This is a genomic window from Candidatus Pantoea symbiotica (assembly GCF_056491525.1).
Window position 1 is genome coordinate 3,837,576 of the sequence record NZ_JBSZHR010000002.1, and the last position, 455,058, is coordinate 4,292,633.

The 455,058-nt window shown below is 54.5% G+C and carries 399 protein-coding genes, 12 tRNA genes, 7 rRNA genes, 3 pseudogenes and 3 riboswitches (1 of these 424 cut by a window edge); of the genes and pseudogenes, 243 read left to right on the forward strand and 178 right to left on the reverse strand.

The window, feature by feature from the left end:
- From ACXIZX_RS18510 to btuB, 3 genes are all read right to left on the reverse strand, one after another.
- Window positions 1-116: ribosomal RNA gene (locus tag ACXIZX_RS18510) — 16S ribosomal RNA — on the reverse strand; it reaches 1,424 nt to the left of the window's first position.
- A gap of 395 nt (window positions 117-511) precedes the next feature.
- Complete coding sequence (gene murI, locus ACXIZX_RS18515) at window positions 512-1,363, reverse strand: glutamate racemase (RefSeq protein WP_008109644.1); 852 nt, start codon at window positions 1,361-1,363, stop codon at window positions 512-514.
- Window positions 1,308-3,194: a TonB-dependent vitamin B12 receptor BtuB gene (btuB, locus tag ACXIZX_RS18520; RefSeq protein WP_061720273.1), complete on the reverse strand. Its 1,887-nt coding sequence runs from the start codon at window positions 3,192-3,194 to the stop codon at window positions 1,308-1,310. The genes murI and btuB overlap by 56 nt, the downstream gene beginning before the upstream one ends.
- A 68-nt stretch (window positions 3,195-3,262) precedes the next feature.
- Window positions 3,263-3,444: riboswitch (cobalamin riboswitch) on the reverse strand.
- Window positions 3,445-3,556: 112 nt separating this feature from the next.
- Here btuB and trmA point away from each other — a divergent pair.
- Window positions 3,557-4,660, forward strand: coding sequence for a tRNA (uridine(54)-C5)-methyltransferase TrmA (gene trmA / locus ACXIZX_RS18525; protein WP_179453193.1), 1,104 nt, complete (start codon window positions 3,557-3,559; stop codon window positions 4,658-4,660).
- 101 nt (window positions 4,661-4,761) lie between these two features.
- Here the strand turns inward: trmA and ACXIZX_RS18530 are convergent, their stop codons facing one another.
- On the reverse strand, window positions 4,762-5,115 hold the full coding sequence (locus tag ACXIZX_RS18530; RefSeq protein ID WP_008109647.1) for a YijD family membrane protein: 354 nt from the start codon (window positions 5,113-5,115) through the stop codon (window positions 4,762-4,764).
- A gap of 18 nt (window positions 5,116-5,133) precedes the next feature.
- Window positions 5,134-5,778 (reverse strand): HTH-type transcriptional repressor FabR, encoded by a 645-nt coding sequence (fabR, locus tag ACXIZX_RS18535; protein WP_008109648.1) that lies wholly within the window; start codon window positions 5,776-5,778, stop codon window positions 5,134-5,136.
- Between the two features lie 194 nt (window positions 5,779-5,972).
- Between fabR and sthA the strand changes: the two genes are divergently transcribed.
- Complete coding sequence (gene sthA / locus ACXIZX_RS18540) at window positions 5,973-7,373, forward strand: Si-specific NAD(P)(+) transhydrogenase (protein ID WP_008109650.1); 1,401 nt, start codon at window positions 5,973-5,975, stop codon at window positions 7,371-7,373.
- Here the strand turns inward: sthA and oxyR are convergent.
- The 5 genes from oxyR to argC all read right to left on the reverse strand — a co-directional run bounded on the left by oxyR (window position 7,356) and on the right by argC (window position 13,035).
- Window positions 7,356-8,273, reverse strand: a complete 918-nt coding sequence (gene oxyR / locus ACXIZX_RS18545; protein ID WP_008109652.1) for a DNA-binding transcriptional regulator OxyR — start codon at window positions 8,271-8,273, stop codon at window positions 7,356-7,358. The two genes, sthA and oxyR, sit on opposite strands and share 18 nt — an antisense overlap.
- Before the next feature lie 287 nt (window positions 8,274-8,560).
- Window positions 8,561-9,934, reverse strand: coding sequence for an argininosuccinate lyase (argH, locus tag ACXIZX_RS18550; RefSeq protein ID WP_179453192.1), 1,374 nt, complete (start codon window positions 9,932-9,934; stop codon window positions 8,561-8,563).
- Between the two features lie 75 nt (window positions 9,935-10,009).
- Window positions 10,010-11,227: an argininosuccinate synthase gene (locus ACXIZX_RS18555; protein WP_179453191.1), complete on the reverse strand. Its 1,218-nt coding sequence runs from the start codon at window positions 11,225-11,227 to the stop codon at window positions 10,010-10,012.
- Window positions 11,228-11,241: 14 nt separating this feature from the next.
- Complete coding sequence (argB, locus tag ACXIZX_RS18560) at window positions 11,242-12,015, reverse strand: acetylglutamate kinase (RefSeq protein ID WP_007885411.1); 774 nt, start codon at window positions 12,013-12,015, stop codon at window positions 11,242-11,244.
- Window positions 12,016-12,030: 15 nt separating this feature from the next.
- Complete coding sequence (gene argC, locus ACXIZX_RS18565; protein ID WP_110868176.1) at window positions 12,031-13,035, reverse strand: N-acetyl-gamma-glutamyl-phosphate reductase; 1,005 nt, start codon at window positions 13,033-13,035, stop codon at window positions 12,031-12,033.
- Between the two features lie 167 nt (window positions 13,036-13,202).
- Here argC and argE point away from each other — a divergent pair, with 167 nt between their 5' ends.
- On the forward strand, window positions 13,203-14,351 hold the full coding sequence (gene argE, locus ACXIZX_RS18570) for an acetylornithine deacetylase (RefSeq protein ID WP_007885409.1): 1,149 nt from the start codon (window positions 13,203-13,205) through the stop codon (window positions 14,349-14,351).
- A gap of 257 nt (window positions 14,352-14,608) precedes the next feature.
- Window positions 14,609-17,260 carry a phosphoenolpyruvate carboxylase gene (gene ppc, locus ACXIZX_RS18575; protein ID WP_008109660.1) on the forward strand — a complete coding sequence of 884 codons (2,652 nt, stop codon included), beginning with the start codon at window positions 14,609-14,611 and terminating at the stop codon, window positions 17,258-17,260.
- Between the two features lie 85 nt (window positions 17,261-17,345).
- On the opposite strand, the gene metF is transcribed toward ppc, so the two are convergent.
- The 3 genes from metF to metB all read right to left on the reverse strand — a co-directional run bounded on the left by metF (window position 17,346) and on the right by metB (window position 22,056).
- Window positions 17,346-18,242: a methylenetetrahydrofolate reductase gene (metF, locus tag ACXIZX_RS18580; RefSeq protein ID WP_061720285.1), complete on the reverse strand. Its 897-nt coding sequence runs from the start codon at window positions 18,240-18,242 to the stop codon at window positions 17,346-17,348.
- A 218-nt stretch (window positions 18,243-18,460) separates the two neighbouring features.
- A complete protein-coding gene (locus ACXIZX_RS18585; protein WP_008109663.1) occupies window positions 18,461-20,893 on the reverse strand; it encodes a bifunctional aspartate kinase/homoserine dehydrogenase II in 2,433 nt (810 codons plus the stop codon).
- Between the two features lie 2 nt (window positions 20,894-20,895).
- Window positions 20,896-22,056, reverse strand: a complete 1,161-nt coding sequence (gene metB, locus ACXIZX_RS18590; protein WP_008109665.1) for a cystathionine gamma-synthase — start codon at window positions 22,054-22,056, stop codon at window positions 20,896-20,898.
- Between metB and ACXIZX_RS18595 the strand changes: the two genes are divergently transcribed.
- Window positions 22,055-22,285 carry a hypothetical protein gene (locus tag ACXIZX_RS18595; protein ID WP_284155532.1) on the forward strand — a complete coding sequence of 77 codons (231 nt, stop codon included), beginning with the start codon at window positions 22,055-22,057 and terminating at the stop codon, window positions 22,283-22,285. The genes metB and ACXIZX_RS18595 overlap by 2 nt on opposite strands.
- A gap of 45 nt (window positions 22,286-22,330) precedes the next feature.
- Window positions 22,331-22,648 (forward strand): met regulon transcriptional regulator MetJ, encoded by a 318-nt coding sequence (metJ, locus tag ACXIZX_RS18600; RefSeq protein ID WP_007885403.1) that lies wholly within the window; start codon window positions 22,331-22,333, stop codon window positions 22,646-22,648.
- 77 nt (window positions 22,649-22,725) lie between these two features.
- Here metJ and rpmE read toward each other — a convergent pair whose 3' ends face one another.
- A complete protein-coding gene (rpmE, locus tag ACXIZX_RS18605; protein WP_007885402.1) occupies window positions 22,726-22,941 on the reverse strand; it encodes a 50S ribosomal protein L31 in 216 nt (71 codons plus the stop codon).
- Window positions 22,942-23,151: 210 nt separating this feature from the next.
- On the opposite strand from rpmE, the gene priA reads away from it, so the two are divergent.
- The 6 genes from priA (at window position 23,152) to rraA (ending at window position 30,353) form a co-directional block, all read left to right on the forward strand.
- Window positions 23,152-25,350 carry a primosomal protein N' gene (priA, locus tag ACXIZX_RS18610; RefSeq protein ID WP_061720290.1) on the forward strand — a complete coding sequence of 733 codons (2,199 nt, stop codon included), beginning with the start codon at window positions 23,152-23,154 and terminating at the stop codon, window positions 25,348-25,350.
- A 166-nt stretch (window positions 25,351-25,516) separates the two neighbouring features.
- Window positions 25,517-26,554, forward strand: coding sequence for a DNA-binding transcriptional regulator CytR (gene cytR / locus ACXIZX_RS18615; protein ID WP_061720292.1), 1,038 nt, complete (start codon window positions 25,517-25,519; stop codon window positions 26,552-26,554).
- 151 nt (window positions 26,555-26,705) lie between these two features.
- Window positions 26,706-27,617 (forward strand): cell division protein FtsN, encoded by a 912-nt coding sequence (gene ftsN, locus ACXIZX_RS18620; protein WP_479404701.1) that lies wholly within the window; start codon window positions 26,706-26,708, stop codon window positions 27,615-27,617.
- 217 nt (window positions 27,618-27,834) lie between these two features.
- The gene (gene hslV, locus ACXIZX_RS18625) at window positions 27,835-28,371 is read left to right on the forward strand and encodes an ATP-dependent protease subunit HslV (RefSeq protein WP_008109674.1); all 537 of its coding nucleotides are present in this window, start codon (window positions 27,835-27,837) and stop codon (window positions 28,369-28,371) included.
- 5 nt (window positions 28,372-28,376) lie between these two features.
- Window positions 28,377-29,714, forward strand: coding sequence for an HslU--HslV peptidase ATPase subunit (gene hslU, locus ACXIZX_RS18630; RefSeq protein ID WP_008109676.1), 1,338 nt, complete (start codon window positions 28,377-28,379; stop codon window positions 29,712-29,714).
- A gap of 153 nt (window positions 29,715-29,867) precedes the next feature.
- Window positions 29,868-30,353, forward strand: a complete 486-nt coding sequence (rraA, locus tag ACXIZX_RS18635) for a ribonuclease E activity regulator RraA (protein WP_061720294.1) — start codon at window positions 29,868-29,870, stop codon at window positions 30,351-30,353.
- A gap of 50 nt (window positions 30,354-30,403) precedes the next feature.
- Here the strand turns inward: rraA and zapB are convergent, their stop codons facing one another.
- Window positions 30,404-30,643, reverse strand: coding sequence for a cell division protein ZapB (gene zapB / locus ACXIZX_RS18640; protein ID WP_007885384.1), 240 nt, complete (start codon window positions 30,641-30,643; stop codon window positions 30,404-30,406).
- Window positions 30,644-31,063: 420 nt separating this feature from the next.
- Between zapB and ACXIZX_RS18645 the strand changes: the two genes are divergently transcribed.
- The 3 genes from ACXIZX_RS18645 (at window position 31,064) to glpX (ending at window position 34,558) form a co-directional block, all read left to right on the forward strand.
- On the forward strand, window positions 31,064-31,912 hold the full coding sequence (locus ACXIZX_RS18645; RefSeq protein WP_258144166.1) for an MIP/aquaporin family protein: 849 nt from the start codon (window positions 31,064-31,066) through the stop codon (window positions 31,910-31,912).
- A gap of 30 nt (window positions 31,913-31,942) precedes the next feature.
- A complete protein-coding gene (gene glpK / locus ACXIZX_RS18650; RefSeq protein WP_008109683.1) occupies window positions 31,943-33,451 on the forward strand; it encodes a glycerol kinase GlpK in 1,509 nt (502 codons plus the stop codon).
- Between the two features lie 96 nt (window positions 33,452-33,547).
- Window positions 33,548-34,558 (forward strand): class II fructose-bisphosphatase, encoded by a 1,011-nt coding sequence (glpX, locus tag ACXIZX_RS18655; RefSeq protein ID WP_008109685.1) that lies wholly within the window; start codon window positions 33,548-33,550, stop codon window positions 34,556-34,558.
- Here glpX and emrD read toward each other — a convergent pair.
- Window positions 34,548-35,744, reverse strand: coding sequence for a multidrug efflux MFS transporter EmrD (gene emrD / locus ACXIZX_RS18660; protein ID WP_479404702.1), 1,197 nt, complete (start codon window positions 35,742-35,744; stop codon window positions 34,548-34,550). The genes glpX and emrD overlap by 11 nt on opposite strands.
- Before the next feature lie 289 nt (window positions 35,745-36,033).
- Between emrD and fpr the strand changes: the two genes are divergently transcribed.
- The 3 genes from fpr (at window position 36,034) to tpiA (ending at window position 38,365) form a co-directional block, all read left to right on the forward strand.
- Window positions 36,034-36,780, forward strand: a complete 747-nt coding sequence (gene fpr / locus ACXIZX_RS18665; RefSeq protein WP_061720298.1) for a ferredoxin--NADP(+) reductase — start codon at window positions 36,034-36,036, stop codon at window positions 36,778-36,780.
- Between the two features lie 106 nt (window positions 36,781-36,886).
- Complete coding sequence (locus ACXIZX_RS18670; RefSeq protein ID WP_154157435.1) at window positions 36,887-37,477, forward strand: YiiQ family protein; 591 nt, start codon at window positions 36,887-36,889, stop codon at window positions 37,475-37,477.
- Window positions 37,478-37,597: 120 nt separating this feature from the next.
- Window positions 37,598-38,365: a triose-phosphate isomerase gene (gene tpiA / locus ACXIZX_RS18675; protein ID WP_008109693.1), complete on the forward strand. Its 768-nt coding sequence runs from the start codon at window positions 37,598-37,600 to the stop codon at window positions 38,363-38,365.
- Between the two features lie 85 nt (window positions 38,366-38,450).
- On the opposite strand, the gene ACXIZX_RS18680 is transcribed toward tpiA, so the two are convergent.
- The 5 genes from ACXIZX_RS18680 to cpxP form a co-directional block, all read right to left on the reverse strand.
- Entirely contained in the window at window positions 38,451-39,209 is a 759-nt protein-coding gene (locus tag ACXIZX_RS18680) for a CDP-diacylglycerol diphosphatase (RefSeq protein WP_479404703.1), read from the reverse strand.
- A gap of 108 nt (window positions 39,210-39,317) precedes the next feature.
- On the reverse strand, window positions 39,318-40,307 hold the full coding sequence (locus ACXIZX_RS18685; protein WP_061720313.1) for a sulfate ABC transporter substrate-binding protein: 990 nt from the start codon (window positions 40,305-40,307) through the stop codon (window positions 39,318-39,320).
- Between the two features lie 143 nt (window positions 40,308-40,450).
- Window positions 40,451-41,413: a 6-phosphofructokinase gene (pfkA, locus tag ACXIZX_RS18690; RefSeq protein ID WP_007885343.1), complete on the reverse strand. Its 963-nt coding sequence runs from the start codon at window positions 41,411-41,413 to the stop codon at window positions 40,451-40,453.
- A 209-nt stretch (window positions 41,414-41,622) separates the two neighbouring features.
- The gene (gene fieF, locus ACXIZX_RS18695) at window positions 41,623-42,525 is read right to left on the reverse strand and encodes a CDF family cation-efflux transporter FieF (protein WP_179453184.1); all 903 of its coding nucleotides are present in this window, start codon (window positions 42,523-42,525) and stop codon (window positions 41,623-41,625) included.
- 202 nt (window positions 42,526-42,727) lie between these two features.
- The gene (gene cpxP, locus ACXIZX_RS18700; RefSeq protein ID WP_008109700.1) at window positions 42,728-43,240 is read right to left on the reverse strand and encodes a cell-envelope stress modulator CpxP; all 513 of its coding nucleotides are present in this window, start codon (window positions 43,238-43,240) and stop codon (window positions 42,728-42,730) included.
- Between the two features lie 150 nt (window positions 43,241-43,390).
- Between cpxP and cpxR the strand changes: the two genes are divergently transcribed.
- Genes cpxR through trmL form a run of 3 tightly spaced genes read left to right on the forward strand, consistent with a single transcriptional unit; the run spans window position 43,391 to window position 45,971 of the window.
- Window positions 43,391-44,089, forward strand: coding sequence for an envelope stress response regulator transcription factor CpxR (cpxR, locus tag ACXIZX_RS18705; RefSeq protein WP_007885339.1), 699 nt, complete (start codon window positions 43,391-43,393; stop codon window positions 44,087-44,089).
- Window positions 44,086-45,462, forward strand: coding sequence for an envelope stress sensor histidine kinase CpxA (gene cpxA, locus ACXIZX_RS18710; RefSeq protein ID WP_008109701.1), 1,377 nt, complete (start codon window positions 44,086-44,088; stop codon window positions 45,460-45,462). The genes cpxR and cpxA overlap by 4 nt, the downstream gene beginning before the upstream one ends.
- Before the next feature lie 35 nt (window positions 45,463-45,497).
- Window positions 45,498-45,971, forward strand: a complete 474-nt coding sequence (gene trmL / locus ACXIZX_RS18715) for a tRNA (uridine(34)/cytosine(34)/5-carboxymethylaminomethyluridine(34)-2'-O)-methyltransferase TrmL (RefSeq protein WP_008109703.1) — start codon at window positions 45,498-45,500, stop codon at window positions 45,969-45,971.
- Here the strand turns inward: trmL and cysE are convergent.
- The 5 genes from cysE to ACXIZX_RS18740 all read right to left on the reverse strand — a co-directional run bounded on the left by cysE (window position 45,968) and on the right by ACXIZX_RS18740 (window position 49,081).
- Complete coding sequence (cysE, locus tag ACXIZX_RS18720; protein WP_008109705.1) at window positions 45,968-46,783, reverse strand: serine O-acetyltransferase; 816 nt, start codon at window positions 46,781-46,783, stop codon at window positions 45,968-45,970. The genes trmL and cysE overlap by 4 nt on opposite strands.
- A 69-nt stretch (window positions 46,784-46,852) precedes the next feature.
- The gene (gpsA, locus tag ACXIZX_RS18725; RefSeq protein WP_154194956.1) at window positions 46,853-47,872 is read right to left on the reverse strand and encodes an NAD(P)H-dependent glycerol-3-phosphate dehydrogenase; all 1,020 of its coding nucleotides are present in this window, start codon (window positions 47,870-47,872) and stop codon (window positions 46,853-46,855) included.
- Window positions 47,872-48,336 (reverse strand): protein-export chaperone SecB, encoded by a 465-nt coding sequence (gene secB / locus ACXIZX_RS18730; protein ID WP_007885330.1) that lies wholly within the window; start codon window positions 48,334-48,336, stop codon window positions 47,872-47,874. The genes gpsA and secB overlap by 1 nt, the downstream gene beginning before the upstream one ends.
- Before the next feature lie 40 nt (window positions 48,337-48,376).
- Window positions 48,377-48,631: a glutaredoxin 3 gene (grxC, locus tag ACXIZX_RS18735; protein ID WP_007885328.1), complete on the reverse strand. Its 255-nt coding sequence runs from the start codon at window positions 48,629-48,631 to the stop codon at window positions 48,377-48,379.
- 18 nt (window positions 48,632-48,649) lie between these two features.
- A complete protein-coding gene (locus ACXIZX_RS18740) occupies window positions 48,650-49,081 on the reverse strand; it encodes a rhodanese-like domain-containing protein (protein ID WP_008109709.1) in 432 nt (143 codons plus the stop codon).
- A gap of 249 nt (window positions 49,082-49,330) precedes the next feature.
- Here ACXIZX_RS18740 and envC point away from each other — a divergent pair, with 249 nt between their 5' ends.
- From envC to ACXIZX_RS18755, 3 genes are read left to right on the forward strand one after another with little or no spacing between them, the layout of a single operon-like run.
- Window positions 49,331-50,632 carry a murein hydrolase activator EnvC gene (envC, locus tag ACXIZX_RS18745; RefSeq protein WP_323275544.1) on the forward strand — a complete coding sequence of 434 codons (1,302 nt, stop codon included), beginning with the start codon at window positions 49,331-49,333 and terminating at the stop codon, window positions 50,630-50,632.
- Window positions 50,633-50,635: 3 nt separating this feature from the next.
- The gene (locus ACXIZX_RS18750; protein WP_479404704.1) at window positions 50,636-51,532 is read left to right on the forward strand and encodes a divergent polysaccharide deacetylase family protein; all 897 of its coding nucleotides are present in this window, start codon (window positions 50,636-50,638) and stop codon (window positions 51,530-51,532) included.
- Window positions 51,533-51,552: 20 nt separating this feature from the next.
- Window positions 51,553-52,773: a glycosyltransferase gene (locus ACXIZX_RS18755; protein WP_479404705.1), complete on the forward strand. Its 1,221-nt coding sequence runs from the start codon at window positions 51,553-51,555 to the stop codon at window positions 52,771-52,773.
- Window positions 52,774-52,816: 43 nt separating this feature from the next.
- Here ACXIZX_RS18755 and tdh read toward each other — a convergent pair whose 3' ends face one another.
- Both tdh and ACXIZX_RS18765 read right to left on the reverse strand, forming a co-directional pair.
- Window positions 52,817-53,845, reverse strand: coding sequence for an L-threonine 3-dehydrogenase (gene tdh / locus ACXIZX_RS18760; protein WP_479404706.1), 1,029 nt, complete (start codon window positions 53,843-53,845; stop codon window positions 52,817-52,819).
- Window positions 53,842-55,050 carry a glycine C-acetyltransferase gene (locus ACXIZX_RS18765; protein ID WP_479404707.1) on the reverse strand — a complete coding sequence of 403 codons (1,209 nt, stop codon included), beginning with the start codon at window positions 55,048-55,050 and terminating at the stop codon, window positions 53,842-53,844. The genes tdh and ACXIZX_RS18765 overlap by 4 nt, the downstream gene beginning before the upstream one ends.
- Before the next feature lie 231 nt (window positions 55,051-55,281).
- On the opposite strand from ACXIZX_RS18765, the gene rfaD reads away from it, so the two are divergent.
- The 3 genes from rfaD to rfaC are packed head-to-tail and all read left to right on the forward strand — an operon-like array spanning window position 55,282 to window position 58,246.
- Complete coding sequence (gene rfaD / locus ACXIZX_RS18770; protein ID WP_479404708.1) at window positions 55,282-56,214, forward strand: ADP-glyceromanno-heptose 6-epimerase; 933 nt, start codon at window positions 55,282-55,284, stop codon at window positions 56,212-56,214.
- Window positions 56,215-56,231: 17 nt separating this feature from the next.
- On the forward strand, window positions 56,232-57,275 hold the full coding sequence (rfaF, locus tag ACXIZX_RS18775) for an ADP-heptose--LPS heptosyltransferase RfaF (protein ID WP_479404709.1): 1,044 nt from the start codon (window positions 56,232-56,234) through the stop codon (window positions 57,273-57,275).
- A gap of 2 nt (window positions 57,276-57,277) precedes the next feature.
- Window positions 57,278-58,246 (forward strand): lipopolysaccharide heptosyltransferase RfaC, encoded by a 969-nt coding sequence (rfaC, locus tag ACXIZX_RS18780; protein ID WP_179453177.1) that lies wholly within the window; start codon window positions 57,278-57,280, stop codon window positions 58,244-58,246.
- A gap of 15 nt (window positions 58,247-58,261) precedes the next feature.
- Here rfaC and ACXIZX_RS18785 read toward each other — a convergent pair whose 3' ends face one another.
- On the reverse strand, window positions 58,262-59,230 hold the full coding sequence (locus ACXIZX_RS18785) for a polysaccharide deacetylase family protein (protein ID WP_479404710.1): 969 nt from the start codon (window positions 59,228-59,230) through the stop codon (window positions 58,262-58,264).
- Window positions 59,231-59,549: 319 nt separating this feature from the next.
- Here ACXIZX_RS18785 and ACXIZX_RS18790 point away from each other — a divergent pair, with 319 nt between their 5' ends.
- The 8 genes from ACXIZX_RS18790 to coaD all read left to right on the forward strand — a co-directional run bounded on the left by ACXIZX_RS18790 (window position 59,550) and on the right by coaD (window position 67,722).
- Window positions 59,550-60,674, forward strand: coding sequence for a glycosyltransferase (locus ACXIZX_RS18790; RefSeq protein WP_479404894.1), 1,125 nt, complete (start codon window positions 59,550-59,552; stop codon window positions 60,672-60,674).
- A 42-nt stretch (window positions 60,675-60,716) separates the two neighbouring features.
- Window positions 60,717-61,826 (forward strand): glycosyltransferase family 9 protein, encoded by a 1,110-nt coding sequence (locus ACXIZX_RS18795; RefSeq protein WP_479404711.1) that lies wholly within the window; start codon window positions 60,717-60,719, stop codon window positions 61,824-61,826.
- Window positions 61,823-62,824 carry a glycosyltransferase gene (locus tag ACXIZX_RS18800; protein WP_479404712.1) on the forward strand — a complete coding sequence of 334 codons (1,002 nt, stop codon included), beginning with the start codon at window positions 61,823-61,825 and terminating at the stop codon, window positions 62,822-62,824. Before ACXIZX_RS18795 ends, ACXIZX_RS18800 begins: the two co-directional genes overlap by 4 nt.
- 73 nt (window positions 62,825-62,897) lie before the next feature.
- Window positions 62,898-63,974, forward strand: coding sequence for a putative lipopolysaccharide heptosyltransferase III (rfaQ, locus tag ACXIZX_RS18805; protein WP_479404713.1), 1,077 nt, complete (start codon window positions 62,898-62,900; stop codon window positions 63,972-63,974).
- Window positions 63,967-65,100 carry a glycosyltransferase family 4 protein gene (locus tag ACXIZX_RS18810; protein ID WP_479404714.1) on the forward strand — a complete coding sequence of 378 codons (1,134 nt, stop codon included), beginning with the start codon at window positions 63,967-63,969 and terminating at the stop codon, window positions 65,098-65,100. The genes rfaQ and ACXIZX_RS18810 overlap by 8 nt, the downstream gene beginning before the upstream one ends.
- Window positions 65,101-65,185: 85 nt before the next feature.
- The gene (waaA, locus tag ACXIZX_RS18815; RefSeq protein ID WP_008109734.1) at window positions 65,186-66,460 is read left to right on the forward strand and encodes a lipid IV(A) 3-deoxy-D-manno-octulosonic acid transferase; all 1,275 of its coding nucleotides are present in this window, start codon (window positions 65,186-65,188) and stop codon (window positions 66,458-66,460) included.
- 3 nt (window positions 66,461-66,463) lie between these two features.
- Window positions 66,464-67,240, forward strand: coding sequence for a glycosyltransferase family 2 protein (locus tag ACXIZX_RS18820; protein ID WP_479404715.1), 777 nt, complete (start codon window positions 66,464-66,466; stop codon window positions 67,238-67,240).
- Complete coding sequence (coaD, locus tag ACXIZX_RS18825) at window positions 67,237-67,722, forward strand: pantetheine-phosphate adenylyltransferase (protein ID WP_008109737.1); 486 nt, start codon at window positions 67,237-67,239, stop codon at window positions 67,720-67,722. Before ACXIZX_RS18820 ends, coaD begins: the two co-directional genes overlap by 4 nt.
- A 1-nt stretch (window position 67,723) precedes the next feature.
- Here the strand turns inward: coaD and mutM are convergent, their stop codons facing one another.
- The 4 genes from mutM to radC all read right to left on the reverse strand — a co-directional run bounded on the left by mutM (window position 67,724) and on the right by radC (window position 69,918).
- Complete coding sequence (gene mutM, locus ACXIZX_RS18830; protein WP_008109739.1) at window positions 67,724-68,533, reverse strand: bifunctional DNA-formamidopyrimidine glycosylase/DNA-(apurinic or apyrimidinic site) lyase; 810 nt, start codon at window positions 68,531-68,533, stop codon at window positions 67,724-67,726.
- Window positions 68,534-68,602: 69 nt separating this feature from the next.
- On the reverse strand, window positions 68,603-68,770 hold the full coding sequence (rpmG, locus tag ACXIZX_RS18835) for a 50S ribosomal protein L33 (RefSeq protein ID WP_001051798.1): 168 nt from the start codon (window positions 68,768-68,770) through the stop codon (window positions 68,603-68,605).
- A gap of 11 nt (window positions 68,771-68,781) precedes the next feature.
- The gene (rpmB, locus tag ACXIZX_RS18840) at window positions 68,782-69,018 is read right to left on the reverse strand and encodes a 50S ribosomal protein L28 (RefSeq protein ID WP_007885297.1); all 237 of its coding nucleotides are present in this window, start codon (window positions 69,016-69,018) and stop codon (window positions 68,782-68,784) included.
- A gap of 243 nt (window positions 69,019-69,261) precedes the next feature.
- Window positions 69,262-69,918: a RadC family protein gene (radC, locus tag ACXIZX_RS18845; RefSeq protein WP_091004304.1), complete on the reverse strand. Its 657-nt coding sequence runs from the start codon at window positions 69,916-69,918 to the stop codon at window positions 69,262-69,264.
- 185 nt (window positions 69,919-70,103) lie between these two features.
- Here radC and coaBC point away from each other — a divergent pair, with 185 nt between their 5' ends.
- The 3 genes from coaBC (at window position 70,104) to slmA (ending at window position 72,473) form a co-directional block, all read left to right on the forward strand.
- Window positions 70,104-71,324 (forward strand): bifunctional phosphopantothenoylcysteine decarboxylase/phosphopantothenate--cysteine ligase CoaBC, encoded by a 1,221-nt coding sequence (gene coaBC / locus ACXIZX_RS18850; protein WP_479404716.1) that lies wholly within the window; start codon window positions 70,104-70,106, stop codon window positions 71,322-71,324.
- Window positions 71,302-71,760 carry a dUTP diphosphatase gene (gene dut / locus ACXIZX_RS18855; RefSeq protein WP_008109745.1) on the forward strand — a complete coding sequence of 153 codons (459 nt, stop codon included), beginning with the start codon at window positions 71,302-71,304 and terminating at the stop codon, window positions 71,758-71,760. The genes coaBC and dut overlap by 23 nt, the downstream gene beginning before the upstream one ends.
- Window positions 71,761-71,876: 116 nt before the next feature.
- A complete protein-coding gene (gene slmA / locus ACXIZX_RS18860; RefSeq protein ID WP_008109747.1) occupies window positions 71,877-72,473 on the forward strand; it encodes a nucleoid occlusion factor SlmA in 597 nt (198 codons plus the stop codon).
- A gap of 41 nt (window positions 72,474-72,514) precedes the next feature.
- Here slmA and pyrE read toward each other — a convergent pair whose 3' ends face one another.
- Together pyrE and rph are read right to left on the reverse strand one after the other, a co-directional pair.
- Window positions 72,515-73,156 (reverse strand): orotate phosphoribosyltransferase, encoded by a 642-nt coding sequence (pyrE, locus tag ACXIZX_RS18865; RefSeq protein WP_008109749.1) that lies wholly within the window; start codon window positions 73,154-73,156, stop codon window positions 72,515-72,517.
- Between the two features lie 49 nt (window positions 73,157-73,205).
- Window positions 73,206-73,922 carry a ribonuclease PH gene (gene rph / locus ACXIZX_RS18870; RefSeq protein ID WP_061720334.1) on the reverse strand — a complete coding sequence of 239 codons (717 nt, stop codon included), beginning with the start codon at window positions 73,920-73,922 and terminating at the stop codon, window positions 73,206-73,208.
- A gap of 144 nt (window positions 73,923-74,066) precedes the next feature.
- Between rph and ACXIZX_RS18875 the strand changes: the two genes are divergently transcribed.
- Window positions 74,067-75,251, forward strand: a complete 1,185-nt coding sequence (locus ACXIZX_RS18875; protein WP_479404895.1) for a NupC/NupG family nucleoside CNT transporter — start codon at window positions 74,067-74,069, stop codon at window positions 75,249-75,251.
- Window positions 75,252-75,282: 31 nt separating this feature from the next.
- On the opposite strand, the gene ACXIZX_RS18880 is transcribed toward ACXIZX_RS18875, so the two are convergent.
- Complete coding sequence (locus ACXIZX_RS18880; protein ID WP_179453168.1) at window positions 75,283-75,726, reverse strand: DUF3574 domain-containing protein; 444 nt, start codon at window positions 75,724-75,726, stop codon at window positions 75,283-75,285.
- A 156-nt stretch (window positions 75,727-75,882) separates the two neighbouring features.
- On the opposite strand from ACXIZX_RS18880, the gene ACXIZX_RS18885 reads away from it, so the two are divergent.
- Window positions 75,883-76,746, forward strand: a complete 864-nt coding sequence (locus ACXIZX_RS18885; RefSeq protein WP_061720336.1) for a YicC/YloC family endoribonuclease — start codon at window positions 75,883-75,885, stop codon at window positions 76,744-76,746.
- Window positions 76,747-77,812: 1,066 nt separating this feature from the next.
- On the opposite strand, the gene ACXIZX_RS18890 is transcribed toward ACXIZX_RS18885, so the two are convergent.
- Window positions 77,813-78,019 carry a hypothetical protein gene (locus ACXIZX_RS18890; protein ID WP_154157457.1) on the reverse strand — a complete coding sequence of 69 codons (207 nt, stop codon included), beginning with the start codon at window positions 78,017-78,019 and terminating at the stop codon, window positions 77,813-77,815.
- A gap of 479 nt (window positions 78,020-78,498) precedes the next feature.
- Between ACXIZX_RS18890 and lpxP the strand changes: the two genes are divergently transcribed.
- The 6 genes from lpxP (at window position 78,499) to ACXIZX_RS18920 (ending at window position 84,214) form a co-directional block, all read left to right on the forward strand.
- Window positions 78,499-79,422 carry a kdo(2)-lipid IV(A) palmitoleoyltransferase gene (lpxP, locus tag ACXIZX_RS18895; protein ID WP_061720540.1) on the forward strand — a complete coding sequence of 308 codons (924 nt, stop codon included), beginning with the start codon at window positions 78,499-78,501 and terminating at the stop codon, window positions 79,420-79,422.
- Between the two features lie 136 nt (window positions 79,423-79,558).
- Window positions 79,559-80,998, forward strand: a complete 1,440-nt coding sequence (locus ACXIZX_RS18900; protein ID WP_479404717.1) for an efflux transporter outer membrane subunit — start codon at window positions 79,559-79,561, stop codon at window positions 80,996-80,998.
- Window positions 80,999-81,143: 145 nt separating this feature from the next.
- On the forward strand, window positions 81,144-82,286 hold the full coding sequence (locus ACXIZX_RS18905; RefSeq protein WP_479404896.1) for an alanine racemase: 1,143 nt from the start codon (window positions 81,144-81,146) through the stop codon (window positions 82,284-82,286).
- Window positions 82,287-82,397: 111 nt separating this feature from the next.
- Complete coding sequence (locus ACXIZX_RS18910; protein ID WP_179453166.1) at window positions 82,398-82,793, forward strand: polyketide cyclase; 396 nt, start codon at window positions 82,398-82,400, stop codon at window positions 82,791-82,793.
- A 435-nt stretch (window positions 82,794-83,228) separates the two neighbouring features.
- Complete coding sequence (locus ACXIZX_RS18915; RefSeq protein WP_061720537.1) at window positions 83,229-83,495, forward strand: hypothetical protein; 267 nt, start codon at window positions 83,229-83,231, stop codon at window positions 83,493-83,495.
- Window positions 83,496-83,569: 74 nt separating this feature from the next.
- A complete protein-coding gene (locus tag ACXIZX_RS18920; RefSeq protein WP_479404718.1) occupies window positions 83,570-84,214 on the forward strand; it encodes an oligosaccharide flippase family protein in 645 nt (214 codons plus the stop codon).
- Between the two features lie 80 nt (window positions 84,215-84,294).
- On the opposite strand, the gene ACXIZX_RS18925 is transcribed toward ACXIZX_RS18920, so the two are convergent.
- Window positions 84,295-84,987 (reverse strand): helix-turn-helix transcriptional regulator, encoded by a 693-nt coding sequence (locus ACXIZX_RS18925; RefSeq protein WP_008109763.1) that lies wholly within the window; start codon window positions 84,985-84,987, stop codon window positions 84,295-84,297.
- Between the two features lie 290 nt (window positions 84,988-85,277).
- Here ACXIZX_RS18925 and ACXIZX_RS18930 point away from each other — a divergent pair, with 290 nt between their 5' ends.
- Window positions 85,278-85,895: a trimeric intracellular cation channel family protein gene (locus ACXIZX_RS18930; protein WP_008109765.1), complete on the forward strand. Its 618-nt coding sequence runs from the start codon at window positions 85,278-85,280 to the stop codon at window positions 85,893-85,895.
- On the opposite strand, the gene ligB is transcribed toward ACXIZX_RS18930, so the two are convergent.
- The gene (ligB, locus tag ACXIZX_RS18935; protein ID WP_479404719.1) at window positions 85,809-87,578 is read right to left on the reverse strand and encodes an NAD-dependent DNA ligase LigB; all 1,770 of its coding nucleotides are present in this window, start codon (window positions 87,576-87,578) and stop codon (window positions 85,809-85,811) included. The genes ACXIZX_RS18930 and ligB overlap by 87 nt on opposite strands.
- A gap of 240 nt (window positions 87,579-87,818) precedes the next feature.
- Here ligB and gmk point away from each other — a divergent pair, with 240 nt between their 5' ends.
- The 5 genes from gmk to recG are packed head-to-tail and all read left to right on the forward strand — an operon-like array spanning window position 87,819 to window position 93,681.
- Window positions 87,819-88,442, forward strand: a complete 624-nt coding sequence (gene gmk, locus ACXIZX_RS18940) for a guanylate kinase (RefSeq protein WP_008109768.1) — start codon at window positions 87,819-87,821, stop codon at window positions 88,440-88,442.
- A 57-nt stretch (window positions 88,443-88,499) separates the two neighbouring features.
- Complete coding sequence (gene rpoZ / locus ACXIZX_RS18945) at window positions 88,500-88,775, forward strand: DNA-directed RNA polymerase subunit omega (RefSeq protein WP_007885265.1); 276 nt, start codon at window positions 88,500-88,502, stop codon at window positions 88,773-88,775.
- A 20-nt stretch (window positions 88,776-88,795) separates the two neighbouring features.
- Window positions 88,796-90,907, forward strand: a complete 2,112-nt coding sequence (spoT, locus tag ACXIZX_RS18950; protein WP_061720533.1) for a bifunctional GTP diphosphokinase/guanosine-3',5'-bis pyrophosphate 3'-pyrophosphohydrolase — start codon at window positions 88,796-88,798, stop codon at window positions 90,905-90,907.
- 3 nt (window positions 90,908-90,910) lie between these two features.
- Window positions 90,911-91,606, forward strand: a complete 696-nt coding sequence (gene trmH / locus ACXIZX_RS18955) for a tRNA (guanosine(18)-2'-O)-methyltransferase TrmH (RefSeq protein WP_479404720.1) — start codon at window positions 90,911-90,913, stop codon at window positions 91,604-91,606.
- A complete protein-coding gene (gene recG, locus ACXIZX_RS18960; protein ID WP_479404721.1) occupies window positions 91,603-93,681 on the forward strand; it encodes an ATP-dependent DNA helicase RecG in 2,079 nt (692 codons plus the stop codon). The genes trmH and recG overlap by 4 nt, the downstream gene beginning before the upstream one ends.
- Here the strand turns inward: recG and ACXIZX_RS18965 are convergent.
- Entirely contained in the window at window positions 93,678-94,172 is a 495-nt protein-coding gene (locus tag ACXIZX_RS18965) for a MarR family winged helix-turn-helix transcriptional regulator (protein ID WP_479404722.1), read from the reverse strand. The genes recG and ACXIZX_RS18965 overlap by 4 nt on opposite strands.
- A 61-nt stretch (window positions 94,173-94,233) precedes the next feature.
- Between ACXIZX_RS18965 and ACXIZX_RS18970 the strand changes: the two genes are divergently transcribed.
- The 3 genes from ACXIZX_RS18970 (at window position 94,234) to ACXIZX_RS18980 (ending at window position 98,449) form a co-directional block, all read left to right on the forward strand.
- Window positions 94,234-95,169, forward strand: a complete 936-nt coding sequence (locus ACXIZX_RS18970; RefSeq protein ID WP_479404723.1) for a quinone oxidoreductase family protein — start codon at window positions 94,234-94,236, stop codon at window positions 95,167-95,169.
- Between the two features lie 92 nt (window positions 95,170-95,261).
- Window positions 95,262-96,647, forward strand: coding sequence for a nucleobase:cation symporter-2 family protein (locus tag ACXIZX_RS18975; protein WP_179453158.1), 1,386 nt, complete (start codon window positions 95,262-95,264; stop codon window positions 96,645-96,647).
- A gap of 122 nt (window positions 96,648-96,769) precedes the next feature.
- The gene (locus tag ACXIZX_RS18980; RefSeq protein ID WP_479404724.1) at window positions 96,770-98,449 is read left to right on the forward strand and encodes an AsmA family protein; all 1,680 of its coding nucleotides are present in this window, start codon (window positions 96,770-96,772) and stop codon (window positions 98,447-98,449) included.
- A gap of 51 nt (window positions 98,450-98,500) precedes the next feature.
- Here ACXIZX_RS18980 and fabY read toward each other — a convergent pair whose 3' ends face one another.
- The 5 genes from fabY to typA form a co-directional block, all read right to left on the reverse strand.
- Window positions 98,501-99,448 carry a fatty acid biosynthesis protein FabY gene (gene fabY / locus ACXIZX_RS18985; protein ID WP_008109787.1) on the reverse strand — a complete coding sequence of 316 codons (948 nt, stop codon included), beginning with the start codon at window positions 99,446-99,448 and terminating at the stop codon, window positions 98,501-98,503.
- 59 nt (window positions 99,449-99,507) lie between these two features.
- Complete coding sequence (gene dtd / locus ACXIZX_RS18990; RefSeq protein ID WP_154194899.1) at window positions 99,508-99,945, reverse strand: D-aminoacyl-tRNA deacylase; 438 nt, start codon at window positions 99,943-99,945, stop codon at window positions 99,508-99,510.
- Window positions 99,942-100,811: a virulence factor BrkB family protein gene (locus ACXIZX_RS18995; protein ID WP_479404897.1), complete on the reverse strand. Its 870-nt coding sequence runs from the start codon at window positions 100,809-100,811 to the stop codon at window positions 99,942-99,944. The genes dtd and ACXIZX_RS18995 overlap by 4 nt, the downstream gene beginning before the upstream one ends.
- A gap of 3 nt (window positions 100,812-100,814) precedes the next feature.
- Window positions 100,815-101,411 carry a glucose-1-phosphatase gene (yihX, locus tag ACXIZX_RS19000; protein WP_008109792.1) on the reverse strand — a complete coding sequence of 199 codons (597 nt, stop codon included), beginning with the start codon at window positions 101,409-101,411 and terminating at the stop codon, window positions 100,815-100,817.
- A 184-nt stretch (window positions 101,412-101,595) separates the two neighbouring features.
- Window positions 101,596-103,416 (reverse strand): ribosome-dependent GTPase TypA, encoded by a 1,821-nt coding sequence (typA, locus tag ACXIZX_RS19005; protein WP_007885247.1) that lies wholly within the window; start codon window positions 103,414-103,416, stop codon window positions 101,596-101,598.
- Window positions 103,417-103,855: 439 nt separating this feature from the next.
- Here typA and glnA point away from each other — a divergent pair, with 439 nt between their 5' ends.
- The 3 genes from glnA (at window position 103,856) to glnG (ending at window position 107,993) form a co-directional block, all read left to right on the forward strand.
- Complete coding sequence (gene glnA / locus ACXIZX_RS19010) at window positions 103,856-105,265, forward strand: glutamate--ammonia ligase (RefSeq protein ID WP_008109796.1); 1,410 nt, start codon at window positions 103,856-103,858, stop codon at window positions 105,263-105,265.
- A 261-nt stretch (window positions 105,266-105,526) separates the two neighbouring features.
- Window positions 105,527-106,576, forward strand: coding sequence for a nitrogen regulation protein NR(II) (glnL, locus tag ACXIZX_RS19015; protein WP_008109798.1), 1,050 nt, complete (start codon window positions 105,527-105,529; stop codon window positions 106,574-106,576).
- Window positions 106,577-106,583: 7 nt separating this feature from the next.
- The gene (gene glnG, locus ACXIZX_RS19020) at window positions 106,584-107,993 is read left to right on the forward strand and encodes a nitrogen regulation protein NR(I) (RefSeq protein ID WP_008109800.1); all 1,410 of its coding nucleotides are present in this window, start codon (window positions 106,584-106,586) and stop codon (window positions 107,991-107,993) included.
- A 49-nt stretch (window positions 107,994-108,042) separates the two neighbouring features.
- On the opposite strand, the gene hemN is transcribed toward glnG, so the two are convergent.
- Together hemN and yihI are read right to left on the reverse strand one after the other, a co-directional pair.
- On the reverse strand, window positions 108,043-109,416 hold the full coding sequence (gene hemN, locus ACXIZX_RS19025; RefSeq protein ID WP_479404725.1) for an oxygen-independent coproporphyrinogen III oxidase: 1,374 nt from the start codon (window positions 109,414-109,416) through the stop codon (window positions 108,043-108,045).
- 236 nt (window positions 109,417-109,652) lie between these two features.
- Window positions 109,653-110,174 carry a Der GTPase-activating protein YihI gene (gene yihI / locus ACXIZX_RS19030; protein ID WP_008109804.1) on the reverse strand — a complete coding sequence of 174 codons (522 nt, stop codon included), beginning with the start codon at window positions 110,172-110,174 and terminating at the stop codon, window positions 109,653-109,655.
- Between the two features lie 555 nt (window positions 110,175-110,729).
- Between yihI and yihA the strand changes: the two genes are divergently transcribed.
- Window positions 110,730-111,371 (forward strand): ribosome biogenesis GTP-binding protein YihA/YsxC, encoded by a 642-nt coding sequence (yihA, locus tag ACXIZX_RS19035; RefSeq protein ID WP_008109805.1) that lies wholly within the window; start codon window positions 110,730-110,732, stop codon window positions 111,369-111,371.
- A gap of 72 nt (window positions 111,372-111,443) precedes the next feature.
- Here the strand turns inward: yihA and spfP are convergent, their stop codons facing one another.
- The 5 genes from spfP to ACXIZX_RS19060 form a co-directional block, all read right to left on the reverse strand.
- A complete protein-coding gene (gene spfP / locus ACXIZX_RS19040) occupies window positions 111,444-111,491 on the reverse strand; it encodes a small protein SpfP (RefSeq protein WP_071892919.1) in 48 nt (15 codons plus the stop codon).
- 275 nt (window positions 111,492-111,766) lie between these two features.
- Entirely contained in the window at window positions 111,767-114,559 is a 2,793-nt protein-coding gene (gene polA / locus ACXIZX_RS19045) for a DNA polymerase I (protein WP_479404726.1), read from the reverse strand.
- 367 nt (window positions 114,560-114,926) lie between these two features.
- The gene (gene dsbA, locus ACXIZX_RS19050; protein WP_008109808.1) at window positions 114,927-115,556 is read right to left on the reverse strand and encodes a thiol:disulfide interchange protein DsbA; all 630 of its coding nucleotides are present in this window, start codon (window positions 115,554-115,556) and stop codon (window positions 114,927-114,929) included.
- Between the two features lie 26 nt (window positions 115,557-115,582).
- Window positions 115,583-116,569: a serine/threonine protein kinase gene (locus ACXIZX_RS19055; RefSeq protein ID WP_479404898.1), complete on the reverse strand. Its 987-nt coding sequence runs from the start codon at window positions 116,567-116,569 to the stop codon at window positions 115,583-115,585.
- A 46-nt stretch (window positions 116,570-116,615) separates the two neighbouring features.
- Window positions 116,616-116,891: a YihD family protein gene (locus tag ACXIZX_RS19060; protein WP_479404899.1), complete on the reverse strand. Its 276-nt coding sequence runs from the start codon at window positions 116,889-116,891 to the stop codon at window positions 116,616-116,618.
- Between the two features lie 72 nt (window positions 116,892-116,963).
- On the opposite strand from ACXIZX_RS19060, the gene mobA reads away from it, so the two are divergent.
- Window positions 116,964-117,539 carry a molybdenum cofactor guanylyltransferase MobA gene (gene mobA, locus ACXIZX_RS19065; RefSeq protein ID WP_479404727.1) on the forward strand — a complete coding sequence of 192 codons (576 nt, stop codon included), beginning with the start codon at window positions 116,964-116,966 and terminating at the stop codon, window positions 117,537-117,539.
- Window positions 117,536-118,039, forward strand: coding sequence for a molybdopterin-guanine dinucleotide biosynthesis protein MobB (gene mobB, locus ACXIZX_RS19070; protein WP_479404728.1), 504 nt, complete (start codon window positions 117,536-117,538; stop codon window positions 118,037-118,039). The genes mobA and mobB overlap by 4 nt, the downstream gene beginning before the upstream one ends.
- 75 nt (window positions 118,040-118,114) lie before the next feature.
- Here the strand turns inward: mobB and rrf (ACXIZX_RS19075) are convergent.
- From rrf (ACXIZX_RS19075) to ACXIZX_RS19095, 5 genes are all read right to left on the reverse strand, one after another.
- Window positions 118,115-118,230: ribosomal RNA gene (gene rrf / locus ACXIZX_RS19075) — 5S ribosomal RNA — on the reverse strand.
- Between the two features lie 105 nt (window positions 118,231-118,335).
- A 23S ribosomal RNA gene (locus tag ACXIZX_RS19080) occupies window positions 118,336-121,242 on the reverse strand.
- A 214-nt stretch (window positions 121,243-121,456) separates the two neighbouring features.
- Window positions 121,457-121,531: transfer RNA gene (locus ACXIZX_RS19085), tRNA-Glu, on the reverse strand.
- An 89-nt stretch (window positions 121,532-121,620) separates the two neighbouring features.
- Window positions 121,621-123,160: ribosomal RNA gene (locus tag ACXIZX_RS19090) — 16S ribosomal RNA — on the reverse strand.
- 402 nt (window positions 123,161-123,562) lie between these two features.
- Window positions 123,563-123,775, reverse strand: coding sequence for a hypothetical protein (locus ACXIZX_RS19095; RefSeq protein WP_196761414.1), 213 nt, complete (start codon window positions 123,773-123,775; stop codon window positions 123,563-123,565).
- Here ACXIZX_RS19095 and mdtD point away from each other — a divergent pair.
- Window positions 123,714-125,117, forward strand: coding sequence for a multidrug transporter subunit MdtD (mdtD, locus tag ACXIZX_RS19100; RefSeq protein ID WP_479404729.1), 1,404 nt, complete (start codon window positions 123,714-123,716; stop codon window positions 125,115-125,117). The genes ACXIZX_RS19095 and mdtD overlap by 62 nt on opposite strands.
- Here mdtD and rbsR read toward each other — a convergent pair.
- From rbsR to ACXIZX_RS19135, 7 genes are all read right to left on the reverse strand, one after another.
- A complete protein-coding gene (rbsR, locus tag ACXIZX_RS19105) occupies window positions 125,114-126,106 on the reverse strand; it encodes a ribose operon transcriptional repressor RbsR (RefSeq protein WP_369689754.1) in 993 nt (330 codons plus the stop codon). The genes mdtD and rbsR overlap by 4 nt on opposite strands.
- A gap of 4 nt (window positions 126,107-126,110) precedes the next feature.
- Window positions 126,111-127,040, reverse strand: a complete 930-nt coding sequence (gene rbsK, locus ACXIZX_RS19110) for a ribokinase (RefSeq protein ID WP_179452920.1) — start codon at window positions 127,038-127,040, stop codon at window positions 126,111-126,113.
- Window positions 127,041-127,104: 64 nt separating this feature from the next.
- Window positions 127,105-127,980 carry a ribose ABC transporter substrate-binding protein RbsB gene (gene rbsB / locus ACXIZX_RS19115; RefSeq protein WP_008106759.1) on the reverse strand — a complete coding sequence of 292 codons (876 nt, stop codon included), beginning with the start codon at window positions 127,978-127,980 and terminating at the stop codon, window positions 127,105-127,107.
- A gap of 26 nt (window positions 127,981-128,006) precedes the next feature.
- Entirely contained in the window at window positions 128,007-128,978 is a 972-nt protein-coding gene (gene rbsC / locus ACXIZX_RS19120; RefSeq protein ID WP_008106756.1) for a ribose ABC transporter permease, read from the reverse strand.
- Window positions 128,975-130,483, reverse strand: coding sequence for a ribose ABC transporter ATP-binding protein RbsA (gene rbsA, locus ACXIZX_RS19125; protein WP_479404730.1), 1,509 nt, complete (start codon window positions 130,481-130,483; stop codon window positions 128,975-128,977). The genes rbsC and rbsA overlap by 4 nt, the downstream gene beginning before the upstream one ends.
- 7 nt (window positions 130,484-130,490) lie before the next feature.
- Window positions 130,491-130,910: a D-ribose pyranase gene (gene rbsD / locus ACXIZX_RS19130; protein WP_323275650.1), complete on the reverse strand. Its 420-nt coding sequence runs from the start codon at window positions 130,908-130,910 to the stop codon at window positions 130,491-130,493.
- 172 nt (window positions 130,911-131,082) lie between these two features.
- Window positions 131,083-131,478 carry a YgiW/YdeI family stress tolerance OB fold protein gene (locus ACXIZX_RS19135; protein ID WP_008106749.1) on the reverse strand — a complete coding sequence of 132 codons (396 nt, stop codon included), beginning with the start codon at window positions 131,476-131,478 and terminating at the stop codon, window positions 131,083-131,085.
- A gap of 180 nt (window positions 131,479-131,658) precedes the next feature.
- Here ACXIZX_RS19135 and qseB point away from each other — a divergent pair, with 180 nt between their 5' ends.
- Entirely contained in the window at window positions 131,659-132,321 is a 663-nt protein-coding gene (qseB, locus tag ACXIZX_RS19140; RefSeq protein WP_479404731.1) for a quorum sensing response regulator transcription factor QseB, read from the forward strand.
- Window positions 132,318-133,649: a quorum sensing histidine kinase QseC gene (qseC, locus tag ACXIZX_RS19145; protein WP_479404732.1), complete on the forward strand. Its 1,332-nt coding sequence runs from the start codon at window positions 132,318-132,320 to the stop codon at window positions 133,647-133,649. The genes qseB and qseC overlap by 4 nt, the downstream gene beginning before the upstream one ends.
- A gap of 11 nt (window positions 133,650-133,660) precedes the next feature.
- Here the strand turns inward: qseC and kup are convergent, their stop codons facing one another.
- On the reverse strand, window positions 133,661-135,529 hold the full coding sequence (kup, locus tag ACXIZX_RS19150) for a low affinity potassium transporter Kup (RefSeq protein ID WP_008106742.1): 1,869 nt from the start codon (window positions 135,527-135,529) through the stop codon (window positions 133,661-133,663).
- Between the two features lie 297 nt (window positions 135,530-135,826).
- On the opposite strand from kup, the gene ravA reads away from it, so the two are divergent.
- The 24 genes from ravA to ACXIZX_RS19270 all read left to right on the forward strand — a co-directional run bounded on the left by ravA (window position 135,827) and on the right by ACXIZX_RS19270 (window position 162,468).
- Window positions 135,827-137,323 (forward strand): ATPase RavA, encoded by a 1,497-nt coding sequence (ravA, locus tag ACXIZX_RS19155; protein ID WP_036648974.1) that lies wholly within the window; start codon window positions 135,827-135,829, stop codon window positions 137,321-137,323.
- Entirely contained in the window at window positions 137,320-138,780 is a 1,461-nt protein-coding gene (viaA, locus tag ACXIZX_RS19160) for an ATPase RavA stimulator ViaA (protein WP_479404733.1), read from the forward strand. Before ravA ends, viaA begins: the two co-directional genes overlap by 4 nt.
- A 67-nt stretch (window positions 138,781-138,847) precedes the next feature.
- A complete protein-coding gene (gene ovoA / locus ACXIZX_RS19165) occupies window positions 138,848-140,974 on the forward strand; it encodes a 5-histidylcysteine sulfoxide synthase (protein ID WP_479404734.1) in 2,127 nt (708 codons plus the stop codon).
- 106 nt (window positions 140,975-141,080) lie between these two features.
- Complete coding sequence (asnC, locus tag ACXIZX_RS19170) at window positions 141,081-141,542, forward strand: transcriptional regulator AsnC (RefSeq protein ID WP_008106733.1); 462 nt, start codon at window positions 141,081-141,083, stop codon at window positions 141,540-141,542.
- A gap of 154 nt (window positions 141,543-141,696) precedes the next feature.
- On the forward strand, window positions 141,697-142,137 hold the full coding sequence (mioC, locus tag ACXIZX_RS19175) for an FMN-binding protein MioC (RefSeq protein ID WP_008106731.1): 441 nt from the start codon (window positions 141,697-141,699) through the stop codon (window positions 142,135-142,137).
- A 442-nt stretch (window positions 142,138-142,579) separates the two neighbouring features.
- The gene (mnmG, locus tag ACXIZX_RS19180) at window positions 142,580-144,469 is read left to right on the forward strand and encodes a tRNA uridine-5-carboxymethylaminomethyl(34) synthesis enzyme MnmG (protein WP_176973320.1); all 1,890 of its coding nucleotides are present in this window, start codon (window positions 142,580-142,582) and stop codon (window positions 144,467-144,469) included.
- A 47-nt stretch (window positions 144,470-144,516) separates the two neighbouring features.
- Complete coding sequence (gene rsmG, locus ACXIZX_RS19185) at window positions 144,517-145,134, forward strand: 16S rRNA (guanine(527)-N(7))-methyltransferase RsmG (protein WP_479404735.1); 618 nt, start codon at window positions 144,517-144,519, stop codon at window positions 145,132-145,134.
- A 713-nt stretch (window positions 145,135-145,847) separates the two neighbouring features.
- Window positions 145,848-146,228, forward strand: coding sequence for a F0F1 ATP synthase subunit I (atpI, locus tag ACXIZX_RS19190; RefSeq protein ID WP_008106725.1), 381 nt, complete (start codon window positions 145,848-145,850; stop codon window positions 146,226-146,228).
- Window positions 146,229-146,236: 8 nt separating this feature from the next.
- Complete coding sequence (atpB, locus tag ACXIZX_RS19195; protein ID WP_007893608.1) at window positions 146,237-147,055, forward strand: F0F1 ATP synthase subunit A; 819 nt, start codon at window positions 146,237-146,239, stop codon at window positions 147,053-147,055.
- A gap of 49 nt (window positions 147,056-147,104) precedes the next feature.
- Window positions 147,105-147,344 carry a F0F1 ATP synthase subunit C gene (gene atpE, locus ACXIZX_RS19200; protein WP_003849523.1) on the forward strand — a complete coding sequence of 80 codons (240 nt, stop codon included), beginning with the start codon at window positions 147,105-147,107 and terminating at the stop codon, window positions 147,342-147,344.
- 107 nt (window positions 147,345-147,451) lie between these two features.
- Window positions 147,452-147,922, forward strand: a complete 471-nt coding sequence (atpF, locus tag ACXIZX_RS19205; RefSeq protein WP_007893603.1) for a F0F1 ATP synthase subunit B — start codon at window positions 147,452-147,454, stop codon at window positions 147,920-147,922.
- A gap of 14 nt (window positions 147,923-147,936) precedes the next feature.
- Window positions 147,937-148,470, forward strand: coding sequence for a F0F1 ATP synthase subunit delta (gene atpH, locus ACXIZX_RS19210; RefSeq protein ID WP_008106723.1), 534 nt, complete (start codon window positions 147,937-147,939; stop codon window positions 148,468-148,470).
- A gap of 14 nt (window positions 148,471-148,484) precedes the next feature.
- Window positions 148,485-150,026 (forward strand): F0F1 ATP synthase subunit alpha, encoded by a 1,542-nt coding sequence (gene atpA, locus ACXIZX_RS19215; RefSeq protein WP_479404736.1) that lies wholly within the window; start codon window positions 148,485-148,487, stop codon window positions 150,024-150,026.
- A gap of 52 nt (window positions 150,027-150,078) precedes the next feature.
- Window positions 150,079-150,945, forward strand: coding sequence for a F0F1 ATP synthase subunit gamma (gene atpG / locus ACXIZX_RS19220; protein WP_007893596.1), 867 nt, complete (start codon window positions 150,079-150,081; stop codon window positions 150,943-150,945).
- A gap of 63 nt (window positions 150,946-151,008) precedes the next feature.
- Window positions 151,009-152,406 (forward strand): F0F1 ATP synthase subunit beta, encoded by a 1,398-nt coding sequence (gene atpD / locus ACXIZX_RS19225; RefSeq protein WP_007893594.1) that lies wholly within the window; start codon window positions 151,009-151,011, stop codon window positions 152,404-152,406.
- A 24-nt stretch (window positions 152,407-152,430) separates the two neighbouring features.
- A complete protein-coding gene (locus ACXIZX_RS19230; protein ID WP_008106717.1) occupies window positions 152,431-152,850 on the forward strand; it encodes a F0F1 ATP synthase subunit epsilon in 420 nt (139 codons plus the stop codon).
- A 208-nt stretch (window positions 152,851-153,058) separates the two neighbouring features.
- Window positions 153,059-154,429, forward strand: a complete 1,371-nt coding sequence (gene glmU, locus ACXIZX_RS19235; RefSeq protein WP_479404737.1) for a bifunctional UDP-N-acetylglucosamine diphosphorylase/glucosamine-1-phosphate N-acetyltransferase GlmU — start codon at window positions 153,059-153,061, stop codon at window positions 154,427-154,429.
- 130 nt (window positions 154,430-154,559) lie between these two features.
- Window positions 154,560-156,389, forward strand: coding sequence for a glutamine--fructose-6-phosphate transaminase (isomerizing) (gene glmS, locus ACXIZX_RS19240; protein ID WP_479404738.1), 1,830 nt, complete (start codon window positions 154,560-154,562; stop codon window positions 156,387-156,389).
- 175 nt (window positions 156,390-156,564) lie between these two features.
- A complete protein-coding gene (pstS, locus tag ACXIZX_RS19245) occupies window positions 156,565-157,608 on the forward strand; it encodes a phosphate ABC transporter substrate-binding protein PstS (RefSeq protein WP_479404739.1) in 1,044 nt (347 codons plus the stop codon).
- Window positions 157,609-157,697: 89 nt separating this feature from the next.
- Window positions 157,698-158,660, forward strand: a complete 963-nt coding sequence (gene pstC / locus ACXIZX_RS19250) for a phosphate ABC transporter permease PstC (RefSeq protein WP_061719978.1) — start codon at window positions 157,698-157,700, stop codon at window positions 158,658-158,660.
- On the forward strand, window positions 158,657-159,544 hold the full coding sequence (gene pstA, locus ACXIZX_RS19255; protein ID WP_061719979.1) for a phosphate ABC transporter permease PstA: 888 nt from the start codon (window positions 158,657-158,659) through the stop codon (window positions 159,542-159,544). Before pstC ends, pstA begins: the two co-directional genes overlap by 4 nt.
- 43 nt (window positions 159,545-159,587) lie before the next feature.
- Window positions 159,588-160,361, forward strand: a complete 774-nt coding sequence (pstB, locus tag ACXIZX_RS19260; RefSeq protein WP_007893584.1) for a phosphate ABC transporter ATP-binding protein PstB — start codon at window positions 159,588-159,590, stop codon at window positions 160,359-160,361.
- A 14-nt stretch (window positions 160,362-160,375) separates the two neighbouring features.
- Window positions 160,376-161,110 carry a phosphate signaling complex protein PhoU gene (gene phoU, locus ACXIZX_RS19265; protein ID WP_007893583.1) on the forward strand — a complete coding sequence of 245 codons (735 nt, stop codon included), beginning with the start codon at window positions 160,376-160,378 and terminating at the stop codon, window positions 161,108-161,110.
- Window positions 161,111-161,229: 119 nt separating this feature from the next.
- Window positions 161,230-162,468 carry an MFS transporter gene (locus ACXIZX_RS19270; RefSeq protein ID WP_479404740.1) on the forward strand — a complete coding sequence of 413 codons (1,239 nt, stop codon included), beginning with the start codon at window positions 161,230-161,232 and terminating at the stop codon, window positions 162,466-162,468.
- An 83-nt stretch (window positions 162,469-162,551) separates the two neighbouring features.
- On the opposite strand, the gene yieH is transcribed toward ACXIZX_RS19270, so the two are convergent.
- Complete coding sequence (gene yieH / locus ACXIZX_RS19275) at window positions 162,552-163,214, reverse strand: 6-phosphogluconate phosphatase (RefSeq protein ID WP_479404741.1); 663 nt, start codon at window positions 163,212-163,214, stop codon at window positions 162,552-162,554.
- 151 nt (window positions 163,215-163,365) lie between these two features.
- On the opposite strand from yieH, the gene ACXIZX_RS19280 reads away from it, so the two are divergent.
- Window positions 163,366-164,679, forward strand: coding sequence for an NCS2 family permease (locus tag ACXIZX_RS19280; RefSeq protein WP_008105308.1), 1,314 nt, complete (start codon window positions 163,366-163,368; stop codon window positions 164,677-164,679).
- 31 nt (window positions 164,680-164,710) lie between these two features.
- Here ACXIZX_RS19280 and ACXIZX_RS19285 read toward each other — a convergent pair whose 3' ends face one another.
- Window positions 164,711-165,457, reverse strand: a complete 747-nt coding sequence (locus ACXIZX_RS19285; protein WP_479404742.1) for a 4'-phosphopantetheinyl transferase family protein — start codon at window positions 165,455-165,457, stop codon at window positions 164,711-164,713.
- Window positions 165,458-165,752: 295 nt separating this feature from the next.
- Here ACXIZX_RS19285 and ACXIZX_RS19290 point away from each other — a divergent pair, with 295 nt between their 5' ends.
- Window positions 165,753-166,262, forward strand: coding sequence for a flavin reductase family protein (locus ACXIZX_RS19290; protein WP_479404743.1), 510 nt, complete (start codon window positions 165,753-165,755; stop codon window positions 166,260-166,262).
- 46 nt (window positions 166,263-166,308) lie between these two features.
- Here the strand turns inward: ACXIZX_RS19290 and ACXIZX_RS19295 are convergent, their stop codons facing one another.
- From ACXIZX_RS19295 to rpmH, 6 genes are all read right to left on the reverse strand, one after another.
- Window positions 166,309-166,899 (reverse strand): malonic semialdehyde reductase, encoded by a 591-nt coding sequence (locus ACXIZX_RS19295; RefSeq protein ID WP_154156954.1) that lies wholly within the window; start codon window positions 166,897-166,899, stop codon window positions 166,309-166,311.
- Window positions 166,900-167,110: 211 nt separating this feature from the next.
- Window positions 167,111-168,475, reverse strand: a complete 1,365-nt coding sequence (gene mnmE / locus ACXIZX_RS19300; protein WP_008105304.1) for a tRNA uridine-5-carboxymethylaminomethyl(34) synthesis GTPase MnmE — start codon at window positions 168,473-168,475, stop codon at window positions 167,111-167,113.
- Window positions 168,476-168,559: 84 nt separating this feature from the next.
- Window positions 168,560-170,206 carry a membrane protein insertase YidC gene (yidC, locus tag ACXIZX_RS19305; protein WP_154181889.1) on the reverse strand — a complete coding sequence of 549 codons (1,647 nt, stop codon included), beginning with the start codon at window positions 170,204-170,206 and terminating at the stop codon, window positions 168,560-168,562.
- Between the two features lie 2 nt (window positions 170,207-170,208).
- Complete coding sequence (gene yidD, locus ACXIZX_RS19310; RefSeq protein ID WP_007893564.1) at window positions 170,209-170,466, reverse strand: membrane protein insertion efficiency factor YidD; 258 nt, start codon at window positions 170,464-170,466, stop codon at window positions 170,209-170,211.
- Window positions 170,430-170,789, reverse strand: a complete 360-nt coding sequence (gene rnpA / locus ACXIZX_RS19315; RefSeq protein ID WP_036648555.1) for a ribonuclease P protein component — start codon at window positions 170,787-170,789, stop codon at window positions 170,430-170,432. The genes yidD and rnpA overlap by 37 nt, the downstream gene beginning before the upstream one ends.
- A 14-nt stretch (window positions 170,790-170,803) precedes the next feature.
- Window positions 170,804-170,944 carry a 50S ribosomal protein L34 gene (gene rpmH / locus ACXIZX_RS19320; RefSeq protein ID WP_003849659.1) on the reverse strand — a complete coding sequence of 47 codons (141 nt, stop codon included), beginning with the start codon at window positions 170,942-170,944 and terminating at the stop codon, window positions 170,804-170,806.
- Between the two features lie 602 nt (window positions 170,945-171,546).
- On the opposite strand from rpmH, the gene dnaA reads away from it, so the two are divergent.
- From dnaA to gyrB, 4 genes are all read left to right on the forward strand, one after another.
- Window positions 171,547-172,953 carry a chromosomal replication initiator protein DnaA gene (gene dnaA / locus ACXIZX_RS19325; RefSeq protein WP_008105301.1) on the forward strand — a complete coding sequence of 469 codons (1,407 nt, stop codon included), beginning with the start codon at window positions 171,547-171,549 and terminating at the stop codon, window positions 172,951-172,953.
- Window positions 172,954-172,958: 5 nt separating this feature from the next.
- Window positions 172,959-174,059, forward strand: coding sequence for a DNA polymerase III subunit beta (gene dnaN / locus ACXIZX_RS19330; protein ID WP_008105300.1), 1,101 nt, complete (start codon window positions 172,959-172,961; stop codon window positions 174,057-174,059).
- Window positions 174,060-174,226: 167 nt separating this feature from the next.
- A complete protein-coding gene (recF, locus tag ACXIZX_RS19335; RefSeq protein WP_061719989.1) occupies window positions 174,227-175,312 on the forward strand; it encodes a DNA replication/repair protein RecF in 1,086 nt (361 codons plus the stop codon).
- Between the two features lie 17 nt (window positions 175,313-175,329).
- Window positions 175,330-177,738, forward strand: coding sequence for a DNA topoisomerase (ATP-hydrolyzing) subunit B (gene gyrB, locus ACXIZX_RS19340; RefSeq protein ID WP_008105298.1), 2,409 nt, complete (start codon window positions 175,330-175,332; stop codon window positions 177,736-177,738).
- Between the two features lie 51 nt (window positions 177,739-177,789).
- Here gyrB and ACXIZX_RS19345 read toward each other — a convergent pair whose 3' ends face one another.
- Both ACXIZX_RS19345 and ACXIZX_RS19350 read right to left on the reverse strand, forming a co-directional pair.
- The gene (locus ACXIZX_RS19345; RefSeq protein ID WP_154156981.1) at window positions 177,790-179,262 is read right to left on the reverse strand and encodes a sensor histidine kinase; all 1,473 of its coding nucleotides are present in this window, start codon (window positions 179,260-179,262) and stop codon (window positions 177,790-177,792) included.
- A 10-nt stretch (window positions 179,263-179,272) separates the two neighbouring features.
- Window positions 179,273-179,983: a response regulator transcription factor gene (locus tag ACXIZX_RS19350; RefSeq protein WP_008105296.1), complete on the reverse strand. Its 711-nt coding sequence runs from the start codon at window positions 179,981-179,983 to the stop codon at window positions 179,273-179,275.
- A gap of 322 nt (window positions 179,984-180,305) precedes the next feature.
- Between ACXIZX_RS19350 and ACXIZX_RS19355 the strand changes: the two genes are divergently transcribed.
- The 10 genes from ACXIZX_RS19355 (at window position 180,306) to ACXIZX_RS19400 (ending at window position 189,602) form a co-directional block, all read left to right on the forward strand.
- Window positions 180,306-180,911 (forward strand): cytochrome b/b6 domain-containing protein, encoded by a 606-nt coding sequence (locus ACXIZX_RS19355; protein ID WP_179452912.1) that lies wholly within the window; start codon window positions 180,306-180,308, stop codon window positions 180,909-180,911.
- 10 nt (window positions 180,912-180,921) lie between these two features.
- Window positions 180,922-181,710, forward strand: coding sequence for a molybdopterin-dependent oxidoreductase (locus ACXIZX_RS19360; protein WP_008105294.1), 789 nt, complete (start codon window positions 180,922-180,924; stop codon window positions 181,708-181,710).
- A 67-nt stretch (window positions 181,711-181,777) separates the two neighbouring features.
- Window positions 181,778-182,185 (forward strand): hypothetical protein, encoded by a 408-nt coding sequence (locus tag ACXIZX_RS19365; RefSeq protein WP_479404744.1) that lies wholly within the window; start codon window positions 181,778-181,780, stop codon window positions 182,183-182,185.
- A 150-nt stretch (window positions 182,186-182,335) separates the two neighbouring features.
- The gene (yidA, locus tag ACXIZX_RS19370) at window positions 182,336-183,145 is read left to right on the forward strand and encodes a sugar-phosphatase (RefSeq protein WP_008105292.1); all 810 of its coding nucleotides are present in this window, start codon (window positions 182,336-182,338) and stop codon (window positions 183,143-183,145) included.
- Window positions 183,146-183,404: 259 nt separating this feature from the next.
- Window positions 183,405-184,103 (forward strand): FadR/GntR family transcriptional regulator, encoded by a 699-nt coding sequence (locus ACXIZX_RS19375; protein WP_101763893.1) that lies wholly within the window; start codon window positions 183,405-183,407, stop codon window positions 184,101-184,103.
- On the forward strand, window positions 184,100-184,978 hold the full coding sequence (locus ACXIZX_RS19380) for a 2-dehydro-3-deoxygalactonokinase (protein WP_179452910.1): 879 nt from the start codon (window positions 184,100-184,102) through the stop codon (window positions 184,976-184,978). Before ACXIZX_RS19375 ends, ACXIZX_RS19380 begins: the two co-directional genes overlap by 4 nt.
- Window positions 184,962-185,579 (forward strand): 2-dehydro-3-deoxy-6-phosphogalactonate aldolase, encoded by a 618-nt coding sequence (locus tag ACXIZX_RS19385; protein WP_061719996.1) that lies wholly within the window; start codon window positions 184,962-184,964, stop codon window positions 185,577-185,579. Before ACXIZX_RS19380 ends, ACXIZX_RS19385 begins: the two co-directional genes overlap by 17 nt.
- The gene (gene dgoD / locus ACXIZX_RS19390; RefSeq protein ID WP_479404745.1) at window positions 185,576-186,724 is read left to right on the forward strand and encodes a galactonate dehydratase; all 1,149 of its coding nucleotides are present in this window, start codon (window positions 185,576-185,578) and stop codon (window positions 186,722-186,724) included. Before ACXIZX_RS19385 ends, dgoD begins: the two co-directional genes overlap by 4 nt.
- Window positions 186,725-186,917: 193 nt before the next feature.
- On the forward strand, window positions 186,918-188,210 hold the full coding sequence (locus ACXIZX_RS19395) for an MFS transporter (RefSeq protein WP_154156947.1): 1,293 nt from the start codon (window positions 186,918-186,920) through the stop codon (window positions 188,208-188,210).
- Between the two features lie 129 nt (window positions 188,211-188,339).
- Window positions 188,340-189,602: a YidR family protein gene (locus ACXIZX_RS19400; RefSeq protein ID WP_479404746.1), complete on the forward strand. Its 1,263-nt coding sequence runs from the start codon at window positions 188,340-188,342 to the stop codon at window positions 189,600-189,602.
- Here the strand turns inward: ACXIZX_RS19400 and ACXIZX_RS19405 are convergent.
- On the reverse strand, window positions 189,580-189,939 hold the full coding sequence (locus ACXIZX_RS19405) for a YceK/YidQ family lipoprotein (RefSeq protein WP_061720068.1): 360 nt from the start codon (window positions 189,937-189,939) through the stop codon (window positions 189,580-189,582). The genes ACXIZX_RS19400 and ACXIZX_RS19405 overlap by 23 nt on opposite strands.
- 287 nt (window positions 189,940-190,226) lie before the next feature.
- Between ACXIZX_RS19405 and ibpA the strand changes: the two genes are divergently transcribed.
- Complete coding sequence (ibpA, locus tag ACXIZX_RS19410; protein ID WP_008105285.1) at window positions 190,227-190,640, forward strand: small heat shock chaperone IbpA; 414 nt, start codon at window positions 190,227-190,229, stop codon at window positions 190,638-190,640.
- Between the two features lie 47 nt (window positions 190,641-190,687).
- Here the strand turns inward: ibpA and ACXIZX_RS19415 are convergent, their stop codons facing one another.
- From ACXIZX_RS19415 to ACXIZX_RS19440, 6 genes are read right to left on the reverse strand one after another with little or no spacing between them, the layout of a single operon-like run.
- The gene (locus ACXIZX_RS19415) at window positions 190,688-191,593 is read right to left on the reverse strand and encodes an EamA family transporter (RefSeq protein ID WP_154156945.1); all 906 of its coding nucleotides are present in this window, start codon (window positions 191,591-191,593) and stop codon (window positions 190,688-190,690) included.
- Window positions 191,594-191,614: 21 nt separating this feature from the next.
- Window positions 191,615-192,115, reverse strand: a complete 501-nt coding sequence (locus tag ACXIZX_RS19420; protein WP_008105283.1) for a YbaK/EbsC family protein — start codon at window positions 192,113-192,115, stop codon at window positions 191,615-191,617.
- A 27-nt stretch (window positions 192,116-192,142) separates the two neighbouring features.
- Entirely contained in the window at window positions 192,143-192,943 is an 801-nt protein-coding gene (locus ACXIZX_RS19425) for a 2OG-Fe(II)-dependent halogenase WelO5 family protein (protein WP_154156943.1), read from the reverse strand.
- A gap of 5 nt (window positions 192,944-192,948) precedes the next feature.
- Complete coding sequence (locus ACXIZX_RS19430; protein WP_479404747.1) at window positions 192,949-193,656, reverse strand: class II glutamine amidotransferase; 708 nt, start codon at window positions 193,654-193,656, stop codon at window positions 192,949-192,951.
- Window positions 193,644-194,921: an ATP-grasp domain-containing protein gene (locus ACXIZX_RS19435; protein ID WP_479404748.1), complete on the reverse strand. Its 1,278-nt coding sequence runs from the start codon at window positions 194,919-194,921 to the stop codon at window positions 193,644-193,646. The genes ACXIZX_RS19430 and ACXIZX_RS19435 overlap by 13 nt, the downstream gene beginning before the upstream one ends.
- A gap of 17 nt (window positions 194,922-194,938) precedes the next feature.
- Window positions 194,939-196,405, reverse strand: a complete 1,467-nt coding sequence (locus ACXIZX_RS19440; protein ID WP_479404749.1) for a hypothetical protein — start codon at window positions 196,403-196,405, stop codon at window positions 194,939-194,941.
- A 212-nt stretch (window positions 196,406-196,617) separates the two neighbouring features.
- Between ACXIZX_RS19440 and ACXIZX_RS19445 the strand changes: the two genes are divergently transcribed.
- A complete protein-coding gene (locus tag ACXIZX_RS19445; protein WP_479404750.1) occupies window positions 196,618-198,051 on the forward strand; it encodes an aminotransferase-like domain-containing protein in 1,434 nt (477 codons plus the stop codon).
- Window positions 198,052-198,114: 63 nt separating this feature from the next.
- Here the strand turns inward: ACXIZX_RS19445 and ACXIZX_RS19450 are convergent, their stop codons facing one another.
- From ACXIZX_RS19450 to ACXIZX_RS19490, 9 genes are all read right to left on the reverse strand, one after another.
- Window positions 198,115-199,362: a valine--pyruvate transaminase gene (locus tag ACXIZX_RS19450; protein ID WP_479404751.1), complete on the reverse strand. Its 1,248-nt coding sequence runs from the start codon at window positions 199,360-199,362 to the stop codon at window positions 198,115-198,117.
- Window positions 199,363-199,444: 82 nt separating this feature from the next.
- A complete protein-coding gene (ghrB, locus tag ACXIZX_RS19455; RefSeq protein WP_479404752.1) occupies window positions 199,445-200,419 on the reverse strand; it encodes a glyoxylate/hydroxypyruvate reductase GhrB in 975 nt (324 codons plus the stop codon).
- Between the two features lie 50 nt (window positions 200,420-200,469).
- Window positions 200,470-201,753, reverse strand: a complete 1,284-nt coding sequence (locus tag ACXIZX_RS19460; RefSeq protein ID WP_008105275.1) for an MFS transporter — start codon at window positions 201,751-201,753, stop codon at window positions 200,470-200,472.
- Between the two features lie 141 nt (window positions 201,754-201,894).
- Complete coding sequence (locus ACXIZX_RS19465) at window positions 201,895-202,839, reverse strand: sugar kinase (protein WP_479404753.1); 945 nt, start codon at window positions 202,837-202,839, stop codon at window positions 201,895-201,897.
- Window positions 202,840-202,849: 10 nt separating this feature from the next.
- Entirely contained in the window at window positions 202,850-203,596 is a 747-nt protein-coding gene (locus ACXIZX_RS19470; protein WP_312666735.1) for a sugar phosphate isomerase/epimerase family protein, read from the reverse strand.
- A 125-nt stretch (window positions 203,597-203,721) separates the two neighbouring features.
- On the reverse strand, window positions 203,722-204,747 hold the full coding sequence (locus tag ACXIZX_RS19475; protein ID WP_479404754.1) for a LacI family DNA-binding transcriptional regulator: 1,026 nt from the start codon (window positions 204,745-204,747) through the stop codon (window positions 203,722-203,724).
- A 58-nt stretch (window positions 204,748-204,805) separates the two neighbouring features.
- On the reverse strand, window positions 204,806-205,810 hold the full coding sequence (locus tag ACXIZX_RS19480; protein WP_479404755.1) for a LacI family DNA-binding transcriptional regulator: 1,005 nt from the start codon (window positions 205,808-205,810) through the stop codon (window positions 204,806-204,808).
- A gap of 157 nt (window positions 205,811-205,967) precedes the next feature.
- Window positions 205,968-206,630, reverse strand: coding sequence for an OmpA family lipoprotein (locus tag ACXIZX_RS19485; protein WP_008105270.1), 663 nt, complete (start codon window positions 206,628-206,630; stop codon window positions 205,968-205,970).
- A 109-nt stretch (window positions 206,631-206,739) separates the two neighbouring features.
- A complete protein-coding gene (locus ACXIZX_RS19490; RefSeq protein WP_154156935.1) occupies window positions 206,740-207,300 on the reverse strand; it encodes a DNA-3-methyladenine glycosylase I in 561 nt (186 codons plus the stop codon).
- A 140-nt stretch (window positions 207,301-207,440) separates the two neighbouring features.
- On the opposite strand from ACXIZX_RS19490, the gene ACXIZX_RS19495 reads away from it, so the two are divergent.
- The 4 genes from ACXIZX_RS19495 to ACXIZX_RS19510 all read left to right on the forward strand — a co-directional run bounded on the left by ACXIZX_RS19495 (window position 207,441) and on the right by ACXIZX_RS19510 (window position 210,653).
- A complete protein-coding gene (locus ACXIZX_RS19495) occupies window positions 207,441-208,136 on the forward strand; it encodes an autotransporter (protein ID WP_479404756.1) in 696 nt (231 codons plus the stop codon).
- A 101-nt stretch (window positions 208,137-208,237) separates the two neighbouring features.
- Entirely contained in the window at window positions 208,238-208,774 is a 537-nt protein-coding gene (gene dnaT, locus ACXIZX_RS19500) for a primosomal protein DnaT (RefSeq protein ID WP_008105267.1), read from the forward strand.
- On the forward strand, window positions 208,774-209,514 hold the full coding sequence (dnaC, locus tag ACXIZX_RS19505) for a replicative helicase loader DnaC (RefSeq protein WP_007893471.1): 741 nt from the start codon (window positions 208,774-208,776) through the stop codon (window positions 209,512-209,514). The genes dnaT and dnaC overlap by 1 nt, the downstream gene beginning before the upstream one ends.
- Before the next feature lie 8 nt (window positions 209,515-209,522).
- On the forward strand, window positions 209,523-210,653 hold the full coding sequence (locus tag ACXIZX_RS19510; RefSeq protein WP_479404757.1) for an ROK family protein: 1,131 nt from the start codon (window positions 209,523-209,525) through the stop codon (window positions 210,651-210,653).
- A 77-nt stretch (window positions 210,654-210,730) separates the two neighbouring features.
- On the opposite strand, the gene ACXIZX_RS19515 is transcribed toward ACXIZX_RS19510, so the two are convergent.
- A complete protein-coding gene (locus ACXIZX_RS19515; RefSeq protein WP_154195039.1) occupies window positions 210,731-212,194 on the reverse strand; it encodes a sugar porter family MFS transporter in 1,464 nt (487 codons plus the stop codon).
- 401 nt (window positions 212,195-212,595) lie between these two features.
- Between ACXIZX_RS19515 and ACXIZX_RS19520 the strand changes: the two genes are divergently transcribed.
- Window positions 212,596-213,588 carry a LacI family DNA-binding transcriptional regulator gene (locus tag ACXIZX_RS19520; protein ID WP_008105264.1) on the forward strand — a complete coding sequence of 331 codons (993 nt, stop codon included), beginning with the start codon at window positions 212,596-212,598 and terminating at the stop codon, window positions 213,586-213,588.
- Between the two features lie 246 nt (window positions 213,589-213,834).
- Window positions 213,835-214,233: a helix-turn-helix domain-containing protein gene (locus tag ACXIZX_RS19525; protein ID WP_312664603.1), complete on the forward strand. Its 399-nt coding sequence runs from the start codon at window positions 213,835-213,837 to the stop codon at window positions 214,231-214,233.
- Here ACXIZX_RS19525 and ACXIZX_RS19530 read toward each other — a convergent pair.
- Both ACXIZX_RS19530 and ACXIZX_RS19535 read right to left on the reverse strand, forming a co-directional pair.
- Complete coding sequence (locus ACXIZX_RS19530; protein ID WP_479404758.1) at window positions 214,190-215,038, reverse strand: AraC family transcriptional regulator; 849 nt, start codon at window positions 215,036-215,038, stop codon at window positions 214,190-214,192. The genes ACXIZX_RS19525 and ACXIZX_RS19530 overlap by 44 nt on opposite strands.
- A gap of 111 nt (window positions 215,039-215,149) precedes the next feature.
- Window positions 215,150-216,193 carry a virulence RhuM family protein gene (locus tag ACXIZX_RS19535; RefSeq protein ID WP_479404900.1) on the reverse strand — a complete coding sequence of 348 codons (1,044 nt, stop codon included), beginning with the start codon at window positions 216,191-216,193 and terminating at the stop codon, window positions 215,150-215,152.
- Between the two features lie 195 nt (window positions 216,194-216,388).
- On the opposite strand from ACXIZX_RS19535, the gene ACXIZX_RS19540 reads away from it, so the two are divergent.
- From ACXIZX_RS19540 to ACXIZX_RS19550, 3 genes are all read left to right on the forward strand, one after another.
- A complete protein-coding gene (locus ACXIZX_RS19540) occupies window positions 216,389-217,048 on the forward strand; it encodes a DUF1345 domain-containing protein (RefSeq protein ID WP_061720041.1) in 660 nt (219 codons plus the stop codon).
- 508 nt (window positions 217,049-217,556) lie between these two features.
- Window positions 217,557-218,339 carry an AAA family ATPase gene (locus ACXIZX_RS19545; protein ID WP_479404759.1) on the forward strand — a complete coding sequence of 261 codons (783 nt, stop codon included), beginning with the start codon at window positions 217,557-217,559 and terminating at the stop codon, window positions 218,337-218,339.
- Window positions 218,282-219,505 (forward strand): ATP-dependent nuclease, encoded by a 1,224-nt coding sequence (locus tag ACXIZX_RS19550; RefSeq protein WP_479404760.1) that lies wholly within the window; start codon window positions 218,282-218,284, stop codon window positions 219,503-219,505. The genes ACXIZX_RS19545 and ACXIZX_RS19550 overlap by 58 nt, the downstream gene beginning before the upstream one ends.
- A 626-nt stretch (window positions 219,506-220,131) precedes the next feature.
- Here ACXIZX_RS19550 and ACXIZX_RS19555 read toward each other — a convergent pair.
- On the reverse strand, window positions 220,132-220,311 hold the full coding sequence (locus ACXIZX_RS19555) for a hypothetical protein (protein ID WP_479404761.1): 180 nt from the start codon (window positions 220,309-220,311) through the stop codon (window positions 220,132-220,134).
- A gap of 383 nt (window positions 220,312-220,694) precedes the next feature.
- On the opposite strand from ACXIZX_RS19555, the gene ACXIZX_RS19560 reads away from it, so the two are divergent.
- On the forward strand, window positions 220,695-222,068 hold the full coding sequence (locus ACXIZX_RS19560) for an ApeA N-terminal domain 1-containing protein (protein WP_479404762.1): 1,374 nt from the start codon (window positions 220,695-220,697) through the stop codon (window positions 222,066-222,068).
- Between the two features lie 335 nt (window positions 222,069-222,403).
- Here ACXIZX_RS19560 and ACXIZX_RS19565 read toward each other — a convergent pair whose 3' ends face one another.
- The 6 genes from ACXIZX_RS19565 to ACXIZX_RS19590 are packed head-to-tail and all read right to left on the reverse strand — an operon-like array spanning window position 222,404 to window position 226,309.
- Window positions 222,404-224,737: a phage/plasmid primase, P4 family gene (locus tag ACXIZX_RS19565; RefSeq protein WP_479404763.1), complete on the reverse strand. Its 2,334-nt coding sequence runs from the start codon at window positions 224,735-224,737 to the stop codon at window positions 222,404-222,406.
- 11 nt (window positions 224,738-224,748) lie between these two features.
- On the reverse strand, window positions 224,749-225,072 hold the full coding sequence (locus ACXIZX_RS19570) for a DUF5375 domain-containing protein (protein ID WP_336768698.1): 324 nt from the start codon (window positions 225,070-225,072) through the stop codon (window positions 224,749-224,751).
- Entirely contained in the window at window positions 225,069-225,293 is a 225-nt protein-coding gene (locus ACXIZX_RS19575; RefSeq protein ID WP_479404764.1) for a hypothetical protein, read from the reverse strand. The genes ACXIZX_RS19570 and ACXIZX_RS19575 overlap by 4 nt, the downstream gene beginning before the upstream one ends.
- On the reverse strand, window positions 225,290-225,832 hold the full coding sequence (locus tag ACXIZX_RS19580) for a host cell division inhibitor Icd-like protein (protein WP_479404765.1): 543 nt from the start codon (window positions 225,830-225,832) through the stop codon (window positions 225,290-225,292). The genes ACXIZX_RS19575 and ACXIZX_RS19580 overlap by 4 nt, the downstream gene beginning before the upstream one ends.
- A gap of 1 nt (window position 225,833) precedes the next feature.
- Complete coding sequence (locus tag ACXIZX_RS19585; RefSeq protein WP_479404766.1) at window positions 225,834-226,046, reverse strand: hypothetical protein; 213 nt, start codon at window positions 226,044-226,046, stop codon at window positions 225,834-225,836.
- Complete coding sequence (locus ACXIZX_RS19590) at window positions 226,043-226,309, reverse strand: helix-turn-helix transcriptional regulator (RefSeq protein WP_479404767.1); 267 nt, start codon at window positions 226,307-226,309, stop codon at window positions 226,043-226,045. Before ACXIZX_RS19590 ends, ACXIZX_RS19585 begins: the two co-directional genes overlap by 4 nt.
- Window positions 226,310-226,843: 534 nt before the next feature.
- Here ACXIZX_RS19590 and ACXIZX_RS19595 point away from each other — a divergent pair.
- From ACXIZX_RS19595 to ACXIZX_RS19610, 4 genes are read left to right on the forward strand one after another with little or no spacing between them, the layout of a single operon-like run.
- Window positions 226,844-227,566: a septation initiation protein gene (locus tag ACXIZX_RS19595; protein ID WP_479404768.1), complete on the forward strand. Its 723-nt coding sequence runs from the start codon at window positions 226,844-226,846 to the stop codon at window positions 227,564-227,566.
- Window positions 227,563-228,114: a phage polarity suppression protein gene (locus ACXIZX_RS19600; RefSeq protein ID WP_479404769.1), complete on the forward strand. Its 552-nt coding sequence runs from the start codon at window positions 227,563-227,565 to the stop codon at window positions 228,112-228,114. The genes ACXIZX_RS19595 and ACXIZX_RS19600 overlap by 4 nt, the downstream gene beginning before the upstream one ends.
- On the forward strand, window positions 228,114-228,389 hold the full coding sequence (locus ACXIZX_RS19605) for an ogr/Delta-like zinc finger family protein (protein WP_265301744.1): 276 nt from the start codon (window positions 228,114-228,116) through the stop codon (window positions 228,387-228,389). Before ACXIZX_RS19600 ends, ACXIZX_RS19605 begins: the two co-directional genes overlap by 1 nt.
- A gap of 12 nt (window positions 228,390-228,401) precedes the next feature.
- On the forward strand, window positions 228,402-229,211 hold the full coding sequence (locus ACXIZX_RS19610) for a hypothetical protein (RefSeq protein WP_479404770.1): 810 nt from the start codon (window positions 228,402-228,404) through the stop codon (window positions 229,209-229,211).
- 355 nt (window positions 229,212-229,566) lie between these two features.
- Here the strand turns inward: ACXIZX_RS19610 and ACXIZX_RS19615 are convergent, their stop codons facing one another.
- The 8 genes from ACXIZX_RS19615 to xylF form a co-directional block, all read right to left on the reverse strand.
- Window positions 229,567-230,199: a hypothetical protein gene (locus tag ACXIZX_RS19615; RefSeq protein WP_479404771.1), complete on the reverse strand. Its 633-nt coding sequence runs from the start codon at window positions 230,197-230,199 to the stop codon at window positions 229,567-229,569.
- Window positions 230,196-231,068 (reverse strand): HAD family hydrolase, encoded by an 873-nt coding sequence (locus tag ACXIZX_RS19620; protein WP_479404772.1) that lies wholly within the window; start codon window positions 231,066-231,068, stop codon window positions 230,196-230,198. Before ACXIZX_RS19620 ends, ACXIZX_RS19615 begins: the two co-directional genes overlap by 4 nt.
- Before the next feature lie 55 nt (window positions 231,069-231,123).
- Complete coding sequence (locus ACXIZX_RS19625) at window positions 231,124-232,299, reverse strand: tyrosine-type recombinase/integrase (protein ID WP_479404773.1); 1,176 nt, start codon at window positions 232,297-232,299, stop codon at window positions 231,124-231,126.
- Between the two features lie 162 nt (window positions 232,300-232,461).
- Window positions 232,462-232,556: transfer RNA gene (locus ACXIZX_RS19630), tRNA-Sec, on the reverse strand.
- Between the two features lie 61 nt (window positions 232,557-232,617).
- Window positions 232,618-233,796 (reverse strand): D-xylose utilization transcriptional activator XylR, encoded by a 1,179-nt coding sequence (xylR, locus tag ACXIZX_RS19635; protein WP_479404774.1) that lies wholly within the window; start codon window positions 233,794-233,796, stop codon window positions 232,618-232,620.
- Between the two features lie 93 nt (window positions 233,797-233,889).
- Window positions 233,890-235,071, reverse strand: a complete 1,182-nt coding sequence (xylH, locus tag ACXIZX_RS19640; protein ID WP_008105258.1) for a xylose ABC transporter permease XylH — start codon at window positions 235,069-235,071, stop codon at window positions 233,890-233,892.
- On the reverse strand, window positions 235,064-236,590 hold the full coding sequence (locus ACXIZX_RS19645) for a xylose ABC transporter ATP-binding protein (RefSeq protein ID WP_258144262.1): 1,527 nt from the start codon (window positions 236,588-236,590) through the stop codon (window positions 235,064-235,066). The genes xylH and ACXIZX_RS19645 overlap by 8 nt, the downstream gene beginning before the upstream one ends.
- A 22-nt stretch (window positions 236,591-236,612) precedes the next feature.
- On the reverse strand, window positions 236,613-237,605 hold the full coding sequence (xylF, locus tag ACXIZX_RS19650) for a D-xylose ABC transporter substrate-binding protein (protein WP_008105256.1): 993 nt from the start codon (window positions 237,603-237,605) through the stop codon (window positions 236,613-236,615).
- 345 nt (window positions 237,606-237,950) lie between these two features.
- Between xylF and xylA the strand changes: the two genes are divergently transcribed.
- From xylA to ACXIZX_RS19665, 3 genes are all read left to right on the forward strand, one after another.
- On the forward strand, window positions 237,951-239,273 hold the full coding sequence (gene xylA / locus ACXIZX_RS19655) for a xylose isomerase (RefSeq protein ID WP_061719300.1): 1,323 nt from the start codon (window positions 237,951-237,953) through the stop codon (window positions 239,271-239,273).
- A gap of 17 nt (window positions 239,274-239,290) precedes the next feature.
- On the forward strand, window positions 239,291-240,733 hold the full coding sequence (gene xylB / locus ACXIZX_RS19660) for a xylulokinase (protein ID WP_479404775.1): 1,443 nt from the start codon (window positions 239,291-239,293) through the stop codon (window positions 240,731-240,733).
- Between the two features lie 174 nt (window positions 240,734-240,907).
- On the forward strand, window positions 240,908-241,840 hold the full coding sequence (locus ACXIZX_RS19665; RefSeq protein WP_154156925.1) for a GlxA family transcriptional regulator: 933 nt from the start codon (window positions 240,908-240,910) through the stop codon (window positions 241,838-241,840).
- Here ACXIZX_RS19665 and ACXIZX_RS19670 read toward each other — a convergent pair.
- From ACXIZX_RS19670 to ACXIZX_RS19715, 10 genes are all read right to left on the reverse strand, one after another.
- Entirely contained in the window at window positions 241,825-242,820 is a 996-nt protein-coding gene (locus tag ACXIZX_RS19670; RefSeq protein WP_061719302.1) for an acyltransferase, read from the reverse strand. The two genes, ACXIZX_RS19665 and ACXIZX_RS19670, sit on opposite strands and share 16 nt — an antisense overlap.
- 162 nt (window positions 242,821-242,982) lie before the next feature.
- Window positions 242,983-244,098, reverse strand: coding sequence for a mandelate racemase/muconate lactonizing enzyme family protein (locus ACXIZX_RS19675; RefSeq protein ID WP_154194638.1), 1,116 nt, complete (start codon window positions 244,096-244,098; stop codon window positions 242,983-242,985).
- 32 nt (window positions 244,099-244,130) lie between these two features.
- The gene (locus ACXIZX_RS19680) at window positions 244,131-244,892 is read right to left on the reverse strand and encodes a GntR family transcriptional regulator (protein WP_479404776.1); all 762 of its coding nucleotides are present in this window, start codon (window positions 244,890-244,892) and stop codon (window positions 244,131-244,133) included.
- Window positions 244,893-244,906: 14 nt separating this feature from the next.
- Window positions 244,907-246,283 (reverse strand): dihydroorotase, encoded by a 1,377-nt coding sequence (locus tag ACXIZX_RS19685; protein ID WP_479404777.1) that lies wholly within the window; start codon window positions 246,281-246,283, stop codon window positions 244,907-244,909.
- Window positions 246,283-247,206: an ABC transporter substrate-binding protein gene (locus ACXIZX_RS19690; RefSeq protein ID WP_479404778.1), complete on the reverse strand. Its 924-nt coding sequence runs from the start codon at window positions 247,204-247,206 to the stop codon at window positions 246,283-246,285. Before ACXIZX_RS19690 ends, ACXIZX_RS19685 begins: the two co-directional genes overlap by 1 nt.
- Window positions 247,207-247,277: 71 nt before the next feature.
- Complete coding sequence (locus ACXIZX_RS19695; protein ID WP_479404779.1) at window positions 247,278-248,321, reverse strand: alpha-hydroxy acid oxidase; 1,044 nt, start codon at window positions 248,319-248,321, stop codon at window positions 247,278-247,280.
- Window positions 248,305-249,834: an amino acid ABC transporter permease/ATP-binding protein gene (locus ACXIZX_RS19700; RefSeq protein ID WP_479404780.1), complete on the reverse strand. Its 1,530-nt coding sequence runs from the start codon at window positions 249,832-249,834 to the stop codon at window positions 248,305-248,307. Before ACXIZX_RS19700 ends, ACXIZX_RS19695 begins: the two co-directional genes overlap by 17 nt.
- A gap of 55 nt (window positions 249,835-249,889) precedes the next feature.
- Window positions 249,890-250,786, reverse strand: a complete 897-nt coding sequence (locus ACXIZX_RS19705; protein ID WP_479404781.1) for a transporter substrate-binding domain-containing protein — start codon at window positions 250,784-250,786, stop codon at window positions 249,890-249,892.
- Window positions 250,787-250,903: 117 nt separating this feature from the next.
- The gene (locus ACXIZX_RS19710; RefSeq protein WP_479404782.1) at window positions 250,904-251,875 is read right to left on the reverse strand and encodes a D-2-hydroxyacid dehydrogenase; all 972 of its coding nucleotides are present in this window, start codon (window positions 251,873-251,875) and stop codon (window positions 250,904-250,906) included.
- Window positions 251,875-252,267: a RidA family protein gene (locus ACXIZX_RS19715; protein WP_479404783.1), complete on the reverse strand. Its 393-nt coding sequence runs from the start codon at window positions 252,265-252,267 to the stop codon at window positions 251,875-251,877. The genes ACXIZX_RS19710 and ACXIZX_RS19715 overlap by 1 nt, the downstream gene beginning before the upstream one ends.
- A gap of 380 nt (window positions 252,268-252,647) precedes the next feature.
- On the opposite strand from ACXIZX_RS19715, the gene ACXIZX_RS19720 reads away from it, so the two are divergent.
- The 4 genes from ACXIZX_RS19720 to glyS all read left to right on the forward strand — a co-directional run bounded on the left by ACXIZX_RS19720 (window position 252,648) and on the right by glyS (window position 257,947).
- A complete protein-coding gene (locus ACXIZX_RS19720) occupies window positions 252,648-254,033 on the forward strand; it encodes an AAA family ATPase (RefSeq protein WP_179452922.1) in 1,386 nt (461 codons plus the stop codon).
- Window positions 254,017-254,817, forward strand: coding sequence for an HNH endonuclease family protein (locus ACXIZX_RS19725; protein WP_179452877.1), 801 nt, complete (start codon window positions 254,017-254,019; stop codon window positions 254,815-254,817). Before ACXIZX_RS19720 ends, ACXIZX_RS19725 begins: the two co-directional genes overlap by 17 nt.
- Before the next feature lie 139 nt (window positions 254,818-254,956).
- On the forward strand, window positions 254,957-255,868 hold the full coding sequence (gene glyQ / locus ACXIZX_RS19730; RefSeq protein ID WP_008105242.1) for a glycine--tRNA ligase subunit alpha: 912 nt from the start codon (window positions 254,957-254,959) through the stop codon (window positions 255,866-255,868).
- A gap of 9 nt (window positions 255,869-255,877) precedes the next feature.
- Window positions 255,878-257,947, forward strand: a complete 2,070-nt coding sequence (gene glyS / locus ACXIZX_RS19735) for a glycine--tRNA ligase subunit beta (RefSeq protein WP_061719303.1) — start codon at window positions 255,878-255,880, stop codon at window positions 257,945-257,947.
- Between the two features lie 67 nt (window positions 257,948-258,014).
- Here glyS and ACXIZX_RS19740 read toward each other — a convergent pair whose 3' ends face one another.
- The 9 genes from ACXIZX_RS19740 to fdnG all read right to left on the reverse strand — a co-directional run bounded on the left by ACXIZX_RS19740 (window position 258,015) and on the right by fdnG (window position 268,164).
- Window positions 258,015-258,302 (reverse strand): type II toxin-antitoxin system RelE/ParE family toxin, encoded by a 288-nt coding sequence (locus tag ACXIZX_RS19740; RefSeq protein WP_286176375.1) that lies wholly within the window; start codon window positions 258,300-258,302, stop codon window positions 258,015-258,017.
- On the reverse strand, window positions 258,289-258,573 hold the full coding sequence (locus ACXIZX_RS19745; RefSeq protein ID WP_176973244.1) for a type II toxin-antitoxin system ParD family antitoxin: 285 nt from the start codon (window positions 258,571-258,573) through the stop codon (window positions 258,289-258,291). The genes ACXIZX_RS19740 and ACXIZX_RS19745 overlap by 14 nt, the downstream gene beginning before the upstream one ends.
- A gap of 111 nt (window positions 258,574-258,684) precedes the next feature.
- On the reverse strand, window positions 258,685-260,538 hold the full coding sequence (selB, locus tag ACXIZX_RS19750; protein WP_479404784.1) for a selenocysteine-specific translation elongation factor: 1,854 nt from the start codon (window positions 260,536-260,538) through the stop codon (window positions 258,685-258,687).
- Window positions 260,535-261,914: an L-seryl-tRNA(Sec) selenium transferase gene (gene selA / locus ACXIZX_RS19755; protein WP_479404785.1), complete on the reverse strand. Its 1,380-nt coding sequence runs from the start codon at window positions 261,912-261,914 to the stop codon at window positions 260,535-260,537. The genes selB and selA overlap by 4 nt, the downstream gene beginning before the upstream one ends.
- Before the next feature lie 8 nt (window positions 261,915-261,922).
- Window positions 261,923-262,534, reverse strand: a complete 612-nt coding sequence (locus ACXIZX_RS19760; protein ID WP_008104691.1) for a glutathione S-transferase — start codon at window positions 262,532-262,534, stop codon at window positions 261,923-261,925.
- 104 nt (window positions 262,535-262,638) lie between these two features.
- Window positions 262,639-263,565 carry a formate dehydrogenase accessory protein FdhE gene (fdhE, locus tag ACXIZX_RS19765; RefSeq protein ID WP_061719309.1) on the reverse strand — a complete coding sequence of 309 codons (927 nt, stop codon included), beginning with the start codon at window positions 263,563-263,565 and terminating at the stop codon, window positions 262,639-262,641.
- Window positions 263,565-264,206 carry a formate dehydrogenase cytochrome b556 subunit gene (gene fdoI / locus ACXIZX_RS19770; RefSeq protein WP_179452872.1) on the reverse strand — a complete coding sequence of 214 codons (642 nt, stop codon included), beginning with the start codon at window positions 264,204-264,206 and terminating at the stop codon, window positions 263,565-263,567. Before fdoI ends, fdhE begins: the two co-directional genes overlap by 1 nt.
- Window positions 264,206-265,105 (reverse strand): formate dehydrogenase subunit beta, encoded by a 900-nt coding sequence (gene fdxH, locus ACXIZX_RS19775; RefSeq protein WP_154156908.1) that lies wholly within the window; start codon window positions 265,103-265,105, stop codon window positions 264,206-264,208. The genes fdoI and fdxH overlap by 1 nt, the downstream gene beginning before the upstream one ends.
- A gap of 11 nt (window positions 265,106-265,116) precedes the next feature.
- A complete protein-coding gene (gene fdnG / locus ACXIZX_RS19780; protein WP_479404786.1) occupies window positions 265,117-268,164 on the reverse strand; it encodes a formate dehydrogenase-N subunit alpha in 3,048 nt (1,015 codons plus the stop codon).
- A gap of 170 nt (window positions 268,165-268,334) precedes the next feature.
- Here fdnG and fdhD point away from each other — a divergent pair, with 170 nt between their 5' ends.
- Window positions 268,335-269,126: a formate dehydrogenase accessory sulfurtransferase FdhD gene (gene fdhD / locus ACXIZX_RS19785; protein WP_353621005.1), complete on the forward strand. Its 792-nt coding sequence runs from the start codon at window positions 268,335-268,337 to the stop codon at window positions 269,124-269,126.
- On the opposite strand, the gene ACXIZX_RS19790 is transcribed toward fdhD, so the two are convergent.
- A complete protein-coding gene (locus ACXIZX_RS19790; protein ID WP_479404787.1) occupies window positions 269,123-269,899 on the reverse strand; it encodes a DeoR/GlpR family DNA-binding transcription regulator in 777 nt (258 codons plus the stop codon). The genes fdhD and ACXIZX_RS19790 overlap by 4 nt on opposite strands.
- A 174-nt stretch (window positions 269,900-270,073) precedes the next feature.
- Here ACXIZX_RS19790 and ACXIZX_RS19795 point away from each other — a divergent pair, with 174 nt between their 5' ends.
- A complete protein-coding gene (locus tag ACXIZX_RS19795; protein ID WP_479404788.1) occupies window positions 270,074-271,414 on the forward strand; it encodes an aspartate aminotransferase family protein in 1,341 nt (446 codons plus the stop codon).
- A gap of 65 nt (window positions 271,415-271,479) precedes the next feature.
- On the opposite strand, the gene alsE is transcribed toward ACXIZX_RS19795, so the two are convergent.
- From alsE to ACXIZX_RS19815, 4 genes are read right to left on the reverse strand one after another with little or no spacing between them, the layout of a single operon-like run.
- Window positions 271,480-272,157, reverse strand: coding sequence for a D-allulose 6-phosphate 3-epimerase (gene alsE, locus ACXIZX_RS19800; protein ID WP_154194608.1), 678 nt, complete (start codon window positions 272,155-272,157; stop codon window positions 271,480-271,482).
- A gap of 50 nt (window positions 272,158-272,207) precedes the next feature.
- Window positions 272,208-273,467: a PTS ascorbate transporter subunit IIC gene (locus ACXIZX_RS19805; RefSeq protein WP_061719314.1), complete on the reverse strand. Its 1,260-nt coding sequence runs from the start codon at window positions 273,465-273,467 to the stop codon at window positions 272,208-272,210.
- 44 nt (window positions 273,468-273,511) lie between these two features.
- Window positions 273,512-273,778 (reverse strand): PTS sugar transporter subunit IIB, encoded by a 267-nt coding sequence (locus ACXIZX_RS19810; RefSeq protein WP_008104674.1) that lies wholly within the window; start codon window positions 273,776-273,778, stop codon window positions 273,512-273,514.
- Between the two features lie 15 nt (window positions 273,779-273,793).
- Window positions 273,794-274,237: a PTS sugar transporter subunit IIA gene (locus ACXIZX_RS19815; protein ID WP_008104669.1), complete on the reverse strand. Its 444-nt coding sequence runs from the start codon at window positions 274,235-274,237 to the stop codon at window positions 273,794-273,796.
- A gap of 294 nt (window positions 274,238-274,531) precedes the next feature.
- Here ACXIZX_RS19815 and ACXIZX_RS19820 point away from each other — a divergent pair, with 294 nt between their 5' ends.
- From ACXIZX_RS19820 to ACXIZX_RS19830, 3 genes are all read left to right on the forward strand, one after another.
- On the forward strand, window positions 274,532-275,557 hold the full coding sequence (locus ACXIZX_RS19820; RefSeq protein WP_061719315.1) for a LacI family DNA-binding transcriptional regulator: 1,026 nt from the start codon (window positions 274,532-274,534) through the stop codon (window positions 275,555-275,557).
- A gap of 160 nt (window positions 275,558-275,717) precedes the next feature.
- Window positions 275,718-276,335, forward strand: coding sequence for a superoxide dismutase [Mn] (gene sodA / locus ACXIZX_RS19825; protein ID WP_479404789.1), 618 nt, complete (start codon window positions 275,718-275,720; stop codon window positions 276,333-276,335).
- A gap of 188 nt (window positions 276,336-276,523) precedes the next feature.
- Window positions 276,524-277,486 (forward strand): VirK/YbjX family protein, encoded by a 963-nt coding sequence (locus ACXIZX_RS19830; protein ID WP_479404790.1) that lies wholly within the window; start codon window positions 276,524-276,526, stop codon window positions 277,484-277,486.
- Window positions 277,487-277,493: 7 nt separating this feature from the next.
- Here ACXIZX_RS19830 and ACXIZX_RS19835 read toward each other — a convergent pair whose 3' ends face one another.
- The 11 genes and pseudogenes from ACXIZX_RS19835 to ACXIZX_RS19885 form a co-directional block, all read right to left on the reverse strand.
- The gene (locus ACXIZX_RS19835) at window positions 277,494-277,856 is read right to left on the reverse strand and encodes a YibL family ribosome-associated protein (RefSeq protein WP_008104662.1); all 363 of its coding nucleotides are present in this window, start codon (window positions 277,854-277,856) and stop codon (window positions 277,494-277,496) included.
- 104 nt (window positions 277,857-277,960) lie between these two features.
- Window positions 277,961-278,506, reverse strand: a complete 546-nt coding sequence (gene mtlR, locus ACXIZX_RS19840; RefSeq protein ID WP_175501725.1) for a mannitol operon repressor MtlR — start codon at window positions 278,504-278,506, stop codon at window positions 277,961-277,963.
- 60 nt (window positions 278,507-278,566) lie between these two features.
- Complete coding sequence (gene mtlD / locus ACXIZX_RS19845) at window positions 278,567-279,715, reverse strand: mannitol-1-phosphate 5-dehydrogenase (RefSeq protein WP_008104658.1); 1,149 nt, start codon at window positions 279,713-279,715, stop codon at window positions 278,567-278,569.
- Between the two features lie 94 nt (window positions 279,716-279,809).
- Window positions 279,810-281,744, reverse strand: a complete 1,935-nt coding sequence (locus tag ACXIZX_RS19850; RefSeq protein WP_008104656.1) for a PTS mannitol transporter subunit IICBA — start codon at window positions 281,742-281,744, stop codon at window positions 279,810-279,812.
- A 457-nt stretch (window positions 281,745-282,201) separates the two neighbouring features.
- Window positions 282,202-282,915, reverse strand: a complete 714-nt coding sequence (locus ACXIZX_RS19855; RefSeq protein ID WP_179452866.1) for a DUF3053 domain-containing protein — start codon at window positions 282,913-282,915, stop codon at window positions 282,202-282,204.
- A 527-nt stretch (window positions 282,916-283,442) separates the two neighbouring features.
- Window positions 283,443-285,041 (reverse strand): gamma-glutamyltransferase family protein, encoded by a 1,599-nt coding sequence (locus ACXIZX_RS19860; RefSeq protein WP_479404791.1) that lies wholly within the window; start codon window positions 285,039-285,041, stop codon window positions 283,443-283,445.
- A 9-nt stretch (window positions 285,042-285,050) separates the two neighbouring features.
- Window positions 285,051-285,149: pseudogene (locus tag ACXIZX_RS19865) on the reverse strand (ABC transporter permease); the annotation flags it as partial.
- Window positions 285,150-285,358: 209 nt separating this feature from the next.
- On the reverse strand, window positions 285,359-285,811 hold the full coding sequence (locus tag ACXIZX_RS19870; RefSeq protein WP_479404792.1) for a hypothetical protein: 453 nt from the start codon (window positions 285,809-285,811) through the stop codon (window positions 285,359-285,361).
- Window positions 285,812-285,846: 35 nt separating this feature from the next.
- Entirely contained in the window at window positions 285,847-286,530 is a 684-nt protein-coding gene (locus tag ACXIZX_RS19875; protein ID WP_479404793.1) for a hypothetical protein, read from the reverse strand.
- Between the two features lie 273 nt (window positions 286,531-286,803).
- Window positions 286,804-287,253 carry a hypothetical protein gene (locus ACXIZX_RS19880; RefSeq protein ID WP_179452862.1) on the reverse strand — a complete coding sequence of 150 codons (450 nt, stop codon included), beginning with the start codon at window positions 287,251-287,253 and terminating at the stop codon, window positions 286,804-286,806.
- Window positions 287,254-287,255: 2 nt separating this feature from the next.
- Window positions 287,256-289,492 (reverse strand): annotated as a pseudogene (locus ACXIZX_RS19885) (M23 family metallopeptidase).
- 312 nt (window positions 289,493-289,804) lie between these two features.
- A riboswitch (guanidine-I (ykkC/yxkD leader) is annotated at window positions 289,805-289,899 on the forward strand.
- A 63-nt stretch (window positions 289,900-289,962) separates the two neighbouring features.
- Between ACXIZX_RS19885 and ACXIZX_RS19890 the strand changes: the two are divergent.
- From ACXIZX_RS19890 to ACXIZX_RS19920, 7 genes are all read left to right on the forward strand, one after another.
- Window positions 289,963-291,021, forward strand: a complete 1,059-nt coding sequence (locus ACXIZX_RS19890; protein WP_061719325.1) for a putative urea ABC transporter substrate-binding protein — start codon at window positions 289,963-289,965, stop codon at window positions 291,019-291,021.
- A gap of 14 nt (window positions 291,022-291,035) precedes the next feature.
- A complete protein-coding gene (locus ACXIZX_RS19895) occupies window positions 291,036-291,878 on the forward strand; it encodes an ABC transporter permease (protein WP_479404794.1) in 843 nt (280 codons plus the stop codon).
- Window positions 291,860-292,606, forward strand: a complete 747-nt coding sequence (locus ACXIZX_RS19900) for an ABC transporter ATP-binding protein (protein ID WP_154156897.1) — start codon at window positions 291,860-291,862, stop codon at window positions 292,604-292,606. Before ACXIZX_RS19895 ends, ACXIZX_RS19900 begins: the two co-directional genes overlap by 19 nt.
- Window positions 292,607-292,617: 11 nt before the next feature.
- Window positions 292,618-293,325 carry an urea amidolyase associated protein UAAP1 gene (locus ACXIZX_RS19905; RefSeq protein WP_479404795.1) on the forward strand — a complete coding sequence of 236 codons (708 nt, stop codon included), beginning with the start codon at window positions 292,618-292,620 and terminating at the stop codon, window positions 293,323-293,325.
- On the forward strand, window positions 293,325-293,960 hold the full coding sequence (locus ACXIZX_RS19910) for an urea amidolyase associated protein UAAP2 (protein WP_479404796.1): 636 nt from the start codon (window positions 293,325-293,327) through the stop codon (window positions 293,958-293,960). The genes ACXIZX_RS19905 and ACXIZX_RS19910 overlap by 1 nt, the downstream gene beginning before the upstream one ends.
- 79 nt (window positions 293,961-294,039) lie before the next feature.
- Window positions 294,040-297,639 (forward strand): urea carboxylase, encoded by a 3,600-nt coding sequence (uca, locus tag ACXIZX_RS19915; RefSeq protein WP_479404797.1) that lies wholly within the window; start codon window positions 294,040-294,042, stop codon window positions 297,637-297,639.
- 247 nt (window positions 297,640-297,886) lie between these two features.
- Window positions 297,887-298,183, forward strand: a complete 297-nt coding sequence (locus ACXIZX_RS19920; protein WP_008104629.1) for an HTH-type transcriptional regulator — start codon at window positions 297,887-297,889, stop codon at window positions 298,181-298,183.
- A 42-nt stretch (window positions 298,184-298,225) separates the two neighbouring features.
- Here the strand turns inward: ACXIZX_RS19920 and ACXIZX_RS19925 are convergent, their stop codons facing one another.
- Complete coding sequence (locus tag ACXIZX_RS19925) at window positions 298,226-298,819, reverse strand: HD domain-containing protein (RefSeq protein ID WP_479404798.1); 594 nt, start codon at window positions 298,817-298,819, stop codon at window positions 298,226-298,228.
- 62 nt (window positions 298,820-298,881) lie between these two features.
- Here ACXIZX_RS19925 and ACXIZX_RS19930 point away from each other — a divergent pair, with 62 nt between their 5' ends.
- The 18 genes from ACXIZX_RS19930 to ACXIZX_RS20015 all read left to right on the forward strand — a co-directional run bounded on the left by ACXIZX_RS19930 (window position 298,882) and on the right by ACXIZX_RS20015 (window position 321,441).
- A complete protein-coding gene (locus tag ACXIZX_RS19930; RefSeq protein WP_061719331.1) occupies window positions 298,882-299,346 on the forward strand; it encodes a MarR family winged helix-turn-helix transcriptional regulator in 465 nt (154 codons plus the stop codon).
- Window positions 299,347-299,448: 102 nt separating this feature from the next.
- Window positions 299,449-299,877, forward strand: coding sequence for an organic hydroperoxide resistance protein (locus ACXIZX_RS19935; RefSeq protein WP_008104621.1), 429 nt, complete (start codon window positions 299,449-299,451; stop codon window positions 299,875-299,877).
- Window positions 299,878-300,145: 268 nt separating this feature from the next.
- Window positions 300,146-301,837, forward strand: a complete 1,692-nt coding sequence (gene eptB / locus ACXIZX_RS19940; RefSeq protein ID WP_008104619.1) for a kdo(2)-lipid A phosphoethanolamine 7''-transferase — start codon at window positions 300,146-300,148, stop codon at window positions 301,835-301,837.
- A 103-nt stretch (window positions 301,838-301,940) separates the two neighbouring features.
- Window positions 301,941-302,017, forward strand: a tRNA-Pro gene (locus ACXIZX_RS19945).
- Window positions 302,018-302,973: 956 nt separating this feature from the next.
- Window positions 302,974-304,584, forward strand: a complete 1,611-nt coding sequence (gene dppA / locus ACXIZX_RS19950) for a dipeptide ABC transporter periplasmic-binding protein DppA (RefSeq protein WP_008104616.1) — start codon at window positions 302,974-302,976, stop codon at window positions 304,582-304,584.
- Between the two features lie 198 nt (window positions 304,585-304,782).
- A complete protein-coding gene (dppB, locus tag ACXIZX_RS19955) occupies window positions 304,783-305,802 on the forward strand; it encodes a dipeptide ABC transporter permease DppB (RefSeq protein ID WP_008104614.1) in 1,020 nt (339 codons plus the stop codon).
- Between the two features lie 9 nt (window positions 305,803-305,811).
- On the forward strand, window positions 305,812-306,714 hold the full coding sequence (dppC, locus tag ACXIZX_RS19960) for a dipeptide ABC transporter permease DppC (RefSeq protein ID WP_061719333.1): 903 nt from the start codon (window positions 305,812-305,814) through the stop codon (window positions 306,712-306,714).
- 12 nt (window positions 306,715-306,726) lie between these two features.
- The gene (gene dppD, locus ACXIZX_RS19965) at window positions 306,727-307,713 is read left to right on the forward strand and encodes a dipeptide ABC transporter ATP-binding protein (RefSeq protein ID WP_008104610.1); all 987 of its coding nucleotides are present in this window, start codon (window positions 306,727-306,729) and stop codon (window positions 307,711-307,713) included.
- Window positions 307,703-308,710: a dipeptide ABC transporter ATP-binding subunit DppF gene (gene dppF, locus ACXIZX_RS19970; RefSeq protein ID WP_008104607.1), complete on the forward strand. Its 1,008-nt coding sequence runs from the start codon at window positions 307,703-307,705 to the stop codon at window positions 308,708-308,710. The genes dppD and dppF overlap by 11 nt, the downstream gene beginning before the upstream one ends.
- Before the next feature lie 474 nt (window positions 308,711-309,184).
- Window positions 309,185-309,865, forward strand: coding sequence for a cellulose biosynthesis protein BcsO (gene bcsO / locus ACXIZX_RS19975; protein WP_179452854.1), 681 nt, complete (start codon window positions 309,185-309,187; stop codon window positions 309,863-309,865).
- Complete coding sequence (gene bcsQ, locus ACXIZX_RS19980; RefSeq protein WP_061719335.1) at window positions 309,856-310,656, forward strand: cellulose biosynthesis protein BcsQ; 801 nt, start codon at window positions 309,856-309,858, stop codon at window positions 310,654-310,656. Before bcsO ends, bcsQ (ACXIZX_RS19980) begins: the two co-directional genes overlap by 10 nt.
- 54 nt (window positions 310,657-310,710) lie before the next feature.
- Window positions 310,711-312,816, forward strand: coding sequence for a UDP-forming cellulose synthase catalytic subunit (bcsA, locus tag ACXIZX_RS19985; RefSeq protein WP_008104601.1), 2,106 nt, complete (start codon window positions 310,711-310,713; stop codon window positions 312,814-312,816).
- The gene (gene bcsB / locus ACXIZX_RS19990) at window positions 312,813-315,362 is read left to right on the forward strand and encodes a cellulose biosynthesis cyclic di-GMP-binding regulatory protein BcsB (protein WP_179452853.1); all 2,550 of its coding nucleotides are present in this window, start codon (window positions 312,813-312,815) and stop codon (window positions 315,360-315,362) included. Before bcsA (ACXIZX_RS19985) ends, bcsB (ACXIZX_RS19990) begins: the two co-directional genes overlap by 4 nt.
- 11 nt (window positions 315,363-315,373) lie before the next feature.
- Complete coding sequence (locus ACXIZX_RS19995) at window positions 315,374-319,177, forward strand: cellulose biosynthesis protein BcsC (protein ID WP_179452852.1); 3,804 nt, start codon at window positions 315,374-315,376, stop codon at window positions 319,175-319,177.
- The gene (bcsD, locus tag ACXIZX_RS20000) at window positions 319,177-319,623 is read left to right on the forward strand and encodes a cellulose biosynthesis protein BcsD (protein ID WP_008104594.1); all 447 of its coding nucleotides are present in this window, start codon (window positions 319,177-319,179) and stop codon (window positions 319,621-319,623) included. Before ACXIZX_RS19995 ends, bcsD begins: the two co-directional genes overlap by 1 nt.
- 9 nt (window positions 319,624-319,632) lie before the next feature.
- Complete coding sequence (locus ACXIZX_RS20005) at window positions 319,633-320,637, forward strand: family 8 glycosyl hydrolase (protein ID WP_479404799.1); 1,005 nt, start codon at window positions 319,633-319,635, stop codon at window positions 320,635-320,637.
- 221 nt (window positions 320,638-320,858) lie between these two features.
- On the forward strand, window positions 320,859-321,152 hold the full coding sequence (locus ACXIZX_RS20010) for a BrnT family toxin (protein ID WP_179452850.1): 294 nt from the start codon (window positions 320,859-320,861) through the stop codon (window positions 321,150-321,152).
- On the forward strand, window positions 321,139-321,441 hold the full coding sequence (locus tag ACXIZX_RS20015; RefSeq protein ID WP_179452849.1) for a BrnA antitoxin family protein: 303 nt from the start codon (window positions 321,139-321,141) through the stop codon (window positions 321,439-321,441). The genes ACXIZX_RS20010 and ACXIZX_RS20015 overlap by 14 nt, the downstream gene beginning before the upstream one ends.
- A 14-nt stretch (window positions 321,442-321,455) precedes the next feature.
- Here ACXIZX_RS20015 and bcsC read toward each other — a convergent pair whose 3' ends face one another.
- From bcsC to bcsR, 5 genes are read right to left on the reverse strand one after another with little or no spacing between them, the layout of a single operon-like run.
- Window positions 321,456-324,845, reverse strand: coding sequence for a cellulose synthase complex outer membrane protein BcsC (gene bcsC, locus ACXIZX_RS20020; protein ID WP_479404800.1), 3,390 nt, complete (start codon window positions 324,843-324,845; stop codon window positions 321,456-321,458).
- Window positions 324,838-327,123, reverse strand: a complete 2,286-nt coding sequence (gene bcsB, locus ACXIZX_RS20025) for a cellulose biosynthesis cyclic di-GMP-binding regulatory protein BcsB (protein ID WP_179452847.1) — start codon at window positions 327,121-327,123, stop codon at window positions 324,838-324,840. Before bcsB (ACXIZX_RS20025) ends, bcsC begins: the two co-directional genes overlap by 8 nt.
- Before the next feature lie 15 nt (window positions 327,124-327,138).
- Window positions 327,139-329,742, reverse strand: a complete 2,604-nt coding sequence (gene bcsA, locus ACXIZX_RS20030; protein WP_179452846.1) for a UDP-forming cellulose synthase catalytic subunit — start codon at window positions 329,740-329,742, stop codon at window positions 327,139-327,141.
- A complete protein-coding gene (gene bcsQ / locus ACXIZX_RS20035; RefSeq protein ID WP_179452845.1) occupies window positions 329,739-330,470 on the reverse strand; it encodes a cellulose biosynthesis protein BcsQ in 732 nt (243 codons plus the stop codon). Before bcsQ (ACXIZX_RS20035) ends, bcsA (ACXIZX_RS20030) begins: the two co-directional genes overlap by 4 nt.
- A complete protein-coding gene (bcsR, locus tag ACXIZX_RS20040; RefSeq protein WP_061719343.1) occupies window positions 330,470-330,664 on the reverse strand; it encodes a cellulose biosynthesis protein BcsR in 195 nt (64 codons plus the stop codon). The genes bcsQ (ACXIZX_RS20035) and bcsR overlap by 1 nt, the downstream gene beginning before the upstream one ends.
- 196 nt (window positions 330,665-330,860) lie before the next feature.
- Here bcsR and bcsE point away from each other — a divergent pair, with 196 nt between their 5' ends.
- From bcsE to ACXIZX_RS20070, 6 genes are all read left to right on the forward strand, one after another.
- Complete coding sequence (gene bcsE, locus ACXIZX_RS20045; RefSeq protein ID WP_179452843.1) at window positions 330,861-332,411, forward strand: cellulose biosynthesis protein BcsE; 1,551 nt, start codon at window positions 330,861-330,863, stop codon at window positions 332,409-332,411.
- On the forward strand, window positions 332,408-332,596 hold the full coding sequence (locus ACXIZX_RS20050; protein WP_008105667.1) for a cellulose biosynthesis protein BcsF: 189 nt from the start codon (window positions 332,408-332,410) through the stop codon (window positions 332,594-332,596). The genes bcsE and ACXIZX_RS20050 overlap by 4 nt, the downstream gene beginning before the upstream one ends.
- Window positions 332,589-334,220 carry a cellulose biosynthesis protein BcsG gene (gene bcsG, locus ACXIZX_RS20055; RefSeq protein WP_179452842.1) on the forward strand — a complete coding sequence of 544 codons (1,632 nt, stop codon included), beginning with the start codon at window positions 332,589-332,591 and terminating at the stop codon, window positions 334,218-334,220. Before ACXIZX_RS20050 ends, bcsG begins: the two co-directional genes overlap by 8 nt.
- Window positions 334,221-334,467: 247 nt before the next feature.
- Complete coding sequence (gene hmsP / locus ACXIZX_RS20060; protein ID WP_312182520.1) at window positions 334,468-336,480, forward strand: biofilm formation regulator HmsP; 2,013 nt, start codon at window positions 334,468-334,470, stop codon at window positions 336,478-336,480.
- A 228-nt stretch (window positions 336,481-336,708) separates the two neighbouring features.
- On the forward strand, window positions 336,709-337,989 hold the full coding sequence (locus tag ACXIZX_RS20065; protein ID WP_008105722.1) for a dicarboxylate/amino acid:cation symporter: 1,281 nt from the start codon (window positions 336,709-336,711) through the stop codon (window positions 337,987-337,989).
- 245 nt (window positions 337,990-338,234) lie between these two features.
- Window positions 338,235-339,743, forward strand: coding sequence for a M16 family metallopeptidase (locus tag ACXIZX_RS20070; protein ID WP_179452841.1), 1,509 nt, complete (start codon window positions 338,235-338,237; stop codon window positions 339,741-339,743).
- Between the two features lie 3 nt (window positions 339,744-339,746).
- Here ACXIZX_RS20070 and ACXIZX_RS20075 read toward each other — a convergent pair whose 3' ends face one another.
- Window positions 339,747-340,619, reverse strand: a complete 873-nt coding sequence (locus ACXIZX_RS20075; protein ID WP_479404801.1) for an alpha/beta hydrolase — start codon at window positions 340,617-340,619, stop codon at window positions 339,747-339,749.
- A 366-nt stretch (window positions 340,620-340,985) separates the two neighbouring features.
- Complete coding sequence (gene kdgK, locus ACXIZX_RS20080; RefSeq protein WP_154181945.1) at window positions 340,986-341,918, reverse strand: 2-dehydro-3-deoxygluconokinase; 933 nt, start codon at window positions 341,916-341,918, stop codon at window positions 340,986-340,988.
- Between the two features lie 282 nt (window positions 341,919-342,200).
- On the opposite strand from kdgK, the gene pdeH reads away from it, so the two are divergent.
- Window positions 342,201-342,974: a cyclic-guanylate-specific phosphodiesterase gene (gene pdeH / locus ACXIZX_RS20085; protein WP_479404802.1), complete on the forward strand. Its 774-nt coding sequence runs from the start codon at window positions 342,201-342,203 to the stop codon at window positions 342,972-342,974.
- Between the two features lie 61 nt (window positions 342,975-343,035).
- A complete protein-coding gene (locus ACXIZX_RS20090; RefSeq protein ID WP_479404803.1) occupies window positions 343,036-345,096 on the forward strand; it encodes an AsmA family protein in 2,061 nt (686 codons plus the stop codon).
- On the opposite strand, the gene ppiC is transcribed toward ACXIZX_RS20090, so the two are convergent.
- Window positions 345,097-345,378 (reverse strand): peptidylprolyl isomerase PpiC, encoded by a 282-nt coding sequence (gene ppiC / locus ACXIZX_RS20095; protein WP_008105734.1) that lies wholly within the window; start codon window positions 345,376-345,378, stop codon window positions 345,097-345,099. It lies immediately after the preceding gene.
- A gap of 72 nt (window positions 345,379-345,450) precedes the next feature.
- Here ppiC and rep point away from each other — a divergent pair, with 72 nt between their 5' ends.
- A complete protein-coding gene (gene rep / locus ACXIZX_RS20100) occupies window positions 345,451-347,472 on the forward strand; it encodes a DNA helicase Rep (RefSeq protein ID WP_479404804.1) in 2,022 nt (673 codons plus the stop codon).
- Window positions 347,473-347,630: 158 nt separating this feature from the next.
- On the opposite strand, the gene ppx is transcribed toward rep, so the two are convergent.
- The gene (gene ppx, locus ACXIZX_RS20105; RefSeq protein ID WP_061719353.1) at window positions 347,631-349,115 is read right to left on the reverse strand and encodes an exopolyphosphatase; all 1,485 of its coding nucleotides are present in this window, start codon (window positions 349,113-349,115) and stop codon (window positions 347,631-347,633) included.
- A gap of 7 nt (window positions 349,116-349,122) precedes the next feature.
- Entirely contained in the window at window positions 349,123-350,418 is a 1,296-nt protein-coding gene (rhlB, locus tag ACXIZX_RS20110; protein ID WP_061719354.1) for an ATP-dependent RNA helicase RhlB, read from the reverse strand.
- A gap of 117 nt (window positions 350,419-350,535) precedes the next feature.
- Between rhlB and trxA the strand changes: the two genes are divergently transcribed.
- The 18 genes from trxA to ACXIZX_RS20200 all read left to right on the forward strand — a co-directional run bounded on the left by trxA (window position 350,536) and on the right by ACXIZX_RS20200 (window position 366,131).
- Complete coding sequence (trxA, locus tag ACXIZX_RS20115) at window positions 350,536-350,868, forward strand: thioredoxin TrxA (protein ID WP_008105741.1); 333 nt, start codon at window positions 350,536-350,538, stop codon at window positions 350,866-350,868.
- Window positions 350,869-351,213: 345 nt separating this feature from the next.
- Window positions 351,214-352,473 (forward strand): transcription termination factor Rho, encoded by a 1,260-nt coding sequence (gene rho / locus ACXIZX_RS20120; protein WP_008105744.1) that lies wholly within the window; start codon window positions 351,214-351,216, stop codon window positions 352,471-352,473.
- A gap of 278 nt (window positions 352,474-352,751) precedes the next feature.
- A complete protein-coding gene (gene wecA, locus ACXIZX_RS20125) occupies window positions 352,752-353,825 on the forward strand; it encodes a UDP-N-acetylglucosamine--undecaprenyl-phosphate N-acetylglucosaminephosphotransferase (protein WP_008105746.1) in 1,074 nt (357 codons plus the stop codon).
- Window positions 353,826-353,860: 35 nt separating this feature from the next.
- Window positions 353,861-354,910 (forward strand): ECA polysaccharide chain length modulation protein, encoded by a 1,050-nt coding sequence (wzzE, locus tag ACXIZX_RS20130; protein WP_479404805.1) that lies wholly within the window; start codon window positions 353,861-353,863, stop codon window positions 354,908-354,910.
- Window positions 354,911-354,920: 10 nt separating this feature from the next.
- A complete protein-coding gene (gene wecB, locus ACXIZX_RS20135) occupies window positions 354,921-356,045 on the forward strand; it encodes a non-hydrolyzing UDP-N-acetylglucosamine 2-epimerase (protein ID WP_479404806.1) in 1,125 nt (374 codons plus the stop codon).
- A 2-nt stretch (window positions 356,046-356,047) separates the two neighbouring features.
- Window positions 356,048-357,307 carry a UDP-N-acetyl-D-mannosamine dehydrogenase gene (wecC, locus tag ACXIZX_RS20140; protein ID WP_479404807.1) on the forward strand — a complete coding sequence of 420 codons (1,260 nt, stop codon included), beginning with the start codon at window positions 356,048-356,050 and terminating at the stop codon, window positions 357,305-357,307.
- Window positions 357,304-358,380 carry a dTDP-glucose 4,6-dehydratase gene (gene rffG / locus ACXIZX_RS20145; protein WP_479404808.1) on the forward strand — a complete coding sequence of 359 codons (1,077 nt, stop codon included), beginning with the start codon at window positions 357,304-357,306 and terminating at the stop codon, window positions 358,378-358,380. Before wecC ends, rffG begins: the two co-directional genes overlap by 4 nt.
- A gap of 22 nt (window positions 358,381-358,402) precedes the next feature.
- On the forward strand, window positions 358,403-359,284 hold the full coding sequence (gene rfbA / locus ACXIZX_RS20150) for a glucose-1-phosphate thymidylyltransferase RfbA (protein ID WP_008105754.1): 882 nt from the start codon (window positions 358,403-358,405) through the stop codon (window positions 359,282-359,284).
- Entirely contained in the window at window positions 359,262-359,960 is a 699-nt protein-coding gene (rffC, locus tag ACXIZX_RS20155) for a dTDP-4-amino-4,6-dideoxy-D-galactose acyltransferase (RefSeq protein WP_479404809.1), read from the forward strand. Before rfbA ends, rffC begins: the two co-directional genes overlap by 23 nt.
- Window positions 359,957-361,087: a dTDP-4-amino-4,6-dideoxygalactose transaminase gene (gene rffA, locus ACXIZX_RS20160; RefSeq protein ID WP_008105756.1), complete on the forward strand. Its 1,131-nt coding sequence runs from the start codon at window positions 359,957-359,959 to the stop codon at window positions 361,085-361,087. The genes rffC and rffA overlap by 4 nt, the downstream gene beginning before the upstream one ends.
- The gene (gene wzxE, locus ACXIZX_RS20165) at window positions 361,087-362,340 is read left to right on the forward strand and encodes a lipid III flippase WzxE (RefSeq protein WP_479404810.1); all 1,254 of its coding nucleotides are present in this window, start codon (window positions 361,087-361,089) and stop codon (window positions 362,338-362,340) included. The genes rffA and wzxE overlap by 1 nt, the downstream gene beginning before the upstream one ends.
- The gene (wecF, locus tag ACXIZX_RS20170) at window positions 362,337-363,407 is read left to right on the forward strand and encodes a TDP-N-acetylfucosamine:lipid II N-acetylfucosaminyltransferase (RefSeq protein WP_479404811.1); all 1,071 of its coding nucleotides are present in this window, start codon (window positions 362,337-362,339) and stop codon (window positions 363,405-363,407) included. Before wzxE ends, wecF begins: the two co-directional genes overlap by 4 nt.
- On the forward strand, window positions 363,404-364,747 hold the full coding sequence (gene wzyE / locus ACXIZX_RS20175) for an ECA oligosaccharide polymerase (protein ID WP_008105761.1): 1,344 nt from the start codon (window positions 363,404-363,406) through the stop codon (window positions 364,745-364,747). Before wecF ends, wzyE begins: the two co-directional genes overlap by 4 nt.
- A gap of 28 nt (window positions 364,748-364,775) precedes the next feature.
- Window positions 364,776-365,510, forward strand: a complete 735-nt coding sequence (gene wecG / locus ACXIZX_RS20180; protein ID WP_479404812.1) for a lipopolysaccharide N-acetylmannosaminouronosyltransferase — start codon at window positions 364,776-364,778, stop codon at window positions 365,508-365,510.
- A gap of 159 nt (window positions 365,511-365,669) precedes the next feature.
- Window positions 365,670-365,746: transfer RNA gene (locus ACXIZX_RS20185), tRNA-Arg, on the forward strand.
- Window positions 365,747-365,838: 92 nt separating this feature from the next.
- Window positions 365,839-365,914 (forward strand) — tRNA-His (locus ACXIZX_RS20190).
- A 16-nt stretch (window positions 365,915-365,930) separates the two neighbouring features.
- A tRNA-Leu gene (locus ACXIZX_RS20195) sits at window positions 365,931-366,017 on the forward strand.
- A gap of 37 nt (window positions 366,018-366,054) precedes the next feature.
- Window positions 366,055-366,131, forward strand: a tRNA-Pro gene (locus ACXIZX_RS20200).
- 585 nt (window positions 366,132-366,716) lie between these two features.
- Here the strand turns inward: ACXIZX_RS20200 and hemY are convergent.
- From hemY to hemC, 4 genes are read right to left on the reverse strand one after another with little or no spacing between them, the layout of a single operon-like run.
- Window positions 366,717-367,913, reverse strand: a complete 1,197-nt coding sequence (hemY, locus tag ACXIZX_RS20205) for a protoheme IX biogenesis protein HemY (protein ID WP_179452827.1) — start codon at window positions 367,911-367,913, stop codon at window positions 366,717-366,719.
- A 2-nt stretch (window positions 367,914-367,915) separates the two neighbouring features.
- Window positions 367,916-369,046 (reverse strand): uroporphyrinogen-III C-methyltransferase, encoded by a 1,131-nt coding sequence (gene hemX, locus ACXIZX_RS20210; RefSeq protein ID WP_179452826.1) that lies wholly within the window; start codon window positions 369,044-369,046, stop codon window positions 367,916-367,918.
- 23 nt (window positions 369,047-369,069) lie between these two features.
- Window positions 369,070-369,810 carry a uroporphyrinogen-III synthase gene (hemD, locus tag ACXIZX_RS20215; protein ID WP_479404813.1) on the reverse strand — a complete coding sequence of 247 codons (741 nt, stop codon included), beginning with the start codon at window positions 369,808-369,810 and terminating at the stop codon, window positions 369,070-369,072.
- On the reverse strand, window positions 369,807-370,748 hold the full coding sequence (gene hemC / locus ACXIZX_RS20220; RefSeq protein ID WP_179452824.1) for a hydroxymethylbilane synthase: 942 nt from the start codon (window positions 370,746-370,748) through the stop codon (window positions 369,807-369,809). Before hemC ends, hemD begins: the two co-directional genes overlap by 4 nt.
- A 316-nt stretch (window positions 370,749-371,064) precedes the next feature.
- On the opposite strand from hemC, the gene ACXIZX_RS20225 reads away from it, so the two are divergent.
- The 9 genes from ACXIZX_RS20225 to ACXIZX_RS20265 all read left to right on the forward strand — a co-directional run bounded on the left by ACXIZX_RS20225 (window position 371,065) and on the right by ACXIZX_RS20265 (window position 381,817).
- A complete protein-coding gene (locus ACXIZX_RS20225; RefSeq protein WP_179452823.1) occupies window positions 371,065-373,626 on the forward strand; it encodes a class I adenylate cyclase in 2,562 nt (853 codons plus the stop codon).
- Window positions 373,627-373,760: 134 nt separating this feature from the next.
- The gene (lptM, locus tag ACXIZX_RS20230) at window positions 373,761-373,964 is read left to right on the forward strand and encodes an LPS translocon maturation chaperone LptM (RefSeq protein ID WP_008105771.1); all 204 of its coding nucleotides are present in this window, start codon (window positions 373,761-373,763) and stop codon (window positions 373,962-373,964) included.
- Between the two features lie 29 nt (window positions 373,965-373,993).
- Entirely contained in the window at window positions 373,994-374,818 is an 825-nt protein-coding gene (gene dapF / locus ACXIZX_RS20235; protein WP_008105772.1) for a diaminopimelate epimerase, read from the forward strand.
- Entirely contained in the window at window positions 374,815-375,519 is a 705-nt protein-coding gene (locus ACXIZX_RS20240) for a DUF484 domain-containing protein (RefSeq protein WP_061719368.1), read from the forward strand. Before dapF ends, ACXIZX_RS20240 begins: the two co-directional genes overlap by 4 nt.
- Entirely contained in the window at window positions 375,516-376,424 is a 909-nt protein-coding gene (gene xerC / locus ACXIZX_RS20245) for a tyrosine recombinase XerC (protein WP_479404814.1), read from the forward strand. Before ACXIZX_RS20240 ends, xerC begins: the two co-directional genes overlap by 4 nt.
- Window positions 376,424-377,140 (forward strand): 5-amino-6-(5-phospho-D-ribitylamino)uracil phosphatase YigB, encoded by a 717-nt coding sequence (gene yigB, locus ACXIZX_RS20250; RefSeq protein ID WP_179452822.1) that lies wholly within the window; start codon window positions 376,424-376,426, stop codon window positions 377,138-377,140. The genes xerC and yigB overlap by 1 nt, the downstream gene beginning before the upstream one ends.
- A 52-nt stretch (window positions 377,141-377,192) precedes the next feature.
- Window positions 377,193-379,355 (forward strand): DNA helicase II, encoded by a 2,163-nt coding sequence (uvrD, locus tag ACXIZX_RS20255; protein ID WP_008105776.1) that lies wholly within the window; start codon window positions 377,193-377,195, stop codon window positions 379,353-379,355.
- Between the two features lie 310 nt (window positions 379,356-379,665).
- Complete coding sequence (gene corA, locus ACXIZX_RS20260; RefSeq protein ID WP_008105777.1) at window positions 379,666-380,619, forward strand: magnesium/cobalt transporter CorA; 954 nt, start codon at window positions 379,666-379,668, stop codon at window positions 380,617-380,619.
- Window positions 380,620-380,764: 145 nt separating this feature from the next.
- Complete coding sequence (locus ACXIZX_RS20265; RefSeq protein WP_479404815.1) at window positions 380,765-381,817, forward strand: AbrB family transcriptional regulator; 1,053 nt, start codon at window positions 380,765-380,767, stop codon at window positions 381,815-381,817.
- On the opposite strand, the gene rarD is transcribed toward ACXIZX_RS20265, so the two are convergent.
- Entirely contained in the window at window positions 381,788-382,687 is a 900-nt protein-coding gene (gene rarD, locus ACXIZX_RS20270) for an EamA family transporter RarD (RefSeq protein ID WP_061719373.1), read from the reverse strand. The genes ACXIZX_RS20265 and rarD overlap by 30 nt on opposite strands.
- A gap of 22 nt (window positions 382,688-382,709) precedes the next feature.
- Window positions 382,710-383,180: a thioesterase family protein gene (locus ACXIZX_RS20275; protein ID WP_179452820.1), complete on the reverse strand. Its 471-nt coding sequence runs from the start codon at window positions 383,178-383,180 to the stop codon at window positions 382,710-382,712.
- Window positions 383,181-383,345: 165 nt separating this feature from the next.
- On the opposite strand from ACXIZX_RS20275, the gene pldA reads away from it, so the two are divergent.
- Genes pldA through rhtC form a run of 3 tightly spaced genes read left to right on the forward strand, consistent with a single transcriptional unit; the run spans window position 383,346 to window position 386,710 of the window.
- Entirely contained in the window at window positions 383,346-384,224 is an 879-nt protein-coding gene (pldA, locus tag ACXIZX_RS20280) for a phospholipase A (RefSeq protein ID WP_008105781.1), read from the forward strand.
- Between the two features lie 23 nt (window positions 384,225-384,247).
- Entirely contained in the window at window positions 384,248-386,074 is a 1,827-nt protein-coding gene (recQ, locus tag ACXIZX_RS20285; RefSeq protein WP_061719374.1) for an ATP-dependent DNA helicase RecQ, read from the forward strand.
- Window positions 386,075-386,086: 12 nt separating this feature from the next.
- Window positions 386,087-386,710, forward strand: a complete 624-nt coding sequence (gene rhtC, locus ACXIZX_RS20290; RefSeq protein ID WP_008105783.1) for a threonine export protein RhtC — start codon at window positions 386,087-386,089, stop codon at window positions 386,708-386,710.
- 62 nt (window positions 386,711-386,772) lie between these two features.
- Here the strand turns inward: rhtC and rhtB are convergent, their stop codons facing one another.
- On the reverse strand, window positions 386,773-387,396 hold the full coding sequence (gene rhtB, locus ACXIZX_RS20295; protein ID WP_008105784.1) for a homoserine/homoserine lactone efflux protein: 624 nt from the start codon (window positions 387,394-387,396) through the stop codon (window positions 386,773-386,775).
- 104 nt (window positions 387,397-387,500) lie between these two features.
- Here rhtB and pldB point away from each other — a divergent pair, with 104 nt between their 5' ends.
- Both pldB and yigL read left to right on the forward strand, forming a co-directional pair.
- Window positions 387,501-388,493: a lysophospholipase L2 gene (pldB, locus tag ACXIZX_RS20300; RefSeq protein ID WP_479404816.1), complete on the forward strand. Its 993-nt coding sequence runs from the start codon at window positions 387,501-387,503 to the stop codon at window positions 388,491-388,493.
- Window positions 388,494-388,530: 37 nt separating this feature from the next.
- Complete coding sequence (gene yigL, locus ACXIZX_RS20305) at window positions 388,531-389,331, forward strand: sugar/pyridoxal phosphate phosphatase YigL (RefSeq protein WP_008105786.1); 801 nt, start codon at window positions 388,531-388,533, stop codon at window positions 389,329-389,331.
- A 33-nt stretch (window positions 389,332-389,364) separates the two neighbouring features.
- Here the strand turns inward: yigL and glpT are convergent, their stop codons facing one another.
- On the reverse strand, window positions 389,365-390,705 hold the full coding sequence (gene glpT / locus ACXIZX_RS20310) for a glycerol-3-phosphate transporter (RefSeq protein WP_061719377.1): 1,341 nt from the start codon (window positions 390,703-390,705) through the stop codon (window positions 389,365-389,367).
- Between the two features lie 340 nt (window positions 390,706-391,045).
- On the opposite strand from glpT, the gene ACXIZX_RS20315 reads away from it, so the two are divergent.
- A complete protein-coding gene (locus ACXIZX_RS20315) occupies window positions 391,046-391,909 on the forward strand; it encodes a carboxylate/amino acid/amine transporter (RefSeq protein ID WP_008105787.1) in 864 nt (287 codons plus the stop codon).
- 126 nt (window positions 391,910-392,035) lie between these two features.
- On the opposite strand, the gene ACXIZX_RS20320 is transcribed toward ACXIZX_RS20315, so the two are convergent.
- A complete protein-coding gene (locus ACXIZX_RS20320) occupies window positions 392,036-392,515 on the reverse strand; it encodes a YehS family protein (RefSeq protein WP_101763741.1) in 480 nt (159 codons plus the stop codon).
- 93 nt (window positions 392,516-392,608) lie between these two features.
- Window positions 392,609-393,541 carry an HTH-type transcriptional regulator MetR gene (gene metR, locus ACXIZX_RS20325; protein WP_008105792.1) on the reverse strand — a complete coding sequence of 311 codons (933 nt, stop codon included), beginning with the start codon at window positions 393,539-393,541 and terminating at the stop codon, window positions 392,609-392,611.
- Window positions 393,542-393,676: 135 nt separating this feature from the next.
- On the opposite strand from metR, the gene metE reads away from it, so the two are divergent.
- Window positions 393,677-395,947 carry a 5-methyltetrahydropteroyltriglutamate--homocysteine S-methyltransferase gene (gene metE, locus ACXIZX_RS20330; RefSeq protein ID WP_479404817.1) on the forward strand — a complete coding sequence of 757 codons (2,271 nt, stop codon included), beginning with the start codon at window positions 393,677-393,679 and terminating at the stop codon, window positions 395,945-395,947.
- 41 nt (window positions 395,948-395,988) lie between these two features.
- Here metE and ACXIZX_RS20335 read toward each other — a convergent pair whose 3' ends face one another.
- Window positions 395,989-396,825: a dienelactone hydrolase family protein gene (locus tag ACXIZX_RS20335; protein ID WP_479404818.1), complete on the reverse strand. Its 837-nt coding sequence runs from the start codon at window positions 396,823-396,825 to the stop codon at window positions 395,989-395,991.
- 302 nt (window positions 396,826-397,127) lie between these two features.
- Between ACXIZX_RS20335 and udp the strand changes: the two genes are divergently transcribed.
- The 10 genes from udp (at window position 397,128) to tatD (ending at window position 406,554) form a co-directional block, all read left to right on the forward strand.
- Window positions 397,128-397,889 (forward strand): uridine phosphorylase, encoded by a 762-nt coding sequence (gene udp, locus ACXIZX_RS20340; RefSeq protein ID WP_008105797.1) that lies wholly within the window; start codon window positions 397,128-397,130, stop codon window positions 397,887-397,889.
- A gap of 99 nt (window positions 397,890-397,988) precedes the next feature.
- Entirely contained in the window at window positions 397,989-399,260 is a 1,272-nt protein-coding gene (locus ACXIZX_RS20345; protein ID WP_479404819.1) for a tetratricopeptide repeat protein, read from the forward strand.
- Window positions 399,261-399,462: 202 nt separating this feature from the next.
- Window positions 399,463-400,974 (forward strand): DNA recombination protein RmuC, encoded by a 1,512-nt coding sequence (rmuC, locus tag ACXIZX_RS20350; RefSeq protein ID WP_479404820.1) that lies wholly within the window; start codon window positions 399,463-399,465, stop codon window positions 400,972-400,974.
- A gap of 75 nt (window positions 400,975-401,049) precedes the next feature.
- Window positions 401,050-401,808 carry a bifunctional demethylmenaquinone methyltransferase/2-methoxy-6-polyprenyl-1,4-benzoquinol methylase UbiE gene (gene ubiE, locus ACXIZX_RS20355; protein WP_479404821.1) on the forward strand — a complete coding sequence of 253 codons (759 nt, stop codon included), beginning with the start codon at window positions 401,050-401,052 and terminating at the stop codon, window positions 401,806-401,808.
- A 6-nt stretch (window positions 401,809-401,814) separates the two neighbouring features.
- Window positions 401,815-402,420, forward strand: a complete 606-nt coding sequence (ubiJ, locus tag ACXIZX_RS20360) for a ubiquinone biosynthesis protein UbiJ (RefSeq protein ID WP_479404822.1) — start codon at window positions 401,815-401,817, stop codon at window positions 402,418-402,420.
- On the forward strand, window positions 402,417-404,054 hold the full coding sequence (gene ubiB, locus ACXIZX_RS20365; protein WP_479404823.1) for a ubiquinone biosynthesis regulatory protein kinase UbiB: 1,638 nt from the start codon (window positions 402,417-402,419) through the stop codon (window positions 404,052-404,054). Before ubiJ ends, ubiB begins: the two co-directional genes overlap by 4 nt.
- 110 nt (window positions 404,055-404,164) lie before the next feature.
- On the forward strand, window positions 404,165-404,419 hold the full coding sequence (gene tatA / locus ACXIZX_RS20370; RefSeq protein WP_008105810.1) for a Sec-independent protein translocase subunit TatA: 255 nt from the start codon (window positions 404,165-404,167) through the stop codon (window positions 404,417-404,419).
- A 2-nt stretch (window positions 404,420-404,421) separates the two neighbouring features.
- A complete protein-coding gene (tatB, locus tag ACXIZX_RS20375; protein ID WP_008105812.1) occupies window positions 404,422-404,949 on the forward strand; it encodes a Sec-independent protein translocase protein TatB in 528 nt (175 codons plus the stop codon).
- Between the two features lie 2 nt (window positions 404,950-404,951).
- A complete protein-coding gene (gene tatC, locus ACXIZX_RS20380) occupies window positions 404,952-405,710 on the forward strand; it encodes a Sec-independent protein translocase subunit TatC (protein WP_008105814.1) in 759 nt (252 codons plus the stop codon).
- Between the two features lie 61 nt (window positions 405,711-405,771).
- Window positions 405,772-406,554: a 3'-5' ssDNA/RNA exonuclease TatD gene (tatD, locus tag ACXIZX_RS20385; protein ID WP_312663390.1), complete on the forward strand. Its 783-nt coding sequence runs from the start codon at window positions 405,772-405,774 to the stop codon at window positions 406,552-406,554.
- On the opposite strand, the gene rfaH is transcribed toward tatD, so the two are convergent.
- Window positions 406,551-407,039: a transcription/translation regulatory transformer protein RfaH gene (rfaH, locus tag ACXIZX_RS20390; protein WP_008105818.1), complete on the reverse strand. Its 489-nt coding sequence runs from the start codon at window positions 407,037-407,039 to the stop codon at window positions 406,551-406,553. The two genes, tatD and rfaH, sit on opposite strands and share 4 nt — an antisense overlap.
- A 209-nt stretch (window positions 407,040-407,248) precedes the next feature.
- Here rfaH and pepE point away from each other — a divergent pair, with 209 nt between their 5' ends.
- The 3 genes from pepE to fre all read left to right on the forward strand — a co-directional run bounded on the left by pepE (window position 407,249) and on the right by fre (window position 410,279).
- Complete coding sequence (pepE, locus tag ACXIZX_RS20395) at window positions 407,249-407,980, forward strand: dipeptidase PepE (protein ID WP_277966881.1); 732 nt, start codon at window positions 407,249-407,251, stop codon at window positions 407,978-407,980.
- A 73-nt stretch (window positions 407,981-408,053) separates the two neighbouring features.
- Window positions 408,054-409,538 carry a 4-hydroxy-3-polyprenylbenzoate decarboxylase gene (gene ubiD, locus ACXIZX_RS20400; protein WP_008105823.1) on the forward strand — a complete coding sequence of 495 codons (1,485 nt, stop codon included), beginning with the start codon at window positions 408,054-408,056 and terminating at the stop codon, window positions 409,536-409,538.
- 39 nt (window positions 409,539-409,577) lie between these two features.
- Window positions 409,578-410,279: an NAD(P)H-flavin reductase gene (gene fre, locus ACXIZX_RS20405; protein ID WP_479404824.1), complete on the forward strand. Its 702-nt coding sequence runs from the start codon at window positions 409,578-409,580 to the stop codon at window positions 410,277-410,279.
- A 118-nt stretch (window positions 410,280-410,397) separates the two neighbouring features.
- Here the strand turns inward: fre and fadA are convergent, their stop codons facing one another.
- Window positions 410,398-411,561, reverse strand: coding sequence for an acetyl-CoA C-acyltransferase FadA (fadA, locus tag ACXIZX_RS20410; RefSeq protein ID WP_479404825.1), 1,164 nt, complete (start codon window positions 411,559-411,561; stop codon window positions 410,398-410,400).
- Between the two features lie 10 nt (window positions 411,562-411,571).
- Window positions 411,572-413,755 carry a fatty acid oxidation complex subunit alpha FadB gene (fadB, locus tag ACXIZX_RS20415; protein WP_479404826.1) on the reverse strand — a complete coding sequence of 728 codons (2,184 nt, stop codon included), beginning with the start codon at window positions 413,753-413,755 and terminating at the stop codon, window positions 411,572-411,574.
- A gap of 186 nt (window positions 413,756-413,941) precedes the next feature.
- On the opposite strand from fadB, the gene pepQ reads away from it, so the two are divergent.
- From pepQ to birA, 10 genes are all read left to right on the forward strand, one after another.
- Window positions 413,942-415,273 carry a Xaa-Pro dipeptidase gene (gene pepQ / locus ACXIZX_RS20420; protein WP_036648706.1) on the forward strand — a complete coding sequence of 444 codons (1,332 nt, stop codon included), beginning with the start codon at window positions 413,942-413,944 and terminating at the stop codon, window positions 415,271-415,273.
- Window positions 415,273-415,890, forward strand: coding sequence for an IMPACT family protein (locus ACXIZX_RS20425; RefSeq protein ID WP_008105833.1), 618 nt, complete (start codon window positions 415,273-415,275; stop codon window positions 415,888-415,890). Before pepQ ends, ACXIZX_RS20425 begins: the two co-directional genes overlap by 1 nt.
- Before the next feature lie 27 nt (window positions 415,891-415,917).
- Entirely contained in the window at window positions 415,918-417,369 is a 1,452-nt protein-coding gene (trkH, locus tag ACXIZX_RS20430; RefSeq protein WP_008105835.1) for a Trk system potassium transporter TrkH, read from the forward strand.
- A gap of 17 nt (window positions 417,370-417,386) precedes the next feature.
- Window positions 417,387-417,923 carry a menaquinone-dependent protoporphyrinogen IX dehydrogenase gene (hemG, locus tag ACXIZX_RS20435; RefSeq protein WP_154156845.1) on the forward strand — a complete coding sequence of 179 codons (537 nt, stop codon included), beginning with the start codon at window positions 417,387-417,389 and terminating at the stop codon, window positions 417,921-417,923.
- Between the two features lie 408 nt (window positions 417,924-418,331).
- A 16S ribosomal RNA gene (locus ACXIZX_RS20440) occupies window positions 418,332-419,872 on the forward strand.
- A gap of 89 nt (window positions 419,873-419,961) precedes the next feature.
- A tRNA-Glu gene (locus ACXIZX_RS20445) sits at window positions 419,962-420,037 on the forward strand.
- 213 nt (window positions 420,038-420,250) lie between these two features.
- Window positions 420,251-423,156 (forward strand): 23S ribosomal RNA (locus ACXIZX_RS20450).
- Between the two features lie 107 nt (window positions 423,157-423,263).
- Window positions 423,264-423,379: ribosomal RNA gene (gene rrf / locus ACXIZX_RS20455) — 5S ribosomal RNA — on the forward strand.
- A gap of 147 nt (window positions 423,380-423,526) precedes the next feature.
- Window positions 423,527-424,564, forward strand: coding sequence for a UDP-N-acetylmuramate dehydrogenase (gene murB / locus ACXIZX_RS20460; RefSeq protein WP_479404827.1), 1,038 nt, complete (start codon window positions 423,527-423,529; stop codon window positions 424,562-424,564).
- Window positions 424,561-425,523, forward strand: coding sequence for a bifunctional biotin--[acetyl-CoA-carboxylase] ligase/biotin operon repressor BirA (gene birA, locus ACXIZX_RS20465; RefSeq protein ID WP_479404828.1), 963 nt, complete (start codon window positions 424,561-424,563; stop codon window positions 425,521-425,523). The genes murB and birA overlap by 4 nt, the downstream gene beginning before the upstream one ends.
- A 61-nt stretch (window positions 425,524-425,584) precedes the next feature.
- Here the strand turns inward: birA and coaA are convergent, their stop codons facing one another.
- On the reverse strand, window positions 425,585-426,535 hold the full coding sequence (gene coaA / locus ACXIZX_RS20470; RefSeq protein ID WP_036649080.1) for a type I pantothenate kinase: 951 nt from the start codon (window positions 426,533-426,535) through the stop codon (window positions 425,585-425,587).
- A gap of 202 nt (window positions 426,536-426,737) precedes the next feature.
- A complete protein-coding gene (locus tag ACXIZX_RS20475) occupies window positions 426,738-427,295 on the reverse strand; it encodes a GNAT family N-acetyltransferase (protein WP_479404829.1) in 558 nt (185 codons plus the stop codon).
- Window positions 427,296-427,623: 328 nt separating this feature from the next.
- On the opposite strand from ACXIZX_RS20475, the gene ACXIZX_RS20480 reads away from it, so the two are divergent.
- From ACXIZX_RS20480 to rpoC, 13 genes and pseudogenes are all read left to right on the forward strand, one after another.
- A tRNA-Thr gene (locus tag ACXIZX_RS20480) sits at window positions 427,624-427,699 on the forward strand.
- Between the two features lie 7 nt (window positions 427,700-427,706).
- Window positions 427,707-427,791 (forward strand) — tRNA-Tyr (locus ACXIZX_RS20485).
- A gap of 192 nt (window positions 427,792-427,983) precedes the next feature.
- Window positions 427,984-428,058, forward strand: a tRNA-Gly gene (locus tag ACXIZX_RS20490).
- 5 nt (window positions 428,059-428,063) lie between these two features.
- Window positions 428,064-428,139, forward strand: a tRNA-Thr gene (locus ACXIZX_RS20495).
- Window positions 428,140-428,246: 107 nt separating this feature from the next.
- On the forward strand, window positions 428,247-429,431 hold the full coding sequence (gene tuf, locus ACXIZX_RS20500; RefSeq protein WP_179453205.1) for an elongation factor Tu: 1,185 nt from the start codon (window positions 428,247-428,249) through the stop codon (window positions 429,429-429,431).
- Window positions 429,432-429,658: 227 nt separating this feature from the next.
- Complete coding sequence (secE, locus tag ACXIZX_RS20505) at window positions 429,659-430,042, forward strand: preprotein translocase subunit SecE (RefSeq protein ID WP_008108388.1); 384 nt, start codon at window positions 429,659-429,661, stop codon at window positions 430,040-430,042.
- A gap of 1 nt (window position 430,043) precedes the next feature.
- Window positions 430,044-430,589, forward strand: a complete 546-nt coding sequence (gene nusG, locus ACXIZX_RS20510) for a transcription termination/antitermination protein NusG (RefSeq protein WP_008108391.1) — start codon at window positions 430,044-430,046, stop codon at window positions 430,587-430,589.
- A 148-nt stretch (window positions 430,590-430,737) separates the two neighbouring features.
- Entirely contained in the window at window positions 430,738-431,166 is a 429-nt protein-coding gene (gene rplK / locus ACXIZX_RS20515; protein WP_008108393.1) for a 50S ribosomal protein L11, read from the forward strand.
- Window positions 431,167-431,169: 3 nt separating this feature from the next.
- Entirely contained in the window at window positions 431,170-431,874 is a 705-nt protein-coding gene (gene rplA, locus ACXIZX_RS20520) for a 50S ribosomal protein L1 (RefSeq protein ID WP_008108395.1), read from the forward strand.
- Between the two features lie 348 nt (window positions 431,875-432,222).
- Complete coding sequence (gene rplJ / locus ACXIZX_RS20525; RefSeq protein ID WP_007886294.1) at window positions 432,223-432,720, forward strand: 50S ribosomal protein L10; 498 nt, start codon at window positions 432,223-432,225, stop codon at window positions 432,718-432,720.
- A gap of 66 nt (window positions 432,721-432,786) precedes the next feature.
- Window positions 432,787-433,149 carry a 50S ribosomal protein L7/L12 gene (rplL, locus tag ACXIZX_RS20530; protein WP_008108398.1) on the forward strand — a complete coding sequence of 121 codons (363 nt, stop codon included), beginning with the start codon at window positions 432,787-432,789 and terminating at the stop codon, window positions 433,147-433,149.
- Between the two features lie 332 nt (window positions 433,150-433,481).
- A pseudogene (gene rpoB / locus ACXIZX_RS20535) lies at window positions 433,482-437,511 on the forward strand (DNA-directed RNA polymerase subunit beta).
- Between the two features lie 78 nt (window positions 437,512-437,589).
- Window positions 437,590-441,813 carry a DNA-directed RNA polymerase subunit beta' gene (rpoC, locus tag ACXIZX_RS20540; protein ID WP_008108402.1) on the forward strand — a complete coding sequence of 1,408 codons (4,224 nt, stop codon included), beginning with the start codon at window positions 437,590-437,592 and terminating at the stop codon, window positions 441,811-441,813.
- A 66-nt stretch (window positions 441,814-441,879) separates the two neighbouring features.
- On the opposite strand, the gene ACXIZX_RS20545 is transcribed toward rpoC, so the two are convergent.
- The gene (locus ACXIZX_RS20545; RefSeq protein WP_008108404.1) at window positions 441,880-442,068 is read right to left on the reverse strand and encodes a DUF1127 domain-containing protein; all 189 of its coding nucleotides are present in this window, start codon (window positions 442,066-442,068) and stop codon (window positions 441,880-441,882) included.
- Between the two features lie 175 nt (window positions 442,069-442,243).
- On the opposite strand from ACXIZX_RS20545, the gene ACXIZX_RS20550 reads away from it, so the two are divergent.
- A complete protein-coding gene (locus tag ACXIZX_RS20550) occupies window positions 442,244-443,698 on the forward strand; it encodes an aminotransferase-like domain-containing protein (RefSeq protein WP_479404830.1) in 1,455 nt (484 codons plus the stop codon).
- Between the two features lie 153 nt (window positions 443,699-443,851).
- Here the strand turns inward: ACXIZX_RS20550 and thiE are convergent, their stop codons facing one another.
- The 3 genes from thiE to rsd form a co-directional block, all read right to left on the reverse strand.
- Window positions 443,852-444,499, reverse strand: a complete 648-nt coding sequence (thiE, locus tag ACXIZX_RS20555; RefSeq protein ID WP_479404831.1) for a thiamine phosphate synthase — start codon at window positions 444,497-444,499, stop codon at window positions 443,852-443,854.
- Window positions 444,496-446,418 carry a phosphomethylpyrimidine synthase ThiC gene (gene thiC / locus ACXIZX_RS20560; RefSeq protein WP_479404832.1) on the reverse strand — a complete coding sequence of 641 codons (1,923 nt, stop codon included), beginning with the start codon at window positions 446,416-446,418 and terminating at the stop codon, window positions 444,496-444,498. Before thiC ends, thiE begins: the two co-directional genes overlap by 4 nt.
- 90 nt (window positions 446,419-446,508) lie before the next feature.
- Window positions 446,509-446,609: riboswitch (TPP riboswitch) on the reverse strand.
- A 235-nt stretch (window positions 446,610-446,844) separates the two neighbouring features.
- Entirely contained in the window at window positions 446,845-447,351 is a 507-nt protein-coding gene (rsd, locus tag ACXIZX_RS20565; RefSeq protein WP_179453235.1) for a sigma D regulator, read from the reverse strand.
- Window positions 447,352-447,439: 88 nt separating this feature from the next.
- Here rsd and nudC point away from each other — a divergent pair, with 88 nt between their 5' ends.
- The 6 genes from nudC to ACXIZX_RS20595 all read left to right on the forward strand — a co-directional run bounded on the left by nudC (window position 447,440) and on the right by ACXIZX_RS20595 (window position 451,839).
- Complete coding sequence (nudC, locus tag ACXIZX_RS20570) at window positions 447,440-448,213, forward strand: NAD(+) diphosphatase (protein WP_479404833.1); 774 nt, start codon at window positions 447,440-447,442, stop codon at window positions 448,211-448,213.
- 39 nt (window positions 448,214-448,252) lie between these two features.
- The gene (hemE, locus tag ACXIZX_RS20575; RefSeq protein WP_008108418.1) at window positions 448,253-449,320 is read left to right on the forward strand and encodes a uroporphyrinogen decarboxylase; all 1,068 of its coding nucleotides are present in this window, start codon (window positions 448,253-448,255) and stop codon (window positions 449,318-449,320) included.
- A 2-nt stretch (window positions 449,321-449,322) separates the two neighbouring features.
- On the forward strand, window positions 449,323-449,991 hold the full coding sequence (gene nfi / locus ACXIZX_RS20580) for a deoxyribonuclease V (protein ID WP_008108420.1): 669 nt from the start codon (window positions 449,323-449,325) through the stop codon (window positions 449,989-449,991).
- Between the two features lie 62 nt (window positions 449,992-450,053).
- Window positions 450,054-450,644, forward strand: coding sequence for a YjaG family protein (locus tag ACXIZX_RS20585; RefSeq protein WP_061720552.1), 591 nt, complete (start codon window positions 450,054-450,056; stop codon window positions 450,642-450,644).
- Window positions 450,645-450,832: 188 nt separating this feature from the next.
- Window positions 450,833-451,105 (forward strand): nucleoid-associated protein HU-alpha, encoded by a 273-nt coding sequence (gene hupA, locus ACXIZX_RS20590; protein WP_007886275.1) that lies wholly within the window; start codon window positions 450,833-450,835, stop codon window positions 451,103-451,105.
- A 68-nt stretch (window positions 451,106-451,173) separates the two neighbouring features.
- The gene (locus ACXIZX_RS20595) at window positions 451,174-451,839 is read left to right on the forward strand and encodes a DUF1481 domain-containing protein (protein ID WP_061720553.1); all 666 of its coding nucleotides are present in this window, start codon (window positions 451,174-451,176) and stop codon (window positions 451,837-451,839) included.
- Window positions 451,840-451,883: 44 nt separating this feature from the next.
- Here the strand turns inward: ACXIZX_RS20595 and purD are convergent, their stop codons facing one another.
- From purD to ACXIZX_RS20610, 3 genes are all read right to left on the reverse strand, one after another.
- Window positions 451,884-453,164, reverse strand: a complete 1,281-nt coding sequence (gene purD, locus ACXIZX_RS20600; RefSeq protein ID WP_479404834.1) for a phosphoribosylamine--glycine ligase — start codon at window positions 453,162-453,164, stop codon at window positions 451,884-451,886.
- 18 nt (window positions 453,165-453,182) lie between these two features.
- Window positions 453,183-454,772, reverse strand: coding sequence for a bifunctional phosphoribosylaminoimidazolecarboxamide formyltransferase/IMP cyclohydrolase (purH, locus tag ACXIZX_RS20605; RefSeq protein WP_061720555.1), 1,590 nt, complete (start codon window positions 454,770-454,772; stop codon window positions 453,183-453,185).
- Window positions 454,773-454,825: 53 nt separating this feature from the next.
- The coding region (locus tag ACXIZX_RS20610) for a hypothetical protein (protein ID WP_479404835.1) at window positions 454,826-455,058 on the reverse strand (233 nt) is incomplete at its 5' end.

Sequence of the window (455,058 nt, forward strand, 5' to 3'; positions counted from 1 at the left end):
ACTCACCCGTCCGCCACTCGTCACCCAAGAGCAAGCTCTCTGTGCTACCGTTCGACTTGCATGTGTTAGGCCTGCCGCCAGCGTTCAATCTGAGCCATGATCAAACTCTTCAATTTAAGTTTGATTTGCTGAAACAGGTTCAGCGATGCTCATCTGTAAAACGTCATAATGAATTTCATTATGTGTTCACTCGTGAGGCTTTGATATTTTTTACGTCCGGAGACGCTGATATCAATCCTGCGAGTGCCCACACAGATTGTCTGATAAATTGTTAAAGAGCATGCCGCGATTTCTCTAGCGGCGCGGGATGCGTATATTACGCTTTCCGCATTCTCAGTCAAGCATTTATTTTTGCTTTTCTGAAGGTTGCCGTGAAGGCCACCTCCTGAACACATCGCTTCGTAAGCCGTTGTTCCGTGTCAGTGGAGGCGCAGTATAGGGATTTCTTCGGGACTGACAAGTGCTAATTTCAAATTAATTTCCGAGTGCTGATTTTTTCGTCGAAACGCCACTAAACTGCTAATTTTTCCAGCAACGGGAAGCCATAACGCTGCAAAATCGGTGATAATTTCGTCACTTCATCATCCATACGCGTACAGAACGCTAAATTCTGCCCGGACGAAACCGCCTGCGGTGCTTCATGCTCTAATAACCAAACGGTACGACGCGCGATAGCAGCGCCCGAATCCACCAACCTTGTCCCTTCCGGCAGTACCAATTGCAGCTCATCACGTAATAAAGGGAAATGCGTACAGCCGAGAACCACGGTATCGGGCGGCTCTTTCATACGTAGCCAGGGTTGCACAGCGCGGCGGACATCGGCCAATTCAACATCTTCGCCATGCAGCTTGGCTTCCGCCAGTTCCACCAGCTCAGCAGAACCGAGCATTTCGATTTTGCAGTCTCGGGCAAATTGCGCCACCAACTCATGCGTATAAGGACGTTTCACCGTGCCACGGGTGGCCAGCAATCCCACCACGCCGTTACGCGTCAGACGCGCAGCAGGTTTAATCGCAGGCACCACACCCACAACCGGGAATTCAAAGCGCTCACGCAGAGCCGGCAAAGAGATGGTACTGGCCGAGTTACAGGCGATGATCACCAGCGCAAGCGGGAAACGCTGAGTGATAGCCGTCACCACCGCCACTACACGCTCGACAATAAAGTCTTCGGATTTTTCGCCGTACGGGAAACCTTCATTATCGAAGGCGTAGAGATAGTGAAGATCCGGCAGTAGATGCCGGACCTCATCATAAACAGACAGCCCACCCACGCCGGAGTCAAACACCAGCACGGTGGGACGCAGATCAGAAGCTGTAGCTGGCGCTGAGGTAATACTCCGTTCCTGGAGTTGGATAGCCATACGCTGTCTCATAATCTTTATCGAACAGGTTGGCAATTCTACCACGAACGGTGAGCTGTGATGTGACCGGATACGAGACAGCGAGATCTACCGTGCTGTAACTCGATAAACGACGCTGCTCGCTGGCATATTCGCTGGTGTTGTTATCGTAGCGCTTACCGAAGTACTGGTAGATGACATCAATATCAAAGTCATACACCGTCATACCCAGCTGATATTTGGCTTGCTCACGCGCACGACGCGCCAGCGTTTCACCGTCTGAATCACGACGAGCATCCAGATAACCCAAGGTGATCTGGTGATGAAGGAAGCTGGTATCAAAATCAGCGGTGGCTTCAATACCTTTCAGCGTAACGGCTTTTTCATTGTAATAGCCGCCCTCAAAAGTCACAGGATCAGAAGCGTAGGTAATGAGATTGCTGACTTTATTGTGATACGCCGCAACACGCCAATTAACCGGACCGGTTAAACCTTCCAGCGCGGCTTCCCACTGTTTTGATTTCTCAGGATTGAGATCGGGATTAGAGCTGATACCAAAACGCTTCAGGCCATAAAGCTGACCTAATGTCGGCGCCTGGAAACCCGTACCGTAAGAGAGTGAAGCTTTGTAGCCCGGTACAAACTCCCAACCCGCAGCCGTTTGCCAGGTGCCATGACGGCCAAAGTCTTCATTATCATCGCCACGCGCCGAACCTTCGAGGGTGACATTGCCAAACTGCTGCTGAGCCGTCAGGTAAGCACCTGTGTTGTCTTGCTTGTAGCCATCTTCATCACGCGGTGCGCCAGAATAGAGTTGTCCAACCGAGCTCAGTTTCTGCTGCTGCCAATCCAGGCCCGCGCTGACCATGCCATGTCCCACCGCAAAGGTGTTACCCCATTGCAGGTTGCGCTGCTCCATGTCATCCAGACTATTGGAATCCGCATAGCGGCCGTCAGATCCAACGTAGTTGTAGATTTTGTACTTTTGATAGCTGGCGGTCAGCTGCGAGGAGTAATCCTCTTTATTAAAGCGCAGACCGGTATCGAACGAGTGATTGTAGATCTGTTGCTCATCCTGACCACCGACGTAACCCGCATCGTAATCTGAGTTAGCGGCGTAACCGTAACCACGGAAGAAGCCAGAGAACGCATCATTAAACTTGTGATCAACTCCGGCCCAGAACGCCTTATTGCGCCAGCCATCACGGTCGCGATCGGTTGGCGATGTTGAGCCCGGCTGAACGTTGTAGCCATTGGTGGCCTGATAAGAACCCGCCACCGTTACGCGCGTCTGGTCCGTGACATTTTGATTGATGCCGCCGCTGTATTCCTGATACCCCTTCGAACCAAAGCCAGCCGTCAGCGAGTTTTGATTATTCGGGTTTTGCGTAATGACATTCACCACGCCGCCAATCGCATCAGCGCCGTAAACGGCAGAGCGCGGGCCGCGAATAAACTCAACGCGCTGGATAATAGAAACAGGGATTTGGTTAAAGTCAGCAACGCCGGTGATACCCGGTTTAGAGAACGGCACGCCATCAACCAGAATCAGCGTATGACGCGCTTCCGAACCTCGCACATACATAGAAGCGCTTTGCCCAATGCCGCCGCTTTGCGCGATATCCACGCCCGGCAAGCGACGCAACACTTCCAGCAGGTTCTTAGATTGCCACTGATCGATCTCGTCGCGGGTAACAACAGAAGTCGAAGCCAGCACCGACGAGACCGGCTGTGCGAAGCGGTTAGCGGTAACGATTTGCGTATCATCATTCTGCTGCGCGTAGCCAAATTGCGCCCAGAGAGACAACGCCGTTGCACTAAAGGCAAACAGCGAAGCATGTGTTTTTTTCATTGTTATAGCATCCAAAAGACGAAGCAGGATGCCGCACGACTACAACCAATAGCTCGCGATGGTCGTATGTATTGCGACGTCACACCGGCAGGTCTTCGGGCTGAGAATCATAAATGGTGAAAAACTTCCCATCCGGCTGGACAGTGTTTGTAAGTGCCATCACCACGACATTCTTTACCGCTGCGCGTCAGCTCCAGATTCACACTGGATTCCCTTTTAACTCAAGGAGGCCGGCAGGCGCAGTCTACGGCCAGGAAGGCCGGAAATCCAGACTTCCAGCCATCTTGTTTTCCGCAAGGCTGGACATCAGCAGTTGAATGCCTACAATCGCCCGGCAAGCCAGCTTATTACCAGGATTAAAGATGACACCCGAACAGCTCCCGATTGAACAATACGACGCGCAACTGGCGGAAAAAGTCAGCCGCTTACAGGCGATGATGGTGCCCTTTGCTGCGCCCGACGTGGAGGTGTTCCGTTCGCCGGTCAGCCACTATCGGATGCGTGCCGAATTCCGCATCTGGCACGACGGAGACGATCTCTACCACATCATCTTTGATCAACAGACCAAGCAACGAATCCGCGTCGATCAATTCCCGGCGGCCAGTGAATTGATCAACCAGCTGATGCCAAAACTGATCGCGGCGATCCGCGACAACCGCGCGCTGCGTTTTAAGCTGTTCCAGATCGATTACCTGTCGACGATGAGCAACCAGATCGTCATCTCGCTGCTCTATCACCGTAAGCTGGAAGAGGAGTGGACCGCCGCCGCCAGCGCCCTGCGCGAAAGCCTGCGTGCCGAAGGCTTTGACGTGCAGCTGATTGGTCGCGCCACCAAAACCAAAATCTGCCTCGATCGCGATTACGTTGATGAGCGCCTGCCGGTCGCCGGAAAAGAGATGATTTATCGTCAGGTGGAGAACAGCTTCACCCAGCCAAACGCGGCGATGAATATTCAGATGCTGGAGTGGGCGCTGGACGTGACGCAGGATTCGCGTGGCGATCTGCTGGAACTCTATTGCGGTAACGGCAACTTCTCGCTGGCGCTGGCGCGTAACTTCCGCCGCGTGCTGGCCACCGAGATTGCCAAGCCGTCGGTCGCGTCAGCGCAATACAACATTGCCGCCAACCAGATTGATAACGTGCAGATTATTCGTATGGCCGCTGAAGAGTTTACCCAGGCGATGACGGGTGTGCGCAGCTTCAATCGTTTAGAAGGCATCGACCTGAAGAGCTATCAGTGCGAAACCATTTTTGTCGATCCGCCGCGCAGCGGGCTGGATGAGGAAACCGTGAAGATGGTGCAGGCGTATTCGCGCATCCTTTATATCTCCTGCAACCCGCAAACGCTGTGCGACAACCTTGCGGTGCTGGGAGAAACGCATGATGTCACGCGTCTGGCGCTGTTCGATCAGTTCCCGTATACCCATCATATGGAATGCGGCGTGCTGCTGACGCGCAAGGCCTGATGAATCGGTCGCCATGAATGGCGACCCTACGATACATTTCGTGCGACAGGTGCAGGTTTTGTAGGGTGCGCATTCATGCGCACCGAACAGCAGTCGAAGTCTTAGTTACGGTTTTTACGGCGGAAACGCATACCAATCCAGAACACCAGCGCCACCATCAGAATGGTCGGGATGAAGTTGGAGCCGATATCCGGATATTCAGCCCGCACCAGCGCGCTATAAACCAAAATACCCAGCAGGAAGAACGCCGCCGCCAGTGAAGGCATACCGTCTGGCATATTGCGGTTGAGATAACGCTGATGCAGACACCAGGCCGCGAGGCCAAGCGCGATCAGCGGGAATATAGAAAAGGGAACAAACGTGCTGAACAGCACCGAAAAGGAGCCGTTGATCGCTAAACCGGTGATAAAAGCCAATAAAAGCGTTCCTTTATCGCGTGGGTTTTGCTCAATCATTTCATTATCCTTATCACATTACTCTTCGGGTTTTTCCAGGGTAACTGCCAGGCGCTCTTGCTCCCGGCGATACCAGTAATAAGCGCCTTTGGCGATCATACGCAGCTGCAGCACTAATCGATCCTCCAGCTTGCGGCGCTGCTCAATATCAACGTCCAGCGCTTCGGCACCCGCGCTAAACACAATCGTTACCATTGCTTCAGCCTGCGCCTCGGTAAAGCTGCGCGGCATGCGATTTTCCAGCTCAAGGTAATCGGCCAGTTCGGCGATGAAGTGCTGAATCTCACGGGCAACGGCGGCACGAAATGCTGCCGAGGTTCCGGAGCGCTCGCGTAGTAAGAGCCGAAAAGCGTTGGGATTGTTCCCGATGAACTCCATAAAAGTTGCCACCGAGGTTTTGATGATGCTGCCGCCCTTGGCAATACGCTGGCGCGCCTGACGCATTAACTGGCGCAGCATCAAGCCGCTTTCATCCACCATGGTCAAGCCCAGCTCGTCGACATCGCGGAAGTGACGATAAAATGAGGTCGGCGCAATCCCCGCTTCGCGTGCAACTTCGCGCAAACTCAGGCTGGCAAAACTCCTTTCTGCACTTAACTGACTGAAGGCAGCTTCAATCAGTGAACGTCGTGTACGTTCTTTTTGTAGCGCTCTGACGCCCATTTTCCCGGCCTTTTAGGTGATTTGGCAGGCACTATAACAAACTTTTCAGCGTACAGCGGTGCAAACTTTGTGAACGCCTGTGAACCTCACGCTTTGTCAAACTTCAGCAATTTACGCTGTTAGAATTCAGATGTGCGCGGCGAGATGTTAGAATCTCGTTGTAAAAATGTGATAAAAAAATAGGACGTACTGGTATGCAAAAGTCTTACGATTACGATGCCATTGTGATTGGCTCCGGTCCGGGCGGCGAAGGTGCGGCGATGGGGCTGGTGAAGCAGGGAGCGCGTATTGCAGTGATCGAACGCTACCACAACATCGGCGGCGGTTGTACTCACTGGGGAACCATCCCTTCCAAAGCCTTGCGTCACGCTGTCAGCCGTATCATCGAGTTCAATCAAAACCCACTTTACAGCGATCACACTCGACTCCTGCGCTCCTCATTCGCCGACATTCTCAACCACACCGAGAACGTGATCAGTCAGCAAACCGCAATGCGTCAGGGGTTCTACGAGCGCAACCGCTGTGAACTTTATCAGGGCGATGCCCGATTTGTTGATGCCAACACCATCGAAGTGGAACAACCCGACGGCACCCGCGAGCGCTTAACCGCCGAGAAATTCGTTATTGCCTGCGGTTCTCGTCCGTATCATCCAGCGGATGTCGATTTTACCCATCCACGCGTTTACGATTCCGACTCCATCCTCAACCTGCACCATGAACCTGGCCACGTGATCATTTACGGCGCCGGCGTGATTGGCTGTGAATATGCCTCGATTTTTCGCGGCCTGAACGTCAAGGTTGACCTGATTAACACCCGCGACCGCCTGCTGGCGTTCCTCGATCAGGAGATGTCAGATTCCCTCTCCTATCACTTCTGGAACAGCGGCGTGGTGATTCGTCACAACGAAGAGTTCGAGAAGATTGAAGGCGTCGATGACGGGGTGATTATTCACCTTAAATCGGGCAAAAAAGTGAAAGCCGATTGCCTGTTGTACGCAAACGGTCGAACCGGTAACACCGATTCGCTGGCGCTGGAGAACGTGGGACTGGAAGCGGATGGCCGTGGCCTGCTGAAAGTGAACAGCATGTACCAAACCGCGCTGCCGCATATTTACGCGGTCGGTGACGTGATTGGTTATCCAAGCCTGGCTTCTGCAGCCTACGATCAGGGCCGCATCGCCGCGCAGGCAATCATCAAAGGTGAAGCCACCGCGCATCTGATCGAGGATATTCCAACCGGGATTTACACCATTCCGGAGATCAGCTCAGTAGGTAAAACCGAACAGCAACTGACAGCGATGAAAGTGCCGTATGAAGTGGGTCGTGCGCAGTTCAAACATCTGGCGCGTGCGCAGATTGTTGGTATGCACGTCGGCAGCCTGAAAATTCTGTTCCACCGCGAAACCAAAGAGATTTTAGGGATTCACTGCTTTGGCGAGCGTGCTGCGGAGATCATTCACATCGGCCAGGCCATCATGGAACAGAAGAACGGCGGCAACACGATTGAGTACTTCGTGAATACCACCTTCAACTATCCCACCATGGCCGAAGCCTATCGTGTGGCAGCGTTAAACGGCTTAAACCGCCTGTTTTAACGAAGTATCCAGATAACCCTTCATGTGGGTTTTGATTGCTTCTGCCAACTGCTCATAGCGGCTGCGCAGAGGCGATCCTGGACGATAGACCAACGCAATGGTGCGCTGTGGAACAGGCTTGTAGCACGGCAAATAGCAGACGCCATCACGTTCGCGCTCATTCGGCACGGACAGCGCAGGCAGCAAGGTAATGCCGCTACCGGCGGCAACCATGTTACGCAGCGTTTCTAAACTGGTAGCGCGGAAATGCGTGTCTTCATCGGCACCGGCTTCGAAGCAGAAGCCCATCGCCTGATCGCGCAGGCAGTGCCCATCTTCCAGCATCAGCAATTTCTCACCGGCCAGATCCGACATCGGCACACGATCGCGATCGCGCCACGGATGATCGGCATACACCGCCAGCGTCATTGGCTCATCAAACAGCGGCACCTCAATAAAGGCTTCACTCTCTTTCACCAACGCCACGATGGCGCAGTCCAGCTTGCCGCTGTCGAGCTGTGCCAGCAGTTGCTGCGTCTGCGCTTCATGCAGGTACATTTCGAGTTTGGGGAAGGTTTTATGCAGCATCGGAATGATGTGCGGCAGCAGATACGGCCCGGTGGTTGGAATCAAACCAATGTGCAGCGGTCCAGACATCGCTTCGCCTTGTTGGCTCGCCATCTCCTTCAGCACTTTCACTTCGCGCAGCACGGTTCGCGCTTGATCCACCAGCAACAGTCCAGCCTGAGTAAACAACACCTTACGGCTGGTACGCTCCAGCAGCATCACACCAAGTTCATCTTCCAGCTTACGAATCTGTCCACTTAAGGTGGGTTGGCTGACATGACATGCGTCAGCTGCACGCCGGAAATGGCGATGCTCCGCAAGTGAAACCAGGTATTCGAGATCACGAATATTCATTGAAATCCTCCAAACCACGATAGCCCGTGGCGATAGATAGAATAGCAATGAACGATTGGCCCTATCAAGGCGTGAGCGGGAATAATGCGCGCATCAAATGATCTGGAGCAGAACCTGCAAACTGCTTAAAACAAATCACTGTGCTGGCCGGGAGTGGCCTGCCCTTGATGATGTGCCTATAACAAAATGTAATTCCGAAGCTAGAGGTTGGCGGGCTACCGAAGAGGTGCCCGCTTTTTTTTGCGTTGGATTTATTGGTCGCCATGAATGGCGACTCTACGAAGAGATTAACCTAAACGCTTCTGCGCTTCGCCGATGGCGAAGGCGACCTGCTGAGGCGACACGCCACCCTGCGCATTACGCTTATCGAGACAGGATTGCAGCGACAGAATCGGATACACGTCATCCTCAATCACCGCGCTGAACTGCTGCAACTGCGCCAAAGTCAGCGCTTCCAGCGCCACGCCTTGCTTGATCGCTTCCACCACGGTTTCACCGACAATGTGGTGCGCTTCGCGGAACGGAACGCCTTTTGCCACCAGATAATCGGCCAGCTCGGTAGAGTTGGCGTAGCCCTGCTCAGCGGCTTCCTGGCAACGCGGACGTTTTACCTGAATGCCATCCAGCACCAGCACCGACATATGCAGGCAGTCGAGCCAGGTATCAAGCGCATCGAACAGCCCTTCTTTGTCTTCCTGCATATCTTTGTTGTACGCCAGCGGCAGACCTTTCAGCGTCATCATCATGCCGGTCAATGCGCCCTGCACACGGCCACATTTGCCACGGATCAGTTCCAGCGCATCCGGGTTTTTCTTCTGCGGCATCAGCGAAGAGCCGGAAGTGACTTTATCAGAGAGCTCAAGGAAGCCCGCTTCACCGGTGTTGAAGAAGATCAGGTCTTCGGCAAAGCGTGACAGATGCACCATACCAATCGAGGCGTCGGACAGCAGCTCCAGCACGTGATCGCGATCGGAAACGGTATCGAGGCTGTTACGCGTGGCAGAAGCAAAACCTAACCAGCCGGCCAGCTGCTGACGATCGATCTCGTAAGCGGTACCGGCCAGCGCGCCGCAACCCAGCGGACTGACATCCATACGCTTCAGTGCATCCTGCAAACGGCTCTCGTCACGCGCCAGCATTTCAACGTACGCCAGGCACCAATGCGCGAAAGTCACCGGCTGCGCACGCTGCAGGTGCGTATAACCTGGCATCACCGCGTCCTGATTGGCTTCTGCCGTGGCGACCAGCGCTGATTGCAGTTCGCGCGTCGCCTCCAGCAGCACGGCAACCTGCTCTTTGCACCACAGTTTCAGATCGGTCGCGACCTGATCGTTACGGCTACGGCCAGTGTGCAATTTCTTGCCCAGCGCGCCGACTTTATCGATCAGCTTGCCTTCCACCCAGCTGTGAATATCTTCCGCATCGCTTTGCAGAATCTGCTCAGGATTGGCGCGTACCTCGGCCAGCAGTTCATTCAACGCGCTTTCCAGCTGTTGCTGCTCTTCATTGGTCAGCACGTTGACCGTTACCAGCGCTTTTGACCAGGCAATTGAGCCGGTAATGTCCTGCTCGGCCAGGCGATAGTCAAAACGCAGTGAGTCGTTGAACTGTTTGAACCGTTGGTCTGCTGCCTGCGAAAAACGTCCGCCCCAAAGTGCCATCTGAATTACTCCTGAATCCGTTATAGAAAAGGCGGCCCGAAGCCGCCCTTGCAAATTATGTCGATTGCCGCGGTATTACTTCTTCTGCTCGTTCAGCGCGCGAATGCGTGAAGAGAGTGAGAACAAGCGGATAAAGCCGCCCGCGTGACGGTGATCGTAAACTTCGTCTTCGCCAAAGGTAGCGAACTCTTCTGAATACAGGCTGTTAGCAGAGGTTTTCTGAATCGCCGTAGCCTGGCCTTTGTACAGCTGTAGCACCACTTCGCCGTTCACCTCTTCTGCCAGAGATTCAGCAGCGGCCTGGATGGATTTACGCAGCGGCGCGAACCAGCGGCCATCGTAAACCACGTAAGACATTTCATGGCCCAGCTGCTCACGCCATTTGAAGCTATCGCGATCCAGCACCAGCTGTTCAACCGCACGCAGCGCATTCACCATGATGGTGCCGCCCGGGGTTTCGTAGCAGCCGCGAGACTTGATGCCTACCAGACGGTTTTCCACGATATCGATACGACCCACGCCGTGTTTCGCACCCAGCACGTTGAGTTTTTCCAGGCACTGGAACGGGCTCAGCTTCTCGCCGTTCACTGCGACAACGCGACCTTTCTCGACGGTAACGGTGACGTTTTCTGGCTGATCTGGCGCTTCCAGCGGATCAACGGTCCATACCCAGCAATCTTTGTTCGGAGCATTGGCTGGGCTTTCCAGCACGCCACCTTCGGTAGAGATGTGCCATGCGTTCTCATCACGGCTGTAGATTTTTTCCAGCGACGCGGTGGTCGGGATATTGCGCTCTTTCAGGTAATCCAGCAGCGCCTCACGTGAACGCAGGTCCCATTCACGCCATGGCGCAACCACTTTCAGCTGTGGTGCCAGCGCGGTGTAGGTGGTTTCGAAGCGCACCTGATCGTTACCTTTACCGGTTGCGCCGTGGCACAGCGCATCTGCACCGACTTTCAGTGCCAGCTCAACCTGCGCTTTGGCGATAATCGGACGCGCCATCGAGGTACCCAGCAGGTAAGTACCTTCGTACAGTGCGCCAGTTTGCAGCACCGGATAAACGTATTCGCTGATGAACTCTTCACGCAGATCGGCCACGTGGCACTCAGACGCACCTGACTGCAGCGCTTTCTTCTCAACGCCTTCTAAATCTGCCGGATCCTGGCCAATGTTCGCCACGAACGCCACCACTTCACAGCCGCCGTAGTTCTCTTTCAACCATGGAATGATGGCTGAAGTATCCAGACCGCCTGAGTAGGCCAGAACGATTTTTTTGATGTTTTGCGTGCTCATGTCTTAATCCTTGATTATGCGAGAATCCGGGTGCCAATCGACACGCCGTTGAAAAGGGTTGGCAGTTGTTCAGCATGACGCCAGCTGGCGATATCGACCGGGCGACCGAGCGTGCGAGCGGCATCGAGCGCCGCGTTCACTTTCACGATCATGCCATCGGTGATGATGCCCTGCGCAATCAGCTGTTCCGCTTTCGCGGCGGTCATCTCTTCGATGCGCTGACCTTTGCCATCGAGAATGCCGCTAACGTCAGACAACAGCACTAAATCGGCACCAATGGTCGCCGCCAGCGCAGTGGCCGCCTGGTCAGCGTTGACGTTCATCAACTCGCCGCCGTCGGTGATGCCAATTGAGCTGATTACCGGCATGTAGCCCGCCGCCAGCAGCGTGTTCACCAGCGCCGGGTTGCCCGGCGTTGCGTTGCCAACGTGTCCCAGCTCTTCATCGAACTGCGCCACATTAACCAAACCGGCGTCGCCGAGGCACAAACCGACTGCGCCGATGCCATATTTCTTCGCCCACGCCAGCAGCGTTTTGTTGGCGGTACCGGCTAACGCACCGGTAATAATGTCAATCTGATCGGCTGGCGTCACGCGCAAACCGTTCTTCTTTTTCACCGGCAGCGCGAGCTTCTTCATCAGCTCGTCCACCACGCAACCACCGCCGTGCACAATGATCAGCGGACGCTGATGTTCATTGCGGTACGCCAGCAGGGCATCAAACAGACGGGCCAGCGCTTCTTCGCTATCCAGCAGCACGCCACCCAGTTTAATGATCAATGGATTCATTGCGTTATCCGTTCGTTAAATCAAAGACAGCGTTTCGGGGAAGCCGAAACGAATGTTCAAACACTGAACCGCCTGCGATGAGGCGCCTTTCAGCAGGTTATCTTCGGCAGCCACCACAATCAGGTGCTCGCCTTGCATGGCGAAGCCAATGTCGCAGAACGGCAAACCGACCACCGCTTTCAGCGCCGGTACGCCTTTGTCATAGACGCGCACCAGCGGTTTGTCGTGGTACGCATTATGGAAGGCATCCGCCACATCCTGCTGCGTCACGCCCGCTTTCAGGCGGCAGGTAGTGGTCGACAGAATACCGCGCGGGAAGCTGCCCAGATGTGGCGTGAAGATCACCGGCGTACCGAGATGTGCCACGATTTCCGGATGATGACGGTGATTAAACAGGCCGTACGGCTGCAAGCTCACTTCACAGAAGCTGGTGCCAACGTTGGCTTTGCGCCCTGCGCCGCTCACGCCGCTGGTGGCATTGATCACCGGCCACTGTGCATCGTTAAGCAAGCCCGCTGCGATCAGCGGTTTCAGCGAAAGCTGGGCTGCGGTTGGGTAGCAACCCGGCACCGCAACCAGCTCCGCATCTTTGATTTTGTCGTGCTGCCATTCGGCCAGGCCGTAAACCGCCTTATCCAGCCAATCCTGATGCTGATGGCTGAAACCGTAATATTGGGTATAGAAAGCGTCGTCGTTTACGCGGAATGCGCCGGAGAGATCGAACACCACGCAACCGGCTTTGAGGAATTCAGGTGCCAGATCGTGGCTGACTTCATGGGCGGTGGCGAGGAACACCACATCCACTTTGTCGGCCCATTCAGCGGCATCGCTCAGCGGCTGCAGCGGCAAATCGACAATGCCTTTGAGTTGCGGATGCAAATCCGATAATAACTTTCCAGCATCCGGGCTTTGCGCTGAAACCGCCAAAGCGGTTATGTTCATATGCGGATGGCGATTCAGGTAGGTGGCAAGCTCTACGCCAGCGTAACCACTGGCACCAACGATCAGCGTATTCAACATCAGGCTGTATACCTTATTACAGTCACGTATCGGGTCGCGGCCTTGCCCCGTTGCCCAGAATGCCGTTTGCAGAAGATTTGATGCTTCACATGCAAGCGACGTTATTGTATTTTTATTCACTATTAATGCATGAATATTGATACATCCTAACCCAAGGACCGTCAACAGTGAAGACAAAATTACCACCTTTTATCGAACTCTACCGCCAGTTGATTGCCACGCCATCAATCAGCGCAACCGATAGCGCACTGGATCAGAGTAATGAAACTTTAATCAATTTGCTGGCCGGCTGGTTCCGCGATATTGGCTTCAGTGTAGAAGTGCAGCCGGTGCCTGGCACGCGGCATAAATTCAACATGCTGGCGCGCAGCGGATTGGGCGCAGGCGGCCTGTTACTGGCCGGTCATACCGACACCGTTCCCTACGATGATGGCCGCTGGACGCGCGATCCCTTCACGCTGACCGAGCACGACAACAAGCTTTACGGCCTGGGCACCGCCGATATGAAAGGCTTCTTCGCCTTTATTCTGGATGCGCTGCGTGACGTTGACGTGACCAAACTCAGCAAGCCGCTCTACATCCTCGCCACCGCCGATGAAGAGACCACCATGGCGGGCGCGAAGTATTTCTCTGAATCAACGCAACTTCGTCCGGATTGCGCCATCATCGGCGAGCCAACCTCACTCAAGCCGGTGCGCGCGCATAAAGGTCATCTGTCGAATGTGATTCGTATTCAGGGACAATCGGGCCACTCCAGCGATCCGTCACGCGGCGTCAACGCCATTGAGCTGATGCATGAATCCATTACCCAACTGATGCAGCTGCGTAACACGCTGAAAGAGCGTTACAACCACGATGGGTTTGCCATTCCTTATCCAACCATGAACTTCGGCCATATACATGGTGGCGACGCCGCTAACCGCATTTGCGCCTGCTGTGAATTGCATATGGATATACGTCCGCTGCCGGGCTTAACCCTGAGCGATTTAGATGGTCTGCTGAATGACGCGCTGGCACCGGTTAGTGCGCGCTGGCCGGGACGTTTAACCGTGGGTGAACTGCATCCGCCGATTCCAGGCTACGAATGCCCGGCCGATCATGAGCTGGTGCAAGTAGTGGAGAAGCTGCTGGGCGTGCCAACCGAAGTGGTGAACTATTGCACTGAAGCGCCTTTTATCCAGCAATTGTGCCCAACGCTGGTTTTAGGCCCGGGATCTATCAATCAAGCCCACCAACCTGATGAGTTTATTGATACCGCATTTATCAAGCCGACTCATGCGCTTATCACTCAAGTCGTGCAGCATTTTTGTCATTGATGAACAACAGATGGGGCATTTCACTGTTAAATCAGCAAATTGCCCCGTCATTGTTCGGGATTTGATAATAAGAATAACTTATCTCGCTTCGCTGCAAGCAAATTCTTTGAATTTCCGCCATTTAGCAGCACATTTACGTAGATTTAAGGCAATTGACGTACAGGAAGATACGTGGCTAGATAAAAGACGATGTTATGCCCGTGGGTAAATAATTCCCGTGGGGATATTTAAAAAGATGATGAGGGTGTCAGGGTCCAATGAACGAACAATATTCCGCAATGCGAAGTAATGTCAGTATGCTCGGCAAACTGCTCGGGGATACGATTAAGGATGCACTAGGAGAGAACATCCTCGACCAGGTGGAGACCATCCGTAAACTCTCTAAGTCATCCCGTGCGGGAAATGACACCCATCGTCAGGAACTGCTGACCACGCTGCAAAATCTGTCGAATGACGAGCTGCTGCCGGTGGCGCGTGCGTTTAGCCAGTTCCTTAATCTCACCAACGTCGCTGAACAGTATCAAACCATTTCCCGTAGCGGTGATGGCGCGAACCATCCTGAACTGCTGAAAAAGACTTTCGAGCGTCTGAAACAGCAAGGCGATATCAGCGAAGCGGCAATCCGTCAGTCGATTGAAGAGCTGTCGCTGGAGCTGGTGCTGACTGCGCACCCCACCGAAATTACCCGCCGCACGCTGATCCATATGCTGGGCGAAGTGAACAGCTGTTTGCAGCAACTCGATCACAGCGACATTTCCGATTACGAGCGCACGCAGGTGATGCGCCGTCTGCGCCAGTTGGTGGCACAAGCGTGGCACACCGACGAAATCCGCAAATACCGTCCAACGCCAATCGATGAAGCCAAATGGGGCTTTGCCGTGGTGGAAAACAGTCTGTGGCAAGGCGTGCCGGCCTTCCTGCGTGAGCTGAACGAGCAAGTTGAAGAGACCTTTGGCATTAAGCTGCCGGTCGATTTCGTGCCGATTAAATTTACCTCGTGGATGGGCGGCGACCGTGACGGCAACCCGAACGTCACCGCACCGATTACCCGCCACGCGATGCAGCTGAGCCGCTGGAAAGCCGCGGACCTGTTCCTGCGCGATATCGGCGTGCTGGTTTCTGAGCTGTCGATGTCCGAATGTAGCGACGAAGTGCGCGAGCTGTGCGGCGATCCGGAAGCGCTCGAGCCGTACCGTATGGTGCTGAAGCGCATTCGTAGCCAGCTGATGACCACGCAGGCCTATCTTGGCCGCCGTCTGAAAGGCGAGCGCCTGCCGCGTCCAGCCGATCTGCTGGTCTCCAACGATCAGCTATGGGAACCGCTGTTCGCTATCTACCAATCTCTGCAACAGTGCGGCATGGGCATCATCGCCAACGGCCAACTGCTGGACACGCTGCGCCGCGTGAAGTGTTTCGGCGTGCCGCTGGTACGTATCGATATCCGTCAGGAGAGCACCCGCCATACCCAGGCGATTGCCGAAGTGACGCGTTATCTCGGCCTCGGTGATTACGAAAGCTGGTCAGAAGCCGATAAACAAGCTTTCCTGATTCGCGAACTGAATTCTAAGCGTCCGCTGTTGCCGCATCAGTGGGAACCGGGCGATGAGACGCGTGAAGTGCTGGATACCTGCAAAGTGGTGGCCGAAGCGCCGCAGGGTTCAATTGCTTCCTACGTGATCTCCATGGCGAAAACGCCATCGGACGTGCTGGCCGTGCATCTGCTGCTGAAAGAAGCCGGCATTCCTTACGCCATGCCGGTTGCGCCACTGTTCGAAACCCTTGATGACCTGAACAACGCCAACGATGTGATGACGCAGTTGCTGAACATCGACTGGTATCGCGGCTTTATCAACGGCAAACAGATGGTGATGATTGGCTATTCCGACTCGGCGAAAGATGCCGGCGTGATGGCCGCCAGCTGGGCGCAATATCAGGCGCAGGACGCGCTGATCAAAACCTGTGAAAGCGCGGGCATCACGCTGACGCTGTTCCACGGACGCGGCGGCTCAATCGGTCGTGGCGGCGCGCCAGCCCATGCTGCGCTGTTGTCACAACCGCCGGGCAGCCTGAAAGGTGGCCTGCGCGTCACCGAACAGGGCGAGATGATTCGCTTCAAATACGGTTTGCCAGAAGTCACCATCGCCAGCCTGTCGCTGTATACCGGTGCGATTCTGGAAGCCAACCTGCTGCCACCGCCGGAACCAAAACGCGAATGGCAGGAGATCATGAACGGTCTGTCGGCGCACTCCTGTGCGATGTATCGCGGTTATGTGCGTGAAAACCCGGACTTCGTGCCCTATTTCCGTTCAGCAACGCCAGAGCAGGAACTGGGCAAATTGCCGCTGGGTTCACGTCCGGCTAAACGTCGCCCAACCGGCGGTGTGGAATCGCTGCGTGCTATTCCATGGATCTTCGCCTGGACGCAGAACCGCCTGATGCTGCCAGCCTGGCTGGGCGCGGGTGCCGCGTTGCAGAAAGCGATGGATGAAGGTCATCAGGATGAGCTGGAGAACATGTGCCGCGAGTGGCCGTTCTTCGCCACACGTCTGGGCATGCTGGAGATGGTATTCTCGAAAGCCGATCTGTGGCTGGCGGAATATTACGATCAGCGTCTGGTGGATAAATCACTGTGGCCGCTCGGCAAGCAGCTGCGCGATCAGCTGGATGCGGATATCAAAGCGGTGCTGACCATCGCTAACGATGCGCATTTGATGGCTGACCAACCGTGGATTGCTGAATCTATCGCGCTGCGTAACGTCTATACCGATCCGCTGAACGTGTTGCAGGCTGAACTGCTGCATCGTTCACGTGCGCAAGAAGAGCGCGGTGATGAGCCTGATGCGCGCGTTGAGCAAGCGCTGATGGTGACGATCGCGGGTGTTGCGGCGGGTATGCGTAATACCGGTTAATCGAGTGAAATGATGTGAAAAAGGAGCCAACCGGCTCCTTTTTTATTGGATTTTGTAGGGTCGCCATTCACGGCGACCGCCAATCTTATCCACCAATCGCCGGACGCACGCCCAGCGTGTGGCAAATCGCGTAACTCAACTCTGCGCGGTTCAGCGTATAGAAATGGAAATCCTTCACCCCTTCCCGCGACAGGATTTTCACCATGTCCATGGCAACGCTGGCACCCACCATTTTGCGCGTTTCCGGATCGTTATCCAGACCTTCAAACATCGCACTCATCCAGCCAGGCACACGCACATTGGTCATGGTGGCGAAGCGTTGTAGCTGTTTAAAGTTAGATACCGGCAAAATACCCGGCACGATTTCCACATCGATACCGGTTGCGACACAGCGATCGCGGAAGCGCAGATAGCTTTCCACATCGAAGAAGAACTGGGTGATGGCGCGATTGGCACCGGCATCAATTTTACGTTTCAGGTTGATCAAATCAGCCTGCGCGCTTTTCGCTTCGGGATGCACTTCCGGATAAGCCGCCACCGAGATATCGAAATCGCCGACGTCTTTCAGCAATTCAACTAAATCCGAACCGTACATTTCCGGCTTGCCGCTGCCCGGCGGCAAATCACCGCGCAGTGCCACGATATGACGAATGCCGCTATCCCAGTAATCACGTGCGATAGCGCGCAGCTCATCACGCGTGGCATCGATACAGGTCAGATGCGGTGCCGCTTCCAGACCGGTACGATCTTTAATGCCTTTAATGATGCTGTGCGTACGGTCGCGCTCGCCCGAGTTGGCACCGTAGGTGACGGAGACGAATTTCGGTTTCAGGCTGCTCAGTCGATCGATTGAGCTCCATAGGGTTTCTTCCATTTCACTGGTACGTGGCGGGAAAAATTCGAAAGAGACATTAATTTGCCCGTTCAGCTCAGCCAGGCTTTGGTTCAACGCTTCGCGTTGATTGGCGTGAAAGAAACTCATCCTAATTACCTCGTCATCACATATCGATTATTTTGCGGCCTTCGAACATCCATACGTTTAGACGTCCAGATGCACAAAATGAACGATTCGCGCGCCAGCGTCAACAGAAAATTAATGTACGGGCGTGACAAATCTTCAATCAAGGTGAAAGCGTTTCATGATGCGGGGGAGAAGGTGAAGAGTGCAGACGGACGATGCCGTCTGCAGAGTGAGGCAGATTACAGCAGCTGTGCGAGGCGGTTGATATCGGATTGCAGCGCGCCCGCTGTGACATCACGGCCCGCGCCCGGTCCACGAATCACCAGCGGATTATCGCGATACCAGCGGCTTTCGATGGCAAACACGTTATCGCACGGCAGCAACGCGGCCAGCGGATGCTCGGGACGTACCGCTTCCACGCCGACGCGCGCTTTGCCATTGGCATCGAAACGCGCCACGTAACGCAGCACTAAGCCCATCTCTTGCGCCGCTTCCAGACGCTGCAGCATCTGGTCATTCAGCTCGTCGGCGTTTTCGAAGAAGTGATCAATCGATTCACCGTCGCAAATCGCCGGCACCAGCGATTCAACACGCACCTGATCCGGCTCGATATCGTAGCCCGCTTCACGCGCCAGAATCACCAGCTTGCGCATTACGTCCTGCCCGGATAGATCAACGCGCGGGTCTGGTTCGGTCAGGCCTTGCTGCCACGCCTGATCGACCAGCTCGCTAAACGGCACCGTGCCATCAAATTGCAGGAACAGCCAGGAGAGCGTGCCGGAGAAAATGCCGCTGATCGCCAGAATGCTATCGCCGCTTTCGCGCAGATCGCGCACCGTGTGGTTGACCGGCAAACCGGCTCCGACGGTGGCGTTATACAGCCAGTGACGACCGGTTTTGGCGAAAGCATCACGCACCTGACGCCAGCTCTGTCCGCTCGACGCACCGGCAACCTTGTTGGCGCTGATAACGTGGAAGCCGTGGCTGGCGAAATCGTGATACTGCTGCGCCAATTGCTCGCTGGCGGTGACGTCAAGCACCACTAAATCATCGAACGGGTGCGCACGCATCCACAGGAACAGCGACTCTTCATCACGCTCGACCGCTTCATCATCAAAAAACGCCAACGCGCGGCTTGCTTCCAGACCATCGTAGCTCAGCAAACTGCGGCTGCTGTCTGCGACGCCCGCCAGCACATACTCAAATCCCGTACGCGCCGACAATGTTTCCTGCTCGCGGGCAAACAGCTCCAGCCAGCGTGAACCGATGTTGCCTTTGCCGAATAGCATCAAACCGATGCGTTTTTCTGCGCGGAACAGCGACTGATGCAGTCCCTGAATCAGGTGCTGAGTCGGGCCGACGCGCAGTACCGCCACGATGCTGATGTGATCTTCGGATTGCCAGACAAACTCCACCGGCTGATCTTTGATCTGTTGCCAGAAGCGGTGGCTGTGCAGCGGATTACGCGTCACGCCTGCGCCCACCAGCGCCACCAGCGCTAAGCCGTCGCGCAGCTGCAGATGGCCCGGCAGTGCGGCATCCTGCAACAGGTTGAAGGCGCTATTCACCACTTCCGAGGTGTAACACAGCTGCAGCAGGCGACGATCGGGATGTACACCAATCGCCAGCGGACGCAGCTGCGCGCGCTTCAGTAGCAGATCGATCTCTTTCTGCTGCGTTTTGAAATCGTGATTGTCGGGGATTTGAATCTCCACCAGACACACATCATCGTGGCTGGTGACGATTCGCGCGCCGGTGCCGGATGCCAGCACGCGCTCAATACGCGTCGAGCCTTGCTCCGGTTGATAGCTGCAACGCAGTTGCAAATCGATATCGCTATTAGAAACCGGCTGCAAGGTGCGGGTGTGCAGTACCGGCGCAGCCAGACGCGCCAGCTCGCTGGCTTCATCGAGACGCAGCAGCGGCAGCAGACACGCATCAGAAACTTTACGCGGATCGGCGCTGTAAACGCCCGCCACATCGCTCCAGATGGTCACGCGACCAACGCCTGCCAGCGCACCAATTTGTGTTGCCGAGTAGTCCGAGCCGTTACGACCGAGCAGCACGGTTTCACCCGCTTCGCTGCGGCTGATAAATCCGGTCACCACCAAACGCTTATGTGGATGCTGTGTTAACAGCTCCTGCAACAGCGGCCAGGATTTACCTTCATCAACCTGCGGCTGCGCGGCACGTTCGGCACGCAGGAAATCACGCGCATCCAGCCAGGCGGCTTCGATCTCGCGCTGGCTCAGCACGGCAGCCATCAAGCGCGCTGACCAGATTTCACCGTGCCCCACCACTTCCGCATACACCGCATCGGTGATGGTGCCATCGAGCAGCGCCGCCAGTCTTTCCAGATCGCGTATAAAGGAAGACGTCAGGGTTTCGGCATATTCAGCAGGCAGTAGCGCAGCAATTAACTCGCTGTGAAAACGCCGTAAAGCCTGTTGCACCTGATGGGCAGATAAGCGATCGCTTTGGCTCAATTTCAGCCAGCTGATCAACTGGTTAGTGGTGCTGCCTGCGGCAGAGACCACCATTAAGTCGCCTGGCTGGCTGTAATCCGCCATGATGCTGGCCACGCGCTGATAGCAACGTGCGTCGGCCAGGCTACTGCCACCAAATTTATGCAACTGCTTGATCGGCGTTCCCGCGCCCACTGAACTCGTCATGATTACTCCTCGGCTGCGATCCGGAATGCATTATCCAGATCGGCGATTAAATCTTCGTGATCTTCAATCCCAACAGAAATACGCAGCAGTGTTTCCGAAATTCCCGCTGCCGCGCGCGCTTCTGCAGACATGCCGGCATGCGTCATGGTTGCGGTATGCGAAATCAAACTCTCTACGCCACCAAGCGATTCGGCTAGCGTGAACAGCTGCAGCGCTTTCAGGAAGCGGCGCAGGCGAGCCTCATCGGCATCGATTTCGAAACTCAGCATGGCACCAAAGCCACGCTGCTGACGTACCGCAAACTCATGACCGGCATTTTCCGGCAGAGACGGATGATACAGTTTTTTCACCAGCGGTTGTTGCTTCAGGTAATCAACAATCGCCAATGCATTGCGTTGTGCTGCCGCAATGCGCGGTGACAGCGTGCGCAAACCGCGCAGCAGCAGGTAGCTATCAAACGCTGCGCCGGTTACACCAATATTATTCGCCCACCACGCCAGATCGGTGGCCATCGCCGGATCTTTCGAAATCACCGCACCCGCTACCACATCAGAGTGACCATTCAGGTATTTGGTGCAGGAGTGAACAACCAGATCGGCACCCAGCGCCAGCGGGTTTTGCAACGCCGGGCTGAGGAAGGTGTTGTCCACCACGCTAATGGCGCCCGCTTCACGCGCGGCAGCACAAATGCTGGCGATATCGACCACACGCAGCAGTGGATTGCTTGGGCTTTCAACCAGTACCAGCTTTGGCTTCTCGGCCAGAGCAGCGGCCAGCGCCGCTTTGTCGCCCTGATCGACAAACTTAACGCGATACGCACCGCGCTTGCTCAGGCTATCGAACAGACGATAGCTACCGCCATAACAATCGTGCGGCGCAACCAGCAGATCGCCCGGCTTCAGGAACACGGTTGTCACCAGATGAATCGCCGACATGCCGGTATTGGTTAATACCGCGCCTGCGCCACCTTCCAGCTCTGCCAGCGCGCGCTGCACCACATCGCGCGTTGGGTTACCACGACGTGAATAGTCATGCGCACGCGGCTCATTGAAGTCGAGGAAGTTATAGGTGCTGGAGAGATGAATCGGTGGGACAACGCAGCCATATTGCTCGTCATCATTCAAACCGCTACGTACTGCGATGGTTGCCTGTTTACGCGTCATGGTGCTTACTGTTCCTGAAGAAAAAGAAGAGCAACAGAATAACATTCCGCACATAGACGTCAATACATCTGGACATCTAAATGTCTTTGCGTATAGATTGAGCAAATCATCAATAACCGCTAAAATTGTCCGTCATCGCCTGGTGTTCAGCGCGCTTTCCTTTGCAGAAGCGGTGCTCAAGCATAAAACCTGCGGTTTAAGGGGTCAGGCATCGAAAAATCGGGCATAATCAACGGATTTCCCCATATTCAACTTTTATTGATTAAGGTAACCCATGGCTGAATGGAACGGCGAATATATCAGCCCTTACGCTGAACATGGCAAGAAGAGCGAGCAGGTTAAGAAAATCACAGTTTCTATCCCGCTGAAAGTGCTGAAGATTTTAACGGATGAGCGCACCCGCCGTCAGGTGAATAACCTGCGTCACGCCACCAACAGCGAACTGCTGTGTGAAGCCTTTTTGCATGCTTTCACCGGGCAGCCTCTGCCGAACGATGTCGATTTGCGTAAAGAACGCAGCGATGAGATTCCGGAAGAAGCGAAACAGATTATGCGTGAAATGGGCATCGATCCCGATAGCTGGGAATACTGAAGCCAGAAATAAAAAAACCCAGCCGAGGCTGGGTTTTTTCTTGCTGCCGAATCGCGAAGATTCGACGGCCAAAAATCTTATTTCTTGCTTGCTGGCACGCTGAAACGCTTGTTGAAGCGATCTACACGGCCACCGGTGTCAGCAATACGCTGCTTACCAGTGTAGAACGGGTGGCATTTGCCGCACACGTCCAGGTTCAGACCAGAAGCCATGGTTGAACGGGTGTTGATCACGTTACCGCAAGAGCAAGTCATGGTTACTGCTTCGTACTTAGGGTGAATACCTTGTTTCATGGGAGAACCTCATAAAAGGCCGTGTCGCTCTCCGTGCCAGGCTCAGCCTGCACAGCACCACACGCGGTTGAACATTAAGTGTATGCTCCGACAAGCGATCTCATCGAAGGCGGCATAGTATACAGAAATTAACCGGTTTTAGCAAATAGCCGCTTCCTAATTAGGCGTGTACACTACTTCTCCTTAATTCAGAACTGGATAGAGATTCAGATGCCCGTTGTTCAGGTTGCCCTGCCCGTTCCGCTACCTCGCCTGTTTGACTACTTGCTGCCTGCCGATGCGCCGCAGCCAGTGGCGGGCGCACGCGTGAATGTGCCGTTCGGCAATCGCAAAATGATCGGCATTGTGGTCGGCACGCGCGAGACCAGCGATCTGCCACTGACGCAGCTCAAGCAAATAGAAAGCGTGCTCGACGATCAAAGTCTGTTCTCGCCCGCCCTGTGGCGCATTTTGCATTGGGCCGCCACCTATTATCATTCGCCGCTCGGTGAAGTGCTGAGCCATGCGCTGCCGGTGCTGCTGCGTCAGGGCAAACCGGCGCAGGAAGCGCCGCTGTGGCAATGGGTGATTAATGATGCTGGCCGTGAAGTGGCGATGGAAAGTCTGAAGCGCGCGCCGAAACAGCAGCAAGCGCTGGCGATGCTGCGTCAGCGACCGCTCTATCGTCATCAGGTCAGTGAACACGATTTTACCGATGCCGCGCTGCAAGCGTTGCGCGCTAAAGGCTTGTGCGATTTGCGTGAACATACGCCGCAGATGCACGACTGGCGCACCAGCTTTGCCGTCAAAGGTGATCGCCTGCGCCTGAATACCGATCAGGCGATGGCGGTGGGCGCGATGCGCAGTGAAGACGATCACTATGCGCCGTGGCTGCTGGCCGGCATTACCGGTTCGGGTAAAACCGAGGTGTATCTCAGCGTGCTGGAGAATGTGCTGGCACGCGGCAAACAGGCTTTAGTGCTGGTGCCGGAAATCGGCCTGACGCCGCAAACCATCGCCCGCTTCCGCGAACGTTTCGATGCGCCGATTGATGTGCTGCACTCGGCGCTGAATGACAGCGAACGCCTGGCCGTCTGGCTGCGTGCGCGCAGCGGCGAAACGGCGATTGTTATCGGCACACGCTCGGCGCTGTTCACGCCGCTGGCGCGTCCCGGCGTCATCATTATTGATGAAGAGCACGACAGCTCGTACAAACAGCAGGAAGGCTGGCGCTATCAGGCGCGCGATCTGGCAGTGTTCCGCGCGCATGAGGAAGACATTCCGATTGTGATGGGTTCGGCCACGCCCGCGCTGGAAACGCTACACAACGTGCGCGTCGGCAAATATCGCCAGCTCAATCTCACCAAACGCGCGGGCAATGCTAAACCGGCGTTGCAGCAGCTGATCGATCTTAAAGGCCAGCAGCTGAAAGGCGGGCTGGCACCGGCGCTGCTTGGCAAAATGCGCCAACATCTACAGGCCGACAATCAGGTTCTGCTATTCCTCAATCGCCGCGGCTTCTCTCCGGCGCTGATGTGCCACGATTGCGGTTGGCTGGCGGAATGTCAGCGCTGCGATAGCTATTACACGCTGCATCAGAATCATCGCCAGCTGCGCTGCCACCATTGTGATAGCCAGCGCCCGCTGCCGAATCAGTGCCCAAGTTGTGGTTCGACGCATTTGATGCCGGTTGGCGTCGGCACCGAACAGCTGGAACAGCAGCTGGGCACGCTGTTCCCCGGCGTGCCGGTATCGCGCATCGATCGCGACACCACCAGCCGCAAAGGCGCGCTGGAGCAGCATCTGGCCGATGTGCATCGCGGCGGCGCGCGTATTCTGGTGGGCACGCAAATGCTGGCGAAAGGCCATCACTTCCCGGATGTCACGCTGGTGTCACTGCTGGATGTCGATGGCGCCCTGTTCTCCGCCGATTTCCGTGCCGCCGAGCGCTTCGCTCAGCTCTATACGCAGGTCGCGGGCCGCGCCGGTCGTGCCGGTAAACAGGGCGAAGTGTTGCTGCAAACCCATCATCCGGAACATCCGCTGCTGCAAACCTTGCTGCATCGCGGCTATTTCGCTTTTGCCGATCAAACGCTGCTGGAGCGTCAGTCGGTTCAGCTGCCGCCGTGGACCAGCCATGCGCTGTTCCGCGCTGAAGATATGGATAACCAACAAGCGGCGGAATTCCTTACTCAGCTGCGCAATTTGCTGGAAGCCAGTCCGCTAAAAGATGAGGCGATGTGGCTAATGGGGCCGGTTCCGGCATTGGCACCGAAACGCAGCGGACGCTGGCGCTGGCAGCTACTGTTGCAGCATCCGTCACGCAAACGTCTGCAACAGCTGCTGAGTGGATCGCTGCCGCTGATCGCCACCTTGCCCGCGTCACGCAAAGTGAAATGGACGCTGGATATCGATCCCACCGAGAGCTAAGCCGCGCCACATCTGCGAGCCAGATCGAAAAAAGTCGCACAAGTCACAATTTTTATGCAAATTAAGTAACAACCCGACGCGACCTTGGGTTAACAATAGTGCCGACCCGGTTGAAGCCCGGTAATGTCAGAAAATCAATGCGCTGTACCGCGTCAGGAGTTATACGTTGGACCAGAAGCAACCCTCCACCGCCGCCACCATGAAAGATGTGGCCGAGAAAGCAGGCGTTTCAACCGCCACGGTTTCACGTGCGTTGATGAATCCAGAAAAAGTCTCTGCTGCGACCCGGCTCAAGGTCGAAAAAGCCGTGATTGCCGTGGGTTATGCGCCGCACGGTTTGGCGCGCAATGCCAAACGCGGTGAAACGCAAACCATTCTGGTGATTGTGCCGGATATCTGTGATCCCTTCTTCAGTGAGATCATTCGCGGCGTGGAAGTTACCGCTGCGCATGAAGGTTATCTGGTACTGATTGGCGATTGCGCGCATCAGAACAAACAGGAAAAAACCTTCCTGAACTTAATGCTGACGCGCCAGATCGACGGCATGGTGCTGCTAGGTTCACAGCTGCCGTTTGAGGCGGGCATTGAAGATCAGCGTAACCTGCCGCCAATGGTGATGGGCAACGAATTTGCGCCGGAAATGGCGTTGCCAACAGTACATATCGATAACCTGACCGCCGCTTTTGAAGCGGTAAATCACCTGCTGCAGCTTGGTCATCGCCAAATCGCCTGCATCACCGGGCCAGAACATATTCCGCTGAGCCAATATCGTTTGCAGGGCTACATTCAGGCGCTGCGTCGCAGCAGCATCGCCATCGATCCGACGATGATTGTGCACGGCGACTTCACCTTTGAAGCCGGTGCAAATGCGCTTAAGCAGTTAATGAGTTTGCCGCAGCCGCCGAAAGCGATTTTCTGCCATAGCGATTTGATGGCGCTGGGCGCGATGAATCAGGCACGCAAATTGGGTATGCGCATTCCGCAGGATCTGTCGGTAGTGGGCTTTGATGATATCGAACTGGCGCAATACTACGATCCGCCGCTGACCACCGTGGCACAGCCGCGTTTTGCCATCGGTCGTGAAGCGATGCTGCTATTACTTGATGAGCTGCAGGGTAAACGCGTGAATAACGGTTCGCGCCTGCTGGATGCGGAGCTGCGGGTGCGTGGCAGTACGGCACCGGCAGCAAAACGGGAAAAATAGCGCGTAGAAGCCTGCATTTTCAGCGGATTCTGAAGGCAGACTGTGCTGGTCAAAGTTCAAGCCCTTGCGTAACATGGCGCATTCATTGCCGGGCAATTAACAGCACATTTACATGCCCATTGGCATTTTTTTGAAGGGTAGCAGAACGAAAGTGGCACAGAAAGATTATGTAGGCCGCGGGCGTTCAACAGGGACGCGTCGCAAAAAACCCGCCAGCCGCAGCAAGAAAAGCAAAGGCGGATCAGGCACTTCAAAGCTCATGATGGTACTGGCCGTGGCCGTGCTGGTCACCTTTGCCGGTGGTTTATGGTTCATCTCGCATCATAAGAAAGAAGAGATTGAGGTCATTCCAAACCACAAAGCCAACGGTAACGGCCTACCGCCGAAGCCGGAAGAGCGCTGGAAGTACATCAAAGAGCTGGAAAATCGCCAAATTACCGTTCCGTCGCCGACTGAGCCTTCGGCCGGTGGCGTGCAATCACAAACTCAGCTGACCGATGAACAGCGCCAGTTGCTGGAGCAGATGCAGGCCGATATGCGCCAGCAGCCGACGCAGTTGAACGAAGTGCCGTGGAACGAACAAACCCCGGCGCAGCGCCAGCAAACGCTGCAGCGTCAGCAAGTGCAGCAACAGCAGCAGCAGGTTCAACAGCAACAACAGCAGCAGTTGCAGCGTCAGCAGCAACAGTTACAACAGCAGCAGCGTCAGCAACAGTTGCAGCAACAACAGGCCGCGCGTCAGCAGCAACAACAGCAAGCTGCGCCTATCACGCGTGAGCCAACGCAGCAGACCAAACCGCAGGAAACGGCCAAGGCGAAAACCGAAGAGAAAGCCTCTTCACAGCGCTGGATGGTGCAGTGTGGATCGTTCAAAGGTACCGATCAGGCGGAATCAGTACGCGCCGGTTTGGCATTTGAAGGATTCGAGAGCCGCATTACTACCGGCGGTGGCTGGAATCGCGTGGTGATCGGGCCGTTCAAAGATCGCAGCAGCGCCGACAGCACAGTCAAACGCTTACACAGTTCCGGCCACGGAAGTTGTATTCCCCTCGCTTTACCCTAAATAATTCAAATTGCAGGAAGGCGGCAAGTGCGAGAATCCCCATGAGCTTACTTTAGTAAGTGATTGGGGTGAGCGCACGTAGCCAACGCGCCTGCAATTTGAAGGATGAAGGGTATGCTGGGGGTTGAAACCCTTTAAAGCTACCCCATATCTGGTTGCATGATACTCCGCGCCGAGTGCGCGGAGTTCCTTTTCTACTGCAACAAGGGGTCTGCCCGTGACAACAATAGTAAGTGTACGACGCAACGGCCAGGTAGTGATTGGCGGTGATGGCCAGGCTACGCTCGGCAATACCGTAATGAAAGGCAACGTTAAAAAAGTCCGTCGTCTTTACAACGATAAAGTGATCGCCGGTTTTGCTGGCGGTACCGCAGATGCCTTCACCCTGTTTGAACTGTTTGAGCGCAAGCTGGAAATGCACCAGGGCCATCTGGTGAAAGCGGCGGTCGAACTGGCTAAAGATTGGCGTACCGATCGCATGCTGCGCCGCCTCGAAGCGCTGCTGGCGGTGGCCGACGAAAACTCCTCATTAATCATCAGCGGCAACGGCGACGTTATCCAGCCGGAAAATGACCTGATTGCAATTGGTTCTGGTGGGCCTTACGCCCAGGCAGCAGCACGCGCGCTGCTGGAAAACACCGACATTGGTGCGCACGATATCGTGGAGAAAGCGCTGAACATCGCTGGCGATATCTGTATCTACACCAACCACAATATTAACTTCGAAGCATTACCGTCTAAGGCTAAGGACTAAACATCATGTCTGAGATGACTCCACGCGAGATTGTCAGCGAGCTTAATCGCTTTATTATCGGCCAGGACGGCGCAAAGAAGGCGGTCGCGATCGCCCTGCGTAACCGCTGGCGCCGCATGCAGCTTGACGAAGAGCTGCGCCACGAAGTGACGCCAAAAAACATTCTGATGATTGGTCCAACCGGCGTCGGTAAAACCGAAATCGCCCGTCGCTTAGCCAAACTGGCTAACGCACCGTTCATCAAAGTGGAAGCCACCAAATTCACCGAAGTCGGTTACGTCGGTAAAGAGGTGGATTCCATCATTCGCGATCTGACCGATTCTGCCATCAAGATGGTGCGCAGCCAGGCGATCGAGAAGAACAAATACCGCGCGGAAGAGATGGCGGAAGAGCGCATCCTCGATGTGCTGATCCCACCCGCGAAAAACAACTGGGGCCAGGCTGAACAAGCGGCTGAGCCATCAACAGCGCGTCAGTCCTTCCGCAAGAAACTGCGCGAAGGCCAGCTGGATGACAAAGAGATTGAGATCGATCTGGCCGCTTCATCGGCTGGCGTTGAGATCATGGCACCTCCTGGCATGGAAGAGATGACCAGCCAGCTGCAATCGATGTTCCAGAACCTCGGTGGCCAGAAGCAGAAACCGCGTAAGCTGAAAATCAAAGAAGCCATGAAGCTGCTGATTGAAGAAGAAGCGGCCAAGCTGGTGAACCCGGAAGAGCTGAAGCAGGATGCCATCGACGCCGTTGAGCAGCACGGTATCGTGTTCATCGACGAAATCGACAAAATCTGTAAGCGCGGCGGCCAGAATGCGGGCGGTCCAGACGTGTCTCGCGAAGGTGTGCAGCGCGACCTGCTGCCACTGGTTGAAGGCTGTACCGTTTCCACCAAGCACGGCATGGTGAAAACCGACCACATTCTGTTTATCGCTTCCGGCGCGTTCCAGGTTGCCAGCCCGTCAGATCTGATTCCAGAACTGCAAGGCCGTCTGCCAATTCGCGTTGAACTGCAGGCGCTGACCGTCAATGACTTCGAGCGCATCCTGACCGAGCCAAACGCCTCGGTTACCGTGCAGTACAAAGCATTGATGGGCACCGAAGGGGTCAATATCGACTTCACCGATGACGCCGTGCGTCGTATCGCCGAAGCCGCATGGCAGGTGAACGAAACCACCGAGAACATCGGTGCGCGTCGTCTGCATACCGTGCTGGAACGTCTGATGGAAGATATCTCCTATGACGCCAGCGATCGTAACGGTGAATCGATCACTATCGATGCCGAGTACGTTGGTAAGCATCTGGATGAGCTGGTGGCCGACGAAGATCTCAGCCGCTTCATTCTGTAAGCTTTACCCGCGAAATCGCTGCCCGGCCACTGTGCCGGGCTTTTTTTTACGCAGGATATTGATGCAACGCTTTTTTGGCGGTTGATGATTTTGCCAACAATCGCCAGATAGCGATATACTTAGCGCTCCTGTGGCAAACAGACGAAAACCCTCATGAAATACGATACATCTGAACTCTGTGACATCTACCACGAAGCTGTGAATGTTGTTGAACCGCTTTTTTCGAACTTTGGTGGGCGCAGCTCATTCGGTGGTCAAATCACCACAGTGAAATGTTTCGAAGATAACGGCTTACTCTACGATTTGCTGGAAGAGAACGGTCGGGGTCGCGTATTGCTGGTGGATGGCGGCGGTTCGGTCCGTCGCGCACTGGTCGATGCTCAGCTGGCGAGTCTGGCGGCGCAAAATGAGTGGGAAGGCATTGTGGTTTACGGCTCGGTGCGTCAGGTAGACGACCTTGAAGAGCTGGAAATCGGCATTCAGGCGATTGCGGCGATTCCGGTGGGTGCAGCGGGTGAAGGCATTGGCGAAAGTGACGTGCGCGTTAACTTCGGCGGCGTGACCTTCTTCTCTGGTGACCATCTGTATGCCGACAATACCGGCATCATCTTGTCTGAAGACGCACTCGACATCGAGTAAGCCGCAACAAAAACGGGTGCCGCGGCACCCGTTGGTTTAAGCATCGACGCTTAAACTTCTTCCATTTTTCCCAGCAGTGCCCGCAGACGATCCTGCCAGACATGCTGCTCTTCTTTCAGATGCTGATTTTCACGCACCAGCGCATCCTGGTTGCCTGAAGCCTGGCTGACTTCGTTTTTCAGCGTATTGTTTTGCTCTTTCAGCTCTTCAATTTCCATCTGTAGCAGAGTGATGGTATCAATCGCCTGCTGTACTTTCGCTTCCAGTTTCTCGAACACTTCAAATGACATCTTTCTGACCTCTCCTAAATCTTGCAAGGCGTTGATGGGGCTAGTGCATGCCTTATTATGGTGCGCTCAGCCACGATGACTCGATTGTATGTAGCCGAACCCAGCAAGTCCAGCGCCACAAGGCCTGCGAGGGCAGTCTGTAACACTTTTCAGTCTATGCCTAAAAAAATGCGCATCTTCGCGCATCTGTGTGCGCGATCACATCAGCATCGACCAGCAAAGCGGGAAAAATGGGTCTTAAAGCAACGTAAAAGACGCGAAAACGCGCATTTTTATGATGGAGTACACAGTTTTCAATTTCGCTATTTCTCGTTTATGCTCGTTAACGATAAATTCACATCAACCCTACATTGATAGCTGGGCGACTCATGGATGAGAACAAAAACTGATAAAATTTAACCTCGCTTCAGGAATGCCATTATGAGTCAGACAACTAACACACTAAAAGGTCAGTGCATCGCTGAATTTCTCGGCACAGGTTTGATTATCTTCTTTGGTGCAGGCTGTGTTGCTGCACTGAAACTGGCCGGTGCGTCATTCGGTCAGTGGGAAATTTGTATTATCTGGGGTTTAGCCGTCTCCATGGCAGTCTATCTAAGCGCAGGCGTTTCTGGTGCGCATCTTAACCCAGCCGTTACCGTCGCGCTGTGCCTGTTCGCTAATTTCGAAGGTCGCAAAGTTATTCCTTATATTCTGGCGCAGGTTGCCGGCGCGTTCTGCGCTGCCGCGTTGGTTTACGGTCTCTACTACAATCTGTTCTTTGATTATGAAGCGGGCCATCAAATGGTGCGCGGCAGCGTTGAAAGCCTCGATCTGGCCGGTATCTTCTCTACCTACCCGAACCCGCACATCAGCGTCGCTCAGGCGTTCCTGGTTGAGATGGTGATTACAGCGGTATTAATGGCGGTGATCATGGCGCTGACCGATGACGGCAACGGTGTACCGCGTGGTCCACTGGCTCCGCTGTTGATTGGTTTGCTGGTCGCGGTAATCGGTGGCTCAATGGGTCCACTGACCGGCTTCGCACTCAACCCGGCGCGTGACTTCGGTCCAAAACTGTTCGCCTTCTTCGCTGGCTGGGGCAACGTTGCCTTCACCGGTGGCAAAGATATTCCTTACTTCCTGGTTCCGATTTTTGGCCCGCTGGTCGGTGCTTGTCTCGGAGCCTTTGGTTACCGTTCGCTGATTGGCCGCCATCTGCCAGTTAACGTTGCGGAAGCCAGCACAGCAGAAAAACCGGTTGCGCGCGCTCAGCAGCGTAAAGCGTAAGTTTCATCGATACCACATCAGGAAAGCACAATGACTACTGATAAAAAATATATAGTTGCACTCGATCAGGGCACAACCAGCTCACGCGCCGTGGTGCTTGATCATGATGCCAACATCGTTGCGGTTTCTCAGCGCGAATTTACCCAGATCTACCCGAAAGCGGGTTGGGTTGAACATGACCCAATGGATATCTGGGCGTCACAAAGCTCAACGCTGGTTGAAGTGCTGGCACACGCCGACATTAACTCCGATCAAATCGCGGCGATTGGTATCACCAACCAACGTGAAACCGCCATCGTCTGGGATAAAGAGACCGGCAAACCGGTTTACAACGCCATCGTCTGGCAGGATCCACGCACCGCAGATTACTGTAACAAGCTGAAGAAAGAGGGCCTGGAAGAGTACATCCAGCACACCACCGGTTTGGTGATTAACCCGTACTTCTCAGGCACCAAGGTGAAGTGGATTCTGGATAACGTGGAAGGCGCGCGTGACCGTGCCAAACGCGGCGAACTGCTGTTCGGTACCGTTGATACCTGGCTGATTTGGAAAATGACGCAGGGACGTGTGCACGTCACCGATCACACCAACGCCTCACGTACCATGATGTACAACATCCACAAGCTGGAGTGGGATGAGCGCATGCTGGAGATCCTCGATATCCCGCGTGAAATGCTGCCAGAAGTGAAAGGCTCTTCAGAAGTGTACGGCCAGACCAACATTGGTGGTAAAGGCGGTACGCGTATTCCAATCGCCGGTATCGCGGGTGACCAACAAGCGGCACTGTATGGCCAACTGTGCGTACAACCGGGTATGGCGAAAAACACATACGGCACCGGCTGCTTCATGCTGATGAACACCGGCACCGAAGCTGTGACCTCAACGCATGGCCTGCTGACCACCATCGCTTGCGGCCCACGCGGCGAAGTGAACTATGCGCTGGAAGGTGCGGTGTTTATCGGTGGCGCGTCGATTCAGTGGCTGCGCGATGAGATGAAGTTGATCAGCGATTCAACCGACTCTGAATACTTCGCGTTGAAAGTGAAAGACACCAACGGCGTGTATATGGTGCCAGCCTTCACCGGTTTGGGTGCGCCATATTGGGATCCGTATGCACGCGGCGCGATTTTCGGTCTGACGCGCGGTGCGAACGCGAACCACATCATCCGTGCCACGCTGGAGTCGATTGCTTACCAGACGCGCGACGTACTGGAAGCGATGCAAAACGATGCTGGCACCCGCCTGCAATCACTGCGCGTGGATGGTGGTGCGGTTGCCAACAACTTCCTGATGCAGTTCCAGTCTGACATTCTCGGCACGCGCGTTGAGCGTCCGGAAGTGCGTGAAGTCACGGCGCTGGGTGCGGCGTATCTGGCTGGCTTAGCGGTTGGCTTCTGGAACGATCTGGAAGAAGTTCGCGCTAAAGCGGTGATTGAGCGTGAGTTCCGCCCAAGCATCGAAACCACCGAACGTAACGTCCGTTACGCCGGCTGGAAGAAAGCGGTCGCTCGCGCCAAAGCGTGGGAAGACGAAGAGTAAAATTCTGCTAACCCGCGGCGCCCTGCCGCGGGTTTTTCCCCTGCCACGTTTCCCCGCTGTGTTAAACTGCCTGCCTGTTTTTTATCAGGTGCCACCATGAAACGAGAACTCGCGATTGAATTTTCCCGCGTGACCGAAGCCGCCGCTCTGGCGGGCTATCACTGGTTAGGACGCGGCGATAAAAATGCGGCCGACGGCGCAGCCGTTCACGCCATGCGCATTATGCTCAACACCATCGATATCGACGGCCAGATTGTGATTGGCGAGGGCGAAATCGACGAAGCGCCGATGCTGTATATCGGTGAAAAAGTTGGTACCGGCCGTGGCGATGCCGTGGATATCGCGGTCGATCCGATCGAAGGCACGCGCATGACGGCGATGGGCCAGGCCAATGCGCTGGCGGTGCTGGCGGTTGGAGACAAAGGCAGCTTCCTGCACGCACCTGATATGTACATGGAAAAGCTGATTGTTGGACCGGGCGCGCGTGGCGCGATCGACCTCAATCTGCCGCTTGATATCAACCTGAAAAACATCGCGCTGGCATTAGGCAAACCGCTCAGCCAGTTAACGGTGTCGATTCTGGCCAAGCCACGCCACGATGCGGTGATTGCCCAGCTGCAGCAGCTCGGCGTGCGCGTGTTCTCCTTCCCAGACGGCGATGTCGCGGCCTCGATTCTGACCTGTATGCCGGATAGCGAAGTGGATGTGATGTACGGCATCGGTGGCGCACCGGAAGGTGTGGTGTCGGCGGCAGTCATTCGCGCGATGGATGGCGACATGCAGGCGCGCCTGCTGGCACGTCACGAAGTGAAAGGCGATAGCGAAGAGAATCGTCGCCTCGGCGAGAATGAACTGCAACGCTGTGCCGAGATGGGCATTGAAGCCGGTCAGGTTCTGAAGCTGGATCAGATGGCGCGCAACGATAACGTTATCTTCGCTGCCACCGGCATCACCACCGGCGATTTGCTGAAAGGCATCACGCGTAACGGCAACATCGCCACCAGCGAAACCCTGCTGGTGCGCGGCAAATCGCGCACCATTCGCCGCATCCAGTCAATCCACTATCTGGATCGCAAAGACGCGGCGCTGCATCAATTTATCCTGTAATCGCCTGCTTGCCGCTCTCCGGATGACGAGAGAGCGGCCACCAGCACAGCAACATCACCAGCGACGTCACGAACATCAGCATGCCAAGGCTGGATTGATCGTGCTGCGGCAACAGCGCAGAAAGCCACGCCACCACGCCGGAACCGAGGTTCTGTAAGCCTCCGATTAACGCACCTGCGCTGCCCGCCAGCCACGCATACGGCTCCATCGCACCCGAGGTTGCCAACGGAAACAGCATGCCCGCGCCGAAGAAGAACAGCGCAGCCGGCACCAGCAGCGTCCAGATGTTCATCACGCCAAACCAGGCGGGAACCCACATCAATAATCCAGCCAACAGGCAGCTGTTCACGCCGTACCACATCAGCGTGTGCCAGGATTTCTGCTCACGTCCGGCAAACCAGGCGCCAAAGAACGCTGCAGGAATCGGCAGGATAAACAGGATGCTGACGGTTAATCCATCCAGCCCCAATACGCCGCCCATCAGCACGCCGCAGCTGGCTTCAAACACCGCGATACCGGCCAGTGCGCCAATCAGCAGCAGCAGATAACGCACGAAGTTGCCGTCGCTCAGCAAAGTGGCATAACGGCGCAGGAACGGCGTGGCGGGCGTATCAACAGGACGGGTTTCCGGCAGCCAGCGCGCCATTGAAGCTGTTACACCGACGCACAGCAGCAGCAGGAAGGCGAAACAGGCATGCCAGCCAAACAGATGCGTCAGCAGCGCACCAATCACCGGCGCCAGCAGCGGACTCACCAGAATGCCCATATTCAGCAGGCTGTTCGACTGACGCAGGGCGATGCCGGAATAGAGATCGCGCGGCATGGTGCGCGCCATCACGCCCGCTACGCCGGTGCCTAAACCTTGCACCGCGCTGCCGAGCACCAGAATATCGAGCGATGGCGCGAACATGGCGATCAACGCGCCGACGGCAAAGATCGTCATGCCAATCAGGATCACCGGACGACGACCAAAACTGTCCGAGAGCGGGCCGTAGATCAACTGCGATCCGCCGTAGGTCATCAGATAGGCGGCCATCACCTGCTGGATCGCCCCGCTGCGCACATTGAGCGTTTCAGCCATGTTGGCCATCGCTGGCACATAGATGGTTTGCGCCATCTGCCCAACCGCCACCAGCACGATCAGCATGAATAATAGAAAGCGATTTTGCGTTTTACTTATCAACATGGAACAAAATGTCTGCCTGAGAAACAAAGAATAAGCAGCACAAAACAGGCCGCCTCGGATTTATGGCGGCAAAAATATCAGGATTCAGTGACAAATCGAGAGGCGCGGACAAAGCTGTATGTCTTAAGCCGTCAAGTTGATAGTCCAGATTGTAAACTGCCCGCTACAGTTGCTGATCTGTGCGCTGGGTTTGTCGCTGAGAGCCCTTTACAGGGCGCAGGACTGGAAATTTGCCGGATGGATAACGATGATAATCATGTGCCTGGATATTCAACATTAAGGAGTTAGCATGGCTGAGTGGATCAATGCTGAAGTTAAAGAAGTAAAAAACTGGACCGATGCACTGTTCAGCCTGCGCGTCGAAGCACCGATTGATACCTTTACTGCGGGACAGTTTGCCAAGCTGGCATTGGAAATTGACGGTGAGCGCGTGCAGCGCGCCTATTCTTACGTCAACGCGCCGCAGGATTCGCTGCTGGAGTTTTATCTGGTCACAGTGCCCGAGGGCAAACTGAGTCCGCGTTTGCAGGCGCTGCAGCCCGGCGAGCAGGTGATGATCACCAAAGAGGCGGCGGGTTTCTTTGTACTCGACGAAATTCCAGACTGCCAAACGCTATGGATGCTGGCGACCGGCACGGCGATCGGCCCCTATTTATCGATTCTGCAACAGGGCGAAGATCTGGATCGTTTCGACAACATTGTGCTGGTGCACGCCGCGCGTTTCGCCGATGACCTGAGCTTCCTGCCCTTGATGCAAGCGCTGCAGCAGCGCTATCAGGGCAAATTGCACATTCAAACGGTAGTCAGCCGCGAAGAGATCGCCGGTTCGCTGCACGGTCGCGTGCCACAATTGATTGAAAGCGGAGAACTGGAGCGAGCCGTCGGCTTGCCGCTGACGGCAGAAACTAGCCATGTGATGCTGTGCGGTAATCCACAAATGGTGCGCGATACCCAGCAGCTGCTGAAAGATACGCGTGAGATGCGCAAACATTTCAAACGTAAACCCGGCCATATGACCAGCGAGCATTACTGGTAATCGGCGCGGCACAAAGAATGTGAGATTTTTCCCAGTGTGGGTTTTGACTTTGCCCGGTAAAAACCGTTCTAATCGTGGGCTAAGTGAATGATTTAGGGCCGAAGCAATGAACAACCTGCCAGTCGCGCTGCTGCTTGGCCTCGCACTGACATTTCCCGTCTGGGCGGAGGATGCCCCCACGTTAGATCGTAGCGATCATCTGCCTGCTGCGCCCTATCTGCTCGCGGGTGCGCCGACCTTCGATATGACCGTTGCTCAGTTCCGTGAGAAGTACAACGCGGCCAATCCCAATGAACTGCTGCAGGAATATCGCGCTATTGATAATCGCGGCGATAAAAGCAACCTGACGCGTGCCGCCAGCAAAATCAGCGAAACGCTGTATGCCTCAACGGCGCTGGAGCAAGGCACCGGCAAAATCAAAACTCTGCAAATCACCTGGCTGCCGGTTCCCGGCCCCGATATGAAAGCCGCGCAGGCACGCGCCATGGATTACATGACCGCCCTGCTGCGCTTCTTCATCCCCGGCTTATCGCCCGAAGATGGGCGTAAAAAACTCGATTCCCTGCTCAGCGCCGGTAAAGGTGCACGCTATTTTGCCCGCACCGAAGGTGCCTTGCGTTTCGTGGTGGCGGACAATGGCGACAAGGGTTTGACCTTCGCCGTTGAGCCGATAAAACTGGCGCTCGCGACGCCCTGATCGCACCGGCAAAAATGACGAAAAGCAAAGCCAGCAACGCATTTGATCTCTATACTGTCTCGCAGACATCGCTGCCCGATGGCAGCGCTATTTCATGAATCGCGTTATGCGGAGGAAAGAATGCGACATCCACTGGTTATGGGTAACTGGAAACTGAACGGTAGCAAGCAGATCACTAAAGAGCTGATTGAAGGCCTGCGCAAAGAGCTGTCTGGTGTTGATGGCTGTGGCGTCGCGATTGCACCGCCAGCCATCTATCTGGACCTGGCGAAGCACGCCATTTCCGGTAGCCACATTGCTCTGGGTGCTCAGAACGTTGACGTTAATCTGTCTGGCGCATTCACTGGCGAAACTTCCGCAGACATGTTGAAAGACGTTGGCGCGAAATACATCATCATCGGCCACTCTGAGCGCCGCACCTACCACAAAGAGAGCGACGAGTTCATCGCGAAGAAATTTGCCGTAGTGAAAGAAGCTGGCCTGGTGCCGGTTCTGTGCATCGGTGAAACTGATGCAGAAAACGAAGCGGGCAAAACCGAAGAAGTGTGCGCACGCCAGATCGACGCCGTGCTGGAAACTCAGGGCGCTGCAGCGTTCGAAGGCGCAGTGATCGCTTACGAGCCAGTTTGGGCTATCGGTACCGGCAAATCAGCCACTCCAGCGCAGGCTCAGGCGGTGCACAAATTCATTCGTGACCATATCGCGAAGAAAGATGCAGCTATCGCACAGCAAGTGATCATTCAGTACGGCGGCTCGGTCAACGACAAAAACGCCGCTGAGCTGTTCACCCAGCCAGATATCGATGGCGCGCTGGTTGGCGGTGCTTCACTGAAAGCGGATGCTTTTGCGGTGATCGTGAAAGCGGCAGCAGCAGCGAAAAACGCGTAAGTGAGCGTTTTTGATGCAGAAAAAGGCGGCTGATTAGCCGCCTTTTTTATTGGTCGCCATTAATGGCAACCCTACAAAAGATGGGTTATTGCGGCAATATGCTGCATTTATGATCCTGCAACTCTTCCGCCGAGCCGCTATTCAGTTTCAGCCAGTTACGCTCCAGCGCCAACAGCGCTAAACGGCCATCCGGCAATTGTGCCAGCGCCAGCCCGTATTTACCCATCTCAGTGCGCGCATGCGGCACTTCATCCGCCAGACGGATAAACGCACTCTGCTGCGCCAGTTCTTCCTTAGAAATCGACCTCACCAGATAACGATGCTTGTGCAGCGTTTCACTCTGCCACTGCGCGTTAAGCCTTGGTGCCAGCGCATCCAGCTGCTGACGCACATCCGGCCGCAGACAGGAAATATGAATATGCAGCTGATTTTGCGTACGCCCGTATTGCGCATTGATGGCCAGCGACAGCGCGCTATCGGGAATCGGCGCGCCATGCTTCTGCGCCAGCAATGTGCGTTGCTGCCAGGCTTCGGCAAACAGATTCGGTGTAGCGGGTTCAAGAAGTATCGGGCTTTCTATGCCGGTGATTTTTTCGATCGGCATCAGCAGATACTGCAACGGACCGTTGAGATCTTTCAGCGTGACGTAACCCTGCTCGCTGTTCACCTGCTGGCATGGCGCGGGTTTACCCGTCGCCGCCACATTCGGCACGCATATTTCGCTGATAATCTGCCACAAGGCGTTGGAGTTTTTATGGAAATGGATGGCGCCGGCGATCAGTCCGACAATCAACAGCACCAATAATGCGGTAAGTAACTTCAGGGTACGACGACTGCCCTGCATAGCCCGATTCCTCTGTTCATCACCTGCCAGCATCCTCGCCTGGCAAATGATGAAAGTCACGGACTAAAACAAAACGGCCAGCATTCTCGCTGGCCGTTTTTTTATTCGTTATGGCTTCATCACCTGATCGTAGCTGCCGCCATCGGCGAAGTGGGTTTTCTGGGCTTGCGTCCAGCCACCAAACTTGCTGTCGATAGTGAACAGTTTTACCGGCGCGAATTTATTGGCAAATTTCTTCGCAACGGCTTCATCACGTGGACGGTAGAAATTTTCTGCCGCGATGGTCTGGCCTTCCGGCGAGTAGAGATACTTGAGGTAATCTTCGGCCACTTTACGGGTGCCCTGCTCGTCAACCACTTTATCAACCACTGAAACCGTTGGCTCCGCCAGAATCGATTCACTTGGGGTGACGATTTCAAACTTGTCTTTACCCAGCTTATCTACCGCCAGATAGGCTTCGTTTTCCCACGCAATCAGCACATCGCCAATGCCGCGTTCTACGAAGGTGTTAGTCGCACCGCGTGCACCGGAATCCTGTACTTCCACATTCTTAAACAGCGATTTCACGTAAGCCAACGCTTTGGCCTGATCGCCATGGTTCTGATCCAGCGCCCAGCCCCATGCAGCCAGATAGTTCCAACGTGCGCCGCCCGAGGTTTTCGGGTTTGGCGTGATGACGGAAACGCCCGGTTTGATCAGATCCGGCCAATCATGAATGCCTTTCGGGTTGCCTTTACGCACCAGGAACACGATGGTCGAGGTGTATGGCGCGGAGTTGTCCGGCAGACGTTTAATCCAATCTTTATTGATACGACCACGGTCAGCAATAGCATCGACATCAGATTGCAGCGCCAGCGTAACCACATCAGCACGGATGCCATTGATCACTGAGGTCGCTTGTTTACCGGAACCGCCGTGCGACTGGCGAATTACCACGTTGTCGCCGGTTTCCTGCTTGTAATGCGCGCTAAACGCTTTGTTGTACTGTTCGTACAGCTCACGGGTTGGATCGTAAGAGACGTTTAACAGCTGAATATCTTTTGCCAGAACACTGGTTGAAGCCAGTAACAGGGTGACACCAATACTCCACTTATTCATTGCTTGCTCTCCCGAGGTCGTTATAGAACAAGACTGACACAAACTTATCCACGGATTAAAGAATTAAAAATAAGCTGTTATAACTGGAGGGAATATAAGCAGGCATTAAAAAGGCGCGAATCTCGTCGCGCCTTGATAGGGAATTAGTAGAGTTTTTTCGCGGTATCCAGCCAGTCGCGTTTGAATGGACGCTTCATATTTTCAATCGCGTCGATGATGTCGTGATGCACCATCTTCTCATTCTGAATACCGACGCAGCGGCCGCCATAACCTTGCAGCAGCAGCTCAATGGAGTAAGAACCCATGCGCGATGCCAGGATGCGGTCATAGGCACAAGGTGCGCCGCCACGCTGAATGTGACCAAGAACGGTGGCGCGGGTTTCGCGTTTGGTTTCAGCTTCAATGAAGTGCGCCAGATCGTCGATATCGCAGATGTGCTCGGTAATCGCCACGATGGCGTGTTTTTTACCTTTGGCGATGCCCGCTTTGATCTCTGAAACCAGCTCTTCACGGGTATAGGGGATTTCAGGCAGCACGATGAACTCACAACCGCCGGCAATCGCTGCCGCCAGGGTTAAATCGCCGCAATAACGGCCCATCACTTCAACGATAGAGATACGCTGGTGAGAAGATGAGGTGTCGCGCAGGCGGTCAATCGCTTCAACCACGGTTTCCAATGCAGTGAAGTAACCGATGGTGTAATCAGTGCCCGCTACGTCGTTGTCGATGGTGCCCGGCAAGCCGATGCACGGGAAGCCCATTTCGGTCAGGCGCTTCGCACCCATGTAGGAACCATCACCGCCGATAACCACCAGCGCATCAATGCCGCGCTTTTTCATGTTATCAATCGCGGTCTGGCGCACTTCATCGTTGCGGAATTCTGGGAAACGTGCGGAACCGAGGAAGGTGCCGCCACGGTTGATCATGTCTGACACGCTGTAGCGGTCGAGGTTGATCATGCGATCTTCGTACAATCCCAGATAGCCGTCGTAAATACCAAAAACTTCCAGTCCTTCACTCAGCGCGGAACGTACAACTCCGCGAATGGCTGCGTTCATGCCTGGGGCGTCGCCGCCGCTGGTCAGTACTCCGATTTTTTTGATCATGACAACCTCTGGATTGTTCAAAAACTAAGGATTATTCCTGCCATGTGTCCGGCGTGGACCAGCTCGCGATCGCATGGCTTAATAGTTGCAGAATAGTATATCAAAGGCTTGATGCTGAATTGATTCAGGTCAGACAAGTTTTCGCTAATTTTTTACAGAGTTGTTAGCGTTACGTCACTTTTTTTGTGTAATTGCATGATTTTAAATCGCTAACCTTGAAAAAAGCCGTGTTGATTGCTCGGCACAACAGAGCAGGGATCTTGATGGATGATCACGTCTGAGCCGGGAAACTTCTTTAGTAATGCCTGCTCAATTTGATCGGCCACCTGATGCGCCTGCACCAACGGCAACTGATCTTCCATCTCCAGATGCAGCTGGATAAAACGCGTAGGGCCCGATTGCCGTGTGCGCAATGCATGTGCGCCACGTACGCCCGGCCAGTTGGTCACCACACGGATAATCTCCTGCGTTTCATGCTCGGGCAGTACGCGGTCTAGCAGCGCCTGTACCGCGTCATAGCCCATCCGCAACGCGTTATAGAGAATGTAAACGCCGATGCCGAGCGCAAACAATGCATCCGCCCGTACAAAACCATAGCTGCTCAAACCGAGGGCGACCAATATTGCGCCGTTCATCACCACATCAGATTGATAGTGCAGCATGTCCGCGCGAATCGCCTGGCTGCGCGTGCGACGCACCACCCAGCGCTGGAAGGCAACCAATGTCAGGGTTGAAAACAGCGCAATCACCGTAACCACAATGCCCACCAGCGGCGCATGTAAGGTTTCAGGCGATGCCAGATGCTGAATACCGGTGAGAAACAGAAACAGCGCCGAGCCGGAGATAAACATGCTTTGCGCCAGCGCGGCCAATGATTCGGCTTTACCATGGCCGAAGGTGTGATCGTCATCGGCCGGCTGCAATGAATAGCGCACCACCAGCAAGTTGGTGAGTGAAGCGGCAATATCGACCAATGAATCCACTAACGCCGCCAACATGCTGACTGAACCGGTGTGCCACCAGGCAAAAATTTTCACGATTAACAGCAACGTCGCCAGCGTAGTCGCCGCTAACGCCGCCCGATTGACTAACTTTGCATAGGAAGAATCCATGCTATGCCTCGCCGGGTCGCACGCTTCATCGGTGCGGCCTTTAGGTCTCAAGATGGCTAAAGTTTATCATCGGCAGAAGCGTGCTGCGTGATTGAATTTTAAGACAATGATGTTAGAGAGAAATGACAGGCAAAAAAAACCCCCGCATCATGCGGGGGAAGACAGGGATGGTGTCTATGGCAAGGAAAACAGGGATACTATGTTACTGGTTACTGCTGGTACTACTCACTGCTTGCAGCGGTGATGATGGCTGCAATCCTGAGAGTCGACGAACTTCAGCTAATCGTCGCTCATAATTTTTCTGCAATGTCGCTTGCTGTGCAGGCGTTAGCAGGTGGTACATCTGATTACGAACCCGAGCCATCTCGACTTGCTGTTCTATCGCTGCGCGGGCTTGTTTCTCTGCCTGCTGTCGAATAGCCGATTCGTTAAATTTGTCTGCAATCACAAGGTCATGCATAGTTTCTATATCTTGAACGCTGATTGTTGGGCGTTCGTGTCGCGCTTGCTGCATCAGGTCTCGCATCTGTTGCCGCTGTTGTTCAGTCAGCTCAATGCCATCGAACATGTAGCTTTGCGGATTTTGCGTCATACTGCCTGTCGTCAATCCGCTGTTCGGATGCATCTCGTCAATCGTCGTCGTGTCTGCTGCTTCGGCGCTGGCGTGACTGAGAACCATCGCTGAGGCAATGACGACGGCGGTTAAGTAGCGCATCGTTAACTCCCAGTTCGTTCCGTTTTGCGATTCAACGAGAGCCAGTGTACGGCGGTGGCTGCAAACATCCGTCAGGGGGTGTAAAACTACGTAAAGCGTTGGATTGCAAGTCAAGGAACACGGTATTTTGCCTGCGGAGGGCAATAAAAAATGAATAAAATCCTGTTGGTTGATGACGACCGCGAATTAACTTCGCTGCTTAAAGAACTGCTTGAGATGGAAGGTTTTGAAGTCATTGTGGCAAGCGATGGTGAGCAGGCGCTTAACCTGCTAGACAACACCGTGGACTTGTTATTGCTTGATGTAATGATGCCGAAGAAGAACGGTATCGACACGTTGAAAGAACTACGCCAACAGCACCAAACTCCGGTCATTATGCTGACTGCACGTGGCAGCGAACTGGACCGCGTTCTGGGCCTTGAACTGGGCGCAGATGACTATCTGCCTAAACCGTTTAACGATCGTGAACTGGTGGCGCGTATTCGTGCCATTTTGCGCCGTTCAAACTGGAGCGAGCAGCAACAGCAGCACGATAACAGCTCACCGACGCTGGAAGTCGACTGCCTGCGCCTGAATCCAGGTCGCCAGGAAGCCAGCTTTGATAGCGAGACTTTGGATCTCACCGGAACCGAATTCACCCTGCTCTATTTGCTGGCACAGCATCTGGGTCAGGTGGTATCGCGTGAGCACCTTAGTCAGGAAGTGTTGGGCAAACGTCTGACGCCTTTTGACCGCGCTATTGATATGCACATTTCTAATCTGCGTCGTAAATTGCCGGAACGTCGTGATGGTCATCCGTGGTTTAAAACCCTGCGCGGACGCGGCTATCTGATGGTTTCGGCATCATGATTGGAAGTTTAACCACCCGCATCTTCGCCATCTTCTGGCTCACGCTAGCGCTGGTGTTGATGCTGGTTTTAATGGTGCCCAAACTCGATTCGCGCCAGATGACCGCATTACTGGAAAGCGAGCAGCGTCAGGGCACCATGATTGAACAGCACGTTGAAGCGGAGCTGTCACAAGATCCGCCAAACGACTTAATGTGGTGGCGTCGCCTGTTCCGCTCCATCGACAAATGGGCGCCGCCCGGTCAGCGCTTGTTATTGGTGACCAGCGAAGGCCGGGTGATTGGCGCGCAGCACAATGAAATGCAGATCATCCGCAACTTTATTGGGCAGTCGGATAACGCCGACCACCCACAAAAGAAAAAGTATGGTCGCGTTGAAATGGTTGGGCCTTTCGCGGTTCGCGATGGCGAAGACAACTATCAGCTCTACCTGATTCGTCCTGCCACCAGCTCACAGCTCGATTTCGTCAATCTGCTGTTTGACCGCCCGCTACTGCTACTCATTGTCACCATGCTGATCAGCTCGCCACTGCTGCTGTGGCTGGCGTGGAGCCTGGCGCGTCCCGCCCGCAAACTTAAATATGCAGCGGATGAAGTGGCAAGCGGCAATTTGCGTCAGCATCCGGAACTGGAATCGGGGCCACAAGAGTTTCTGGCCGCGGGTTCGAGTTTCAACCAAATGGTGAGTGCGCTCGAACGCATGATGACGGCGCAACAGCGTTTGCTATCCGATATCAGCCATGAACTGCGTACGCCGTTGACTCGCTTGCAGCTGGCAACCGCGTTACTGCGTCGCCGTAATGGTGAAGGCAAAGAGCTGCAGCGCATCGAAACGGAAGCGCAGCGTCTTGATGGCATGATTAACGATTTGCTGGTGCTGTCGCGTACGCAACACAATAACGCACTGGTTAGCGAGGCAATGAAAGCCAACCAGCTGTGGAACGGCGTGCTGGAAGATGCCAAATTTGAAGCCGAGCAGATGGGCAAACTGATGGAAGTGCCTTATCCGCCAGGCCCGTGGCCGCTGTACGGTAATCCACATGCGCTGGAGAGTGCGCTGGAAAATATCGTGCGTAATGCGCTGCGCTATTCGAATTCGCATATCAGCGTCAGCTTCTCGGTGGATATCGAAGGCATCACCATCCACGTCGATGATGATGGTCCGGGCGTCAGCCCAGAAGATCGCGAGCAGATTTTCCGTCCGTTCTACCGCACCGATGAGGCGCGCGATCGTGAATCAGGCGGCACGGGTTTAGGCCTGGCGATCGTCGAAACCGCCATTCAGCAGCATCGCGGCTGGGTCAAAGCCGATGACAGCCCGCTCGGGGGTTTACGCCTTACGCTGTGGCTGCCGCTGTACTCCGCCCGTCAATAATTTGTTATGCTTCGGCCCTCGTTTCTGGGGGCCTTATGCTAAACATTGTCTTATTTGAACCTGAAATTCCGCCAAATACCGGCAACATCATTCGCTTGTGCGCAAATACCGGTTTCCAGTTACACCTGATTGAACCGCTGGGCTTTGCCTGGGATGATAAGCGACTGCGCCGCGCCGGGCTGGATTACCACGAATATACCGCCTTAAAAAAACACGCCAATTACGCAGCATTTCTGGCGACGGAAGCACCTCAGCGCATGTTCGCGCTCACCACGAAAGGAACGCCTGCACACAGCGCAGTGAGTTATCAAAAGGGTGATTATTTGGTGTTTGGTCCGGAGAGTCGTGGTTTACCCGCAGATATCCTCAACGCGCTACCCGCTGAGCAGAAAATCCGTATTCCGATGATGGCGGAAAGCCGCAGCATGAATCTGTCTAATGCGGTTTCTGTGGTGGTGTATGAAGCGTGGCGCCAGCTCGATTATGCTGGCGCACTGATCAAAGGCTAGATGCCGTCGCCGTACTCAAAGCCCGCGCCGTTGAAGTGCTGATCCATATCCATCGACGGTTTATCGCTGGTCGGTTTACCGACAATGCGCGCTGGCACGCCGGCCGCCGTGGTATGTGGCGGTACAGGCTGCAGGACAACGGAACCGGCACCGATTTTCGCACCGCGTCCCACTTCAATATTGCCCAAAATCTTGGCACCCGCGCCAATCATCACACCTTCTCGGATCTTCGGATGGCGATCGCCGCTGGTTTTCCCGGTACCGCCGAGCGTCACCGATTGCAGGATCGAAACATCATTTTCGATGATTGCCGTTTCGCCGATAACAATGCCGGTGGCGTGGTCAAGCATGATGCCGCGACCAATGCGCGCCGCCGGGTGAATATCCACGGCAAACGAGACGGAAATTTCGTTCTGCAGATAAACCGCCAGTGCGCGGCGACCTTCTCTCCATAACCAGTTGCCAATGCGATAGGCCTGTAAGGCGTGGAAACCTTTGAGATAGAGCAGCGGCGTGGAGTATTTATCAACGGCGGGATCGCGCTGACGCACAGCCTGAATATCGTAGGCCGCGGAGACAATCATCTCTGGGTCTTCACGGTAGGCTTCTTCCACGATTTCGCGGATGGCGATAGCTGGCATGATCGGGTTCGCCAGCTTGTTGGCGAGCATATAGCTGAGCGCGCTGCCGAGGTTTTCGTGTTTAAGCAATGTCGCATGATAAAAGCTGGCCAGCATCGGTTCACAGTCGGCCAGGGCTCTGGCTTCGGCTTTGATATGGTTCCAGACCAGTTCTAACTCTTCAGACGACATTGCTGTTTGCTCCCGATAAAAAAAGCGCCTGATGGGGCGCTACAGGTGGTGACGCTGGCGCATCCTGCTTCAGCTTTGGCTGTTTTCGTCCTTCCTTGCACGGCCAAGTAAGGTCAATGCTGCCTCTCGCGCTGATTTTCCGCAATAGAGCACCTGATAAATCTGCTCGGTAATTGGCATTTCTACGCCAACACGCGCTGCCAATGCTTTGACTTCTTTGGTGTTTCTGTAGCCTTCTACAACTTGTCCGATAATGCGTTGCGCATCGTCCACGCTCTCGCCTTGCCCCAGCATCATGCCGAAACGACGGTTGCGCGACTGATTATCGGTACAGGTCAGCACCAAATCGCCTAAACCGGCCATGCCCATAAAGGTGGTGGCATCGGCTCCCAGCGCTGCGCCGAGACGGCTCATTTCCGTCAGGCCACGCGTGATTAAGGCGGTACGCGCGTTTGCACCAAAGCCAATGCCGTCAGAAATCCCCGCACCAATCGCAATCACGTTCTTCACCGCGCCGCCTAACTGCACGCCGATGAAATCCTGATTGTTGTAGACGCGGAAACTTTTACCGCAGTGCAGCTTCTGCTGCAGGTCTTCAGCGAACTCTGCATCGGTCGATGCCAGTGCGATAGCCGTAGGCATGCCAGCAGCCAGCTCTTTGGCAAAGGTTGGTCCGGAAATCACCGCTAACGGAATTGCATCGCCGAGGATTTCACGCGCCACATCCTGCAGCAAACGGCCGGTCTCTTTTTCCAGTCCTTTGGTCGCCCAGACAATCCGTGAATCGGCACGTAGATGCGGCTTAAGCTGCGTCAGCACGTCGCCAAATACATGGCTCGGCACCACGACCAGCAGATCGCGACTGGCGTTAACCACGGTAGCCAGATCGGCTTCAGGAACGAGATTATCAGGGAAAGGAACATCGGGCAGGAAAGCGGCATTGCAGCGGTCAGCTTGCAGCTGCGCCACGCTTTGAGGATTGTGGCCCCAGAGCAGAACCGGATGGCCATTACGGGCCAGCGTGATGGCCAATGCGGTGCCGTACGAGCCGGCACCGATGACGCTAATTGAAGCGTTGAGTGTAGTCATCAGGCATCCTGATGTGGCGCTTCGCCTTCACCTTGCTGCTGCAGATAGTTCATGAACAGCGCATCAAAGTTAACTGGCGCCAGGTTGAGCTGCGGGAAAGTACCACGAGACACAAGGCTGGTTACGCATTCGCGTGCATACGGGAACAGAATGTTCGGGCAGTAAGCGCCGAGGCAATGTGCCATTTGCGTGCCTTCGATACCGCTGATGGTGAAAATACCCGCCTGCTGCACTTCGCACAGGAATGCGGTTTCTTCGCCAACGGTTGCGGTTACGGTAACACGGAGAACGACTTCAAAAACGCCATCAGCCAGCTGAGAAGAGGCGGTGTCCAGGTCCAGCTTCACTTCCGGTTCCCACTCTTTCTGGAAAACCTGTGGTGCGTTTGGCGCTTCGTAAGAAACATCTTTGGTGTAAACACGTTGAATCTGGAACTGCATTTCGCTGTTGCTTTGCTCTGACATGTGTCTAAATCCTGTGAGTTAAAATTGTCTGACCGAAAAGTTATGCCTGGAGTAGAGGATCAAGTCCCTGACGCCCATCCAGCGCGTAAAGATCGTCACAGCCGCCAATGTGCTGCGCATCAATAAAAATCTGTGGCACCGTCGTGCGGCCGCTGCGTTGAATCATCTCTTCACGTTTCGCCGCGTTCCCGTCAATGGGAATCTCCTGGAACGACACGCCTTTCTGATCCAACAACGCCTTTGCACGGTGGCAATAAGGACAAGTGACTTTGGTGTAGATCTCTACATTCGCCATACGGTTACCTCAAAGAAGTTATTTACCGCGCACCAGTGGCAGATTTTCACCACTCCAGCCGCTCACGCCATCTTTCAGTACGGAGACTTTCTCGAAGCCCGCTGCGCTCAATTTCGCTGCAGATTCACCTGCACTTTGACCGGTCGCGCAAACTACAATTATGTGCTGTGACTTGTGCTTTTCCAGCTCGCCAAAGCTCTCTTTTTTAATGTCTGCTGCCGCTACGTTGATAGCCCCAGAAATGTGTCCTTTGCGGTAATCGTCACGTGAACGAACGTCTACCACCACCGCGTCCTCTTTGTTAATCAGGTGGGTTGCTTCACCACGACTGATGGTTTTTACTTTAGAGAACATACCTTTAACGGTGGTCACAATCACGAGAACGAGTAAAGCGACCCATGCCAGACTGAGGATGGGGTGATTGCTTGCAAACTGCATAATTTCTTGCATGAGGGGTAACGACTCCAAACCGGGCTGATAAGCTAAAACAAGGGTTCTGAGTATACCTGCGCCACTTCGCATGTACAGTCGCTAAGGGGACAGAGTTACGATTTGTGCGTCATTTTCCAAAAAAAGTGTTCTAATCCCAAAATTAAGACAAAGTTTATGCCGGTAAGCTCGGTACAGACATTTTTAGCAAAGTAAAACCCGGCCGGGCTAACTGGTAAGCGGCTGTTCATCGTGGAATAATTATCGACTATGAAGGGAAAAGCGACCGTTACACACACAAGGACCCGTCACAACGGCACTGCGATTCCGTTGTCATTCCGCTGGTCCGAAATCTCCCTGAGTCTGCTTCTGGCGGGCACATTATTACTTCCTGCTGCCGCTCGCAGTGCGGATGACAGTAAAACGCAGTTGAAGTCCATTCAGCAGGATATCGCTGAGAAAGAGAAAAGCGTTAAAGCACAGAAAGTGCAGCGCAGTAAGCTGTTGGATCAACTGCAAAGTCAGGAAAAAGTGATTGCGCAGGCCAGCCGTCAGCTGCGCGAAACGCGTAACAGCCTTAGCACGCTCGAGGGTGAAATCGCGCAGGTCACTTCCTCTATTTCGCGGCTGGAAAAGCAGCAAGCGCAGCAGGAAAAACTGCTGGCACAACAGCTTGATGCCGCCTTTCGTCAGGGACAGCACAATGGTCTACAGTTGCTGCTTGGTGGCGAAGAAGCCCAGCGCAGTGAGCGTATTCTTGCCTATTTCGGCTATCTCAATGCCGCTCGCCAGAAAAACATCGACGATCTCAAGCAAACCCAACAGCAATTAGCGGAACAGCGCCAATCATTGCGGGGTAAACAGGATCAGCAAAAATCGTTGTTAGCTCAGCAGCAGACGCAGCAAAGCAAGCTGGAAGTAGCTAGCGCGGCGCGTAAGAAAACGCTCACCGTACTGGAAAGCTCGCTGGAGAAAGATCAGGCTGACCTGGTTGAGATGCGTGAGAACGAAAGCCGACTGCAGAGCAAAATCGCCAAGGCTGAGCGTGAAGCGCGTGAACGTGCCGAACGGGAAGCGCGCGAGGCGGAAAAAGTGCGTCAACGTCAGGCACAGGCGAAAGCCAAAGGATCAAACTATCAGCCAACGCAGAGTGAGCGCGAGCTGATGGCGCGTACCGGCGGATTAGGCAAGCCCGGCGGGCAAGCGGTTTGGCCGGTACGTGGACGCATTGAACATCGCTTCGGTGAATCGATGCAGGGCGAATTGCGCTGGAAAGGTCTGGTGGTTGATGCGCCAGAAGGCACCGAAGTGAAAGCCATCGCAGATGGACGCGTACTGATGGCCGACTGGCTGCAAGGCTATGGTCTGGTTGTGGTTCTGGAACACGGTAAAGGTGATATGAGCCTTTATGGCTACAACCAAAGCGCACTGGTGAGCGTGGGTGCTCAGGTGAAGGCAGGACAGCCTATCGCCCTTGTGGGCACCAGCGGCGGCCGCGGCACGCCTTCGCTCTACTTTGAAATCCGACGCCAGGGACAGGCCGTCAATCCACTACCGTGGTTAGGAAGATAAGTTTTGTTTCAACCCTCTAAGCTCTCGGCCGCCCTGTGCGGCCTGTTTCTCTCACTTTCCGCCCATGCGGGAAAACTCTCCATCGTGATCGACGACTTCGGTTATCGGCCAAAGGAAGAGAATAAAGTGCTGCAAATGCCTACCGCGATTTCCGTTGCGGTCCTGCCGAATGCACCACATGCGCGTGAGATGGCCACCAAAGCGCATCAGGGCGGTCGCGAAGTGCTGATTCATCTACCGATGGCACCGCTCAGCAAACAGCCGCTGGAGAAAGACACGCTGACGCCAGAGATGAACAGCACGGAAATCGAACGGATTATTCGTGAAGCCAGTGGCAAAGTGCCTTACGCCGTCGGGCTGAATAACCATATGGGCAGCAAAATGACCTCTAGCCTGCCCGGCATGCAGAAAGTGATGCAGGTGCTCAATCACTACAACTATTACTTTCTCGATAGCATGACGATTGGCAATAGTCAGTCGATCCCGGCCGCGCAAGGTACTAACGTTAAGGTACTGAAACGTCGCGTATTCCTTGACGATAGCCAGGATGAGGCTTCAATCCGCACGCAGTTTACCCGCGCGGTGAAACTGGCGCAGCGCGATGGTTATGCCATCGCGATTGGTCATCCGCATCCTACGACGGTGCGTGTCCTGCAGCAGATGCTGCCGACATTACCAGCCGATATCACGTTAGTGCGGCCAAGCCAGTTACTAAATGAGCCGCTGCATCAGAGCACGACTCCGCCGCCATCCAAAACGCAGCCTCCGCGCTTCCGCGCGCCAGGCGTATGTAAACCGAACAAACCGTTGGCGCCAGTGCCGCAGAGCCACGCCGTTGAGTTGATCAGTGAAAGCATTGTGCAAAGCCCATTGGTTCAGTCAATAAAGCAGCTCTTCTGAGATCGGGAAAAGGGAATTCAATGAGAAGAAAAATTCTGCTGTTGGATACCGGCCGCGAATGGGGCGGCGGTACCAACAGTATGCTCGAGTTGCTCAAGCGCATTGATCGGCAGAGGTTCGATATCACCTGCTGTTTCTACAACAACTATTCTCGCGGCAACAGTGAAACCATTGAGTCAATTCTCAATTCGATTGGCATTCCGGTGGTTTTTATCGCCCAGCGTCGTCAACCGAAATGGGCGAAAATCGCTAAAGAGCTGTTACGCACGCTATTCATTTTTAACCGTTCGCTGAAGAAGCAGATGATTGACCAGGTTGATGAAAAATGGCGTGTGTTGCCAAACGCCCAACAAATTTCATCAATTTTGCAGACTGGGCAATATCACGCGCTGTATATGAATAATCAGCCCAGCACCAATGTTGAAGGCTATCGCGCTGTGCAGGATATGCCGGTTGCGCTGATTCAACACTGCCGCATTGAGCCGCAAATGAACTCTGCGCTGGTCGAGATGGTTAATGAACGTGTTGATGCCGTTATCGCGGTTTCGCATGGCGTAAACCAGACGCTGCGCCAGAGCGGAGTTGATGCGCAACGTTGCTTCACCGTGTCAAACGCGATTGATATTCATCAGGCGCTACCGCATCGCGAGGAAGTGCTCGAGCGCTTTGCTTATTCACCCGATACTTTTATTTTTGGCTCGATCGGATCCCTTATTACACGTAAAGCGAATCATCATATTTTCCAGGCGCTAGGCCAATTTAAACGCATGCATCCTGAAGCTAAATGGAAAATGGTGGTGGTGGGTTCCGGGCCGGAACATGAAAATCTGGTTCAGCTGGCACGTAAAGAAAACATTGAAACGAATGTTGTTTTTACCGGTTTTCAAAACAACCCGCTGGATTACCTCACAGCGTTTGATGCCTTTATTCTCGCCTCGCGCAGTGAAGGCTTACCGCGCGTAGTGCTGGAAGCCATGCTGGTGAAAACGGCCGTTATTGGTTCGAATGTCGTGGGCACCTCAGAGTTAATTAACCACAATGAGACTGGATTAATTTTTGAATACGGCGATGTTAACCAATTAAGCGTTCATCTTGCCGCTTTATGGCAACACGCAAGCTTGCGCCAGCGTCTGATTGATACTGCGGAATCACGCGTGCGCGAATGCTACGCGATTGAAAACTATGTCGCGGGCGTCGAAATGATTCTGGACAAGAGTATTGAAAAGCGATTAGCCATATAATTTTTCGAATCAAAATTCTCCGGCCATCAGGCCGGAGAAAAGATTAATCCCAGCTCAACACAACTTTGCCGGATCTTCCCGAACGCATCTCATCAAAGCCCTGCTGGAACTCATCAATGTGATAGCGATGGGTGATGATTGGCGTGAGATCGAGACCGGACTGAATCAGCGCCGCCATCTTGTACCAGGTTTCGAACATCTCGCGGCCGTAAATACCTTTGATGAACAGGCCTTTAAAGATAACCTGATTCCAGTCGATAGACATCTCGCCCGGCGGAATGCCCAGCAGCGCGATGCGGCCGCCGTGGTTCATCACTTCCAGCAAAGTACGGAACGCCGGTGGGGCACCGGACATCTCCAAACCCACATCAAAGCCTTCGGTCATGCCGAGTTCGGTCATCACGTCACGCAGGTTTTCATGCGCCACGTTCACGGCGCGCGTAACGCCCATTTTGCGCGCCAGTTCGAGGCGATAGTCGTTGATGTCGGTGATCACCACATGGCGCGCGCCGACGTGCTTACACACCGCCGCCGCCATAATGCCAATCGGCCCGGCGCCAGAGATCAGCACATCTTCACCCACCAAATCGAACGACAGCGCGGTGTGCACCGCATTGCCGAAGGGATCGAAAATTGCCGCCAGTTCGTCAGAAATGTTGTCAGGAATTTTGAAGGCGTTAAATGCCGGAATCACCAGATATTCGGCGAAGCAGCCCTGACGATTGACGCCAACGCCTACCGTATTGCGGCACAGATGCGTGCGTCCGGCGCGGCAGTTGCGGCAATGGCCGCAGGTGATATGGCCTTCACCGGAGACGCGATCGCCAACGGCAAAGCCCTTAACTTCCTGACCCATTCCCACCACTTCACCAACATATTCGTGGCCAGTGATCATCGGCACTGGAATGGTTTTGCGCGACCAGTCATCCCAGTTATAGATGTGCACGTCGGTGCCGCAGATAGCAGTTTTACGAATCTTAATCAGCAGGTCGTTATGGCCAGGTTCGGGAATCGGCGCATCCTTAACCATCCAAATGCCTTCTTCGGCTTTTAATTTGGCGAGTGCTTTCATTTTCCTGCTCCTGAAATAACGCCCAGCTGTTGACCAATGCGGGTAAAGGCGGCCACGGCGTGTTCCAGCTGCGCTTGCGTATGTCCGGCAGAGATCTGCGTGCGGATACGCGCCTGACCTTGCGGTACCACCGGATAGAAGAAGCCAGTAACGTAGATACCTTCCTGCTGCAGCAGGCTGGCAAACTGCTGCGCCACTTTGGCATCGCCCAGCATTACCGGGATGATGGCGTGATCGGCGCCAGCCAGCGTGAAGCCTGCGGCAGTCATCTGTTCGCGGAAGAAGCGGGCGTTTTCCCACAGGCGCTGGCGTAAACCGTCGCCTTCACTCAGTAACTCCAGCACGCGCAGCGAGGCGGCAACAATTGCCGGTGCCAGCGAGTTGGAGAACAGATACGGACGCGAGCGCTGACGCAGCCATTCAACCACTTCTTTCTTTGCTGCCACGTAGCCGCCCGATGCACCACCCAGCGCTTTGCCCAGCGTGCCGGTCAGAATGTCGACGCGATCCATCACGTCACAATATTCGTGCGTGCCGCGTCCGGCAGAACCGACAAAGCCCACCGCATGAGAATCATCGACCATCACCAGCGCATCGAACTCATCGGCCAGATCGCAAATGCCCTGCAGATTGGCGATCACGCCATCCATTGAGAAAACGCCGTCGGTGGCAATCAGGATGTGGCGCGCACCTTTGTCGCGTGCTTCCTGTAAACGTGCACGCAACTCGCTCATGTCGTTGTTGGCGTAACGATAGCGCTGCGCTTTACACAGACGTACGCCATCAATGATCGAGGCGTGATTGAGGGCGTCGGAAATAATTGCGTCTTCTGCACTAAGCAGCGTTTCAAACAGGCCGCCGTTGGCATCAAAGCAGGATGAGAACAGAATCGCGTCTTCCATGCCGAGGAACTCAGCCAGCTTGTGTTCCAGCTGCTGGTGGATGTCCTGCGTGCCGCAGATAAAGCGCACCGAGGCCATGCCAAAACCGTGCGAATCCATGCCGTCTTTCGCCGCCTGGATCAATGCCGGATGATTAGCTAAACCCAAATAGTTATTGGCGCAAAAGTTGATAACGGGCGGGCTATTGGCAACATTGATTTCTGCCTGCTGCGCCGACGTAATGGTGCGTTCTTGTTTGAACAATCCGTCCTGGCGTGTTGTCTCAAGCTGTTGACGGATTTGCGAATAAAACTGACTGGACATGATTATGCTCCTCAGATAGCAAATATTTGGCACATATTACTGATCGAAAAGCGAACCAACGACATTTCAGCCATCAATATCTCGGTTTTGCAGCATAGTTCACGCTGCGGACAGGATTTGTGCAGCGCTTGCGGAGTCATCTGGCTGCCTGCGTCTGGCTGAAATGTTATGATGATAGGCATTCGTGGGTGAAACCTCCTGTTTCCCCCCAACTCTTTAAAGGCAAAGCATATGATTATCGTAACCGGTGGCGCTGGCATGATTGGCAGCAACATTGTTAAAGCGCTGAACGACCGCGGTCTGACCGACATTTTGGTGGTGGATAATCTGAAGGATGGCACCAAGTTCGTGAATCTGGCGGATCTCGACATCGCCGATTACATGGATAAAGAGGAATTCCTCAGTTACATCATGTCTGGCGAAGATCTCGGCCCCATTGAAGCGGTTTTCCATGAAGGTGCTTGCTCCGCAACCACCGAGTGGGATGGTAAGTACATGATGGATAACAACTATCAGTACTCGAAAGATCTGCTGCACTTCTGCCTTGAGCGTGAAATTCCGTTCCTGTACGCCTCTTCCGCTGCCACTTACGGCGGCCGCAATGAGAACTTCATCGAAGAGCGCCAGTACGAACAGCCGCTGAACGTATACGGCTACTCGAAAATGCTGTTCGATCACTATGTGCGCCAGATTCTGCCTGAAGCTGAATCGCCGGTGTGCGGTTTCCGCTACTTCAACGTGTATGGTCCGCGTGAAGGCCACAAAGGCGGCATGGCGAGCGTGGCGTTCCACCTCAACACGCAAATCAGCAACGGTGAAAATCCAAAACTGTTCGAAGGCAGCGACGATTTTCGCCGCGACTTCATCCACGTTGATGACGTGGTGGCGGTAAATCTGTGGTGCTGGGAAAACGGTGTTTCCGGTATCTACAACTGCGGTACCGGTCGTGCGGAATCTTTCCAGGAAGTGGCGGATGCGGTGCTGAACTTCCATCAGAAAGGCCAGATTGAATACATTCCGTTCCCGGACAAGCTGAAAGGCCGTTATCAGGCGTTTACCCAAGCTGACCTCAACAATTTGCGTGCGGCGGGTTACGACAAGCCGTTCAAAACCGTCGCGCAAGGCGTGGGCGAATACATGGCCTGGCTGAACCGTAACGCATAAGGAAATCGGCAGCAGCGATGAAAATTCTGGTTATTGGCCCATCATGGGTCGGCGATATGATGATGTCGCAAAGTCTCTATCGCACGCTCAAGGCTGAGCATCCTGAAGCGGTGATCGACGTGATGGCGCCGGCCTGGTGCCGCCCATTGCTGTCGCGTATGCCGGAAGTGAATCAGGCGCTGGCGATGCCGCTCGGCCACGGCGCATTAGCGCTGGGCGAGCGTCGTCGTTTGGGGAAAACCCTGCAGGCCAGCGGCTATGACCGCGCCTATGTACTGCCGAACTCCTTCAAATCTGCGCTGGTGCCGTTTTTCGCCGGGATCAAACGTCGTACCGGCTGGCGCGGCGAGATGCGCTATGGCGTGTTGAATGATGTGCGCACGCTGGATAAAGCGGCCTTCCCGTTGATGGTTGAGCGCTATCTGGCGCTTGGCTACGACAAGCCAGTCGCTTCCGCACAGCAGCTGCCGCAGCCATTGCTGTGGCCGCAATTGCGCGTTGATGACGATGAAAAGCAGATGACGGCGGCGCAGTTTGCGCTGTCGGCCGATCGACCGGTAATCGGGTTTTGCCCGGGTGCAGAGTTTGGCCCGGCGAAGCGCTGGCCGCATTACCATTATGCCGCGCTGGCAGAACAGCTGATTGGCGAAGGTTATCAGGTGGTGCTGTTCGGTTCAGCGAAAGACCGCGAAACCGGCGACACCATTGTGCAGACGCTGTCCGAAGCGGCGCGTGCGCACTGCAAAAATCTGGCCGGTGATACGCAACTCGAGCAAGCGGTGATTCTGTTGGCGAACTGCGCGGCGGTTGTCAGTAACGATTCCGGTCTGATGCATATCGCCGCAGCGCTTAATCGTCCGCTGGTGGCGCTGTATGGCCCAAGTAGCCCGGACTTCACGCCGCCGTTGTCCCATCAAGCGCGCATTATTCGTTTGATCACCGGCTATCACAAAGTCCGCAAAGGTGATGCCGAGCAAGGTTATCACCAGAGCCTGATTGATATTCAGCCAGCGCGTGTTCATCAGGAACTGAGCGCGCTGTTGCATCCGGTGCAGGAGTAAAGATGCACGTTTTGATTGTTAAAACTTCCTCAATGGGAGACGTGCTGCATACCTTACCGGCGCTGACAGATGCGATGCAGGCGATTCCTGGCATCAGGTTTGATTGGGTGGTTGAAGAGAACTTCGCTCAAATCCCAGCCTGGCATCCGGCGGTCGATAAAGTGCTACCGGTGGCGATTCGCCGCTGGCGTAAGCATTGGTTCGGCAGTCAGCAGCGTGAAGAGCGTGTGCAATTTAAGCGTGAGCTGCAATCGCGTCAGTATGATGTGGTGCTGGATGCGCAAGGCCTGATCAAAAGCGCCGCGCTGGTTACGCGCCTGGCAAAAGGCGAGAAGCACGGACAAGACAGCCGCAGCGCGCGCGAACCTTTCGCCAGCTGGTGGTATGACAAACGCCATGAAATCAACAAGCAGCAGCATGCGGTGGAACGTACGCGCGAGCTGTTTGCCAAAAGCCTCGGCTATGAAAAGCCTGCATCGCAGGGCGACTACGCGATTGCTGGCCATTTCCAGTCAACGCAGACCGATGATGCTCAGCCTTATCTGGTGTTTCTGCACGCCACCACGCGTGATAACAAACACTGGCCCGAATCCCACTGGCGCGCGCTGATTGAGTTAGTGCAGCCAACAGGTTTGCGCGTGAAGTTGCCGTGGGGCGCTGAGCATGAACATCAACGCGCACAACGTTTGGCGGAAGGCTTTGACCATGTTGAGGTGCTGCCAAAGCTAACGCTGGAGCAGGTAGCGCAGCAGTTAGCCGGCGCGCGCGCGGTGGTGTCGGTGGATACCGGTTTGAGTCATCTTACTGCGGCGCTGGACCGTCCGAATATCACACTTTACGGTCCAACCGATCCGGGGCTGATTGGCGGTTATGGTAAGAATCAGTATGTGCTGCGTCCTGCTCAAGGACACAGCATGGCGGATATTCAAGCCACAGATGTTGCAACGATGATGAAAGAAATTGCGGTATAAATTTATACCGCTTCGCTAGATAGCGCTGTTTCTCTTCTGCAGCGCATATTCCGTCAGCGTCATACCTTGAGTACGTGATTGTAGCCAACTGAAAAGCTGCTCTAAATCATCATAAAGGCGCTCAATGTCAGCTTCATTTTTAAATGTGGGGCTGCCATCTGGCATGAATTCTGATGAATGCAGCATGAACTCGACATAATCATTTCCCTGGCTAAGTGTTTGCTCAACCACCTGCTTCATCTGCTCCACATTGCCCCCAACCGGACGTAGCCAATTAACAGAGGGACCACGTTTCTTTCCGCGCACGTCATTCCACACTTTTTTCAGCTGATTAGTGAAAGCGCCATAGCGATATTGAATGCTCATCGGCAACTCTAACAACGGGCTGTCACCCGCGCGGGAGATGTTGTTAATATCAAGGTAATAAGCATGATCGGGGAAAAGGCTGTAATCGGTGCCGCCTTTGCCTTGCGGCGCGCCAGATGAATTACGCCAATCCACGCGCGGTGTGACGGAGCAATCTACCAAATAACCGTTGTCGATCAATGCTCGGGCGTAAACTTCATCAAAAGCCCAGCGTCCGGCACGATGACTGGTCATCTTCTGCTGAAAAGCGCTTTCCAGCAAATCGGTCATGTATGCGACCTTGTCGCGCAAAATATTTTCCGGAAATTCAATCAAATAAGGCTGATAACGCCAGTCATCATCGGTCAACGCGTATTCCGGCGGGCTATACCATGCATGAAGATGCATACCGATTTCACCTTGCCCGCGCGCCAGCAGATCGCGACCAAATTCAACATAGGCAGGATCGCTCGCCATTTCGTAATTGGTTAGCCAGGTGGGTTTAAAATTGTATTTCTCACACAGAGACTGAAAACGCGGCAGAAACTGAACATTTCGCGTGGTAACCTTGCCGCTGCGATTGCGCCACAGGTTATCGCCTTCAGTATCGAGAGTGATTAAAAACGCAGGCTTATCCATAACTTATCCGATAAAATGAGCAATTCCTCGTCGTTATGGTACGCAAGCCAATGAATGAGGGCAAACATTTCATCTGCCGTGTTCGCGCAGATGTTGTTAGCAGTATAAGTGTGGTTAAACTAGAGTAAATTAGACTACACAACGGCACGAATACGCAGAATGTTCATCTTAAGATCAATGCGTAATGTCTGAAGCCAAACATACCTAATAAATTGATTTATCTTATATTCAGCTCTGTTTTATCAGGGGATGATAGCTGCATTGTCATACAAAACAGGCTGGCGATTAGGAGCAAAAGAATTTGTCGAAGCGCATTCTGATGGTGATTGATGGCCTGCCGGGCGGCGGTGCCGAAAAAGTCGTCCTGACACTGGCTGAAGGTTTTATCAGTCAGGGACATCGGGTGTCGCTTTTCTCCTTACGCAAAGTATGTGAATACCCTATTCCTGCGGGTGTGGATTATCAGACCGTGATTGATAAAAGTTCACGTCCGTGGCGCAAGCTGACTGAAACCCATCGTCGTGCACATTTGCTAGATGAAGCCGTGCTTCAAAGCGAAACGCTGCACGGAAAATTCGATTTGGTTTTGTCTAATCTGCACAAAACCGATCGCATTGTCCGCCATGCGCGTACTCTGGATGCGAGTAAAACCTGGTATTGTTTGCACGGCGTTTTTTCAGCTTCCTATCTTGCTCGCAAATCAGGTTTCTCTTTATGGCTTAAGCGGCTGAAAATTCGTGATACTTACCACGGCAAGCAGCTTATTGGCGTCTCACAATATGTGATTGATGATGTTATCCAAAATATCGGCGTGAAGCCTGCCAAAGCGCAGGTGATCTTTAACCCGTTTGATTTCGATCTTATTTCCCGCCTGGCAGCAGAACCTTGCCCGTTAGCAGGGAGTAATTTTGTGCTTCATGTTGGCCGTTTTCATGAAACCAAGCGTCACGATCGCTTGCTGGCCGCCTATGCTCAAAGTGGCATCACGGCTCCGCTAGTGTTATTAGGTCAGGGAAGCGAAAAAATCACGGAAAGATTACGCCAGCAAGCCACTGATTTAGGCATCGCGGAGCGCGTGCGCTTTGAAGGTTTTCATAAAAATCCTTATCCGTGGATTCGCCATGCTCGCCTGTTAGTGGTCAGTTCAGATAGCGAAGGATTTGGCAATGTGCTGGTCGAAGCCTTAAGCTGTGGTACCTCGGTGGTCAGTACACGCTGCCCCGGCGCGCCATCTTCAATTATGCGCGGCGATCTGGCGCGTGGACTTGCAGAGTTGAATATTGAGTCACTGGCGCAAAAAATGCATGAAATCTATGTTAATCCACCTGAGTTGCAACATCTGGACTTAAGCATTTATAGTCTCAACGTTATTTGTCAGCAGTATTTGCAACTGGCAGAAGTGGAAGAACCTCTATTTTCAGGCACTCAGCACGTTTCAGGTTAATAGGTCCCCATGTCGGTGTGGCCGTATCATGGGGATAGATCGTTGACGTATGTAATACTCTTTATACTTTTTTTACCGGTCAAATGGGTGATGAAAATCTTCCACGGCCGAACCGGTAAAAATCTGGTCATTCAAACAGCCAAGATCGGTGATTTCATTAATATCACCCCGCTATTAACCCATCTGGGAAAAAGCGATGCGCTATTGAGCAATAGCGTTGCCGCTCTTGCCACGCGCGATAACACGCTGGAAAACATCTGGTATATCGAAGAGCATCGTTCAGGCTTAGTCAAAAAAATGAAGTTGGTGTGGCTGATACTCAACCGCTACGACAACATCTATCTATTACATCCAACCAATCTTAATCTGTTTATTGCCGCTTGCTGTAATGCCAGCAACAAACAGTTTCTTTCCAGCTATCGCCGCAAAGGTTATCAGGGACTGTTTTATCTCACCGCAAGCGGCGTGGTCGAGCATGAGAAAAATACCCTGACTCTGGAAAATTACTTAAAACTCGCCGATCGCTCATTTACTAAAGAGAGCTATCCGAAGCATGCCACACAACCACTTTGGCAACCCAACTCGTTGCCAGATGAAATATTCCAGCATGATGGCATTCGTATTGGCATCAGCATCACCGCAGGTAACCAGGCAAAGACTATCCCGCCGATGATTTGGCAGCGACTTTTTGACCACTTGAGCGATCTGCCCTGTCATTTTTACGCCTTTGGCGCACCGAATGAACAATCACGCTTGCAGGAGCTGTATAAAGTTGTCGGCGCGCGCGAGAACCTCATCAGCCTGGTTGGCAAGGTGCCATTAGAAGACGTGCCAGCGGCTATCGGTGAAATGGATTTCTATATCGCGTCAGATTCCGGCAATGTCTATATCGCCGATGCGCAGCAGGTGCCGATCATTTTGATTTATGGCCCATGTTGCGTCGAAGAGCAGCGCCCTCTGGGCGAAGTATTATTGATTGGCCCAAATCATATTGCGCCTTCATCCTTTGTGTTCGCGGCGCAGTACAAATTTATGCATCCCACTGAACAGCTTTTTGAACTGGATCAGCGGAAGTTAGACGACATTCACGATTTTATCAGCGCGCGTCAGCAGCAACGTTTGGCGCGACGGAAGAACATGAAAACAGCATGACCATGCAGCCTGAAAGATCATCCCCGTTACTCAGCCTCATTATTCCCATGTTCAATGCGGGCAGTGATTTTGCCGCCTGCATGCAGTCGTTGCTGGCGCAAACGCTTACCTCACTGGAAATCATCGTTGTCGATGATGGCTCCACGGACGGTTCCGGCGAACGCGCCGACGCCTACGCGCAGCAGCACCCACATGTGCGAGTGATCCACCAGGCCAACGGCGGCGTATCGCGCGCGCGCAATGCCGGCTTAGCGGTAGCGCGCGGTAAGTACGTTTCGTTTCCAGATGCCGACGACACCATGGATCCGGCGATGTATCAAACGCTGGTTGAGATGGCAGAACGCGACAATCTCGATGCTGCGCAGTGCAACGCAGAATGGTTTTTCAAAGCCAGTCAGCAAGTTAAACCGCTGATTCCTCTCGATCGCCTCACCAGCACCGAAGTACTCGGCGGCCCTGAGTGGCTCAACAAGGCGCTGCAAACGCATCGCTATATGCATGTGGTTTGGCTGGGTATTTACCGCCGCGAATTGATCGAACGGCTCAAACTCTACTTTGAACCTGGCCTGCATCATCAGGATATTCCGTGGACCACCGAGTTCATGCTGAATGCCCAACGCGTGCGCTACACCGATCGGGTGCTTTACCGTTATTACATGCATGATGCTTCAATCAGTAATCGTAAACGCACCGGCCAGCGCAATGTCGAGTATCAGCGTCATTACCTGAAAATCGCGCAATTACTGGAAGAGCTCAACGCACGCTATCGCCATCAAGTAAAAATCTACCCGGCGTTTCACTACCAGATCACCCATGAGGCGCTTAGCGTCTGCCACTGTATCCGACGCGAGCCCGAAGAAAGCGCGCGTCAGGCGATGATTGCCGATCTATTCGCCACGCAAACCCATAAGCGCATGCTGCGTAATGCGCGCGGCGTACGCCAATGGTATCAACTGCTGTTGTGGCTGAGCCGGATTTACCGCTGGCGTAACAAATAAGCGCCGCGTCTGGCTTTCACCCCTTTGGGGTTTGCCCTACAATCAGCTGACTGAATTCTGAGATCATTTGAGTATGGCAAGCCCGATTCCAGACCAATTTGCACCGAAAAATATTCTGCTGATCAAGCTGCGCCATCACGGCGATATGCTGCTGACTACGCCCGCTATCAACGCTCTTCGCCAGCGCTATCCGCAGGCCAACATTGACGTTCTGCTGTATAAAGAAACTCGTCCGATGCTGGAAGCGCATCCGGCCATTCGCCAGTTACACATCATCGATCGCAACTGGAAGAAGGAAGGCGGCTGGCAGAAGTTCCGACATGAAATGGCGCTGCTTTCAGCGGTGCGTGCTTGCCATTATGACCTTGTGATTAACCTTGCCGATCAGTGGCGCAGCGCCATTATTACCGGTTTCTCTGGCGCGCCAGTGCGCATTGGGTTTGCCTTCCGCAAACGTGATAACGCCTTATGGCGCTGGATGCACAATCAGCTGGTCAGCACGGAAGATCATAATCAGCTGCATACGGTCGAACAGAATATGGCGGCGCTGAAGCCACTGGACATCAGTGCCGCAGGCGCAAAAGCCTCAATGCATTTCAGCGCAGCCGATCAACAGAAAGTGCAGGATGTGCTAGCGCTGCACGCGGTGAAATTGCCGTTTGTTGTGGTGCAACCCACTTCACGCTGGCTGTTCAAATGCTGGGAAGATGAAAAAGTCGCACAGCTGATCGATGCGCTGGTCGCCGAAGGCCGCACCGTGGTACTGACTGCGGCGCCGGACCAGAAAGAAATGGCGATGATCGCCAATATTCAGTCGCTGTGCCATAGCCATAACGTGGTGTCGCTGGCCGGTGAATTATCCTTGCCGCAGCTGGCGGCGTTGATCGATGCGGCACAGCTGTTTATCGGTGTGGATTCTGCGCCGATGCATATGGCCGCCGCGCTGGAAACGCCTTGTTTGGCGCTGTTTGGCCCCACCAAGCTGCAACACTGGCGTCCATGGGGCGATAACAACCGCGTGATTTGGGCCGGCGATTATGGTCCGCTGCCCTCGCCAGACGCCATCGATACCAACACGCAACAGCGCTATCTTTCTGCCATTCCCGTTGAGGATGTGGTGGCCGCCGCCCGGAGTTTTTTGCATGAGTAAGTTACGCCTGGCGATCGTCCGGCAGAAATACCGCCCAGACGGCGGCGCAGAACGTTTTATTTCGCGTGCGCTGGAAGCGCTGGATAGCGAGCAGCTCGATCTCAATATCATCACCCGCAGCTGGCAGGGCACGCCGAATCCGGCCTGGCATCTGCACATCTGCAATCCAGCAAAATTCGGTCGCATTTCTCGCGAGCGCGGTTTTGCGCGTGCCGCACGTGAATGTTGGGAACGCGAGAAGTTCGATATTGTGCAGAGCCACGAACGCATCGCCGGTTGCGATATCTTTCGTGCCGGTGATGGCGTGCACCGCGTTTGGCTGGAGCAGCGCGCGCGCATCGTGTCGCCCTGGCAGCGCTTAAGTGCCCGCCTCAGCCCTTATCATCGTTATGTGTTGCAGGCGGAAGCCGAAATGTTCAACGCGCCGTCATTGAAAGCGGTGATCTGTAATTCAGAGATGGTGAAGCAGGATATTTTGCGGCACTTCACGCTTGATGCCAGCAAGATCCATGTGATTCATAACGCCATTGATAGTCAACGCTTCCTGCCAGCCAGCGAAGCACTGCGCCATGCGGCACGCCAGCAGCTCAAACTGCCGCAAGATGCCACGGTAATGATTTACGTAGGTTCGGGCTTTGAGCGCAAAGGATTGAAGGCGGCGATTGAAGCAGTAGCGAAAAGCGATCGTTATCTGGTGGTGGTCGGCCAGGATAAGCAGTTGTCGCGCTATCAGCAGCTGGCAAACCAGCTGAATTGCCTCGACCGCTTACGCTTTGTTGGCATGCAGCAGGACGTGCAACCGTTCTACCATGCAGCCGATGCGCTGCTGCTGCCCACACTATATGATCCCTTCCCGAATGTGGTGCTGGAAGCGATGGCCTGCGGTTTGGCGGTGATCACCAGCACCGGCTGCGGCGGCGCGGAGTTTATCACTGCAGGCCAGGAAGGTTTTGTCTGCGATGCATTAGATATCAAAGCGTTAAACGAAGCCGTAAAAGCAACACCGGCGCTTTCACACAATTCTGCCATGGGCGAAGCCGCACGTCGCAGAATTGAACCTTATGGCCCGCAGCGGCTGGCGCAAGCGCTGACCTCGTTGTATCAGCAAGTGCTGCAGACCCGCTGACGAAGTGGTATGAGCAGGCGGTTAATTTCTGATAACATGCCGCCTTTCCTCTGTTTTTTGACGCGATTCTGTCGTAACGGTAACTATGACGACTCTATACACAGCCTTGCTCTATCTGATTCAGCCACTAATCTGGCTGCGCCTGTGGCTGCGCGGTCGAAAAGCACCGGCCTATCGTAAACGTTGGGCAGAACGCTACGGCTATTGCACTGGAAAAGTGCTGCCGCATGGCATTGTGTTGCACTCGGTTTCCGTCGGCGAGACGCTGGCGGCAGTGCCGCTGGTGCGCGCGCTGCGTCACCGCTATCCGACGCTACCGATTACCGTCACCACCATGACGCCGACCGGCTCCGAACGTGCGCAGTCAGCGTTTGGCAAAGATGTGCACCACGTTTACCTGCCGTACGATCTGCCAGGTTCCATCAACCGTTTCCTTGATACCGTCGATCCACGCCTGGTGATCATCATGGAAACCGAGCTGTGGCCAAACATTATTCGTATTCTTCATCAGCGCAAGATTCCGCTGGTGATTGCCAACGCGCGCCTGTCTGAGCGCTCGGCCAAAGGCTACAAAAAACTTGGCGGCTTTATGCGCGACTTGCTGCAACGCATCACGCTGATTGCCGCGCAAAACGCCGAAGATGGCGACCGTTTCCTCAGCCTTGGCCTGAAGCGTTCGCATCTCACCGTTACCGGCAGCCTCAAATTTGATATTTCCGTGACGCCAGAGCTGGCGGCAAAAGCGGTCACGCTGCGTCGTCAGTGGGCATCGCGTCGTCCGGTGTGGATCGCCACCAGCACCCACGAAGGCGAAGAAGCGATTGTGCTCGATGCGCATCGTCGCCTGCTGCAACAATTCCCCGATCTGTTGCTGATTTTGGTGCCACGCCATCCTGAACGTTTCAAAGATGCCTGCGACCTGACGCAAAAACGTGGCTTCAGCTTTACCCTGCGCAGCAGCGGCGAAATTCCTTCAAGCTCCACGCAAGTGGTGATTGGCGACACCATGGGCGAGTTGATGATGCTGTACGGCATCGCCGATCTCGCTTTTGTGGGCGGCAGCCTGGTCGAGCGCGGCGGTCACAATCCGCTGGAACCGGCAGCACATGCCATTCCGGTGCTGATGGGCCCGCACATCTGGAACTTCAAAGATATCTGCGCCAAGCTGCAGCAAGCCGAAGGGCTGATTACCGTCACTGACGTGGTATCGCTGCAGAAAGAGGTCGCTAACCTGCTGCAGGATGACGATTACCGCCGCTATTACGGCCGCCATGCTGTGGAAGTGCTGCATCAAAATCAGGGCGCATTACAGCGTCTGCTACAGTTACTCGAACCTCACTTACCACCGCGAGCTCACTAATTCATGTCGCAACGCCAACGTCTCTCCGTGGTGATGATCGCCAAAAACGAAGCTGAACTGCTGTCGGAGGCGCTGGCTTCTGTCAATTGGGCGGATGAGATTGTGGTGCTGGATTCCGGCAGCAGCGATAACACGGTGCAGGTAGCTCGCGAACATGGCGCGCAGGTTTTCCAGGCTGAAGGCTGGCAGGGATTTGGCAAGCAGCGCCAGCGCGCGCAGGCCCATGCGCAAGGCGAAATGATTTTGATGATCGATGCCGACGAGCGTGTGACACCAGAACTGCGTCGCGCTATCGAGCAGGTTCTCGCGCAGCCCGCATCGGACAACGTTTACAGCCTCGGCCGCAGCAATCTGTTTCTCGGCCGCTTTATGCGCCACAGCGGCTGGTATCCTGACCGCGTCATGCGTCTTTATCCGCGCAAGCTCAATTACAACGACAATCTGGTACACGAATCACTGGAGACGCAAGGTGCGCCGGTGGTGAAGCTAGCGGGCGATCTGCAACATCTCACCTGCCGCGACCTGATTGCATTTCAGCGTAAGCAGATGAACTACGCCGAAGCCTGGGCAAAAGAGCGTTTCCAGCGCGGCAAACGCTGCGGCTTATTCTCGATCTTTAGCCATACGCTCGGTGCGTTCGTTAAAACGCTGCTGCTGCGCGCCGGTTTTCTCGATGGAAAACAGGGCTGGATTCTGGCGGTGGTTAACGCGCAGTACACTTTCAACAAATACTCGGCGCTCTGGGCGCTGCATCACACCTCAACACAAGGCCGCGTATGAGTACCAAAGCGATTTATCCCGGCACCTTTGATCCCTTTACCTTAGGCCATCTGGATATTGTGACGCGCGCAGCGAAGATGTTTGACCGCATCGTCGTGGCGATTGCCGCCAGCCCGAGTAAAAAGCCGCTGTTCACTCTGGATGAGCGCGTAGATATGGCGCGTCAGGTGACGGCACATCTGCCGAATGTCGAAGTAATCGGGTTTAGTGACTTGATGGCGAACTTTGCCCAGGCGCAGAATGCCAATGTGCTGGTGCGTGGATTACGTGCGGTGTCGGATTTTGAATATGAGCTGCAGCTGGCGCAGATGAATCGGCATCTGCTGCCCACGCTGGAAAGCGTGTTTCTGATGCCGTCAGAAGGTTTCTCGTTCGTCTCTTCTTCACTGGTCAAAGAAGTGGCGCGCCATGCCGGTGACGTGCAGGCATTTCTGCCTGCCGTGGTGCATAAGGCGTTACTGGCGCGACTGGCACAGCCTTAACTCAGTGCTGGCAGCGTGGACACCAGAAGGTGCTGCGCTGGCCATGCTTGCCGCTGACAATCGGCGTACCGCAGGCGCGGCAAGGTTCACCGGCGCGACCATAAACCTGCAGCTCTTGCGCAAAGTAGCCTGGCTTACCGTCAGTTTGCAGGAAATCACGCAGCGTGGTGCCGCCCTGCTCTATCGAGCGTAGCAACACCGCTTTGATGGTGTTAACCAGCAGTTCCGCCTCTTCCTGACTCAAACTCATCGCCGAACGATCGGGCAAGATCCCGGCGGTAAACAGCGATTCGCTGGCGTAGATATTCCCGACGCCTACCACCACTTTGTTATCCATCAGCCACTGTTTAATCACGGTGCGTTTGCCGCGTGACTTTTCAAACAGATAAGCGCCATCAAATTCGCTGCTGAGCGGCTCCGGGCCGAGATGCGCCAGCACGCTGCTGCCTGCAAGGTCATTGCTCCACAGCCAGGCGCCAAAGCGACGTGGATCGGTATAGCGCAGCACTTTGCCGTTGCTCATCACCAAATCGACGTGGTCATGTTTAGCGGCCGGTTGTTCGCCGGGTAGCACACGCAGGCTGCCGGACATGCCGAGGTGAATGATGATCCAGCCATGCGGCAGTTCGAGCAGCAGATATTTAGCGCGACGCTGCACGCTCAATACCGGTTGATCGCTCAGCGCGTGGATTTCATGCGAGACCGGCCAGCGCAAACGTGGATTGCGCACCACTGCATGCAGAATCGTGGCCCCCACCATGTGGGGTTCGATACCGCGACGACTGGTTTCTACCTCAGGTAATTCAGGCATCTCATCTCCTCAACGAATCGCAGAAACAAAAAACCCGGCCGAAGCCGGGTTTTTCACAGAACACTAAAATTACTTAATTTTAGCTTCTTTGTAGATCACGTGCTGACGTACAACCGGATCGAACTTTTTCAGTTCTAATTTCTCTGGTTTAGTACGCTTGTTCTTCGTGGTGGTATAGAAGTGACCTGTACCAGCAGAGGAAACCAGCTTGATCTTCTCACGAATACCTTTAGCCATGATTCAGTTCCTTAGTACTTCTCACCACGGGCGCGGATTTCGGTCAGAACCGTATCGATGCCCTTTTTATCAATAACACGCATACCTTTAGCAGATACACGCAGAGTAACGAAGCGCTTTTCGCTCTCAACCCAGAAACGGTGAGAGTGCAGGTTCGGCAGGAAACGGCGTTTCGTCGCGTTCATTGCGTGGGAACGGTTGTTACCCGTTACCGGACGCTTTCCAGTTACCTGGCAGACTCGTGACATTTCTATTCTCCAAAAATCAAATCAGCTCGAGCTTTAAAAACTAGGTTTTGGCCGCCTCGTCAGGCCTTAGCCCGCCCAGGCGAGTTCCATGTGAACCCGCTAAGCTGGCCCAAACGCCAAACCCGAGATTCTCAAAGGTGGCGTAGTATACGCCGCTCAGCCCGAGTGCTCAAGTCCCGAACAGATAAAGATCCCTCTGGATCGCGCAAAAATGCCCTATTTCTGTTCAGTTGAATCGATGAATTACAACCAACCGCGCTCGGCGAAAGAGGTAAACTCGCCGTGACCGATCACCAAATGATCAAGTAAACGGATATTGAGCAGCGCGCAGGCTTGTCCTACTTTTCCGGTAATCTCGCGATCGGCTCGGCTGGGTTCAGCGATTCCCGACGGGTGATTGTGTGCCAGAATCACCGCTGCCGCGTTGAGTTTTAGCGCTTCGCGCACGATTTCACGCGGATGAACTTCCACGCTGGCAATCGAGCCGGAAAACATCTTCTGCGCCTGCAACACGCGGTGCTGGTTATCAAGGAACAGCGCCATAAACACTTCGCGCTCCTGATGCGCCAGCACGCTTTGCAGGTAATGGCGCGTCACCTGTGGATTCTCCATCACATTCTCCCGCGCCAGCTGGCTGGCAAAGAATCGCCTGCCCAGTTCGGCTATGGCATACAGCTGCGTCATTTTGGCGCTGCCCACACCTTTAATCTGCCCGAGCTCCTCTTTGCTGGCCGTCATAATGCGATAGAGCGAACCAAACTCGTTCAGCATCTGATGTGCCAACAGCAGCACGCTGGTGCCGCTGATGCCGGTGCGCAAAAAAATCGCCAGCAGCTCAGCATCACTCAGCACTTCTGCGCCCATTAACATCAGTTTTTCCCGTGGTGCCAGTTCCGTCATGACCATCTCCTCCCTGCGTTGCGGCGATTCTGCGCGTCAGCCACATTCAGCGCCAGCACGCATTGAACGATTTCAGAGCCGGCTCGCAAAGGCCGCAGGCAGTGAAAAGGCGCGTTGCGGATTTTGTGATAAAGTTGCCTGCATCTGCCGCCCCTGACGCGGCAATCTGCTTTGAGGCGAACAACATGACGGGATTAGCCGGAAAGAAAATTCTGCTGGGCGTGAGTGGCGGCATCGCTGCGTATAAAGCGCCGGAGCTGGTGCGTCGGCTGCGCGATCGCGGCGCTGATGTGCGCGTAATGATGACCGAAGCGGCCAAAGCTTTTATTACCCCGCTGAGCCTGCAGGCGGTTTCCAGTTATCCGGTATTTGATGATTTGCTCGATCCGGCGGCGGAAGCGGCGATGGGCCATATTGAATTGGCGAAATGGGCCGATTTAATTGTACTGGCGCCAGCAACCGCCGATCTGATAGCCCGCGTGACGGCAGGTATGGCGAATGATTTGGTCACCACCGCATGCCTGGCAACCGCCGCGCCCGTTGCCATCGTCCCGGCCATGAATCAGCAGATGTACCGCGCGGCGATCACGCAAGAGAACCTGCAACGTCTGCATCAGCGCGGCATGCTGATTTGGGGGCCCGACAGCGGCAGCCAGGCGTGCGGCGATATTGGTCCGGGCCGCATGCTCGACCCGCTGGCGATTGTGGCGCACGCACTTGAATGGGCTGCGCCCGTCAACGATCTGCAACATCTCAACATTATGATCACCGCCGGTCCAACACGCGAAGCGCTGGACCCGGTGCGTTATATCAGCAATCACAGCTCGGGCAAGATGGGCTTTGCGATTGCGGCTGCGGCAGCAAAACGCGGTGCGAAGGTGACGCTGATTGCCGGTCCGGTGGCGCTGCCAACGCCAGCTGGCGTGCAACGCGTGGACGTCGACAGCGCGCTGGAGATGGAAGCGGCGGTGATGGCGCAAATCCAGCAACAACATATTTTCATTGCCAGCGCAGCCGTGGCAGACTACCGGGCGGCTACGATTGCCGCAGAGAAAATCAAAAAACAGGGTGGCGACGATAGCGTCACGCTGCAGTTGGTGAAGAACCCCGATATTGTCGCAGGCGTGGCAGCGCTGCAGAAAAATCGCCCTTACGTTGTGGGATTTGCTGCCGAAACCCAGAATGTGGAAGAATACGCGCGGCAAAAACGGGTGCGAAAAAACCTGGATCTGATTTGTGCCAACGATGTGGCGCAGGCGGGTCAGGGCTTCAATAGCGACACCAATGCTCTTCACCTTTTTTGGCAGGAAGGAGAAAAAGTCTTACCGCTCAGTGATAAGACGCTCCTTGGCCAACAATTAATAGACGAGATTGTCAGCCGTTATGATGAAAAAAATCGACGTTAAAATTCTTGATGCACGTGTGGGCAACGAATTCCCGCTGCCGACTTATGCAACCTCTGGTTCCGCAGGTCTCGATTTACGCGCCTGCCTGGATGATGCACTGGAAATCGCACCAGGCATGACCACGCTGGTTCCCACCGGTTTGGCGATTCACATTGGCGATCCAGGTCTGGCAGCCGTGATTCTGCCGCGCTCCGGCCTTGGCCATAAACATGGCATCGTGCTGGGCAACCTGGTCGGTTTGATCGACTCCGATTATCAGGGCCAATTGATGGTTTCCGTCTGGAACCGTGGCCAGGACAGCTTCACGCTGCAGCCAGGCGACCGTTTGGCACAGCTGGTCTTCGTGCCGGTCGTGCAGGCCGAATTTAACCTGGTGGAAGATTTTGACACCAGCGATCGCGGCGCAGGCGGCTTCGGTCACTCAGGCCGTCAGTAACACGCGACACTTTTCGCTTAGCCATCTTTTTATTTCTTGTCGCCACAGGCCGCTTTGCTTGTGGCAGATGAGGCAGTATTGCCTGTTTTTGGTGAATTTCAGGGGTGTTGAAGGTCATGGCAGAAAAAAAAGTCGCGAAACGGAATCGTCGCGAAGAGATTTTGCAGGCGCTGGCGCAAATGCTGGAGTCAGGCGATGGCAGTCAGCGCATCACCACCGCGAAGCTGGCCGCTAATGTCGGCGTGTCGGAAGCGGCGCTTTATCGCCACTTTCCCAGCAAAACGCGTATGTTTGACAGCCTGATCGAGTTTATTGAAGACAGTCTGATTACCCGCATCAATCTGATCCTGAAAGATGAAAAAGAGACGCTGACGCGACTGCGTTTAATCGTGCAGCTGATTCTGGGATTTGGTGAGCGTAATCCGGGGCTGACGCGTATTTTGACCGGCCACGCGCTGATGTTTGAACAGGATCGCCTGCAAGGGCGTATCAACCAGCTGTTCGAACGTATTGAAGTGCAGCTGCGTCAGGTGATGCGCGAGAAGAAAATGCGTGATGGTGAAGGTTTCCAGAACGATGAAACGCTGCTGGCGAGCCAGTTGCTGGCGTTTTGTGAAGGGCTGTTGTCGCGCTATGTGCGCTCGGAATTCCGCTTTCGTCCGACCGCCGATTTCGAGAGCCGCTGGCCGCTGATGGCTGCGCAGTTGGTTTAAAAGACCAGGTCGGCATTTATGCCGACCTCATTACCGAATAATTAAATCCCGTACTCTTTGCGATACGCGCGCACTTTCGCCAGATGATCAGCCATCTCCGGCTTCTCTTCCAGGTAATCAATCAGCTCAGCCAGCGTAATAATCGCGGTGACTTTGCATTTATAGTCGCGTTCCACTTCCTGAATCGCCGAAATATCGCTGCGGCCGCGTTCCTGACGATCCAGCGAAATCAGCACGCCCGCTAACGTCGCGTTATGCGCACTAATGATATCCATTGATTCACGAATCGCGGTGCCGGCGGTGATCACATCATCCACCAGCATCACTTTGCCTTGCAGCGGGCTGCCGACCAGCAAACCGCCTTCACCGTGATCTTTGGCTTCTTTACGGTTAAAGCAGTAAGGCACGTCACGCTCATGATGATCGGCCAGCGCTACCGCAGTAGTGGTGGCAATCGGGATGCCTTTATACGCCGGGCCAAACAGCAGGTCGAAATCGACACCGCCATCGACGAGCGCCTGCGCGTAGAAACGGCCTAACAGCGCTAAATCGCGACCGGTGTTAAACAGACCGGCATTGAAGAAATAGGGGCTTTTACGTCCCGATTTCAGGGTGAACTCACCAAACTTCAGCACCCCTTTGTTCAGGGCGAATTCTATAAACTGACGCTGCCAGGCTTTCATTTCTCACTCCTCAAATAAAGAAAAGGCGACTCTATGGTCGCCTGTTACATCAATTAGTTAGCGCCGCTTTCTGCGCCTGAATCAACTGCTCAATGCCGCCTCGCGCCAGCGCCAGCAGCTGCAGTAACTCGTCGTGGCTGAAGGGTTCACCTTCTGCGGTGCCCTGCACTTCAATCATGCGACCGTCTTCGGTCATCACCACGTTCATGTCAGTTTCTGCGGCGGAATCTTCCACATACTCCAGATCGCACAGCGCTTCACCGCCGACGATACCCACAGAAATCGCCGCCACCATGCCTTTCAGCGGGCTGGCTTTCAGCTTGCCAGCAGCAACCAGCGCATTCAATGCATCGGCCAGCGCCACGCAGGCACCGGTAATGGATGCGGTACGCGTGCCGCCATCGGCCTGAATCACATCGCAATCCAGCGTGATGGTGAATTCACCCAGCGCTTCCAAATCCACTGCCGCGCGCAGTGAACGGGCGATCAGACGCTGAATCTCCAGCGTACGGCCGCCCTGTTTGCCTTTGGCCGCTTCACGCGCCATGCGGCTGTGGGTAGAACGCGGCAGCATGCCATATTCTGCGGTAATCCAGCCTTGACCTTTGCCTTTGAGGAAACGCGGCACGCTCTCTTCGACGGTTGCGGTGCACAGCACTTTGGTTTCGCCGAACTCAACGAGCACAGAGCCTTCTGCATGTTTGGTGTAGTGACGAGTGAGTGTGACGGGACGTGTTTCAGATGCACTACGGCCTGCTGGACGCATGGTTTCTCTCCGGCTTGCTTAGGTTTGGCTGCGCATTATACGGACTTCGGCTGCGGCTGTCCTGCCCGCGATCGCCACAATCCTGGATGAAATTCTGTGGTGGCTGTGGCTAAATGCGCGTTTCCTCCCTAAAAAAGATAAATGATGATCGCGATACTCCATTTCCTGCTGGCGCTGGTGGTGATCTTTGCCCTTGCGCTATTGGTCAGCCACGACCGCAAACGCATTCGTCCCCGCTTTATTATTCAGCTGCTGATTGTTGAAGCCGCGCTGGGCTGGTTCTTCCTGCATTCGGCGGGCGGCCAATCGGTGGTCTCTGCGGTGGGCCGCTTCTTCGAAACCTTATTAACCTACGCCGCGCAAGGGACCAACTTTGTCTTCGGTAATATGGCGGATCAGGGATTAGCCTTTATTTTCCTCGGCGTGCTCTGCCCGATTGTGTTTATTTCCGCACTGATCGGCATTTTGCAGCACTGGCGCATTCTGCCGCTGCTGATTCGCGCCGTTGGTACTCTGTTGTCGAAGGTGAATGGCATGGGCAAGCTGGAGTCGTTTAACGCTGTCAGCACCTTGATTCTTGGCCAGTCGGAGAACTTCATCGCTTATAAAGGTATTCTCGCCGATATCTCCGCTCCGCGTATGTACACCATGGCGGCGACGGCGATGTCGACGGTTTCGCTGTCGATTGTTGGCGCGTATATGTCGATGATTGATGCCAAATATGTGGTCGCGGCGCTGCTGCTCAATATGTTCAGCACCTTTATTATCCTCTCGATCATCAATCCAACCCGCCCGGAAAACGAAGAGCAGATTGCGCTGGATAAGCTGCACGAAGATCAGAGCTTCTTTGAGATGCTGGGCGAATACATTCTCGCCGGTTTTAAAGTGGCGATGATCATCATGGCGATGCTGATTGGTTTTATCGCGTTAATTGCGGCGATCAATGCGCTGTTCGCGGCGCTATTTGGCTACAGCTTCCAGCAGCTGCTCGGCTACGTTTTCTATCCGTTTGCATGGCTGGTTGGCATTCCGTCCGCTGATGCCTTGCAGGCGGCGAGTATTATGGCCACCAAACTGGTGGCGAATGAATTTGTCGCGATGATCGAGCTGAAGAAAGTGGCGGCTGAGATGACGCCGCGCGGATTGGGGATTCTGTCAGTGTTCCTGGTTTCGTTCGCTAACTTCGCCTCAATCGGCATCGTTGCCGGTGCGATTAAAGGCCTGAACGAGAAACAGGGCAATGTGGTTTCACGCTTTGGCTGGAAGCTGGTGTATGGCTCCACGCTGGTGAGCTTGCTTTCGGCCGCATTCGCCGGGCTGTTTATCTGATAACGCATGGCGGCTACGTGGCCGCCATTTTTTAAAACGCCACGCACACCAATGAATCAACTCGCATCACCGATTCCTGCTCAAAGCGCTTTTTATACACATCACGAAGCTTATTGATGCTCTCAGAACTCGCTAAATCCGGATTGTGAATCAGCATCAGCGCTTTGCTGTTTTCCCGCGCCAGCTTGCCGTTCTCGCCCAGCCACTGCCCTTTTGCGTCATATACCGATAAACCGTCTTTGAAACGCGGCGTCACATCGTTATCAACAAACTGCTGCCATTCGCTGCTGCTAACGATGCCACCTTTCGGTTTGTTCATGCCAAACCACAGCGTGGTTTGCATCATCACGTCACCCGAACCGCATACCGCGACTGGCGCAGTGTTGGGCGGGATCTGTTGCGTTGCTGTCGACGGTGCCTGACAGCCAGCGAGCAGTAAGGTTAATAAAGCAGGAAGAGCCAGAGAGCGGAACATCACTTCATCCTTTTAAGCGAACCAGCGCTAAGCATAAGTGTCTGTAGGTAAAAGGGGTAATTTTTTGTTATTCAAGCTTAAGTGCGCTTATGCCTGTTAGCGTCGAGGCTGCCTCGCTATACTTCACCCAACATTTCTGAAAAAGAGAAGACGACTATGATCCGCAGTATGACCGCTTACGCCCGCCGCGAAGCCAAAGGCCACTGGGGCAGCGCCGCCTGGGAAATCCGTTCGGTTAACCAGCGCTATCTGGAAACCTATATCCGCCTACCGGAGCAATTTCGTGGTCTGGAGCCGGTAATCCGCGAGCGCATCCGCAATCGTCTGACGCGCGGTAAAATCGAGTGCAACCTGCGTTATGACGCCGATGCCAGCGCGCAAGGCGAACTGCAGCTGAATGAATCGCTAGCCAAGCAGCTGGTGCAGGCCGCCAACTGGGTGAAGATGCAGAGTGATGAAGGCGCGATTAATCCGCTGGATATTCTGCGCTGGCCGGGCGTGATGTCCGCACAAGAGCAGGATCTTGACGCTATTAACGCTGAATTGCTGGTGGCGCTGGATGGCGCATTGGATGACTTTATCGAAGCGCGTGAAAGCGAAGGTACCGCGCTGAAAGCGATGATTGAACAGCGTCTGGAAGGCGTATCGCACGAAGTCAGCAAAGTGCGCGCGCAGATGCCAGAAGTGATCAAATGGCAGCGCGAGCGTCTGGTGACCAAGCTGGAAGAAGCCGAAGTGCAGCTGGAAAATAATCGCCTCGAGCAAGAGCTGGTAATGATGGCGCAGCGCACCGATGTTTCAGAAGAGCTGGATCGTCTGGATGCGCACGTCAAAGAGACCTACAACATCCTGAAAAAGAAAGAAGCCGTTGGCCGCCGCCTCGACTTTATGATGCAGGAGTTCAACCGCGAATCGAACACGCTGGCTTCGAAATCGATTAACGCCGAGATCACTACATCAGCGATTGAGCTGAAAGTGTTGATTGAGCAGATGCGTGAGCAGATTCAGAATATCGAATAGTTTTTGCTGATGGTCACGGTTGATAATAAAGCCCGCATCGCGGGCTTTATTATTTTGTAAAAAGACAGGTAAGGAAATATTTTAAAACAGTAACAATAAAGACTCACAACTTTGAGAACCGTCTCAAATGCTCACAGCATCCCCACATTAAAATATTGTTTACTTTTAATCGAAAAAAACCTTCCTATAATCGACACATCTTCACGCCTTTTTTATAAAACCAAGACCGTTAACAATGATGCAACGAATGAAAAAATGTGCAGTTACAATGCTTATGATATTTTTTTCGACTTTTTTAGCGACTCTTGTAACGATCGGAATAGCTGAAACAGATATCCTATTTAACTTAATCGAGAAAAATATACCTTATGAAGTAGCCGATAAACTTACTCAATCATTCTGGAGAGCCAGACCAGAACATGCGTATAGTAGAATCCATACCATAATTTGTTTATTTATCTTATTTACCACCAGCGGATTAATCTACTCAACATTAAAAACATGCATCAAAAGATACCGATACAAGGAGATAATTCGCGTTAAGACATTTGCTTTTGAAAGCTTAGTGATTATGATTAAACCTGTATATTTCTTCTTCCTGATGTATCTTTATTTTTACTTTTTACCGCAGAGAATTTTCGATGGTTATATCGATCATGCTTTATTAGGGTTTCTGATAACATCGCTCTTTGCAGTAGCCATCCCTATTGCCATTTACTCGATCACAAAAGTATTCTTAAAATCTCATGTTTTGCAAAAAAATTAACTCATTAAAAATAGATTTTCTAGCTCGCTCTACTTTAATTTAAAACACCTCCACTTAAAAAAGCATTTTTTATTTGATCGTCCTGCTGGACTAATTCGTAGCGACGCTGGTCAATCTGATACTGCTACAACTGTGGGTATTTGATGATGCCGCGCTAGCGGTGAAATCCAGTGTGAGCTGCTGGCTCAAGGCGAGGCTAAGTGGTGTTGCATTGAGCAACTGGCCACGGCTGTTTTTGGTAGGGATTATGTTGGCATTTGAGAAGCGGTAATGCCTTGCAAGGTTTCAACACTACAAAGATTACCCCTCAATAAAACGCGCTGGTTTTGGTGGCAGACAGAGAATCGCCCGATCGTTGTCGGCGTGGCCGATTAAACAAGGTGAATCGCCATCAATAATCTGTCCATGAAAGGTTACACGTCCGTTATCATCGGCGGCCATCGCTGACGCATTAAAGAGTGAGAATCCGATAACTAAAGCTGAAGTTTCAATAATGACTTTCCTCATGCGATCCTTATCAGTCTCACCAGCAACCACATAAAACTATGATTTATAAATGCTTTTTATAATTCTTTTTTTTGTGCGTGAAAAAAACCGAGATCAACCATTAACGAATGCAGGGATTGTCTTAAAGAGTTTAAGCTAGCCTGATTGAGACAAATTTTTAGCCATTAGCGTAAAAATAGTGTCAGCAATGATATAAAAACATTTCTGCCGCGCATTTAAGCGCGCAAACAGCATGAGAAAACTGCACTAAACACTGTGATTAAATCTTTGTTAGAATTGAAAAATATCCATCAGATAGCCATTAACCTGCTAATAGTCGCCTCATCAATGATTTCCTTTAATCTTAAAGATTGTGGAGATCGCGTTTCTTTGACGGCACTATTTGTTAATCTACTGGTCGTAATTAGAACAGTTGTACCGCCAGGAACTCATGGACTCTCTTCTTAGTGCGATACATTTTCTCCCGACATGAAGGCGTTATGACGAAATCCAGGCAGTTCCGCTCCAAACTTCTGCATCCCCGCTATTGGTTTACCTGGTTTGGGCTAGGTGTGCTGTGGCTGCTGGTGCAACTTCCTTACCCCATTTTGATCCGGCTTGGCGCGGGCGCTGGCAAATTGTCGCGTCACTTCCTCAAGCGTCGCGAACGTATCACTCGCCGCAATATCGAGCTGTGCTTCCCCAATATTGATGAAGAGAAGAAAGAAGCGATGATCGCCGGCAACTTCGAATCTCTGGGAATGGCGCTGGCAGAAACCGGCATCGCCTGGTTCTGGTCCGATGCACGCGTACGTCGCTACTTCCAGGTCAGCGGTCTCGAAAACCTGCAGCACGCGCAAAGCCACCAGCGTGGTGTGATGGTTATTGGTGTGCACTTTATGTCGCTGGAGTTGGGCGGCCGCATTACCGGTTTATGCCAGCCAATGATGGCGATGTACCGTCCGCACAATAATCAAGCGATGGAATGGGCACAGACAAAAGGTCGCATGCGTTCGAATAAGGCGATGATCGACCGTCGCGATTTGCGCGGCATGGTGCAGGCGCTGAAAAAAGGCGAAGCGGTGTGGTTCGCGCCGGATCAGGATTACGGCCCTAAAGGCAGCGTGTTTGCCCCGCTATTTGCGGTTAAACAAGCGGCGACCACCAACGGCACCTTTGTGCTTTCTCGTCTGGCGAAACCGGCGATGTTAACCATCGTGCTGATTCGCAATCAGGATAAAAGCGGTTATCAGCTGATCATTCAGCCGGAACTGGAAAATTATCCGTATGAAGATGAGGCCGCCGCCGCTGCTTATATGAATCGTGTCATCGAGAAAGAAATTCTGCGTGCACCCGATCAATATCTGTGGCTGCACCGTCGCTTTAAAACCCGCCCGCCGGGTGAAGCGTCACTTTATATCTAATCTTGATGCAGCAGGTTTTCGCCTGCTGCTCATTTTCTCTACTCACATTTAACAACCATTCTTAACGAAAAACAGGTTTGTCAAAATCTGTCCTGCCTCTTGTAATGGTCGCCTCCTCCTCTCTTTGACCAGAACCATGACACAGCACTTCCATTGCAAATTTCTCGCGCTGGCCGTTGCCACTGCGCTGCTGACCAGTTGTGCCATTTCACACGGCTTACACACCAAAAACACGCTACTCGATGCCAACACTCTGCAAGCCAATCAATCCCTAAAAGATGCGCATTTCAGCGCCGCGAATTGGCCAAAGAGCGAATGGTGGCAAAGCTTTAACGATGCTCAACTCAATCGACTGATTAATGATGCGATGGCTTCCAGCCCGGATTTGCAGGTGGTCAACGCGCAGGCGGATAAAGCCAATGCACAGGTGATTGCCGCCGATGCCGAGCGCTATCCGGATGTCGATCTCAACGCTGGAATTACGCGCTCGCGCGTGGCAAAAGTGGATGATCCGCTGCTGGAGGGCAAAAGCTACAGTACGCTGCGTACCGCCAACGTTGGATTGAGCTACACCTTCGATTTGTGGGGCGGCAAAAAAGATGCCGCTGAAGCCGCGCTGGGGCAAGCACGCGCCAGCGAGCTGGATCGTCAGGCCAGCCAGTTAACCTTAGCCGCAAACGTGACGCGAGCGTGGAATAACCTTAATCTCGCCTGGAATAATGCCGAACTGGCACAGCAGAATCTCGAACGTGCTGTGGGTATCGCCAACATTCAGCAGCAATATGTCAGCGCCGGACTCACTTCCGATTACCAATATAAGCAGGCGCTGTCGCAGCAAAAAACGGCGCAAGCGGGACTGACTGAAGCCAAACAAGATGTCACCGATGCCGGTATTCAGCTTTCGACATTGATTGGTAAAGGCCCGGATTACTGGCACCAGTTAAAACCGGCGCAGATGAATGTGCCGGTCGCCGCCATGCTGCCAAACGCCATTCCGGCTGAACTGCTGGGACGTCGTCCTGATGTGGTGGCCGCGCGCTGGCGCGTTGAAGCGGCATCGAAACAGATTGCCGCCAGCAAAACCGAGTTCTATCCCAACATCAATCTGGTGGCTGAAGCCGGCACCAAATCACTGCTCGGCGATGCCTTCCTCGGCGCGCCAAGTCGTTTCTTTAATGTGGGCCCGAGCCTGTCGTTGCCGATCTTTGACGCGGGCAAACGTCGCGCTGATTTAGCCGAAAGCGATGCCAACTGGGATCTGGCGGTGGCGCAGTACAATAAGCTGCTGATCGGTTCATTAGGTAATATCAGCGATACCATCACGCAGCTGCAGTCGATTCAGGATCAGCTGGCGCAGCAGGAAAGCGCCAACCAGCTGATTCACAGTGCGTGGGATGATTTGCATCGCGAATACGCTGCGGGCCTGCGTCCGTATCTGGATGTATTAACCATTCAAAATCAGCTGATTGAATCCGACCAAAAACTGGTGGCGCTGAAGGCACAGCAGATTAATCTCGCGGTGGTGTTGATTGAGGATTTGGGCGGCGGATTCCAGAGCGGCAGCTCTCAAGTTTGAAAAGGTCGCCATGAATGGCGACCCTACAGTTGTTTGGAAAGGTTTTTGTAGGGTGCACATGAATGTGCAGATTTTGCCGGCTGGCATTCTGCCGTGCGTTGATGAATCATAGTCCGCACTGTGTAATCACCTGCGGACTATTATGATGGAACAGAATATTGAGGCTGGCTGGTTGCGGCCTCTGATTGCCGATCGACTGACGCCTTACCTCGAAATTGACGCCGCGCGCCTGCAGCGTAACCTGCAACAGATGCAGCAAAAAGCCGATGCCGCTGGCGTCGCGCTGCGCCCTCATATCAAAACCCATAAAAGTGTCTGGATTGCTGAGCAACAGCGCATGCTCGGTGCGCGTGGTATTACCGTATCTAAACCGAGTGAAGGCATCGCTTTTATTTTGGGTGGAGAACGCGATTTGTTGCTGGCTTATCCGATTGTGCATGCCGGGACGCTGAAAGAACTTTTGGCGGTGGCCGCACAACATCAGGCGCGCATTACCTGCATTGCTGATTGCGCCAATGGCGTGGCGGCAATAGCGGCTGCACATCAGCGCCAGCCCGATTGTCAGCTGGCTTTAGCCATCAAAGTGGATGTGGGATTACATCGCATCGGCGTTGATCCGCACAGCGATGCTGCCATTACGCTGGCGCAGCAGATTCAGGATGCGGGCCTCACTTTTGCCGGACTAGTTTCACATGCTGGTCACGCGTATGGCGCAGGTAACGCCACGGCGATTGCAGAAGTAGCCTTGCAGGAAATCGCACTGATGAAGGATCTTCAACAGCGCCTGATTGCCGCCGGTTTTGCGCACTGCCCGATTTCGGTCGGTTCAACGCCAACGGCATTGGCAGCGCCCGTCGCGCAGGGCAGCGATGAAATCCGTCCCGGCAATTACGCATTGCTCGATCTCACCGCATGGCGTTTGGGTCTCTGCACGCCAGATGCATTGGCGCTGAGCGTGGTGACGCGTGTGGTAGCCGTCAATCCGCACTTCGCCATTATTGATGCCGGTTCCAAAATGCTTAGCTCTGACAAAGGCCCGCATGGCACCAATGCCAGCGGATTTGGTATCGCCGTGGATGAGCAAGGCAATCACTATGAAGTGTTGAAGCTGTCGGAAGAGCATGGCTTCCTGCAATACGCTGAACAGGCACCAGCCGTTGGTACGCTGCTGCGCATCTTCCCTAACCACAGCTGCGCGGTGGTTGCGCAGTCCGATCGCTTAGTGTTGCGCCATGCTGATGGTGCGGGTGAAGAGCAGAATATTCAGGGGCGCGGCAAGTTTATCTGATTACAGCGTTTTCACGGAAACCGCTGCTGTCCCACACTTCCATGACCGGGCCGTTTGCAGCCCGGTATCAGCGTGCTTTAATGACTTCTTGTTTGCTCATTAGGAGGTTCCATGCTGCCATCTCAGACAGTCACACTCACGGTTCCACGCAACTGGTTAGATTTGTATGAAACCATCTGGAAACCTGAATGCTTTGCAAAATGGGCGAGCGGGCTGAGCGCAAGTACGCTGACGCAGGAAGGGAACAGCTGGAAAGCCAAAGGCCCCGAGGGAACGGTGAAGATTCGCTTTACCCCACACAATCCGTTTGGCGTGATGGATCACTGGATTGATACCGGAAACGGTAAAGAGATTTATATGCCGATGCGGGTGATTGCTAACGAGCAAGGCGCAGAAGTGGTGATGGTGGTTTACCGTCAACCATTCATGTCTGACGAGAAGTTTGCGGGGGATGTAGCATGGGTAAAACGCGACCTGGAACAGCTCCTCCATCTGTTAACTCATTAGAATCAATGGATTATGCAGCGCTCACCTCTTTAACGCATGCTGGAATCAATCAATAAAAATCGGTTACTTTTTTGCTCAGTAGCGTTTAACTGTTTCACTCAAACCTTCTCGTGTTTATCTGTTATTCACCAGTCTGGCTTAAGCATCCTCAGCAGGAAAAGTCCTGGTGAGGATGCGCATGAAAATGCTGAGTCACTCTGATTTATCGAAGTTTTTTCAAATTGCCTCGAACACTTCTTGATTAATCAGCCTGGAATGAAGAAAAGCACTAATAAATAGTAAATCACTCGCCTTATATATTCTGATGCAAATTCTGAAACCATTTATTCCTGTGGTCTATTTATAGGAGTTTTCTGATGGTGTTAATTTAATTAAAACACGGTATAACTCATTCACACACAGCAGTAACCATAATAACAACAGCAGGGAAATAACATGGATCGCTCAACCTATCCTTTGTTATCAGAAAAAGAATTCGTTGAGATTGCCAGGCGGATGCTGGCCGGGGAATATATAAACGCAAAGGGATTTTATAATGATCTTACGGATTTCCTCCGCACAGGAGGAGATACCATTAAGACAACAACACCATTAAGCGCCAGGGGCATCTTAATAAATTCAGAACATCATTTAATTGAAAGCATCTTTACGTGGCAAAACCTGAAAGGTATATCAGGGCTGCGTCAGGACACGCTGCATTAATGTGAGCTGTGCTTTGGCCTGCGGCCAGGGTAAACCCTTAATTGCACTGGTACATGTACCATAATGAGCAGAGTATGGCGATAAGAGAAAAAAATCTGGCTAACACTAAATGGTCAATTTTGTCATCGATTAAAATCGTCGGCATTGGTGTTTTACAACTTTCACTTCTGGCACAAATACTCCAGGCAAACGAGTTAGATCTACTCGCCATTGCTATTGTGATGTTATTAATTATTGATACGCTGGCCGATCGCGGATTTGGCAATAGAATCATAAGAAGTAAAAATCTGAATAACAGCGATCTCTCAATATTGTATTGGGGGAATGTATTAAGCGGATTAGCCATTTTTGCCGCACTGTTTATTGGCAGCGATATTACCAGTCGTATAATGAATCAGCCTGAAATGGCAATCATGCTGGAGATGATGTCGGTCATTTTCATCATTATTCCGCAGGGACAACATTATCGCGCCATATTACAGCGCGAAAACCAATTTTCGCGCATCGCTTTTGCGGAAATAGCATCTGTACTGGTGGGATTAGGCATCACACTGTTTACCGTGTGGCTGACACCTTCAGTGCTGTGCGCCATCTGGGGCTACCTCGCGATGGTATCCATCAGAATGCTGATCTACTGCTACTACGGTCGCTCCTGGTTCCAGCCAGAATACCGTTTTAGCCTGAAAAGTTTCGCTAACGTGCGAGCAAGAAACGGATAATAAAAACAAGTCTGTATGGTGGGCTCTGGGCATCTGAAAAGATGCGTTCGCGTGCTGGTTGCCAGCACGCTTTTTTCTTTTTAGGCTTCCAGTAACTCTTCAAGCGAGTAAAAGTTAAGCTCACTTAACTTACCGTTACCCTGCAAGCGCAGCCAACTCACCAACATGCGCAGTTCATCAATCACCATAAACAGATCGGCCATATCATTCTTGCTTTTGATCTGCAGCCGCGTCAGTGCATTGAGCTTGTGTGCATTAACCGTTTTATGACTAATTCCTAAGCGAATGCCGATGTGTTCCATGCTGTACCCCCACGCCATCATCAGGAGCACCCGCAATTGCCGGTCGGGCAGAATAATATCCGCGCCTTCTAATAACTGTACCTGGGCATGGGTATTGATGCTGGTGAGCAGTCGGCTGGAAAGCATTTGGCGCGAGGATTTTAAATCCAAAACAGTGAGCGAAGGCAGATAACGACTGAGCGCATGCATCAGCGGTAACAAGCGTCGCGTAAGCACCAGCATTTGCATCGCGGGGAATTGCTGCTGTAAGGCGTAGAGCACCTTTAAAGTCCCTGCGAGGGGCATGTTTTCATGAAAGATACATACCAGTAATCGCGGTTTGAGTTTTTCACACTGAGCTATAACAGTGCTAAGAGACCACAATTCATGTATCTGTCCCGCGCAAGGTAACGTGGACAAAAGACTCTCCAGCCCAAGCGCCGCCAGTTTGTCAGAAGAAAAATAGAGAATGTCTTCGTTACGCGTTTTCATGCCTGTCCAATAGTTGCTTCGTCTGATGCCAATGAGTGATAAGCCCGGTTGAGCAGGCAGTAATCACTTACGACACAAAAAGAATGGAACTTAAGAAGACAGTTTCAGGCCCATTCGCATCATTTATACTCATGCGAAATTATCATTAAAAGCGGATGTATCCCGCCAAATAAGCCTGTTAGCATGCACGCCATCAAAAAGGCTAATCCGACGACACCTTATTGAGAAAATCTCAGTGGTCTACACTCTGGGAAATCTTTAGCCTTGCCGCCAATTTATTGGAGTGCTCTATGTTATTAACCGTTCTCTATATTATTGGTATTACAGCCGAAGCCATGACCGGCGCGTTGGCGGCAGGACGTCGTAAAATGGACCTGTTTGGCGTGATTATCATCGCCTCGGTCACCGCCATTGGCGGCGGTTCGGTGCGTGACATTCTGCTGGGCCACTATCCGCTCAGCTGGGTTAAGAACCCGGAATACATCATGATCGTTGCTGCGGCTGCGGTGGTGACCACCTTTGTTGCGCCGCTGATGACGCACCTGCGCAAAGTGTTTCTGGTGCTGGATGCGCTGGGTTTGGTGGTGTTCTCGATTATTGGTGCCCAGGTCGCGCTGGATAGCGGACACGCCTCCATCATTGCCGCCATCGCCGCCGTGATCACAGGCGTGTTTGGCGGCGTGCTGCGCGATATGTTCTGCAACCGCATTCCGCTGGTGTTCCAGAAAGAGCTGTATGCCGGGATCGCTTTCGCCTCAGGTTGGATGTACATCCTGCTGCTGAAAACGCCGCTGGCGCATGAAGCGGTGGTGATCATCACGCTACTGTTCGGCTTCTTCGCCCGCTTGCTGGCGCTGCGTTTCCGCCTCGGCTTGCCGATTTTCAACTATCCCCATCCTGAACATTGAGTCAGTGGCAGGAATCTCCTGCTGCTGTAGATAGTGAATCAACTGCTGCAGGTGCGCATCCTGCAGCATCATCACAATCCGCTGCGCCAGCACGCTTCCGATGCCGGGCAACTGCTGCCAGCTTTCCGCCGTTCGCGTCAGCAACTGCGACCACTGCGCATCCGGTAAAGCCTGTAACGCTGCGCGCGGCAACGGCAAGCCAAGCGCACTCACCCAGCGCCGCAGCGGCTGCTGCCGCGTCAGGTTAAAGCGGTGCCAGATAAGTTGCGCGCGAACTGGTGTGATGCCATTAGCCTGCGCAATCTGCTCTGGCGTCAGCGTCAGCCAGGAAAAGAGATGAGTGATAGCACCACTATCCAGCAGGCGCTGCCAGCTGCTGCGCTGTACGCCCGCAATATCGAGTACTGATTTCCGGCTGAGCCAACTGAGGCGAGACAAAAATTGCGCCCGGCAGTCGGCGCTAAAGTGCAAACAGGTTAAGCCGTTGAATTCGCCATCCTGTGGCGACGCAGGATAATCGCGCTGCGCCACGCGCCAAATCACCCGCTCCAGTCGCGGAATGCCTAATCCCGCCAGTGTGAGCGTCACCTCATCACCTGCGATCACATCCAGTTCACGCCAGCGTCGCAGTGAACCAATGTTTACCCGGCGTACCGTTTTGTCCTCCAGTTGCACCGGTATTAGATTCAGCACCACGGCGATCTTGCCCGTGCGCCCTACATTGAAATCCACTGACAGCACTTCACTGCTGACTTCCGCCGGTTGATATTTCCATGCTGCTGACCAACTGCTCTGACCAGGCTGCCAGTCGCGCCCTGCGCTGAGCGGTGACTGATGGATCACCACACCATCGGTGACAAACGGCAATGATTCATGGAACCAGCGATCGCGCCATACCGCGACTTCCTCTTCATTACTCACCTGACGGCTCCAGCTCTGCGCCAGTCCAAATCCCCATTGTGTGAGTTGCGCCAGACGATCGGGCATCGAATTTGGCCCATCCGGCCACGCCCAGATAAAGATGCCAAGTCGCGCAAGCAGCGGGCTATTGTCGTGACGCATCATCGCCCCCGCCACCTGAGCACGCGCGTTCTTACCGCCGTCTCGCGCCTGTTGATGATCGGTCATTTGCAGAAACAGCTCACCTTGCAGCACCACTTCCTCACGCAAAGTATCCAGCCGCTGCGGAATGGCGGGAATATGTGCGGATTTGGCCAGCCACTCTTCGCCACGCAAACCATCGCCGCGGCTGATCAATGACACTAACTGGCCTTGCCGATACACCAAGGTGACGGCAACACCATCGACTTTCGGCTGCAGCCATAGCGCAGATTTATCCTGCATCCAGTACGCCACCGCCAGCTTGTCGCGCAGTTTGCGCACGCCGGTATGCGCCACCGGATGATGCGTGCTGCCATCGGTGGAGAGTTGTGCATCGTAGGTGGCTTGCGCCGGGGTGAAACAGCGCTGCCACTGCTGTAATCGCTGTTGCAAACTGTCGTAATCGGCATCAGTCACCAAATTAGCGCCCTGCCGGTAGTACGCGTCATCCCATTGTCGTAGCTGGGTTTGCAGTTGTGCGATTTCCTGCCCCGCACGCACCGGCGACCAGTTCGGGCAGAGCGCTTCGGCCCAGCAACCGATGCTGAATAAGCAGCATATTAAACTCAGACATCCTTTCATCTTCGCTCTCCTTTTTCGCTATTGGAGAGCGCAGCGCAGCCTTTTACCAGCCTCGAAAATCGCGCGCTGGAAGCAGATTCCAGAGATTAATTCGCTTTTGCAGCCTGCTACATCAGCCTCTGGCGCGGCTTCACAGAAAAAAGAATTGCCTCAGCCAAGCGGCAAACGCTGCGTGACCACCCCAAGCCGTGTATACTGTGCAGGAAATCGACTCCGCTCTTTACTCAATTCAAGATAACCATGGCTCAAGGCACGCTTTATATAGTTTCCGCCCCCAGCGGCGCGGGTAAATCCAGCCTGATTCAGGCGCTGTTAAAGACACAACCGCTGTACGATACGCAGGTGTCTATTTCTCATACCACCCGTGGCGTGCGTCCCGGTGAAGCTCATGGTGAGCACTACTTTTTCGTCTCTAAGTCCGAATTCGAGACCATGATTGCCACAGACGACTTCCTCGAACATGCGGAAGTGTTTGGCAATTATTACGGTACGTCACGCGCGGCGATTGAGCAGGTGCTGGCGACCGGCGTGGACGTCTTCCTGGATATCGACTGGCAAGGTGCGCAGCAAATTCGCCAGAAAATGCCTGCCGCACGCAGCATCTTTGTGCTGCCGCCTTCTACCGAAGAGTTGGATCGTCGCCTGCGTGGCCGCGGTCAGGACAGCGAAGAGGTGATTGCCCGTCGTATGCAACAGGCCGTGGCAGAAATGAGCCATTACGCCGAGTATGACTATTTAATTGTTAATGATGATTTCGATTTGGCGCTGTCAGATCTGAAAACCATTATTCGCGCAGAACGTCTGCGTATGGGTCGCCAAAAATCGCGACATGATGCTTTAATCAGCAAACTATTGGCAGTCTGAATTCACTTTCAGTATTATGCCCAGTCATTTCTTCATCATCTGTGGAGTAGCACACCTATGGCACGCGTAACCGTTCAGGACGCAGTAGAGAAAGTTGGTAACCGTTTTGACCTGGTGTTGGTCGCTGCACGTCGTGCACGTCAGATGCAGGTAGGCGGTAAAGATGCGCTGGTTCCGGAAGAGAACGATAAGCCAACCGTTATCGCCCTGCGCGAAATCGAAGAAGGTCTGATCACTACCCAGATTCTGGATGTCCGTGATCGTCAGGAACAGCATGAGCAGGAAGCCGCTGAGTTACAAGCCGTTACCGCTATCGCTGAAGGTCGTCGTTAACAGCACTTCGCAGGTCGCCCTTGTATCTGTTTGAAAGCCTCAATCAACTGATTGAAAAATACTTGCCTGAGGAGCAAATCAAGCGCCTCAAGCAAGCTTATCTAGTCGCGCGTGATGCCCACGAGGGTCAAACACGCTCCAGCGGCGAGCCTTATATCACCCATCCTGTTGCTGTCGCCTGCATTCTGGCCGAGATGAAACTCGACCATGAAACGCTAATGGCGGCGCTGCTGCATGACGTGATTGAAGATACGCCCGCCACTTACCAGGATATGGAACAGCTGTTTGGTAAAAGCGTTGCCGAACTGGTGGAAGGTGTATCAAAGCTCGATAAGCTGAAGTTCCGCGACAAGAAAGAAGCGCAGGCTGAAAACTTCCGCAAAATGATCATGGCGATGGTGCAGGATATCCGCGTCATCTTGATCAAACTGGCTGACCGCACGCACAACATGCGCACGCTCGGCGCGTTACGTCCGGATAAAAAACGCCGTATCGCGCTGGAAACGCTGGAGATTTACAGTCCCCTGGCGCACCGCCTTGGTATTCATCACCTAAAAACAGAACTGGAAGAGCTCGGCTTTGAAGCGCTCTACCCGAACCGTTTCCGCGTGATTAAAGAGGTGGTGAAAGCGGCGCGCGGTAACCGTAAAGAGATGATTCAGAAGATCCTTGCTGAAATCGACGGTCGCTTACAGGAAGCAGGCATTCCCTGCCGCGTAAGTGGACGCGAAAAACATCTCTATTCGATCTACCGCAAAATGCACCTGAAAGAGCAGCGTTTTCACTCGATCATGGATATTTACGCTTTCCGCGTCATCGTGAAAGATCTGGATACCTGCTATCGCGTGCTTGGACAGATGCACAGCTTGTACAAACCGCGTCCCGGACGCGTCAAAGATTACATCGCCATTCCCAAGGCCAACGGCTATCAATCGCTGCATACCTCAATGATTGGCCCGCACGGCGTGCCGGTTGAAGTGCAGATCCGTACCGAAGATATGGATCAGATGGCAGAAATGGGTGTGGCAGCACACTGGGCGTATAAAGAGAGCGGCGAAGTCAGCGGCACCACCGCGCAGATTCGTGCTCAACGCTGGCTGCAAAGCCTGCTGGAGCTGCAACAAAGCGCCGGTAGCTCATTTGAATTTATCGAAAGCGTGAAATCCGATCTCTTCCCGGATGAGATCTACGTGTTCACGCCGGAAGGCCGCATCGTCGAATTGCCGGCTGGCGCCACGCCGGTCGATTTCGCCTATGCAGTGCATACCGATATCGGTCATGCCTGCGTCGGCGCACGCGTCGATCGCCAGCCTTACCCGCTGTCACAATCGCTGACCAGCGGTCAAACCATTGAAATCATTACCGCTCCGGGCGCTCGCCCGAACGCTGCCTGGCTCAATTTTGTCGTCAGCTCGAAAGCGCGCGCCAAAATCCGTCAGCTGCTGAAAAACCTCAAGCGTGAAGATTCCGTTAACCTGGGTCGTCGTCTGTTGAGCCACGCGCTCGGCGGCAGCAAGAAGCTGGCAGAGATTCCGGTTGAGAACATTCAGCACGAACTTGAGCGCATGAAGCTGACGGCCATTGATGATTTGCTGGCAGAAATCGGCCTAGGCAACGCCATGAGCGTAGTGGTGGCGAAGAACTTGCTGCAGTCGGGCAGTGAAGAGCCGCAGAGCAATAGCAAACGTAAAAAGCTGCCGATCAAAGGCGCGGATGGCGTGTTGATTACCTTCGCCAAATGCTGCCGTCCGATTCCTGGCGACCCGATTGTGGCGCACGTCAGTCCCGGCAAAGGTTTGGTGGTGCACCACGAATCCTGCCGTAACATCCGCGGCTACCAAAAAGAACCTGAAAAGTTCATGCCGGTAGAGTGGGATAAAGTGACCGATCAGGAATTTGTCGCTGAGATTAAAGTCGACATGTTCAATCATCAGGGCGCACTGGCGAATCTGACTGCGGCAATCAACACCGCCGGTTCCAATATTCAGAGCCTGAATACCGAAGAGCGTGATGGTCGCGTGTATAGCGCCTTTATCCGCCTCACCGCGAACGATCGCGTCCATCTGGCGAATATTATGCGCAAAATCCGCGTGATGCCGGACGTGATCAAAGTTCACCGCAACCGTAACTAGTCGATGAACGCTCAACGTTTTGCCCGAATTCAGGAGATGCTGGCCCTGCGCCAGCACGATCTCACCGTCTGCATGGAACAGGTGCACAAACCGCATAACGTCTCGGCGGTGATTCGTACCGCCGATGCGGTGGGCATTCATGAAGTGCACGCTGTCTGGCCAAGCGTGCGTATGCGCACTATGGTTGCGGCTTCGGCGGGCAGCAACAGTTGGGTGAAAGTTAAAACGCATCAGCATATTGCAGATGCGGTGCGTCATCTGAAGGATGAAGGCATGCAGGTGCTGGCGACGAATCTGTCGGCCAAAGCGGTAGATTTTCGCGAGATCGATTACACCAAACCGACCTGTATTCTGATGGGTCAGGAAAAAACCGGGATTACCGCTGAAGCGCTGGCGCTGGCCGATCAGGACATCATTGTGCCGATGGTCGGCATGGTGCAGTCGCTCAATGTCTCGGTGGCTTCCGCACTGATTCTGTATGAAGCGCAACGTCAGCGACAGAATGCCGGCATGTATCAACGCACCTACAGCCTGCTGGATGAAGATGAGCAACAGCGTTTGCTGTTTGAAGGCGGTTATCCGGTGCTGGCGCGCGTCGCCAAACAAAAAAATCTGCCTTATCCGTACATCAATGGCCAGGGCGAAGTGGAAGCCGACGCCGATTGGTGGGCCACCATGCAATCGACAGGTAGAAAATGAAAGGCCGTCTGCTGGATGCCATCCCGCTCAGTACCCTGACCGGCGTCGGCGCCAGTCAGGCGGGCAAGCTGGCCAAACTTGGCCTGTTTACCATTCAGGATTTACTGCTGCATCTGCCACTGCGCTACGAAGACCGTACCCAACTGTATAAAATCAATGACCTGCTGCCGGGCGTTTATGCCACGGTGGAAGGTGAAGTGCTGAGCAGCGAAATCACTTTTGGTCGCCGCCGCATGTTGGTGTGCCAGATCAGCGATGGCAGCGGCATGCTGACCATGCGCTTCTTCAATTTCAATGCCGGGATGAAAAACAGCCTGTCGCCGGGCCGTCGCGTTACCGCCTATGGCGAGATTAAACGCGGTCAGCGCGGTGCTGAAATCATTCATCCCGAGTATCGCGTGCAGGGCGAACAAGGCGGCGTTGAGCTGCAGGAAACCCTTACGCCGGTCTATCCCACTACCGAAGGCATTCGCCAGGCGACACTGCGCAATCTCACCGATCAGGCATTGACGCTGCTGGAGAGTTGCCCGATTGCCGAGCTGCTGCCCTCTGAACTGAGCGGCGGGCTGATTAGCCTGCCGGATGCACTGCGCACGCTGCATCGTCCGCCGCCGGATTTGCGTCTGAGCGAGCTGGAAACCGGTCGCCATCCGGCACAAAAACGTTTAATTCTGGAGGAGCTGCTGGCACATAACCTCAGCATGCTGGCGGTACGCGCCGGTGCGCAGCGCCATCATGCGTTGCCGATGACGGCGCGCCACGAGCTGGTTGATCAGCTGCTGGCGGCGCTGCCCTTCTCGCCAACCGGTGCGCAAAAGCGTGTGGTGGCAGAAATCGAAAAAGATCTGGCCAACGATTTTCCGATGATGCGTTTGGTGCAGGGCGATGTCGGCTCCGGTAAAACGCTGGTGGCCGCTCTGGCGGCACTGAACGTCATCGCGCACGGCAAACAGGTGGCGCTGATGGCGCCGACTGAACTGCTGGCCGAGCAGCATGCCAACAATTTCCGCCAGTGGTTTGCTCCGCTGGGAATCGAAGTGGGCTGGCTGGCGGGCAAGCAGAAAGGCAAAGCGCGTGAAGCACAGCAGGAAGCCATTGCCAGCGGCCAGGTCGCGATGGTGGTCGGCACCCATGCGCTGTTCCAGGAGCAGGTAAAATTCAACGGCATGGCGCTGGTGATCATCGACGAACAGCACCGCTTTGGCGTGCACCAGCGCCTGGCGCTGTGGGAAAAAGGCGAGGAACAAGGTTTCCATCCGCATCAGCTGATCATGACCGCCACGCCGATTCCGCGCACGCTGGCAATGACCGCTTACGCCGATCTTGATACCTCCACCATCGACGAATTACCGCCAGGCCGTACGCCGGTCACCACGGTGGCGATTCCAGATAGCCGCCGCAGTGAGATCATCACGCGCGTGCAAAGTGCCTGTCACGAAGGGCGTCAGGCTTATTGGGTGTGTACGCTGATTGAAGAGTCGGAAGTGCTGGAAGCGCAGGCGGCGGAAGCAACCTGGGAAGAGCTTAAAGTGGCGCTGCCCGATTTGCAGGTTGGTCTGGTACACGGCCGCATGAAGCCCGCCGAAAAACAGGCGGTTATGGCGGCGTTCAAAGCCAATGAAATCCAGCTGCTGATCGCCACCACGGTTATCGAAGTAGGCGTGGATGTGCCGAATGCCAGCCTGATGATTATCGAAAACCCGGAACGTCTCGGTTTGGCCCAGCTGCATCAGCTGCGCGGCCGCGTGGGCCGTGGTGCTGTCGCCTCACACTGCGTGTTGTTGTATAAAGCGCCGCTCAGCAAAACCGCGCAGAAGCGTTTGCAGGTGTTGCGCGATAGCAACGACGGCTTCGTGATTGCTCAGCATGATCTGGAGATTCGCGGTCCAGGTGAGATGCTCGGCACACGTCAAACCGGCAACGCCGAGTTTAAAGTGGCTGATTTGCTGCGCGATCAGGGCATGATTCCCGAAGTTCAGCGCGTGGCGCGTCATATCCACCAGCACTATCCAGAACAGGCGCAGGCGCTGATTGAGCGTTGGCTGCCGGAAACCGAGCGCTACAGCAACGCTTAATCCGCCGTTTTGGTTTTATCGATGGCAATAAAATCCCCGACAAACTTCTGCAGCAGACGCGCCAGCTCAGCGCGCTCTTCATCCGGCCAGCTGGCAAACAGGTTCTGATAGATCTGCGCACGCGCCGCATCGATCTTGTCGGTCATCGCTTTACCTGCCGCCGTGATTACCGCTTCATTCACCCGTTTGTCTTTGGCATTTTTCTGCCGCTGCGCCAACCCTAACTCCTCCAGCTTCGCCACCTGCCGACTCACCGTGGTGTAATCACGCCCGGCACGCTCCGCCAGTTCGACCACGCCAATCGGGCCGAAGCGACCGATCTGAATCAGCAGCGGAAACAGCGCGCGATCGAGCTGGATATTCGACTCTTTTATCAGTAATTCATCACGTTGCGGACGGTTGAAGGTTCCAACAATCATCAGCAGCGCATTATGCAGATCATCAAATGCTGCACTATTATGTGTATTTTGCACACTTTTCATTGACGTCATCCCGAGGCAAGCCTAATGTGTGCATATTACACATAGTTTCCGATTTACTGAAGGTGAAAGCATGAAAGCAGCGATAGTTTCTGCGGCAGGTGAACTGCCCGTTTACGGTGATTTCCCTGAACCGCAGGCTGATGAAAGCCATGTGGTGGTGACAGTAAAAGCCGCCGCCGTCAGCCAGCTAGCGAAAGCACGCGCCGCCGGTACGCATTACAGCGCGGCCGCGCACTATCCCTTTATTACCGGCATTGATGGTACCGGCACGCTGAGCAATGGCGATCCGGTTTACTTCCTCGCCTTTAATGCGCCGTGGGGCAGCATGGCAGAAAGAACCTTAGTGCCCGCCGCAAGCATCGTTTCGTTGCCGGCCACACTGGATCCGGTGCTGGCCGCTGCGCTGGCGAATCCGGGCATGTCATCGTGGGCGGCACTAACCCGACGCGCTCAGCTGCGCGCCGGTGAAACCGTGCTGATCAATGGCGCAACGGGCACGTCGGGCGGTTTAGCGGTGCGCATCGCGCAGCATTTGGGTGCTGGAAAAATTATCGCCACCGGCCGCAATCGCGCCGCGCTGGATCAACTGCGCGCGCAGGGTGCTGACCTCACTTTAACGCTAGATGAATTGCCGGGCGCATTACCGGCATTGATGAAAGAAGGCATTGATGTAGTGCTGGATTATCTCTGGGGCCAGAGCGCGCTCGATATTATGCAGGCCGCCGTAGCAGGCGGAGAAAAAACGGTGCGCTTTGTGCAAATCGGTTCGTTGAGCAGACAGGAGATTACCCTGCACAGCAAACTGCTGCGTTCGTCCGGGCTGATATTAATGGGCAGCGGCCTCGGCAGCGTGTCGGATAAAGAGTTGATCGCCTGCATCGGAGAAATGCTGACGGCCGCCGCCGACAGCGATTTTTCCATCGCCTTCCAGATGCGCCCGCTGAGCGATGTTGCGCTGGCGTGGCAGGAAGATGATAGCCGCTGCCGCACGGTGTTTACGCTCTAGATCAACGGAAGTAAAAAGGGGCATTGCAAACGATTGCTTTCACAACGCAACCGTTTAAAATCGCCCCTTTGTTGTAATTGAGAACGTCCACCATGTCCGTCAACACCGCTGAAACTCGCCAGCCTGCCAGCGCTGCAAGCCCGAAAAGTGAACTGATTTATCGCCTCGAAGACCGTCCACCGTTACCACAAACCTTGTTTGCTGCCTGTCAGCATTTGCTGGCGATGTTTGTCGCGGTGATTACGCCCGCGCTATTAATTTGCCAGGCGCTGGGTTTACCGGCGCAGGATACGCAGCACATCATCAGCATGTCGCTGTTTGCTTCGGGCGTGGCATCGATTCTGCAAATCAAAACCTGGGGACCGGTGGGTTCCGGACTGTTGTCGATCCAGGGCACCAGCTTTAACTTCGTCACGCCGCTGATCATGGGCGGGATGGCGCTGAAAAACGGCGGCGTTGATGTTCCAACCATGATGGCGGCGCTGTTTGGCACGCTGATGGTAGCGTCTTGTACCGAAATGGTGCTTTCACGCGTGTTGCACCTGGCGCGCCGCATCATTACGCCGCTGGTTTCCGGCATTGTGGTGATGATTATTGGCCTGTCGCTGATTCAGGTCGGTTTGACCTCTATCGGCGGCGGCTTTGCTGCGATTAGCGATCACACGTTCGGTGCCCCGAAAAACTTATTGCTGGCGGCTTCGGTATTGGTGGTGATTATCCTGCTCAATCGTCAGCGTAATGCTTATCTGCGCGTGGCTTCGCTGGTAATCGCAATGGCGGTAGGTTATGCGCTGGCCTGGGCGCTGGATATGCTGCCCGCCACCAGCACGCCAGCCGATCAGCCGCTGATTGCCGTGCCATCGCCGCTCTACTACGGCCTGGGCTTTGACTGGAATCTGCTGATCCCGCTGATGTTAGTGTTTATGGTGACCTCGCTGGAAACCATCGGCGACATCACCGCGACCTCTGATGTTTCCGAGCAGCCGGTGAGTGGTCCGCTGTATATGAAGCGTCTGAAAGGTGGCGTGTTGGCAAACGGGCTCAACTCCTTTGTCTCGGCGCTGTTCAATACCTTCCCGAACTCCTGTTTTGGCCAGAACAACGGCGTGATTCAACTTACCGGCGTTGCCAGCCGCTATGTGGGGTTTGTCGTGGCGCTGATGCTGATCGTGCTTGGCCTGTTCCCGGCTGTAAGCGGTTTTGTGCAGCACATTCCAGAACCGGTGCTGGGCGGTGCAACCATTGTGATGTTCGGTACTATCGCCGCATCTGGCGTGCGTATTGTTTCACGCGAGCCGCTGAATCGTCGTGCCATCATGATTATTGCGCTGTCGCTGGCGGTAGGTTTGGGCGTTTCTCAGCAGCCACTGATTCTGCAATTTGCACCTGACTGGCTGAAAACCCTGCTTTCATCTGGTATTGCGGCCGGTGGTATTACCGCCATCGTGCTGAACCTAATCTTCCCGCAAGAAAAGTAATCCAGACGGCAGGCTTCGGCCTGCCTGATATTTATCCGCATTTACATCCAGGCTGTTGAGCTGTAACGGTAATTCAGGCATAACAACCACTCACCGGATAAATATCGGGATGGATGAGTGCGATGAAATTTTTAGGCAAGTTTTTCCTTACCTTACTGCTGCTAATTCTGCTGGCGCTGGTAGTGCTGTATGTGTTGCTGCAAACACAATGGGGCGCAGGTTGGTTTAGCCGCTGGGTAAGCGATAAAACCGCCTGGCATCTCTCTCTCAGCAAGATTGAGCACGACTTCTCCTCTCCTTCGCACATCATTCTCGATGACTTCAGCTTTGGCCATGATGGCCAGCCCGCCGTGTTGGTGGCGAAACGCGTTGATCTCGGCCTTGCGCTGGTTCAGTTCAGCGATCCGCTGCACTTCAACAGCATCGAAATACGCGACGGTGAAATCAATCTGGCTAATCAAGCGCCCGATACCACGCTGCCCATTCAGGCCAATCGCCTGCAGTTGAATAATGTGCGTATTGAGAATCCGCATAGCGCGTTGCCGATGACCGCTCAGCGCGTGAACGGCGGTCTTCTGCCGTGGAAACCGCTGCCTAACGACGTGCTGGGCAGCGACGCGCAGTTCCAGATCAGCGCCGGCACTCTGACGCTGGATGGCGTACCGGGCAACAACGTGCTGCTGCAGGGCAGCATTAAGCAACGTCGACTGGTGCTGAGCAATATCGGCGCCGATCTCGCGCGCGGTTCGATGACCGGCAACGCCGAACGTGATGCGCAGGGTAACTGGAAGATCGACCAACTGCGCCTCAACGATATCCGCCTGCAAACCCATCAAAGCCTGAGCGACTTCCTCAATCCACTGCGCGATGTGCCTTCAGTGAGCATCAACCGTCTTGATATGACCGATGCGCGCCTGCAAGGACCTGATTGGGCGGTGACCGATCTCGATTTAACCCTGAAAAATGTCACGCTACGCGGCGATGACTGGGAAAGCGATGGCGGTTCTCTCTCAATGAACGCCGGAAATTTCATTAACGGTGGCTTTGAGCTCAACGATCCTATCGTTAATGCCGATCTCTCGCCGCAGGGCATAGCGCTGACACAGTTCAGTTCGCGTTGGGTGAATGGCGTGGTCCGTGCCAGCGGCAACTGGACGCGCAGCGATAAACGTCTGACGCTTGATGAACTGGCGATCGCCGGGCTGGAATATACCTTGCCGCAAAACTGGCGTGAACGCTGGCAGCAAACCTTACCGGATTGGCTGGATAGCGTGCTGATAACGCGCGCCACCGCTAACCGTAACCTGATTATTGATATCAATCCGGCGTTCCCGTTCCAGATGACGTCACTGGATGGCAGCGCAGATAACCTGCTGCTGGCGCGTCAACATCAGTGGGGAGTCTGGGCCGGTAAAGCGAGCTTCAACGCGGCTGAAGCCACCTTCAATCGCACCGATCTGCGCCATCCATCCATTGCGCTGAATGCCAATGACCAGCAGATTCAGGTAACGGAGTTGAGCGCCTTTAACGGCAGCGGTTTACTGGAAGGTTCAGCAACGGTTGGGCAGGATGCGCAACGTCCGCTGACGCTGAATCTGAAAGGCCAGGCTGTGCCGGCAAACGTGCTGGGAAATTGGGGTTGGCCAACGCTGCAGTTGAGCGGGAACAGTAATTTGCAGCTGCAGGTGAAAGGTTCGTTGAACGCCAGCGCGCCGCTGCGCCCAAGCATGGATGGTACGTTGTCGGTGACGACCGATGCGCAGTCGGTGCAGCAGACGATGCGGGGCGGGCAGGTTCAGTAAGGGTTCAGTGAGTTTAAATAAGAAGGTCGCCATGAATGGCGACCTTACATGCTAATTGATACGGGCGCCGGAGCCACCCTCTTCTAGCGCCCCGTCCGAATCGGCGGGCAGCACGATATACACGCCTTCGAATACCGCGCCCAGCTCATCATCACCAAACAGCTCCACTTCCATCTGCACGCGCGCTTTACGGCCTCGCGCCAGACGATCAAGATCGCCGCTAAGCGAGCCGAGATCGGCAATTGCGCCCGGACGGCCGCTGATAGGTTTGCTGTAGCGAATGTGCGCATCCGCCAGAATAATTGTGCCGCCGAGATGACGCTCGCGCAGCAATAGCCAAATCAAACCCCAGCCGGTTAGCGTGGCGAGCGAGAACAAGCTGCCCGCAAATAAGGTGTGATGAGGATTTTGGTTGCCCGCTTCAGGCATGGTGGTAACAAATTTCTGCCCGGTATATTGCAGAATGCGCACGCCCATTTTTTCACTCAGCGGGATGTGTTCGTACCAGGCCTGTTGCAGCTGCCCGCACCAGTCGGCGCGATGCAGAATATCGTCGAGCGTCACGACTGGTTTGATCATCAGGAAGTGACGCACCGGCGTGGTTTGCGGCGCGGTGATTTCTCCCTGATTAACGTAGCCAAGTTTGGCAAAGAATTCGACGGCGTCTTCACGCGCGCTACAGGTGACGCGTTTCGCCCCTTCCTGACGCGCGACCGATTCCAGCGTCATCGCCACCAGCGTGCCAAGACCTTTGCCCTGCACGGAAGGATGCACGGCGAGGAAGCGAATCGCAGCTTCGTTCTCGGCGTTGATGTACAGACGGCCGATCGCCACTGGTTTGCCCTGCTCATCCACCACCATTTGATGATGTGCCAGCGCATCCCAGGCATCACGCTCAGAACCCTGCGGCTGACGCAGCGGCTTTCGTAACATTTCCCAGCGGAACTGGTAATACATATCCAGCTCTTCCGCCGTTTGCGGTACGCGAAGATGATACATAAAGTGATTCTCTCGTTCGGAGCTTGCGTGGCTAAGTCCTTGCCGCTCGGCTGAAAACCTCACACCTGTAACCAGAAGGTCACCGGACCATCGTTTACTAACGAAACCTGCATGTTGGCGGCGAAGCGCCCGTTTGCGGTGGTCACGCCCTGTGCTCGGCAGCAATCGCTAAAGTATTCATAGAGGCGCTCGGCTTCCGCCGGTTCTGCGCCGCCAGAGAAAGAGGGACGCATCCCTTTATTGGTATCTGCGGCGAGAGTAAATTGCGACACCACCAGCACGCTGCCACCCGCCTGCTGCACATTGAGATTCATTTTGTCATTCTCATCCGCAAAGATGCGGTAGCCCAGCACGCGCTCGGTTAAACGCTGTGCTTTTTGTTCGTCGTCGCCCTTTTCCACACCCAATAACACCAATAATCCATTGCCAATTTCGCCCACTGTCGCATCGTCAACGCTAACACTGGCGCGGCTGACGCGCTGAATCAAAGCAATCATGTTTCCTCACGTTCTTTTTCGCGTTCCTGCTGTTTTAGCTGGCGATAGTCATCCAGCGTGACGGTGATTTCCGCGCCTAACAACACAATACACCACGACCAATAGACCCAAAGGAACAGAATGGGGATGACCGCCAGAACGCCGTAAATTAACTGATACGAAGGGAACATCGTAACATAGAGCGCAAAGCCTTTTTTGCCCAGCTCGAACAGCAATCCAGCAACGATGGCGCCGATCAGTGCATCGCGCGTGGGCACGCGCCGCGTCGGCACAATGCTGTATAGCAGCCAGAAAGCGAGGATGGAGAGGCACAGCGGGAAAATACGGAGCAGCTGATCAACCAGACTGGTTACGCCTGTCACACTCAACCAGCGCATTGACAACAGATAGGAGCTGAGCGCTAAGCTTGCCCCGGCCAGCAGTGGCCCGAGCGTTAAGATCATCCAGTAAACGGCAAACGAATAGACCATCGGACGCGGCTTATCGCTGCGCCAGATGGCGTTCAATGCGCTATCCACCGAATGCATCAGCAGCAGCGCGGTGACGATCAACCCCACAATACCGATCGCCGTCATCTTATTGACGTTGGCGACGAACTGGTCAAGATAACGCTGAATCACGTCGCCCGTTGCCGGGATGAAGTTGGTAAAGATGAAGTTCTTCAACTGCACGCTGATATCCGAGAACATCGGAAAAGCAGCAAACAGTGCGAACACCACGGCAATCAGCGGCACCAATGCCAGCAATGAAACGTAGGCGAGATTACCCGCCTGCGTCGTCATGTTGTCATCGTCAATGCGTCGCCACAGCAGTTTTACCCACAAATAAAAGGCATGCGCCGAGTGGCGCAGATGTCGTTGGTTCAGCACTCAGAGACGACCCGCAAACCAGTCCGGCACGGTTTTATCATCAACCACCAGCACGCTTTCAATGCCAAGCGCGCGCGCAGCGTCGATATTGGCCTGGTTATCATCGAAAAACACCGCCTGATTGGCCTGATAACCTTCGTGCTGCAGCACATAGTTATAGATGCGCGCTTCTGGCTTACGCATGCCGATATCCTGCGACATATAAAGATGATCGGCCGCCTGTTGAACATCGGGATATTGGGTTGGCCAGAACTCGAAATGCAGCTGATTGGTATTCGACAGGATCACTACGCGCTCGCCATTGGCACGCAGTTTGTTCATGATCGCCAGCGTTTCCGGACGCACGCCGACAAAGACCGCCTGCCAGCCAGCGGTGAATTGCGGATAGCTCAGCGCGATATCCAGCTGGTCGCAGATACGTGCAGCAAATTCAGGATCGCTGATTTCGCCGCGTTCGTGTTGCTCAAAAGCCTCATCCATGCGGAAACGACTTTGCAGCGTGGATAACGGCACGCGCCCCAAATCGCTCCAGACGCCGAGCACACGATTGAAATCGATATCAACAATCACATTGCCTAAATCAAAGATGTACAGCATGACGCCTCTCCTTTTCGTTCCCTGGATCATTCACTTTAGCGGCAAAAGTGGGAGCTGAACAGGGACGAAAGGCGGGAAATCAGTAATCTGGAAGCGGAGCCAAACTTCATTAAGCGAGCGTTGCAGCGGGTTGCAGGCATAAAAAAGCCCCGCAAGTGCGGGGCTCAATATCAGACTGTTTCGCTTACTCTTTGCTGCCGCGAGAAGAACGCTTACGATCGTTCTCGGTCAGGTGACGTTTACGAATACGGACTGACAACGGAGTCACTTCTACCAGTTCGTCATCATCGATGAACTCGATAGCCTGTTCCAGCGTCATTTTCTGCGGTGGAACCAGAGTGGTGGCTTCGTCAGTACCTGACGCACGCATGTTGGTCAGTTTCTTACCGGTCAGGCAGTTTACTGTCAGGTCGTTAGAACGGCTGTGAATACCGATGATCTGGCCTTCATATACTTCCGCACCGTGACCCAGGAACAGCTTACCGCGATCCTGCAGACCGAACAGGGCGAACGCGACCGCTTTACCCTGACCGTTTGAGATCAGCACGCCGTTCTGACGCTGGCCCACTTCGCCTGGACGAACGTCGTCGTAGTGGCTGAAGGTGGAGTACAGCAGACCGGTACCTGAAGTCATGGTCATGAATTCGTTACGGAAGCCGATCAGACCACGGCTTGGGATCATGTAGTCAAGACGTACACGGCCTTTGCCATCTGGATCCATGTTTTTCAGGTCGCCTTTACGCTCACCCATCGCTTGCATCACAGAACCCTGATGGGTTTCTTCGATGTCGAGGGTCACGTTTTCGAATGGCTCTTGCTTACGGCCTTCGAACTCGCGGAAGATTACTTTCGGACGGGATACCGCCAGCTCGAAACCTTCACGACGCATGTTCTCGATCAGAACCGACAAGTGCAGCTCACCACGACCAGAAACGCGGAACGCATCCGAATCTTCGGTTTCTTCAACGCGCAGTGCCACGTTGTGTACCAGCTCTTTGTTCAAACGCTCCAGGATCTGGCGCGAAGTCACGAACTTACCTTCTTTACCGCAGAACGGTGAGGTGTTCACGTTGAAGAACATGGTTACGGTTGGTTCGTCGACGCTCAGGGCTGGCAACGCTTCCACATTCTGCGTGTCGCAGATGGTGTCAGAGATGTTCAGCTCGCCCAGACCGGTGATCGCGATGATGTCGCCCGCTTCCGCCAGGGTGCTTTCGATACGCTCCAGACCAAGGTGGCCCAGCACTTTACCGACTTTACCGTTACGGGTTTTGCCTTCGCTATCAATGATAGTGACTTGCTGGTTCGGCTTCACGGTACCGCGCTTGATGCGGCCGATGCCGATTACGCCCAGATAGTTGTTGTAGTCCAGCTGCGAGATTTGCATCTGCAGTGGCGCTTCAACTTCAACCTGAGGTGGAGAAACGTGGTCAACGATCGCCTGATACAGCGGGGTCATGTCGTCAGCCATGTCGGTGTGTTCCAGACCCGCGATACCATTCAACGCCGAAGCGAAGATGATCGGGAAGTCCAGCTGCTCGTCAGTCGCATCCAGGTTAACGAACAGGTCAAATACCTGATCAACAACCCAATCAGGACGCGCGCCCGGACGGTCAACTTTGTTGATAACCACAATCGGCTTCAAACCATGAGCAAATGCTTTCTTGGTTACGAAGCGGGTTTGCGGCATAGGGCCATCCATCGCATCTACAACCAGCAGCACCGAATCCACCATGGACATGACGCGCTCCACTTCACCACCGAAGTCGGCGTGTCCTGGGGTATCAACGATGTTGATACGGTAGTCATTCCATTTGATGGCGGTGTTTTTTGCGAGGATGGTAATCCCACGCTCTTTCTCCAAATCGTTGGAGTCCATTACGCGCTCAGTCGCTTCGGTACGAGCATCAAAAGTACCGGACTGTTGGAGCAGCTTGTCAACCAGGGTGGTCTTACCATGGTCAACGTGCGCGATGATGGCGATGTTACGCAAATTTTCGATCACAGCTTTGCCTCAGGCATTATAGAAATAACGCGGTATTGTACACGGATTAAGCGGAAGACTGAACATGATCACAGATTTCGCCGAAAGTTTCTCGTAGCGCTGGTTTTTAGCACCGTTTACGGTGCATTAATCTGCACTGCGATGGCAATTTGCACCAATTTAGTGCTTAACTTCACCCATGGTGCACCATAACGATGCATGCAATCCATCCTGGTGCAGCCTTCGACTCACGAAAGGGCGCATTGTAGCGCCATTTTCACCATTGTCATAAAGTTGGCACAGAATTCGCTTTATATATTTTAAGCGAAAACGACAGTTATAAAACGGTTGATAGAGCTTGCCGAGATCTTTGGTTAGGAATAGTCAGCAGTCGTGACACATTCCCGGCAACGAAGTTCTCTCACCATGACGATAATGACCATTTCCAGGAGAGTTGAGTATGTCCGCTGAACACGTTCTCTCGATGATGAACGAGCATGAAGTTAAGTTTGTTGACCTGCGTTTTACCGATACCAAAGGTAAAGAACAGCACGTTACTATCCCTGCTCACCAGGTTAACGCTGACTTCTTCGAAGAAGGCAAAATGTTCGATGGCTCCTCCATCGGTGGCTGGAAAGGCATTAACGAATCAGACATGGTGCTGATGCCGGATGCAACCACTGCAGTAATGGATCCGTTCTTCGAAGACTCGACCCTGATCATCCGTTGCGACATCCTTGAGCCAGGCACACTGCAGGGCTACGACCGTGACCCACGCTCCATTGCTAAGCGTGCAGAAGAGTTCCTGCGTTCTTCAGGCATCGCGGATACCGTGCTGTTTGGACCAGAGCCAGAGTTCTTCCTGTTCGATGACATCCGTTTCGGTTCTTCTACTTCAGGTTCACACGTTGCTATCGACGATATCGAAGCAGCATGGAACACCGGTAAAGAGTACGAAGGCGGTAACAAAGGTCACCGTCCAGGTCTGAAAGGCGGTTACTTCCCAGTGCCACCGGTTGACTCAGCACAGGACATCCGTTCTGCTATGTGTCTGACCATGGAGCAGATGGGTCTGGTGGTTGAAGCACATCACCACGAAGTAGCAACTGCTGGTCAGAACGAAGTGGCAACCCGCTTCAACACCATGACCAAAAAAGCTGACGAAATTCAGATCTACAAATACGTGGTGCACAACGTTGCTCACGCGTACGGCAAAACTGCAACCTTCATGCCTAAGCCAATGTTTGGCGATAACGGTTCTGGTATGCACTGCCACATGTCCCTGTCAAAAGGCGGCGTGAACCTGTTCTCTGGCGACAAGTACGGCGGCCTGTCTGAAACTGCTCTGTTCTACATCGGCGGTATCATCAAGCACGCTAAAGCGATCAACGCCCTGGCGAACCCAACCACCAACTCATACAAGCGTCTGGTACCAGGCTACGAAGCACCCGTTATGCTGGCTTACTCTGCCCGTAACCGTTCTGCTTCTATCCGTATTCCAGTGGTTGCTAGCCCGAAAGCGCGTCGTATCGAAGCACGCTTCCCGGATCCAGCGGCTAACCCATACCTGGCATTCACCGCGCTGCTGATGGCCGGTCTTGATGGTGTTATCAACAAGATCCACCCTGGCGATGCGATGGACAAAAACTTGTATGACCTGCCTCCGGAAGAAGAAGCTGAGATTCCAAAAGTTGCAGGTTCTCTGGAAGAAGCACTGAACGCACTGAACGAAGATCGCGAGTTCCTGACCCGTGGCGGCGTGTTCACTGATGACGCTATCGATGCATACATCGAACTGCGTAAGCCAGACGTTGACCGCGTGCGTATGACTCCGCACCCAGTTGAGTTCGAACTGTACTACAGCGTTTAATCAGCATTAAAGATTCGCGGATTTTGCATCGCCGCAAGGCGGCAATCGAGAGAATCCCGGGGAGCTGAGATAACTCAGTGACTCGGGTGAACGAGTGCAGCCAACGCAGCGGCGGTGTAAAAGACGCCGAAGATTTTATATTGCCGTGGAAACTTTAGCCCATCTTCGGATGGGCTTTTTTCTCCGCGCATTCATGGTTCGAAGCACAGATTTCCGTCCTGAAAGGCTATAATGCACTAAATTAGTGCAGAGGAACGCTGTATGGCAACTGGCACGCTGCCCGACGCGGGGCAGATTCTCAACTCCCTGATCAACAGTATTTTGCTGGTCGATAACGATTTAGTTATCCATTACGCCAATCCGGCGGCTCAGCAATTACTGGCGCAAAGCTCACGTAAATTGTTCGGCACGCCATTACCGGAATTAACCGGCTATTTTTCGCTGAATATTGAGGTGATGAGCGAGAGTCTCGGAGCTGGCCAGGGCTTCACCGATAGCGAAGTCACGTTGGTGGTCGATGGTCGCGCGCACATAATGTCGCTCACGGCACAGCGCTTACCGGATGGCTTTATTCTGCTGGAAATGGCGCCGATGGATAATCAACGTCGTCTCAGCCAGGAACAAATTCAGCATGCTCAGCAGGTCGCTGCCCGCGATTTAGTGCGCGGTCTGGCGCATGAAATCAAAAACCCGCTGGGAGGATTACGTGGCGCCGCGCAGTTGCTGACTCGTGCGTTACCCGATCCTTCCCTGCATGAATATACGCGCATCATCATTGAGCAAGCCGACCGACTGCGTAATCTGGTTGATCGTCTGCTCGGCCCGCAACAACCGGGCTTGCACGTAACGCAAAGCATTCATCAGGTCGCCGAGCGCGTGGTGAATCTGGTGTCGATGGAGTTGCCGGATAACGTCTCGCTGGTGCGTGATTACGATCCAAGCCTGCCGGAACTGCCGCACGATCCCGACCAGATTGAACAGGTGCTGTTGAATGTGGTGCGTAACGCGCTGCAAGCCTTAGGCGATGAGGGCGGCACCATTGTGATTCGCACGCGTACTGCCTTCCAGCTCACGCTGCATGGCACGCGTTATCGTTTAGTTGCACGTATTGATATTGAAGATGATGGCCCAGGGATTCCGGCCCAGCTACAAGACACCCTGTTCTATCCGATGGTTAGCGGACGCGAAGGCGGCACCGGTTTAGGTCTGTCCATCGCCCGTAGCCTGATCGATCAGCATTCAGGGAAAATAGAATTTAACAGTTGGCCAGGACACACCGAATTCTCGGTTTACCTGCCTATTCGCCAGTGAGGTTTCTATGCAACGAGGGATAGTCTGGATCGTCGATGACGATAGCTCCATCCGCTGGGTGCTTGAAAGGGCACTCACTGGAGCCGGTTTGAGCTGTGCAACCTTTGACAGCGCTAACGAGGTATTGGACGCGCTCGCAAGCAAAACCCCAGACGTATTATTGTCAGACATTCGTATGCCTGGCATGGATGGACTTGCGCTTCTGAAACAGATTAAGCAGCGCCATCCGATGCTGCCGGTCATCATTATGACCGCGCACTCCGATCTGGATGCCGCCGTCAGCGCTTATCAGCAAGGTGCGTTTGATTACCTGCCAAAGCCGTTTGATATTGATGAAGCGGTGGCGCTGGTTGAGCGTGCGATTAGCCATTATCAGGAACAGCAGCAGCCGCGTAATCAGCCCGTCAGCGGCCCAACCACCGACATTATCGGCGAAGCGCCGGCCATGCAGGATGTGTTCCGCATCATTGGTCGTCTTTCACGCTCCTCAATTAGCGTGCTGATCAACGGTGAATCCGGTACCGGTAAAGAGTTGGTCGCCCATGCGCTGCATCGTCATAGTCCGCGTGCGAAGTCCCCTTTTATCGCGCTGAACATGGCGGCGATACCCAAAGATTTGATTGAATCAGAGCTGTTTGGTCACGAGAAAGGCGCGTTTACCGGTGCTAACCAGATTCGTCAGGGACGTTTTGAGCAGGCCGATGGCGGCACGCTGTTCCTCGATGAAATTGGTGACATGCCGCTTGATGTGCAAACCCGCTTATTGCGCGTTTTGGCCGATGGCCAGTTTTATCGCGTTGGCGGCTATGCGCCGGTGAAAGTGGATGTGCGTATCATCGCGGCAACCCACCAGAATCTTGAGCTGCGCGTGCAGGAAGGCAAATTCCGTGAAGACTTGTTCCATCGTCTTAACGTGATTCGCGTTCATCTGCCGCCGCTGCGTGAACGCCGCGAAGATATTCCGCGCCTGGCGCGTTACTTCCTGCAGGTCGCTGCGCGTGAGTTAGGCGTGGAAGCGAAGATTCTGCATCCGGAAACCGAAACCGCGCTGACGCGTCTGCATTGGTCCGGTAACGTGCGCCAGCTGGAAAATACCTGTCGCTGGTTGACGGTGATGGCAGCTGGCCAGGAAGTATTGATTCAGGATCTTCCGCCTGAACTGTTTGAATCCAGCACGCCAGACAATCCGGTGCAATCGTTGCCGGATAGCTGGGCCACGCTGCTGGCGCAGTGGGCAGATCGCGCCTTGCGTTCCGGTCATCAAAACCTGTTGTCGGAAGCACAGCCGGAGATGGAGCGCACGCTGCTCACCACCGCGCTGCGTCACACGCAAGGGCACAAACAGGAAGCGGCACGCTTGCTCGGCTGGGGACGTAATACCTTGACGCGTAAGCTGAAAGAGCTGGGAATGGAATAACGCGCACGTTGTGCGTGTTAATACAGGGGAGCGAATGGGCTCCCCTTTTTTATATCACTCGCGAGAACTGCTGCATGCGCACCTTTTGGCGCATATACACATCGAAGCACATACAAATGTTTCGAATCAGCAAACGCCCAACGCCAGTAACGTGCAGGCTGCGACCGCGCTGTTCCACTAATCCATCCGCCACCAGCGGCGCTGACAGCGCTAAATCCTCGGCAAAATAACGTTCAAACTCAATCGGGTATTGCGCTTCTATCGCGGCAAAATCCAGTGCGAAATTGCAGATTAAGGCTTTAATCACATCGCGGCGCAAACAATCATCGTCACTCAACGTGAGCCCGCGCCACAGCGCATTGCCGCGCTGCTCGACATCTGCGTAATAGGCTTTCAACTCTTTGTGATTTTGCGCATAGCTGTCGCCCAGCATACTGATGGCCGACACGCCCAAACCGAGCAGATCGGTTTCGCCCTGAGTGGTGTAGCCCTGAAAATTACGATGCAGTTCGCCGGCGCGTTGTGCCACCGCCAGTTCATCATCCGGACGCGCGAAGTGATCCATGCCGATAAACTGGTAACCTTCGCCGGTTAAGGTGGCGATGGTTTCCTGCAGGATTTGCAGTTTCTGTGCCGCGCCTGGCAGCTCGTCATCTTTAATCTTGCGCTGCGCAGCGAACAGCGCTGGCATGTGCGCATAGTTGAAGACGCTGAGGCGATCGGGATTGAGTGCAATAACACGCTGTAAAGTGAAGGCGAAGCTTTCCGGCGTCTGCAGCGGCAAGCCATAAATCAGATCGAGGCTAACCGAACGGAAGCCCTGCTCACGCGCACGCTGCACCAGCGCAAAGATGGTTTCTTCATCCTGCACGCGATTCACGCGCTCCTGCACTGCTTTATTAAAGTCCTGCACGCCCATGCTCAGACGATTGAAACCTTCCGCGCGCAGATGATCGATCATCTCCAGTTCGATTTCACGTGGATCAACTTCGATCGACATTTCAACATCATCGGCAATGGTAAAATGATCGCGTAGCAGCGCCACCAGCCGGCTCACCTGCTGCTGGTTGAGGAATGTCGGCGTACCGCCGCCCCAATGCAGCTGAGTGACGCAGCGGCCCGCAAACAAGGGCGCACGCTGGCGGATTTCCTGCTCCAGCACATCGAGGTAGCGATCGGCTTTATGCAGCTGGCGCGTCACGATTTTATTGCAGCCACAGAAGTAGCAAAGACGATGGCAAAACGGAATATGCACATACAGCGATAACGGACGATCGGGATAGCGCTGCACGGCGTGCTGAAAATCTGCCTCACTAAAGTTCTCACTAAACTCAAGCGCGGTGGGATAAGAGGTATAGCGCGGGCCAGCGTAATTGTATTTTTCGATGAGGCGCTGATCCCAATCAATCTGCTGCGATGACATGCTCACTCCTTACGGTGACGTCGTCTGAGAGAGGGTCGCGTAGCAGAAGAGTGGACGAAGCGATGGGCTGAACGCCGACGTAAACGCGACTTCAGACGCGACAGGCGGCGTAGTTTAAACAATAACCAGAGCAGATAACATGTCAGCAGCAGCGCGAAAATTGATCCAGGCCAAAACATAGGTGAATACCTGTTCAGCGCGGCATGCGCGAAAACGCATGCCGATCAAGATTGGCCTTAATTGCCTTTGAGCAGGCGCATCATATCTTCTTCGGCCTGCTCATCTTCCGCTTCGTCATCCAACGCGATGCCCAGCGTTTCCATTAGCTCGTCAATGCGGTCTAAGGTTTGATCCAGCCAGGCCTGATCTTCGCCACTCAGGGTTTCACCGTTTTCCAGACGATCCAGCAGCGTATCCAGACGTTCGTCATTTTCCAACTTCGCCAGCTCTTCTTGCGGCGTCAGGCGAACTTTTTCCGCTTTTGGCTTTGGTTTCGCTTCAGGTTTTTTCGCCGGCTGGGTTTTACCATCAGCGACTAATGCGATCGGCGTTTTGCTGCCCAGACGTGGATCCTGAGCTTTTTTACCCTGACCTTTGCCAGCGGTTTGCGTTTCAGGATTTGCACGGCTGCCAGATTTATGGCCGCTATGCTTTTTATCGCGTTTGCGATCGCGCGCTTCCTGATTAAGGTCTTCACGCGATTTGCGTTTGGCTTTCGCAGCAGGTTTGCCACGCGGGGCTGATGCAGGTTGCTTCATGGTGTCCGGTCTCGGCGGTGCTTTGTGAGTTCAGTATAGAATTGCGGCGAAATCTAGCAGAAAGTAAGCAAAGAAAAAAGGCGATAGCCTATGCTATCGCCTTTTATCGCACCTTCATACGAAGGAAACACTGAATAAATCCTTTACGGCTCACAACGTCCCGGTTGCTCCATCGCCACATCGCTCCTGCGATTATTCCCTGTCCTTGTCCGATTCCTGCCTGAATCGCTTCCCGCCATGCTCTTGGTCATCCCCGACACTCCTGAGCTCATCATCCTGATGGGTGCTGCCGTGCACTGACAACAAATGTAGACTAATAGGTAAAATGAACAAGTGAGACTTGTCTCTATTTTAGAGTGGCATTTCCTACAAACATCTCAAGCCATTGAAATTAAATGCATAAAATGATTGTTAATATTCCATGAAGCGGTAATCACTGGCAGTAAAAATCATAGATCTCTTACAAAATGACGCGTTTAGACGCTATCGGGCACTTTTGCGCCATTACAGGTATAATCAGCCCAATTGCCCGATTCATTTTGCTGGAGTTTCACTTTGTCTGCTTTGAACTATCACATGACCCATTTCATGCTCAGCGCCCCGGATATTCGCCATTTACCGGCGGATGTGGGTATTGAAGTTGCTTTTGCCGGGCGCTCGAATGCAGGCAAATCCAGCGCGCTGAACACCATCACCAACCAAAAGGGTCTGGCACGTACCAGTAAAACGCCAGGTCGTACTCAGCTGATCAACTTGTTTGAAGTGGTTGAAGGTAAATGTCTGGTCGATTTACCCGGTTATGGCTATGCCCAGGTTCCGGAAGAGATGAAGCGCAAATGGCAAAAGTCTCTGGCGGAATATTTACAGAAACGCCAGGCATTGAAAGGCTTGGTGGTATTGATGGATATTCGCCATCCGCTGAAAGACCTCGATCAGAACATGATTGAATGGGCTGTACAGAGCCAGATTCCCGTGCTGGTCTTGCTGACCAAAGCCGACAAGCTGGCATCAGGCGCGCGTAAAGCACAACTGACGATGGTACGCGAAGCATCGCTGGCCTTTAACGGTGATGTGCAGGTAGAAATGTTCTCGTCATTGAAGAAGATGGGCGTTGATATTGTGCGTAAGAAGCTGGACAGCTGGTTTAGCGAACTGGAGCCTGCGCAAGAAGGCGACGGCGAAGAAACAGCAGAGTAATTTTGTTGCGGCTTTTGCGAAAAAGCCCAATAAAAAACGCCCCAGTCATAAATGACTGGGGCGGCTAAATATTCAGCCAAATCCGATTACGTGAAGTAAAAGGTCTGAAAGATAGAACATCTTACCTCTGTACCCTACGCGACAAACTCTACCTGATTTTCCGCGCCCTACAAAGGGTTTTTTGTTGTTAAGTTTCAGGATTTGACATCTTTTTTACTAAGCTCATCACACTTTCACGTGTGCGATGTAGTTTAATTACTAAAAAAATGCTTAGCCGATAAGCAGTTACAAAACGCGCATTTAATAGACCGCTTTGTGGAGTTGCTGAACCGATTAAGTAAACTTTTTTCTTATGATGATGTCAGCGACACGCAAGTGCCGCTGAATGCGCGTAATCAGTGCGCCTCATCCCAGTTATCGCCGGTTCCGACTTCAACCTGCAATGGCACATCCAGCTTCATGCTGTTCTCCATCAGGTCACGAATGGTCTTAATTGAGCTATCTACTGCGTCGCTGCGGATCTCAAACACCAGTTCATCGTGTACCTGCATAATCATGCGCACAGCATCGTCTTTTTGCTCTAACAGCCAGCCATCCACCGCAATCATCGCGCGTTTGATGATGTCTGCCGCCGTGCCTTGCATTGGGGCGTTGATCGCCGCACGCTCCGCCGCTTTACGACGAATGGCATTACTGGAGGTGATATCAGGCAGCCACAAGCGACGACCATCAAGCGTTTCTACATAGCCTTTCTCTGCCGCCTTCGCGCGCGTCTCTTCCATATAACGCAACACGCCCGGATAACGTTCAAAGTAGAGATCCATATACTTCTTCGCCTCACCCGCGCCGATATTGAGCTGGCGGGAAAGACCAAATGCGCTCATCCCGTAGATCAGGCCAAAGTTGATCGCCTTGGCACTGCGACGCTGCTCACCCGATACTTTGCTTAGCGCTACACCAAACACTTCTGACGCGGTGGCGCGGTGGATATCTTCGCCCTGAGCAAACGCATCCAGCAGGCCTTTGTCTTGCGACAGATGCGCCATGATGCGCAGTTCAATCTGTGAGTAGTCCGCAGCAACAATACGATTGCCCGACCCGGCGATAAACGCCTGACGAATACGACGCCCTTCTTCGTTGCGCACCGGGATATTCTGCAGATTGGGATCGGTAGACGAGAGTCGTCCTGTCGCGGTTACCGCCTGATGATAGGAAGTATGCACGCGGCCGGTAACCGGATTGATCATCAGTGGCAGCTTATCGGTGTAAGTTGATTTCAACTTCGATAAACCACGATGTTCAAGAATCACTTTCGGCAGTGGATAATCGAGCGCCAGCTCAGCCAACACCTCTTCGCTGGTCGACGGTGCGCCACCCGGCGTTTTCTTGGTTGGCTTGATTCCCTGCTTTTCAAACAGAATGGTTTGCAGCTGTTTAGGTGACGAGAGATTGAACGGTTCGCCCGCCAGCTCGTGCGCTTTCAGCTCCAGCTCTGCCACACGCGTGGTCAGCTCCTGCGAGTGTTTCGCCAGGATATTCTGGTCAATTAGCACGCCGTTGCGCTCAATACGCGATATCACCTTCAACAACGGCATTTCGATCTCTTCAAATACCTGTTTCGGTCCCGCTTCCGGCTCCAGCTTCTCCCACATTTTCAGATGCAATTGCAGCGTGACATCGGCATCTTCCGCCGCATAGTGGCCGGCTTGCTCGATAGCAATTTGGTTAAAAGTGAGCTGGTTTTTGCCTTTGCCCGCGATCTCTTCGAAAGTCACCGTTTTATGGTTCAGCCAGCGCGCGGCCAGGCTATCCATATCGTGTTTTCCACCCACGCTGTTCAGGCAATAGGATTCCAGCATGGTGTCGAATTTGATGCCGTTCAGTTCAATGTCGTAATTCTTCAGCACGCCGCGATCGTATTTGAGATTCTGGCCAACCTTCGCCGCTTTGCCATCTTCCAGCAGCGGTTTTAGCTGCTTCAGTACTTCGCTACGATCCAGCTGATCTGGCGCATCCAGATAATCGTGGGCGACCGGCAGATAAGCCGCTTCACCCGGCGCGACGGCAAACCCAATACCGACAATATTGGCGCTTAAGGTATCCAACGAGTCGGTCTCAAGATCGAAAGCGAAGAGCTCGGCGCTTTTCAGCTTTTTCAGCCATTCAGCAAATGTCGCTTCATCGAGGATAGTGACGTAGCCATCCGCAGGGAGCACGCTGGTCGCTTCGGCAGCGGGCGCAGCAGGTTCGCTGAGCTGCGCTTTCTTAGTCTGCGCGTTGCTCTTTTTACCTTGTTGCAGCCATGAGCCATCCTGCAAATCGGTGATCCAGCGCTTAAATTCATAGCGGCTAAACAAGGTTTGCAGTGCTTCGACATTGGGTTCATTGACGACAAGCTGATCGCACGTCAGATCCAATTCAACGTCGGTTTTGATGGTTGCCAGCTGATAAGACAGGAAAGCGACATCGCGATTTTGCTCCAGCTTCGCCGCCATGGTTTTCGCGCCGCGGAACGAGAGATCGGCCACTTTATCGAGATTGTCATAGATTGACTGCATACCACCCAAGCCTTGCAGCAGCGCCTGTGCGGTTTTCTCACCAACGCCCGGCACGCCCGGAATGTTGTCCGAGCTGTCGCCCATCATGGCAAGGAAATCGATAATCAACGCTGGTGGCACGCCATATTTCTGCTCGACCTCTTCCGGACCAAGCACGGTATTGGTCATGGTGTTGATCAAGGTGATCGCAGGCGTCACCAACTGCGCCATATCTTTATCGCCGGTGCTGATCAACACTGGGCGCCCGAGTTTTTCCGCCTCTAGCGCCAGCGTACCGATGACATCATCCGCCTCAACGCCAGAGACCGCCAACAGCGGCAGGCCCATCGCTTTGACCATTTCATGTAGCGGCTCAATCTGCGCTCGCAGATCGTCTGGCATCGGCGGACGGTGCGATTTGTAGTGCTCAAAGAGCTCATCGCGGAAAGTTTTGCCTTTCGCATCGAAGACCACAGCCACATGGCTTGGCTGATACTGCATCAACAGGCTTTTCAGCATGTTGAGCACACCATACATGGCGCCAGTTGGCTCGCCTGCACTGTTCGTTAGCGGCGGAAAGGCATGATATGCACGGTACAGATAAGATGAGCCGTCGACCAGAATCAGGGGATTTTCTGCAATTTGCGCCATAGGTTCGTATTTTCTTCGTTGCGATAATGAGGGCTATAAGGATGCCACAACCGGAGGAGAATGTTGAATGCACTCGGGGAAGTCAGGATCTTTTTCGTCGTTACGCGGCACGGATCGCAAGGATCAATCTGTGGATAAGTTTGTGCGTAAAAATCATAACGTATTGTTATTTACGTTAATTGTAATTACTTTAATATTAAAAATTAAATTATATCAGTTAGTTAAATACTTACTGTGACCTTATCCGTCCTAATGAAAAGACGATCGTCCATGTGGATATTAAGCGGAGGGTTAATAAATACATCGTATAAGCAACACGAAAAAGGCAATAAAAAACGCCGGCAGTGCCGGCGTTCTTAAAACTAAATTACTTCTTTTCTACCAGGAACTTCACTACGTTGGCGTAATCAGCAACGAAGTTGTCCATTGAGCTGGTATCCAGGCCACCGTTGTTAACCATATATTTGCCATTAACAAAGATTGCTGGCACACCTTGCAGGTTGACGTCTGCTGCCGCTTTCTGCTGCTGGGCAACCAGCGCTTTTACTGCGAAGCTGTTCCACGCTGCATCGTAATCCTCTGAAGAGATACCCGCCGCTTTAATAAAGGTCTCTTTCAGGCTTGCTGCATCGGTCACGGTTTGGGTTTTCTGAATACCGTCGAAAATCGGTGCAGTAACTTTGCTTTCTACGCCCAGCGCCATGGCAACAGCCCATGCCTGAGTGACAACCGGACCGAATTGACCGCCAAGGAAATCAACGTGGTATTTGGTCACTTTCGTGTCCGCCGGCAGGTTCTTTTTCACTGCATCGCTCACGTGATAAACGCGTTCGAACTGGTAGCAATGTGGGCAGAAGAAGGAGAAGAACTCCAGAACCTGCGGCTCACCCGCTACTGGCTTTGGCAAAGTAACGAACTGCTTACCATCGTTGAACTGTGCCGCTGAGGCGCCAAATGCCAGCATTAAACCTACCAGCGCAAACATGATCTTTTTCATCGTGAAACAATCTCCTGAGTACTTCATTAATATTGCGGGCTAAGCTGCAACGGCGGTTCGTGTAGCAGCCTTTCCTGCTCGATAAATAATGCAATCTGCCGGCGCCAAAAATCCTCATCTGTCATCCAGGGGAAGGCGCGCGGAAAAGCGGGATCCTGCCAGCGGCGTACCACCCAGGCCAAATAATAAACCATGCGCATAGCGCGTAAAGGTTCAATCAGTGACAATTCATGTAAATCAAAATCACCGAATTCATTATAGGCTTCCAGCAAAATGTCCCATTGAATCAACTGTTCCTGACGATCGCCATTGACCAGCATCCACAAATCCTGCACTGCAGGTCCATTACGGGCATCATCAAGATCGACAAACATCGGGCCTTCACGCCACAGAATATTGCCGGGATGGCAATCGCCGTGCAACCTTAACGGCTGCCACTGGCTATGCCAGCGCTGCTGCAGCGTTGCGCTGAGCTTATCAACGGCAGCAAGCAGTAAGTCTTTGAGTGAAGCCGGTACTAACGCGCTTTGCTCTAGCTCCCGACGCGGTTGAAACACATACTCTTCAAGGCCGATAGTTGGTCGCTGCTGAAATAGGCTTTGCTTTGCGGTTTGATGGATGCGACCCAGAAAGCGGCCAACCCATTCCATCTGATCCTCGTTATCGGTTTCATATTGCCGTCCACCTAAACTGGGAAAGACCGCGTACATGAAGCCGGCATGATGATTCAGCGTACTGCCCTGCAGAACGATCGGCGCGGCAACCGGCACTTCATCCTCTAATAAATCCTGAGTGAACTGATGCTCTTCGAGGACCTGTTGCGCGCTCCAGCGCTGCGGACGATAAAACTTAGCCACATAGCGGCGTTTATCATCATCGCTGAACTGATAGACGCGGTTTTCATAGCTATTGAGGGCGGTTAAGCCTGATTCGACACGCAGACCCGCATCCCAAAGTGCATCAAGGATGACATCGGGATTCAACGTCTGGAAATTAAAGGCGGCTTCGCTCATCATTTGGCCTGTGTGTTACCTTTGCGATTAATGCGCAAGGATAACATTACTCATCATCCTTAATCACACCGCGTGCACGTAATAGCGCGGTTTTGAAATCCACTTCATAATCCTTTTTCAGGCCGGGTATGACACTCTGGCTGTCTGTGTTACGCATTTTGAGATGGTAAATCAATACATCATCGGTTAATTCACTTAATGGGCCACTGAAACCAGATTCCTGCGCCAGTTTTTGCAAAAATGCCAGTAAGTTGAGATCGGCATCCTTTTGCCATGCGGGTTGCAGGAGCTCGAGCAGTTCATTGAGTCGGTGATATTTCATCATTGATTCCTTTATGCAGATGGTACGCTGCCGCTCAGTAAGTATCGTCCAGAATGAAGCAAGGAGACGAAGATGACAGCATTTACTGGCGTGATCCTCGCGGGTGGTCAAGGCAGCCGTATGGGAGGCCAGGATAAAGGGTTGTTGATGTTACAGGGCGAACCACTTTATCAGCACGTTTTGCGGCGATTCCGGCCGCAGGTCAATATTGTGTTGATAAGCGCTAACCGTAACATTGATCGCTATCAGGCAAGTGGTTGTCAGGTTGTTACCGATTCATTGCCCGATTATCCCGGACCGCTGGCCGGCATGCTTAGTGGTTTACGCAACAGTGAAACCGAATGGGTCGCTTTCTGCGCTTGCGATACGCCATGGATCCCCAATGATTTCGTCGCGCGTCTATGGCAGCAGCGTAATGATGCGCCCGCAGTGTGGGTGAAGTCTTCCCTGCGTGATCATCCAGCCTTAGCGCTGGTCAATCGTGCGCTCGCTGATGATCTTGAAGCCTGGCTACTGCGCGGCGAGAGACGCTTAATGCAGTTTTTACATGAGCATGGCGGGCATGCCGTTGCGTTTTCGGATCCAGAATCTGCGTTCCGCAATATCAATACGCCAGACGACCTCGTCAATGAGGAAAAGTGTTTATGAGCGTGCGCTTACTGGCTATTGCCGCGTGGAGCGGGACCGGAAAAACGACCTTGCTCGAGCAAGTTATCCCGCTGCTCAAAGCTCGGGGGATTCGCTCAGGCTTAATTAAGCACACACATCATCAGATGGATATCGATACGCCGGGGAAAGACAGCTATTTGCTGCGCAAAGCTGGGGCGGACCAAGTGATTGTCGCCAGTAATCAACGCTGGGCGTTAATGGTTGAAACACTCGATAAACCGTTAAATCTGATGCAATTAGCTTCGCAGATGGATAGCTCGACGTTAGATCTGGTGCTGGTAGAGGGTTTTAAAGATGAGGCGGTCCCCAAAATTGCACTTTGGCGGCGTGGCGTTAAAGGTAAGGTTGAGGATTTGCTGGATCAGTATGTGATTGCAATCGCTACTGATGAAAATTTAGAAGTGAATTTGCCGGTATTGGATATTAATCAACCAATGCAGGTTGCTGATTTTATTGTTCAGTGGCTGAAGAAGAGTTGAAATAGTGGTTTTTTTACTAATATCCGGACGTAAAAAAGCCCCGAACTTTCGTTCGGGGCTTCTTCACTATTTGATGCCTGGCAGTTCCCTACTCTCGCATGGGGAGACCCCACACTACCATCGGCGCTACGGCGTTTCACTTCTGAGTTCGGCATGGGGTCAGGTGGGACCACCGCGCTAAAGCCGCCAGGCAAATTCTTTGTGCAAAAACGAATAACATTCGCTTCCGCTAAATCTTTAATCCGTAAAACAAGCTGAAAATCCGGTCTCTCAGACCAAAACGCCTCTGGCGTTGTAAGGTTAAGCCTCACGGGTCATTAGTACCGGTTAGCTCAACGCATCGCTGCGCTTACACATCCGGCCTATCAACGTCGTAGTCTTCAACGTCCCTTCAGGACTCTCAAGGAGTCAGGGAGAACTCATCTCGGGGCAAGTTTCGTGCTTAGATGCTTTCAGCACTTATCTTTTCCGCACTTAGCTACCGGGCAATGCCATTGGCATGACAACCCGAACACCAGTGGTGCGTTCACTCCGGTCCTCTCGTACTAGGAGCAACCCCCCTCAATTCTCCAGCGCCCACGGCAGATAGGGACCGAACTGTCTCACGACGTTCTAAACCCAGCTCGCGTACCACTTTAAACGGCGAACAGCCGTACCCTTGGGACCTACTTCAGCCCCAGGATGTGATGAGCCGACATCGAGGTGCCAAACACCGCCGTCGATATGAACTCTTGGGCGGTATCAGCCTGTTATCCCCGGAGTACCTTTTATCCGTTGAGCGATGGCCCTTCCATTCAGAACCACCGGATCACTATGACCTGCTTTCGCACCTGCTCGAGCCGTCACTCTCGCAGTCAAGCTGGCTTATGCCATTGCACTAACCTCCTGATGTCCGACCAGGATTAGCCAACCTTCGTGCTCCTCCGTTACTCTTTGGGAGGAGACCGCCCCAGTCAAACTACCCACCAGACACTGTCCGCAGCCCGGATTACGGGCCTACGTTAGAACATCAAACATTAAAGGGTGGTATTTCAAGGTTGGCTCCACGCAGACTGGCGTCCACGCTTCAAAGCCTCCCACCTATCCTACACATCAAGGCTCAATGTTCAGTGTCAAGCTATAGTAAAGGTTCACGGGGTCTTTCCGTCTTGCCGCGGGTACACTGCATCTTCACAGCGATTTCAATTTCACTGAGTCTCGGGTGGAGACAGCCTGGCCATCATTACGCCATTCGTGCAGGTCGGAACTTACCCGACAAGGAATTTCGCTACCTTAGGACCGTTATAGTTACGGCCGCCGTTTACCGGGGCTTCGATCAAGAGCTTCTCCTTGCGGATAACCCCATCAATTAACCTTCCGGCACCGGGCAGGCGTCACACCGTATACGTCCACTTTCGTGTTTGCACAGTGCTGTGTTTTTAATAAACAGTTGCAGCCAGCTGGTATCTTCGACTGGCTTCGGCTCGGGGAGCAAGTCCCTCTACCTACGCGCCAGCGTGCCTTCTCCCGAAGTTACGGCACCATTTTGCCTAGTTCCTTCACCCGAGTTCTCTCAAGCGCCTTGGTATTCTCTACCTGACCACCTGTGTCGGTTTGGGGTACGATTTCGTGTTACCTGGAGCTTAGAGGCTTTTCCTGGAAGCAGGGCATCAGTTACTTCACCACCGTAGTGGCTCGTCATCACGCCTCAGCCTTAAGATATCCCGGATTTACCAAAGATATCAGCCTACACGCTTAAACCGGGACAACCGTCGCCCGGATAACCTAGCCTTCTCCGTCCCCCCTTCGCAGTAACACCAAGTGCAGGAATATTAACCTGCTTCCCATCGACTACGCTTTTCAGCCTCGCCTTAGGGGTCGACTCACCCTGCTCCGATTAACGTTGAACAGGAACCCTTGGTCTTCCGGCGAGCGGGCTTTTCACCCGCTTTATCGTTACTTATGTCAGCATTCGCACTTCTGATACCTCCAGCACCCCTCACAGGACACCTTCAACGGCTTACAGAACGCTCCCCTACCCAACAACGCCTAAGCGTCGCTGCCGCAGCTTCGGTGCATGGTTTAGCCCCGTTACATCTTCCGCGCAGGCCGACTCGACCAGTGAGCTATTACGCTTTCTTTAAATGATGGCTGCTTCTAAGCCAACATCCTGGCTGTCTGTGCCTTCCCACATCGTTTCCCACTTAACCATGACTTTGGGACCTTAGCTGGCGGTCTGGGTTGTTTCCCTCTTCACGACGGACGTTAGCACCCGCCGTGTGTCTCCCGTGATAACATTCTTCGGTATTCGCAGTTTGCATCGGGTTGGTAAGCCGGGATGGCCCCCTAGCCGAAACAGTGCTCTACCCCCGAAGATGAGTTCACGAGGCGCTACCTAAATAGCTTTCGGGGAGAACCAGCTATCTCCCGGTTTGATTGGCCTTTCACCCCCAGCCACAAGTCATCCGCTAATTTTTCAACATTAGTCGGTTCGGTCCTCCAGTTAGTGTTACCCAACCTTCAACCTGCCCATGGCTAGATCACCGGGTTTCGGGTCTATACCCTGCAACTTAACGCCCGGTTAAGACTCGGTTTCCCTGCGGCTCCCCTATACGGTTAACCTTGCTACAGAATATAAGTCGCTGACCCATTATACAAAAGGTACGCAGTCACCCCATAAATGAGGCTCCCACTGCTTGTACGTACACGGTTTCAGGTTCTGTTTCACTCCCCTCGCCGGGGTTCTTTTCGCCTTTCCCTCACGGTACTGGTTCACTATCGGTCAGTCAGGAGTATTTAGCCTTGGAGGATGGTCCCCCCATATTCAGACAGGATACCACGTGTCCCGCCCTACTCTTCGAACTCACAGTATGTGCACTTTCGTGTACGGGGCTATCACCCGGTATCGCGCGACTTTCCAGACGCTTCCACTAACGCACAAACTGATTCAGGTTCTGGGCTGTTCCCCGTTCGCTCGCCGCTACTGGGGGAATCTCGGTTGATTTCTTTTCCTCTGGGTACTTAGATGTTTCAGTTCCCCAGGTTCGCCTCGCAACACTATGTATTCATGTTGCGATGATGCACTGAGTGCACCGGGTTTCCCCATTCGGACATCGTCGGCTGTAGCGGTTCATATCACCTTACCGACGCTTTACGCAGATTAGCACGTCCTTCATCGCCTCTGACTGCCAGGGCATCCACCGTGTACGCTTAGTCGCTTAACCTCACAACCCACAGGCGTTTTGCAACGCTGCGGACTGCAAGCATTTGAGAGACTCGAACATGTTGTTATTCATTTCTTATTACGGAGAAATGAACCAACACGTCGTTTCAATTTTCAGCTTGTTCCGGATTGTTAAAGAGCAATATCTCAAACATGACGGTTAAGCCAGTTTTGAGATACTTCGTGGAGACACCTTTCACCTGTCACCAAGCAAGTGGCGTCCCCTAGGGGATTCGAACCCCTGTTGCCGCCGTGAAAGGGCGGAGTCCTAACCGCTAGACGAAGGGGACACGAGTAGTGTCACGACTTCGCAGCCGTCTTGCTCATTACTTTTTATCAGACAATCTGTGTGAGCACTGCGCGGGAAGGTATCTTCAGGTAAGGAGGTGATCCAACCGCAGGTTCCCCTACGGTTACCTTGTTACGACTTCACCCCAGTCATGAATCACAAAGTGGTAAGCGCCCTCCCGAAGGTTAAGCTACCTACTTCTTTTGCAACCCACTCCCATGGTGTGACGGGCGGTGTGTACAAGGCCCGGGAACGTATTCACCGTAGCATTCTGATCTACGATTACTAGCGATTCCGACTTCACGGAGTCGAGTTGCAGACTCCGATCCGGACTACGACGCACTTTATGAGGTCCGCTTGCTCTCGCGAGGTCGCTTCTCTTTGTATGCGCCATTGTAGCACGTGTGTAGCCCTACTCGTAAGGGCCATGATGACTTGACGTCATCCCCACCTTCCTCCAGTTTATCACTGGCAGTCTCCTTTGAGTTCCCGGCCGAACCGCTGGCAACAAAGGATAAGGGTTGCGCTCGTTGCGGGACTTAACCCAACATTTCACAACACGAGCTGACGACAGCCATGCAGCACCTGTCTCAGAGTTCCCGAAGGCACCAAAGCATCTCTGCTAAGTTCTCTGGATGTCAAGAGTAGGTAAGGTTCTTCGCGTTGCATCGAATTAAACCACATGCTCCACCGCTTGTGCGGGCCCCCGTCAATTCATTTGAGTTTTAACCTTGCGGCCGTACTCCCCAGGCGGTCGACTTAACGCGTTAGCTCCGGAAGCCACTCCTCAAGGGAACAACCTCCAAGTCGACATCGTTTACGGCGTGGACTACCAGGGTATCTAATCCTGTTTGCTCCCCACGCTTTCGCACCTGAGCGTCAGTCTTTGTCCAGGGGGCCGCCTTCGCCACCGGTATTCCTCCAGATCTCTACGCATTTCACCGCTACACCTGGAATTCTACCCCCCTCTACAAGACTCTAGCCTGCCAGTTTCGAATGCAGTTCCCAGGTTAAGCCCGGGGATTTCACATCCGACTTGACAGACCGCCTGCGTGCGCTTTACGCCCAGTAATTCCGATTAACGCTTGCACCCTCCGTATTACCGCGGCTGCTGGCACGGAGTTAGCCGGTGCTTCTTCTGCGGGTAACGTCAATCGGTGAAGCTATTAACTCCACCGCCTTCCTCCCCGCTGAAAGTACTTTACAACCCGAAGGCCTTCTTCATACACGCGGCATGGCTGCATCAGGCTTGCGCCCATTGTGCAATATTCCCCACTGCTGCCTCCCGTAGGAGTCTGGACCGTGTCTCAGTTCCAGTGTGGCTGGTCATCCTCTCAGACCAGCTAGGGATCGTCGCCTAGGTGAGCCATTACCCCACCTACTAGCTAATCCCATCTGGGCACATCCGATGGTGTGAGGCCCGAAGGTCCCCCACTTTGGTCTTGCGACGTTATGCGGTATTAGCTACCGTTTCCAGTAGTTATCCCCCTCCATCGGGCAGTTTCCCAGACATTACTCACCCGTCCGCCACTCGTCACCCGAGAGCAAGCTCTCTGTGCTACCGTTCGACTTGCATGTGTTAGGCCTGCCGCCAGCGTTCAATCTGAGCCATGATCAAACTCTTCAATTTAAGTTTGATTTGCTGAAACAAGTTCAGCGGTGCTCATCTGTAAAACGTCATAATGAATTTCATTATGTGTTCACTCGTGAGGCTTTGATATTTTTTACGTCCGGAGACGCTGATATCAATCCTGCGAGTGCCCACACAGATTGTCTGATAAATTGTTAAAGAGCGTTGCGAACAGCGGCCGAACCGCCTGTCGCGAGGTGGCGTATATTACGCTACTCTCCTTCGGAGTCAAACACTTTTTTCAGCGTTTTCATCCGGCGGGATGAATTTCTTCACTCCCTGCTGAGCCGTCTGCGTTGCCGCTTTGCCGTCTCAGTGGTGGCGCATTATAGGGAGTTATTCGGAGGTGACAAGGGTTAATTGCAAAAAAATGACTGAGCGCCTCTTTTTTAAACGAACGCGTTAAAAACAGACATTTCCAGGCGAAGAATCAGTCAAAATCGCCGCTTCATCGGCACAAATCAGCGCCATCACCTTAAACACCAATGCTATTCTCTTTAACCAAACGTAATTTCTTTGTCGCAGGCTGACAATTATTCGAGAAGGACTTTCAATGATTCGCTCCGCGCGCAGTATGGCCGGCTTGCCCTGGATCGCCGCCATGGCGTTTTTCATGCAAGCACTTGATGCCACCATCCTGAATACTGCGCTTCCTGCTATCGCCACCAGCCTTGAACGTTCTCCTTTAGCCATGCAATCCGCCATCATCAGTTATACGCTAACGGTGGCAATGCTGATCCCGGTGAGTGGCTGGTTGGCCGATCGTTACGGCACACGCAAAATCTTCATTCTTGCGGTATCGCTATTTACGCTGGGTTCGCTGGCCTGTGCCTTATCCGGGTCATTGAGCATGTTAGTGGTCTCGCGCGTGGTGCAAGGGATTGGCGGAGCGATGATGATGCCCGTCGCGCGCCTGGCACTATTACGCGCTTATCCGCGCAGTGAACTGCTGCCGGTGTTGAACTTCGTTACCATGCCGGGTTTAGTGGGGCCCATTCTCGGCCCGATGCTGGGCGGATTGTTAGTGACCTACGCCAGCTGGCACTGGATATTCCTCATCAACATTCCCATCGGTATCGCCGGCATCTTTTACGCACGCAAATATATGCCGGACTTCACTACCCCAAAACGCCGCTTCGACTTTTCAGGCTTCCTGCTGTTTGGTTTGGGTCTGGTGTTGATCTCGGTCGGCATCGAACTGTTCGGCGAGCGCGTGGTATTGCCATGGCAAGCTTTGCTGGTGCTGTTTAGCGGCATTGCATTGCTTCTTCTTTATATAGTGCACGCGCGCCGCCATCCGGCACCGCTGATTAATCTGCCAATGTTTAAAACCCGCACCTTCTCGGTCGGCATCATTGGCAACATCGCTTCACGTCTGGGAACCGGCTGCATCCCGTTCCTGATGCCGCTGATGTTGCAAGTGGGCTTTGGTTATCCCGCGCTGATTGCCGGTTGCATGATGGGACCGACGGCGATTGGCGCGCTGCTGGCGAAATCCACGGTGACGCAAGTGCTGCGCCGCTTCGGTTATCGCCATACGCTGGTTGGTATCACCATCATCATTGGCATATTGATCGCCACCTTCTCACTGCAATCGCCGGGAGGCAGCGTGGTGATGTTGCTGGCGGCACTGTTGATTCTGGGGATGGCGATGTCTACGCAGTTCACCGCGATGAACACCATCACGCTGGCGGATTTAAATGATGAGAACGCCAGCGGCGGGAACAGTGTGCTGGCGGTAACGCAACAGCTGTCGATCAGCTTTGGCGTAGCAGTGAGCGCCGCAGTGCTGCGTTTCTATCAGGATGTCGAGGCTACAACCGTCGCGCAATTCCACGCCACCTTCCTGACGATGGGTGTCGTCACAGTGTTGTCAGCCTTTACCTTTATGATGTTACGTCCGGGCGATGGTCGTAATCTGATCGCCAACCGCGAGAAAAAGAAGAAAACGGCTTAGACCGAACCGCGCTCCACCAGCTCCGGCGTCAACACCAGCGTTTGCTGACTGGCGTCGGGATCGCTCATACGATGAATCAAAGTATCAATCGCCAGTTCACCTAACTCATCTTTCGGCTGATGAATGGTGCTAAGCGGCGGTGTCAGGTAACGCGCCAGCTCAATGTTGTCATAGCCCATCACCGCAATATCCTGCGGCACACGCAATCCAGCCTGGAACAAGGCGTGATAGACGCCAACCGCCATCGCATCGTTGCTGGTAAAGATCGCTTCTGGCAGCGTATCCAGCGTCAGCAATTGATTCATGGCGTTGAAGCCGCCCTGAAACTCAAAATCGCCATCAACCACATAACCCGACGGAACCGCCAATCCGCTGTTGGCCATCGCTTTATGGAAGCCCTCAAGACGCAAACGCGCGGGGGTTTTATCCTGCGGGCCGGCAATACAGGCAATACGCGTATAGCCGCGATCGATAAGATGCTGAGTTGCCAGCTCGCCGCCGAGCAGCGCGTTATCCTGAATAATGTCGCCGCGCCCTTCAAATGGGGCCCAGTCCATCATCACCATCGGCACCGACGGATAGCGATTGAGGATCTCCGCTGAAGGCAGGTGGGTTTCGGTGCACATCATTAACAAACCATCGACACGCTTTTGCATCAGCGTCTCGAGGCTGCGATTCATACGTTCTTCATCGCCTTCGGTATTACACAGAATCAAGCTGTAGCCGCGTTCGTAGCAGCTGTTTTCCACGCCGCGCACCACTTCGGAATAGAACGGGTTACTGCTGGCGGTCAGCAGCATGCCGATGGTGCGGGTTTGTTTGATCTTCAGGCTGCGCGCCAGCGCGGACGGCGCATAGTTAAGCTCGCGAATCGCCTGATCCACCTTTTCACGCACCTGCTCGCTGACAAAGCGATTGTTATTAATGACGTGTGAAACGGTGGAGGTCGAGACGCCCGCCAGGCGGGCGACATCTTTCATGGTAGCCAAGCGCTTAGCCCTGTTGCTGCAGGAAGGCGTCGATCTCAGTGCGCCACGGCACTGAGGGCTGCGCGCCCGGACGCGTTACCGCAATCGCGGCAGCGGCATGGGCGAAACGTACGGCATCGTGCATTGGCACACCTTCCAGACGTGCGGTAATAAACGCACCGTTGAAGGTATCACCCGCCGCAATAGTATCGATGGCCTGCACGCTGAAGCCCGGAATGCGCACGCCATTGCCTTGCTCACTCAGCCACACACCGCGACGGCCTAAAGTGATTAACACGGTATCGATACCTTTGGCATGCAATGCCGCAGCAGCACGCGCGGCATCTTCATCGCTCTTCACCGCAATGCCGGTGAGAATTTCTGCTTCGGTTTCATTTGGCGTGATGATGTCGATAAGCGCGAGCAGTTCATCAGAGAGCGCGGTGGCCGGCGCGGGATTCAGGATCACTTGCGTCTGCTGCGCGCGGGCAATCTTCGCGGCGGCCAGAACGCTTTCCAGCGGAGATTCCAGCTGCATCAGCAACGCATCGGCATCGGCAATCACTTGCTGGTGCTGCGCAACGCGAGTCGGCGTCAGCGCGGCATTGGCACCGGAATAGATGCCGATATTATTTTCGCCTTCGCCATTCACGAAGATCATCGCTACACCGGTCGATTCATCAGCGACGGTTTCAACCGGTGCGGTATCAATACGGTCTTGCTGCAACTGCTGACGAATGCGCTCGCCGATATCATCGGCGCCTACGCAGGCAATAAAGGCAATGTCTGCACCGGCACGACCGGCAGCCACCGCCTGATTGGCCCCTTTGCCGCCAAAGGCAATTTGGTACTGTTTCCCGATCACCGTTTCGCCCGGACGTGGAAAGTGGGCGAGGTTAAGGATGTGATCGGCATTGATGCTGCCGAGAACGGCCAGTTTTGCGCTTGTGGTCATTGGGATTCATCCAGAAAGATGCGCCACCAGGACGGTGGCGCGTTGCCCTGCTTTTCTTTACTTATTATTTGGTAACCAGCTTCAGGTCAACCGGATTAACCGCCTGCACCTTTTCGCCTTTCAATACTTTATCGGCAGTCTGCACGCCAATCACACCAATCTTGTCTGGCATCTGAGCCACAGTGGCGGTCAGTTTACCTGATTCGACAGCTTTCACACCGTCAGCGGTGCCGTCAAAGCCCACCACCAGCACGTCGGTTTTCCCGGCAGTTTGCAGCGCACGCAGCGCGCCCAGCGCCATTTCGTCGTTCTGAGCGAAGACGGCCTGCACATCCGGATGTCCCTGCAACAGGTTCTGCATTACGTTCAGACCTTTAGTACGGTCGAAGTCAGCAGGCTGGCTCGCCAGGATGTTGAATTTGTGCGCATCAGCCGCTTGTTTAAAGCCTTCGCCACGCTCACGCGCCGCAGACGTACCGGCAATGCCTTGCAGTTCAATAATTTTCGCGCCATCACCCAGTTTTTTGGCGATGAAGTCACCGGCCATTTTGCCGCCGAAACGGTTGTCAGAAGCCACGTGGCTCACTACGGTGCCCTGTGCTGCCACGCGGTCCAGCGTGATCACCGGAATATTCGCCTGGTTTGCCATCTTAACGGCGTTACCCACCGCATCAGAATCGGTTGGGTTAATCAGCAGCAGCTTGGTGCCGCGCACCGTCAGATCTTGCACGTTCGCCAGCTCTTTCGCTGGGTTGTTCTGCGAATCCAGCACCACGAGGTTATAACCCAGTTGGTCAGCTTCTTTCTGTGCGCCATCTTTCAGAGACACAAAGAACGGATTATTCAGGGTTGAAACCACCAGAGCAATGGTGTCCTTTGCCATTGCGCCAGCACTGAGGGTGGCGCCAAGAATGACGGCCAATGCAGTTAACTTTTTCATTTTTAAATCCTGTGTGAAGGTCAGAGTTATTTACTGCTTTTGTTATCCACCAGCACCGCTAGCAGAATGACGACGGCTTTAACAATCATTTGGTAGTAAGACGATACGCCCATCAGATTCAGGCCGTTGTTCAGGAAACCGAGGATCAACGCACCAATCAGCGTGCCCATGATGCGACCTTTGCCGCCCGCCAGGCTGGTACCGCCCAGCACCACCGCCGCGATCGCATCCAGTTCATAACCGGTGCCCGCGGTAGGTTGTGCGGAAGAGAGACGCGCCACCTCGATGGTGCCCGCCAATGCCGCCAGCAGGCCGCACAGCGAATAAACGATGATTTTGACGCGATTAACGTTGATGCCCGACAAGCGCGTCGCCGCTTCGTTGCCACCCAACGCATAGATGTAACGACCAAGCCGCGTGTGATGCAGCATGTACCACGCCAGTCCAAACACCGCGACCATCAGCCACACCGGCGTTGGGATGCCCAGCGGACGACCGATACCGAACCAGCCAAACAGATCGGCGTTATCGTTGAAGCCGGTATTGATCGGGCTGCCGTTGGTGTAAACCATGGTGACGCCGCGCAGCAGCAGCATCATCACCAGCGTGGCGATGAAAGCCTGCACCTTGCCGCGCGCCACAATCACGCCGGTAATACCGCCAATCGCCGCTCCCAGCGCCAGCGAAGCCGCAACGGCCACCAGCGCATTGACTTCTAATCCGACAATCGATGCCGCCACCGCGCCAGTCAGCGCCAGCAGCGAGCCCACCGACAGATCAATACCTGAAGTCAGAATCACCAGCGTCATGCCGACCGCCATAATGGCGTTGACCGAGGTCTGCTGCAGAATGTTGAACATGTTGGCCAGCGTGAAGAAGTTCGGGCTCTGGCTGGCAACCACGGCGATCAGCACGATCAATGCAATCAGTGATTTCTGCTCCAGCAGCCAGGCTTTGCTGAACCAGCGACGGCTGGCGGGTAAGGTTTGGGTGCTCATACAACTAACTCCTCGCTGTGTTGCTTACCGACTGCCGCCGCCATCAGGGATTCCTGGGTAGCTTGCTCACGGGAAAATTCGCCACTCAGATGGCCTTCATGCATCACCACGATGCGATCGCTCATGCCCAGCACTTCCGGCATTTCCGACGACACCAAAATGATGCTCAGCCCTTCGGCTTTAAACTGATTAATTAACTGATAAATTTCTTTTTTTGCCCCGACATCGACGCCGCGTGTTGGCTCATCAAGAATCAACACATCCGGGCGCGTCATCAGGCCGCGCGCAATCGCTACTTTTTGCTGATTACCGCCGGATAGCAGGCCAATCGGCTGCTCCATTGAAGGAGTTTTGACGTTGAACAGGCGGATAAAATCGCCCACCGCCAACTGCTCGTCGCTGTGTCTCAGGTTGCCCGCGCCGGTGCTGAAATAGCGCAGCGCGGTCAGCGACATGTTCTCTTTCACCGACATGCCCAACACCAAACCATCGCGCTTACGATCTTCGGAGATATAAACGATGCCGTTCGCCAATCCGTCTTGCGGGGAGCGGGTGGTGATTTCGCGGCCATTCAGCGTGACTTTACCTTTACTGCGCGGCAGCGCGCCGTACAGCACTTTCATCAGTTCGGTACGTCCCGCGCCCATCAGGCCCGACACGCCAAGGATTTCCCCTTTGCGCAGCGTAAAGCTGACGTCATCAACGCCCGGGCCGCTGAGGTTTTCAACTTTTAAGCGGATCTCACCCGGCTGCTGATCGATACGTGGATATTGATCTTCCAGCTTGCGGCCGACCATCATCTCGATCAGGCTCTCTTCGCTGAGATCGCACACCGCGCGCTCGGCAATAAACTGCCCATCGCGGAACACGGTGACGTCATCGCAAATCTCGAAGATCTCTTTCATGCGGTGCGAGATATAGACGATGCCGCAGCCCTGCGCTTTCAGTTCGTTGATGACGCGGAACAGCGACAGCGTTTCGGTATCGGTCAGCGCATCGGTCGGTTCATCCATAATGATGACCTTCGACTCGAAGCTGAGCACTTTGGCGATCTCGACCATCTGCTGATCGCCAATCGACAAATCGCCCACCAGCTTATGACTGCTGAAGCGCAGATTGAGGCGCTTTAATAGCTCATCCGCCTCGGCGTACATCTTTTTCCATTCGATGCGGCCAAAGCGGTTAACAAATTCGCGGCCAAGGAAGATATTCTCGGCGACGGTCAGTTGCGGAATCAGGTTAAGTTCCTGATGGATAATGCCAATACCCGCTTCCTGCGACGCTTTCGGGCCAGAAAACGCCACATCCTGACCAAGCCACTGCATGGAACCGGCATCCATGCTGTAAATGCCAGTCAACACTTTCATCATGGTGGATTTGCCCGCGCCGTTTTCGCCCACCAGCGCCATTGCGCGTCCTGGATAAACGGCGAGCGATGCGCCATTCAGCGCCTTTACGCCAGGAAACGACTTTTCAATCCCTTTGAGTTGCAGTAACGGTTGCATAGCGGCCTCAGAAGGTCACGCCGGCGCTCAGGATGACATTCGCATACGGAGAACACTCTCCGCTGCGAATGACCGCCTGACTACGCTGCGTTTGTTGTTTGAATTGTTCATGGCTGGTGTAACGAATGGTGATGATATTCCCCTGGTGCTGTTGCAAGGCTTCGAGCACGGCGAGCAGTGCGCTGTGGAGCTGCGGATTGTGCTGCTTAATCTCCTCCGCCATCAGGGCGCTTTCGACCTGCATCTCCTGCGTGACAACCTCAACCACCTGTAAAAATTCGGGCGTACCCGGCGTTAACGCCAGATCGATGCGCTGTGGACCAGCCGGAATCGGCAAGCCTGCATCTGCAATCGTCAGCGTATCGGTGTGCCCCAGGCGAGCAATCACATGAGAGACTTCAGCGTTTAACAAGCGACCTTTTTTCATTTATTCCACTCCACAGCGAAACGTTTCGCTGTTCGGGAGTGTATAAAATGCGCACGGCAACTCAATGGCGGCATCACGGAAATGTGATCGCCATCGAAACGTTTCGCTTGAGCCAGAGAGAATTTGAGTTTGGTAGGATGTTGGAGCCGCTGCTGCGGCCCCGAAGCAGGGATTAAGGCAGTTTACGCACCTGTTTCACGTCCAGTTCGATGGAGTTGAAATCTTTATCCAGTTCGCCGGTCAGTTCTACCTGATCCTTCGGCGTGATGGTCAAACCGTTCCAGCGTTTATGATCGATCTCGACCTTCATGGTGCCGGTGGCATCACGGAACTGATAATCCTCATCACCGATTTGCTTCTCAAGCGTACCGCGCACGGTGATCCAGCTATCGTCCTTCATCTCTTCTGCCTGTTTCACCGTGACAACGCTGGTGTTATCGGCTTTGAAACCACCGGACTTCACCTGCGCGGATGGCGCATTCGGGTCAACAAAGCCACCTTGCTGAGCGGCAAGAACCGGCGTGGCGGCCAGAGCGATGATAGCTAACAGGGCTGCAGATTTTTTCATATTTCACCTCTTTTCCATGAATGTGTCGGTTTACGGCAGCTATTTCACCATAAGGTTCTTAACAGGATCTTAAGAGAATCCGTTGAGCTAACATTCATGAAAAATAGTCTATTTGCCGGGATTTTCGCTGTACAAGAGCGATTGTGCTTCGTATAACTCCGCTTAACAGAAGGAGAGTTGATGCGCATTTTACTGATAGAAGATGACTCGCTGATTGGCGACGGGTTGAAAGTCGGGTTGACCAAACTCGGATTCAGCGTGGATTGGTTTGTCTCCGGCGAAGCCGGATTTCAGGCGTTGACGGCCGCGCCCTGGGACGCGGTGGTGCTGGATCTATCGCTGCCAGAACGCGATGGTCTGGATATCCTGCGTCAGTGGCGCCAGCAAGGACAGGATGTACCGGTGCTGATTCTCACCGCGCGCGATGCGCTCGATCAGCGCGTACAGGGATTGCAGCTCGGCGCCGACGATTATCTGTGCAAGCCGTTTGCATTATCAGAAGTGGCGGCACGCTTGCAGGCGCTGATCCGTCGCCGTCACGGCCAACTGCAGCCGGAACTCAAACACGGCAAAGTGGTGATGGCGCCCGGCAGCCACAGCGTGCAGTGCGATGGTGAAGCCGTCAGCCTGAAGAGCCGCGAACTGGCGCTGCTGGAGCTGTTTCTGCGCAATCCCGGCCGCGTGCTGACGCGCAGTCAGCTTGAGGAAAAGCTCTACAGCTGGGATGAAGATGTCTCCAGCAATGCGGTGGAAGTGCACATTCATCATCTGCGCAAGAAACTCGGCAGCCAGTTTATTCGTACCGTACACGGCGTCGGTTATACGTTGGGAACGGAAGAATGAGTCTGTTTCTGCGCCTCGCCATCGGCTTTGTGCTGCTGATTATGCTGTGCGGCGGCCTTGCCAGCCTCAGCGCCTGGCACCAAACCCGCGATACGGTAGACGAGCTGTTTGATACTCAGCAAATGCTGTTCGCCAAACGTTTAATTACGCTCGATCCCACCTCGCTACAGGACGAAAAACTGCCTAAAACCAAGTCGATCCTGCGTCATCATCGTGGCGATCAGGATGACGATGCGCTGGCGTTTGCCATCTTCAGCGCTGACGGCCAGCCGCTGCTCAATGACGGCGAAAATGGGCGTGATTTACAGTTTGATTACCAACGTGATGGCTTTACCGATGGCCGCCTACGCGGCGATAAAGATAGCTGGCGCTTAGTGTGGCTAACTTCCGCGGATAAGCGTTATCGCGTGGTGGTTGGGCAAGAGTGGGAATACCGCGAAGATATGACGCGCGATCTGGCGCTCAGTAGCCTGCTGCCATGGTTGATCGCCATGCCTTTTATGCTGCTGTTGCTGCTGGCGCTGGTGTGGTTCGAGCTGCGCCCATTGAAGCGCCTCACGCTTTCGCTGCATCAACGAGCGCCGGACGATGCCACGCCATTGCCGGACACGCGCCTGCCTAAAGAAGTGAAGCCGCTGGTGGTGGCGCTTAACGGCTTGTTTAGTCGTATGGCGCATCTGGTGCAGCGCGAACGTCGCTTTACCTCCGATGCCGCCCATGAACTGCGCAGCCCGTTGGCGGCGCTGCGCGTGCAGAGCGAAGTGATTCAGCTGGCCGATGATGATGAAGCGATGCGTAAACGGGCGATTCTGCAGCTGGACAGCGGCATTGTGCGCGCCACGCGTTTGGTGGATCAGCTCTTAACGCTGTCACGCGTGGAAGCTGACGACCTGCGCAGCGAATTTCAGCCGGTGGCGCTGGCGCCGCTGCTGCAAAACCTGCTGGCGGAGCACTTCCCGCAGGCGGAACAACAAGACACCGCTTTGCAATTCACCAGCCACGCCGAACCGGTGATGAACGGTCATCCGCTATTGCTGGGTTTGATGGTGCGAAACCTGCTGGATAACGCGCTGCGCTATTCGCCGTCGGGCAGCACTATTGATGTACAGCTCAATGCCCGCGCCATTACCGTTGATGATAACGGGCCGGGGGTCAGCGATGAGCAGTTGGCAAGGTTGGGTGAACGCTTCTGGCGACCGCCGGGACAGGCGCAAACCGGCAGCGGATTAGGGCTTTCCATCGTGAAGAATATTGCCCAACTGCACGGCATTCGCTTGCAGTTCAGCCAGCGCGCCAGCGGAGGATTGCGCGTCACCTTAAGTTGGTGACGCGCACAGCGTTAAATCTCGACCTGGGTTCCCAGCTCGATCACGCGGTTAGGTGGGATTTCAAACTGATCCGGCGCGCGCAGCGCATTGCGTTGCAGCGCGAGGAACAGCTTGCCGCGCAGGCGCAGATACCACGGACGATCGCCGATAATCAGCGATTCATGCGACATAAAGAAGGAGGTTTCCATCATGCGGCAGTTTAGGCCTTCAAGGCCGCAGCGGTGGAAAATCTCTTCGACGTTTGGCGTTTCGCGCCAGCCATAGCTTGCCACCACGCGCCAGAAAGTTGGCGATAACTGTTCGATGGTCACGCGACGCACATTGTGCACATAAGGCGCATCTTCCGTACGCAGCGTCAGCAGCACCACGCGCTCATGCAACACTTTGTTGTGCTTGAGGTTATGCAGCATGGCAAACGGAATCACGTTCAGCGCCCGCGACATATACACCGCAGTGCCCGGCACGCGTACCGGCGGCGATTTCTCCAGCGACGCGATCATCGCTTCGAGGGAATTGCCGTGCTCATGCATACGACGCAGCAGGCGGAAACGCTCGCTTTTCCAGGTGGTCATGATGATGAACATCATCAACGCCAGCGTCAGCGGCAGCCAACCACCGGAGAACACCTTGATCAGGTTGGCGGAGAACAGCGACACGTCGATGATCAACATGGCAATCAGAATCAACACCACCAGATAGCGGTTCCAGTGCCAGTTTTGAATCGCCACGGTTGAACAGAGAATAGCTGTCAGCACCATGGTGCCGGTTACCGCAATGCCGTACGCCGCCGCCAGATTGCTGGAGTGCTCGAAGCCGACAATCACAATCACTACCGAGAAATAGAGCAGCCAGTTAATCACTGGAATATAGATCTGCCCGGACTCCTCTTCTGAGGTGTGCACAATGCGCATCGGTGGCAAATAGCCGAGACGCACCGCCTGACGCGTTAATGAGAACACGCCGGAAATCACCGCCTGCGACGCAATCACCGTGGCTAAGGTCGCAAGAATCAACATCGGGATCAGCATCCAATCCGGCGCGAGCAGGAAGAACGGGTTTTTGATCGCTTCGGGATGTTTGAGCAGCAGCGCGCCCTGACCAAAGTAGTTGAGCACCAGCGAAGGCAGCACCACGATGAACCAGGCAAGACGAATCGGGAATTTACCGAAGTGGCCCATATCGGCATACAGCGCTTCTACGCCGGTAATCGCCAGCACCACCGCGCCCAGCGCGAAGAAGGAAACGGTTTTATATTGGATGAAGAAGTGCACCGCCCAATACGGGTTCATCGCATGCAGGACGTCAGGATTGTCAATAATGCTGCGCGCGCCCAGAACCGCCAGCACCAAAAACCACAGCAGCATCACCGGCGCGAACAGCTTGCCGACAATGCCGGTGCCGTGTTTTTGGATAACAAACAGTAAAGTCAGCACTGCAATCGCCAACGGCACGATGTAGGCATCAAGACTTGGCGCGGCAATTTCCAGACCTTCGATCGCCGATAGCACCGAAACCGCCGGCGTAATCACCACTTCGCCGTAGAAGAAGCTGCCGCCAATCAGTCCCATGATCACCAGAATTGCCGTGGCTCTGGCGCCGGTATGGCGTCCGGCCAGCGACATCAGCGTTAAAATCCCGCCTTCACCGGCGTTATCCGCGCGCATCACGTAGCTGATGTACTTCAGCGACACCACCAGAATCAGCAGCCAGAAGATCAGCGACAGGAAGCCAAATACCGCTTCGCGCTCTACGCCAAATCCAAACTGACCAGAGAGACATTCACGCAATGTATAGAGCGGGCTGGTACCGATATCGCCATACACCACGCCAATTGCCGCCAGCGTGACTGCCCCAAGGGACTGTTTCTTATCCGAGCTCATAAGTTGTCTTTTGTTGGAGCCGGAGGCACTTGCCTTCCGCTCAAGCCATCAAAAAGCGCACAGTATGCACATATTCCCAAAAAAACCTACTCTTACAAAGTGTCACCATCGCGTTGGTGACGCGGTTTTTCGCCGAAAATAGCGCCAAAAAACCGTTGGAAGCGGCGAGTTCTCTCGCATCAACCTTCTGAAACAAAAAAGCTGACGGCTATCAACGCAATCGCGCATGATAATCAGTAGAGTATTGCGCTCGCCAGAATATGACGGCACCAGGATCAAAAGGATAATGATGTGATTATGGCTCAACCCCATCTTTTGGCAGAAAGAATTTCTCGCCTGAGCAACGCTCTGGAAAAAGGGCTGTATGAACGCCATCATGCGATCCGCCTCTGTTTGCTGGCAGCCTTAAGTGGCGAAAGCGTGTTTCTGCTCGGGCCGCCAGGCATCGCCAAAAGTCTGATTGCCCGCCGATTAAAATATGCCTTCCAGCACGCCCGCGCTTTTGAATACCTGATGACCCGTTTTTCCACTCCGGAAGAGGTGTTTGGCCCGCTGTCGATTCAGGCACTGAAAGATGAAGGGCGGTATCAGCGTCTCACCAAAGGCTATCTGCCGGATGCCGAAATTGTCTTCCTCGACGAAATCTGGAAAGCCGGCCCGGCGATTCTGAATACCTTGCTGACCGCCATCAACGAACGCCGCTTCCGTAATGGCGACAGCGAAGAAAAAATTCCGATGCGCTTGCTGGTTACCGCTTCCAACGAACTGCCGGAAGCCGATAGCGGACTGGAAGCGCTGTATGACCGCATGTTGATTCGCTTGTGGCTGGATAACGTGCATGAGAAGCAGAACTTCCGCAGCATGCTCACCCACCAGCAGGATGAAAACGACAATCCGGTGGCGGAATCGCTGCGCATCAGCGATGAAGAGTATGAGCAGTGGCAGAAAGGCATCAGCCAGGTCAGTTTGCCGGATCACGTGTTTGAACTGATCTATCAGCTACGTCAGCAGTTAGAAACGCTGCCGGACGCGCCGTACATTTCCGATCGTCGCTGGAAGAAAGCCATTCATCTGTTGCAGGCCAGCGCCTTTTATAGCGGTCGCGTGACTATCGCGCCCATCGACTTAGTACTGCTGAAAGATTGCCTGTGGCATGACGTGGCATCGATGAAAATGCTGGATCGCGAAATCGATACGCTGATGTCGCAACATGCGTGGCAGCAACAGGCGCTGCTACACAAGCTGCAGCAGATCAAAGGCCGCCGTCTGGCGCTGCAACAGCAGCAAAGCGTGGCACAAGCGCTGACGCTGGAGAAACACAGCGGCATGTTCAGCCGCAAACCGCATTACGAATTACCCGCCGCCATTACCGATGAGCAACTGACGCTGATGCTGCAACAGCCGTTAATGCTGCACGACATGCAGGTGACGCACATTCTAATTGGCCGTGAAGCACTGGATCAGTGGCTGCTGAAGGGCGGTGAAATTCGCGGCAAGCTGAACGGCATCGGCTTTGGTCAAACGCTGGATATGCTGGTGGATACGCATCATTGTCTGACGCTGCGCGATGTTAGCCTGCAATCCACGCGTCTGACGCTGCCGGGCGCCAGCAGCAGTAGCGAGATGCCGCAGGAGATCGCCGATGAATATGAAGCGCTGGAAACCCAGTTGCGCGCGCAGCGCACGCTGTTCAGCCAGCATCAGCGCTGCCTGTTCATTAGCGATGACTGGCTGGCACGCATTGAAACCAGCCTGCAGGATGTCGCGGAACAGCTGAAACAGGCGAGAAAATGATCTCACTGGAGACGCTGAGTGCGCTGCTGTCGATTGGCGAAACCGAGTTAATCGAAGAGTTGATTATCGCGCTGCTCGCCTCGCCACAGCTGGCGCTGTTCTTTGAGAAGTTTCCCCGCCTGAAGCAAGCCATGATGCGCGATCTGCCGCGCTGGCGATCGGAGATCGCCGAGCAGATCAAAGTCACGCCGGTGCCAGAAGCGCTGGCGCAGGAGTTTCAGCTTTTTCAGCAGATGCAGCTGCTCAGCACGCAACATTTCACCCAGCAGTTACCCAACATCATGACGCAGCTGAAAAGCCTGCCGTCGCCGTTCATCGAAGAAGCCAGCAAACTGCTGCTGAATGCCGAAAGCGACCAGCTCAGCAACGCGCAACACACGCTGTTCCTGCAACGCTGGCGTCTCAGCCTGACGCTGCAAACGCTAACGCTGAATGAAACTATTCTCGAAGAGCAGCGCGAACGCTTGATGGCCGAGCTGCAGCAGCGCATGGCGATCAGCGGTCAGCTGGCGCCAATCCTTACCGATGATGATGAAGCCGCCGCCGGACGCCTATGGGATTTGAGCAAAGCGCCGCTGCAGCACGGCGATTACGAACTGATCGTGCAATACGGCGATTTCCTCGCCCAGCAGCCGGAGCTGATGAAGCTAGCGCAGCAGCTGGGTCGCAGCCGCGAAGCTAAATCGGTGCCGTCGCAGGATGCGCCGCTGGAGGAGTTTCACCAGTTGGTACGCGAACCGGATAACGTGCCGGAAGAGGTCAGCGGAATTCATCAAAGCGATGATGTGCTGCGTCTGTTACCGCCTGAATTGGCGGCATTGAGCATCAGCGAGTTAGAGCTGGAATTTTATCGGCGCTTAGTCGAAAAACGCTTGCTGACTTATCGTCTGCAGGGCGATGCGTGGCACGAAAAAGTCACCATGAGCCCGGTCAGCCACCAGCAGCATGAAGAGCAACCGCGCGGCCCGTTTATCGTCTGCGTTGATACGTCCGGTTCGATGGGCGGTTTCAACGAACGCTGCGCCAAAGCCTTTTGCCTGGCGCTGCTGAAAGTGGCGCTGGCGGATAAGCGCCGCTGCTACATCATGCTGTTCGCTCATGAAGTGATCGGCTATGAGCTCACCGCTGACAACGGCATTGAGCAGGCGATCCGTTTCCTCAGCCAGCGTTTTCGCGGCGGCACCGATCTCGCGGCCTGCCTTGCGGCGGTGGTGAAACGCATGGAAGGCATCGCCTGGCAGGAAGCGGATGCGGTGATCGTCTCTGACTTTATTGCCCAACGTTTGCCGGACGACATCGTCAGCACCATCAAGCAGCGTCAGCGCCAACATCAACAGCGTTTCCATGCGGTGGCGATGTCGCTGCATGGCAAACCCGGCATTCTGCGCATCTTCGATCACATCTGGCGCTTCGATACCGGCCTGAAAAGCCGTCTGCTGCGCCGCTGGCAGCGCTAATTCATCTGGCGGAAATGCTAATTTGCTATATTGATAAGTTCGAGCACATAGCAAACTGGAGCACCTTGTGACGACCGCCCAACTTCCCGCACCAACCCGCACGCTAAAACTTTCCGGCCAAAACTCCGAACAAAAACGGGCCGAGCTGCTGGCGTACTTCACCCAAACCTGGGAACTGTATGAAAGCCTGTTTGATTGCCTGGCGGACGAGCGCGCCTGGTTTAACAAAGCCATTTCGCTGCGCCATCCGCTGATCTTCTATTTTGGCCACACCGCGACCTTCTACATTAATAAGCTGATGGCAGGCCGCTATCTTGATCAACGCGTTGACGATCGCATCGAAGCGATGATGGCGATCGGCGTGGATGAGATGAGTTGGGACGATCTCAACGACAGCCATTACGACTGGCCGAGCATCGCAGAGGTGCGCGACTATCGTGGCAAAGTGAAAAGTCTGGTGAGTGAGTTTATTCGCACCCTGCCGCTGGAACTGCCAATCGGCTGGGACAGCCCGGCTTGGGTGGTTTTGATGGGCATTGAGCACGAACGCATTCATCTGGAAACCTCCAGCGTGCTGATGCGCCAGTTGCCGATTGAATGGGTCAAGCCGCAGCCGCACTGGCCGGTTTGTCAGCAAGCGCGTCACGATCGTCAATCGGTACCGGAAAATGCCCTGATCGCAATGCCCGGCGGCCGCGTGCAGCAGGGAAAAACCGACGACACCTATGGCTGGGATAACGAATACGGCAGCCAGCAGACCGAACTTAAGCCGTTCAAGGCCAGCAAAATGCTGGTCAGCAATGCGGAGTTTTATCGCTTCATTGCGGCGGACGGTTATAACGATCGCCGCTGGTGGGATGACGAAGGTTGGAGCTGGCGTGAATTCTCCGGCGCACAGATGCCGACGTTCTGGGTCGGTGACCAAAAGCTGCCCGATCAGCTAAAACTGCGCGTGCTGGCCGAAGAAGTGGCGATGCCGTGGGATTGGCCAGCGGAGGTGAATCAACTGGAAGCCGCCGCGTTCTGTCGCTGGCTGGCCGAAGAGACCGGTAAATCTATTCAGCTTCCCTGCGAGGCCGAATGGGCGCAGCTGCGTGAGCAGGTTGGCGGCGATCAGCCGGATTGGACTGAAGCGCCCGGCAATATCAATCTGGCGTATTGGGCTTCCTCCAGCCCGGTCGACCGTTTCGCGCAGGGTGAGTTTTACGACATCGTCGGCAACGTTTGGCAGTGGGCCACGACGCCAACCAACGGTTTCGAAGGCTTTAAGGTGCATCCGCTGTACGACGACTTCTCGACGCCGACCTTTGATGGCAAACATGTGCTGATCAAAGGTGGCAGCTGGATTTCTACCGGCAACGAAGCGCTGAAATCTGCGCGCTACGCTTTCCGTCGCCACTTCTTCCAGCACGCCGGTTTCCGCTATGTGGTTTCTTCCCATGAAGAGAGCATGGCGCTCAATCCTTATGAAACTGACAGCATGGTGTCGCAGTATCTCGATTTCCAGTACGGGCCGAGTTACTACAACGTGCCTAACTACGCGGCGGCGCTGGTGGAAAAACTGCTGCCACATTGTAATGCGCGCGGGAGGGCGCTGGACATCGGCTGCGCTACCGGGCGTGCCAGCTTTGAACTGGCGCGACACTTCGAGGCGGTAACCGGCATGGATTACTCGGCGCGCTTTATTGATGTCGCGCTGCAGCTGACTTCCGGTGAGGATTTCCGCTATGTAGTGCCCGAGGAAGGCGAGCTGGTGGAGTATCGTCAGGTGCGGCTGAAAGAGTTTGGCCTCGAAGCAGAGCAAGCGCAGCGCATTCAGTTTGTGCAGGGCGATGCCTGTAACCTGAAACCGCAGCCGGATCGTTACGATCTGGTGCTGGCGTCTAACCTGATTGATCGTCTGCGTCAGCCAAAGCGCTTCCTGCAGGATATTACTTCGATGATCCGTTCCGGCGGTTTGCTGGTGCTGTCATCGCCGTATACCTGGCTGGAAGATTTCACGCCGAAAGAGAACTGGCTGGGCGGTGTTCGCGAAAATGGCGAAGCACTGACCACCTATCAGGCGCTGCAGCGTCTGTTGCGTGATGCCTTTGATGAAGTGGCACCGCCGCAGGATGTGCCATTTGTCATCCGCGAAACGGCGCGCAAATTCCAGCACACGCAGGCACAAGTGACCTTCTGGCGTAAGCGCTAAAAAGCATGCAGACAACGGCCTGCCTGTTGTCTGCACCTTGCCTGCACCGCTAATTTGCTGCACATTCTCCTCTATTCATAGAAGAAGAACTTAACGAGGATGGACAATGGCGGAACACCTTCAGCTGGATAACCTGGATCGCGGCATTCTTAATGCGCTGCTGCAGAATGCGCGCACCGCCTATGCCGAGCTCGCCAAACAGTTCAACGTCAGCCCCGGCACCATTCATGTGCGGGTGGAGAAGATGCGTCAGGCGGGCATTATTTTAGGCACGCGCGTGGAGATCGATCCGCGTCAGCTTGGCTTCGATGTGTGCTGCTTTATCGGCATTATCCTCAAAAGCGCGCGCGATTATCCGGCGGCGCTGAGCAAACTCGATGCGCTGGATGAAGTGGTAGAAGCCTGGTACACCACCGGCCACTACAGCATCTTTATCAAAGTGATGTGCCGATCGATCGATGCCTTGCAACAGGTATTGATCAACAAGATCCAGACCATCGACGAAATTCAATCCACCGAAACTCTGATCTCACTGCAAAACCCGATCATGCGCACCATTAAGCCGTGATCCCTCTCTAAGCTGTGCACAAACTTATCCCCGGCAGATCGCGCGTATGGCGCGACTTGTCGCCTGATGCTTTCATCTATTAACCCTGTTTTCCACAGGTGGATCACGGCTTGATCACAGCGTACAATGCTCGCCTTTAGTGCGGGAGAGCATCATGGCCGATATTACGTTAATCAGTGGAAGTACCCTTGGCAGCGCCGAATATGTTGCTGAACATCTGGAAGAAAAACTGCAGGAAGCGGGCTTCTCAACCGAGGTGCTGCATGGCCCAGAGCTGGATGAGCTGCAACCGGAAGGCATCTGGCTGATCGTTACCTCCACGCACGGTGCCGGTGAACTGCCTGATAATTTGCTTCCTTTATATGAAGCACTGCAAGAGACAAAACCGGACCTCACTGGCTTACGTTATGGCGCAGTAGGCATCGGTAACCATGAATACGATCTTTTCTGCGGCGCGATCAAGCTGCTGGAAGAGCAATTGAACCAGTTGGGCGCTAAACGCATTGGCGATCGCCTGGAGATCGACGTGCTGGAGCATGAGATCCCGGAAGACGCGGCTGAAGTGTGGGTCGCCACATGGAAAACGCAGATTTAAAACGATCTTCGGTGGCTGGGGATCGGGAAAATAGAATGATCCCCAGTTGATTACGCTGTTTTTATACTTTAAACACGCGATCAGCTGTGGATAACATGGCCTGTTTCATGCGTATAACCAGTAGTTATCCAAAGAACAACTGCTGTTTCTTTTTTAGCCTGTGCATAAGTGGCTATTTTGATCCCAGCTTATACGGATCAGGATCACCGATCATTCACAGCTAATGATCCTCTCTAATCTGCTGTTAAGCCTGCGCTTTTCTGGGTTATCAACAGCAAGGTGCGATCCTAATAGTAGATCTAACAGAGAGATCATATAAAAGACTTAAGATCCTTTCTTTTAAACCTCAGGATCCCGCGACTTTCGCCGCCGACATTATTTCAGTAGAATCCACCGCCCAGGGCAACGATCCCTGTCCGAAACACTAACGAGGACCCACTTCATGTTTTATCCAGATCCTTTTGACGTCATCGTAATCGGTGGTGGTCATGCGGGCACAGAGGCCGCGATGGCCGCAGCCCGAATGGGTCAGCAAACCCTGTTACTCACCCATAACATTGATACGCTTGGACAAATGTCCTGTAACCCCGCGATCGGTGGCATCGGGAAAGGACATCTGGTGAAGGAAGTGGATGCCTTAGGCGGTTTGATGGCCACGGCAATTGACCAGGCAGGTATCCAGTTTAGGATACTAAACGCGAGCAAAGGCCCCGCCGTTCGTGCCACTCGTGCTCAGGCTGACCGTGTACTGTATCGCCAGGCGGTACGCACTGCGCTGGAGAACCAGCCTAACCTGATGATCTTCCAGCAGGCGGTTGACGATCTGATTGTGGAAAACGATCGTGTCGTAGGTGCTGTGACACAAATGGGCTTGAAGTTCCGCGCCAAAACCGTGGTGCTGACCGTCGGGACCTTCCTCGATGGCAAAATTCACATTGGCCTGGATAATTACAGCGGTGGCCGTGCAGGCGATCCGCCATCAATCCCATTGGCGAAACGCCTGCGTGCACTGCCGCTGCGCGTTAACCGTCTGAAAACCGGTACGCCGCCACGTATCGACGCACGCTCGATTGATTTTTCGGTGCTGACACCGCAGCACGGTGATAATCCGATGCCGGTGTTCTCGTTCATGGGCAAGGTTTCACAGCATCCACAACAAGTGCCGTGCTGGATCACCTACACCAACGAACAGACGCATGACGTGATCCGCAATAACCTCGATCGCAGCCCGATGTATGCCGGGATCATCGAAGGTATTGGTCCACGTTACTGCCCGTCAATCGAAGACAAAGTGATGCGCTTTGCCGATCGTAACGCGCATCAGATCTTCCTGGAGCCGGAAGGCCTGACCAGCAACGAGATCTACCCGAATGGTATCTCCACCAGCCTGCCGTTTGACGTACAGATGCAGATCGTACGTTCGATGAAAGGACTGGAAAACGCGAAGATCATCCGTCCGGGTTATGCCATCGAGTATGATTTCTTCGATCCACGCGATCTTAAACCGACGCTGGAAAGCAAATTTATCCACGGCCTGTTCTTTGCCGGCCAGATCAACGGCACCACCGGCTACGAAGAAGCGGCAGCGCAAGGTTTGCTGGCTGGTCTGAACGCAGCACGCGCTTCTGCTGATAAAGAGGGCTGGGCGCCACGCCGCGATCAAGCTTATCTCGGTGTGCTGGTTGACGATCTCTGCACTTTGGGCACGAAAGAGCCGTACCGCATGTTTACATCGCGTGCGGAGTACCGCTTGATGCTGCGCGAAGATAACGCCGACCTGCGTTTGACCGAAGCCGGTCGCGAACTCGGTCTGGTTGATGATGCCCGCTGGGCGCGCTACAACCAGAAACTGGAAGCGATTGAGCAGGAGCGTCAACGCCTGCGCGACCTGTGGGTGCATCCGAAGTCGGATAACGTGGCTGAAGTGAACGCGGTGATCAGCGCGCCGCTCACCAAAGAAGCCAGCGGTGAAGATCTGCTGCGTCGTCCAGAGATGACCTATCCGCTGCTGACGTCGCTCGCCAGCTACGGTCCAGCACTGCCTGATGAACAAGCCGCTGAGCAGGTGGAGATTCAGGTGAAATACGAAGGATACATTGCACGTCAGCAGGAAGAAATTGATCGCCAGCTGCGTAATGAAAACACCTTGTTGCCTGTTGAGCTCGACTATCGTCAGGTGAATGGCTTGTCGAATGAAGTGATCGCCAAACTCAACGATCACAAACCGACGTCCATCGGCCAGGCTTCGCGTATTTCGGGTATCACGCCTGCGGCAATCTCAATTCTGCTGATTTACCTGAAAAAACAGGGCCTGCTGCGTAAAAGCGCCTGATAGACTTTGGGGCGAGGCAACTCGCCCCCGTTAATGGAATTCTCGTCGTGATCAACAAACTCTCCTCGCTGCTGAATGCGGCAAACATTTCCCTTACCGATCAACAAAAACAGCAGTTGGTTGGCTATGTTGAGTTGCTGCATAAATGGAACAAGGCCTATAACCTGACATCGGTGCGCGACCCGCAGCAGATGCTGGTGCGTCATATTCTCGACAGCGTGGTGGTTGAGCCACATTTGCAGGGCGAACGCTTTATTGATGTGGGCACAGGTCCAGGCTTACCGGGTATTCCGCTGGCCATTGTGCGCCCGCAATCGCATTTCACCTTGCTGGATAGCCTTGGCAAACGCGTGCGTTTCCTGCGTCAGGTACAACATGAGTTAGGACTTACTAACGTCACACCAGTACAGAGCCGCGTTGAAGAATTCCCGTCTGAGCCGCCATTCGATGGTGTTATCAGCCGTGCATTTGCTTCGCTGGAGGATATGCTGAACTGGTGTCATCATCTGCCTGGCCCTGAAGGTCGCTTTTATGCCCTGAAAGGCGTGCGTCCGGATGATGAGATTGCTGCATTACCGGCGGGCTTTAGGGTAGAGAAAATTCAACCGCTGCAGGTACCCGAACTCGATGGTGAACGTCATCTGGTAGTGATTACTCGCCAATAGCCTTTTAAACGGTATGGATTTGAGCCAGTTCATGCCGTTTGCCTTAGTTATTTCCCTGAACGAAAAAGCAGCGATTGAACACTTTTAGGTAAAAGCTTTTATTTAGCAGGGCAGGGCGAGCGAGTTAACATCTCCGACGGAAATTATCCGAAAAGCTCTGTTACATTTAACCAATATTTCACATTTCATTATCACTTAGATCACTTTATTGCGTGTATTTACCCAACCAAATAATCACTGGGGAAAATATAACTTTGCAATAAATTGGCGTGCGTAATATCAGTTTTGCGTTTTTATTGCAGCGCATGATGTCAATAGAGTGTTTTTCTCGAAAATCGTACTGCAACACCTAATAAATAAATTTAATACACTGATTCATAGATGATTTATGCGCATTTGAAATCGTATAAATCTTGTCTGATACAAATTCAGGCAGGCATTCCTTGTTTATTATGTGATCTAAAGCACGCTTTAAAAGCAAGTCGATCGGGCATTTTCAGCATTTAAGTCAGACATTGCCTAATGACGATGTTTTGAAAAATAGCCCTTCAGAAAGAAATTTAAATAATTGTTCACCTTTTCGCTACTTACCGATTGAAATCGCAGGTGGCGCCCGTATAATTTGCACGGCTTTTGCTGCTTGACTCAAATGAGTAAAGGCAGTCTTATACGACACGCGACATACCCCGTTCGGGGCAGGAGAGTTCAGCGTCATGTCAGTGTCTCTTTACAGTGTGAAATTAGCCCGGGCCGTGCTGATCATTCAGCTGGTGACCTTTGTCATCATCGGTGCGCTCTTTACCCTGAAAGAGGTTACCTGGGGCGCCTCCGCCTTCGCGGGTGGAGTGGCAGCCTGGCTGCCGAACGTGTTGTTTATGTTTTTGGCCTGGCGCCTGCAGGATCAAACGCCTGCGAAAGGACGTGTTGCCTGGAGCTTCGCCCTCGGTGAAGTGTTGAAGGTGTTCACAACCGTCATTTTCCTCGCGGTGGCGTTGGGTGTGTTTGGAGCGGTCTTCTGGCCACTCGCAATCACGTGGTTATCGGTGCTGGTGGTGCAGATCGTCGCTCCGGCTGTAATTAACAACAAAGGGTAAGAGGCATCATGGCTGCTGGAGAAATCTCTACTCCGCAAGAATACATAGGTCACCACCTGAATAACCTTCAGTTGGACCTGCGTACTTTCGAGTTGGTGAATCCGCACGACGCTCCCGCGACGTTCTGGGTATTAAATATCGATTCCATGTTTTTCTCTGTGGTGCTGGGACTGATTTTCCTGGTGTTGTTCCGTAAAGTGGCGAAAAGCGCTACCAGCGGTGTTCCAGGGAAATTACAAGCGGCTATCGAACTGGTTGTCGGCTTCGTTGATAACAACGTGCGCGACATGTACCACGGTAAAAGCAAACTTATCGCCCCGCTGGCTCTGACGATTTTCGTCTGGGTCTTCCTGATGAACTTCATGGATCTGCTGCCTATCGATTTGCTGCCGTTTATCGGCGAGCACTATTTAGGCCTGCCGGCGCTGCGCGTCGTGCCGTCTGCAGACGTGAACATCACGCTGTCTATGGCGCTGGGCGTATTTATTTTGATTCTGTTCTACAGCATCAAAATGAAAGGCATTGGCGGCTTCACCAAAGAGTTGACGCTGCAGCCTTTTAATCACCCGATCTTCATCCCCATTAACCTGATTCTTGAAGGTGTTAGCCTGCTTTCCAAGCCTGTTTCACTGGGTCTGCGACTGTTCGGTAACATGTATGCGGGTGAGTTGATCTTTATCCTGATTGCCGGCTTGCTGCCGTGGTGGTCGCAGTGGTTGTTGAATGTGCCTTGGGCCATTTTCCACATCCTGATCATTTCGCTGCAGGCTTTCATTTTCATGGTCCTCACGATCGTCTATCTGTCGATGGCATCTGAAGAACATTGATTTTTATCTCAACACTTAAGCTTTTAACTGAAACAAACTGGAGACTGTCATGGAAAACCTGAATATGGATCTGCTGTACATGGCTGCCGCTGTGATGATGGGCCTGGCGGCAATCGGTGCTGCGATCGGTATCGGCATCCTCGGAGGTAAATTCCTGGAAGGCGCCGCGCGTCAACCGGATCTGATCCCTCTGCTGCGTACGCAGTTCTTTGTTGTAATGGGTCTGGTGGATGCAATCCCGATGATCGCTGTAGGTCTGGGTCTCTACGTGATGTTTGCTGTCGCTTAAACCTGGTAGCCTTGTTCACTCATGGCACCTGGTGTGATGAGGGACGGATTCTGCCGTTTATCTCTGATAGCGGCAGAGCAAGTTAACTTAATAAGAGGCATTGTGCTGTGAACATTAATGCAACAATCCTCGGCCAGGCCATCGCGTTCATTCTGTTTGTCGCGTTCTGCATGAAGTACGTATGGCCGCCGATTATGGCTGCCATCGAAAAGCGCCAGAAAGAAATTGCTGAAGGCCTTGCTTCTGCTGAGCGCGCGAAGAAAGATTTAGATCTCGCGCAGGCCAATGCGACCGACCAGCTGAAAAAAGCGAAAGAAGACGCTCAGGTCATTATCGAGCAGGCGAACAAACGCCGTGCCCAGATTCTGGACGAAGCGAAAACCGAAGCTGAGACTGAACGTAACCGCATCGTGGCACAGGCGCAGGCAGAAATTGATGCCGAGCGTTCGCGTGCCCGTGAAGAGCTGCGTAAGCAAGTCGCGTTGCTGGCATTAGCTGGCGCCGAGAAAATCATCGAACGTTCCGTGGATGAAGCTGCTAACAGCGACATCGTTGATAAACTGGTCGCTGAACTGTAAGGAGGGAGGGGCTGATGTCTGATCTGATTACTGTAGCTCGCCCCTACGCCAAAGCAGCTTTTGACTTTGCTGTTGAGCATCAAAGCATCGATCGCTGGCAATCAATGCTGGCGTTTGCCGCAGAAGTGGCTCGCAACGAACAGATCGCAGATCTTCTTTCCGGTGCGCTTGCACCGGAAGCGTTATCTGCTTCTTTCATTGCAGTTTGTGGCGATCAACTTGATGAAAACGCCCAGAACCTGATTAAGGTAATGGCCGAAAACGGACGTTTGACAGCGCTTCCAGCGGTACTGGCTCAGTACATTCAACTGCGTGACGCTTATGAAGCGACAGCCGAAGTTGATGTGATTTCTGCCAGCACGCTGAGTGACAGTCAGCTGACTAAAATCAGCGCCGCGATGGAAAAACGTCTGTCACGTAAAGTTAAGCTGAATTGCAAAATTGATAAGTCTGTAATGGCAGGTGTGGTTATCCGTGCGGGTGACCTGGTCATTGATGGCAGCGTACGCGGCCGTCTTGATCGTCTGGCAGACGTCTTGCAGTCTTAAGGGGACTGGAGCATATGCAACTGAATTCCACCGAAATCAGCGAACTGATCAAGCAGCGCATTGCTCAGTTCAATGTCGTGAGTGAAGCTCACAACGAAGGTACTATTGTTTCTGTAAGTGACGGTATCATCCGCGTACACGGCCTGGCCGATGTCATGCAGGGTGAGATGATTGCCCTGCCGGGCAACCGTTACGCTATCGCACTGAACCTCGAGCGTGACTCGGTTGGTGCAGTAGTGATGGGCCCGTATGCTGACCTCGCGGAAGGCATGAAAGTAAAATGTACGGGTCGTATTTTAGAAGTTCCAGTTGGCCGTGGCCTGCTGGGCCGTGTGGTGAACACCCTGGGTGCACCGATCGACGGTAAAGGCGCAATCGAAAACGACGGCTTCTCGCCTGTTGAAGTGATTGCACCGGGCGTTATCGACCGTCAGTCAGTAGACCAGCCCGTTCAGACCGGTTACAAATCTGTCGATGCGATGATTCCAATCGGCCGTGGCCAGCGTGAGCTGATCATCGGTGACCGTCAGACCGGTAAAACTGCAATGGCAATCGACGCCATCATCAACCAGCGCGATTCAGGCATCAAATGTGTCTACGTTGCGATTGGCCAGAAAGCGTCAACCATTTCTAACGTAGTTCGCAAACTGGAAGAGCACGGCGCGCTGGCTAACACCATCGTGGTTGTCGCTTCTGCTTCTGAATCTGCAGCACTGCAGTACCTGTCACCGTACGCCGGTTGTGCGATGGGTGAGTACTTCCGTGACCGCGGTGAAGATGCACTGATCGTGTACGATGACCTGTCTAAGCAGGCTGTTGCTTACCGTCAGATTTCTCTGCTGCTGCGCCGTCCACCAGGTCGTGAAGCATTCCCTGGCGACGTGTTCTATCTCCACTCTCGTCTGCTGGAGCGTGCATCACGCGTTAGCGCTGACTACGTTGAGCGCTTCACCAACGGTGAAGTGAAAGGCCAGACCGGTTCTCTGACCGCACTGCCAATCATCGAAACTCAGGCGGGTGACGTTTCTGCGTTCGTTCCGACCAACGTAATCTCGATTACTGATGGTCAGATCTTCCTGGAATCTAACCTGTTCAACTCCGGTATTCGTCCAGCCGTTAACCCGGGTATCTCGGTATCCCGTGTTGGTGGTGCTGCACAGACCAAGATCATCAAGAAACTGTCCGGTGGTATTCGTACCGCGCTGGCACAGTATCGTGAACTGGCTGCGTTCTCTCAGTTCGCTTCCGATCTGGACGATGCAACGCGTAAACAGCTGAGCCACGGTCAGAAAGTGACCGAGCTGCTGAAACAGAAACAGTATGCGCCGATGTCAGTCGCGCAACAGGGTCTGGTGCTGTTTGCTGCTGAGCGCGGCTATCTGAACGATGTTGAACTGGCGAAAGTCGGCAGCTTCGAAGCCGCTCTGCTGGCGTTCGCGGATCGCGATCACGCTGAGCTGATGGCTGAAATCAACCAAGCGGGTAACTTCAATAACGAAATCGAAGAGAAGCTGAAAAGCCTCCTCGAAACGTTTAAAGCAACCCAGTCCTGGTAATGTCTGGCGGCTTGTCTGAAAAGGCAGGCCGCAAGGCTTTGAGGAGAAGCTAATGGCCGGCGCAAAAGAAATACGTAGTAAGATCGGAAGCGTAAAAAATACGCAGAAGATCACCAAAGCGATGGAAATGGTCGCCGCCTCCAAAATGCGTAAAACGCAGGAACGCATGGCGGCCAGCCGTCCGTATGCAGATACCATGCGCAAAGTGATTGGTCACCTTGCTCTGGGTAATCTGGAATACAAGCACCCTTACCTGGATGAGCGTGACGTTAAGCGCGTCGGCTACCTGGTCGTTTCGACTGACCGCGGGCTTTGTGGTGGTTTGAACATTAACCTGTTCAAAAAATTGCTGGCAGATATGAAAGGCTGGGCAGATAAAGGCGTACAGAGCGATCTGGCCGTTATCGGTTCGAAAGGCAATTCATTCTTCGGCTCTGTAGGTGGCAACATCGTGGCACAGGTCACCGGTATGGGCGATAAGCCTGCACTGTCTGATTTGATCGGCCCGGTAAAAGTGATGTTGCAGGCCTATGATGAAGGTCGCATCGACAAGCTGTATATCGTTGCCAACAAGTTTAATAACACCATGTCTCAGACTCCGACCATTACCCAACTGCTGCCGTTACCGCCAGCGGAAGGTGAAGAAGAGATGAAGGCGAAGACCTGGGATTACCTGTACGAACCCGATCCGAAAGCGCTGCTGGATACCCTGCTGCGTCGTTACGTCGAATCGCAGGTTTATCAGGGTGTGGTGGAAAACCTGGCCAGTGAGCAGGCCGCACGTATGGTTGCGATGAAAGCTGCAACCGATAACGGCGGAAACCTGATCAAAGAGCTGCAGTTGGTTTACAACAAAGCTCGTCAGGCCAGCATCACCCAGGAACTTACCGAGATCGTCTCGGGAGCCTCCGCGGTTTAACCAGGCATATATCCTGTCGCGCGAGCGCGGCTGGGTATTTTCGTATTAGGTAGAGGATTCAAGATGGCAGCTGGAAAGATTGTCCAGATTATCGGCGCCGTAGTTGACGTCGAATTCCCTCAGGACGCGGTACCGCAGGTATACAGCGCTCTCGAGGTGAAAAATGGTGATGCTCGTCTGGTGCTGGAAGTTCAGCAGCAGCTGGGTGGTGGCGTGGTTCGTACCATCGCCATGGGTACTTCTGACGGCCTGAAGCGCGGTCTGGAAGTTACCGACCTGAAAAAACCTATCCAGGTTCCGGTTGGTAAAGCAACCCTCGGCCGTATCATGAACGTATTGGGTGAGCCAATCGACATGAAAGGCGACCTGCAGAATGACGACGGCAGCGCATTAGAGGTTTCCTCTATTCACCGCGCAGCACCTTCGTATGAAGATCAGTCTAACTCGCAGGAACTGCTGGAAACCGGCATCAAGGTTATCGACCTGATGTGTCCGTTCGCTAAGGGCGGTAAAGTCGGTCTGTTCGGTGGTGCGGGTGTAGGTAAAACCGTAAACATGATGGAGCTGATCCGTAACATTGCGGCTGAGCACTCAGGTTATTCGGTATTTGCTGGCGTGGGTGAGCGTACTCGTGAGGGTAACGACTTCTACCACGAAATGACTGACTCCAACGTTATCGATAAAGTAGCGCTGGTGTATGGCCAGATGAACGAGCCGCCGGGTAACCGTCTGCGCGTAGCACTGACCGGCTTGACCATGGCGGAAAAATTCCGTGATGAAGGCCGTGACGTTCTGCTGTTCATCGACAACATCTATCGTTACACCCTGGCCGGTACTGAAGTATCAGCACTGCTGGGTCGTATGCCATCTGCGGTAGGCTATCAGCCAACGCTGGCAGAAGAGATGGGTGTGTTGCAGGAGCGTATTACCTCCACCAAGACTGGTTCAATCACTTCTGTTCAGGCCGTTTACGTTCCTGCGGATGACTTGACTGACCCGTCACCAGCAACCACTTTTGCTCACTTAGACTCAACCGTTACGCTGAGCCGTCAGATCGCCTCTCTGGGTATCTACCCAGCCGTTGACCCGCTGGATTCAACCAGCCGTCAGCTGGATCCACTGATCGTGGGTCAGGAGCACTATGACGTTGCGCGTGGCGTGCAGTCTCTGCTGCAGCGTTACCAGGAACTGAAAGACATCATCGCCATCCTTGGTATGGACGAGCTGTCTGAAGAAGACAAACTGTTGGTGGCACGTGCGCGTAAGATTCAGCGCTTCCTGTCTCAGCCGTTCTTCGTTGCTGAAGTCTTCACCGGTTCTCCAGGTAAGTACGTGACCCTGAAAGACACCATCCGTGGCTTCAAAGGCATCATGGAAGGCGAATTCGACCACCTGCCAGAGCAGGCGTTCTACATGGTCGGCGCTATCGAAGAAGCCGTAGAAAAAGCGAAGAAACTGTAATTTAGGTTTCCCAGGAGGAATGGTATGGCTATGACTTATCATCTGGACGTGGTCAGCGCGGAGCAACAAATGTTCTCCGGTCTGGTCGAGCGTATCCAGGTGTCAGGTAGCGAAGGTGAGTTGGGGATTCGTCCTGGCCACGCCCCGCTGCTGACAGCCATCAAGCCTGGTATGATTCACATCGTGAAACAGCACGGCGAAGAGGAGTTTATTTACCTCTCTGGCGGCGTGCTGGAAGTTCAGCCTGGCAGCACCACCGTTCTGGCCGACACCGCGATTCGCGGTGAAGACCTTGACGAAGCGCGCGCGCTGGAAGCGAAACGTAAAGCAGAAGAGCACATGAACAGCAGCCACGGCGACGTGGACTATGCTCAGGCTTCTGCGGAACTGGCGAAAGCCATCGCGAAACTGCGTGTCATCGAGCTGACAAAAAAAGCGATGTAATCAGGCTTTATGCGTCACGAAATGCCAGCCCTTTGGGTTGGCATTTTTTTTGCCCAAAAAACATCATCTCGTAGCGTCGCCCTTCATGGCGACCACCAGCCGACCTCAATCCGCTTTCCCCAACCCCGCTAATTTCGACCCGAGAAAAATGTAGTAATCTCAGGGCTAAACCTTACACTTTCGACAGTTGAAGAGAATCAGGATAGTTATGTCTACGAACGCGATGAGTGTGGTGATCTTAGCCGCTGGCAAAGGCACCCGAATGTATTCCGACCTGCCCAAAGTTCTGCACACCCTTGCAGGTAAACCGATGGTTCAACACGTGATTGATGCCGCAACCGGTTTGGGCGCCCAGCAGATCCACTTGGTTTATGGCCACGGCGGAGATTTGCTGCAATCGACGTTAGCGCATAACGCACTCAACTGGGTGCTGCAGGCCGAACAACTCGGTACCGGCCACGCGATGCAGCAGGCCGCGCCCTTCTTTGCCGATGACGAAGATATTCTGATGCTGTACGGCGATGTGCCGCTGATTTCGCAGGCCAGCTTGCAACGTCTGCGCGACGCGAAACCCGCTGGCGGCATCGGTTTACTCACCGTGGTTTTGGATAACCCAACCGGTTACGGTCGTATCGTGCGTGAAAACGGCACGGTGACCGGCATTATTGAGCAGAAAGATGCCTCGCCAGAACAGCTGAAAATTCAGGAAATTAACACCGGCATTCTGATTGCCAACGGCGGCGACCTCAAGCGCTGGCTGGCGCAGCTGAACAACAACAATGCACAGGGCGAATTCTATATCACCGATATCATCGCCATGGCGCACCACGAAGGCCGCGTGATCAATGCGGTGCATCCGGCGCGCATCAGCGAAACCGACGGCGTCAACAACCGCCTGCAGCTGGCAACGCTTGAGCGTGTCTATCAAAGCGAGCAGGCAGAGAAGCTGTTGCTGGCGGGTGTAATGCTGCGCGATCCGGCGCGTTTCGATCTACGCGGTTCGCTGCAACATGGTCGTGATGTGGAGATCGACACCAACGTGATCATCGAAGGTAAGGTCACGCTCGGCGACCGCGTCAAAATCGGTGCAGGCTGCATCATCAAAAACAGCGTGATTGCTGACGACTGCGAAATCAGCCCCTATTCGGTGATCGAAGATGCCACCTTAGCCGCCGCCTGTACGGTTGGGCCTTTTGCGCGTCTGCGTCCGGGCAGCGAGCTAGCGGAAGAAGCGCACGTTGGCAACTTCGTCGAAATGAAGAAAGCTACGCTCGGCAAAGGCTCCAAAGCCGGTCATCTCTCTTATCTCGGCGATGCGGAAATTGGCGCGGGTGTGAATATCGGCGCGGGCACCATTACCTGTAACTACGATGGCGCCAACAAATCCAAAACCATTATTGGCGACAACGTGTTTATCGGTTCGGATACCCAGCTGGTGGCGCCGGTCAGCGTGGCGAGCGGAGCGACCATCGCCGCAGGCACCACAATAATGAAAGATGTGTTAGCTGCGGATCTGGTCTACAACCGTAAAGAGCAGAATCAAAAATCGGGCTGGCAGCGCCCTGCTAAGAAGAAATAAATTTTGAAGGCCGACAACGATCGGCCTGTTTGCAGTGCCATAAAAAAATATCCCCACTCTCTACAAGGCTCGGGGAAATCAGGTCGTATGACAACGCAATGGCCGAAAGCCATGAAGTCAGGAAATTACTATGTGTGGAATTGTTGGTGCAGTAGCGCAGCGTGACATCGCAGAAATTCTGCTGGAAGGTTTGCGTCGTCTTGAGTATCGCGGTTATGACTCAGCGGGATTAGCCGTTGTTGACCGTCAGTGCCATATGACGCGCCTGCGTCGTCTGGGCAAAGTGCAGAACCTGGCGGAAGCCGCAGAGCAGCAGCCTCTGATTGGCGGCACCGGTATCGCACACACGCGCTGGGCGACACACGGTGAGCCGTCGGAGGCCAATGCGCATCCGCACGTTTCTGAGCACATCATCATCGTGCACAACGGCATCATTGAAAACCATGAGCCGCTGCGCGCGCAGTTGCTTGAGCGCGGCTATCACTTTGCCTCAGAAACCGACACCGAAGTGGTGGCGCATCTGGTGCATTGGGAGCAGAAGCAGGGCGGCACGCTGCGTGAAGTGGTGCTGCGCGTCATTCCGCAGCTGCGCGGTGCGTATGGCATGGTGATCATGGACAGCCGCGATCCTTCGCTGCTGGTGGCGGCGCGTTCCGGTAGCCCGCTGGTGATTGGCCGTGGCGTGGGTGAAAACTTTATTGCTTCCGATCAGCTGGCACTGCTGCCGGTGACGCGTCGCTTCATCTATCTGGAAGAGGGCGATATTGCCGAGATCACCCGCCGCGAAGTCACCATTATCGATCGTGACGGTAAAACGGCTAAGCGCGCCGAAATCGAATCGACCGCGCAATACGATGCCGGCGACAAAGGCATCTATCGTCACTACATGCAGAAAGAGATTTACGAGCAGCCGAACGCGATCAAAAACACCATCACCGGGCGTTTTAATCATGGTGAAGTCGATCTCAGCGAGCTGGGCCCGGATGCTGAGAAGCTGCTGAGCCAGGTCGAGCATATTCAGATCATCGCCTGCGGTACTTCATACAACTCTGGCATGGTGTCGCGCTACTGGTTTGAGTCGCTGGCCAACCTGCCTTGTGATGTGGAAATCGCTTCGGAATTCCGTTATCGCAAATCTGCAGTGCGTAAAAATAGCCTGCTGATCACGCTGTCACAATCGGGTGAAACCGCCGATACGCTGGCGGCGTTGCGCCTGTCAAAAGAGCTGGGTTATCTCGGTTCGCTGGCGATCTGTAACGTGGCCGGTTCATCGCTGGTGCGCGAGTCAGATTTGGCGCTGATGACCAAAGCCGGTACCGAAATTGGCGTTGCCTCGACCAAAGCCTTCACCACGCAGCTGGCGGTATTGCTGATGCTGGTGGCGAAACTCGGGCGTCTGCACGGCATGAAAGCCGAAACCGAGCATGAGATTGTGCACGCGCTGCAGGCTTTGCCGAGCCGCATCGAGCAGATGCTGGCGCAGGACAAAGTGATCGAAAACCTGGCCGAAGGTTTCTCGGATAAACATCACGCGCTGTTCCTTGGCCGTGGCGATCAGTATCCGATCGCTATGGAAGGCGCGCTGAAGCTGAAAGAGATCTCCTATATCCACGCCGAAGCCTACGCGGCGGGCGAGCTGAAGCACGGCCCGCTGGCGCTGATTGATGCGGATATGCCAGTGATCGTGGTCGCGCCGAACAACGAACTGCTGGAGAAGCTGAAATCCAACATTGAAGAGGTACGCGCGCGCGGCGGTTTGCTGTACGTGTTTGCCGATCAGGATGCCGGTTTCAGCGACAGCGATGGCATGAAAATCATCTCTCTGCCGCATGTAGAAGAGGTGATTGCACCGATCTTCTACACCGTGCCGCTGCAGCTGCTCTCGTATCACGTGGCGCTGATTAAAGGCACCGACGTTGACCAACCACGTAACCTGGCGAAATCGGTTACCGTTGAATAAACTGCTATAAGAGTGGGCCCACAGCGGGCCCGCTTCATTTCTGCACGCTGTCATATAACTGTCATATTTCGTACATTTCACTGTCATCAAACTGTCCTATTTTCCCTCCAGCAGCAATCACGACTCCTACTAAAATGGCATTGAGCCTGATTTTTTTAAATCCCCTGGAGGGAACATGACACTGATGCGTAGCACCGTAGCCCGAATCCTCGCCGCCACCTTCGCAGCAAGCGCGGTCTCTGCTTTTGCAGCAACCGATCTGACGGGCGCAGGCGGGACATTCCCGGCGCCGGTTTATGCCAAGTGGGCAGCCGAGTACCAGCAAGCCACCGGTAGCAAAATCAACTATCAGGGTATTGGTTCTTCAGGCGGCGTGAAGCAAATCATCGCTAAAACCGTCGATTTCGGTGCGTCTGATGCGCCAATGAAAGAAGAAGATCTGCAGAAAAACGGCCTGTTCCAGTTCCCTACCGTGATCGGTGGCGTGGTGCTGGCGGTTAACATCCCAGGTGTGAAATCAGGTGAATTGACTCTCGACGGTAAAACCGTGGGCGACATCTACCTCGGTACCATCAAAAAGTGGAACGACCCGGCGATCACTAAACTGAACCCAGGCGTGAAACTGCCAGATTCCAACATCAACGTGGTTCGCCGCGCTGACGGTTCCGGTACTTCATTCGTCTTCACCAGCTACCTGGCGAAAGTGAATGAAGAGTGGAACAGCAAAATCGGTAAAGGTAACACCGTTAACTGGCCGACCGGTCTGGGCGGTAAAGGTAACGACGGCGTGGCTGCATTCGTCCAGCGTCTGCCGGGTTCAATTGGCTATGTGGAATACGCTTACGCCAAGCAGAACAACCTGACCTACACCAAACTGGTTGATGCCGACGGTAAAGCGGTCGCACCAAGCGAAGAGAGCTTTGCTAATGCCGCGAAAGGCGCAGACTGGAGCAAAACCTTTGCTCAGGATCTGACCTTCCAGAAAGGCAACGCAGCATGGCCGATCACCTCAACCACCTTCATCCTGATTTACAAAGATCAGGCGAATGCGGAAAAAGGTAGCGAAGTGCTGAAGTTCTTCGACTGGGCTTACAAAGGTGGCAGCAAAACCGCAACCGACCTGGATTACGCCGCGCTGCCAGAAAGCGTTGCTAACCAGATTCGTGCAGCGTGGAAAGCGAACATCAAAGATAGCTCCGGTAAAGCGCTGTACCAGTAACAGATTTACCTGGCCAGCCGAGATGGTTGGCCAACCCCAATGGGCGGCCTGCGTGCCGCCCTGACATCCCCCTGAGAACAGAGAATTCTATGGCTGCCACTAAGCCGACGTTCAAAGCCCCCGGTAAACAAGGCGACATGATTTTCGGCGCGCTGGTGAAGCTATCCGCGCTTATCGTGTTGTTGTTGATGGGCGGCATTATCGTCTCCCTGATTTTCTCCTCCTGGCCAAGCATCCAAAAATTTGGTTTCTCTTTCCTGTGGAATAAAACCTGGGATGCGCCAAACGAACAATTTGGTGCGCTGGTACCGATTTACGGCACCCTCGTCACCTCGATTATTGCCTTGATCATTGCCGTGCCGGTGAGCTTCGGTATCGCGCTGTTCCTGACGGAACTGGCGCCAGGCTGGCTGCGTCGCCCGCTGGGCACCGCCATTGAGTTGCTGGCGGCGATCCCCAGCATCGTTTACGGCATGTGGGGCCTGTTTGTTTTCGCTCCGCTGTTCGCCGAATATTTCCAGACGCCGGTGGGCAACGTGATGTCGAATATCCCGATTGTCGGCACGCTGTTCTCTGGCCCGGCATTCGGTATCGGTATTCTGGCGGCGGGCGTGATTCTCGCCATCATGATCATTCCGTACATCGCCTCGGTGATGCGCGACGTGTTTGAACAAACGCCGGTGATGATGAAAGAGTCGGCTTACGGCATCGGCTGCACCACGTGGGAAGTGATCTGGCGCATCGTGCTGCCGTTCACCAAAAATGGTGTGATTGGCGGCGTGATGCTCGGCCTGGGCCGCGCGTTGGGTGAAACCATGGCGGTGACCTTTATCATCGGTAACACCTACCAGCTCGACAGCGCCTCGCTGTTTATGCCGGGCAACAGCATCACTTCCGCGCTCGCCAACGAATTCGCCGAAGCGGAATCGGGTGTCCACGTGGCAGCACTGATGGAACTGGGTCTGATCCTGTTCGTGATTACCTTTATCGTGCTGGCGATCTCCAAACTGATGATCCTGCGTCTGGCGAAGAGTGAAGGAGCCCGTTCATGACCGCTATTGAAGTTCAGGCTCGCGCTGAGCTGGAAGCCTCGCGCCGCAAAATGCAGGCGTGGCGCAGTACCAAAAACAAAATTGCTCTAACGCTGTCGCTGATGACCATGGCATTCGGTCTGTTCTGGCTGGTGTGGATTCTGTTCACCACCATTACGCGCGGCGTTGATGGTTTGAGCTGGTCGCTGTTTACCGAATCGACCCCGCCGCCGAATACCGCGGGCGGTGGTTTGGCAAACGCCTTAGTCGGCAGTGGTTTACTGATTTTCTGGTCGACGATCGTCGGAACGCCGCTCGGCATCATGGCCGGGATTTATCTGGCGGAATATGGCCGTAAACACTGGCTGGCGGAAGTGATTCGCTTCATTAACGACATTCTGCTGTCAGCACCGTCGATTGTGGTGGGCCTGTTTGTCTACACCATCGTGGTGGCGCAGATGCAGCACTTCTCCGGTTGGGCCGGCGTAGTGGCGCTGGCGCTGCTGCAAATTCCGATTGTGATCCGTACCTCCGAAAACATGCTGCGTCTGGTACCCGACAGCATGCGTGAAGCGGCTTATGCGCTGGGTACGCCGAAGTGGAAGATGATTTCGGCGATTACGCTGAAAGCGTCGGTTTCCGGCATCATCACCGGTGTGCTGTTGGCCGTGGCGCGTATCGCCGGTGAAACCGCACCGCTGCTGTTTACTGCGCTGTCGAACCAGTTCTGGAGCACCGACATGATGCAGCCGATCGCGAACCTGCCGGTCACCATCTTTAAATTCGCCATGAGCCCGTTTGCCGAGTGGCAAAGCCTGGCGTGGGCAGGTGTGCTGATTATTACCGTGTGCGTGCTGCTGCTGAACATTGTGGCGCGTGTGGTTTTCGCCAAGGGCAAACACTAATTTCCCGGCGCGGCTTCGGCGGCGCTGCTTATGAGAGACGAGAATGAGTAACGTGACTTCATCAGCCGGTAAAATTCAGGTCCGTAATCTGAACTTCTATTACGGTAAGTTTCACGCGCTGAAAAACATCAACCTGGATATCACCAAAAACCAGGTGACCGCGTTTATCGGCCCATCAGGCTGCGGTAAATCCACTTTGCTGCGCACCTTCAACAAAATGTACTCGCTCTATCCGGAGCAGCGTGCAGAAGGTGACATCCTGCTGGATGGCGATAACATTTTGGCTTCCAATCAGGATATCGCCCTGCTGCGCGCGCGCGTTGGCATGGTGTTCCAGAAGCCAACGCCGTTCCCGATGTCGATTTATGACAACATCGCCTTCGGCGTGCGTCTGTTTGAAAAGCTGTCGCGTGCCGATATGGATGAGCGCGTGCAGTGGGCGCTGACCAAAGCCGCACTGTGGAATGAAACCAAAGACAAGCTGCATCAGAGCGGTTACAGTCTCTCCGGCGGTCAGCAGCAGCGTCTGTGCATCGCGCGCGGCATCGCCATTCGCCCGGAAGTGCTGTTGCTGGATGAGCCTTGCTCAGCGCTGGATCCGATCTCAACCGGTCGTATCGAAGAGCTGATCACCGAACTGAAGCAGGATTACACTGTGGTGATCGTGACCCACAACATGCAGCAGGCCGCGCGTTGTTCTGACCACACCGCTTTCATGTATCTGGGCGAGCTGATTGAGTTCAGCGATACCGATACCTTGTTCACTAAGCCCGCACAGAAGCAGACCGAAGATTACATCACCGGTCGTTACGGCTGATTCAGGAGACGCACATGGATAATTTAAATCTGAACAAACACATCTCCGGTCAGTTCAACGCGGAGCTGGAGCACATTCGCACGCAAGTGATGATCATGGGCGGCATGGTTGAGAAGCAGCTGATGGACGCCATCACCGCGATGCACAATCAGGATGGCGAGCTGGCGCGTCACGTGATCGACGGCGACCAGAAGGTCAACATGATGGAAGTGGAGATTGATGAAGCCTGCGTGCGCATCATCGCCAAACGCCAGCCCACCGCCAGCGATTTACGTCTGGTAATGGCAATCATCAAGACCATTTCTGAGCTGGAACGCATTGGCGACGTGGCGGAAAAAATCAGCCGCACCGCGCTGGAGAAGTTCAGCCAGCAGCATCTGCCATTATTGGTGAGCCTTGAAGCGCTGGGTCATCACACCGTGCAGATGCTGCATGACGTGCTGGATGCGTTTGCGCGCATGGATCTCAACGAAGCCATCAAAATCTACCGTGAAGATAAGAAGGTGGATAAAGAGTACGAAGGCATCGTGCGTCAGTTGATGACCTACATGATGGAAGATCCGCGCACCATCCCAAGCGTGCTGACCGCGCTGTTCTGCGCGCGCGCCATCGAGCGTATCGGCGATCGCTGCCAGAACATCTGCGAAATTATCTTCTATTTCGTTAAAGGTCAGGATTTCCGTCATGTGGGCGGCGACAAGCTGGATGAACTGCTGTCGGGCGACGACGGCAGCAATAAACCCTCTTGATTGACGCGTCGGCGGCCCGTTGCCACTGTGGCTAACGGGCTGCCTGCTTAAATTCTGTCTGTTCTCAGCGATTTCCTCTCTTTATACTTGGCGCACTTTTTTCTGCCAGGTGCTGTTACATGTCCTCCCCAACTCCTAAAAAACAAGCCATTACATCGGCGAAAGCCATGGTGGCCGCCATCAGCGGCTACGCGATGGATGGATTTGATCTCCTGATTCTTGGTTTTATGCTGCCAGCGATCAGCGTCTCGCTGGCGCTCGATCCCTCTCAGGCCGGTTCGCTGGTCACCTGGACGCTGATCGGTGCAGTGATCGGCGGCATTGTGTTTGGTCACCTTAGCGATCGCTATGGCCGCATCCGCATTCTTACCGTCACCATTCTGGTGTTCTCAGTATTCACCGGCCTGTGCGCGGTGGCGCAGGGCTATTGGGATCTGCTGGCGTATCGCACGCTAGCGGGTGTGGGATTGGGTGGCGAGTTCGGTATCGGCATGGCGTTGATTGCCGAAGCCTGGCCGAAAGAGAAGCGCAACCGCGCATCAGCGTGGGTCGGCATTGGCTGGCAGCTGGGTGTATTGCTGGCGGCCTTTATCACGCCGCCGCTGCTGAGCGTGATTGGCTGGCGCGGCATGTTCCTCGTCGGTTTGCTGCCAGCGCTGGTCTCTTTTGTCATCCGCCGCAGCATGGGCGAGCCGGAAGGTTTTACTCGTCATGTTGAGAAAACGCCGCAGCTCTCCTTTGGCGCACGCATTAAATTGCTGTTCGCCGATCGCGCCACCAGCAAAGCCAGCCTGGGGATTTTTATTCTCTGCTCGGTGCAGAACTTTGGTTACTACGGATTGATGATCTGGATGCCAAGCTATCTGTCATCCAACTTCGGTTTCAGCCTGACCAAATCTGGTTTGTGGACTGCCGTCACGGTGGTGGGCATGACGTTCGGCATCTGGCTGTTTGGCGTGCTGGCCGATCGCTTCGCGCGCTGGAAAATCTTCCTGCTGTATCAGTTCGGCGCAGTGGTGATGGTGGTGGTGTATGCGCAGCTGCGCGATCCGACGGTGATGCTGTTTACCGGCGCGCTGATGGGGATGTTTGTAAACGGCATGATTGGCGGCTACGGCGCGCTGATTTCCGACACCTTCCCACCGCAGGCACGCGCGACGGCGCAGAACGTGTTGTTTAATTTGGGACGTGGCGTGGGCGGATTTGGTCCATTGGTGATTGGCCTGCTGGCGACCAATATCTCTTTCACTGCCGCGATTACGCTGCTGGCACTGATTTATCTGCTGGATATCGCCGCCACGCTGTTCCTGCTGCCGAAGAAGCAGAGCAACGAGGATTCGTTAGGCGCGATTGGTTAAGTTTGTGGTCGCCATTAAAGGCGACCCTACACCTGAACGAACGTAGGGTCGGCATTTATGCCGACCTGGCTGAATACCGCACCTTACCCCACCAAATCCCACCCACGCGCGCGCCACAGATCCGGCAACTGCGCCATATCATCAAAGCGCGTCACCAGCGGATGATCTAATTCAGGATTGTGCGCATCGGCGCAGTAGTAAAACACCGGAATCCCGGCCGCGATCCCCGCTCGCGCGCCAGCCTCGGAATCATCCACCAGAATGCACTTCTCAATCGGCACCTGCATCTGCTCGGCGGCGTGGTACATCAATTCCGGATCCGGCTTCCAGTGGTTAATGTCATAACCGCTGTAAAGCTTGCCATCGAGATACGGCAGCATGCCGGTTAATCCCAGCGAATGTTGCATCTTCTTCACCGTGCCGTTGGAAACCACGCACATCGGCACGTTGACACTTTCCACCAGCGCTTTGGCACCGGCAATCGGCTTTAAATCGAGATCAAACAATCTAGCTACTTCGGCACGATAGGCGGCTTCCACCTCTTCGAGCGGCAACTCAACCTGATGTTCTGCCGCCACATCGCGGATGATGTCGTAGAGCTTCACCCCTTTATACTGCTCAAACATCTGCTGCAGTGAGCGTTCAATACCGTAGCGGGCAAAGGTGTTGACGTAAGCTTGCGTACAGATTACTTCGCTGTCGACCAGCGTGCCGTCGCAATCAAAAAAAATACATTCAACCGACATCGCACATCATCCTTTTGTTAAACAATAAGCTGACACTCTAGCGCACTGAGCGCAGAAAGCGACCCTGAGCAACCGGTTGCGAAAAATCAGTGTTTTGCCGCGCTAAACTCTATAGGATACGCGGCGATAAATTTTTTAGCGGAACAGTGGAATGACTAATCAGGGCCTTTTGCAGCGCATCTTCAAACTGCAGGAACACGGAACCACCGTGCGCACCGAAGTGATTGCCGGTTGCACGACTTTCCTGACGATGGTGTACATCGTTTTCGTTAACCCACAAATTCTCGGTGTGGCGGGCATGGATACGCAGGCAGTGTTTGTTACTACCTGCTTGATTGCCGCGTTCGGCAGCATTCTGATGGGGCTGGTGGCGAATCTGCCGGTGGCGCTGGCGCCGGCGATGGGCCTGAATGCCTTCTTCGCCTTTGTGGTGGTCGGTGCCATGGGTTATTCCTGGCAGATTGGTATGGGTGCGATTTTCTGGGGCGCGCTGGGTCTGCTGATCCTTACGCTGCTGCGCGTGCGTTACTGGATGATTGCCAACATTCCGCTCAGCCTGCGCGTGGGTATCACCGCCGGTATCGGCCTGTTTATCGCCATGATGGGGCTGAAAAACGCCGGTATCATCGTGCCAAACGCCGATACCATCGTTGCCGTTGGCAATCTGACCTCGCATAGCGTGCTGCTTGGGGCGCTCGGTTTCTTCATTATCGCGATTCTGGCTTCACGCAATATCCATGCGGCGGTGCTGGTGTCTATTGTGGTGACGACCGCGCTGGGCCTGATGATTGGCGATGTGAAATTCAGCGGCGTGTTCGCGGCGCCGCCTGCGATCACTTCCGTTGTCGGCCAGGTCGACATCAAAGGCGCGTTCAACATCGGCATGGCTGGTGTGATCTTCTCATTTATGCTGGTCAATCTGTTCGACTCATCCGGCACGCTGATTGGCGTAACCGATAAAGCCGGGCTGACCGACGAGAAAGGCACGTTCCCGCGCATGAAGCAGGCGCTGTACGTTGATAGCATCAGTTCGGTGACTGGTTCGTTGATTGGTACCTCATCGGTGACCGCCTACATTGAAAGCTCGTCCGGCGTGGCGATCGGCGGTCGCACCGGCCTGATGGCGGTGATTACAGGGATTCTGTTCCTGCTGGTGATGTTCCTGTCACCGCTGGCGGCGATGGTGCCTTCTTATGCGGCGGCGGGTGCACTGATTTACGTTGGCGTATTGATGACGGCGTCGCTGTCACGCGTGCAGTGGGACGATCTCACCGAAGCGGTGCCAGCGTTCGTTACTGCGGCGATGATGCCTTTCAGCTTCTCGATCACCGAAGGCATCGCGCTGGGCTTTATCTCTTACTGCGTGATGAAGTTGGGAACCGGACGCTGGCGTGAAATCAGCCCGTGCGTGGTGGTAGTCGCGCTGCTGTTCGTGCTGAAAATCGTCTTCATTGACGCGCACTAAATAGAAGAGGCCGCTGATGCGGCCATTTTTATTACGGATGTCCCATCTCATGCGGCGTGACCAAACTGGTCAGGCGCAAGGTACGCGGCCCGATATTGGGTTTGCTCATCTCGACATCGCGCAGCGCTTGCCACTGCTGCGCGCCATCAATCTCCCACAAATGTAAGCGTTCGGTGCCGGGCGAGAGCGCGCACGACCACACCAGCGTGGGCTCAGCATCACACACCGCCTGAATATCAGGGAACACGGTGGAACGCAGCCGACCGGCCGCAGGATGCAAACGCAGTGAATCAATACCGCTATCGGTTTCACCGGTGAGCTTGAGAATGCTTTGGCGCAGCGTCCAGATTTGCGTCAGCGCTTCCATGAAATCCTGCTGCGCGTTGATCCAGGCTTTTTCGCCGGAGGAGAGATCCTGCGTCAGCATGTCCTGCGTTTGACGGCTGTGCGCGCGCACAATTTCCATATCCAATCCGGCGCGACCGCCTTCTTCGGCCAGCAGCACACCGATGGTGTTTCCGGCGTAGGAAATGCTGAAGTCGGGCAGGTTGGCATCGGCAAAGCAGGGGCGTCCGCTGCTGGAGGTCGTCAGCGCGGGGAGTTCGCGAATGCCGTAAACGCGTAACATCAGTTGCGCCAGCAGTTCGCGCGCGGCAAGAAAGCGTCCGCGACGCTTGTCAGCGAAGCGCTGAGCGCTGTTGATCACTTCCTGTGGCACCCGCATATTCTCTGAAGAAAAGGGCGGATTACCTATCCAACGTACAAAATGACTAGCCATCTGTCGCTCCGTGAAAATGGTCGAATAATCATCAGTGCTATTGTAAGAATTTTCTCATGGGTTTGCATCCGGCTTAACATGGAATAGGCGATATTTCAGATAAGGACGAAGCCAGGCGGCAATCCCATTTGGCAACTTTGCATAGAACGCTTTTGCAGATTCGTGTCTCAACGGATGCCGAACGGCCTGATGTGGTGTAGGATTTGGACAGTAAAAAGGCACAGTGAAGTGCGCTAACCAATTCATTCATCTGCCAATCGTGCGCATCTTAGAAGCATGCACGTCGGAGTTTTCTATGTCAGTTACCCCTATTTCTCGCCAGGAATCGATCTCGCTTGATGAGTTTCGCCACGGCATGCGTCGCTTAACCGCGGGTGTTTCTCTGGTTACCACCGAATTTCAGGGCGAAAAGCTGGGGCTGATTGCGACGTCGGTCAGTTCGCTGGCGGCTGAGCCACCAAGTCTGCTGGTGTGCGTTAATCGCAGCGCATCCAGTCATGATGCCTTTATCGCAGCCGGCCATTTTGCCGTTAACGTGCTGCGTGAACAGCATGACGACTTATGTGCCCAGTTCAGCCAATCCTCACGCCGCGATGAGCGCTTTCAAAGTGGTACATGGCAGACATTAAATACCGGCGCGCCGATTTTAGCTGATGCGCTGGTGAGCTTTGATTGTCAGCTGGAGAAGGTGGTCGAGTGGAACACGCACAGCGTGCTGCTGGCGCGTATCGTCGGCATCGCTCTGCCTGGTGAAGCGGCAGAGCCGATGATCTACTTTAACAGCGGCTTCCATTCACTGGGATAACCGCTTAAAACCGGCGTCGTGGGCTCAGCCCGACGCCTTTTCTCAATCAGGCAAAGGTGCTGGCTTCATCAAAGCCCAGACGCGGCAGACGCGCATGCAGTTTGCTGGCTTCGCCATAGCCGAGATTGATCAGTAAGTTCACCTGCCATTTGCTCTCGCTGAAGAACGCATCATTCACTTTTGACGGATCGAAACCGGACATCGGGCCCGCATCCAGGCCCAGCGAACGCGCGGCCAGAATCAAATAACCTGCTTGCAAGCTGCTGTTACGGAACGCGGTTTCTTTCGCCAGATCCGGGCTGCTGGTAAACCAGCTGCGCGCATCACCGTGCGGGAACAGCTTTGGTAGCGCTTCGTAGAATTCAGGATCCCACGCCACGATCACCGTTACCGGTGCGGCCATGGTTTTATCGACGTTGCCCGATGAGAGCGCGGGTTTCAGCTTCTCTTTGCCTTCCTGCGAGGTCACAAATACAAAACGGCCTGGCGAGCAGTTAGCGGAGGTTGGGCCCAGCGCGGTCAGGTTATAGAGCTGCTTCAATACGTCCTGCGAAACCGGTTTGTCCTGCCAATAGCTGTGGGTGCGGGCTTCATTGAACAGCGCGTTCAGCGCCACGCTGTCGAGCGTTGTACTCATGTTTCTCTCCTGTTCAGGCGGCAAATGCGCGCCGAATGTTTGGCATGAATAAAAATGTACCCGGACACCGATGCGCTTTTAGCCGGGCAACGATCGTTATACTGCAAAGCGCAAGGGGAGCCAAATAACAAACACGCATGATTAACGGGATTGTGCACCCTACATGAGAACGTCGTAGGGTCGCCATTCATGGCGACCACGCAGCAGACTATTACTTACCAATGCAGAAACTGGAGAAGATTCTGCCCAGCAGATCGTCGGAGGTGAATTCGCCGGTGATTTCGCTCAGCGCCTGCTGCGCTAACCGTAGCTCTTCTGCCAGTAATTCGCCGGCCCACGCGCCTAACAGTTGATGCTTGCCTTGCTGTAAATGCGTTGCGGCTAACTCCAGCGCTTGCAGATGGCGACGTCGGGCGAGGAATCCGCCTTCCATGTTGCCGGCAAATCCCATGCTCTGTTTCAGGTGATCGCGTAGCGCTTCCACACCTTCACCGGTGCGCGCCGAGAGACGAATCAGTGAGTGACCGTTCACTTCAGTGAGGCCCAGTACTTCGCCGGTCATATCCGCTTTGTTGCGCACCACGGTAATCGGCAGCGCTTCCGGCAGACGCGCAACAAAATCCGGCCAGATCGCGGCGGCTTCGGTCGCGTCAGTGGTGGTGCCATCGACCATAAACAGCACGCGGTCGGCCTGTTCGATCTCCTGCCATGCGCGTTCAATACCAATGCGCTCAACTTCGTCACTGGCTTCACGCAAACCGGCGGTATCGATGATGTGCAGCGGCATGCCGTCAATATGGATATGCTCGCGCAGGACGTCGCGCGTGGTGCCAGCGATATCGGTGACGATAGCCGCTTCGCGTCCGGCTAAGGCATTCAGCAGGCTCGATTTACCGGCATTGGGACGACCGGCAATCACCACTTTCATCCCTTCGCGCAGCAGGCTGCCCTGACGCGCTTCGGCACGCACGCCATCAAGGTCGCCGATCACCACATTGAGCTGGGCTTCAATTTTGCCGTCGGAAAGGAAATCGATCTCTTCATCCGGGAAGTCGATAGCTGCTTCCACATAGATGCGCAGGTGAGTAAGTGCTTCCACAAGCGCGTTAATCCGCAGGGAAAAAGCGCCCTGCAACGAGTTCACCGCCGAGCGGGCGGCTTGCTCTGAGCTGGCATCGATCAGATCGGCAATCGCTTCGGCTTGCGCTAAATCGAGCTTGTCGTTGAGGAAGGCGCGTTCCGAGAATTCGCCTGGTTGGGCAATACGCAAGCCGGGCAGCGCCACGATGCGTTTCAGCAGCAGGTCAAGAATCACCGGGCCGCCGTGGCCTTGCAGCTCCAGCACATCTTCACCGGTAAAGGAGTTCGGGCCAGGAAACCATAGCGCAATGCCCTGATCGAGCACGCTGCCATCGGCATCAGTAAAGGGCAGATAGTCGGCATAGCGCGGTTTTGGCAGCTTGCCGAGCACGGCTTGCGCCACCTCAGCGGCTTTGGCGCCGGAGATACGCAGAATGCCGACGCCGCCGCGGCCAGGAGGCGTCGCCTGGGCAACGATAGTGTCGCTGTGGCTCATGATTCACCTTTTCTCGAAACAAAAAAACAGGGCGACATAAATGCCGCCCCTTAATTATACGCTGCTGCTGGTTGCAGTCAGACGTTACGCTTTCTTCTTGTCGCGGCTATGCAGACCACGTTTTTCCAGGCCGCGATAAATCAGCTGCTGCTGGAGAATGGTTACCAGGTTGCTGACGATGTAGTACAGCACCAGACCTGATGGGAACCACAGGAAGAACACGGTAAAGATAACCGGCATGTAGGTCATGATCTTCTGCTGCATCGGATCGGTCACGGTGGTCGGTGACATCTTCTGAATGAAGAACATGGTGATACCCATGATGATCGGCAGAATGTAGTACGGGTCCTGCGCTGACAGGTCATGAATCCACAGAATAAACGGCGCATGACGCAGTTCAACCGAGCCTGACAGCATGTAGTACAAGGCCAGGAAGATTGGCATCTGGATAACCAGTGGCAGACAGCCGCCCAGCGGGTTCACTTTCTCCGCCTTATACAGCGCCATCATTTCCTGGCTCTGCTTCTGCTTATCATCGCCCAGACGTTCACGCATCGCCTGAATCTTCGGCTGCAGCATACGCATCTTCGCCATCGAGGTGTATTGCGCTTTGGTCAGCGGGTACATGATGCCACGCACGATGAAGGTGATAACGATAATGGAGAAGCCCCAGTTACCGATGAAGCTGTGGATGAACTTCAGCAGCTTAAACAGCGGCTGAGAGATGAACCACAACCAGCCATAATCCACGGTCAGATCCAGGTGCGGCGCGATGGCTGCCATCTGGTCCTGAATTTCCGGGCCGACCCACAGCGTTGCGCCGAGATCTTGCTGTGCGCCTGCGCCAACGGTGACCGGTGCAGATTTGTAGCCAATTGCCGCGATGCCATTGCCGAGGTTGCTGGTGTACAGCGTGTTGTTACCCTGCGTACGTGGCACCCAGGCGGTAGCAAAGTACTGCTGCAGCATCGCCACCCAACCATTGCTGGTGGTGGTGTTCAGGTTCTCGTTATCCGCGATGGTGTCGAATTTATATTTTTCGTATTTCGCATCGCTGGTTGAGTACGCTGCGCCACGGAAGGTATGCAGAGCAAAGTTGTTGCTGCCGGTGTCGCGGTGCTTAGGCACGTCGATGGTCTGCTTCAGCTGACCAAACATCGACACTTCCAGCGGCTGCTGAGTGGTGTTGTTAATGTTGTAGTCAACGTTTACCGCATACTCACCGCGCTTGAAGACGAACGTCTTGGTGTAAACCACGCCGTTTTCACCGGTCCAGGTCAGCGGCACGCGCAGTTCGCTCTGGCCATCCGCCATGACGAAGCTATCTTGCGAAGTGGTATACAGCGGACGTGCGCCATTGTTCGGGTTATCCGGACCGTTACGGCCAGTTAAGCCGCTCTGCGCCTGATAAACGAAGGCTGGTGTGGTTTCAAGCAGCTGGAACGGTGCGTCTGAACCCAGTTTGTCCGGGTAAGTCAGCAGCTGAGCCTGCTCAATATCGCCACCACGCGTATTGATGTTGAGTGACAGGACATCTGTCTTAACGGTGATCGTTTTGCCCTGTCCGCTAGCCGGCACGCCGGAAGTGGCGGCATCACCCGCTGCGCTGCTTGTGTTTTGCGTGGTCTGGGTTTGCTGTGGCTGCGGAGCGTGGTCCGTCTGCCAGGCTTGCCAGATCATAAAAGACACGAACAGAAAAGCGATGAGAAAGAGATTGCGTTGCGAATCCATCGTTAATGTTCTCTGGTATCAAAGGTTTTTGGCGGCACAGGATCGTCACCACCCGGGTTCAAAGGGTGGCATTTTAATACGCGTTTTATCGTCAACCAACTGCCTTTTACAACGCCAAAGCGGCGTAAGGCCTCAATCCCATACTGCGAACAGGTGGGATGGAACCGGCAATGAGGTCCCAGCAGTGGGCTGATGGCGCGTTGATAAACGCGTATCAGGGCAATCAGGAGCCGCGAGCCAGGCGACAGTGACGACGCCATAGTTTCTCCAACGCTTCCGTCAGCGCACGGTTATCCAGGTCAGCAATCCCTTTTTTAGCCACGATCACAAAATCCATCGCAGGGAGCTCATGTTGACGCAGACGAAAGCTTTCGCGGGTCAATCGCTTGATCCGGTTGCGTTCATGGGCACGTTTTACATGTTTTTTTGCGACGGTGAGACCGATGCGGGGATGCCCCAGCGCGTTAAGTCGGCCGAGTATGGTGATTTGCGGCGTACCGGCTCGTTGTGGCTGCTGGAAGACGAAAGTGAAATGAGTGGGAGTTAACAAACGTAACTCCCTGGGAAATGCGAGCTTAACCACGAGGGTTAGCTTTATTACTTAGAAACGGTCAGACGAGAACGGCCTTTAGCACGACGACGTGCCAGAACCTGACGACCATTTTTTGTTGCCATACGAGCACGGAAACCGTGTGAACGGTTGCGCTTCAGTACGGACGGTTGAAAAGTGCGTTTCATGGCGATTTCTACCTAAACTTGAAAATTTTCACTGGGTGACGCGTTTTCGGGCCAGTAAATCGACCAACGCCTCAATGTGTCTTTAATAAAGAGGCGGGATTGTAATAATTGTACAGTCCAGAGTCAATTTACTTCGCTGGTCGCGGCACCTGGAAACCCAGATACAGCCCGCTGATTCCGGGCATCAAGGCTTCACGCAATAATGCCGGGTGGGGAATTATACGGGCTGTGGGTTAAAGCGCAAGGATCGCGCAGGATCTTCTTGCGATCAATTTGCAGATTTGTTGCGCAGAAACGAGAGCTCGCCAGAAAAATTACCGCTTTCAGCCACATTAACGCTGGCTTTTTTCGCAGAAAGCGTAAACTCATTATCGCTTCAGCAGCCTGTGGATAAATTGGATCAAAACTGTGTAGAAAGGGAAGATCTCTGTGCGGCTTTACGTTATGATCCGCCCTTCCGCTGACGATCCTCACTGCGATCGCCGGGGAAGACTACCGCGAATAGCGGTCGCAGGCGCTTTCCAACCGTCTGTGTCTAAAAATTACGTTTCTATTTATTAGCGCCTAAAATTCTTATCGATTTTGTACGAGTGGAGTCCGCCGTGTCACTTACGCTTTGGCAACAGTGTCTTGCCCGTTTGCAGGATGAGCTTCCTGCCACCGAATTCAGCATGTGGATTCGTCCGCTGCAAGCTGAATTGAACGACAATACGCTGACCTTGTATGCACCAAATCGGTTTGTACTCGACTGGGTTAGAGATAAATATCTCAATAGTATCAATGGGCTGCTGAACGAATTCTGCGGTGCAAATGTGCCGTTACTGCGTTTCGAAGTCGGCACGCGTCCTGCCGCACAGGTGACAACCAGCCAACCGGCGATGGCCACTTCCAGTTACAGCGCACCTGCTCCGATTGAAAATCGTCCCGCGCCGACGCAAATCCTGCGTCCAAGCTGGGATTCGGTGCCTGCGCCGGCGGATGTCACTTACCGCTCCAATGTGAATAACCGTCATAACTTCGACAACTTCGTTGAAGGTAAATCGAACCAGCTGGCGCGCGCGGCGGCACGTCAGGTGGCGGATAATCCTGGCGGCGCTTATAACCCACTGTTCCTTTATGGCGGCACCGGCCTGGGTAAAACTCACCTGTTGCACGCGGTAGGTAACGGCATTATTGCGCGCAAGCCCAATGCCAAAGTGGTGTACATGCACTCTGAGCGTTTTGTGCAGGACATGGTTAAAGCCTTGCAGAACAACGCTATCGAAGAGTTTAAGCGTTACTACCGCTCGGTTGATGCGCTGCTGATCGATGACATTCAATTCTTTGCCAATAAAGAGCGCTCGCAGGAAGAGTTCTTCCATACCTTCAACGCGCTGCTGGAAGGTAATCAACAGATCATCCTGACCTCGGATCGCTATCCAAAAGAGATCAACGGCGTAGAAGATCGCCTGAAATCACGTTTTGGCTGGGGATTAACCGTGGCGATCGAGCCGCCTGAGCTGGAGACGCGCGTCGCGATCCTGATGAAGAAAGCCGATGAAAACGATATTCGCCTGCCGGGTGAAGTTGCCTTCTTTATTGCTAAGCGTTTGCGTTCCAACGTTCGTGAGCTGGAAGGCGCGCTGAACCGCGTGATTGCCAACGCGAACTTTACCGGCCGCGCCATTACCATCGATTTCGTGCGCGAAGCGCTGCGCGATCTGCTGGCGCTGCAGGAAAAACTGGTCACCATTGATAATATTCAGAAAACGGTGGCCGAGTATTACAAAATTAAAGTGGCGGATTTGTTGTCGAAACGCCGTTCGCGTTCGGTAGCGCGTCCGCGCCAGATGGCGATGGCGATGGCGAAAGAGCTCACCAACCACAGCTTGCCGGAAATTGGCGATGCGTTTGGTGGCCGCGACCATACCACCGTGCTTCACGCTTGCCGTAAAATCGAGCAGCTGCGTGAAGAGAGCCACGACATCAAAGAAGATTTCTCTAACCTCATTCGAACACTATCTTCCTGACGCATATGAAATTTATTGTAGAACGTGAGCAGTTACTGAAGCCACTGCAACAGGTTAGCGGTCCACTTGGCGGACGCCCGACGCTGCCGATCCTGGGAAATTTACTGCTGCAGGTGAGCGAAGGCTCGCTGCGCTTGACCGGTACCGATCTGGAAATGGAAATGGTAGCCCGTGTTGCGCTGACGCAGCCGCACGAGCCGGGCGCGACCACGGTTCCCGCGCGTAAATTCCTCGACATTTGCCGCGGTTTGCCGGAAGGCGCTGAGATCAGCCTGACGCTGGAAGGCGACAGAATGCTGGTGCGCTCTGGCCGCAGCCGTTTCTCACTGTCAACGTTGCCCGCCAGCGACTTCCCGAATCTTGATGACTGGCAAAGCGAGGTGGAATTTACCTTGCCGCAGGCGACGCTGAAACGCCTGATCGAAGCCACGCAGTTCTCAATGGCGCATCAGGATGTGCGTTATTACCTCAACGGTATGCTGTTCGAAACCGAAGGCGAAGAGTTGCGTACCGTCGCCACCGATGGTCACCGCCTTGCGGTGTGCTCAATGCCGATTGGTCAGGCGCTGCCCAACCATTCGGTGATCGTGCCGCGTAAAGGTGTGATTGAGTTGATGCGTTTGCTGGATGGCGGCGAAACGCCATTGCAGGTGCAAATCGGTAGCAGCAACATCCGCGCACATGTGGGTGACTTCATCTTTACGTCGAAGCTGGTTGATGGCCGTTTCCCGGATTATCGCCGCGTATTGCCGAAGAATCCCGACAAAGCGCTGGAAGCTGGCTGTGATATTTTGAAGCAGGCATTTGCGCGTGCGGCGATTCTCTCGAATGAGAAATTCCGCGGCGTTCGCATCTATATCACTGAAAATCAGCTCAAGATCACGGCGAATAACCCGGAGCAGGAAGAAGCGGAAGAGATGCTGGATGTCTCTTACAACGGCACCGATCTGGAAATTGGTTTCAACGTCAGCTATGTGCTGGATGTGTTGAATGCGCTGAAGTGCGAGAACGTGCGTTTGCTGCTGACTGATGGCGTATCGAGCGTGCAGATTGAAGATGTTGCCAGTCCGGCTGCAGCCTACGTCGTCATGCCAATGCGTTTATAAATATCGGCCTGGCTTACTTGTCATTCTGGTCCCGGGCAGTGCTCGCCCTTGGTCACATACTTCAGTATGCTCCCAAGTTCTGCGCGCTGGCCGTAACCAGACTGGCTGCGCCGCCGACGGCCTGGATCTCAAATGTTAGGTAAAATCCCCCTCTCGCTGGATTCGTTATGGCTTTAACCCGCCTCCTGATTAAAGATTTTCGCAACATCGAGCAGGCCGATCTGGCTTTAGCGCCGGGCTTTAATTTCCTTGTCGGTGCCAACGGCAGCGGCAAAACCAGCGTGCTGGAGGCGATTTACACGCTGGGACACGGTCGCGCGTTTCGCAGTTTGCAAGCTGGCCGCGTGATTCGTCACGATCAGGACGCCTTTGTGCTGCACGGTCGCATCGAAGGCAGCGAACGAGAATTGTCGGTCGGTTTGACCAAGAATCGTGCTGGCGACAGCAAAGTGCGAATTGATGGCAGCGATGGCCACAAAGTGGCGGAGCTGGCGCAGCTGCTGCCGATGCAACTGATTACGCCGGAAGGATTTACCCTGCTCAATGGCGGTCCAAAATACCGTCGTGCCTACATCGATTGGGGCTGTTTTCACGCCTCGCCCGGATTTTTTCATGCCTGGAGCAATTTGCGTCGTCTGCTAAAACAACGCAATGCGGCGCTGCGTCAGGTTTCGCGCTACAGCCAGATTCGTCCGTGGGATCAGGAACTGGTGCCGCTGGCCGAGCAGATTAGCGCCTGGCGCGCCGAATACAGCGCGGCGATTTCCCGCGAGATCATCGCCACCTGCGGGCAGTTTTTACCGGAGTTTGAGTTGGCGTTCTCTTTCCAGCGCGGCTGGGATAAAGAGAGCGATTACGCCGAACTGCTGGAACGCAATTTCGAGCGCGACCGCGCGCTCACGTACACCGCCAGCGGCCCACATAAAGCCGATTTTCGTATTCGTGCCGAAGGTACGCCGGTGGAAGATTTACTCTCACGCGGCCAGTTAAAACTGCTGATGTGTGCGCTGCGCTTAGCGCAGGGCGAATACCTGACGCGCAGCAGCGGAAGACGCTGTTTGTATTTGATTGATGACTTTGCCTCAGAGCTGGATGACACCCGTCGTCGGCTGTTAGCTGAACGCCTAAAAGCCACGCAGGCTCAAGTATTTGTCAGCGCCATTGGTGTCGAGCATGTAATCGACATGAGTGATGAAAAGGGCAAGATGTTCCGCGTGGAACAGGGTAAAATAGTGGTTCAACCTGAAGATTAAATGAGCGAGAAACGTTGATGTCGAATTCTTATGACTCCTCAAGTATCAAAGTCCTGAAAGGGCTTGATGCGGTACGCAAACGCCCGGGCATGTACATCGGCGATACGGATGACGGCACCGGTCTGCATCACATGGTATTCGAAGTCGTGGATAACGCAATCGACGAAGCGCTCGCCGGTCACTGTAGTGATATTACCGTTACTATTCATGCAGATAACTCTGTCTCAGTGCAAGATGATGGCCGTGGTATTCCTACCGGCATTCACCCGGAAGAGGGCGTCTCTGCTGCTGAAGTGATCATGACCGTCCTACACGCCGGCGGTAAATTTGATGATAACTCGTATAAAGTTTCCGGTGGTCTGCACGGCGTTGGCGTTTCAGTCGTAAATGCCCTGTCGCAGAAGCTGGAGCTGACCATTCGCCGTGAAGGTAAAGTGCATCAGCAGGTTTATCAGCACGGCGTGCCGCAGGCACCGCTGGCGGTTTCCGGTGATACCGATGCAACCGGTACTCGCGTGCGCTTCTGGCCGAGCTACGAAACCTTCACCAACGTGATTGAGTTTGAGTACGAAATCCTGGCAAAACGCCTGCGTGAACTGTCGTTCCTCAACTCTGGCGTCTCAATTCGTCTGGAAGACAAGCGCGACGGCAAGAACGATCACTTCCACTACGAAGGTGGCATCAAGGCGTTTGTTGAGTATCTCAACAAGAACAAAACCCCAATTCATCCAACGGTGTTCTACTTCTCGACTGAGAAAGATGGCATCGGCGTAGAAGTGGCGCTGCAGTGGAACGATGGTTTCCAGGAAAACATCTACTGCTTCACCAACAACATTCCACAGCGCGACGGCGGTACGCATCTGGCCGGCTTCCGTGCGGCAATGACGCGTACGCTAAACGCCTACATGGACAAAGAAGGCTACAGCAAAAAAGCCAAAGTCAGCGCGACCGGTGACGATGCGCGTGAAGGTTTGATTGCCGTGGTTTCCGTGAAAGTGCCGGATCCGAAATTCTCATCTCAGACCAAAGATAAGCTGGTCTCTTCAGAGGTGAAATCGGCGGTTGAGCAGCAGATGAACGAACTGCTGGCGGAATACCTGCTGGAAAACCCGTCTGACGCGAAAATTGTGGTCGGTAAAATCATCGATGCGGCGCGTGCGCGTGAAGCAGCCCGTCGTGCACGTGAAATGACTCGCCGTAAAGGCGCGCTGGATTTGGCCGGACTGCCGGGCAAACTGGCCGACTGTCAGGAGCGCGATCCGGCGCTGTCTGAAATCTACCTTGTGGAAGGGGACTCAGCGGGCGGCTCAGCAAAACAGGGCCGTAACCGTAAGAACCAGGCGATTCTGCCGTTGAAAGGTAAAATCCTCAACGTAGAGAAAGCGCGTTTCGACAAGATGCTCGCTTCGCAGGAAGTTGCCACGCTGATCACCGCGCTGGGCTGTGGTATCGGCCGCGATGAATACAATCCGGACAAACTGCGTTATCACAGCATCATCATCATGACCGATGCGGACGTCGACGGCTCGCACATTCGTACGCTGCTGTTGACCTTCTTCTATCGTCAGATGCCAGAAATCGTCGAACGTGGTCACGTCTACATTGCTCAGCCGCCACTGTACAAAGTGAAGAAAGGCAAGCAAGAACAGTATATTAAAGACGACGAAGCGATGGATCAGTATCAGATTTCTATCGCACTCGACGGCGCAACGTTGCACACCAATGCCAGCGCACCGGCATTGGGCGGTCAGCCGCTGGAAACGCTGGTGGCTGATTTCAACGGCACGCAGCGCATGATCAAACGTATGGAGCGCCGTTTCCCTACGGCTCTGCTACGCGGCCTGATCTACCATCCAACCTTAAGCGACCTCAGCAATGAAGCCGACGTGAAGGGCTGGATTGACGGTTTAGTGGCCTATTTGACCGAGCGTGAAGCGCACGGCAGCAGCTACCTTGCGCACGTCCGCGCTAACCATGAGCAGAACCTGTTTGAACCGGTGCTGCGAGTGCGTACGCACGGCGTGGATACTGATTATCCGCTGGATAGCGAGTTCATCGATGGACCGGAATACCGCAAAATCTGTGCGCTGGGCGAACAGCTGCGCGGCCTGATCGAAGAAGATGCCTATATCGAACGTGGCGAACGTCGTCAGCCGGTCACCAGCTTCGAGCAGGCGATTGAGTGGCTGGTGAAAGAATCACGTCGCGGCCTGTCAGTACAGCGTTATAAAGGTTTGGGTGAGATGAACCCAGAGCAGCTGTGGGAAACCACCATGGATCCAGATAGCCGCCGCATGTTGCGTGTGACCATCAAGGATGCGATTGCTGCCGATCAGCTGTTCACCACCTTGATGGGCGATGCGGTAGAACCACGTCGCGCCTTCATTGAAGAGAATGCGCTGAAAGCCGCCAACATCGATATCTAATCGACACGGCAAAACGTAATAACCCTTCCCTGGTGGAAGGGTTTTTTGTTTTCAGCGCGGGACAGAGAAACGGAAGCAAGCGCCCGATGTTTGATCATCCAGACGGATATCACGCTCATGCAGTTGCAGGATGCGGCGCACCACCATCAACCCCAAACCCCCGCTATTTTTGCGCGTGCTGGCATGCGTTAACGCAGATGGACGCTCAAACAGCGTGGCGCGTAAATTATCAGGAATGCCCGGCCCGGAATCTTTCAGGCTCACTTCTACCTCACGATCGGCGCTGCGTAACGTCACCTCAATGGTGCCCGCTTCCGGCGTATGCTTGATCGCATTATCAAACAGGTTGGTCAGCACGCGATCGATCATCGAAACATCGGCATTCACCTGTGGCAGCTGCTCTGGCATATCCACCACAAAGCGGATATTGCGCGTGCTGGCCATTAACTCAAACTTCTGTACCACATCGTAAGTCAGTTCCGAGAGGCTAAACATCTCTCGATTAGGCTTGATCACGCCATATTCCAGCTGTGCCAGCTCAAATAGCTGCTGCGCCAGCATGCTAACTTTCTGGCTTTGCGACAGCGCGATGTGCAGATAACGCTGACTCTCGGCCGATTTCAGGCTGTCCGATTTATACAGCAGGGTTTCGAGGTAGCCATGCAAAGTGGTGAGCGGCGTACGCAGATCGTGCGAGATATTGGCAACAAAATCGCGGCGCAGCTGGTCCTGATAAGCCAGCTTTTCCCACTGAAAAGCGACGCGTCGCGCCATGCCGACAAAGGCACCTTGCAACAAACTCACTTCATCTTTTTCATGAGGTTTTGGCAGCGGGAGATCAGCCAGTTGTTTTATCTCGGTCATGTCTTCACGGTTGAGTTGGCGAACGCGCTGCGTTAACTGACGCATAGGCCGCGTGATCAAACTAAACGCCACCGCGCCCGCCGTCAGGCCAAATAACACCACCAGTAAAGATGACCAGAAAGACGTGCGCATCAGAATATCAATCTGTGCTTCCTGCGCCAGCTGGTGATAGTTCTCGCCCTGCAATATCACATACAGATAGCCCACCGTTTGACCATTACGCGCCAGCGGTGCCACGCTAAATACTTTATTTTCCTGCAGATTACGCGGATCATCACCGTATACCGGCGATGTCGCGCCATTCAGTTGCGCCTGTATGGGCTTCAGGCTTACATGGGTGCGTTTGATATGACCTGGCGGCGCCGCATCGGCGAGAATGTTGCCCTGCAAGTCCAGCAAATAGACTTCCACGCTGGGATTGAGCACCATCAAATCGCTAAACAGTGCCTTCATTAGCGGCAAGTTAACGCCTTTTTCACCAATCATATTGGGATTGAGGCTGGCGATGCTACGCGCCAATCCATCGGACAAACGCTGCACCACCGCGCTACCATATTGCGCGTTAATACGAATCTGCATCCAACCTGACAGCAGTGTGCAAAGTAACAGCAAAGAAGCGAAAACCAGCGCCAGGCGCTGGCTGAGTGTCAGGCGTTTCATCATTATTAACCTAATTCGCAGGTAGCGAGAATTTGTAGCCTTTTCCCCACACCGTAAGGATGTAGTGCGGTTCAGCAGGATTATCTTCAATTTTTAACCGTAAGCGGTTGATGTGTGTATTCACAGTGTGTTCATAGCCATCATGTTGATAGCCCCAAACCTGATTAAGCAGGTTGAGGCGGGAGAACACTTTTCCCGGATGTTTGGCGAAGTGATAGAGCAGATCGAATTCCCGAGGCGTTAAGGTGATTGGCTTACTGTCCAGCCAGACTTCACGTGCCACCGGATCAATCATTAATGCGCCCAGCTGTAAGGTGCCGGCCTCCATGCGTGAATTTAAGTTCATCGCTTCCTGACGCCGAAACAGCGCTTTAAGTCGCGCCACCAATTCCAGCACCGAAAAAGGCTTCGGCAGATAATCATCTGCACCCAACTCAAGACCCAACACGCGATGCACTTCACTGGAGCGTGCGCTGATCATAATGATCGGCGTATAGCGCTTCATGGCGCGTGCCCGGCGACAGATTTCCAGCCCATCGATACCGGGCAACATCAGATCGAGAATTAAGGCGTCCCAATGCTGAGATTCCAGAAGCTTAACGGCGAGATTTCCGTCTGCGGCATGTGTTACATCATAGCCTTCATCCTGAAAGTTTAAGCGCAGAACGTCGGCAATCCCGCTGTCATCTTCGACGATAAGTACTTTTTTTGCGTCAGACATCATCCCTTCCTGCTTCGCTAATTTAATCAATGTTACCGCTTAAAGCCCCTCAGAGTTTTCACATTTTGTTTAACTCGACGTGAGGCTTTGGTGAACAACAATTGGCCACAATAGCATCCAGACATGAGTGATTGAGGTCAGACATGGATGGAAATTATTGCGTCTGCACCGGGGAAAGTGGCTGACGTTATCAAGCCAAATGGAAGGTAAACAGAGAATGAGCTCATGCGTCTATTGAGACATTTCTTGTCATACGGCTCGGCGGAATGACGGCAGAATGCGGCCTGAATTTATTGATGGGACCGGTTAAATGGAGATGCAGATGGATGATAAATCAAAATGTTCAGCCGTGATCCATCCGTGGTGGTTACGCGTTTGTCACTGGATGAATGCTGCGGCCATTGTGATTATGACGCTGAGCGGATGGCGTATTTATAACGCTTCTCCACTCTTTGATTTTCGCTTTCCCGGTGAGATTACTCTCGGCGGTTGGTTGGGTGGTGCGTTGCAATGGCACTTCGCCGCGATGTGGATTTTCGCCGCAAATGGTGTGGTTTATCTGCTGATGAACCTGTTTACCGGTCGCTTCGGTAAGAAGTTTCTGCCGCTGAGTTTGCGCGGATTCTTACATGATGCACTCAGCGCGCTGAAAGGCAAATTAGCCCATGCAGATTTACGTCAATACAACAATGTACAGCGCGCCGCTTATCTGTTTGTGATGGTGGTTTGCCTGCTGCTGGTGCTGTCTGGCTTAGTGCTGTGGAAATCGGTGCAGTTTGGACTGTTACGAGACCTGCTGGGCGGTTATGAAGCGGCACGTTACATCCACTTTTATGCCATGTCAGCGTTGGTGGGATTTGTCGCGGTACATATTGTGATGGTGGCGCTGGTACCAAAAACGCTGCTCGCAATGTTGCGCGGACGCTAAGGAGAGCGAAATGAAAAAAATTGATGTTGATCTTTCGCCCAGCGATGCAGATGCCTTGGTCAAAGAGGCGCAGCAGTTACTGGCACGCAAACTGGATTCATCCTCACGTCGACGCTTTTTACGTCAGGGCTTAACGCTCGGCGGCGTAGTGATGTTAACCGGCTGCGATCTCACTGATAAACCGGACGTTGATAGCGTGCTGAATAAATTTTCCCGCTTCAACGATCGTGTGCAGAGCTGGCTGTTTAATCCGGCCAATCTGTCACCGGAATACAGCGCCGATCGTATCTCGCAATCTTTTCCGTTTAACGCGTTTTACGGTGAGGAAGATATCCCGCAGATCAATGGCGACCAGTGGCGCCTGGAGATTGCCGGGCTGGTGAATGATAAGCGTAGCTGGTCGCTGCCTGAGCTCTACAACATGCAGCAGGTTGATCAGATAACGCGCCATATCTGCGTTGAAGGTTGGAGTGAGATTGGTCGCTGGGGCGGCGTGCGTTTTGCTGATTTCCTGAAGCTGATTGGTGCCGACACCACAGCCAAATACGTCAGCTTCAAGTGTGCGGATGATTATTACACCAGCATCGATATGGCATCGGCGCTGCATCCGCAAACCATCATGGCATTGAGCTGGGATGGACGAATTCTACCGCCTGAATATGGTTATCCGATGAAGATCCGTATTCCCACCAAACTGGGATACAAAAATCCGAAGCATATTCAGGTGATAGAAATAACCAATCGTTATACCGGTGGTTACTGGGAAGACGAGGGCTACAACTGGTTCGGCGGAAGCTGATCCCTTAACTCGGTGCCATATTGCGCCAACACCTTTTATAAACCCTAGAAATGTAAGGAAACACCCGATGAAAAACGTAATCGTAGCAACCTTTATCGCTTCAATGATGACCATGTCTGTGGCTTACGCTGCTGATACCATGGGCAAAGACGCCATGAAAAAAGACGAAATGGGCATGAAGAAAGATGCCATGCACAAAGACGCGATGGGCATGAAAAAAGATGCCATGAAGAAAGACGAAATGGGCATGAAGAAAGATGCCATGAAGAAAGACGAAATGGGCATGAAGAAAGATGCCATGAAGAAAGACGAAATGGGCATGAAGAAAGATGCCATGAAGAAAGACGAAATGGGCATGAAGAAAGATGCCATGAAGAAAGACGAAATGGGCATGAAGAAAGACGAAATGGGCATGAAAAAAGATGCCATGAAGAAAGATGAAATGGGCATGAAAAAAGACGCCATGAGCCACTAAGATCATCCTCTTACTCCATGTATGTCGGGCCATCACTTTCGTGATGGCCTTTTTCTTTACGGGGAAAAAATCTGAAGTCGGGTGCGAAACTGGTCAATGTGAGCTGAATCGCGCTAGCATTGATCAAAACCCTGACTCAACGAGGACGTTATGGCTATAAAACTGGTTGCAATCGATATGGACGGCACGCTGCTCAATCCGCAGCACGAGATCACGCCTGCAGTTAAATCGGCCATTGAGCGCGCACATAAAAAAGGTGTGATGGTGGTGCTCACTACCGGCCGTCCTTTCGTCGGCATTCAGCGCTATTTAATGGAGCTGAATCTGGTTGATGAAGGCCAATACTGCATCAGCTACAACGGTGCGCTGGTGCATCGCGCTAATGATGGCGAGTGCGTCGCGGAAATCACGCTGGGTTTTGATGACTATTTATATATCGAACAGCTGGCGCGCGACCTTGGCGTCCACTTCCAGGCCTTCGACAAATCCTTCCTCTATACGCCGAACAAAGACATCAGCGAATTCACCATCCACGAAGCGAGCCTGACCGGTATTCCAGTGCGCTATCGTTCCGTGGAAGAGATGGATCGCGCCACGCGTTTCCCTAAGCTGATGATGATCGATAAGCCCGATCTGCTGGATTCTGCCATTCAGCGCTTGCCGCAGCAGGCACGCGACAACTACACCATTCTCAAAAGCGCGCCTTACTACCTCGAAATCCTCGATTCCCGCGTGAATAAAGGTCAAGGCGTGAAAATGCTGGCGGAGAAGCTCGGCCTGGCGCGCGAAGAAGTGATGGCAATTGGCGATCAGGAAAATGATCTGGCAATGATTGAGTATGCCGGAACCGGCGTAGCAATGGGCAATGCCATTGATTCGGTGAAGAAAATCGCGCAGTTCATTACCAAAACCAATATGGAAGACGGCGTAGCGCACGCCATTGAAGAGCTGGTGCTGTAAACCCTTCTTATTCTCCTCACGCTGTTTTTTGGTCGCCATAAATGGCGACCCTACAAACTTCACCAAGCCACTGTAGGGTCGCCATTCATGGCGACCTTATTACATCATCGCACATGCATTGTCTATTTTGTGATCCAGATTGTAGTACAACTTAACTTAATGGTACTACAATCGGCGGCGCAGGTCAGGGCGGCGGTTAGGCTTCGCTACGCGAAAGCAGTAATCTGATGCGTAACTGCCTTTCATTGAATGGAACATCATGACACAAGAACAATTAAGCAAAACAGAGCGCATCATCCTGACGCTGGGTGAAGAAATTGTGGCCGGCAAATTTGTACCGGGCGCGGCGTTACCCGCCGAAGCTGAGCTGTGTGAGCGCTTCGGCACCTCGCGCAACATCATCCGCGAAGTATTTCGCTCGCTGATGGCGAAACGTTTGATGGAGATGAAGCGCTATCGCGGCGCGTTCGTCACGCCGCGCAATCACTGGAACTATCTCGATAGCGACGTATTGCAGTGGGCGCTGGCGCACGATCAGGACCCGCGTCTGATTGCCGCCATGAACGAAGTACGTGTGCTGGTCGAGCCGCAGATTGCGCGCTGGTCAGCCGAACGCGCCACCTCAAGCGATCTGGCTGCGATTGAACTGGCATACAACGACATGGTTGCTAACCACCTCAATCGTGATGCCTTCAATGAAGCGGATATCCGCTATCACGAAGCGGTGCTGAATTCGGTACACAATCCGGTGCTGCAGCAGCTCAACGTGGCGATCAGCCAGCTGCAAAAAGCGGTGTTCGCGCAAACCTACATGGCGGACGAAGGCAACATGCCGCGCACGCTCGCCGAACACAAAGCGCTGTTCGATGCCATTCGTCATCAGGATGGCGATGCTGCTGAGCAGGCGGCGAAAGCGATGATTGCCAGCTCCACGGCGCGACTCAAGGAGATTATGTGACCCGCTATATTGCGATTGATTGGGGCTCAACCAACCTGCGCGCCTGGCATTATCAGGACGACGTTTGCATCGATGAGCGTCGTTCGGAAGCCGGCGTCACGCGCCTGGGCGACCGTACGCCAGCGGAAGTGTTTGCCAGCATCACTGCCGGTTGGCCAGTCAACGACGTGCCGGTGGTGATGGCGGGCATGGTGGGCAGCAATGCCGGCTGGCTGTCGGTGCCGTATCTCTCCTGTCCGGTGGCGCTGGGCGAAATCGCTAGCCGCCTGACGCGCGTTGAGGATAAAGCGTGGATCGTGCCGGGATTGAGTGTCGAACGTGCTGACAACTGCAACGTTATGCGCGGTGAAGAGACGCAGCTGCTCGGCGCGTTAGAACTGCAACCTGCGCCGCTCTACGTGATGCCAGGCACGCACGCCAAATGGGTGAAGATGGAACAGGATCGCGTGCTGGATTTCCGCACCGTGATGACCGGTGAACTGCATCATCTGCTGCTGAAACAGTCGCTGATTGGCGCGGGTTTACCCGAGCAGCAAGAGAACGCGGCAGCTTTTCGCGAAGGCGTGCAAGTCGGCAGCAACGATGCTTCGATTCTCTCGCGCCTGTTTGAAGTCCGCGCTTCTCACGTGCTCGGCGCACGCGATCGCCGCCATATCAGTGACTTTCTTTCAGGCTTGCTGATTGGTCACGAAGTGGCGCTGATGACGCAACAGGCCAACGCCACAAGCCGACCGATCACCATTATTGCCGGTAGCGCGCTGGCGCAACGTTATCAGCAGGCGCTGCAGTTTATCGGCATGGATTCAGTCACGCTGGAAGGCGATCGTGCTTTCCAGCACGGAATAAGGAGTATTGCGAATGTCCTGGCAAACTAAAGTCCCGCTGATCGCCATTTTGCGCGGCATCACGCCGGATGAAGCCGAAGCGCACGTTGGCGCACTGATTGAAGCGGGTTTCGATGCGATTGAAATCCCACTTAACTCGCCGGAATGGGCGAAAAGCATCGGCGCGATGGTGAAGACCTTCGGCGATAAAGCGCTGATTGGCGCGGGTACGGTGCTGAATCCGGCGCAGGTCGATGAGCTGGCGACGCTGAACAGCAAATTAGTCGTCACGCCGAACACCGATGCCGCAGTAATCCGCCAGGCGGTCGCCAAAGGGATGATCGTCGCCGCCGGTTGCGCCACCGCGACCGAAGCGTTCACCGCCTTACAGGCCGGTGCGCAGGCGCTGAAAATTTTCCCGTCGTCAGCTTTTGGTCCGGGCTACATCAAAGCGCTGAAAGCGGTGTTGCCGCCGGAAGTGCCGGTGTTTGCCGTGGGCGGCGTGACGCCGGAAAACCTGCATGAATTTATGGCCGCAGGCTGCATCGGCGCGGGCCTGGGCAGCGATCTCTATCGCGCCGGCCAACCGCTGTCACGCACTGTGGAACAGGCTCGCGCATTTATTGCTGCATATAAGGACGCTGTACGATGAAAATTACCAAACTGACCACTTATCGCCTGCCGCCGCGCTGGATGTTCCTGAAGATTGAAACTGACGAAGGCATTGTCGGCTGGGGCGAACCGGTGGTTGAAGGCCGCGCGCGCAGCGTGGAAGCGGCGGTACATGAGCTGTCGGAATACCTGATTGGTCAGGATCCGGCGCGCATCAACGATTTATGGCAGGTGATGTATCGCGGCGGCTTCTATCGCGGCGGCCCGATTCTGATGAGCGCCATCGCCGGTATCGATCAGGCATTGTGGGATATCAAAGGCAAAGCGCTCGGCGTGCCGGTTTATCAACTGCTCGGCGGTTTAGTACGCGACAGCATCAAAGCCTACAGCTGGGTGGGCGGCGATCGTCCCGCAGATGTGATTGATGGCATCAAGAAACTGCGCACCATCGGTTTTGATACCTTCAAACTCAACGGCTGCGAAGAGATGGGCATTATCGATAACGCGTGCAAAGTCGATGACGCCGTGAATACCGTGGCGCAGATCCGTGAAGCCTTTGGCAAAGAGATTGAGTTTGGCCTCGATTTCCACGGCCGCGTTAGCGCGCCAATGGCAAAAGTGCTGATCAAAGAGCTGGAACCCTATCGCCCGCTGTTTATTGAAGAGCCAGTGCTGGCGGAGCAGGCGGAATATTATCCGCGTCTGGCAGCGCAAACTCACATTCCTATCGCCGCTGGCGAACGCATGTTCTCGCGCTTTGAGTTCAAACGCGTGCTGGAAGCGGGTGGATTGGCGATTCTGCAACCGGATCTGTCACACGCGGGTGGTATTACCGAGTGCTACAAAATTGCTGCGATGGCCGAATCTTACGATGTGGCGCTGGCTCCACACTGTCCGCTGGGCCCAATCGCGCTGGCCGCGTGCCTGCACGTTGACTTCGTCTCACGCAATGCGGTGTTCCAGGAGCAGAGCATGGGGATTCACTATAATCAGGGCGCTGAATTGCTCGATTACGTGATCAATAAAGACGATTTTAAAATGGATGACGGTCATTTCTATCCGTTAAATAAACCGGGCCTCGGCGTGGAAATTAACGAAGAGCTGGTGATTGAACGCAGTAAAAATGCCCCTGACTGGCGTAATCCCTTATGGAGATTCCCGGATGGTTCTGTCGCCGAGTGGTAATTAATACGTATTAAATTTTATTAAATCTCGATAATTATATGCCGGTGAAATAGGGCATAGGGCTTCGCTCAGTCTGTTTCCCGGCACAGCTTATTTACCGCTAATGCGGTTTTACCTTTGATATCGCTACCCTACATTTGCCGGGGCGTGCTCTGTCGCGCCTAAACGGCAAAAACGATTACGGAGAAACACCATGGATCTCTCTGCTGTTCAGGCCAAACCGACGCGCCGTCGTTATATCACGCTGCTGATGATATTTATTACGGTGGTCATTTGTTATGTCGATCGCGCTAATTTAGCCGTCGCGTCCGCGCATATTCAGGAAGAGTTCGGTATTACCAAAGCGCAAATGGGTTATGTATTCTCAGCCTTTGCCTGGTTATATACGCTGTGCCAGATTCCCGGCGGCTGGTTCCTCGATCGCGTGGGTTCACGCTTAACCTATTTTATTGCCATCTTTGGCTGGTCGGTTGCGACCTTATTACAGGGTTTCGCCAGCGGATTATTATCGTTAATTGGTCTGCGTGCGATTACCGGCATATTTGAAGCGCCGGCTTTCCCTACCAATAATCGCCTGGTAACCAGCTGGTTCCCCGAGCAGGAGCGCGCTTCCGCCGTCGGCTTCTACACGTCCGGTCAGTTTGTCGGCCTGGCGTTCCTCACGCCACTGCTGATCTGGATTCAGGAACTGCTGAGCTGGCATTGGGTGTTCATTATTACCGGCGGCATTGGCATCATCTGGTCGTTTATCTGGATCAAGTTCTATCAGGCACCGAGCCAGAGCAAAGGCATTAATAAAGCCGAGCTGGAATACATCCGTGAAGGCGGCGCGATGGTGGATGGCGATGCACCAAGCGAAAAGAAAACCCGCACCAAACTCACCGCCGCCGACTGGAAACTGGTGTTCCACCGCAAGCTGTGCGGCGTCTATCTCGGTCAGTTCGCCGTGACATCCACGCTGTGGTTCTTCCTGACCTGGTTTCCGAACTATCTGACGCAGGAAAAACACATCGCGGCGCTCACCGCGGGCTTTATGACTACCGTGCCATTCCTCGCGGCATTCGTTGGCGTGATTCTGTCGGGCATCGTCGCCGATCGTCTGGTACGCAGCGGCCGTTCGCTCGGCTTTGCGCGCAAAACGCCGATCATCTGCGGCCTGCTGATCTCCACCTGCATCATGGGCGCGAACTACACCAATGACCCCATCTGGATTATGACGCTGATGGCGATTGCCTTCTTCGGCAACGGTTTCGCCTCAATTACCTGGTCGCTGGTCTCCTCGCTGGCACCGGTGCGCCTGATTGGTTTGACCGGCGGCATGTTCAACTTTGTTGGCGGCCTGGGCGGCATCACCGTACCGCTGGTGGTGGGCTATCTGGCGCAGGATTACGGCTTTGCGCCGGCGCTGGTGTATATCTCGGCGGTGGCGCTGATCGGTGCACTGTCTTACATCCTGCTGGTCGGCGACGTGAAGCGCGTCGGTTAATACACGCCGTAGGGTCGCCATTCATGGCGACCTTGCCAATAACCGCACTGTAACCGCAACCCGGTTTATTCGCATCGCCCCCCTAAATCACGTAATTTATCCGGCAACTGTTAGATGGAAGGTTGCCTCATGTCAGAACAACAAATCACCTTTGCCGCGCGTCATCATCAACTCACCAACATCAACGTCTGGACCGGCGATAGCCAGTGGCTGGCATTTGATGTGCGGCCTTCCGGCGCCTCTTTTACCAGCCTGACCATTGAGCGCGTCAACGTGGCGAGCGGCGCCGTTGAGGTGCTTTATCAGGCACGCGATGGCGCACACGTTGGCGTGGTCACCGTCAGTCCGGATATGCCATCGCGTTACGTCTGTATTCATGGCCCGGAACATCCGGACGCGCACTGGCGCTACGATTTTCATCACCGACGTGGCGTGATCGTGCAGCAAGGCATCGCCGAGAACCTCGACGCCTGCGATATCACCGCACCTTACACGCCCGGCGCGCTGCGCGGTGGCTCGCATGTCCACGTCTTCAGCCCGGACGGTTCGCGCCTGAGTTTTACCTACAACGATCATGTGATGCATGAAAAAGATGCCGGCGATGACCTGCGCAACGTCGGCGTGGCCGTGCCGCTTCATCCGGTGTGTCCGCCCAAACAGCATCCGCGTGAATATGAGGGCAGCCATTATTGCGTTCTGGTCAGCCAGACGCAGCGCGATCCACAGCCGGGCAGCGACCAGATCGACCGCGCCTATGAAGAGTGCTGGATCGGGAATCCAGGATATCAGAAAGCGGATGGCAGTTGGCAGCGCTGGGCCATCGCCTTTATCGGCGATACGCGTGCGGCTAACGGCGACAAAGTGCCGGAAGTGTTCGTGGTGGATCTGCCCGCCGCGTTAGCCGATTACGCCAAAGCTGGCGCATCGCCCTTGCAGGGCACGGCGGATAAATTGCCTGCGCCGCCAGCTGGCGTGCAGCAGCGCCGCATCACATACACCAACGGCCTGGCACTGCAGCCGCGCCACTGGCTGCGCGCCTCAGCGGATGGCAGCGCCATCGCCTTTTTGCTGGCGGACGATCAGGGCGTGATTCAGCTGTGGACGGTTTCACCCAATGGCGGTCAGCCGCGTCAGGTGACGCAGTTAGCGAGCAGCATTCAGTCGGCGTTTAGCTGGCATCCACAAGGCGGCGCGATAAGCTTTATCTGTGATAACAGTGTGATGCGCTGTGAGATGGCGACGGGGAAATGTACGCGCTTGACGCCACGTAGCGATCAGGCGCCATCCGGTGATGCGGTGGTTTGGTCGCCGGATGGAGAAAAGATCGCTTATATGCGGGAAGTAGACGGCTGGCGGCAGCTGTTTTACGTTAGTGCGGCTGCGCGGGCATAGCAGCCGCGGTCGCCAGGCTGGATTGCGTGCCAGCCATTTTTTCGCTCTGCATCACGCGCTCGTGGATGGAATCCTTACTTTTATCGTCGTCAGAACGGAAGTAATCCCACGGCAGCAACACGGTATCCATTACCGCTGAGAACGGGAGATCGATCAGCGCCAGCGGCTTGATCGCCCAGCTGGTGTTGTCGTCAGTGATCATCTCTGCACTGGCGCGCGTGCCGGGATAGTAGCCCTGGCTGGCACCGGTGTGAGACATAACGCTGGAGCAGCCTGAGGTAACGAAGGTACTGCAAACCAGCACAGCTGTGAGCGGAAAGCGTTTCATCATATTCATCATCATCATCCCTTCAGTCATGGCATGGCCCTGGCTGGAGTGTGTCACCTGACGTTAAGCAAAGCTCTATGGCCGCGTCTTGGTTTCTCAGGCGAATCGTCCCCTGAGTGTATGTCATATCGTCAGAATTGCTGTAAAAAAATACGCATCAGCCCTTGAAAGCGACCAGGCTGCACCCACTTTTAAGGAACGGTCTTGTTGCTGTTGCCGGAAGGGACAACAACGGACTGCACAACCTGTCCATGGTGGAAGGTTGCCTAAACTTGCTGAATATCAGGAGTCTTATTATGCGTAATTTTGATCTCTCTCCACTTTATCGTTCTGCCATTGGTTTTGATCGCCTGTTTAACCTGCTTGAGTCCAACCAAAACCAGGCCAATGGTGGCTATCCTCCGTATAACGTTGAGCTGGTGGATGAGAATTTTTACCGTATCACCATTGCCGTGGCTGGCTTTGCCCAGAGCGAGTTAGATATCACCTCGCATGACAACGTGCTGGTGGTGCGCGGTGCGCATCCTGAAGAGCAGCCGGAGCGTAAGTACCTGTATCAGGGCATCGCCGAGCGTAACTTCGAGCGCAAATTCCAGCTGGCCGATCACATCACCGTGCGCGATGCGCGTCTGGAAAATGGTCTGCTGAGCATCGATTTAGTACGCATCGTCCCGGAAGAGGCGAAACCGCGTCGTATCGAAATCCTGTAATCAGGATCTGAGTTGAAAAAAACGCCGCTGAAAAGCGGCGTTTTTGTTTAGGTGCGCACCAATAATCGCTGACTGACCATGCCGCCAAACACGTTCACCAGCAGGCCAAGGATGATCACTGAAACCCCGATCATCTGCTGAATCGACAAGGTTTCACCGAGAATCAGCGCCGCGCTGAGAATTCCCACCACCGGCACCAGCAGCGATAACGGAGCCACGCGCCAGGTTTCATAGCGACTCAGCAGGTTGCCCCAAATCGCGTAGCCGACAATGGTGGCGATAAAGGCGAGATAGATCAGCGCCAACACCGTTTGCAGCGAGATGTGCAGCAGGCTGGTGACAATCGCCGCTTCGCCATCGAACAGCCACGAGCAGGCAAAAAACGGCACTATCGGCACCAGCGCACTCCACACCACCAGCGACATCACCGGCACTTTGCGGTTACGCAAAATGATTTTGTTGGTGATATTGCCGAGCCCCCACGACAGCGCCGCAGCCAGCGTCAGCATCATGGTGGTGAGCGTAATGCCCGCGGTGGTTTGGCCTTCCATGCCTGCGGTCGCCAGCATAAACATGCCGAGCGTCGCCACTAAAATGCCGGCGATGTGATTCCAGCGCAGCTTCTCCGCCAGGAACAGCGCGCCTAACAGCAAGGTGAAAAAGGCCTGCGCCTGCAGCACCAGCGACGCCAATCCTGCCGGCATGCCCAGCTTGATGGCGAGGAACAGAAAGGCGAACTGGCCAAAGCTGATGGTCATGCCATAAACGATCAGCCAGCGCAGCGGAATCGCCGGACGCTTCACAAACAAGATCGCCGGAAACGCCACCAGGCTAAAACGTAATCCCGCCAGCAAGAAGGGCGGCATGTCCTGCAGGCCCAGCTTAATCACCACAAAATTCACGCCCCACGCCACCACAACCAGCAGGGCTAACAACATATCTTTAACTGACATACTCATTCCTTCCTGCCGTAATCAGGCAGTTGCCGTTACCGGTGTCGCGATCTCGGCACAACATTCTTCACCGACAATCTTAAAGAAATCATCCACCTGTAAGGCAATGGAGCGATCCAGTGCGCCCGCGTTGAACCACAGCGTGCCGACGTCGCGCAGGCGCGCATCGACGCGCAGCGCCAGCCGGTCATCAAAACTAAACGGCGGCACCGCGCCCATCACGCACTGGGTTAACTCCTGCGCTTTCTCTGGCGGCGCAAAGCTCGACTTCTTGCCGCCAATGGCGCGTGCGGCGCTCTTGAAGTTGATCTTGCAGTCGCCCGGCACAATCGCCAGCAGATAGCGCGCATCTGCGCCATCCGGCATCGTCACTTCCAGCACCATCGCTTTGGCCGCCTGATTGAGATCGTTACCGCGAATCTCGCTAATCAGGTCGGTCTGGCCGATGGCTTCATGCTCCACCACGCGATAACGCGCCTGATGCTGATCCAGCAGGGCCGCTACTTTTTCATAGGTATTCATGCTCGTCTCCTCGTCGAAAACCTGGCGTTAACTCCAGGCGATGGCGTGTTTCATTTTTTTGTCGGTCAGGCCAAAGAAGAAGCCCATGGTGATGCGCGTGTCGCCTTCCACGCGATCAATTTCGTGATAAAACGCAGGGTTAAACAGATAGATATCGCCACTGCGCGGTGAGAACTCGCACACCTCGCTGTGCTCAATAACGCCGGTTTGATAACCGAGCTCGCCCGGCGTTTTGTAGTACTCGTCCACCGGCTGCCACTTCTTATTGAAGATGCGCAGCTCGCCGCCGGCGTTGCACTCCTGCAAACAGACCACGCAGCTGAGTTGATGCAGGATGTGGGTCACCGCCAATCCGCTGCCGGCGGCATCGCGCACGATGTTGTCGTTATGCAGGGGATTGGCGACGCCGTTTGCGTGGAAGCGCACAATCGAACCGGCGTAATCGCCCAATTCAGGTTCGTTAGCGGTTTGCAGGCTTTCCAGGCGCAGCGCGTGCTTAACCCAGTTGTAGATCTGATCGCGCAGGCAGTGCAGCGACGGCGGCAGCGCGGGCTGAATATCGCGCAGCTCGGTGAAGTAGTTCTCCGGCGCAGCGGTGTGCTTTGCCAGATAAGGACCGAGCGTGGTCAGCGCGCCGTTTGGATAGTGCGACACTCGCACCTGTTCGCGGCACTGCTGCAAATCGTCCACCACCGCTGCGCGCACGTCCGGCGTGAGGAAGTTACGTAACACCAGCAGCGGCACGCGCGCGGTGACGATGTCATCCAGCCAGGTGCTTTCCACAAACATGTTCGGATGAATAACGCGGATCTGATTGAAAATCGCCATGTTGATCACTCCCCAATAGGAAATTCATGAAGTTCATGGTTACTCATACGACGCCATTCAGACGCCGTGCCCAGTGCTGAAATAGGTTCAGAAGAGATGAAAGTGGTGTTGTTGTTCTGTAAGCGATGCAGCGTGAAATAGTTGGGATAGGGCGTATCGTCGGGATGCCATTGCCACGCCCAGGCTTTATCGCGGGTGACAAAAATGGCGTTGGCCGAACTGCCGCCCGGTGCGACTTGCGCCATCTTGTCGCGCAGATAATCGCGGGTGAAATCGGCGGGCGTGGCGCGATCCACCATATATTCGAGATACTCTGCGGAATCGAAACGCGACTCCGGCATACCCAATTGCTGATACACGGTGGGCAAAAAACCGTTATGCATCATGTACCACTGCGTTGCGCCGCTGGTGCGCCACAGCGGATGGGAAAATTCGATACCGTGATTTTTGCTCAGCGTGGCGTGGCGTACATGCACCGCCAGAAAGCGGCCGCGCAGGCGATCAACATCAATGGTCGGCAGCGCATCGGCGAAGGTGCCGGTGCCGTGCAGCGTGCGAATGTGCCCTTGTTCTAGCCATAAACAGCCCCAACCGTTGGGATGCTGTTTAATCGGACCTTCGTGCGTGGCGGTTTCACCGCAGCTCATGGCACGCGCGGCGTCCAGCACCGCAGCGGCATCAAATTGGCCGTGCGCCACAATCATTCTGCACATAGTAAATCTCTCCGTGTGGTGAGCGATGAGACCTCAAGAATCTGATGGAACACCGCCAAAATTTCGTCGCGGCTGGTGGCTGCGAGGCGGAAGGTGGCGAGAATGCCGGCGTGGCGGGTTAAATCGGCATACAGCGAAGAGCGCGGCGAAACCGCCAGCGCGGGCAGATTGAGCGGCGGCAACAGCTGACCGCGTTGATGCTGTTCGATCCAGCGTTCAGCCGCGTCATACTGCAAGCGCTGACGCAAACGCACGCGGCCCACCGCCTGCGGCTGCGGCGGGAAATGCAGCGGCGGCATGCCGTGACCGGCTTCAATGTGAAACGCCACTTCTGCCCAGTTGATGCCGGTAACTTCCTGCACCAAATTCACCACGCCCATGCCGGAAAGGCGGAAGCCCATTTCGAGGAAGTGCGGTTCGCCGTTGACCAAAATAAAGTCGATATGAAACGCGCCCTGACGATAGCCGAAGGTTTCGCAGCAGAAGCTCATCAGGCTGGTAAAGCTGGCGGGCAGCTGTTGCGCCGCCAGCGCCACATGACCGGATTCGTAAAAACTGACGCAGCCATCGGCATCGCTATGGTGTTCGATCACCTTTTGGCAGCACGTCAGAGCCACGGCGTGGCCGTCCGCCACCACGCCTTGCAGCGAATACTCATCGCCCGCCAGCCAGCTCTCAACGATAAATCCGCTGAAGCCGCGTCCGCCGTAATTCATGGTATCGACCAGTTTGCCAATCACCGCATCAAGCTGGCTGGCCTCTTTCACCAGCCAGATACCAAGCCCGCCGCCGCCATCAACCGGCTTAATCACGCAGGGATAGAGCAGCGCTTCACGCGCGTCCCGAATGCTGAGCGGCGAGGCAAAAAAGCGAAATTCCGGCTGCGGAAAGCGCTGCCAGGCTTTACGTAACGCCATGCGCTGCGCGTACTTATCCGGCGGAATAAAGCTCACACCGGCGTCGGGCCCCGCCAGCAGTTCGCGCACGCGGCCGGCGCTGGCGTTGTAGGCTTCAAAGCCAGCCAGCACCACGTGAGGATGCTCCATCAACCCGGCATGCAAACAGGCTTGCAGCACATCCCATGGATTTTCCGGGCGATCGAGCCGCACAATCAGATCGAACGGCAACGGGATGCTCAGCGATTGGTAATCGACGAAGTCGCCCATCTCCGCCAGCACGGTAAAGTAGCCCTCGCGTTTGGCCACCGCGCAGTAAGGATTTTGTCCGTCGCGGGTGGCGCCAATCTGCAGGAAAATCTTTCTCATCGCGTTGCCTTACCGGGTTAACGCCCGGAGATCACTTCAGTGACGACGTCTTGCATCACACCGTTATTCACCTGAATCACTGCTTTGTGCGGGTCAAAACGCAGCACGCGCGAAAGCGCATCGCCGCGCTGATCGTCCAGCAGTGAACTCACCTGCGCGCTGCGCCAGCAGTGACGCATCTGCGCCACGGTCAAACCAGAAAGTTGCTCCAGCTGCTGCGCCAGCAACAGATCGTCGCTTTCGCCGCGCAGCAGGGCGCGCACCGCCGCTTCGTCCGGCGCATCGACCAGCTGCTGCAGCCAGCTTTTCAGCTGATGGCCTTCGGTGATAAACGGCGAATAGATCATGCAAACCAGTTGGGTTTCATTGAGGCCAAATGCTTGTTCGGCGAACTGCGCAGCGCGCTGGCGGGCGCGCTTAATCGCCTCATCGTCCTGATAGCGTGCCGCCATCTCATCGATCAGCTGCGGCGGGAAATCCTTTTTCACCATCAGCCCGAGCGCAAAGCGCACATATTCGCGAATGCCTTCGGCGTAGCTACGCTGCAACAGCGTCTCCGCTCGCAGACCGCGAATATGTGCCATTAACGTCGGGTTACCGCAGTCCGATTCGGAGAAGCTGAACATCAGCTCATCAAAGCGGAAATGCATAAATTCGGTCAGCAGCGCCCAGTGCGCGCCGGCTTCATACGCGGTGTCTTGATAGATGTTGAAGAACAGCGGATCGCGTGCCAGCTGCCAGGTAATGCGGTGCGCGGGCGTCACCTGATCGGCACCGTAGATATCGGCGAAATAGCGCTCGGCCACGCCATCCAGCGTCTGCAGGAAGCCGCTAAAGCCGCGCGATTTATCTGCCACCGGCGCATCAAACAGCCGCGAAAGATGGCGCGCCCACGCCAGATAAGCGGTTTGTTCCTGCGGCGAATCGCCGGTGATGATCACATCAACGCCACCGTCGTAATGCGCTGCCAGGCCAAACGAGTTCACCATGCTGAGATTGCAGGCGTTACAAAAGGTGGATCGCGCATCGGCGCGGAAGCGGTGGCCATTCATCAGCACATCGTTGCGATTTTGCTGGCGCACGCTGTCGGGCATCGGTAAATGACGATCGAAGTGACGGATTTGCAGGCCGTCGGTCACCAGACATTCGGTAAAGTCATCATCAAGGATGTGCAGCGCGCGGTATACGCGATCGATATTCTCCATCACGCTGTCGTTCATCGCCGCATGACGGTTGGTGCTGATGCGCAGCTGAAAGGTGCTGCCGTGCTGCTGCCAGATCAGCCCCTGAATGTAGCGCACGTACGCCACCATATAGCTGCTGTCTTTGCCGCCGCCGTAGGCCAGCAGCACGCGGTTATTTTCCGGGTGCGCGGCATCGGGAAGTGCGGCCAATAAACGACGTGAACAGTGTTGCGCAGAATCGATAATCGTCGGGGTGAGATATCCACTAATCTCTCGCATCATGGTGGACAGATTATTCATTTTCACTTCATCCTTTGGCTAATAAAGTCGCTGTTGCCGTGCTGGCGGCAACAGACGGGAAATGGGCCACGAAGGTGCTACGGAATGAATTTTTTAGTCGGAAGCGGCACTGCAACTAATGCGTATGGTTATCAATTAACTAATGCAGCCTAAAGTACTTTGAATGTAATCTGGTGAAAACGCACAGATCCGGACGAAATAGGGTGGAACAGATGGCGGGTGAAACGGAACAGGGCAGTCGTTACCGTCAAATCGCAGAGCAGATAAAACAAGCCATTCACAGCGGCTCGCTGCCGCCCGACAGCCGTTTACCGTCGGTGCGCACGCTGGCGACGCAGTACAGCGTCAGCATGACCACCGCGCTGAAAACATTACGGACCCTTGAGGATGAGCACTACGCGGTGGCGCGTCCCAAGTCCGGTTTTTTTGTCGCTCCGCAGCCTGCTAATAAAACGTTTCCCACGGTGATCAACGAGCAAGCGCGCGAAGTGGCGCCGCTCGACGAGCAAACCGAGTTGCATCTGGCGATGCTCGGTTCAGACTGCCGCGTGCGGCTGGATCTGGCCAACGGCGATATCTCACTCTATCCGGTGAAGAAGATTGGTTTGCTGATGCGCCAGATGGGATACAGCAAACCGGCGTTGCTGGGCAACACCGTGAAGGGCACCGGCTATGCGCCGCTGAAAAATGAAATTGCGCGCCGCGCGGTGGATTATGGCTGCAATATCAACGCCGATGACATTCTGATCACCAATGGTTGCATCGAAGCGATATCGCTGGCCTTGCGCGCCACCACGCGGCCAGGCGATATCGTCGCGGTGGAATCGCCCTGCTATTTCGTGCTGCTGCAGATGCTGCATAACCTCAATCTGCGGGTAATTGAGGTGGAAGCCGGGCCGGAAGGCTATGTTAATGTGGAGAAACTCACCGCGCTGTTCCAGCGTAAGGCGGTGCAGGCCTATCTCACCATCAACAACATTAATAATCCGCTGGGCAAAAGCATTCCCAACGAGCAGAAAGCCTATATCGCGCGTCAGGCCGACGAGAACGATGTGGTGATCATTGAGGATGATATCTTCGGCGATACCGCATTCGGCGAACGTCGTCCGTTCCCGATGCGCGCCTTCAGCCCGAACGCTATTTTGTGCAGCGGCTTCTCGAAAACGGTCGCGCCGGGCATTCGCATTGGCTGGGTGCACAGCAGCAACTACATGCGCAAAATCGCCTCGCTGAAATACACCACCAGCATGGGCACGTCGGTATTGTCACAAGCGGCGATTGCCGAGCTGCTGCGCAGCGGCGGCTACGATGCGCATCTGCGTAAGCTACGGCGCGAGTTGAAGAATCAAATCCAGCATATGCGTCAGGCGGTGCTGCGCTACTTCCCGCCGGGCACGCGGGTTTCTGATCCCGAAGGCGGCTATGTGTTGTGGGTGGAAATGCCGATCGGCGCGCTGAATGTGCGCGCGCTGTTTCTCAAGGCGCGTAATGCGGGCATCGGGATCGCGCCGGGCCACATTTTCGCCACCGATCACCGCTACGATCACTGTTTTCGACTCAATGCCGGGTTTGGCTGGAATGCCGAAGTAGAGCAGGCGATTCAGCAACTGGCGCAGTGGTGCCAGTTGTCGTTGCCGGCGAATTGAGTTGTAGGGTCGCCATTTATGGCGACCTGGCCGAACACAGCACGATTATCGGCGACCTGCCGATTAATCGCTAAATGCAGCTTCCAGCTCTTCCGCCAGTATCTGCACCGCGCGCTCAATTTTCTCAGCATCCGGCACATAATTCATGCGCATGCATTGATGGGTGTGCGGCCATGCATGTTCCAGGCCGGGGAAGAAGAAGTGGCCGGGCACCATCAGCACGCCGCGCGCCTTCAGGCGCTGATACAGTGTTTCGGTGCTGATCGGCAGATCGCGGAACCACAGCCAGAGGAAAATCGCGCCTTCGGGTTTATGAATCAGGCAGCGATCTTCCGGCAGATAGCGGCGCAGAATCGCAATCGTTTCGCCTACTTTGGCCTGATAGAACGGCTTAATCACCTCTTCCGACAGACGCAGCAAATCCCCGCGCACAATCATCTCATTGGCAATCGCAGGGCCGATGCTGCCCGGTGCCAGACTGATAATCCCGTTCATGTTGCCAATTGCGGCGATTGTGCTCTCATCGGCGACGATAATGCCGCAACGTGCGCCCGGCAGGCCGAGTTTCGACAGGCTCATGCACAGAATGGTATTGGGATTCCACAGCGGGCGCGCTTCGCTAAAGATGATGCCGGGGAACGGCACGCCGTAGGCGTTATCAATCAGCAGCGGTACGCCGTGCTGCTGCGCCAGCGCATCCAGCTGCAGCAGTTCGTCATCGGTGATGACGTTGCCGGTTGGGTTGGTCGGGCGCGATACGCAAATCAAGCCGACATCGTCATTCAGCGGCAGATGATCGAAATCGACGTGATATTTGAACTGGCCTTCCGGCAGCAGCTCAATGTTGGGCTTGGCAGAGACAAACAGATCCTCTTCCAGACCGGCATCGGCGTAGCCGAGATATTCCGGTGCCAGCGGGAACAGCACGCGCTTTTTGCTGCCGTCGGCGCGACGTCCGGCGAACAGATTGAAGAGATAGAAGAACGCGCTCTGGCTGCCGTTGGTCAGCGCGATGTTTTGCGCGGTTAATGGCCAGCCAAGTTCGTCACGCAGCATCTTCGCCAGCGCATCCAGCAGCAGCGCTTTGCCGCGCGGACCATCGTAGTTGCACAGCGCTTCGCTCAGCTTGCCGTCCTGATGCATCTGCATCAGCAACTGGTTGAAATAGTCATTCATCGCCGGGATCTGCGCCGGATTACCACCGCCAAGCATGATGGTGCCGGGCGTGCGCAGGCCTTCACCCATGTCTTCCATCAGACGTGAGATGCCGGAGTGTTGAGTAAATTTGTCGCCGAACTGAGAAAAGGACATAGGAAGTTAAAACGTTGTGAAATCGAATGGGGAACCACCATAGCGCCCGCCGCTGGCAGGCGCAATGGGTAAAGCAGCAAGCTTAGCCTTGGATCTGCGGGTTAACGCAGTTTTTCTCGACTTTGCCGCTCAGGGCGGCGATCAGGTTATCTACCGCGTCGCGCGCCATGCCGTAACGGGTTTCATGCGTGGCAGAACCGATGTGCGGCAGCGCCACTACGTTTGGCAGCGTCAAAATCTCGGCATCGGCAGGCACCGGTTCAACTTCGAACACATCCAGACCAGCGGCGTGGATGGTGCCGTCTTTCAGCGCCGCAGTCAGCGCCTGCTCATCCACCACCGGACCGCGACCGGCGTTGATCAGAATTGCGCTTGGCTTCATCAACTTGAGCTGCGCCGCGCCAATCATATGGTGCGTCTGTTCGGTCAGCGGCAGGCTGATGCAGACAAAATCACTCTCTTTCAGCAAGGTTTCCAGATCGCAGGCACGCGCACCAAAGCGCGTTTCCGCCTCTTCATGCTGACGGCGCGCGTTATAAAGAATGTTCATGCCAAAGCCAAAGTGCGCACGCTGCGCCAGCGCCAGGCCGATGCGGCCCATGCCGAGGATGCCGAGGGTTTTGTGGTGCACATCGATGCCAAAATGATCCGGGCCGATGCTCTTTTTCCACTCGCCAGCTTTGACCCACTTATCCAGCTCGGTTACGCGACGCGCGGTGCTTAGCACCAACGCCATCATGGTGTCGGCGACGGTTTCGGTCAGCACGGTTGGCGTATGCATCAGTAACACCTTGCGTTGATTCAGCGCGTCGACGTTGAAGTTATCGTAACCCACCGACACGGTGGAGCAGGCGCGCAGTGCGGGCATTTTTGCCAGCAGCGCGCCATCCACTTTGCCGCCAGAGCCGAGCAAACCTTGCGCCTGTTCGAACTGCGCCGCGTGTTTCTGGATAGTTTCCGGGGAAATATCATGCACTTCAGTGACGGTGAAATGGGCATCCAGCTTGGTGCGCAGGTCATCTGGCAGGCTCTTATAAAGAATCACAGCAGGTTTCATCTTTTGCTCCCTATGAAATGGTGAGGAGGCCTTGAGGCCTCCCGAATTGATTACGCGTGCTTAGCGCCATGCATCGGCGGCGATGTTTTATTCTGCGCCGGTTTGACGATTAACGTCAGCCAGACCGAGGCCAACAGCGCAGCACCCATGAAAATGTAGGAGGCGGCAGGCGAACCGGTCGCGCCATTAAGATAGCCTACAATCCACGATCCGACGAAGGAACCAAGTGCGCCCATGCTGTTGATCAGCGCCATCGCACCACCGGCAACGTTGCGCGGCAACATCTCCGGAATGATGGCGAAGAACGGACCGTACGGCGCATACATCGCACCACCGGCAATCACCAGCAGCGTATACGACAGCCAGAAGTTGCTGGAACCGACCAGATACGAACCGAGGAACGCCAGCGCGCCAATCAGCAGCAGCGGCCAGACAAACAGTTTACGGTTCTGAGTTTTATCGGACGCCCACGACACCACGATCATCGCAATGGTCGCCACCAGATACGGCACTGCAGACAACCAGCCGGCTTCCACCATGCCCATCTGCGAACCGTTACGCAGAATAGACGGCAGCCACAGTACAAAACCGTACACGCCGATGCTCCAGGCAAAATATTGCAGGCACAGCAGGATCACGTTGCGATTACGGAACGCTTCACCGTAGTTACGTACCGCTTTAATGCCTTCCTGCTCTTTTTGCAGTTGCGCCTGCAGCGCGGCTTTCTCGCTTTCACTCATCCATTTGGCCTGGGCCGGTTTGTCCTGTACCAGGAACCACCAGGCAACCGCCCAGATCACTGCCGGGATGCCTTCGAAGATAAACATCTCGCGCCAGCCAAAGGATTCAATCAGATAGCCGGAGACCACCGACATCCACAGCACCGTCACCGGATTACCGAGGATCAGGAAGGTATTGGCGCGCGAACGCTCGGATTTGGTAAACCAGTTGCTGATATAAATCAGCATCGCCGGCATCACCGCCGCTTCCACCACGCCGAGCACAAAGCGGATTGCCGCCAGCATTGGAATGTTGCTCACCACGCCGGTTAGCGAGGCGCAGCCGCCCCATAAAATCAGGCACCAGAAAATCAGTTTCTTCACGCTGCGACGTTCGGCATACAGCGCGCCGGGGATCTGGAAGAAGAAGTAGCCAAGGAAGAACAGGGCGCCCAGCAGCGATGACATGCCTTTGGTGATGCCGAGATCGTCATTTATCCCTGCGGCAGAGGCGAAGCTGAAGTTCGCCCGGTCCAGATACGCCAGACTGTAGGTGATAAACACGATGGGCATGATAAACCACCAGCGTTTTGGCGCGATTGTCTGCGATTTCATGGGTGACTCCTCTGGTTGAGGTGGACGCATTCAGTGGATGCGCCTCGCAATATAGTTGTAGTAGGTACAGGTATTTTTAAATCTTTGTCGGGAGGTCGCCATGAATGGCGACCCTACAAAACGCATCTTCCACCGTGAATATCAATAATCGCCCAACGCCGCACGCGTCGGCAGGCCTTCGCTGTCGCCAGCAACCTGAATCGCCAGCGAACCGATTTTATTACCGCGCAGAATCGCCTGCGGCAGGGATTTTCCTTCCAGCAACGCGCTGATCAGCCCAACAGCAAAGCCGTCGCCGGCACCGACAGTATCGACCACGTTCTCAACGCGAATCGGTGCGACCTGGCCTTGCTGACCGTCAGCGGTTTTGTACCAGGCGCCGTCGCCACCGGTTTTGATCACTACCGCTTTTACCCCTTTATCGAGGTAGAAATCGGCGATGGCTTCCGGCTGGCGATAACCGGTAAGAATCAAACCCTCTTTTTCGCCCGGCAGCACCCAATCGGCGTATTCCGCCAGATGATTGAGTTGCTTACGCATCTCCTCTTCGCTACGCCATAACACCGGGCGAAGGTTGGGATCGAAGGAGATGGTTTTACCCCGCGCGCGCATCTCTTTGGCCGCGTGTTGTGCCAGGGCAAGAGAGCTGTCAGAGATCGCCGCCGCCACGCCGCTTAAATGCAGATGGCGCGCGCTGCCAAAGTAGTCATCGTTGAAATCGTCGGGCGACAGATGGCTGGCGGCGGAGCCTTTGCGAAAATATTCCACTTCCGGATCGGAGCCGTCATCGACGCGGGATTTGAGCTGGAAGCCGGTGCGATAGCGTGCGTCGGTGGTGACGCAGCGGTGATCGACGCCCTCTTTTTCCAGCTGCTGCAGCGTGAAGCGACCAAAGCTGTCATCGCCGACGCGGCTCACCCAGCCTACGTTCAAACCGAGACGCGCCAGGCCAATCGCCACGTTGAGTTCGGCTCCGGCAATGCGTTTGACGAAGCCTTCCGCTGCGGCGAGATCGCCAGTTTGCTGGGCGATAAACATCGCCATCGCTTCGCCAATCGTCACCACATCCAGCGTTCTTTGCGTCATCAACGGCTCCTTACGCTGCACGCAGCAGGTCAACGTAATGACGCGTGACCGCCAGCAAATCCGCGCCTTCCAGCGGGAATTCGATGCCGCGCGGCGCGTCGGTTGGCAGCGCGTTCAGCAGTGAACGCCAGCTATCGTCGGCCTGATCCAGCGCGATAGCGCGGAAAGTCTCGCCGTGCGGCACCGCCGTTTTAACGTGAATATAGCTAACGTAGCGGCTGAGTTGCGCAGCGGCCTGCAAACCGTCTTCACCGGTCCACTGCCAGTTGCCCATATCGAAGGTCATATCCAGCGGCAATGCGGCATCGCAGGCCTGATGGAAGAAGCGCAGCATCGGCGCCAGTTTGCTGTCCGGGGTTTGATCGTTCTCCACCACCAGCGTCACCGTTGAGGCTTTCAACACATCGCGCAGCGTGCTGGCATCGAGTTCAACAAAATGGCCGAGCGCCACTTTCAGGCGCTTAGCACCGATTTGTTCAGCTTCCTGCAGGAACTGCGCCAGACGCGGATTCAGCGCGCCATCATCCAGCCACAGCGCTTCGGGCACGGAATAGCTGGCGCTCAGCTGATGCTGGGAAATCGCATTGCCGAGTGCGTGCAGCAAGCAAAGTTCGTTTTCGTTGAACAGCTCGCGACGGATTTCGACGCCATCCGCGCCCGCCTGTTTGATCAGCGGTAACAGCGCGGCCTGGCCACCCAATTCCGCTACTTTCTGCGCGCCGTATGCGGCAGTTACAACAATAATTTCTGGTTTCATCACGTTTCTCCGGGCATGACCACATCCCATTCGTTATAAAAAACCTAAATGGAACCGGTTCCAAAGAGAAGGGGCAGACCGTGAAATTATGATCATGCTCACGAAGTGAGCCATAAAAGGGGAGGTTAGCGCAGCGGCTGGCTAGAGCCGCGCACGATCAGCTCGCCGGAGAAAAGCTGTTCGCTGATCGATTGCTCGCTGCCTTCGATGCGTGCAATGACTTGTTCCAGCGCGGCGTAGCCAATCTGCCAGGTGGGCTGTTTTAACGTGGTGATGCCGACGCCCGCCAGTGCCGCCCATTCCAGCTCATCAAAGCCCAGCAGGCCAATCGCTTCGCCCCAGCGCAGCTCAAGACGCTGCAGCGCGCGCGCCACTTGCAAGGTCAGCGCGCCATTGGCGGCAATCACCGCACAGCGTTTATCTGCATGGCGCTGATGGAAATCGCGCAGCTGTTTTTCCAGCGCGTCGGGCTGATGCAGCGCCACTTCGGCGTTCTCTGCCGCAATCTGTGGCGCACTTTTCACCGTGTCGTAGAAAGCGCGCAGACGTTCGCGGCGCGTGTTGACGCTGCCGAGCGGCTCGCTGAGGAAGAGCAGGGCTTGATAGCCGTTATCCAGTAAATGTTGGGTGGCAATTGTGGAGGCTTCAACGTTGTTGAGCCCCACCATATCGCAGGCGAAATCGGGGATTTTTCGGTCGATCAACACCATCGGCAGCATCGACTGTTGCAGCCGATTGAGAACTTCTTCATGCATGCCCACGGCATTGACCACAATGCCTTCCACCTGATAACTGCTTAGCAGTTGCAGATAATGCTGTTCGAGATCGACTTCGTTGTTGGTGTTACACATCAGCAGAGTAAAACCCTGCGCACGGCACGCCGCTTCGATGCCGCTCAACACGTCAACCGAGTAAGGATTGGTGATGTCAGCAATGATCAGGCCGATCAAACGTGTGCGACCGCGTTTCAGTCCACGCGCCATCTGGCTGGGACGATAGTTGAGTTCGGCGATGGCCTGTTCGATACGGGCTTTGAGATCGGGCGAGAGCAGATTCACTTCGCCATTCAGATAGCGGGAAACGCTGGTTTTACCGGTTTTTGCCGTACGGGCAACGTCACTGATTGTGGCTCGTGGCGGCCTGGTTTTCATTGCTTACACCTGCTGAAAAGAAACAGGCGAAGACTAACACAGCTCGGGCCAGGCGCAATCATTGCGCGTCAGAAGTGAGTCGCAGCACCGGTTGCCAGAGCGTTTGCAGCTCGCTCAGCGGTGCATCATCGAGCAGTTGCAGCACCATTTCGGCGATGCGCTCGCCAATCTGCTGCTGGGATGATTGCAGAATAGCATTTACCGGCTGATCGACAATCGAATCGGGCGGCAATCCATCATACACATACAGCGGAATCGCCTGCGCACCCTTCAGGCGGGCGGCTTGCTGCAGCGCAATCGCGGCTCCTTCACCCAGCGTGCTGCAATCGGTGATGATCGCCTGCGGCGCATCGCCTTGGGCCAGCCAGACATTGGTTTGCTGGTAGCCGGATCGACGCGTGGCGGGCAACGCCGCCATCAGAGATTGATCGACCGGCGCCTGATGCTGAATCAGCGCATCAATAAATCCCTGGCGGCGATCGAAGATGTACGTTGCCGATTCGTTACTGCCGAGATAAGCCAGACGCGGCCATCCTTGTTGCAGGCAGTGTTCTGCCGCGAGAAAAGTACCGGCGTGATTATCGTAATCTATCCACGCGTACGGCAGCGGCAACTCGCTGCGACCGAGCGTCAGGAAGCGGAAACCTTTCTGTTGCAGGCGTTGCAAACGCGCATCCTGCGGCATGGTGTGGGTTAAAATCAGGGCATCGATGGCGCCGCTACGCAGCATACGAATCAGCTTGCGTTGTAGCTCTTGCGGTTTATCGGGTAGCAACAGCAGATCAATATCGTGCTGCGCGAGACGTTGATCCAGCGTCAGCAGCATTTGGCTGTAATAGCTGTCATTGAGCGAGGCGTGGCTGATGGGAAAGAGCAGACCAACCGCATTGGCGCGTCCGGTTTTCAGGCGGCGGGCCGCATCGTTGGGGCGATAACCGCGCGCTTGCGCTTCGTCTTCAATGCGTTTGCGTGTGACGGCCGCTACATCATCATAGCCATTTAGCGCCCGGCTCACGGTAGTAACAGAGAGGCCAAGGGTAGCGGCGATGGCTTTCAGTGACATGATAGCGTCCCATTGATCAATTTTTGATCACGCTAGCATAAAGGAAAAGGCGGCTCTATCAGTTACGAATTTTTTAGCTTTTTCTGACAAAGATGGCGTCAAAAGTGGCGTAAAACTGTGATAAAAGCCGATCTGCTGGCGCAGATCGGCTCTACTTTTAGCTCAGCGGACTGAGGGTGATCTCAACGCGACGGTTCTGTGCTTTACCGTCTTCGGTGCTGTTGCTGGCGACCGGATTATCCGGGCCTAAACCCTGAGTACGCAGGCGGTTCTGCGCCACGCCCTGCAGAATCAGACCGCTGGCGACGCTGTCAGCACGCTGCTGTGACAGGCGCATATTCAGCGCGCGCGTGCCGGTGCTGTCGGTGTAGCCCACCACATTCACGGCGGTTTTTGGATACTCTTTCAGCACCATCGCAACGCCGGTCAGGGTGTTGGCGCCCGCCGGTTTCAGATTGCTGCTGTTGGAATCAAAGGTAACGTTATTTGGCATGTTGAGCACGATGTTGTCGCCCTGACGCGTCACGCTGACGCCGGTGCCGCGCATTTTGTCGCGCAGTTTCGCTTCCTGCACATCCATGTAATAACCCGCGCCGCCGCCCAGTGCAGCGCCGGATGCCGCGCCAATCAGCGCGCCTTTACCGCGATCTTTCTTCGACGACGACAGCACGCCCACGCCCGCGCCTAACACCGCACCTAAACCGGCGCCGATGCCCGATTTGCCCGCCTGCGATTCGCCGGTATAAGGATTGGTGGTACAACCCGACAGCGCGAGGCTGCCGCTCAGTAACAAGGTCAGCGCCAAAATACGCTTATTCATGAAAAATCCCTCACAGATTTAAACGGGGAAAAGTCCCAAAACGGCACTATTATGCCGTTCAATTATGGGGAAATGCGTGAGGGTCAGTCTTAATTTGTAAACTTTTGCTTTAAAGATTATCAGGATGGCAGAAACAGCTGGTTTGATGATCGTTAATTAAGCCGCAGGCCTGTAGAAATGAGTGGCAGGTTGTTGGGCCGACGAATTTAAAACCACGCTTCTTAAGTGCCTTAGAGAGCGCAATGGCGGGCTCGGAGGTGGTTGGCGCGTCTTTGTAATTCGCGTAACGGTGCAAAATCGGCGTATGGTCGACAAAAGACCAGATAAAGCGCGAAAAGTCCTCTCCGGTGGCTTCCAGCGCCAGCAAAGCGCGTGCATTGTTGATGATCGCCTCAAGCTTACCGCGATGGCGAATCAGTCCCGCATTTTGCATGAGGCGTTCCATGTCGCTTTCATCCATCAACGCCACGGCATCAGGATCGAATTCATGGAATGCGCGGCGGTAATTTTCGCGTTTTTTCAGCACGGTAATCCATGAAAGCCCCGCCTGCTGGCCTTCAAGACAGACCATTTCAAATAAGACTCGCTTATCGGTTTGCGGCACGCCCCACTCTTTATCGTGGTACGCCAGATACAGTGGATCCTCAGTTACCCAGCCACAACGTTGCATTGCATCACTCCCTTAGCATATGAAATAGCGATAGTTCCCTTGACGTATGGCAAATTCGATTAATAGTTATACAACGGGCGCCGATATAGATCTTATAAAACCTAAACGCCCATCTCTTCCCGGCTCGTCAGGAGTCCTTCATGTTGCAGAAAAGTCAGCGGACAGGCCAGCACAAAATTGCGCTGGCTTTTAGCGGTTGGTGGCTATTTTTTCTGGCCGGGAATGCCTATGCCTTTGATCAGTCGAGCCAGAATAGCGCGCCCGATTACAACGCAATACTTGCTGAAAAAATTTCCAGTAATCATCTGATGTTGACAGAAAATCCCGATGCCAACCTGTTTGACGCCGCGCTCAATTCGCCGAACGACTACGCGATGGTAATGCACAGTGAAACCGCCAGCGTCGGTGCCGCGCCCTTTGTGAATCGCTATTCGGCCGGTTGGTCGATGCCGATGAGTGAAGCGGTGAGCACCGGGCCGGTGGCGCAGTTTGCGGTAGATGATTCGACTTTGAGCTGCCCGAAGTGCGAACGCGTGGACAGCAATAATGCCGAGCACATTGCCTCGCTTGGCTGGCGCGTGGATTCCAGCTTTGGCTGGATATCGCCGTGGGCGCAGGTGAGCTACAGCCATCTGGTGAATGAAGAGCTGCCTTCACCCACCCGTGAACACGCTGATGACATCAATGGCCGGGAAAACAATTGGGTGGATGTCAGCGTCGGCGCCAATATGCCGCTCGGGCAAAATATGGCCGCCTTTGCTTCCTTCGCGCAAACCGGCGCAGTGACCAGCGGCGAGCAGTTCATCTACAGTCTTGGCGTCAGCGCCAGCTTCTAAATCGCGCGCGATCCGCCGCGCTAAAACAGTTACACTGAGCGTATTACGTCGGGCTGAATTTACCGCCCGGCGCACCATGCTGGTTAACGTCAGGTTTCTTCATGTCAGTCAAAATCTTATCTTCAACGTTGGTGGGGCTGGATGGCTTCTGCCATGACCCGCTTGCCGTGCTGCAGCAGGCCGATAACGGCACGCTGGCGGTGCTGCATAACAATACGCCGGCGTTTTATGCGCTTACGCCGCAGCGTCTGGCGCAGCTGCTGGCGCTGGAAGCCGCCGCGCAGCAGCCCAATGATGTCACGCTGGATGAGAGTCTGTTTCAGACCGATAGCGCGCCTATCGCTACACCGGTTGGCAAGTTCGCGATGTATGAAGGCTGGCAGCCGGACAGTGATTTTCAGCGTCAGGCCGCCATCTGGGGCGTGGCATTGAGTGAAGCCGTTACTGCCGCCGAGCTGGCCACGTTTGTGGCGTACTGGCAGGCAGAAGGCCGTTTGTTCCATCATGTGCAGTGGCAGCAAAAGTTAGCGCGCAGCGTGCAGATGAATCGCGCCGCCAATGGCGGGCAGCCAAAGCGCGATCTCACGCAAATCAGCAATACTGATTACGATATTCCCGATGGATTCCGAGGTGAGTAATGAAAACGCCGAACGATCTTTTTAGCCGCCTGAAAAAGATGATGCCGTCCGAAGTGCAGCCGAAATTCAAAAACGGCGCGGAGCTGCTGGCCTGGAATCAGGAGCAGGGCCGTTTGCGCTCGGAAGCGATTGTGCGGGAAAACCGCGCGATGAAAATGCAGCGCATCATGGGGCGCTCGGGCATCCGCGAGCTGCACATGAACTGCTCGTTCGACAACTATCGCGTGGAAAATGATGGGCAGCGTAAAGCGCTGGCGATGGCACGCGAATACGCCGCTGGATTTGAAAATAGCATCTCTAGCTTTGTTTTTTCCGGTCGTCCCGGCACCGGTAAAAACCACCTTGCGGCGGCGATTGGTAACGATCTGATTATTCGCGGTAAAAGCGTACTGATTGTCACCGTCGCCGACTTGATGTCGAGCATGAAGGGCACTTTCAGCGGCGGCAGCGATTTAACCGAAGAGCGCCTGCTGCACGATCTCAGCCATGTGGATCTGCTGGTGATCGATGAGATCGGCATGCAGAGCGAATCGCGCTATGAAAAAGTGATCATCAATCAGATTGTCGATCGCCGCTCATCGTCGAAACGCCCGACCGGCATGTTATCCAACCTCGATCCGGCGGGCATGAATTCGCTGCTGGGTGAACGCGTGATGGATCGTATGCGCCTCGGCAACAGCTTGTGGGTGCGCTTTGACTGGGAAAGTTATCGCAGCCGTGTGCGCGGTGATGAGTATTGAGGAGTGCTATGAAAGCAGCCGGTAAAGGTCCAGCACTACTTCGTCTGAACAACCTGAAGCGGGTGATGACGCAACTGCGTACCACTCGCATCACCTCCCGCCAGGATCTGGCATTAGCGCTCGAGCTGAGCAAAAACACCGTTTCATTGATTGTTGATGATTTGCTGGAAGCCGGGCTGATCAATGAGCTCGGCCCGGTCAGCGTGGCTTCTGCGGGCCGCCCTAAAATTGAAATCTCGCTGCGCGCGGAAAAGCTGAAAAGTGCGGGCATCATGGTGGAGCGTCAGGCGATTCACTGGCGCGTGTGTGACTACTACTCGCAGGTGATTGCTGAGCAAACCTGGCGCACGGAAACCAGCGATCCCGAGCAGTTGCTGCATGAGCTGGTGGAAGTGTGTCAGACCTTGCACGCAGCGCATCCTGAACTGCTCGGCGTGGCGATTGGCTTCCCCGGCATCATCGATCCCCATCGTGGCTGGGTGCATTTTTCCGCCCATCTTGGCTGGCAGAATGTGGATGTAATGACCATTCTCAGCCACGAGATGCCGCTGCCGCTGCGCATCATGAATAACGTCAAAGCCGCCGCGCTGCTTTCGGTGCAGCAACTCGAACTGAATAAGTCGCAAAGCCATTTCTATCTGCGTATCTCTGAAGGATTGGGCGGCGCGCTGGTGGAACAGGGCGAAGTGTTTACCGGCAGCAGCTGGACGGCGGGTGAGATCGGCCATCTTACGGTGCAACCCAACGGCGAACGTTGTAGCTGCGGACGCTTAGGTTGTCTTGAAACGCTGGTGAGCAAACCGGCCATTCAGCAGCAGCTGGCAAAACGCAAACCGGGCCTGCGTTGGCAGAATGGCGATAGCGAGCCGGAAATCCTGAAAGAGGTGATGACGCAGGCGGGCACCCATTTGGGCAACGCGTTGAGTCAGGTGATGCAGTTGGTGAATCCGGCCAGCATCATTATTGATGGGCCGTGGAATGCGCAGCCGGCGTTTGTGCAGGCGGTGCAGCAGGCAGCGCAGGCCGGTACGCTGGCCTTTACCTTTGCCCACACCGCGCTGCATTTCCTGCCGCTGCGTATTGATCCGGCCAACGGCTTAGCGCTGGCGGTAATTGAGCAGTACGAACGCCTGAGTTAAAAAAAGCGCGCCATCAATGATCTCGTAGGGTCGCCATTTATGGCGACCAGGTGCGCATAAATGCGCACCCTCATCGATTAATGCCTTGGAATATCAAACGACTCGCTCGCTTTCGCCGTGGACGTCGTCTCCGGCAACTCTGCTTCGACGTTAAATTTACGCAGCACCAGCGCATGAATCTTCTCAAGCGACACGCCGGCAGTTTCTGGCAGATAGCGGAAGGTGAAGAAGTACATCCCCAGCGAGAAAATCGCAAACAGCAACAGCGGGAAGCCACCGTGGAACATATCCAGCAGCATCGGGCTGCTGTTCATGATCGGGAAGGTACTGCTGATAACAAAGTTGGCCATCGACATCGCGCAGATGGAAATCCCCACGCAAATCGAACGAATCTCGGTTGGGAACACTTCGCCCAGCACCGTCCAGACGATCTGGCCCCACGTCATACCGAAGAAAATCATGTACGCGAACAGGCCAATCACCGCCAGCATGCCCGGCAAGTGGTAATAGAAGGCGATGAAGGAGTAGGTCAGGCACACGCAGGAGGTGATGGCACCCAGCAGCAGCAGCTTACGACGACCGACTTTATCGATCAGCATCATCCCCGCCAGCACGCCAATGAACTGACAAATCGACAGCCAGAAGGTTTGCAGCAGCGCTGAGTCCGTGCTGCCCGCGACATTTTTCAGCAAGGTTGGCCCAAAGTACTGAATCACGTTGATGCCGCTGATCTGGTTACCCACCGCCAAACCGATACCGACGATCAACAGTGGAATGGTGGTTTTATCCAGACGCAGACGCGATTTGTGTTGCTGCGCGGTTTTATCAGAAAACGAATGTTTGATTTCGTTGAACACGCTCTCGGCATGCTCGCGGTTTGAGATTTTGGTCAGCGTATCCAGCGCTTCATCGTACTTACCTTTCAGCACGTTCCAGCGCGGCGATTCCGGGATAAAGGCGATGAACAGGATAAACAGCGCGCACGGTACCAGCGCCGTGGCGAGGATGTAGCGCCAGCCCATATTGATCATCACGTCAGGCAAGGTGGATTTGGTGATGAAGTAGTTGGTCAGCAACACCACCGATTGTCCGCCGACGCAGCACACCGCATACAGCGCGGTGGTACGGCCACGAAACTTAGAAGGCGACAGCTCGGCCAGATAGATAGGCGAAATCACCGACGCCAGACCAATTGCCAATCCACCAATCATGCGGAAGATGACGAACACGGTGAAGTTATGCGCCAGCGCGGTCCCGATCACCGAAACGGTAAACAGCAGGGCGGTGATGGCGAGGGATTTTTTGCGTCCCAGTTTGTCGCTGAGGCGCGGTGCCATAAAGCAGCCGATCAAACTGCCGAGCAGGATATTGGAAACGGCCCAGCCGGTTTCAGCGGGCGATAACTGGAAATATTCACTTAAGGGTTCGATTGCACCGGAGATAATCGAAGAGTCATATCCCATCAGCAGACCGCCGAATGCCGCGACAGTACAGCAGAGAATGACATACTTCATGTTGTAGCGTTTTTGCCTGGTATCCATTGTTATAGCCCCTTGTCTCTACGGCCTGAACGTTGCTTGTTCAGAAAGAGGGTGGTGTAGGTTTAGATGTTCAACTTTTATTCACGCGAGGTCTTCGTGTTGGAATATATGTTCTAAATGATGGTTTTTGGATCATTTTTTCCGAAAAGTGTGAAGAGGGTTGCGAAAATTGCCGAATAAGTCGTCAGGGGCATATTTATAGCCTAATGAAATGATAGGTTTTTCATCAATTCACTTTGTATGGACATTGCAAAGTTTGCTTTTTATTGGAATTTTCATTCTGTTATGCAAGCTGATTTGCCGATTTTATTTCACCCGACTTAGCGCACGGGCGCGTTTCATTTTTTAACAGGCAACGGGCATAATACGTTGATTCTCAGCCCCTCTTTGCGGACGCCGTAATGAAAACGCAGCGCATCACTCTGGACGATATTGCTACCCTGGCGGGCGTCACCAAAATGACGGTAAGCCGCTATCTGCGCACGCCGGAAAAGGTCAAAACGGAAACGGCGGAGAAGATCGCCAGCGTGATTGCCGAAATTGGCTACGTCGCGGATACCGATAATGTCGCGGCGACCAAGCAGAACCCACCGCGTATCGGCGTGTTAATTCCTTCCTTTAATAATCAAATCTTTGCCGATCTGCTGGCGGGCATTGAATCGGTGACCAGCGCGCAGGGTTATCAAACGCTTGTGGTCAATTACGACTACAACGCCCAGCGTGAAGAGGAGCAGATCGCCACGGTTTTAGCCTTTAACATCAAAGGCCTGATCCTGACCGAATCAGTGCACACCGTGCGCGCGGAAAAATATCTTAATGCTGCCAACATTCCGGTGGCGGAAGTGATGGGATTGACCGAAGCGCGCGGGCGCATCAATGTTGGCTTCGATAACTATCGCGCCGGCTACGATATGACGGCAATGCTACTGGCCAGCGGCAAACAGCGCGTTATCTACTTTGGTTCGATGTCCGATCGTCGTGATGAGCAGCGTTACGCCGGTTATCGCGATGCGGTTGAAGCGGCCGGTTTGCCCGCAGGTCGGATTGTGCCAAATAAGGTCTCATCGGTATCGATTGGCACCGGCATGATGACGCTGGCGCGCCAGCTTTATCCGGAGATGGATGCGATTCTTTGTACCAATGATGATCTGGCGGTCGGCGTACTGCAGGAGTGTCAGGCGGCGCGCATTGCCGTGCCGCAAGCGATGGCGATTGCCGGTTTTCACGGGCTGGAAATCGGCCAGGCAACCACGCCACGCTTAGCCAGCGTGATCACGCCGCGCTTTGAGATGGGAAAAGTGGCGACGGAGATCATCCTGAAAAAGATCAACCAGCAGCCCACCATCGAGCAGGTCGACCTGCATTATCGCCTCTCAATGGGTGCGACTATTTAATTCACCGCGCATAGCGCAGATGAAGCAGCGGAAAAGGATTTCCCTGCCCATCTAGTGGCGAGCGTCCCGTGATGACAAATCCCTCTCGTTTTGACAACCATCGAACTGGATGTGGCGCAGCCATAAATTGGCGAGTTATCGTTATTTATTGGCTTTTGACCATCACATAGCCAGCGAGCGGCTTTCTATAATGCTTGCCACTTGCCGGATATCCGTCCGGTTTTCATTTCGACATCAGGAGGAAAGATGGATATGCACGCCGCCTTTATGCAGCAACTGATGCTCTGGATTGAGGACAATATTGAGCAGAAACTCATTCTGGAAACCGTGGCGCGACGCGCCGGGTATTCGCAGTGGCATCTGCAGCGGCTGTTTCGCAGTTACACCGGCGTGGCGCTCGGTACCTATATTCGCGAGCGCAAGTTAACGGCTTCGGTGATCGCGCTGTTGAACAGCAATACGCCGCTGATGGATATCGCCATTAAATATGGCTTCGACTCGCAGCAAACTTATTGCCGCACCTTCCGCCGCATGTTCGATCTGCCGCCCGGCGCGTTTCGTCGTAAATATCAGCACACTTTGCCGGAGATAGATGGACCTGCTAGCTTGCTGTTTTTGCATCCGCAGAGTCGGCTGGCGGCGTAAAGTATTTGCCTGGCGTTGAACCAAACGCGCTGCGAAAAGCGCTGATATAGCTGCTAACGCTATCGAATCCGACCTGCCATGCCACTTGCTGCACACTTTTGCCCGCCGCTAATCCTTCCAGTGATTTGAGTAAACGTGAAACCTGGCGATAGCGCGTTAAACTCATGCCGACTGCACTGGCCCAATGGCGGCTTAAACTGCGCGGGCTGAGTCCGGCCCAGCGCGCCAGTTCTGGCCCGGTGCGCGTATCGGAGGGATCGTCCATCAACAGGCGTGCAATCTGCAGTAAGCGCGGTTCCGTCGGCAACGGTAACGTCAGCGGATGTTCAGTCGATTCATACAATTCATCCAGAAACACCTCGCTCAGGCGATTGTAGCGCGCGCTGCCCCAGTGATCGGGCGACAAGGTTGCCAGCCTTTCCGCCAGCGGCTCCAGCACTGACGGGCAGGAAAGCAGGACCGGATGATCCGGTAATGGCGCGGCCAGCGCATCGTCAACCAATACCGTCCAGCCAAGCACCCGTCCCGGCCCGATGATCGCATGTTCAAAGTAGGGCGGAATCCAGCCCACCAGTCGCGGCGGATTGGCGAAAATACCGGACGGCGTTTTCACCGTCATCAATCCCTGTTTCAAACAGAAGAGCTGCCCGGCGGCGTGGCGATGAGTTAAGGTTTCACGGTCCAGCTGTTTCGCTAACGCAGCGGCAATCACTTTCGGCGCATCCGGCTCCAGCAGGCGCTGACGCAGCTCAGCCTGGCGCGGATTGCCCGAGAAAGTCAGAGTATCGGTTGGATGGATTAACATGCCAGGCTCCACAATGCGATGAACGAGCAAAGTGGCGGAGATTGGTGGGGAAGTAAAGCGTGGGCGCGTATAAGTTGAGGCGCGAAAGGGCGGGATGCGGCTCAGCGGCGATCATTTCGATTTCTTTGGGCTTGGTTGCCACTGCAGCAAACCGGCAATGTTCTTTTCACCTTCTGACTCTTTCAGACGACGCTGTTGATCGGCGAATTCACCGTATTCAGCCTGTGCTTTTTCATCGGCCATTTTCTTACTGATTGAACCCTCGCCTTGCAGCACATCGCGATCGTTAAATTGCAGAAATTGATCGAGTTTGCTCTGCCAATCGCGAAGAAAAACCTGCTGGCGACGGCGCGCCTGGTCTTCGGCAAAATCCAGCCACATCGTTACCACGCGATTGAGCTCGCTCACTTCGTCCTGAACCAGATAATTTTTAGCCACGGTGACATCGCTTCTGCGCACCTCTTCACCTTTAAAACTCGTCAATCCCATATGAGGTTGGCTGGCGTCAGCACGCAAATGAATCAGCTCGGCAGCGGTATAACCGGTACAGGCAAAGTGCAATTTGTTCTGGATGGTTTGAAAAAACTGCGTGGTCTCTTTGAGGGAAGGTTGATAGTCAGCCGCTAAGGCAAAAATCTCGCGAACGCGTAAATACATTCGCCGCTCACTGGCGCGAATATCGCGAATACGCTCCAGCATTTCATCGAAATAGTCAGGCACAGCGGATGAACCCACCGGCGGATTTTTCAGCCGCTCGTCGTCCATCACAAAACCTTTGATCAAATATTCTTGCAGGGTTTGCGTTGCCCATTGGCGGAACTGAGTACCGCGTGCTGAGCGGACGCGATAACCGATGGCGAGAATGATTGGCAGATTGTAATGAAGGGTATTGCGGCTGACTTGACGAGTTCCTTCCTGTTGAACTTGTAAGTAAGACTTACAGGTTGCGTTTTGTTCAAGTTCGCCTTCTTCATAGATCGCTTTAATGTGCTGCGTAATGGCTTGTGGCGTAATTTGGTAAAGGGTGGCGATAGATGCTTGTGAAAGCCAAAGCGATTCCTGCTCGAAGCGACATTCAACTCGCACTTTCCCATCGCCGCTCGCAAACATGACAAATTCGCCTGCTGGTGATGGTGTGGATTGCTCTTCTGACATGTCGCCTCCGCTCTTATAGGATCTGGTGCACAGTATGCCAGAGAGACGCAATGAAGCTCATTAGTCGATTGGCGATTATTTTACCAACTGCAATGGAGCCAAACCGATGAATGGTTAAGGTGCTCCACAATTACAACCTCACTAACAGCGTCTACAGTTAACCTATCCACCTTCCTTCACTAAGCCTCTGACACCATGAGCCTTTCCCTAATGCATTACCTTCGCGCACGCCTGCGTTTACTGGTTTCGATTGTGGCTGGCGTGGCCTGCTATTTTTTCCTGCCTGCACATCTGGGCATGTTGCAGCGTCTGCTGATTGGCTGGAACGTGCTGGCATGGCTCTATCTCGCTTTTCTGTGGCTGCGCATGTTAGGCACCGAGGCCAAAGACATTCCGCATATTGCAAAAATCGAAGATGAAAGCGCGACGTTGGTACTGAGCATGGTGACGCTCACCTGCATGGTCAGTATTCTGGCGATCCTGATGGAGCTCACCACGCTGAAGAGCCTAACGGGAACGCCACGCGTGCTGCATCTGCTGCTGACAGCAGCAACCCTGGTGGTGTCATGGGCGCTACTTCCGACGTCATTCGCCATGCATTACGCGCATCATCACTATCTGCGGCGCAGCAAAGATGTCACGCCGATGATCTTCCCTGAGAAGCCCGAGCAGCCGGGATACTGGGATTTTCTCTACTTCTCTTTCACCATCGCGGTAGCTTCGCAAACCGCCGATGTAGCAACAGGCACCACGGATATGCGGCAAATCGCTCTGTTGCAGTCGGTGATTTCGTTTGTATTCAATCTCGCGATTTTGGGATTGTCGGTGAATGTGGGGGCGGGGTTGTTGAGTTAGTGGGGATGAGTTGCAGAAGTGGCGGAAAAACACAGGAGTAAAAGTAAATGATTAACTGATTGATTTTAAATGTATATTGTTGGCCCTATACATAATTTTTTGTACACAAAGAATGACGTTGCATTGAAAAATTACCAGCATATTTTATCCAAGCATAAAAAATATTTTTTAGTATTTATATTGTTTATTTTTATATAAAACAATAAGTTACATGGTAACTCTGTAATTAAAATCTTATATTAATTATTGCTACAAATTTTCAGACCCTTAATGTACGAAAAGATATGCTGCTTCATATTTGTTATTAATCCGCATATCGTCTTAGCGCAGCTTGTTTAAATCAAAGTTAGATGGTATCGAATCCTGTATATACACACAGGGTAACAAACGGCTTCCCACTTCGTGATTGAGCTAAATTTTTTTGAGAAAAATCTTATTTTGAAGTAAGTTTGAGATCTGGAGCGCTAGATCTCTTCGCAAAGAATAAATGCATCTTTGCTTGAGTCACATGGATATCATTTTGGCTTTTTGCTCTTGGAAATCATATTGGAATATATCTAGTGCAAGTTGTAACGATGATAAATTTCATTCAAGGGATGTTTGGATTATGAAAATTGCTCAACTTAAATTAGTTAATTTCCGTAGTTATAGAAATATTACTGTTGATTTTTCTGATGACTTTAATGTTTTAATTGGGAAGAATGATATAGGAAAATCAACGATCCTTGAAGCTATGGAGATTTTCTTCAACAATGAAGTTGTGAAGGTTGATATAGATGATTGCAACGTTTTTTCTGAGGAAAAGACAATGTCTATCCAACTTTCTTTAATACCTGAGAAAACATCATATACCATCGATACAATACCTACTAATTTCAGTGATGAATACTTGCTCGATGAAAATAGATGGATAACGATTAAAAAAACTTGGGATTGTTCTAAAGGAAAATTAACTGCATCAAGTCTTAAAACAACATTAATATCAAATTATCCAGATAGCTTCGTTACTCCATTGGTAAATCTAAAAATAACTGACTTAAGAAAATTATTGACTGATGAATATTCAAAGATTCTGAATGTTGATGAAGTGAAAAAAAATACAAGCTCTCAAATAAGACAGGCTATCTACAATACCACCGAGAATATAATCCTTAAAGAAAGAGAGATTGATATCGACAAAGAGGATGGAAAAAAATATGGTCTGCTTTACAAGGTGATATCCCTCTCTTTTTCTTGTTTCAATCTGATCGAGAAAATAAAGATTCAGATAAAGAAGTTCAAAGTCCATTAAGAACTATCACCAAAACCGCAATTGCTGAACTAGAAGAAGAGTTAGAGAGAGTTAAAGAGAAAATAATAAATAAAGCAATAGAGATTGGTAATGACACGCTTGAAAAATTAAAGGAGATGAGTCCGGAGATTGCTAGTGAGTTGACGCCAGAAATGTCTAATAAAGCTTGGGACACGCTTTTCTCTTTTTCATTCATTTGTGATGATGGCATTCCAGTAAATAAAAGAGGTAGTGGAGTAAGGCGACTGATTTTATTAAACTATTTCAGAGCGGAAGCTGAAAGGAAAACATCTGGAAACAGAAATGTCATCTATGCGATTGAAGAACCCGAAACATCTCAACATCCTGAGTGGCAGGTAAAACTTTTTCAAGCCTTGATGGATTTACCAAAGAACGAAACGACCCAAGTCATAGTGACAACGCATAGCCCGTCTCTGGCAAGTTTAGCTCCTGTGGACAAAATTATATTCATATCTAAAAATAATGATCAAATTTTCGTTCAAACAAAGAATACTGTCGACTTGCAAAATGTGGTCAATACACTAGGTGTGCTTCCTGATATCCCCGCTGAAGTAAATAGCCCATCTCTCAAGGTTATTCTTTGCCTTGAAGGACCTACGGATGTGGAGTTTTTTGATAATATTAGCCAAATATTTGGTGTAAACATAAATGCAGACCCAAGAATAATGTCTATATCGCTCGGTGGAGGAACGTTAAAGCACTGGGTGAATAAAAACTATTTAAGAAAACTAAACCTTCCAGAAGTTCATATATACGATCGTGATGTGTCTAAATATTCTGAGACAGTCGCTGAAGTAAATAGCAGAGCGAATTGCTGGGCTGTACAAACACAAATGTGGGAGTTGGAAAATTATATACATCCGAGTTTATATTCTAATTCCTATCCTATTCAGGGTGAGTTTGTTGATTTAAATTCTCAATGGAAGTTAACGTGGGCAGACCGTAATATACCAAATGAGCTCTCAGCTTTCTTGAAGGCTGAGAAGCTCGCAGGAAATGCCAATATATTTAATGAGGGTTCTGGTTCAATAAAAACGATTTTTTCAAGCGAATTATCTTTGCATATGAATGATGCATTATTCAGAGATTTAAATGCTTATGAAGAAGTGAATCTTTGGTTTGATAAAATAAAAGCCAACCTTTAATTTTATTTCACCTCAAGGCTTTATTATTAAGATAAGCCTTGAGGATATTTTAATTATGCTATTTTATTTTTCATTGGATTATTATGTTATAAGTATATTTGCGATTAAATAACCAAGCATTAACTGCCCGAGTATAACTGGTAAAAGCAATCATTATAGCATTGAGTGTTTTTACTTGAAAATAAAAAACCATACTAAGCCGGTTTATGTTGTGATGATATTACTAATGACATGCTGGCCGCTAGTCCGACTCGCTATCTTCTTGTAACGTTAGATTGGTTTGTATGCCGTTATTCATTCGTCGTTTTAGCAGTACGCGCTCATATTCTTTTAGTGTCCACGGTACAACTAACCCGATAGCCGTCAAGCTGAGCGGATGCTGAATGTCGTGTGATTCCGTGAATGACAGATACGCATGATTAAGATAACGCTTCGGGTGTATTGGGCGGATATTGGCAATGATAAATATCCCGTTGGCGTGGTCGGTGGCATCTAATAATCACAGAAATCGATCAATCGATCGGCCTGTCGCTTTATCTCCAGTGCTTCGCCAAATGATTGCTACGCCTGCAATAGTTCGTGAGCATCATCAGGGGAAGCGAAACGTTTCATCAGATGAGGAACAATTATGGCCAGCTCGGCACTTTTTTATTCAGCAACTGCAGGTCGCGCTCTTTCGCCAGTATCATCTCCGGGAGCTTCAGGATTAACCGGCGACATGAAACGCCGCTGCTGCGGCCATTGAAACGCATCGGATTGTTGTTCAGCGCCAGAATAACCGCCGGGACGTCGGATGAAATAGTCAAAATTGTTTACGGCATGCCGAAACGATACGGAAGTGCAGTGGCGGAAGATCACAGGAGTCAATTTAGTGACTTAACTACATGTAAATAAATGGTTATTTATTATTTAATCAATGTTTTTATACACTTTTATATACATGCTGGCTCTCGCATCTAATTTTACTTTATCGATGTTTGTAGAGAGTTTGTGTTCACAGCTAGTTTTTTTATGCTAAAAAGTATATTAAATTTAAAATATTTAGAATGGAAGAAATGAATTTAATTTATGTCAATTATGAAATATTTTTGAATGAAATCCTAAGTTAATTATTTAAGGTATTTATGGTAGGGGTTTTATAGCTTATAGTTATTTAAGGTTATATTGAATTATTTTAAAGGGAGGTGTTATGGAAAATGTCAATTATTATTTAGATGAGATTACTGAAACAGTAAAAGGTTCAATTAATTTAAATGGAGAAAGTTATGCAGCAGAATTGATGGTAAATGGGCCTGAGATTAAAATTAGAGTATTTGATGTTGGCGGGAAAATAACCTTAACTTATCAGGAAATGTCATCATTAGACTCTATGGAATTTCAAGGGAATTTTACTAGCTATCTTTTGTTCGGAATAAATTTAAATAAAAGCTCTTTTATGAAGATAGGGAGTAAAGAAATATTTAATGATTACACATTTTTTGCTCAGGGTTTTTTGTATTCTAAAAGGTTTTTAAATAATAATGATCTATTCACCAGTTTGAGTATGTATGGTGAGAATATTAAAAAATGGTCTGGCTCTACAAAAAAATTAGACAAAATAATAGATTGTGGCATCACTAATACATTGCCTGAGGATGAGGACTGCTGTGAGTTTGAAGCAAAAATTCCTGCGCTTGGTATTATTGGCTTGAATTATACATATAGATATGGCGGTTTAGACGGCTTACATACTGTAGGTATGAAAGTTGAACCATGTATTACCTTGATTTTCGAAAAACCAGTAACTCTTGATTTGCTTATTAAAAATTTCACTGATTTATATATGCTACTAAGATTTTTGGTTGGGGGTCCACTGATTATTTCCAATGTCAAAGTTGGAAAAAGACATGAACACCCTAGTGATAGTGCTAGTTTTTATTTGGCAGAAAAAGAAAGTAATAAGAATGAACAGCGTGTCAGTATGCTTTTACCTTATGCTTCAATGTATCGTGATGGTTCTGAGAGCGATTTTCCAAAAGTTATCTGGGAAAGTTATTATGATCCTAACAATAAAAACTTTAAAGAATTAATATGTAAGTGCATAACTTATTCAATGGTGCATGATAATCAAGAAAGGTTTTTGGGGTTTTATAGAATTATTGAATCTTTAACAATAAGAAAGTCGAGTTATGTTGATGAAGATAATTTGAGTTCTTTGTTGAAAAGAGTCAGGCCATTGCTAGCAAAACAATTCCCCGGAACGCCTCTTGGTGATTTTTTAAGGGCAATTAAAAGGGTAAATAAAAATAAAAACAATACTGAAGGTTGTATACACCATTTTATAAAAGAGCTCCCATGTTCACTTGTGGATAAATTAAATATTGATAAAGTGGATATTAACGATTTTTGTAAATCACGAAATAACATTATACATCAGCCGCTATATCATGAGATTCCTGAGAAAATTTTTAAGCATATGCTTACTGCGGAATTACTTACAAAGATAGCACTGCTTATAAAACTTGGGGTCTCAGTGGAAAAGTTAGAGGAAATAACGCCTGTGAGCCTTCACCCTCTAATTTGAGAGCTGTTGGCGATTAGATGGCTATCATATTATTTCAAATGAAAATATGATTACACTTATTTCAAAGGTGAAGCGGCACAATATTAGCTAAAGGTTTTTTTTTAAGCATGAGTTATACAAAACATCAAATATAAAATTCAGGCGTTTTTTACTATGGCTAGTGATTTACAGCCAATAAATGATTTCATAGATAATCCTTCACACTCTACACCAATCAAATTTATTCATACTAAACATTTAGTTAGGTGATGATGTATAGGTGAAGGGTGACAGAGATCCTTCACCGTTGGTGAAGTATGGGCGTAAAAAAACCGGCTTTCACCGGTTTGGGTTGGTCAGGCTGCTGCCGGTTCGTCACACTTCGGGAGCCAGTCGGCGTTGCTTTCATCCGTCAGATCGAGGTTGGTCTGTATGCCTGACTTCGTGCGCCGCTTCAGGTAGTTCAGCCCGTACTCACGCAGGATGCTTTCCAGCGCCTGGCTGAACGACTTCATGCTGAGCGGGTTGCGGTAGCCATTCGCCTCCATGTACGCCAGATAGGCGTGATAGAGGTAGCGACGGGGTTGCAGGGGCCGGATGCTGGCGTTACCCATGTGCAGGCCGGTCGGCTCTGCGGTCGCAAACAGATAGCCGCAAAAGTCCACCATCGGATCGGCGTCGCGCTTGATGCGCATCGCTTCACCTGAATTCTGCTGCGACTGAAGCAGCGCGCGGGCGTCCTGCGGCATGCTGAACCGCTGCATCAGCTGGCGTACGATAACGGCCAGCTCGTTCTGTATCTTCTCCTTCAGCTGCGGGTCACGCTCGTTCGCCGGGATGATTTCCGGAAAGTGCAGGATTACCCGGCGACGCGACACGCCGCCGCTGCGGTCGGTGAAGCGCATCGGGTTGTTGTTGACGGCCAAAATCACCGCCGGGATGTGAGTCGAATAGGCGTCCTTATACTTCGGGTCCACCGACACCGCATCGCCGCCGGTAATCGCCTTGATGCCCGCGCCATCGCCGCTCCACTTCTCCTGGTCAGGCAGGCGGATAAGCGAATAACCGATGACGGACGCGCGCTCGCGCGAGGATTCGAGCGTCTCGATGGTAGCCGACACGGCGTTGTCCGGACCGGCCAGCATGGTGGCGATTTCCGCCATGATGCTCTTGCCGCTGCCGCCGGGTCCGGTGACTTCGAGAAACAGCTGCCAGTCGTAGCGGTTCGCCAGCACCATGAAAAGCGCGGCCAGAATGATGTCGCGCTTATCCCCGCTGCGCCCGGCGGCACGGTCCAGCCACTGCCAGAAGTGGGGCGCGTGGCTCTCCAGCGTCTCGCCCTCTACCGGGCGGGTGTAGTCCACGTCGCTGACGGTGCGCAGCCAGTTTTCCCGTCGATGCGGGCTGAACGTGCCGCTGCGCGTATCGAGCACGCCGTTGCGAAAGCCAATCAGCTGGCGCTGAGGCGCGGCCTGCTGCGGCAGCATCAGCTTCAGCGTGTCTACCACGCCCGCCACCTTGCCCGCCGAGAACGGCGCGCGCAGGCGCTGGAACAGCTTTGCCACGTCGCGCCCGAACTGGTTACCGGAAATCACCTTCCACGCCCCGGCCTCGTAGCGGCAGAGAATTTCCCCGCTGGCGTCCACGGCCAGATTGCTGCGGTAATGCTCCGCCACGCGCTCCGCCTTTTCGCTGGCGCTCATGGCGGAAAATTCCGCCTCGCTCATCACGTCAAAGGGGCTGGCAGCGGGCGGTGCGGCGGACTCCATCAGCGCCTGCCGGGTCGCGGCCTCACCGTGCTGCGTATACGCGTCGTTCCAGTCGCCAAACACCGCCGGCAGGGCCACGACTCCGTTACAGGCCGCGGCGGCCTGCGCTGCCTTGCGCTGGCCGTCGCCGTTCAGGTCACGGTCGGCGGCAATCACCAGCGGCAGCGACGGGTGTTTTTCACGGACGAGGCCAGCCAGAGAAAGAAGGTTAACGGACGACAGCGCAATCCATACCTCATCGCCGGTCAGGTTGTGCACCGTCAGGCCGGTAGCGTAGCCCTCCGCGAGCCAGATGCGCCTGGATGGCTTATCGCTGCTGAGCACGTGGCAGGCACCTTTCACCTGTCCGCCCTTCAGCGTGCGCTTAATACCTCCCGCGTTAATCAGCTGCACGTTAACGAGCGCGCCGGTCATGTCGTGCAGGGGCACGACAACATCACCGGGACTGTAGGTCGTCAGGGCGACTTTGTGCGGCTTCGCAAGCGTCAGGCAGGGATGCTCCGGCCAGCCCTTGCGGGACAGGTAGGCGTTACCGCTGGTTTCACGCGCGGCGCTGAACAGCTGCTGTGCGAGCGTGGCAGCGGCAGCGCGGGCGGCCCCGCTGTCTTCCGCTTCAGCGTGGATGGCAGCGGCCTCGTTCACGTTGGGCAGGTCGCCGGTCAGGGCGTTAACGCGCTCGGCGGCCTCGGTCACGTTAATGCTGAGCGCCTTTTTCACCAGGTCCATGCCGTCACCGGCCCCGCACTGGTTGCAGAGCCACGTACCGCGCCCCTCCTTATCGTCAAAGCGGAAACGGTCGGCCCCACCGCATACCGGGCAGGGCATGTGGCGGTTCTTCACCACCTTAACGCCCAGCGCGGGCAGGATGCGGGGCCACTGCCCCTGCGCGGCTTTCGCCGCGTCTGATACTGTCATTTTCATGTTGTTATCCCTCAGTGCAGCGGCGGCGCGTCGTGAATGCGTCCGCTCAGCTCGTCCATCACCACCTGACCTAAGAAACTCAGCCCCGGCGCGCTCTTGAGCGGCCCGGCGGCCAGCAGGTCGTCCAGCAGGGCGCAGGCAATTTCCTGACCGCGCAGGCGCCCGTGCTGCCGCAGGTAGAATCCCTCCAGCTCGGTCTCAATGGCGCGCTCAAGTCGCGCCAGCGTCAGGCCGGGATAGCGCTGCTGCTCGCCGCACAGGGTGAGCCAGGCGCAGGCCACCGCGCGACGGGCCAGCGCGGCGTGCAGGTCGGGGGTAAGGGTGCGGATTTTCATGGCGCCACCTCATCATTCATCCAGCTGTCGTGGCAGCGGGTCAGCACGCCGTCGAGCTGCTCGGTGATAAGAAACACAAGCGAGGCCAGCTGCGCGCGTTGTGCAGGCTGCGGCAGCTCGTGACACTCCTGAAAAGAGGTCATGTCGCTGACGAAGCGTCCGGCGTTGCGCAGGTGCTCAAGGCGCGTCAGGTCGTCGATGGAAATTGCAATCTGGCTCATGCGCGCACCTCCGCAACCGGCAGACGGCAGGCAAGGGACAGCACGTAGTCGCGAGCAAGCAGCTGGCGGGCGGCGCGCTCGTCGGTGGCAGTTGCGCGCAGCATTCGCACGCGGCAGTGACGCTCACAGCGGAGCACAGCGGCAAAGACGAAAACAAACTGAGGGTATGGGGAATGAAGGACCGTAGCCATAAGGGCAGTCTCCTTGAAGTAGCGGTTATCGCCACCACCGGAGTTTCCACGCTCTGGCGGTGACCCGAACGGGGGTGGAAAACCGGCCTTCAAGGAAACCGGCCAGCCCGAGGGCTGCCCCGCCCGGGCCACCATTACGAGTACGGCACAACGGAAAAGAAACCGTTGCCCGAATAACGGGTGCACTGAGGCTAAGACACAAAAAAAGACGCATGGCGCGTCTGGTGTCGCCTTGAAGTAACTCGGGTTTCCACGCCCGGCTGCCGGTTTTACGGCAGCGGAATTACTGTACCAGGGAAAGCCCCCGGCGCGCAAGCCGGGAGTGTAAGAAGAAAGCGGCATAAACACCTCAGCAGTCGGTGAGGATAATGCCGTCGCGGGAAAATACCTGCGGGTCTGAGGAGGCCTCATCGCTACGTGAAATGCGGAAGCTAATGCCGGTGCCGCGAAAACGCTGCGGCTGCCCGGGCATATCCACCTCAGCGGCAATGGCCAGCGCCAGCTGCTTCGCGTCTTCCACAGACAGGTTATGGGTCGTGCCGCCAATATTCAGCCGGATCATGCTGCACGCTCCTGACCGCGCGCGGCGATACGTTCGTTCATCCAGGCGCAGACCTCGCTTGCCAGCCACGCCACGTTTTTACCACCCAGCGATACCTGCGCCGGGAAGGAGCTGCGGCTGATGAGGTCGTAGATGGTTGAGCGGGACAGGCCGCAGACGTGGATCACTTCCGGCAGGCGCATAAAACGCTCCTGAACCGGGTGAGATGAGGGCATAGCCGGGGCCGCCGGGGCGGAAGAATGAGCGGATAAAGCAGTGTGCATAAGCTACCTCTTTCTGAGTCCATCAAGTGCCGCACGGATACGAGCGGCGTCGGGTAGCTCTTTATTCTCAGCATATTTACTGCCAAAGCAACAAGGTGAAATTGTGCAGCTGATGGCACTTTTCGCTTGATTTTTAACCTCTCAGTAATATTAGTGCTTATTAGTCTTTATTAACCTTTGGCCCGAAAAAATACATAGGATTTAACTATTGAAAATTAATAATTAAAAGGCACCAATGGTTAAAATTTACATTTCTATAATATTAGCCGGTGAAGAGTGGTGAACAGTGGGTGAACAATCATTTCGCCATTCTTCACCCTCTAATTAACTGTATTTACTCTTTTTTTTCTAAGGTGAAGAATAGTGAAGGATTTATATAAAACTGAAAACTGTTAACAGGCTTTCGTGAGGCCTTTTCCTGGCTCGCCAGAAAGAAAGCTTTTGTCTGGTCCGTCATACAACGCCGCCCGGTGGCAGCGCCTGTGCCAGCCCCGGCACAATTGACTTATCCCAACCGACCCGACAGGAGCATACATGACCCGCACAACCGACTTACCCGCCAGCACCCAGACCGCGCTGGATAAAGTCACCGCCACCAAAGCCGCATGGCTGGACGCACGTACTAAGCAGGAGGCCGCCGCCTCTCAGGGAGACATCATCCGCCAGCGCCGCCGTGATACCGAGGCTAATGCGACCGCCCAGAATGACGAATGGCGCAGGCTGTTCCGTGAGAACGGCGGCGTGATGACGCCGGAGATGAAGAAGCTGCGCGCGGAGGTTGCGCTCGACCGCGAGTCGCTTGAAGAGTTTGACACCCTGCTGACCCTGCACGCGCAGGAGAGTGAGTCCCTGCCGTGGGAAACCGGCGACCTTGCACTCGCTTATATCACTGCGCACAGCGACCTGGTGAATCTTCGTGCCAGGCAGCTCTGGCAGATGTTTATGGACGCGCACGGCCAGCAGCTTATTCAGACGCTGGGCCTGCTGAAAATCACGCTGGGGCGTCAGGCCAGCGCCGGGATTGGTGAAGTTGACAGCGTGAACGACCCGGAGACGGTGCTGAAGAATTTTATCGCCCGGAACATCACTGACCCGGCACTGGTGCGAGACGCCCTGCCGGAAGACGACGTGTTTAAGCTCGCGGGTACTTTCCCTGCGCGCGGCGCACATGATGACTACAGAAACAGCCCCTCTCTCGCAGCGCGCCACAAAATTCTGGCCCGACGCAAAATGGCGCTGAAGGGGCAGGCACAATGACCGTTGCAACCACCCCCGCGCAGGCGCTTGACCAGTTCCGCGCCGCCCGCAGCCAGTGGCAGGCTCACGTCAGTGAGCGTCAGGAGGCTGAAACGGCACTGAATACACTGCTCACGGCTGGCGAAAAAACGGCTGATTACAGTGAGCGTGTACCTCTGCTGCGCGAGCGCATCGCGGTGCTGGACTGGCAGATTAACTGCGTCGCCCGTGAGGGCGTGTACGCACAGCGGATTGTGCTGGAAGCCTGCACGGAGGACGCGCTCAGCGGCTTTATGGGCGAACACGGCCCGGCGCTCACCTCTGCGCTGGCCCCGTTCCTGAACGGCCCCGGCGGGCTGGAGGTGGCCGCCCGGCTGCTTCGCAGCGCCGTGGCCCGTGAGGTGCAGCGTGCGCGCCCGGCGGTGGCAGAAGCTTATAAGGAAGCGCTCGCGGAAGCGTGCCTTGCCCCGGAAGCCGGTATGCTTCGCGACTGTCAGGGGAGCTACACCCCCGCACAGCACCTGCGCTTTGCGCAGCGCCAGAACCGGCTTCCGCAGGAGGACGCGTGATGGCCCTCAAATGCCCGGAGTGCGGCACCACCGCACATACCCGCACCAGCGCCTACGAGTCTGCGACCGTCAAGCGCACCTGGTATCAGTGCACCAACCTTGACTGCTCCTGCACGTTCACCGCGCTGGAGAGCGTCGAGAAAATCATCATGAAGCCGCAGAAGCCTGCAGAGTCAGAACCCGCAGCGGCAACGCTGAGCGCAGCGCGACAGCCGCAGACGCTGGGCCGCTACGGCGACGCCTGCACCCGCCGCGACCGGCACGCACAGCCCTGAACAGGAGAGAATATGAGTAAGCCAATGACAGACACCGCAGTTAACGCGACCGGCGCGCGCATTGCCGCCGCCATGCACACCGGAAACCAGGCGCTGCGCGAGGCGGGCTGGCTCACGAAGCTGCCCGAAGCGGAGATAGAAAGCACCACCGCGCAGCTCATCACAGGCCTTTCCCCTGGCTGGCGTCTTCGTGTCGCCGACCTGATGAAAAGGCTCAATGGCTGGATGGAGGCCCGCAGCAGCGAAACCGCCGCAGCCGCTACCGTGAGCACCCTGCGCGAGCGACACTGCGAGGCCGAACGTGAGGCAGAGGCCGGACGGGCACGCTTTCGCGAACTGCTGGATCAGAACAGCGGCACCGTTACGGTGGAGATGAAAAAGCTGCGCGCCGCCTACCTTGAACAGGAGGAAACTGCTCGTGAGCTTGAGAGCCTGACCAGCGAAAAGGAAAAGCAGCTGCCGCAGCTGGCCCACGACACCGGATGCAAGGCAACTGCCTATGTGCTCAGTCATGAGGGCATCACCGACGAGCGCGTGGACAAGCTTCTAGGCGATTTTCTGGTGCTACACGGCGCGGAGCTGTTCAGCCTGCTGAACATGAAGTACCGCCAGTTCAGGCGCACCGGCAGTGAATACATGCCGGGCGTGATGGAGGGAGTCAATGACGCCGACACGCTCTATGACAGCTTTGTAATGCAGCGTATTGCCGAAACCGGCAGAAAATACGGTGGGCTGATGTTCCGCGACGATGTGCTGAGCCTGACCGGGATCACGCCAGCGGGCAGCGCGAAAGCAGATTGCAAAAAGAAGAAGCTTATCTGACCGGTAAAAGATTAAAACCCATGAGATGCCCGGCCTCACGCCGGGCTTTTTTGTGGCCGACACTCAACGGTATGAGCGTGCATGTCTATGCCGCATGAAAACGCATGAGTCTCAGGCACCCAATAACGGCATATCAACCCAGTAACGGCGCGGCATCAACCCGGTCATGCAGGTGCATGAAAACCACTCTATAAAGCGGGCAGGCGTGGCGGGGGTACGAGCGCGCGCTGGAGGCTTAAAGGAAGGAGACGCTGGTTAACGGCTTAAGAAGGTTAGAACAGGAAATTTGCAATGATATTGGCTTCGACCCTACAAAGAGCGATGTCAATGTAGGGCAGGGTGTAGTTATCAATGCTTACTTGATATTCACAGGCAATGATTCCATTGAGCAGTTATATCCATCATAATTTGCTTTTCTTATGCACTGTGCATCTATTTTTATCTTTTCAAGTTGGTTTGTTTTGCTTGGAGCATTAAAAAATAACATGCCAACTCCACTCAATAAGAGAACGAATAGAACTCCAAAATAAAATATTTTTGCTTTAGTAGTGCTATGGACTCCTTTCAAAAACAATATATCCCGTGGGCTGTTATCCCCAATTGTTTTGGTTAAATCGATGTTAACTAAATCAACAGCAATCTCTTGTTCAAGGGCTAAGCCCTTTTTCACTGCACCAAGCAACAAGGGGTGATACCAGTAAACGTCGACAAAATAAAATAGCATCCATACGATAGCCGCACCAAAGGCTAACATTGACGCTACTGAGAAACTATTACCAAGGACGATAAGGCTTGAGCTGGAGTTAAAACTTACGCCAATAGCACCAATGAAGGCTGAAAGAATCAAAACCCCAAAATTCCTCACCTTCATTTCCAATTCATTAAAATGCTTCTGAACGTCAACTACCGTTTTCCATACATCAACTTTGAGTTTTAACTCTTCAATCCGCATCGTCTCTAAATGAATTCTTTCTTGTAAATTACTCATTTGTTTTTTCCTTGAAAGGCGATAAAATCAAAAAATTTCAAGATATCTGAAAATTGATGGGCTGTATAAGTCGGTTTCGCTCCGCTTGAACTTTCTTTAATCAATCTTTCCCTTTCAACATCTGCATCTGTCCAATGAGTGACGGCACGTAATAAATCATAACCCTTCTTATTTTCTTGAAAGTGACCTGTCCCATAACTTGCGAATACATCAGTTATCTTAGCTTTCTGGGCCATTTCAATATCTTTCATTTCGCTGTCACCTATATAGACGCAATCATCCGGCATGGCGCCAATAGATTTAACAATGTCTAAAAGCAATTGAGGGTTCGGCTTGGTTTCATCCGCAGGTGTGTATTCTTGCTTGGTGTGAATAAGCTTATATTTTTCCTGTTTAACCTCGCCTTCAGGAATGGCATGATCCTCTGGAGAAAATAAGACGTCTATTAATCCATCAAGTTGTAGTCGAGTTAGGCGAAAATTCGAATAATAAGCTTTTGATTCAGTATACGCTACTATATAGCAACCTCTACTCTTTAAGTCTTTAAGAGTGTCCATTACAGTTGGGTATAGACAAAGATGCTTTTTCCTGGCGCTTCTAAAAGCATGAATAGCTTCATCCATAGCTGAATTTATCGACTCTCTACTTCCGTATTTTTCTTGTAATAAAGGAATGCTTTCAAGAATGAATGAATACTCAGCAGTACCGTATTTTTGATGTATTGGTTTAATCTGGTTTATCAAATCAAGTTTGCAGATTCCAGATATCTCTGATGCCTTTTCTAACATAGAGTTAAAGCTATGATACCAAACACTAAACCAGTCAAATAAAGTGTTGTCTAAGTCTGTTATTAAAACACTCTTTTTCATCACTAATTTCTCACCAAAAAAAATATAATCATAATATAGCATACGTGGCATTATATTAATATAATGTGCTGGATATTAAATCCCCGTACCATTGGAGCATCTTTCTTCTGTTTTCAATATGAAGAGCATGATTATATGTTCCTCGAATGGAATTTTTATCAACATGGGCTAATTGTAGTTCAATCCATGCGCTATCGAAATTTGCTTCATGGAGAATTGTCGACATTGTATGCCTGAAACCATGACCGGTAGCGCGTCCTTTATAACCGAGTAACTCAATTACCTGCGAAACACTTTCTTTTGAAATTGGTTTACTGCGATTATTTCTACCAATAAAAATATAAGGATAATGTCCGGTAATAGGCTTTAGTTTTTTGAAAAGGTCAATCACCTGCGTGGACAGGGGCACGATATGAGGCCTACGCATTTTCATCCGTTCTGCAGGAATTTCCCATATCCCTTTTTCTAGATCAACCTCTTCCCAAGTTGCAAAGCGCATCTCCTGAGTCCTTACGCCCGTCAACATGACAATCTTTGTCGCATTCTTAGTAATGATACTGCCGGTATACGCTTCAAGATCGCGGACAAAATGGTGCAACTCTTCCGCTGATAAATATGGATGGTTCTTTTGTTTAGGAACGGACAGCGCAACAGCCAAATCAGGCGCTGGATTGTACTCAGCTCTACCGGTAATGATGGCATAACGAAACACTTCACCACAGCGCTGCCGCACCTTACGCGTTTTCTCTAATGCCCCGCGTTTTTCAATACGGCGAAGCACCTCAAGCAGCTCCAGTGGCTTAATTTCCGATATAGGGCGATTGCCGATGAAAGGAAACACATCCTGCTCAAAGGTCTTAATGATCTCCTCGCGATAGGCCACCGTCCAACGATCAGCCTTATTCGTATGCCATTCACGGCTAATGGCTTCGAACGAGTTCTCCGTGGAGATTTTAAGCGCCAACTTTTGAGCCTTGCGCTCCTCAACTGGATCAATGCCATTAGCTACCTGCTTGCGCGCCACATCGCGCTTCTCTCTCGCCTCAGCAAGTGAAACGAGACTGTATGAGCCAAACGACATCAGCTTAGCTTTGTCGTTGAAGCGATAGCGAAAGCGCCAGCCTTTACTGCCATCCGGATTGATGAGTAAAGCCAGCCCGAGGCCGTCGCTGAGGGTGTAAGGCTTTTCTTGAGGTTTTGCGCGTCGAATTTGTATGTCTGTGAGAGCCATGTGTATAAGTCTAAAGTGTGTATAAAAATTCTATACGCATCACTATACACATTTGTCGTGGATTCTGGCAGATGCTATAGGACTCATACGGACAGGTAAAATGCTAATGGTGCTGTTTTTAAAAGGAATTTAATATTTTATCGGAAGGCTGCGGAAGTGTAGTGGCGGAAGATCACAGGAGTCGAACCTGCCCAGGACCGCTGGCGGCCCCAACCGGATTTGAAATCCGGCCGCCTCACCGGAGACGACGATCTTCCTTTGAAGATGCCGCAGGAGTATAGCGACAATCGCGGCGGAATTCTTGATCTTAGCCGTGCGTTACAGCACGTTTTCACCGTGAAGCTGCCGATACTCCTTCGGCGTGTTGGCATAACTTTTCTTAAACACCGAATAGAAATATTGCAGCGACGGGTAGCCACACATTTGTGAAATCTCATTGATGCTCAATGAAGAACACGCCAGCAGCTCGCGCGCTTTTTCCAGTTTTTCGCGATGAATCATGGCGTGAATGGTGTCGCCGGTTTCATCGCGAAAGCGTTTTTCCAGATTCGATCGCGAGATGCCGATGGCATCCAGCACTTGTTCAACTTTAATGCCTTTGCAGGCGTTAAAGCGGATGTAGTGCATCGCCTGAATCACCGCCGGGTCGTGCAAGGAGCGGAAGTCGGTGGAGCGGCGCGCAATCACTTTTACCGGTGGCACCAGAATTCGTTGCAGTTGCAGAGGCTGATTATCCAGCAGGCGATGCAGCAGTTTTGCCGCCTGATAACCCATCTGACGCGAACCCTGCGCCACTGAAGAGAGCGCCACGCGCGACAGATAACGCGTCAGTTCCTCGTTATCGATACCGATCACCGTGAGCTTTTCCGGCACCGGAATTTTGAGGTATTCGCAGGCCTGCAACAGATGGCGCGCACGGGCATCGGTGACGGCGATGATGCCGGTTTGCTGCGGCAGCGTTTGCAGCCAGTCAGCCAGTCGGTTTTGGGCGTGCTGCCAGTTTTCCGGCGCTGTTTCCATGCCCTGATAGACCACGCCTTGATAACGTTCACGCGCCACCAGTTGGCGAAACGCATGCTCACGTTCCTGTGCCCAGCGTTTGCCGCTGGCTGTGGGCAAACCATAGAAAGCAAAGCGGTTTACGCCTTTCTCTTTCAAATGCAAAAAGGCGCTCTCGACCAGCGCGGCATTGTCGGTGGCGATGTAATGCACGGGCGGATAGTCCTGCGGCTGATGGTAGGATCCGCCAACACCGACAATCGGCACTGACACGTTGGCCAGCAGTTTTTCAATCGAGGGATCGTCGTAATCCGCGATAACCCCATCGCCCAGCCATTCACGGATGTTGTCGATGCGGCAACGAAAATCCTCTTCAATGAAAATGTCCCAATCCGATTGAGATGCCTGTAAATACTCACCGACGCCCTCAACCACCTGGCGGTCATAAACCTTATTGGCGTTGAACAGCAACGTAATGCGAAAGCGTTTCTCATGCATCGTGGCGCACTCTCCTAAATCGACAGCACCTTGCATAGCATGGCACGACGGACAGCAGAAAGAATTTGCGCCACATTGTGATCCCCCACGCGATTACACCCGGCGGCGCGTTGCGGTATCCATCCATACCGCCAGCAGCAGGATGGCGCCCTTGACGATGTACTGCCAGAAAGTCGGGACATCCATCATGCTCATGCCGTTATCCAGTGAAGCCATGATAAATGCGCCGATCACCGCGCCCGCCACCGAACCAACGCCGCCCGCCAGGCTGGTGCCGCCAATCACACAAGCTGCGATGGCATCCAGCTCGGCGATGTTGCCCGCCGAAGGCGAACCCGCGCCAAGGCGTGAGCTGAGAATCAGGCCCGCTATCGCCACCATCACGCCATTGATGGCGAAGACCGCCAGCTTGGTGCGGGCCACATTAATGCCGGAAAGGCGCGCGGCATCCAGATTGCCACCGATGGCATAAATTCGGCGGCCAAAAGCCGTGCGCGTCGCCATAAACATGCCGCCGAGCAGCAGCAGCGCCAGCAGCAGCACCGGCGTTGGTACGCCGCGATAATCGTTGAGCAGCCAGATCGCGCCTAGCACCAGAACAGCGGTGATGACCTGTCGCACCAGCGCACCACTGACGGAGGTTTGCGTCAGACCAAGCTGTTGGCGACGCAGGCGCAAGCGCCATTGCCAGAGGATAAATAGCGCAAGGCCAGCAAAGCCGAAGCCAAAACCGATCCCGCCAGGCAGATAGCTTTGCCCAATCTGCGACATCGCTGGGCTGGTGGGCGCTACGGTTGTACCGTCGGTGATGCCGACCAGAATGCCGCGAAACGCCAGCATTCCCGCCAACGTGACAATAAACGACGGGACTTTGCGATAGGCGACCCACCAGCCGTTCCAGGTCCCGAGCAGCAGGCCCATCACCAAAGTTACGACGATGGTGAGCGGTAGCGGCCAACCGAGCCAGACGTCAAAGATGGCCGCAGCACCGCCGAGCAAGCCCATCATTGAACCGACTGAGAGATCGATCTCCGCTGAGATAATGACGAACACCATGCCGACCGCAAGAATGCCGGTGATGGCGGTCTGGCGCAGCAGGTTGGAAACATTACGGGCGCTGAGCCATGCACCGTCGGTGGTCCAGGTGAAGAACAGGGCGATCAGCACAATCGCACCCAGCATCACCAGCACCTGCAGATCCGGCAGCGAGAATTTACCTGGCGCACCTTTACCCGGCGTGGTGAGGCCGCGTTGCGTACTTTCGGTCTTAAACATAGTGTTCACTCCGCAGGGCGGCTTCCATCACCTGCTCCTGAGTCAGGTTATCGTTAATCAGATCGGCTTTGATTTTGCCTTCATGCATCACCAAAACCCGATCGCTCAGGCCCAGTACTTCGGGCAGCTCAGACGAAATAACAATCACGGCAATCCCTTGCTGCACTAGCGAGTTGATCAGCAGATAGATTTCCTGGCGCGCGCCCACATCAATGCCGCGCGTGGGCTCATCAAGAATTAAGATTTTTGGATTGAGCAGCAGGCATTTAGCGAGGATCGCTTTCTGTTGATTCCCGCCGCTCAGGCGACCAATCGGCAGTTCTGCCGACGAGGTTTTCACCCGCAGGCGCGCAATGGCCTGGTTAATTGCCTGCTGCTCCTGCGCCTCATCCAGCAGCGAAAGTCGGGGACTAAATTGATCCAGCGCGGCCAGCGTGATGTTTTTGCCCACGCCCATCAGCGGCACGATGCCATCCTTTTTGCGATCTTCCGGCACCATCGCGATGCCGTGAGCGATGGCGGCGCGGCAGTCATTGATACGGACTTTCTTACCGTTGATGTGAATATCGCCCTGCCAGCGCCCCGGCCAAACGCCAAAGAGACACTGCACGGTTTCGGTTCGCCCGGCACCGACCAGCCCCGCAATGCCAAGAATTTCGCCGCGCTTCAGGCTGAAAGAGACGTTATCCACCCGGCGAATATGGCGGTTGATGGGATGCCACGCCGTGAGGTTCTCCACCTGCAACAGGGTTTCGCCAATCTCGTGTGGGCTATGCGGATAGAGCGCCGTCAGCTCGCGCCCGACCATCATAGTGATGATGTCATCCTCACTCAGCCCGGCGGCTGCGCGGGTCGCGATATGCTGGCCGTCGCGGATCACGCAGATGGTGTCCGAAATCGCTTTAACTTCATTGAGTTTGTGTGAGATGTAGATGCAGGCGATGCCGTGTTCGCGCAGGTTTTTGATGATACTCAGCAGCACCTCGGTTTCCTGTTCGGTGAGCGAAGAGGTCGGCTCGTCGAGGATTAGCAGGCGCACCTGTTTATTCAGGGCGCGTGCAATCTCCACCAGCTGTTGCTGGCCTAATCCCAGCTCTCCGACGCGTGTATCCGGCGATACATGCAGTTTGACCCGCTCCAGCAGTTGCTGGCAGCGCAGCGTCATGGTTTCGTCATCCACCATGCCGAAACGCCCCAGCTCTGCGCCGAGGAAAATGTTCTCCATCACCGTCAGCTGCCGCACCAGCGCCAGCTCTTGATGGATGATCACAATCCCTTTGCGTTCGGTATCACGAATGGTCTGCGCCTGAATCTCGTCGCCCGCAAAATGAATAGTGCCTTCGAAGTCACCGTGCGGATACAGCCCGCACAGGATTTTCATCAGCGTCGATTTTCCCGAGCCGTTTTCGCCGCACAGCGACATCACTTCACCGGCTTCCAGCTGCAGGCTCACGTCATCCAGTGCTTTCACCGCGCCGAAACGTTTGGTGATATGGTTCATTTCCAGCAACATCGACATATCTCCTTTGCGGGCTCGCGCCTCAGAGTTCGCTCTGCTTGTGGAAGCCGTCTTTGACTACCGTGCTTTCAATGTTGTCTTTGTTGACCGGAATAGGATTCAGCAGGCGCGATGGCACATCTTTCAGGCCGTTGTTCAGCTTGCTGTTGCTGGCGGGTTGCTTGTCGTCACCGAGTTCCACCGCGATTTTGGCCGCTTCGGTCGCCAGTTCGGTGATGGGTTTGTAAACCGTCATGGTTTGCGTGCCGTTCATAATGCGTTTGATGGCGGCGAGATCGGCATCCTGACCGGAGATCGCGACTTTGCCGGAAAGTCCCTGCGCGCTTAATGCCTGAATGGCACCGCCTGCGGTGGCATCATTCGACGCTACAACGGCATCAATGTGGTTGCTGTTCGCGGTTAAGGCGTTTTCCATTATTTTCAGCGCATTTTCCGGCAGCCAGGCATCAACCCACTGATCGCCGACCACTTTAATGCTGCCATTATCAATATAAGGTTTTAACACTTTCATCTGACCGGCACGGAACAGGCGCGCATTATTATCCACCGGCGATCCGCCCATCAGGAAGTAATTACCTTTAGGCACTTGCTTTACAATACTTTCGGCCTGTAATTCGCCCACTTTTTCATTATCGAATGAGATATAAAAATCAATATCGGCGTTATTTATCATGCGGTCATACGCCAGCACTTTAATGCCTTCACGTTTCGCTTCCGCCACAACGTTACTTAAAACCTGGCCGTTATAAGGAATGATGACCAATACATCGACGCCGCGATTGATCATATTTTCAATTTGCGACATCTGCGTTTCTTCGTTGCCGTTGGCCGATTGCACAAACACTTTGGCGCCCAGCGATTCGGCTTGTTTAACAAAGATATCGCGATCTTTTTGCCAGCGTTCCAGACGTAAATCATCAATAGCCATACCGATTTTGACTTCTTTAGCGCTACCCGCGTGACTAAACAGGGCCAGAGCCGCGCAGGCGGCCAACAGTGATTGTTTCATGTTCATGGTATTAATCCTGTAGGTTGAGGCTGTTGTCGTTGTAAGGCTTATAACCAGGCCGATGAATTGTTGCCCTGAGTTTCAGATGACATCAATTACTGATTTTTATCCGGCTATTACGTTTTTTGGTTTATTTTCGATTTTATGAGCGTGATCGATATTTCAACGCTTTCAGAAAAAACGAAGCTGGCGAGCCTGAATGAAAATAACGACATTATTTTGCGAGCTGGCGCACAAATAATAATTATCTTACGTTGAGTGTTAAATATCGTAATTGAGCAGCAGTAAATTACATCACCACAATAACCGCTCAAAGCTGACCATTCGGGTCCTCATGCTAAGGAGCTAACTATGCACGCCTATTTCGACCAGCTTGATCGCGTTCGTTATGAAGGGAGTAATACCCGCAATCCTCTGGCGTTTCGTCATTACAACCCGGACGAAGTGATTCTCGGTAAAACCATGGCGGAGCATCTGCGCTTTGCGGCCTGTTACTGGCATACCTTCTGCTGGAACGGCGCGGATATGTTTGGCGTTGGGGCGTTTGATCGTCCGTGGCAGAAGCCGGGAGATGCGCTTGAGCTGGCGAAACAAAAGGCCGATGTCGCCTTTGAGTTCTTTCATAAACTGAATGTGCCTTATTACTGCTTCCACGATGTGGATGTCTCACCGGAAGGCGATTCGCTGAAAAGCTATCGCGAAAACTTTGCCGTAATGACGGATAAGTTGCTGGAAAAACAGCAGGAAACCGGCGTGAAACTGCTGTGGGGAACCGCCAACTGCTTTACCCATCCGCGTTACGGTGCGGGTGCGGCAACCAATCCAGATCCGGAAATTTTTGCCTGGGCCGCCAGCCAGGTGTGCAGCGCCATGCAGGCCACGCAAACTCTGGGCGGTGAGAACTATGTGCTGTGGGGCGGGCGCGAAGGGTATGAAACCTTACTCAACACCGACCTGCGCCAGGAGCGCGAGCAGATTGGCCGGTTTATGCAGATGGTGGTGGAGCACAAACACAAGATCGGTTTCCACGGCATGTTGCTGATTGAACCCAAGCCGCAGGAGCCGACAAAACATCAGTATGACTATGATGTGGCAACGGTTTATGGCTTCCTGAAGCAGTTCGGGCTGGAGAAAGAGATCAAAGTGAATGTGGAGGCTAACCACGCAACGCTGGCGGGCCACTCATTCCATCATGAAATCGCAACGGCCATCGCGCTGGGCATTTTTGGCTCGGTGGATGCTAACCGTGGCGACATGCAGTGCGGCTGGGATACCGACCAGTTCCCGGTCAGCGTGGAAGAGAATGCGCTGGTGCTGTACGAAATTATCAAAGCGGGCGGATTCACCACCGGCGGCTTAAACTTTGATGCCAAAGTCCGCCGCCAGAGCACCGACAAATATGACCTGTTCTACGGCCATATCGGCGCAATGGATACCATGGCGCTGGCGTTAAAAGTCGCGGCCCGCATGGTGGCGGACGGCGAGCTGGATAAGCGTGTGGCACAACGCTACAGCGGCTGGAACGGTGAGTTCGGACAGCAGATTCTGAAGGGTGAATTTTCCCTCGCCGCACTGGCAGAACAGGCGCAGCAACAGCAATTCAATCCACAGCATCGTAGTGGACGCCAGGAACAGCTGGAGAATCTGGTGAATCACTACTTGTTTGATTTTTAACTTTTCAGGAGCGCAGCATGGTTATCGGCATCGATTTAGGCACCTCCGGCGTGAAAGTGGCGTTGCTGGATGCGCACGGCAAAGTGATTGCAGTGGAGAGTGCGCCGCTGGAGGTGTCGCGGCCGCAGCCGTTATGGAGTGAGCAAGATGCCGAAAGCTGGTGGCAGGCGACCGATCGTGCCATGCAGGCGCTGGCGCAGCAGCACGATCTCAGCGGCGTGAAGGCGATTGGCCTGAGCGGGCAGATGCACGGTGCCACCTTGCTGGATAGCGAGAATCGGGTGCTGCGTCCGGCGATTTTGTGGAATGACGGGCGCAGTGGCGAGCAGTGTCAGGAGCTGGAAAAGCGCGTGCCGGATTCGCGCCGCATCACCGGCAATCTGATGATGCCCGGCTTCACCGCACCAAAGCTGCTGTGGGTGAAACAGCATGAGCCGCAGGTGTTTGCTCAGGTAGCTAAAGTGCTGCTACCAAAAGATTATCTGCGCTTCCGCATGAGCGGTGACTTCGCCAGCGATATGTCGGACGCCGCGGGAACGATGTGGCTGGATGTGGCGCAGCGCGACTGGAGCGATGAGATGCTTAGCGCCTGCGAGTTGCAGCGCAGCCAGATGCCGCAACTGTTTGAAGGTAATCAGATCACCGGCACTTTATTGCCAGATGTCGCCGCGCGCTGGGGCATGCAAAAAGTGCCGCTGGTGGCGGGCGGCGGCGATAATGCGGCGGGCGCGGTGGGTGTGGGCATGGTCGAGCCGGGACAAGGCATGCTGTCGCTTGGTACGTCGGGAGTCTATTTCCTGGTGAGCGACGGCTATCTCAGTAATCCACAGCGCGCAGTGCACAGCTTCTGCCACGCGCTGCCGCAGCGCTGGCATTTGATGTCGGTGATTTTGAGCGCGGCTTCCTGTCTCGATTGGGCGGCGGCGTTGACCGGTTGTGATGATGTGCCGCAACTGCTGAATGAGGCGGAAAAAGCGCGCAGCGATGTGCCGCCAGTGTGGTTCCTGCCTTATCTCTCTGGCGAACGCACGCCGCATAACAATCCGCAAGCGCAGGGCGCGTTCTTTGGTTTGACGCATCAGCATGGCCGACCAGAACTGGCGCGCGCGGTGCTGGAAGGCGTGGGCTTCGCGCTGGCCGAAGGCATGGATGCGGTGCATGAGTGCGGGGTGCAGCCGAAAACCGTGATGCTGATTGGCGGCGGCGCGCGCAGTGCGTACTGGCGTCAGATGCTGGCGGATATCAGCGGGCAAACGCTGGATTATTGTCATGGCGGCGAAGTAGGTCCGGCGCTGGGTGCAGCGCGACTGGCGCAGCTGGCGATTGATCCGGCGAGCGAATGGCCGTCGCTTGAACTGGCGCAGCGGCATCAGCCGGATGCGGCGCGCCATCAGGCGTATCAGCCGCAGCGCGAAGTGTTTGCGCGCTTGTATCAGCAGCTGCAGCCGTTGATGTCTTGATGTGGGAGAGTGATGGCTGGATTTGGCAGGGTGTTGGGGTTTTTATCAGGTATTATTGGGTGATTCTGTTGAATCGAGTGGCTTGATTTGGTCGCCATGAATGGCGACCCTACATGTAGGGTTGGCATTTATGCCGACCTGGCCGAATACCGCACCCAACTGATGGAGCCCACCATGCCGCAATCCGTCTTCTTCCTCGTGCTTCCCGGCGTGATGGCGCTGGATCTCACTGGCCCTGCTGAAACCCTGCAGCTGGCCGACGGCCACTTTACGTTGCATTACATCGGCCCGCAGCCGAGCGTGCTGTGCTCCACCGGCATGACCATCGCAGACATCGCGCCGTTGCCCGCGCAACTACCGGAAAACAGTCTGCTGGTGGTGCCTGGCGTATACAATTCGCGCGTCTGTTTCGATACCGAACCGGCAGCCATAGCGCGTGACTGGCTACGTCAGCAGCAAGCGGCGATTACCGATCAGCGCATCACGCTGGTTTGCATCTGTTCCGGCGCATTGCTCTCGGCGCAGGCGGGATTGCTGGATGGCATTCAGTGCACCACGCATCACGATGTGTTGCCGCGCCTGAAGGCGGCAGCACCGGCGGCGTTAGTGAAAGATAACCGGGTTTTCGTCGAAGATGGTGGCATCTGGACCAGCGCGGGAATTACTGCGGGTATCGATCTGGCGCTGCACTTAATCAATAGATTATGCGGTGCGCCGCAGGCACTGAAAGTGGCGCGCGAAATGGTGGTGTGGTTCCGCCGTTCTGGCGACGATCCGCAGCTGTCGCCGTGGCTGCGCTATCGCAATCATATGCATCCGGCGATTCATCGCGCGCAGGATGTGATGATTGCCCATCCCGAACACGATTGGTCGCTTACCGCATTGGCCGAGCGGGCGCACGTCAGCGAACGTCATCTTACGCGCCTGTTTCGCCAGCATCTTGGCATCAGCGTGCGCGAATACCACGAACAGCTGCGCTTAGTGATTGCGCGGCAACGTCAGCAGCAGGGCGAAGCTGCGGAGAAAGCGGCGCTGGCCGCCGGATTCTCCTCGGCCCGCCAGCTGCGCCGCGCGCACCAGCGCTGGGACGATCAGCTCACCAGATGACGCTTATCCACGCGCTGTAAGCCCATCGCCAGCAGCAAGCTGCCGATCAGCGTCACGCCCATTACCCACGGTAAATCGAGCCACGGACGCGACATATCGTCGTAGTGATTGGTGCGCAGAAAGTGGATAAACAGCGCGTGAAAGCCGTAGATCGGCAGTGAATAGCGCGAGATAGTGGCAAGTCCCGGCAGCGCGCGCTGATTCAGCGTATTTTTGAACAGAATCAACAGGCTGATGGCGGCAATAAATACCAGCGGCCCGCAGTAAAGATACCAGGTATCGTTGAACGCGCCGTTGATTTTCAGCATCTGTTTGGTGCCGAGCGCAATGCCAATCACGCAGGCAACAAAGCCCAATCCCGCCAGCCAGCTGATGCTGCGCTTGTCGGTCTCCATGCAGCCAATCGCACGTCCGAGCAGCGCATACAGCAGGTAATAGATGCTGTCGCCGCTGACATACAGATTCACCGGCAGCCAGTGGAACGGCCCCAGCGATTGGCTCACGGTATTCGGATTCGCCAGCACCGCCAGCACGATCACCAGCATGGCGACATAGCGCGGCGCCACGCTTTTCACCTGAATCAGCGGGGATAACAGATAGATGCCGATAATGGCGAAGAAGAACCACAGGTGATAGAACACCGGTTTTTGCAGTAGTTTGAGCAGCGATCGCCCTTCATTGATCGGCGTTAGCCAGGTGATATAGACCAGTGCTACTGCGCTGTAGAACAGCAGGCACAGCACGATACGCAGCAGATGCCGCCCTTGCGCGCTGCGTTCGCCGAAAAACAGATAGCCTGAGATCATAAAGAACAGCGGCACACAGACGCGTGACGCCGAGTTGAGCAGGTTTGCCACATCCCAGCTCATGCCTGTCACCGCCATCGGTCCGGTGATGTACCAGGTTGTGGTGTGAATGACGATCACCATCAGGCAGGCGACCGCACGTAAGTTGTCGATCCAGTAAATTTTTTGCTGCATGGCGTCCTCTTGCATTAGCTGCGAAGAAGGGTAGCCAGTGAGCCGCGCGGCAACAACCTTTTGCGCTGTAATTCAGATCACTCTGTTACCAGGTCGCCATAAATGACGACCCTACAAAAATAATTCCGATTCGTCGTAGGGTCGCCATTTATGGCGACCTTGCTAACCGCGCACCAAAAACTTCTCAATCACCGCTTCGTCGGGCTCAACTCCGAGGCCCGGCTCGCCTGGCAGCCACGCGTAACCGTCGGCGATGCGCACCGGATTCTTCGCCAGCGAGCGGCTGATCTCGCCCGGCTCGACGCAATACTCCATCACCAGCGCATTCTCAATCGCGCAGAGGAAATGCAGCGAAGCAGCGGTATTAATGTCGGTGGTGAAGTTGTGGTTGCACACTTTGCGTCCGCGGCTGTGCGCGTAGCTGGCGATCTCCATTGCCTGGGTGAAGCCGGTGCGCGTCAGGTCGATCTGCACGATGTCGATGCCGCCTTCATCAATCAGGCGCTGGAAACCCGTTACGGAGCACTCTTGCTCACCGGCAGCGATATGCTGCTGGCACGCGGCGGAAACCTGGCCGTAACCGGCGTAGTTATCCGGATGCAGCGGCTCTTCAATCCAGAACAGATTGAGATGTTCATAGCGCTGGCTGCGGCGGATGGTGGTTTTGGCATCCCACACGTGGCCGACATCCAGCATCAGATCTACGTTATCCCCCATCGCTTTACGCAGTGCTTCGAGATAGCGCAGATCCAGCGCTTCGTCGTTGCCAAACGGTTCCCAGCCAAACTTCACACCGCTATGGCCGGTATCAATCGCATGTTGCGCGCGCGCGACCGTCTCTTCGACGCTGAACTGGAACATGTTGGAGGAGTAAACGCGCATCTTGTCGCGCATCGCGCCGCCCAGCAGTTCAACAATCGGCTTGCCGAGCGCTTTGCCTTTGATATCCCATAACGCGATATCGATGCCGGCCATCGCCTGCAAAACCGCGCCGCTGCGACCGTAGTAGATGGTGGCTTTGTGCATCTTCTTCCATAAACGGCCGGTTTCCAGCGGGTTTTCGCCGATCAACAGCGATTTCAGGCCGGTGACCATGGTATGCGAATAGGGCGCTTCGATGATGGCTTTGGTAACATACGGGCTGCCATCCACTTCGCCCCAGCCGGTGATGCCGGCATCGGTGGTAATTTTGATCAGCAGCGCATCCTGAGAGCTGTCGGTGCGCTGCTCAATCACTGGCAGGCGCAGGTAAAACGCCTCAACGTTAATGATTTTCATGGTGTTTTCCCTGGTGTAAAGGCAATGCGAAATTAGCCGAGAGCGGAACGGTGCTGGCGGCGTTGGGTAATCAGGGTTTCGTAATCCACGTCCAGCGCCTGAATGCGGATGTGATTCTCAACCTCGTCGGTCATTTTGGCGATGTCGCCATCGGCAAAGACATTAATCAGCCGTTGGTGCTCCTCGATGATGTCGCTCATCGATTTGCCCATAGTGGAGAGGCCGAAAATCACCGTCAGCTGACGGGCAATCGACTCCCACAAATTACTCAGCACCGGGTTGTGCGCGAAGCTGCACAGCGTGCGGTGAAAATCGGTATCGGCGGAGGCAAAACCGTAAACGTCGTCGTTTTGCATCATCTCCTGCATCTGCGCCACGCCTTGATAGAGCTGATTAAGCTGCTCGGCGCTGTTGCGTCCGGCCTCAATCGCGCGGCGACAGGCCAGCGTCTCCAGCGGGATGCGCACATCGATAATCTGCTCCAGCCGCTGATGCGAAATCTCCATCAGGCGAATGCCTTTGTACGGCTCGCTGGTGACGATGCCCTGGCTCTCCAGAATGCGCAGCGCCTCACGAATCGGCACGCGGCTCATGCCGAGTTTGGCCACCAACTCCGGTTCTGCGATGCGGTCGCCGGGCAGGATCAGGCCGCGCGAGGCGGCGCTAAGAATGGCATCCACGGCGTGATCGACCAGCGTGCGCGGACGCGCAGTATTCCAGCTGTTATCGGTGGCCGCTTCCTGCGCCAGCGGAGCGCTGTTTTTACGACTAGCGGTAGAGGATTTTCCTGCCATGTTATTTGTCCTGTTTAAATCTGTCGGGTCACGAACTGACCGAAGCCGGGTTCAACCTGCATCTGGTCATCCTGGAATACCGTGACGCCACGAATCAATGTGCGCACCACTTTACCCTGACAGCGCATCCCTTCAAATGCGCTCCACTTGCCGAGTCCCTGAAAATTCGTGCCGCTCACTGTCCAACTCTGGCTAGCGTCGTAGAACACCAAATCGGCGTCGAAACCAGGCGCAATCGCCCCTTTTTTGCCCCACAGCTGGAAGGCTTTGGCCGGGCCGCTGGCGGTCATGCGCGCAAACTCGCTGAGCGCCACGCCACGTTCTATGTGGGCCGCACTGAAGAACATCGGGCTGAGGGTTTCCACGCCGGTTAATCCCATGCCTGCATCCCAGATGCTGGCTTCACCCGCCTGCTTTTGTGCGGGCGTGTACGGACAATGGTCAGAGGCGATCATGTCGATATCGCCGCGCAGTAGCACCTGCCACAGCGCATCCACCACCGGACGCGGGCGGATTGGCGGGCCGCAGCGCGCGTTGGGGCCGATGCGCACCAGATCGTCTTCGTCGAGCAGTAAATAGTGCGGACAGGTTTCGAAGCTGGCACGTACGCGGGTTTTGGCGGCGACGATGGTTTCCGCCGCGCGCGCCGAGCTGACGTGCACGATATGGCAGCGCGCGCCGGTCTCTTCGGCAATCGCTAACACGCGTCCCACCGCTTCGATCTCGGCGATTTCCGGGCCCGCCAGCGCGTGCGCGCGTGCATCTTTGCGTCCGGCACGACGCTGTTCGCTGCCAGCCCCGATCAGAATCTCGTGGTTTTCCGCGTGCACACCAATCAGCCCGTCGAACGTGGCCAGTTCGCGCATGGCGCGCAGCAGGCCGTCATCGTCGAGACGCGGCAAACCTTTATCGTCGGTGGCTTCACCGTTGGGTGCACCGCTGCACAGGAAGGCTTTGAAGGCCAGCGCACCGGCCTGATCCAGCGCCGCCAGTTCATGCACGTTGCGACCATCCAGTCCAGCCCACATGGCGTAATCCACCGAACAGTTGTCCGCCAGCCAGCTTTTTTTGGCGCTGAAGTTAGCCAGCGATGTCGCCGGTGGCAGCGAATGCGGCATTTCGATGATGGTGGTGACGCCGTGCGCCGCCGCACCGCGCGTGCCTTCGCGCAGTTCCTGCTCGGGGAAATCGTGCGAACCGGTGAAATGGGTATGCACATCAATCGCGCCAGGCACGATGATCAACCCTTGCGCATCAATCACTTCATCTACGCCGTGCGTGATGGCGCCAGGCGATAACACGCCGCTGATCTTGCCGTTTTCGATCAGCAGATCGGCCAGTTCCGCGCGGGTTTCTGTCACCACCAAACCATTAATAATCAGCTGTTTCATCACTCTGCTCCTGCCTGCGTCACCAGCGCCGCATACGGCACCGGCTGTGAAGAGTCGAGCCAGCCGATAGCAGTTAACAGCTGGCTGAAATGCGCAAATTCAGCGTGTGGAATCACGCAATCTGGCGCAAACACGCCGGCCTGTTGATAGGCGGCGAGGCCGTGCACCAGCGCATCGCGCGGATAATCGGGGTAAAAAGCCTTTACCTTTTGCGCCAGTTCGCTGGCGTTATGGTTCGCCATCCACGTCAGCGCCTGCGCAATGGCGCGGGAGAAGGCGGCGAAGGCAGCGGCTTTCTCCTGCAGCACATCGGCGCGGGCGATGTAGGCGCTCCACGGCACGTGACCGCACAAACTGGCGAGGCTGCTAATGCTGTTGAGTTGTCCGGCGGCGATGGCGGGTGCCAGCATATGCATGGCGTGCAGCGCATAATCCGCTGTGCCAAGGGCGACTGCGGCAAAATCCTGCGCCTGGTCGCCGCTGCCGGCGATCAGCTCGACATCATGCTGCAAACCGTGACGCGCCAGTAGCCAGCGGAACGTCAGCGTCGCGGTACCGACATTGCCGACATCCAGCACGCGTTTACCGCGCAGATCGCTGAGCTGAAAATCCGGCTGCGCCTGCGCCGCCGCAAGAAACCACGGATTGGCCGCCACCGAGGCGCAGAAACACTGCAGCTCCGCGCCATGCTGCTGAAAATGCTTCATCACCACCATCGGGCCGCCGAGCGTGAGGTCGGCGTCGCGGCTTAATACCGCTGGCACTTGCCCGCCTTGCACCGTATGTCCGCCCGATTCGCTGGTGGTGAAGATCACCTGCAGCTGCTGCGCGGCAAACAGGCCAAGGCTTTGCGCCAGATAGTGCGCGCAGTAATAGATGCGGGATTCGCTGGCATCGCCTTGATTGAAAATCAATGTCTGCATTGCCACGTACCTCTTTAAATAGAGTTTTAATGCATTATTCGGTCGCCATGAATGGCGACCCTACGAATCAACTACTGCGGCATTACGGTGATGAAACTGCCGTTAAGGCTTGTCATATCACTGACACCGCACCAATGGCTGATCGCTGTGATTTCATTAATCCAGCCGGACAGCAGATCGAACACCGCGCTTTCGCCACCGGCGACTAAGGCACTGATGATCGGTCGTACGCTGAGTGACAGCGACGCGCCGAGGCAGCGCGCCACCACCGCATCGCTGCCGCAGCGCACGCCGCCATCCAGCAGCAGCGGCAGACGCGTCACCGCCTGCAAATCGGGCAGCTGATCGACCGGCGTGGCCCAGCGCGCGCTCTGGCGCAGGCCAATGTTCGAGGCAATCAAACCGCTGACGCCGTGCTGCGCGGCCTGCGCGGCATCGTCATGATGCAGAACGCCTTTTAGCCACAGCGGGATGTGATGATTGGCGCAGTGCGCCGCTACCTCGTCAATGTCCTGCCAGCGCCACACCGGAAAAGCCGGCAGCGGCGCAACGCCCGGCTGCGTGCCGCCGATGGTGTGCCAGCCGCGCTGTTTCAACGCATCACCTATCGAGAAGCCGCCGGGCTGTAATCCGGCCACCGGATGCACCGGCGCCAGCACCGTTAGCACGATATTTTTGAATCCGGCCTGCGCGGCCTGATCGATTAACCCTTTGATGCGGCCAACATCGCCCGCCGCACTCAGTTGCAGCCAGCAGCGATCGTACTCGGCACCAATTTGCTCCAGCGGCGTGACGGTCTCTTCGGAGATCACCAGCGGCAGCTGCAGACGTTTGCAGGCGCGCGCAATCGGCAGCACACCTTCTTCATGGAAAATACGGTCACCGGCAAATGCGCCGACGCCAATCGGCGCGGACCAGTTCTGCTGATGCAGTGAAATCTGCGTGTCGATGCTTTCATTGCCCTGCAGCACGCGCGGTAACAGACGAAAGCGGCGCAGCGCCTGCTGATTGGCATCGGGTTCGTTACCCAGCGCATCGGCCGGTTGGCCCTGCATATAGCGGAACAACGCATCGCCGAGGCGTTCGCGTGCCGTGAGTTCAAAGCGCATTGGCATGTTGCGCCTCCACAGCATTTTCATGTTCAAGGAAGGTGGCAAACGCTGGCGTTTGCGGATTTTGCAGAATCGTCGGCGGGCCTTCTTCAATCAGCGCGCCGTTCTGCAGGAACACCACGCGATCGGCAACGCCCGCCGCAAATGCGATGTCGTGGGTGCTGATGATCATGGTGATGCCGGTTTGCGCCAAACTGCGCATGGTTTGGTTCACTTCGCGCACCAGTTCGGGATCGAGCGCGGAAGTCGGCTCATCAAACAGCAGGATTTGCGGTTCTGCCGCCAGCGCGCGCGCAATGCCGACGCGCTGCTTCTGTCCGCCAGAAAGTTCATGCGGCAGCGAGGCGGCGAAATCTCCGAGTCCTACCATTTTCAACGCGCGCATCGCTTTGCCGCGCGCGATTTCCGGCTGTGCGCCCTGCACGCGCAGCAGAATACTCATTACGTTTTCCAGCGCGGTGAGGTGATCAAACAGCGCGAAGTGCTGGAACACGATGCCAATGCCTGATTTGGCGCGGTTCAGCGGCAGATGACGCTGCGCCAGTGCGCGACCGTTTTCGTCGCTGCCCATAAAGTGGCCTTCGGTTTGAATGGTGCCGCTGCTGCGCGGCGTCAGCGCCAGAATCGATTTCAGCAGCGTACTTTTGCCCGAACCGGAGCGACCGAGCAATACCACCACTTCGCCGCGACGTACGGTTAACGACAGCGATTTCAGCACCGCTTTACCGGCGTACTCGACGCACAGCTGATCCACTTCCAGTACCGGCGCGGCGGTTTGCGTATCCCAGCGTCGTTTTGGTAGCTGCATCGGCATCACTTCCGCTTCCGGCGGCAGTTTCGCCAGGCGCGCGCGTGCCCGACGTGCACGTTCATCAAGGTTGTAGAACTTCTCCAGCCACCACTGACCGCCCGCCAGCAGCGTGGAAAGAATCAGGTAGATGCCGCCCGAGGCGACCAGCACCGGAATAAACAGGAAGTTTTGCGACACGATCGCCTGGCCGCGCATCGTCAACTCATTGACGCCCACCACCGAAGCCAGCGAGGTGGATTTCAGCAATCCAACGGTTTCATTGCCCATGGTCGGCAGAATGGCGCGCAGCGCCTGCGGAATCACCACGTGAATCATCTCTTTGCTGCGCGAGTAACCGAACGCCTGCGCTGCCATGCTTTGGTCGCGATCGGTCGCCATAATGCCGCCGCGAATAATTTCGGCGCAGAAGGCGGTTTCATTGATCATCAGGGCGAGAAGGGCGCTGGTGAACGGACTCAATCGCAGGCCAAATTCCGGCAGCACGTTGTACAGCAAAATCAGCTGCAGCAGCACTGGCGTGCCGCGCAGCGTATAGATGTAGATTTTCACCGGCACGCGAATAAGCCAGTGCTTTGAGCTGCTGGCTAACGCCAGGAAAAAACCAATCAGAATGCCGCCCGCCAGCGCGCCAACCAACAGCTGCACGGCGATAACAGCGCCTTCCCACAAGTAGGGGAAAGTCAGGTACTTAAGAAAATCATCCAAGGCGTTATCCTCCTCAACGCCTCGGTTAAGTCACCGAGGCGGCTGAGTTTATGCATTAACCACGCGCAACCACCGGACGTTCGGCAGCGCTGCCCTGGCCCCAGTAATCCAGCAGTTTTTTCTGCGCGCCGCTCTCCTGAATCACCTTCATCGCGTCCAGCACCGCCGCGCGCAGCGTGGCGTTGTCTTTGGCGATCGGGAAGCCAACCATGATCGGCAGATCCACGGTGAAGCCGCTTTGCAGCGATTTGTCCGCTTTGGCGATGGCAATGGCTGAACCGGCTTCGGTCAGATAAACGTCCGCGCGACCGCTTTTCACCGCCTGAATGCTGTTGTCGGTGTTCTGCACCATCAGCATGCTGACTTCTGGCTTACCGGCGGCGCTGCATTTGGCGCTTTGCTCCGGCACCAGTTTGTTGGCTTCGTAGGAACCCGCTGCGGCGGCGACGGTTTTACCGCACAGATCATCGACGCTGTTGATTTTCTTCGGGTTGCCTTGCGCCAGTACTGAGCCATCCTGCACCTGCATTGAGGCGACGAAGGCGATCTGCTTCATGCGTTCTTCGGTGACGTACAGCATCGGGCCGATATCGGCGCGTCCGCTGGAGATCGAGGTGAGCAGCACGTTGAATGAGCCGCTTTGGTAGCTGTGTTTCGCGCCGAGGCAGCTGCTGATGCGCTCGAACAGCGAAGGATCGAGACCTTCAATGATGCTGGGATCTTTTTCCGATGGCGCTTCAAAGCCTTTGGTGTAGCCGCCAAGGCCAACCACCAGATCTTTGCCTTTCAGCGACGGATATTTGCTTTGCAGTGTTTTGCACTGCGCCATCGCCGCGAAGTCGCTGGCGGTAGGCGTGATGGGATCGGTGCTGGCTGCGTGGGCGCTGGAGAGGCCCGCCAGTAAGCTGCCGCTGAGACCAGAGATTAACAAAGCAGTGCGTGCAAATTTCATAATAAGGTTCCCCTGATGCTGGTGAATGAGAAAGCGATGACCTTGTGATTTATGAACGTCTTTGGTGCTTTTTTTAGATGGTCGCCATGAATGGCGACCCTACAGAAATTTCGGAGGTTAATAACCGCGAGCCGGATCAACCTGATTACGCAGCGGTTGCCCGTGGCGGAAACGCGCCAGGTTATCGATAAACACCTCAAGGCATCCGGCGAGGTAGGCGCTGTGATCGTCGAGGCTGCAGTGCGGCGTCATTACCACGCCGGGCGTGTGCCACAGCGGGTCGTCTGCCGGTAACGGCTCTTGCGGATAGACATCCAGCACCGCGCCAGCCAGTTCGCCTGCGTTGAGTTTTTCGCGCATCGCGCTGTAATCAAACACATCGGCGCGGCCAACAATCACGATGCCCGCGCGTGCAGGCAGCAGATCGAGGCGGCGGCGATCAAACAGGTTGTGGGTTTGTGGCGTCAGCGGCAGCGTCGACACCACCACATCCACCTGCGGCAACACATCGTCTAGCGCGTCAATGCGGATGCAGCGCGCCACGTTGGCATCACACTGGCCGCTGCGCGTCACGCCAATCACGCGATAGCCTTGTGCCGTCAGCAGTTTTGCCGCTGCGGCGCCAATGCCGCCAACGCCCAGCAGCAGCACGGTTTTGCCGCGTGCGCAGCCGCCAAAGGTTGGACGCCAGACACGCTGCGCCTGATCCTGCAGAAAACCGGGAATGCCGAAGTTGAACATTAGCGCCGCCATCAAAATGAACTCGGCACCTTTATCGCCGTGCACGCCAGAGGCATTGGTGAGCGTCACGCCCTGCGGCCAGTGCGCCAGCCAATGCTCAACGCCCGCCGACATCACCTGCACCCAACCCAGGCGCGGCGTGCTGAACTGGTCGAGCGCCAGCTTGCGGCCGCTCCACAGAATGTCGCAGCGGGCGAGGAAGTCGGCGGTCTGCGCCGCATCGCTGTTTTCGCTCAGCGTGAAGTGGCTGCACAGTGGCGGATGCGCGTCGAGCTGCAGTTGCAGCTGCTCAGCAGAGAGATGGAGTGCGCGCGGCGCGCTAGCGTCGTTCTCGATATGAATATGCATCAGCGCATCGCCGTCACTTCCATCTCGACCAGCAGGTCAGGATGGTTGAGTTGAATGCCCACGGTGGCGCGCGCCGGGAAAGGGAACTGGAAGAATTCACTGTAAGCGGCGTTCATGGCGTTGAAGGTGCTGAGATCGGTCAGGTAAATGGTGACGCGAACCACGTTGTCGAAGGTCATGTTCGCTTCGCTCAGCAGATCGCCGACGTTTTTCAGCACCTGACGCGTCTGGCTGGCGATGTCGTTGCCAATAATCTCGCCGCTGTAGGGATCAATCGCCACTTGGCCGGAAATAAACAACATCGGTTCGTGCAGCACGGCGGCGGAGAGCGGCGCAGGGCCCATTGGGCGGTCGCTGGCGTTCATGCCGGGATAACTCAATGCAATCTTCATGGTGAAATCTCAAGCAAAACTGTTTCACCGCAATTTCGTATACGATTATACGAGTGTCAATGCGCAATTTTTAACCATCGGGTCAAAAAGGTGATGTACATCACGTAATAGGATTTGGTGATATATTATTTAATATGTTGATTTTTATCAAATAATTTTAATTTTTATGACGCTAGGATTCGCCTGAATAGAATCGTATACGATTTTCTTATTCTTAAGGTTTCATTGTGTTCAACAACAAAGACAGAGGTCGATTTACATCAAATCGTTAATCACATACGGAATGTTTGTTAACACGCCACATGCTAAGATTTCGCGATTAGGCAGTTTGTTTGATGGCAGCTACAAAAGCTCGAAGTTGGATAAGAGGAATGGCAGTGATGATTATTGAAAATGTGAAATTATCAAATTTTAGGTGCTTTGAAGAACTTGAAGTTTCATTCCATTCAAAGCTAACCGTATTAGTTGCTGCTAATGGCGCAGGAAAAACTACAGTGCTTGATTCAGTGAGAATTGCATTGTGGCCATATGTGAAAGGCTTTGATCTCGGTAGTCAGGGGGGAAAGTCAGCAACGATTCAAATTGACGATGTACGCCTAAACAAAGAAAAAGAAAACATGGAGCCTATGACTCCAGCAGAAATTGAATCATCTGGTTATTGGTTCATGGAAAAAAATGTGCGCACATGGAAAACGGCAAGAGTTTCCGTTAGAAAAAATACTAAAGCACAAAGTGATAAAGGGACGAAGAGTCTCATCAGCCTTAGTGATAAAATTCAAAAAGATGTAAGGAATAATAAAGGTAATGATAATCATATATTACCAATAGTGTTGTATCTTGGGACGGGACGTTTATGGTATCAAGGTCGATATACATCAGAGGTTTCAATCGAAACGTTAAATAATGATGTTTTCTCAAGGTTTTGGGGTTATAGAAACTGCTTAACAGCAACATCAAATTATAAGCAATTTGAAGAGTGGTTTGGCTGGGTTTTTAGAAGTTATCGTGAACTACAAATATCAAAGTTAGAGAGTAATGAAGTTGATGAAAGTAGTCTTAATAACTTTAGTTATGCAATTAAAGTTGTCCAAGATTCGATAAATGAATTGACATTTGAAGCTACTGGTTGGAAGGATTTGCAATACCGTGCAAGCCAAGGGCAGCAATTAGTGATGTATCATCATGAAAATGGATATATGCCACTTGAATTATTGAGTGATGGTCTACGTAATGTCGTTTCGATGATTGCCGACATCGCCTTTAGGTGTATTAAATTAAATCCTAGCTTAGGGGAGCAGGCGGCACTTAAAACACCGGGTGTGGTATTAATTGATGAAGTAGATATGTTCTTACATCCAAGTTGGCAGCAACGTGTTATCCAAGCACTACAACGGGCTTTCCCTGAAGTTCAATTTATTGTTACAACGCATAGCCCTCAGGTTTTAACTACAGTACCAAGCGAATGCGTGAGAATATTAGATGGCGGAAAAGTGTTTACTTCACCAGATGGAAATCAAGGTGCAGAATCATCCCGATTGCTGAAAAGTATCTTCAGTGTTGATCCTAGGCCTGCATCCGATCCAGTTTCTCAGCTTCTTATGAAATATCTTAAAAAAATCTATCATGATAAGTGGGATGATGCAGATGTTAATGAAATTCGAATGCAATTAGACAAACATTTTGGCGGTGAAGAGCCAGCTTTGACAGCAGCTGACCTTTATATAGAAAATAGAAAATGGGAGATTTCGCTTGAAAAGGATTTATAAATCACTCGCGCCTAATCCCTTAACAGCTTATGCACAACAGAACCCAACTGCAGATTGGGACAACGGATTTCGTTCGTCAAATGGTGGTAATGATTACAAGGCTGTTCGTGCGTTGATGGTTGATGAGCAAGGTGGACTTTGTGCTTATTGTGAAACAGAGATAAAAAATCTACCTGAACATCATAAACAAGTTGAACATTATCATGATAAATCACATAGGATCGCTGCTAATGGGCATAATTGGGCACTTGATTGGAACAATGTTTTTGCTGTGTGCCCTGGTGGAAGCCGTATTGATGAAGAGGAAAAGAGAAATTATCCTTTACCCGATAATTTGAGTTGCGATGCACATAAAAACCATCTTAAATTAAAATCGAGCGTATATGTTCCACCTGAAGGACGAGTATTGAATCCTTTAGATATGGTCGCCTCACCTTGTTTATTTTCTCTGAATCGTGCCAACGGTGAATTGATGCCTAACCTGGAAAATTGTGCAGGTGTTGAAATTAAATATAATATGCATGCCACTGTGGAAGAATTGGTTGAACATACTATTAAAGTGTTCAATTTGAATTGCGCTAGGCTAACAGCGCAGCGAGTTCAGTATATTTATGCACGTGAGCGTGCAGTGAAAGTTGCCAGAAATTTAAACAATCCTGCTGCATTGGATTCATTGGTCAGTCAATGGTTTTCAAACCGTTGGCCAGCATTTTTTACGACACGCAGGATTTTATTAGGGGAGCAAGCTGAGCGTTATTTAGCTTCGATGCAATACGTTGGCTGATAATGACAATATTTAATTAGTGCATATTTCATAGAGTACATCGGCGATCCATCGCGGATTTCCGGCTGCACAATCCGCGGTCAAAGGGTATACTGGCGCACTCTTTTTTTAACCGATCCGTATCGCGTGCGAATTCAACATGCAAAAGTTTGATACCAAGACCTTTCAGGGCCTGATCCTGACCTTGCAGGATTACTGGGCGCGTCAAGGCTGCACCATTGTCCAACCGTTGGACATGGAAGTGGGCGCCGGCACCTCACACCCGATGACTTGTCTGCGTGCCTTAGGCCCAGAGCCGATGGCGACCGCTTACGTGCAGCCATCTCGTCGTCCGACCGATGGACGTTACGGTGAAAACCCGAACCGTTTACAGCACTATTACCAGTTCCAGGTAGTGATTAAGCCTAACCCGGACAACCTTCAGGAGCTGTACCTTGGGTCGCTGAAAGAGCTGGGTATGGATCCCACCATCCACGACATTCGCTTTGTCGAAGACAACTGGGAAAACCCAACGCTCGGCGCGTGGGGACTCGGTTGGGAAGTGTGGCTGAACGGCATGGAAGTGACGCAGTTCACTTACTTCCAGCAGGTTGGCGGCCTGGAGTGCAAGCCGGTAACCGGCGAGATCACTTACGGCTTAGAGCGCCTGGCGATGTACATTCAGGGCGTAGACAGCGTTTACGATCTGGTGTGGAGCGACGGTCCGTTCGGTAAAACCACCTACGGCGAAGTGTTCCATCAGAACGAAGTAGAGCAGTCGACCTACAACTTCGAATACGCAGACGTTGACTTCCTTTTCACCTGCTTCGAGCAGTATGAGAAAGAAGCGCAGCAGCTGCTGGCGCTGGAAAAACCGCTGCCGCTGCCGGCTTACGAGCGCATTCTGAAAGCGGCGCACAGCTTTAACCTGCTGGACGCCCGCAAAGCGATTTCGGTTACCGAACGCCAGCGCTATATCCTGCGTATCCGCACCCTGACGAAAGCCGTGGCGGAAGCCTATTATGCGTCCCGTGAGGCGCTTGGCTTCCCGATGTGCAATAAAAACAAGTAAGAGGCAGCCATGACCGATAAAACTTTCCTGGTGGAAATTGGCACCGAAGAGTTGCCTCCGAAAGCGCTGCGTAGCCTGGCAGAAGCCTTTGCTGCGCACTTCACCGCTGAACTCGATAGCGCCGGTCTGGCGCACGGCGAAGTGAGCTGGTTTGCTGCGCCGCGTCGTCTGGCGCTGAAAGTGGCTCAACTGGCTGCCGCGCAGCCGGATCGCGAAGTGGAAAAACGTGGCCCGGCAATCGCCGCCGCGTTTGATGCCGATGGCAACGCCACCAAAGCGGCCGAAGGTTGGGCGCGTGGTAACGGCATCACTGTGGCTCAGGCGGAACGTCTGAGCACGGATAAAGGTGAATGGCTGGTGCATCGCGCCGCCATCACCGGCGAAAGCGCGCAGGCGCTGCTGCCAGTAATGGTCGCTACCGCGCTGAGCAAGCTGCCGATTCCTAAGCTGATGCGCTGGGGCGCGAGCGACGTGCAGTTTGTGCGTCCGGTGCACACTGTTACGCTGCTGCTGGGTGACGAGCTGATCCCCGCGAAGATTCTGGGCATTCAGTCCGATCGCGTGATTCGCGGCCATCGCTTTATGGGCGAGCCAGAATTCACCATCGACAACGCCGATCAGTATCCGCAGCTGCTGCTGGAACGCGGAAAAGTCGTTGCGGATTACGCGGCGCGTAAAGCCAAAATCAAAGCGGACGCGGAAGCAGCGGCACAGAAGATTGGCGGCATCGCCGATCTGAGCGAAAGCCTGCTGGAAGAAGTGACCTCGCTGGTGGAATGGCCGGTAGTGCTGACGGCGAAATTCGAAGAGAAGTTCCTCGCGGTGCCAGCTGAAGCGCTGGTTTACACCATGAAAGGTGACCAGAAGTACTTCCCGGTGTACGACGCGGCGGGCAAGCTGCTGCCGAATTTCATCTTCGTCACCAACATCGAATCCAAAGATCCTCAGCAGATTATCTCCGGTAACGAGAAGGTGGTGCGCCCGCGTCTGGCGGATGCCGAGTTCTTCTTCAACACCGACCGCAAAAAGCGTCTGGAAGATAATCTGCCGCGTCTGGAAACCGTCCTGTTCCAGAAAGAGCTGGGTACGCTGCGTGATAAAACCGATCGTATTCAGGCGCTGGCTGGCTGGATTGCCGCGCAGATTGGTGCTGATGTGAATCACGCTACCCGCGCCGGTTTGCTGTCGAAATGTGACCTGATGACCAACATGGTGTTCGAGTTCACTGACACGCAGGGCGTGATGGGCATGCACTACGCGCGCCACGATGGCGAAGCGGAAGATGTGGCGGTTGCGCTGAACGAGCAGTATCAGCCGCGCTTTGCCGGTGACGATCTGCCGTCAAATCCTGTGGCGTGTGCGGTGGCGATTGCCGACAAGATGGACACCCTTGCGGGTATCTTTGGCATTGGTCAGCATCCGAAAGGCGACAAAGATCCGTTCGCACTGCGCCGTGCCGCGCTGGGCGTGCTGCGCATCATCGTTGAGAAAAACCTGCCGCTCGATCTGCAAACGCTGACCGAAGAAGCGGTGCGCCTCTACGGCAGCAAGCTGAGCAACGGCAAAGTGGTCGATGAAGTGATCGACTTTATGCTGGGCCGTTTCCGTACCTGGTATCAGGAAGAGGGCCACAGCGTTGACACCATTCAGGCGGTGCTGGCACGTCGTCCAACCCGTCCGGCTGATTTCGATGCGCGCATGAAGGCGGTTTCGCACTTCCGTACGCTGGAAGCTGCTGCGACATTGGCCGCTGCCAACAAACGTGTGTCGAACATCCTGGCGAAATCGACCGAAACCCTGAATGACAGCGTGCAGGCTTCCCTGCTGAAAGAGAACGAAGAGATCCAACTGGCGACCTTCGTGACCGCGCTGGGCGATAAGCTGCAGCCGTACTTTGCAGAAGGTCGCTATCAGGATGCGCTGGTTGAGCTGGCGCAGCTGCGTGAAGCGGTAGATAACTTCTTCGATAAAGTGATGGTGAACGCTGACGATCAGGCGGTGCGTATTAACCGTCTGACGCTGCTGGCACAGCTGCGTCAGCTGTTCCTGCAGGTGGCGGATATTTCGCTGCTGCAGTAGTTGGCATGGTCGCCATGAATGGCGACCATGCGAAACAAAAGGGACGAGAAATCGTCCCTTTTTTGTTTTAGAACCATTGTGGATTTGTAATGTGAGATATTGCGTCCTGAGAATGATGCAAGATACGCAGGACTAAAACCTTATCCGGCTCGGTTCGATAAAAAATCACATGCTCCCGATGCGGCAGTGCAAAAACGCGCTCTCCTAAATCAATACGCCTGCGACCTAACTCATGTTCAGATAATTGGTTGAAACGTTGATAAATTTTATGCGTATACAGTTCAGCCTTTTTAAGACCAAAGTTGCAATATCCATATAACCAGATTGCCGACAGATCGGTTTCAGCTTCCGGCATTATCCTTATCGTCCTTTTCATCTATGCCTACCCTGGCTCTCATTTTTTTGAGAAAAACATCGATATCAAATTCGACAGGATCTCCGCTATCTAAGCCTTCCTGAATCAACTGCTTTAACTTTTCAAGTTTGGCCGACGCCTGCTTCTCACGCAGCAAGCGTAGCGAGTCGCGCACCACTTCGCTTTGCGTACGGTAGTCGCCGGACTCAACCAGAGATTCAACAAACTCGCGCAGTTCATCGCCTAAATCGATCGTCATGGTACGTGCCATCATTGCCATCCAATGTAAGAGTATTTCTTACATTCTGGCACTTTTTTGCACAACAGGGAATGTGCGTTGCAGCGCAGTTACAAGCTGAACTGCGAGGCAACGCGAGAGATTTTAGTCAGATGAGGCGGGAAACAGGCGTGCGTCACGCAGCAGATGATCGTTGCCACGGCGGCGGGTAAAGCCGCTGCGGTCAAAGAATTCCAGAATCTGTATCGCCACTTTGCGCCCGGTGCCCAGCTGGTTGCGGAAGTCGGCGGCGCTGGTGCTGCCCTCTTGCGCGGCGCGTTGGCGAATCAGATCGGCGAAGATCTGGATCTGGTCGCTGCGATAGTAGCGATCGCGTACGATCGCGGTGATGTGTCCGAGCCGTGCGGCAGTAAGCAGCAGCGATCGAATCGCCTGTTCATCCTGCTGTAGCGCCAGCGCGATATCGCGCACCCACAGCGGCTGGTCGCCAAACAGCGGGCCGACCTGCTGCCAAAGTGTTTCTTCCTGCGGATTAAAGCGCGGTTTGAAATCGGGCAGATGCAGCCAGCCTTGACGCTGTTGCAGCTGGCCTTGCGCCAGCAGCTGATCAATCAGCGCTAGCACCCATTCGGCAGGCTGATGCGGCATTGCCACGCGACGCAAACGGTCGTGACCGATGCCCGGCACTTCGGGATGCTGCTGATGAAAATGTGCCAGCGATTCCAATAGTTTTTGCTGCCAAAGTGCCGCCTGCGCAGCGCTCATTAGCGCGTTACCGAGCTGCACCGGCGCTGTGTTCTCAATCAGTGCATCCAGCGCGGGCTCGGTAAGCTGACGCGCCCACGCCAGATCGCGTAATTCTGTCGGTTGATACGCCAGATGCGCCTGCAGGCTGGCGTCATCATCTGTTGCGGCGGCCAACTGCTGCAACCAGGCAAGATACTCCGCCTGACGTTTGCCGCGCTTTTTACTGTTGAGCAGCAGCACGCGCGCGCCGCCCAGCGTGTGCTGTGCATTGCTGTCGCGGATAATCAGCCGATCGTTCTCCGCCAGCCACAGCGGTTCGTTCAGGACTATTTCCGCCACATCATCCGCCAGCAGCGTGATGCGTCCGGTGACGTGGCTGGCGGCGTGGTGGATATGAATCGGCTGCGATGCGCTTTTCAGCGGCTGCAGCAAACGCAGCGCCACGGTTAAGCGCGTGGTGCCTTCCGCTTTTGCCTGTGACAGCAGCCAATCGCCGCGCGCGATCTGCGCTTTTTCCACATCGCCAACGATATTTAATGCAATACGCTCACCGGCCCGCGCGCGGGTCACCGATTGGTTCTGCGCATGCAGCGCACGCACGCGCAGCGGCTGATTCAGGCTGCTGAGCCAAAGGGTATCACCGACGTTCACTTCACCCGTCAGCGCGGTGCCGGTGACCACCAATCCAGTACCTTTCAGCGTGAAGGCGCGATCGATGGCGAGACGAAAACGGTAACGCGGGTCGAAGGCCGGTTCCGCCAGCGTGCTGAGATGCTGGCGCAGCGCGTCGATGCCTTGCTGCGTGTGGCTGCTGGTGACAAATTGCGGTACCGCCAGCCAGCCGAGTTGCTGCGTGAGTTGTGCCACCTGCAGCTGGACTTCCGCGATGCGCGCCTCATCTACGCGATCGGCTTTGGTCAGCGCCACGCTGAGCGGCGGCTGTCCGGCCAAACTCAGCAGCTGTAGATGTTCGCGGGTTTGCGGCATTACGCCATCGTCGCAGGCCACCACCAGCAGCGCATGATGAATACCGCCAATGCCCGCCAGCATATTGGCGAGAAATTTCTCGTGGCCCGGCACATCAATAAAGCCGAGCACGCGCCCGTCCGGCTGCGGCCAATATGCGTAGCCGAGATCGATGGTCATGCCGCGCCGTTTCTCTTCCGGCAGGCGATCGGCATCAACGCCGGTTAATGCCTGTAGCAGCGCGGTTTTGCCGTGATCGACGTGTCCAGCGGTGGCAATAATCATGGTGCTATGGCCTGAATCAGCGCGCTTTCATCATCAAGACAGCGTAAATCCAGCCACAGTTTGCCTTCCTGAATGCGGCCAATCACCGGGCGCGCTAAGCTGCGCCAGCGTTGTGACAAGCTGGCAAGCTGGCTGCCGCGACCATCGCGTGGCATGAAGGTGATGGCGAAACTGGCAATACGCTCAACCGGTAGCGATCCGCTGCCGATTTGCGAAGAACAGGGCGCGATCGCCAGCGAAAATTCTTCACCATAAGCCTGCTGTAATGCGGGCATCAATCGTTCGGCCTGCTGCAGAATATCGTGCGAGGAACGGGTCAGCAGCCGCAGCGTCGGCAGGGCTTCGCGCAGCGTGTCCGGCTGGCGATAGAGTTGCAGGGTGGCTTCCAGCGCCGCGAGCGTCATTTTATCGACGCGCAGCGCGCGTTTCAGTGGATGTGACTGTAGCTGATCAATCAGCGCCTGCTTGCCGACGATAATGCCCGCCTGCGGACCGCCGAGCAGTTTGTCGCCGGAGAAGCTCACCAGACTGACGCCAGCGGCGATCAGCTGCTGCGGCATCGGTTCGGCGGGCAGACCAAATTCGGTCATGTCGACCAGCGAACCGCTGCCAAGATCGGTGATCACCGGCAGTTGATAAGCATCACCCAGCTCAACTAACTCTGCTTCCGTCACCGCATGGGTAAAGCCCTGAATCTGATAATTGCTGGTGTGCACCTTCATCAGCAGGCCGCTGTTTTCCGCGATGGCGGCGCGATAATCTTTCAGATGCGTGCGATTGGTGGTGCCGACTTCCACCAGTTTGCAGCCCGCCTGACGCATTACGTCGGGAATGCGAAAGGCACCGCCAATTTCCACCAGCTCGCCACGCGAGACAATCACTTCGCGTCCCGGTGCTAAAGCAGCCAGCATCAGTAACACGGCGGCAGCATTGTTGTTGACGATGCAGGCCGCTTCCGCGCCGGTTAATTCGCACAGCAGCGCGCTGACCGCACGATCGCGATGGCCGCGCGCCGCATCATCCAGCGCATATTCCAACGTGACCGGCTGACGCAGGCAGTTAACCACCGCGTCGATGGCGCGATCGCTCAGCTGTGCACGGCCGAGATTGGTGTGCAGCACGGTGCCGGTGAGATTGAACACCGGACGCAGCGCACTTTGCTGCTGTTGCTGGCTGCGGCGCAGCGCTTCATCGGGCCAGTTTACGTGCCATTCCGGCAAGGTTTGATGCTGCTGAATGTGCTCGCGCGCTTCCTGCTGCATGTTACGCAGCTGGCGCGTGGCAAAGGCGGTACCGTGATGTGCAAGCAGCGGCTGCAGCGCCGGATCGCGCAGCAGGCTGTCGATCGCAGGCAATTGACTGTAAAGGGTTTTCATCAGGTGACTTAGAGAGTGGGCGGAACGGTGCGGGCAAAGCTTTCGCGCGCAAACAGGTTTTCGGCCAGCTTCACCAGCGCCGGGCGATTCACGCACCAGTTGGGCAGCACGCGGCGGAAATTCAGGTAACCAATCATGCAGCCGGTGGCGATATCAGCCAGATTCAGCGTGCCGCTATTGAGCCATTCGCCCTGAGCGGCGGCGGTTTCCAGCGCATCGAGGCCGCGCTGAATTTTGTCGCGATTGCGCACCAGTACCTCTTCGGATTGCTGATCGCCGGGACGCATCTGCTCGCGCACAATCATCACCGCAGCGTCGTTGATGCCGTCGGCGAGTTTTTCCAGCTGACGGATTTGCAATGCGTGCAGCGCATCATCAGGCAGCAGCGCGGGCGCATCGCCGCGCAGTTCAATCACCTGCGCGATGATTGAGGAGTCGAACCAGGTGAGCTGATTGTCATCAATCAGCGCCGGCACTTTGCCCAGCGGATTGTACTGCGGGACATCGCTGTCATCGGTCCACGGAGATTGATTAACGAATTCGAAAACCAGGCCTTTTTCCAACAGAATGACTGAAATTTTGCGTACAAAAGGGCTGGTGTAGCTGCCAATCAGTTTCATCGTTCGCCTCCGTGTTGAGCTGCGTGGATTTGTGCGTTCATTGAGAAGGTCGCCATGAATGGCGACCCTACAAGGTTGTTGCGAATTTTCGTCGGGGCGAATCCTTAATCGCCGGGGAACATAAACGGATTCAAACTGCTGCGCGCGAATCCTTCCTGCTCCATGCGGGCATCCAGCACCAGCGAAGCGAGGTCATCTGCCACCGGTTCCACCGCCGGATCTTTTTCCTGATACAACATCTTCAGGTAGGTTCCGCAATCGCCGCAGCTCTCTGCTTTCACCGCCGCTTTTTCGCTGTCCAGCGACCAGTAATGCAGATCGCCGGTTTGTTCGCAGTTGGAGCACTTACTGCGCACCACATACCACTCGCTTTCACACAGATTGCAGTGCAGATAGCGCAGCCCTTGTTGCCCCACGCTCATATGCACCACGCTGGTGACCGGCACGCTGGCGCACACCGGGCAAAACTGGCGATGCTCACCGTATTCCGCACGCGCTTTGCCGGGAATCAGTGCCGCCATTTGCGCCCAGTAAATCGACAACGCCGCCCAGATGAACGGCGATTTATCGCTGCTCACCTGCGCGAAATCGCCTTCCAGCAGCGCATGCGCCAGATTTTCCAGTTCGGTAGTGGAGGCTTTTTCCAGATTCTCCAGCACCGCCAGCGCCTGGCCGCTCATCTCCGGCTTCAGCTCGGCGATCAGCGAATGTAGCAGACGTTGCCAGTGCGCATCACGCGGGTAGGTGTGGATATCGAGCGGCGGTTTGCCCTGCTCGGCGCTCTGCGTCAGCCGTTGCTGCAGGTCGATTTGCAGCGGATGGTCATACAGCACGATCTCCTGCGCCTCGGCGATCACCGCGGCAAAGCGCAGGTAATCACCGAGCGGATTCTTCGCGGCCAGATCGCGCAAACGTGCCGCACGGCGGCTATACAGATTTTTCAGCCGGGGGAAAAGTAACGGCGGAACTTGCTCCGCCGTGTGCTTTTCGCCTTTCTCCAGCTGGTCCTGCGGGATGATGCGAATACTCATCAGGGACGTTTTTCCTGTTGTGTTTGGCGTTGGCGCTGCTCGCGATACCAGCGTGGGTGATGTTTCTTCGCCCACGCGGCCGGAACCCAGCCCTCAACCATGGCGGTAATGGTGCCTTTTACCCACAACGCGGCGTAAATGTGCACCATAATCACCATGATCAGCGCCACAGCTGAGACCGAATGCACCACTAGCGCGATGCGAATCAGCGGAATAGTAAAGGCGCCGGCAAAGTATGGGCGCCAGATAACAATTCCGCTCACCAGCAGCAAGACTAAGCTGATGATAGCAGCCCAGAACACACACTTCTGCCCGAAGTTGTATTTGCCGGTATCGCCGACCTCTTCGTTTTGCACGATTTTGTGGATGTTTTTCGCCCACACCAGGTCTTCGCGATTGATCAGATTATGTTTCCAATAGCGTAAGAACATGATGATAAAGGCGGCAAACATCACCGTGCCCACAAATGGATGTAGGATACGCGCCAACTGCGGCGTGCCGAGCACGTGCATCAGCCAGTTAAACGACGGGAAAAAGAAGCCCAGTCCGCTCAGCGCGGCGAGCACAAAACAGAACGCCACAATCCAGTGATTGATGCGTTCCGGTGCGCTGTAGCGCACCAGACGATCGCGTTTTTTCATTATTCGCGCTCCTCTTTTTCATGCAGGTTCTCGTCTTCATCCTCTTCCACGCGGTTCGGCCCCACGCCGACGTAATGGAACACGGATGCGGCGAAGGTGGCGGCAAAGCCAATCGCTGCCAGCGGTTTCCAGATACCTTTCCAGAACGTCACCGCCGGGCTGATGCTCGGGTTAGCTGGCAAACCATGATACAGCTGCGGTTTGTCGGCGTGGTGCAGCACGTACATTACGTGCGTACCGCCGACGCCTTCCGGATCGTACAAGCCCGCGTTGGCATAGCCGCGCGTATTCAGCTCGGCCACACGTTCACCCGCCAGCGCCTGCATATCGCTTTTGCTGCCGAAGTGAATCGCGCCGGTCGGGCAGGTTTTCACGCACGCCGGTTCCTGACCAACATTGACACGATCGACGCACAGCGTGCATTTATACACGCGGTTGTCCTCTTTATTCATACGCGGCACATCGAACGGACAGCCAGCGATGCAGTAGCCGCAGCCAATGCACTGTTCTGACTGAAAATCGACGATGCCGTTGGCGTACTGAATAATCGCGCCTTCAGATGGACATGCCTTCAGGCAGCCGGGATCAGCGCAGTGCATGCAGCCATCCTTGCGGATCAGCCACTCTAACTTGCCGTTCTCCTCCACTTCTGAGAAGCGCATCACCGTCCAGGATTTGGCGGTCAAATCGGCGGGATTGTCGTACACCCCAACGTTATGTCCCACTTCATCGCGGATATCGTTCCACTCCGAACACGCCACTTGGCAGGCTTTGCAGCCGATGCAGGTGGTCACGTCGATCAGTTTCGCCACTTCCTGCTGATGGTTACGCGCCTGCGGGGCAGGCGTGAGTCCATTGGTGGCGGAGCGGCGGATAATGTCTTGAGATTGATAAGCCATATTCGTTCTCCTTACACCTTCTCGACGTTGACCAGGAACGCCTTAAATTCTGGCGTCTGCGTGTTGGCATCACCGACAAACGGCGTCAGGGTATTAGCGATAAAGCCTTTTTTCGCCACGCCCTGATAACCCCAGTGAATCGGAATGCCGATGGTATCGACGATTTTGCCGTCGACGTTGAGTGGACGGATGCGCTTGGTGACCACCGCTTTGGCTTTGATGTAGCCGCGATTGGAGCTCACTTTCACCGTATCGCCCTGCGCGATGCCGAGCTTGTTGGCCAGCTTCTCGCCGATTTCAATAAACTGTTCCGGCTGCGCGATGGCATTGAGCCGCGCGTGTTTGGTCCAGTAATGGAAATGCTCGGTGAGGCGATAAGTGGTGCCGACATACGGGAACTGCTCCGCCTGGCCCATCGATGCCAAATCGTCCTTGAACACGCGCGCCGCCGGGTTGGATACCACGTTCGGATGCAGCGGGTTAGTGCCGATCGGTGTTTCAAACGGCTCGTAGTGTTCCGGGAACGGACCTTCGGCCATTTTGTCGAGCGCAAACAGGCGGCCCATGCCTTCCGGCTGCATGATGAACGGCCCAACATCGCTGCCTGGCGCGGCGGCGCTGTAATCTGGCACATCCATGCCGCCCCATTTCGCGCCATCCCATTTCAGAATTTGGCGTTTTGGATCCCACGGATTGCCTTGCGGGTCAGCCGAGGCGCGGTTGTAGAGAATGCGGCGGTTAAGCGGCCACGCCCAACTCCAGTTCAGCGTGTTGCCCAAACCGGTAGGATCGGTGTTGTCGCGGCGTGCCATCTGATTGCCTTCCGGCGTCCAGCTGCCGGCGAAAATCCAGCAACCGCTGCTGGTGCTGCCGTCATCTTTCAGATGGGCAAAGGTGCTGAGCTGTTGGCCTTTTTTCACCAGCAGCGTGCCTTTATCATCGAACACATCGGCCAGTGCTTTACCGTTGTTCTCCATCGCCACTTCTTCCGGCGCTGGATTTTCTGGCGTAAGGTAGTTCCAGCTCATATTCAGCACTTGCTCAGGCAGCGCACCGCCTTCACTGGCGTACATTTTGCGCAGGCGTGAATAGATGCCGGAAAGAATTTCACCGTCATTCAGCGCTTCGCCCGGTGCATCCTGACCTTTCCAGTGCCACTGCAGCCAGCGGCCCGAGTTGACGATCGAACCGTTCTCTTCAGCGAAGCAGGTGGAGGGCAAACGGAACACTTCGGTCTGAATTTTTGACGGATCAACGTCGTTAAACTCGTCGTGATTCTCCCAGAAGGTAGCGGTTTCGGTGTTGAGCGGGTCGATGGTGACGAGGAACTTCAGCTTCGACAGTGAATCAATCACTTTGCGCTTGTTCGGGAACGACGCCACCGGGTTAAAGCCCTGGCACAGATAGCCGTTGACCTTACCTTGCGACATCATCTCGAAGTACTGCAGCACGTCGTAGCCTTTATCCCACTTCGGCAACCAGTCGAAACCCCAGTTGTTCTCTTTCTGGGCTTTGTCGCCGAAGAAGGCTTTCATTTGGCTGACAAAGAACTTTGGATAATTGCTCCAGTAGTTCACCTGGCCCGGCAGCAGCGCTTTTGGCGTGTTGGCGGCGAGATAACTCTGCAGATCGGTTTGTTTCTCCGACGGCAAGGTCATGTAACCCGGCAAACTCTGCGACAGCAGGCCGAGATCGGTCAGGCCCTGAATATTCGAGTGGCCGCGCAGCGCATTAATGCCGCCGCCAATCATGCCCATATTGCCCAACAGCAGCTGAATCATCGCCATGGTGCGGATGTTCTGCGCGCCAACCGAGTGCTGCGTCCAGCCGAGCGCATACAGGAACGAGGTGGTGCGATCGCGTGCGCTGGTTTCGCCCAGCAGTTCGCAGACATGCAGGAAGTCATCTTTCGGCGTGCCGCAGATGCGTTCAACAATTTCTGGCGTGTAGCGGCTGACGTGCTGTTTTAACAGGTTCCACACGCAGCGCGGATGCGTCAGCGTGGTGTCGCGTTTGGCGAAGCCGTCATCGCCTAACTCGTAGTTCCAGCTGGTTTTGTCGTACTTGCGATTCGCTTCGTCGTAACCGCTGAACAGGCCATCTTCAAAATGATAATCCTCACGCACAATCAGGCTGGCGTTGGTGTACGCCTCGACATATTCGCGCTGGATTTTTTCGTTTTGCAGCAGCCACAGCAGTACGCCCGACAGGAAAGTGATGTCGGTGCCCGAGCGGATCGGTGTATAGAAATCGGCTACCGATGCGGTTCGTGTGAAACGCGGATCGATAACAATAATTTTGGCTTTGTTGTGAATTTTGGCTTCCATCGCCCAGCGGAATCCCACGGGATGCGCTTCAGCGGCGTTACCGCCCATCACAACGATCAGATTGGCATTACGGATGTCGACCCAGTGATTGGTCATCGCACCGCGACCAAATGTTGGAGCAAGACTTGCTACCGTTGGTCCGTGTCAAACGCGTGCCTGGTTGTCGACCGCTAACATGCCGAGCGATCGGGTAAATTTCTGGGTTAAGTAGCCGGTTTCGTTGCTGGATGCGGAAGCACACAACATGCCGGTGGAGAGCCAACGGTTTACCGTCACGCCAGCGGCGTTCTGCGCCACGAAGTTAGCGTCGCGGTCGGCTTTCATCAGCTTCGCGATGCGATCAAAGGCATCGTCCCAGCTAATGCGCTGCCATTTATTGGAGCCAGGCGCGCGGTATTCCGGGTATTGCAGGCGACTTTCACTGTGGATGAAGTCGAGCAGGCCTGCGCCTTTCGGGCACAATGCGCCGCGGCTCACCGGATGATCCGGATCCCCTTCGATGTGGAAAATGGTCTCTTTGGCGTTTTTCGCGCCGTCACCGAGGCTGTACATTAACAAGCCACAGCCAACTGAGCAGTAAGTGCAGGTGTTACGGGTTTCGCGCGCGCGTAGCAGTTTGTACTGCCGCGTTTCCGCCAGCGCTACCTCTGGCGCAAAGCCGAGCAGCGCTGCCGTTGTCCCTGCCATACCGCCAGCACACACCTTGAAGAATTTTCTTCGGCTGACGTTCATGGATTATCCTTTCAACATGATTGATTGTACTTTTGCGGTGCAGTGGATCGGGCGTCACAATAACCCGACGAATATTGCGGCAATAGCGACCTAATAATACCACTACTTTAGTAAGGTTGTTGTATGAGGCGAAAAAAGTGACAGAGAATGAGCAGGAAAGTCACATTAATGTGAATAAGATCTCAGGCGCGGTGCAGGCGCAGGTCCATCAGCGGCGTGATATCAGCCTTGCGGAAACTGACTGGCTGGCCGAGGAAGTGCCGGTGGCGCTGGTGTATAACGGCATTTCGCACGTTGTGATGATGGCGACACCCAATGATTTGGAAGCTTTTGCACTAGGTTTCTCGCTCTCGGAAGGCATTATTGCGCGCCCGGATGAAATCTTCGGCATCGATGTGGTGCCGGGCTGTAACGGTGTTGAAGTGCAGATTGAACTCTCCAGCCGCCGCTTTATGGCGTTGAAAGAGCAGCGCCGCGCCATGGCTGGCCGCACCGGCTGCGGCGTGTGTGGCGTCGAGCAACTCGACCAAATCGGTAAGCCGCTAAAGCCGCTGCCATTCAGCCAAACTTTTGATTTAGCTAACCTCGATAAAGGCCTGGCGCAGTTGCGCGATTACCAGCTGATCGGCAATCTCACCGGCTGCACGCACGCGGCGGCGTGGATGTCGCCAGAAGGTGAATTGCAGGGCGGCTATGAAGATGTGGGTCGCCATGTGGCGCTGGACAAATTGCTGGGGAATCGCAGCCAGCAGCCGTGGCAGCAGGGCGCGGTGCTGGTTTCCAGCCGCGCCAGCTATGAGATGGTGCAGAAATCCGCTATGTGCGGCGTGGAGATTCTGTTTGCGGTTTCGGCGGCAACGCAGCTCGCCGTTGAGGTGGCTGAACGTTGTAATCTCACGCTGGTCGGTTTCAGTAAACCGGGTCGCGCCACGGTTTACAGCCATCCGCAGCGCCTGCGTTAAACCACCTGCACCTGTGGCAACGCCTGTTGCAGCGCCGCCAGCGCGCCAGGTTTGGCCGCGCCGCTGTCGCAAATCAGCAGATCAACTTCCGCAATCGGTGCGTAAACGGTGCGGCTTATCACGCCGAGTTTGCTGTGATCCGCCAGTAGAATAGTGCGATTCGCCTGCTGCACCATGGCGCGGGCAATCGCCGCTTCGTGGGGATGAAAGCTGCTGGCACCGTTTTTAGCATCGATGCCGACCGGCGAAAGCAGCGCCACATCGGCGCGATAACGAAAAATTTCGCCGATCGTCATCTCACCGCGCGTTTGCTGCGCGCCTGCCATCATCATGCCGCCAAGCAAAATCACCTGATTATTCAACGTCTCATGCTCTTCCGCTGCGCTCAGCGCCAGCGCGGCCTGCAAACTGTTGGTGATGATGGTTAAACCCGACATGCTGCGCAGCTGTTCGGCCAGCATGGTGGTGGTGGTGCCAGCATCGAGGAACAGCGTTTGGCCGGGCTGAAGATGCTGCGCGGCGGCAACCGCAATCGCGCGTTTCTCTTTCGCCTGCGCGTTGCGGCGCACCTGCAATGGCGGCTCCGGCTGGCTATCTACGGCAACCAAACCGCCATGTACACGCCGCGCCAATCCCTGCGCTTCCAGCTCAATAATGTCGCGCCGCGCGGTTTCGCGCGAAATGCCAAGCTCGTTGATGATGCGTTCGGTGCTGAGCTGATGTTGCGTGGTCAGCAGCGCGCGAATGCGGTGTAAGCGGGTTTCCTGCAGCATGACTTTTCCCTGTGGCGTGTTCAACCTGGGCCTAAGCTTACCTGAGTGTCATGACGCCGTCATGTGTATTTGGTTGTATTTGTGTATTTGGTTGCATTTGTCGCCAAAGCAGGCATGATATTGGCAAACGGCGATTTCGCATGCACCCCTTTCACCTTCGCAACGGGAGTTACCATGGCTACACGTTCTACCATCATGGATACCAACAGTTTTCGTGCTGAGCACGCCGACGGGCTGGATGCGGCAACCCGCAAGCTCACCGACAAGCGCAGCAAAGTGTTGGGCGAGTCGTATCGCCTGTTTTACCGCAAGCCGGTGCACTTAGTGCGCGGCGAAGGGCAGTATTTGTGGGATGCCGCCGGTGATAAATATCTTGATGTGTACAACAACGTGGCGAGCATTGGTCACTGCCATCCGGCGGTGATTGAGGCGGTCAATCAGCAGATGAAGATGCTGAATACCCACACGCGCTATCTGCACGAACGCATTCTCGATTACACCGAAGAGCTGCTGGCGACCACGCCGGATGCCATCGATCGCGCCATGTATATGTGTACCGGTTCGGAAGCCAACGATTTGGCGATCCGTGTGGCGCGAGCTTTCAGCGGCGGCACCGGCATTATTGTGTCGCAGGAGGCGTATCACGGCACCAGCGATCTCACGTCAGGCGTGTCGCCCGCGCTCGGCAGCGGACAGCCGCTGGCGGCAACCACGCGTTTGGTTTCACCGCCGGATGTTTATCGTGTGAATGCGCCGGATCTCGGCGAGTGGTTTGCCAATGAAATTCAGAAGCAGATCGACGATATGAAAGCGCACGGCATTAAGTTTGCTGGCTTCCTCGCTGACTCGATCTTCTCTTCCGATGGCGTATTACCGAATCCGCGCGGCTTCCTGCAAAAAGCGGTCGATGTGGTGCATGCCAACGGCGGGATTTTCATCGCCGATGAAGTGCAGCCGGGCTTTGGCCGTACCGGCGATGCGTTCTGGGGCTTTGCGCGTCACGGCGTAGTGCCTGATGTCATCACCACTGGCAAGCCAATGGGCAACGGCATTCCGGTTTCGGGTCTGCTGGCGAAAAGCGATGTCCTTGCCGCGTTCAGTGATGAAATTCCTTACTTCAACACCTTTGGCGGTAATCCGGTGGCGATGGCCGCAGCGCAAGCGGTGTTGACGGTGATTAAGGAAGAGGGCTTGCAGGAGCACAGCCGCGTGGTGGGCGCCAAACTGTTAGGTGAGTTGCAGAAATTGATGGATCGCCATGAATCGATCGGCGACGTACGCGGTGCGGGTCTGTTTATTGGTTTCGAACTGGTGCAGGACCGCACCAGCAAAGCGCCGGACAAAGCGCTGGCGCTGGATTTGATCGAAAAACTGCGCGAACACCGCGTGCTGACGTCAGTGGCGGGCCCTTACGGTAACGTGCTGAAACTGCGTCCGCCGTTGGCGTTCCAGGAAGCGGATATCGACTGGCTGGTGGGCGCGCTGGATAAGTCGTTGAGTGAGTTGGGGCGGTAAAACAGTCACTGTGGATAGGGTGCGGTAATGAATAAGGTCGCCATGAATGGCGACCCTACGGGGTATTACGCTGCGGTTTCCTCGGCGAAAATGCTCTCCATTTTCTGCCACGCCTGTGCCACATCATCATCCAGATTAAACAATCCTGACGTACCGACAATAAACACATCGACGCCGGAAGCGGCGATTTGTTTAAAGGTGCGCGCGTTGCACGAACCATCAATTTCGGTCAGATAGTGATAACCGTGCTCTTCGCGCATGGCGATCAGCTGGCGAATCTTATTTAGCGTTTCCGGAATAAATTTCTGGCCGGCGAAACCCGGATCTACCGACATCACCGTCACTTTATCCAGCAGATGCGCATATTCACGAATACTTTCTGCCGGCGTGGCCGGATTTAAAACCACGCCGCAGCGACGGCCCGCGTCTTTAATCTGCGTCAGCAGGCGGAATATTTTATTATTGGCGGTTTCCGGGTGGAAGCTAATAATATCTGCGCCTGCCTCAATGCACATCGGAATAATGTCTTCCGGATGATTCACCATTAAATGCACGTCAATCGGCACATCGGTAATTTTACGCAGGTTCTCAATAAAAAACGGCGACAGCGTAATATTCTTCACGTAGCTGCCATCCATAATATCGACATGATAAAAGGCGGCGGTGCTATTCATCGCTTCGACCTGCTCGCGGAAACGTGTGAGATCCATGCACATTAAGGAGGGGGAAAATTTGGCTTGCATAACTTATTTCCTCATTACAAAAACAGCGCCCGCAGGCGCTGTTGATGACATCAATGGAAGAACGAAATAATGTGGCCGAGCACGATACCGACAATGCCGAAGTCGGCATCGCCGAAGGTGGTGGAAGCAAAGCCGAGGTCGCCCATCAGCGGCAGCAGAATCGCTGGCAGGAAGGAGATCAGCAGGCCTTGCACAAAGGCGCCAATCACTGCGCCACGACGTCCGCCGGTGATATTGCCGTAGACGCCAGCAGTTGCACCGCAGAAGAAGTGCGGCACCAGACCCGGAACGATGACGCTCAGGCCAAACAGCGGGCACAGGAACATGCTGATCAACCCGGCGGAGAAACTCGACAGGAAGCCGATGATCACCGCGTTCGGTGCGAACGGGAACACGGTTGGGCAATCCAGCGCCGGTTTGGCGTTGGGTACCAGCTTATCGGCGATGCCTTTAAAGGCCGGCACGATCTCCGCAATCACCATACGCACACCGGCGAGGATGATGTAGACGCCAGCAGCAAAGGTAATCGACTGAATAATGGCGAACACAATGTAGTTCTGGCCGCCACTGATGCTTTCGGTGAACGCTTTACCCGCAACCAGAACCAATGCGATAAACAGAATCATCATGGTCAGCGAAATCGCTACCGATGAGTCGCGCAGGAAGTTGAGGGTTTTCGGCACCTTCAGCTCTTCAATCGACGGGCTGCCTTTACCGACCACTTTGCCGACTAACGCAGAGAGCAGATAACCGGTTGAGCCAAAGTGGCCGAGTGCCAGATCGTCCGAGTTGGTGATTTTGCGGGTGAACGGCTGCAGAATCGCCGGGCACACCACCATCATGGTGCCGAGAATCAGCGAACCAATCAGCACCAGCCAGAAACCGTGTATGCCGCCTACTGACAGAATCACCGCCAGCATCGCCGACATATACAGCGTGTGGTGACCGGTCAGGAAGATGTATTTCAGCGGTGTAATACGCGCCAGCAAGATGTTCACCAGCATACCGAACACCATGATCATGGCGGTTTCGGTGCCGTAACTCTTCTGCGCCAGCGCGGCCATTGCATCGGTATTTGGCACCACGCCCTGAATATTAAACGAGTGCTCAAACAGCTGGCTGAAGATGGTCAATGTGGCCGCAATTAAATTGGCCCCGGCGATGAGAATAACAAAACCCATGATGGTTTTAAGCGTACCGGAAATAACATCAGAAACCGGTTTCTTTTGCAGTAATAAACCAAACAGGGAAAAAAGGCCGACAAGTATTGCGGGTGTTCCAAGAACATCCTTTATAATAAATTGCAGCATAACCTACTCCGTATTAAGTAGCGTGTACTTGCCTTACAAGGTTATTAAATGTTTTCAGCGATAATTTCTTTGATTTTTGCATTATCCAGCAGGTTAGTCAGGCCAACGACTTTCGCGCTGTGTCCGGCTAATTGATCAGCAATATCTTTCGCGGCAATAATTAAATCGGCCTGTTCAGATTTCGCTGAGGTTAAATCGGTATGGCCCACTTCGGCTTCTTTACCCAATTCCGCCACAATCTTCTTCACGTTCATTTCAACAATGAAGCTGCTGCCTAAACCATTTCCACACACAATCAGCACTTTTTTCATAATAGGGTTCTCTGGTTATTTATTTTCAATGACAGCTTCAATCGCTGACAGGGTAGAAGCCGACAGCAACTGCTGCAGGCGGGATTCGTCGCTGAACACGTCGGCTAATGCGGTGATCATCTGAATATGATCGTCGCCAGACACCGCACACAGCATGATGACCACATAAACCGGATCGTTCTCATCGGCCTGAAAGCTCACGCCATTCTTCACATGCAGCAGCGACAGGCCGTTTTTGCGCGCGCCTTGTTCCGGGCGGGCATGTGGCATCGCCAGACCCGGCGCCAGCACGTAATACGGACCGAGCTCGGCATGCGAGGTGAAGATGGCATCGAGATAAGCCGGGCTGATGGCTCCCGCGGCCAGCAGCGGTTCGGCGGATAAACGCACCGCTTCCTGCCAGTCGCTAACCTGCTCTACGACACGAATATGTTGCGGTGTTAGCCATTGAGTGAGCATCAGTAATTCCTGTTTATTCGTCGATGGGGTGCAATGTAGGTTATTTTCTCAGCGGTTTTCTGTGATGATTGTCGCAAAAGTTAGCGCTAACACCGTTATTGTTAAAAAACGTGTTATCGCTAACATTTCCTAGCTGCGCGTTTGTCTTCGTTGCAAGCACCTGACATGCTCAGCATTCTGAAAAGATCGCGGGGTGAGGGATGCCCGAAACTGTGGTTTTTCACATGGCGCGTTAACAGATTTGGTTTTAAGCTGCGTCCTGGCAAAAAAGTAGCGAGTAATGCAGGAGATCGCATGACAGAAAAAAAGCGGCGCGGTACCGGCAAAAGTACTTTAGCCGATGTTGCCCGTTTGGTAGGTGTAAGCACCATGACAGCATCGCGTGCGTTGCGCATGCCGGAAAAAGTGTCGCCTGAAATTCGCGCTAAAATCGATGCGGCGGTGATTGAGCTCTCCTATGTGCCGAACGTGCAGGCGAGTAATCTCGCCTCGGCGACATCACGCCTGATCACCATGGTGGTGCCGTCGTTTGCCACGCCGGGCAGTGCAATTGTGTCGGAAGCGCTGCAGGAAGTGCTGCGGCCGCAGGGCTACAACATGATGCTGGCGGAAGCCAATCATTCGGCTGCGGAAGAGAGCGAATTGATTGAAATGCTGCTCTCCTATAATCCGGCGGCGATGGTGCATTTCAATTTCGATAACGCCGCCGAAGCGCATCGTCTGCTGAGCAATTCCGGATTGCCGGTGATGGATATTGGCGGTGTGCATCAGGACTCGGCGGGGATCAGCATTGGTGTCGATTACGCCAAAGCGATTCGCCAACTGGTGCAAAGCCTGGTCGAGCGCGGTTATCGCAATCTCGGTTTGTTGTGCACGCAAAGTAATAACACCATCTTCCGCCAGCTGCTGAATGGCTGGCACAGCGGCATGCTGGCGATGAATCAGGCGCCGCATCGCGTGGTGACATCGCCGAAAATGCCAACCTTTGCCGCCGGGCACAGCTTGCTGGCAGAAATTCGCCTAACCTGGCCAGAGCTGGATGTGCTGATTTGCACCAGCGATGAAGTGGCTTGCGGTGCCATCATGGCGTGCCATGCGGCGGGGATTGCGATTCCCAGCCAGTTGGCGATTGCCAGCATCGGCGGCGGCCCGCTAGCGGCGGTGTGTTCTCCGCCGCTGACCAGCATTGTGCTGCCGTATGAAGAGATGGGGCGCACGGCAGGTAAACGTCTGCTGGCGGCGCTCAAAGGCGATGAACCGCCAGCCATCAATGAACTGCCGGTGCAGCTTAAACTGCGCGCCAGCAGCCACAAGGTGTAGCCGTGCGTGCGCACCTTTTCCCAGATTCATCAAATCCTTATCAATTCTAAGGCATTGATAACCCTTTTACGGATCATGTTTTTAACTATAATGATCCGACTGCTTACGCGGCACGCCCAGTGAGGTGGTGCTGCAAAACACTAAAATGGAGAGGAAGAACATGAGTTATTCACTGCCATCCCTGCCGTATGCGTACGACGCACTGGAACCGCACTTCGACAAGCAGACGATGGAAATCCATCACTTTAAACACCACCAGGCCTACGTTAACAACGCTAACGCTGCGCTGGAAGGTACCGAATTCGCTAACCTGCCGGTAGAAGAACTGATCGCTAAACTGGATCAGCTGCCAGCAGACAAAAAAGGTCCACTGCGTAACAACGCAGGCGGCCACGCTAACCACAGCTTCTTCTGGAAAGGTCTGAAGCTGGGCACCTCGCTGCAGGGCGACCTGAAAGCCGCGATCGAAAAAGATTTCGGTAGCGTTGAAGCTTTCCAGGCTGAGTTTGAGAAAGCCGCTACCACTCGCTTCGGTTCAGGCTGGGCGTGGCTGGTGAAAAAAGGCGACAAACTGGCTGTGGTTTCAACCGCAAACCAGGACAGCCCACTGATGGGTGAAGCGGTCGCTGGCGTTTCAGGCACTCCGATCATCGGTCTGGACGTTTGGGAACATGCTTACTACCTGAAGTATCAGAACAAACGTCCTGATTACATCAAAGCATTCTGGAACGTTGTGAACTGGGACGAAGCTGCAGCGCGTTTCGCTGCTGCTAAGTAAGTTCGGGCTATAGCCGCAACATGAAACCGGTGATGATTTCACCGGTTTTTTTTCGTCTTTTTTAAACCCTTTCTAAACGACCTGAATATTCACGCGTACGATTATTGCGCGGCGAAAGCTTATTAACCTGCCGTTGATAATTTGGGGCATATAGTAGCGACAATTTGTCTCGCTAAGCCTAAATAATCATGTCTACTATCACAACTTCTGTGACGAATAATGATTCGTCAGCGCCGCTGTTTTTACCATTAATAAGCGGAAAGTTCAGGCCGAATAAATTATGGAATAGCGGAAGTTTTCGCGCGAAATTTGCCTTAAGGTCGCTAGTCTTTCCTGTGACGACCTTTAATTATCTGCACCAGTTAGCGAAATTGTCTGCGCTGCCGCAGCTATTGACCATGCAGGGTTTGCTGCCGGCAAAGCCACATCGTCCTTATCTGCGTGCGGGATTCAGCGTGGCGCAACGTGCGCAGGCGATCATCGATCACTACACGTTGATGGAGCAGTTAGATAATGCGGCACTGCGCCAGCTGTTGCAGAGTCCGGGCGATAATTTGCTGGCCACGTTGAGCGGCAAAAATGACGAGGCGTTTGTGATTCACTGCTGTCCGGGACGTTTTGACCGTGAAGGTGAAATTACCCTGGAACTGCATTATCAAACCCAGTTAATTGCTTCGCTCTCTTTCTCAATTATTGGCGAACAGAACAAACGCACCTTATTAATTGGTGGATTGCAGGGACCGCGTAAACATATTTCCAACGACGTGATTCGCGATGCCACCAAAGCGGCACACGGCGTATTCCCGAAACGTTTGCTGATGGAAGCGGTATTTAATCTGGCGCAGCAGTGTGGCGTTGAGGCGATCACCGCCGTTGGCGATACCACACACGTGTTCCGCAGCCTGCGCTACCGTCACAGTAAAGGCGATAAGTTCTTTGCCAGCTACAGCGAGTTTTGGTTGTCGTTGGGTGGCGTGGCGCGCGCTGATGAGCTGTTTGCGTTGCCGTTACGCGTGGAGCGTAAAGATCTGGAAGAGATTGCCAGCAAGAAGCGCGCCGAGTATCGCCGTCGCTATGCCTTGCTGGACAGTCTGAATGAACAAGTTCATCAGGCGGCTGGCATCCTACGCGACGTCTCACACGCCGCGTAAGTAAAGATTAGAACGGCTGCTTGGCGTAGCCGGTCATCACTTTCAGTCCCATCTCACGTCCGAGCGCGGTCATTGGGTGTACCACCACCAGGCCGCGCACGCTTTTCTTGAATGCGCCCATGTTGGCCTGTTCTTTTTTAGTGATTTCGCGGCTAAAGCCCAGCTTCTGCAGCTGTTGCGCTTCTTTACTCAGCTTCTCGGTGCGCACACTGCGCAGGCGCTCAATTTCCAGCTCCAGCTTCTCTTTTTCACGCAGCAGTTCACCGAGCTTTTCGGCATCGCCAGAGGCTAACAGCGGGGCTTCTTTGCGGTTGAGCGCATCGAGCTGATCGCTCAGCAGTTTAATCTCGGCTTTTTCTTGTTCTTTCATTGGGGGAAAACTCGTTAAGGAAAACAGGCAAAGGATACACAAATCTACGCAGTTTTGCAGCGTGGCGCGTATTCATGCTCGCCTGGTCGCCATGAATGGCGACCCTATAACGCCGGCTTTTTAAACACCTGCTTGTGCGAAATGCGTGAAATCAGCTCGGTGAGCGACAGCACCATGGTTGAACGCACCATCTGCAGATAGCGCTGCTGCTGCATTGAGCGCAGTTGCTCGTCGTCGCGGTTGAAATCCGGCTGCGGCGGCCAGGCGACTACGCAGTGCAATTCGCCAAACGGGCCGAGGATCTCATCGTCGGTAAAACGATAATCGCTGATGTCGTGATTCAGCTCTTCACGCAGCGCCAGCAGCAGTTCGCAATCTTCGTACTCATGGCGATTGATCACGCCCAGGCCGTAAATCAGCTTGAGGCGAACCGAGAGTTCGCCCAACGGACCATTACCCAGCAGCAGCGGCTCTACTGCGTATTTGACCGCGTAATCGTCCTTGCGAAACACTTGCAGCACCAGCAGGTTAACTGCTTCGGTCAGCAGCTCAACGGCGGCGATCAGGAAGCTTCTCACCGAACGACCGGCGTTCAGGCGCTCAAGCACCCGGTTTTCAAAAGCCTGCTTCTCTTCCATCATTGCCTGCATCGTTCAGCTACCGCCAGCGGGCACGCAAGCGCGCCCGAGTTAACCACTAAAGGGCGCGCATTATGCCATAGCGTTGTAAGCGCTCACCACTGAGGTGACTACTTCGCTATTGGCATCCAGGCCAGAAATTTCCGCCAGCGTGGCTTGCGGGCCTTTTTCTGCCAGCAGCGCAACCAGTTCCTGCGCCTGCGGATCGGCTTCGCTGCGATAATGCATGGCGGCAGCAATGCCCTGCACCAGATTGGTGTGCGGCAGGTTGTATTCAATGGTGCCCAGCGTTGGCTTGATCAGGCGATCGCCCGCGCTCAGTTTACGCAGCGGCTGACGACCTACGCGCTCAACGTCATCTTTCAGGTACGGATTTTCGAAGCGGGTGAGGATTTTCTGGATGTAAGCAGCATGCTTATCAGCTTCAAAGCCATAACGCTTGATCAGCACTGCGCCGCTTTCCTGCATCGCGCCTTGCACCACCGCACGCACTTTCTCGTCGAGAATCGCGTCACGAATAGTAGCGTGACCGGCCAGCTGACCGAGATACGCGGTGATGGCGTGACCGGTATTAAGGGTGAACAGCTTGCGCTCAACGAAGGCCATCAGGTTGTCGGTTAATTCCATGCCAGGAATGTTTGGCAATTCACCTTTGAACTGGGTTTTATCAACAATCCACTCGCTGAAGGTTTCCACGGTGACTTCCAGCGGATCGGTGGTGCCAGCTTCGGACGGCGGCACAATGCGATCTACAGCAGAATCAACGAAGCCAACATGCGCTTCAACCCACGCGTGATACTGCTCTGGCAGCGCTTTCAGCACGTGCTGTTTCAGCTGGCTGGTACCGCGCACCATGTTTTCACAGGCGATGATGTTGAGTGGACGGACGTTACCGCTGTCGCTGCGTTTAGCCAGACCTTTGGCGACGCCACCGGCGATGCGCTCCAGAATCTGCGGGCCAACCGCCGTGGTCACGATATCAACCTCAGCAATCAGCGCAACGATGTCATCGCTGGTGCTGTTGACGGCGCTGACGCCTGTTACGATTTCGACTTTTGCCTGCTCGCCAACCACATGAACCGGATACTCATGACGGGCGTTAAGGGCATCAAGTACCACCTGATTGACGTCAGCAAACACCAGCTCGATGCCGGCATCCGCCAGTAACTTACCGATAAAACCGCGACCAATGTTACCTGCTCCAAAATGTAACGCTTTCATAAATTTGACCCATATCAAATGACGAAAGGGCGGGCAAGTCCGCCCCGGAAATGTGGGACGGGCTTACCCGCCCCAGGGAAGGTAAAACGTGGTATTACGCTTTAACGGTGTTGCCTGAGAGCAGGTCCAACACGTCCTGCACGCTGGTGGTATTCGCCAGCTTCTCAATCACGCTGTCATCATCCAGCGCGTTGGTCAGGCTGGTAATCACCTGAATGTGCTCGTTATTGCGAGCGGCGATACCAATCACCAAACGCGCCACGTCTTCTGGCTCATCACCAAACTGCACGCCTGCCGGATACTGACAGAACACCACGCCGGTTTTCAGCACGCGGTCTTTCGCTTCTACGGTACCGTGTGGCACAGCAATGGATTCACCAAGGTAAGTTGGCGTCAGCTTTTCACGTTCCAGCATCGCTTCAACATATTCCGGCTGCACGTAGCCGCCTTTCACCAGCTGCTCACCCGCAAAGCGAATCGCCTGCTCTTTATGGGTGGCGCTCAGACCGAGGAACACGTTGTCTGCACCCAGTTTGAAGAGGTGCGCATTGCCTTCGTCGTAGCTGTCAGCCAGCGTGGTCTGCACGGTTTCGCGACGCGCTTCACTGCGGTTAGCGGCAACCAGACGTTCGGTCAGGTTGCTGTACAGTGCGCTATCGAGGAAGTTGTTCAGCGAAATATGCTGCGCTTGCGGTGCCTGACGCATCGCACGTTCGGTCAGATCGCGGTGGGTAATCACCAGATCGACGTCGCCCGGCAGCGAGTTAATCGCCGTGTTGGTGACGGAGATATTGCTCAGACCCGCGTCCTGCACTTTCTTACGCAGCACGCCTGCACCCATCGCACTTGAACCCATACCGGCGTCACAGGCTACGATGATTTTGCGTACGTGGTTCAGGTCAACGCTCATCGCGTCGCCAGCAACCGGTGAACCGGCAACGGCCTGACCTTTCGACTGCGCTTTCATATCCTGCATGCGCTGTGTCGCCGCTTCGATATCGTCATCTTCTTTCACTTTGCTGGTTTTCAGCAGGATTGAAGAGACCACGAAGGAGACGGCAAATGCAGCGATGATGGCCGCGATGTTCGCGAAGTAAGCGCCTTTTGGCGTCATCGCCAGCACGGCCAGGATGGAACCTGGAGAAGCCGGAGAAACCAGGCCGCCGTTCAGCAGCGTCAAGGTGAACACGCCAGTCATACCGCCAAGGATAACTGCCAGCAACAGACGCGGCGCCATCAGCACGTATGGGAAGTAAATTTCGTGGATACCACCAAGGAAGTGGATGATCGCTGCACCGCCTGCAGATTGTTTAGCGCTACCGCGACCAAACATCATGTAGGCAACCAGCACGCCCATACCCGGACCTGGGTTGGCTTCAATCAGGAAGAAGATTGATTTGCCGGCCTCGCTCGCCTGCTGGATACCCAGCGGAGAGAAGATACCGTGGTTGATGGCGTTATTGAGGAACAGGATTTTCGCCGGTTCAACAAAGATCGACGTCAGTGGCAGCAGGTTGTTCTGCACCATCAGATTCACGCCAGCGGCGAGAATGTGTGACAGGCCTTCAACCAGTGGACCGATTGCCAGGAACGCTAACAGCGCCAGCAGCATACCGATGATACCGGCCGAGAAGTTGTTAACCAGCATCTCGAAGCCGCTTTTGATCTTGCCATCAACGGCGCGGTCAAAGGACTTGATCGCCCAGCCGCCCAGCGGACCGGCAATCATGGAGCCGAGGAACATCGGCATATCGGCACCGACGATCACGCCCATGGTGGTAATTGCACCGACCACGCCACCGCGATCGCCGCCAACCAGACGTCCACCGGTGAAACCAATCAGCAGCGGCAGCAGGTAGGTGATCATTGGGCCGACGAGTTTCGCCAGCGTTTCGTTTGGAATCCATCCGGTTGGGATGAACAGCGCAGTGATGATACCCCATGCGATAAACGCACCGATGTTAGGCATCACCATATTACTCAGAAAGCGACCAAAGCTCTGAACCTTGACCTTTACTGATGAGGACATAAACCCACCCCTTATTGAGACGCGCTGCAATAAGAGAGCGCGTTTGTTTTTGTTTGAACGTTACGGCGGGGGCCGTGGCATTACTGTATGCACGCGGACTCTAGCACTAGTTTATTACGCTGCGTAGAGCAGCACCTAAGTGTGATGCAGATCACGCTAAGTTGGGGTGGTTGGGGTGCAATAAGGTGATGCCGATCACAAAAAGACGCTGTAAGAAAGCAACGATGCCGAAAAATTAAGCAAAACAAGATGATGAATGTGACTTAAGTCACCTTTTGCGCTGGGTGCTTTGTTGTGTAAATGTGATCAATGTCACAAACTATTTTTGGTCGAAAATGCGCCAGATCACAATATGCTGCAGCAGAAAAGTGAGCTGTAAGGAAGTGACGAAATTCTGAAAAGAGATAATAGACTTGTAGGGTCGCCATTGATGGCGACCACTAAAATATATCGGCTGTTATAACCCGCCTTGCACCGCATTTTGCGCTTGCGTCAGCGCCTGCGCATTGCTGGAGAGATTGCTCATCAGCGTGTTGTATTGCGTTGCCTGATCCTGGGTTGGGAACTGCACGCCGCCGTCGTTGAAGGTTACGCGTGTGCCTTGCGATTGCAGATAGTCGCCGGTTTGCACCGCCGCCTGGCTCAGCGCCTGCAGCTGTGGCAGCAACGGAATCAGCGTGCTGGCTGGCTGCGTTACCACTTTGATAAACGCGGCGTCGTAGACTTTCTTCAGATCATCCGGCTGTTTCAGCGTGGCTTTGCTGCTTTCCGCCTGCATTTTGGCGCTCTGAATCTGCTGGGTCAGCACGCTCAGATTACCGCTGGCCTGGCGCAGGCTATCGCGGCGCGTCAGGTAATCCTGCGGTACACGAATCGCCGCTAACTCATCAACCACCGGACGCATACCTTGCTCAATCGCCTGATTGGTCTGCTGCGAGAAACCATAAAGGATGGCGTAATCGCTGGCGTAGTTACCGAAGGTCTGCTTCTGGTTTTCACTCAGGCTTGGCAGATGCTCGCCGCTGCGCATCACTGTGTTCTGAAGGAAGTCACTGAAAGCTTTACGCTGATCGCCCTCTTTGTCGCCACAGGCCGTAAGTTGCAGCACGACCAAGGCACTGACCATCAGCATGCCGGTACGCATCCAGATGCGGGAAATTCCTGACGCCATGATTAACTCCTGTTATGGCAAATTCGATTCGATGGGAATGGTCCTAAAGGATAGTGCAATGGCCTGGCGGGTACAACGGGCGGCGTTTGCCTGGTGCGCATAAATGCGCACCCGACAAGGAAATGGCGGATTTGTAGGGTCACCATTTATGGTGTAATGCCGATCAGCTAAGCACAAAGCGACTTTCGTTCGCCTCTTGCAGAGGCAGTTGCAGCACCTTGGTGCGGCGACCGAGCAGAGGACGCCTGGCCGCGCCCTCTGCACTCCCGGGCCTTGCGCCAGCCCAACCCGCCGCTGCGCGGTACCTTCACTCATTCACGATTCCTGACGGACCGGTGTCGATTCGCTCCTGCTCAGCGCCACCTCTCGCCGCATCCATGCGGCTCGCCCTGGAATCCCTCGTTCGCTCAGCGGGTTCGGATGTCGCCTCAACACCCGCGCTGCAGCAACAATACATTTTCCTGGCTCACAATCGCTGCAAATCCCGTAGGGTCACCATTTATGGTGACCTTTTTTAAAACAGCAAATCAGAACACCAGCGCCTGCCCATCCTTACGGCTTTCAGTGGCGGCGATATAGAAGCCTTGCGGATCGCGCACAATCGCCTGCGCACCGCCGAAGTTATAGCCGAGCAGCGGATCTTCCAGCGTAATTTGATGCCCCATCTCGCGCAGCTTTGCCAGCACGTTACGGTCGATGCCCGGCTCAACCACCACCGCACGCCCTTGCTCAACGCGCCAGCGTGGTGCATCAATCGCCGCCTGCGGGTTTTGCTTGTGCTGCATGATGCGCAGCGCCATCTGCAAATGACCTTGTGCCTGCATCGGGCCGCCCATCACGCCAAACGACATCAGCGGCTGGCCGTCACCGTCGAGGGCAAACGCCGGAATGATGGTGTGGAACGGACGCTTGCCGCCAGCCACCACATTGGGATGCTGTGGATCGAGTGAGAAACCACAGCCACGGTTTTGCAGGCTGATGCCGGTGCCTGGCACCACTACGCCAGAACCGAAGCCCATGTAGTTTGACTGTATAAAGGAAACCATCATGCCGCTGGCATCGGCGGTGGAGAGATACACCGTGCCGCTCTGCTGCGGGGAACCAAAGGTAAAATCCCCGGCCCGATCGGGATTAATCAGCTGCGCGCGCTGTTTCAAATATTCATCGCTCAGCAGCAGTTCCGCCGGGAACTCGAGGTGATCGTAATCGCTGACGTAACGATCTAAATCGGCCAGCGCCAGCTTCATCGCTTCAATCGACAGATGCAGCCACGGCACCGAATCCGGTTCATAGCGGCCAATATCCCACTGTTCGAGAATGCCCAGCGAAATCAAGGTGGCGATGCCCTGACCGTTCGGCGGCAGTTCCTGCACCGATCCGCCCGCAAACGGGCGCGATAACAATTCCACCCAATCAGCGCGATGATTTTTCAGATCATCAAGGCTGAGCGCCGCGCCATGCTGCTGAGCAAACGCCACTATTTTTTCAGCCAGTTCGCCACGATAGAAGGCTTCACCACGCGTTTCGGCGATTTTTTGCAGCGTTTCGGCTTGCGCCGGATTGCGGAACAGTTCTCCAGCACGCGGCGGGCGACCCTCAGGTGCAAAGCACTCGACAAAACCAGGCTGATCTTTCAGCTTGTTGTAGGCGCGTTGCCATAGATGACCAATCAGCGGTGAAACCGGGAAACCGTCACGCGCGTATTCAATAGCCGGTTGCGCCAGCGTGGTAAGCGGCAGCGTGCCAAAGCGTTCGGCTAGCTCAACCCACGCCGAAACCGCGCCCGGCACGGTGACCGCTTCCCAGCCAATTTCCGGCATGGCATCGCGTCCGGCAAAGCGTTCCGGGTTCCATGCCGCAGGCGAGCGGCCCGAGGCATTCAAACCGTGCAGTTTTTTGCCATCCCAGATAATCGCAAAGGCATCACTGCCGAGGCCGTTGCCGCTGGGCTCCAGCACGGTTAACGCCATTGCACTGGCAATCGCCGCATCCACCGCATTGCCGCCCTGTTGCAGCATGCGCATTCCGGCCTGCGCCGCCAGCGGTTGTGAGGTAGCAACCGCGTTGCGTCCCATCATCGGTACGCGGTGTGAGGCATAGCTGACGTTAAAATCCAGTTCACTCATGATCGTTCCTTAGTGTGAGTCATCGCGTGGGTCGAGCGCGTCGCGCAAGCCGTCGCCCAGCAGGTTGAAGCCCTGCACGGTGAGAAAAATAGCCAGGCCGGGGAAAATTCAGATAGCGAAACGGCCAGAGGCAAAATGTTATGATCTCCTAATGAGGATCAAGAAATGTATTTAACGCTATCACCAGATTTTAAACAGGAAAACTAACTAATGAGAAATGATCCTGCTGCGAACTTACATTTCATCTGTTTGCGAATTTTAATATCAATGCAATAAATCCATGCGATTGCATTTGGCAAACGAGATATATTCTTAATTCATTGCATAGAACCTAAGTATGCTGGGTCTGAACTGGTCAAAGAGCCATATTCACTGTTTGGTATACAATAAATAGTTCTTAATATCCTTCCTTTGTTAATTACATTTAATAAAGTGGTTGAATTATGTCTTTCCGATATTTTATCAATAACTGAAATCAATTGATAACTATAGTTTCCATTTCTTATCTCTATAGAGCTGCTTAATCCACCACCATCAGGGTTTTCAAGGTCAAAGTTTACTTCCTTTCTGTCTTTTTTCACCACAATTTCAGGCTTTTCTTTTGTTTTTCCAAGCGTATATGTGATGGTTTTTTTGTCACTATAAAGTGCAATGTATTTATTGTTGTCTATAGAGCATTTGAAATTTAGTATACTTGCATAAGTACTAGTGCAAAATAATAATGCTATAAAACTATATATATGGAAAGCACTTATTCTAATGCTTTTCATTTTCTATTTCCTTTTTCACTTGCTGCTATAATAATTCAATTTAACAGAGGGGTTATTTCAACGGTTTCAAGAGATTTTAGTACGTAATTGGTAAAATCAACTTCTTTCCCGTCAAATAAGTATATCATTGACCCTGAGCCGCAAAACGCCTCGGTATTACTAAATAAACAGAAAGACAGTTTCTTCTTGATGTTACTTCTTTGTTCTTCCTTGGTTATATTATAGTCGATAATAGCATAGCCACTGGCATTGACAGATTCGATATTGTAAATCTTAATGGCTTTTAATTCGTTAATATTTTTTACACCATAAAGCCTCTGTGAGGCTATTATATCGTGCGTACTCATTTTTTTTATTTTATTTTTCCATATCTTATCTTTATTATCAAAATAGATTCTTTCTGGAAGAAGCATTCCAGCAACATATCCGTTACTCTTAGCCTCTTTCTCAATGGAACAAAACTGTAAAGTTATTCCCTGATATATTGGATTGTTAGTCTTGTTTTTTTGAGAGCGATAAATTTTTGGAGTAAAATCTTTCAATGTAATATTACCGCAGTCACTTCCCAGACTTGGTGAGTATCCTCTGTTAGCAGATAAATGTTTAACGATGTAAATATTCTCATTAAATTTATCTGGATTCGTTATTTCTGGCGTGATCGCACATAATGTAGTATTTGAGAAAAATAAAATCGTCATAAATACCAATGAGTTCTGCATTAATCTCTCCTTAATTGATTTGACCTAGTCAATCTAATAACTAGGCCTGCCAAAATATACTTCATGCACATGCCATGGATATTATTCTTAATCTTCAATCAAGACTCAAGAAATGCGCTTAAGCAAAGATCTGAATCAAAAGTAGTCAAAATATATAATAAGAGATGATTCCGCTGTTAACATTCATTGCATCCACTCAAAAAAGTTTAAGTTTTTTAAAATAACATTAAAATTCTATCCAAATGAATATAATAAGCGGGATTTATTCTTAATTCATTTTAGTGGCCCTAAGTATGCTGGGTCTGTACTAATCAGAGATCCATACTCACTGTTTGGAATGCAATAAATGGTTTTTAAAATTCGTCCTTTGCTAATTATGTTTAATAAAGTGGTTGAACCATGCTCTTCAGAAAGGTTATCAATTACTGAAATCAATTGATAATTATAGTCTCCGTTTTTTATCTCTATAGAGTTACTTAACCCACCACCATCAGGGTTTTCTAAGTCAAAGTTTACTTCCTTTCTGTCTTTTTTTATTATAATTTCAGGCTCTTCTTTTGCTTTTCCAAATGTATATGTTATGGTTTTTTCGTCACTATAAAGTGCAATATTTTTATTGTTATCAGTAGCACATTCGAAGTTTAGTGTGTTTGCATATGTATTAGTGCAAAATATGCATGTTAAAAAAATATTTGAAATAAAAAACTTATTTATCATTTCCATTGTTATCTTCTCAATTGTTCTGATTCGGGTTTTTCACACACGACATCTTGGACTTCGCTGGGGTATTTTTGTTCTGTCAGTACATATATGGCACTGCCATAGACACAGCAACGTGCATCAAAACCGTTTAAAGCTTGTGAATAAATTGTATTTATTCTATTTGGCAAATTTACTGCGGCACTGGCTTTCCAGAATGCTGGACTACGATAGTATATTTTTGTTCCGGCGTTGGTTCTTACGCTGCATCGTTCAAGATTATGAATAGCATCAGAATAGAAGGCCATTTTTCTCGAAATCCAGTAAAAGCCAGCGCTTTCGGCTGATTCATAATGTTCCTCACCGATATTGTCACGCCACGCTATGATGTTGGCAGTTAGATTATTCTCAGTGTCAGATAGATGGTTGTTAGAATACCTTTGATCACGCGACCCATACAATCTGCTATATTCGGCTGTCAGGACATTCTTAATATTCTCAGGGTATTGATATCCTCTGAAAGTGAAGTAGCTGAAGTAATTCGCAGGGTTTGTCAGCTGAAGAAGTCCACGCCCATACCATGGATAATACCAGATATTGTAGCTACGTATTATCCGTCGAGTTCCTGGTTCCCGTTCAGTATATCTGTATCCCTCTTTCATCGTTCTCAGCCAACCAGTTTCCTGAATAGCATTTCCTAAAAAGCAGGCTATACGAAGCGGCGTTGTGATCAGGTGCTTCTGCATCATTTTGTTCAAAATTGTACGAATACTTCCCGCTGTGCTCTGCTCATCATCCTGATAATTAATTGGCTCCCATCGAATCATGTTTAATACGTTCTTAGGGATAAGTTGCTTAAGCTCTCGCTTGCTTAACCAGCAGCATTTGCGAAAATGACTTATGAAACCCACAGGATGGAAATGCCAAAGCCTACCTGAACCGAGTGCACCGATATCAAAGCATAGCGCTGAAGCATGGTCTTTAATTCTGTTGTAATCATCTTCTGATAGAGCTGGTTCCTCATCACTACCTGCTTTCAGCCAGGAAAAACGCAGGTCAAAGGTTGCTGAATTCCATTCCAGCGGGAAGTGGCAAATCAGCTTACTGCGCAGATTGCTGAAACTTTCATTGTTCCGTAATTCTGTAATCAGGGGAGAATTACATTGGCTATTACTGTCCGCATCATCGTCAATCATTTGCCATCCCGTCCAGTGAGGGAAATCAGCATCACTGAATTTTTTTATTTCAGATGCAGCTAGATTTACTACACCCACTCCGCCGGGGTAGTTTATGGTTCGCCACAGTGGTGCATTGGAAGGTGTAAGAGTTTCATTGTCAGTATTAATGATACGGCCAAAGTGAAGTAGCTCAAATCCGGCAGATGGACTTTGTGGATACAGGCGCACAGATGTATTGTACAAATTATACTCATACTTTAATTCCATGCCTGGGGAATTATCGTTTGGATGAGCATCAGTATTTACCAACGGATCGCCAACCTCATCGTAATTAGCAAAGCTAGTTACATTTTTTCTACGAGTAATCATCGAGCAGTCGCCTTTTACAAAGCTCATGCTGACGTAAAGCGGCTCAGTACTGGTATGAACACTGCTAAGACGGGTGGCATCCGGCGAATTGTGTTCGGGCATTCTTTCATAAAACACAGTGCCTGCAGGCAAATAAAAGTGGATATCACCGTATAGGGTATCTGTTCGGCCATCACTGGTTATATCCAACTCCGTTGCGGTACGCCCAGTTAACTTCAGCATATTTGTGTCATCACAAAATATCTGGAAGTGGAAGGCGTTGGTATTATCTACCATGCCGGATTGACCTAATGGATCTTTACGCCAGACTTTGGCTCCAGTCGTAATCGCCGGGTCCAGTCTGTCCCTCAAGTGCATATAGAGGGAGTAATACACAATATTGCAATCTTCGCCAATTTCCGTCTCATGCTTCAGCAACACATAGCCGTCATCGGTTCTGCCATCGTAATTAAGCGGAAAGGCATCGCGCTTCTCAATAGTTGAAGGCTGACGGAACGAGACCACGACTCCATCTGCAATCGCACGAACATATTCAATTCGCTCATGGTGTTCATTATCGATTCGGTCAGTGTGAATAATGTGAATTCCCCATGCCATGATGCACTGGCATTAATAGGGAAATTCCGGCGGGCATCAATGGGCATCATGCTTTCAACCCATGCTGCGTCACTGGTTTCAGCGTTTCTTACACGAATAAATGGCGGGCTAATAATCATACTAACTCCTTGTATGTATAGCGCTTAAAAACCCTGCTTTGTATAGGTCTAATCGGTTTTTATCTTAATGTAAGCGAATAAAGGAAAGCAAAAAAAGCGTAACGCGCTGTGATGCATCGCCAGAAAACTGCAAATTCTTCCGCTTCACAGTGGTGCGCGCACGCTGCTTATCTGTGCAATGCCAGCCATGCGGCAACGCGCGATTAGTTAATAATTGATGTTTTTCAGCTGGATATAACCTTGGCATCCATTTTGTATGTGTATACGCAGATGCAGGAGCGATAGCGGGCAACCGACGTCGCCAGACAATTTGCAATGGGTCACTAGGGTTCCGGTCGAAAGATGCTGGTCCGAGAGTGACCGACCGTCCTCTGACGGTTACACGGCGGGAAAAAAGCCCGGGAGGAAAGCGAGAACGTTGCTCGCCGCCTCCTGCTTTTTTTTCGCCCGTTAACGTCAGAGGAACCATCATGATCAAAGCCTGCCTTCGCCTGCTGTTGCTTTGCACCATCACGCTGTTCAGCGTCAACACGCTGGCCGCCGACAAACCCTCCTTCAAGATTTGCTGGTCGATCTACGCGGGCTGGATGCCGTGGGATTACGCGCAGCAGAGCGGCATTGTCAAAAAATGGGCCGACAAATACGGCATCGATATCCAGTTTGTGCAGGTTAATGACTACATCGAGTCGGTGAACCAATACACCGCAGGTGGTTTTGCTGGTTGCACCATGACCAACATGGATGCGCTAACCATTCCCGCTACCGGCGGCGTAGATAGCACAGCGCTGATCGTCGGCGATTACTCCAACGGTAACGACGGTATTCTGCTGAAAGGCGCGGGCAACCTCTCGGCGCTGAAAGGCAAGCCGATCAATCTGGTCGAGCTCTCGGTTTCGCATTACCTGCTGGCGCGGGCGCTGGAGAAATCCGGCATGAGCGAGAAAGACGTCAAAGTGGTGAACACCGCCGATGCCGATTTGGTGGCGGCGTTTGGCACCGCCGACGTCAACGCTATCGTGACCTGGAATCCGCTGCTTGCCGAAGCGGAGAAGCAGCCGAACAGCCATCTGATTTTCTCTTCCGCTCAAATTCCGGGCGAAATCCTCGATCTGCTGGTGGTCAACAGTGCCACGCTGCAGAAGTATCCGCAGCTCGGCAAAGCGCTGACCGGCGCATGGTATGAAACGCTGAAAACCATGTCCGGCCCAACCGACAGCGCCAAAGCGGCACGCACACAAATGGCGCAGGCTTCCGGCACCGATCTGGCGGGCTTTGATCAGCAGCTGGCCGCTACGCATCTGTTTAGCGATGCCAAAACTACCCTCGATTTCGTCCAAAGCCCACAGCTCAAAGCCACCATGCAGATGGTCGCCGAGTTCTCATTCAAGCACGGCTTGCTGGGCGAGGGCGCGCCGAGCGCCGATGTGGTTGGCGTGGCAACGCCTGCGGGCAATTGGGGCGATGCGGGCAACCTCAAACTGCGCTTCACCGATGAGTACACCAAAATGGCCGCCGCCGGGCAGCTGTAAGCGAGGCGATGCCGATGCGTAAGTTGATCAACTACCAACCGCTGCCGCTGGGGCGCTTGCTGCTGGGCATTTTGCCGCTGCTGGCGCTGCTGCTGGTGTATCTGTTGGCGTCGGATGCGCGTCTCAGTCTGAATGCGGCAGACAAGCTGTTGCCGGGCTTTAACGCCATGGGCGACGCCATCAGCCGCATGGCGTTTCAGCCCAGCCCGCGCACCGGTGAATATCTGCTGTGGAGTGATACCGCCGCCAGTTTGCTGCGTTTGCTATGCGGCGTAGCGATCAGCGCGCTACTAGCGCTGGCGCTGGGTCTGTTCACCGGCGCGCTGCCGGTGGTGCGGGCGGTGCTGGCGCCGCTGGTGACGCTGTTTGCGCTGGTGCCGCCGCTGGCGATTCTGCCGATTCTGTTTATCTGTTTTGGCCTCGGCGAAGTGTCAAAAGTGGTGCTGATTGTCATTGGCATCACGCCGTTGATTACCCGCGATTTGCAGCTGCAGGTGCAGAAGATCCCACGCGAGCAGTTGGTGAAGGCGCAAACGCTCGGTGCACACAGCGCCCAGATTTTGTGGCGCGTGATCCTGCCGCAGCTGATGCCGCGCCTGTTGGATGCGGTACGGCTGTCGCTGGCGTCAGCGTGGCTGTTTCTGATTGCCGCCGAAGCCATCGCCGCCACGGAAGGTTTGGGTTATCGCATCTTCCTGATGCGACGTTATCTGGCAATGGATGTGATTCTGCCGTACGTGGCGTGGATCGCGCTGCTGGCCTTCCTGCTCGACCTGTTGCTGCGGCTGATTAGCCGTCGCTGCTGGCCGTGGTATCACGCGAAATTAAGGGGCGAGCGATGCCGTTACTGCAACTGAAAAATCTTGAGAAACATTACGGTCAGCAAGTGGTGCTGGAACGTCTCAATATCGAGGTCGAAGAGGGCGAGTTTGTGGCGATTGTCGGTGCGTCCGGCTGCGGCAAAACCACCTTCCTGAATATGCTGCTCGGCACTGAAGCGCCCAGCAAAGGCCAGCTGTTACTGGATGGTGAACCGATCCCCGACGAACCGGATGCGCATCGCGGCGTGGTGTTTCAGCGCTATTCGGTGTTCCCGCATTTGACGGTGCTGGGCAACGTGATGCTGGGCGACGAGTTCAGCAGCGCGCGTTGGCTGGGCCGCGTGTGGGGAAAGAAGCGTCAGGCGATTCGCCAGCGTGCGCAGGCCATGCTGGCGCAGGTCGGGCTGGAACATGCACAGAATAAATATCCGCATCAGCTGTCGGGCGGCATGCAGCAGCGTCTGGCGCTGGCGCAGGCGTTGATGAAGCAGCCGCGCATTTTGCTGCTGGATGAACCTTTTGGCGCACTCGATCCCGGCATCCGCAGCGAGATGCACCAACTGATCACCCGCTTGTGGCAGCAGCATAACCTGACCATTTTCATGATCACCCACGATCTGAAAGAGGGATTTAGCCTCGCCTCGCGTCTGCTGGTGTTTGACAAGCTGCGCCACGATCCACACGCGCCTGAAGCCTGGGGCGCGACCATCACTTACGACCTGCCGCTGGATCGCACACAGCCATCCGAACCGCTGGTCGCCTAAAGGAGAAAACCATGAAGCCTTATCAAACCTTGTTGCCGAGCGGCGCGCACTGGTCACTGGTGATGCGTAGCGGTAGTGCGCTGACCCTCACCGATGTGGAAGGTGGTGCCAACGTCGGCCTGCTGTTTTACAACCCGGAAAACCTGCTGGAGCGCTACAACGCGCCCGACACTTTGAAGTGCCAGCACACTTTCCGCCTCACCGCCGGTCACTGTCTCTATTCAGATATGGGACGCATTTTCTGCGGCATCGAACACGACAGCTTCGGCTGGCATGAAAGCGTGTGCGGCACGCTGAATGCCGAACAAACCGCCGCGCGTTTTGGTGCCAGCACGTATCAGCAGGCGCGCAACCTGCGCCATCAAAACGGCTATGACAGCTTTCTCGTCGAGCTGGCGAAATATGGGCTCGGCCAGCGCGATATGGCGTCCTGCCTCAACCTGTTTGCGCAGGTGCGCGCCGACGATAACGGCACTTTGCAGCTGGAACGTCAGGGCGCGGCGGGTGCCAGCGTGCGTTTACGTTTCGCGATGGACACTCTTGTGCTGCTGCACACTTGCCCGCATCCGCTGAGCGCATCGCAGGATTATCCGCGCCAGCCGGTGCAGATCGAACTGGATGCGCAGCACGCGCCATTGCCCGAAATCTGTCTGCAACGTGCTGAAAATCAACGCGGCTTGCGTAATAACGCGCTGTATCAACTGCAAGGAGAAATGTGATGATCACTGAAAGTCCGCTCAATCCAGCCGAAGCGCGCTTACAGCAAAAAATTGATGCCGGCGATTACTGGCTACATCTCATCGAAGCCGGTCAGACGCTACGCATCACCGATCTGGAAGGCAATCAGGCCGCCGATACGCTGTTTTTCAATGCTGATGACACCGCTGAACGCTACAGCATGAGCGACACGCTGCGCGGGCAGAACAACGTGTTTCTGATTGCGGGCAGCGTACTGCGCTCCAACCTTGATCGCCCAATGTTGACCATTACCGCCGATACCTGTGGCCGTCACGACACGCTTGGCGGCGCCTGCTCGTGCGAGAGCAACACGGTGCGCTATGACCTGGAAAAGCGCCATATGCATTCGTGCCGCGATAGCTGGATGCTGGCGGTGGCGGAAAAGCCGGAGTTCGGCCTGACGCGCCGCGACATCACCCATAACATCAATTTTTTCATGAACGTGCCGGTGACGCATGACGGCGGATTAACCTTTGCCGACGGCATTTCAGCGCCGGGAAAATATGTCGAGATGGTGGCGCAAATCAACGTGCTGGTGCTGATCTCCAACTGCCCGCAGCTCAACAATCCCTGCAACGGTTATAACCCAACGCCGATTTTAGTCAGCGTGTGGTGATTCTCTGACGCAACGGGACGACCCGTTTTCTGCCGTCAATGCCACGCAGGACGACCTGCCGCAACGAGAGTATTCAGTCATGATTGATCGCGTATTAATTGCCAACCGTGGCGCGATTGCCGTGCGCATTATTCGTACCCTGCAAGCCATGAATATCCGGGCGATTGCCGTATATGCCGAAGCCGACCGCCATGCGCGCCATGTACGTCTGGCGGATGAAGCCTGGTCGCTCGGCGAAGGTCAGGTGCGAGACACTTATCTCAATCAGGATAAATTGCTGGTGATAGCCGCGCAGAGTGGCGCGCAGGCGCTGCATCCGGGCTACGGTTTTCTCAGTGAAAATCCAGATTTTGTAAAGCGTTGCGAAGCGGCGGGCGTACATTTTCTTGGGCCGAGCGCGCAGCAGATGGCGGCCTTTGGCCTTAAACACAGCGCGCGTGCGCTGGCCGAACAGAACCATGTGCCGCTGCTGCCGGGCAGCGGCTTACTGGCTTCGCTGGCCGAGGCGCAGCAGATGGCGGCGCAGATTGGCTATCCGGTAATGTTGAAAAGCACCGCGGGCGGCGGCGGGATTGGTATGCAGCGCTGTGACGATGCCGAACAGCTCGACGCGGCATTTACTCGCGTGAAGCGCCTGGCAGGTAATAACTTCGCCGACGATGGCGTATTTTTAGAGAAGTTTATTGCGCGTGCACGCCATATCGAAGTGCAGATTTTTGGCGACGGCGCAGGTGAAGTGATCGCGCTCGGCGAGCGTGATTGCTCTGCTCAGCGTCGTAATCAAAAGGTGCTGGAAGAGACGCCTGCACCGGGCTTGAGCGCCGCCGTACGCGCGCAGTTGCAGGCTACCGCCGTGCGGCTGGCGCGGGCGGTGAACTATCGCAGCGCAGGCACGGTGGAATATGTGTATGACGATGCCAGCCAGCAGTTCTGGTTCCTCGAAGTGAACACGCGCTTGCAGGTGGAACATGGCGTGACCGAAATGGTGTATGGCGTTGATTTGGTGCGCTGGATGGTGGAACTGGCGCAGCAAAAATTACCGCCGCTGGCTGATTTGCAGCCGGTCGCGCAAGGTCACGCCATTCAGGTACGGCTTTACGCCGAAGATCCCGCTAAGCAGTTCCAGCCCAGCGCCGGATTACTCAGCCATGTGCAATTCCCGACTGAGATGGGAGGCGCAACGCTGCGGATCGACAGCAGCGTTGAGAGCGGCATGGAGGTTTCGCCGTTTTACGATCCGATGCTGGCGAAGGTGATTGTTCATGCCGCCGATCGCGCCAGCGCGCTCGGCAGTATGATGCAGGCGCTGCACGCCACCGAGCTGTACGGCATCGAAACCAATTTACTGTGGCTGCGCCAGCTGTGCACGCTGCCGGAAGTACAGCAGGGACGCATCATCACCGCCACGCTCGGCACCATGCAGTGGCAGCCACCAACGCTGGATATTATCAGCGGCGGCACCTTAACCACGGTGCAAGATGCGCCGGGCCGCATCGGCTATTGGCATGTTGGCGTGCCGCCTTCCGGTCCGTTCGACAGCCGAGCGTTCCAGCTCGGAAATCGCCTGTTAGACAACGATGCTCAGGCCGCCGGGCTGGAGATCACCTTGCGTGGCCCGACGCTGCGCTTCAATCAGGCATGTAGTTTTGTACTGACCGGTGCGCCGATTGCTGCTCAGCTTGATCAACAAAGATTACCGATGAATCAGCGGCTAACGGCGCAGGCCGGGCAAACGCTGACGCTTAGCGAGGTGCGCGACGGCAGCCGCAGCTATCTGCTGCTGGCCGGTGGCCTCGACACGCCGCGCTATCTGGGCAGCCGCAGCACTTTCACCCTCGGCAAATTTGGTGGTCATGCCGGACGCGCGCTGCGCGCCGGTGATGTGCTGCATCTCGCTGCGCCGCAGGTGCTGAGTGCCGCAACATTGCCTGACGAACTGCTGCCGCAACTTAACGGTTGCTGGCAGTTACGGGTGATTTACGGCCCGCATGGCGCGCCCACCTTCTTCACCGATGACGACATCGCGGAATTTTTTGCCGCTGTGTGGCAAGTGCACTACAACTCCAGCCGCACCGGTATTCGCCTGATCGGCCCAAAACCGACCTGGGCGCGCAGCGACGGTGGCGAAGCGGGCATGCATCCTTCGAATATTCATGACAATGCGTACGCCTTCGGCACGGTGGATTTTACCGGCGATATGCCGGTGATCCTCGGTCCAGATGGCCCATCGCTGGGAGGATTTGTCTGCCCGGCAACGGTGATCGAGGCCGATCTGTGGAAGCTGGGGCAGCTGAAAGCCGGCGATCGCGTGCAGTTCCAGCCGATCGATCTCGCCACCGCCGATCAGCTGGCGCAGGCGCAGCGTGATGAGATCATCAAACTGCAATCTCAACCGATTACAGTGAACGCGGCGCTGCCCTTGATTGATCCTGTGCTGCACCATCTTGCGGCATCGGATCAACGTCCTTCGCTCTGTATTCGGGCGGCGGGCGACCGTTTTCTGCTGGTGGAATATGGCGATTTGCAGCTGGATATCGCGTTGCGTTTTCGCGTGCATGCGCTGATGCAATGGCTGGAAGCGCATCCGCTGCCGGGGCAACTGGAATTGACGCCCGGCATCCGCTCGCTACAAATCCATTATGACGCGCAGTTGTGTGCAAGAAGTGAGCTATTGGCGCAAATATTGCACGCTGATTTAGCATTGGGTAGCCTGGCCGATGCAGCCGTGCCTTCGCGCACCATATGGCTGCCGCTCAGCTGGGATGATGCAGCCTGCCGTGAAGCGATTGTGCGCTACGACCAATCCGTCAGACCGAATGCGCCCTGGTGCCCAAGCAATATTGAATTTATTCGCCGCATCAATGGGCTGGATAGCATTGAGGCGGTAAAAGAGATCGTATTTAGCGCCTCTTATCTGGTGATGGGATTGGGCGATGTCTATCTCGGTGCGCCAGTGGCGACGCCACTCGATCCGCGCCATCGGCTGGTGACTACCAAATATAATCCGGCGCGCACCTGGACGGCGGAGAATTCGGTCGGTATCGGCGGCGCATATATGTGTGTGTACGGTATGGAAGGGCCGGGCGGCTATCAGTTTGTTGGACGCACCATGCAGATGTGGAACCGCGATCGCCCAACCGCCGCGTTTACCCAGCCCTGGTTACTGCGCTTCTTCGATCAAATTCGTTTTTATCCGGTAGAGGCCGACGAGCTGCTGCAGATTCGTGAGCGTTTTCCGTGGGGCGATTATCCGCTGCGCGTGGAACAAGGCGAATTCCGTCTCGCCGCCTATCAGGCGATGCTGACGCAGCAAGCGCATGAGATCGATGCCTTCCAGCGGCAGCGCCAGCAGGCATTTGATGAGGAGTTGGCGCGCTGGCGAGCGGAAGGGCAGTTTACCTTCGATAGCCAGCTGCAAGCGCAGAGCAGCGAAGAGATTGTGGTGCCAGCGGGATGTCATCCCGTTGAGAGCCAGGTGGCGGGCAGCGTGTGGCAATGGCTGGTGGAGGAAGGCAGTGAAATTCGTGCGGGTGCCACGGTCGGCATACTCGAATCAATGAAGATGGAAATCCCGATCGTCGCGCCCGTCAGTGGAAAAATCCATAGTCTGACGCGGCAGTCTGGGCAGCAAGTGCAGGCGGGTCAATTGCTTATGGTGATCGACCCAAAAGTGGCATAAGAAAGAATAAAAAATAATCAGGAATCTGGCAGCAAAGTCGGGGATCTGTCCCATACTTAGAAACCCGAACTATTGTTGCATTGCCCTGACATCTTTTGCAGTGCTCAACAGGCTGTGTCCCGCATCGGTTTGATAATAACTATGCGAAACCGCTACGGGATACAGCCTGATCGTCCGGTTTCAGCGCCTGGTGGCGCTTACCTCTCTACTTTCACGTGCTTCATAGTGAGTTTTTAAGGAGTTCTCTATGGAATTAAAAGATCCAATGGTCGAGTTGCTCAGTAGCCTTGAGCAGATTGTTTTGACACGTGACGCTAAGCCATCCGTATCAGAAATTTCTATCAATCAGACTACAGTTCCCGAGCCGCAGCGTTTACGCGAGATGACCGGCATGCAGGTTGACGAATTTGCCCGCGTGATGGGTGTCAGCGTTTCGTCAGTTAAAAGCTGGGAGGCGCAACGTACGCGTCCTTCCGCTACGGCGCGCAAACTGATGAAGCTATTACAAGCTAACCCGTATTTGGGGCGTCAGCTGCTGGAGTAATCCTTTTTTAGGATGCTTCAACCCGCCTAAATGGCGGGTTTTTTAATTTATAGCGCCGTACTTTGCAGCCTGTTTGACGAACCAACTCGCCGGCACGCTGTATGGCGGCAGCGCTAACTGCGCCAATCCCTGTTTGATGGTTTGTTCGGCTTGCTGCCACAAATGGCTATCGCCCTCGCGCAATAGCTGAATCTGAATCTGCTTTTCCACCAGATAGATGCGCGCAAAGTCGGCATCGTACTGCACGATGGCGCGAGTGTTGTCGATGATGTCGGCAAGCTTGATGGTTTGCGCCTCGGGCGAGGCATCGGCGGTATGACGGAAATGCGCCAGCTTACGTGCGGCACGATTTTTCGCCGCAGGCTGCGCGCTGTCGGTGAGTTGGTCCACCAGTTCCGTCACGCGCGGGCCGAAATGGCGTTCAATATCGTCTAAGGTGCTGGGCGTGTCTTCGACCGTGTCATGCAGCCAGGCGGCGGCAATCATCTGTTCATCATCGGTAACGCTACGCACTAACTCGGCGACGGCCGCCGGATGCACAATGTAAGGCTCGTCAGTGTATTTGCGGCGTTGACCCGCAGCAGCATGCGCTTCAGTGGCATAACGGCGCGCTTGCTCTTCCAGTGAATCTCGCATATTTCACTCTCCCAGAGAAAAGTCGCTTGCAATTATCTAGCGCGCTATTTATATTCAAACCCATGAACAGTAATCAAGATGACAAAAAAGTGAAGCAGGCGCCACTTCAGTTAGATCAGCAGCTCTGCTTTGCGCTGTATTCGGCGAACCTCGCGATGCACAAAGTCTATCGCCAGCTGCTATCCAGGCTGGAGATTACCTATCCGCAATATCTGGTGATGCTGGTGCTGTGGAATCAGGACGATGTGACGGTTTCCGAGATTGGCGAGCAGCTGTTTCTTGATTCAGCAACGCTGACGCCGCTGCTGAAACGTCTGGAGAGCGCGGGATTACTGCGACGCCAGCGTTCACGTCAGGATGAGCGTCAGGTTGTGGTGACGCTGACTGATGAAGGTCGTGCGTTGCGTGAAAAAGCAGAAAGCATTCCGGAAGCCATTCAGTGTGCGACGGCCTGCGATGATCAGGCACTGGCATCACTGAAAGGTCAGTTAGACGAGTTGCGCGACAGCCTTTACCGCGCCAATTGATGTTGAGTAGGGGAAGTCGCTGTCCCGACATCCCAAGAGATGACGTTCAGGTTTGCGCATAATAAGTAGTGCGCGATTATATAGCGAATTAACGAGGTTTTTATGTCTTTAGAACAAGTTGTTTATACTGCAAAAGCAAAAGCTACCGGCGGTCGTGATGGTCGTGCGACTTCTTCTGACAACGTGCTGGATGTAAAACTGGGCGTGCCAAAAGAGATGGGCGGCGCAGGCGGCGAAGTGACTAACCCAGAGCAGCTGTTTGCAGCGGGTTATTCAGCCTGTTTTCTCGGCGCGATGAAGTTTGTGGCTGGCCGCGACAAGATTGCGATGCCGAAAGATGCATGGATTGAAGGCGAAGTGGGTATTGGCCCAATCCCAAACGGTTTCGGAATTGAAGCCAAGCTGAATATCCATCTGCCAGAGATGGACGCTGCTGAAGCGCAGAAGCTGGTGGATGCGGCACACATCGTTTGCCCATACTCAAACGCAACGCGTGGCAACATCGATGTGACGCTGAACATCATCAACTAATTGATGTGGCTAGCGATACAAGGCTCCTGCGGGAGCCTTTTTTACATCTGAATTACATTCGAACTGCTTCAATTAGAAAAATTGTCTGGTCTTACCATTGGTTAAATGTTCTACTGCTCGGCTTCGCGCCATCGCCTCTTCGCCAGTCGGAATCGTCCCGATCCTGCATCTTGCGTCACGCTTTTTCCGCGGTTTAGCGAACTCTGCTGTCTTTAAACAGTCACATAACGGTTGATACAACGACACCAGGTCGGGAATAGATATTTTCATGAATTATATTAAAAGTTTAACGCAGCAGAAGCTGTCTCTGCTGCTTGCCTTATATCTGGGCATCTTATTGAATTTGCCAATATTTTATCGCCGCTTTGACGGCTTTTTAACAAAATCCAATATCTCTAATTGGCTCTCTGCTGCCGCAGAAGTCATGGCTGCCGTACTTCTTACCTTTTTCCTGATGCGCCTGCTGTCGCTGGGCGGGAAATGGGCTTACCGCATTCTCGCGACACTCACCGTGATCATTTCTGTTGCTGCCGCCTATTACATGGCGTTTTTCAACGTGGTGATTGGTTATGGCATTATCGCCTCGGTGATGACCACCGATATCGATCTCTCTAAAGAAGTGATTGGCCTGCATTTCGTGTTGTGGATGGTGCTGGTGAGCGCGCTGCCGCTGCTGCTGATCTGGCGAAATAACCTTAGCCAAACGCTGATTGAACAACTTAAAACGCCTGGCCAACGTCTGAAGCCGATAGCCGTTATGCTGCTGAGCGTCGCGCTGGTATGGCTGCCAATTCGCTATTTCGACAAGCTGCAAAAGGTGAATGAAGAGATCACCAACATCGATTTACCGAGTTATGGCGGCGTGGTGGCGCACTCCTATCTGCCATCCAACTGGATCGCCGCGCTGGGCCTGTTTGCCTGGACTAAAGTCGATGAAGAGTGGGATGGCCAGGAGTTGCTCGATCCGGCGAAGAAATTTACCTACGTCGCGCCTGCGGGCATCGATGATACCTATATGGTGTTTGTGATTGGCGAAACTACGCGCTGGGATCACATGGGGATGCTTGGCTACGATCGTGATACCACGCCGAAGCTGTCGAAAGAGAAGAATCTGGTCGCGTTTCGTGGTGAGTCTTGTGATACCGCCACCAAGCTGTCGCTGCGCTGCATGTTCGTGCGGGAAGGCGGCACCATGGATAATCCGGGTCGCACGCTGAAAGAACAAAACGTTTTCGCTGTATTGAAAGAGCTGGGCTTTACGTCTGAGTTGTTCGCGATGCAGAGCGAAGTGTGGTTCTACGATAACGCTGACACCAATAACTTTTCGTTCCGCGAGCAGATTGGTTCAGAGAAGCGTAATCAGGGCAAAGCGGTCGATGACATGCTGTTAGTGCCGGAATTACAGGCATCGTTACAACGCTTCCCGAAAGGCAAGCATGTGGTGATTCTGCACACCAAAGGCTCGCACTACCTTTATTCTCAGCGCTACCCGCGTGATTTCGCGCGCTATAAGCCGGAATGCATGGGCGTTGATGAGAAGTGCAGTAAAGCGCAGTTGATTAACGCCTATGACAACTCGATTTTGTATGTGGATACCATGCTGGACAGCGTGCTTGATCAGCTGCGTGATAAGAAGGCGATTGTGTTCTACGCCTCCGATCACGGTGAATCAATTAGCGAGAATATGCATTTGCATGGCACGCCGCGCGAGATGGCGCCACCGGAGCAGTTCCGTGTGCCGATGATGGTGTGGGCTTCTGATAAGTATCTTGAGGATCCAACTAACCGCAGCAACTTCGAGCGTTTGCAGGCGCAGCAGCGCGTGGGTAAAACCCATCGCCATGTTGAGCTGTTCGATACCATTATGGGTTGCCTCGGCTACACCTCGCCAGACGGCGGAATTAAAGACGCGAATAACTGGTGTTCAGCACCTGCAGCCACGCCGGCTAAACCGCTGTGATTTTCTGGGGTTGCTGACTTCTGCTTGCTTTCCAGGCGATCGGTTCGGTTTTCAGTAAAAGGCATTGACGCTTTTTTAGCAGCGCAGTAATATGCGCCCCCATCGGCGAGTAGCGCAGCTTGGTAGCGCAACTGGTTTGGGACCAGTGGGTCGGAGGTTCGAATCCTCTCTCGCCGACCATCTTTGAAGAAACCTGCTTTTATAAGCAGGTTTTTTTTCGTCTGTAATTTGTTGGGCCTTGTGCCGATCAGGCTGAAATACAGGGCCGCTCCGTAAAGTCGCCGTGGACACATCCCTGTGGGCTCTGCCGACGCATCCATGCGTCGGAAGCTTTACTCCGCGGCCCTGTATTCCATCCTTAATCAAAATCCTCTGCATTGTTTTAACAGCAAAACAAAAGTCAGCATGGCGATGGGAAGGCGGCTCGGTTAGCAAAGCGTCCGCCGCAGGGATGCGGCGGTCGAGGCTACAGGGACGTATTCACGCCGACTTTGCGTTCGAGCCACCTTTCCTGAGCAACGCACCAATAATCAGCAAAACCCATCAATTTACCCGTTCCACCATGCAAACCCTAAATACTCACTATTATTTCAACTTACACCTTTGAACCCCACGCCAAATCGAACCCGTGCGCTTAATTCGCGAAACATTCTTCTTATGACCGGTTTATGCATCATGCTGATTTCTTATGCCATTTTACTAGCACATTCCGCTACCTGAACGTCATAACGCACGAAGAATCGTTCAGATATTCAACATTTACCAATAAGTTTTGTGTGTTTTTTAGCGGTGATAATCACTGTCATTTGGCTACATAGCCAGATAATCACGCGGCATTGAGCGCTTTATCACCTTTTTTAATTTTGGCTTACGCTGAGAAGGGTGTTTTTTATCGTTGCTTGCACTTACTCACACTCTGTGTAAATAACCCCACACTGTATTGACGTTCATTGCAACTGTTGACAAATTGATGCGTCAATAAAATGTAGAGAAGGACGTGTCTGACAGATTCCACGGTGCCAGCACAAAAAAATAACCGCTCACATTTTGCTTACTCTTAATTGACCTGCCCGAACCGCATAAAAAAATCAGAGGTCGGGCGACGCACACAACATCACATCACAATGGAGCAAAACATGATCAACTCCCTGGCTAAATCCAGGATGCTGAAGGTCGGTCTCAGCCTGATTGCTATGACCGTTGCCGCTGGTGTCCAGGCGAAAACCCTCGTTTATTGTTCAGAAGGTTCGCCGGAAGGCTTCAACCCGCAGCTCTTCACATCGGGCACCACTTACGACGCCAGCTCCGTACCGATCTACAACCGTTTGGTTGAGTTCAAAACCGGTACCACCGAGCTGCAGCCAGGTCTGGCAGAAAAATGGGATGTCAGCGCGGACGGTAAAACCTATACCTTCCACCTGCGTCAGGGCGTGAAATGGCAAACCACCAAAGACTTTAAGCCAACCCGCACCTTCAATGCCGATGACGTCGTGTTCTCCTTCGAGCGTCAGCTCGATAAAAACAACAAATATCACGGTGTTTCTGGCGGCAGCTACGAATACTTCGAAGGCATGGACATGCCTAAGCTGATTGCCAAAATCGAGAAAGTTGACGATTACACCGTACGCTTCACCCTGACGCGTCCAGAAGCGCCGTTCATCGCTGACCTCGGCATGGACTTCGCCTCAATCATTTCTAAAGAATATGCCGACAACATGCTTAAAGCGGGCACGCCAGAGAAGCTGGACCTCAATCCAGTGGGCACCGGTCCGTTCGTACTGCAGCAGTATCAGAAAGACTCGCGCATTCTGTACAAAGCGAACCCAGACTTCTGGGGCACCAAGCCGAAGATTGATCGCTTAGTGTTCTCCATCACGCCAGATGCGTCAGTGCGTTATGCGAAGCTGCAGAAAGGTGAGTGCCAGGTAATGCCGTATCCGAACCCGGCCGATCTCGCCAGCATGAAGAAAGACGACAAAATTAACCTGATGGAACAGCCTGGTCTGAACGTCGGTTACCTGTCGTTCAACACCGAGAAAAAACCGCTGGATAACGTGAAAGTGCGTCAGGCACTGACCATGGCGGTGAACAAACAAGCCATCATCGATGCCGTTTATCAGGGCGCTGGCCAGGCCGCGAAAAACCTGATCCCACCAACCATGTGGGGCTACAACGACGACATCAAAGATTACGCCTACGATCCTGAGAAAGCGAAAGCGCTGCTGAAAGAAGCGGGCATGGCAGATGGTTTCTCTATCGACCTTTGGGCAATGCCGGTTCAGCGTCCATACAACCCGAACGCACGCCGCATGGCGGAAATGGTTCAGGCTGACTGGGCGAAAATTGGCGTGAAAGCCAAAATCGTCACCTTCGAATGGGGCGAGTACCTGAAACGTGCGAAAGCCGGTGAGCACCAGACCGTTATGATGGGCTGGACCGGTGATAATGGGGATCCAGATAACTTTTTCGCCACGCTGTTCAGCTGTGCAGCGGCGAAAGACGGTTCTAACTACTCACGTTGGTGCTACAAGCCGTTTGAAGATCTGATTCAGCCAGCCCGTGCTGAAGCCGATCACAACAAACGTATTGAACTGTACAAACAGGCTCAGGTAGTGATGCATGACCAGGCTCCAGCGCTGATCATCGCTCACTCAACCGTATACGAGCCAGTGAGCAAGAAAGTAACAGGTTATGTGGTTGATCCATTAGGTAAACATCACTTCGAAAACGTCGATATCCAGGAATAACCTTTCGGATTATCGCGGTCAGGGCCAGCATTGCTGGCCCTCGGGCGGCACCTTCGCCGCCCGTATTCCGCTCTTTTTTTCCGGCAAATTCTAATATTGAAGCGCTTCTTGCGTCGCGTCTGCCCCTGGCGGGCTGCGAGTGTTGAGCAATGTTGTCCCCGGCGGTAACGCTGCGGGAAATGTCAGAGAACCAGGCTTATGCTGCAATTCATACTCCGACGTTTGGGCCTTGTCATCCCAACGTTCATCGGTATCACATTATTGACCTTCGCGTTTGTCCACTTGATCCCCGGCGATCCGGTACTGATCATGGCCGGCGAACGCGGTATCTCTCCTGAACGTCACGCGCAATTGATGGCGCAATTTGGCCTCGATCAGCCGATGTGGAAGCAATATCTCACCTACATCAACGGCGTCTTGCACGGTGACCTCGGTATCTCGCTGAAAAGCCGTATCCCGGTCTGGGACGAATTCGTACCACGCTTCAAAGCCACGCTGGAACTGGGCATCTGCGCCATGTTGTTCGCAGTGGCGGTCGGCATTCCCGTTGGCGTGCTGGCCGCAGTAAAACGCGGCTCGATCTTCGATCACACCGCCGTAGGCATCTCGCTCACCGGTTACTCAATGCCGATTTTCTGGTGGGGCATCATGCTGATCATGCTGGTCTCGGTGCAGTGGAACCTCACGCCGGTCTCCGGGCGCGTCAGCGACACCATCTTCCTCGACGACAGCCATCCGCTCACCGGCTTTATGCTGATTGATACGCTGTTCTGGGGTGAAGAGGGCGATTTCAAAGATGCGGTGATGCACATGATTTTGCCGGCCATCGTGCTCGGCACCATTCCGCTGGCGGTGATTGTGCGTATGACGCGCTCCTCAATGCTGGAAGTGCTGGGTGAAGATTACATTCGTACTGCGCGCGCCAAAGGCCTGACGCGTATGCGTGTGATTGTGGTGCATGCGCTGCGTAACGCCATGCTGCCGGTCGTCACCGTAATCGGTTTGCAGGTCGGTACGCTGCTGGCCGGTGCGATTCTGACCGAAACCATCTTCTCGTGGCCAGGACTCGGTCGCTGGCTGATCGAAGCGCTGCAACGCCGTGACTATCCGGTAGTGCAGGGCGGCGTGCTGCTGGTGGCGATTCTGATCATCGTGGTCAACCTGCTGGTTGATCTGTTGTACGGCGTGGTCAATCCACGTATCCGTCATAAGAAATAAGGGGGAATCATGTCTGCTGTTGATCCCGCAAGCGTAACTGCTGCACCCAAGCCGATGACCCCGTTGCAGGAATTCTGGCACTACTTCAAACGTAACAAAGGCGCGGTAATCGGCCTGGTTTACATCGTTCTGATGCTGTTGATCGCGATCTTTGCTGATGTACTGGCTCCGCACGCACCGGCCGAGCAATTCCGCGATGCCTTGCTGCATCCGCCAGTCTGGCAGGAAGGCGGCAGCTGGAGCTACATCCTCGGTACCGATGACGTGGGCCGCGATGTGCTGTCGCGCTTGATGTACGGCGCGCGCCTGTCGCTGCTGGTCGGCTGCATGGTGGTGGTGCTGTCGCTGATTCTCGGTGTGATATTTGGTCTGATGGCCGGCTACCTCGGCGGCGTGGTTGACGCCATCATTATGCGTGTGGTCGATATCATGCTGGCGCTGCCAAGCCTGCTGCTGGCATTGGTGCTGGTGGCGATCTTCGGTCCATCGATTGTTAACGCCTCGCTGGCGATTACCTTCGTCGCCTTGCCGCACTATATCCGTCTGACGCGTGCTGCGGTGCTGGTTGAAGTGAACCGCGATTACGTCACCGCTTCGAGCGTGGCGGGTGCCGGTACGCTGCGCCAGATGTTCATCAATATTCTGCCTAACTGCCTGGCACCGCTGATCGTGCAGGCATCATTAGGCTTCTCCAACGCCATCCTCGATATGGCGGCGTTGGGCTTTCTCGGTATGGGGGCGCAGCCGCCTACGCCGGAGTGGGGCACCATGCTCTCCGACGTGTTGCAGTATGCGCAAAGTGCCTGGTGGGTGGTGACATTCCCTGGAGTGACCATTCTGCTAACGGTTCTGGCATTCAACCTCATGGGCGATGGTTTGCGTGATGCACTCGACCCGAAACTCAAGCAGTAAAGAGGCACCGAGATGGCGTTATTAAATGTAGACAAGTTATCGGTGCATTTCGGCGACGAAAAAACACCGTTCCGTGCGGTTGACCGCATCAGCTATCAGGTCGAGCAAGGCCAGGTTGTGGGTATTGTTGGTGAATCTGGCTCGGGCAAATCCGTGAGTTCACTGGCGATTATGGGCCTGATTGATTATCCCGGCCGCGTAATGGCGGAAAAACTGGAGTTCAATCAGCGCGACCTGCAGAAAATCTCCGAAAAAGAGCGCCGCCAGCTGGTGGGCGCAGAAGTGGCGATGATTTTCCAGGACCCGATGACCAGCCTCAACCCGTGCTACACCGTGGGTTTCCAAATAATGGAAGCGCTGAAGGTGCATCAGGGCGGCAGCAAACGTACGCGTCGTCAGCGCGCGATTGATCTGCTCGATCAGGTGGGCATTCCCGATCCGGCATCGCGTCTGGATGTTTATCCGCATCAGCTGTCGGGCGGTATGAGCCAGCGCGTGATGATCGCGATGGCGATTGCCTGCAAACCGAAACTGCTGATCGCCGATGAGCCGACCACCGCACTCGATGTAACCATTCAGGCGCAAATCATCGAACTGCTGCTGGAGTTGCAGAAGCAGGAGAACATGGCGCTGATCCTGATTACTCACGATCTGGCGCTGGTGGCCGAAGCGGCACAGCACATCATCGTGATGTATGCCGGACAAGTGGTGGAAAGCGGTAAAGCGGTGGATATCTTCAAAGCGCCGCGTCATCCGTATACGCAGGCGCTGCTGCGCGCGCTGCCGGAGTTTGCCGCCGATAAAGCGCGTCTGGCTTCGCTGCCTGGCGTGGTGCCGGGTAAATACGATCGTCCAACCGGCTGCCTGTTAAATCCGCGCTGCCCGTATGTGACCGATCGCTGCCGCCGCGAAGAGCCGGAGTTGCGCGACATTCCGGGCCGTCAGGCCAAATGTCACTTCCCACTGGATGATGCCGGGAGACCGACTTATGAGTCTTGATAACGATAAGCAGGATTACCTGCTGCAGGCGATTGACCTGAAAAAACACTACCCGGTGAAGAAAGGTCTGTTTGGCCAGGAACGTCTGGTAAAAGCGCTGGATGGCGTCTCGTTCAACCTCGAACGCGGCAAAACGCTGGCGGTGGTGGGTGAATCCGGCTGTGGTAAATCCACGCTGGGCCGCTTGCTGACCATGATTGAAACCCCGACCGAAGGCCAGCTGTTCTGGCACGGTCAGGATCTGCTAAAACACGATCCGCAGGCGCAGAAACTGCGTCGTCAGAAAATCCAGATCGTGTTCCAGAACCCGTACGGTTCGCTCAATCCGCGTAAGAAAATCAGCCAGATTCTGGAAGAGCCGCTGGTGATCAACACCTCGCTGACTAAAGCGGAGCGCAAGGAAAAAACGCTGGAGATGATGGCGAAGGTTGGCCTGAAAACCGAGCATTACGATCGTTATCCGCACATGTTCTCGGGCGGCCAGCGTCAGCGTATCGCGATTGCGCGCGGTTTGATGCTCGACCCGGATGTGCTGATTGCCGATGAGCCGGTTTCCGCGCTCGATGTATCCGTGCGTGCGCAGGTGCTCAACCTGATGATGGATTTACAGCAGGACTTAGGTTTGTCCTACGTCTTCATCTCGCATGACCTGTCGGTGGTGGAACACATCGCCGATGAGGTGATGGTGATGTATCTCGGCCGCTGCGTCGAGAAGGGCAGCAAAGAGGCGATCTTCAGCAATCCGCGCCATCCTTACACGCAGGCGCTGCTGTCGGCGACACCACGCCTTAACCCGGACGATCGCCGCGAGCGCATCAAGCTCACGGGCGAACTGCCGAGCCCGCTCAACCCGCCGCCGGGCTGTGCGTTTAACGCGCGCTGCCGTCGTCGCTTTGGCACCTGTGTTCAGCTGCAACCCAAGCTGAAGCAGTATGGCGATCAGCAAATCGCCTGCTTCGCGGTGGATCAGGATGAGAATCAGCCGGTGGGCGTGTAATAAATTACCGCTATAAATGAATGAAGGCTCCTGCGGGAGCCTTTCTTTTATCCTTAATACATCAGATTAATTAACGACAAAACGTGTTATCGCCAAAGCCACGCAAAAATCATTACGACACTGCATCTGTGATCAATTGGTCCTGATTAGGACTTAAAGCGTAAAGGCAAATTCTTATTTGCGTCAGGATTGCTTGAGCGGCATCACAATGAAATAAAATCCATAACTTGCAGCGCAGTAGTGAAAATTCAGTAGCTTAGGTTAAAATCCCCTGCGTAATTATTTCTGTTAATTGATACTAATTAATACCCGTCAATAAATAACTGCATGCTTCTTGCATGCCCGTTTTTTCAATCTTTAAGATAGAATTCTTTTGTTGAATGCGGCGTTTTAATAATCAGATTTGTCTCACCGTCTTTTAATGTGTGTGATATATTCGCGGAAAATTCCCTCCCGCTTTCACAGGCTCTGATCATGAAGAATTACGACGATCTGCAGCGTTTTAAAGAGAAAACGCAGACGCTTGATATCGCTTTTAAGGATATGTCCGGTCAATCGCATGAAGCCGATCAAAGTCAGTGGGCGTTACTGCGTCAATTGACCACCGATCAAGAGCCTGAATTAGGTAGCGGCCAGCGCATCGATATGCCGCAACCGCATCCGATTCGCGGGGATGAATTTAGCGCACCGCCTGAGCCAATTCAGACTGCACCAGCCAGCCCGGCACGAGGATCGATTCTCGACAGCCTGAACGCGCCTGCTGCCGCCCAACCGGAGACCGGCTCATCGCTGTTTCCGCCCGCGCCGTCGGCTAAACCGGTGTCGTCTGCTACGCCATTAGCGCCAAAAGCCACGTTGGTAGAGCGTCAGGCCACGACTTCACTGTTTCCGCCCGCCAAACCTGTCGCCGCACCCGCCGCACCGATTGCTCAGCCTGCTGCTGCTGCTGCTGCCGCTGCCGCGCCTGCACCGGCAGCTCCAGCGCCAATTGCGCCTGTGCCAACCTTTGCCGCTGCGGTTGAACCGGCACGTCCGGCTGCGCCCGCACCGTCTCGCTTTGGTGCGCTATTCCGCTCGCGTCCCGCCGAGCCCGCTAATTTGTCAAAAGAAACACCGTTAAAACCGCTACTGGAGAAGATTGCGCTATGCCGTTAGTTTGTGTGTGCTCGCCAAAAGGGGGAGTAGGGAAAACCACCATGGCGGCCAACCTTGCGTGGAGTCTGGCTCGCGCTGGCAGCAAGGTATTGGCAATCGATTTCGATGTTCAGAATGCTTTGCGCCTGCATTTCGGTGTACCGCTGAATGATGGTCGCGGCTTTGTCGCGCGCTCTGAAGATCAGGCTGACTGGAGCCAATCGATTCTGACCACCGGCGGCAACATTTTCGTCATGCCTTATGGCGAAGTCAGCGAAGAGCAGCGTGAACGTTTTGAAGAGAACCTGGTAAAAGATCCGCATTTCCTGAAACGCGGTTTGGATACGGTACTGAATTATCCGGGACTGGTGATTATCGCCGATTTTCCGCCGGGTCCGGGTCCAGCGCTTAAAGCAATGCAGGCACTTGCCGATATGCATTTAGTGGTGATGTTAGCGGATACCGCGTCGGTCTCTTTACTGCCGCAAATTGAAAATGACCGCATGATTGGTCAGCCGCTAAATAATAAGCGTGGTCATTATTTTGTGCTTAATCAGAGCGACAATCGCCGCAATATTAGCCGTGAAGTCACCGCTTTTATGCAGCAGCGCCTGGGTGAGAACTTATTAGGCGTGGTACATCGTGATGAAAGTGTCGCGGAAGCCAATGCCTCGCAACAATCTGTTTATGATTTCAGCCCAGCTTCTGCAGCTGCGTTTGATATCGAATTAGTGGCAAAACGCGTAGCCAATATCCTGAATATCACCGTGGGCAACGGCGAAGTTCAGGCACCTATTCGCAGCCACTATTAATAATGAGGCCGTCTCCGGCCACATAATAACAACACAGCTTCTTCAGGGTGAATCATGAGTAAACTCGGGTTTTACCTGCTGCTGCTGGTGCTTGCACCGGTGGCGGCGGTAATCGTCATCACGCCTATGGACAGCCAGAAGCAATATATATTTGGCTTAATCAGCATCGGCATGATGTTTTTACTGGGCTTCAGCAAAAGCCGCAAAATAACTATCGTCATGGTTATCCTTTCCGCGCTGATGTCGACCCGATATATCTGGTGGCGCACCACGGAGACGCTGCAATTTAATTCTGAGATTGAAGCGATTCTCGGTATCGGCTTATATCTGGCCGAACTGTACGTCTGGCTGATCTTAATTCTCGGCTTCTTGCAAACCACCTGGCCATTAAAACGCACCATCGAACCTTTGCCGGATGATACCAGCCTGTGGCCGACGGTTGATGTTTATGTTCCAACCTACAACGAAAGCCTCGATGTAGTGCGTGATACCGTGCTGGCTGCGCAGTGTATTGATTACCCGCGCGACAAGCTGAAGGTCTATTTGCTGGATGACGGTAAACGCAGTGAGTTTGCGGTATTTGCCGCTGACGTCGGCGTGGGTTACATCACCCGTGACGATAACAATCACGCCAAAGCCGGTAACCTCAACCACGCCATGAAGATCACCAAAGGTGAGCTGATTTGCATCTTCGACTGCGATCACGTGGCTACGCGCACCTTCCTGCAGGCGACGGTCGGTCCGTTCCTGAAAGACCCGAAGCTGGCGCTGCTGCAAACCCCGCACTACTTCTATTCGCCGGATCCGTTCGAGCGTAACCTGCGCGCGGCGCGCAGCATCCCGAATGAAGGTTCACTGTTCTACGGCCCGGTTCAGCAGGGTAACGATAACTGGAACGCCACCTTCTTCTGCGGCTCCTGTGCGGTGATTCGCCGTAGCGCGCTGGAAGAGATCGGTGGCTTTGCGGTGGAAACCGTCACTGAAGATGCGCATACCGCACTGAAAATGCAGCGTCTCGGTTGGGGCTCGGCCTTCCTGGCGATTCCGCTGGCGGCCGGTTTAGCGACTGAACGTCTCGGTCTGCACGTGGTACAGCGTAACCGCTGGGCGCGCGGCATGACACAGATCTTCCGCGTCGATAACCCGCTGTTTGGTCGTGGATTGAAGTGGCAGCAACGTCTGTGCTACCTCAACGCCATGCTGCACTTCCAGTTCGGCTTGCCGCGTGTGGCGTTCCTGACGGCACCGCTGGCGTACCTGCTGTTTAACCTGAATATCATTCACTCATCTGCATCGCTGATTTTCGCCTACGTCTTGCCGCATCTGGTGATGTCGCTCTACGTCAACTCACGAATGAACGGCAAGTTCCGTTACACCTTCTGGGGCGAGATCTACGAAACCGTGATGTGCTTCCACCTCGTTATCCCCACGCTGCTGACCATGCTGGCACCGAAGCGCGGCAAGTTTAACGTTACGGATAAAGGCGGCCTGCTCGATCAGGGCTTTTTCGACTTCCACATCGTGCGTCCACACGTGATTGTCGCGGTGCTGCTGTCGATTGGCATTATCGCTGGCGTGGTACGTGCGACAGCGCATGACTACTTTGGCGTCGATCCTTACGTTATCGCCCTCAACGTCGGCTGGGCGGTGTTTAGCCTGATTATTCTGATGGCGGCGATTGCTGTGGCGCGTGAAACCAAGCAGGTGCGTAAAACCATCCGTATTGAAGTGCAGATTCCGGCGGTGATTCACTACGCCAGCGGCATCTCGTCGCGCACGAAAACCAGCGATCTGTCGATGGGCGGCGCGCAGCTGGATGCGCCGGACAATCGTCACGAGCACGATGAAATTGAAGAGATCGATCTGCTGCTGAAATCGGGCACCATCACCATTCCGGTGAGCAAAATCTCTGGCGATGAAGAGAGCATTCGTCTGCGCTTTGGCGATATGCCGCTGTCGCGCCGTCGTGAATTGGTGCGCGTGGTGCTGGCGCGTGCCGATGCGTGGATTCAGCCGGAATATAAGCAAGACAATCCACTGGTTTCGCTTGGCACCATTATTCGTACCGTATTTGAGCTGTTCTGGCTGACCTGGAAAGATCGCCGTGAGAAGCGTAAGCGTGACAACCAGCCCGCCGCAAAAGAGGACAGCGCTGCATGAAGAATTTGACGCAAACGTTGCTGGCAAGCTCGCTGGCAACGGCGCTGCTGCTCGCGCCAGCGTGGGCCGAAACCCCGGCGGTCACCCAGGATAGCGGTGCACTTTCTGACGTTCCACCGCCGCAAGGCATTGAAAGTGCGGCCGATCAACAGCTGCAGCAGGCGGCAGGCGCGGCACCTTATGCGCCAGTAGAAACCGCACCAGAAACGGCACCGCCAACCACAACAGAAGCGGCACCACAAACCGCACCGACAACGGTAAATGAAACGCCCGCCGAACCTGCAGTAAGCGAACCTGCGCCAGCACCCGCACCTGAAATGGTGCTGCCAACGGTGGCGCCAACCGCACCGGCGGTGATGCCAGATACGTCTTCCGCGACGCTTAACCAGCCAATCAGCAGCACCGTTTCGGTGGCGCAGATGGGCCAGCCGCGCGGCATTACATTGACCGGTGGTCAGCTGCAATCGGGTATCATGTTCACGCTGCCCAGCGATGAAGTGATCACCAATGCGCGCCTCAATCTGTCGCTGCGCGTCTCGGCGGCACTGGCAGCGCGCAACACTTCGCTGCAGCTGATGCTGAATGGTCAGCCGCTTGGCACCTTGCCGCTGGGTTCCAGCGACAGCGATGTCAGCGATTACCAGCTGGATATTCCGGCGGCGATGGTCGTTTCGAGCAACAACCTCAGCTTCAAGATTAACGATGCCGACAAGCTGCTATGTGAGAAAGAGAGCGCGCAGCAGTATCAGGTATCGATTCTGCCGAAAACCACGCTGAGCCTTGAAGGCCAGCAGCTGAACATCGGTACCAGCCTGCGTAACTTCCCGCGTCCGTTTATCGATGCGCAGCGCATGACGCCCGCCAGCGTCACTTTTGGCTTTGCCGCCAATGCTGCGCCGGACAGCATCAGCGCCGCCGCGCTGGTGGCATCGTGGATGGGCATTCAGTCGGATTATCGTGGCATCCGTTTCCCGGTGGTGCGCGGCGATCTGCCGGAACACAACGGTATTCTGATTGGCCATCCGGGCGACAAGATTGGCACCGTGACTTTGCCAGCCACCAACGGTCCGCTGCTGCAGGTGATCGATAACCCGAACAATCCGGTCTACAAGTTGCTGCTGGTGGTCGGGGCGAATGACGATCAGTTGCGTCAGGCCGCTAACCGTTTAACCACTCAGCCGCTGGCGATCGATGCCAGCAGCCTCAACGTGCAGCCGCAGCCGATTGGCGTGCGTAAGCCGTACGATGCGCCGCGCTGGATCAACACCACGCGTCCGGTGCGTCTGAGCGAACTGCTGCGTAAAGATCAGAGCCTGACCACCACCGGCATCTGGCACGATGCGCTGAGCGTTAACTTCCGCGCCGCGCCGGATCTGTTCCTGTGGGATGGCGACACCATTCCGGTGGAGCTGCACTATCGCTTCCCATCTGAAAGCTGGATTGACGAGAACAACTCGTTCCTCAACGTGATGATAAACGGCACTTTCCTGCGCAACCTGACGGTAAATAAAGTCGGCTTGCTGGAGAGCGCCTGGCATCGCCTGGGCGGCGACGCGCGTCAGGAGCATTACACCCTGAAGCTCGAACCCTATCTGATTTACGGTGACAACCAGCTGGCGCTCTACTTCAACATCAAGCCGAAAGCGGATGCACCGTGCGGCGTGCTGCTGAACAACAACATTAAGAGCCGCATCGAAGAGGATTCGTGGATCGATCTGAGCCACACGCGCCACTTCACCATGCTGCCAAACCTCTCTTACTTTGTGGGCGCCTCGTTCCCGTTCTCGCGTCTGGCGGACTTCTCGCAGACCACGCTGCTGCTGCCTGAACAACCGAGCGATGCGGAGATCTCGACGCTGCTGGATATGGCCTCCCGCGCCGGTAACGCCACCGGCGTACCGCTGCTGCAAAACCAGGTGCTGTTTGGTCTGCCAAACGGCGGCACCAACATGACGCGTCTGCAACAAAGCGATCTGCTGGCGGTGAGCACCACGCAGAACAACGACTTCAACCAGGCGATGCTGGCCAACACGCCGTTCGATACCAGCGGCAACACGCTGGGCGTGAAAGAGCCGACCACCTGGGACAAACTGCGTGGCTGGCTGACCGGCGACTGGTATCGCCAGCAGCTGGATGCCGATCGTTACTTCTCGTCCAACGAAGCGTGGCGCGGCTTTGTCAGCTATCGCTCGCCGTGGAACCCGGATCGTTTAGTGGTGATGACGGTGGCGACCAGCGATCAGCAACTGCTGCGCCTGCATGAAGACCTGAATTCCGCGCGCATCAACGCCGGTATTCGCGGCGATACCGCCATCATCACTGATGAAAACGGCATTCGCAGCTTCCGCGTCGGCCCGCAATTCCCGAGCGGCGAAATGCCGTGGTACATGATGGTGGTGTGGTATGCCAACCAGCACTCGGTGCTGATGGCGCTGGCGGCGCTGCTGCTGTCAGCGTTGGTCGGTGGCGGTGCATGGGTGATGCTGAAACGTCATGCGTGGCGTCGTCTCAACCCAAAAGTTGATAGCAAGTCCGGCAAGAAGTAAGGATAAAAACAATGAAAAAACATCTGTTAAGTGCCGGTATTCGTCATGCCCTGATTCTGGGTGGGGCACTGACGCTCTCTCAGCCGCTGCTGGCGGCGGAGAGCACTAATCCTGCGTTACAGGCGCTGTTCGATCAGGCGGCGTACTGGCACCAGAAAGCGCATGACGATTTGGCGAAAGCCTCGCTGCAGAAAGTGCTGATGGTTGAGCCGAACAACACGCAGGCGCTCTATCTACTGGCGCTCTATTCGCAGCAGAGTGGCGGCACGGCGGAAGCGGCGCAGTGGCGTGCGCGCCTGAGCGCGGCCTCGCCGAACGATCCGCATCTCACCGAGCTGGATAACGCGCGCCAGCTGCAAACCATTCCGCAGGCGCAGCTGCAGCTGGCGCGCCAGCAGGCACGCAGCGGCAATATCGCGGCGTCGCTGCAAACCTGGCGTAACACCTTCAGCGGCAACGAGCCGCCGCCGAGCGTAGCCGCCGAATATTATCTGACGATGGCGGGCGATCGTTCGCTGCTGCCGCAGGCGGTGGAAGCGCTGCGTCAGTTCTCCGCCGATCATCCGCAGGATACCGGTGCCAAATTGGCGCTGGGTAAAGCCCTGACTTATCAGGAATCGACGCGTCGTCAGGGTATCGATGTGCTTGGCAGCCTGGCAGACGGCAACAAAGAAGCTGACCGTTCGCTGCGTCAGGCGCTGTTGTGGCTTGGTCCGCAGGCTTCCGATGCGTCGCTGTACCAAACCTGGCAGCAGCGCCATCCACAAGATAACGCGGTGCTGGATTACTACCGTAAAAACGTCGGCGGCGCGGAGAAAGGTGCGGGCTTTACCGCGCTGAACAGCGGCGACGTCAGCAACGCGCAGAACAACTTTGAGAAAGTGCTGCAAGCCAACCCGCAAGATGCGGATGCGCTGGCCGGGATGGGCTATGTTGCCCAGCGTGCCGGACGTTATGCCGAAGCGGCGGATTACCTGACGCGCGCGGCGCAGTTGGGTGGCGATCAGAGCGACACGCGCCAGAAGCAGGCCGCTGATGCACGTTTCTACGCGCAGCTGGCCACCGCGCAGCAGGCGCTGAAAAACGGTGATAGCGCGCAGGCGTTGGCGCTGAGCGAACCGCTGGCGCAGGCCGACGGTGAGAAAGGCGTCTCTGCTAAACTGTTCCGCGCCGATGTGCAGCGTCGCAGCAATCAGCTCGATCAGGCGGAGCAAACCTATCGTTCCATCCTGCAAAGCGATGCCAATAACCGCAATGCCAAAGAAGGCCTGTTCTACGTGCTGCGTCAGCAGAACCGTGGCGCAGAAGCCAACACCTTGCTGGCATCGCTGCCCGACAGCGTGCGTCAAAGCGTGGCACCGCGCGGCAGCAGCACCGATCCGATTCGTGCGCAGGCCAAGCGTGAAGTGGCGGCGGGCAACAACAGCGCCGCTATCGCCACCTTGACCTCGGGTATTCAGCGCTATCCCAACGACGGATGGCTGCGTCTCGATCTGGCGCGTATCTACCGCGCGCAGGGCGATAACATGATGGCAGCAAATATCATGCAGCCGACCATGCGCAGCGGTGCCAGCACGACAGAACTCTACGCGGGTGCGTTAAACGCCAGCGAAAGCAGCGCCTGGCAGCAGGCGAGTTTGTTGCTGTCGCGCATACCTAATAGCAGCAAGAACAGCGATATGCGCGAGCTGGCGCAGCGCGTCAACTTTAACCTGCAGATGGCCACCGCCGATCAATATCTGGCGCAGGGCTCGAACGCGGCAGCGGCCAACACCTTGCGTGCGCTGGCATCGACGCCGCCAGCCAATCCGGTTGATGCCGGTAATTTGGCACAGAAGCTGGCGAAAGCGGGCGATCTCACCACTGCCGTCTCCGTGGTGCGCAGCAACATGCAGCGCGGCATTCAGGGCAACGCCGGTGATTACGCCGCGCAGGTGGCGGTGCTGAATCAGGCCGGTCTGAACACCGAAGCGCAGAGCTTCCTCAGCAGCCCGGAACTGCAGGCACGCAGCACGCCAACTCAGCTGGCGGGCATCCGCAACGGCTACGTGATCAACGAAGTGGATCGTCTGCGTGAGCAGAAACAGTACGCCGCTGCTTACGACAAGCTGGTGGGCGCGCTGCAGCACGATCCGCAGAACCGCGATCTGATGTTCGCCATGGCGCGACTCTATCAGTCCGGCAAGATGAACAAAGAAGCGGGCGTGGTGTACGACTACCTGATGACGCAGGATACCGCGACGCAAGACGCGCGCACCGGCGCCATCAACGTGGCGCTGGCGCAGAATGACGTTAATAAAGCCAATACCTTAACGCGCGGCCTGCGCAATGAGCAGTCGCCAGACCGCTTGCTGCTGTTAGCCCGCGTGGCCGAAGCCAACGGCGAACACAGCCAGGCGATGAGCTATCTGCGCACCGCGCGCGGTCAGCTGATTGGTCTGCAAGGCGCAGAAACCGGCAGCGTGCCAAGCGTCGGTGGTTTGGCGCTGGCCGACAATCCGTTTATCAATCGCGGCACCTCGCCGGTGGGCCGTTCGCCGTCCAGCTATGGCGCGGTGATGCCGTGGCAGTCGGCTCCAGCGGCCACCAGCAGCGCCGAAGGCGTGACGCTGGCGAGCAACACACCGGCGATTCAGCAAAGCCAGACGCTGCATCAAATCGACAGCATGATGGACGATCTGCAAGAGAAAACCGGCACCTGGGTGCAAGGTCAAATGCAGGTGCGCGGTCGTGATGGCGAATCAGGCTTGAGCAAACTCACTGAAGCCAAAGCGCCACTGACTTTCTCCACCGTGCCGTTTGGCGATGCGCGCTTCGACTTCACCATGACGCCGATTTCCCTCACCGCAGGCAGCGCCGGTGGCGACGCATGGCGTCGTTTCGGCACCAACTCGCTGGTGCAGGGACAAGTGGTGGCATCGGGTGATGCGAAGATTGACGACGTGCCAAACTCCTCTACCGATTCGCAATCCGCGACCGGCGTGGAGCTGAACATGGCGCTGAAGGGCGACAGCTACAAGATTGACCTTGGCAGCACGCCGCTCGGTCAAGACTTGAGTACGCTGGTGGGTGGCGTGCAGTGGTCGCCGAAGCTGACCGACTTCCTGACGCTGATCCTCACCGGTGAACGCCGCGCGATGACCGACAGCCTGTTGTCGTATGTCGGTGTCGAAGACAAAACCAGCGGTAAACGCTGGGGCCGCGTGACCAAAAACGGCGGTAACGCCTTGCTGAGTTACGATAACGGCGATGCCGGTTTCTACGTCGGCGGCGGCGCGTACAGCTACATCGGCGAAAACGTGGCGAGCAACAACAGCGTGCAGGCGACTGCAGGCGCGTATGTGCGTCCGTATCACCTCGACGATCGCGAGCTGAAAGTCGGCATGAGTTTGTCGTGGATGGATTACTCGAAAAACCTCAGCTACTTCAGCTACGGTCAGGGCGGTTACTTCAGCCCGCAGAACTATGCGTCGGTGTCGTTCCCTATCGAGTTCAGCCGCAAGTTTGACGATCTGAAAGTGAACGTCGGCGGTTCGGTGGGTTATCAATCCTACAGCCAGGATAAGAGCGCCTACTTCCCGAATAACCCGTCGTTGCAGGCACAACTGCAAAGTCTGGCCGACCAAGGCTACGTGAAGGATGCGTTCTACAGCGGCGAGAGCAAAAACGGCATTGGCTACAACCTGCATGCCGGTGCGGATTATAAGATCAACAAAGATGTCACCGTGGGCGGTCAGCTAGGCTACGACACCTTTGGCGATTACAACGAAAGCACAGCCAATCTGTACTTCCGTTACATGTTCGGAGATTACTAATGAGTGAGCAAGTAACCGCACGCGTCAGCCATCCGCATCAGCCGGGCTGGTTTGATCTGGTGAGCGCGATGATTGAGAGCATGCTGGACAACGCGGGCGAGGAAGCGGAAGGCTTTCTCAACGGTGTCGGCGTATCGCTGGCAACGCGCTATCCTTTACCTGATGCGCGCACCGTGCAGGATCTGGAGCGTGAAATGAATTTGCAGCTGGCGCGCTTTAACTGGGGCTTTGTGCAGTTACAGCCGCAGGAGAATGCCATTCTGATTCAGCACCACGCGCTGCCGCAGGGCGACAGCAACGTCGGTGTTGAACGCTGGCAGCTGGCGCTGAGCGCAGTGCTGGCAGGCGTGTATGCGCAGTGGCTGCAGGCACAAGGCGGCAGCGCGGCGGTACCGGTGACGCTTGAGAACAACGACGGCGGCACGCTGCACTATCGATATCAATAGGAAGCTGTAATGAGAGTGATGCGGTTCTGGCGTCAATGGATGCTGTGTTTCATGGTGATGTTTTTTAGCGCGCAGGCAGCCGCAGATGGCTGGAGTACCTACAAAAGCCGTTTTATGGGCAGCGATGGCCGTATCAGCGATACGGCGAATAACAATGTCAGCCATACCGAAGGTCAGGGCTACGGCATGTTGCTGGCGGTGGCGCATGACGATCGCACCACCTTCGATCTGCTGTGGCAGTGGACGCGCACTCATCTGCGCAATCCGCAAAACGATCTGTTCTACTGGCGCTACACGCCTGGCGCTGCCAATCCGATTGCCGACAAAAACAACGCGTCGGATGGTGATGTACTGATTGCCTGGGCGCTACAGCGTGCGGCGCAGAAGTGGGGCGGCGATTACCAGCAGGCCTCCGACCGCATTCAGCGTGCGATCGTGAAGCTGAATGTGATCAGCTACGGCGGACACAAAGTGATGCTGCCGGGCGCACAGGGTTTCAACAAAACCAGCTATGTGGTGCTCAATCCCTCCTATTTCCTTTTTGAGGCCTGGCGCGAGTTTGCTGAACACAGCCATTTGCGCATCTGGAATGAGCTGATTGATGACGGCATGGATTTGCTGGGTGATATGCACTTCGGTAAAACCGGCCTGCCGCTCGATTGGGTGGCGCTCAATGCCGATGGTTCAGTGGCACCGGCAGTCGGCTATTCCAACCGTTTCAGCTATGACGCGATCCGTATTCCGCTGAATATCTGGTGGTACGATGCGCAAAGCCTGCGTCTGGTGCCGTTCCAGCGCGTCTGGCAAGGCTCGGCGCGCATGACTACGCCAGCCTGGTATGATGTGTTGGGCAACACGCCAGCGGCGTACAACATGGAAGGGGGGTTGTTAGCGATCCGCGATTTGACGCTGAATCAAACCGGTTACCTCAATGACCGTTTAGCGCCGGATCAAAACTACTTCTCCGCCAGCCTGCAACTGCTGACCTGGATGGCGTATCAGGAAAAGAGGTAAGTCTTGCCTTTGACCAGGTCGCCATAAATGGCGACCCTACAAAACTTGCAACTCATCCGCGTGGTCGCCATTTATGGCGACCAGCCGTTTTTTCCAGCCTTGTCTGAATCTCATTTCATACCGCTGCTTATCTTTGATTCCTTGAACGCGATCAAAGTGACAGCACTAACACACATGCAAATTTGTCATGCTAAAATGTATAGACAAAAGTGTATGGTAAAATGCAAACGGAACTGGAATTTGAGTGGGACTTCAGCAAAGCGGAGTCTAATCGCCGCAAGCATGGCATCCGCTTCGAAGTTGCCGTGCGAGTGTTTGATGATCCTTTTCATCTGTCTAGCCAGGATCGTTGTGAGAATGGTGAATATCGCTGGCAATCAATAGGTAATGTTATGGGGCACATCATTATTTTGGTGGCCCACACGGTTCGTTTTGAGCAGGGCACTGAGATTATTCGCATCATTAGTGCACGTCCTGCCACGCGCAATGAGAGGAGGCGCTATGAGCAAGGTTAGGTTTAAACGCAGCGAATTACCGCCGCTTACGGACAGCCTTCAATCTGAACTGGAAGCGCTGAGTCAAAAGCCTGATAGCGAGATTGATTGCGGTGAAATCGCCCCGTTAAATGAACGTTTCTGGAGCAGTGCTTCCAGCGGGCGGTTTTATCGCCCGATTAAAACGCAGGCTTCGGTGAGAATTGACGCAGATGTGCTTGAGTGGCTGAAAGCGCCGGGTAAAGGTTACCAGACGCGGTTGAACGCTATTTTGCGCGCGGCAATGCTGCGCGAATTAGAAAGCAAGTAGCGGCCGGGCGGCCGCTATTTAAAATCCGCATACGGCGTCAGCGGTTGTGGTGGCATATCCATATCGCCGTTCCAGCCGGACATGGAGTAGCGCATGAAAATCAAACCGTGGCTTGGGGTGTAGTCCTTCGCCTGCTGAATATCCATCGCCAATCCCACCGACCAATGCGGCGTAATGCGTCGCTCCACCAGCGCCTGCAGCGTGTAGCCAAAACCGGTACCCGAGCTGCTGTCTGAGGTGGGATTGGACGCCAGCGTAAAGCCCGGATTGACCGGATAGCGCTGCTGTCCATCGGTATGCGATTGTGACCAGGAAACCGAGCCGCCGAGATCAAACGACCAATTTTCCGTGCGTTGGCGATAGGTCAGCGGCACCGACAGCGAGAAATATTGCTGCGGGCTGTAATAGCCACCCTGGCCGAAGGTGTAGTCGCTGAGATCCTTCTGGTAATGCCACAGCATACTGTTCAGGCCAACGGTGGCGCGGCGATTGTCTTCATTAATCAGCTTATAGTAATAGCCCGCCATCAGGCGTTCGCGGCTATTATCCGCGACGTTATCGCCGCTGAGTTGATGCGCACTGATATCGCCCCACACGCCATGCGCGCCGCCCTGATCGTAACTCAGTCCGAGCGAGCCGCCGGTTGCCACCACGCCGCCCCAGATTTTGCCGCCGTTCGCCGAGGGATCGCGTGCGCCTGCGTACGCCAGCAGCGAGCTGGAGATCGGCCGGCGTGATGCGGTGAACGTCAGGCCAATGTCTTTGACGTCGGCTTTCCAGCTGACGCCGCCGACCCAGTTGCTGGTCTCGAAGCCCAGCGGCGTAGTGCCGACATCAGCCGACCATATATCGTTATGCCAGCCCACGCCCAGCGCGGTGCCTTCATCGCGCTGGTTAAAGTCGTGGCTGCATCCGCCAGAATTGTCATCGTTACAGCTGCCGAACTGCTCGCTGTGGCTGCCGTTGGTGGTGGAGAAGGTGCCGGCTGAAACCAACACGTGATCCACACGCACAAAGCTGCGGCCATCGGCCAGCGGCGTTTCCGCCTGCATCATGGTGGTATGGGCGGTGAAATCGGAGGTGCCGCCGTTGCCTTTGTTGCGCGAGTAATCCTGCTCCAGCGTGAACGTGGTGTCCTGCTGGCGATAAAGATCGGCGGCGTCGCTGCGGATGCTGCGTTTCAGCCAGTCATCCTGCGCCTGATTGCGGGTTAACGCCGTATAGCGATCGTTATCCTGTGGCACATCCTGGCTGATGCCGCTTGCGGCCATCGCCAGCTGATAATCCTGCTGCGCTTGTGTGGGCTGTTGCAACTGCGTTTCCAGCCGCGCTGCATCGCGATACACCAGCGCTTTTTCCTGCGACGGTGCGAGTTTCGTCGCGCGGGTTTTCAGCTCAGCAAACATCTGTTGGGCACGAACTGCATCGCCACTGTTTTGCCAGGCGAGCGCCACGCGTCGCCCGCTGTTGACGTTTTGCTGCGCTACGCTCGGCGGCAAGGTTTTTAACGCGCGTTGCGCTTCCGCAGGGCGTTTCAACGCGATCAAGGCTTCGATGCGACCCAGCGCCGCATCGCCGTTTTTACTGTCTTGCTGCAGCACCTTTTGATAGCTCGCCAGCGCGCTGCGGGCATCGCCGCGCTCCAGCGCCCAATCGGCCAGCGTGATATCGCGGCGAATGGATGCGGGTTGCTGTTTCAGCAGCGCAATCGCCGCCGTTTCATCGCCGCGCGTGCGTAAATCACTGGCGCGGGTAAACACTTTGTCCTGCTCGAGACGATCGGCCAGCTCATGCATGTTGCTGTCCCAGCGCGAAGTGGGCAAGCGATGCAAGGTCGCCAGCGCCGCGTCATCGCGGTCGCCGGAAGCTAGCCAGAGCGCCGAGGCATACAGCGCGGCGGGTTCCTGAGGATGCTGGCGCATCATCGCGTCCATCACTTGCGCACCCTGCGTTTCTTCGCCGCCGTTGCGCAGCGCGCCAGCCAGTCGATAGGCCAGCCAGATATCATCAGGATTCGCCTGCGCTGCCTGGCGATATTTTTCCGCCGCCTGATGCCATTGGCCTTGCTGCGCCAGCGTATCGGCTTCGGCCATCAGCGCATCGGTACGCAGCTGTAGCAGACGACTTTTCGCCGTACTATTGCTGCGATCCAGCCGCAGCGCCTGCTGCCAATAAGTTTCTGCCTGCGCAGCGTTTTTACGCGCCAGCGCCGCATCACCCAGCCCAATCAGCGCCCAGCTATCGCGATTATCCAGCGCCTGCGCGCTGCGGTAATAACGTTCCGCTGTTGCGATGTCGCCTTTTTTCAGCGCCGCATCACCGTTATTGATCGCCAGCCAGTAACGGTTGGTTTGCAGCAGCGACTGCCACTTGCCGATCTGCGTGCTGGCCTGGCCGGCCTGAATCGCTTTCTCCAGCCAGCTAATGGCGGCGGCGCGATTGTTGGCCCGCGCCTGCGCCTGGCCCATCGCGCCCATCAGTTCGGCATCATTAGGGTTGGCTTTTAACGCGGCATTGAGCGCGGCAATCGCATTTGCGCCGCCACCGGCATCCACCAGCGCCAAACCACGCATGCGCTGGCGATACGCGGGATCGGCGAGCAGTTTTTGCTGACGCGCCAGCTCTTGCTGACCGCGCTGCTGGGCATCGCCTTCGGTGAAGGTTTGCAGATATTGCTGCAGGCTGGCGACGCTACGTTCGCTCACCGGCTGATTCTGGATCTGCTGCAACCACAGCTCGGAAGCGGCATCGCGTCCACCGTTGCGGTTGGCGAGACGACGCAGCTGCGTAAAGGCTTCGCCTGGCTGATTGTTATCAAACGCCATGCGCGCCAGCTGCAGCTCAACGCCGATGTTGCCGGGATAGCGCTGCTCCAGCGCCTGCAACTGTTGATACGCTTGCGGCTGCTGGCCGGGTAAACGCGCCACCAACCGCCAATACTCCAGCTCGGTATTCACATCGGGGAATACACCGTGGAACAGCGCGTCCCACGCGGCTTTGGCTTCGGCGACGTGTCCGGCGGTGGCCAGCAAGCGCGCCTGCTGCAGCTGCTGACGACCTTCTGCGGTCACCAGACGCAATCCGGCTTCCGATTCGCGCGTGGCGGCGGCATTCGGTGCCACGCGCTTCAGTTCATCCAGCAGTTTTTGCGCTTTGGCCTGATCGCCCTGACGCAGCGCCATGCGGATTTGCGCCGCCAGCACCTGCGGATTATCAGGGTCGATTTTTTCCAGCCGATAAAGCGATTGCTGGACCAGATCGAGTTTGTTGGTCGATTCACCGGTGCGAATCTGCATCAGCAGCCACTCGACCGGCGAAACCTGTGGACCGATCGGGGCGGCAGCCGAACCGGCTAATACCCCGAGCGTGCTGCCAATCAGCAATCCAAGTTGCAGTTTATTCATCGTCATCCAGCTCGGCCAGACGGCGACGGCTTACCATGCGCATTAAACGCCACGCCATCAGCGCAAACAGAATCACCACCACAACCGCACAAATCGCCAGCCACACCGGATGGGTTGCCAGCAGATTCCACAGACGTTCCCACCACGGCAGGTGACCAACGTAATAGGTTTCGCCGACGCGAATGCTGTTAACGCCCGATTCACGGATCACCGTGGCGGAGCCGAACACCGCCGCGCGTTTGCCGCTGTCGAGCAGCGCGTTATTCAGCAATTCCCAGCCGCGTGGGCTGTCGGCCAGCAGCGCCACGACGCTGCGTTGATCGTTGAACGGTGACTGGAAGCCAACAATCGCGCCCATCGGTCCGCGTGAGCTGATGGTGGTTTGGCTTTCCACGGCGCGTTCACTGTCAGAAATCGGCACGTTGGCCGCCGCATTGGCGCGTGCGGGCATGCTGATCCAGCTGCGTGCGGCATCGGCCAGCAGCGGGATCTTAGTATCGTCCTGCAGATCCTGCGGAATGCCGCCGATCATCAACATATCCGCATCCGCTGATTTCGCTTTGCTCCAGTCATCGCTCATCTGCACGCGCAGCGCCGGATAACCGGTTTGCGCGCCGATGCTGCCGAGCGCATTCAACAGCGTGCTGACTTCGTCATTGCTCGGTTTAGGCTGCACCAGCACCAGCGTTTGTGCCAGATCGGCGAAACGGCTATACGGGAAACCGGCGTTGGCGAACGCACCCAGCGACGGCATTTCGATGTAATGGCGATAGCCGGAGAAATCGATGCTTGAGGTATCGTCAATCACCACGTGATGTCCGACGGCGGTGACGGTTTCGCAGCGGCCATCGGCGGTGCCACCAATAAAGGTGTTGGCGTAATCAAAGTTAAAGCGCAGCTGATTCACCACACCGAGGCGCAGCGCCGGAATGGTCAACTGGCGATTGCTGTCCTGCAAACCCTGCATCAGCGGAATGCGCATCAGCTGCTGACCGGCAGTGTCTTTCTGCGTCAGCGGATAATCCTGCATGAACTGATTGTTGAGATGCACCGCGAGGCGCGAGCCATCCTGCTGAATCGGCGATGTGTAGCGATAACGCAGATCCATATCGATACCGCGTGCGCGGACCAGGAACAGATCCGGTGGCAGATTCAGCGTCAGGCTAATCGGATTCGGCTGTAAGCCATCGCCCTGCAGCTGATTTTGATACTGCGTCAGCTCGGCAAAGGTGGTACGGCGATCGGTGCGCACCCAGTTCGGTGCATCGTACGCCTGGCGCGCGGCCAGCAATTTTACGCTGTCGATGGTTGAGGTATCGCCGCGCAGCAGCAGCTGACCTTGCGAGATTCCCTCCACCGCAGTTAACAGATCCTGATCGTCGCGACCCAGAATCAGCAGCATCTTCTCGTACGGATTGTCCGGCTGATTCACCATCTCCACCGTCGGTTTCCCCACCGGCGGCAGGTCTTTCAGGAAGTCGGGACGATGATCGTTGGTGGCAAACACCACCGCATGCTGCTCTTTGGGCAACTGGTTATACAGCACCGGGAAAGATTGTCCGCGCCACTGCGCTTTGCTGCCAAACCATGAAGCCAGAATCCCGGCCGCACGCTGTTGCAGCAGATTCGGCTGGGCGTTGAAGACCATCGGCAGCTGCAGCGGACGGCTGTCGCGCGTATCAAAGAACGGCTCCGGGAAATGCGACAGATCGTTCTTTAACGGCAGCTTTTGCAGCGTTAAATCGAGTTTGCTGGCTTTGCCGATATCCAGCCAGATAGTGCTGTTGGCCGGGTTTTCACACACGTTGGCGTAGTGACCAACCAGTTCGAGGCGCACTCGGTTGAAGTCGCTGATAAAGCGCGGATCGATAGGGATCTGCGTTTGATTCTCTTTGCCAAGCTGATCGGCGGTGACGGTCACCAAACCTACCAATTCATCGTTGAGATAGACCTTTAGCTGCGACAGCGTGGGAATCAGCGCTGGCGACGGACGATAGCTCAGATTCAGCAGCGCGCGCGTCACCACTTCATCGCTGCGCACGCCAAACTCAATCTGGCTGCTCGGTTCGGTACCGCGCAGCGTCATGCTGCCGGGCGGCGGTGCGACCTGATTAAACACCAGCTGGCTGTCACGCAGCGGCGCGTTGGCATCGACCAGCGCGTTCACCTCCGGTAACGGCTGCGGCGCATTGATTGCGCCAGAGGTCTGTGGCGCGGCCTGCACCACAGCTACGCAGCCCAGCATCAGGGCGGTGAACCAACTCAGTTTTTTCGTCATGGTCATATCATCAACTTAAGTAAAATCGGTTTTGATCGTCGCGGGCTGGCGGTCAATACGCTGCGGTAGCAGTGTCGCCAGCCAGCTCACCAATGCGGTGAGCCCACGGAATAAACGGCGCAGTGGTGCAGGGCCATACTCGGCCAGACGCAGATAGCCTTTAAAACCCAGCACCATAATGTCGGCCAGACTTTGCACCGGTTTGTCTTCCGGGAAGCCGTCCTGCCACAGCGCCCAGGTATCGGCGCGGGCGAAAGTGCATTGAATAAATTCAATGTGTTGACGCGTGCTGAGTTGATGCAAACGAATGCCGGCGCGACGGCCAAACACGCGTTGCACCTGACACGGGAAGCTGAACTCTTGCTGACCACGGCGCAGCAGCAGCGACACGGTTTCGTCCTCTTTCAGCGCATCGGCTTCACGCAGCTCAACGCCCACGCCGCCGTCGGAATAGTCGCGCAATGTGCACGGCACCATGTGCCCATCCTCACGCGCGATGGCGGCGGGCATGGCGATTTCCACACGATGCGCTTCGCGGATTTGGCGCGCTTCAACCGAAACCGCCACCGCGCCGCCGAGAATAATCATGTTGTAGATCACCCACACCAGGCTGACCCAAATGGTGAGCATTTCGTTGGCCGGACCGTACGCCATGCGCCAGAAGGCCATACCGATACCGGCGATATTCAGCAGCACCAGCATCATGTACGGCTTGGTAATCACCCAGTCGAGATGACGCTCGGCCACCAAACCGCCTTTGGCGGTAACATTGAACTTGCCTTTATGCGGATTGAACAGCGCCACCGTGGTTGGTCGCGCGATGTACCACGCCAGCACGGTTTCATACACTTCGCTCCAGAACGAGTGACGCCAGCGGCCCTGAATGCGCGAGTTGGTCAAACTGGTGTGCAGCATGTGCGGCAGCACGTAGATGGCGATCGCCAGCGCGGGCGCGTAAATGATGTAGGCGTGGAACAGTAGAAACGCCAGCGGTGCCAGCAGGAAGATCAGGCGCGGAATCCCGGCGAGAAAGTGCAGCATGGCGTTGGCGTAACACAGGCGCTGCACCAGCTTTAACCCTTTGCCAAACAGCGGGTTATCGAGGCGGAAAATCTGGACCATGCCGCGCGCCCAGCGGATACGCTGGCCAATATGCGCGGACAAACTCTCGGTGGCCAAACCGGCAGCCTGTGGAATACGGATATACGCCGAGGTGTAACCCTGACGATGCAGGCGCAGCGAGGTGTGTGCATCTTCGGTGACGGTTTCTACCGCAATGCCGCCGATCTGATCCAGCGCGGTACGGCGCAATACGGCGCAGGAGCCGCAGAAGAACGCTGCATCCCAGGTATCGTTGCCATCCTGCACCAAACCGTAGAACAGCGAACCTTCGTTAGGCGTCTGGCGGAAGCGGCCGAGGTTACGTTCGAACGGATCGGGCGAGAAGAAGTGGTGCGGCGTTTGCAGCATCGCCAGCCGATGATCTTTCAGGAACCAGCCCATGGTCAGCTGCAGAAACGAGCGCGTCGGCACATGGTCGCAGTCAAAAATCGCCACATACTCGCTGCGGCACACCGCTTTCAACGCATGGTTGATGTTGCCCGCTTTGGCATGTTCGTGAGTAGGGCGCACCACGTAATTGACGCCGACGCTGGCGGCAAATTCGCGGAACTCTTCGCGCGTGCCATCATCCAGCAGGTAGATATTCAGTTTGTCCTGCGGCCAGTCGATGCCCATCGCCGCGTAGATGGTCGGTTTCACCACGCTGAGCGGTTCGTTGTAGGTCGGCACCAGAATATCGACGCTCGGCCACGAGGTAATTTCCGGCGGCATCGAGACCGGCTGACGATTGAGCGGCCACAGCGTCTGGAAATAACCCAGCACCAATACCGCCCACGCATAGGTTTCGGCACCAATCAGCAGCAGACCAAACGTCAGGCTGAGCGGATCGTCCCAGTTGAGGGTTTCGGTATAGCGCCACCACAGATAACGGCAGGAAATCGTCAGCGATAACACGATCAACATGATAGTAGACAAGCGCCCCGGCACGCGCCGCACCAGCATCGCTAATCCCCATAACAGCAGCACGAAGACAAACTGCGTGGTGATGCCGAAGGGTTGCGAAATGCACAGCAGCGCCAGCAGGCTGGCAACAACAGCCGCCACGATAAACAGCAGCTGACGCAACCACGCGGGCAGCGCCTGAATACGTTGTTCGCTGCGCTGGGCAAAACGGTTGTGTTCCAGCCGTGCTGGCAGCGCGCCGAGCCATTGATACAGCCGTTCGCGCCAGCGGAACAGCGGCTTGACGCTGAAACTTTTACGCGTGCGCTTGTCGAGCGGCAATACCAGCATCAGCCACAGGCTTTGCAGTGCATAGCGCAGCGGGTCAAGCGGTCGCGGACGCAGCGGCGAAATTTGCGGATAGTAACGCTGACGATGTTGCAGGATGCGCTGCCAGCCGGGTGTTTCCAGCCGCAACAGCGACCACGCCAGCACGCACCACATCAGATGCAGTGCGATGGTGAAGCGGCCCGCGCCATGCTGATGCGCCAGCTGTGCGCGGCGTTGCAGTGCCTGCCACGCTTGCGGCATCAGCAGCCAGCGTAATGGATTCACGCCACGCCTCCCGCCACATTAAGCAGCAGCCAGTTGGCCAGCGTGTTGATCTCTTCACTGGCCAGCGCATGCGGCCGATATTCGCCCACCGGTTGTTTCATCATCAGCGCTTCCGCCAGCGCTTCATCGCGGTGAATGACCTGTGGAATCAGGTTTTTCAGCGAGCTGATCCACAGCTGATGCAAATCCTGCTGCAGTTGGCTGTTGGCGTTGAACTGGTTGATCAGGAACAGCGTGTGCGCAGGAAAACGCGCGTGATGCAGACGCAACTGGCAGTTGGCATCCAGCGTCAGCACCTGCAGCAAACGATCGGCTGCGGCAACCAAAGATCGCTGCCACGGCAACAGATCCGCTGGGATGTCGAAAATAATCCAGTCGTAGTGTGATTTCAGGGCCGGTAACGCATTTAGCAGCGGTGCGGCAAATTCTGAGTTGATATTGCTGATGTTGGCGCTCTGTTGCGGCGTGAGTGCGCCAAACGGCAGAAAATCCAGTCCCGCTTGATAGCGCTGTGCGCACTGCTGCCAAGCTTGCTGTTCGAGCAGCGCAGATGCCCAACCCTGAGTGTGGGTGAGCGGCAAATTGAAGTGGGCAGCCAGTTGATTTACCGGGGAAAAGTCGATAACCAGTACCGATTGCTGCAGCGCGTTAAACGCCCAGCCGAGCGCGGCGCTCAGCGAACTGGCGCCACAGCCGCCACGCAATCCTTGTAATGCAATAACAGGCATTAACGTTCTGACTCCTGTGCCGCGCTTATTTCACGCAGCAATGGCCAGCGCGTCATAATGGTATTAAGTCGCGCTTCGCGGGCAATATCAATGTAACGAAATGCCTTGAGAGAAAAGGCATCACTCAAAGCGGTAATGTCATCGTGCTCTTCGCTGCTAGCAGCATTTAGCGAAAATGCATTCTCTGTTTTCATTATTTTTTTGCCACCAAAAAATCGACAACGGATGAATTGTGCTTCTATTTTTTGTAAAGTTTAAACCTGAAGTAAAGACAAATGCTATCCACAGATCAATGTGATTTGCATTAATAGGCTATTTTTTTATTTCACCGGTTCCAATTGTGGCTGTGTGGATTAAACTAGCCTCGATTTTATCGATCGCGAATAAAATATGAAAAATCATTATGCGCTTGGCCTGCAGCAGATTCAGCAGGAATTAAATACTCTGCAGAATCCAGGGTTTTACTGGATTACCAGCCAGCGTCAGGAAGATGCAAGAATGCTTTTACGTCAGGTGGTTAGCCAGCAAAAGGCGGCTACGCTGATCAGTGCAGACGAGAAACCGCAGGCGCTGCTGACGCCCGATCCCACCGGCGGTCCGGCGCGTATGCCGTTATTTTCACTGCCGGCGAATAAAAGTAGCTTACAGCAGCTGGAGAGTGATTTTTCCCGCGTGCTGAATAGTCGCAGCGGACTGGTGATTTTTTATAGTAATGCCGCGTTGTGGGGAAAATTATCGCCCGATGAGTTGACCATTTGGCTTAAGCGCATGCGTCGATTGATAACAAAAAAACAAATCACGCTGTTAATGATCACCTCCGGCGCGTCAATAATTCACTTACGTAATCATCTGCAAGGTTATTTTCGCCAGCTTGATGGTCTCGCGCATTTAGATTTTCAGCAGGACAGTTGGCAATATCGAATTAACTGGTGGTATGCGGCAGATAAATTACTGGCCGATCGTGCTATCCGTTTGAGTTGCGGTGATAATCAATTTATTGCCGAAAATGATGCAGAACAAAATATTCCATTAAGCCGCAATGATGAAAACCAATTCCTTGCGCAAGAAGGTGTGCTGGAAGGCGCACCGCCACTTTCTGTGCAGTGGCAATTATTTAGTGACAATGAAAGCGTGTTCTCGCGTGCCCAGCAGGCAAATGCGGCAACCGTCATCTTTAGCCTGGTCCATAACCAAGACATTAATTCTTTAGCAACCATGGTCCATAGTCTGCGCCGTTCACGCGGTAGCGCGCTTAAGATTGTGGTGCGCGAAATCAGTACCACGCTGCGCTACAGTGATGAGCGTTTGCTGCTGGCCTGCGGGGTGAATGCCATCGTACCAACGGCGGCCAGCCTGTCGCGTTTTCTTACCACGCTGGAGGGGATTCAGGGGCAACAGTTCTCGCGCCATGTGCCTGCCAATCTCAACGCCCTGATGCAGGCGCTGCAACCATTGCAGCAGAAAGGCTATTTACCGCTGGACGCGTTTTGCGCGGCGGTGCAGCAGCTAATGGCCAACACGTTGCTGCCGGAAAATGACAAAGGTTTGCTGGTGGCGCTGCGTGCGGTGCCGCAGCTGAAACCCGAACAGATTCTGACGCTGTGCAAACCGCGCCGCTTCGGTGATTTGGTGACGCTGGTGAACGACCGCATCTATCTGTTCCTCTCTTCGTGCCGCTTCAACGACTTGGATATCGCGCTTAAATCAATCTTCTCCTTGCCGCATGACGAGCTGTTTAGCAATCGCATCGTCTGGTTTGAAGATAATCAGATCGTGTCGGAGGCGGACAAGATTCGTCAGCTGACATCGGTGGTACAGCGCGACAGACAAGCCGCGCCGCTGGCCGCTGTGCCAGTCGCTACGCAGGCCGACGTGCCTGAGCGCGGAGCACAAACGCCGCAGCCGATTACCCTCAACCTCGACGGAGTAAGCCACCAATGACACTGATGGATTGGGTGCAGGTGGCGATCCTGCTGTTACTGATTTTACTGTTCCTGAGATCACTGTTTGGGCGCGGGCTCACGCGCAGCGGCACCAATCCGCTGCTACGTTTGCTGCCGACGCGCGCATTGAAATCAGAAGGGCAGTGGCAACGCAAAACCAATAAAACGGATAAACATGAATAACAGATTCACGATGCACGGTTCGTGGTGGCGCGGCCTCGGTGGCTGGAACTTTTACTTCCTGATCAAATTTGCGCTGCTGTGGTATGGCTACCTCAATTTCCACGCGCTGAGTAATCTGGTGTTTCTGGCGTGGCTGCTGTTCCCGCTGCCGAGCGCGCGGCTGCATCGTCTGCGTCAGTGGATTTCGCTGCCAATTGGCATTACGCTGTTCTGGCACGATACCTGGCTGCCGGGACTCAACTCGATCATGAGCCAGGGCAGTCAGCTGGCGGGCTTCTCGCCCAGCTATCTGCTCGACCTTGCCGATCGCTTTATCAACTGGGAGATGATTGGCGCGGCCTTTGTGCTGCTGGTGCTGTATCTGTTTGTCGCGCAGTGGATTCGCGTCACCGTGCTGGTGTCGCTGATGCTGATCTGGCTCAACGTGCTGACGATCGCCGGGCCGGCAATGAATTTACTGCCGAGCAGCGCCGCTACGCCGACGGTGAAGCTCAACGATACGCCTGCGGCGAAAGCGCCAGATGGCCTCGATCAATCCGCGCCGCCAACCAGCGCCAATCTTACCGCGTGGCTTAACCGTTTTTACGACGCCGAGCGCCAGCGTTCAACGCACTTCCCGGACGCATTGCCTGCCGATTCGCAGCCGTTCGATATTCTGGTGATCAACATCTGTTCGCTGTCGTGGTCGGATTTGAATGTCGCGCAGCTGCGCAATCATCCGCTGTGGCAGCACTTCGATATTCTGCTCAACAACTACAACTCCGCCACCGGTTACAGCGGCCCGGCGGGAATTCGTCTGCTGCGTGCCAGCTGCGGCCAGAGCTCGCACAGCGATCTGTACAAAGCCACCGATCAGCGCTGCTACCTGTTTGATAATCTGGCCAAGCTGGGCTTTAAACAGCAGTTGATGATGGATCACACCGGCGTGTTTGGTAACTATCTCAAAGAGCTGCGTGAAGAGGGCAATCTGCAGGCGCCGTTGATGTCGCAGGCGGGCATCGCGCCGGAAGTGACGTCGTTTGATGGCTCGCCGGTATTTAATGATGCGCAGCTGATGCAGCGCTGGCTCGACGATCGCACCAAGAGCAGCGATGCGCGCTCCGCTACCTTCTATAACCTGATTCCGCTGCACGACGGTACGCGCGAGCTCGGCAGCACGCGCAGCGCCGACTGGCAGCCGCGCGCCAAAGTGTTGTTTGATCAGCTCGATGCTTTCCTGACTAATCTGGAGAAATCGGGTCGTCGCGTAATGGTGCTGGTGGTGCCGGAACACGGCGCGGCGCTGCAGGGCGACAAAATGCAGATGTCAGGACTGCGTGATATCCCAAGTCCGGATATCACTCATGTGCCGGTCGGCATCAAGTTTGTCGGCATGAAAGCTCCGCATCAGGGCCAGCCGCTCAGCGTGGAGACGCCAACCAGCCTGATGGCGATTTCGGAAATCGTCTCACGCGTGGTGGATGGTCAGGTGTTTAACGCGCCGAACGTTAATATGTCGGTGCTGACCGATAATCTGCCGCAGACGCCGGTGGTATCGGAGAACGATAATGCGGTGGTGATGATGTATCAGGGCAAACCGTGGATCCGCCTGAACGGCGGCGATTGGGTGCCGTATCCGCAGTAATCCGGAACGAGGATGCACCAGGTCGCCATAAATGGCGACCCTACAGAATTTATATCGTAGGGGCGCCATTTATGGCGACCTGGCATGCATTTACTTACGCTGGAACCTGCATAATTCCGAATCACTTCATAAATAACCCAACTTGCCTATTTTTCGCCTTTATCCCGGCGAAAAAAACGCGTGACCTGGGATATACTCGCTGCGAATTTCATCTCATTACACGCCTATGTGGCCTGGAGAAGTTTTGTTGCGCGTCAGTCGTTCTCTAACGATAAAGCAGATGGCGACGGTTTCCGCCGTGGCGATGGTGACCATCTGCATCTTTATTGTCATCCAGCTCTTTCACTTTGTGCAGCAGCGCAGGATTGACTACGCCCAGCAAATGGAAAATGTGGCGCACACCGTGCGTCAGCCGCTCTCCGAAGCAGTACTTAAAGCCGATATTCCGCAAGCGGAACGTATCCTCAATACCCTAAAACCGGCCGGTATTTTATCGCGCGCCGATGTGGTGTTGCCGAATGCCTTCCAGGCGCTGCACGCCGATTTCGCGCCGGAAAAACCGGTACCGCGCTGGGTCGCGCGCCTGTTTGAACTGCCGGTACAAATCACGCTGCCGCTCTATTCGGTCGAGCGATCGGGCTTGCCAAAGCCGATTGCCTATTTGGTGTTGCAGGCCGACTCCTCGCGCGTTTATCAGTTCCTGCTCAGCACCTTGTCGACCATGATCACCACCTATCTGCTGCTGGCGCTGATCCTCTCGATCGCCATCAGCTGGTGTATCAATCGCTTGATTGTGCATCCGCTGCGCGACATTTCGCGTGATTTGCAGGAGCTGCCGCCGCAGGCGATTCTGACCCACAAAATGAAGCTGCCGCATAATCATCGCGATGATGAAATCGGCATGCTGATCCGCAGCTACAACCGCAATCAGCAGGTGCTGGAGTCGATTCACGACGAAATGAGCCGCATGACCACCCATTTTGCCGTGACGGATCTGCCCAATCGCGCGCTGTTCCTCGCACTGCTCGAACAGCACATGAGCCATCGCCACAATCGTCAGGCGTGGGGCTTGATGGTGATTCGCATTGAAACGCTGCAGGAAGCCAACGGCGTGTTGAGCGATGAGCAGCGCGATACGTTGATGCTGACGCTGGTGGAGAAGATTCGCAGCACCGTTGACGATCACTCGCTGCTGGCGCAAACCGGCCCCAGCGACTTCGCCTTGCTGATGAAGCGCGCGCACAATCCGTTCCGCGCCATGCGTTTAGCGCGCAACCTGATGATTCGCATCAATCAGCCGGTGAACCTGCAACAGCTGCAGCTGCGTCCGAATGCCAGCATTGGTTTGGCGCTGCACGAAGAGAACAGCATTTCGGCCAGCGAACAGCTTGATCGCGCTACCTCGGCGATGATGTCGGCGCGCCATCAGGGCAAAAACCAGATTCTGTTCTTCGACCCGGCGCTCACCGAGCGGGCGCAAAAGCGTTTAACGCAGGAGCACGACATCTTGCAAGGTTTACAGGACGAGCAGTTTGCCCTCTATCTGCAGCCGCAAATCAATATGGAAACCGGCGAACTGGCTGGTGCCGAAGCGCTGCTGCGCATGCGCATGCCGGATGGCAGCTACGGATTGTCAGAAGAGTTTATTGCCAGCGCCGAAGAGATTGGCGTGATTTCGGCCATTGGTCGCTGGGTGTTTGAAGAAGCTTGCCGCATTCTGGCCGGCTGGCAGAAGCAGGGCATTAATATCCCGCTCAGCGTCAATATCTCGGCGGTGCAGCTGCGTGATGCCAGTATGGTCAGCCATTTGCAGGGCTTACTGGAGCGCCATCGCATTGCGCCGGGCAACTTCGTACTGGAAATCACCGAAACCGCGCAGATTGGCGATGCCGAGCAGGCGATTGCGCTGCTGCGCTTACTGCAGCAAACCGGCGTGGCAGTGGCGCTCGACGATTTCGGTATGGGCTACTCCAACCTCAACTATCTGCATCAGTTCAAAGCGCTGCCGGTGAATAAGCTGAAAATGGATCGCAGCTTCGTCGCCGCGCTGCCGGATGACGACACCATGGTGCGCATCGTGGCGGCGATTGCCGACATCATTCATCTCGACGTCATCGCCGAAGGTGTGGAAACCGCCGAGCAGCGCGACTGGCTGCTGGCACGCGGAATTACTATAGGGCAAGGCTACTTATACGCTGAAGCGCTGCCGCTCCACGTCTTTAATCAACGCTGGCTCAATAGCTCGCAACTCCCTGAATAATCACCTTGGTTATTGATTTTCCTTACAAAATTGTAGCGAAGCGCTGTGCTGAAGCGTTTCAGTTCATAGTTAGAGTTTTGTAACTTTTGTAAGGAATAGTAGGGGATATTAATCTTGTTAACAGGGTGTTATTTTCCTCGCCATCGGTAAGGTTTTACGCTTCTGGCGGCTTGCCGCATGCGTTCTCCACAACAATGGCGGTGCGAACCGTCTTACTGGACACCTGTTATGAAAATCTTAAAAAGCCTCTATTTTCAGGTACTGGTTGCCATCGGCATCGGCGTCCTGTTGGGCCACTTCTATCCTGAGTTAGGCGCGCAAATGAAGCCGCTTGGCGATGGTTTCGTTAAGTTGATCAAGATGATCATCGCCCCCGTGATTTTCTGTACGGTGGTGACCGGTATTGCCGGCATGGAGAGCATGAAAGCCGTTGGACGTACGGGCGCAGTGGCGCTGCTGTACTTTGAAGTGGTCAGCACCATCGCGCTGATCATCGGTTTGGTGGTGGTTAACGTGGTGCAGCCTGGCGCGGGCATGAACGTTGATCCGGCCACGCTGGATGCCAAAGCGGTCGCGGTTTACGCGCAGCAAGCGGAGCAGCAAGGTGTGGTCGCCTTCCTGCTGGATGTGATCCCGAATAGCGTGATTGGTGCCTTCGCCAGCGGCAATATTCTGCAAGTGCTGCTGTTTGCCATTCTGTTCGGCTTCGCCCTGCATCGTCTTGGCAGCGCCGGCACCGTAATGTTCAACGTCATTGAAAGCTTCTCGAAAGTGATCTTCGGCGTGATCAACATGATTATGCGTCTCGCGCCAATCGGTGCCTTTGGGGCAATGGCCTTTACCATCGGTAAATATGGCGTCGGCTCGCTGGTGCAGTTGGGTCAACTGATCATCTGCTTCTATATCACCTGCGTGCTGTTCGTGGTGGTGGTGTTGGGGCTGATTGCACGCTTCGCCGGCTTCAACATCTTTAAATTTGTCGCCTACATCAAAGAAGAGCTGCTGATTGTGCTCGGTACATCCTCATCTGAATCGGCGCTGCCGCGCATGCTGGATAAGATGGAGAAGCTGGGCTGTAAGAAATCGGTGGTGGGTTTGGTGATTCCAACCGGCTACTCCTTCAACCTGGATGGCACCTCGATTTACCTCACCATGGCGGCGGTGTTTATCGCGCAGGCGACCAACGCGCATATGGATGTGTTCCACCAAATCACGCTGTTAGTGGTGCTGCTGCTCTCCTCAAAAGGCGCAGCGGGCGTAACCGGCAGTGGCTTTATCGTGCTGGCGGCCACCTTGTCAGCGGTGGGACATTTACCGGTGGCTGGTCTGGCGCTGATTCTCGGTATCGACCGCTTTATGTCCGAAGCGCGCGCGCTGACCAATCTGGTGGGTAACGGCGTAGCGACCATCGTGGTGGCGAAGTGGGTCGGTCAACTGGATGAGAAACAACTGAATGCGACGCTTTCTTCAGGGAAAAAGGTGAATAACGCACCAGAAACCGCCGCATAACCTGCTATTTGCGTTAATTTGCCGAGAAATGCCCGCTGTCGCTTGCCCTGACAGCGGGCATTTGCATAATAAACCCCATTGATTTTTTTCCCGATTTTTTGCCTCGTTGCGCGACATCCTGACCTTCTCGTGGTCAAAGAGTCTGTTATTAAATAAACGTGGCGGCAAAATGCCGCACCGGTCACCCCAGATGTGGCCGAACATGCCGCGCTAACGAGCGTTGATCTGTTTGAGTAGGGGTTCACATGCAGGGCACCAGAATTCGGCTTTTGGTTGGCGGATTGCTACTGGCAGCGTCCGGTTTTGGCGTGCACGCCGAGACGCTCCAACCCGATCCCGCCTGGCAGGAAGGCAAACTGGACAATGGTTTTAGCTGGCAGCTGCTGACCACACCACAACGTCCAAGCGATCGTATTGAACTGCGCCTGATTGTTAACACCGGTTCGCTGGTGGAGAGTGCGCAACAAACTGGCTATAGCCATCTTTTACCGCGTTTAGCGATGGTGCATAACGCCACGCTGGACACCAATCAGCAACGCGCGCTGTGGCAGCAAGCCATGGATCCGCAACGTCCGCTGCCGCCCGCCATTTCGTCGTACGATTACACCCAATACAACCTGAGCTTGCCGAATAACCGCCCTGATCTGCTGAAAGAAGCGCTCAGCTGGCTGGCGGCGACCGCCGGGAAAATGACGATTAATGAGCAGGTGGTGGCTACTGCGTTAACGGCCACCGATCCGATTGCCACATGGCCCGCCAATACCCAGGATGTGTGGTGGCGCTACCGCCTGAAAGGTTCGGCGATGCTGGCGCACGATCCGGGCGAGCAACCGCGCGCGCCGGTGGATATCGCCCAACTCAACAGCTTCTATCAGCAGTGGTACACGCCAGACGGCATGACGCTGTACGTGGTGGGGAATGTCGATAGCCGCAGCATGGCGGAGCAGATCAACAAAGCTTTTGCGCCGCTGAAAGGCAAACGCGTGGCACCAGCCGCGCTGCCAACATTGTCTCCGCTGCCGCATCAGCCGGTGAATCTGGTGAATGGCGGCATGAGTCAGGATCGCCTGTCGCTGGTGTGGGACACCGCATGGCAGCCGATTCGCGATTCGCAGAATTTGCAGCGTTACTGGCAGAGCGATTTAGCGCGTGAAGCGCTGTTCTGGCATGTGCAGCGCGCGCTGGCTGACAGCAAAGCGCAAAGCGTGCAGGTTGGTTTCGATTGCCGTGTGCTTTATCAGCGCGCGCAGTGCTCGATCAACATGGACAGCCCGAACGCCTCTTTGCCGCAGAATATGAATCAGGTGGCGAAAGAGCTGGCGGCGGTGCGCGACAAAGGGTTACCGCAGGAGGAGTTTGATGCGCTGATGGCGCAGAAGCTGCTGGAGCTCAATAAGCTGTTTGCCACTTACGCCCGCACCGACACCGATATTCTGATGGGCCAGCGTCTGCGCTCGCAGCAAAATTCGGTCGTGGACATTGCGCCTGAGCAGTATCAAAAGCTGCGTCAGACGTTCCTCGGCGAGATGACGCGTGACCAGTTGAATCAGGAGCTGCGCCAGCAACTGTCGCAGGAGCTGACCATGGTGCTGATTCAACCGCAGGGTGAAGCCGAGACCAACGTGAAGATGCTGCAGGAAGGCTGGGATAAAGTGATGAAGCTACCGGAACCGCCAGCGGCTCCGGCTAGCCCGGAAGAAGTGAAGCCAGATAACAGCGCAGGCGCGGCGGAACAGACCGCGCCATCATCCTGATTATCAGGTCTTCGCTCTGAGCCATTCTGTTACCAGCATCGGCCAGCTTGCCAAAGGCAAATCTGCCACGCCACGGATACCAAATCCGTGGCCGCCTTTTTGGTAGAAGTGAATCTCCACCGGCACTTTGTGCTCACGTAGCGCGCTGAAGAACACCATGCTGTTGTTCACCGAAACCGACTCATCATCGGAGGCGTGAATCAGCAGCGTCGGTGGCGTTTGCGCATGCACGCGCGTTTCCATTGAGTAAGCATCAATCATTCTTTGATCCGGCCACGCGCCGAGCAAGCGGGTGCGCGCACCTTCATGCGCCAGACCTTCACGCATACTGATCACCGGATAAAGCAGCACCATCGCATCCGGGCGCGGCGTAAAGCTGTCGGCCTGATCCTGCACCGGATAGAGTTTCTCGCCAAAGCGCGTGCCGAGGCTGGCGGCAACGTGTCCGCCCGCCGAGAAGCCCATCATCACGATATATTTGCCGTTCAACCCGCACTGCGCACGTTCACGCAGCACGCGCACCGCACGCTGCGCATCAGCCAGCGGCGCGTCTGGACCTTCATGGTGACCGTCATACGGCAGGCGATACGTCATCACCGCCAGCGTGTAACCCATTGACGTGAAGAAGGTGGCGAGCGCGCTGCCTTCGCGGTCGATCAATACCCGCTGATAACCGCCGCCCGGTGCCACCAGCAGCGTGATGCCGTTCGAGGTTTCCGGATGCCAGATGGCAATCTCCGGGCAGCGCACGCCGGTGGCGGCGCGGTCATAAGGTTCGTACTCTTTGGCGAGATCGACGATTTGCGGCTGAGCGCGCGAATCGCTCGCGCCTGGCGCATCACCGTGTGGCCAGATATTGATGATTTCTGTGTGCATAAGTCAGTCCTGAGCGAGTCATGTTGTCGTTATTTTTTTCGCGGCCGGAGTAACAGCGTCCTGCTGTTATTGATTAAAACATGGTCTCTTTTGCCGCTGGCGTCCAGCCGAAAACCGCTGATTTCGCCAGTTTCGGACTATGCCTGGCGGCCAGATTTCGTGCCATAACGCATTGAATTTAAATCGATCTGATTAGCGTGGTTGAAGAAGTAGTACGGGTTTTGTTACAGAAGTGGATGAGTCAGGTGATTAGCGGAAATTGGCAGGGAAAAATGCTGCGTTAAGGCAAACTTTGCGGGTGGGTTTGTTAGCGGTGTTTATGGATTTGGTCGCCATAAATGGCGACCCTACAAATGTGCAGCAGGATTAACGCGGCATTGCGCTCAGCGGGATAATCGCGCCGCGATGCTGGATCACCGTGCTGGCGGTGAGATGGCCGCGTGCGGCGGCATCTTCAGCGCTGCCACCGGCTAAACGCACCGCCAGATAACCGGCGCTGAAGGAGTCGCCTGCTGCGGTGGTGTCGATCACTTTCTCTTTCGCCAGCTTGATGGCGGCGACGTCGCGCAGCGGCTCATCGCCGACCGCCACCAGACAGGAATCCGCACCGCGTTTGATGGCAATCTCCTGTACGCCAGCGGCGCGTGTGCGGGCAATCACCGCATCCAGCGGCTGCTCGCCCCACAGCAAATCTTCGTCGTCGAGCGTCAGGAATGCCATGTCGGTATGGCGCAGCATCTCGGCATACGCCTGCTGGGCGCTGGCTTTATCGGCCCACAGACGCGGCCGATAGTTATTGTCGAAAATCACCTTGCCGCCGTTCTGACGACAGGCGCTGAGCAGCGCCATCAATTTGTCGCGACTGGCCGCTGGCAGAATCGCCAGGCTGATGCCGCTCAAATAGAGATAATCGTAGTGCGCCAGCTGCTGGCAAATCTGGTCCGCTTGCGCGCTATCCAGCCAGAAACGAGCGGCAGCGTCGTTGCGCCAATACCAGAAAGTGCGCTCGCCGTGTTCGTCGGTTTCGATGAAGTACAGGCCTGGCATTTTATTATCGAGGCGCTGAATCAGCGCGGTTTCGACTTTTTCCTGCTGCCAGGCGGCGATCATCTGGTCACTGAAGCTGTCGGTGCCGAGTGCGGTGACATAATCGACACGCAGCTGCTGGTTATCTGACTGGCGCGCCAGATAAACCGCCGTGTTCAGCGTATCACCGCCAAAACCGCGTTTGATGTTCTCACCTTTCTCGGACAGCTCAATCATGCATTCGCCAATAATGGCGATTTTCTTCTGCGTCATGGTCTTCGGCCTATAGTGAATTCTGCCCTAGTCTCGCGTCTGGTATGGCAGTCGTCAATGGTTTTTAAAACGATGTTTTGATTTAACTTAAGGCAGTAAACCGTCGGCGCTACGGCGATTTAACGGCCAAAGCGCGTTTTGTTTTGCCGATTAAGCGCGAAGCACGCTGTTACACTCAACTATTCATGGGACTAACGAGATTGATAAAGTTATCCCGGCGATCGCCGATACTTGCCGCTGAGATGCTATTTGCAGGCACTCGACACCAACCAGGAAAAAACCATGGTGATGAAGAATTTGAGTCATCGGCTGCCTGTTTCAAATGAACTGGAACAACAACAGGAAACGCGTCTCTTCTGGCAGCAGTGCCAACGATTCTATACTTTCCAGCCGATTTATCAGGTTTCCGGCCGCTTGCTGGCCATTGAATTACTGACGGCGGTGACTCATCCCTCCGCGCCAGAAAAAAGGCTGTCGCCCGAAGACTATTTTGAAGCACTGACTATCGCGCAGCGGCTCGGTGTCGTCCAGGAACAACTCGAGCTGCTGATAACATGGTCACCGTTTTTCAATCAGCGTCAGCTGGTGGCGTCGGTGAATATCGACGGTCCAACGTTGATGGAGATTGAGCAGCATGAATCGATCCGCATGCTGATCGCTCAGCTGCCGTGGGTGCGCTTCGAACTGACGGAACATCATGCGCTGCCGCAGGAAGAGATGGTAGCGAAGATGCCAGAACTCGGGCCGCTGTGGCTGGATGATTTTGGCTCCGGCATGGCGAACTTCTCGGCGCTGACCGAACTGCGTTACGACTACATCAAACTCTCGCGCGAGCTGTTTATGCTGCTGCGCGCCAGCGATGAAGGCCGCTCAATGTTCTCGATGCTGCTGGCGTTGATTAACCGTTATTGCAACGGCGTCATCGTCGAAGGTGTGGAAACCGAAGAGGAGTGGCAACAAGTTCGCAGCTCGCCAGCCATGGCGGCGCAGGGCTACTTCTTCTCGCGTCCGGTGCCGTTTAGCGAGCTGGAACGTATGGCACTTGAGCTTCCCTGATCCCGTTCCGCGACGTCTCGACTATCCTTAGTCAGACGTGGAAGGGCAAGGAGGAAGCAATATGTCACGTACTCGAAAGATCCTGAGCTGGGTGTTCGGGATTTTTTTGTTATTGGTTGTAGTGATTGTGGTGATCATCGCCACCTTTGACTGGAACCGCCTGAAACCTACGATTAATCAAAAAGTTTCGGCCGAACTGAACCGACCTTTCGCGATTCGCGGCGATCTCGGCGTGGCCTGGGTTCGCAACCGCGAAGAACCAGGCTGGCGCAGCTGGGTGCCGTGGCCGCAGGTGCATGCCGACGATGTGATGCTCGGTAATCCGCCATCCATTCCTGATGTCACCATGGTGCATCTGCAGCGCGTTGAAGCGACGATTGCGCCGCTGGCGCTGCTGCATCAGCAGATCTACCTGCCGTGGATCAAGATGCAAAAGCCGGATGCGCGGCTGGTGCAAACCGCTGACAAAAAGAATAACTGGACCTTTGATCTCGCCAGCAGCCAGAACAGCGATGCTAATGCCGCGCCTTCTGCCTGGTCCTTCCGCCTCGACAACATCATGTTCGATCAGGGACAAGTGCGCTATCGCGACGCCGTCAATAAAGCCGACGTCACGGTAACCATCAATCCGCTGGGCAAACCGGTGCCGTACGCGCAGGTGGCGGGCGGCGACGATCAGCAGAAGGGCGCGGGTGATTTTGTCTTTGGCTGGCAGGCGAACGGCACCTACAACAATCAGAAGCTGGATGGCGACGGTAAAATTGGCGGCATGTTATCGCTGCGCAGTAAAACCACGCCGTTCCCGCTGCAGGTGGATGTGCGCAATGGCACCACACGCGTGCGCATTGATGGCACCTTGCAGGATCCGCTCAATCTTGGCGGGCTGGATGTGCGTTTGCGCTTCGCGGGCGATACGCTGGCGAATCTGTATGGCCTGACCGGCGTGCTGCTGCCTGATACGCCGCCGTACGAAACCGACGGCCATTTGATTGCGCGTTTCAATGAGGAGAAAGGGCCGCTGTTCCGCTACGAGAAGTTTAACGGCCACATCGGCGACAGCGATATTCACGGTTCACTCGTTTATCGTCAGGGCAAACCGCGTCCCACTTTGACCGGTGAACTGACCTCAAACCAATTGCGGATGGAAGATTTGGGGCCGCTAATTGGCGTCAATTCCGGCAAAGGCAGCGAGAAAACGCAACAAGCCAAAGCACAACGCGGCGATGCCTCAACGCAGCCCGCCGATCGTGTTCTGCCGCATGACAAGTTTGATACCAAGAGCTGGGATGTGATGGATGCGGATGTGAAGTTTAGCGGCAAACGCATCGAACACAGCAGCAAGCTGCCGCTCAGCGATCTCTATACCCATCTGCAATTGAAAAACGGCGACCTGCTGCTCGATCCGCTGCGCTTCGGGATGGCCGGCGGCAGCATCAACTCCACCATTCATCTGGAGGGCGATCGCAGCCCGATGCGCGGACGCGCCGATTTGCACGCGCGTAAGCTACGCCTGCGTCAGCTGTTCCCGGATGTCACCGCGATGCAAAACAGTTTGGGCCAGCTTAACGGCGATGCCTCGCTGAGTGGCACCGGCAATTCGGTGGCGGACTTACTGGGTACCAGCGATGGCGAACTGAAGCTACTGATGAATGATGGCCTGATCAGCCGCAGCCTGATGGAGATTGCCGGACTGAACGTCGGTAACTATGTGGTTGGCAAACTGTTCGGCGATGACGAAGTGAAGATCAACTGCGCGGCAACCGATCTGAACATTCGGCAGGGCTTAGCGACGCCAAAACTGTTCCTGCTGGATACTGAGAACGCGGTGATCAACGTGACGGGCAACGTCAACTTCGCCAACGAACGCATGGACTTGTCGATCAATCCGGAGAGTAAAGGGATTCGTATCATTACGCTGCGCTCGCCGCTGTATGTACGCGGCACCTTTAAAAATCCGGATGCCGGCGTGAAAGCCGGGCCGCTGATTGCGCGCGGTGCTGCAGCGGTGGCGCTCGGTGCGGTAGTTGCACCGGCCGCCGCGTTGATCGCACTGATTTCGCCTAGCGATACCGACGACAATCAGTGCAATAACGTGCTGCAGCAGATGAAGAATCAGAAGTGATCAGTTACGCCACAGCACTTTGATGATGTGGTAACCAAAGGCGGTTTTCACCGGTCCGTAAGGTTGTAGCAGCGGACAGGAGAAGACCGCCTTATCAAATGCCGGCACCATTTGCCCTTTACGAAATTCACCCAAATCACCACCGTTGCGCCCGGATGGGCAGGTAGAGTGTTTCTTTGCCAGCTGCTGGAAGTTCGCGCCTTTCTCAAGCTGCGCGAGCAGGGATTTGGCCTGCGCTTCCTCTTTCACGAGGATATGTAAAGCCGCCGCGGTTTTCGCCATGATGAAGTCCTAATGTGTATAATCCGGCCATTATAACCCTGTTTCTTTTGATCCCACTGAGCGAATTCCGTTATGCGTTTAAACCCCAGCCAACAACGAGCTGTCGAATTTGTCACCGGTCCTTGTCTGGTGCTGGCCGGTGCTGGCTCGGGTAAAACCCGCGTGATCACCAACAAAATCGCTCACCTGATCCGCGAATGTGGCTATCAGGCGCGCCATATCGCCGCCGTGACCTTTACCAATAAAGCCTCGCGCGAGATGAAAGAGCGTGTGGCGCAGACGTTGGGGCGTAAAGAGGCGCGCGGCCTGATGATTTCCACCTTCCATACGCTGGGGCTAGAGATCATCAAACGCGAATACAAGGCGCTGGGTATGAAAGCCAGCTTCTCGCTGTTCGACGATCAGGATCAGCTGGCCTTGCTCAAAGACCTGACTAAACAGTGGCTGGAAGAGGACAAGACGCTGTTACAGCAACTGATTTCCACCATTTCCAACTGGAAGAACGATTTGGTCGATCCGCAGGGCGCTGCGGGTTTAGCGCAATCGCAGCGCGACCAGATTTTTGCGCACTGTTATCAGCTGTATGACCAACACCTGAAATCCTGCAACGTGCTGGATTTCGACGACTTAATCGCACTGCCGACGCTGCTGCTGCAGCGCAATCAGGAAGTGCGCGAACGCTGGCAGCAGCGCATTCGCTACCTGCTGGTGGATGAGTATCAGGACACCAACACCAGCCAATATGAGCTGGTGAAGCTGCTGGTGGGTGCGCGGGCGCGCTTTACCGTGGTGGGCGATGATGATCAGTCGATTTATTCGTGGCGCGGCGCGCGTCCGCAAAATCTGGTGCTGCTGCAACAGGATTTCCCGGCGCTGGAAGTGGTGAAGCTGGAGCAGAATTATCGCTCGACGCAGCGCATCCTGAAATCGGCCAATATCCTTATTGCCAACAATCCGCACGTGTTTGAGAAGCGCCTGTTCTCTGAGCTGGGGCAGGGCAGCGAGCTGAAGGTGCTGAGCGCCAATAACGAAGATCACGAAGCGGAACGCGTGGCGGGTGAACTGATCGCGCATCACTTCATCAATAAAACCGCCTACAAAGATTACGCCATTCTCTATCGCGGCAACCATCAGTCGCGTGTGTTTGAGAAGCAGCTGATGCAGAACCGTATTCCGTATCGTATCTCGGGCGGCACATCGTTCTTCTCGCGTCCGGAAATCAAAGATTTGCTGGCCTACCTGCGCGTGCTAACCAATCAGGAAGATGACAGCGCATTCCTGCGTATCGTGAATACGCCGCGCCGTGAGATTGGCCCGGCAACGCTGCAAAAACTAGGCGAATGGGCCAACCTCCGCAATAAAAGCCTGTATCACGCCAGCTTCGATATGGGATTGGAGCAAACGCTGAGCGGGCGCGGGCTGGAGCATTTGCAGCGCTTTACGCACTGGCTGAATGAGATCGTCCAGCTGACCGAACGCGAGCCGGTTAATGCGGTGCGCGACTTGATTCGCGGCATCGACTACGAAAGCTGGCTGTTTGAAACTTCGCCCAGCCCGAAAGCGGCTGAGATGCGCATGAAGAACGTTAACCTGCTGTTCCAGTGGATGACCGAGATGCTGGAAGGCGATGAGCTTAACGAACCGATGACGCTGGCGCAGGTGGTGACGCGCTTTACCCTGCGCGACATGATGGAGCGCGGTGAGAGCGACGAGGAGCTCGATCAGGTGCAGCTGATGACGTTGCACGCCTCAAAAGGGCTGGAGTTCCCGTATGTCTATCTGGTCGGCATGGAAGAGGGTTTATTGCCGCATCAGAGCAGCATCGATGAGAATAATATCGAGGAAGAGCGGCGTCTGGCCTACGTGGGAATTACCCGGGCGCAGAAAGAGCTGACCTTTACGCTGTGCCGTGAACGCCGTCAGTACGGCGAGCTGATGCGCCCGGAACCGAGTCGCTTCCTGCTGGAGTTGCCGCAGGACGATGTTGTGTGGGAACGCGAGAAAAAAGTGGTGAGCGCAGAAGAGCGCGTGAAGACCGGACAGACGCGTGTCGCCGGGTTAAGAGCGATGCTGGAGAATGCGAAGAAGGGTTAATTGTTTCCTTCAGCCCACAAACCAGGCCTCAGGCGAGAACCGTTGCGAGCGCAGCGGAGGCAAGGCGAAAAGTTCACGGCAAAGCGGAGTTTACGTGTTGTAAATGAGCATTTGACGTGAACTTTTCAACGCAGCATCAGCAAGCAGAGCAGGTTCGATTAGGAGATAGTCAATAACCAGTGCACGTACGACTGATAATGACTCTCCTGCTCCAGCAGCTCAGAACGCAGCGGATGCACTTCGCGCCAGCCGGCTGGCAACGTCAAATGCAGCGCATCATCATCCGCCTGTAAACGCACGGCAGGCAAGGTGTCATCGCGGCGACGGCTGGAGAAGATAATTGCTAAGCGCAGCAAGCGGCTCAAACGCTCAGCCATGCGCGGCGGCACGGCGTTTTGCTGCGTCAGCAACGCCAAATCAATACTGCCGCTTTGGTTCTGCAGCAGGCAAGCCAGCATTTTTTTCTGTGCGGGAGTGAAGCCAGGAAGATCGAGATGACGAATCAGGTATGCGGCGTGTTGCGGTGCCTGACGGAAATCGACGCTCAGGCCAATTTCGTGGATGGAGCAGGCGCTAAGTAGCAGATCGCGACATCGGTTATCCAGCTTCCAACTGCTGCTCACCTGACGGAAGAAACTCTCCGCCAACTGACGCACGCGACCGGCCTGATCAATATCAATGGCAAAACGACGCTGCACGTTCTGCAATGTGCGGCTGCGGATATCGCGATCAACCGGCAGATGCAGCATGCCATACACTAAGCCTTCGCGCAGTGCGCCACCGGCTAGCGTCATACCTTCAATGCTCAGTTCCTGGAAGATAGCGATGAGGATCGATAAACCGCTCGGGAACACTAAGGCGCGCTCCAGCGTCAATCCTTCAATTTCCAGCTCTTCCAGCTTGCCGCACTGAATCGCGCGTTGTTTCAGCTGTTGCAGTTTGCTCAGGGTGATGCGCTCATCCATGCCCTGTGCCATCATAATTTCCTGCAACGCTTGTACGGTGCCTGACGCGCCGACACAGATTTGCCAGCCTTTCTCACGCAGCGCAGCGGCCACCGGACGGATCATCTCGCGTGCGGCCAGTTCGGCCTGCTCGAAATTCTCTTTTGCCAGATGACGATCGCTGAAATAGCGTTCAAGCCAGGTTACGCAGCCCATCGACAAGCTGAACAGCGTGGTGGCATGCGAGCCTTCGCCGGTCACCAGTTCGGTGCTGCCGCCGCCGATATCGACCACTAAACGCTGATCGGAACCGCCGGTGGTATGCGCTACACCCTGATAAATCAGGCGCGCTTCTTCTTCGCCGCTGATGACATTTACCGCGCAGCCAAGAATCTGTTCAGCCGTTGTGAGGAAATCCTGCGCATTTTCAGCAAGGCGCAGCGTGGCGGTTGCCACCACGCGGATTTGTTCCGGAGGAATATCCTGCAACTGTTCGGAGAACAACTTCAGGCACTGCCAGCCGCGTTGCATCGCCTCGGCAGAGAGATGATTCGCTTTGTCGAGGCCAGCCGCCAGACGCACTTTGCGCTTTATTCGCGCGACGGTCTGAATACTGCCAGACACCTCGCGCACCACCAACATATGAAAGCTGTTAGAACCTAAATCAATCGCTGCATAAAGTGACGATGCGCTTAGCATGGTGTGCTTAACCCGAACGTTTACGGTTGCTATTGCGCGGCGCGCCGCTCCGACGGTTATTGTTGTTACCGCCACGGCGAGGACCGTTTCCTGAACGACTGCGTTGCAGACGCTTCGGCGGTGGCAGTTCATTCAGCAAGGCATCGCTGTTGTACTTGCTCACCGGAATACCGTGACCGATGTACTCTTCGATTGCCGGCAGGTTCAGCGCGTACTCTTCGCACGCCAGGCTGATGGAGTGACCGCTGGCGCCCGCGCGGCCAGTACGGCCGATACGGTGAACGTAGTCTTCGCGATCGTCAGGCAGATCGTAGTTGAACACGTGCGTTACCGCAGGAATGTGCAGACCACGTGCCGCGACATCGGTGGCAACCAGGATATCCACATCGCCTTTGGTGAAGTCGTCGAGAATACGCAGGCGTTTTTTCTGCGCCACATCACCGGTCAGCAGACCCACGCGATGACCATCGGCAGCCAGATGACCCCAAATGTCTTCACAGCGGTGCTTGGTGTTGGCGAAGATGATGGCGCGATCTGGCCATTCTTCTTCTACTAGCGTCTGCAGCAAGCGCATTTTCTCTTCATTCGAAGGATAGAAAAGCTCTTCTTTGATGCGGTGGCCGGTTTTCTGCTCAGGCTCAACTTCCACGTATTCGGCGTTGTTCATGTGCTCAAACGCCAGTTCACGCACGCGGTAAGACAAGGTCGCAGAGAACAGCATACTCAGGCGTTGGGTGGCCGGCGGCATGCGGCGGAACAGCCAACGAATGTCTTTAATAAAGCCGAGATCGAACATGCGATCGGCTTCATCCAGCACAACAACCTGAATCGCGCCCAGGTTGACATGGTTCTGCTTGGCATAGTCGATCAGACGTCCGGTGGTGCCCACCAGAATATCGACACCATCAGCCAGCACTTTCAGCTGTTTATCGTAGCCGTCGCCACCATAAGCCAGGCCCAGCTTTAAGCCAGTGACCTTCGCTAATGGTTCAGCATCGGCATGAATTTGTACGGCGAGCTCACGCGTCGGGGCCATGATCAGCGCACGTGGCTGATTAGTCTGGCGACCTTCTGCGGCAGGATGAGAAAGAAGATAATGAAACGTTGACGTAAGGAACGCCATCGTTTTGCCGGTACCGGTTTGCGCCTGACCCGCAACATCACGCCCTGTAAGCGTAAGAGGCAACGCGAGCGCCTGAATAGGCGTGCAGTGGCTAAAGCCTTTAGTATCAAGGGCTTCTACCACCTGAGGGTGCAGGGCGAAGTCGGAAAACTTCTGTTCAGTTAAGTGTGTTTTGCTCATAGTGTGGTAGAATATCAGCTTACTAGCGCTTTACGAAAGCGTATCCGATGAAATAAAGTCAACCTACGTTGGTATCATTTCCGCCAATTCGCCAGGCGCAATCTTTTGGAGTTAAACATGAGCAGCGATAAGATCGTTCACTTGACCGATGACAGTTTCGACACAGACGTACTGAAAGCAGACGGTGTCACTCTGGTAGATTTCTGGGCTGAATGGTGTGGTCCTTGCAAAATGATCGCCCCAATTCTCGACGAAGTCGCAGAAGAGTACGAAGGTAAACTTACCATCGCTAAGTTGAACATTGATGACAACCCGGGTACGGCGCCGAAATACGGCATCCGCGGTATCCCAACTCTGCTGCTGTTCAAGAACGGCGAAGTGGCGGCAACCAAGGTTGGCGCACTGTCTAAAGGACAGTTGAAAGAGTTCCTGAACGCCAACCTGGCCTAAGCCCAGCGTGGTGTTTGTTCGGCAGTGGTGAATTTTGTCGCCACTGCTGGACGTCTCACTTTAAGCGTGTTAAGTTGAGTTCACTGCATTACGCTCTTACCTTGTAGTTTGCATCTAAGTTTTCCCTTGTCAGACCCTACTCGCAATGAACGTTATCGTGGTTTGGCAATCTGATGACTAGCACATTCGGCATCATCTTTCGACTGTCTCCTCGTTTCCTATCGCCACATCTGACGATAATCGTCGAGCTGAGTTGAAAAAGAGCCATTAACAGGCATGGAATTTTTGCCATACCACTCACGACAATCATTTCGAGAATTACCCCGAGTTTAAGAACCCATCACTATGAATCTTACCGAATTAAAGAATACGCCGGTTTCTGAGCTGATTACCCTCGGCGAAAATATGGGGCTGGAAAACCAGGCGCGTATGCGCAAGCAGGATATTATTTTCTCTATCCTGAAACAGCACGCAAAAAGCGGCGAAGACATCTTTGGTGATGGTGTGCTGGAGATATTGCAGGACGGATTTGGTTTCCTCCGTTCTGGAGATAGCTCCTACCTCGCCGGTCCCGATGATATCTACGTCTCTCCTAGCCAAATCCGCCGTTTCAACCTCCGCACTGGTGACACCATTTCTGGCAAGATTCGCCCGCCAAAAGAAGGTGAACGCTACTTTGCGCTGTTGAAAGTTAACGAAGTTAACTACGACAAGCCGGAAAACGCGCGTAACAAGATTCTGTTCGAAAACCTTACGCCGCTGCACGCCAGCAAGCGTATGCGTATGGAACGCGGTAATGGCTCGACTGAAGACCTGACCGCACGCGTGCTGGATCTGGCTTCTCCGATTGGTCGTGGTCAACGTGGTCTGATTGTGGCACCGCCGAAAGCGGGTAAAACCATGCTGCTGCAGAACATCGCGCAGAGCATCGCTTACAACTATCCAGATTGCCTGCTGATGGTGCTGCTGATCGACGAACGTCCGGAAGAAGTGACCGAGATGCAGCGTCTGGTTAAAGGTGAAGTTATCGCTTCGACCTTTGATGAGCCAGCGTCACGTCACGTGCAGGTTGCTGAGATGGTGATCGAGAAGGCTAAGCGCCTGGTTGAGCACAAGAAAGACGTGATCATCCTGCTTGACTCCATCACGCGTCTGGCGCGTGCTTACAACACCGTGGTTCCAGCATCAGGTAAAGTCCTGACCGGTGGTGTGGATGCCAACGCCCTGCATCGTCCGAAGCGTTTCTTCGGTGCGGCACGTAACGTGGAAGAGGGCGGCAGCCTGACCATCATCGCGACCGCGCTGGTTGATACCGGTTCGAAGATGGACGAAGTGATTTACGAAGAGTTTAAAGGTACAGGTAACATGGAATTGCACCTCTCGCGTAAAATCGCCGAGAAGCGTGTATTCCCAGCGATTGATTACAATCGTTCCGGTACCCGTAAAGAAGAGCTGCTCACTACTCAGGAAGAGCTGCAGAAGATGTGGATCCTGCGCAAAATCATCCATCCAATGGGTGAAATCGACGCGATGGAGTTCCTCATCAACAAACTGGCCATGACCAAAACCAACGACGAATTCTTCGATATGATGAAGCGTTCCTAAGTTGCGATCGGCGAGTCGCTAAGCCAAGCGGTGATTCGCACAATTTGCTAGGAAATATTGCTAACGCCACGTCTTAACGTGGCGTTTTTTATTTATGGGCATTAGGATTAGCGCAGTCAGGAAGCTTTTAAAATGACTGCGGCAGAGATGCGGGTGTTTTTTCATCAATCAGGCTTTTCTGCAGCAGAATTCGGAATAGGGATATATGGCAATGGCAGGTGTTTTGCATATTGTTGTCCACGATTTTAGCTGAGAGCATTAACGTGAATTTACTCACTATGAGTACTGAGCTTGGTTTAGTTTTTCTTTTTACTTTAGTGTTCCTGTTTTTTGCTCGCAAAGCAGCTAAAAAAATTGGGCTCGTGGACACACCAAACTCCAGAAAAAGGCACCATGGCGCCATTCCGTTAGTTGGCGGTATTTCCGTGTACGCGGGGATCTGCTTCGCATTTGCCATCTCAAATTATTATTTACCGCACGCCATGCTTTATTTGAGCTGCGCGGGCGTATTGGTATTGGTTGGCGCACTGGACGATCGCTTCGATATCAGCGTTAAAATCCGTGCACTGGTGCAGGCGGCGGTCGCGATTGTGATGATGGTCGGTGCCAAACTCTATTTGCTCAGTCTGGGCTTTATTATTGGGCCGGTTGAGTTGATCGTCGGTCCCTTTGGCTACGTCTTGACGCTGTTCGCCGTATGGGCCGCCATCAACGCGTTTAACATGGTGGATGGGATTGATGGTCTGCTTGGCGGCCTCTCCAGCGTCACCTTCGCTGCGATCGGCATCATTCTCTATTTCGACGGCCAGACCAGCCTCGCCATGTGGTGCTTTGCGATGATCGCCGCCACCATTCCTTATATCCTGCTCAATCTCGGTTTGATTGGCCGTCGCTACAAAGTGTTTATGGGCGATGCCGGCAGCACCATGATTGGTTTCACCATCATCTGGATTTTGCTGGAAACCACTCAAGGCCTGAGCCATCCGATTACGCCCGTCACCGCGCTGTGGCTGATCGCCATTCCGCTGATGGATATGGTGGCGATTATGTATCGCCGCTTGCGTAAAGGCATGAGCCCGTTTTCCGCTGACCGCCAGCACATTCACCATTTGATCATGCGCGCCGGATTCACCTCACGTCAGGCGTTCCTGCTGATTACCGTTGCCGCCGCGATTCTGGCGGGTATTGGTGTGCTCGGCGAGTATCTGGCTTTCATCCCGGAATGGGTGATGCTGGTGCTGTTCATGATGGCGTTTCTCCTTTACGGCTATTGCCTGAAACACGCATGGCGCGTGGCGCGCAAAATCCGTCGCATTAAACGTCGCTGGCAAAGCAGCGAAGATAAAAAATAAATTACCCAGAAAAGTACCCTGATAAGGATTTTGTTATGACCTCTGTCGTTGTGGAGAACGAACTGGATATGCGTGGCCTTGGCTGCACGCTCTGGCGTGGCAAACGCTGGATCATTGGCCTGGCGCTGCTGTTTGCGCTGGTTGCCTGGCTGGCATCGATGTTAATGAAGCAAGCGTGGAGCACCACGGCGGTGACCGATCGTCCAACGGTGAATATGTTGGGTGATTTCTTCGTGCAGCAACAATTCCTCAATAATCTGGATGTGCGCACCAATACGCTCAATCTCAGTTCGCCAGCCCCAACCGTGATGGATGAGGTTTATCAGGAGTTCACCATGCAGCTGGCATCCTGGGATACGCGTCGTGATTTCTGGCAGCAGACTGAATACTTCAAAAGTCGCAAAAGCGGTAACGCGCACAACGATGCGGCGCTGCTCGACGACTTGATCACCAACATCCAGTTCACCGCTGCCGACCCGGCGCGCAATATCTTAGATAACATCAAGCTGGTCGCCGAAACCGCCAGCGATGCCAACAATCTGCTGCGTCAATACATTGCCTATGCCAGCGAACGTGCGGCGCGTCATCTGAATGCGGAACTGAAAGGCGCCTGGCAGGCGCGCAGCGTGCAACTGGCGTCGCAGGTTAATCGCCAGCAGGAAGTGGCGCAGTCGGTATTTGAACGTCAACGCCAGCGCATCGAGCAGGCACTGAAAGTGGCGAGCGAGCAGGGCATTAAAGAGAACCGCGCACCGGCAACCGGCGAGGCGCTGTCAGACAGCGATCGTTTCTTGCTCGGGCAGCAAATGCTGCAGGCGCAACTTGACACTTTACAAGCCAGCGGACCTGCTTACGATTTAAGCTATGATCAAAACAAAGCGATGCTGAGTACGCTGCAGGCCGGGCCGCGTCTGGATAAACAATTCCAGACTTACCGCTACTTGCGCACCCCGGAAGAGCCGGTGTCGCGCGACAGTCCGCGCCGCCTGTTTATGATGATCATGTGGGGCGTGATTGGCGCGCTGGTCGGTGCGGGAGTGGCGCTGGTGCGTCGTCCGCGTTCAACGTTAGCAACGAGCCATTAAGAGAAGCCACGTGAAAGTTCTGACGGTATTTGGCACGCGTCCTGAAGCGATCAAAATGGCTCCGCTGGTGCAGGCGCTGGCGCAGGATGCTGCGTTCGAGTCGCGCTTATGCGTCACCGCACAACATCGTGAAATGCTCGATCAGGTGCTGCGTTTGTTCCAGCTGCAGCCTGATTATGATCTGAATATCATGCGGCCGGAACAAGGGCTAACGGAGATCACCAGCCGCATTCTGCAGGGTATGAAAACCGTTCTGGCCGATTTCCAGCCGGATGTGGTGTTAGTGCACGGCGATACCACCACCACGTTTGCGGCGAGCCTGGCGGCGTTTTATCACCAGATTCCCGTGGGTCATGTGGAAGCAGGATTGCGTACCGGCAATCTGATGTCGCCGTGGCCCGAAGAGGCCAATCGCACGCTCACCGGCCATCTTGCCAGCTATCACTTCACACCCACGCAAAACTCGCGGCAAAACCTGCTGCGTGAGAATTTGCCCGATGCGCGCATTTTCGTCACTGGCAACACGGTAATTGATGCGCTGTTGTGGGTGCGTGACCGCGTGCTGGACGACGTCGATCTCAATGCACGACTCGCCGCGCGCTATCCGTTCCTCGACGCTGACAAAAAGCTGATTCTGGTCACGGGGCATCGCCGCGAAAGTTTTGGCGACGGCTTCGAACGCATTTGCAGTGCGCTGGCGCACATCGCGCGCCAGCATCCGCAGGTGCAAATTGTCTATCCTGTGCACCTCAATCCCAACGTCAGCGAGCCGGTTAATCGCATTCTCAGCGGTATCGAAAACATCATCCTGATTGAGCCGCAAGAGTATCTGCCGTTTGTCTGGCTGATGAATCGCTCGTGGCTGATTCTTACCGATTCCGGCGGCATTCAGGAAGAAGCACCATCGCTGGGTAAACCGGTGCTGGTGATGCGTGATACCACCGAGCGTCCGGAAGCAGTGGACGCAGGTACGGTGAAACTGGTCGGCACCGATATCAGTAAAATTGTCGCTGAAGTCAGCCTGCTGTTGCAGGACGATGAAGCCTGGCAGGCAATGAGCCGCGCGCACAATCCGTATGGCGATGGTCATGCCTGCGCGCGCATCTTGCAGGCCCTAAAACAACACAGAGTCTAACCATGCGTTTTGAAACCATTTCCGTTATCGGACTGGGCTACATTGGGCTGCCAACGGCGGCCGTTTTTGCCTCAAAGGGAAAGAAAGTCGTTGGCGTGGATATTAATGTCCGCGCCGTCGAAACCATCAATCGCGGCGATATCCATATCGTGGAACCCGAGTTGGGTGATGTGGTGCGCGAAGCGGTGCGCGCCGGTCATCTGCGTGCCACCACGCAGGCCGAAGCCGCCGATGCATTCCTGATCGCCGTGCCCACGCCGTTTATCGGCGACCATCAGCCGGATCTCAGCTATGTGCAGGCTGCGGCGCTGTCGATTGCACCAGTATTAAAAGCGGGCGATCTGGTGATCCTCGAATCCACGTCGCCGGTAGGTGCCACCGAGCAAATGGCGGAATGGCTGGCGGCGGCGCGTCCCGATCTGCGTTTCCCGCAGCACGGTGAAGCGTGCGATGTGTTTATCGCTTACTGCCCGGAGCGCGTGTTGCCCGGCAAAGTGATGGTCGAACTGCTGGAAAACGATCGCGTGATTGGCGGCATGACGCCAGCCTGTTCCGCACGCGCCAGTGAGCTGTATCGCATTTTCCTGCGCGGCGCGTGTGTGGAAACCAATGCGCGCACCGCCGAGATGTGCAAACTCACCGAAAACAGCTTCCGCGATGTGAACATCGCCTTTGCCAATGAGCTGTCGCTGATTTGCGCCGAGCAGGGCATCAACGTGTGGGAGCTGATTGCGCTGGCGAATCGCCATCCGCGCGTCAACATCCTGCAACCTGGACCGGGCGTTGGCGGGCACTGTATCGCTGTTGATCCGTGGTTTATCGTGGCGCAAAACCCCGAGCAGGCGCGACTGATTCGCACCGCGCGTGAAGTGAATGACGCCAAACCAGGCTGGGTGCTGGATCAGGTAAAACAGGCGTTAGCAGAGTGCCTTACCGCCAGCGGCAAACGCGCCAGCGATGTCACCATTGCCTGCTTTGGTCTGGCCTTCAAACCGAATATTGATGACCTGCGCGAAAGTCCGGCGATGAGCGTCACGCATCGGATTGCCGAATGGCACAGCGGCAAAACCTGGGTGGTTGAGCCGCATGTGAAAGACATTCCACAACGTCTGGCGCACGAAGCCACGCTGGTTGCCACTGACGTAGCGCTGCAGCAGGCGGATATTCTGGTGATGTTGGTTGATCACACCCAGTTCCGCGCGATTGATGCGGCACAGATTGCCCAACCGTGGATTGTTGATACCAAAGGTGTTTGGCGATGAAACAGTTTCTGGTCACCGGCGGAGCAGGTTTTATCGGTTCGGCGCTGGTGCGCTTTCTGATTGAAAACACCGATCACCGCGTGGTGGTGGTCGATAAATTGAGCTATGCCGGCAATCTGGCGTCGCTGGCGCCGGTGCAACAGGATGCGCGTTTTGCCTTTGAGCAGGTGGATATTTGCCATCGCGCCGAGCTGGATCGCGTTATGGCGCAGTATCAGCCGGATTGCATTATGCACCTGGCGGCGGAAAGCCATGTTGACCGTTCGATCGATGGACCAATCGCCTTCGTCGAAACCAATATTGTCGGCACCTATCAGCTGCTGGAAGCAGCGCGTCATTACTGGAATGGCATGGCAGATGAGCGCAAAAAAGGCTTCATTCTGCACCATATCTCCACCGATGAAGTGTTTGGTGACCTGCATGGTAGCGACGACTTTTTTACTGAAACCACGCCATACGCGCCGAGCAGCCCCTATTCGGCGACCAAAGCCAGCAGCGATCACTTGGTGCGCGCCTGGCTGCGTACCTACGGTTTGCCGGTCATCATCACTAACTGTTCCAACAATTACGGTCCGTATCATTTCCCGGAGAAGCTGATCCCGCTCACCATCATCAATGCGCTGGCGGGCAAACCGCTGCCGGTTTACGGCAATGGCAGCCAGATACGTGACTGGCTGTACGTAGAGGATCACGCGCGGGCGCTGTATAGCGTGGTGAGCAGCGGCAAAGTGGGGGAAACCTACAATATTGGTGGCCACAATGAACGACGTAATCTTGAGGTAGTGGAAACGCTGTGCGATCTGCTGGATGAACTGGCACCGCAGCAGCGTGCGCTGCATCTGGCTCGCTATCGCGACCTGATTACCTTTGTTACCGATCGTCCCGGCCACGATCAGCGCTACGCCATTGATGCCAGTAAAATCGCGCGCGAGCTGGGTTGGACGCCGCAGGAAACCTTTGAGAGCGGTATCCGCAAAACGGTGCAGTGGTATCTGGCCAATCCGCAATGGTGGCAGTCGATTCTTAACGGCAGCTATCGTGGCGAGCGTTTAGGCTTAGCCACGCCGCGCTGAAACCCATGATGAAGGAGCAGCGATGAAAGGCATCATTTTAGCCGGTGGTTCGGGCACGCGTTTGCATCCGATCACCCGCGCCATCTCGAAACAGCTGTTGCCGGTGTACGACAAGCCGATGATTTACTATCCGCTGTCGGTACTGATGCTGGCAGGGATCCGTGAAATCCTGATCATCACCACGCCGGAAGATCGTGCCCACTTTGAACGCCTACTGGGCGACGGCAGTGAATTCGGTTTGCAGCTGGCCTATGCCGAGCAGCCGAGCCCGGATGGGTTGGCGCAGGCGTTTATTATTGGTGAATCCTTTATCGGCGATGATCACTGTTGCCTGGTGCTGGGCGACAATCTTTATTTCGGTCAGGGTTTCAGCCCCAAACTGAAGAAAGTGGCCGCACGCAGCAGTGGCGCGACCGTTTTTGCCTATCAGGTGATGGATCCGGAACGTTTTGGCGTGGTGGAGTTTGATGACGATTTCAACGCGCTCTCCATTGAAGAGAAACCGCAGCAGCCGAAATCGCGCTGGGCGGTAACCGGCCTCTATTTTTACGATAACCGCGTGGTGGAGTTTGCCAAACAGGTGAAACCTTCCGAGCGGGGTGAGCTGGAAATCACCGCCATCAACCAGATGTATCTCGATCAGGGCGAGCTTTCAGTAGAGTTGCTGGGGCGCGGATTTGCCTGGCTGGATACCGGTACGCACGACAGCCTGATTGAGGCGAGTATGTTTGTGCAGACGGTGGAAAAACGGCAGGGCTTTAAAATTGCCTGCCTGGAAGAGATTGCGTGGCGTAACGGCTGGCTGAGCGATGCCCAGCTTTTAGCTGCCGCTCAGGCGCTAACCAAAACCGGCTACGGCCAGTATCTGCTGGATGTTCACAATGCCCGTCCGCGTCAATATTGATCCCCTTACGTGGGAAAATGACTTCTTCGGTCAGAACAGTGCGCGCTTGTCGCTGGATGGCGATCTGCCGCTGGCCGAGGCGCTTCAGCAGCCGTATGCGCTGTGGCAAGTGAAGGTGCCCGCTGAACGAGTTGACGCCATTGATGCGTTGAGCCAGCACGGTTTTCAGTTGGTCGAAGGCGAAGCCGATCTCACTCTCAGCATCAAACATACTGAGCGGCAAGTTGGCGTGCGCATCGCGCGGGAAGCACAAATCCCGGCACTGCGTGAAGCGGCTGCCCAGGCGTTTAGCCAGAGTCGTTTCCGCGCGCCGTGGTTTGCGGCGGAGGACAGCAGACGTTTTTACGCGCAGTGGATTGAAAATGCCGTACGCGGCACCTTCGATAATCAATGTCTGGTGGCCTGCGATGAGCAGGGTGCGCTGCAAGGTTTTGTCTCGATGCGCGAAACTGACGGCGAAATGCGCATCGGTCTGCTGGCGGTATTGCCAGCCGCACAAGGCTGCGGCGTCGGCCAGCGCTTGCTGCTCGCTGCCGCCGACTGGGGCCGCGTGCGTCAGCTAACGCATCTGCGCGTGGCGACCCAGCTCAGCAATCTCACGGCGATGCGCCTCTATTTACGCAGCGGTGCGCGGTTGGAAAGCACCGCTTACTGGTTCTACAGGAAAGCCTCATGATCCCATTTAATGCGCCGCCGATTGTCGGCAGCGAAGTTGAATATATGCAGTCGGCGATGGCCAGCGGCAAGCTGTGCGGCGATGGCGGCTTTACTCGCCGCTGCCAGCAGTGGATGGAACAACATTTCGGCAGCAAAAAAGTGCTGCTGACGCCATCCTGCACCGCGTCGCTGGAGATGGCAGCGCTACTGATTGATCTGCAGCCAGGCGATGAAGTGATCATGCCGAGCTATACCTTCGTCTCCACCGCCAACGCCTTTGTGCTGCGCGGCGCGACCATTGTGTTTGTCGACGTACGTCCCGATACGTTGAATATCGACGAAACGCTGATTGAAGCGGCGATCACGCCGAAAACCCGCGCCATCGTGCCAGTACATTACGCGGGCGTGGCCTGCGAGATGGACAGCATCATGGCGCTGGCGGCGAAGCATAAACTCTATGTTATCGAGGATGCCGCGCAGGGCGTGATGTCGCAGTACAAAGGGCGCGCGCTGGGCACCATTGGTCATATTGGCTGCTTTAGCTTCCACGAAACCAAAAACTACACCGCCGGTGGTGAAGGCGGGGCAACGCTGATTAATGACGCGAAGCTGGTGGATCGGGCCGAGATCATTCGTGAAAAAGGCACCAACCGCAGTCAGTTTTTCCGTGGTCAGGTGGATAAATATACCTGGCGCGATATCGGCTCCAGCTATTTGATGGCGGATCTGCAGGCGGCCTATTTGTGGGCGCAGTTGGAAGCGGCGGAGCAGATTAATCAGCAGCGCCTGCGTTTGTGGCAGCGCTACTACGATGCGCTCCAGCCGCTGGCGGCAGCAGGTCGTATTGAGCTGCCGGTGGTGCCAAAAAATTGCCGCCACAATGCGCACATGTTCTACATCAAGCTGCGCGACAGCGACGATCGTCAGGCGCTGATCAACTGGATGAAAGAGGCGGAAATCCTCACGGTGTTCCACTACATCCCGCTGCACTCGTCGCCAGCGGGTGAACGTTTTGGCCGCTTCCATGGTGATGATGCCTTTACCACGCGAGAAAGCGAGCGTCTGCTGCGCCTGCCGCTGTTCTACAACTTGTCGGATAACAACCAGCGTACGGTGATCAGTTCACTGCTGAGTTTCTTTGCCTGATGTCATTAGCAAAAGCTTCAGTCTGGACCGCCGCTTCGACGCTGGTAAAAATCGTTGCTGGCCTGCTGGTAGTGAAACTGCTGGCGGTGAGTTTCGGGCCGGAAGGGATCGGGCAAGCCGGTAACTTCCGCCAGATGATTACCGTACTCGGCGTGCTGGCGGGCGCGGGCATCTTTAACGGCGTCACTACGCTAGTCGCGCAACATCAGCAACAGCCGCAGCAGTTACGCGCGGTCACCGGCACGGCTTCGGCGATTGTGCTCGGCTTTTCAACGCTGCTGGCGCTGCTGTTTTTGCTGGCGGCGTCACCGATCAGCACGGCGCTGTTTGGTCATGCTGAATATGCAAACGTGGTGCGCATTGTCGCCTTTCTGCAACTCGGTATTGCCTGGGCCAACCTGACGCTAGCGTTGCTGAAAGGTTTTCGCGATGCGCGTGGCAATGCGCTGGCGCTGATTGCCGGAAGTGTAGTTGGCGTGTTGGGTTATGTGCTGTGCTGGTGGCTGGGCGGCTATGCCGGTGCGTTAGTGGGATTGGCGCTGGTACCGGCGCTACTGGTGTTTCCGGCATTGCTGATGCTGCGTCGCCATCGCGATCAGTTGCCGCTGAGCTGGCTGATGCCAAGCTGGCATCCCGAACTGGCGCGCAATCTGGCGAAGTTTACGCTGATGGCGCTAATCACCTCGTTCACCTTGCCGGTGGCGTGGGTGATGATGCGAAATCTGCTGGCTGAGCAACAAGGCTGGGCGCAGGTGGGTTTATGGCAGGGCGTGACCAGTATTTCTGATGCCTATCTGCAATTTATCACCGCCACCTTTAGCGTCTGGCTGCTGCCCACGCTGGCACGCCTGGAGCAGAAGCCGCAAATCGCCCGTGAGATTGGGCGTGCGCTGCGCTTTGTATTACCTGCCGTCGCAGCGGCCAGTTTCTGCGTATGGATGCTGCGCGATGTCGCTATCTGGCTGCTGTTTTCGCCGCAGTTCAGCGCGATGCGTGACCTTTTCGTCTGGCAGTTGTGCGGAGATGTGTTTAAAGTCGGCGCCTATGTTTTCGGATACCTGGTGATCGCCAAAGCGTCGCTGCGTTTCTATATTCTGACGGAAATCAGCCAGTTTGCGCTGCTGACCGGCTTTTCCCATTGGCTGATTCCGCTGCACGGAACTGCCGGGGCCGCGCAGGCTTACATGGCAACCTACGTTCTCTATTTCGCCCTGTGTTGTGGCGCCTTCATGATTTATTGCCGGAAAAAATGACGACTTTTCACGTATTGGGATCGGATATCCCGCATCACAATCATACGGTGCTGCGCTTCTTTAATGACGTGATGAGCGCCGAGCTGCCTGTCGCTGCGCCGCGTCAGTTTATGGTGGTTTCCAGCGCGCCCGAGACGCTGCAAGCGTATAGCTCATTGCAGATTGAAACCTTTGCCAGCAAGCGTGCGCTGGCGCAAGCGGTGATAGCGCGTGCCGCCGATCGCTCGCAGCGCTTCTTCTTTCACGGCCAGTTTAATCCCAGCATTTGGATAGCCTTACTGAGCGGCAAACTGCGCCGTCAGCAGGCGTTTTGGCACGTATGGGGCGCGGATCTCTATGAAGAAGGGCGCGGCCTCAAGTATCAGCTGTTTTATCTGCTGCGCAGAATGGCGCAAGGGCGCGTGGCGCGTGTATTTGCGACGCGGGGTGATTTGCACCATTTTCAACAGCGCCATCCGCGCGTTCCCGCTTCGTTACTCTATTTCCCGACGCGTATGCCGGATGTGGCGCCGCCCGCGTCGGTGGAAAGTCCCGATTTCACTATTCTGCTCGGCAATTCGGGCGATCGCAGTAATCGCCACATTGCCGGATTGGAGGCGATTCGCGCGCAGTTTGGCGAACAGGTAAAAATCGTCGTGCCGCTCGGTTATCCGCAAAATAATCACGCTTACATCGAAGAGATTGCCGCTGCCGCACAGCGCCTGTTTCCGGCGGGGCAAGTGACGTTGCTGCGCGACAAAATAGATTTTGATGCCTATCTGACATTGCTTAGCCGCTGTCAGCTCGGCTATTTTATGTTCGAGCGCCAGCAAGGCATTGGTACGCTTTGCCTGCTGATTCAGGCCAATATTCCGTTTGTGCTGAACCGCAAAAATCCGTTCTGGCGCGATCTCAGCGAACAAGGCTTGCCGGTGCTGTTTAGTGAAGATGCGCTGGATGCGGCCAGCGTGGCCGAAGCGCAACGGCAACTAGCGCAATGTGATCACTCATCGATTGCCTTTTTTGCCCCTGGCTATCTGGCAGGCTGGCGCGACGCGCTAACCCTGAGTGAAAGGGAGAGAACATGAGCCTGATGCAGTTTAGTGGTCTGCTGGTGGTTTATCTGTTTTCGCTGGGTTTCATTCTGACCTTAACCTGGCGGGAATTTAAACGGGTGCGTTTCAACTTCCACCTGTTCTTCACCATTCTGTTTTTACTGACCTTCTATTTCGGCTTTCCGCTGACCAGCGTGCTGGTGTTCCGCTTTAACGTGGCGGTGGTGCCGCCGGAATATCTGCTGCAGGCGCTGCTGGCCGCTACCAGCTTTTATGCCATCTATTACGTCAGCTACAAAGTGCGGCTACGGCCGGCCAATGCGCCTGCGCGTAAGCCCTGGCTGCAGATGAATCGGGTTGAAACCAATCTGACCTGTTTGCTGCTGGCGCTAGTGGCGATTGGCACCGTGACGGTGTTCTTTATGCACAACGGCCTGCTGCTGTTCCGACTTTCGGCTTACAACCAGATTTTCTCCAGCGAAGTGTCCGGCGTGGCGCTCAAACGCTTCTTCTACTTCTTTATTCCGGCGATGCTGATTCGCTACTTCCTCAAGCCAACCCAACGTCAGTGGCTGTGGTTTTTACTGGTGTCGGTGGCATTTGGCTTGCTGACTTACGCGCTGGTGGGCGGCACGCGCGCCAATATCATCATTGCTTTCGCGCTGTTCCTGTTCATTGGTATTACACGCGGCTGGATCACGCTGTGGATGCTGGTCGGCGCCGGTGTGATGGCAATCGGCGGCATGTTCTGGCTGGCGCTGCGTCGCTATAACCTCGACGTGGTCGGCGATGAGGCGTTTTACACCTTCCTTTATCTGACGCGCGATACCTTCTCGCCGTGGGAAAATCTGGCGCTATTACTGCAAAACTACGACAAGATCGATTTTCAGGGCCTGGCACCGATTTGGCGCGATTTCTACGTGTTCATTCCCAGCTGGATGTGGCCGGGACGTCCAGCAGCCATTCTCAACAGCGCCAACTACTTTACCTGGGAAGTGCTGAACAACCATTCCGGCTTGGCGATCTCGCCGACGCTGTTGGGTTCTCTGGTAGTGATGGGCGGCGTGTGGTTTATCCCAATCGGTGCGGTGGCTGTCGGCCTGCTGATGAAAGGATTCGATAACCTTTATCTCTATGGTCGCGATACCAGCAATCGCTATAGCGGGGCGATTTTGCAGAGTTTCTGCTTCGGCGCGGTGTTTAATATGATCGTGCTGGCGCGTGAAGGGCTGGATGCTTTCGGCTCGCGCGTAGTGTTCTTTTGTCTGATTTTTGCGGCCTGCATGTGGGCGGCTAAATTGCTTTACTGGCTGTTGGCGCGCGCGGGATTAATTCGTCCGCGCAGCGAGCCGGTTTTACACAGCCCATCTTAACCTCTGGGCACAACGGGAAATTCATACCATGGAAACCGATAAGCCGCGCTATAGCCTGCGCGGAGTCGATCTTCACGCCTTCAACGATATGGCGAGCTTTCTGCGCTTTCTGCTGCCCGAGGGCAAGCCGCGCTGCGGCACGCTGGTGGCGATGAATGCCGAGAAAATGCTGACGCTGGAAGAAGATGCACAGCTACGCGCACTGATTGCTGAGGCAGAATTCAAATATCCGGATGGCATCAGCATTGTCCGTTCGCTGCGTAAGAAGTATCCCCAGCTGCAGGTGAACCGCATCGCGGGCGCGGATCTGTGGGAAGCGCTGATGGAGAACGCGGGACGCACCGGCATTCCGGTATTTCTGATTGGTGGACGTCAGGCGGTGCTGCAGGAAACCTGCGACAAGCTGCGGCGGCAGTGGAATGTGAATATCGTTGGTAGCCAGGATGGTTACTTTGCGCCTGAAGCACGTGATGCGCTGTTTGCACGTATTGCCGCAAGCGGTGCGCAGATTGTCACGGTGGCACAAGGTTCGCCGCGCCAGGAGCTATTGATGCGTGATTGCCGCGCACATTGGCCGCATGCGCTCTATATGGGCGTTGGTGGCACTTACGATGTTTTTACCGGACACGTTAAGCGCGCGCCCGTTTGGTGGCAAAAATCCGGGCTGGAATGGCTGTATCGTCTCATTCGTCAGCCTTCGCGTCTGCGCCGCCAATTAAAGCTGCTGAAATATTTGCGTTACCACTGGCGCGGCGATCTTTGAAATTGCTGGTTTTTGCAGCAAAAATGCGAGGGTAAGCGCCTCAAACTGCTGTAATTATCGATGGAATGCACAAAGCGTAATCAAACGCGTTTTTTTTCTAAAAAAGGGCTGGACAGCATGAGGTCAAGCCCGTAGTATGCCCATCCGCAACGGCGCTACGCGCCCGTAGCTCAGCTGGATAGAGCGCTGCCCTCCGGAGGCAGAGGTCTCAGGTTCGAATCCTGTCGGGCGCGCCATTTAGTTTGTGCGCAAGAGCTTCGGTGGTTGGTTAGACCGCGTTATGCAGTGAATTTTAGTAAGCGAAACACGCTTACGCACCAGAATTATGGTGGCTATAGCTCAGTTGGTAGAGCCCTGGATTGTGATTCCAGTTGTCGTGGGTTCGAGTCCCATTAGCCACCCCAGATTTTGCTCGGTCACGCGATGGTGGCGGAATTGGTAGACGCGCTAGCTTCAGGTGTTAGTGTTCTTACGGACGTGAGGGTTCAAGTCCCTCCCTTCGCACCAAGCAAAATTACGCAGTAGCGTTAAAGAAGTAAAAAATCGGCGAGTAGCGCAGCTTGGTAGCGCAACTGGTTTGGGACCAGTGGGTCGGAGGTTCGAATCCTCTCTCGCCGACCATATTCGAAAAGCCTGCTTGAAAAAGCAGGCTTTTTTCGTTTGTGCTCATCCTCATGTTCGCCGCTCATCCCATCATTTCCGTTAAGCGTAATCCGGCACATTGTCGCTATTCAGATACATATAACTCACTGATTTATATAGGCATGACGATTCCTTGCATAGCTTGTCGCTTTGCGGAGACAGCTTTTGGGTTATGCGTCGTGATTTACAGACAGTGGCTTACACCCGGAACGTGGGTTAGGTTTTATCCTGTTGATATAAAATAACTTATTGCGCTAACTGCAACTTTGGCACGGCTTATGCAATAATCTTCCTGTAGATGCTCATTCCACCTCTTATGTTTGCTGATGCTACATAAACCTGGGAATGATGCAGAGCCCCTTACGGCATCCGTTGTCCAGCCTGGCAGTATTTGCGCACGCTTTACTGCAGTAAGAAGGACATTACGTTGAGTCGGATGCCATCAGTTGTCTTAACGACCTGATCTTACACCTGCTTATGGCAGGTGTTTTTTTGTCTGCAGTTTATGACAGGCAAAAAAAAGCCGGGACAAGCCCGGCGTGCACAAAAGTAACAATCGTAAAATCAGGCGCTGGGATTGGTCTTCAGCGTCAGTAGCAGTCCTTCGCGACGCATTTTGGCGGCGTCTTCCGGGCGATGCAGGCGGTCGTAAACATCGGCCAGCCAGGCATAATCAAACGCATCAGGACGCTGAGCCAGCGCTTGCTGGAACGCTTCTGCCGCCTGCTGCCATTCACCATGACGCATCAGCATCTGGCCCAGCGTACTGTGCAGCAGCGGCGTGGCGCCATGCTGTTTAATTTGCTGGCGTAGCGCTTTCTCCAGAGATTGCGGATCGCCACTTTTAATACGCGGCATAAGCAATACCAGACGATCGTCATATTGACGTTTCAGACCTTCCAGCACGATGCTCTGTGCGGTGTCCGGATCGTCACACTCGATCAGATGTTCTGCCATCGCCACCTGCAAGGCGGTTTCCTGACGCGTTTTGCGGCTCTGGTTCTGCCACCATTTTTTCAAACCGTCGCTGCCCTGATCGGCCATCGCCTGGTTCATCAGGCCCAGCCAGGCTTGTTGCTGCAAGGCATCGCGCTGTACTTCATCATTGATCTGCACTTTCTGCATTGAAGGCAGAATGTCGAGCAATGCGCTCCATGCGCCGGTACGAATGTAGGCTTGCTCTGCCAAACGCAACACTTCCGGATGGCGCGGCGCGACTTCCAGCAGGCGGTCAACGCCGTGACGTGCAGCGTGATCTTCGTTGCGCGCCAGTTGCAGACGTACGCGCGTGATTTCAACCGGAATAGTGTCGTTCACTGACAACTCAGAAGCGCGCTCCAGATGCTGATTAGCACGGATTTCGTCTCCGCGTTGCTGCGCCGCTTCGGCAGCCAGCAAGTAGTTAGCTACCGGCTGATCGGCGTGGTCGGCATTTTTCGACAGCAGTTTTTCAGCCTGTTTGAAGTCACCTTCCGCCAGTTTCATCAACGCGCTTTGCGTGTGGCGCTGTGCGCTACGACGCTTGCGGCCATTGAACCAGCCGCGTGTACGTGCGCCGGTGCGGAACAGGCGACGCAGAATCCATTCCACCAACAAGATTACCAGCAGGCTGAGAATCAAAATGATCGCCAGGCCCGTTACGCTGGTTTCAATGTTCCAGTTGTCGGTCTGGATCAGCACGTAGCCCTGATGGCCTGCGACCATCGGTCCAACCACAATGCCGGCAATCAGCAGCAGGAAAAGCACCAATACTTTCAGCATGGTTAGCCTCCCTGTTGATCAGCAGCAATCGATGGCTGAGCCAGCAAATTACGCACGCGAGTTTGCATCAGCTTTTCCAGCAGCGGCTGGCTTTCCAGCGTATCCGGCACATCCATCGAAATGCTCTGCTGGCTCAGTTCATCCAGCTGCGCAAGGAAGGCTTTGGTGGCGGCATCGTTGGTGTCGTACCACGCGCGAACCCAGGTTGATACCGCATCGATAGACTGTTTGTAGATCTCATCCTGATGACGCGGTACGGCCTGGGCGGCAATCAGCAGGCGCGAACGAATGTTTTCGCGCAGGTAAACGTCCTGATTCGGAGCCAGCAGCGGCTGTGCGGTGTTATCGCGGCGGCGGATGGTGATGAAATCATCCATAAAGTTGTGCCAGCTTTTCACCAGATTTTGACGCCACTCGTGCAGCGAACTGGAGAGCTCACCGCCATCGGCGTCCATAGGTGAATCATCGCTGTCGTTGTCGGCCAGACGCAAATTATCAACGCCGTTCGACAGCTGATTAAGCTTGAGGATGGTGCCGTCATAATCAATCTGGCTGACCGCGGAGAGTGAACTGATGTCCTGCGTTAAGGCGCGACGCACGTTCATTACGCTTGGATCGTTCATGTCGGCCAGGCTGGTATCGGCACTTTTCAGTAACGCTGCTGCCGTGGTGACATCCTGATCGCTCCACAGTTTGCGGCCCGCCAGTTTGACGAGGTAATCCGCCTGCGCCAGCAGCCAGGTACGCGTGTCGTTTCCAGAGATGGTGGCGACTTTATCGCGCAGGGTTTCCAGCTCTTTAGCGCTGTTATCCTGCTGCGTGCGCGTCTCTTGCAAGGCACTGTTGGCGCTAGCAAGCTGTTGTGTCAGTTGCTGTTTGTCGCTGCCGAGTTGCTGCTGCAAGGCGCTCAACTGCTCACTGAGATTCTGATTAGTTTGAGCCTGTAAATCGGCCTGGTGTTTCCCATTAAGGTAAAGTCCCGCCCCAATCGCCAGCGCAATCACAATCGCCACTGCACTCAGCACCTTGCCATCGCTTTTTTTATCGCGTGGTGGCTTAGTTGCTGGAGAGGGAGAATTGTCCGCTGGGGTGGTTTCTTCAACCATGGCGGAGGAGGCTTTTTGTTCCGTCATTATGGCTCATCCCATTGTTAAGTTCAGCGTAACGCGCGCAGCAGCGCGTCGTTATCGGCACCATCGGCTACATCAATGTCCTGCCAGCCTAATTCAGCGGCTTGCGTAGCCAAACGTTCACTGACGACCACAAGCCGACAGTGTAGTAACCATTCCCGACGATCAATTGGCGGAAACAGAGAAAAGAGTTGTTGTAACATTTCGCCGCTGGTGACCACCAGCGTTGTAATGCCGCGATCGCGCCAGCGGCGGCCTTCCGTCGCGCCGTTGTAGTGCTTTTCACAACGCTGATAACACTCGCAATATTGCACCTCAGCGCCGCGCTCAATCAGCGTTTCCGCCAGCAACTCGCGCCCTGGGCTGCCGCGCAGAATCAGCGCGCGTTTGCCACTGACCTGCTGCAGACGATTCAGGCGCACCAGCTCTTCACTGGTCTCTCGCGCATGAGGATAGTCTACTTTTAGATTACTGACGGTATGCAGGGCTAAAGCAGTACTGCGGCCAATAGCATAATAGTTGAGAGCTTCAGGCCACGTAATCGCGCTCTGCTGTAAAGCGGGTTCGGCGAACGTGACGACCTGCTGCGACAGCAAAAACACCAGATCGCCTGGCTGGAGCGCAGCAAGTTGCTTAGGTAAATGAATAAGATCGCGACCCGGCGTGAATTCAATCAGCGGAAGGCTCCATGCCAGCTTGCCCAGGCTGCGCAAACGCGAGACCAGTTCAGTGGCGGCCGGTTCCGGGCGGGTCACGAGGATGGTCATGCTGGCGGTTGACCTTGATAGACTTCACGCAGAATGTCGCGCGCGCCGCCATCCAGCAGCTCTTCGGCCAGCGAAATGCCCATTTTTTCGGCGTGATCGCGCGGACCACGGCGCTCGCCCACCACCATTTGACTGCCGTCCGGTGAGCCGACTAATCCGCGCAGCCACAGCTGATCGTCTTCCAGCACCGCGAAGCTGCCTATTGGCACCTGACAACCGCCTTCCAGCCGCGTATTCATCGCACGTTCGGCACGCACGCACACGGCGGTATCGTCATGATTCAACGCCTCTAGCAGCGTAATTAATTGTTCATCATCCACGCGGCATTCAATGCCGACAGCGCCTTGACCCACAGCTGGCAGTGAAATCTCTGCAGGCATTGCCTGACGAATGCGATCTTCCAGCCCTAAACGCTTCAAACCGGCCGCCGCCAGAATGATGGCGTCATATTCACCGGCATCAAGTTTGCCAAGACGCGTGCCGACGTTGCCGCGCAGCGAGCGAATCACTAAATCCGGACGGCGGGCGCTAAGCTGACACTGGCGGCGCAGGCTGGACGTCCCGACCACCGCGCCTTGCGGCAGCTCATCAATACTGTTGTAACGATTGGAGACGAAAGCATCGCGCGGATCTTCACGCTCGCAAATGGTCACCAGACCGAGACCTTCTGGAAAATCGATCGGCACATCTTTCATCGAGTGCACGGCGAGATCGGCGCGCCCTTCCAGCATTGCCAGCTCAAGCTCTTTAACGAACAGCCCTTTGCCGCCAACCTTTGCCAGTGGCGTATCAAGGATGACATCACCTTTGGTGACCATCGGCAGCAGCTCAACTTGCAGACCCGGATGAGCCGCCATCAGGCGCTGCTGGACATATTGTGCCTGCCACAGAGCAAGGGGACTTTGTCTGGTAGCAATTCTGAAAATTTTGTTTAACATGCTGTTAACCATTTTGATCGTTCATCGAATATCCTATCATTGATAGGGGAATGCTGTCAGTTTCAACGGATTGAAAAGGCCGCGATGTCAGACTGTGCCTGGATCTTGAGGGTCACAGTTTAGAGTCGAAGTCTGAAAAAAGCAGAGCTACGGTCGGAACATGCTAAACTGTTAAGTAGCGCAACTTTCTTTACGGTCAATCCTCCAGGTGTTAGATTGATCACGTTTCCAGCAATTATTTGCCCAATATCTTTATTATTAAGCGGCAAAATTCGGAAACAGGGTGCTTAACACTGGGACAATCAGGCGAAACGTCTTGTACCTCTACATTGAGACACTGAAACAGAGACTGGATGCGATTAACCAGCTGCGTGTAGATCGCGCACTGGCTGCCATGGGACCTGCTTTCCAGCAAGTCTACAGTCTGCTGCCAACATTATTGCACTACCATCATCCACTGATGCCTGGCTACGTTGAAGGTAACGTTCCGCATGGCGTCTGCCTCTACACGCCCGATGAAAACCAATTTCAGCTGCTGCAGAACTTAGCGGGCGGTCAACCGCTCGAGCTCAGCTCTGCCGTGGCAGGCGAACGTCCGATTACCGGCATTTACTCAATGGGCAGCACTTCGTCCGTTGGGCAAAACAGCATCTCCGATCTTGATATCTGGGTGTGCCACCAATCGTGGCTGGATAATGAAGAGCGCCTCAATCTGCAGCGTAAGTGTACGCTGTTGCAGAAATGGTGTGTGTCGATGGGTGTGGAAGTTAGCTTCTTCCTGATTGACGAGAACCGTTTCCGCCATAATGAAAGCGGCAGCCTCGGCGGTGAAGATTGCGGTTCTACCCAACATATTTTGCTGCTGGATGAGTTTTACCGTACCGCCGTGCGTATGGCGGGTAAACGCATCCTGTGGAATATGGTGCCCGGTGAAGAGGAGCACCATTACGATGATTACGTCATGTCGCTCTATTCACAAGGCGTTCTGACGCCGAATGAGTGGCTGGATCTCGGCGGGCTTGGCACGTTGTCTGCGGAAGAGTACTTCGGTGCCAGCTTGTGGCAGCTATATAAAAGTATCGATTCGCCGTACAAAGCGGTGCTTAAAACCCTGCTGCTGGAAGCCTACAGCTGGGAATATCCCAACACGCAGCTGCTGTCGATGGACATCAAGCAGCGCCTGCACGACGGCGAAATTGTCTGCTTCGGTCTCGATCCTTACTGCATGATGCTGGAGCGCGTGACGCGCTATCTCACCAGCGTCGATGACATGGCGCGCCTCGATTTAGTGCGTCGATGTTTCTATTTAAAAGTGTGTGAAAAGCTCTCGAGCGAAGATCACCATCATCAGCGCACCGGCTGGCGCCGCGAGATTCTATCGCAGCTGGTTAAAGAGTGGGGCTGGGATGAAGAGAAGTTAGCGGTACTGGATAACCGCGCGCAGTGGAAAATCGAACGCGTACGTGAAGCGCATAATGAGCTGCTGGATGCGATGATGCAGAGCTATCGCAACCTGATTCGCTTTGCGCGCCGCAACAATTTAAGCGTCAGCGCCAGCCCGCAGGACATCGGCGTGCTGACGCGTAAACTGTATGCCGCATTCGAGGCGCTGCCGGGTAAAGTCACCTTGGTGAACCCGCAGATTTCGCCCGATCTCTCGGAAGAGAATCTCACCTTTATTCACGTCCCGGCGGGCCGCGCCAATCGTGCCGGTTGGTATCTGTATAACCAATCGCCGGATATGAGTTCCATCATCAGCCATCAGCCGCTGGAATATAACCGCTATCTGAACAAGCTGGTGGCGTGGGCGTGGTTCAACGGTTTGCTGACCAGCAAAACGCGTCTGCATATGAAAGGCAATGATCTGTGCGATCTGCCGCGTTTGCAGGAGCTGGTGAACGATGTGTCGAGCCACTTCCCGCTGCGCGTGCCGGCACCGACGCCGAAAGCGCTCTACAGCCCATGCGAAATTCGCCATTTAGCGATTATCGTTAACCTGGAACACGATCCTACCTCGGCGTTCCGCAATCAGGTGGTGCATTTTGATTTCCGCAAGCTCGATGTGTTCAGCTTCGGTCAGCAGCAGCAATGCCTGATTGGCAGCATCGATCTGCTCTATCGCAACTCGTGGAATGAAGTGCGTACGCTGCACTTCAACGGCGAGCAGGCGATGATTGAAGCGCTGAAAACCATTCTGGGCAAAATGCATCAGGATGCTGCGCCGCCGGATACGGTAGAAGTGTTCTGCTATAGCCAGCATCTGCGCGGTTTGATTCGTACTCGCGTGCAGCAGTTGGTTTCGGAATGCATTGAGCTGCGTCTGTCGAGCACGCGTCAGGAACCGGGCCGCTTTAAAGCGTTGCGCATGGCGGGCCAAACCTGGGGCTTATTCTTCGAACGCATGAGCGTGTCGGTGCAGAAGCTGGAAAACGCCGTCGAATTCTATGGCGCGATTTCTAACAACAAGCTGCACGGCTTGTCGATCAAAGTGGAATCGAACCAGACGCCGTTGCCGCCGGTGGTGAATGGCTACGCCAGCGAAGGCATCATTCAGTTCTTCTTTGAAGACACCAATGACGATCGCGGCTTCAACATCTATATCCTCGACGAAACCAATCGCGTTGAGGTTTATCACCATTGCGAAGGCAGTAAAGAAGAGCTGGTGCGCGACGTGAGTCGATTCTATTCGTCGTCGCATGACCGTTTTACCTACGGCTCCAGCTTTATCAATTTCAACCTGCCGCAGTTCTATCAGATTGTGAATACTGGCGAGCGTTTCCAGGTGATTCCTTTCCGCAGCCAAACGTTAACGCAGCTCTGCGCCACGCAGCCTGACAACGACAACGGCGACTTCCAGCCACGCTACCAAATGCATTGATCCCGCCTGCGTTCGCGCGGCGGGATGCGCTGTTACTCTGACCTGCCGCAGGAAATGCGGCTATTTCCTGTTGCTTTTACAACGTCAACTGCGATGATAAGCAACCATGGCTTAAGGACAGAAGAGCAGACAGAATGATACGAGTGATGAGTCAGCTGGGTATGGCGCTGGCACTGGTCAGCCTGGTAGGCTGTGGCCTGAAAGGACCGCTGTATTTCCCGCCGAAAGATCAGCCAAACAAGCCGAAACAGCAGGTCACCGAGCAGCAGCAAAAAGCCGCTCAGGATGCTGATGTCGGTGGTTTGGTCACCAGCAAGCCTGGTTCGCAGGCGAACTAAAATCTATGAGTAATCCGGCGGAGCAGAAAATGCAGTTCTCAAAAATGCACGGTCTCGGCAACGACTTTATGGTTGTGGATGCTGTGACGCAAAACGTCTTTTTTTCGCCGGAACTGATTCGCCGCCTGGCGGACAGAAATCTGGGGATCGGTTTTGATCAACTGCTGATCGTCGAACCGCCTTACGATCCGGATCTCGATTTCCATTATCGCATTTTCAACGCCGATGGCAGTGAAGTCGCGCAGTGCGGCAACGGCGCTCGCTGTTTCGCCCGCTTTGTGCGTCTGAAAGGGTTGACCAACAAAAGCGACATTCGCGTCAGTACACAAACCGGCCGCATGGTGCTCAGTGTCACCAATGATGAACTAGTGCGCGTCAATATGGGTCAACCGAACTTCGAACCGCAAAGCGTGCCGCTGCGTGCCAATAAAGCCGAGAACCTTTATTTGCAGCGTGTGGCCGATCAAACCGTGATGTTTGGTGCGGTATCGATGGGCAATCCGCACTGCGTGATTCAGGTAGAAAGCGTGAAAACCGCGCCGGTGGAAACGCTCGGTCCAGAGCTGGAAAGCCACGAGCGTTTCCCGGAGCGCGTTAACGTCGGTTTCATGGAAGTGGTCAATCGTGAACACATCCGTCTGCGCGTGTACGAACGTGGCGCGGGCGAAACCCAGGCTTGCGGCAGCGGCGCTTGTGCGGCGGTGGCCTGCGGCGTTCAGCAGGGCATTTTGGCGGAGAATGTCCGCGTCGATTTGCCGGGCGGAACGCTGCATATTGCCTGGAAAGGGGAAGGGCAACCGCTGTTTATGACCGGTCCTGCCACACACGTCTACGATGGGTTTATTCATCTATGAAAAATGTCGAAGAGCAGACCGAAAGCGAGGTTTTGCTGGACGATCAATCGGTAAGCGCATTTCTGCGTGAAAACCCCGATTTCTTTATTCGCAATGCGCGCCAGGTTGAACAGATGATGGTGCCGCATCCGGTGCGCGGCAGCGTTTCGCTGGTGGAGTGGCATATGGCGCGTCAGCGCAACCACATCCAGCAGTTGGAAGAGGAGATCACGCTGCTGATGGAGCAGGCCACGGCCAACCATCAGTTGTTTGATCGCCTGCTGGCGCTGCAAGGTCATCTTGCCGCCGCCGATAGCTTGCAAGAGATGTTAACGCGTCTGCACCGCTGGGCGCGCGAACTGGGCCTGGCCGGTGCGCACGTGCGTGTGTTCAATGACAAATGGCACATCGGCGCACCGTCTGATTTCACCCAACTCGGCTTATCGCGTCAGGCATTCGAACCATTGCGCATTCAGCGCTTCGGCAATGAACATCACTATCTTGGCAGCCTCAACGGCCCGGAATTGCTGCTGCTGTTGCCGCAGGCCAAAGCGATCGGCTCTGTAGCGATGTCGCTGATGGGCGAACGTGGCGAGCTGGGCGTATTGATGTTTACCAGCCGCGATAATCAGCACTATCAGGCGGGCATGGGCACGCTGCTGCTGCAGCATCTGGCGCAAATGCTGCCGGATCTGCTGTCACGCTGGATTGAACGCGCATGAGTCACGTCAGTCCGCTGCTGCCGGCCGTGGATGACTTTCTGCGTTATCTGAAGGTCGAACGCCAGCTCAGTCCGCTGACGCAAAAGAATTACCAACGGCAATTGCAGGCGATTATGGCAATGGCCGATGAGATGAAGCTGTCGAGCTGGTCGCAGCTGGAACCGGCGCAGGTGCGCAGCCTGGCGGCGCGCAGCCGCCGTGGCGGTTTAGGCGCCAGCAGTCTGGCGCTGCGCATGTCGGCACTGCGCAGTTTTCTCGACTGGCAAGTACATCAGGGCATGCTGAGCGCCAATCCCGCCAAAGGCATTTCCACGCCGCGTAACGCGCGCCATCTGCCGAAAAACATGGACGTCGACGAAGTTAATCAATTGCTGGAGATCGATCTCAACGATCCGCTGGCGGTGCGCGACCGCGCGATGCTGGAAACCATGTACGGCGGCGGCTTGCGTCTCTCCGAGCTGGTGAATATGGATTGTCGCCACATGGATTTGGAAGCGGGCGAAGTGCGGGTGCTGGGTAAAGGCAGCAAAGAGCGCCGCGTACCGATTGGCGGCACGGCGGTCACCTGGATTCAGCACTGGTTATCGCTGCGTGATAGCTTTGCGCCGCAGGATGACGCGGTGTTTGTCTCCAGCCGCGGCAGCCGAATTTCGACGCGCAACGTGCAGAAGCGTTTTGCCGAATGGGGCATCAAGCAAGGCGTTGCCAGCCATATTCATCCGCATAAACTGCGCCACTCTTTTGCCACGCATTTGCTGGAATCGAGCGGCGATCTGCGCGCGGTACAGGAACTGCTCGGCCACGCTAATCTGGCGACTACGCAAATCTATACCCATCTGGATTTCCAGCATCTGGCGACGGTTTATGATGCGGCCCATCCGCGTGCCAAACGAGGAAAGTCTTAATGAAGTTTTATCGTCCGCTCGGCCCGATCAAAGCGATCACTTTTGATCTCGACGACACCTTGTATGACAACCATCCCGTGATCCGCAAAACCACCGCCGAATCGCATGCAGCACTGCAGGCGTATCATCCGGCGCTGCGTGAATTCACCCCGGCGGATTATCAGGCGCTGCGTAATGAGTTGCTGGCGCGCGAACCGGAAATTTATCACGACGTGTCTGAATGGCGCCGCCGCTCGGTGGAGCTGGCGCTGCTCAATGTCGGCTTGCCGGCATCAGAAGCCAGCGCCGGTGCCAGCGACGTGATGAGCGTGTTCCATCAGTGGCGCAGCGAAGTGACCATGCCGGAAGAGACGCATCAAACGCTGACGTGGCTGGGCGAGCGCGTGCCGCTGGTGGCGATTACCAACGGCAATGCCTGTCCGGAAAAGCTCGGTATCCATCACCACTTCCAGTTCGCGCTGCGTGCCGGTCCGCACGGTCGCGCCAAGCCGTGGCAGGATATGTATCATCTGGCCGCTGAGCGTTTGGACATCGCGCCACAGCACATTCTGCACGTCGGCGACGATCTCACCACCGATGTTGCCGGTTCGCTGCGTGCCGGGATGCAAGCCTGCTGGATCAACCTGCGTGAAGGCAATCTGATGAAGATCGACGATGCGCGTTTGCTACCGCATGTTGAAATTGATCGGTTGGCATCTCTGACCTCGCTGCTATAATAGCTGTAAATTTATCCAGTAACTGGATGCTCTCCTTTTTTAGACGGTGCTTATGGACGTTTCTGATCTGCTTGACGGCTTGAATGACAAACAGCGCGAGGCGGTCGCCGCACCGCGCAGCAACCTGCTGGTGCTGGCCGGAGCAGGCAGTGGCAAAACCCGTGTGCTGGTGCACCGCATCGCCTGGCTGCTGTCGGTAGAGAACTGCTCGCCGTATTCGATTATGGCGGTGACCTTTACCAACAAAGCGGCGGCAGAAATGCGCCATCGTATCGATCAACTGATCGGCACCAGCCAGGGCGGCATGTGGATTGGTACCTTCCACGGCCTGGCGCACCGTTTACTGCGCGCGCATCACCTTGATGCCGGTTTGCCGCAGGATTTCCAGATTCTCGATAGTGACGATCAGCTGCGTCTGTTGAAGCGCCTGATCAAAGCCATGAACCTTGATGAGAAACAGTGGCCTGCGCGTCAGGGCATGTGGTACATCAACGGCAAAAAAGATGAAGGTCTGCGGCCAAAACACATCGAAAGCTACGGCAATCCGGTTGAACAAACCTGGCTGCGCATCTATCAGGCGTATCAGGAAGCCTGCGATCGCGCCGGTTTAGTCGATTTCGCCGAGCTGCTGCTGCGCGCCCACGAACTCTGGCTCAATAAGCCGCATATCCTCAATCATTACCGCGAGCGTTTCAGCAACGTGCTGGTGGATGAGTTCCAGGATACCAACAACATTCAGTACGCATGGATTCGCATGCTGGCGGGTGATACCGGCCGCGTGATTATCGTCGGCGATGACGATCAGTCGATTTACGGCTGGCGCGGGGCGCAGGTGGAAAACATCCAGCGCTTCCTGCAGGATTTCCCCGGCGCAGAAACCATTCGTCTTGAGCAGAACTATCGCTCGACCAACAACATTCTGAAAGCCGCGAACACGCTGATCGCCAACAACAATGGCCGCCTCGGTAAAGAGCTGTGGACCGACGGCAGCGATGGCGAAAAGATTTCGCTCTACTGCGCGTTCAACGAGCTGGATGAAGCGCGCTTTGTGGTCAATCGCATCAAAAGCTGGCATGAAAACGGCAACGCGCTGCAGGATTGCGCCATTCTCTACCGCAGCAACGCCCAATCGCGTGTGCTGGAAGAGGCGCTGCTGCAAGGCAGCATGCCGTATCGCATTTATGGCGGCATGCGCTTCTTCGAGCGTCAGGAGATCAAAGATGCGCTGGCCTATCTGCGTTTGATGGCCAATCGCAATGACGATGCGGCATTTGAGCGTGTGGTGAACACGCCGGTGCGCGGCGTGGGCGATCGTACGCTCGACGTGGTGCGCCAGACCGCGCGCGACCAGCAACTCACTTTATGGCAAGCCACGCGCGAGCTGTTACAGAACAAAGTGTTAGCCGGACGCGCCGCGTCGGCGCTGCAGCGCTTCTGCGAGCTGGTCGATTCACTGGCCAGCGAAACATCCGAGATGCCGCTGCATGTGCAAACCGATCGTGTGATTAAAGACTCCGGTTTATGGGTAATGTACGAGCAGGAGAAGGGCGAGAAAGGCCAGGCGCGTATTGAAAACCTTGAAGAACTGGTCACGGCAACGCGCCAGTTCAGCTATCAGGACGAAGATGAAGATCTGATGCCGCTGCAGGCGTTCTTGTCGCATGCGGCGCTCGAAGCGGGCGAAGGCCAGGCCGACAAATGGCAGGATGCGGTGCAGCTGATGACCATGCACTCGGCGAAAGGGCTGGAGTTCAGCCAGGTATTTATCGTCGGCATGGAAGAGGGCATGTTCCCGAGCCAGATGTCGCTGGATGAAGGCGGTCGTCTGGAAGAGGAGCGCCGTCTGGCTTACGTTGGCGTGACGCGTGCGATGGTCAAACTGACGCTCACCTATGCCGAAAGCCGTCGTCTTTATGGTAAGGAAGTGTATCACCGTCCATCACGCTTTATCGGCGAACTGCCGGAAGAGTGCGTGGAAGAGGTGCGTTTGCGCGCCAGCGTCAGCCGTCCGGTGAGCCATCAGCGCATGGGTACGCCAATCGCGCAAAACGACAGCGGCTTCACGCTCGGCCAGCGCGTGCGCCATGCCAAATTCGGCGAAGGCACCATCATTAACCTCGAAGGCAGCGGCGAACACAGCCGTTTGCAGGTGGCGTTTCAGGGCCAGGGAATCAAGTGGCTGGTGGCGGCTTACGCCCGTCTGGAAACGGTGTAGCGCGGTTGCGCTACCTTGACGACTTTTTCGTCTCAGCGTAACATGCGCGCACTATTATCATGAGAGGACAATGCCTTGGACGCGCCCAGTCGATGCTGGCTCAATCACCTGTTTAACAGGAACTCCTAAGGTTACCTCTTTTAGCTGGTAGCCTTAGCGGTTATCAGCGACCTCCCTTTTTTACTCTCGTCGCGTGAGTTAGCACTGATTTACCCTTGAAGCGAAAGTTTCCGTGTTCAGGCTTCGCCGTGCCCGTAATCTACAGTGGTCACCGCCTTGTCCCATTCCGAAAAAATGGGGAGTTATTGCTATGCTGAGCGCATTTAAACTCGATCGTAATCGCCTGACGCGCATCGAGCTGGAAGAAGACAACGACAAACTCAACACGTCTGTTTGGGTCGATCTGATCGAACCCGACGACAGCGAACGCGATCGCGTGCAGTGCGAGCTCGGCCAGAGCCTGGCAACGCGTCCGGAGCTGGAAGACATCGAAGCCTCGGCGCGTTTCTTCGAAGACGAAGACGGCCTGCACATTCACTCCTTCTTCTTCTTTGAAGATGCCGAAGACCACGCGGGCAACTCCACTGTGGCATTCACCATCCGCGAAGATCGCCTGTATACGCTGCGCGAACGCGAGCTGCCAGCTTTCCGTCTCTATCGCATGCGTGCGCGCAACCAGATGCTGACCGATGGCAACGCCTATGAGCTGCTGCTGGATCTGTTTGAGACCAAAATCGAACAGCTGGCGGATGAGATCGAGAACATCTACAGCGCGCTGGAGAAACTCAGCCGCGTGATCATGGAAGGCCAGCAAGGCGAAGAGTACGACCAGGCGCTGTCACGTTTGGCGGAGCTGGAAGATATCGGCTGGAAAGTGCGTTTGTGTCTGATGGATACCCAGCGCGCCCTCAACTTTCTGGTGCGCAAAGCACGTCTGCCGGGCAACCAGCTGGAGCAGGCGCGTGAAATCCTGCGCGATATCGAATCACTGCTGCCGCATAACGAATCGCTGTTCCAGAAGGTTAACTTCCTGATGCAGGCGGCGATGGGCTTCATTAACATCGAGCAGAACCGCATCATCAAGATCTTCTCGGTGGTATCGGTGGTGTTCCTGCCGCCAACGCTGGTGGCATCAAGCTACGGCATGAACTTCGAGTTTATGCCGGAGCTGAAATGGAGCTTTGGTTACCCGGGCGCGATTAGCCTGATGATCCTCGCCGGCCTGGCGCCGTACCTCTATTTCAAACGCAAGAATTGGTTGTAACCTATCTCAAGTCCAGGTCGTCATGAATGACGACCCTACAAAACCGCTCATGACAAACGTAGGGTCGCCATTTATGGCGACCTGGTAGATAAACTTCAATTTTCTGCGTAACCTGTTGGCTCTGCTCACTATCTGATTCTCTCCTATGGCGCGCTTCTCATTGCGACTGCAATGGACACTTCTGCTGATTGCTTCGCTATTACTGGGGATTATCCTCCAGCTGTTCCACCTTCCTGCGGCTCTGCTGCTTGGCCCGATGATCGTCGGCACCTTTATGGGCTTGTCCGGCGCGACCGTGCGCATCGATAAACGTTTCTTCGTGCTGGCACAAGCGGTGCTCGGCTGCATGATTGGCCAGACTTTATCGCCGGGCATTCTCACACCGCTGATACAGGATTGGCCGGTAGTGCTGGCCGTACTGGTGCTGACGTTAGCAGCCAGCGGCCTTTCTGGTTTTCTGCTGGTGCGCTTCAGTAATTTGCCCGGCCCAACTGGCGCATGGGGATCATCGCCCGGCGGTGCTTCGGCGATGGTGGCGATGGCCGGTGATTTTGGGGCGGATGTGCGGCTGGTGGCGTTTATGCAGTATCTGCGCGTGCTGTTTGTCGCCACCGCTGCGGCCGTGGTGGCGCGCATTGGCCTCGGCACCAACGGCGGTGCGGCTGAACTGGTGTGGTTTCCCGCGCTGCACAGCAGCTTTCTGCTGACATTGCTGGTGATGTTCGCCGGTGCGTGGCTCGGCCAGAAGCTGCGCATTCCTTCCGGTGCTTTGTTGCTACCGGCGCTGATCGGCGCGGTGCTGCACGGCACCGATGTGGCGACCTTGCAGGTACCGGAATGGTTGCTGGCGCTGGCTTATGCGTTGATAGGCTGGAGCGTGGGGTTGCGCTTCACCCGGCCGATTTTCAAGCTTGCGCTGCGAACGCTGCCGCAAATGTTGCTGTCGATTTTCGGCTTGATGCTGCTGTGCGGCGGATTAGCCTGGATGCTGACGCGCGTTTTGCACGTCGATCTGATGACTGCCTATCTGGCAACCAGCCCGGGCGGGCTGGATACCGTGGCGATTATTGCGGCCGGCACGCGGGTCGATATGGCATTTGTTATGGCGCTGCAGACGTTGCGTCTGTTCACCATTTTGCTCACCGGCCCGGCGCTGGCGCGTTTTATTTCACGCTACGCGCATGCGCGCCCGAGCTGAGAACGCGACCGCATCGATAATAAACACGGCGAGCGCCAGCCAGATGAAGCCGAAGGTCACCATTTTATCCGGCGTCAGGCTCTCGCCGTAGAACAGCACCGCCAGCAGGAACATCAGCGTCGGGCCCAGATACTGGAAGAAGCCGACGGTCGATAAGCGCAGACGCGCGCAGGCCGCCGCAAACAGCATCAGCGGAATGGTGGTGATAATGCCCGCTGCGACCAGCTTGAGATTGAGGCTCATGGCGTTGGCGCTGAGATGGCTGGTGGCGCTATCGGCAAAGCCAAACAGGTAAATCGCCGCCAGCGGAAACAGCCACAACGTCTCGATCAGCATGCCGCTCTGCGCATCGACCTGAATCTTCTTACGCACCAAACCGTACAACGCAAAACTCAACGCCAGACCAAGGCCAATAATCGGCAGCGATCCAAATTGCCACAGCTGCACCAGCACACCGGTGGTCGCCAGCAGCACCGCCAGCCACTGCAAGCGGCGGAAGCGTTCGCGCAGGAACAGCATGCCAAACACCACGTTAATCAGCGGGTTGATAAAGTAGCCGAGGCTGGCTTCCAGCATGTGCTGATTATTCACCGCCCAGATAAACAGCAGCCAGTTGCCGCCAATGGTCACGGCGGTCAGCGCCAGCAGCAGCACCTTTTTCGGCTGCGCCAGCACGCTGCGCACCTGCGCCCAGCTACGCGTCAAGGTGATCAGCAGCAGCATAAACAGCGCGGACCAAATCACGCGATGCGTCATAATTTCGGTGGCGGGCACCTCTTTGACCAGCTTGAAATAGGCAGGCGCGATACCCCAAATGAAGTAAGCGCCGAGCGCGTAGCCAATACCCTGGCGAGTTTGTTGCGAATCCATCAAGTCATTCCAAAAGTACTGATTAGCCAATCATATAGGTGGCGGTAGCAGTAGCGATGTAATCGCCTTGCTGGTTATGTAACTCCACGCGCGCCACGGCGACTTTGTTGCCGCCGCGCAGCAGGCTGCTGGTGGCGATAAAGCGCTCGCCGCGGCCTGGGCGCAGATAATCCACGCGCATATCAATGGTGCCCATACGGGACAGGCGCTGACGCAGCTCTTCCTCGGTAATGCTCTCCTGACGCGTCAGCGCATAGCTGACACACACCAGCCCGGCGGCGACATCCAGTACCGAGGCGATGACGCCGCCATGCAAAATCTGCTGCGCCGCGTTGCCGACAAGCATGGTTTTATTGGCGAAGCCGAGTTCGGCGTAATCTGCTTCCAGTCGATCCAGCTCTAATCCGAGCGCCTGATTGAAGGGCATGTGATAAACAAAAATTTCGCCAATCAGACGGCGCGCTTCCAGCTGTGTCAGCAACGGGGATGACATAATTCCTGCCTTAAAATGTTAACGAGTTGTGTATATTATGCCGCGTTCGAGCCGCTTTCCAGTTTCGGAAATCGGCGCTGATCAACCGCAGGTTTTGCGTGTAGAATGGCCTGCTTTTTGAACCGTCACTTGACGATTACGACACGCAGTTCTCTGGAGAATTCTATGCGTAAGCATTACGCCTTGCTGGCCGCGGCGCTGATCCTTCCTGGCCTGGCGCAGGCTGAAGAAGCCACGATAAAAGAGGTTCATGATGCACCGGCAGTGAAGGGCAGCATTATCGCTAACCTGCTGGAGAAACACGATAACCCGTTCGTGCTTTATCCTTACGAAAACAACTATCTGCTCTACACCTACACCACCGACATGAACAAAGAGGCGATCTCTTCGTACAACTGGGCAGACAAAGCTAAAAATGATGAAGTAAAATTCCAGCTCAGCCTGGCGTTTCCGCTGTGGCGCGGCATTTTAGGCGATAACTCGGTGCTGGCGGCGTCCTATACTCAGCGCTCGTGGTGGCAGCTCTCGAACCGTGGCGCGTCATCACCGTTCCGTGAAACCGATTATGAGCCACAGATTTTCCTCGGCTGGGCCACCGATTACACCTTCGCAGGCTGGACTTTACGCGATGTGGAAACCGGCTTAGTGCATCAGTCGAACGGCCGCAGCGAGCCAACTTCGCGCAGCTGGAACCGAGTTTACGCGCGTTTCATGGCGCAGAACGGCAATCTGCTCGCGGAGATCAAACCCTGGTATCGTCTGCCAGAAAGTGAAAGCAATGACGATAACCCGGACATCACCAAATACATGGGTTACTACCGCGCCAAGCTCGGCTACATGATGGGCGAGAACATTTTCAGCGTGGAAGGTAACTACAACTGGAACAGCGGCTTTGGCGGTGCAACTTTCGCCTGGAGCTACCCAATCTCTGAACACGTGCGCTTTTACACGCAGGTGTTCAGCGGTTATGGTGAATCATTGATCGACTATAACCATCGCCAGACGCGCTTCGGCGTGGGCGTGACGCTCAACGATCTGTTCTAACCCGCAACAAAGACAGGATTACCGTGGCAACATCGGCAGTGCTTAATCAGGAAATGCTGGCGCAGCAGGTATTACAAGATACCTTCGGCTACCAGCAGTTCCGCCCAGGTCAGCAAAACATCATCGAAACCGCCCTGTCAGGACGCGATTGTCTGGTGGTGATGCCGACCGGCGGCGGTAAATCGCTGTGCTATCAAATCCCGGCGCTGGTGCGCGAAGGGCTGACGCTGGTGGTTTCACCGCTGATTTCACTGATGAAAGATCAGGTCGATCAGCTGCTGGCGAACGGCGTGGCAGCAGCGTGCCTCAACTCGACGCAAACGCGCGAGCAGCAGCAGCAGGTGTTTGCGGACTGTCGTACTGGCAAACTCAAGCTGCTATATATCGCGCCTGAACGCCTGATGATGGACAACTTCCTCGACAGCCTGCACCAGTGGAATCCGGTGATGCTGGCGGTGGATGAAGCGCACTGTATTTCACAGTGGGGCCACGATTTCCGTCCGGAATATGGATCGATCGGCCAGCTGCGTCAGCACTTCCCTGATTTGCCGGTGATGGCGTTAACCGCCACCGCCGATGAAACCACGCGTAACGACATCGCCCATCTGCTGCAGATGGACGATCCGCTGATTCAAATCAGCAGTTTTGACCGCCCGAATATTCGCTACACGCTGGTGGAGAAATTCAAACCCACCGAGCAGTTACTGCGTTATGTGCAGGATCAGCGCGGCAAAAGCGGCATTATTTACTGTAACAGCCGCGCCAAAGTGGAAGACACCGCCGCACGTCTGCAGAGCCGTGGCTTGAGCGTTGGCGCTTATCACGCCGGTATCGATAGCGCGCAGCGTGCCAGCGTGCAGGAAGCCTTCCAGCGTGACGATCTGCAAATTGTGGTCGCCACCGTCGCATTCGGTATGGGCATCAACAAACCCAACGTGCGCTTTGTGGTGCATTTCGATATCCCGCGCAACATCGAATCCTATTATCAGGAAACTGGCCGCGCAGGGCGTGATGGCCTGCCTGCCGAAGCGATGATGCTTTACGATCCCGCCGACATGGCGTGGCTGCGTAAATGTCTGGAAGAGAAAGTGCCCGGCCCGTTGCAGGATATTGAACGCCACAAACTCAACGCGATGGGGGCATTTGCCGAAGCGCAAACCTGTCGTCGTCTGGTATTGCTGAACTATTTCGGCGAAGGTCGCCAGCAGCAGTGCGATAACTGCGATATCTGCCTCGATCCGCCACGTCGCTACGACGGCTTGCTCGAGGCGCAAAAGGCGCTGTCGAGCATCTATCGTACCGGCCAACGCTTTGGTATGGGCTATATTGTTGAGGTTTTGCGCGGAGCGAGTAATCAGCGTATTCGCGACAACGGCCACGACAAACTGCCGGTGTACGGCTTAGGCCGCGAGCACAGTCACGAACACTGGATCAGCGTGCTGCGTCAGCTGATTCACCTCGGCATGGTGACGCAAAACATCGCCATGCATTCGGCGCTACAACTGACCGAAGCGGCGCGCCCGGTGTTACGCGCGGAAGTTCCGCTGATGCTGGCGGTGCCGCGTATCGTGACGGTGAAGACGCGCGGCAGCAGTTCGCCGAAAGTACACAGCGGCAATTACGATCGCCAGCTGTTTGCCAAGCTGCGTAAGCTGCGCAAAGCGATTGCCGATGAAGAGAATATTCCGCCGTACGTGGTGTTTAACGATGCCACGCTGATTGAAATGGCAGAACAAATGCCGATTAGCGCGTCAGAAATGCTCAGCGTGAACGGCGTCGGTCATCGCAAACTGGAGCGTTTTGGTAAGCCGTTCCTGGTGATGATCAAAGAACATGTTGATGAAGGTTAAAGGAAAAAATTCATGCTGATGTTATTCGCCACCGTCGCGCTGGTGCATCTGGTTGCGCTGATGAGTCCCGGCCCGGACTTCTTCTTTGTGTCGCAAACGGCGGCAAGCCGCTCGCGCAAAGAGGCGATGATGGGCGTTCTGGGCATTACCTTGGGCATTGTGATTTGGGCCGGTGTGGCGCTGATGGGCCTGCATCTGATCCTTGAAAAAATGGCCTGGCTGCATGAAATCATTATGGTCGGCGGCGGACTGTATCTGCTGTGGATGGGCTGGCAGCTGATGCGTTCAGCGCGTCAACGTCACAAGCAGCCGCAATCGGAAGCGCCGGTGGTGGAGCTGCCGAAAAGAGGCATGAGCTTCCTGAAAGGTTTCCTGACTAACCTGTCGAACCCAAAAGCGATCATCTACTTCGGTAGCGTGTTCTCACTGTTTGTTGGCAACGACGTTGGCGCGATGGAGCGCTGGGGCTTGTTCCTGCTGATTATCGGTGAGACGTTCGCGTGGTTTACGCTGGTAGCGGCGATTTTCGCTATGCCGTGGATGCGTGATAAGTATCAGCGTATGGCTAAGTGGGTGGATGGTATGGCAGGCGTGTTATTTGCCGGATTCGGTATTCACCTGATTATTTCGCGCTAAGCCAGGTCGCCATTAATGGCGACCCTACGTAGGGTGGGCATTTATGCCCACCGGGTTGAATATCACGCCATTCTGCGTGCGCTGGCTAACAGCGCGCCAACCGCCATAAACAATCCACCAAAGGTGCGGTTCAGCAGCTTCATCTGCTTCGGCCCTTTAATCCAGCCAGCAATGCGCGTTGCCAGCGTGGCGTAACCAATCATCACGATGATATCGACCACAATGGTGGTAACGCCGAGCACCAGATATTGCATCAGCTGCGGCTGGTGCGGCTGAATAAACTGCGGGAACAGCGCGGCGAGAAACACGATGCTTTTCGGGTTGGTGAGGTTCACCAACACGGCACGCTTGAACAGACGGCGACGCGGCATCGCTTTAGCAACGGCGTCGAGATCGATACCGCCCGCTGAGCGCCACTGCTGAATGCCCAGCCACACCAGATAAGCTGCGCCAGCCCACTTCAGAACTTCGAACGCCAGAATCGATTGGGAAAACAGCGCACCCAAACCGGCGCCGACCAGCACAATATGAATGGCCAGGCCGAGCTGCAAGCCGGTAATCGATGCCACCGCGCCGCGATAACCGTGGCTGATGCCGGTGCTCATGGTGTTAATCGCGCCGGAACCGGGTGAAAGGCTGAGGATAGTTGTGGTCAGCAGGTACGTTAACCACCATTCAATGGTCATGTGTGACATTCCCTGAAGTTAGCGAAGTGTGACACAATACGACAGAAAATCGCCGCACGCTACGCAGCACAGGCGCGCAAATCACGTTTTTTTCAGGGGGACGGATGCAGCAGCATAAACAGAGTTGGCTCGGACGTGAACGAGGCTTTTCAGCCTTTGCTACGGGTCCGCTGCTCGACTTCTGGCGTCGCCGTGAAGAGTGTGAATTCACCGGTGTCGGCAACCTGAAGATTCGCTACGTCCGTTTCACCTCACCGCAACATCGTCGTGTCATTCTGGTCGTGCCTGGCCGCATTGAGAGCTATATCAAGTATCCCGAACTGGCTTACGACCTGTTTATGTGCGGCTACGATGTGGTGATTATCGACCATCGCGGTCAGGGACGTTCCGAACGTCTGCTGGAAGATTCGCACCGCGGCCATGTGGTGGATTTTGGTGACTACGTTGACGATCTTGAAACGCTGTATCTGAAAGAGATAGTCAGCAACCATTATCAGCAGCGCTACGTGCTGGCCCACTCGATGGGCGGCGCGATTTTAGCGCTGTTTCTGGCGCGTCAGCCGCAGGCGTTTCATGCTGCGGTGTTCTCCGCGCCGATGTTTGGCATTGTGCTGCCGCTGCCGGACTGGATGGCGCACCGCATTCTCGACTGGACCGAAAAACTGCCCGCGCTGCGTGAAGGCTACGCGCTGGGCACCGGCCGCTGGCGCGCGAATCCGTTTGGCATCAACCGCCTGACGCACAGCCGCGAACGCTATCGCCGTAACCTGCGTTTTTACGCTGACGATCCGGCGCTTCGCGTTGGTGGGCCCACTTATCACTGGGTGCGCGAAGGCGTGCAGGCCGGGCGTGACATCTTCAATCAGGTGGCGAACATCACCACGCCGACCTTGCTGCTGCAGGCGAGTGAAGATGATGTGGTGGATAACCGCTCGCAAAATCTATTTTGTACGGCGATGGCTGAAGCAGGACATCCCTGCGCAGGTAACGCGCCATATGTGATAAAAGGAGCGCGTCATGAGATCTTGTTTGAAACAGACGCGATGCGTGCCGAAGCGCTAAACGCGGTGGTCGATTTCTTCGAACACCACGCTTAATCAATTTTACTTTCCGATATCAACACCCGAGGTTTACATGTATCACATCGTCGCATCCGACCTGGATGGCACGCTACTCTCTCCGGATCACCGCCTGACGCCGTTCGCTCGCACTACGCTGCAGGAACTGGTGGCGCGTGACATCCACTTTGTTTTTGCCACCGGTCGTCACTATATCGACGTCGGACAGATGCGCGATAAGCTCGGCATTCCGGCTTATATGATCACGTCCAATGGTGCGCGCGTGCACAACGCCGAAGGTGAACTGGTGTTCAGCCACAACCTCGACGCCGACATCGCCAGCGATTTGTATGGCCTGCAATATCATGACGAGCACATCCTGACGCACGTTTATCGCGACGATGAGTGGTTCATGAGCCGTCATCGCCCAGACGAGCAGGACTATTTCCGCGAATCGGTATTTAACTATCAGGTTTACCAGCCGGGCATGCTGCCGACCGACGGCATCAGCAAAGTGTTCTTCACCTGCGAAGATCCGGAGCGTTTGGTTCCGATGGAGCAGGCGATTGAAGCGCGCTGGGGCGATCGCGTGAATGTCAGCTTCTCGCTGCCAACGTGCCTGGAAGTGATGGCGGGCGGCGTTTCCAAAGGTCACGCGCTGGAAGCGGTAGCGAAACAGCTCGGCCACTCGCTGAAAGAGTGCATCGCCTTCGGCGACGGCATGAATGATGTGGAGATGCTCAGCATGTCAGGCAAAGGCTGCATCATGCGTAATGCGCAGCAGCGCCTGAAAGATACCTTACCGACGCTGGAAGTGATTGGCAGCAACGCGGATGACGCCGTACCGCACACGCTGCGTAAATTGTTCCTCGCCTAAAAAAACGGGCCGGCCATCACCGGCCCGTTCTGATTATGCCAGCTGTTTCTTGTGCTTATGTTCACTGACCATGGTCAGCAGCAGCAGAATTACCGCCAGCACCGATCCGCCAATCATCACAATAAATCCGCCGTCCCAGCCGAAGTAATCCACGGTGTAACCGACAATTGCACTGGCCGCTACCGATCCACCGAGATAGCCAAACAGCCCGGTAAAGCCCGCTGCCGTTCCGGCCGCTTTTTTCGGTGCCAGCTCCAGCGCATGCAAGCCAATCAACATCACCGGACCGTAAATCAGGAAGCCGATCACAATCATGCACAGCATGTCGATGCCTGGATTGCCCGGCGGATTCAGCCAGTACACTACGGTAGCGATGGTCACCAGCGTCATAAAGAACACGCCGGTTGCGCCACGGTTGCCGCGAAACACTTTGTCGGACATCCAGCCGCACAGCAGCGTGCCGGGAATACCGGCATATTCATAGAAGAAGTAGGCCCACGATGATTTATCCAGCGTGAAGTGCTTCACCTCTTTCAGGTAGGTCGGCGACCAGTCGAGAATGCCGTAACGCAGCAGGTAAACAAACACGTTCGCCAGTGCGATGTACCACAGCAACTTGTTGGGCAGAATGTACTGCATGAAAATCTGCTTCGCCGTCAGCTCCTGCTCGTGCTCCTCGTTGTAGTCCGGCGGATAATCATTCTTCCACGCTTCAATTGGCGGCAAACCGCAGGATTGCGGTGTATCACGCATCAATGCAAAGGCGATAATGGCGATGAGAATGGCGCCAAACGCCGGCATATACAGCGCGGCTTTCCAGTCGTTAAACCACGCCATGCCGAGCAGGAACAGCAGTGGAGGAATACCGCCTCCGACGTTATGCGCGCAGTTCCACACCGATACAATTCCGCCGCGCTCCTTCTGCGACCACCAATGCACCATGGTGCGCCCGCATGGCGGCCAGCCCATACCCTGGAACCAGCCGCACAGGAACAGCAGCACAAACATCACCATGATGCTGGAGGTGGCCCACGGCACAAAGCCCATCACCAGCATCACCGCAGCAGCGAGGATCAATCCGGCGGGCAAAAACACGCGCGGATTCGAACGGTCCGATACCGAACCCATAATGAATTTTGAGAAGCCGTAGGCGATGGAGATTCCCGACAGCGCAAATCCGAGATCGCCGCGTGAGAAACCTTGTTCCACCAGATAAGGCATCGCCAGCGCAAAGTTCTTACGCACCAAATAGTAGGCGGCATAGCCAAAAAATATTCCCAGGAAAATTTGCCAGCGCAGGCGACGATAAAGCGGATCGACACGATCATCAGCCACTTGAGAGCGATGCGGTGCAGGTTTGAAGATACTCAACATGAGTGTGGCCCTCCAGGGCGCGATATAGTTATGGGTTCCCAGCAGGTTGGGGCAAAAGCAACAGACGTAAAAAATGGAAAAATCGAAGTTTCCATTTCGCGCAAAGGATAGTGATGGTCACACGCGGTTACTGTGACATGTGACACATATGTTACAGTTTTATGACAATGGAGAGCGATAAAAACCAGGAAATGTTGTATTTCGCGCATTTTTACCCGAGCGTAAAAATGAGAGATGAAAATTATTCGTCGTTATTTTGTTCACTTGTAAACCAGATAATTCAACCCACTTGCGACAGTTTGTTTACACTAGCGCCACTGTTCATTTTGGGATCGTTACCGTGCCGTTACTGATCGTTACCACCATTCTGTGGGCTTTTTCCTTCAGTTTAATCGGGGAATACCTCGCAGGTCAGGTGGATTCCTGGTTCTCTGTATTAATGCGTCTGGCGCTTGCCGCCATCGTCTTCCTGCCGTTCCTGCGCTGGCGTGGATATCGTGCTTCCACCATCTTGCTGTATATGCTGGTGGGCATGCTGCAGCTCGGCATCATGTATCTGCTGAGCTTTGAAGCCTATCTCTATCTGAGCGTAACCGAGTTCCTGCTGTTCACCGTGATGACGCCGCTCTATGTCACGCTGATCTACGATTTGCTCAGCCGACGTCCGCTGCGTATTGGCTATGCCTTCAGCGCGCTGCTGGCGGTAATCGGTGCGGCGATTATTCGTTACGACAAAGTCAGCGACCATTTCTGGTTCGGCTTGCTGCTGGTGCAGGCGGCAAACATCTGCTTCGCCATCGGCATGGTGGGCTACAAACGTCTGCAGGAAACTCGCCCGATGCCGCAGCACACCGCGTTTTCGTGGTTCTATCTGGGCGCAGTGATCATCGCGGTGATCGCGTGGAGCTTGTGGGGTAATCCGAACAAACTGCCAACCACCTCGCTGCAGTGGGGCATTCTGGTGTGGCTGGGCGTGGCGGCTTCAGGCTTGGGCTACTTTATGTGGAACTACGGCGCAACGCAGGTGGATGCCGGTACGTTGGGCATTATGAACAACATGCATGTGCCAGCGGGCTTGCTGGTGAATCTGGCGATCTGGCAGGAGAAACCGCATTGGCCGAGTTTTATCGCCGGTGCCGCCGTGATTTTTGCCTCGCTTTATGTACATAAACGCTGGGTATTAGGTAAGAAAAGCAACGCATAGGCCTAAAGGGAAGGGATAGCGCGGCAGAGGAGCAAAGTATCTGCGCGTTTATGTTCGGTGCGCATAAATGCGCACCCTACAAAATCATCGTCGTATGTCGTAGGGGCGCCATTTATGGCGACCGTTTTAACCCTTCTTAGCCGGCCCCGGACGATGAATCATCGTCAAACCCTTCAGGAAATTACGCAGAATCTGGTCACCGCATTCGCGGAAATTCTTATGGTCCGGATTGCGGAAAATCGCGCCAACCTCAGCCTGCGAAATCTTAAAGTTCGCTTTCAGCAGCACATCCGGGATATCGGTGGTCTTCAGCTCAAACGCGATACGCAATTTCTTCATGAAAATGTTGTTATTCATGCGGCGCTCAATCGAAGGCGCGGGCGCATCTTCACTCTTACCGCGACGGTAAAAAATCAGACCGTTGAGGAAATAGCCCATCAATACATCCGGCAGCTTGCGAAACGCGGCATCGTCATCTTTCTTCATCCATGCCTGCACATCTTCCAGCGGCACTTCACTCCCCGCTAGGGCAAAAATCTCCACCACTTTGCTATCGCTCAAATCAAGCATATAGCGCACGCTGCGCAGAACATCGTTACTCATCATGGTGAAACTCTCTTGGTCGCGGGTTGAGGCGGCGCATTATAGAGCAGGCGGGACAGGGATAACAGCGCGGGCGACCTTCGCCGCCCAACAACATCAGGATGAGAGGGTTTGCAGTGAGCCCGGGCGCGCGGCATCGCGCACGAATGGCAGATGTTCACAGGCGTGCTGACGGGCAAACCGCACAAAGGCTTCCATTACTGGCTGGCGCTGCTCGCCTTCGCGTACGGCGGCATACAAGCGGCTCCACAAGCCATCGCCCAAGGTCTTCGTCACCACCAAACCTTGCTGCTCAAAATTCTCTACTACCCAATGCGGCAGTGCGGCGATGCCCATACGCGCCGACACCATCTGAATCAGCAGCAGCGTATTGTCCACGCTCTTCAAAGCCGGGCTCACGCCCGCAGGCTGCAGGAAATGGCGCCACACATCTAAACGCTGACGTTGCACCGGATAGATCATCAACACTTCATCGGCCATATCTTCCGGGGAAATATGCTCAAGCTGCGCCAATGGATGATCCGGTGCCATCACCAAACGCACTTCAAAATCGAACATCGGTGAATAGAACAATCCGCTGCGCGGCAGAATATCGGAGGTTAACACCACATCCAGCTCGCCCTGCTGCAATGCGGGTTGAGGATCAAAGGTCACGCCGGATTTGAAATCCATCACTACCTGCGGCCAGCTCTGGCGGAAATTATTCAGCGCGGGCGTCAGCCACTGAATACAGCTGTGACACTCAATGGCGATACGCAACGTGGCCTGATGCGGCTCATGACACGCCTGCAAAGCCTGCTGAATCTGCGGCAAAACCTGCTCGGCCAACTGCAGCAAAATCTCTCCCTGCGGCGTAAAACGCAGCGGCTGGCTTTTGCGCACAAACAGACGAAAGCCCAGCCGCTGTTCCAGATCGCTGAACTGGTGAGACAACGCCGATTGCGTCTGATGAAGCTGTGAGGCGGCGGCGGCTAACGAGCCGGTGTTCCGTAACGCCTGCAGCGTCCGCAGGTGTTTGAGTTCGATCATGAGAATCCTTCACATCGAGATTGAACAAATTGCGCTTGAGGAACATACAGTACCCGCAGATTATGGCGGTGTAAACATCTGGACGGCTAAACATCTCTGCACCCTACTCAGTTAAGAATATCTGGAGAACAGAAAATGACCATTCTGAATCACACTCTCGGTTTCCCTCGCGTTGGATTGCGTCGTGAATTGAAAAAAGCACAGGAAAGCTACTGGGCAGGTAAAAGCTCACAGGAAGAGCTGCTGGCGGTGGGGCGCGAACTGCGCGCTCGTCACTGGCAACAGCAGAAAGAGGCGGGCGTCGATCTGCTGCCGGTCGGCGATTTCGCCTGGTACGATCACGTGCTGACAACCAGCCTGCTGCTGGGCAACGTGCCTGCACGCCACCAGAACAAAGATGGATCCGTCGATCTCGACACGCTGTTTCGTCTTGGCCGTGGCCGCGCCCCAAGCGGTGCACCGGCGGCGGCGGCGGAAATGACTAAATGGTTCAACACCAACTATCACTACATGGTGCCGGAATTCACGCAAGGCCAGCAGTTCAAACTGACCAGGACCCAACTGCTGGATGAAGTCGACGAAGCGCTGGCGCTCGGCCACAAGATTAAACCGGTGCTACTCGGCCCGGTTACCTATCTGTGGCTGGGTAAAGTGAAAGGTGTGCCGTTCGATCGCCTGTCACTGCTTAAAGACATTCTGCCGGTTTACCAACAGGTGCTGGCGGAACTGAAAAAACGCGGCATTGAATGGGTACAAATCGACGAACCTGCACTGGCGCTGGAACTGCCGCAGGCGTGGCGCGATGCGTTCAAACCGGCTTACGACGCGCTGCAGGGTGAAAGCAAACTGCTGCTCACCACCTATTTCGACAGCATTGGCCAGAACCTTGACGTAATCAAAGCGCTGCCGGTGCAAGGTCTGCACGTTGACCTGGTGCACGGCAAAGACGACATCAAACAGCTTAATGAGCAGATCCCGGCAGATTGGCTGCTTTCCGTCGGCGTAATCAACGGGCGTAACGTGTGGCGCGCGGATCTCAGCAGCTGGTTTGCACGCCTGCAGCCGCTGGTGGGCCAGCGTCAACAATTGTGGATCGGATCATCTTGCTCGCTGCTGCACAGCCCAATCGATCTCAGCGTGGAAACGCGCCTCGATGAAGAGGTGAAAAGCTGGTTCGCCTTTGCCCTGCAGAAGTGCGCTGAGCTTGCACTGCTGAGTCAGGCGCTGAACAACAACGATGCCGCTTCGCTGGTCGAGTGGAGCGCACCGATTCGTGCGCGTGCCAACTCCACGCGCGTTCACAATGCCGCAGTCGGCGAGCGTCTGGCGAAAATCCAGGCTAAAGATGTTGAACGTACCAGCAACTATACCGAACGTGCCAAAGCGCAGCGTAACCGCTTCAACCTGCCAGCGTGGCCGACCACCACCATCGGTTCATTCCCGCAAACCACCGAAATTCGCGGCCTGCGTCTCGACTTCAAAAAAGGCAACATTGATGGCGGTAATTACCGCTCTGGCATCGCCGAACACATCAAACAGGCGATTGTTGAGCAGGAACGTTTGGGTCTCGACGTGCTGGTGCACGGGGAAGCAGAGCGTAACGACATGGTGGAATACTTCGGCGAGAACCTCGACGGCTTTGTATTCACCCAAAATGGCTGGGTACAGAGCTACGGTTCACGCTGTGTTAAACCGCCGATCATCATCGGCGACGTAAGTCGTCCGCAAGCAATTACCGTTGAGTGGGCGAAGTACGCGCAGTCGCTGACCGACAAGCCGGTGAAAGGCATGCTGACCGGTCCGGTGACGATTCTCTGCTGGTCATTCCCGCGTGAAGATGTGAGTCGCGAAACCATCGCCAAACAGATTGCGCTGGCGCTGCGTGACGAAGTAGAAGATCTGGAAAAAGCCGGTATCGGCATCATTCAGATTGATGAACCGGCACTGCGCGAAGGCCTGCCGCTGCATCAGTCCGATTGGGCGGCGTATCTGACCTGGGCAGTGGATGCATTCCGTCTCAATGCCGCCGTAGCGCAGGATGACACCCAGATTCACACCCACATGTGTTACTGCGAGTTCAATGACATCATGGACTCGATTGCCGCGCTGGATGCGGACGTTATCACCATCGAAACCTCACGTTCCGATATGGATTTGCTGGATACCTTTAAGGAATTCGACTATCCCAACGAAATCGGTCCGGGCGTGTATGACATTCACTCGCCGAACGTGCCGAGCGTGGAGTGGATGGAAGAGTTGCTGCGCAAAGCGGCGCAGAGCATTCCGGAAGCGCGTTTGTGGGTGAATCCGGATTGTGGCCTGAAAACCCGTGGTTGGACGGAAACCCGTCAGGCACTGGCGAATATGGTTAAAGCGGCGCAAAACCTGCGGGGTGAAACGGCTTAGAAGCTGTAAATGAGGTTGGGGCGCATAGGCGCCCCTTTTTATTACGCGTTTGGCGCTACGCCATACTGCGCGAACCACGCCAGCATGCGTTGCCAGCCATCTTTGGCGGAATCGGCGTGATAGCTGGCACGATAATCCGCATTAAAAGCATGTCCGGCATCCGGATATACCACGAACTCTGCTTTGGCATTGGCGGCGTGCAGCGCCTGACGCATCTTATCAATGCTCTCGAGCGGGATGCTCTCATCCTGACCACCGTAAAGACCCAGCACCGGCGCATTTAAATCGACCGCAACATCAATCGGATGCTTCTGCTGCTTCAGCGTCTTCTCACCGTCTAAACGACCATACCACGCCACCGCCGCGCGCACCTGCGGATTGTGCGCGGCAAACAGCCAGCTAATGCGTCCGCCCCAGCAGAAACCGGTAATCGCCAGACGACGGATATCACCATCGTGGCGCGTGGCCCAGTTGGCCACATGATCGAGATCGGACAACACCTGCGAATCCGGCACTTTGCTCACCAGCTCTTTGAACAGCGTGGGAATATCGTTGTAATCGTTGGGATCGCCTTCACGGAAATAGAGTTCGGGAGCGATCGCCAGATAACCTTCCAGCGCCAGACGGCGGCAGACATCGCGGATATGCTCATGCACGCCGAAAATCTCCTGCACCACCAACACCACCGGTAAGGTGCCTTGATACTCTTTTGGTCGGGCATAATAAGCAGGCAGATTTTCGCCCTGGCTTGGAACCGAGGTCTCGCCAGCATGAATTGCGTCGCTGGTAGTGATAATGGTGCTGCTTGCGGTGGGCTGAACGGCGGGTGCAAAGCCGCCGGGTGCCGTTTTTTGTGCCATATTGTCTTCGGTTTTCATTGTTCTCTCCGTGCTAGCAAATGCGCAATCACGTAACTATAGCCTGGCGAAGTGAAGCAAGGCTGGCGTAAGGTGCAGAGGGATTTTTTTCACGTGTGCTGCTTCTCTATTAACATTGCCACCAACACTTACACAGCACCGCTTGTAGCAATTCAGAATTGCACAGCGTTAATGTGTGATGTAAATCACATAATGTTTTTCTGATAATGTAAGTTTCATTATTGATGGTGAATTGAGTCACATATTTATATCGCCTGCTCACGTAGAGTGGCGCGCACATCCCCAATTATCAGGAGTCTGTTATGGCCCAGTCTGACGTTTTCCACCTTGGCATCACCAAAGCTGATTTGAAAGGAGCCACGTTGGCCATCGTGCCTGGCGATCCTGAGCGCGTGAAGAAAATCGCCGCGCTGATGGACAATCCACAGCATCTGGCTTCACACCGTGAATTCACCACCTACCTGGCCGAAGTGGATGGCAAACCGGTTGTGGTGTGCTCGACCGGTATCGGCGGACCTTCAACTTCGATTGCGGTTGAAGAGCTGGCCCAGCTTGGCGTGCGCACCTTCCTGCGCGTTGGCACCACTGGCGCTATCCAGCCGCATATTAATGTGGGCGATGTGCTGGTCACCACCGCATCGGTGCGCCTCGACGGCGCGAGCCTGCACTTTGCGCCAATGGAATTCCCGGCCGTGGCTGATTTCACCTGTACCACCGCGCTGGTGGCAGCCGCAGAAGCGTGCGGCGCGAAAACCCACATCGGTATTACCGCCTCATCTGATACCTTCTATCCAGGCCAGGAACGCTACGACACCTTCTCGGGTCGCGTGGTGAATCGCTTCCAGGGTTCAATGGAAGAGTGGCAGCAAATGGGCGTCCTTAACTATGAGATGGAATCCGCTACACTGTTAACCATGTGCGCCAGTCAGGGACTGCGTGCCGGCATGGTGGCGGGTGTCATCGTGAACCGTACGCAAAAAGAGATCCCGGATGCCGCGACCATGAAACAGACCGAAAGTGATGCGGTGAAAATTGTGGTTGAAGCCGCGCGTCGCTTAATTTAGTGCGCCAGTCAGGGATGAATTCGAGACCAGGCTTATAAGGATTCCAGCTATTTCCTGATTAGAATGCGCGCAATTTCAGCAGCTACTGAGAAATTTCTTATGCGCAAAATGGTTTCTGTCTCACGTCCCAATGTCATGAATAATCCCGCTACTGCACAATCACGTGTTGAAGGTGCAGCAGCGAGATTTCGCCAGGCGATGGCGGCGAATAACTATCCTCTTGCGCGTCAGTGCTGTGAAGAAGTGCTGCGCGTCTTACCCAATCATATGCAGGTGCTGAGCGACTATGCGCTCACCCTGATGCGTGTGGGCGAATACAAAAAATCCTATAAAATTTACCAGAAGATCTATCAGGCTCCGGCCGCGCAGCGCGCGCAGGCGTCGGAAACCTGGCTGGATGGATTAACGGAAGTATGTGGCTGGCTGAATAAAGAGGATGAGGTGGCGCGTTACGGCCTCGAATCACTGCAGAATTCCGATGTGACCTTCAGTAAAGGGGCGAAAGTGGCATTCCCTTCTGACGCGCCGCCACCGATCAACCGCAACAATCCGGCAGAAAATATCATCTCCTTTAGCCTGTATGGCGGTCAGCCACGCTACTGCGAAACCTTGATTAAAAACATCGAAGTGGCGCGCGAGTTCTATCCCGACTGGATATGCCGCATCTATCTTGACGACAGCGTGCCGCAACACGTCTGGCAGCGCCTGAAGCAGCCAAACACCCAACTGGTGGATATGTCGCACGAGAAAACTATCTTCCCAACGCTGTGGCGTTTCCTGGTGATGGACGATGCCAGCGTCAAACGCTATATCGTGCGTGACGCGGATTCATTGTTGTCCGAGCGCGAAGTGGTGGCGGTAGATGCCTGGCTGAACTCGCCGTATTGGTTCCATCATATGCGTGATTACTTCTCGCATACCGAACTGCTGCTGGCGGGCATGTGGGGCGGCTGCCACGGCGTCTTCCACAATGTTGAACAGCAGATGCGTGATTTTATCGCCCAGTATGCCGGTAGCGAGCGCTTCACCGATCAGTACTTCCTCAAAGTGGCGCTGTGGCCAACGGTGCGCGAAAGCATATTGAATCATGACGATATTTTCCGCTTCCACCACGCACAACCATGGCCGGCACATCAGCCAATTCGCTGGCAAACCGACAGTTTCCACGTCGGCAGCAACGCCGGTTTTGCCAGCATGGCGGGCCCAGTTGAAAATGCTGATAACGGTTGGCAGCAGGTTGAGATCACCTATGACGGGAAAAGCTGGACCTATCCGGCCAAAATCCAGGGTGAAACCGAATGGGTGTTGCCGATGCCCTTCTTCCTGATTGATGCGTGGAAAGCGGGCGATCTAACCGTAAAAGCCCTATAAGTAGAAAACGTTTTCCCAAAATAATTCGAGGCGCAGGAAGGCGGCAAGCGAGCGAATCCCCAGGAGCTTACATCAGTAAGTGACTGGGGTGAGAACGTGCAGCCAACGCATCTGCGGCTTGAAGTATGAAGGGAAAAAAATCTGGACATTCATACAGTGCGCCTCTACCTTTTCCCTCAGCGAGACGATCCGCGGGGGGATTATGGATCAGCAACTTATCATTAGCGGCACGCTGGCGCTGGCCGGTTTGGGCATTGGCTGGATCATCGCCCAACTGCGCGCCGGCCATCAGCACGCCAGCTTCACCACCGAGCGACGCCTGCTGGAAGAGGCGCAGCAGCGTCAACAGCAGCAGCTCGAACAGTTACAGCAGCAAATCCAGCAACGCGAACAGGAGATGCGCCAGCTACACGGCGCGCTCAGCGGTGCGCAGGAACGTTTGCAGCAGCTTGACTACTGGCGCGGCGAAAGTGAACAGCTCAGTCGTGAGCTGCGTAATCAGCTGGAAGTAAACAGCGCACAGGAAGCCGAACTGCGTGAAGTGACCATTCGTCTTGAAGAGACACGCTACGGTGCAGAAGAGAAGCAGCGACTGCTGACCAACAGCGAACAGCGTCTCAGCGCGCAGTTTGAAAATCTCGCCAACCGCATCTTTGAAAACAGCGGGCGGCGCGTCGATGAACAGAACCGTCAAAGTCTGAATAGCCTGATTGGCCCACTGCGTGAACAGCTGGATGGTTTCCGCCGTCAAGTGACTGATAGCTTTGGCGTGGAAGCGCGCGAGCGTCACACGCTGACTCACGAAATTCGCCAGTTGCAGCAACTCAACGCGCAGATGGCGCAGGAAGCGGTCAATCTTACTAAGGCGCTGAAAGGCGACAACAAAATTCAGGGCAACTGGGGCGAAGTGGTGTTGGCCCGCGTGCTGGAAGCCTCTGGCTTGCGTGAAGGCTACGAATACCAAACGCAGGTAAGCGTGCAGCTGGAACAGCAGGGCAGGATGCAACCGGATGTGATCGTCCGTTTGCCGCAGGGCAAAGATGTGGTGATTGACGCCAAAATGACGCTGGTTGCCTACGAGCGCTACTTCAACGCCGACGATGAAGCCACGCGTGAGCAGGCGATTCAGGAGCACGTTAACGCCATGCGCGGCCACATTCGCCTGCTGAGCCGTAAAGATTACCAACAATTACCCGGTTTACGCTCTCTGGATTATGTGTTGATGTTTATCCCGGTGGAACCGGCGTTTCTGTTGGCGATTGATCGTCAGCCCGAGCTAATCAGCGAAGCGTTACAGCAGAACATTATGCTGGTCAGTCCCACCACGTTGCTGGTGGCGCTGCGCACTATCAACAATCTCTGGCGTTATGAACACCAAAGCCGCAACGCACAGCGCATCGCCGACCGGGCAACGCGGCTGTACGACAAAATGCGGCTGTTTGTCGATGACATGAGCGGTATCGGCCACAATCTCGACAAAGCGCAGCAAAGTTATCATCAGGCGATGAAAAAGCTGTCTGAAGGGCGCGGCAACCTGATCGCGCAAAGTGAAGCTTTTCGAACGCTTGGCGTGGAGATCAAACGTCCAATTAATCCGCAACTGGTTGAACAAGCGCAGCCGGAAGAGGCGGATGAAGATTGGGCAGACGATCGCACCGAGGATGAAAACGTTGCAGAACCAACAACAGACTCGCTGCGCCGCATCAATGAATAGCACGGTGGTCGCGTGCTCGTGTAGCGCGACTCTGATACACTTCGGCAAGAATTGTTTGTGGAACAGGTAAAACCGATGGCAGATGAATCACAGCAGGAAACTACCCATTTTGGCTTCCAGACCGTCGCGAAAAGCGAAAAGGCCGATAAAGTCGCGGACGTGTTTCACTCCGTCGCGGCAAAATATGACCTGATGAACGATTTGATGTCGTTTGGCATCCATCGTGTCTGGAAGCGTTTTACCATTGACAGCAGCGGCGTGCGCCGCGGTCAGCGCGTGTTGGATCTGGCGGGTGGTACCGGCGATCTGACGGCAAAATTCTCACGTCTGGTGGGCGAAACCGGCCAGGTTGTGCTGGCAGACATCAACAGCTCGATGCTGAAGATGGGCCGCGAAAAGCTGCGTAATCTCGGCGTGTCAGGCAATGTCAGCTATGTGCAGGCGAACGCCGAAGCGTTGCCGTTCCCGGATAACTACTTCGATTGCATCACCATCTCCTTCGGCTTGCGTAACGTGACCGAAAAAGAGAAAGCGCTGGCATCGATGTTCCGCGTACTGAAGCCAGGCGGACGTTTGCTGGTGCTGGAGTTCTCGAAGCCGCTGCTGGAGCCGCTCAGCAAAGCTTACGATACCTATTCATTCCATATTCTGCCGCGTATTGGTCAGATGGTGGCGCAAGATGCTGAAAGCTATCGCTATCTGGCGGAGTCGATTCGTATGCATCCCGATCAGGAAACCCTGAAAGCGATGATGAACGATGCGGGCTTTGAAAATACCACCTACTTCAACATGACTGGCGGTATTGTCGCGCTGCATCGCGGATTTAAATTCTAATCCATCATGACTTTAACTCCTCTCATCACCGGCGGTCTTGAGACCGCCCTGAACCGTGTTCTCTATCGCGATCGCAGCCTGAAAGCCGCGCGCCAGCGTTTGGCGGGCAAGGTATTGATGCTGCGTCTGCAAGAGCTCGATTTTCCTTTGGTGCTGGTGTTTAGCGAATCCCAACTTGATGTGCTGAGTGATTGGCAAGACAACAGCGACTGCACGGTGAGTTTGCGTGTCGGTACCTTGCCGAAATTGCGCGATCGCCAGCAGCTCACCAGCTTGATTCGTAGCGGTGAACTGGAGGTGGACGGCGATTTGCAGGTGGTACAGCAATTCTCCGCGCTGATGGATCTCGCCGAACTGGATCCGGCGGAGTATCTCGCGCCGTGGATTGGCGATATCGCCGCGCAAGGCGTAAGTCAGGCCGCGCAGCAGGCGCTGAAATTCGTGCAGCAGCAGTTCACCCGCCGCCAGGATTATCTTGGTCAGGTGCTGACGGAAGAGTGGCGCGTTGCGCCGGGCGCACTGGAGCTGGCATGGTTTTGCGAGGAAGTGGAAGCGATGGAACGTTCGCTCAATGCGTTTGAAACGCGTTTAGCACAGCTGGAGGCGAAATGACGCTGGGAGAAATTCGGCGCTTATACTTCATCATCAAGATCTTTCTGACTTACGGCCTTGATGAACTGATTCCCCGCATGCGCTTCACGCTGCTTTTACGCTTGTGGCGGCGCTGCATTTTCTGGATCCCCAATAAACATCAAGACGCCAGCGCTGGCGTGCGTATCCGTTTAGCGATGGAGCAGCTGGGTCCGGTGTGGATCAAATTCGGTCAAATGCTCTCCACGCGCCGCGATCTGTTCCCACCGGCGATTGCCGATGAGCTAGCGGTGCTGCAAGACCGCGTTGCGCCGTTTGATGGCGTGAAAGCCAAAGAGCAGATTGAAAAGTCGATTGGCGGCCCGGTGGAAACCTGGTTTGAGGACTTCGATATCAAACCGTTGGCGTCTGCGTCTATCGCGCAGGTGCATACCGCCACGCTGAAATCCAATGGCCGCGCGGTAGTGATCAAAGTGATTCGTCCCGACATTCTGCCGGTGATCAGAGCGGATATGCGACTGATTTACCGTCTGGCGCGTTGGGTGCCGCGTTTGCTGCCAGATGGACGTCGTCTGCGTCCGGTGGAAGTGGTGCGTGATTACGAAAAGACCTTAATTGATGAGCTGAATCTGCTGCGTGAAGCGGCGAACGCCATCCAGCTGCGTCGTAACTTTGACCAGAGTCGCATGCTGTATGTGCCGGAAGTGTTCTCGGATTATTGCAGCGAATCGATGATGGTGATGGAGCGCATTTACGGCATTCCTATCTCGGATATCGCCACGCTGGAGCAGCATGGCGTCAATATGAAACTGCTGGCCGAGCGCGGTGTGCAGGTGTTCTTCACTCAGGTGTTCCGCGACAGCTTCTTCCATGCTGACATGCATCCCGGCAATATCTTCGTTAGCTACGATCTCCCGGAAGATCCGCAATACATCGGCATCGACTGCGGTATCGTCGGTTCGCTAAACAAAGAAGATAAGCGCTACCTCGCTGAAAACTTTATCGCCTTCTTTAACCGCGATTACCGCAAAGTGGCCGAGCTGCATGTGGATTCGGGCTGGGTGCCGCCCGATACCAACGTCGAAGACTTTGAGTTTGCCATTCGTACCGTGTGTGAGCCGATTTTCGAAAAGCCGCTGGCTGAGATCTCGTTTGGCCACGTGCTGCTGAACCTGTTCAATACCGCGCGTCGCTTTAATATGGAAGTGCAGCCGCAATTGGTGCTGCTGCAGAAGACGCTACTTTATATCGAAGGGATTGGTCGTCAGCTCTATCCGCAGCTCGACCTGTGGAAAACCGCCAAGCCGTTCCTCGAAGATTGGATCAAAGATCAGATTGGTATCCCGGCGATTATGCGGGCGGTGAAAGAGAAAGCGCCGTACTGGGCGGAAAAACTGCCGGAGTTGCCGGAGCTATTTTACGACAGCATGCGCCAGCACAAATTATTGAAGCACAGCGTCGATAAACTCGTCACCGATTTAAACGTACAGCGAACACGTAATCATCAGGCGCGCTATCTGTTTGGTGTAGGCGCTACACTGTTATTAAGTGGCACCGCCGTGCTGTTAAGTCGACCGGATTGGGATTTCTTCCCGGCGCTATTAATGGCCGCTGGCATCGTCACCTGGCTTATTGGCTGGCGCAAGACAAACTGATTGTCTGCCTGGTACAAATCGCGTAATGTCGCAAGCTAAAGCCCGAAATCATACGGGCTTTCTGTGCGTTACAGTCAACAGTTTTTCACAGAATATTAGAGGCATATCTCATGGGCGGTATCAGTATTTGGCAATTGTTAATCATTGCCGTCATTGTTGTTCTTCTGTTCGGTACCAACAAGCTTCGCAACCTGGGTTCGGATTTAGGATCTTCCATTCGCGGCTTCAAAAAAGCTATGGGCGATGAAGACGATAAAAAGGATCAACCGAAAGAGCAGGACGCTGACTTCAACGCCAAAACTCTGGCAGACAAACAGCAAACCACGGCGACTAAAGACGACGCCCGGAACGACAAGCAGGTATAACTGTGTTCGACATTGGTTTTAGTGAACTGGTATTGGTGTTCGTGATCGGGCTGATTGTGCTTGGCCCGCAACGATTACCGGTTGCGGTGAAAACCGTCGTCGGCTGGATCAGAGCCATTCGCTCGCTGGCCGCGAATGTACAAAACGAACTGGCGCAAGAGCTGAAACTGCAGGAATTGCAGGACAGCCTGAAAAAGGTGGAAGAAGCGGGCCGTGGCACGCTGTCACCCGAGCTGAAAGAGTCGATGGAAGAGCTGCGTAAAACCGCCGACTCGATGAAGCGTTCGGTGCAGCAGAGTATCGATGTCGAAAAAGAGGAAGATGAAGCCAACACCATTCATCAGACTCAGCCAGCAGCAGCGCAGCCCGTGACTTCACCCGCGGTCACGCCTGCTGCAGCGGAACATCAAACCAGTGCACCCGCACAGGCTCCGCAGCCAGACAACGTCGCTTCAGAAGCAGAAACCCATCCCGTCGCCAGTGCTCCTGAAAGCACCGCGAAGATTTCTCTCGTAAAAGATGAACGATAAACATGGCCGTTGAAGATACCCAACCGCTCATTAGCCATTTGATTGAGCTGCGCAAGCGTTTGTTGAATTGCATCATCGCTGTTTTAGTCATCTTTTTGTGCCTGGTCTATTTCGCGAATGATATCTACCATCTGGTTGCGGCACCGCTGATTAGCCAGATGCCAGCCGGTGCGAGCATGATCGCCACCGACGTGGCATCGCCTTTCTTCACGCCGATCAAGCTCACCATTATCGTTTCGGTGTTTCTGGCCGTGCCGGTGATTTTGTATCAGGTGTGGGCGTTTGTGGCACCGGCACTCTATCGCCACGAGCGTAAACTGGTGATGCCGTTGCTGTTCTCCAGTACGCTGCTGTTTTACGTCGGCGTGGCGTTTGCCTATTTCATCGTGTTCCCGCTGGCGTTTGGTTTCTTCGCCAAAACCGCGCCGCAAGGCGTCACCATCGCAACGGATATCACCAACTACCTCGATTTCGTCATGACGATTTTCATGGCGTTTGGTGTGGCGTTTGAGGTGCCGATTGCGATTGTGCTGCTGTGCTGGACCGGCATTACGTCACCTGAAGATTTGAAGAAGAAACGTCCTTATATGTTGGTTGGCGCGTTCGTGGTTGGGATGCTGCTCACACCGCCGGATGTTTTCTCGCAAACTTTGCTCGCTATTCCGATGTACTGCCTGTTTGAAGTCGGCGTATTCTTCTCCCGCTACTATGTGGGTAAAGGACGTCAGTCTTCGGATGAGGAACACAACACCGAATCCTGATGTCTTCGGTAAGATGCATCTAAACCGCCCCGCTGGGCGGTTTTTTTATTGGGGAGAAAACATGTTTGATATCGGTGTAAACCTGACCAGCACGCAATTCGCAAAAGATCGCGATCAGGTGGTAAAACGTGCGCGCGAAGCAGGCGTCACCGGCCTGTTAATTACCGGCACCAATGCATTAGAGAGCCAGCAAGCACGCCAACTGGCTGCGCAACATGCAGGATATTGCTGGTCAACCGCTGGCGTCCATCCGCACCATGCCAGTGAATGGTCGGCGGAAACTGCGAATACCCTACGTCGTCTGGCGGAAAGCGAGCAGGTGGTCGCGATTGGCGAATGTGGCCTGGATTTCAATCGCAATCTCTCGGCCCACGATCAGCAGGAATACGCTTTCGATGCGCAGCTGGCGTTGGCCGCTGAACTGCAATTACCGGTGTTTCTGCATTGCCGTGAAGCGCACGATCGTTTTGTCGCGGTGCTTGAGCCGTGGCTGCCAAAACTGGTGGGCGCAGTCGTTCACTGCTTTACCGGTACGCGTGACGAACTGCAAGCGTGTCTGGCGCTGGGATTGTCGGTGGGCATTACCGGTTGGGTGTGCGACGAACGTCGCGGTATGGAACTGCGTGAATTGCTGCCGCTGATTCCGGCTGAACGCCTGTTACTGGAAACCGACGCACCGTATTTACTGCCGCGCGATATGCATCCGCGTCCCACTTCGCGCCGCAATGAGCCGTGCTTCCTGCCGCATATTGTGCAGCAGGTGGCGAACTGGCGTGGCGAAGAAGCAGAAGCGCTAGGTGCGCAGGTTAATCTCAACGCGCGTCAGCTGTTTAAACTCGTTTAGAGTTTACGGAACTGCTTGTTATCCACGCTGCGCATCACCTGTTTGTTCAGCATGTTGAGCAGCAGAACGGAGCGCGTTTCACCATCCGGCTCGGCAAAAATGGCGCGCAGCCCTTCGAAAGTGCCATCGGTGATGATCACTTCATCACCGCTCTGCGGAGTTTCCGGATCGAGCACGATCTGCGGCGCGTCGGTTTGCAGCGCTTCGATCACATCATGCGATACGGTGGCCGGCATGGTGCCAAAGCGCACGAAGTGGCTGACGCCGCGCGTGCTGCTGATGGTGGTGGTGTGAATCGCTTCGGGATCGAACTCGATAAACAGATAGTTAGGGAACAGCGGCTCACTCACGGTGGTGCGTTTACCGCGCACAATCTTCTCCAGAGCGATCATTGGGCTGAGGCAATTCACCTCTTGCCGCTCAAGATGCTCTTTCGCGCGCAACAGTTGTCCACGTTTGCAATAGAGTAAGTACCAGGATTCCATAACCGCTCCCAAATAATGGACGCTAAGAATATCAAATCAGTTGTCAGAGTTATAGCGCATCGGCGGGTGGAAACCGGGCGCTGAAAACAATTTCACTACGATTTATCCGATTGATGCGGCTTATTTACGCTTTCTTGCAAGAAAATTGACGGCTGACGACCATCTGTATCAGACTCCATCCCCATCTTTCGATTGAAAAGGAGTGGCTGATGGAACTGTTCCTGTTGAGTAACGGCAAAGTGGCTGACGATGCGCCGCTGTTAGGTTACGCCCACCCGCAGCTGCACGCGATGATCGCCCAGCGTGGCATCACCTCGGCGGTGCTGGTGCCGTACGCGATTATTCGTGGTGATCATGCGCAGCGCGCGCAGGATTTATCCGCGTCGTTAGGCATTGAAGTGCGCACCGTGCACGAGTTCGCATCGCCCGTTGCGGCGATTGAACAAGCTGAGCTGATTCTGGTGAGCGGCGGAAATACCTGGTTCCTCAATCAAATGCTGCACGAGCACGGCTTGATCGTCGCCATCCAACGCGCGGTGCGCGAGCGTGGTGTGCCGTACGTCGGCTGGAGCGCCGGTTGCAATGTGGCAACGCCTTCCATTCGTACCACCAACGACATGCCGGTGCGCAGCAGCGTAGTGTTGCCCGCGCTTGGGCTGTTCCCGGTGCAGATCAATCCGCATTACCTTGATGCGCACGTCAGCGGCCACATGGGCGAAACGCGTGACGAACGTCTGGCCGAGTTCTGTGCCGTTAATCCGCATGAATCGGTGATTGCGCTGCGCGAAGCCAGCTTCCTGCACGTGAGCGAGAATCGCCTGCGTTACTACAGCGCACGCGGCGAAGACTTCAAAGTGTTCCGCCACGGCGAGCCGATTGCCGCTTATCACGATGTATTGGCGATTCAGTCGCTGGTGCCGTTTTCCTGTCAGCCTGCCTGACGCAAAACCTCAACATGTCAGCGTGAAACGCCCCTATAATGGCGCTTCACTCTGGCCGGAAAGCTAAAGCCGCATGAAATATCAGGATTTACGAGACTTCCTCGCATTGCTGGAACAGCGTGGCGAGTTAAAGCGCATCACTCAGGAGATCGATCCTGAGTTAGAGATGACTGAAATTGCCGATCGCACGCTGCGCGCCGGCGGCCCGGCGCTGCTGTTCGAAAACCCGAAAGGCTACGACATGCCGGTGCTGTGTAATCTGTTTGGCACACCAAAGCGCGTGGCGATGGGCATGGGCCAGGAAGAGGTCAGTGCGCTGCGTGAAGTCGGCAAGCTGCTGGCGTTCCTGAAAGAGCCGGAACCGCCAAAAGGCTTCCGCGATCTGTTCGATAAGATGCCGCAGTTCAAGCAAGTGCTGAATATGCCTACTAAGCGCCTGCGCAATGCGCCGTGCCAGGAAGAGATTTTCAGCGGCGATGAAGTCGATCTGTCGCGCATCCCGGTGATGAAATGCTGGCCGGGCGATGCTGCGCCGCTGATTACGTGGGGATTGACCGTCACGCGTGGCCCGCATAAAGAGCGACAAAATCTGGGTATCTATCGTCAGCAGGTGATCGGCAAGAACCGCGTGATTATGCGCTGGCTGTCGCATCGCGGCGGCGCGCTGGATTTCCAGGAGTGGTGTAAAGCGCATCCGGGCGAACGTTTCCCTGTGTCGGTAGCGCTGGGCGCCGATCCTGCCACCATTCTCGGCGCGGTGACGCCAGTGCCGGATACGCTCTCCGAATACGCCTTTGCCGGTTTGCTGCGCGGTAATAAAACCGAAGTGGTGAAGTGCGTTTCGAACGAACTCGAAGTGCCGGCCAGCGCGGAAATCGTGTTGGAAGGATACATCGAGCCGGGCGATGTCGCGCCGGAAGGTCCGTACGGCGACCACACAGGCTACTACAATGAAGTAGACAGCTTCCCGGTGTTTACCGTGACGCACGTAACGCAACGTCGCAACCCGATTTATCATTCAACCTACACCGGACGTCCACCGGATGAACCGGCGGTGCTGGGCGTGGCGCTCAATGAAGTGCTGGTGCCGATTCTGATCAAGCAGTTCCCGGAGATCGTGGATTTCTATCTGCCGCCGGAAGGTTGCTCTTATCGCCTCGCGGTAGTGACGATCAAGAAACAGTATGCTGGTCACGCTAAGCGCGTGATGTTCGGCGTGTGGTCGTTCCTGCGTCAGTTCATGTACACCAAGTTCGTGATTGTGTGCGATGACGACGTTAACGCACGCGACTGGAATGATGTGATTTGGGCGATTACCACGCGCATGGATCCGGCGCGCGATACGGTGCTGGTTGAGAACACGCCGATCGATTATCTCGACTTCGCCTCGCCGGTTTCCGGCTTAGGCTCGAAGATGGGACTTGATGCGACCAATAAGTGGCCGGGCGAAACCACGCGCGAGTGGGGCACGCCGATTGTGAAAGATCCGGCGGTGACCGCGCGCATTGACGCCATTTGGGATGAGTTAGCTATCTTTGCCGAGCCGCCGCAGCGCTAACGGCGGCAGACCAATTAGACCCGAAGAAAAAGGGAACGCATGACAACGTTAAGCTGCAAAGTGACTTCGGTTGAAGCGATTACGGACACGGTTTACCGCGTTCGTTTAATTCCGGCGGCGGATTTTAACTTCCGCGCAGGACAGTATTTGATGGTGGTGATGGATGAGCGCGATAAGCGCCCGTTTTCCCTGGCTTCTACGCCAATGGAAAAGGACATCATTGAGCTGCACATTGGCGCATCGGATCTCAATCTCTACGCGATGGCGGTGATGGACCGCATCAAGAACGATCGCCAGATTACCGTCGATATGCCGCACGGCGATGCCTGGCTGCGTGAAGACAGTGAGCGTCCGATCATTCTGATTGCGGGCGGCACCGGCTTCTCCTATGCGCGCTCTATTCTGCTGACCGCGCTGGCACAGAAACCCGATCGCGAGATAGCGATTTACTGGGGCGGCCGTGAGTTGATGCATCTGTACGATCTGGATGAGCTGAATGCGCTGGCGGTTAAACATCCGAACCTGAAAGTGATTCCGGTAGTTGAACAACCGGCGGATGACTGGACCGGGCGCAACGGCACGGTGCTAACGGCGGTGATGCAGGATTTCGCGTCGCTTAGCGAGCACGATATCTATATTGCCGGTCGTTTTGAGATGGCGAAGATTGCGCGTGAGCGTTTCTGCGCCGAGCGCGGTGCACTGGAAGCGCAGATGTTCGGCGATGCGTTTGCGTTTATTTAAGGTCAATAGAACGCGATGAATCGCGTCGCTACGATAATGTGCACGGATTCGTAGCGGCGCAATTTATTGCGCAAAAAAGCCCGCCCGAAAGGGCGGGAACACGTGCAACATTAACGTATTAAACCCGTTCGAACACCGTGGCGATGCCCTGGCCTAAGCCAATGCACATGGTCGCCAGACCAAATTGCGCATCGCGACGCTCCATCAGATTCAGCAGCGTGGTACTGATACGCGCACCGGAACATCCCAGCGGATGACCGAGCGCAATCGCGCCGCCATTCAAATTCACTTTCTCATCCAGCTGTTCCATCAAGCCCATGTCCTTGATGCACGGCAGAGCCTGTGCGGCAAAAGCCTCGTTGAACTCGAACAGGTCGATATCCTGCACGCTGAGTCCGGCACGCTTGAGCGCCAGCTTGCTGGCTGGAACCGGACCGTAGCCCATGATTGACGGATCGCAGCCGACCACTGCCATGCTGCGAATACGCGCGCGCGGCGTCAGACCGAGTTCGCGTGCGCGGCTTTCGCTCATGATCAGCATTGCGGCTGCGCCGTCGGAAAGTGCGGAGGAGCTGCCTGCGGTCACGGTGCCGTTGACCGGATCGAACGCCGGGCTCAGCGCAGCCAATCCTTCGAGGCTGGTCTCTTCGCGAATCACTTCGTCGCTCTCAAAACGTTTCAACACGCCATCGGCGTCGTGGCCGTAGGTCGCCACAATCTCACGCTTGAAATCGCCGCGCTGGGTTGCCGCCCAGGCACGTTGGTGCGAACGCAGCGCAAAAGCATCCTGCTGCTCACGCGTGATGTGATGCATGCGCGCCAGCATTTCGGCGGTTAACCCCATCATGCCCGCCGCTTTCGCTACCGTGCGACCAAGGCCGGGATGGAAATCCACGCCGTGGCTCATCGGCACGTGGCCCATATGTTCTACGCCGCCAATCAGGCAGCTGTGCGCATCACCAACCATAATGGCACGCGCCGCGTCGTGCAGTGCCTGCATCGACGAACCGCACAGGCGGTTGACAGTGCTGGCTGGCACGCGATGCGGGATCTCGGCCAGCAGCGCGGCGTTACGTGCAATGTTGAAACCTTGCTCCAGCGTCTGCTGTACGCAGCCCCAGATAATGTCGTCCAGCGTGGCGGGATCGACCGCCGGATTGCGGCTCAGTAGCTCGCGCATCAAATGCGCCGAGAGATCTTCTGCGCGCACCTGGCGGAACGCACCGCCTTTGGAGCGGCCCATCGGCGTGCGGACCGCATCAACAATGACTACTTTTTCCATTTTCATTACCTCAGGCACTTTGCAGCGCCGCTTCGTCAATCGGTTGCACCGCGGGATACCAGCTCTGATGCTGATGGGCTTTTTGCAACAGCAGCTCCGGCAGCGCGTAAAGCGGGCCGAGCGCGCTATAACGTTTGGCCTGATCGACCACGTTACTGTTGCCCAGCGTATCCATGTAGCGGAACGCGCCGCCACGGAACGGCGGGAAGCCTAAACCGTACACCAGCGCCATATCGGCTTCGGCCGGTGAAGCGATGATCTTCTCTTCGAGGCAGCGCACCACTTCGTTGAGCATCGGCAGCATCATGCGGTTGGCGATCTCGTCATCGCTGAACACGCGCTTAGGCTGGCAAATAGGTTCCAGCAGCGCATCGACAGCTGCATCGGCTTTCTTCTGCGCTTTGCCTTTTTTATCCTGCTCCCAGCGGTAAAAGCCCTGACCGTTTTTCTGGCCGTAACGTTTGGCTTCGAACAGCACGTCGATCGCGTCGCGATAATCTTTCTGCATGCGTGACGGGAAGCCTTGCGCCATCACTTGCTGAGCGTGATGCGCGGTATCAATGCCAACCACATCCAGCAGCCACGCTGGGCCCATCGGCCAGCCGAACTGTTTTTCCATCACTTTATCGACCTGACGGAAATCCGCGCCGTCGCGCAGCAGCAGGCTGAAAGCGGCGAAGTAGGGGAACAGCACGCGATTCACAAAGAAGCCGGGACAGTCATTCACCACAATCGGCGTCTTGCCCATTTTGCTCGCCCAGGCCACCACTTTGCTCAGGGTGGCTTCTGAGGTTTTCTCTCCGCGAATCACTTCAACCAGCGGCATACGCGGCACCGGATTGAAGAAGTGCATGCCGCAGAAGTTTTCCGGGCGTTTTAAGGCTTGCGCCAGCTGGCTAATCGGGATGGTTGAGGTGTTGGAGGCAAGAATGGCGTCCTCGCGCAGATGCTGTTCGGTTTCTGCCAGCACTTTGGCTTTGATCTGCGGATTTTCTACTACCGCTTCTACCACTACATCGGTACGTTCGAATCCGGCGTAATCCAGCGTCGGCTGAATGGTGGTGAGTACGCTGGCCAGTTTGGCGCCGTCAATTTTGCCGCGCTCCAGCTGTTTGTTCAGCAGCTTGCTGGCTTCGGTCATGCCCAGCGTTAACGCCTGCGGATTGATATCTTTCATCACCACCGGCACGCCTTTCCATGCCGATTGATAAGCAATGCCGCCGCCCATAATCCCTGCGCCCAATACTGCGGCTTGCTGCGGCGCACCGGCCGCGCTGCTGTGCTTCTTCGCCAGGCCTTTGACGTACTGATCGTTCAGGAAGATGCCGACCAGCGCACGCGCCACATCGCTCTGCGCCAGCGGCACAAAAGCGGCGGTTTCCAGCTTCAGCGCATCATCACGTCCGAGGCTGGCAGCGGCTTCAATGGTTTTCACGGCGGTAATCGGTGCCGGATAGTGTTTGCCTGCGGTTTGCAGCACCATGCTTTTGGCGATGGTGAAGCTCATGGCGGCTTCAATCGGGCTGAGTTTCAGCGGCGCCAGCTTCGGCGCGCGGCGTGCCTGCCAGTTGCCCTGCACGATGGCGTCCTGCAAAACGGTGAGCGCGGCGGCACGTAGTTTGTCGCTGCTGACCACCGCATCCACCAAACCGAGTTTCAGGGCGCTGTTGCCATCAACATCTTTACCGGCGGCGATGATTTCCATCGCGCTATCGGCACCGAGCAGGCGCGGCAAACGCACGCTGCCGCCAAAGCCCGGCATGATGCCCAGTTTGGTTTCCGGTAGGCCGATGCGTGCGGTGGGCGTGGCAACGCGAAAGTCGGTCGCCAGTATGCATTCACAGCCGCCGCCCAGCGCATAGCCATCAATAGCGGCCACGGTTGGCACCGGCAAATCTTCTAAGCGATTGAAGATGCTGTTGGCAAATGCCAACCACTGACTCAGCTTCTCTTCTGGCGCCTCAAACAGCGACAGGAATTCTGTGATGTCGGCACCGACGATAAATGCCGGTTTGGCCGACGAGAGCAACAGCCCACGCAGCGCGGGTTGCTGTTCCAATACGCTTAATGCCTCGCCCAATGAGGCAACGGTTTTGGTATCGAGTTTGTTCACCGAACCGGGCGCATCGAAAACCAGCTCGGCGATGCCGTCGTCAAGCCAGTGAACTGAAAGGGTATCGCCTTGGTAGAGCATGTCCGTCTCCTGAAACCGCGAAAGTTGATCTGGTCATACCAGATGAGTTGGATTGTGAGTCTGATGTTAATTATTTGCAAACGAGAGTTTGCTTATTTGATACAACGATCACAGCGCGTGCAGCACGGCATCGCTTACACGGCTGTGCTACACTGCGGCCACTTTCGCGACATCGGAGACAAGTCCATGGATTCACTGAAAACCCTGTATCACGCGCACATCAATACGCTGCAGCAGCGAGCGCAGCAGGTGCTGGCTCGCTTTAAGCTTGATGCCATGCTGATTCATTCCGGCGAGTTATTGACCGTTTTTCTCGACGATCACGACTATCCGTTTAAGGTGAATCCCCAGTTCAAAGCGTGGGTGCCGGTGACGCAGGTGCCAAACTGCTGGTTATGGATTGATGGCGTGAATAAACCCAAGCTGTGGTTCTATTCACCGGTAGATTACTGGCACAACGTTGAGCCGCTGCCCAACAGCTTCTGGACCAACGATGTCGATGTGATTGGCCTGAAGAGTGCCGATGAGATCGCGCAGTTGCTGCCTGCACAGCGCGAAAACGTGGCCTATATCGGTCCGGTGCCGTCACGCGCTTCCCAGCTCGGCATTAACAGCGAGCAGGTGAACCCGAAAGGCGTGATCGATTTCCTGCATTATCATCGCAGTATCAAAACTGAGTACGAACTGGCGTGTATGCGTGAAGCGCAGAAGCTGGCGGTGGCGGGGCATCGCGCGGCCAAAGAGGCGTTCTTCTCTGGCATGAGCGAGTTCGATATCAATATCGCCTATCTGACCGCAACCGGCCATCGCGATACCGATGTGCCTTACGGCAACATCATCGCGCTGAATGAACATGCCGCAGTACTGCACTACACCAAACTGGATCATCAACCGCCGGCCAAACGCCACAGCTTCCTGATTGACGCCGGTGCGGAATATCTCGGTTACGCCGCTGACCTGACGCGCAGCTATGCGGCGCAGAGCAAATCGCGCTATGCCGAAATGGTTGCGGCGATGAACAAGGAAGAGCTGGCGCTGATCGCTACTTTGAAAGCTGGCGTGCGCTATACCGATTATCATCTGCAGATGCATCAGCGCATTGCGCGTCTGCTGCTGAAGTTCGAACTGGTGAAAGGCCTGACCGAAGAGACGCTGGTGGCCGAAGATTTAACCGGTCCGTTTATGCCACATGGCCTTGGACATCCGCTTGGCCTGCAGGTGCACGACGTGGCTGGCTTTATGCAGGACGACAACGGCACGCATCTGGCGGCACCGTCGCAATATCCGTATCTACGTTGTACACGCGTGCTGGAACCTGGCATGGTGCTGACTATCGAACCGGGCTTCTATATTATCGATTCGCTGCTGGCGAAGCTGCGCGGCGGCAAGTTCAGTCAATACTTTGACTGGGCGGCAATCGATGCACTGAAACCGTACGGCGGTATTCGTATCGAGGATAACGTGGTGATTCACACTAATCGCATTGAAAACATGACGCGCGATCTGCACCTTGCCTGATGGATGCTTACGACATCCCCGCTGAGGCCGTGAGTCTCAGCGAGGAAACCATCAAGAAAAGCCGCTTCATCACCTTGCTGGCGCACACGGCGGGCGTGGAAGCGGCGCGCGCGTTTGTGCAGCAGGTGAAACAGGAACATCCCACCGCGCGGCATCACTGCTGGGCGTGGGTGGCAGGCGCGCCGGATGATTCGCAACAGTTGGGTTTCTCTGATGATGGCGAACCATCCGGCACCGCCGGCAAACCGATGCTGGCCCAGTTGATGGGCAGCGGCGTCGGAGAGATCACCGCAGTGGTGGTGCGTTATTATGGTGGCATCATGCTGGGCACCGGCGGATTGGTTAAAGCATATGGCGGCGGCGTGCAGCAAGGGCTGAAGCAACTGGCGCGTCAACGTAAAGTGCCGATGGAATCTTTTACCCTGCAATGCGATTACGCCCAACTCAGCGACATTGAGCGCCTGCTGCAACGTTTTGACGGCATTATAGAAGAGAGCCATTATCAGGATCGTATTGCGCTGCGTTTAGCGTTGCCGCATGCGCAGATTGATGGCTTTCGCCAAAACCTCTCTGATTACAGCCGGGGCGCGCTGACGCTCATCCCGCTGACAAACTAAAAGCTTCTGTTTAAAGGAAACGGCTGAATGCATTTTCGCGCCATTACCCGCATCGTGGGCCTGCTGGTGATTCTGTTCTCGGTGACCATGATTTTACCGGGCCTCGTCGCCTTGATTTACCGTGATGGAGCCGGGCGCGCGTTCAGTCAGACCTTTATGATGGCGATCGTTATCGGTTCGCTGCTGTGGTGGCCTAACCGCAAGCAGAAAAGCGAACTTAAGCCGCGTGAAGGTTTCCTCATCGTGGTGCTGTTCTGGACCGTGCTGGGCAGCGTTGGTGCGATGCCGTTTATCTTCGCCGAGCAGCCACATCTTTCAGTTACTGATGCGTTCTTTGAATCCTTCTCTGGCCTCACAACCACCGGAGCCACCACGCTGGTGGGACTGGATACGCTGCCGAAAGCGATTCTGTTCTATCGGCAGATGCTGCAGTGGCTCGGCGGGATGGGAATCATTGTGCTGGCGGTGGCGATTCTGCCGATTCTGGGCGTGGGTGGAATGCAGCTCTATCGCGCTGAAATGCCGGGTCCGCTGAAAGATAACAAGATGCGCCCGCGTATTGCGGAAACAGCGAAAACGCTGTGGCTGATCTATGTGTTGCTCACCGTCGCGTGCGCGTTGGCGCTGTGGCTGGCGGGCATGCCGATGTTCGATGCTATCGGCCATAGCTTCTCGACTATCGCGATTGGCGGGTTTTCAACCCATGATGCCAGCATCGGCTACTTTAATAGCCCAACCATCAATACCATCGTCGCGGTATTTCTGCTGATATCGGGCTGTAACTATGGCCTGCACTTCTCTTTATTAAGTGGTCGCAACCTGAAAGTGTACTGGCGCGATCCCGAATTCCGCATGTTTATTGGTGTACAACTGACCTTAGTGCTGATCTGTACCATCGTGCTGTGGTTCCACAATGTGTACGCCAGCGGCTGGCAAACGTTGAATCAGGCGTTTTTCCAGGTGGTTTCGATGGCGACCACGGCCGGTTTCACCACCGACAGCATTGCACGCTGGCCGCTGTTCCTGCCGGTGCTGCTGCTGTGTTCGGCCTTTATCGGCGGCATGGCGGGTTCTACGGGCGGCGGATTGAAGGTGATCCGCATTCTGCTGCTTTTCAAACAGGGTTCGCGAGAGCTGAAACGTTTGGTGCATCCGAATGCGGTTTACACCATCAAACTGGGCAACCGCGCGTTGCCGGAACGTATCCTCGAAGCGGTGTGGGGTTTCTTCTCAGCTTATGCGCTGGTGTTCCTGCTCAGTATGCTGGCCATCATCGCCACCGGCGTGGATGACTTCTCTGCTTTTGCTGCCGTGGCCGCGACTCTGAATAACCTCGGGCCCGGTTTGGGTGTCGTGGCAGACAACTTCACTTCAATGAATGATGTCGCGAAGTGGATTTTGATTTTGACCATGCTGTTTGGACGCCTTGAAGTGTTCACGCTGCTGGTGCTGTTCACGCCGACCTTCTGGCGCGAATAATAAAATAGGATTGAGTAATGAAAGCGTTGATTCTGTATTCCAGCCGCGATGGGCAAACCCGTGACATTGCCGCGCGCATTGCGCAGACGTTAGTGCCGCATCAACTATGTGACGTGATCGATCTACTGGAGGCAAACCAGATTGATTGGTTGCAGTACGATCGCGTGCTGATTGGTGCTTCGATCCGCTACGGTCATTTCAATCCGGCTTTGCTTAAGTTTGTTACGCAGCATAAAGCTAAGTTGCAGCAGCGCGTAAGCGGCTTCTTTAGTGTCAATCTCACGGCGCGCAAAGCCGATAAGTGCACACCAGAGACCAATGCTTATACGCGCAAGTTCCTGGAGCAGTCACCGTGGCAACCTGATTGCTGTGCGGTTTTCGCCGGGGCGTTGCGTTATCCGCGTTATCGCTGGTTTGATCGCGTCATGATTCAATTCATTATGCGTATGACCGGCGGCGAAACCGATGCATCGAAAGAAGTGGAATACACTGATTGGAATAAAGTGGCGCTTTTTGCCCAGGATTTTGCGCAGTTACCAGGCAAATCGTTGTGAAATACAGCGTTGTGGCGAAATTTAGGTCGAACAGTAATTTATTTGCAATAAACCCTTGTCACCTCCGAATAACTCCCTATAATGCGCCACCACTGAGACGGCAAAGCGGCAACGCAGACGGCTCAGCAGGGAGTGAAGAAATTCATCCCGCTGGATGAAAACGCTGAAAAAAGTGTTTGACTCCGAAAGAGGAAAGCGTAATATACGCCACCTCGCGACAGACGGTTCAGCCGCTGTTCGCAACGCTCTTTAACAATTTATCAGACAATCTGTGTGGGCACTCGCAGGATTGATATCAGCGTCTCCGGACGTAAAAAATATCAAAGCCTCACGAGTGAACACATAATGAAATTCATTATGACGTTTTACAGATGAGCATCGCTGAACTTGTTTCAGCAAATCAAACTTAAATTGAAGAGTTTGATCATGGCTCAGATTGAACGCTGGCGGCAGGCCTAACACATGCAAGTCGAACGGTAGCACAGAGAGCTTGCTCTCGGGTGACGAGTGGCGGACGGGTGAGTAATGTCTGGGAAACTGCCCGATGGAGGGGGATAACTACTGGAAACGGTAGCTAATACCGCATAACGTCGCAAGACCAAAGTGGGGGACCTTCGGGCCTCACACCATCGGATGTGCCCAGATGGGATTAGCTAGTAGGTGGGGTAATGGCTCACCTAGGCGACGATCCCTAGCTGGTCTGAGAGGATGACCAGCCACACTGGAACTGAGACACGGTCCAGACTCCTACGGGAGGCAGCAGTGGGGAATATTGCACAATGGGCGCAAGCCTGATGCAGCCATGCCGCGTGTATGAAGAAGGCCTTCGGGTTGTAAAGTACTTTCAGCGGGGAGGAAGGCGGTGGAGTTAATAGCTTCACCGATTGACGTTACCCGCAGAAGAAGCACCGGCTAACTCCGTGCCAGCAGCCGCGGTAATACGGAGGGTGCAAGCGTTAATCGGAATTACTGGGCGTAAAGCGCACGCAGGCGGTCTGTCAAGTCGGATGTGAAATCCCCGGGCTTAACCTGGGAACTGCATTCGAAACTGGCAGGCTAGAGTCTTGTAGAGGGGGGTAGAATTCCAGGTGTAGCGGTGAAATGCGTAGAGATCTGGAGGAATACCGGTGGCGAAGGCGGCCCCCTGGACAAAGACTGACGCTCAGGTGCGAAAGCGTGGGGAGCAAACAGGATTAGATACCCTGGTAGTCCACGCCGTAAACGATGTCGACTTGGAGGTTGTTCCCTTGAGGAGTGGCTTCCGGAGCTAACGCGTTAAGTCGACCGCCTGGGGAGTACGGCCGCAAGGTTAAAACTCAAATGAATTGACGGGGGCCCGCACAAGCGGTGGAGCATGTGGTTTAATTCGATGCAACGCGAAGAACCTTACCTACTCTTGACATCCAGCGAACTTAGCAGAGATGCTTTGGTGCCTTCGGGAACGCTGAGACAGGTGCTGCATGGCTGTCGTCAGCTCGTGTTGTGAAATGTTGGGTTAAGTCCCGCAACGAGCGCAACCCTTATCCTTTGTTGCCAGCGGGTTATGCCGGGAACTCAAAGGAGACTGCCAGTGATAAACTGGAGGAAGGTGGGGATGACGTCAAGTCATCATGGCCCTTACGAGTAGGGCTACACACGTGCTACAATGGCGCATACAAAGAGAAGCGACCTCGCGAGAGCAAGCGGACCTCATAAAGTGCGTCGTAGTCCGGATCGGAGTCTGCAACTCGACTCCGTGAAGTCGGAATCGCTAGTAATCGTAGATCAGAATGCTACGGTGAATACGTTCCCGGGCCTTGTACACACCGCCCGTCACACCATGGGAGTGGGTTGCAAAAGAAGTAGGTAGCTTAACCTTCGGGAGGGCGCTTACCACTTTGTGATTCATGACTGGGGTGAAGTCGTAACAAGGTAACCGTAGGGGAACCTGCGGTTGGATCACCTCCTTACCTGAAGATACCTTCCCGCGCAGTGCTCACACAGATTGTCTGATAAAAAGTAATGAGCAAGACGGCTGCGAAGTCGTGACACTACTCGTGTCCCCTTCGTCTAGAGGCCTAGGACACCGCCCTTTCACGGCGGTAACAGGGGTTCGAATCCCCTAGGGGACGCCACTTGCTTGGTGACAGGTGAAAGGTGTCTCCACGAAGTATCTCAAAACTGACTTAACCGTCATGTTTGAGATATTGCTCTTTAACAATCCGGAACAAGCTGAAAATTGAAACGACGTATCGTATTCATTCTCCGTAATAAGAATGAAGCTGCGATATGTTCGAGTCTCTCAATGCCTGCAGTCTGCAGCGTTGCAAAACGCCTGTGGGTTGTGAGGTTAAGCGACTAAGCGTACACGGTGGATGCCCTGGCAGTCAGAGGCGATGAAGGACGTGCTAATCTGCGTAAAGCGTCGGTAAGGTGATATGAACCGCTACAGCCGACGATGTCCGAATGGGGAAACCCGGTGCACTCAGTGCATCATCGCAACATGAATACATAGTGTTGCGAGGCGAACCTGGGGAACTGAAACATCTAAGTACCCAGAGGAAAAGAAATCAACCGAGATTCCCCCAGTAGCGGCGAGCGAACGGGGAACAGCCCAGAACCTGAATCAGTTTGTGCGTTAGTGGAAGCGTCTGGAAAGTCGCGCGATACCGGGTGATAGCCCCGTACACGAAAGTGCACATACTGTGAGTTCGAAGAGTAGGGCGGGACACGTGGTATCCTGTCTGAATATGGGGGGACCATCCTCCAAGGCTAAATACTCCTGACTGACCGATAGTGAACCAGTACCGTGAGGGAAAGGCGAAAAGAACCCCGGCGAGGGGAGTGAAACAGAACCTGAAACCGTGTACGTACAAGCAGTGGGAGCCTCATTTATGGGGTGACTGCGTACCTTTTGTATAATGGGTCAGCGACTTATATTCTGTAGCAAGGTTAACCGTATAGGGGAGCCGCAGGGAAACCGAGTCTTAACTGGGCGTTAAGTTGCAGGGTATAGACCCGAAACCCGGTGATCTAGCCATGGGCAGGTTGAAGGTTGGGTAACACTAACTGGAGGACCGAACCGACTAATGTTGAAAAATTAGCGGATGACTTGTGGCTGGGGGTGAAAGGCCAATCAAACCGGGAGATAGCTGGTTCTCCCCGAAAGCTATTTAGGTAGCGCCTCGTGAACTCATCTTCGGGGGTAGAGCACTGTTTCGGCTAGGGGGCCATCCCGGCTTACCAACCCGATGCAAACTGCGAATACCGAAGAATGTTATCACGGGAGACACACGGCGGGTGCTAACGTCCGTCGTGAAGAGGGAAACAACCCAGACCGCCAGCTAAGGTCCCAAAGTCATGGTTAAGTGGGAAACGATGTGGGAAGGCACAGACAGCCAGGATGTTGGCTTAGAAGCAGCCATCATTTAAAGAAAGCGTAATAGCTCACTGGTCGAGTCGGCCTGCGCGGAAGATGTAACGGGGCTAAACCATGCACCGAAGCTGCGGCAGCGACGCTTAGGCGTTGTTGGGTAGGGGAGCGTTCTGTAAGCCGTTGAAGGTGGCCTGTGAGGGGTGCTGGAGGTATCAGAAGTGCGAATGCTGACATAAGTAACGATAAAGCGGGTGAAAAGCCCGCTCGCCGGAAGACCAAGGGTTCCTGTTCAACGTTAATCGGAGCAGGGTGAGTCGACCCCTAAGGCGAGGCTGAAAAGCGTAGTCGATGGGAAGCAGGTTAATATTCCTGCACTTGGTGTTACTGCGAAGGGGGGACGGAGAAGGCTAGGTTATCCGGGCGACGGTTGTCCCGGTTTAAGCGTGTAGGCTGATATCTTTGGTAAATCCGGGATATCTTAAGGCTGAGGCGTGACGACGAGCCACTACGGTGGTGAAGTAACTGATGCCCTGCTTCCAGGAAAAGCCTCTAAGCTCCAGGTAACACGAAATCGTACCCCAAACCGACACAGGTGGTCAGGTAGAGAATACCAAGGCGCTTGAGAGAACTCGGGTGAAGGAACTAGGCAAAATGGTGCCGTAACTTCGGGAGAAGGCACGCTGTCATCAGGTGAAGTCCCTCGCGGATGGAGCCGAAGGCAGTCGAAGATACCAGCTGGCTGCAACTGTTTATTAAAAACACAGCACTGTGCAAACACGAAAGTGGACGTATACGGTGTGACGCCTGCCCGGTGCCGGAAGGTTAATTGATGGGGTTATCCGCAAGGAGAAGCTCTTGATCGAAGCCCCGGTAAACGGCGGCCGTAACTATAACGGTCCTAAGGTAGCGAAATTCCTTGTCGGGTAAGTTCCGACCTGCACGAATGGCGTAATGATGGCCAGGCTGTCTCCACCCGAGACTCAGTGAAATTGAAATCGCTGTGAAGATGCAGTGTACCCGCGGCAAGACGGAAAGACCCCGTGAACCTTTACTATAGCTTGACACTGAACATTGAGCCTTGATGTGTAGGATAGGTGGGAGGCTTTGAAGCGTGGACGCCAGTCTGCGTGGAGCCAACCTTGAAATACCACCCTTTAATGTTTGATGTTCTAACGTAGGCCCGTGATCCGGGCTGCGGACAGTGTCTGGTGGGTAGTTTGACTGGGGCGGTCTCCTCCCAAAGAGTAACGGAGGAGCACGAAGGTTGGCTAATCCTGGTCGGACATCAGGAGGTTAGTGCAATGGCATAAGCCAGCTTGACTGCGAGAGTGACGGCTCGAGCAGGTGCGAAAGCAGGTCATAGTGATCCGGTGGTTCTGAATGGAAGGGCCATCGCTCAACGGATAAAAGGTACTCCGGGGATAACAGGCTGATACCGCCCAAGAGTTCATATCGACGGCGGTGTTTGGCACCTCGATGTCGGCTCATCACATCCTGGGGCTGAAGTAGGTCCCAAGGGTACGGCTGTTCGCCGTTTAAAGTGGTACGCGAGCTGGGTTTAGAACGTCGTGAGACAGTTCGGTCCCTATCTGCCGTGGGCGCTGGAGAATTGAGGGGGGTTGCTCCTAGTACGAGAGGACCGGAGTGAACGCACCACTGGTGTTCGGGTTGTCATGCCAATGGCATTGCCCGGTAGCTAAGTGCGGAAAAGATAAGTGCTGAAAGCATCTAAGCACGAAACTTGCCCCGAGATGAGTTCTCCCTGACTCCTTGAGAGTCCTGAAGGGACGTTGAAGACTACGACGTTGATAGGCCGGATGTGTAAGCGCAGCGATGCGTTGAGCTAACCGGTACTAATGACCCGTGAGGCTTAACCTTACAACGCCAGAGGCGTTTTGGTCTGAGAGACCGAAGATTTTCAGCTTGTTTTACGGATTAAAGATTTAGCGGAAGCGAATGTTATTCGTTTTTGCACAAAGAATTTGCCTGGCGGCTTTAGCGCGGTGGTCCCACCTGACCCCATGCCGAACTCAGAAGTGAAACGCCGTAGCGCCGATGGTAGTGTGGGGTCTCCCCATGCGAGAGTAGGGAACTGCCAGGCATCAAATAGTGAAGAAGCCCCGAACGAGAGTTCGGGGCTTTTTTACGTCTGGATATTAGTAATATCCCACCAGAAATACGAAAACATCAAACTAGCAACCTGCCGATCAGGTAAACTACGGCCAGATTAATCAGTAAAGGCCGTGAAATGTCCAGCCCCAATACATCCTTAGAAGCTTTCAACACCCTTGGTCTTGCGATCAATGCCCAAACGCTTACCATCGCTGAAACTCCTGACGCTATTACCCTTGCCTGGAAAAACAGTCAGCAATTAAATCAGCCCTTTATTGTATTAGGCGAAGGGAGCAACGTACTCTTTTTGGATGATTTCAGCGGCTCTGTGGTCGTTAATGCGATTAAAGGCATAACTATCGAAGAGCATGACGAAGCATGGCATTTACATGTTGGTGCTGGCGAAAATTGGCATGCTTTAGTTGAACAGACGCTGAAGAAGGGCATTACAGGATTGGAAAACCTGGCGCTAATTCCCGGCATGGCAGGTTCAGCACCGATTCAAAATATCGGTGCATATGGTGTCGAATTTAAAGATACCTGTCATTACGTTGAAGCTTTACATCTTCCAACCCAAAAGATTATTCGTTTGTATCGGGAAGAGTGTCAGTTTGGCTACCGCGATAGCGTTTTTAAACATGCAATGAAGAATGACTATGTCATAGTTGCAGTGGGATTACGTCTGGCGAAACAGTGGAAACCTGTTCTGACTTATGGCGATCTTACTAAATTAAACCCAGCAACAGTTTGTGCGTGGGATGTATTCAATGCTGTTTGCCATATGCGTCAAAGTAAACTGCCCGACCCAAAAATTACAGGCAATGTGGGAAGTTTCTTCAAAAATCCGCTCATCACCGCTGAGCATGCAACTGCATTAATTAAGAAGTGGCCATCTATTCCTCATTATCCTCAGGCCAGCGGTGAAATGAAATTAGCAGCTGGCTGGTTGATCGATCAATGTGGTCTTAAAGGCTTTCGTGTTGGCGGTGCCGCAGTTCACCGCCAACAGGCTTTGGTACTGATTAATGAAGATCATGCCACTCCACAGGATATTGTAGATTTGGCGCATCAGGTCAGAAATAGAGTCGGTCAAAAATTTGATGTTTGGCTGGAGCCAGAAGTACGCTTTATCGGTGCTCGAGGCGAGCGTAACGCCGTTGAGGTAATTTCATGAAAGATAATAGCGTGCCGTTAAAGTTGGTTGCATTAGTGGCTGATGGTGAATTTCACTCTGGTGAACAACTGGGCGAAGCGCTTGGCATGAGCCGCGCCGCCATCAATAAACATATACAGACTTTAAAAAGCTGGGGTCTGGATGTATATACGGTGACGGGTAAGGGGTATAGCTTACCGGAACCTATCCAGTTACTGGATGAAGAAGTCATTCAATCTCACCTGCATCAACCTAATCTGGCGGTGATTCCTGTAATCGATTCTACCAACCAGTATTTGCTGGATCGGATGGATCAATTGCCGTCTGGCTACGCATGCATTGCCGAATATCAGCAAGCAGGGCGCGGACGTCGCGGACGTAAGTGGTTTTCACCGTTTGGTTCCAACCTGTATATGTCCATGTATTGGCGCCTGGAGCAGGGGCCAGCCGCGGCGATGGGCCTGAGTCTGGTGATTGGTATCATCATGGCAGAAGTAATTCAGTCATTGGGTGCACCTGATGTTCGGGTGAAATGGCCAAATGACCTCTATCTTAACGATCGTAAACTTGCCGGTATTTTAGTTGAGTTAACCGGTAAAACCGGCGATGCCGCTCAGATCGTTATAGGTGCTGGCGTCAATTTGCTGATGCGTTCAGAAGGTACGGCGGAAATTAATCAGGGTTGGATTAATCTTCAGGAAGCTGGAGTTGATATTGACCGGAACGAGTTGGCTGCGAAGTTGATAAATAGCCTGCGTGAAGCATTACCCATTTTTGAGCGCGATGGTTTGGCGCCTTTTGTCTCTCGTTGGGAAGTCCTTGATAACTTCATTAATCGCCCAGTAAAGCTTCTTATAGGGGATCGTGAAGTATATGGCATTGCGCGAGGTATTGATAAGCAGGGCGGTTTATTACTGGAGCAGGATGGAGTCATTAAATCCTGGGTCGGGGGCGAGATTTCACTGCGTCCAGACAATTAATGCATACCAACTAACAAATTAAAATGCCCACAATCTTTTATGGGCATTTTATTAAAAAAGGCTATTTTCTCAAGCGTACACTTTGCACAGCATGATCAGCCGACTTAGTCATAATAAGGCTGGCCCGTTCACGTGTAGGCAGGATATTTTCCTTTAAATTAAGCCAGTTAATCTCTTGCCATAGCCCGCGCGCAATATCGAGTGCATCTTCTTCTGGTAATTGCGAATAGTGATGGAAATAAGAGTCCGGATCGCTAAACGCGCCCTCACGGAATTTCAAAAATCGATTTACATACCAGCTCTCGAGTAAGGACTCTGGTGCATCGACGTAAATTGAAAAATCCACGAAATCAGACACAAATACATGATGAGGATCGTGAGGATAGTCCATACCGCTTTGCAGCACATTCAATCCTTCAAGAATAAGAATATCAGGCTGTTGTACGACCTTATCGCCATCCGGAATGACATCGTAAATCAGATGAGAATAAACCGGCGCTGTTACCTGGTTAGCACCCGATTTTAAATCAGATACGAAGTTAACCAAGCGATGCATATCGTAAGATTGCGGGAACCCTTTTTTCTTCATCAAACCGCGTTCTTTGAGCACGGCATTAGGATGCAAAAAACCATCAGTAGTGATCAGTTCAACTTTGCGGTGTTCTGGCCAGCGGCTAAGCAGCGCCTGAAGCACACGAGCGGTTGTGCTTTTTCCTACCGCAACGCTGCCGGCAATACTGATGATATAAGGGATTTTTTGCCCATTAGTGCCAAGGAATTGCTCAAGCACTGCCTGACGACGCAGATTAGAACTGATATAGAAATTAAGCAGACGCGATAGCGGCAGATAAATCTCGGCCACTTCTTCTAATGAAAGGTCTTCATTGATACCACGCAGACGCTCAATTTCACCTTCAGCCAACGTCATTGGTACTGAATCGCGCAGTGCTGCCCATTGTTGGCGATTAAACTGCAAATAGGGCGTAGTAAGAGGTGTCGTTTTTTTACTCATAAGCATGCATCTGAGTGCAAATTCTGATTCATCAACACCTTGCTGCATTAGGCATACAACGATGTATCAAACTCAATTGCACGTCACAGGGGTAATTAACGAGAACAATGGGCAGGAGGGTAACACCAGTGTGACTTTAAAAAGAAGTAAAATGATAAACAGGAGCACGCTTTCGCAAGCGTACCCGCATTTTTCTTGTCGGTCAGTAGCTTGTCGCTACATTTTCTGCTGGGCGGGCGCGCAGACGTTTATAGTAAATCGCGCCGGGATGAGGATGCCCATCCGCGCATAACGCATAGTCGGGCAATTCTCCTAAATAGTGGTAGCCATGCGAACGGTAAAAATTCTCTGCTACAGAACCCGCAATGACATCTAAATAAAGCAGACCACGTTGATAGCTTTCTGCCTTCTGCTCAAGCGTCTGTATTAATCTACGCCCGATCCCTTCTCGTTGAGCGCTGGAATGCACGAGCAGCTGTAAAACCTCCGCGCGATTTTGTCCATCTGGGCGCTGACAAATGTTGAGCTGTATGCTTCCCACCACAACCGAGTCGATGATAGCGATCCATAACAGCAGCTCATGGTGTGCCATTTGGTTGCGCAAGCTATGAAAATAACGCTCGGCATCCTGATACTGTTGCATCTTTTGCGAATGTTGGAATGCCGAAGTCATATTGTTTTTTACCGCGTCTATCATCAGGGCTGCCAAAGCCTGGCGATAGCGGGGTAATGTTTCTGCAGTAATCTGAACAATATTCATACGACACACTCCATTTAATGACCCGATTTAATAGATAAGCAAAATGCGGACCAGCCGAAAAAACGGCTATGGAGGATGTTTTCACAAAAAAATTTCTAAATTTGCACAGTAGAAAGGCAGTGCGCTTCAAATATGTGCATTGGAAATGATGTTGATACAGAGAAAACCAATCGACGAATTGGTGTAAAAATGGACATGTTTTGGATGATTTTACTGCATGAGATAGCTAATTTGAGATGATTTGCACAAATAGTAAGCGATAGAACAATTTTGGCGATTTTTTTGTTGCATCCTTCTTCGGGTCTTCCTAGAATGCGCTCCACTTGATGCCGGCTTAGCTCAGTTGGTAGAGCAACTGACTTGTAATCAGTAGGTCACCAGTTCGATTCCGGTAGCCGGCACCATCAAGTAGGTGGGATTCCCGAGCGGCCAAAGGGAGCAGACTGTAAATCTGCCGTCACAGACTTCGAAGGTTCGAATCCTTCTCCCACCACCATCTCAACCTCCTGGTTGGGCATCAGATAAAGTCTTTGTCTGATGGGTGAGTTATTCATCTCTCACCTTCGAATTTCAGATTGTGCATTAGCGCAATCAAAGTTGGTCAGAAACTCTGACCGGCTCGAATAATAGAAGGTCTTCTTTTATTATTCATAAGCTACAGAAAGAACAGGTAGCCGAGTTCCAGGATGCGGGCATCGTATAATGGCTATTACCTCAGCCTTCCAAGCTGATGATGCGGGTTCGATTCCCGCTGCCCGCTCCAGATGTGCTGATATGGCTCAGTTGGTAGAGCGCACCCTTGGTAAGGGTGAGGTCCCCAGTTCGACTCTGGGTATCAGCACCACTTCCTTTATCTCTCTCCTGATTCTCTCTCTGTAAACCAAACAGTCAGGCAATGCCTGGTTGATATGACGATATCTTCGATATATCCGTGTCTTAGAGGGACTAGCGATGGCTAAAGAGCAATTTCAGCGTAACAAACTGCACGTAAACGTGGGCACCATCGGTCACGTCGACCATGGTAAAACTACCCTGACGGCAGCAATTACTACCGTGCTGGCTAAAACCTACGGCGGTAAGGCAAGCAAATTCGACGAGATCGATAAAGCGCCAGAAGAGAAAGCACGTGGTATCACCATCAACACTTCTCACGTTGAATATGAAACCCCGAATCGCCACTATGCGCACGTTGACTGCCCAGGCCACGCCGATTATGTGAAAAACATGATCACCGGTGCTGCACAGATGGACGGCGCGATCCTGGTTGTTGCTGCGACTGATGGCCCAATGCCACAGACCCGTGAGCACATCCTGCTGGGTCGTCAGGTTGGCGTTCCTTACATCATCGTGTTCCTGAACAAGTGCGACATGGTTGATGATGAAGAGCTGCTGGAACTGGTTGAGATGGAAGTACGTGACCTGCTGTCAGCATATGACTTCCCAGGCGACGACACTCCAATCGTACGTGGTTCTGCTCTGAAAGCGCTGGAAGGCGACGCTGAGTGGGAAGCTAAGATCATTGAACTGGCTGGTCATCTGGATACCTATATCCCAGAGCCAGTACGTGCAATCGACAAGCCGTTCCTGCTGCCAATCGAAGACGTATTCTCAATCTCTGGCCGTGGTACTGTTGTTACCGGTCGTGTTGAGCGCGGTATCGTTAAAGTGGGCGACGAAGTTGAAGTTGTTGGCCTGAAAGATACTGTTAAATCAACCTGTACTGGCGTTGAAATGTTCCGCAAACTGCTGGACCAGGGTCAGGCAGGCGAGAACTGTGGTGTTCTGCTGCGTGGTATCAAGCGTGAAGACATCGAGCGTGGTCAGGTTCTGGCTAAGCCGGGTTCAATCAAGCCACATACCCAGTTCACTTCAGAAGTTTACGTCCTGTCTAAAGATGAAGGCGGCCGTCATACTCCGTTCTTCAAAGGCTACCGTCCTCAGTTCTACTTCCGTACTACTGACGTGACCGGTGACGTTCAACTGCCAGAAGGCGTTGAGATGGTAATGCCAGGCGACAACGTAAAAATGACCGTTACTTTGATCAAGCCAATCGCTATGGATCAGGGTCTGCGTTTCGCAATCCGTGAAGGCGGCCGTACTGTTGGTGCGGGTGTTGTTGCTGAAATTATCGCTTAATTGCGATAACATTTGACGCAATGCACAAGGAAAGGGCATCATTTGATGCCCTTTTTGCACGCTGTTACATAGAACCTGGCTCATCAGTGATTTTCAATCATAATCATTGTTGAGACAGGCTCTGTTTCACGGCGTTGGATACCGAGTTACGCTCAAAAGCTCATTCGGTTTGGATGCCTCGCTCTGCGGGGCAGAATAGTTTCTGAATTATTGTGGCAGGTTGGTTTATGAGTGCGAATACCGAAGCTCAAGGAAGCGGGCGCGGCCTTGAAGCGATGAAATGGGTAGTTGTGATCGCATTGCTCCTGGTAGCAATTGTCGGCAACTATATTTATCGCGATGTAACACTGCCGCTGCGCGCGCTGGCTGTAGTAGTGCTGATTGCTGCAGCAGGCGGCATCGCATTGCTGACAATCAAAGGCAAAGCGACTGTTGCATTTGCCCGTGAAGCAAGAACCGAAATGCGCAAGGTCATTTGGCCAACTCGCCAGGAAACATTGCACACCACGTTAATCGTTGCCGCGGTAACTGCCGTGATGTCACTGATTTTGTGGGGGCTGGATGGTATTCTGGTCCGCCTGGTATCGTTTATCACTGGCCTGAGGTTCTGAGATGTCTGAAGCTCCAAAAAAACGCTGGTACGTCGTTCAGGCGTTCTCCGGTTTTGAAGCTCGCGTAGCTAAGTCGCTGCACGAGCATATCAAACTGCACAACATGGAAGAGCTTTTTGGCGAAGTCATGGTGCCGACTGAAGAAGTCGTCGAAATCCGTGGTGGCCAACGTCGCAAAAGCGAACGTAAGTTCTTCCCTGGCTACGTATTGGTTCAGATGGTAATGAATGACGCCAGCTGGCACTTAGTACGTAGTGTACCGCGTGTGATGGGCTTTATCGGCGGAACTTCCGATCGTCCTGCGCCAATCAGTGATAAAGAAGTTGATGCGATTATGAACCGCCTGCAGCAGGTTGGTGATAAGCCGCGTCCAAAAACGCTGTTCGAGCCAGGCGAGATGGTACGCGTCAGCGACGGCCCGTTTGCCGACTTCAACGGTGTGGTCGAAGAAGTGGATTACGAGAAGAGCCGCTTGAAAGTTTCCGTTTCCATCTTTGGTCGTGCAACGCCAGTGGAACTCGACTTCGCTCAGGTGGAAAAAGCTTAACCCTTTTGTTCACTTTTTAGCTCTTGCGGAAGGCGCGAAATTTACCTATAATTTCGCGCCTTTTGTTTTTATGCGCTGCTACTAGCGTGTAAATCGTTATCACGGGGAGCCTGTTTTTCAGGCGTTAAAACCCAATTGAGGAAATATCATGGCCAAGAAAGTACAAGCCTACGTCAAGCTGCAGGTTGCAGCTGGTATGGCTAACCCAAGCCCACCTGTTGGTCCAGCTCTGGGTCAGCAGGGTGTTAACATCATGGAATTCTGCAAAGCGTTCAACGCTAAGACAGAATCTCTGGAGAAAGGTCTGCCTACTCCAGTTGTTATCACCGTATACAGCGACCGTTCTTTCACTTTCGTTACCAAAACGCCTCCGGCTGCCGTTCTGCTGAAAAAAGCAGCAGGCATCAAGTCTGGTTCTGGTAAGCCGAACAAAGATAAAGTCGGTAAAGTGACTCGTGCTCAGGTACGTGAAATCGCAGAAACTAAAGCTGCGGACATGACTGGTTCTGACGTAGAAGCGATGACTCGCTCTATCGAAGGTACTGCTCGTTCCATGGGCCTGGTAGTAGAGGATTAAGAAATGGCTAAGCTGACCAAGCGCATGAGCGTAATTCGCGACAAAGTTGACGCGACCAAGCAGTACGACATCACCGAAGCTGTTGCTCTGTTGAAAGAACTGGCTACTGCTAAGTTTGTAGAAAGCGTAGACGTTGCTGTTAACCTCGGCATCGATGCTCGTAAATCTGATCAGAACGTGCGTGGCGCGACCGTTCTGCCACACGGTACTGGTCGTTCAGTACGTGTTGCCGTCTTCACCCAAGGTGCAAACGCTGAAGCTGCTAAAGCAGCTGGCGCAGAGCTGGTTGGTATGGAAGATCTGGCTGAGCAGATCAAAAAAGGCGAAATGAACTTTGACGTTGTTATCGCATCTCCAGATGCAATGCGCGTTGTTGGCCAGTTGGGCCAGGTTCTGGGCCCACGCGGTCTGATGCCAAACCCGAAAGTTGGTACTGTAACCCCTAACGTTGCTGAAGCAGTTAAAAATGCTAAAGCAGGTCAGGTTCGTTATCGTAACGACAAAAACGGCATCATCCACACCACCATCGGTAAAGTGGATTTTGACACTGACAAATTGAAAGAAAACCTGGAATCTCTGCTGGTTGCGCTGAAAAAAGCTAAACCATCACAGGCGAAAGGCGTGTACATCAAGAAAGTTAGCATCTCTACCACCATGGGCGCCGGCGTTGCCGTTGACCAGGCTGGTCTGAGCGCATCAGCAAACTAATTGCTGCTTGTAACGGGCGAAAAATTCATCTAGAATCTTACGCCCGTTGTTCTGGTTGTTAACGCAATTCAGAACCCAGATTCAAAGCGAGTGAGTGACTAAGTCTAAAGACTCAGTTGTTCAGTCGCTTAGGTTGGAGCCAGGCCTTATCCTGGCCTCCGTCCGAGACCGCAGGAGCAGAATATTTTCGGATATCTTGCTTAATACCCTGCGTAGACGGTGACAGAACCAAAAAGAATTTTTTCTTCGCTGGATTCTGCTCACCGTGTAATAGCGCTTATCGCCTTCGGGTGAATGAGTGAAGTGAGTTCCGGGAAATTATTCCCGGCCAATCCAGGAGCAAAGCTAATGGCATTAAATCTTCAAGGCAAACAAGCGATTGTTGCTGAAGTTAGCGAAGTAGCCAAAGGCGCGCTTTCAGCGGTTGTTGCGGATTCCCGTGGCGTAACCGTTGATAAAATGACCGAACTGCGTAAAGCAGGTCGTGAAGCTGGCGTTTACATGCGTGTTGTTCGTAACACCCTGCTGCGCCGCGTCGTTGAAGGTACTCCTTTCGAGTGCCTGAAAGACACGTTTGTTGGTCCGACCCTGATTGCATACTCTTTGGAACACCCGGGCGCTGCTGCTCGTCTGTTCAAAGATTTCGCTAAAGCGAATGCAAAATTTGAGGTCAAAGCTGCAGCCTTTGAAGGTGAGCTGATCACGGCGGCCAATATTGACCGTCTGGCAACTCTGCCGACTTACGAAGAAGCACTGGCACGTCTGATGTCGACCATGAAAGAAGCCGCTGCTGGCAAACTGGTCCGTACTCTGGCTGCTGTGCGCGATGCAAAAGAAGCGGCTTAAGGCCAAATTCTTTTCCTTCGTGCTTGCTAACGTATAAACTTTTTCTGATTTTTAGGAACAATCGATATGTCTATCACTAAAGACCAAATTCTGGAAGCTGTTGCCGCTATGTCCGTAATGGAAGTAGTTGAGCTGGTTTCTGCTATGGAAGAAAAATTCGGCGTTTCTGCTGCTGCTGCTGTAGCTGTTGCTGCTGGCCCAGCTGAAGCTGTTGAAGAGAAAACTGAATTCGACGTAATTCTGAAAGCTGTTGGCGCTAACAAAGTCGCAGTAATCAAAGCAGTACGTACTGCAACTGGCCTGGGCTTGAAAGAAGCTAAAGACCTGGTTGAAGCTACTGGTACTATCAAAGAAGCCATCAGCAAAGATGACGCAGCCGCTCTTGAAGCTGCTCTGAAAGAAGCTGGCGCTGAAGTTGAAGTTAAGTAAGACAACCTTCGGGTTGCAGCCTGAGTAACATTAGGCTGATGGCTGGTGACTGTTTAGGTCACCAGCCTTTTTGCGCTACAGGGGAATGATGGCGTTTCGCACTGTTTGTCCATCATTCCTCTTCAATATCTTTTTCTATCGACGCCTTAATATATCGCTCTCCTGCGAAGGTTCCCTGCCTGAGCAACGGCGATGAAATGATTTAAGAGTGATAGAAAGATGTATTGCATGGGGTGCTACGCATCGCATGAAAAACAAAAAATAGTGTTGCATGAACTGTCCTTTTCAGGACGGACAGCGTGGTTCGACATGTCAGCTAGCTGAGGAACCCCATGGTTTACTCCTATACCGAGAAAAAACGTATTCGTAAGGATTTTGGTAAACGTCCACAAGTTTTGGACATACCTTATCTCCTTTCTATCCAGCTTGACTCGTTCCAGAAGTTTATCGAGCAAGATCCAGAAGGCCAGTACGGTCTGGAAGCAGCCTTCCGCTCCGTATTCCCAATCTCAAGCTACAGCGGCAACTCTGAGTTGCAGTATGTTAGCTACCGTTTGGGTGAGCCTGTCTTTGACGTAACTGAATGTCAGATCCGTGGCGTGACCTATTCGGCACCGCTGCGCGTGAAACTGCGTCTGGTGATCTACGAGCGCGAAGCGCCGGAAGGCACCGTAAAAGACATTAAAGAACAAGAAGTCTACATGGGTGAGATTCCACTCATGACGGACAACGGTACCTTTGTTATCAATGGTACTGAGCGTGTTATCGTTTCTCAGCTGCACCGTAGTCCTGGCGTGTTCTTCGACAGTGATAAGGGTAAAACGCACTCTTCCGGTAAAGTGCTGTATAACGCACGTATCATCCCTTACCGCGGTTCATGGCTCGACTTCGAGTTTGACCCGAAAGACAACCTCTTCGTCCGTATTGACCGTCGTCGTAAGCTGCCGGCCAGTATCATTCTGCGCGCGTTAAACTTCACCTCAGAACAAATCCTCGATCTGTTCTTTGACAAAGTCGTTTATGAAATCCGCGATAACAAACTGCAGATGGAACTGGTGCCTGAGCGCCTGCGTGGTGAAACCGCCTCCTTCGATATCGAAGCAAACGGCACGGTCTACGTTGAGAAAGGTCGTCGCATCACTGCGCGCCACATCCGTCAGCTGGAAAAAGACAACATTCAGCACATCGAAGTGCCAGTTGAATACATTGCTGGCAAAGTGGTCGCTAAAGACTACGTCGATCTGAACACCGGCGAGCTGATCGTTCCAGCGAACATGGAATTGTCACTGGATCTGCTGGCGAAACTGAGCCAGTCAGGCCACAAGCGCATTGAAACGCTGTTTACCAACGACCTGGATCACGGTGCGTATATCTCCGAGACTCTGCGTGTTGACCCAACCAACGATCGCTTAAGCGCGCTGGTTGAGATCTACCGCATGATGCGTCCTGGTGAGCCACCAACGCGTGAAGCCGCTGAAAACCTGTTTGAGAACCTGTTCTTCTCTGAAGATCGTTATGATCTTTCTGCGGTTGGTCGCATGAAGTTCAACCGTTCTCTGCTGCGTGATGAGATCGAAGGTTCAGGTATCCTGAGCAAAGACGACATCATCGAAGTGATGAAAAAGCTTATCGGTATCCGTAACGGTATCGGTGAAGTGGATGATATCGATCACCTCGGTAACCGTCGTATTCGTTCTGTTGGCGAAATGGCAGAAAACCAGTTCCGTGTTGGTCTGGTTCGTGTTGAGCGTGCAGTTAAAGAGCGTCTGTCTCTGGGCGACCTCGATACGCTGATGCCTCAGGACATGATCAACGCTAAGCCGATTTCGGCGGCGGTGAAAGAGTTCTTCGGCTCAAGCCAGCTGTCCCAGTTTATGGATCAGAACAACCCGTTGTCTGAGATTACGCACAAACGTCGTATCTCTGCTCTGGGCCCAGGCGGTCTGACCCGTGAGCGCGCCGGCTTCGAAGTACGTGACGTACACCCAACCCACTACGGTCGTGTATGTCCTATCGAAACCCCGGAAGGCCCGAACATCGGTCTGATCAACTCACTCTCTGTTTACGCGCAGACCAACGAATACGGTTTCCTTGAAACCCCGTATCGTCGTGTTGTTGACGGTAAAGTGAGTGATGAAATTCATTACCTCTCTGCAATTGAAGAGGGTAACTACGTTATCGCTCAGGCGAACACCAACCTCGCAGAAGATGGCAGCTTTGTTGACGATCTCGTCACCTGCCGTAGCAAGGGTGAGTCAAGCCTGTTCAGCCGCGATCAGGTTGACTACATGGACGTTTCCACCCAACAGGTGGTTTCTGTCGGTGCGTCACTGATTCCGTTCCTGGAGCACGATGATGCTAACCGCGCCTTGATGGGTGCGAACATGCAACGTCAGGCGGTTCCAACTCTGCGCGCTGATAAGCCGCTGGTTGGTACCGGTATGGAACGTGCAGTAGCGGTTGACTCCGGTGTAACTGCCGTCGCGAAACGTGGTGGTACCGTTCAGTACGTTGACGCTTCTCGTATCGTTATCAAAGTTAACGAAGAAGAGATGTATCCGGGCGAAGCGGGTATCGACATCTACAACCTGACCAAGTACACCCGTTCTAACCAGAACACCTGCATCAACCAGATGCCGTGTGTAAATCTGGGTGAGCCGATTGAGCGTGGCGACGTGCTGGCAGATGGCCCGTCTACCGATCTCGGTGAACTGGCGCTCGGTCAGAACATGCGCGTGGCGTTCATGCCATGGAACGGTTACAACTTCGAAGACTCCATCCTCGTATCCGAGCGTGTGGTTCAGGAAGACCGTTTCACCACTATTCACATCCAGGAACTGGCATGTGTGTCTCGCGACACCAAGCTGGGGCCAGAAGAGATCACCGCTGATATCCCGAACGTGGGTGAAGCTGCGCTTTCTAAACTGGATGAATCCGGCATCGTGTATATCGGTGCGGAAGTGACCGGTGGCGACATTCTGGTTGGTAAGGTAACGCCGAAAGGTGAAACCCAGCTGACGCCAGAAGAGAAACTGCTGCGTGCGATCTTCGGTGAAAAAGCCTCTGACGTGAAAGATTCTGTCACTGCGCGTTCCAAACGGCGTATCCGGTACGGTTATCGATGTGCAGGTCTTCACCCGCGATGGCGTGGAAAAAGACAAGCGCGCGCTGGAAATCGAAGAGATGCAGCTGAAGCAGGTTAAGAAAGACCTGTCTGAAGAACTGCAGATCTTTGAAGCGGGCCTGTTCGGCCGTATCCAGGCAGTACTGATCTCGGGTGGTGTTGAAGCTGAGAAGCTGGACAAACTGCCACGTGAGCGCTGGTTGGAGCTGGGCCTGACTGACGAAGAGAAGCAGAATTCTCTGGAGCAGCTGGCTGAGCAGTACGACGAGCTGAAGCACGAGTTTGAGAAGAAACTTGAAGCTAAGCGTCGCAAGATCACTCAAGGCGATGATCTGGCACCAGGCGTGCTGAAAATCGTTAAGGTGTATCTGGCCGTTAAACGTCAGATCCAGCCTGGTGACAAGATGGCAGGTCGTCACGGTAACAAGGGTGTTATCTCTAAGATCAACCCTATCGAAGACATGCCTTACGATGAGAACGGTACGCCGGTCGACATCGTACTGAACCCGCTGGGCGTACCATCGCGTATGAACATCGGTCAGATCCTGGAAACTCACCTCGGTATGGCGGCGAAAGGCATTGGTGAAAAAATCAATGCGATGCTGAAGAAGCAGGAAGAAGTCTCCAAACTGCGTGAGTTCATCCAGCGTGCTTACGATCTGGGCACTGATGTGCGTCAGAAAGTTGACCTGAACACCTTTACAGACGACGAAGTGCTGCGTCTGGCAGAAAACCTGAAGAAGGGTATGCCAATCGCGACTCCGGTGTTTGACGGTGCGAAAGAGAGCGAAATCAAAGAGCTGTTGCAGCTCGGCGGCTTGCCTTCTTCCGGTCAGATCACCCTGTTCGACGGCCGTACCGGTGAGCAGTTTGAGCGTCAGGTAACCGTAGGTTACATGTATATGCTGAAACTGAACCACTTGGTCGACGACAAGATGCACGCACGTTCTACCGGTTCTTACAGCTTGGTTACTCAGCAGCCGCTGGGTGGTAAAGCGCAGTTCGGTGGACAGCGCTTCGGTGAGATGGAAGTGTGGGCACTGGAAGCATACGGTGCCGCGTATACCCTGCAGGAAATGCTTACCGTTAAATCTGATGACGTTAACGGCCGTACGAAGATGTATAAAAACATCGTCGACGGTAACCATCAGATGGAACCGGGCATGCCTGAATCCTTCAACGTACTGTTGAAAGAGATTCGCTCGCTGGGTATCAACATCGAGCTGGAAGACGAGTAAGTACTCGCAAGTACTGGTTACGGGACGTGCACTTCGGGTGCGCGTCCCTGAGAGTTCCACTCCGACGGGAGCTAATCCGTGAAAGACTTACTTAAGTTTCTGAAAGCGCAAACTAAGACCGAAGAGTTTGATGCGATCAAAATTGCTCTGGCCTCGCCAGACATGATCCGTTCATGGTCTTTTGGTGAAGTTAAAAAGCCGGAAACCATTAACTACCGTACCTTCAAGCCTGAGCGTGACGGTCTTTTCTGTGCCCGTATTTTCGGACCGGTAAAAGATTACGAATGCCTGTGCGGTAAGTACAAGCGTTTAAAACATCGCGGCGTGATCTGTGAGAAGTGTGGCGTTGAAGTTACACAGACCAAAGTACGTCGTGAGCGCATGGGCCACATTGAGCTGGCTTCTCCAACTGCGCACATTTGGTTCCTGAAATCACTGCCTTCGCGTATCGGCTTGCTGCTGGATATGCCACTGCGTGATATCGAGCGCGTGCTGTACTTCGAATCTTATGTGGTTATCGAAGGCGGCATGACCAACCTGGAAAAACGTCAGATTCTGACGGAAGAGCAGTACCTTGACGCGCTGGAAGAGTTCGGTGACGAATTCGACGCGAAGATGGGTGCGGAAGCTATCCAGGCGCTGCTGAAAAATATGGATCTGGAGCAAGAGTGCGAACAGCTGCGTGAAGAGCTGAACGAAACCAACTCCGAGACCAAACGTAAAAAGCTGACCAAGCGTATCAAGCTGCTGGAAGCGTTCGTTCAGTCTGGTAACAAGCCAGAGTGGATGATCCTGACCGTTCTGCCGGTTCTGCCGCCAGATCTGCGTCCGCTGGTACCGCTGGATGGTGGTCGTTTCGCTACGTCGGATCTGAACGATCTGTATCGTCGCGTGATCAACCGTAACAACCGTCTGAAACGCCTGCTGGATCTGGCTGCGCCAGATATCATCGTACGTAACGAAAAACGTATGTTGCAGGAAGCGGTTGATGCACTGCTGGATAACGGCCGTCGCGGTCGCGCCATCACCGGCTCGAACAAGCGTCCGCTGAAATCTCTGGCAGACATGATCAAAGGTAAACAGGGTCGTTTCCGTCAGAACCTGTTGGGTAAACGTGTTGACTACTCTGGCCGTTCAGTTATCACCGTTGGCCCATACCTGCGTCTGCATCAGTGCGGTCTGCCGAAGAAAATGGCTCTTGAGCTGTTCAAACCGTTCATTTACGGCAAGCTGGAACTGCGTGGCCTGGCCACCACCATCAAAGCCGCGAAGAAAATGGTTGAGCGCGAAGAAGCTGTCGTTTGGGATATCCTGGACGAAGTGATCCGCGAACACCCGGTACTGCTGAACCGTGCACCAACTCTGCACCGTTTGGGTATCCAGGCGTTTGAACCGGTTCTGATCGAAGGTAAAGCGATCCAGCTGCACCCGCTGGTTTGTGCGGCATATAACGCCGACTTCGATGGTGACCAGATGGCTGTTCACGTACCGCTGACGCTGGAAGCCCAGCTGGAAGCGCGTGCGCTGATGATGTCGACCAACAACATTCTGTCACCAGCGAACGGCGAGCCAATCATCGTTCCTTCACAGGACGTTGTTTTGGGTCTGTACTACATGACCCGCGACAAAGTGAACGCCAAAGGCGAAGGCATGGTGCTGACTGGCCCGAAAGAAGCTGAGCGTGTTTACCGCGCTGGCCTGGCCGAGCTGCATGCACGCGTTAAAGTGCGTATCACCGAATATACAAAGAACGAGCAGGAAGAGTTCGTTGCGAAAACCAGCATTATCGACACCACCATTGGTCGTGCGATTCTGTGGATGATCGTTCCGAAAGGCCTGCCTTACTCCATCGTCAACCAGGCGCTGGGTAAGAAAGCAATTTCCAAGATGCTGAACACCTGTTACCGCATCCTGGGCCTGAAGCCGACCGTTATCTTTGCTGACCAAACCATGTACACCGGTTTTGCTTACGCAGCCCGTTCAGGTGCCTCTGTAGGTATCGACGACATGGTCATCCCAGCGAAGAAAGCGGAAATCGTAGCCGAAGCGGAAGCGGAAGTTGCTGAGATTCAGGAACAGTTCCAGTCTGGTCTGGTAACTGCTGGCGAACGTTACAACAAAGTTATCGATATTTGGGCCGCCGCTAACGAACGCGTTTCCAAAGCGATGATGGATAACCTGCAAACTGAAACTGTGATCAACCGTCATGGCGAAGAAGAGCAGCAGGTATCGTTCAACAGCATCTACATGATGGCCGACTCCGGTGCGCGTGGTTCTGCTGCACAGATTCGTCAGCTGGCCGGTATGCGTGGTCTGATGGCTAAGCCAGATGGCTCAATCATCGAAACGCCGATCACCGCGAACTTCCGTGAAGGTCTGAACGTACTCCAGTACTTCATCTCCACGCACGGTGCGCGTAAAGGTCTTGCGGATACCGCACTGAAAACAGCTAACTCCGGTTATCTGACGCGTCGTCTGGTAGACGTAGCGCAGGATCTGGTTGTTACCGAAGATGACTGCGGCACGTTCGAAGGCATCATGATGACTCCGGTCATCGAAGGTGGCGACGTTAAAGAGCCGCTGCGTGAGCGTGTACTGGGTCGTGTAACGGCTGAAGACGTTCTAAAGCCGGGCACTGCGGACATCCTGATCCCGCGTAACACCCTGATCGATGAGCACTGGTGTGATGTGATCGAACTGAATTCAGTCGATGCGATCAAAGTGCGCTCGGTTGTTGGCTGTGAAACCGACTTCGGTGTGTGCGCACACTGCTACGGTCGCGATCTGGCACGTGGTCACATCATCAACAAAGGTGAGGCCATCGGTGTTATCGCAGCACAGTCCATCGGTGAGCCGGGTACTCAGCTGACGATGCGTACGTTCCACATCGGTGGTGCGGCATCTCGTGCGGCTGCTGAATCCAGCATCCAGGTGAAGAACAAAGGTACTATCAAGCTGACCAACGCGAAGTCTGTAACCAACTCCTCAGGGAAACTGGTTATCGTTTCACGTAACGTTGAGCTGAAGATGATCGACGAGTTCGGTCGTACCAAAGAGAGCTATAAAGTGCCTTACGGTGCGGTTATGGCTAAAGGTGATGGCGAGCAGGTTGCAGCGGGCGAGACCGTAGCAAACTGGGATCCGCATACCATGCCGGTAATCACCGAAGTGGGCGGTTTCATTCGCTTCACTGACATGATCGACGGTCAGACCATTACGCGTCAGACTGACGATTTAACCGGTCTGTCATCGCTGGTGGTTCTGGATTCTGCAGAACGTACTGCGGGCGGTAAAGATCTGCGTCCTGCGCTGAAAATTGTTGATGCCAACGGAAATGATGTTCTGATTCCAGGTACCGACATGCCAGCACAGTACTTCCTGCCGGGCAAAGCGATTGTTCAGCTGGAAGATGGCGTTAAGATCAGTGCCGGTGACACGCTGTCGCGTGTTCCTCAGGAATCTGGCGGTACCAAGGATATTACCGGTGGTCTGCCGCGCGTTGCTGACTTGTTCGAAGCGCGTCGTCCGAAAGAGCCAGCAATCCTGGCGGAGATCAGCGGTATCATCTCCTTCGGTAAAGAGACCAAAGGTAAGCGTCGTCTGGTAATCACGCCGGTCGATGGTAGCGATCCGTACGAAGAGATGATTCCAAAATGGCGTCAGCTTAACGTATTCGAAGGTGAGCGCGTAGAACGTGGTGACGTCGTATCTGACGGCCCAGAGTCTCCGCACGACATCCTGCGTCTGCGTGGCGTCCATGCTGTGACCCGTTACATCACTAACGAAGTGCAGGAAGTTTACCGTCTGCAAGGCGTTAAGATTAACGATAAACACATCGAAGTCATCGTTCGTCAGATGCTGCGTAAAGCAACCATCTCGAGCGTGGGAAGCACCGACTTCCTGGAAGGTGAGCAGGCTGAATACTCTCGCATCAAGATCTCTAACCGTGAACTTGAAGCGAATGGCAAAATCGGCGCAACATTCATGCGCGATCTGCTGGGTATCACCAAAGCGTCACTGGCAACCGAATCGTTCATCTCTGCAGCATCGTTCCAGGAGACCACGCGTGTCCTGACTGAAGCAGCAGTTGCAGGTAAGCGCGATGAACTGCGCGGCCTGAAAGAGAACGTAATCGTGGGTCGTCTGATCCCAGCCGGTACCGGTTATGCTTATCACCAGGATCGTATGCGTCGCCGCTCTGCGGGTGAAGCACCGGTTGCACCGCAGGTTACTGCGGATGAAGCCTCTGCTAGCCTGGCTGAATTGCTGAACGCCGGTCTGGGCGGAAGCGACGACGAGTAATTCGTCTGCTAAAGCTGACCAATAAAAAACCCTGCCTCGGCAGGGTTTTTTTTCGTCTTCATTTTGTCAGAACTTGCGGCAGACATCTTCGCGTGTCAGTCCGATATCACGCAGCTGATTGTCACTCAGTTTTGACAGGATGCGATGTGTTTCACGCCGTGCTTTCCAGTGTTTAACCATACGTACTGCGCCACGGAAGATATCCAGTAAAGTGACATCAAAAGGTTTAGCCGCGCGGTTTTGATCGAATTCCATAATCCTTGCCCTCAGTAGGTTGCCTGAGATGCATTGTCCAATCCCTGCACATTATGATACAGACGCAAAAATCACTTATCTTTAACATACAGATTGCGCTGTGATGGATCTGAATGGTAATAATGAGGGCTATCTGTACTGGTTTGTCATGATCGACGGCTGAGTGAGGCATACGATGACGCGTTACCAACATTTGGCATGTTTGCTTTCGGATCGTATTGAGCAAGGGCTGTACCGCAGCGGCGAGCGTTTGCCATCGGTGCGCACGCTGAGTCTGGAACATGGCGTGAGTATCAGCACCGTTCAGCAGGCATATCATCTGCTGGAAGAGAAACAGCTGATCGTACCGCAGCCACGATCCGGATATTTCGTTGCAACGCGCAAAGCGACGCCGCCGATGCCGGCGATAACCCGACCGGCACAGCGCCCGGTGGAAATCACCCAATGGGAATCGGTGCTGGAGTTGCTCAGCAGCCGGACTAACAGCGATGTGTTGCAACTTGGCAGCGGTATTCCCGATCTCACTCAGCCCACATTGAAACCGCTGTGGAAAATTCAGAGCCGGATGGCGCAGAGGCAGGATATTGACCAGCTCAACTATGACAGTTTGCTGGGCGTTGCGGCATTGCGCGAACAGGTTGCGCGCCTGACGATCGACAGCGGTTGTCAGCTTACGGCAGAAGATATCGTGATTACAACCGGCTGCCATGAAGCATTGTCGATTTCGATTCGTTCCATATGCCAGTCCGGTGACATCATTGCCGTGGAATCGCCCACTTTCCACGGCACCATGCAAACGTTGCGCGGCTTCGGCATTCGCGCCATTGAGATTCCTACCGATTCGGTCACCGGTATCAGCCTGGAAGCGCTGGAACTGGCGTTCGAGCAGTGGCCGATCAAAGCGGTGGTGGTAGTACCAAACTGCAATAATCCGCTGGGCTTTATCATGCCCGAATCTCGCAAACGTGCGTTGGTAACGCTGGCGCAGCGTTTTGATGCCGCGATTATTGAAGACGATGTGTATGGCGAACTGGCGTGGGAGTATCCGCGACCGGTTACCATCAAGTCGCTGGACCACGATGGCCGCGTGTTGCTGTGCAGTTCGTTCTCCAAGACGCTGGCGCCGGGATTGCGTGTTGGTTGGGTGGCGCCGGGACGCTATCGCGATCGCGTGCTGCATATGAAATACATCAGCACCGGATCGACGGCCACACAGCCGCAGCATGCGGTCGCCGAGTTTATTCGCCTTGGTCATTATCTGCCGCACTTGCGGCGCATGCGTCAGGTGTATCAACGCAACTACGAAACTTTCAGCTGTTGGGTGCGCCACTACTTCCCGTGCGGGATTTGTGTCTCGCGTCCGCAGGGCAGCTTCCTGATGTGGATTGAATTGCCAGAAGCATTTGATGCAGTCAGGCTCAATACCGAATTGCGGGAGCTGAACATGCAGGTTGCGGTGGGCTCGCTGTTTTCGGCCTCGGGCAAGTATCGCAACTGCTTGCGCCTGAATTATGGTTTGCCAATGAATGAGCATACGGAGCAGGCGATAGCCCAACTCGGCGCAGCGGTAGAGCGTGCCATGCTGGCTTGCAATGTGGAAACCGTGCATACCTCCTCCCTGACTATGTGAAGAAAGGCAGGGCTGGGAGAGGTTAAGACCAGCCCTGGCCCGCTGCAAGCGACAGCGGGCAGGCACACTTTAGCTTTATCAGGAAAGGACGCTAGCCATCACATCACGCTGCTGCGCGGCAGATTCCAGCGTTTCATCCTTACTTACCACGCATTACATTGCTTTTGCAGGTTCGATTCCATTTTCCACCAGTGACAGCAACTGCTGCGTTGCTGCGCGCCAGTCTGCGGCCTGGGTAATCGCGCTCACCACCGCAATACTGCCCACGCCGGTGGCCAGCACTTCAGGCACGCGCGCCAGTGAAATACCACCAATCGCCACAGTTGGCATATCCTGTAAACGCGTCAGATGGCGTTTCAATTCCACCACGCCCTGCGGTGCAGAAGGCATGTCTTTGGTTTGCGTAGGATAGATGTGGCCAAGCGCAATATAAGAGGGGCGCAGCGCCAGAGCCCGATCCAGCTCGGCATCATCATGCGTCGATAAACCCAGGCGCAATCCCGCCTCACGGATGGCCGCCAGATCGGCGACATCGAGGTCTTCCTGGCCAAGGTGCACGCCATAAGCGTGATATTTAATGGCTAATCGCCAGTAATCATTGATAAACAGCCGAGCGCGATACTGTTTGCCAAGCGCAATCGCCCCGCGCACGGCATCTTCCACCTCATGATCTTCACAATCTTTGATGCGCAGCTGAATGGTGCGCACACCGGCTTCCAGCAAGCGCGCGATCCATTCCACGCTATCAACAACCGGATACAGCCCCAGTTTTGGGGCCGTGGCAGGAAAGGCGTCGGTCATACATTTTCCTCTTTAAGGGTATCGGCAGCGTGATAAAGCTCGCCGCCACGATTGCGGAAGGCATCCGACATTTGCGCCATACCAATCTCTATCGGCTGAGCTTCAGCCTGTTGGCGGGCGGCAAACTCGCGCACTTCCTGAGTAATTTTCATTGAGCAGAATTTTGGTCCGCACATCGAACAGAAGTGCGCGACTTTGCCCGATTCCTGCGGCAGAGTTTCATCGTGATAGGCGCGTGCGGTGTGCGGATCGAGCGCCAGATTGAACTGATCTTCCCAGCGAAATTCAAAACGCGCTTTCGACATCGCATTGTCGCGGATCTGCGCACCGGGATGACCTTTCGCCAGATCCGCCGCGTGTGCGGCGATCTTGTAGGTGATCAGCCCCTGCTTCACGTCATCTTTATTCGGCAAACCAAGGTGTTCTTTAGGTGTCACGTAGCACAGCATGGCGCAGCCGAACCAGCCAATCATGGCCGCGCCGATACCAGAAGTGAAATGGTCGTAGCCCGGCGCGATATCGGTGGTGAGCGGGCCAAGCGTGTAAAACGGGGCTTCGTGACAATGCTCAAGCTGTTCGGTCATATTGCGACGAATCATCTGCATCGGCACATGGCCCGGACCTTCAATCATCACCTGCACATCATATTCCCAGGCGATTTTAGTCAGTTCGCCCAGCGTATGCAGTTCGGCAAATTGTGCCTCATCGTTGGCATCCTGAATCGAGCCGGGACGCAGGCCGTCGCCGAGCGACAGTGCCACATCGTAGGCGGCACAAATTTCACAAATCTCGCGGAAGTGCAGATAGAGGAAACTTTCGGTGTGATGTGACAGGCACCATTTCGCCATGATCGAGCCGCCGCGCGACACAATGCCGGTCAGGCGTTTGGCCGTCATCGGCACGTAGCGCAGTAGCACGCCAGCGTGAATGGTGAAGTAGTCGACACCTTGTTCCGCTTGCTCCAGCAGCGTGTCGCGGAAAATCTCCCAGTTGAGATCTTCTGCAATGCCGTTCACCTTTTCCAGCGCCTGATAAATCGGCACTGTACCAATTGGCACCGGGCTGTTTCGCAAAATCCACTCGCGCGTTTCATGAATGTAGCGGCCGGTTGAGAGGTCCATCACGGTGTCTGCGCCCCAGCGCGTCGACCACACCAGCTTCTCTACTTCTTCTTCAATTGATGAACTCACCGCCGAGTTACCAATATTGGCATTTACCTTCACCAGAAAGTTGCGGCCAATGATCATCGGTTCGGATTCGGGATGGTTGATGTTAGAAGGGATGATGGCGCGGCCGCTGGCGACTTCCTGGCGGACAAATTCAGCGGTGATATTTTCCGGCAGATTAGCGCCAAAGCTGTGGCCCGGATGCTGCTGTAGCAGCACTTCACCGCGAATACGCTCGCGGCCCATGTTTTCGCGCAGCGCAATAAACTCCATCTCCTGCGTGATGATGCCCTGACGTGCATAGTGCAGCTGGGTAACCCGGCGACCCGCTTTGGCGCGGCGCGGTTGTGGCAGATGCTCAAAACGCAGGTGATCCAAGCCTTCATCGGCCAGACGTTGCTGCGTGTAGCTGGAACTTAGCTGGTGGATGGTTTCGCTGTCGCCACGATCTTCGATCCAGTTGGCGCGTAGTCTTGCAAGTCCCTGATGCACATCAATAGTGGCTTGAGGATCGCCATAAGCACCGGCGGTGTCATAAACCGGCACCGCTTCATTCGGCTCATATTGCGGATGTTCTTTGCTGCCGCCGATGTGCATCGGGCTGAGCTGTATCTCACGCATCGGCACGCGAATATCCGCGCGGCTGCCAGTGATCCAGATACGTTTGGAGTTGGGGAAAGCGGTTCCCTGCAGAGAATCGATAAATTCTTGCGCCTGAGCGCGTTGTTCACGACGAGAAGTTTTAGCAGACATAGCAAGTTTCCGGTAAAGGTTGGAAGTTGCTTGTCCAGAGTTCGGAAGGAGTAACAGCGACGATGCTGGGCGCCAGCTTGCAACGTGCTGATGATGTCTACTCTTGTTCCCTTCGCAGGTACTAACCTGATCAGGTTCCGCGGATCCCGAATTAACGGTCTCAGCCCCGGAGGGCACTCCGACAAGGTTGTGTTTTGTGGTTTAAGCTACTTTGCTTGCCATTTTGCACCTGGGCAGTGCTCGTGACCGTCACGTACTACGTGTACGCTCCGGTCCCTGCGCGCTGTCCGAGTGCAAACTGGCTGCGCACGCTACGCTTAAACCGCAAAACCTTACTCTTCATACTTCTGAAAGAAGAAATAAAAAAAGCCCATTCAGCATAAGAGGGCTTTTCTTGAATAACAAGTTTTTTACATCTTCGGGATGCTAAGCCGGGCGGGCGATGACGCTGTCGTTGGCAACCGGCGGGCGCGCCAGCTGGTTGTCCCAGGCGAGCTGCACCAACTTATCTTCCAGCGTAAAGCGCGATTCCAGCACCTCGCCGACTTCAGAGAGCGCGGTCTGAAAATCCACGCAATTATCATCGTTAATCGCTTGCTGCAGATGGGTGTCGTAGAGCTGCATGATGCGATCGGTATTCGCCTCAAGTGCCGGATAAATCTGCGCGGCCACGATTAATGGGCTATCACCCTGCATCTCACTAATGATGTGTTCATACACGCTGAAATGGCCGGTAGACAGGTAATCCACCAGGTTGTGACAAAACGCATCGAGCGCCTGTTCATCCAGCGCAGTTAACGCATCTTTTTGTGGCTTCATGCCAATAAGCTCGTAGTAAGTGACGAGCAGCTGTCGACGGGCGCGCAGCCATGAATCCACCAATTCATTTCTGCCACCTACACGCTCTGTCAGGTTCTCTAACTGGTTAAGCATATGGGGCTCCAGGTAGGTTATAGTTGTTTATTACACACTTAATATTAGGATTTCAGCGTGCGATTTGACGCTAAGGACAACGATTAAGATGCAACGTGAGATCTCAAGCTTAGACGCTGGTTGGTGGGTTGTCAGCCATGAGCAAAAACTTTGGATGCCGCAGGGTGAATTGCCGCATGGCTTAGCCAGCGATTTTGGCCTGAACGGCAGCAACGGCATTTTGATTGGCGAGTGGCAGGGCGAGAATGTCTGGCTGGTACGCGAGCCGCGCCCGGACAGCATGGGCTCTGTGCGTCAATTGATTGATGAAGATGTTGGCCTGTTCCAAATCGCCGGACGTGGCGTGCAGCTGGCAGAGTTTTACCGCTCGCATCGCTGGTGCGGCTATTGCGGCCATGAGATGCACATCAGCAAACGCGAATTTGCCTGCTTGTGCAATCACTGCCGCGAGCGCTATTACCCGCAAATTGCGCCGTGCATCATCGTGGCCATTCGCCGTGGCGATGAGATCCTGCTTGCCAATCATGCGCGCCATCGCAACAACATCTATACCGTTCTGGCCGGCTTCGTCGAAGTGGGCGAAACGCTAGAACAAGCGGTGGCGCGGGAAGTGATGGAGGAGAGTAACGTGCGGGTGAAAAACGTGCGCTACGTTACCTCGCAGCCGTGGCCGTTCCCGCACTCTCTGATGATGGCGTATATGGCGGAATATGATGGCGGCGATCTGCAACACGACGGTAAAGAGCTGCTGGATGCCGGTTGGTATCGCTATGACGATCTGCCGCTGTTACCGCCGCCCGGCACGGTGGCGCGTCGCCTGATTGAAGATACCGTTGCCCTGTGTCGCGCCAGCACGGCGTGAAAATGCTACACTGCCGGCCTTAGCATGAGAGAGCCCATTATGAGTGAACTGAAGAACGATCGTTATCTGCGCGCCCTGTTACGTCAGCCGGTTGATGTCACGCCGGTATGGATGATGCGACAAGCTGGGCGCTATTTGCCGGAGTACAAAGCCACGCGCGCTGAAGCCGGTGATTTTATGTCGCTGTGTAAGAATGCTGAGCTGGCGTGTGAAGTCACGCTGCAACCGCTGCGTCGCTATGCGCTGGATGCGGCAATCCTCTTCAGCGATATCCTCACCATTCCAGATGCGATGGGACTTGGGCTCTACTTTGAGACCGGCGAAGGCCCACGTTTCTCCAATCCGATCACCTGCCGTGCGGATGTCGATAAGCTGCCGGTGCCGGATCCAGAGCAAGAACTCGGTTATGTGATGAACGCGGTGCGTACCATTCGTCACAACCTGAAAGGCGAAGTGCCGCTGATCGGTTTCTCCGGTAGCCCGTGGACGCTGGCAACCTACATGGTTGAAGGCGGCAGCAGCAAAGCTTTCACTAAAATCAAAAAGATGATGTACGCCGAGCCGCAAACCCTGCACAAGCTGTTGGATAAGCTGGCCGATAGCGTGATTCTTTATCTCAATGCGCAGATCAAAGCTGGCGCGCAGTCGATCATGGTGTTCGACACATGGGGCGGCGTGCTGACCGGACGCGACTATCGCGAATTCTCGCTTTACTACATGCACAAAATAGTCGATAGCGTGCTGCACGAGAATGAAGGTCGTCGTGTACCTATTACGCTGTTCACCAAAGGTGGCGGCCAATGGCTGGAAGCGATAGCCGCGACTGGCTGTGATGCGCTGGGGCTCGACTGGACCACCGATATCGCCGATGCGCGTCGTCGCGTGGGTGACAAAGTGGCACTGCAAGGCAACATGGATCCTTCCATGCTGTATGCACCGCCTGCGCGCATTGAGCAGGAAGTGGCCGGGATTCTCGAAGGTTTTGGCGCGGGCGAAGGCCACGTGTTTAACCTGGGCCACGGCATCCATCCAGATGTGCCACCTGAGCATGCCGGTGCGTTTGTAGAAGCGGTGCATCGTCTGTCACGTCCTTATCATCAGGGCTGATAGTGGATTTAGCCGCACTGCGCCAGGAACAGTTGCAACGCGCTGCTGATGTGGTGCGGCAGGATGATTTCGACGTACTGCCGCCGCGCTTTATTGGTGGTGCCGACGTAGGTTTTGAACAGGGCGGTGAGATCACACGCGCTGCTCTGGTCATCCTCGAATATCCATCCTTAACGCTGGTGGAACATCGCATTGCACGCGTGGCCACTACCATGCCGTATATTCCGGGCTTCTTATCTTTCCGCGAAATGCCGGCACTGCTGGAAGCCTGGCAGCAGCTCTCCCACATGCCCGATCTGCTGTTTGTCGATGGTCACGGTATTTCCCATCCTCGTCGGCTTGGCGTAGCGGCGCACTTCGGTTCGCTGGTGGATGTGCCTACCATTGGCGTGGCGAAGAAGCGCCTATGCGGACGTTTTGCTGAGCTGGACGCTGAGCCAGGCAGTCGCCAGCCGCTACTCGACAAAGGTGAACAGATTGGCTGGGTATGGCGCAGTAAAGCGCGCTGTAATCCACTGTTTATCTCCACCGGCCATCGTGTCAGCATGGATAGCGCCTTGCATTGGGTGGAAGCCTGTACTGCAGGCTATCGTTTACCGGAACCTACGCGTTGGGCGGATGCTGTCGCCTCTGGACGCCCGGCCTTTCTGCGCTGGCAAAATACGCCTTAACGCTGTTTGTGCCCGGCTTTTGCGGTACACTGCCGCCAGCTAACCTATTGAGAGTAAGTTTGATGTTACAGAACCCCGTCCATTTGCGTCTGGCGAAGCTTGAAAGCTGGCAGCATATGACTTTCATGGCCTGCCTGTGCGAGCGTATGTTCCCCAACTATTGGGCTTTCTGTCAGCAGACCGAATTCGCCGATCCGCAACTCTATCGCCGCATCCTCGATCTGATCTGGGAAAGCCTGACGGTGAAAGATGCCAAAATCAATTTCGACGGTCAGCTGGAGAAATTTGAAGCGGCGATCCCTGATGGTGACGATTTCGAGGTTTACGGTGTACATCCGGCGATTGATGCCTGCGTGGCATTAAGTGAACTGCTGCATGCACAGCTCAGCGGTGAAACGCTGGAGCACGCCGTTGAAGTCAGCCGTACATCGATCACCACCGTGGCGATTCTGGAAATGACGCAGGCCGGTCGCGAAATGACCGACGAAGAGCTGCGCGGAAATCAGGCGGTAATCGATGAATGGGACCTGCAGTGGGAGATTTTCCGCCTGCTGTCTGAGTGCGAAGAGCGCGACCTGGAATTGATTAAAGGCCTGCGTGCAGACCTGCGCGAAGCGGGAATCAGTAACATCGGTATACTTTTTCAGCAATAAGGCAAGAAAACGTGACTTCAGGCCCGAATTACCGCGCCTGGAGGCTTCACATCGGCCCCCTGTCTGGTCTACATTTGGGGGGCTGAAAATTGTGGCTATCGGTGCGTACCGGCTGAACAAGGCCTGAGAAGGGCTTTTCCCTCGCACTCGTTGCTTAGCAAGCGATAAATACACTTTAAGGATAACTTATGAACAAGACTCAACTGATTGATGTGATCGCAGAGAAAGCTGACCTGTCTAAAACCCAGGCTAAGACTGCGCTGGAATCTACCCTGGCTGCGATCACTGAGTCTCTGAAAGAAGGTGATGCTGTACAACTGGTTGGTTTTGGTACTTTTAAAGTGAACCACCGCGCTGAGCGTACCGGTCGCAACCCGCAGACTGGCAAAGAGATCAAAATTGCAGCGGCTAACGTGCCAGCGTTCGTTTCAGGCAAAGCTCTGAAAGACGCTGTTAAGTAAGTTTCCGCATTGCGGTTTAGCTTTAAAAGAGGGGGCGTTAGCGCCCCTTTTTGTTGCCGGGACCTGCCATGCTGAATTCAATTCCTCAGCGCGTTTGCGCCCTATTATTTGGTGCGATGCTCACGGGCTGTAGCTCCACTCCTGATCTTCCTGCCTTTACGGCGAGCGGCTACCTGGCCGACCGCGGCACTGTACGCATCTGGCGCAAGAATAGCGACCATCAAGTGGTTCACCTGCGTACGGTCTTCACGCCGTTTAATGGCGATGCGATGGAAACCACTGATTACAACTGGCAGCAGCAGAAGCTGATTAGCGTCGAACGACGTGTTGCCGGTGCACAGCCGGACGATGTCACCTTACGCTTCGATCATCAGGGCAATCTCAATTTCATGCAGCGCCAGCTGGCGGGACGACGTGAAGCAGTCAGCGCTGATAGCGTTGAGCTGTATCGCTTCGATGCGCAGCGCATGTTGGATCAGAGCAATGCGTTGCTTGCAGGCCGCGTATTGCTGCGTCAGGGCCATTGGCTGGGCGGAAATCAGGTACGAGAGTGCGATGACAAGCTGGTGAATGCGGCCTTTGATCGCGAAACGCTGTATACGCTAGGTCGGCAGCAGCAGAGCCAGTCTGCGCCATTAATGGTGTCATGGCTGGAAGCGCCGGAAGGTGTGCAACTGCTACGTGCTACGCCGGATGACGAATGCCGCTGGCAGCCAAAAGAGAGTGATTTCTAGCAGGTGGATAAGAGAAGGGGCACTTGCTGTGCCCCTTTGCGTACTTATTTGCGGTTAATTGCGCGGTAACCGATATCGCGGCGGCAGAAGCTGCCATCCCACGAAATATGCTGCGCCAACGCATAAGCGTTCTTCTGCGCTGCGGCTACATCGTCGCCCAGCGCGGTCACGCACAGTACGCGACCGCCGTTGGTCACCACCAAATCGTCCTTCATGGTGGTACCAGCGTGGAACACTTTGCCGTCCGGCACTTCTTCCAGTGGCAGACCGTGAATCTGATCGCCCGTGTTGTAATCGCCCGGATAACCACCCGCCGCTAACACCACGCCGAGAGAGGGACGCGGATCCCACTGCGAGGTTTGCTGATCCAGTTTGCCGTCTACAGCAGCCAGGCACAGCTCAACCAGATCCGATTGCAGACGCAGCATGATCGGCTGAGTTTCCGGATCGCCAAAGCGGCAGTTAAATTCGATCACTTTAGGCTGACCGGCTTTATCGATCATCAAACCGGCGTACAGGAAGCCGGTATAGATGTTGCCTTCAGCTTTCATACCGTTAACGGTTGGCCAGATGATCTGATCCATCACGCGCTGGTGGATCTCATCGGTCACCACTGGCGCCGGAGAATACGCGCCCATGCCGCCGGTATTTGGACCGGTATCACCATCGCCGACGCGCTTGTGATCCTGGCTGGTGGCCATCGGCAGCACATTGTTGCCGTCGACCATCACGATAAAGCTGGCTTCTTCGCCATCAAGGAACTCTTCAATCACGATGCGGTGACCGGCATCGCCGAACGCATTGCCAGCCAGCATGTCTTGTACTGCAGCTTCTGCTTCAGCCAGTTCCATCGCCACGATCACGCCTTTACCGGCGGCCAGACCGTCAGCTTTGATGACGATCGGTGCGCCTTTCTCGCGCAGATAGGCCAGCGCAGGCTCCACTTCGGTGAAGTTCTGGTATTCGGCGGTAGGGATCTGCTGACGTGCCAGGAAATCTTTGGTGAACGCCTTTGAGCCTTCCAGCTGGGCAGCGGCTTGCGTTGGGCCAAAGATCTTCAGACCTGCAGCACGGAACGCATCAACCACGCCAATCACCAGCGGTGCTTCCGGGCCAACGATGGTCAGGTCGATCTTTTCCTGCTGCGCAAAAGCCAGCAGCGCGGGAACGTCAGTGGCGCTGATTGCCACGTTCTGCAGAGCCGGTTCAAGTGCGGTGCCCGCATTGCCTGGCGCGACAAACACGGTTTCAGCCAGTGGCGATTGTGCCGCTTTCCATGCCAGCGCGTGCTCACGTCCGCCATTACCAATCACTAAAATTTTCATCTGTACTGCTCCCAACAATTAATGGCGGAAATGACGCATGTCGGTAAAGATCATCGCGATGCCGTGCTCATCAGCGGCGGCAATCACTTCATCATCACGGATTGAACCGCCTGGCTGAATCACGCAGCTGATGCCGACAGCCGCTGCCGCGTCGATACCGTCGCGGAACGGGAAGAATGCATCAGACGCCATCGCGGAGCCTTTCACTTCCAGACCTTCGTCACCCGCTTTGATGCCGGCAATTTTGGCCGAGTAAACGCGGCTCATCTGGCCGGCGCCAATGCCGATGGTCATATTGTCACGTGCGTAGACGATGGCATTGGATTTAACGAACTTCGCCACTTTCCAGCAGAACAGCGCATCACGCAGTTCCTGCTCAGTTGGCTGACGCTTGCTGACAACGCGCAGCTGGCTGGCATCGACCATGCCCAGATCGCGATCCTGAACCAGCACGCCGCCGTTAACACGTTTGAAATCCAGCGCCGCAACGCGACCTTGCCACTGACCACACACCAGAACGCGTACGTTCTGCTTAGCGGCGGTCACTTTTAGTGCTGCTTCGCTGGCGGATGGCGCGATGATCACTTCAACAAACTGACGGCTGATGATCGCCTGTGCGGTGGCTTCGTCCAGCTCGCGGTTGAAAGCGATGATGCCGCCGAAAGCAGAAGTCGGGTCAGTTTTGTAGGCGCGCTCGTAAGCGTCAAGAATCGAACCGCCAACCGCCACGCCGCATGGGTTAGCGTGTTTAACGATCACGCAAGCGGCTTCGTCGAACTCTTTCACGCACTCGAGTGCGGCATCGGTATCTGCGATGTTGTTGTAAGAGAGCGCTTTGCCCTGAACTTGCTGCGCGGTGGCAACAGAAGCTTCAGCAACATTCTCTTCTATATAGAAGGCAGCATCCTGATGGCTGTTCTCGCCGTAACGCATATCCTGCTTCTTAATGAAGTTGAGGTTAAGCGTGCGCGGGAAGCGGCCGGCCGGTTCTTTGCTGTCGCTGTGATAAGCCGGCACCAGGCTACCGAAGTAGTTGGCGATCATACTGTCATAAGCGGCAGTGTGTTCGAAGGCTTTGATGGCCAGATCAAAACGCGTTTCCAGCGTGAGCGAGTTTTCGTTGGCATCCAACTCGGCAATGATCGCCTCGTAATCGCTGCTCTTCACCACGATCGCCACGTCTTTATGGTTCTTCGCCGCTGAGCGAACCATGGTTGGGCCACCGATATCGATGTTCTCAACCGCGTCAGCTAATGAGCAATCAGGTTTGGCAACGGTTTGTGCGAAGGGATACAGGTTGACGACCACCATGTCGATTGGGTTGATGGCGTGTTCAGCCATGATCGCATCATCCTGACCACGACGACCCAAAATGCCGCCATGCACTTTCGGGTGCAGCGTTTTGACGCGTCCATCCATCATTTCCGGGAAACCGGTGTAGTCAGAAACTTCGGTGACGGGCAGGCCCGCATCTGCCAGCAGACGTGCGGTACCGCCTGTGGAGAGCAGCTCAACACCACGACTGGAGAGTGCCTGAGCAAATTCGAGGATACCGGCTTTGTCAGAGACACTGAGTAGAGCGCGGCGTACAGGACGACGTTGTTGCATGGTGGTTTTATCCCTTGGCTTTGTTTCGCGTAAAAAAGAGCGTTACATCAAGCTTAGTGTCTCTCTTCTATATAGAAGGAAACGCTTGCCTCATGTAACGCCCCAAAAGGGGCATCCTTGACGTCGCCGGGCATTGTAGCGAAAACGTTTGCGTGATGCTCGCCTAAATTCATTTGTGCGGCAGAGTGTGGATAACACTGTGTGTAACTGCGTATAAGGCGGGGTTTTGCTGTGGAATGCAGCGAACGGTTGTTTTTATTGAATTTAGCGGTTGCGCGCTGAGAAC

Bases quoted from the DNA above. Each gene is read 5' to 3' on its own strand.
- ACXIZX_RS19685 (WP_479404777.1), bottom strand. From the start codon at position 246,283: ATGAAACAGCTGATTATTAATGGTTTGGTGGTGACAGAAACCCGCGCG.
- thiC (WP_479404832.1), bottom strand. From the start codon at position 446,418: ATGTCTGCTAAAACTTCTCGTCGTGAACAACGCGCTCAGGCGCAAGAA.
- mnmE (WP_008105304.1), bottom strand. From the start codon at position 168,475: ATGAGCCACAGCGACACTATCGTTGCCCAGGCGACGCCTCCTGGCCGC.
- metE (WP_479404817.1), top strand. From the start codon at position 393,677: ATGACCATTCTGAATCACACTCTCGGTTTCCCTCGCGTTGGATTGCGT.
- bcsQ (WP_061719335.1), top strand. From the start codon at position 309,856: ATGCCGTTAGTTTGTGTGTGCTCGCCAAAAGGGGGAGTAGGGAAAACC.
- wzxE (WP_479404810.1), top strand. From the start codon at position 361,087: ATGTCATTAGCAAAAGCTTCAGTCTGGACCGCCGCTTCGACGCTGGTA.
- ACXIZX_RS19395 (WP_154156947.1), top strand. From the start codon at position 186,918: ATGGATCTCTCTGCTGTTCAGGCCAAACCGACGCGCCGTCGTTATATC.
- fdhE (WP_061719309.1), bottom strand. From the start codon at position 263,565: ATGAGTATTCGCATCATCCCGCAGGACCAGCTGGAGAAAGGCGAAAAG.
- rho (WP_008105744.1), top strand. From the start codon at position 351,214: ATGAATCTTACCGAATTAAAGAATACGCCGGTTTCTGAGCTGATTACC.
- ibpA (WP_008105285.1), top strand. From the start codon at position 190,227: ATGCGTAATTTTGATCTCTCTCCACTTTATCGTTCTGCCATTGGTTTT.
- fdxH (WP_154156908.1), bottom strand. From the start codon at position 265,105: ATGGCTTATCAATCTCAAGACATTATCCGCCGCTCCGCCACCAATGGA.
- bcsA (WP_008104601.1), top strand. From the start codon at position 310,711: ATGAGTAAACTCGGGTTTTACCTGCTGCTGCTGGTGCTTGCACCGGTG.
- rep (WP_479404804.1), top strand. From the start codon at position 345,451: ATGCGTTTAAACCCCAGCCAACAACGAGCTGTCGAATTTGTCACCGGT.
- wecC (WP_479404807.1), top strand. From the start codon at position 356,048: ATGCGTTTTGAAACCATTTCCGTTATCGGACTGGGCTACATTGGGCTG.
- pldB (WP_479404816.1), top strand. From the start codon at position 387,501: ATGCAGCAGCATAAACAGAGTTGGCTCGGACGTGAACGAGGCTTTTCA.
- coaD (WP_008109737.1), top strand. From the start codon at position 67,237: ATGAGTACCAAAGCGATTTATCCCGGCACCTTTGATCCCTTTACCTTA.
- secE (WP_008108388.1), top strand. From the start codon at position 429,659: ATGAGTGCGAATACCGAAGCTCAAGGAAGCGGGCGCGGCCTTGAAGCG.
- ACXIZX_RS18800 (WP_479404712.1), top strand. From the start codon at position 61,823: ATGACCATGCAGCCTGAAAGATCATCCCCGTTACTCAGCCTCATTATT.
- ACXIZX_RS19355 (WP_179452912.1), top strand. From the start codon at position 180,306: ATGGATGATAAATCAAAATGTTCAGCCGTGATCCATCCGTGGTGGTTA.
- argH (WP_179453192.1), bottom strand. From the start codon at position 9,934: ATGGCACTTTGGGGCGGACGTTTTTCGCAGGCAGCAGACCAACGGTTC.
- glmU (WP_479404737.1), top strand. From the start codon at position 153,059: ATGTCTACGAACGCGATGAGTGTGGTGATCTTAGCCGCTGGCAAAGGC.
- ACXIZX_RS18810 (WP_479404714.1), top strand. From the start codon at position 63,967: ATGAGTAAGTTACGCCTGGCGATCGTCCGGCAGAAATACCGCCCAGAC.
- dnaT (WP_008105267.1), top strand. From the start codon at position 208,238: ATGTCAGTCAAAATCTTATCTTCAACGTTGGTGGGGCTGGATGGCTTC.
- ACXIZX_RS19135 (WP_008106749.1), bottom strand. From the start codon at position 131,478: ATGAAAAAATCTGCAGCCCTGTTAGCTATCATCGCTCTGGCCGCCACG.
- ACXIZX_RS20595 (WP_061720553.1), top strand. From the start codon at position 451,174: ATGCTGAATTCAATTCCTCAGCGCGTTTGCGCCCTATTATTTGGTGCG.
- rhtB (WP_008105784.1), bottom strand. From the start codon at position 387,396: ATGACCATTGAATGGTGGTTAACGTACCTGCTGACCACAACTATCCTC.
- murB (WP_479404827.1), top strand. From the start codon at position 423,527: ATGTCCAGCCCCAATACATCCTTAGAAGCTTTCAACACCCTTGGTCTT.
- ACXIZX_RS19810 (WP_008104674.1), bottom strand. From the start codon at position 273,778: ATGAAAAAAGTGCTGATTGTGTGTGGAAATGGTTTAGGCAGCAGCTTC.
- btuB (WP_061720273.1), bottom strand. From the start codon at position 3,194: ATGAAAAAAACACATGCTTCGCTGTTTGCCTTTAGTGCAACGGCGTTG.
- gyrB (WP_008105298.1), top strand. From the start codon at position 175,330: ATGTCGAATTCTTATGACTCCTCAAGTATCAAAGTCCTGAAAGGGCTT.
- ACXIZX_RS20005 (WP_479404799.1), top strand. From the start codon at position 319,633: ATGAGAGTGATGCGGTTCTGGCGTCAATGGATGCTGTGTTTCATGGTG.
- ACXIZX_RS19665 (WP_154156925.1), top strand. From the start codon at position 240,908: ATGCCGCAATCCGTCTTCTTCCTCGTGCTTCCCGGCGTGATGGCGCTG.
- emrD (WP_479404702.1), bottom strand. From the start codon at position 35,744: ATGTTGATAAGTAAAACGCAAAATCGCTTTCTATTATTCATGCTGATC.
- ACXIZX_RS19895 (WP_479404794.1), top strand. From the start codon at position 291,036: ATGCGTAAGTTGATCAACTACCAACCGCTGCCGCTGGGGCGCTTGCTG.
- ACXIZX_RS19270 (WP_479404740.1), top strand. From the start codon at position 161,230: ATGTCCTCCCCAACTCCTAAAAAACAAGCCATTACATCGGCGAAAGCC.
- coaBC (WP_479404716.1), top strand. From the start codon at position 70,104: ATGACGGGATTAGCCGGAAAGAAAATTCTGCTGGGCGTGAGTGGCGGC.
- hemE (WP_008108418.1), top strand. From the start codon at position 448,253: ATGAGTGAACTGAAGAACGATCGTTATCTGCGCGCCCTGTTACGTCAG.
- ACXIZX_RS18925 (WP_008109763.1), bottom strand. From the start codon at position 84,987: ATGAAAACGCGTAACGAAGACATTCTCTATTTTTCTTCTGACAAACTG.
- trkH (WP_008105835.1), top strand. From the start codon at position 415,918: ATGCATTTTCGCGCCATTACCCGCATCGTGGGCCTGCTGGTGATTCTG.
- rfaF (WP_479404709.1), top strand. From the start codon at position 56,232: ATGAAAATTCTGGTTATTGGCCCATCATGGGTCGGCGATATGATGATG.
- ACXIZX_RS18885 (WP_061720336.1), top strand. From the start codon at position 75,883: ATGATCCGCAGTATGACCGCTTACGCCCGCCGCGAAGCCAAAGGCCAC.
- ACXIZX_RS19690 (WP_479404778.1), bottom strand. From the start codon at position 247,206: ATGCAGACATTGATTTTCAATCAAGGCGATGCCAGCGAATCCCGCATC.
- ACXIZX_RS19495 (WP_479404756.1), top strand. From the start codon at position 207,441: ATGTTGCAGAAAAGTCAGCGGACAGGCCAGCACAAAATTGCGCTGGCT.
- trmA (WP_179453193.1), top strand. From the start codon at position 3,557: ATGACACCCGAACAGCTCCCGATTGAACAATACGACGCGCAACTGGCG.
- dtd (WP_154194899.1), bottom strand. From the start codon at position 99,945: ATGATTGCTTTGATTCAGCGCGTCAGCCGCGCCAGTGTTAGCGTTGAC.
- ACXIZX_RS19835 (WP_008104662.1), bottom strand. From the start codon at position 277,856: ATGAAAGAACAAGAAAAAGCCGAGATTAAACTGCTGAGCGATCAGCTC.
- pepE (WP_277966881.1), top strand. From the start codon at position 407,249: ATGGAACTGTTCCTGTTGAGTAACGGCAAAGTGGCTGACGATGCGCCG.
- fabY (WP_008109787.1), bottom strand. From the start codon at position 99,448: ATGTATCATCTTCGCGTACCGCAAACGGCGGAAGAGCTGGATATGTAT.
- ACXIZX_RS19460 (WP_008105275.1), bottom strand. From the start codon at position 201,753: ATGAAATCGCAGACAATCGCGCCAAAACGCTGGTGGTTTATCATGCCC.
- ACXIZX_RS19870 (WP_479404792.1), bottom strand. From the start codon at position 285,811: ATGAAAAGCATTAGAATAAGTGCTTTCCATATATATAGTTTTATAGCA.
- yidA (WP_008105292.1), top strand. From the start codon at position 182,336: ATGGCTATAAAACTGGTTGCAATCGATATGGACGGCACGCTGCTCAAT.
- ACXIZX_RS19850 (WP_008104656.1), bottom strand. From the start codon at position 281,744: ATGTCCTCATCAGTAAAGGTCAAGGTTCAGAGCTTTGGTCGCTTTCTG.
- dppA (WP_008104616.1), top strand. From the start codon at position 302,974: ATGATCAACTCCCTGGCTAAATCCAGGATGCTGAAGGTCGGTCTCAGC.
- rbsB (WP_008106759.1), bottom strand. From the start codon at position 127,980: ATGAAAAAGTTAACTGCATTGGCCGTCATTCTTGGCGCCACCCTCAGT.
- ACXIZX_RS19585 (WP_479404766.1), bottom strand. From the start codon at position 226,046: ATGATCCGGCTGAATATTGGCGGCACGACCCATAACCTGTCTGTGGAA.
- ACXIZX_RS20065 (WP_008105722.1), top strand. From the start codon at position 336,709: ATGAAAATCTTAAAAAGCCTCTATTTTCAGGTACTGGTTGCCATCGGC.
- atpH (WP_008106723.1), top strand. From the start codon at position 147,937: ATGTCTGATCTGATTACTGTAGCTCGCCCCTACGCCAAAGCAGCTTTT.
- ACXIZX_RS18785 (WP_479404710.1), bottom strand. From the start codon at position 59,230: ATGGATAAGCCTGCGTTTTTAATCACTCTCGATACTGAAGGCGATAAC.
- glpK (WP_008109683.1), top strand. From the start codon at position 31,943: ATGACTACTGATAAAAAATATATAGTTGCACTCGATCAGGGCACAACC.
- phoU (WP_007893583.1), top strand. From the start codon at position 160,376: ATGGATAATTTAAATCTGAACAAACACATCTCCGGTCAGTTCAACGCG.
- ACXIZX_RS19545 (WP_479404759.1), top strand. From the start codon at position 217,557: ATGGATATCATTTTGGCTTTTTGCTCTTGGAAATCATATTGGAATATA.
- ACXIZX_RS18790 (WP_479404894.1), top strand. From the start codon at position 59,550: ATGGTGATTGATGGCCTGCCGGGCGGCGGTGCCGAAAAAGTCGTCCTG.
- xylH (WP_008105258.1), bottom strand. From the start codon at position 235,071: ATGTTTAAGACCGAAAGTACGCAACGCGGCCTCACCACGCCGGGTAAA.
- cysE (WP_008109705.1), bottom strand. From the start codon at position 46,783: ATGTCGTCTGAAGAGTTAGAACTGGTCTGGAACCATATCAAAGCCGAA.
- waaA (WP_008109734.1), top strand. From the start codon at position 65,186: ATGACGACTCTATACACAGCCTTGCTCTATCTGATTCAGCCACTAATC.
- rfbA (WP_008105754.1), top strand. From the start codon at position 358,403: ATGAAAGGCATCATTTTAGCCGGTGGTTCGGGCACGCGTTTGCATCCG.
- viaA (WP_479404733.1), top strand. From the start codon at position 137,320: ATGATCTCACTGGAGACGCTGAGTGCGCTGCTGTCGATTGGCGAAACC.
- bcsB (WP_179452847.1), bottom strand. From the start codon at position 327,123: ATGACGAAAAAACTGAGTTGGTTCACCGCCCTGATGCTGGGCTGCGTA.
- ACXIZX_RS19900 (WP_154156897.1), top strand. From the start codon at position 291,860: ATGCCGTTACTGCAACTGAAAAATCTTGAGAAACATTACGGTCAGCAA.
- ACXIZX_RS19795 (WP_479404788.1), top strand. From the start codon at position 270,074: ATGGCTACACGTTCTACCATCATGGATACCAACAGTTTTCGTGCTGAG.
- qseC (WP_479404732.1), top strand. From the start codon at position 132,318: ATGAGTCTGTTTCTGCGCCTCGCCATCGGCTTTGTGCTGCTGATTATG.
- ACXIZX_RS19740 (WP_286176375.1), bottom strand. From the start codon at position 258,302: ATGCCGGAAGCTGAAACCGATCTGTCGGCAATCTGGTTATATGGATAT.
- ACXIZX_RS19415 (WP_154156945.1), bottom strand. From the start codon at position 191,593: ATGTCAGTTAAAGATATGTTGTTAGCCCTGCTGGTTGTGGTGGCGTGG.
- wzyE (WP_008105761.1), top strand. From the start codon at position 363,404: ATGAGCCTGATGCAGTTTAGTGGTCTGCTGGTGGTTTATCTGTTTTCG.
- alsE (WP_154194608.1), bottom strand. From the start codon at position 272,157: ATGCAAGCCAAATTTTCCCCCTCCTTAATGTGCATGGATCTCACACGT.
- ACXIZX_RS19530 (WP_479404758.1), bottom strand. From the start codon at position 215,038: ATGTTAATCCATCCAACCGATACTCTGACTTTCTCGGGCAATCCGCGC.
- ACXIZX_RS19480 (WP_479404755.1), bottom strand. From the start codon at position 205,810: ATGTCACTGAAAGCCATCGCCGCTACCCTTGGCCTCTCTGTTACTACC.
- ACXIZX_RS19625 (WP_479404773.1), bottom strand. From the start codon at position 232,299: ATGGCTCTCACAGACATACAAATTCGACGCGCAAAACCTCAAGAAAAG.
- ravA (WP_036648974.1), top strand. From the start codon at position 135,827: ATGGCTCAACCCCATCTTTTGGCAGAAAGAATTTCTCGCCTGAGCAAC.
- ACXIZX_RS19510 (WP_479404757.1), top strand. From the start codon at position 209,523: ATGAAAGCAGCCGGTAAAGGTCCAGCACTACTTCGTCTGAACAACCTG.
- eptB (WP_008104619.1), top strand. From the start codon at position 300,146: ATGAATTATATTAAAAGTTTAACGCAGCAGAAGCTGTCTCTGCTGCTT.
- ACXIZX_RS18910 (WP_179453166.1), top strand. From the start codon at position 82,398: ATGCTGCCATCTCAGACAGTCACACTCACGGTTCCACGCAACTGGTTA.
- glnA (WP_008109796.1), top strand. From the start codon at position 103,856: ATGTCCGCTGAACACGTTCTCTCGATGATGAACGAGCATGAAGTTAAG.
- rplA (WP_008108395.1), top strand. From the start codon at position 431,170: ATGGCTAAGCTGACCAAGCGCATGAGCGTAATTCGCGACAAAGTTGAC.
- ACXIZX_RS19615 (WP_479404771.1), bottom strand. From the start codon at position 230,199: ATGAGTAATTTACAAGAAAGAATTCATTTAGAGACGATGCGGATTGAA.
- ACXIZX_RS19930 (WP_061719331.1), top strand. From the start codon at position 298,882: ATGAACAGTAATCAAGATGACAAAAAAGTGAAGCAGGCGCCACTTCAG.
- ACXIZX_RS19575 (WP_479404764.1), bottom strand. From the start codon at position 225,293: ATGAGCCAGATTGCAATTTCCATCGACGACCTGACGCGCCTTGAGCAC.
- tpiA (WP_008109693.1), top strand. From the start codon at position 37,598: ATGCGACATCCACTGGTTATGGGTAACTGGAAACTGAACGGTAGCAAG.
- lpxP (WP_061720540.1), top strand. From the start codon at position 78,499: ATGACGAAATCCAGGCAGTTCCGCTCCAAACTTCTGCATCCCCGCTAT.
- ACXIZX_RS19055 (WP_479404898.1), bottom strand. From the start codon at position 116,569: ATGAGCGAAGCCGCCTTTAATTTCCAGACGTTGAATCCCGATGTCATC.
- glmS (WP_479404738.1), top strand. From the start codon at position 154,560: ATGTGTGGAATTGTTGGTGCAGTAGCGCAGCGTGACATCGCAGAAATT.
- xylB (WP_479404775.1), top strand. From the start codon at position 239,291: ATGGTTATCGGCATCGATTTAGGCACCTCCGGCGTGAAAGTGGCGTTG.
- ACXIZX_RS18820 (WP_479404715.1), top strand. From the start codon at position 66,464: ATGTCGCAACGCCAACGTCTCTCCGTGGTGATGATCGCCAAAAACGAA.
- dgoD (WP_479404745.1), top strand. From the start codon at position 185,576: ATGAAAATTACCAAACTGACCACTTATCGCCTGCCGCCGCGCTGGATG.
- ACXIZX_RS19360 (WP_008105294.1), top strand. From the start codon at position 180,922: ATGAAAAAAATTGATGTTGATCTTTCGCCCAGCGATGCAGATGCCTTG.
- uvrD (WP_008105776.1), top strand. From the start codon at position 377,193: ATGGACGTTTCTGATCTGCTTGACGGCTTGAATGACAAACAGCGCGAG.
- bcsR (WP_061719343.1), bottom strand. From the start codon at position 330,664: ATGAAAACAGAGAATGCATTTTCGCTAAATGCTGCTAGCAGCGAAGAG.
- rph (WP_061720334.1), bottom strand. From the start codon at position 73,922: ATGCGTCCAGCAGGCCGTAGTGCATCTGAAACACGTCCCGTCACACTC.
- ACXIZX_RS19350 (WP_008105296.1), bottom strand. From the start codon at position 179,983: ATGTCTGACGCAAAAAAAGTACTTATCGTCGAAGATGACAGCGGGATT.
- tatA (WP_008105810.1), top strand. From the start codon at position 404,165: ATGGGCGGTATCAGTATTTGGCAATTGTTAATCATTGCCGTCATTGTT.
- ubiB (WP_479404823.1), top strand. From the start codon at position 402,417: ATGACGCTGGGAGAAATTCGGCGCTTATACTTCATCATCAAGATCTTT.
- dut (WP_008109745.1), top strand. From the start codon at position 71,302: ATGATGAAAAAAATCGACGTTAAAATTCTTGATGCACGTGTGGGCAAC.
- ACXIZX_RS18900 (WP_479404717.1), top strand. From the start codon at position 79,559: ATGACACAGCACTTCCATTGCAAATTTCTCGCGCTGGCCGTTGCCACT.
- hemC (WP_179452824.1), bottom strand. From the start codon at position 370,748: ATGTTAAACAAAATTTTCAGAATTGCTACCAGACAAAGTCCCCTTGCT.
- ACXIZX_RS18975 (WP_179453158.1), top strand. From the start codon at position 95,262: ATGTCCGTCAACACCGCTGAAACTCGCCAGCCTGCCAGCGCTGCAAGC.
- rhtC (WP_008105783.1), top strand. From the start codon at position 386,087: ATGCTGATGTTATTCGCCACCGTCGCGCTGGTGCATCTGGTTGCGCTG.
- argB (WP_007885411.1), bottom strand. From the start codon at position 12,015: ATGAATCCATTGATCATTAAACTGGGTGGCGTGCTGCTGGATAGCGAA.
- nudC (WP_479404833.1), top strand. From the start codon at position 447,440: ATGCAACGTGAGATCTCAAGCTTAGACGCTGGTTGGTGGGTTGTCAGC.
- dppF (WP_008104607.1), top strand. From the start codon at position 307,703: ATGAGTCTTGATAACGATAAGCAGGATTACCTGCTGCAGGCGATTGAC.
- ACXIZX_RS20275 (WP_179452820.1), bottom strand. From the start codon at position 383,180: ATGTCATCCCCGTTGCTGACACAGCTGGAAGCGCGCCGTCTGATTGGC.
- ACXIZX_RS19095 (WP_196761414.1), bottom strand. From the start codon at position 123,775: ATGAAAAACGCCATGGCGGCGATCCAGGGCAAGCCGGCCATACTGCGC.
- rplL (WP_008108398.1), top strand. From the start codon at position 432,787: ATGTCTATCACTAAAGACCAAATTCTGGAAGCTGTTGCCGCTATGTCC.
- ACXIZX_RS18755 (WP_479404705.1), top strand. From the start codon at position 51,553: ATGAGAAGAAAAATTCTGCTGTTGGATACCGGCCGCGAATGGGGCGGC.
- ACXIZX_RS19790 (WP_479404787.1), bottom strand. From the start codon at position 269,899: ATGCTGCAGGAAACCCGCTTACACCGCATTCGCGCGCTGCTGACCACG.
- polA (WP_479404726.1), bottom strand. From the start codon at position 114,559: ATGGCGCAAATTGCAGAAAATCCCCTGATTCTGGTCGACGGCTCATCT.
- rffG (WP_479404808.1), top strand. From the start codon at position 357,304: ATGAAACAGTTTCTGGTCACCGGCGGAGCAGGTTTTATCGGTTCGGCG.
- pldA (WP_008105781.1), top strand. From the start codon at position 383,346: ATGCGTAAGCATTACGCCTTGCTGGCCGCGGCGCTGATCCTTCCTGGC.
- ACXIZX_RS19910 (WP_479404796.1), top strand. From the start codon at position 293,325: ATGATCACTGAAAGTCCGCTCAATCCAGCCGAAGCGCGCTTACAGCAA.
- ACXIZX_RS19670 (WP_061719302.1), bottom strand. From the start codon at position 242,820: ATGCAGCAAAAAATTTACTGGATCGACAACTTACGTGCGGTCGCCTGC.
- ACXIZX_RS19445 (WP_479404750.1), top strand. From the start codon at position 196,618: ATGGCGGGTGAAACGGAACAGGGCAGTCGTTACCGTCAAATCGCAGAG.
- purH (WP_061720555.1), bottom strand. From the start codon at position 454,772: ATGCAACAACGTCGTCCTGTACGCCGCGCTCTACTCAGTGTCTCTGAC.
- hemX (WP_179452826.1), bottom strand. From the start codon at position 369,046: ATGACGGAACAAAAAGCCTCCTCCGCCATGGTTGAAGAAACCACCCCA.
- rplK (WP_008108393.1), top strand. From the start codon at position 430,738: ATGGCCAAGAAAGTACAAGCCTACGTCAAGCTGCAGGTTGCAGCTGGT.
- wecG (WP_479404812.1), top strand. From the start codon at position 364,776: ATGGAAACCGATAAGCCGCGCTATAGCCTGCGCGGAGTCGATCTTCAC.
- ACXIZX_RS19375 (WP_101763893.1), top strand. From the start codon at position 183,405: ATGACACAAGAACAATTAAGCAAAACAGAGCGCATCATCCTGACGCTG.
- ACXIZX_RS19645 (WP_258144262.1), bottom strand. From the start codon at position 236,590: ATGTCGATGTTGCTGGAAATGAACCATATCACCAAACGTTTCGGCGCG.
- xylA (WP_061719300.1), top strand. From the start codon at position 237,951: ATGCACGCCTATTTCGACCAGCTTGATCGCGTTCGTTATGAAGGGAGT.
- mobA (WP_479404727.1), top strand. From the start codon at position 116,964: ATGACAGCATTTACTGGCGTGATCCTCGCGGGTGGTCAAGGCAGCCGT.
- rraA (WP_061720294.1), top strand. From the start codon at position 29,868: ATGAAATACGATACATCTGAACTCTGTGACATCTACCACGAAGCTGTG.
- metJ (WP_007885403.1), top strand. From the start codon at position 22,331: ATGGCTGAATGGAACGGCGAATATATCAGCCCTTACGCTGAACATGGC.
- ACXIZX_RS19880 (WP_179452862.1), bottom strand. From the start codon at position 287,253: ATGGAAATGATAAATAAGTTTTTTATTTCAAATATTTTTTTAACATGC.
- mioC (WP_008106731.1), top strand. From the start codon at position 141,697: ATGGCCGATATTACGTTAATCAGTGGAAGTACCCTTGGCAGCGCCGAA.
- dnaC (WP_007893471.1), top strand. From the start codon at position 208,774: ATGAAAACGCCGAACGATCTTTTTAGCCGCCTGAAAAAGATGATGCCG.
- mobB (WP_479404728.1), top strand. From the start codon at position 117,536: ATGAGCGTGCGCTTACTGGCTATTGCCGCGTGGAGCGGGACCGGAAAA.
- zapB (WP_007885384.1), bottom strand. From the start codon at position 30,643: ATGTCATTTGAAGTGTTCGAGAAACTGGAAGCGAAAGTACAGCAGGCG.
- rfaD (WP_479404708.1), top strand. From the start codon at position 55,282: ATGATTATCGTAACCGGTGGCGCTGGCATGATTGGCAGCAACATTGTT.
- selA (WP_479404785.1), bottom strand. From the start codon at position 261,914: ATGAAAACCCTTTACAGTCAATTGCCTGCGATCGACAGCCTGCTGCGC.
- fadB (WP_479404826.1), bottom strand. From the start codon at position 413,755: ATGCTCTACCAAGGCGATACCCTTTCAGTTCACTGGCTTGACGACGGC.
- ACXIZX_RS19855 (WP_179452866.1), bottom strand. From the start codon at position 282,915: ATGGCGTCAGGAATTTCCCGCATCTGGATGCGTACCGGCATGCTGATG.
- ubiD (WP_008105823.1), top strand. From the start codon at position 408,054: ATGAAATATCAGGATTTACGAGACTTCCTCGCATTGCTGGAACAGCGT.
- ACXIZX_RS19815 (WP_008104669.1), bottom strand. From the start codon at position 274,237: ATGCTCACTCAATGGCTAACACCGCAACATATTCGTGTCGTAGAGCAG.
- ACXIZX_RS19590 (WP_479404767.1), bottom strand. From the start codon at position 226,309: ATGCACACTGCTTTATCCGCTCATTCTTCCGCCCCGGCGGCCCCGGCT.
- ACXIZX_RS20545 (WP_008108404.1), bottom strand. From the start codon at position 442,068: ATGGAATTCGATCAAAACCGCGCGGCTAAACCTTTTGATGTCACTTTA.
- bcsQ (WP_179452845.1), bottom strand. From the start codon at position 330,470: ATGCCTGTTATTGCATTACAAGGATTGCGTGGCGGCTGTGGCGCCAGT.
- ACXIZX_RS20240 (WP_061719368.1), top strand. From the start codon at position 374,815: ATGAAAAATGTCGAAGAGCAGACCGAAAGCGAGGTTTTGCTGGACGAT.
- ACXIZX_RS19485 (WP_008105270.1), bottom strand. From the start codon at position 206,630: ATGAATAAGCGTATTTTGGCGCTGACCTTGTTACTGAGCGGCAGCCTC.
- radC (WP_091004304.1), bottom strand. From the start codon at position 69,918: ATGACGGAACTGGCACCACGGGAAAAACTGATGTTAATGGGCGCAGAA.
- atpB (WP_007893608.1), top strand. From the start codon at position 146,237: ATGGCTGCTGGAGAAATCTCTACTCCGCAAGAATACATAGGTCACCAC.
- ACXIZX_RS19405 (WP_061720068.1), bottom strand. From the start codon at position 189,939: ATGAATATGATGAAACGCTTTCCGCTCACAGCTGTGCTGGTTTGCAGT.
- pstA (WP_061719979.1), top strand. From the start codon at position 158,657: ATGACCGCTATTGAAGTTCAGGCTCGCGCTGAGCTGGAAGCCTCGCGC.
- rpoZ (WP_007885265.1), top strand. From the start codon at position 88,500: ATGGCACGCGTAACCGTTCAGGACGCAGTAGAGAAAGTTGGTAACCGT.
- glyQ (WP_008105242.1), top strand. From the start codon at position 254,957: ATGCAAAAGTTTGATACCAAGACCTTTCAGGGCCTGATCCTGACCTTG.
- ACXIZX_RS19540 (WP_061720041.1), top strand. From the start codon at position 216,389: ATGAGCCTTTCCCTAATGCATTACCTTCGCGCACGCCTGCGTTTACTG.
- ACXIZX_RS19400 (WP_479404746.1), top strand. From the start codon at position 188,340: ATGTCAGAACAACAAATCACCTTTGCCGCGCGTCATCATCAACTCACC.
- hupA (WP_007886275.1), top strand. From the start codon at position 450,833: ATGAACAAGACTCAACTGATTGATGTGATCGCAGAGAAAGCTGACCTG.
- cpxA (WP_008109701.1), top strand. From the start codon at position 44,086: ATGATTGGAAGTTTAACCACCCGCATCTTCGCCATCTTCTGGCTCACG.
- pfkA (WP_007885343.1), bottom strand. From the start codon at position 41,413: ATGATCAAAAAAATCGGAGTACTGACCAGCGGCGGCGACGCCCCAGGC.
- ACXIZX_RS19420 (WP_008105283.1), bottom strand. From the start codon at position 192,115: ATGAATACCTATGAAAAAGTAGCGGCCCTGCTGGATCAGCATCAGGCG.
- pstB (WP_007893584.1), top strand. From the start codon at position 159,588: ATGAGTAACGTGACTTCATCAGCCGGTAAAATTCAGGTCCGTAATCTG.
- birA (WP_479404828.1), top strand. From the start codon at position 424,561: ATGAAAGATAATAGCGTGCCGTTAAAGTTGGTTGCATTAGTGGCTGAT.
- oxyR (WP_008109652.1), bottom strand. From the start codon at position 8,273: ATGAATATTCGTGATCTCGAATACCTGGTTTCACTTGCGGAGCATCGC.
- fieF (WP_179453184.1), bottom strand. From the start codon at position 42,525: ATGGATTCTTCCTATGCAAAGTTAGTCAATCGGGCGGCGTTAGCGGCG.
- ACXIZX_RS19875 (WP_479404793.1), bottom strand. From the start codon at position 286,530: ATGCAGAACTCATTGGTATTTATGACGATTTTATTTTTCTCAAATACT.
- asnC (WP_008106733.1), top strand. From the start codon at position 141,081: ATGGCGGAACACCTTCAGCTGGATAACCTGGATCGCGGCATTCTTAAT.
- ACXIZX_RS18555 (WP_179453191.1), bottom strand. From the start codon at position 11,227: ATGAGCACGCAAAACATCAAAAAAATCGTTCTGGCCTACTCAGGCGGT.
- ACXIZX_RS19830 (WP_479404790.1), top strand. From the start codon at position 276,524: ATGTCTACTATCACAACTTCTGTGACGAATAATGATTCGTCAGCGCCG.
- ACXIZX_RS18595 (WP_284155532.1), top strand. From the start codon at position 22,055: ATGGTGCTTACTGTTCCTGAAGAAAAAGAAGAGCAACAGAATAACATT.
- trxA (WP_008105741.1), top strand. From the start codon at position 350,536: ATGAGCAGCGATAAGATCGTTCACTTGACCGATGACAGTTTCGACACA.
- cpxP (WP_008109700.1), bottom strand. From the start codon at position 43,240: ATGCGCTACTTAACCGCCGTCGTCATTGCCTCAGCGATGGTTCTCAGT.
- xylR (WP_479404774.1), bottom strand. From the start codon at position 233,796: ATGCATGAGAAACGCTTTCGCATTACGTTGCTGTTCAACGCCAATAAG.
- yihX (WP_008109792.1), bottom strand. From the start codon at position 101,411: ATGCTGTACATCTTTGATTTAGGCAATGTGATTGTTGATATCGATTTC.
- yigL (WP_008105786.1), top strand. From the start codon at position 388,531: ATGTATCACATCGTCGCATCCGACCTGGATGGCACGCTACTCTCTCCG.
- hemY (WP_179452827.1), bottom strand. From the start codon at position 367,913: ATGCTGAAAGTATTGGTGCTTTTCCTGCTGCTGATTGCCGGCATTGTG.
- rpmG (WP_001051798.1), bottom strand. From the start codon at position 68,770: ATGGCTAAAGGTATTCGTGAGAAGATCAAGCTGGTTTCCTCTGCTGGT.
- atpE (WP_003849523.1), top strand. From the start codon at position 147,105: ATGGAAAACCTGAATATGGATCTGCTGTACATGGCTGCCGCTGTGATG.
- hemG (WP_154156845.1), top strand. From the start codon at position 417,387: ATGAAAGCGTTGATTCTGTATTCCAGCCGCGATGGGCAAACCCGTGAC.
- rarD (WP_061719373.1), bottom strand. From the start codon at position 382,687: ATGGATTCGCAACAAACTCGCCAGGGTATTGGCTACGCGCTCGGCGCT.
- ACXIZX_RS18530 (WP_008109647.1), bottom strand. From the start codon at position 5,115: ATGATTGAGCAAAACCCACGCGATAAAGGAACGCTTTTATTGGCTTTT.
- ACXIZX_RS19715 (WP_479404783.1), bottom strand. From the start codon at position 252,267: ATGAAGATTGCATTGAGTTATCCCGGCATGAACGCCAGCGACCGCCCA.
- murI (WP_008109644.1), bottom strand. From the start codon at position 1,363: ATGGCTATCCAACTCCAGGAACGGAGTATTACCTCAGCGCCAGCTACA.
- ACXIZX_RS18890 (WP_154157457.1), bottom strand. From the start codon at position 78,019: ATGAGGAAAGTCATTATTGAAACTTCAGCTTTAGTTATCGGATTCTCA.
- ACXIZX_RS19745 (WP_176973244.1), bottom strand. From the start codon at position 258,573: ATGGCACGTACCATGACGATCGATTTAGGCGATGAACTGCGCGAGTTT.
- glpT (WP_061719377.1), bottom strand. From the start codon at position 390,705: ATGTTGAGTATCTTCAAACCTGCACCGCATCGCTCTCAAGTGGCTGAT.
- ACXIZX_RS19710 (WP_479404782.1), bottom strand. From the start codon at position 251,875: ATGCATATTCATATCGAGAACGACGCTAGCGCGCCGCGCGCACTCCAT.
- sodA (WP_479404789.1), top strand. From the start codon at position 275,718: ATGAGTTATTCACTGCCATCCCTGCCGTATGCGTACGACGCACTGGAA.
- ACXIZX_RS19595 (WP_479404768.1), top strand. From the start codon at position 226,844: ATGACCCGCACAACCGACTTACCCGCCAGCACCCAGACCGCGCTGGAT.
- rfaC (WP_179453177.1), top strand. From the start codon at position 57,278: ATGCACGTTTTGATTGTTAAAACTTCCTCAATGGGAGACGTGCTGCAT.
- sthA (WP_008109650.1), top strand. From the start codon at position 5,973: ATGCAAAAGTCTTACGATTACGATGCCATTGTGATTGGCTCCGGTCCG.
- ACXIZX_RS19515 (WP_154195039.1), bottom strand. From the start codon at position 212,194: ATGGATACCAGGCAAAAACGCTACAACATGAAGTATGTCATTCTCTGC.
- glyS (WP_061719303.1), top strand. From the start codon at position 255,878: ATGACCGATAAAACTTTCCTGGTGGAAATTGGCACCGAAGAGTTGCCT.
- ACXIZX_RS18585 (WP_008109663.1), bottom strand. From the start codon at position 20,893: ATGACGAGTTCAGTGGGCGCGGGAACGCCGATCAAGCAGTTGCATAAA.
- mtlR (WP_175501725.1), bottom strand. From the start codon at position 278,506: ATGCAGGCAATGATGGAAGAGAAGCAGGCTTTTGAAAACCGGGTGCTT.
- ubiE (WP_479404821.1), top strand. From the start codon at position 401,050: ATGGCAGATGAATCACAGCAGGAAACTACCCATTTTGGCTTCCAGACC.
- ACXIZX_RS18880 (WP_179453168.1), bottom strand. From the start codon at position 75,726: ATGTTCCGCTCTCTGGCTCTTCCTGCTTTATTAACCTTACTGCTCGCT.
- ACXIZX_RS19290 (WP_479404743.1), top strand. From the start codon at position 165,753: ATGTCAGTTACCCCTATTTCTCGCCAGGAATCGATCTCGCTTGATGAG.
- rpmH (WP_003849659.1), bottom strand. From the start codon at position 170,944: ATGAAACGCACTTTTCAACCGTCCGTACTGAAGCGCAACCGTTCACAC.
- purD (WP_479404834.1), bottom strand. From the start codon at position 453,164: ATGAAAATTTTAGTGATTGGTAATGGCGGACGTGAGCACGCGCTGGCA.
- ubiJ (WP_479404822.1), top strand. From the start codon at position 401,815: ATGACTTTAACTCCTCTCATCACCGGCGGTCTTGAGACCGCCCTGAAC.
- ACXIZX_RS19605 (WP_265301744.1), top strand. From the start codon at position 228,114: ATGGCCCTCAAATGCCCGGAGTGCGGCACCACCGCACATACCCGCACC.
- ACXIZX_RS20070 (WP_179452841.1), top strand. From the start codon at position 338,235: ATGCAGGGCACCAGAATTCGGCTTTTGGTTGGCGGATTGCTACTGGCA.
- rffC (WP_479404809.1), top strand. From the start codon at position 359,262: ATGCCCGTCCGCGTCAATATTGATCCCCTTACGTGGGAAAATGACTTC.
- ACXIZX_RS19565 (WP_479404763.1), bottom strand. From the start codon at position 224,737: ATGAAAATGACAGTATCAGACGCGGCGAAAGCCGCGCAGGGGCAGTGG.
- ACXIZX_RS19285 (WP_479404742.1), bottom strand. From the start codon at position 165,457: ATGGCTAGTCATTTTGTACGTTGGATAGGTAATCCGCCCTTTTCTTCA.
- ACXIZX_RS18980 (WP_479404724.1), top strand. From the start codon at position 96,770: ATGAAATTTTTAGGCAAGTTTTTCCTTACCTTACTGCTGCTAATTCTG.
- ACXIZX_RS19535 (WP_479404900.1), bottom strand. From the start codon at position 216,193: ATGTCAGAAGAGCAATCCACACCATCACCAGCAGGCGAATTTGTCATG.
- ACXIZX_RS18915 (WP_061720537.1), top strand. From the start codon at position 83,229: ATGGATCGCTCAACCTATCCTTTGTTATCAGAAAAAGAATTCGTTGAG.
- ACXIZX_RS19560 (WP_479404762.1), top strand. From the start codon at position 220,695: ATGGAAAATGTCAATTATTATTTAGATGAGATTACTGAAACAGTAAAA.
- ACXIZX_RS19610 (WP_479404770.1), top strand. From the start codon at position 228,402: ATGAGTAAGCCAATGACAGACACCGCAGTTAACGCGACCGGCGCGCGC.
- dnaN (WP_008105300.1), top strand. From the start codon at position 172,959: ATGAAATTTATTGTAGAACGTGAGCAGTTACTGAAGCCACTGCAACAG.
- ppiC (WP_008105734.1), bottom strand. From the start codon at position 345,378: ATGGCGAAAACCGCGGCGGCTTTACATATCCTCGTGAAAGAGGAAGCG.
- ACXIZX_RS20075 (WP_479404801.1), bottom strand. From the start codon at position 340,619: ATGCACACAGAAATCATCAATATCTGGCCACACGGTGATGCGCCAGGC.
- tatD (WP_312663390.1), top strand. From the start codon at position 405,772: ATGTTTGATATCGGTGTAAACCTGACCAGCACGCAATTCGCAAAAGAT.
- ACXIZX_RS20335 (WP_479404818.1), bottom strand. From the start codon at position 396,825: ATGAAAACCGAAGACAATATGGCACAAAAAACGGCACCCGGCGGCTTT.
- rbsA (WP_479404730.1), bottom strand. From the start codon at position 130,483: ATGCAACCGTTACTGCAACTCAAAGGGATTGAAAAGTCGTTTCCTGGC.
- dsbA (WP_008109808.1), bottom strand. From the start codon at position 115,556: ATGAAAAAGATCATGTTTGCGCTGGTAGGTTTAATGCTGGCATTTGGC.
- glnG (WP_008109800.1), top strand. From the start codon at position 106,584: ATGCAACGAGGGATAGTCTGGATCGTCGATGACGATAGCTCCATCCGC.
- thiE (WP_479404831.1), bottom strand. From the start codon at position 444,499: ATGACCGACGCCTTTCCTGCCACGGCCCCAAAACTGGGGCTGTATCCG.
- rpmB (WP_007885297.1), bottom strand. From the start codon at position 69,018: ATGTCACGAGTCTGCCAGGTAACTGGAAAGCGTCCGGTAACGGGTAAC.
- ACXIZX_RS18905 (WP_479404896.1), top strand. From the start codon at position 81,144: ATGGAACAGAATATTGAGGCTGGCTGGTTGCGGCCTCTGATTGCCGAT.
- ACXIZX_RS19475 (WP_479404754.1), bottom strand. From the start codon at position 204,747: ATGAAAACCAGGCCGCCACGAGCCACAATCAGTGACGTTGCCCGTACG.
- ACXIZX_RS19430 (WP_479404747.1), bottom strand. From the start codon at position 193,656: ATGTGCAGAATGATTGTGGCGCACGGCCAATTTGATGCCGCTGCGGTG.
- ACXIZX_RS19365 (WP_479404744.1), top strand. From the start codon at position 181,778: ATGAAAAACGTAATCGTAGCAACCTTTATCGCTTCAATGATGACCATG.
- bcsB (WP_179452853.1), top strand. From the start codon at position 312,813: ATGAAGAATTTGACGCAAACGTTGCTGGCAAGCTCGCTGGCAACGGCG.
- wecA (WP_008105746.1), top strand. From the start codon at position 352,752: ATGAGTACTGAGCTTGGTTTAGTTTTTCTTTTTACTTTAGTGTTCCTG.
- rpmE (WP_007885402.1), bottom strand. From the start codon at position 22,941: ATGAAACAAGGTATTCACCCTAAGTACGAAGCAGTAACCATGACTTGC.
- ACXIZX_RS19280 (WP_008105308.1), top strand. From the start codon at position 163,366: ATGACTAATCAGGGCCTTTTGCAGCGCATCTTCAAACTGCAGGAACAC.
- ACXIZX_RS19705 (WP_479404781.1), bottom strand. From the start codon at position 250,786: ATGAAATTTGCACGCACTGCTTTGTTAATCTCTGGTCTCAGCGGCAGC.
- yidC (WP_154181889.1), bottom strand. From the start codon at position 170,206: ATGGATTCGCAACGCAATCTCTTTCTCATCGCTTTTCTGTTCGTGTCT.
- ACXIZX_RS19620 (WP_479404772.1), bottom strand. From the start codon at position 231,068: ATGAAAAAGAGTGTTTTAATAACAGACTTAGACAACACTTTATTTGAC.
- ACXIZX_RS19520 (WP_008105264.1), top strand. From the start codon at position 212,596: ATGAAAACGCAGCGCATCACTCTGGACGATATTGCTACCCTGGCGGGC.
- fadA (WP_479404825.1), bottom strand. From the start codon at position 411,561: ATGGAAAAAGTAGTCATTGTTGATGCGGTCCGCACGCCGATGGGCCGC.
- rffA (WP_008105756.1), top strand. From the start codon at position 359,957: ATGATCCCATTTAATGCGCCGCCGATTGTCGGCAGCGAAGTTGAATAT.
- ACXIZX_RS20015 (WP_179452849.1), top strand. From the start codon at position 321,139: ATGAGCAAGGTTAGGTTTAAACGCAGCGAATTACCGCCGCTTACGGAC.
- ACXIZX_RS19230 (WP_008106717.1), top strand. From the start codon at position 152,431: ATGGCTATGACTTATCATCTGGACGTGGTCAGCGCGGAGCAACAAATG.
- pdeH (WP_479404802.1), top strand. From the start codon at position 342,201: ATGGTGATGAAGAATTTGAGTCATCGGCTGCCTGTTTCAAATGAACTG.
- ACXIZX_RS19995 (WP_179452852.1), top strand. From the start codon at position 315,374: ATGAAAAAACATCTGTTAAGTGCCGGTATTCGTCATGCCCTGATTCTG.
- ACXIZX_RS19680 (WP_479404776.1), bottom strand. From the start codon at position 244,892: ATGGCAGGAAAATCCTCTACCGCTAGTCGTAAAAACAGCGCTCCGCTG.
- qseB (WP_479404731.1), top strand. From the start codon at position 131,659: ATGCGCATTTTACTGATAGAAGATGACTCGCTGATTGGCGACGGGTTG.
- ACXIZX_RS19820 (WP_061719315.1), top strand. From the start codon at position 274,532: ATGACAGAAAAAAAGCGGCGCGGTACCGGCAAAAGTACTTTAGCCGAT.
- rfaQ (WP_479404713.1), top strand. From the start codon at position 62,898: ATGGCAAGCCCGATTCCAGACCAATTTGCACCGAAAAATATTCTGCTG.
- atpA (WP_479404736.1), top strand. From the start codon at position 148,485: ATGCAACTGAATTCCACCGAAATCAGCGAACTGATCAAGCAGCGCATT.
- pstS (WP_479404739.1), top strand. From the start codon at position 156,565: ATGACACTGATGCGTAGCACCGTAGCCCGAATCCTCGCCGCCACCTTC.
- glnL (WP_008109798.1), top strand. From the start codon at position 105,527: ATGGCAACTGGCACGCTGCCCGACGCGGGGCAGATTCTCAACTCCCTG.
- trmH (WP_479404720.1), top strand. From the start codon at position 90,911: ATGAACGCTCAACGTTTTGCCCGAATTCAGGAGATGCTGGCCCTGCGC.
- ACXIZX_RS19385 (WP_061719996.1), top strand. From the start codon at position 184,962: ATGTCCTGGCAAACTAAAGTCCCGCTGATCGCCATTTTGCGCGGCATC.
- rfaH (WP_008105818.1), bottom strand. From the start codon at position 407,039: ATGGAATCCTGGTACTTACTCTATTGCAAACGTGGACAACTGTTGCGC.
- ACXIZX_RS19805 (WP_061719314.1), bottom strand. From the start codon at position 273,467: ATGCTGCAATTTATTATAAAGGATGTTCTTGGAACACCCGCAATACTT.
- ACXIZX_RS20320 (WP_101763741.1), bottom strand. From the start codon at position 392,515: ATGATGAGTAACGATGTTCTGCGCAGCGTGCGCTATATGCTTGATTTG.
- pstC (WP_061719978.1), top strand. From the start codon at position 157,698: ATGGCTGCCACTAAGCCGACGTTCAAAGCCCCCGGTAAACAAGGCGAC.
- atpI (WP_008106725.1), top strand. From the start codon at position 145,848: ATGTCAGTGTCTCTTTACAGTGTGAAATTAGCCCGGGCCGTGCTGATC.
- yihI (WP_008109804.1), bottom strand. From the start codon at position 110,174: ATGAAGCAACCTGCATCAGCCCCGCGTGGCAAACCTGCTGCGAAAGCC.
- udp (WP_008105797.1), top strand. From the start codon at position 397,128: ATGGCCCAGTCTGACGTTTTCCACCTTGGCATCACCAAAGCTGATTTG.
- gmk (WP_008109768.1), top strand. From the start codon at position 87,819: ATGGCTCAAGGCACGCTTTATATAGTTTCCGCCCCCAGCGGCGCGGGT.
- fpr (WP_061720298.1), top strand. From the start codon at position 36,034: ATGGCTGAGTGGATCAATGCTGAAGTTAAAGAAGTAAAAAACTGGACC.
- ACXIZX_RS19860 (WP_479404791.1), bottom strand. From the start codon at position 285,041: ATGAGTGAACTGGATTTTAACGTCAGCTATGCCTCACACCGCGTACCG.
- ACXIZX_RS19905 (WP_479404795.1), top strand. From the start codon at position 292,618: ATGAAGCCTTATCAAACCTTGTTGCCGAGCGGCGCGCACTGGTCACTG.
- ACXIZX_RS18670 (WP_154157435.1), top strand. From the start codon at position 36,887: ATGAACAACCTGCCAGTCGCGCTGCTGCTTGGCCTCGCACTGACATTT.
- wzzE (WP_479404805.1), top strand. From the start codon at position 353,861: ATGACCTCTGTCGTTGTGGAGAACGAACTGGATATGCGTGGCCTTGGC.
- ACXIZX_RS18920 (WP_479404718.1), top strand. From the start codon at position 83,570: ATGGCGATAAGAGAAAAAAATCTGGCTAACACTAAATGGTCAATTTTG.
- bcsC (WP_479404800.1), bottom strand. From the start codon at position 324,845: ATGAATAAACTGCAACTTGGATTGCTGATTGGCAGCACGCTCGGGGTA.
- priA (WP_061720290.1), top strand. From the start codon at position 23,152: ATGCCCGTTGTTCAGGTTGCCCTGCCCGTTCCGCTACCTCGCCTGTTT.
- ACXIZX_RS19935 (WP_008104621.1), top strand. From the start codon at position 299,449: ATGTCTTTAGAACAAGTTGTTTATACTGCAAAAGCAAAAGCTACCGGC.
- grxC (WP_007885328.1), bottom strand. From the start codon at position 48,631: ATGGCGAATGTAGAGATCTACACCAAAGTCACTTGTCCTTATTGCCAC.
- rmuC (WP_479404820.1), top strand. From the start codon at position 399,463: ATGGATCAGCAACTTATCATTAGCGGCACGCTGGCGCTGGCCGGTTTG.
- ACXIZX_RS19695 (WP_479404779.1), bottom strand. From the start codon at position 248,321: ATGCCAATGCGCTTTGAACTCACGGCACGCGAACGCCTCGGCGATGCG.
- yieH (WP_479404741.1), bottom strand. From the start codon at position 163,214: ATGTCGGTTGAATGTATTTTTTTTGATTGCGACGGCACGCTGGTCGAC.
- ACXIZX_RS19425 (WP_154156943.1), bottom strand. From the start codon at position 192,943: ATGGCGATTTTCAATCAGATCCGCGTTATTCATCCGAACATGTTTGTG.
- ghrB (WP_479404752.1), bottom strand. From the start codon at position 200,419: ATGAAACCTGCTGTGATTCTTTATAAGAGCCTGCCAGATGACCTGCGC.
- hslU (WP_008109676.1), top strand. From the start codon at position 28,377: ATGTCTGAGATGACTCCACGCGAGATTGTCAGCGAGCTTAATCGCTTT.
- ACXIZX_RS18930 (WP_008109765.1), top strand. From the start codon at position 85,278: ATGTTATTAACCGTTCTCTATATTATTGGTATTACAGCCGAAGCCATG.
- ACXIZX_RS19920 (WP_008104629.1), top strand. From the start codon at position 297,887: ATGGAATTAAAAGATCCAATGGTCGAGTTGCTCAGTAGCCTTGAGCAG.
- ACXIZX_RS19060 (WP_479404899.1), bottom strand. From the start codon at position 116,891: ATGAAATATCACCGACTCAATGAACTGCTCGAGCTCCTGCAACCCGCA.
- rbsC (WP_008106756.1), bottom strand. From the start codon at position 128,978: ATGAGCACCCAAACCTTACCCGCCAGCCGTCGCTGGTTCAGCAAAGCC.
- ACXIZX_RS19470 (WP_312666735.1), bottom strand. From the start codon at position 203,596: ATGAAACCAGAAATTATTGTTGTAACTGCCGCATACGGCGCGCAGAAA.
- dppB (WP_008104614.1), top strand. From the start codon at position 304,783: ATGCTGCAATTCATACTCCGACGTTTGGGCCTTGTCATCCCAACGTTC.
- ACXIZX_RS18965 (WP_479404722.1), bottom strand. From the start codon at position 94,172: ATGACGTCAATGAAAAGTGTGCAAAATACACATAATAGTGCAGCATTT.
- ACXIZX_RS19490 (WP_154156935.1), bottom strand. From the start codon at position 207,300: ATGCAACGTTGTGGCTGGGTAACTGAGGATCCACTGTATCTGGCGTAC.
- mtlD (WP_008104658.1), bottom strand. From the start codon at position 279,715: ATGAAAGCGTTACATTTTGGAGCAGGTAACATTGGTCGCGGTTTTATC.
- metR (WP_008105792.1), bottom strand. From the start codon at position 393,541: ATGATCGAACTCAAACACCTGCGGACGCTGCAGGCGTTACGGAACACC.
- tatC (WP_008105814.1), top strand. From the start codon at position 404,952: ATGGCCGTTGAAGATACCCAACCGCTCATTAGCCATTTGATTGAGCTG.
- ACXIZX_RS20585 (WP_061720552.1), top strand. From the start codon at position 450,054: ATGTTACAGAACCCCGTCCATTTGCGTCTGGCGAAGCTTGAAAGCTGG.
- kdgK (WP_154181945.1), bottom strand. From the start codon at position 341,918: ATGACGCAGAAGAAAATCGCCATTATTGGCGAATGCATGATTGAGCTG.
- recF (WP_061719989.1), top strand. From the start codon at position 174,227: ATGGCTTTAACCCGCCTCCTGATTAAAGATTTTCGCAACATCGAGCAG.
- nusG (WP_008108391.1), top strand. From the start codon at position 430,044: ATGTCTGAAGCTCCAAAAAAACGCTGGTACGTCGTTCAGGCGTTCTCC.
- ACXIZX_RS18645 (WP_258144166.1), top strand. From the start codon at position 31,064: ATGAGTCAGACAACTAACACACTAAAAGGTCAGTGCATCGCTGAATTT.
- hemD (WP_479404813.1), bottom strand. From the start codon at position 369,810: ATGACCATCCTCGTGACCCGCCCGGAACCGGCCGCCACTGAACTGGTC.
- ACXIZX_RS20010 (WP_179452850.1), top strand. From the start codon at position 320,859: ATGCAAACGGAACTGGAATTTGAGTGGGACTTCAGCAAAGCGGAGTCT.
- yidD (WP_007893564.1), bottom strand. From the start codon at position 170,466: ATGGCGTCGTCACTGTCGCCTGGCTCGCGGCTCCTGATTGCCCTGATA.
- tdh (WP_479404706.1), bottom strand. From the start codon at position 53,845: ATGAAAGCACTCGCCAAATTAAAAGCCGAAGAAGGCATTTGGATGGTT.
- fabR (WP_008109648.1), bottom strand. From the start codon at position 5,778: ATGGGCGTCAGAGCGCTACAAAAAGAACGTACACGACGTTCACTGATT.
- ACXIZX_RS20265 (WP_479404815.1), top strand. From the start codon at position 380,765: ATGGCGCGCTTCTCATTGCGACTGCAATGGACACTTCTGCTGATTGCT.
- atpG (WP_007893596.1), top strand. From the start codon at position 150,079: ATGGCCGGCGCAAAAGAAATACGTAGTAAGATCGGAAGCGTAAAAAAT.
- ligB (WP_479404719.1), bottom strand. From the start codon at position 87,578: ATGAAAGGATGTCTGAGTTTAATATGCTGCTTATTCAGCATCGGTTGC.
- ACXIZX_RS19675 (WP_154194638.1), bottom strand. From the start codon at position 244,098: ATGAAAATCATTAACGTTGAGGCGTTTTACCTGCGCCTGCCAGTGATT.
- ACXIZX_RS20475 (WP_479404829.1), bottom strand. From the start codon at position 427,295: ATGAATATTGTTCAGATTACTGCAGAAACATTACCCCGCTATCGCCAG.
- pyrE (WP_008109749.1), bottom strand. From the start codon at position 73,156: ATGAAAGCCTGGCAGCGTCAGTTTATAGAATTCGCCCTGAACAAAGGG.
- trmL (WP_008109703.1), top strand. From the start codon at position 45,498: ATGCTAAACATTGTCTTATTTGAACCTGAAATTCCGCCAAATACCGGC.
- ppx (WP_061719353.1), bottom strand. From the start codon at position 349,115: ATGCTAAGCGCATCGTCACTTTATGCAGCGATTGATTTAGGTTCTAAC.
- corA (WP_008105777.1), top strand. From the start codon at position 379,666: ATGCTGAGCGCATTTAAACTCGATCGTAATCGCCTGACGCGCATCGAG.
- selB (WP_479404784.1), bottom strand. From the start codon at position 260,538: ATGATTATTGCCACCGCTGGACACGTCGATCACGGCAAAACCGCGCTG.
- envC (WP_323275544.1), top strand. From the start codon at position 49,331: ATGAAGGGAAAAGCGACCGTTACACACACAAGGACCCGTCACAACGGC.
- ACXIZX_RS20425 (WP_008105833.1), top strand. From the start codon at position 415,273: ATGGATGCTTACGACATCCCCGCTGAGGCCGTGAGTCTCAGCGAGGAA.
- ACXIZX_RS19760 (WP_008104691.1), bottom strand. From the start codon at position 262,534: ATGAAACTGATTGGCAGCTACACCAGCCCTTTTGTACGCAAAATTTCA.
- dppD (WP_008104610.1), top strand. From the start codon at position 306,727: ATGGCGTTATTAAATGTAGACAAGTTATCGGTGCATTTCGGCGACGAA.
- ACXIZX_RS18680 (WP_479404703.1), bottom strand. From the start codon at position 39,209: ATGCAGGGCAGTCGTCGTACCCTGAAGTTACTTACCGCATTATTGGTG.
- secB (WP_007885330.1), bottom strand. From the start codon at position 48,336: ATGTCAGAGCAAAGCAACAGCGAAATGCAGTTCCAGATTCAACGTGTT.
- mdtD (WP_479404729.1), top strand. From the start codon at position 123,714: ATGATTCGCTCCGCGCGCAGTATGGCCGGCTTGCCCTGGATCGCCGCC.
- cpxR (WP_007885339.1), top strand. From the start codon at position 43,391: ATGAATAAAATCCTGTTGGTTGATGACGACCGCGAATTAACTTCGCTG.
- pepQ (WP_036648706.1), top strand. From the start codon at position 413,942: ATGGATTCACTGAAAACCCTGTATCACGCGCACATCAATACGCTGCAG.
- mutM (WP_008109739.1), bottom strand. From the start codon at position 68,533: ATGCCTGAATTACCTGAGGTAGAAACCAGTCGTCGCGGTATCGAACCC.
- xylF (WP_008105256.1), bottom strand. From the start codon at position 237,605: ATGAACATGAAACAATCACTGTTGGCCGCCTGCGCGGCTCTGGCCCTG.
- ACXIZX_RS19295 (WP_154156954.1), bottom strand. From the start codon at position 166,899: ATGAGTACAACGCTCGACAGCGTGGCGCTGAACGCGCTGTTCAATGAA.
- recG (WP_479404721.1), top strand. From the start codon at position 91,603: ATGAAAGGCCGTCTGCTGGATGCCATCCCGCTCAGTACCCTGACCGGC.
- atpD (WP_007893594.1), top strand. From the start codon at position 151,009: ATGGCAGCTGGAAAGATTGTCCAGATTATCGGCGCCGTAGTTGACGTC.
- mnmG (WP_176973320.1), top strand. From the start codon at position 142,580: ATGTTTTATCCAGATCCTTTTGACGTCATCGTAATCGGTGGTGGTCAT.
- fre (WP_479404824.1), top strand. From the start codon at position 409,578: ATGACAACGTTAAGCTGCAAAGTGACTTCGGTTGAAGCGATTACGGAC.
- dppC (WP_061719333.1), top strand. From the start codon at position 305,812: ATGTCTGCTGTTGATCCCGCAAGCGTAACTGCTGCACCCAAGCCGATG.
- ACXIZX_RS18685 (WP_061720313.1), bottom strand. From the start codon at position 40,307: ATGAATAAGTGGAGTATTGGTGTCACCCTGTTACTGGCTTCAACCAGT.
- argC (WP_110868176.1), bottom strand. From the start codon at position 13,035: ATGTTGAATACGCTGATCGTTGGTGCCAGTGGTTACGCTGGCGTAGAG.
- ACXIZX_RS19440 (WP_479404749.1), bottom strand. From the start codon at position 196,405: ATGAATAATCTGTCCACCATGATGCGAGAGATTAGTGGATATCTCACC.
- slmA (WP_008109747.1), top strand. From the start codon at position 71,877: ATGGCAGAAAAAAAAGTCGCGAAACGGAATCGTCGCGAAGAGATTTTG.
- metF (WP_061720285.1), bottom strand. From the start codon at position 18,242: ATGAGTTTCTTTCACGCCAATCAACGCGAAGCGTTGAACCAAAGCCTG.
- ACXIZX_RS19435 (WP_479404748.1), bottom strand. From the start codon at position 194,921: ATGAGAAAGATTTTCCTGCAGATTGGCGCCACCCGCGACGGACAAAAT.
- ACXIZX_RS20090 (WP_479404803.1), top strand. From the start codon at position 343,036: ATGTCACGTACTCGAAAGATCCTGAGCTGGGTGTTCGGGATTTTTTTG.
- ACXIZX_RS18740 (WP_008109709.1), bottom strand. From the start codon at position 49,081: ATGCAAGAAATTATGCAGTTTGCAAGCAATCACCCCATCCTCAGTCTG.
- dapF (WP_008105772.1), top strand. From the start codon at position 373,994: ATGCAGTTCTCAAAAATGCACGGTCTCGGCAACGACTTTATGGTTGTG.
- bcsD (WP_008104594.1), top strand. From the start codon at position 319,177: ATGAGTGAGCAAGTAACCGCACGCGTCAGCCATCCGCATCAGCCGGGC.
- ACXIZX_RS18875 (WP_479404895.1), top strand. From the start codon at position 74,067: ATGATCGCGATACTCCATTTCCTGCTGGCGCTGGTGGTGATCTTTGCC.
- ACXIZX_RS19890 (WP_061719325.1), top strand. From the start codon at position 289,963: ATGATCAAAGCCTGCCTTCGCCTGCTGTTGCTTTGCACCATCACGCTG.
- yigB (WP_179452822.1), top strand. From the start codon at position 376,424: ATGAAGTTTTATCGTCCGCTCGGCCCGATCAAAGCGATCACTTTTGAT.
- rplJ (WP_007886294.1), top strand. From the start codon at position 432,223: ATGGCATTAAATCTTCAAGGCAAACAAGCGATTGTTGCTGAAGTTAGC.
- bcsG (WP_179452842.1), top strand. From the start codon at position 332,589: ATGAATAACAGATTCACGATGCACGGTTCGTGGTGGCGCGGCCTCGGT.
- ACXIZX_RS20345 (WP_479404819.1), top strand. From the start codon at position 397,989: ATGCGCAAAATGGTTTCTGTCTCACGTCCCAATGTCATGAATAATCCC.
- kup (WP_008106742.1), bottom strand. From the start codon at position 135,529: ATGAGCTCGGATAAGAAACAGTCCCTTGGGGCAGTCACGCTGGCGGCA.
- ACXIZX_RS19570 (WP_336768698.1), bottom strand. From the start codon at position 225,072: ATGAAAATCCGCACCCTTACCCCCGACCTGCACGCCGCGCTGGCCCGT.
- ACXIZX_RS20050 (WP_008105667.1), top strand. From the start codon at position 332,408: ATGACACTGATGGATTGGGTGCAGGTGGCGATCCTGCTGTTACTGATT.
- lptM (WP_008105771.1), top strand. From the start codon at position 373,761: ATGATACGAGTGATGAGTCAGCTGGGTATGGCGCTGGCACTGGTCAGC.
- hemN (WP_479404725.1), bottom strand. From the start codon at position 109,416: ATGTCATCGCAGCAGATTGATTGGGATCAGCGCCTCATCGAAAAATAC.
- ACXIZX_RS19925 (WP_479404798.1), bottom strand. From the start codon at position 298,819: ATGCGAGATTCACTGGAAGAGCAAGCGCGCCGTTATGCCACTGAAGCG.
- ACXIZX_RS19345 (WP_154156981.1), bottom strand. From the start codon at position 179,262: ATGAAACGCCTGACACTCAGCCAGCGCCTGGCGCTGGTTTTCGCTTCT.
- ACXIZX_RS19465 (WP_479404753.1), bottom strand. From the start codon at position 202,839: ATGACGCAAAGAACGCTGGATGTGGTGACGATTGGCGAAGCGATGGCG.
- tuf (WP_179453205.1), top strand. From the start codon at position 428,247: ATGGCTAAAGAGCAATTTCAGCGTAACAAACTGCACGTAAACGTGGGC.
- xerC (WP_479404814.1), top strand. From the start codon at position 375,516: ATGAGTCACGTCAGTCCGCTGCTGCCGGCCGTGGATGACTTTCTGCGT.
- coaA (WP_036649080.1), bottom strand. From the start codon at position 426,535: ATGAGTAAAAAAACGACACCTCTTACTACGCCCTATTTGCAGTTTAAT.
- rbsK (WP_179452920.1), bottom strand. From the start codon at position 127,040: ATGACCACAAGCGCAAAACTGGCCGTTCTCGGCAGCATCAATGCCGAT.
- ACXIZX_RS19600 (WP_479404769.1), top strand. From the start codon at position 227,563: ATGACCGTTGCAACCACCCCCGCGCAGGCGCTTGACCAGTTCCGCGCC.
- ACXIZX_RS19525 (WP_312664603.1), top strand. From the start codon at position 213,835: ATGGATATGCACGCCGCCTTTATGCAGCAACTGATGCTCTGGATTGAG.
- bcsE (WP_179452843.1), top strand. From the start codon at position 330,861: ATGAAAAATCATTATGCGCTTGGCCTGCAGCAGATTCAGCAGGAATTA.
- metB (WP_008109665.1), bottom strand. From the start codon at position 22,056: ATGACGCGTAAACAGGCAACCATCGCAGTACGTAGCGGTTTGAATGAT.
- rbsD (WP_323275650.1), bottom strand. From the start codon at position 130,910: ATGAAAAAAGGTCGCTTGTTAAACGCTGAAGTCTCTCATGTGATTGCT.
- rhlB (WP_061719354.1), bottom strand. From the start codon at position 350,418: ATGAGCAAAACACACTTAACTGAACAGAAGTTTTCCGACTTCGCCCTG.
- ACXIZX_RS18765 (WP_479404707.1), bottom strand. From the start codon at position 55,050: ATGTCCAGTCAGTTTTATTCGCAAATCCGTCAACAGCTTGAGACAACA.
- gpsA (WP_154194956.1), bottom strand. From the start codon at position 47,872: ATGACTACACTCAACGCTTCAATTAGCGTCATCGGTGCCGGCTCGTAC.
- ACXIZX_RS18970 (WP_479404723.1), top strand. From the start codon at position 94,234: ATGAAAGCAGCGATAGTTTCTGCGGCAGGTGAACTGCCCGTTTACGGT.
- glpX (WP_008109685.1), top strand. From the start codon at position 33,548: ATGAAACGAGAACTCGCGATTGAATTTTCCCGCGTGACCGAAGCCGCC.
- ACXIZX_RS20550 (WP_479404830.1), top strand. From the start codon at position 442,244: ATGACGCGTTACCAACATTTGGCATGTTTGCTTTCGGATCGTATTGAG.
- ACXIZX_RS19450 (WP_479404751.1), bottom strand. From the start codon at position 199,362: ATGTCCTTTTCTCAGTTCGGCGACAAATTTACTCAACACTCCGGCATC.
- ppc (WP_008109660.1), top strand. From the start codon at position 14,609: ATGAACGAACAATATTCCGCAATGCGAAGTAATGTCAGTATGCTCGGC.
- rsd (WP_179453235.1), bottom strand. From the start codon at position 447,351: ATGCTTAACCAGTTAGAGAACCTGACAGAGCGTGTAGGTGGCAGAAAT.
- wecF (WP_479404811.1), top strand. From the start codon at position 362,337: ATGACGACTTTTCACGTATTGGGATCGGATATCCCGCATCACAATCAT.
- ACXIZX_RS19720 (WP_179452922.1), top strand. From the start codon at position 252,648: ATGATTATTGAAAATGTGAAATTATCAAATTTTAGGTGCTTTGAAGAA.
- uca (WP_479404797.1), top strand. From the start codon at position 294,040: ATGATTGATCGCGTATTAATTGCCAACCGTGGCGCGATTGCCGTGCGC.
- bcsO (WP_179452854.1), top strand. From the start codon at position 309,185: ATGAAGAATTACGACGATCTGCAGCGTTTTAAAGAGAAAACGCAGACG.
- fdoI (WP_179452872.1), bottom strand. From the start codon at position 264,206: ATGAAAAAACGCGATCGTCTGGTGCGCTACAGCGCACCGGAACGCATC.